General features: G+C 70.9%; 386 protein-coding genes, 3 tRNA genes, 14 pseudogenes and 1 riboswitch (2 of these 404 running past the window's edge). Of the genes and pseudogenes, 186 read left to right on the plus strand and 217 right to left on the minus strand.

All coding sequences use genetic code 11. The features are described 5' to 3' along the window. The 5 genes from araA to ACQPZW_RS36230 form a co-directional block, all read right to left on the minus strand. Nucleotides 1-918, minus strand: partial view of an L-arabinose isomerase gene (gene araA, locus ACQPZW_RS36210; protein ID WP_433790502.1) — the 5' portion only. It extends 567 nt beyond the left edge of the window; only the first 918 of its 1,485 coding nucleotides appear in the window; its start codon is at nt 916-918; its stop codon lies off the left edge, out of view. Nucleotides 919-953: 35 nt separating this feature from the next. Beyond that, nucleotides 954-1,979 (minus strand): galactofuranose ABC transporter, permease protein YjfF, encoded by a 1,026-nt coding sequence (gene yjfF / locus ACQPZW_RS36215; protein ID WP_433790503.1) that lies wholly within the window; start codon nt 1,977-1,979, stop codon nt 954-956. Next, nucleotides 1,976-3,001 (minus strand): ABC transporter permease, encoded by a 1,026-nt coding sequence (locus tag ACQPZW_RS36220; protein WP_433790504.1) that lies wholly within the window; start codon nt 2,999-3,001, stop codon nt 1,976-1,978. The genes yjfF and ACQPZW_RS36220 overlap by 4 nt, the downstream gene beginning before the upstream one ends. Further along, nucleotides 2,998-4,524 (minus strand): sugar ABC transporter ATP-binding protein, encoded by a 1,527-nt coding sequence (locus ACQPZW_RS36225; protein ID WP_433790505.1) that lies wholly within the window; start codon nt 4,522-4,524, stop codon nt 2,998-3,000. Before ACQPZW_RS36225 ends, ACQPZW_RS36220 begins: the two co-directional genes overlap by 4 nt. A 63-nt stretch (nt 4,525-4,587) precedes the next feature. Continuing rightward, nucleotides 4,588-5,553 (minus strand): ABC transporter substrate-binding protein, encoded by a 966-nt coding sequence (locus ACQPZW_RS36230; RefSeq protein ID WP_433790506.1) that lies wholly within the window; start codon nt 5,551-5,553, stop codon nt 4,588-4,590. A 341-nt stretch (nt 5,554-5,894) separates the two neighbouring features. Here ACQPZW_RS36230 and ACQPZW_RS36235 point away from each other — a divergent pair, with 341 nt between their 5' ends. The 4 genes from ACQPZW_RS36235 to araD all read left to right on the plus strand — a co-directional run bounded on the left by ACQPZW_RS36235 (nt 5,895) and on the right by araD (nt 9,433). Beyond that, on the plus strand, nt 5,895-6,887 hold the full coding sequence (locus ACQPZW_RS36235; protein ID WP_433797726.1) for a LacI family DNA-binding transcriptional regulator: 993 nt from the start codon (nt 5,895-5,897) through the stop codon (nt 6,885-6,887). 416 nt (nt 6,888-7,303) lie between these two features. Next, the gene (locus tag ACQPZW_RS36240; protein ID WP_433790507.1) at nt 7,304-7,669 is read left to right on the plus strand and encodes a hypothetical protein; all 366 of its coding nucleotides are present in this window, start codon (nt 7,304-7,306) and stop codon (nt 7,667-7,669) included. A 410-nt stretch (nt 7,670-8,079) separates the two neighbouring features. Next, a complete protein-coding gene (locus tag ACQPZW_RS36245; protein WP_433790508.1) occupies nt 8,080-8,565 on the plus strand; it encodes a hypothetical protein in 486 nt (161 codons plus the stop codon). A gap of 160 nt (nt 8,566-8,725) precedes the next feature. Next, nucleotides 8,726-9,433 (plus strand): L-ribulose-5-phosphate 4-epimerase AraD, encoded by a 708-nt coding sequence (gene araD / locus ACQPZW_RS36250; RefSeq protein WP_433790509.1) that lies wholly within the window; start codon nt 8,726-8,728, stop codon nt 9,431-9,433. Nucleotides 9,434-9,815: 382 nt separating this feature from the next. On the opposite strand, the gene ACQPZW_RS36255 is transcribed toward araD, so the two are convergent. The 7 genes from ACQPZW_RS36255 to ACQPZW_RS36285 all read right to left on the minus strand — a co-directional run bounded on the left by ACQPZW_RS36255 (nt 9,816) and on the right by ACQPZW_RS36285 (nt 22,716). Next, nucleotides 9,816-10,328 (minus strand): hypothetical protein, encoded by a 513-nt coding sequence (locus ACQPZW_RS36255; RefSeq protein WP_433790510.1) that lies wholly within the window; start codon nt 10,326-10,328, stop codon nt 9,816-9,818. 137 nt (nt 10,329-10,465) lie between these two features. Next, nucleotides 10,466-11,506 (minus strand): phosphate ABC transporter substrate-binding protein PstS, encoded by a 1,041-nt coding sequence (gene pstS, locus ACQPZW_RS36260; protein ID WP_433790511.1) that lies wholly within the window; start codon nt 11,504-11,506, stop codon nt 10,466-10,468. 215 nt (nt 11,507-11,721) lie between these two features. Next, the gene (locus ACQPZW_RS36265) at nt 11,722-13,038 is read right to left on the minus strand and encodes a hypothetical protein (RefSeq protein WP_433790512.1); all 1,317 of its coding nucleotides are present in this window, start codon (nt 13,036-13,038) and stop codon (nt 11,722-11,724) included. Between the two features lie 221 nt (nt 13,039-13,259). After that, the gene (locus ACQPZW_RS36270; RefSeq protein ID WP_433790513.1) at nt 13,260-19,610 is read right to left on the minus strand and encodes a DUF4011 domain-containing protein; all 6,351 of its coding nucleotides are present in this window, start codon (nt 19,608-19,610) and stop codon (nt 13,260-13,262) included. An 88-nt stretch (nt 19,611-19,698) separates the two neighbouring features. Further along, complete coding sequence (locus tag ACQPZW_RS36275) at nt 19,699-21,018, minus strand: hypothetical protein (protein ID WP_433790514.1); 1,320 nt, start codon at nt 21,016-21,018, stop codon at nt 19,699-19,701. Then, a complete protein-coding gene (locus tag ACQPZW_RS36280; RefSeq protein WP_433790515.1) occupies nt 21,015-21,494 on the minus strand; it encodes a hypothetical protein in 480 nt (159 codons plus the stop codon). The genes ACQPZW_RS36275 and ACQPZW_RS36280 overlap by 4 nt, the downstream gene beginning before the upstream one ends. A gap of 223 nt (nt 21,495-21,717) precedes the next feature. Continuing rightward, the gene (locus tag ACQPZW_RS36285) at nt 21,718-22,716 is read right to left on the minus strand and encodes an NADP-dependent oxidoreductase (RefSeq protein WP_433790516.1); all 999 of its coding nucleotides are present in this window, start codon (nt 22,714-22,716) and stop codon (nt 21,718-21,720) included. Between the two features lie 73 nt (nt 22,717-22,789). On the opposite strand from ACQPZW_RS36285, the gene ACQPZW_RS36290 reads away from it, so the two are divergent. From ACQPZW_RS36290 to ACQPZW_RS36300, 3 genes are all read left to right on the plus strand, one after another. Further along, nucleotides 22,790-23,407, plus strand: coding sequence for a TetR/AcrR family transcriptional regulator (locus ACQPZW_RS36290; RefSeq protein WP_433790517.1), 618 nt, complete (start codon nt 22,790-22,792; stop codon nt 23,405-23,407). A gap of 21 nt (nt 23,408-23,428) precedes the next feature. Next, complete coding sequence (locus ACQPZW_RS36295; RefSeq protein ID WP_433790518.1) at nt 23,429-24,031, plus strand: NADPH-dependent F420 reductase; 603 nt, start codon at nt 23,429-23,431, stop codon at nt 24,029-24,031. Nucleotides 24,032-24,194: 163 nt separating this feature from the next. Further along, nucleotides 24,195-24,686, plus strand: coding sequence for a molybdenum cofactor biosysynthesis protein (locus tag ACQPZW_RS36300; RefSeq protein WP_433790519.1), 492 nt, complete (start codon nt 24,195-24,197; stop codon nt 24,684-24,686). A 188-nt stretch (nt 24,687-24,874) separates the two neighbouring features. Here ACQPZW_RS36300 and ACQPZW_RS36305 read toward each other — a convergent pair whose 3' ends face one another. Then, complete coding sequence (locus ACQPZW_RS36305) at nt 24,875-25,087, minus strand: hypothetical protein (RefSeq protein ID WP_433790520.1); 213 nt, start codon at nt 25,085-25,087, stop codon at nt 24,875-24,877. A gap of 204 nt (nt 25,088-25,291) precedes the next feature. Between ACQPZW_RS36305 and ACQPZW_RS36310 the strand changes: the two genes are divergently transcribed. Genes ACQPZW_RS36310 through ACQPZW_RS36320 form a run of 3 tightly spaced genes read left to right on the plus strand, consistent with a single transcriptional unit; the run spans nt 25,292 to nt 27,297 of the window. Continuing rightward, nucleotides 25,292-25,612: an ArsR/SmtB family transcription factor gene (locus tag ACQPZW_RS36310; protein ID WP_433790521.1), complete on the plus strand. Its 321-nt coding sequence runs from the start codon at nt 25,292-25,294 to the stop codon at nt 25,610-25,612. Next, nucleotides 25,609-26,097 carry an SRPBCC family protein gene (locus tag ACQPZW_RS36315; protein ID WP_433790522.1) on the plus strand — a complete coding sequence of 163 codons (489 nt, stop codon included), beginning with the start codon at nt 25,609-25,611 and terminating at the stop codon, nt 26,095-26,097. The genes ACQPZW_RS36310 and ACQPZW_RS36315 overlap by 4 nt, the downstream gene beginning before the upstream one ends. 45 nt (nt 26,098-26,142) lie before the next feature. Beyond that, nucleotides 26,143-27,297, plus strand: coding sequence for a methyl-accepting chemotaxis protein (locus tag ACQPZW_RS36320; protein WP_433790523.1), 1,155 nt, complete (start codon nt 26,143-26,145; stop codon nt 27,295-27,297). A 142-nt stretch (nt 27,298-27,439) separates the two neighbouring features. Here the strand turns inward: ACQPZW_RS36320 and ACQPZW_RS36325 are convergent, their stop codons facing one another. From ACQPZW_RS36325 to ACQPZW_RS36345, 5 genes are all read right to left on the minus strand, one after another. Further along, nucleotides 27,440-28,048: a TetR family transcriptional regulator gene (locus ACQPZW_RS36325; protein ID WP_433790524.1), complete on the minus strand. Its 609-nt coding sequence runs from the start codon at nt 28,046-28,048 to the stop codon at nt 27,440-27,442. A 26-nt stretch (nt 28,049-28,074) separates the two neighbouring features. Beyond that, nucleotides 28,075-28,803 (minus strand): ABC transporter permease, encoded by a 729-nt coding sequence (locus ACQPZW_RS36330; RefSeq protein ID WP_433790525.1) that lies wholly within the window; start codon nt 28,801-28,803, stop codon nt 28,075-28,077. After that, entirely contained in the window at nt 28,800-29,522 is a 723-nt protein-coding gene (locus ACQPZW_RS36335) for an ABC transporter ATP-binding protein (protein WP_433790526.1), read from the minus strand. Before ACQPZW_RS36335 ends, ACQPZW_RS36330 begins: the two co-directional genes overlap by 4 nt. A gap of 75 nt (nt 29,523-29,597) precedes the next feature. Then, nucleotides 29,598-30,230, minus strand: coding sequence for a phosphoribosyltransferase (locus ACQPZW_RS36340; RefSeq protein ID WP_433790527.1), 633 nt, complete (start codon nt 30,228-30,230; stop codon nt 29,598-29,600). Between the two features lie 6 nt (nt 30,231-30,236). Further along, a complete protein-coding gene (locus ACQPZW_RS36345; RefSeq protein ID WP_433790528.1) occupies nt 30,237-30,860 on the minus strand; it encodes a dienelactone hydrolase family protein in 624 nt (207 codons plus the stop codon). Nucleotides 30,861-31,012: 152 nt separating this feature from the next. On the opposite strand from ACQPZW_RS36345, the gene ACQPZW_RS36350 reads away from it, so the two are divergent. Beyond that, complete coding sequence (locus ACQPZW_RS36350; RefSeq protein ID WP_433790529.1) at nt 31,013-31,402, plus strand: hypothetical protein; 390 nt, start codon at nt 31,013-31,015, stop codon at nt 31,400-31,402. Here the strand turns inward: ACQPZW_RS36350 and ACQPZW_RS36355 are convergent. Next, a complete protein-coding gene (locus ACQPZW_RS36355) occupies nt 31,399-32,106 on the minus strand; it encodes a GAF and ANTAR domain-containing protein (protein WP_433790530.1) in 708 nt (235 codons plus the stop codon). The genes ACQPZW_RS36350 and ACQPZW_RS36355 overlap by 4 nt on opposite strands. A gap of 203 nt (nt 32,107-32,309) precedes the next feature. Between ACQPZW_RS36355 and ACQPZW_RS36360 the strand changes: the two genes are divergently transcribed. Continuing rightward, nucleotides 32,310-32,999 carry a GAF and ANTAR domain-containing protein gene (locus ACQPZW_RS36360; RefSeq protein ID WP_433790531.1) on the plus strand — a complete coding sequence of 230 codons (690 nt, stop codon included), beginning with the start codon at nt 32,310-32,312 and terminating at the stop codon, nt 32,997-32,999. Between the two features lie 141 nt (nt 33,000-33,140). Further along, nucleotides 33,141-34,637, plus strand: a complete 1,497-nt coding sequence (locus ACQPZW_RS36365; protein WP_433790532.1) for a family 43 glycosylhydrolase — start codon at nt 33,141-33,143, stop codon at nt 34,635-34,637. 132 nt (nt 34,638-34,769) lie between these two features. Here the strand turns inward: ACQPZW_RS36365 and ACQPZW_RS36370 are convergent, their stop codons facing one another. The 3 genes from ACQPZW_RS36370 to ACQPZW_RS36380 form a co-directional block, all read right to left on the minus strand. Further along, entirely contained in the window at nt 34,770-36,131 is a 1,362-nt protein-coding gene (locus ACQPZW_RS36370) for a pyridoxal phosphate-dependent decarboxylase family protein (protein ID WP_433790533.1), read from the minus strand. A gap of 60 nt (nt 36,132-36,191) precedes the next feature. Next, nucleotides 36,192-37,019 (minus strand): PrsW family intramembrane metalloprotease, encoded by an 828-nt coding sequence (locus ACQPZW_RS36375; RefSeq protein WP_433790534.1) that lies wholly within the window; start codon nt 37,017-37,019, stop codon nt 36,192-36,194. A gap of 76 nt (nt 37,020-37,095) precedes the next feature. Further along, entirely contained in the window at nt 37,096-38,397 is a 1,302-nt protein-coding gene (locus ACQPZW_RS36380; RefSeq protein WP_433790535.1) for a jacalin-like lectin, read from the minus strand. Between the two features lie 145 nt (nt 38,398-38,542). On the opposite strand from ACQPZW_RS36380, the gene ACQPZW_RS36385 reads away from it, so the two are divergent. Further along, complete coding sequence (locus ACQPZW_RS36385) at nt 38,543-40,381, plus strand: phosphatase PAP2 family protein (RefSeq protein ID WP_433790536.1); 1,839 nt, start codon at nt 38,543-38,545, stop codon at nt 40,379-40,381. A gap of 80 nt (nt 40,382-40,461) precedes the next feature. Here the strand turns inward: ACQPZW_RS36385 and ACQPZW_RS36390 are convergent, their stop codons facing one another. Then, complete coding sequence (locus ACQPZW_RS36390) at nt 40,462-41,220, minus strand: DeoR/GlpR family DNA-binding transcription regulator (RefSeq protein WP_433790537.1); 759 nt, start codon at nt 41,218-41,220, stop codon at nt 40,462-40,464. 59 nt (nt 41,221-41,279) lie between these two features. Between ACQPZW_RS36390 and ACQPZW_RS36395 the strand changes: the two genes are divergently transcribed. Continuing rightward, nucleotides 41,280-41,945, plus strand: a complete 666-nt coding sequence (locus ACQPZW_RS36395) for an NUDIX domain-containing protein (protein ID WP_433790538.1) — start codon at nt 41,280-41,282, stop codon at nt 41,943-41,945. A 31-nt stretch (nt 41,946-41,976) separates the two neighbouring features. Then, nucleotides 41,977-43,359 (plus strand): alpha/beta hydrolase family protein, encoded by a 1,383-nt coding sequence (locus ACQPZW_RS36400; RefSeq protein ID WP_433790539.1) that lies wholly within the window; start codon nt 41,977-41,979, stop codon nt 43,357-43,359. On the opposite strand, the gene ACQPZW_RS36405 is transcribed toward ACQPZW_RS36400, so the two are convergent. Genes ACQPZW_RS36405 through ACQPZW_RS36415 form a run of 3 tightly spaced genes read right to left on the minus strand, consistent with a single transcriptional unit; the run spans nt 43,289 to nt 46,355 of the window. Next, on the minus strand, nt 43,289-44,815 hold the full coding sequence (locus ACQPZW_RS36405; protein ID WP_433790540.1) for a tripartite tricarboxylate transporter permease: 1,527 nt from the start codon (nt 44,813-44,815) through the stop codon (nt 43,289-43,291). The two genes, ACQPZW_RS36400 and ACQPZW_RS36405, sit on opposite strands and share 71 nt — an antisense overlap. Next, on the minus strand, nt 44,812-45,357 hold the full coding sequence (locus ACQPZW_RS36410) for a tripartite tricarboxylate transporter TctB family protein (RefSeq protein WP_433790541.1): 546 nt from the start codon (nt 45,355-45,357) through the stop codon (nt 44,812-44,814). The genes ACQPZW_RS36405 and ACQPZW_RS36410 overlap by 4 nt, the downstream gene beginning before the upstream one ends. Then, nucleotides 45,354-46,355: a Bug family tripartite tricarboxylate transporter substrate binding protein gene (locus tag ACQPZW_RS36415; protein WP_433790542.1), complete on the minus strand. Its 1,002-nt coding sequence runs from the start codon at nt 46,353-46,355 to the stop codon at nt 45,354-45,356. Before ACQPZW_RS36415 ends, ACQPZW_RS36410 begins: the two co-directional genes overlap by 4 nt. A 106-nt stretch (nt 46,356-46,461) precedes the next feature. Here ACQPZW_RS36415 and ACQPZW_RS36420 point away from each other — a divergent pair, with 106 nt between their 5' ends. Continuing rightward, on the plus strand, nt 46,462-48,057 hold the full coding sequence (locus ACQPZW_RS36420; protein WP_433790543.1) for an ATP-binding protein: 1,596 nt from the start codon (nt 46,462-46,464) through the stop codon (nt 48,055-48,057). Continuing rightward, nucleotides 48,054-48,725 (plus strand): response regulator, encoded by a 672-nt coding sequence (locus tag ACQPZW_RS36425; protein WP_433790544.1) that lies wholly within the window; start codon nt 48,054-48,056, stop codon nt 48,723-48,725. Before ACQPZW_RS36420 ends, ACQPZW_RS36425 begins: the two co-directional genes overlap by 4 nt. Before the next feature lie 14 nt (nt 48,726-48,739). Here ACQPZW_RS36425 and ACQPZW_RS36430 read toward each other — a convergent pair whose 3' ends face one another. Next, nucleotides 48,740-49,654, minus strand: coding sequence for a LysR family transcriptional regulator (locus tag ACQPZW_RS36430; protein WP_433790545.1), 915 nt, complete (start codon nt 49,652-49,654; stop codon nt 48,740-48,742). Between the two features lie 103 nt (nt 49,655-49,757). Between ACQPZW_RS36430 and ACQPZW_RS36435 the strand changes: the two genes are divergently transcribed. Beyond that, a complete protein-coding gene (locus ACQPZW_RS36435; RefSeq protein WP_433790546.1) occupies nt 49,758-53,183 on the plus strand; it encodes a bifunctional proline dehydrogenase/L-glutamate gamma-semialdehyde dehydrogenase in 3,426 nt (1,141 codons plus the stop codon). A gap of 127 nt (nt 53,184-53,310) precedes the next feature. On the opposite strand, the gene uppS is transcribed toward ACQPZW_RS36435, so the two are convergent. After that, nucleotides 53,311-54,090, minus strand: a complete 780-nt coding sequence (gene uppS, locus ACQPZW_RS36440; protein WP_433790547.1) for a polyprenyl diphosphate synthase — start codon at nt 54,088-54,090, stop codon at nt 53,311-53,313. A gap of 266 nt (nt 54,091-54,356) precedes the next feature. Next, nucleotides 54,357-54,737, minus strand: coding sequence for a hypothetical protein (locus ACQPZW_RS36445; protein ID WP_433790548.1), 381 nt, complete (start codon nt 54,735-54,737; stop codon nt 54,357-54,359). Between the two features lie 380 nt (nt 54,738-55,117). On the opposite strand from ACQPZW_RS36445, the gene ACQPZW_RS36450 reads away from it, so the two are divergent. After that, nucleotides 55,118-56,068: a class I SAM-dependent methyltransferase gene (locus tag ACQPZW_RS36450; RefSeq protein WP_433790549.1), complete on the plus strand. Its 951-nt coding sequence runs from the start codon at nt 55,118-55,120 to the stop codon at nt 56,066-56,068. Here ACQPZW_RS36450 and ACQPZW_RS36455 read toward each other — a convergent pair. Further along, the gene (locus tag ACQPZW_RS36455) at nt 56,031-56,510 is read right to left on the minus strand and encodes an Lrp/AsnC family transcriptional regulator (RefSeq protein WP_433797728.1); all 480 of its coding nucleotides are present in this window, start codon (nt 56,508-56,510) and stop codon (nt 56,031-56,033) included. The genes ACQPZW_RS36450 and ACQPZW_RS36455 overlap by 38 nt on opposite strands. 102 nt (nt 56,511-56,612) lie before the next feature. On the opposite strand from ACQPZW_RS36455, the gene ACQPZW_RS36460 reads away from it, so the two are divergent. Further along, complete coding sequence (locus ACQPZW_RS36460) at nt 56,613-57,635, plus strand: Glu/Leu/Phe/Val dehydrogenase dimerization domain-containing protein (RefSeq protein ID WP_433790550.1); 1,023 nt, start codon at nt 56,613-56,615, stop codon at nt 57,633-57,635. 136 nt (nt 57,636-57,771) lie between these two features. After that, the gene (locus ACQPZW_RS36465) at nt 57,772-58,224 is read left to right on the plus strand and encodes a hypothetical protein (RefSeq protein WP_433790551.1); all 453 of its coding nucleotides are present in this window, start codon (nt 57,772-57,774) and stop codon (nt 58,222-58,224) included. Between the two features lie 247 nt (nt 58,225-58,471). Here ACQPZW_RS36465 and ACQPZW_RS36470 read toward each other — a convergent pair whose 3' ends face one another. Both ACQPZW_RS36470 and ACQPZW_RS36475 read right to left on the minus strand, forming a co-directional pair. Beyond that, on the minus strand, nt 58,472-58,747 hold the full coding sequence (locus ACQPZW_RS36470; protein WP_433790552.1) for a hypothetical protein: 276 nt from the start codon (nt 58,745-58,747) through the stop codon (nt 58,472-58,474). An 89-nt stretch (nt 58,748-58,836) separates the two neighbouring features. Further along, nucleotides 58,837-60,300: an aldehyde dehydrogenase family protein gene (locus ACQPZW_RS36475; RefSeq protein WP_433790553.1), complete on the minus strand. Its 1,464-nt coding sequence runs from the start codon at nt 60,298-60,300 to the stop codon at nt 58,837-58,839. An 80-nt stretch (nt 60,301-60,380) separates the two neighbouring features. Between ACQPZW_RS36475 and ACQPZW_RS36480 the strand changes: the two genes are divergently transcribed. From ACQPZW_RS36480 to ACQPZW_RS36500, 5 genes are all read left to right on the plus strand, one after another. Then, nucleotides 60,381-61,190 (plus strand): IclR family transcriptional regulator, encoded by an 810-nt coding sequence (locus ACQPZW_RS36480; protein WP_433790554.1) that lies wholly within the window; start codon nt 60,381-60,383, stop codon nt 61,188-61,190. Nucleotides 61,191-61,350: 160 nt separating this feature from the next. Beyond that, nucleotides 61,351-62,811 carry a benzaldehyde dehydrogenase gene (locus tag ACQPZW_RS36485; protein ID WP_433790555.1) on the plus strand — a complete coding sequence of 487 codons (1,461 nt, stop codon included), beginning with the start codon at nt 61,351-61,353 and terminating at the stop codon, nt 62,809-62,811. Nucleotides 62,812-63,038: 227 nt separating this feature from the next. Then, nucleotides 63,039-63,233: a hypothetical protein gene (locus tag ACQPZW_RS36490; protein ID WP_433790556.1), complete on the plus strand. Its 195-nt coding sequence runs from the start codon at nt 63,039-63,041 to the stop codon at nt 63,231-63,233. A 701-nt stretch (nt 63,234-63,934) separates the two neighbouring features. Beyond that, on the plus strand, nt 63,935-64,759 hold the full coding sequence (locus ACQPZW_RS36495) for an aldo/keto reductase (protein WP_433790557.1): 825 nt from the start codon (nt 63,935-63,937) through the stop codon (nt 64,757-64,759). A 110-nt stretch (nt 64,760-64,869) separates the two neighbouring features. After that, on the plus strand, nt 64,870-65,142 hold the full coding sequence (locus ACQPZW_RS36500; protein ID WP_433790558.1) for a YggT family protein: 273 nt from the start codon (nt 64,870-64,872) through the stop codon (nt 65,140-65,142). 320 nt (nt 65,143-65,462) lie between these two features. Here ACQPZW_RS36500 and ACQPZW_RS36505 read toward each other — a convergent pair whose 3' ends face one another. After that, nucleotides 65,463-67,664: a hypothetical protein gene (locus ACQPZW_RS36505; protein WP_433790559.1), complete on the minus strand. Its 2,202-nt coding sequence runs from the start codon at nt 67,662-67,664 to the stop codon at nt 65,463-65,465. 45 nt (nt 67,665-67,709) lie between these two features. Next, nucleotides 67,710-68,684, minus strand: a complete 975-nt coding sequence (locus tag ACQPZW_RS36510) for an acetylxylan esterase (protein ID WP_433790560.1) — start codon at nt 68,682-68,684, stop codon at nt 67,710-67,712. Nucleotides 68,685-68,744: 60 nt separating this feature from the next. Between ACQPZW_RS36510 and recD2 the strand changes: the two genes are divergently transcribed. Next, on the plus strand, nt 68,745-70,925 hold the full coding sequence (gene recD2, locus ACQPZW_RS36515) for an SF1B family DNA helicase RecD2 (protein ID WP_433790561.1): 2,181 nt from the start codon (nt 68,745-68,747) through the stop codon (nt 70,923-70,925). A gap of 220 nt (nt 70,926-71,145) precedes the next feature. Beyond that, complete coding sequence (locus tag ACQPZW_RS36520) at nt 71,146-71,790, plus strand: DUF4360 domain-containing protein (protein WP_433790562.1); 645 nt, start codon at nt 71,146-71,148, stop codon at nt 71,788-71,790. Between the two features lie 7 nt (nt 71,791-71,797). Here ACQPZW_RS36520 and ACQPZW_RS36525 read toward each other — a convergent pair whose 3' ends face one another. The 5 genes and pseudogenes from ACQPZW_RS36525 to dhaK form a co-directional block, all read right to left on the minus strand. Next, the gene (locus tag ACQPZW_RS36525) at nt 71,798-73,036 is read right to left on the minus strand and encodes a YibE/F family protein (protein WP_433790563.1); all 1,239 of its coding nucleotides are present in this window, start codon (nt 73,034-73,036) and stop codon (nt 71,798-71,800) included. A 192-nt stretch (nt 73,037-73,228) separates the two neighbouring features. Next, nucleotides 73,229-73,891 (minus strand): acetoacetate decarboxylase family protein, encoded by a 663-nt coding sequence (locus ACQPZW_RS36530; RefSeq protein ID WP_433790564.1) that lies wholly within the window; start codon nt 73,889-73,891, stop codon nt 73,229-73,231. 48 nt (nt 73,892-73,939) lie between these two features. Then, nucleotides 73,940-75,511 (minus strand): methyl-accepting chemotaxis protein, encoded by a 1,572-nt coding sequence (locus tag ACQPZW_RS36535; protein ID WP_433790565.1) that lies wholly within the window; start codon nt 75,509-75,511, stop codon nt 73,940-73,942. Nucleotides 75,512-75,671: 160 nt separating this feature from the next. After that, nucleotides 75,672-76,298 (minus strand): dihydroxyacetone kinase subunit DhaL, encoded by a 627-nt coding sequence (gene dhaL / locus ACQPZW_RS36540; protein ID WP_433790566.1) that lies wholly within the window; start codon nt 76,296-76,298, stop codon nt 75,672-75,674. A 1-nt stretch (nt 76,299) separates the two neighbouring features. Then, nucleotides 76,300-77,297 (minus strand): annotated as a pseudogene (gene dhaK, locus ACQPZW_RS36545) (dihydroxyacetone kinase subunit DhaK). An 84-nt stretch (nt 77,298-77,381) separates the two neighbouring features. Here dhaK and dhaM point away from each other — a divergent pair. The 3 genes from dhaM (at nt 77,382) to ACQPZW_RS36560 (ending at nt 79,550) form a co-directional block, all read left to right on the plus strand. Then, nucleotides 77,382-77,768: a dihydroxyacetone kinase phosphoryl donor subunit DhaM gene (gene dhaM, locus ACQPZW_RS36550; RefSeq protein ID WP_433790567.1), complete on the plus strand. Its 387-nt coding sequence runs from the start codon at nt 77,382-77,384 to the stop codon at nt 77,766-77,768. Continuing rightward, nucleotides 77,752-78,012 (plus strand): HPr family phosphocarrier protein, encoded by a 261-nt coding sequence (locus ACQPZW_RS36555; protein WP_433790568.1) that lies wholly within the window; start codon nt 77,752-77,754, stop codon nt 78,010-78,012. The genes dhaM and ACQPZW_RS36555 overlap by 17 nt, the downstream gene beginning before the upstream one ends. A 170-nt stretch (nt 78,013-78,182) precedes the next feature. Further along, nucleotides 78,183-79,550, plus strand: a complete 1,368-nt coding sequence (locus ACQPZW_RS36560; RefSeq protein ID WP_433790569.1) for an endo-1,4-beta-xylanase — start codon at nt 78,183-78,185, stop codon at nt 79,548-79,550. Nucleotides 79,551-79,590: 40 nt separating this feature from the next. Here ACQPZW_RS36560 and ACQPZW_RS36565 read toward each other — a convergent pair whose 3' ends face one another. Next, complete coding sequence (locus tag ACQPZW_RS36565; protein WP_433790570.1) at nt 79,591-80,868, minus strand: acetyl-CoA C-acetyltransferase; 1,278 nt, start codon at nt 80,866-80,868, stop codon at nt 79,591-79,593. A 62-nt stretch (nt 80,869-80,930) separates the two neighbouring features. Here ACQPZW_RS36565 and ACQPZW_RS36570 point away from each other — a divergent pair, with 62 nt between their 5' ends. Together ACQPZW_RS36570 and ACQPZW_RS36575 are read left to right on the plus strand one after the other, a co-directional pair. Then, nucleotides 80,931-82,271: a 3-oxoacyl-ACP reductase gene (locus ACQPZW_RS36570; RefSeq protein WP_433790571.1), complete on the plus strand. Its 1,341-nt coding sequence runs from the start codon at nt 80,931-80,933 to the stop codon at nt 82,269-82,271. A gap of 59 nt (nt 82,272-82,330) precedes the next feature. Further along, complete coding sequence (locus ACQPZW_RS36575; RefSeq protein WP_433790572.1) at nt 82,331-83,281, plus strand: MaoC/PaaZ C-terminal domain-containing protein; 951 nt, start codon at nt 82,331-82,333, stop codon at nt 83,279-83,281. 362 nt (nt 83,282-83,643) lie between these two features. Here the strand turns inward: ACQPZW_RS36575 and ACQPZW_RS36580 are convergent, their stop codons facing one another. After that, a complete protein-coding gene (locus tag ACQPZW_RS36580) occupies nt 83,644-84,549 on the minus strand; it encodes a lysostaphin resistance A-like protein (RefSeq protein ID WP_433790573.1) in 906 nt (301 codons plus the stop codon). 62 nt (nt 84,550-84,611) lie between these two features. Here ACQPZW_RS36580 and ACQPZW_RS36585 point away from each other — a divergent pair, with 62 nt between their 5' ends. The 4 genes and pseudogenes from ACQPZW_RS36585 (at nt 84,612) to ACQPZW_RS36600 (ending at nt 88,782) form a co-directional block, all read left to right on the plus strand. After that, the gene (locus ACQPZW_RS36585; protein ID WP_433790574.1) at nt 84,612-84,818 is read left to right on the plus strand and encodes a hypothetical protein; all 207 of its coding nucleotides are present in this window, start codon (nt 84,612-84,614) and stop codon (nt 84,816-84,818) included. 678 nt (nt 84,819-85,496) lie between these two features. Beyond that, a pseudogene (locus ACQPZW_RS36590) lies at nt 85,497-86,707 on the plus strand (acyl-CoA dehydrogenase family protein). Then, nucleotides 86,707-88,185 (plus strand): AMP-binding protein, encoded by a 1,479-nt coding sequence (locus ACQPZW_RS36595; protein WP_433790575.1) that lies wholly within the window; start codon nt 86,707-86,709, stop codon nt 88,183-88,185. Before ACQPZW_RS36590 ends, ACQPZW_RS36595 begins: the two are co-directional and overlap by 1 nt. A 78-nt stretch (nt 88,186-88,263) precedes the next feature. Further along, on the plus strand, nt 88,264-88,782 hold the full coding sequence (locus ACQPZW_RS36600; RefSeq protein WP_433797729.1) for a DUF6879 family protein: 519 nt from the start codon (nt 88,264-88,266) through the stop codon (nt 88,780-88,782). Here ACQPZW_RS36600 and ACQPZW_RS36605 read toward each other — a convergent pair. The 4 genes and pseudogenes from ACQPZW_RS36605 to ACQPZW_RS36620 form a co-directional block, all read right to left on the minus strand. Further along, on the minus strand, nt 88,772-89,089 hold the full coding sequence (locus ACQPZW_RS36605; RefSeq protein ID WP_433790576.1) for a hypothetical protein: 318 nt from the start codon (nt 89,087-89,089) through the stop codon (nt 88,772-88,774). The two genes, ACQPZW_RS36600 and ACQPZW_RS36605, sit on opposite strands and share 11 nt — an antisense overlap. Then, nucleotides 89,086-94,053, minus strand: coding sequence for a DUF3320 domain-containing protein (locus tag ACQPZW_RS36610; protein ID WP_433790577.1), 4,968 nt, complete (start codon nt 94,051-94,053; stop codon nt 89,086-89,088). The genes ACQPZW_RS36605 and ACQPZW_RS36610 overlap by 4 nt, the downstream gene beginning before the upstream one ends. Nucleotides 94,054-94,209: 156 nt before the next feature. Continuing rightward, the gene (locus ACQPZW_RS36615; RefSeq protein WP_433797731.1) at nt 94,210-94,824 is read right to left on the minus strand and encodes an SAM-dependent methyltransferase; all 615 of its coding nucleotides are present in this window, start codon (nt 94,822-94,824) and stop codon (nt 94,210-94,212) included. A gap of 147 nt (nt 94,825-94,971) precedes the next feature. Continuing rightward, a pseudogene (locus ACQPZW_RS36620) lies at nt 94,972-95,786 on the minus strand (NAD(P)/FAD-dependent oxidoreductase); the annotation flags it as partial. 81 nt (nt 95,787-95,867) lie between these two features. On the opposite strand from ACQPZW_RS36620, the gene ACQPZW_RS36625 reads away from it, so the two are divergent. Beyond that, a complete protein-coding gene (locus ACQPZW_RS36625) occupies nt 95,868-96,434 on the plus strand; it encodes a helix-turn-helix domain-containing protein (protein ID WP_433790578.1) in 567 nt (188 codons plus the stop codon). Nucleotides 96,435-96,545: 111 nt separating this feature from the next. On the opposite strand, the gene ACQPZW_RS36630 is transcribed toward ACQPZW_RS36625, so the two are convergent. From ACQPZW_RS36630 to ACQPZW_RS36640, 3 genes are all read right to left on the minus strand, one after another. Next, on the minus strand, nt 96,546-97,487 hold the full coding sequence (locus ACQPZW_RS36630; protein ID WP_433790579.1) for a phosphoglycerate dehydrogenase: 942 nt from the start codon (nt 97,485-97,487) through the stop codon (nt 96,546-96,548). 66 nt (nt 97,488-97,553) lie between these two features. Then, the gene (locus ACQPZW_RS36635; protein ID WP_433790580.1) at nt 97,554-99,086 is read right to left on the minus strand and encodes a glycosyltransferase family 39 protein; all 1,533 of its coding nucleotides are present in this window, start codon (nt 99,084-99,086) and stop codon (nt 97,554-97,556) included. 241 nt (nt 99,087-99,327) lie between these two features. After that, on the minus strand, nt 99,328-101,448 hold the full coding sequence (locus ACQPZW_RS36640; RefSeq protein ID WP_433790581.1) for a PhoX family protein: 2,121 nt from the start codon (nt 101,446-101,448) through the stop codon (nt 99,328-99,330). A gap of 166 nt (nt 101,449-101,614) precedes the next feature. Here ACQPZW_RS36640 and ACQPZW_RS36645 point away from each other — a divergent pair, with 166 nt between their 5' ends. The 3 genes from ACQPZW_RS36645 (at nt 101,615) to ACQPZW_RS36655 (ending at nt 104,362) form a co-directional block, all read left to right on the plus strand. Continuing rightward, entirely contained in the window at nt 101,615-102,817 is a 1,203-nt protein-coding gene (locus tag ACQPZW_RS36645; RefSeq protein WP_433790582.1) for a cytochrome P450, read from the plus strand. Between the two features lie 148 nt (nt 102,818-102,965). Beyond that, on the plus strand, nt 102,966-103,625 hold the full coding sequence (locus ACQPZW_RS36650; RefSeq protein WP_433790583.1) for a hemerythrin domain-containing protein: 660 nt from the start codon (nt 102,966-102,968) through the stop codon (nt 103,623-103,625). Then, nucleotides 103,622-104,362, plus strand: coding sequence for an AfsR/SARP family transcriptional regulator (locus ACQPZW_RS36655; protein ID WP_433790584.1), 741 nt, complete (start codon nt 103,622-103,624; stop codon nt 104,360-104,362). Before ACQPZW_RS36650 ends, ACQPZW_RS36655 begins: the two co-directional genes overlap by 4 nt. Before the next feature lie 122 nt (nt 104,363-104,484). Here the strand turns inward: ACQPZW_RS36655 and ACQPZW_RS36660 are convergent, their stop codons facing one another. Then, complete coding sequence (locus ACQPZW_RS36660) at nt 104,485-105,405, minus strand: EamA family transporter (RefSeq protein WP_433790585.1); 921 nt, start codon at nt 105,403-105,405, stop codon at nt 104,485-104,487. Nucleotides 105,406-105,611: 206 nt separating this feature from the next. Here ACQPZW_RS36660 and ACQPZW_RS36665 point away from each other — a divergent pair, with 206 nt between their 5' ends. From ACQPZW_RS36665 to ACQPZW_RS36700, 8 genes are all read left to right on the plus strand, one after another. After that, nucleotides 105,612-108,380, plus strand: a complete 2,769-nt coding sequence (locus ACQPZW_RS36665; RefSeq protein ID WP_433790586.1) for a BTAD domain-containing putative transcriptional regulator — start codon at nt 105,612-105,614, stop codon at nt 108,378-108,380. Then, the gene (locus tag ACQPZW_RS36670; RefSeq protein ID WP_433790587.1) at nt 108,377-111,139 is read left to right on the plus strand and encodes an AfsR/SARP family transcriptional regulator; all 2,763 of its coding nucleotides are present in this window, start codon (nt 108,377-108,379) and stop codon (nt 111,137-111,139) included. Before ACQPZW_RS36665 ends, ACQPZW_RS36670 begins: the two co-directional genes overlap by 4 nt. 149 nt (nt 111,140-111,288) lie before the next feature. Further along, nucleotides 111,289-113,778 (plus strand): alpha-L-arabinofuranosidase C-terminal domain-containing protein, encoded by a 2,490-nt coding sequence (locus ACQPZW_RS36675; RefSeq protein WP_433790588.1) that lies wholly within the window; start codon nt 111,289-111,291, stop codon nt 113,776-113,778. An 11-nt stretch (nt 113,779-113,789) separates the two neighbouring features. Next, entirely contained in the window at nt 113,790-115,181 is a 1,392-nt protein-coding gene (locus ACQPZW_RS36680) for a family 43 glycosylhydrolase (protein WP_433790589.1), read from the plus strand. Between the two features lie 86 nt (nt 115,182-115,267). Beyond that, nucleotides 115,268-115,705, plus strand: a complete 438-nt coding sequence (locus ACQPZW_RS36685; protein ID WP_433790590.1) for an RrF2 family transcriptional regulator — start codon at nt 115,268-115,270, stop codon at nt 115,703-115,705. A 79-nt stretch (nt 115,706-115,784) separates the two neighbouring features. Then, on the plus strand, nt 115,785-116,999 hold the full coding sequence (locus ACQPZW_RS36690) for a globin domain-containing protein (protein WP_433790591.1): 1,215 nt from the start codon (nt 115,785-115,787) through the stop codon (nt 116,997-116,999). A 60-nt stretch (nt 117,000-117,059) separates the two neighbouring features. After that, entirely contained in the window at nt 117,060-118,511 is a 1,452-nt protein-coding gene (locus tag ACQPZW_RS36695) for a PAS domain-containing protein (protein WP_433790592.1), read from the plus strand. After that, nucleotides 118,508-120,196 (plus strand): putative bifunctional diguanylate cyclase/phosphodiesterase, encoded by a 1,689-nt coding sequence (locus ACQPZW_RS36700; protein WP_433790593.1) that lies wholly within the window; start codon nt 118,508-118,510, stop codon nt 120,194-120,196. Before ACQPZW_RS36695 ends, ACQPZW_RS36700 begins: the two co-directional genes overlap by 4 nt. A gap of 197 nt (nt 120,197-120,393) precedes the next feature. Here the strand turns inward: ACQPZW_RS36700 and ACQPZW_RS36705 are convergent, their stop codons facing one another. Next, on the minus strand, nt 120,394-120,702 hold the full coding sequence (locus ACQPZW_RS36705; RefSeq protein ID WP_433790594.1) for a transcriptional regulator: 309 nt from the start codon (nt 120,700-120,702) through the stop codon (nt 120,394-120,396). Beyond that, the gene (locus tag ACQPZW_RS36710; protein WP_433790595.1) at nt 120,699-121,175 is read right to left on the minus strand and encodes a hypothetical protein; all 477 of its coding nucleotides are present in this window, start codon (nt 121,173-121,175) and stop codon (nt 120,699-120,701) included. The genes ACQPZW_RS36705 and ACQPZW_RS36710 overlap by 4 nt, the downstream gene beginning before the upstream one ends. Nucleotides 121,176-121,330: 155 nt before the next feature. On the opposite strand from ACQPZW_RS36710, the gene ACQPZW_RS36715 reads away from it, so the two are divergent. Genes ACQPZW_RS36715 through ACQPZW_RS36730 form a run of 4 tightly spaced genes read left to right on the plus strand, consistent with a single transcriptional unit; the run spans nt 121,331 to nt 123,605 of the window. Further along, nucleotides 121,331-121,744, plus strand: a complete 414-nt coding sequence (locus ACQPZW_RS36715; RefSeq protein WP_433790596.1) for a hypothetical protein — start codon at nt 121,331-121,333, stop codon at nt 121,742-121,744. A 17-nt stretch (nt 121,745-121,761) separates the two neighbouring features. Next, nucleotides 121,762-122,487 (plus strand): hypothetical protein, encoded by a 726-nt coding sequence (locus tag ACQPZW_RS36720; RefSeq protein WP_433790597.1) that lies wholly within the window; start codon nt 121,762-121,764, stop codon nt 122,485-122,487. Beyond that, a complete protein-coding gene (locus ACQPZW_RS36725) occupies nt 122,484-122,798 on the plus strand; it encodes a type VII secretion target (RefSeq protein ID WP_433790598.1) in 315 nt (104 codons plus the stop codon). The genes ACQPZW_RS36720 and ACQPZW_RS36725 overlap by 4 nt, the downstream gene beginning before the upstream one ends. Nucleotides 122,799-122,810: 12 nt before the next feature. After that, on the plus strand, nt 122,811-123,605 hold the full coding sequence (locus tag ACQPZW_RS36730) for a hypothetical protein (protein ID WP_433790599.1): 795 nt from the start codon (nt 122,811-122,813) through the stop codon (nt 123,603-123,605). A gap of 5 nt (nt 123,606-123,610) precedes the next feature. Here ACQPZW_RS36730 and ACQPZW_RS36735 read toward each other — a convergent pair whose 3' ends face one another. After that, nucleotides 123,611-125,041 carry a flavin-containing monooxygenase gene (locus tag ACQPZW_RS36735; RefSeq protein ID WP_433790600.1) on the minus strand — a complete coding sequence of 477 codons (1,431 nt, stop codon included), beginning with the start codon at nt 125,039-125,041 and terminating at the stop codon, nt 123,611-123,613. Further along, a pseudogene (locus ACQPZW_RS36740) lies at nt 125,038-126,689 on the minus strand (GMC oxidoreductase). Before ACQPZW_RS36740 ends, ACQPZW_RS36735 begins: the two are co-directional and overlap by 4 nt. A gap of 88 nt (nt 126,690-126,777) precedes the next feature. Between ACQPZW_RS36740 and ACQPZW_RS36745 the strand changes: the two are divergent. After that, nucleotides 126,778-127,551 (plus strand): alpha/beta fold hydrolase, encoded by a 774-nt coding sequence (locus ACQPZW_RS36745; RefSeq protein ID WP_433790601.1) that lies wholly within the window; start codon nt 126,778-126,780, stop codon nt 127,549-127,551. Between the two features lie 122 nt (nt 127,552-127,673). On the opposite strand, the gene ACQPZW_RS36750 is transcribed toward ACQPZW_RS36745, so the two are convergent. Beyond that, nucleotides 127,674-127,880, minus strand: coding sequence for a hypothetical protein (locus ACQPZW_RS36750; protein WP_433790602.1), 207 nt, complete (start codon nt 127,878-127,880; stop codon nt 127,674-127,676). Nucleotides 127,881-127,974: 94 nt separating this feature from the next. Between ACQPZW_RS36750 and ACQPZW_RS36755 the strand changes: the two genes are divergently transcribed. Further along, a complete protein-coding gene (locus tag ACQPZW_RS36755) occupies nt 127,975-128,727 on the plus strand; it encodes an SIR2 family NAD-dependent protein deacylase (RefSeq protein ID WP_433790603.1) in 753 nt (250 codons plus the stop codon). Here the strand turns inward: ACQPZW_RS36755 and ACQPZW_RS36760 are convergent. Genes ACQPZW_RS36760 through ACQPZW_RS36775 form a run of 4 tightly spaced genes read right to left on the minus strand, consistent with a single transcriptional unit; the run spans nt 128,705 to nt 132,400 of the window. Further along, entirely contained in the window at nt 128,705-130,189 is a 1,485-nt protein-coding gene (locus ACQPZW_RS36760) for an acyl-CoA synthetase (protein WP_433790604.1), read from the minus strand. The two genes, ACQPZW_RS36755 and ACQPZW_RS36760, sit on opposite strands and share 23 nt — an antisense overlap. Further along, a complete protein-coding gene (locus ACQPZW_RS36765) occupies nt 130,189-130,647 on the minus strand; it encodes a MaoC family dehydratase (RefSeq protein WP_433790605.1) in 459 nt (152 codons plus the stop codon). Before ACQPZW_RS36765 ends, ACQPZW_RS36760 begins: the two co-directional genes overlap by 1 nt. Further along, the gene (locus ACQPZW_RS36770) at nt 130,644-131,516 is read right to left on the minus strand and encodes an amidohydrolase family protein (protein ID WP_433790606.1); all 873 of its coding nucleotides are present in this window, start codon (nt 131,514-131,516) and stop codon (nt 130,644-130,646) included. Before ACQPZW_RS36770 ends, ACQPZW_RS36765 begins: the two co-directional genes overlap by 4 nt. Further along, nucleotides 131,516-132,400 carry an SDR family oxidoreductase gene (locus tag ACQPZW_RS36775; RefSeq protein WP_433790607.1) on the minus strand — a complete coding sequence of 295 codons (885 nt, stop codon included), beginning with the start codon at nt 132,398-132,400 and terminating at the stop codon, nt 131,516-131,518. Before ACQPZW_RS36775 ends, ACQPZW_RS36770 begins: the two co-directional genes overlap by 1 nt. 155 nt (nt 132,401-132,555) lie before the next feature. Between ACQPZW_RS36775 and ACQPZW_RS36780 the strand changes: the two genes are divergently transcribed. Both ACQPZW_RS36780 and ACQPZW_RS36785 read left to right on the plus strand, forming a co-directional pair. Beyond that, complete coding sequence (locus tag ACQPZW_RS36780; protein ID WP_433790608.1) at nt 132,556-132,966, plus strand: MarR family winged helix-turn-helix transcriptional regulator; 411 nt, start codon at nt 132,556-132,558, stop codon at nt 132,964-132,966. 45 nt (nt 132,967-133,011) lie between these two features. Continuing rightward, nucleotides 133,012-135,312: a putative bifunctional diguanylate cyclase/phosphodiesterase gene (locus ACQPZW_RS36785; protein ID WP_433790609.1), complete on the plus strand. Its 2,301-nt coding sequence runs from the start codon at nt 133,012-133,014 to the stop codon at nt 135,310-135,312. Here ACQPZW_RS36785 and ACQPZW_RS36790 read toward each other — a convergent pair. The 6 genes from ACQPZW_RS36790 to ACQPZW_RS36815 form a co-directional block, all read right to left on the minus strand. Beyond that, nucleotides 135,302-136,903 (minus strand): HAMP domain-containing methyl-accepting chemotaxis protein, encoded by a 1,602-nt coding sequence (locus ACQPZW_RS36790; protein WP_433790610.1) that lies wholly within the window; start codon nt 136,901-136,903, stop codon nt 135,302-135,304. The two genes, ACQPZW_RS36785 and ACQPZW_RS36790, sit on opposite strands and share 11 nt — an antisense overlap. A 52-nt stretch (nt 136,904-136,955) precedes the next feature. Continuing rightward, nucleotides 136,956-137,981 (minus strand): aldo/keto reductase, encoded by a 1,026-nt coding sequence (locus ACQPZW_RS36795; protein ID WP_433790611.1) that lies wholly within the window; start codon nt 137,979-137,981, stop codon nt 136,956-136,958. A gap of 118 nt (nt 137,982-138,099) precedes the next feature. After that, a complete protein-coding gene (locus tag ACQPZW_RS36800) occupies nt 138,100-139,269 on the minus strand; it encodes an MFS transporter (protein ID WP_433790612.1) in 1,170 nt (389 codons plus the stop codon). 161 nt (nt 139,270-139,430) lie between these two features. Next, nucleotides 139,431-141,053, minus strand: coding sequence for a TM0106 family RecB-like putative nuclease (locus ACQPZW_RS36805; protein WP_433790613.1), 1,623 nt, complete (start codon nt 141,051-141,053; stop codon nt 139,431-139,433). Between the two features lies 1 nt (nt 141,054). Then, a complete protein-coding gene (locus tag ACQPZW_RS36810) occupies nt 141,055-142,641 on the minus strand; it encodes an N-6 DNA methylase (protein ID WP_433790614.1) in 1,587 nt (528 codons plus the stop codon). Between the two features lie 29 nt (nt 142,642-142,670). Continuing rightward, on the minus strand, nt 142,671-143,597 hold the full coding sequence (locus tag ACQPZW_RS36815; protein WP_433790615.1) for a DMT family transporter: 927 nt from the start codon (nt 143,595-143,597) through the stop codon (nt 142,671-142,673). A gap of 76 nt (nt 143,598-143,673) precedes the next feature. Here ACQPZW_RS36815 and ACQPZW_RS36820 point away from each other — a divergent pair, with 76 nt between their 5' ends. Then, entirely contained in the window at nt 143,674-145,233 is a 1,560-nt protein-coding gene (locus ACQPZW_RS36820) for a PLP-dependent aminotransferase family protein (protein ID WP_433790616.1), read from the plus strand. Nucleotides 145,234-145,705: 472 nt separating this feature from the next. Here the strand turns inward: ACQPZW_RS36820 and ACQPZW_RS36825 are convergent, their stop codons facing one another. The 6 genes from ACQPZW_RS36825 to ACQPZW_RS36850 all read right to left on the minus strand — a co-directional run bounded on the left by ACQPZW_RS36825 (nt 145,706) and on the right by ACQPZW_RS36850 (nt 151,255). Further along, nucleotides 145,706-146,053, minus strand: coding sequence for a hypothetical protein (locus tag ACQPZW_RS36825; RefSeq protein ID WP_433790617.1), 348 nt, complete (start codon nt 146,051-146,053; stop codon nt 145,706-145,708). A 146-nt stretch (nt 146,054-146,199) separates the two neighbouring features. Beyond that, entirely contained in the window at nt 146,200-147,597 is a 1,398-nt protein-coding gene (locus ACQPZW_RS36830) for a protein adenylyltransferase SelO (protein WP_433790618.1), read from the minus strand. Between the two features lie 73 nt (nt 147,598-147,670). Further along, nucleotides 147,671-148,480 (minus strand): hypothetical protein, encoded by an 810-nt coding sequence (locus ACQPZW_RS36835; protein WP_433790619.1) that lies wholly within the window; start codon nt 148,478-148,480, stop codon nt 147,671-147,673. A gap of 112 nt (nt 148,481-148,592) precedes the next feature. Then, a complete protein-coding gene (locus tag ACQPZW_RS36840) occupies nt 148,593-149,651 on the minus strand; it encodes a hypothetical protein (RefSeq protein WP_433790620.1) in 1,059 nt (352 codons plus the stop codon). A gap of 30 nt (nt 149,652-149,681) precedes the next feature. Continuing rightward, a complete protein-coding gene (locus tag ACQPZW_RS36845) occupies nt 149,682-150,116 on the minus strand; it encodes a hypothetical protein (protein ID WP_433790621.1) in 435 nt (144 codons plus the stop codon). A 23-nt stretch (nt 150,117-150,139) separates the two neighbouring features. Further along, on the minus strand, nt 150,140-151,255 hold the full coding sequence (locus tag ACQPZW_RS36850) for a hypothetical protein (protein WP_433790622.1): 1,116 nt from the start codon (nt 151,253-151,255) through the stop codon (nt 150,140-150,142). Nucleotides 151,256-151,330: 75 nt separating this feature from the next. Between ACQPZW_RS36850 and ACQPZW_RS36855 the strand changes: the two genes are divergently transcribed. Further along, nucleotides 151,331-151,912 carry a hypothetical protein gene (locus tag ACQPZW_RS36855; protein ID WP_433790623.1) on the plus strand — a complete coding sequence of 194 codons (582 nt, stop codon included), beginning with the start codon at nt 151,331-151,333 and terminating at the stop codon, nt 151,910-151,912. Between the two features lie 3 nt (nt 151,913-151,915). Here the strand turns inward: ACQPZW_RS36855 and ACQPZW_RS36860 are convergent, their stop codons facing one another. Beyond that, nucleotides 151,916-152,509, minus strand: a complete 594-nt coding sequence (locus ACQPZW_RS36860; protein ID WP_433790624.1) for a hypothetical protein — start codon at nt 152,507-152,509, stop codon at nt 151,916-151,918. Nucleotides 152,510-152,728: 219 nt separating this feature from the next. Then, nucleotides 152,729-153,193 (minus strand): Asp23/Gls24 family envelope stress response protein, encoded by a 465-nt coding sequence (locus ACQPZW_RS36865; protein ID WP_433790625.1) that lies wholly within the window; start codon nt 153,191-153,193, stop codon nt 152,729-152,731. 403 nt (nt 153,194-153,596) lie between these two features. Here ACQPZW_RS36865 and ACQPZW_RS36870 point away from each other — a divergent pair, with 403 nt between their 5' ends. The 3 genes from ACQPZW_RS36870 (at nt 153,597) to ACQPZW_RS36880 (ending at nt 155,825) form a co-directional block, all read left to right on the plus strand. Then, a complete protein-coding gene (locus ACQPZW_RS36870) occupies nt 153,597-153,956 on the plus strand; it encodes a PadR family transcriptional regulator (protein ID WP_433790626.1) in 360 nt (119 codons plus the stop codon). After that, nucleotides 153,953-154,924, plus strand: a complete 972-nt coding sequence (locus tag ACQPZW_RS36875) for a permease prefix domain 1-containing protein (RefSeq protein ID WP_433790627.1) — start codon at nt 153,953-153,955, stop codon at nt 154,922-154,924. Before ACQPZW_RS36870 ends, ACQPZW_RS36875 begins: the two co-directional genes overlap by 4 nt. A 289-nt stretch (nt 154,925-155,213) precedes the next feature. After that, complete coding sequence (locus ACQPZW_RS36880; RefSeq protein WP_433790628.1) at nt 155,214-155,825, plus strand: hypothetical protein; 612 nt, start codon at nt 155,214-155,216, stop codon at nt 155,823-155,825. Between the two features lie 209 nt (nt 155,826-156,034). Here ACQPZW_RS36880 and ACQPZW_RS36885 read toward each other — a convergent pair whose 3' ends face one another. The 4 genes from ACQPZW_RS36885 to ACQPZW_RS36900 form a co-directional block, all read right to left on the minus strand. Further along, complete coding sequence (locus tag ACQPZW_RS36885) at nt 156,035-157,831, minus strand: thiamine pyrophosphate-requiring protein (protein ID WP_433790629.1); 1,797 nt, start codon at nt 157,829-157,831, stop codon at nt 156,035-156,037. Nucleotides 157,832-158,022: 191 nt separating this feature from the next. Next, nucleotides 158,023-159,801 carry a selenocysteine-specific translation elongation factor gene (gene selB, locus ACQPZW_RS36890; RefSeq protein WP_433790630.1) on the minus strand — a complete coding sequence of 593 codons (1,779 nt, stop codon included), beginning with the start codon at nt 159,799-159,801 and terminating at the stop codon, nt 158,023-158,025. Between the two features lie 81 nt (nt 159,802-159,882). Next, nucleotides 159,883-161,199: an L-seryl-tRNA(Sec) selenium transferase gene (selA, locus tag ACQPZW_RS36895; RefSeq protein WP_433790631.1), complete on the minus strand. Its 1,317-nt coding sequence runs from the start codon at nt 161,197-161,199 to the stop codon at nt 159,883-159,885. 45 nt (nt 161,200-161,244) lie between these two features. After that, a tRNA-Sec gene (locus ACQPZW_RS36900) sits at nt 161,245-161,337 on the minus strand. Nucleotides 161,338-161,412: 75 nt separating this feature from the next. On the opposite strand from ACQPZW_RS36900, the gene selD reads away from it, so the two are divergent. From selD to ACQPZW_RS36915, 3 genes are all read left to right on the plus strand, one after another. Beyond that, nucleotides 161,413-162,417 (plus strand): selenide, water dikinase SelD, encoded by a 1,005-nt coding sequence (gene selD, locus ACQPZW_RS36905; RefSeq protein WP_433790632.1) that lies wholly within the window; start codon nt 161,413-161,415, stop codon nt 162,415-162,417. A 74-nt stretch (nt 162,418-162,491) separates the two neighbouring features. After that, a complete protein-coding gene (locus ACQPZW_RS36910) occupies nt 162,492-162,890 on the plus strand; it encodes a response regulator (RefSeq protein ID WP_433790633.1) in 399 nt (132 codons plus the stop codon). Between the two features lie 38 nt (nt 162,891-162,928). Further along, complete coding sequence (locus ACQPZW_RS36915) at nt 162,929-164,893, plus strand: PAS domain-containing sensor histidine kinase (protein WP_433790634.1); 1,965 nt, start codon at nt 162,929-162,931, stop codon at nt 164,891-164,893. Here the strand turns inward: ACQPZW_RS36915 and nrfD are convergent. From nrfD to ACQPZW_RS36935, 4 genes and pseudogenes are all read right to left on the minus strand, one after another. Further along, nucleotides 164,854-165,761, minus strand: a pseudogene (gene nrfD, locus ACQPZW_RS36920) (NrfD/PsrC family molybdoenzyme membrane anchor subunit). The gene ACQPZW_RS36915 and the pseudogene nrfD sit on opposite strands and share 40 nt — an antisense overlap. A gap of 11 nt (nt 165,762-165,772) precedes the next feature. Then, a complete protein-coding gene (locus tag ACQPZW_RS36925) occupies nt 165,773-166,609 on the minus strand; it encodes a 4Fe-4S dicluster domain-containing protein (RefSeq protein ID WP_433790635.1) in 837 nt (278 codons plus the stop codon). Further along, nucleotides 166,599-169,787 (minus strand): formate dehydrogenase, encoded by a 3,189-nt coding sequence (gene fdh / locus ACQPZW_RS36930; RefSeq protein ID WP_433790636.1) that lies wholly within the window; start codon nt 169,785-169,787, stop codon nt 166,599-166,601. Before fdh ends, ACQPZW_RS36925 begins: the two co-directional genes overlap by 11 nt. Nucleotides 169,788-169,796: 9 nt before the next feature. Beyond that, on the minus strand, nt 169,797-169,994 hold the full coding sequence (locus tag ACQPZW_RS36935) for a hypothetical protein (RefSeq protein ID WP_433790637.1): 198 nt from the start codon (nt 169,992-169,994) through the stop codon (nt 169,797-169,799). Between the two features lie 105 nt (nt 169,995-170,099). Here ACQPZW_RS36935 and ACQPZW_RS36940 point away from each other — a divergent pair, with 105 nt between their 5' ends. After that, entirely contained in the window at nt 170,100-171,179 is a 1,080-nt protein-coding gene (locus ACQPZW_RS36940; RefSeq protein WP_433790638.1) for a hypothetical protein, read from the plus strand. Here ACQPZW_RS36940 and ACQPZW_RS36945 read toward each other — a convergent pair. Together ACQPZW_RS36945 and ACQPZW_RS36950 are read right to left on the minus strand one after the other, a co-directional pair. Continuing rightward, nucleotides 171,071-173,311: a putative bifunctional diguanylate cyclase/phosphodiesterase gene (locus ACQPZW_RS36945; protein WP_433790639.1), complete on the minus strand. Its 2,241-nt coding sequence runs from the start codon at nt 173,309-173,311 to the stop codon at nt 171,071-171,073. The genes ACQPZW_RS36940 and ACQPZW_RS36945 overlap by 109 nt on opposite strands. A gap of 251 nt (nt 173,312-173,562) precedes the next feature. Then, entirely contained in the window at nt 173,563-173,880 is a 318-nt protein-coding gene (locus ACQPZW_RS36950) for a hypothetical protein (protein WP_433790640.1), read from the minus strand. A gap of 323 nt (nt 173,881-174,203) precedes the next feature. Between ACQPZW_RS36950 and ACQPZW_RS36955 the strand changes: the two genes are divergently transcribed. Then, nucleotides 174,204-174,992 carry an alpha/beta fold hydrolase gene (locus ACQPZW_RS36955; RefSeq protein WP_433790641.1) on the plus strand — a complete coding sequence of 263 codons (789 nt, stop codon included), beginning with the start codon at nt 174,204-174,206 and terminating at the stop codon, nt 174,990-174,992. 342 nt (nt 174,993-175,334) lie between these two features. Here the strand turns inward: ACQPZW_RS36955 and ACQPZW_RS36960 are convergent, their stop codons facing one another. Further along, a complete protein-coding gene (locus ACQPZW_RS36960) occupies nt 175,335-178,031 on the minus strand; it encodes an AAA family ATPase (protein WP_433790642.1) in 2,697 nt (898 codons plus the stop codon). A gap of 103 nt (nt 178,032-178,134) precedes the next feature. Here ACQPZW_RS36960 and ACQPZW_RS36965 point away from each other — a divergent pair, with 103 nt between their 5' ends. Then, nucleotides 178,135-178,575: a hypothetical protein gene (locus ACQPZW_RS36965; RefSeq protein WP_433790643.1), complete on the plus strand. Its 441-nt coding sequence runs from the start codon at nt 178,135-178,137 to the stop codon at nt 178,573-178,575. 69 nt (nt 178,576-178,644) lie between these two features. On the opposite strand, the gene ACQPZW_RS36970 is transcribed toward ACQPZW_RS36965, so the two are convergent. After that, nucleotides 178,645-179,511: an LLM class flavin-dependent oxidoreductase gene (locus ACQPZW_RS36970; protein ID WP_433790644.1), complete on the minus strand. Its 867-nt coding sequence runs from the start codon at nt 179,509-179,511 to the stop codon at nt 178,645-178,647. 117 nt (nt 179,512-179,628) lie between these two features. Then, nucleotides 179,629-180,237, minus strand: a complete 609-nt coding sequence (locus tag ACQPZW_RS36975; protein WP_433790645.1) for a VOC family protein — start codon at nt 180,235-180,237, stop codon at nt 179,629-179,631. 212 nt (nt 180,238-180,449) lie between these two features. Here ACQPZW_RS36975 and ACQPZW_RS36980 point away from each other — a divergent pair, with 212 nt between their 5' ends. From ACQPZW_RS36980 to ACQPZW_RS36990, 3 genes are read left to right on the plus strand one after another with little or no spacing between them, the layout of a single operon-like run. Then, nucleotides 180,450-181,862, plus strand: a complete 1,413-nt coding sequence (locus ACQPZW_RS36980; protein WP_433790646.1) for a family 2B encapsulin nanocompartment shell protein — start codon at nt 180,450-180,452, stop codon at nt 181,860-181,862. A gap of 1 nt (nt 181,863) precedes the next feature. Further along, on the plus strand, nt 181,864-182,928 hold the full coding sequence (locus tag ACQPZW_RS36985; RefSeq protein ID WP_433790647.1) for a family 2 encapsulin nanocompartment cargo protein terpene cyclase: 1,065 nt from the start codon (nt 181,864-181,866) through the stop codon (nt 182,926-182,928). Continuing rightward, entirely contained in the window at nt 182,928-183,776 is an 849-nt protein-coding gene (locus ACQPZW_RS36990; protein ID WP_433790648.1) for a geranyl diphosphate 2-C-methyltransferase, read from the plus strand. The genes ACQPZW_RS36985 and ACQPZW_RS36990 overlap by 1 nt, the downstream gene beginning before the upstream one ends. A gap of 67 nt (nt 183,777-183,843) precedes the next feature. Here ACQPZW_RS36990 and ACQPZW_RS36995 read toward each other — a convergent pair whose 3' ends face one another. The 3 genes from ACQPZW_RS36995 to ACQPZW_RS37005 all read right to left on the minus strand — a co-directional run bounded on the left by ACQPZW_RS36995 (nt 183,844) and on the right by ACQPZW_RS37005 (nt 186,458). Further along, nucleotides 183,844-184,317 carry a MarR family winged helix-turn-helix transcriptional regulator gene (locus ACQPZW_RS36995; protein WP_433790649.1) on the minus strand — a complete coding sequence of 158 codons (474 nt, stop codon included), beginning with the start codon at nt 184,315-184,317 and terminating at the stop codon, nt 183,844-183,846. Nucleotides 184,318-184,408: 91 nt separating this feature from the next. Continuing rightward, nucleotides 184,409-185,662: an amidohydrolase family protein gene (locus ACQPZW_RS37000; protein WP_433790650.1), complete on the minus strand. Its 1,254-nt coding sequence runs from the start codon at nt 185,660-185,662 to the stop codon at nt 184,409-184,411. Nucleotides 185,663-185,993: 331 nt separating this feature from the next. After that, nucleotides 185,994-186,458, minus strand: coding sequence for a cupin domain-containing protein (locus ACQPZW_RS37005; RefSeq protein ID WP_433790651.1), 465 nt, complete (start codon nt 186,456-186,458; stop codon nt 185,994-185,996). Between the two features lie 79 nt (nt 186,459-186,537). On the opposite strand from ACQPZW_RS37005, the gene ACQPZW_RS37010 reads away from it, so the two are divergent. Continuing rightward, nucleotides 186,538-186,969, plus strand: coding sequence for a hypothetical protein (locus tag ACQPZW_RS37010; RefSeq protein WP_433790652.1), 432 nt, complete (start codon nt 186,538-186,540; stop codon nt 186,967-186,969). Between the two features lie 164 nt (nt 186,970-187,133). Here the strand turns inward: ACQPZW_RS37010 and ACQPZW_RS37015 are convergent, their stop codons facing one another. From ACQPZW_RS37015 to ACQPZW_RS37060, 10 genes are all read right to left on the minus strand, one after another. After that, nucleotides 187,134-187,676 (minus strand): DapH/DapD/GlmU-related protein, encoded by a 543-nt coding sequence (locus ACQPZW_RS37015; RefSeq protein ID WP_433790653.1) that lies wholly within the window; start codon nt 187,674-187,676, stop codon nt 187,134-187,136. Between the two features lie 268 nt (nt 187,677-187,944). Continuing rightward, nucleotides 187,945-188,382, minus strand: coding sequence for an acyl-CoA thioesterase (locus tag ACQPZW_RS37020; RefSeq protein WP_433790654.1), 438 nt, complete (start codon nt 188,380-188,382; stop codon nt 187,945-187,947). Further along, on the minus strand, nt 188,379-189,014 hold the full coding sequence (locus ACQPZW_RS37025; protein ID WP_433790655.1) for a TetR/AcrR family transcriptional regulator: 636 nt from the start codon (nt 189,012-189,014) through the stop codon (nt 188,379-188,381). The genes ACQPZW_RS37020 and ACQPZW_RS37025 overlap by 4 nt, the downstream gene beginning before the upstream one ends. Nucleotides 189,015-189,122: 108 nt before the next feature. Next, nucleotides 189,123-189,278, minus strand: coding sequence for a hypothetical protein (locus ACQPZW_RS37030; RefSeq protein WP_433790656.1), 156 nt, complete (start codon nt 189,276-189,278; stop codon nt 189,123-189,125). Nucleotides 189,279-189,420: 142 nt separating this feature from the next. Continuing rightward, entirely contained in the window at nt 189,421-190,659 is a 1,239-nt protein-coding gene (locus ACQPZW_RS37035) for an alkaline phosphatase (protein ID WP_433790657.1), read from the minus strand. A 98-nt stretch (nt 190,660-190,757) separates the two neighbouring features. After that, nucleotides 190,758-191,915, minus strand: a complete 1,158-nt coding sequence (locus ACQPZW_RS37040; protein WP_433790658.1) for an ATP-binding protein — start codon at nt 191,913-191,915, stop codon at nt 190,758-190,760. Continuing rightward, nucleotides 191,870-193,792: a hypothetical protein gene (locus ACQPZW_RS37045; RefSeq protein ID WP_433790659.1), complete on the minus strand. Its 1,923-nt coding sequence runs from the start codon at nt 193,790-193,792 to the stop codon at nt 191,870-191,872. The genes ACQPZW_RS37040 and ACQPZW_RS37045 overlap by 46 nt, the downstream gene beginning before the upstream one ends. Then, on the minus strand, nt 193,789-194,508 hold the full coding sequence (locus ACQPZW_RS37050) for a hypothetical protein (protein WP_433790660.1): 720 nt from the start codon (nt 194,506-194,508) through the stop codon (nt 193,789-193,791). The genes ACQPZW_RS37045 and ACQPZW_RS37050 overlap by 4 nt, the downstream gene beginning before the upstream one ends. A 308-nt stretch (nt 194,509-194,816) precedes the next feature. Then, nucleotides 194,817-195,959, minus strand: a complete 1,143-nt coding sequence (locus ACQPZW_RS37055; RefSeq protein WP_433790661.1) for a hypothetical protein — start codon at nt 195,957-195,959, stop codon at nt 194,817-194,819. A 98-nt stretch (nt 195,960-196,057) separates the two neighbouring features. Further along, nucleotides 196,058-196,630: a hypothetical protein gene (locus tag ACQPZW_RS37060; protein ID WP_433790662.1), complete on the minus strand. Its 573-nt coding sequence runs from the start codon at nt 196,628-196,630 to the stop codon at nt 196,058-196,060. 950 nt (nt 196,631-197,580) lie between these two features. On the opposite strand from ACQPZW_RS37060, the gene ACQPZW_RS37065 reads away from it, so the two are divergent. Next, complete coding sequence (locus ACQPZW_RS37065; RefSeq protein WP_433790663.1) at nt 197,581-199,185, plus strand: SWIM zinc finger family protein; 1,605 nt, start codon at nt 197,581-197,583, stop codon at nt 199,183-199,185. Between the two features lie 39 nt (nt 199,186-199,224). Further along, the gene (locus ACQPZW_RS37070; RefSeq protein WP_433790664.1) at nt 199,225-199,740 is read left to right on the plus strand and encodes a hypothetical protein; all 516 of its coding nucleotides are present in this window, start codon (nt 199,225-199,227) and stop codon (nt 199,738-199,740) included. A gap of 63 nt (nt 199,741-199,803) precedes the next feature. Here ACQPZW_RS37070 and ACQPZW_RS37075 read toward each other — a convergent pair whose 3' ends face one another. Next, entirely contained in the window at nt 199,804-200,763 is a 960-nt protein-coding gene (locus tag ACQPZW_RS37075) for an LCP family protein (protein WP_433797732.1), read from the minus strand. Nucleotides 200,764-201,016: 253 nt separating this feature from the next. On the opposite strand from ACQPZW_RS37075, the gene ACQPZW_RS37080 reads away from it, so the two are divergent. Beyond that, entirely contained in the window at nt 201,017-201,409 is a 393-nt protein-coding gene (locus ACQPZW_RS37080; protein WP_433790665.1) for a hypothetical protein, read from the plus strand. A gap of 37 nt (nt 201,410-201,446) precedes the next feature. On the opposite strand, the gene ACQPZW_RS37085 is transcribed toward ACQPZW_RS37080, so the two are convergent. From ACQPZW_RS37085 to ACQPZW_RS37135, 11 genes and pseudogenes are all read right to left on the minus strand, one after another. Continuing rightward, a complete protein-coding gene (locus ACQPZW_RS37085) occupies nt 201,447-201,722 on the minus strand; it encodes a cytochrome P450 (protein WP_433790666.1) in 276 nt (91 codons plus the stop codon). 176 nt (nt 201,723-201,898) lie between these two features. Then, nucleotides 201,899-202,648, minus strand: a pseudogene (locus ACQPZW_RS37090) (hypothetical protein); the annotation flags it as partial. A gap of 112 nt (nt 202,649-202,760) precedes the next feature. Then, nucleotides 202,761-206,348: a type VII secretion protein EccCb gene (gene eccCb, locus ACQPZW_RS37095; protein ID WP_433790667.1), complete on the minus strand. Its 3,588-nt coding sequence runs from the start codon at nt 206,346-206,348 to the stop codon at nt 202,761-202,763. A gap of 130 nt (nt 206,349-206,478) precedes the next feature. Then, the gene (locus ACQPZW_RS37100; RefSeq protein ID WP_433790668.1) at nt 206,479-206,601 is read right to left on the minus strand and encodes a hypothetical protein; all 123 of its coding nucleotides are present in this window, start codon (nt 206,599-206,601) and stop codon (nt 206,479-206,481) included. Nucleotides 206,602-206,786: 185 nt separating this feature from the next. Then, nucleotides 206,787-207,143 carry a PRC-barrel domain-containing protein gene (locus tag ACQPZW_RS37105; protein WP_433790669.1) on the minus strand — a complete coding sequence of 119 codons (357 nt, stop codon included), beginning with the start codon at nt 207,141-207,143 and terminating at the stop codon, nt 206,787-206,789. A gap of 40 nt (nt 207,144-207,183) precedes the next feature. Beyond that, entirely contained in the window at nt 207,184-207,948 is a 765-nt protein-coding gene (locus tag ACQPZW_RS37110; protein ID WP_433790670.1) for a cutinase family protein, read from the minus strand. A gap of 105 nt (nt 207,949-208,053) precedes the next feature. Next, on the minus strand, nt 208,054-208,830 hold the full coding sequence (locus ACQPZW_RS37115) for an amino acid ABC transporter ATP-binding protein (protein WP_433790671.1): 777 nt from the start codon (nt 208,828-208,830) through the stop codon (nt 208,054-208,056). A gap of 1 nt (nt 208,831) precedes the next feature. Beyond that, complete coding sequence (locus tag ACQPZW_RS37120) at nt 208,832-209,626, minus strand: amino acid ABC transporter permease (protein ID WP_433790672.1); 795 nt, start codon at nt 209,624-209,626, stop codon at nt 208,832-208,834. After that, nucleotides 209,623-210,435, minus strand: coding sequence for a basic amino acid ABC transporter substrate-binding protein (locus ACQPZW_RS37125; protein ID WP_433790673.1), 813 nt, complete (start codon nt 210,433-210,435; stop codon nt 209,623-209,625). The genes ACQPZW_RS37120 and ACQPZW_RS37125 overlap by 4 nt, the downstream gene beginning before the upstream one ends. A 55-nt stretch (nt 210,436-210,490) precedes the next feature. After that, nucleotides 210,491-211,441, minus strand: a complete 951-nt coding sequence (locus tag ACQPZW_RS37130) for an NAD(P)-dependent alcohol dehydrogenase (protein ID WP_433790674.1) — start codon at nt 211,439-211,441, stop codon at nt 210,491-210,493. A gap of 88 nt (nt 211,442-211,529) precedes the next feature. Beyond that, nucleotides 211,530-212,627: a neprosin family prolyl endopeptidase gene (locus tag ACQPZW_RS37135; protein WP_433790675.1), complete on the minus strand. Its 1,098-nt coding sequence runs from the start codon at nt 212,625-212,627 to the stop codon at nt 211,530-211,532. A 337-nt stretch (nt 212,628-212,964) separates the two neighbouring features. Here ACQPZW_RS37135 and ACQPZW_RS37140 point away from each other — a divergent pair, with 337 nt between their 5' ends. Both ACQPZW_RS37140 and ACQPZW_RS37145 read left to right on the plus strand, forming a co-directional pair. Next, the gene (locus ACQPZW_RS37140; RefSeq protein ID WP_433790676.1) at nt 212,965-213,210 is read left to right on the plus strand and encodes a hypothetical protein; all 246 of its coding nucleotides are present in this window, start codon (nt 212,965-212,967) and stop codon (nt 213,208-213,210) included. Between the two features lie 69 nt (nt 213,211-213,279). Further along, on the plus strand, nt 213,280-214,299 hold the full coding sequence (locus ACQPZW_RS37145) for a GDSL-type esterase/lipase family protein (protein WP_433790677.1): 1,020 nt from the start codon (nt 213,280-213,282) through the stop codon (nt 214,297-214,299). A gap of 1 nt (nt 214,300) precedes the next feature. Here ACQPZW_RS37145 and ACQPZW_RS37150 read toward each other — a convergent pair whose 3' ends face one another. Then, nucleotides 214,301-215,860, minus strand: coding sequence for a diguanylate cyclase (locus ACQPZW_RS37150; RefSeq protein WP_433790678.1), 1,560 nt, complete (start codon nt 215,858-215,860; stop codon nt 214,301-214,303). Nucleotides 215,861-215,932: 72 nt separating this feature from the next. Beyond that, the gene (locus tag ACQPZW_RS37155) at nt 215,933-216,418 is read right to left on the minus strand and encodes a DUF7144 family membrane protein (RefSeq protein ID WP_433790679.1); all 486 of its coding nucleotides are present in this window, start codon (nt 216,416-216,418) and stop codon (nt 215,933-215,935) included. Between the two features lie 122 nt (nt 216,419-216,540). Between ACQPZW_RS37155 and ACQPZW_RS37160 the strand changes: the two genes are divergently transcribed. After that, a complete protein-coding gene (locus ACQPZW_RS37160) occupies nt 216,541-218,727 on the plus strand; it encodes a hypothetical protein (protein ID WP_433790680.1) in 2,187 nt (728 codons plus the stop codon). Nucleotides 218,728-218,948: 221 nt separating this feature from the next. On the opposite strand, the gene ACQPZW_RS37165 is transcribed toward ACQPZW_RS37160, so the two are convergent. The 5 genes from ACQPZW_RS37165 to ACQPZW_RS37185 form a co-directional block, all read right to left on the minus strand. Beyond that, on the minus strand, nt 218,949-219,344 hold the full coding sequence (locus tag ACQPZW_RS37165; protein WP_433790681.1) for a hypothetical protein: 396 nt from the start codon (nt 219,342-219,344) through the stop codon (nt 218,949-218,951). Nucleotides 219,345-219,548: 204 nt separating this feature from the next. Next, complete coding sequence (locus tag ACQPZW_RS37170; protein ID WP_433790682.1) at nt 219,549-219,941, minus strand: hypothetical protein; 393 nt, start codon at nt 219,939-219,941, stop codon at nt 219,549-219,551. A 44-nt stretch (nt 219,942-219,985) separates the two neighbouring features. After that, complete coding sequence (locus tag ACQPZW_RS37175; protein ID WP_433790683.1) at nt 219,986-220,699, minus strand: hypothetical protein; 714 nt, start codon at nt 220,697-220,699, stop codon at nt 219,986-219,988. Then, complete coding sequence (locus ACQPZW_RS37180; protein ID WP_433790684.1) at nt 220,692-221,009, minus strand: hypothetical protein; 318 nt, start codon at nt 221,007-221,009, stop codon at nt 220,692-220,694. Before ACQPZW_RS37180 ends, ACQPZW_RS37175 begins: the two co-directional genes overlap by 8 nt. Then, nucleotides 221,006-221,611 carry a YbaB/EbfC family nucleoid-associated protein gene (locus ACQPZW_RS37185; protein WP_433790685.1) on the minus strand — a complete coding sequence of 202 codons (606 nt, stop codon included), beginning with the start codon at nt 221,609-221,611 and terminating at the stop codon, nt 221,006-221,008. The genes ACQPZW_RS37180 and ACQPZW_RS37185 overlap by 4 nt, the downstream gene beginning before the upstream one ends. Before the next feature lie 371 nt (nt 221,612-221,982). Between ACQPZW_RS37185 and ACQPZW_RS37190 the strand changes: the two genes are divergently transcribed. Next, nucleotides 221,983-222,453: an AAA family ATPase gene (locus tag ACQPZW_RS37190; RefSeq protein WP_433790686.1), complete on the plus strand. Its 471-nt coding sequence runs from the start codon at nt 221,983-221,985 to the stop codon at nt 222,451-222,453. A 405-nt stretch (nt 222,454-222,858) separates the two neighbouring features. Here the strand turns inward: ACQPZW_RS37190 and ACQPZW_RS37195 are convergent, their stop codons facing one another. Next, nucleotides 222,859-223,311, minus strand: a complete 453-nt coding sequence (locus ACQPZW_RS37195) for a MarR family winged helix-turn-helix transcriptional regulator (RefSeq protein WP_433790687.1) — start codon at nt 223,309-223,311, stop codon at nt 222,859-222,861. A gap of 75 nt (nt 223,312-223,386) precedes the next feature. On the opposite strand from ACQPZW_RS37195, the gene ACQPZW_RS37200 reads away from it, so the two are divergent. Together ACQPZW_RS37200 and ACQPZW_RS37205 are read left to right on the plus strand one after the other, a co-directional pair. Next, nucleotides 223,387-224,661 carry an FAD-dependent monooxygenase gene (locus ACQPZW_RS37200; protein ID WP_433790688.1) on the plus strand — a complete coding sequence of 425 codons (1,275 nt, stop codon included), beginning with the start codon at nt 223,387-223,389 and terminating at the stop codon, nt 224,659-224,661. A gap of 193 nt (nt 224,662-224,854) precedes the next feature. Beyond that, nucleotides 224,855-225,646, plus strand: coding sequence for a SigB/SigF/SigG family RNA polymerase sigma factor (locus ACQPZW_RS37205; RefSeq protein WP_433790689.1), 792 nt, complete (start codon nt 224,855-224,857; stop codon nt 225,644-225,646). Between the two features lie 88 nt (nt 225,647-225,734). On the opposite strand, the gene ACQPZW_RS37210 is transcribed toward ACQPZW_RS37205, so the two are convergent. Further along, nucleotides 225,735-227,939: a ricin-type beta-trefoil lectin domain protein gene (locus tag ACQPZW_RS37210; protein ID WP_433790690.1), complete on the minus strand. Its 2,205-nt coding sequence runs from the start codon at nt 227,937-227,939 to the stop codon at nt 225,735-225,737. A gap of 190 nt (nt 227,940-228,129) precedes the next feature. Here ACQPZW_RS37210 and ACQPZW_RS37215 point away from each other — a divergent pair, with 190 nt between their 5' ends. Beyond that, entirely contained in the window at nt 228,130-229,140 is a 1,011-nt protein-coding gene (locus ACQPZW_RS37215; RefSeq protein WP_433790691.1) for a LacI family DNA-binding transcriptional regulator, read from the plus strand. Between the two features lie 192 nt (nt 229,141-229,332). On the opposite strand, the gene ACQPZW_RS37220 is transcribed toward ACQPZW_RS37215, so the two are convergent. The 3 genes from ACQPZW_RS37220 to ACQPZW_RS37230 all read right to left on the minus strand — a co-directional run bounded on the left by ACQPZW_RS37220 (nt 229,333) and on the right by ACQPZW_RS37230 (nt 230,197). Further along, nucleotides 229,333-229,593 carry a Txe/YoeB family addiction module toxin gene (locus ACQPZW_RS37220; RefSeq protein ID WP_433790692.1) on the minus strand — a complete coding sequence of 87 codons (261 nt, stop codon included), beginning with the start codon at nt 229,591-229,593 and terminating at the stop codon, nt 229,333-229,335. After that, nucleotides 229,590-229,847 (minus strand): type II toxin-antitoxin system Phd/YefM family antitoxin, encoded by a 258-nt coding sequence (locus ACQPZW_RS37225; RefSeq protein WP_433790693.1) that lies wholly within the window; start codon nt 229,845-229,847, stop codon nt 229,590-229,592. The genes ACQPZW_RS37220 and ACQPZW_RS37225 overlap by 4 nt, the downstream gene beginning before the upstream one ends. A gap of 188 nt (nt 229,848-230,035) precedes the next feature. Next, a complete protein-coding gene (locus ACQPZW_RS37230; protein WP_433790694.1) occupies nt 230,036-230,197 on the minus strand; it encodes a hypothetical protein in 162 nt (53 codons plus the stop codon). Nucleotides 230,198-230,379: 182 nt separating this feature from the next. Here ACQPZW_RS37230 and ACQPZW_RS37235 point away from each other — a divergent pair, with 182 nt between their 5' ends. Next, nucleotides 230,380-230,946 carry a hypothetical protein gene (locus tag ACQPZW_RS37235; RefSeq protein WP_433790695.1) on the plus strand — a complete coding sequence of 189 codons (567 nt, stop codon included), beginning with the start codon at nt 230,380-230,382 and terminating at the stop codon, nt 230,944-230,946. Here ACQPZW_RS37235 and pdxY read toward each other — a convergent pair. The 3 genes from pdxY to ACQPZW_RS37250 form a co-directional block, all read right to left on the minus strand. Further along, the gene (gene pdxY / locus ACQPZW_RS37240; protein WP_433790696.1) at nt 230,924-231,775 is read right to left on the minus strand and encodes a pyridoxal kinase PdxY; all 852 of its coding nucleotides are present in this window, start codon (nt 231,773-231,775) and stop codon (nt 230,924-230,926) included. The genes ACQPZW_RS37235 and pdxY overlap by 23 nt on opposite strands. Nucleotides 231,776-231,904: 129 nt before the next feature. Then, nucleotides 231,905-233,170, minus strand: coding sequence for a cellulose binding domain-containing protein (locus ACQPZW_RS37245; RefSeq protein WP_433790697.1), 1,266 nt, complete (start codon nt 233,168-233,170; stop codon nt 231,905-231,907). A 225-nt stretch (nt 233,171-233,395) separates the two neighbouring features. Continuing rightward, entirely contained in the window at nt 233,396-235,825 is a 2,430-nt protein-coding gene (locus tag ACQPZW_RS37250) for a non-reducing end alpha-L-arabinofuranosidase family hydrolase (protein ID WP_433790698.1), read from the minus strand. Nucleotides 235,826-236,336: 511 nt separating this feature from the next. Between ACQPZW_RS37250 and ACQPZW_RS37255 the strand changes: the two genes are divergently transcribed. The 6 genes from ACQPZW_RS37255 (at nt 236,337) to ACQPZW_RS37280 (ending at nt 243,060) form a co-directional block, all read left to right on the plus strand. Next, complete coding sequence (locus ACQPZW_RS37255; protein WP_433790699.1) at nt 236,337-237,797, plus strand: sigma-70 family RNA polymerase sigma factor; 1,461 nt, start codon at nt 236,337-236,339, stop codon at nt 237,795-237,797. 92 nt (nt 237,798-237,889) lie between these two features. Next, entirely contained in the window at nt 237,890-238,882 is a 993-nt protein-coding gene (locus ACQPZW_RS37260; protein WP_433790701.1) for a LacI family DNA-binding transcriptional regulator, read from the plus strand. Between the two features lie 247 nt (nt 238,883-239,129). Further along, nucleotides 239,130-240,485 (plus strand): ABC transporter substrate-binding protein, encoded by a 1,356-nt coding sequence (locus ACQPZW_RS37265; protein ID WP_433790702.1) that lies wholly within the window; start codon nt 239,130-239,132, stop codon nt 240,483-240,485. Continuing rightward, a complete protein-coding gene (locus tag ACQPZW_RS37270; RefSeq protein ID WP_433790703.1) occupies nt 240,485-241,396 on the plus strand; it encodes a carbohydrate ABC transporter permease in 912 nt (303 codons plus the stop codon). Before ACQPZW_RS37265 ends, ACQPZW_RS37270 begins: the two co-directional genes overlap by 1 nt. Then, nucleotides 241,393-242,217, plus strand: coding sequence for a carbohydrate ABC transporter permease (locus tag ACQPZW_RS37275; protein ID WP_433790705.1), 825 nt, complete (start codon nt 241,393-241,395; stop codon nt 242,215-242,217). The genes ACQPZW_RS37270 and ACQPZW_RS37275 overlap by 4 nt, the downstream gene beginning before the upstream one ends. A 3-nt stretch (nt 242,218-242,220) precedes the next feature. Further along, the gene (locus ACQPZW_RS37280; protein WP_433790707.1) at nt 242,221-243,060 is read left to right on the plus strand and encodes an SGNH/GDSL hydrolase family protein; all 840 of its coding nucleotides are present in this window, start codon (nt 242,221-242,223) and stop codon (nt 243,058-243,060) included. A 24-nt stretch (nt 243,061-243,084) separates the two neighbouring features. Here the strand turns inward: ACQPZW_RS37280 and ACQPZW_RS37285 are convergent, their stop codons facing one another. From ACQPZW_RS37285 to ACQPZW_RS37295, 3 genes are read right to left on the minus strand one after another with little or no spacing between them, the layout of a single operon-like run. Beyond that, nucleotides 243,085-243,456: a patatin-like phospholipase family protein gene (locus ACQPZW_RS37285; RefSeq protein WP_433790708.1), complete on the minus strand. Its 372-nt coding sequence runs from the start codon at nt 243,454-243,456 to the stop codon at nt 243,085-243,087. Then, nucleotides 243,414-243,896: a patatin-like phospholipase family protein gene (locus ACQPZW_RS37290; protein ID WP_433790709.1), complete on the minus strand. Its 483-nt coding sequence runs from the start codon at nt 243,894-243,896 to the stop codon at nt 243,414-243,416. Before ACQPZW_RS37290 ends, ACQPZW_RS37285 begins: the two co-directional genes overlap by 43 nt. Before the next feature lie 9 nt (nt 243,897-243,905). Then, nucleotides 243,906-244,919 (minus strand): LacI family DNA-binding transcriptional regulator, encoded by a 1,014-nt coding sequence (locus ACQPZW_RS37295; protein WP_433797733.1) that lies wholly within the window; start codon nt 244,917-244,919, stop codon nt 243,906-243,908. Between the two features lie 248 nt (nt 244,920-245,167). Between ACQPZW_RS37295 and ACQPZW_RS37300 the strand changes: the two genes are divergently transcribed. After that, nucleotides 245,168-246,133: a glycoside hydrolase family 6 protein gene (locus tag ACQPZW_RS37300; RefSeq protein WP_433790710.1), complete on the plus strand. Its 966-nt coding sequence runs from the start codon at nt 245,168-245,170 to the stop codon at nt 246,131-246,133. Nucleotides 246,134-246,184: 51 nt separating this feature from the next. On the opposite strand, the gene ACQPZW_RS37305 is transcribed toward ACQPZW_RS37300, so the two are convergent. Beyond that, the gene (locus ACQPZW_RS37305; RefSeq protein WP_433790711.1) at nt 246,185-247,027 is read right to left on the minus strand and encodes a S1 family peptidase; all 843 of its coding nucleotides are present in this window, start codon (nt 247,025-247,027) and stop codon (nt 246,185-246,187) included. Between the two features lie 233 nt (nt 247,028-247,260). On the opposite strand from ACQPZW_RS37305, the gene ACQPZW_RS37310 reads away from it, so the two are divergent. Continuing rightward, nucleotides 247,261-247,995 carry a winged helix-turn-helix transcriptional regulator gene (locus ACQPZW_RS37310; RefSeq protein ID WP_433790712.1) on the plus strand — a complete coding sequence of 245 codons (735 nt, stop codon included), beginning with the start codon at nt 247,261-247,263 and terminating at the stop codon, nt 247,993-247,995. Here ACQPZW_RS37310 and ACQPZW_RS37315 read toward each other — a convergent pair. From ACQPZW_RS37315 to ACQPZW_RS37330, 4 genes are all read right to left on the minus strand, one after another. Continuing rightward, on the minus strand, nt 247,963-249,114 hold the full coding sequence (locus ACQPZW_RS37315; protein WP_433790713.1) for an MFS transporter: 1,152 nt from the start codon (nt 249,112-249,114) through the stop codon (nt 247,963-247,965). The genes ACQPZW_RS37310 and ACQPZW_RS37315 overlap by 33 nt on opposite strands. Nucleotides 249,115-249,121: 7 nt before the next feature. After that, on the minus strand, nt 249,122-249,613 hold the full coding sequence (locus ACQPZW_RS37320; protein ID WP_433790714.1) for a GNAT family N-acetyltransferase: 492 nt from the start codon (nt 249,611-249,613) through the stop codon (nt 249,122-249,124). Further along, the gene (locus ACQPZW_RS37325; protein ID WP_433790715.1) at nt 249,606-250,841 is read right to left on the minus strand and encodes a DUF6271 family protein; all 1,236 of its coding nucleotides are present in this window, start codon (nt 250,839-250,841) and stop codon (nt 249,606-249,608) included. The genes ACQPZW_RS37320 and ACQPZW_RS37325 overlap by 8 nt, the downstream gene beginning before the upstream one ends. A 125-nt stretch (nt 250,842-250,966) precedes the next feature. Then, nucleotides 250,967-252,682, minus strand: coding sequence for an IlvD/Edd family dehydratase (locus tag ACQPZW_RS37330; protein WP_433790716.1), 1,716 nt, complete (start codon nt 252,680-252,682; stop codon nt 250,967-250,969). Nucleotides 252,683-252,742: 60 nt separating this feature from the next. Between ACQPZW_RS37330 and ACQPZW_RS37335 the strand changes: the two genes are divergently transcribed. Then, nucleotides 252,743-253,603: an SMP-30/gluconolactonase/LRE family protein gene (locus tag ACQPZW_RS37335; protein WP_433790717.1), complete on the plus strand. Its 861-nt coding sequence runs from the start codon at nt 252,743-252,745 to the stop codon at nt 253,601-253,603. Nucleotides 253,604-253,605: 2 nt separating this feature from the next. Here ACQPZW_RS37335 and ACQPZW_RS37340 read toward each other — a convergent pair whose 3' ends face one another. The 3 genes from ACQPZW_RS37340 to ACQPZW_RS37350 form a co-directional block, all read right to left on the minus strand. Continuing rightward, nucleotides 253,606-255,606 carry an ABC transporter permease subunit gene (locus ACQPZW_RS37340; protein ID WP_433790718.1) on the minus strand — a complete coding sequence of 667 codons (2,001 nt, stop codon included), beginning with the start codon at nt 255,604-255,606 and terminating at the stop codon, nt 253,606-253,608. Next, on the minus strand, nt 255,603-257,024 hold the full coding sequence (locus ACQPZW_RS37345) for an extracellular solute-binding protein (protein ID WP_433790719.1): 1,422 nt from the start codon (nt 257,022-257,024) through the stop codon (nt 255,603-255,605). Before ACQPZW_RS37345 ends, ACQPZW_RS37340 begins: the two co-directional genes overlap by 4 nt. A 107-nt stretch (nt 257,025-257,131) precedes the next feature. Next, nucleotides 257,132-257,902: an IclR family transcriptional regulator gene (locus ACQPZW_RS37350; RefSeq protein ID WP_433790720.1), complete on the minus strand. Its 771-nt coding sequence runs from the start codon at nt 257,900-257,902 to the stop codon at nt 257,132-257,134. Nucleotides 257,903-257,947: 45 nt separating this feature from the next. On the opposite strand from ACQPZW_RS37350, the gene ACQPZW_RS37355 reads away from it, so the two are divergent. From ACQPZW_RS37355 to ACQPZW_RS37365, 3 genes are read left to right on the plus strand one after another with little or no spacing between them, the layout of a single operon-like run. Continuing rightward, the gene (locus ACQPZW_RS37355) at nt 257,948-258,805 is read left to right on the plus strand and encodes a fumarylacetoacetate hydrolase family protein (protein ID WP_433790721.1); all 858 of its coding nucleotides are present in this window, start codon (nt 257,948-257,950) and stop codon (nt 258,803-258,805) included. Beyond that, nucleotides 258,798-259,502 carry a ThuA domain-containing protein gene (locus ACQPZW_RS37360; RefSeq protein ID WP_433790722.1) on the plus strand — a complete coding sequence of 235 codons (705 nt, stop codon included), beginning with the start codon at nt 258,798-258,800 and terminating at the stop codon, nt 259,500-259,502. The genes ACQPZW_RS37355 and ACQPZW_RS37360 overlap by 8 nt, the downstream gene beginning before the upstream one ends. Beyond that, nucleotides 259,472-260,563: a Gfo/Idh/MocA family protein gene (locus ACQPZW_RS37365; protein ID WP_433790723.1), complete on the plus strand. Its 1,092-nt coding sequence runs from the start codon at nt 259,472-259,474 to the stop codon at nt 260,561-260,563. Before ACQPZW_RS37360 ends, ACQPZW_RS37365 begins: the two co-directional genes overlap by 31 nt. Nucleotides 260,564-260,571: 8 nt before the next feature. Here the strand turns inward: ACQPZW_RS37365 and ACQPZW_RS37370 are convergent, their stop codons facing one another. Then, entirely contained in the window at nt 260,572-261,165 is a 594-nt protein-coding gene (locus ACQPZW_RS37370) for a Uma2 family endonuclease (protein ID WP_433790725.1), read from the minus strand. 285 nt (nt 261,166-261,450) lie between these two features. On the opposite strand from ACQPZW_RS37370, the gene ACQPZW_RS37375 reads away from it, so the two are divergent. The 6 genes from ACQPZW_RS37375 (at nt 261,451) to ACQPZW_RS37400 (ending at nt 265,666) form a co-directional block, all read left to right on the plus strand. Continuing rightward, nucleotides 261,451-263,013 carry an FG-GAP-like repeat-containing protein gene (locus ACQPZW_RS37375; protein WP_433790726.1) on the plus strand — a complete coding sequence of 521 codons (1,563 nt, stop codon included), beginning with the start codon at nt 261,451-261,453 and terminating at the stop codon, nt 263,011-263,013. 112 nt (nt 263,014-263,125) lie between these two features. Then, on the plus strand, nt 263,126-263,425 hold the full coding sequence (locus tag ACQPZW_RS37380) for a metal-sensitive transcriptional regulator (RefSeq protein WP_433790727.1): 300 nt from the start codon (nt 263,126-263,128) through the stop codon (nt 263,423-263,425). A 327-nt stretch (nt 263,426-263,752) separates the two neighbouring features. Next, a riboswitch (cyclic di-AMP (ydaO/yuaA leader) is annotated at nt 263,753-263,928 on the plus strand. Between the two features lie 69 nt (nt 263,929-263,997). Next, complete coding sequence (locus ACQPZW_RS37385) at nt 263,998-264,552, plus strand: C40 family peptidase (protein ID WP_433790728.1); 555 nt, start codon at nt 263,998-264,000, stop codon at nt 264,550-264,552. A 97-nt stretch (nt 264,553-264,649) separates the two neighbouring features. Further along, a complete protein-coding gene (locus ACQPZW_RS37390; protein WP_433790729.1) occupies nt 264,650-264,976 on the plus strand; it encodes a PadR family transcriptional regulator in 327 nt (108 codons plus the stop codon). After that, on the plus strand, nt 264,973-265,329 hold the full coding sequence (locus ACQPZW_RS37395) for a DUF1048 domain-containing protein (RefSeq protein WP_433790730.1): 357 nt from the start codon (nt 264,973-264,975) through the stop codon (nt 265,327-265,329). Before ACQPZW_RS37390 ends, ACQPZW_RS37395 begins: the two co-directional genes overlap by 4 nt. A gap of 1 nt (nt 265,330) precedes the next feature. Beyond that, nucleotides 265,331-265,666 (plus strand): DUF1048 domain-containing protein, encoded by a 336-nt coding sequence (locus ACQPZW_RS37400; protein ID WP_433790731.1) that lies wholly within the window; start codon nt 265,331-265,333, stop codon nt 265,664-265,666. Here ACQPZW_RS37400 and ACQPZW_RS37405 read toward each other — a convergent pair. Continuing rightward, a complete protein-coding gene (locus ACQPZW_RS37405) occupies nt 265,612-266,259 on the minus strand; it encodes a response regulator (protein ID WP_433797734.1) in 648 nt (215 codons plus the stop codon). The genes ACQPZW_RS37400 and ACQPZW_RS37405 overlap by 55 nt on opposite strands. 41 nt (nt 266,260-266,300) lie before the next feature. Further along, entirely contained in the window at nt 266,301-267,497 is a 1,197-nt protein-coding gene (locus ACQPZW_RS37410) for a sensor histidine kinase (protein WP_433790732.1), read from the minus strand. Between the two features lie 111 nt (nt 267,498-267,608). Here ACQPZW_RS37410 and ACQPZW_RS37415 point away from each other — a divergent pair, with 111 nt between their 5' ends. The 8 genes from ACQPZW_RS37415 (at nt 267,609) to ACQPZW_RS37450 (ending at nt 280,507) form a co-directional block, all read left to right on the plus strand. Then, entirely contained in the window at nt 267,609-268,511 is a 903-nt protein-coding gene (locus tag ACQPZW_RS37415; RefSeq protein WP_433790733.1) for an ABC transporter ATP-binding protein, read from the plus strand. Next, on the plus strand, nt 268,511-269,302 hold the full coding sequence (locus ACQPZW_RS37420; RefSeq protein ID WP_433790734.1) for an ABC transporter permease: 792 nt from the start codon (nt 268,511-268,513) through the stop codon (nt 269,300-269,302). The genes ACQPZW_RS37415 and ACQPZW_RS37420 overlap by 1 nt, the downstream gene beginning before the upstream one ends. 35 nt (nt 269,303-269,337) lie before the next feature. After that, nucleotides 269,338-269,565 carry a PLDc N-terminal domain-containing protein gene (locus ACQPZW_RS37425; protein WP_433790735.1) on the plus strand — a complete coding sequence of 76 codons (228 nt, stop codon included), beginning with the start codon at nt 269,338-269,340 and terminating at the stop codon, nt 269,563-269,565. 142 nt (nt 269,566-269,707) lie between these two features. Then, nucleotides 269,708-270,310, plus strand: coding sequence for a ribbon-helix-helix domain-containing protein (locus ACQPZW_RS37430; RefSeq protein ID WP_433790736.1), 603 nt, complete (start codon nt 269,708-269,710; stop codon nt 270,308-270,310). Nucleotides 270,311-270,356: 46 nt separating this feature from the next. Further along, a complete protein-coding gene (locus ACQPZW_RS37435) occupies nt 270,357-270,638 on the plus strand; it encodes a hypothetical protein (protein ID WP_433790737.1) in 282 nt (93 codons plus the stop codon). Nucleotides 270,639-271,002: 364 nt separating this feature from the next. Continuing rightward, complete coding sequence (locus ACQPZW_RS37440) at nt 271,003-273,387, plus strand: discoidin domain-containing protein (protein WP_433790738.1); 2,385 nt, start codon at nt 271,003-271,005, stop codon at nt 273,385-273,387. 24 nt (nt 273,388-273,411) lie between these two features. Beyond that, nucleotides 273,412-277,446 (plus strand): polymorphic toxin-type HINT domain-containing protein, encoded by a 4,035-nt coding sequence (locus tag ACQPZW_RS37445; protein ID WP_433790739.1) that lies wholly within the window; start codon nt 273,412-273,414, stop codon nt 277,444-277,446. 250 nt (nt 277,447-277,696) lie between these two features. Further along, nucleotides 277,697-280,507 carry a BTAD domain-containing putative transcriptional regulator gene (locus ACQPZW_RS37450; RefSeq protein WP_433790740.1) on the plus strand — a complete coding sequence of 937 codons (2,811 nt, stop codon included), beginning with the start codon at nt 277,697-277,699 and terminating at the stop codon, nt 280,505-280,507. Nucleotides 280,508-280,540: 33 nt separating this feature from the next. Here ACQPZW_RS37450 and sbnB read toward each other — a convergent pair whose 3' ends face one another. From sbnB to ACQPZW_RS37525, 15 genes are all read right to left on the minus strand, one after another. After that, nucleotides 280,541-281,542, minus strand: coding sequence for a 2,3-diaminopropionate biosynthesis protein SbnB (gene sbnB / locus ACQPZW_RS37455; protein WP_433790741.1), 1,002 nt, complete (start codon nt 281,540-281,542; stop codon nt 280,541-280,543). 32 nt (nt 281,543-281,574) lie between these two features. Continuing rightward, the gene (gene sbnA, locus ACQPZW_RS37460; RefSeq protein WP_433790742.1) at nt 281,575-282,582 is read right to left on the minus strand and encodes a 2,3-diaminopropionate biosynthesis protein SbnA; all 1,008 of its coding nucleotides are present in this window, start codon (nt 282,580-282,582) and stop codon (nt 281,575-281,577) included. A 62-nt stretch (nt 282,583-282,644) separates the two neighbouring features. Beyond that, the gene (locus ACQPZW_RS37465) at nt 282,645-284,390 is read right to left on the minus strand and encodes a condensation domain-containing protein (RefSeq protein WP_433790743.1); all 1,746 of its coding nucleotides are present in this window, start codon (nt 284,388-284,390) and stop codon (nt 282,645-282,647) included. Next, nucleotides 284,387-294,526: an amino acid adenylation domain-containing protein gene (locus ACQPZW_RS37470; RefSeq protein WP_433790745.1), complete on the minus strand. Its 10,140-nt coding sequence runs from the start codon at nt 294,524-294,526 to the stop codon at nt 284,387-284,389. Before ACQPZW_RS37470 ends, ACQPZW_RS37465 begins: the two co-directional genes overlap by 4 nt. Beyond that, on the minus strand, nt 294,519-297,995 hold the full coding sequence (locus tag ACQPZW_RS37475; RefSeq protein WP_433790746.1) for an SDR family NAD(P)-dependent oxidoreductase: 3,477 nt from the start codon (nt 297,993-297,995) through the stop codon (nt 294,519-294,521). Before ACQPZW_RS37475 ends, ACQPZW_RS37470 begins: the two co-directional genes overlap by 8 nt. Further along, nucleotides 297,992-301,333: a non-ribosomal peptide synthetase gene (locus ACQPZW_RS37480; RefSeq protein ID WP_433790747.1), complete on the minus strand. Its 3,342-nt coding sequence runs from the start codon at nt 301,331-301,333 to the stop codon at nt 297,992-297,994. The genes ACQPZW_RS37475 and ACQPZW_RS37480 overlap by 4 nt, the downstream gene beginning before the upstream one ends. A 2-nt stretch (nt 301,334-301,335) precedes the next feature. Further along, nucleotides 301,336-306,696, minus strand: coding sequence for a type I polyketide synthase (locus ACQPZW_RS37485; RefSeq protein WP_433790748.1), 5,361 nt, complete (start codon nt 306,694-306,696; stop codon nt 301,336-301,338). Continuing rightward, on the minus strand, nt 306,693-307,031 hold the full coding sequence (locus ACQPZW_RS37490) for an acyl carrier protein (RefSeq protein WP_433790749.1): 339 nt from the start codon (nt 307,029-307,031) through the stop codon (nt 306,693-306,695). The genes ACQPZW_RS37485 and ACQPZW_RS37490 overlap by 4 nt, the downstream gene beginning before the upstream one ends. Before the next feature lie 53 nt (nt 307,032-307,084). After that, on the minus strand, nt 307,085-307,819 hold the full coding sequence (locus ACQPZW_RS37495; RefSeq protein WP_433790750.1) for an SDR family NAD(P)-dependent oxidoreductase: 735 nt from the start codon (nt 307,817-307,819) through the stop codon (nt 307,085-307,087). Beyond that, complete coding sequence (locus ACQPZW_RS37500; RefSeq protein WP_433790751.1) at nt 307,816-309,171, minus strand: ANL family adenylate-forming protein; 1,356 nt, start codon at nt 309,169-309,171, stop codon at nt 307,816-307,818. Before ACQPZW_RS37500 ends, ACQPZW_RS37495 begins: the two co-directional genes overlap by 4 nt. A gap of 11 nt (nt 309,172-309,182) precedes the next feature. Continuing rightward, complete coding sequence (locus ACQPZW_RS37505; protein ID WP_433790752.1) at nt 309,183-311,183, minus strand: amino acid adenylation domain-containing protein; 2,001 nt, start codon at nt 311,181-311,183, stop codon at nt 309,183-309,185. Continuing rightward, on the minus strand, nt 311,180-312,322 hold the full coding sequence (locus tag ACQPZW_RS37510) for an acyl-CoA dehydrogenase family protein (RefSeq protein WP_433790753.1): 1,143 nt from the start codon (nt 312,320-312,322) through the stop codon (nt 311,180-311,182). Before ACQPZW_RS37510 ends, ACQPZW_RS37505 begins: the two co-directional genes overlap by 4 nt. Nucleotides 312,323-312,326: 4 nt before the next feature. Further along, nucleotides 312,327-312,596: an acyl carrier protein gene (locus ACQPZW_RS37515; protein WP_433790754.1), complete on the minus strand. Its 270-nt coding sequence runs from the start codon at nt 312,594-312,596 to the stop codon at nt 312,327-312,329. Between the two features lie 42 nt (nt 312,597-312,638). Next, nucleotides 312,639-313,496, minus strand: coding sequence for a 3-hydroxyacyl-CoA dehydrogenase family protein (locus tag ACQPZW_RS37520; protein WP_433790755.1), 858 nt, complete (start codon nt 313,494-313,496; stop codon nt 312,639-312,641). Between the two features lie 65 nt (nt 313,497-313,561). Continuing rightward, nucleotides 313,562-314,785: an ACP S-malonyltransferase gene (locus ACQPZW_RS37525; RefSeq protein ID WP_433790757.1), complete on the minus strand. Its 1,224-nt coding sequence runs from the start codon at nt 314,783-314,785 to the stop codon at nt 313,562-313,564. A 413-nt stretch (nt 314,786-315,198) separates the two neighbouring features. Between ACQPZW_RS37525 and ACQPZW_RS37530 the strand changes: the two genes are divergently transcribed. Next, nucleotides 315,199-315,867 (plus strand): N-acetyltransferase family protein, encoded by a 669-nt coding sequence (locus ACQPZW_RS37530; RefSeq protein ID WP_433790758.1) that lies wholly within the window; start codon nt 315,199-315,201, stop codon nt 315,865-315,867. A 70-nt stretch (nt 315,868-315,937) separates the two neighbouring features. Here the strand turns inward: ACQPZW_RS37530 and ACQPZW_RS37535 are convergent, their stop codons facing one another. Then, a complete protein-coding gene (locus ACQPZW_RS37535; protein WP_433790759.1) occupies nt 315,938-317,230 on the minus strand; it encodes an MFS transporter in 1,293 nt (430 codons plus the stop codon). Nucleotides 317,231-317,264: 34 nt separating this feature from the next. Next, entirely contained in the window at nt 317,265-319,370 is a 2,106-nt protein-coding gene (locus ACQPZW_RS37540) for a cytochrome P450 (protein ID WP_433790760.1), read from the minus strand. Nucleotides 319,371-319,580: 210 nt separating this feature from the next. Here ACQPZW_RS37540 and ACQPZW_RS37545 point away from each other — a divergent pair, with 210 nt between their 5' ends. Then, a complete protein-coding gene (locus tag ACQPZW_RS37545; protein WP_433790761.1) occupies nt 319,581-320,375 on the plus strand; it encodes a thioesterase II family protein in 795 nt (264 codons plus the stop codon). On the opposite strand, the gene ACQPZW_RS37550 is transcribed toward ACQPZW_RS37545, so the two are convergent. The 3 genes from ACQPZW_RS37550 to ACQPZW_RS37560 all read right to left on the minus strand — a co-directional run bounded on the left by ACQPZW_RS37550 (nt 320,361) and on the right by ACQPZW_RS37560 (nt 321,990). After that, nucleotides 320,361-321,116, minus strand: coding sequence for a 4'-phosphopantetheinyl transferase family protein (locus tag ACQPZW_RS37550; protein ID WP_433790762.1), 756 nt, complete (start codon nt 321,114-321,116; stop codon nt 320,361-320,363). The genes ACQPZW_RS37545 and ACQPZW_RS37550 overlap by 15 nt on opposite strands. A 326-nt stretch (nt 321,117-321,442) precedes the next feature. Further along, nucleotides 321,443-321,646, minus strand: a complete 204-nt coding sequence (locus ACQPZW_RS37555; RefSeq protein WP_433790763.1) for a hypothetical protein — start codon at nt 321,644-321,646, stop codon at nt 321,443-321,445. Nucleotides 321,647-321,786: 140 nt separating this feature from the next. Beyond that, a complete protein-coding gene (locus ACQPZW_RS37560) occupies nt 321,787-321,990 on the minus strand; it encodes a cold-shock protein (RefSeq protein ID WP_433790764.1) in 204 nt (67 codons plus the stop codon). Between the two features lie 283 nt (nt 321,991-322,273). On the opposite strand from ACQPZW_RS37560, the gene ACQPZW_RS37565 reads away from it, so the two are divergent. Continuing rightward, complete coding sequence (locus ACQPZW_RS37565) at nt 322,274-323,920, plus strand: Na+/H+ antiporter (RefSeq protein ID WP_433790765.1); 1,647 nt, start codon at nt 322,274-322,276, stop codon at nt 323,918-323,920. Nucleotides 323,921-323,935: 15 nt separating this feature from the next. On the opposite strand, the gene ACQPZW_RS37570 is transcribed toward ACQPZW_RS37565, so the two are convergent. Further along, nucleotides 323,936-324,571: a LuxR C-terminal-related transcriptional regulator gene (locus tag ACQPZW_RS37570; RefSeq protein ID WP_433790766.1), complete on the minus strand. Its 636-nt coding sequence runs from the start codon at nt 324,569-324,571 to the stop codon at nt 323,936-323,938. Continuing rightward, the gene (locus ACQPZW_RS37575) at nt 324,559-325,821 is read right to left on the minus strand and encodes a sensor histidine kinase (RefSeq protein WP_433790767.1); all 1,263 of its coding nucleotides are present in this window, start codon (nt 325,819-325,821) and stop codon (nt 324,559-324,561) included. The genes ACQPZW_RS37570 and ACQPZW_RS37575 overlap by 13 nt, the downstream gene beginning before the upstream one ends. A 109-nt stretch (nt 325,822-325,930) precedes the next feature. Here ACQPZW_RS37575 and ACQPZW_RS37580 point away from each other — a divergent pair, with 109 nt between their 5' ends. Next, on the plus strand, nt 325,931-326,986 hold the full coding sequence (locus ACQPZW_RS37580) for a fatty acid desaturase family protein (RefSeq protein ID WP_433790768.1): 1,056 nt from the start codon (nt 325,931-325,933) through the stop codon (nt 326,984-326,986). A 71-nt stretch (nt 326,987-327,057) separates the two neighbouring features. Next, complete coding sequence (locus ACQPZW_RS37585; RefSeq protein WP_433790769.1) at nt 327,058-327,318, plus strand: hypothetical protein; 261 nt, start codon at nt 327,058-327,060, stop codon at nt 327,316-327,318. Between the two features lie 18 nt (nt 327,319-327,336). Here ACQPZW_RS37585 and ACQPZW_RS37590 read toward each other — a convergent pair whose 3' ends face one another. Continuing rightward, a complete protein-coding gene (locus ACQPZW_RS37590; protein WP_433790770.1) occupies nt 327,337-327,483 on the minus strand; it encodes an ATP-binding protein in 147 nt (48 codons plus the stop codon). A gap of 386 nt (nt 327,484-327,869) precedes the next feature. Further along, a pseudogene (locus ACQPZW_RS37595) lies at nt 327,870-328,805 on the minus strand (GAF domain-containing protein); the annotation flags it as partial. A gap of 587 nt (nt 328,806-329,392) precedes the next feature. Here ACQPZW_RS37595 and ACQPZW_RS37600 point away from each other — a divergent pair. Then, the gene (locus tag ACQPZW_RS37600) at nt 329,393-329,605 is read left to right on the plus strand and encodes a hypothetical protein (RefSeq protein WP_433790771.1); all 213 of its coding nucleotides are present in this window, start codon (nt 329,393-329,395) and stop codon (nt 329,603-329,605) included. A gap of 542 nt (nt 329,606-330,147) precedes the next feature. Here ACQPZW_RS37600 and ACQPZW_RS37605 read toward each other — a convergent pair. From ACQPZW_RS37605 to ACQPZW_RS37615, 3 genes are all read right to left on the minus strand, one after another. After that, nucleotides 330,148-331,152, minus strand: coding sequence for an ATP-binding protein (locus ACQPZW_RS37605; RefSeq protein ID WP_433790772.1), 1,005 nt, complete (start codon nt 331,150-331,152; stop codon nt 330,148-330,150). Nucleotides 331,153-331,357: 205 nt separating this feature from the next. Then, a complete protein-coding gene (locus ACQPZW_RS37610; protein ID WP_433790773.1) occupies nt 331,358-332,413 on the minus strand; it encodes a PP2C family protein-serine/threonine phosphatase in 1,056 nt (351 codons plus the stop codon). Beyond that, entirely contained in the window at nt 332,410-332,604 is a 195-nt protein-coding gene (locus ACQPZW_RS37615; protein WP_433790774.1) for a hypothetical protein, read from the minus strand. The genes ACQPZW_RS37610 and ACQPZW_RS37615 overlap by 4 nt, the downstream gene beginning before the upstream one ends. Before the next feature lie 118 nt (nt 332,605-332,722). Between ACQPZW_RS37615 and ACQPZW_RS37620 the strand changes: the two genes are divergently transcribed. The 3 genes from ACQPZW_RS37620 to ACQPZW_RS37630 all read left to right on the plus strand — a co-directional run bounded on the left by ACQPZW_RS37620 (nt 332,723) and on the right by ACQPZW_RS37630 (nt 333,818). Continuing rightward, nucleotides 332,723-332,956, plus strand: coding sequence for a hypothetical protein (locus ACQPZW_RS37620; protein WP_433790775.1), 234 nt, complete (start codon nt 332,723-332,725; stop codon nt 332,954-332,956). 518 nt (nt 332,957-333,474) lie between these two features. Further along, nucleotides 333,475-333,648 (plus strand): CsbD family protein, encoded by a 174-nt coding sequence (locus tag ACQPZW_RS37625; protein ID WP_433790776.1) that lies wholly within the window; start codon nt 333,475-333,477, stop codon nt 333,646-333,648. After that, nucleotides 333,645-333,818, plus strand: coding sequence for a hypothetical protein (locus ACQPZW_RS37630; protein ID WP_433790777.1), 174 nt, complete (start codon nt 333,645-333,647; stop codon nt 333,816-333,818). The genes ACQPZW_RS37625 and ACQPZW_RS37630 overlap by 4 nt, the downstream gene beginning before the upstream one ends. Nucleotides 333,819-333,879: 61 nt before the next feature. Here the strand turns inward: ACQPZW_RS37630 and ACQPZW_RS37635 are convergent, their stop codons facing one another. Then, on the minus strand, nt 333,880-334,206 hold the full coding sequence (locus ACQPZW_RS37635; RefSeq protein ID WP_433790778.1) for a hypothetical protein: 327 nt from the start codon (nt 334,204-334,206) through the stop codon (nt 333,880-333,882). A gap of 717 nt (nt 334,207-334,923) precedes the next feature. Between ACQPZW_RS37635 and ACQPZW_RS37640 the strand changes: the two genes are divergently transcribed. The 13 genes from ACQPZW_RS37640 to ACQPZW_RS37700 all read left to right on the plus strand — a co-directional run bounded on the left by ACQPZW_RS37640 (nt 334,924) and on the right by ACQPZW_RS37700 (nt 346,973). Then, entirely contained in the window at nt 334,924-335,862 is a 939-nt protein-coding gene (locus ACQPZW_RS37640; protein ID WP_433790779.1) for an acyl-CoA desaturase, read from the plus strand. A gap of 302 nt (nt 335,863-336,164) precedes the next feature. Continuing rightward, nucleotides 336,165-336,887, plus strand: a complete 723-nt coding sequence (locus ACQPZW_RS37645; RefSeq protein ID WP_433790780.1) for a GAF and ANTAR domain-containing protein — start codon at nt 336,165-336,167, stop codon at nt 336,885-336,887. Between the two features lie 36 nt (nt 336,888-336,923). Further along, nucleotides 336,924-337,313: a GAF domain-containing protein gene (locus tag ACQPZW_RS37650; protein ID WP_433790781.1), complete on the plus strand. Its 390-nt coding sequence runs from the start codon at nt 336,924-336,926 to the stop codon at nt 337,311-337,313. Beyond that, the gene (locus ACQPZW_RS37655) at nt 337,277-337,645 is read left to right on the plus strand and encodes an ANTAR domain-containing protein (RefSeq protein ID WP_433790782.1); all 369 of its coding nucleotides are present in this window, start codon (nt 337,277-337,279) and stop codon (nt 337,643-337,645) included. Before ACQPZW_RS37650 ends, ACQPZW_RS37655 begins: the two co-directional genes overlap by 37 nt. A 373-nt stretch (nt 337,646-338,018) precedes the next feature. Next, complete coding sequence (locus ACQPZW_RS37660; RefSeq protein WP_433790783.1) at nt 338,019-339,023, plus strand: diacylglycerol/lipid kinase family protein; 1,005 nt, start codon at nt 338,019-338,021, stop codon at nt 339,021-339,023. 397 nt (nt 339,024-339,420) lie between these two features. After that, on the plus strand, nt 339,421-340,395 hold the full coding sequence (locus tag ACQPZW_RS37665) for a nitroreductase (RefSeq protein WP_433790784.1): 975 nt from the start codon (nt 339,421-339,423) through the stop codon (nt 340,393-340,395). Nucleotides 340,396-340,619: 224 nt separating this feature from the next. After that, a complete protein-coding gene (locus ACQPZW_RS37670) occupies nt 340,620-340,754 on the plus strand; it encodes a hypothetical protein (RefSeq protein WP_433790785.1) in 135 nt (44 codons plus the stop codon). Between the two features lie 395 nt (nt 340,755-341,149). Further along, complete coding sequence (locus ACQPZW_RS37675; protein WP_433790786.1) at nt 341,150-341,548, plus strand: SPFH domain-containing protein; 399 nt, start codon at nt 341,150-341,152, stop codon at nt 341,546-341,548. Nucleotides 341,549-341,655: 107 nt separating this feature from the next. Continuing rightward, nucleotides 341,656-342,657 (plus strand): Acg family FMN-binding oxidoreductase, encoded by a 1,002-nt coding sequence (locus ACQPZW_RS37680; RefSeq protein WP_433790787.1) that lies wholly within the window; start codon nt 341,656-341,658, stop codon nt 342,655-342,657. Nucleotides 342,658-343,277: 620 nt separating this feature from the next. Then, entirely contained in the window at nt 343,278-343,496 is a 219-nt protein-coding gene (locus ACQPZW_RS37685) for a hypothetical protein (RefSeq protein ID WP_433790789.1), read from the plus strand. Further along, nucleotides 343,490-344,419: a glycosyltransferase gene (locus tag ACQPZW_RS37690; RefSeq protein ID WP_433790790.1), complete on the plus strand. Its 930-nt coding sequence runs from the start codon at nt 343,490-343,492 to the stop codon at nt 344,417-344,419. The genes ACQPZW_RS37685 and ACQPZW_RS37690 overlap by 7 nt, the downstream gene beginning before the upstream one ends. Continuing rightward, nucleotides 344,416-345,534: a glycosyltransferase gene (locus ACQPZW_RS37695; RefSeq protein ID WP_433790791.1), complete on the plus strand. Its 1,119-nt coding sequence runs from the start codon at nt 344,416-344,418 to the stop codon at nt 345,532-345,534. Before ACQPZW_RS37690 ends, ACQPZW_RS37695 begins: the two co-directional genes overlap by 4 nt. Before the next feature lie 683 nt (nt 345,535-346,217). Further along, a complete protein-coding gene (locus ACQPZW_RS37700) occupies nt 346,218-346,973 on the plus strand; it encodes an ATP-binding protein (protein WP_433790792.1) in 756 nt (251 codons plus the stop codon). 145 nt (nt 346,974-347,118) lie between these two features. Here the strand turns inward: ACQPZW_RS37700 and ACQPZW_RS37705 are convergent, their stop codons facing one another. Next, nucleotides 347,119-347,544 carry a hypothetical protein gene (locus tag ACQPZW_RS37705; protein WP_433790793.1) on the minus strand — a complete coding sequence of 142 codons (426 nt, stop codon included), beginning with the start codon at nt 347,542-347,544 and terminating at the stop codon, nt 347,119-347,121. Between the two features lie 452 nt (nt 347,545-347,996). On the opposite strand from ACQPZW_RS37705, the gene ACQPZW_RS37710 reads away from it, so the two are divergent. After that, nucleotides 347,997-348,524 carry a hypothetical protein gene (locus ACQPZW_RS37710; RefSeq protein WP_433790795.1) on the plus strand — a complete coding sequence of 176 codons (528 nt, stop codon included), beginning with the start codon at nt 347,997-347,999 and terminating at the stop codon, nt 348,522-348,524. 122 nt (nt 348,525-348,646) lie between these two features. On the opposite strand, the gene ACQPZW_RS37715 is transcribed toward ACQPZW_RS37710, so the two are convergent. Both ACQPZW_RS37715 and ACQPZW_RS37720 read right to left on the minus strand, forming a co-directional pair. Further along, the gene (locus ACQPZW_RS37715) at nt 348,647-348,841 is read right to left on the minus strand and encodes a hypothetical protein (RefSeq protein WP_433790796.1); all 195 of its coding nucleotides are present in this window, start codon (nt 348,839-348,841) and stop codon (nt 348,647-348,649) included. 244 nt (nt 348,842-349,085) lie between these two features. Further along, nucleotides 349,086-349,412, minus strand: a complete 327-nt coding sequence (locus tag ACQPZW_RS37720; protein ID WP_433790797.1) for a hypothetical protein — start codon at nt 349,410-349,412, stop codon at nt 349,086-349,088. A 650-nt stretch (nt 349,413-350,062) separates the two neighbouring features. Between ACQPZW_RS37720 and ACQPZW_RS37725 the strand changes: the two genes are divergently transcribed. Further along, the gene (locus ACQPZW_RS37725; RefSeq protein WP_433790798.1) at nt 350,063-351,082 is read left to right on the plus strand and encodes an STAS domain-containing protein; all 1,020 of its coding nucleotides are present in this window, start codon (nt 350,063-350,065) and stop codon (nt 351,080-351,082) included. Here ACQPZW_RS37725 and ACQPZW_RS37730 read toward each other — a convergent pair. From ACQPZW_RS37730 to ACQPZW_RS37745, 4 genes are read right to left on the minus strand one after another with little or no spacing between them, the layout of a single operon-like run. Next, nucleotides 351,043-351,978 (minus strand): GAF domain-containing protein, encoded by a 936-nt coding sequence (locus tag ACQPZW_RS37730; protein ID WP_433790799.1) that lies wholly within the window; start codon nt 351,976-351,978, stop codon nt 351,043-351,045. The two genes, ACQPZW_RS37725 and ACQPZW_RS37730, sit on opposite strands and share 40 nt — an antisense overlap. Further along, nucleotides 351,930-352,160, minus strand: a complete 231-nt coding sequence (locus ACQPZW_RS37735; RefSeq protein ID WP_433790800.1) for a hypothetical protein — start codon at nt 352,158-352,160, stop codon at nt 351,930-351,932. Before ACQPZW_RS37735 ends, ACQPZW_RS37730 begins: the two co-directional genes overlap by 49 nt. Nucleotides 352,161-352,180: 20 nt before the next feature. Beyond that, nucleotides 352,181-352,351, minus strand: coding sequence for a hypothetical protein (locus tag ACQPZW_RS37740; protein ID WP_433790801.1), 171 nt, complete (start codon nt 352,349-352,351; stop codon nt 352,181-352,183). After that, complete coding sequence (locus tag ACQPZW_RS37745; RefSeq protein ID WP_433790802.1) at nt 352,348-352,929, minus strand: GAF domain-containing protein; 582 nt, start codon at nt 352,927-352,929, stop codon at nt 352,348-352,350. The genes ACQPZW_RS37740 and ACQPZW_RS37745 overlap by 4 nt, the downstream gene beginning before the upstream one ends. Nucleotides 352,930-353,327: 398 nt before the next feature. On the opposite strand from ACQPZW_RS37745, the gene ACQPZW_RS37750 reads away from it, so the two are divergent. The 3 genes and pseudogenes from ACQPZW_RS37750 (at nt 353,328) to ACQPZW_RS37760 (ending at nt 356,878) form a co-directional block, all read left to right on the plus strand. Beyond that, nucleotides 353,328-353,801 (plus strand): hypothetical protein, encoded by a 474-nt coding sequence (locus ACQPZW_RS37750; RefSeq protein WP_433790804.1) that lies wholly within the window; start codon nt 353,328-353,330, stop codon nt 353,799-353,801. Nucleotides 353,802-353,926: 125 nt separating this feature from the next. Beyond that, nucleotides 353,927-354,157, plus strand: a pseudogene (locus ACQPZW_RS37755) (IS5 family transposase); the annotation flags it as partial. 192 nt (nt 354,158-354,349) lie between these two features. Beyond that, nucleotides 354,350-356,878, plus strand: coding sequence for an ATP-binding protein (locus tag ACQPZW_RS37760; RefSeq protein WP_433790805.1), 2,529 nt, complete (start codon nt 354,350-354,352; stop codon nt 356,876-356,878). Between the two features lie 59 nt (nt 356,879-356,937). Here ACQPZW_RS37760 and ACQPZW_RS37765 read toward each other — a convergent pair whose 3' ends face one another. The 8 genes and pseudogenes from ACQPZW_RS37765 to ACQPZW_RS37800 all read right to left on the minus strand — a co-directional run bounded on the left by ACQPZW_RS37765 (nt 356,938) and on the right by ACQPZW_RS37800 (nt 364,515). Continuing rightward, nucleotides 356,938-358,470: an ISL3 family transposase gene (locus ACQPZW_RS37765; protein ID WP_433790806.1), complete on the minus strand. Its 1,533-nt coding sequence runs from the start codon at nt 358,468-358,470 to the stop codon at nt 356,938-356,940. 81 nt (nt 358,471-358,551) lie between these two features. After that, nucleotides 358,552-358,710 (minus strand): annotated as a pseudogene (locus ACQPZW_RS37770) (IS256 family transposase); the annotation flags it as partial. Between the two features lie 33 nt (nt 358,711-358,743). Next, nucleotides 358,744-359,337 carry a hypothetical protein gene (locus ACQPZW_RS37775; protein WP_433790807.1) on the minus strand — a complete coding sequence of 198 codons (594 nt, stop codon included), beginning with the start codon at nt 359,335-359,337 and terminating at the stop codon, nt 358,744-358,746. Continuing rightward, on the minus strand, nt 359,334-360,035 hold the full coding sequence (locus tag ACQPZW_RS37780) for a hypothetical protein (protein ID WP_433790808.1): 702 nt from the start codon (nt 360,033-360,035) through the stop codon (nt 359,334-359,336). Before ACQPZW_RS37780 ends, ACQPZW_RS37775 begins: the two co-directional genes overlap by 4 nt. Before the next feature lie 65 nt (nt 360,036-360,100). After that, nucleotides 360,101-360,544 (minus strand): hypothetical protein, encoded by a 444-nt coding sequence (locus ACQPZW_RS37785; RefSeq protein ID WP_433790809.1) that lies wholly within the window; start codon nt 360,542-360,544, stop codon nt 360,101-360,103. Further along, nucleotides 360,541-363,279 carry a cation-translocating P-type ATPase gene (locus ACQPZW_RS37790; RefSeq protein ID WP_433790810.1) on the minus strand — a complete coding sequence of 913 codons (2,739 nt, stop codon included), beginning with the start codon at nt 363,277-363,279 and terminating at the stop codon, nt 360,541-360,543. Before ACQPZW_RS37790 ends, ACQPZW_RS37785 begins: the two co-directional genes overlap by 4 nt. A gap of 91 nt (nt 363,280-363,370) precedes the next feature. After that, on the minus strand, nt 363,371-363,826 hold the full coding sequence (locus ACQPZW_RS37795) for a universal stress protein (protein ID WP_433790811.1): 456 nt from the start codon (nt 363,824-363,826) through the stop codon (nt 363,371-363,373). A gap of 110 nt (nt 363,827-363,936) precedes the next feature. Next, complete coding sequence (locus ACQPZW_RS37800) at nt 363,937-364,515, minus strand: hypothetical protein (protein WP_433790812.1); 579 nt, start codon at nt 364,513-364,515, stop codon at nt 363,937-363,939. Between the two features lie 511 nt (nt 364,516-365,026). On the opposite strand from ACQPZW_RS37800, the gene ACQPZW_RS37805 reads away from it, so the two are divergent. Genes ACQPZW_RS37805 through ACQPZW_RS37835 form a run of 7 tightly spaced genes read left to right on the plus strand, consistent with a single transcriptional unit; the run spans nt 365,027 to nt 374,266 of the window. Continuing rightward, nucleotides 365,027-365,851: a slipin family protein gene (locus ACQPZW_RS37805; protein WP_433790813.1), complete on the plus strand. Its 825-nt coding sequence runs from the start codon at nt 365,027-365,029 to the stop codon at nt 365,849-365,851. Then, entirely contained in the window at nt 365,851-368,229 is a 2,379-nt protein-coding gene (locus ACQPZW_RS37810; protein ID WP_433797735.1) for a phosphoketolase family protein, read from the plus strand. The genes ACQPZW_RS37805 and ACQPZW_RS37810 overlap by 1 nt, the downstream gene beginning before the upstream one ends. A 47-nt stretch (nt 368,230-368,276) precedes the next feature. After that, nucleotides 368,277-369,269, plus strand: a complete 993-nt coding sequence (locus ACQPZW_RS37815) for an Acg family FMN-binding oxidoreductase (RefSeq protein ID WP_433790814.1) — start codon at nt 368,277-368,279, stop codon at nt 369,267-369,269. Between the two features lie 31 nt (nt 369,270-369,300). Beyond that, nucleotides 369,301-371,928: a cation-translocating P-type ATPase gene (locus ACQPZW_RS37820; protein ID WP_433790816.1), complete on the plus strand. Its 2,628-nt coding sequence runs from the start codon at nt 369,301-369,303 to the stop codon at nt 371,926-371,928. Between the two features lie 9 nt (nt 371,929-371,937). Continuing rightward, entirely contained in the window at nt 371,938-372,789 is an 852-nt protein-coding gene (locus ACQPZW_RS37825; protein WP_433790817.1) for a universal stress protein, read from the plus strand. A gap of 9 nt (nt 372,790-372,798) precedes the next feature. Then, a complete protein-coding gene (locus ACQPZW_RS37830; RefSeq protein WP_433790818.1) occupies nt 372,799-373,341 on the plus strand; it encodes a universal stress protein in 543 nt (180 codons plus the stop codon). Between the two features lie 34 nt (nt 373,342-373,375). Continuing rightward, complete coding sequence (locus ACQPZW_RS37835) at nt 373,376-374,266, plus strand: universal stress protein (RefSeq protein WP_433790819.1); 891 nt, start codon at nt 373,376-373,378, stop codon at nt 374,264-374,266. A 112-nt stretch (nt 374,267-374,378) separates the two neighbouring features. On the opposite strand, the pseudogene ACQPZW_RS37840 reads toward ACQPZW_RS37835, so the two are convergent. Beyond that, nucleotides 374,379-375,160, minus strand: a pseudogene (locus ACQPZW_RS37840) (transposase family protein). A 380-nt stretch (nt 375,161-375,540) separates the two neighbouring features. Between ACQPZW_RS37840 and ACQPZW_RS37845 the strand changes: the two are divergent. From ACQPZW_RS37845 to ACQPZW_RS37860, 4 genes are all read left to right on the plus strand, one after another. Then, nucleotides 375,541-376,197 carry a PAS domain-containing protein gene (locus ACQPZW_RS37845; protein ID WP_433790820.1) on the plus strand — a complete coding sequence of 219 codons (657 nt, stop codon included), beginning with the start codon at nt 375,541-375,543 and terminating at the stop codon, nt 376,195-376,197. Continuing rightward, a complete protein-coding gene (locus tag ACQPZW_RS37850) occupies nt 376,194-377,162 on the plus strand; it encodes a methyl-accepting chemotaxis protein (RefSeq protein WP_433790821.1) in 969 nt (322 codons plus the stop codon). The genes ACQPZW_RS37845 and ACQPZW_RS37850 overlap by 4 nt, the downstream gene beginning before the upstream one ends. Before the next feature lie 614 nt (nt 377,163-377,776). Then, complete coding sequence (locus ACQPZW_RS37855) at nt 377,777-378,259, plus strand: Hsp20/alpha crystallin family protein (RefSeq protein ID WP_433790822.1); 483 nt, start codon at nt 377,777-377,779, stop codon at nt 378,257-378,259. Nucleotides 378,260-378,336: 77 nt separating this feature from the next. Next, nucleotides 378,337-379,011 (plus strand): BON domain-containing protein, encoded by a 675-nt coding sequence (locus tag ACQPZW_RS37860; RefSeq protein WP_433790823.1) that lies wholly within the window; start codon nt 378,337-378,339, stop codon nt 379,009-379,011. A 469-nt stretch (nt 379,012-379,480) separates the two neighbouring features. Here ACQPZW_RS37860 and ACQPZW_RS37865 read toward each other — a convergent pair whose 3' ends face one another. Continuing rightward, nucleotides 379,481-381,112, minus strand: a complete 1,632-nt coding sequence (locus ACQPZW_RS37865; protein WP_433790824.1) for an alpha/beta fold hydrolase — start codon at nt 381,110-381,112, stop codon at nt 379,481-379,483. 131 nt (nt 381,113-381,243) lie between these two features. Beyond that, nucleotides 381,244-381,558, minus strand: coding sequence for a cupin domain-containing protein (locus tag ACQPZW_RS37870; protein WP_433790825.1), 315 nt, complete (start codon nt 381,556-381,558; stop codon nt 381,244-381,246). A gap of 654 nt (nt 381,559-382,212) precedes the next feature. On the opposite strand from ACQPZW_RS37870, the gene ACQPZW_RS37875 reads away from it, so the two are divergent. After that, nucleotides 382,213-383,214: an Acg family FMN-binding oxidoreductase gene (locus tag ACQPZW_RS37875; RefSeq protein ID WP_433790826.1), complete on the plus strand. Its 1,002-nt coding sequence runs from the start codon at nt 382,213-382,215 to the stop codon at nt 383,212-383,214. A gap of 612 nt (nt 383,215-383,826) precedes the next feature. Here the strand turns inward: ACQPZW_RS37875 and ACQPZW_RS37880 are convergent. After that, complete coding sequence (locus tag ACQPZW_RS37880; protein ID WP_433790827.1) at nt 383,827-384,546, minus strand: GAF and ANTAR domain-containing protein; 720 nt, start codon at nt 384,544-384,546, stop codon at nt 383,827-383,829. A 41-nt stretch (nt 384,547-384,587) separates the two neighbouring features. Next, nucleotides 384,588-385,268 carry a GAF and ANTAR domain-containing protein gene (locus ACQPZW_RS37885; protein WP_433790828.1) on the minus strand — a complete coding sequence of 227 codons (681 nt, stop codon included), beginning with the start codon at nt 385,266-385,268 and terminating at the stop codon, nt 384,588-384,590. Between the two features lie 365 nt (nt 385,269-385,633). On the opposite strand from ACQPZW_RS37885, the gene ACQPZW_RS37890 reads away from it, so the two are divergent. Then, nucleotides 385,634-386,725 (plus strand): YihY/virulence factor BrkB family protein, encoded by a 1,092-nt coding sequence (locus ACQPZW_RS37890; protein ID WP_433790829.1) that lies wholly within the window; start codon nt 385,634-385,636, stop codon nt 386,723-386,725. A 252-nt stretch (nt 386,726-386,977) separates the two neighbouring features. Here ACQPZW_RS37890 and ACQPZW_RS37895 read toward each other — a convergent pair whose 3' ends face one another. Both ACQPZW_RS37895 and ACQPZW_RS37900 read right to left on the minus strand, forming a co-directional pair. Then, nucleotides 386,978-387,238 (minus strand): ATP-binding protein, encoded by a 261-nt coding sequence (locus ACQPZW_RS37895; RefSeq protein ID WP_433790831.1) that lies wholly within the window; start codon nt 387,236-387,238, stop codon nt 386,978-386,980. 252 nt (nt 387,239-387,490) lie between these two features. After that, nucleotides 387,491-388,335 (minus strand): IS5 family transposase gene (locus tag ACQPZW_RS37900; RefSeq protein WP_433797502.1). Its coding sequence is split into 2 segments (ribosomal slippage): nt 387,491-387,994 and nt 387,997-388,335, totalling 843 coding nucleotides; the frame shifts between segments, so codons are not numbered across the junction. Between the two features lie 716 nt (nt 388,336-389,051). On the opposite strand from ACQPZW_RS37900, the gene ACQPZW_RS37905 reads away from it, so the two are divergent. Further along, nucleotides 389,052-389,840 carry a GAF domain-containing protein gene (locus tag ACQPZW_RS37905; protein ID WP_433790832.1) on the plus strand — a complete coding sequence of 263 codons (789 nt, stop codon included), beginning with the start codon at nt 389,052-389,054 and terminating at the stop codon, nt 389,838-389,840. A 52-nt stretch (nt 389,841-389,892) separates the two neighbouring features. Further along, nucleotides 389,893-390,606: an ANTAR domain-containing protein gene (locus ACQPZW_RS37910; RefSeq protein WP_433790833.1), complete on the plus strand. Its 714-nt coding sequence runs from the start codon at nt 389,893-389,895 to the stop codon at nt 390,604-390,606. Here the strand turns inward: ACQPZW_RS37910 and ACQPZW_RS37915 are convergent. Continuing rightward, entirely contained in the window at nt 390,519-391,490 is a 972-nt protein-coding gene (locus tag ACQPZW_RS37915) for an ATP-binding protein (RefSeq protein WP_433790835.1), read from the minus strand. The two genes, ACQPZW_RS37910 and ACQPZW_RS37915, sit on opposite strands and share 88 nt — an antisense overlap. Before the next feature lie 437 nt (nt 391,491-391,927). On the opposite strand from ACQPZW_RS37915, the pseudogene ACQPZW_RS37920 reads away from it, so the two are divergent. The 5 genes and pseudogenes from ACQPZW_RS37920 to ACQPZW_RS37940 all read left to right on the plus strand — a co-directional run. After that, nucleotides 391,928-392,008 (plus strand): annotated as a pseudogene (locus tag ACQPZW_RS37920) (cold-shock protein); the annotation flags it as partial. Between the two features lie 56 nt (nt 392,009-392,064). Next, complete coding sequence (locus ACQPZW_RS37925; RefSeq protein ID WP_433790837.1) at nt 392,065-392,538, plus strand: hemolysin III family protein; 474 nt, start codon at nt 392,065-392,067, stop codon at nt 392,536-392,538. A 511-nt stretch (nt 392,539-393,049) separates the two neighbouring features. After that, the gene (locus tag ACQPZW_RS37930) at nt 393,050-394,690 is read left to right on the plus strand and encodes an ATP-binding protein (protein WP_433790838.1); all 1,641 of its coding nucleotides are present in this window, start codon (nt 393,050-393,052) and stop codon (nt 394,688-394,690) included. Nucleotides 394,691-394,924: 234 nt separating this feature from the next. Beyond that, nucleotides 394,925-396,166 carry a sensor histidine kinase gene (locus ACQPZW_RS37935; protein WP_433790840.1) on the plus strand — a complete coding sequence of 414 codons (1,242 nt, stop codon included), beginning with the start codon at nt 394,925-394,927 and terminating at the stop codon, nt 396,164-396,166. A gap of 199 nt (nt 396,167-396,365) precedes the next feature. Next, nucleotides 396,366-397,463: an FUSC family protein gene (locus ACQPZW_RS37940; RefSeq protein WP_433790841.1), complete on the plus strand. Its 1,098-nt coding sequence runs from the start codon at nt 396,366-396,368 to the stop codon at nt 397,461-397,463. A gap of 118 nt (nt 397,464-397,581) precedes the next feature. On the opposite strand, the gene ACQPZW_RS37945 is transcribed toward ACQPZW_RS37940, so the two are convergent. Further along, on the minus strand, nt 397,582-400,914 hold the full coding sequence (locus tag ACQPZW_RS37945; RefSeq protein WP_433790842.1) for a tetratricopeptide repeat protein: 3,333 nt from the start codon (nt 400,912-400,914) through the stop codon (nt 397,582-397,584). Nucleotides 400,915-401,034: 120 nt separating this feature from the next. On the opposite strand from ACQPZW_RS37945, the gene ACQPZW_RS37950 reads away from it, so the two are divergent. From ACQPZW_RS37950 to ACQPZW_RS37970, 5 genes are all read left to right on the plus strand, one after another. Next, the gene (locus ACQPZW_RS37950; protein WP_433790843.1) at nt 401,035-402,282 is read left to right on the plus strand and encodes a tachylectin-related carbohydrate-binding protein; all 1,248 of its coding nucleotides are present in this window, start codon (nt 401,035-401,037) and stop codon (nt 402,280-402,282) included. Nucleotides 402,283-402,318: 36 nt separating this feature from the next. Next, the gene (locus ACQPZW_RS37955; RefSeq protein WP_433790844.1) at nt 402,319-404,154 is read left to right on the plus strand and encodes a BTAD domain-containing putative transcriptional regulator; all 1,836 of its coding nucleotides are present in this window, start codon (nt 402,319-402,321) and stop codon (nt 404,152-404,154) included. 102 nt (nt 404,155-404,256) lie between these two features. Continuing rightward, complete coding sequence (locus tag ACQPZW_RS37960; protein ID WP_433790845.1) at nt 404,257-405,579, plus strand: tachylectin-related carbohydrate-binding protein; 1,323 nt, start codon at nt 404,257-404,259, stop codon at nt 405,577-405,579. Between the two features lie 135 nt (nt 405,580-405,714). After that, nucleotides 405,715-407,040, plus strand: a complete 1,326-nt coding sequence (locus ACQPZW_RS37965) for a tachylectin-related carbohydrate-binding protein (RefSeq protein WP_433790846.1) — start codon at nt 405,715-405,717, stop codon at nt 407,038-407,040. Nucleotides 407,041-407,088: 48 nt separating this feature from the next. Continuing rightward, the gene (locus tag ACQPZW_RS37970; RefSeq protein ID WP_433790847.1) at nt 407,089-408,393 is read left to right on the plus strand and encodes a M23 family metallopeptidase; all 1,305 of its coding nucleotides are present in this window, start codon (nt 407,089-407,091) and stop codon (nt 408,391-408,393) included. 223 nt (nt 408,394-408,616) lie between these two features. Here the strand turns inward: ACQPZW_RS37970 and ACQPZW_RS37975 are convergent, their stop codons facing one another. Then, nucleotides 408,617-408,826: a transposase gene (locus ACQPZW_RS37975; RefSeq protein ID WP_433790849.1), complete on the minus strand. Its 210-nt coding sequence runs from the start codon at nt 408,824-408,826 to the stop codon at nt 408,617-408,619. Here ACQPZW_RS37975 and ACQPZW_RS37980 point away from each other — a divergent pair. The 3 genes and pseudogenes from ACQPZW_RS37980 to ACQPZW_RS37990 all read left to right on the plus strand — a co-directional run. Then, entirely contained in the window at nt 408,788-408,934 is a 147-nt protein-coding gene (locus ACQPZW_RS37980; protein ID WP_433797899.1) for a hypothetical protein, read from the plus strand. The genes ACQPZW_RS37975 and ACQPZW_RS37980 overlap by 39 nt on opposite strands. A 214-nt stretch (nt 408,935-409,148) precedes the next feature. Then, nucleotides 409,149-409,565: pseudogene (locus ACQPZW_RS37985) on the plus strand (GAF domain-containing protein); the annotation flags it as partial. Nucleotides 409,566-409,782: 217 nt separating this feature from the next. Further along, nucleotides 409,783-409,878, plus strand: a pseudogene (locus ACQPZW_RS37990) (hypothetical protein); the annotation flags it as partial. 220 nt (nt 409,879-410,098) lie between these two features. On the opposite strand, the gene ACQPZW_RS37995 reads toward ACQPZW_RS37990, so the two are convergent. After that, entirely contained in the window at nt 410,099-411,781 is a 1,683-nt protein-coding gene (locus ACQPZW_RS37995) for a CocE/NonD family hydrolase (protein ID WP_433790850.1), read from the minus strand. Between the two features lie 53 nt (nt 411,782-411,834). Next, nucleotides 411,835-412,269: a zinc-binding dehydrogenase gene (locus ACQPZW_RS38000; protein WP_433790852.1), complete on the minus strand. Its 435-nt coding sequence runs from the start codon at nt 412,267-412,269 to the stop codon at nt 411,835-411,837. A gap of 126 nt (nt 412,270-412,395) precedes the next feature. On the opposite strand from ACQPZW_RS38000, the gene ACQPZW_RS38005 reads away from it, so the two are divergent. Continuing rightward, a protein-coding gene (locus tag ACQPZW_RS38005; RefSeq protein ID WP_433788777.1) for an IS3 family transposase occupies nt 412,396-413,795 on the plus strand; the annotation gives its coding sequence in 2 pieces (ribosomal slippage) (nt 412,396-412,729 and nt 412,729-413,795; 1,401 coding nt in all). A gap of 12 nt (nt 413,796-413,807) precedes the next feature. On the opposite strand, the gene ACQPZW_RS38010 is transcribed toward ACQPZW_RS38005, so the two are convergent. Continuing rightward, nucleotides 413,808-414,068 carry a hypothetical protein gene (locus tag ACQPZW_RS38010; RefSeq protein WP_433790853.1) on the minus strand — a complete coding sequence of 87 codons (261 nt, stop codon included), beginning with the start codon at nt 414,066-414,068 and terminating at the stop codon, nt 413,808-413,810. A 398-nt stretch (nt 414,069-414,466) separates the two neighbouring features. Between ACQPZW_RS38010 and ACQPZW_RS38015 the strand changes: the two genes are divergently transcribed. After that, nucleotides 414,467-415,123 (plus strand): TetR family transcriptional regulator, encoded by a 657-nt coding sequence (locus ACQPZW_RS38015; protein WP_433790854.1) that lies wholly within the window; start codon nt 414,467-414,469, stop codon nt 415,121-415,123. A gap of 1,090 nt (nt 415,124-416,213) precedes the next feature. Here the strand turns inward: ACQPZW_RS38015 and ACQPZW_RS38020 are convergent. Together ACQPZW_RS38020 and ACQPZW_RS38025 are read right to left on the minus strand one after the other, a co-directional pair. Then, the gene (locus tag ACQPZW_RS38020; protein WP_433797632.1) at nt 416,214-417,032 is read right to left on the minus strand and encodes an IS5 family transposase; all 819 of its coding nucleotides are present in this window, start codon (nt 417,030-417,032) and stop codon (nt 416,214-416,216) included. Nucleotides 417,033-417,145: 113 nt separating this feature from the next. After that, nucleotides 417,146-417,964: an IS5 family transposase gene (locus ACQPZW_RS38025; RefSeq protein ID WP_433797632.1), complete on the minus strand. Its 819-nt coding sequence runs from the start codon at nt 417,962-417,964 to the stop codon at nt 417,146-417,148. Nucleotides 417,965-418,555: 591 nt separating this feature from the next. On the opposite strand from ACQPZW_RS38025, the gene ACQPZW_RS38030 reads away from it, so the two are divergent. The 6 genes from ACQPZW_RS38030 to ACQPZW_RS38055 all read left to right on the plus strand — a co-directional run bounded on the left by ACQPZW_RS38030 (nt 418,556) and on the right by ACQPZW_RS38055 (nt 429,174). Continuing rightward, entirely contained in the window at nt 418,556-419,065 is a 510-nt protein-coding gene (locus tag ACQPZW_RS38030; RefSeq protein WP_433790855.1) for a hypothetical protein, read from the plus strand. Between the two features lie 492 nt (nt 419,066-419,557). Continuing rightward, entirely contained in the window at nt 419,558-423,499 is a 3,942-nt protein-coding gene (locus ACQPZW_RS38035) for a tetratricopeptide repeat protein (protein WP_433790856.1), read from the plus strand. A gap of 387 nt (nt 423,500-423,886) precedes the next feature. Continuing rightward, nucleotides 423,887-424,390, plus strand: a complete 504-nt coding sequence (locus ACQPZW_RS38040) for a DUF4365 domain-containing protein (RefSeq protein WP_433790857.1) — start codon at nt 423,887-423,889, stop codon at nt 424,388-424,390. Between the two features lie 6 nt (nt 424,391-424,396). Next, entirely contained in the window at nt 424,397-425,479 is a 1,083-nt protein-coding gene (locus ACQPZW_RS38045; RefSeq protein WP_433790858.1) for a hypothetical protein, read from the plus strand. A gap of 39 nt (nt 425,480-425,518) precedes the next feature. Then, on the plus strand, nt 425,519-426,115 hold the full coding sequence (locus tag ACQPZW_RS38050) for a hypothetical protein (protein ID WP_433790859.1): 597 nt from the start codon (nt 425,519-425,521) through the stop codon (nt 426,113-426,115). Further along, the gene (locus tag ACQPZW_RS38055; RefSeq protein WP_433790860.1) at nt 426,112-429,174 is read left to right on the plus strand and encodes a helicase HerA-like domain-containing protein; all 3,063 of its coding nucleotides are present in this window, start codon (nt 426,112-426,114) and stop codon (nt 429,172-429,174) included. The genes ACQPZW_RS38050 and ACQPZW_RS38055 overlap by 4 nt, the downstream gene beginning before the upstream one ends. Before the next feature lie 422 nt (nt 429,175-429,596). Here the strand turns inward: ACQPZW_RS38055 and ACQPZW_RS38060 are convergent, their stop codons facing one another. From ACQPZW_RS38060 to cmk, 9 genes are all read right to left on the minus strand, one after another. Next, on the minus strand, nt 429,597-430,640 hold the full coding sequence (locus ACQPZW_RS38060; RefSeq protein WP_433790861.1) for a GIY-YIG nuclease family protein: 1,044 nt from the start codon (nt 430,638-430,640) through the stop codon (nt 429,597-429,599). 803 nt (nt 430,641-431,443) lie between these two features. Beyond that, complete coding sequence (locus ACQPZW_RS38065) at nt 431,444-432,628, minus strand: hypothetical protein (protein ID WP_433790862.1); 1,185 nt, start codon at nt 432,626-432,628, stop codon at nt 431,444-431,446. Beyond that, entirely contained in the window at nt 432,625-433,311 is a 687-nt protein-coding gene (locus tag ACQPZW_RS38070; protein WP_433790863.1) for a hypothetical protein, read from the minus strand. Before ACQPZW_RS38070 ends, ACQPZW_RS38065 begins: the two co-directional genes overlap by 4 nt. Before the next feature lie 330 nt (nt 433,312-433,641). Continuing rightward, on the minus strand, nt 433,642-434,670 hold the full coding sequence (locus ACQPZW_RS38075) for a tyrosine-type recombinase/integrase (RefSeq protein WP_433790864.1): 1,029 nt from the start codon (nt 434,668-434,670) through the stop codon (nt 433,642-433,644). Nucleotides 434,671-434,749: 79 nt separating this feature from the next. Next, entirely contained in the window at nt 434,750-435,463 is a 714-nt protein-coding gene (locus ACQPZW_RS38080; protein ID WP_433790865.1) for a hypothetical protein, read from the minus strand. After that, the gene (locus ACQPZW_RS38085; RefSeq protein ID WP_433790867.1) at nt 435,390-436,070 is read right to left on the minus strand and encodes a Panacea domain-containing protein; all 681 of its coding nucleotides are present in this window, start codon (nt 436,068-436,070) and stop codon (nt 435,390-435,392) included. The genes ACQPZW_RS38080 and ACQPZW_RS38085 overlap by 74 nt, the downstream gene beginning before the upstream one ends. A 669-nt stretch (nt 436,071-436,739) precedes the next feature. Next, a tRNA-Pro gene (locus ACQPZW_RS38090) sits at nt 436,740-436,813 on the minus strand. A gap of 51 nt (nt 436,814-436,864) precedes the next feature. Beyond that, on the minus strand, nt 436,865-438,301 hold the full coding sequence (gene der / locus ACQPZW_RS38095) for a ribosome biogenesis GTPase Der (RefSeq protein WP_433790868.1): 1,437 nt from the start codon (nt 438,299-438,301) through the stop codon (nt 436,865-436,867). Next, entirely contained in the window at nt 438,298-438,978 is a 681-nt protein-coding gene (cmk, locus tag ACQPZW_RS38100) for a (d)CMP kinase (protein ID WP_433790869.1), read from the minus strand. The genes der and cmk overlap by 4 nt, the downstream gene beginning before the upstream one ends. A gap of 119 nt (nt 438,979-439,097) precedes the next feature. On the opposite strand from cmk, the gene ACQPZW_RS38105 reads away from it, so the two are divergent. The 3 genes from ACQPZW_RS38105 to ACQPZW_RS38115 all read left to right on the plus strand — a co-directional run bounded on the left by ACQPZW_RS38105 (nt 439,098) and on the right by ACQPZW_RS38115 (nt 441,161). Further along, nucleotides 439,098-439,760: an enoyl-CoA hydratase-related protein gene (locus ACQPZW_RS38105; RefSeq protein WP_433790871.1), complete on the plus strand. Its 663-nt coding sequence runs from the start codon at nt 439,098-439,100 to the stop codon at nt 439,758-439,760. Between the two features lie 679 nt (nt 439,761-440,439). Then, nucleotides 440,440-440,817, plus strand: a complete 378-nt coding sequence (locus tag ACQPZW_RS38110) for a HEAT repeat domain-containing protein (RefSeq protein WP_433790872.1) — start codon at nt 440,440-440,442, stop codon at nt 440,815-440,817. After that, nucleotides 440,814-441,161, plus strand: a complete 348-nt coding sequence (locus ACQPZW_RS38115; protein ID WP_433790873.1) for a hypothetical protein — start codon at nt 440,814-440,816, stop codon at nt 441,159-441,161. The genes ACQPZW_RS38110 and ACQPZW_RS38115 overlap by 4 nt, the downstream gene beginning before the upstream one ends. Before the next feature lie 310 nt (nt 441,162-441,471). Here ACQPZW_RS38115 and ACQPZW_RS38120 read toward each other — a convergent pair whose 3' ends face one another. From ACQPZW_RS38120 to ACQPZW_RS38135, 4 genes are all read right to left on the minus strand, one after another. After that, nucleotides 441,472-442,386 carry a DMT family transporter gene (locus tag ACQPZW_RS38120; RefSeq protein ID WP_433790874.1) on the minus strand — a complete coding sequence of 305 codons (915 nt, stop codon included), beginning with the start codon at nt 442,384-442,386 and terminating at the stop codon, nt 441,472-441,474. Nucleotides 442,387-442,450: 64 nt separating this feature from the next. Next, complete coding sequence (locus ACQPZW_RS38125; protein WP_433790875.1) at nt 442,451-443,359, minus strand: LLM class flavin-dependent oxidoreductase; 909 nt, start codon at nt 443,357-443,359, stop codon at nt 442,451-442,453. A 108-nt stretch (nt 443,360-443,467) separates the two neighbouring features. Beyond that, nucleotides 443,468-444,907: a diguanylate cyclase domain-containing protein gene (locus tag ACQPZW_RS38130; protein WP_433790876.1), complete on the minus strand. Its 1,440-nt coding sequence runs from the start codon at nt 444,905-444,907 to the stop codon at nt 443,468-443,470. 4 nt (nt 444,908-444,911) lie between these two features. Further along, nucleotides 444,912-446,075 carry an FIST signal transduction protein gene (locus tag ACQPZW_RS38135; protein WP_433790877.1) on the minus strand — a complete coding sequence of 388 codons (1,164 nt, stop codon included), beginning with the start codon at nt 446,073-446,075 and terminating at the stop codon, nt 444,912-444,914. A 346-nt stretch (nt 446,076-446,421) separates the two neighbouring features. On the opposite strand from ACQPZW_RS38135, the gene ACQPZW_RS38140 reads away from it, so the two are divergent. Next, on the plus strand, nt 446,422-447,390 hold the full coding sequence (locus ACQPZW_RS38140) for an arabinan endo-1,5-alpha-L-arabinosidase (RefSeq protein ID WP_433790878.1): 969 nt from the start codon (nt 446,422-446,424) through the stop codon (nt 447,388-447,390). A gap of 48 nt (nt 447,391-447,438) precedes the next feature. Here the strand turns inward: ACQPZW_RS38140 and ACQPZW_RS38145 are convergent, their stop codons facing one another. Then, a complete protein-coding gene (locus ACQPZW_RS38145) occupies nt 447,439-448,392 on the minus strand; it encodes a TIGR03619 family F420-dependent LLM class oxidoreductase (protein ID WP_433790879.1) in 954 nt (317 codons plus the stop codon). Between the two features lie 136 nt (nt 448,393-448,528). Here ACQPZW_RS38145 and ACQPZW_RS38150 point away from each other — a divergent pair, with 136 nt between their 5' ends. The 4 genes from ACQPZW_RS38150 (at nt 448,529) to ACQPZW_RS38165 (ending at nt 451,657) form a co-directional block, all read left to right on the plus strand. Beyond that, nucleotides 448,529-449,383, plus strand: a complete 855-nt coding sequence (locus tag ACQPZW_RS38150) for a DUF4142 domain-containing protein (RefSeq protein ID WP_433790880.1) — start codon at nt 448,529-448,531, stop codon at nt 449,381-449,383. Between the two features lie 152 nt (nt 449,384-449,535). Next, nucleotides 449,536-450,249 (plus strand): FadR/GntR family transcriptional regulator, encoded by a 714-nt coding sequence (locus tag ACQPZW_RS38155; protein ID WP_433790881.1) that lies wholly within the window; start codon nt 449,536-449,538, stop codon nt 450,247-450,249. Beyond that, a complete protein-coding gene (locus ACQPZW_RS38160) occupies nt 450,246-451,073 on the plus strand; it encodes a sterol desaturase family protein (protein WP_433790882.1) in 828 nt (275 codons plus the stop codon). Before ACQPZW_RS38155 ends, ACQPZW_RS38160 begins: the two co-directional genes overlap by 4 nt. 8 nt (nt 451,074-451,081) lie before the next feature. After that, nucleotides 451,082-451,657, plus strand: a complete 576-nt coding sequence (locus tag ACQPZW_RS38165; protein ID WP_433790883.1) for a lysoplasmalogenase — start codon at nt 451,082-451,084, stop codon at nt 451,655-451,657. An 11-nt stretch (nt 451,658-451,668) separates the two neighbouring features. Here ACQPZW_RS38165 and ACQPZW_RS38170 read toward each other — a convergent pair. The 3 genes from ACQPZW_RS38170 to ACQPZW_RS38180 form a co-directional block, all read right to left on the minus strand. Continuing rightward, a tRNA-Cys gene (locus ACQPZW_RS38170) sits at nt 451,669-451,741 on the minus strand. Continuing rightward, nucleotides 451,732-452,907, minus strand: a complete 1,176-nt coding sequence (locus ACQPZW_RS38175) for a hypothetical protein (protein WP_433790884.1) — start codon at nt 452,905-452,907, stop codon at nt 451,732-451,734. Before ACQPZW_RS38175 ends, ACQPZW_RS38170 begins: the two co-directional genes overlap by 10 nt. 166 nt (nt 452,908-453,073) lie before the next feature. Next, nucleotides 453,074-455,281, minus strand: a complete 2,208-nt coding sequence (locus tag ACQPZW_RS38180; RefSeq protein ID WP_433790885.1) for an Hsp70 family protein — start codon at nt 455,279-455,281, stop codon at nt 453,074-453,076. Nucleotides 455,282-455,696: 415 nt separating this feature from the next. Between ACQPZW_RS38180 and ACQPZW_RS38185 the strand changes: the two genes are divergently transcribed. Next, a complete protein-coding gene (locus ACQPZW_RS38185; protein WP_433790886.1) occupies nt 455,697-456,050 on the plus strand; it encodes a type II toxin-antitoxin system HicB family antitoxin in 354 nt (117 codons plus the stop codon). Continuing rightward, entirely contained in the window at nt 456,050-456,208 is a 159-nt protein-coding gene (locus ACQPZW_RS38190; RefSeq protein ID WP_433790887.1) for a type II toxin-antitoxin system HicA family toxin, read from the plus strand. Before ACQPZW_RS38185 ends, ACQPZW_RS38190 begins: the two co-directional genes overlap by 1 nt. A gap of 111 nt (nt 456,209-456,319) precedes the next feature. On the opposite strand, the gene ACQPZW_RS38195 is transcribed toward ACQPZW_RS38190, so the two are convergent. Together ACQPZW_RS38195 and ACQPZW_RS38200 are read right to left on the minus strand one after the other, a co-directional pair. Further along, complete coding sequence (locus ACQPZW_RS38195) at nt 456,320-456,673, minus strand: DUF1304 domain-containing protein (protein ID WP_433790888.1); 354 nt, start codon at nt 456,671-456,673, stop codon at nt 456,320-456,322. Between the two features lie 144 nt (nt 456,674-456,817). Next, nucleotides 456,818-457,942, minus strand: a complete 1,125-nt coding sequence (locus ACQPZW_RS38200; protein WP_433790889.1) for an acyl-CoA dehydrogenase family protein — start codon at nt 457,940-457,942, stop codon at nt 456,818-456,820. A gap of 91 nt (nt 457,943-458,033) precedes the next feature. Between ACQPZW_RS38200 and ACQPZW_RS38205 the strand changes: the two genes are divergently transcribed. Continuing rightward, entirely contained in the window at nt 458,034-459,401 is a 1,368-nt protein-coding gene (locus ACQPZW_RS38205; RefSeq protein WP_433790890.1) for an aldehyde dehydrogenase family protein, read from the plus strand. Here the strand turns inward: ACQPZW_RS38205 and ACQPZW_RS38210 are convergent. Continuing rightward, nucleotides 459,398-460,039: a GntR family transcriptional regulator gene (locus ACQPZW_RS38210; RefSeq protein WP_433790891.1), complete on the minus strand. Its 642-nt coding sequence runs from the start codon at nt 460,037-460,039 to the stop codon at nt 459,398-459,400. The two genes, ACQPZW_RS38205 and ACQPZW_RS38210, sit on opposite strands and share 4 nt — an antisense overlap. A 147-nt stretch (nt 460,040-460,186) precedes the next feature. On the opposite strand from ACQPZW_RS38210, the gene ACQPZW_RS38215 reads away from it, so the two are divergent. Both ACQPZW_RS38215 and ACQPZW_RS38220 read left to right on the plus strand, forming a co-directional pair. After that, nucleotides 460,187-461,104 (plus strand): oxygenase MpaB family protein, encoded by a 918-nt coding sequence (locus tag ACQPZW_RS38215; RefSeq protein ID WP_433790892.1) that lies wholly within the window; start codon nt 460,187-460,189, stop codon nt 461,102-461,104. A 67-nt stretch (nt 461,105-461,171) separates the two neighbouring features. Further along, nucleotides 461,172-461,373: pseudogene (locus tag ACQPZW_RS38220) on the plus strand (M14 family metallopeptidase) (its annotated part continues 1,064 nt past the right edge of the window); the annotation flags it as partial.

Raw genomic sequence — 461,373 nt, forward strand, 5'->3', positions numbered from 1 at the left:
GACCGACGTCTTCCAGTCGCCCTCGCCGCCGAACCCGTAGCCGTCGGCCATCAGCCGCTGGACCGCGAGACCGGGCAGCTGCCGCAGACCGCCGAGGTCCTCGAAGTTCGAGGTGAACGCGCCGAAGCCGCCCTCGGTCAGGAACTGCCGCAGGCCCAGCTCGATCCGTGCGCCGTAGCGCAGCGAGTCCAGCCGCTCCCCCAGCAGCTCGGGAGCCACGTCGTAGGTGTCGGTGTACTCCTCGACGAGCTTGTCGATCTCGGCGTCCGGCTGCTGGTCCACCACGGCGACGAGGTCGTTCACCCCGTACGTGTTGACCGAGACGCCGAACCGCAGCTGAGCCTCGACCTTGTCGCCCTCGGTGACCGCGACGTCGCGCATGTTGTCGCCGAAGCGCGCCAGCTTCAGGTTGCGCATCGCGGCATAGCCGCGGGCGGCCTTCACCCAGGTGGAGATGCGGGCGGCCACGGCCGGGTTGCTGACGTGCCCGGCGACGGTCTTGCGGGGTACGCCCAGACGCGTCTCGATGAACCCGAACTCCCGGTCGCCGTGCGCGGCCTGGTTGAGGTTCATGAAGTCCATGTCGATCTCGGACCACGGCAGTGCGACGTTGTGCTGGGTGTGCAGGTGCAGCAGCGGCGCCCGCAGCGCGTCCAGCCCGGCGATCCACATCTTGGCCGGGGAGAACGTGTGCATCCAGGCGACCACGCCGAGCACGCCGGGCGTCGACGAGGCCCGCCGGCAGATCTCCAGGATCTGCTCCGCGCTGGTCAGCACCGGCTGCCAGACCACGTCCGCGTCGAGCTGCGCGTCCAGCTGCCCGGCGATCTCGCGGGACTGGGAGGCGACCTGCTCCAAAGTCTCCGGTCCGTAGAGGCCCTGGCTGCCGGTGAGGAACCAGACTTCCCCGTTACTCATGTGGTCGCCCTTCTCGTACTTGTTAGTCATGCCGGTTATTTCGCTTTTCTCGTGACGAGTCGCTGCATCACGATGAAGGCGAAGAGAAGCACGCCGATGATGATCCGCGCCCAGGCCGCGTTCAGATCGCCCTGGAAGTTGATGATCGTCCGGATCAGGCCGGTGACCAGGACACCGAGCAGCGTGCCCCAGACGAAGCCGGAGCCACCGGTCAGCAGCACGCCGCCGATGACGCAGGCGGCGATCGCGTCCAGCTCCATGCCGTTGCCCTGCAGGGCCCAGCCCGAGGTGGAGTTGATGCTGAACAGCACACCGCCGAGCGCCGCGCAGAAGCCGCTCAGGGTGTAGACGGCGATCTTGGTACGGCCCACCGGCAGGCCCATCAGCAGCGCGGAGTCGGCGTTGCCACCGATCGCGTACACGTTGCGGCCGAAGCGGGTCCAGGCCAGCATGGCGGCCGCGACCACGACGGCGAGCACCGCCACGATCGCGATCGGCTTGGTGACGACACCGTCCGCGAGCGGGATGCGGTACTCCGAAAGGGACTTCCACATCCCGTCACGGATCGGGATCGACTGCTGGTTGATGAACAGGGCCAGACCACGGGCCAGGAACAGGCCCGCCAGAGTGGCGATGAACGGCTCCACCTTGAAGAAGTGGATCACCGCGCCCTGCCCGGCGCCGATCAGCGCGCCCAGCAGGAGCACCACCGGCAGCACGACCAGCGGCGGCCAGTCCGCCTTCAGAAGGGTGGCGGTCAGCACCGTGGTCAGCGAGATGACCGCGCCGACCGACAGGTCGATGCCACCGGTGAGGATCACGAACGTCATGCCGACCGCGACCACCAGCAGCACCGCGTTGTCACGGAACAGGTTGACGATGACGCTCGGGTCCTCGAAGTTCCGGAAGTTGGCGACGCCGGTGCTGTACATCACGATCAGCAGGAACAGGGTCGCGAGGATGGGGATGTACCGGGTGTTGGGCTTGTAGACCCGGCGCCGCTTGTTGAGCTCGGGGCCGTCGCCGCCCTTGGTGACCGGAGTCATGTCCATGGTGGTCATGCGGGGACTCCAACCTTCTCCACGGCGGGACGCGACTTGAAGCGCCCGAAGACCTTCGCGCGGAAGTCCGGCGACTGGGACAGGCAGAGCGCCACCACCACGACGGACTTGAACAGCAGATTGGCCTCGGGCGGGATGCCGACCGCGACCACGGTGACCCGCAGCGTCTGGATGATGATCGCGCCGAGCACGGTGCCGATGATCGAGAACCGGCCGCCGATGAGGGCGGTGCCACCGATGACCACGGCCAGGATGGCGTCGAGCTCGATCAGGTTGCCGGCCGAGATGCTGTCGGCGCTCTTGATGTCGGCGCTGGCGATCAGGCCGGCCAGTCCGGCGAACCCGCCGAGCACCACGTACACCATGATCGTGATCCGGCGTGCGCCGATGCCGGCCAGGCGGCTGGCCGTCGGGCTGCCGCCGACCGACTCCAGGAGCAGGCCCAGCGCGGTCTTCCTGGTCAGCAGGACGGTCAGTGCGACCGCGCCCGCGGCGATCAGGAAGGCGACCGGCATGGTCAGGAAGAAGCCGGAGGCCAGCGTCGAGTACGGGTCGGACCGCACGTTGATGATCTGACCGTCGGTGATCAGCTGCGCCACACCGCGGCCGGCCACCATCAGGATCAGCGTCGCGATGATCGGCTGGATGCCGACGACCGCCACCAGCGCGCCGTTCCACAGGCCGAGGACCAGCGACACGGCGATCGCCACACCGATGATCAGCAGCACCGAGCCGACGGCGTTCTGGTCGCCGAGGTCGCTGATCAGCAGACAGGCGACCGCGCCGGAGATGGCCATCACCGAGCCGACCGACAGGTCGATGCCGCCGGTCGCGATGACCAGCGTCATGCCCAGGGCGACGAGGATGAGCGGCGCGCTGCCGCGCAGGATGTCGATCAGGGTGCCGAAGAGGTGGCCGTCCTGGATGGTGACGAACTGCTGGGAGGTGAAGGCGTTGATGCCCAGCATCACCACCAGGATCAGGGACGGCCAGAACAGCCGGTGCTTGAGGACGGTCGTCATGAGGTTGCTCCGCTGGCGATGGTCTGCATGATGCGATCCGCGTCGACGTCCGCGGTGTTCTCCAACTCCTCGACCAGGCGCCGGTCCCGCAGCACCGCGATCTTGTGGCTGAGCCGGAGGACCTCCTCCAGCTCGGCGCTGACGAACAGCACCGCCATGCCACCGTCGGACAGCTCGGCGACCAGGCGCTGGATCTCGGCCTTGGCGCCGACGTCGATACCGCGGGTCGGCTCGTCGATGATCAGGAGCCGGGGCTCGGTGATGAGCCAGCGGGCCAGCAGCACCTTCTGCTGGTTGCCGCCGCTGAGGTTGCGGACCGGCCGCTCGGGGTCGGCGGGCCGGATCTGCAGCGCCTTGATGTACTTGTCGACGATCTCGTCCTGCTTCTTGCGCGGGATCGGGCGCGTCCAGCCGCGGGTGGCCTGCAGCGCCAGGATGATGTTCTCCCGGACGCTGAGGTCGCCGATGATGCCCTCGGTGCGCCGGTTCTCCGAGGAGAAGGCGATCCCGTGCCTCATCGCCACCTGGGGATCACGCAGGTTGATCCGCTTGCCGTCGACCAGCACCTCACCGGTGTCGGGCTTGTCGGCGCCGAAGAGCAGACGGGCCAGCTCGGTACGGCCGGAGCCGAGCAGGCCGGCCAGTCCCACCACCTCACCCTCGTGGATGGTCAGGTCGTAGGGGGCGATCGCACCCGTACGGCCGAGGCCCTTGGCCTCCAGGACCGGCTTGGCCTCGGCGGCGCGCTCCCGGTTGCTCTGCGCCTTGTCCTCGAGGTCCTCCAGAACGGCCAGCTCCTTGCCGATCATCTTCTCGACCAGCTGCACCTGGGAGAGCTCCTCGATCCGGTGCTCGCTGATCAGCTGGCCGTTGCGCAGGATGGTGAGCCGGTCGGAGATCTCGTAGATCTGGTCCAGGAAGTGCGAGACGAAGAGGATCGCCACGCCGGACTCCTTGAGCCGGCGCATGATCCGGAACAGCTGCGCCACCTCGGCCGTGTCCAGGCTCGAGGTCGGCTCGTCGAGGATCAGCACCCGGGCGTCGACGTCGATCGCGCGCGCGATGGCGACCATCTGCTGGATCGCCAGGGAGAAGGAGCTGAGCGGCGCGGACACGTCGAGGTCGAGGTCGAGCCGGGCGAGCAGCTCCGCGGCACGCCGCCGCATCTTGCCCCACTGGATCCTGCCGAACCTCCGCGGCTCGCGGCCGATGAAGATGTTCTCCGCGACGGAGAGGTTGGTGCAGAGGTTGACCTCCTGGTAGACGGTGCTGACGCCGGCCTGCTGCGCCTGCAACGGCCCGGCGATGCGCACCGGCTCACCGCCCAGCCTGATCTCGCCACCGTCGATCTCGTACACCCCGGTCAGGGTTTTGATCAGGGTGGACTTGCCGGCGCCGTTCTCGCCCATGAGGGCGTGGACCTCACCGGGGAACAAACGGAAATCGACGCCGTCGAGGGCGACGACGCCGGGGAAGACTTTTCGGATCCCGGTCATCTCGAGGACCGGTGACTGCTCGCCCATCTATGGCTCCGTTTCGGGCCCACAGGCCGCCCCGGCGAACCGGGGCGGCCTGCGAACAATCGATCAGTACTTGCGGGTGGGCAGAGCCGCCTTGGCCTCTTCCACGGTGAAGGTGCCCTCCTTGGTGAGGATCCGCTTCTCCACCGGCTTGCCGGCCTTGACCGCCTTGACGGTCTCCATCAGCTGGTCACCGAGGAGCGGGCTGCACTCGACGATGAAGTTGATCTCGCCGGCGGCCAGGGCGGTCATGCCGTCCTTGACCGCGTCGACCGTGATGATCTTGATGTCGACGCCGGGCTTCTTGCCGGCCGCCTTGATCGCCTCGATGGCGCCCAGGCCCATGTCGTCGTTGTGGGCGTAGAGCACGTCGATCTTCGGCACCGACTGCAGGAAGGTCTCCATGACCGTCTTGCCGTCGGCACGCTTGAAGTCACCGGTCTGCGTCTTGACGATCTTCAGGTTCGGGTTCGTCTTGATGGCGTCGGCGAAACCGGTCTGCCGGTCGATGGCCGGCGCCGAGCCCGTGGTGCCCTGCAGCTCGACGATGTTGACGTCACCGGTCTTGCCGGCGTACTCCTTGGCCAGCCACTCGCCAGCCTTCTGGCCCTCCACCTTGAAGTCCGAGCCGATGAAGGACTCGTAGAGGGAGGTGTCGGTCGAGTCGACGGCACGGTCGGTCAGGATCACCGGGATACCGGCGTCCTTCGCGTCCTTCAGCACCGCGTCCCAGCCGGAGGTGACCACCGGCGAGAAGGCGATGACGTCCACCTTCTGCGTGATGAAGCCGCGGATGTCGGAGAGCTGGTTCTCCTGCTTGCCCTGGGCGTCGGAGAACTTGAGCTCGATGCCGGCCGCCGCGGCCGACGCCTTGATCGATTCGGTGTTCGCGGTACGCCAGCCACTCTCGGCGCCGACCTGGGAGAAGCCGAGGACGATCTTGCCGTCGTCGCTGCCACCACCCTCGGTGCCGCCGTCCTTGCTACAACCGGCGAGAGCGGAGACGGCCAGCAGACCACCGAGCACCGCCACAGACAAGGTCCTACGCACTACAACCTCCAGAAACTGTTACCGTTCACAAATAAGCAGCGGGTAGGGCTACCAGCCCAAATCCGCGGAGATCGGCGTCCTTCTGCGACCGCCGTCACAGCTTGCGTTTCTGGAGTGTTACCGTTCTCATCCGCCTCGTCAAGAGATCCGGATCAACGTTTCGGATCTGTTGCAAGAACGCCCTCCTCACCCGTGGTGATCGAACCGAAGCTGCTAGGAATCGTCCAATGGCGACATCTGAACAGGTGCCGAGCACCGATCCGGCACCCGAACCACCCGCGCCGGCGCCCCGGCCGAGACCCGGCAAGGAGCGCGGCAGCGTCATGCGTGACGTGGCCAAACTCGCCGGCGTCTCGCACCAGACCGTGTCGCGCGTCATCAACGAGCATCCGAACGTGCGCGCCGAGACCCGGGAACGGGTCCTCGCCGCGATGCGCTCGCTCAACTACCGGCGCAACCTGGCCGCGCGCACGCTCGCCACCAGAGAGTCACGGACCCTCGGCATCGTCGGCTTCGAGACCACCCTGTTCGGCCCCGAATCGATGCTCTACGGCATCGAGAGCGCCGCCCGGGCCGCCGGATACCTCGTCAGTGTCGCCACCGTCCGGGACCTGTCGCACCGCCCCGTGCTCGAAGCCGTCGACCGGCTCGTCCAGCACGGCGTCGACGGCATCATCGCCATCGCCCCCAAACCGGCGGTCACCACGGCGCTCACCCACGCCCCGGCCGGGATCGCGTGCGTCGCGGTCGGCGGCGACGGACAGGCCGGATTCCCCACGGTACGGGTCGACAACGCCGCCGGCGCACGCATCGCCACCCAGCACCTGCTCGACCTCGGGCACGCCACCGTGCACCACGTCGCCGGTCCACTCGACTGGCCCGAGGCCCAGGCCCGCGTCGACGGCTGGCGCGAGACGCTGTACGCGGCCGGTGCCGTCGTCCCCCCGGTCACCGCCGGCTGGTGGGACGCCGCCGCCGGATACGAGCAGGGCCGCCGCCTCGCCGAGGACCTGTCGGTCACCGCCGTGTTCTGCGCCAACGACCGGATCGCCCTCGGCGTCCTGCGTGCCGTGCACGAGTCCGGCCGCCGCGTGCCGGATGACGTCAGCGTCGTCGGGTTCGACGACATGCCCGACTCGGGCTACTTCCTTCCGCCGCTGAGCACCGTCCACCAGGACTTCGCGGAACTCGGCCGGCGAGCTCTCGCCCTCCTGCTGCGCCACCTGACACTGCCCGACGGCGACGCGCCGCCGGAGGACGTGGTGGTGGCGCCCCGCTTCAACCCCCGGGCCAGCGCGTCCCCGCCCAGCGTCTGAGCGCCCGGCGCCGCTTCCCACCCGGCGCCGCGGCTGATCGGCGACGCCTGATCGGCCACGGCGCCGCGGTATTTTCCGGAAAAACATCCTGTGATCGCTAACAATTTTTCCGCTCCGGCACATGCGCTTCCACCAGCGACAATGGAGAGCGGATCGGGGAATACGGCGCCGGTGCCAACTATCGCCGGTCTTGCCGATTCAGGAACCTCCATGTAAAGATCGGTGCCGCACGGGGGTGCATGATCGATTCACGGCCGATTACCGAGACGGCCCTGTTCAATGGCCTCCGCAGCGGCTCGGAGTAGGCACCGGGCCCTCAATGCGCTGCGATACGGGGAGGCCTGCGCGTTCTCTCTCCGCATCCGCATTCAGCCGATGCCGTCCGGCATCCGCTGCTTCATGATCGGGGGATCGTTTTGCGCAACAAGACCGCTTTCCGGGCGATGACCGTCGGGCTCGCCTCGCTCTTCGGCGCCACGCTGCTGGCTCCGGTCGCCGCCCAGGCCGCGACCTGCAGCTTCTTCAGCATCCAGGACGTCGGCGTGACCGTTAAGGGTCACCACTGCCGCGACGCCAACAACAAGTACGTCTCGGTGGACGGCTACGTCGAGGACACCAAGGCCGACGGCAAGTCCGCCTACTACGGCATCTACTTCTTCAAGAACGGCACCGCGGTGGGCTCGGGCAGCGCGAAGATCGGCGGAAAGGGCAAGCGGGCGAACTTCTCCATCAGGTCGTCCCAGCCGGCCAACACGATCGACGAGTTCACCAACCTCGTCTGATTTTCCAGCAACACGCGGTGTGCGGGTCGTGGACCCGCACACCGCGGCTCCATATCTGTACACGAAACATCATTCGCCCGAATTCCGGTGGATAATGTAAGCGTGGCGGTAATCAAAAGGAACGTAAACTAAAGAATTGCCATCTGCGGGCTCTGTCTGTTCCGATCCGACTCCGAAACGATCATGGAATGGCACGGCTCACCCCATCGGGTCGTCTCTCCCCGCTCACCGGCACGCCTCGCGCGTCCGGGATCATCCTCGGCGGTGAGGGCCATTGCGATCTGGCGGGACGCCACTACAGTCCGAGGGAGTGCTCGACGACGACACTCCCGTCCGCGGATTCCGGCGCCCCGGCGTCGGGTGGTCGCGTCGCGCCTCCGGTGACGCGGTCGCGAAGGGACGGTGGGCACGTGGCTCCCGGAACGAACGGATGGTTCCGCCGACGATCACCCCGGCTCTCCGGGACCCTGCACATCCGCGACACCACCGGCCGTGAGCTGGTCGTCCCCCTACGCGGCCGGGCCGCCCTGCTGACGTCCGGCGGCACCCGGCTCCGCGGGCACGGCGAGGTGTGGGCGGTGCACACCACGGCTCCCGCGGCCGAGACCAGCCTGATGATCATCTACGGGCGGGCCGGCGCTCCCGCCCTGGCCTCCGGGCTCTGTGCGGCCGGCCAGACCGTCGTCCTCGACGGGGTCACCTTCACCTGGCGGGCGCCGGGCGGCCCGGCCAACACCGTTCCCCGCCAGCGGTCCGCACCCGCGGGCCTTCCCCGCAACCGCCGAACTCCCCCGGCCCGCTCGTCGAACACCCGCTCCGAGCCCGACCCCGCCGCCGGCCTGCGCTCCCGGCTGCGCAACATGGTCCGTGTGGTAACCCAGACCACCCGTCACTGATTTACCGGTAGCGTCAGGCCCGAGCCGATCTCCGCCGGCTACCGCTGTTGTCGCTAACATGCGGTCCGGCGGTCAAATACGGAGCGTTTCGGCCTTGTGTCGAACCATGTCGGTTCCGTTATCGTGAGCGCTAACATCTTGCGGTCGAGGAGAAGACGACGTGACTTACGGTTCGCCGGCCCTGCGCCGGGCCGTGCTGCTGGCCAACCAGACCATCCCCGCGGCCGGTCTGGCCCAGCTCACCTGGGGCAATGTCAGCGGCATCGACCGCGAGGGTGGCTTCTACCTGATCAAGCCGTCCGGGGTCGCCTACGACCAGCTGACCGAGGACCACCTGGTCCCGGTCGACCTGGCGACCGGCAAGGTCCTCGCCGGCGACCTGCGCCCGTCCGTCGACAGCGAGAGCCACCGCGCGTTCTACCTGGCCTGGCCCTCGATCGGCGGGGTCACCCACACCCACTCGACGAACGCGGTGGCCTTCGCGCAGGCCGATCGGGACATCCCGGTCCTGGGCACCACCCACGCCGACACGTTCAACGGCCCGGTTCCGGTGACCCGCACCCTCACCCCCGAGGAGTGCGCCACCGACTACGAGCTCAACACCGGCCGCGTCATCATCGAGACCATCGGCGACGACGAGGCGGCCGCCGGCATCCCGGCCGCCCTGGTCGCCAACCACGGCCCGTTCACCTGGGGCGCCACCCCGCAGAAGTCCGTCGAACACGGCATCATCCTCGAAGCCGTAGCCGAGATGGCCCTCAAGACGCTTGCCCTCAACCCCCACGCCGGCACCCCGCCCCACCTGCAGGAACGCCACTTCAGACGCAAGCACGGCCCGGGCGCCTACTACGGAAACCCCAAACCCTGACCCTCATTCGGTACGGCTACCGGCCCCCACCCCTGCGGAAGCGGGCCGGTAGCCGAAACCCCTTCTCTGCCAGGCCCCGCCTCCTCGCCGCTCCGAAGCAACCCGGTGCCCGAGCCTCGTCCTGCCAGGCCCTGACTCCTGCCCGCTCCCAAGAGGCCCGCCGCGGTCGCCTTCCGCTGCCCACACCGACCCGGCGCGGCTCGCGGCTGGACCGTGCTGCTCGTCGGGATGCCGCGGACCGTTTGTCGTCGAGGTCGCCGCCCCGAACCACCGCGCCCGGGCGGATCTCCAGGCCGGGAGGTCCGTCGATCGGTTCCGGTGAGGATTCGCAGGGAGCTGTGGCTGGTCGGTGCCGGCTCTCACCGCGGCGCCGGCAGACATCTCAAACGGCGGGCGTGTTCGTGAGCGCCGCGCCGCGGGAGCGCAGGACTGCCAACAGCCGGGCCTGTTCGGTCGGGGTCAGATCGGCGGTCGGGATGCTCGACGTCCGGATCTTGCGGTCGGAGAGCCCGTGGTGCGAGAGCAGGATCTGTCCACGTGCCCGCCGCACCGCCTTGATCGCCGGCCAGGGCAGCGTGTCCGTGGAGAAGCCATGGGCGGTGTGCACACCCACGGCGTCGATCCGGTAGGCGATCGGGCCTCCGATCTTGTGGGCGTCCCGGGTCACGACCTGCTGCGGCACCGCGAACATCATGAACGGCATCCCGACGACGCAGCCGACCAGGATGGGTAGCACCCAGCCACCCGGATTGCCGGCCCGGTACAGCAGCGCGGCGAGGGCCAGCGCGACGGCCACGACCCCCATGGCGATCGGAAGCAGCGAACGCCGTATCGATGCCTTCACCAGCTTCGGGTCCGTCCGGGCCTGAAAGGTCAACTCCCCCGCGTCTTCCATGCACGCATCATAGAGATGATCTTGGTTGCCCACTCCGGGGAGGTCGAGGACCCGCACGGCGATGCCGGCGGTGATCCCAGGACGAGACGACGAGACGGGACAGAGGCACAGATCGGATCCGGCCGGGGCGACCGCCGTCAGCCGAGAGTGGCGATCGCCTCGGCCACCCGGACGCGGAGGGCGCTGGGGAGAGGGGCGTATCCGGCCTGTTCGGCGGCCCTCTGGCCGGGTGCTCCGGCGGCGTAGGCCAGGAAACTGCGGGCCACGTCGGAGATCGTGGTGCGGCAGACCACCTCGTAGGTGACCTGGACGATCGGGTAGGCGCCGGCCGTCGCGGCGGTGTAGTCGATCTCCAGGCGCAGGTCCTCGGTGACGGTGGCGGAGGCGATCGTCTGGGCGGCGGACCGGTCGGCGGCCTCGGCGAAGCTGCCGTCGGGGGTGCCGACACGGACGGTCGGGAGATCGGTGACCCGGGCGTACGAGGACTCGACGTAACCGATCGCGCCATCCGTCCGGGCGATCGCGGCGACCACGCGGTGACTGCCGCGCTCACCCACACCCCCCTGGAGCGGCCACTCGCTGCCGGCGCCGTGGGGCCAGTCGGACGGGGCGGCCGCGGTCAGGTAGCGCAGAAGGTTGGCGGTCGTGCCCGAGCCGTCCGCGCGGTGGATGGTGCGGATCCTGGTGGACGGCAGGACCGTGCCGGGGTTGTCGGCGGCGATGGCCGGGTCGTTCCAGGTGGTGAGGGCGCCGCTGAAGATCCTGGCGATGGTCGGCGGTGTCAACCGGAGGTCACCGACGCCGGCGACGTTGTAGGCGAGCGCGATGGGGCCGATGACCAGGGGCAGGTGCACGACCGGGCCACCGCATCGGGTGCCGGCGCTCTGCAGGTCGGCTGCGGTGAGCGGGGTGTCGGTGCCGGCGAAGTCACCGGTGCCGCCGAGGAACGCTTTGACACCTGCCCCGGAGCCGGAGCTCGTGTACTCGACGGCGGCGCCGGAGCAGGCGATCTGGTAGGCCTTGATCCAGGCGTTCACGGCGTTGGTCTGGGCCGACGAGCCCTGCCCGGTCACCGAACCGGAGGCGCAGGCGATCGACGGCTCCGGCTCGGCGGGCGTGTCACAGGCGGTCAGGGCCAGGACGAGCGGGGCCAGCACGGCGAGGGCTCGCAGCCGCATACCTCTATCACCTTTCCATGGGAGGTCGACACCCCTCAGCACGGACCGAACGGCCGCCACGACGAGGTGAACACCCCTCAGCGCGGACTGAACGGGCGCCGCGCGAAGGGTGCGGGAAAGCGGACCGGCCCCAGCGTCCCCGAAGCGAGCGCGGACGGATGCGGGGTGGGCACGGGAGTACGGGTCGCGCGGAAGCGCGGGACGGCGTGGATGCCTCATCGGTATTCGGTGAGGCGTGGCCGTACCGCCAAAGGTAGTAAGGCCAGGACCAGGGCCAGGAGGATAGCCGGGATGAAGGACCAGCCGGTCAGCGTGATCTCCGCGGCGCGCAGCGCCCGGTCGAAGTCCTGGCGGCGGGTCTCGGTGACCTCGGCGATGGACGCGTCGAAGTAGGCGAAGTCGAAGGCCGCGTCGCCGCGCCGGATACCGGTCAGCAGCCGGACCGCCTCGTCGGTCCGGCCGGCGTCGGCGAGAGTGAGAATCCGCTGGTGGACGGCTTGATAGGCGGCCCAGCGCCCGGTGGCGGCCGGTCCGGCCAGGCGGGTGAGGCCGTCGCGGGCCGAGGCGGCCGAGGTCACCGGCGAGGCGGCGGTGACCTCGCGGCCGGCCCGGTCCGTGGAGGGGATCCTGCAGGTGGGCTCGCCGGTCAGGCAGCCGGACTTGGCGGTGAAGTCGTCGCGGTAGTAGGAGAGGTTGGCCGACACCAGGTAGCGGCCGGTGTCGGCGGCGGCGTCGTAGCCGAGCGCCCGCAGCTCGGACAGGGCCAGGTAGGGGCCGAGCCCGGTGTCGCGGCCGTCGGCGAGCTGCCGGGACTGCAGTTGCAGCACCACCGTGGCGGCGATCGCGAGCAGCAGGCTGAGCGCGGTCGCGGCAAGCAGCGCCGGGTTCCACAGGCGGCGGAAGCGGCGGGCCAGCCAGACCTGGAGCAGGATCAGGAGCGCGACGAGGGCACCGCCGAGGAGGACGGCGACGGCGGTTCCGGTGGTCTCGGTGGCGGACTTCCGGGCGTACGCGTCATCGAGGCGCTGCTGGCTCTGCTCACGTAGCTCCTGGGCGTCCGGCAGCAGGCGCTGGTGCAGCAGGTTGGTCGCCTGTGTCCAGTAACCGAGCCGGTCGGCCCCGGAGGGTGCGGCGAGGGCCTGGCCGATCCGCTGGCGGTAGACGGCCAGCCCGTCGGTCAGCCGCAGGGTGATCGCGCTGTCGGCGTTCGACTTCTGCAGGTCCTGGTCGGCCTGGTAGCCGCGGGCCCGGTAGACGCCCAGCGCGTCGATGCGGCTGCTCGCCAACTGGTCGCTGTCGCCGGCCAGCAGGATCCGGGTGACCTGGGCGTCCAGGTCGCTGAGGGCGAAGTAGAGGTCCGCGGCGGTGGCGGCATGTGGCGCCGCCTCGCGGCCGATGACCCGCACCTGGTCGCGGACGCTGATCATGAGGAGGGTGAGAACGGTCAGCAGCACGACGGCCACAGCCGCCGTGACCGCGGTGAACAATCGCAGGAGCCCGGGTGTGTCGCGCCGGATCTCTATCGCTGGCACGCCGCAACGGTAGGCCATTACCGCAATTCCGCGACCGCGCGCCCACGCGTTCACCGTCAGTTCTCCGGGAGTCTATCTACCGGCCGTGAGCTGGAAAGACGCACTTCTGGGAGCGCAGCGCCGAGAGCGGATCAATGGTGATCAGCGCATTCTGATCGGCCACTTCGGTGATCCGCCCACCGGAGAACGGCAATTTGTTGTCGTTCGATATCGCGACGGGGTCAGGCCTTCACCTTCCTGGCTGGTGCGGGCGCGGTGTCGTGACGCGGCAGGGTCAGCGGATCGGGCAGTTCGTGGGCGGCGCTGAGCCCGTCGGCGTGCCGGTGCAGACGGCCTTCGGCGACCAGATCGGCGACCAGGGCGGTGAGCCGGGCGTCCAGCTCGATGGACCGCCGGGCCGCCCAGCCGTAGAGCCGGCCGGTAGCGGCGAGCAGACCGTCCACGTCGATGGCTCCGGCGTCGGCGACCAGGTGCTCCAGGGCGACCCGCAACTCGGCGTCGGCGATCTGGTCGGCTTTGCGGGCCACGTCCTCGGAGCGGAGCCGGACCGTGGGCACCAGCTGGCCGGGGTCTCCGAGGAAGTCGTCGGCCCAGGTCACGTCGCCCTTGGCGGCCAGTTTGGTGATCGCCGCGTCGATGGCGGCGCGGGCCTGCTTCGTGACCCGGGTCAGAGCCCACTCGTCGCGCATCCGCTGCAGGGCGATGCTGATGTGCACCGGGCCCTCGACGGCGGCGATCCGGCGGACCGCGTCGGTGATGCGCCGCGCGGTCTCCGGGGACGCCAGGCTCGCGCCGTCCGGCAGGGCGGTCAGCCTCGCCTTCCGGTACGGCTGCGCCCATTCCTCGGGGCCGTGCTCCGGCTTCGGGGCGGTCTTCTTCGCCGGTCTGGTGCGGGTGGCGCGTTTGCGGGCGGGCGGCGGCTCGGTGGTGAACTCGGGCGAGACGAAGACCGGCTGGGCGATCGGCAGTCCCTCGACGACGGCCGCCGCGACGCGGGCCGCCTCGGCCTCGGCGGCGCGGGCTTCTTCGACCCTCGCGGCCTCGACCCGGGCGGCTTCCACCCGCTGGGCTTCCACTCGCACGGCCTCGGCACGGGCGGCCTCGGCACGGGCGGCCTCCGCGCGGACGGCCTCGACACGGGCGGCCTCCGCGCGGGTGGCCTGCACCCGCTGGGCTTCCACTCGCACGGCCTCCGCGCGGACGGCTTCGGCGCGCTCGGCCTCGGCGCGCCGCACGTCGGCCCGGCTGAGACGCTCGAAGGTGGCCCGTACGACCCGTGGCTCGTCGAACTCCCCGAACTCGCCGAAGTCCTCGTACTCGCCATAACCGGCGTACTGCTCGACCTTCTCGGCCCGCGTCACCCGCTCGAACACCGCGGGCTGCACACGCGGGCCCTCCTCCTCGGCCCGGGTGACCCGCTCGAAGATGGCGGCCCGAACCCGGGGCTCCTCCTCCGGCTCCTCATCCAGGTCGTCGGTGGTCGCCGCAGGCGTCTCCGCCCGGATCTCCGATTCCTCGAAGACCTCCTCAGTGGGTACGATCTCCGCCGCCCACTGCTCGGCCGTGTGCTCCTCGACGTCGCCGAACCCGGCGAGGTAGGCGTCGGTCTCGTCGTCGAGGGCGCCCAGCGCGTCGACCGGGACGACCTCCTCCTCCGGCTCGTGCAGTGCTTCCGGCTCGGCCGGCTCCTCCGGCTCGACCTCCGCCACCACCTCGACCGTCTCGACTGCCTCGACGGTTTCGACTCTTTCGACCGCCTCGACGGTCTCGATCAGCTCGGGTTCCAGCGGCTCGGTCGGGGCGTACCCCTCCTCGGTGTGCACGAGGGTGACCGGTTCGCGCAGCTCCTCCTCGGCCGTCGCCGGCATGGCGGACCCGTCCAGTTCGGCGGCCTGCTCCTCGGGCGGGAACTCGGCGAGCGCCTCGTCGATGGCCGTGCGCAGCCGGCGCTCCTCGTGCTCGCGGTCCAGGTACCAGGCGGTGCCCCAGATCCGGTGCAGTTTCCAGCCCAGGCTCTCCAGGACCTGCTCGCGCAGCCGGTCCCGGTCACGGGCGGCGGGCGCCGAGTCGTAGGTGGTGCCGTCGCACTCGATGCCGAGGGCGAACGGGGCGTTGCGCCGGGCCGAGAGGCGGACCGCCAGGTCGATCCGGAACGCGCCGGTGCCGACCCGGGTACGCACCCGGTAGCCCCAGGCCCGGATCACGTCGCGGACCGAGTCCTCGAACGGGGTCTGCTGGTCGGGACGGGGGTCCTCGAGGTTGAGCGCCGCCTCACCGCGGGTCGCGTAGTCGAGGTAGGCGGCGAGCGGCCGCAGCTCCTCGGTCTCCGGCAGGTCGCGGCCACGGACCGTGGAGATCACCTCGATCCGGCGGGACGCGCGGGTGGTCGCGACGTTGAGCCGCCGCCAGCCGTCCGGCCCGGCCAGCCCGCCCAGGTCCTCGCCGACGGCCAGCAGGACCACGTCACGTTCGTCGCCCTGCACGGTGTCCAGGTCCTTGACGAAGAACCCGCGCAGCCGGTCGTCGTCGGGCGGCACCACCATGTCGGCGACCGCGGCCTCGATCCGCATCGCCAGCTCGGTGGTGCAGGCGATGACACCGAGGCTGAGCTCGGGCCGGGTGACGAAATGGTGGGCGACCCGGCTGGCGACCAGGTCGGCGAGCCCCGTGTCGCCGTTCTCCGCGATCGCCGGGAACAGCTGCACCCCGGTGTCCGGACCGGCCGGGCCGGCGGGCGGGAACGTGTTGAGCATGCCCTGGTAGAAGGTGTGGTTGGCGAAGGCGATCAGCGACTCGTGCCGGCTGCGGTAGTGGGTGCTCAGATCCAGCACGGGGAACGCGGCACAGCTGATCGCCAGGTCCAGGACGGACCTGCCCTCTCCCGGGGTGGGCAGGGCGGTGAGCTGCCGGTCGTCGCCGACGGCCACGAACGACGCGCCCCGGTAGATGCAGGTGATCGCGTCCGGGACAGGCACCCGCGAGGCCTCGTCGATGATGACCACGTCGAAGGTGAGATCGGCCGGGACCAGCCGGCTCACGTCGGCGGGGACGGTCAGGAAGCACGGCTTGACCGCGAGGGTGGCGTGCCGCGTCCGGCCGATCAGCTCGCTGACCGGCAGTTTGCGGCCCTGCTGGGCGGCGGACGCCCGGAGCAGCGCGGCCTCGGCGGCAGCGATCCCGGACGGCTGCATCTCGTCGACCGCGTTCATCACGTCGGCGGACGCGGCCCGTTGCAGCCGCCCGTCCCAGACCCGGAACTCCTCGACGAGCCGGTCGCGGGCGGCCGCGTCCAAGGGTGGGAGCCGGTCGTCCTCGCGGATCACGGTGTCCGCCCACGACTGGAACAGGGCCCGTCCGAGGACCGGCAGGATCTGCTCGACCGCCAGGTCCTCGCGGGCGCAGAAGTCGACGGCCGCGTCCAGGCCGTGCTCGGCGAGGACCTCGCGGGCCGCCTGGTAGTCGAACCACTCCTGCTGGCCCTTGCCGTCCTCGAGCAGGGCCTGGAGGAGCTGCCGGGCGTGCTCGTAGTCGTCGAGGGCCGTGGTGAGCTGCGCGTGGCGACGGGGTGCGAAGGCGCGCAGGATCCAGTCGCGGGCGGCCTGCCACTCGGCGACCCGGGACGGCAGCGTGTCGGTGGGCCGCGACCGGCCGAGGGCCTCGACCTGCTCGGCGGTGAGTGCGGTGTCGACGCCGACCCGGATGCGCCGGGCCTCCGCGGTCCACGCCATCGCGGTGGCCAGGGCCTCCACGTCGGTCTGGTTGCCGCGGTACACGGTGCCGAGCACCTTGGCGTACTCGCCGGCGTTGGCCGCCAGCGCCGCGGCCGCGTCGGCGGCGCTCTCCCGGAGCAGTCCGACGGCGGCCGACTCGGCGAGCGTGAAGTCCCGCCCGGCGGCGACGCTGTACGCCTGGACCAGCTCGGCCGTGGCGGTGAGCGGCTCGACGTGCGCCCGGAGCCAGGTGACCGCGTCGTGGATGGGCCCGGCCGCGAGTTGCGGGCGCGGGGCCGGCTCGGGCGCCGGGCGCAGGGCCGCGGTCCACCTGTCGAACTCCTTACGCGCCTCCGAGACGATCCGGATGATCGCGCTGTTCGGGGTGGCCGCGCTGACCCGTTCGATGACCGCGGGCAGGGCCTCCGGCGGGGTGACCCGCAGAACCTCCTCGGCGGTGCCCAGGGCGTTGCGGATGGCGTCGAAGTCGGTGTCCAGGCGCCTCCAGTGGCGGCCGAGGATCCGGCCGTACTGTCGCTCGGCCTCGTCGAGCTCGGTGAGTGCCTTCTTCCAGGCCGCCGCGGCGGCGAGGTTGGCCACGGCCTGCTTGCGTTTCACATCCGGCCGGGCGATCTCGGCGGCCGCCTTCTTGTCCCGCCGGTACGGCGCCCGCAGCTTGCGCAGCCCCTTGTGCACGCTGGCGAACCGGTCGGCCAGCTCGTCGACCGGGTGGGCGAGCGCGCCCTCGTTGAAGTGCTCGCGCGCCTTGCCCTCGGCGGCGCGCACCACGTCGACGGCCCGCTGCAGCATCCGGGCGGCGGTGTGCGCGGCGGCCATCCCCGCGGCGTCGAACCATCCGGCCTCGGGCTTGTCGGCCCGGGACAGCAGGTCGACGATGGACGCGACCCGGCCGATGTCGGAGAACGCGACCACATTGGGCAGCCCGAGCCGGGCGGTGACCCGGTCCAGGCTGTGCTGATGCTGTTCGAGCCGGTCGGCCTCGTCGGCGAACCGGCGGGCCAGGCCGCGGGCCTGCGCGGCGGTGAGCGGCAGCAGCTCCACAGCCGGCGGGTCGAGGTGCACGAGGCTCGGCACGATCGGCAGCTTGCCCGGGGTGGGCAGCGCCGACCAGGTGACACCGGCACGCGAACGGACCGCGTCCTCCGCCTGATGCAGCGACTTGAGGTGGCGCAGCAGACCCTCGGCGGCGCGGGCCACCGGTTCCAGGCTCTCCAGGGTGAGCCACTCGTCGACGGCCTCCGGCGGCCGGCGGGCGGCATGCCCGATCAGGGTGGTCAGGGCGATCGCGTCGGCCAGGTGCCGGGCCCGGAACGCGGAGGCCAGCGGGTCGTCGCCGGCCGCCGCGATGAGGTGCTCGAGGGCGGTCTGCGCCTGGTGCAGGCGGGCGTCCAGCCGGTTGCGGTCGACCACGTCGCGCCACAGGAAGGCGTCACCCTGCAGGGCCGGGCGCCAGGATCTGCCGAGGCGTTCAGCGGCGTCGCGGACCTTCTGCAGGGACTGGGTGGTGAGCGGGAGCGGCAGGACCGGCGGGACCGGGGCGGCCGGCACGTCGGTCATCTGGGCGCACATGCCGAGCACGTCGTGCAGCCGGTGGCCGAGGGGCTCGCGGACCTCGTTCATCGCCTCGGCGTACGCGTTCAGACGTTCCCGATGCTCGCGCAGCTCCTGGCGCTCGTCGGTGGACAGGCTCGGCGGCGGCAGCGGGATGAAGTCGAGCGCTGCGGCCAGGGTGGACGCCACGTGGTCGCGCCCGGTCTGGTCGCTGTGCAGTTCGAGGAGGTAGTCGTCGAGCCCGGCGTGGGCCAGCCGGTCCTTGACCACGTCGAGGGAGGCCGCCTTCTCGGAGACGAGCAGCACCCGCTTCCCGGCGTAGATCAGCGCGGCGATCATGTTGGCGACGGTCTGCGACTTGCCGGTGCCGGGCGCCCCGCGCATGACGAAGCTGCGCCCGGCCATCGCGGCCGCGATGCACGAGCGCTGGGTGGCGTCGGCGTCCAGGACCAGCGGGATGTCGTCGGGCGCGGCCAGGTCGTCGATGCGGCGGGCGCTGATCGGCTCGAACTTGAACGCGTCGATCTGCGAGCGGGCGTCGGTGGCCAGCGCCCGGATCACCGGGTGCGCCAGGATCTGCCGCTCGTTGTCGACCAGGTCCTGGTAGACGACCTCGCGGTGGACGGTGAACCGGGACAGCAGGATCGCCTCGTCGGTACGCCACTCCGGGTGCTCGCTGATCGCCGCGTCCAGACGGGCCCAGAAGACGGTGACGTCCAGCCCGGTCAGGCCCTCCACGGCGGGCAGTTCGACACCACGCGACTTGAGACGGACGGCGAGGGCCGGGTTGACCAGCGGGTCGTCGGGACGGGCCCGCAGCCGCGGATAGTCCAGCGGGTCGGAGTCGACCAGGTCGACCGGGATGAGCAGGATCGGGCTGGCGTACTCCTGCTCGTCGTCCTTCCAGTGCAGCGTGCCGAGCGCCAGGTAGAGCGCGGAGATGCCGTATTCGAGCTGGTCGCGGTGGTCGATGCGGCGCAGGGCACGCAGCGTGGTGTCCATCTCGGCGTCGGTCATGTGCGTCTGGAACACGCTGGCGGTCCGCGGGCGCGGGCCCTCCTCCTGCTCCTCCACGCCCAGGAAACCGCACTCGCGGCCCTGTTGCAGGGCCTCGAGCACACCCCGCGGCGACGGACTGTCGATCGCCACCACGCCGGGACCCCACGGATCCGCGTGGATCAACGGGTTGGAGGCGGTGAGATCGAGCAGACCGGCACGCCAGCTCTCGAGCACTCCCCGGACACGCGCATCCGGCCGCCCGGTCAACCCGTCAGCTTCATCCCACCGCATTCGCCCATTCCAGCAAGGCGAGGTGGGTCACCGTGGTGGTTTTCCGGGTTAATCCGACGTATCCGGCCCAGAAAGCCTCCCCAGAGGGTCAGTCCCAGGCCGGGACCCACCACTGCCAGCCCGTCGGGGCCAGTGGCCAGGACGGGTCCGGCCGCCATCCCTCGGGGGGATACCACCCGTCCGGCGGCAGCGGCCAGCCCGGCGGCACCACGAACTTGATGCCGGTCGGAGCGGGCGGGATCGCCGGGTGCTGGTTGCCGTCGGCCGAGACCGCGGCCAGGGCGCCGGAGTTCGCCTTCACCACGGCGGCGAGCGCCGGGATGACCGTGGTCTCGGCGATCGCCTGCTGCTCCTGGGCCTCGGTGTAGGAGGGCGTCGCCGGACTGACCGGGTGGACGCCCATCGACGGGTCGGTGAGCAGCGCCCCGTCGGTCTGCCGCACCGGTGTGGTGGCGGGCGGCTCGAACCGGGACCCGGACACGTACGGCGCCGAGTAGCTGCCGGCGTTCCAGGCGGGCGGGCTGACGTTGTTCCACGCCGGCGGGACGGCCGGCGAGGCGGGCGCCGCGCCCGCACTGTTCCACGCGGCCGGCTCGGCGGCAGTGTTCCACCCGGGCGGCTCGGCGGTGTTGTTCCACGCCGGCGGCTCGGCGGCGTTGTTCCACGCCGGCGGCTCGGCGGTGTTGTTCCACGCCGGCGGCTCGGCGGTGTTGTTCCACGCGGCCGGCACCGCCGGAGAACCGGGCGCCGCACCCGCGCTGTTCCACGCCGGCGGCACCGCCGGGGAGCCGGGCGCGCCGGACGGGACGGCGGGTGAGCCGGTCGACTGCGCGGGGACGCTCGGGGACACCGGGTTGACCGGCAGGGAGGACGGCGGGAGCGGGGCCACCGCGGGCATCGACGACGGCGGCGACGCCCAGCTGGGCAGCGCGTCGGCGGGGGTCACCCAGTTCGGCACCAGGCCGCCGGAGGCCGGGCCGCCGGTCATCAGCCCACCCGGCATGCTCAGGCCGGGCACCGCGGAGGCGCCGGGAGCGCCGGACGCGGCGGGCGCCAGCGGGGGCGACGGGGAGACCGGGGTGGGGCCCGGCGTGACCGGTCCCGTGCTGGCCACGCCGGGGGCCGGGACGCTCGCCGTGCCGCGGCCCGCCGACGGCGCGGCGGCCTGACGGCTCGGGCCGGCCTGCCAGCTCTCCGGCAGGTCCTGGACACGGGCGATGTAGAGCATGACCTCGGTGGTGCCACTGTTGCCGCGGACCATGGCGCGGGCCGCGGTGACCAGGCCACGCTCGGCCAGGTGCCGCAGCACCGGGGACAGCTCGCCGCTCATCTTGGGGCTCAGGTCACCGACCCGGGCGTCGCCGATCCGGATCTCGACCAGGTGGTCGGCGGTCTCGTGCAGGGTCACGTACGCCCAGCACTCCCCTCCGGGCGCAGCAACGGCACGAGCGCGTCCAGCGCCTGATGCTGGCCGACGACCTGTATGGCCGAGCCGGACGGGAGCAGCCGGTGCTCCTGTGCGGGCGGCGCGTTGACCGGCACCAGCATGTGCGGCTCGGCGAGGTCGAGGCGGATGGTGCTGTCGAACGCGGCGGGACGGCCGTCGGCGGCGCCCCACTCCCGGCCGGTGATCCGGGCGTTGACCTCGGGCAGCAGGCCACGGCCGTGGAGCGCGGAGAGAACCGTGACGTAGCGGGCGGCCTCCGGGCGAGGGAGGTGTCCGAGCAGGCTGTTGCCGGACCAGACCCCGACGGCGTTGCGGTCGTGACGGTTGTTGCGGTCGGGGATGAGCTGGACGGGGATGGTTATGTCGGTTCCGCGGGGGTCGAAGTCGTTGCCGAAGAGAGCACGTATCGCCTTCGCGTAGTGCGTCTCGCCGACCACCTCGGCACTAGCCCAGCCCGCTTGTCCCCAAAGGGGGAACCGATTCGCCACACGGGAACGCTAGTGTCTGCTTTCCGTCAGTCACCTCACCCGTACGGACGAGGGCGATCGTCCATACGTTCCGTATCCGGTCCACTCGCGAGAGCTACTGAGTTACCGTTCAGTTCCAGGCGATACCCGGCGACCCGTACGAAAAGGTCGCCGGGTGGAGCTTAAGCGCTGGTTAACGCAGCTTGACCACCATCTTGCCGGTGTTCTCGCCGCGCAGCAGCCCGAGGAACGCGTCCGGGGCGTTCTCGATGCCCTCGACGACCGTCTCCCGGGCGGTGATCCGGCCGGAGCGGAGCCAGCCGCCGACCTCGGCCACGAAGTCGGGCATCCGGTGCGAGTGGTTGCCGACCAGGAAGCCGCGCAGATTGATCTCCTTGCCGATGGTGGAGGCCAGGTTGCGCGGTGCGGCCGGCGGAGCGGTGTCGTTGTACTGCGCGATGGCGCCGCACATGGCGATCCGGCCGTACTTGTTCATCACGCTGATCGCGGCCTCCAGGTGGTCGCCGCCCACGTTGTCGAAGTAGACGTCGATCCCGTCCGGCGCCGCCGCCTTGAGCTGGTCGCGGACCGGCGCGTCCTTGTAGTTGAAGGCGGCGTCGAAGCCCAGGTCGTCGATCAGGTGCCGGGTCTTCTCGGTGGAGCCGGCGCTGCCGATCACCCGCTTGGCGCCGCGCAGCCGGGCGATCTGGCCCACCACGCTGCCCACCGCGCCGGCCGCGCCGGAGACGAAGACCGTGTCACCCTCCCGGAACTGGGCGATGTCGAGCAGCCCCGCATACGCGGTGAGGCCGGTCATGCCGAGCAGCCCGAGGTAGGCCGAGAGCGACGGCGCCGCGCCCGGGTCGACCACACGCACCCGCTCGGCCTCGGTCACCGAGAACTCCCGCCAGCCCAGGCCGTGCACCACGTGGGCGCCGACCGGGACGGACTCCGCGTTCGACGCGACGACCTCGCCGACCGCCCCGCCATCGAGCGGCTCACCCACCTGGAACGGCGGCATGTAGGACTTCACATCGTTCATCCGGCCCCGCATGTACGGGTCGACGGACATGTAGACGTTGCGGACGAGCACCTGGCCGGGACCCGGCTCGGGAACCGCCGTCTCGGCGAGCTCGAAGGTCTCGGCGGTCGGCCAGCCGACCGGACGGGCGGCGAGGCGGATCTCTTTCATCAGGGCTCCCAACAAGTCGTCGTTACTTATCGACAGTACGTCGAAAAACTCGACACCGCGTTACCGTGTTCGGATGAGCACACCTCCGGGCCGGCGCCGGGGACCCAGCAAGGGTGACCGCCGGGAGCGGGCCATCCTGGAGACCGCACGGGACCTGCTGGCCCGCAAGCCGCTCGCCGACATCACCATCGACGAGCTCGCGGCGGGCGCAGAGATCTCCCGGTCCAGCTTCTACTTCTACTTCGACTCCAAGCTGTCGGTGCTGGTGGCGCTGCTGCACGGAATGGCCGGTGAGCTGGGCCGCGACGCCGGCCCGTGGCTGGACGGCACCGGGCCGGACGCGACGGCGCTGCGTGAGGCGCTGACCCCGCTCGCCCGGCTCTGGCGCGAGCACGGCCGCATGCTCGCCGGAGCGCTTGCCGCAGCGCCCGGCTGCCCGCCGCTCGCGCAGTGGCGTGCCGGGCTGCGGTCGGGCCACGTGGAGCGGCTCGCCGCCCGCATCGCCCGCGACCGGGCGGCCGGCCTCGCCCCGGCCGGGCCCTCGCCGGAGGTGCTGGCCGGGCTGATCGACGACCTGCGGACCGCCGCGCTGGCCGGCAACGCCGAGCCGGAGGCCCTGGTCGACGACCTGGTCACGGTCGAATTGCGGATGATCTACGGCGATTTCGCCGATCATCACCCGGCCGGGTGATCGCGAGCGCACCCTGGGAGCATGCGTATCGGTGTCATTGGAGCAGGTCAGCTCGGCGGCACACTGGCCAGGTGGTGCGCCGAGAGCGGGCACGAGGTCGCGGTCACCTCGCGGCATCCGGAGCGCCTGCGGACGGCGATGGACGGCGAGGGGCTGCGGGTCATGTCGATCCCGCAGGCGGCCGCCTTCGGTGACGTGGTGATCTTCAGCCCGAACTGGTCGTCCGCGCACGAGGCGGTCGACCTGACCCGGGGCGTGATCGCCGACAAGGTGGTGATCGACGCCACCAACCCGGACGCCCCGGACGACATCTCGGGGCTGGAGACGCTGATGGACTGGGCGCCCGAGGCGCACTGGGCGAAGGCGTTCAACACCGTCCCGGCCGAGGTGCTGAGCCGGCGGCGCGGGCACGATCCGCTGCTCACCGAGTACGTCTGCACCGACGACCGCGAGGCGCGGGCGGCCACCTCGATGATCATCCGGGACCTCGGGTTCGCGCCGGTCTACGCCGGCGGGGCACACGCCGCGCTGCTCACCGAGACCGGCGGGCCCCTCCAGATGCGAGAGGTCGACGTCAAGGACGCGACCGACGTGCTCGCCGAGGCGCTGGCCGTCCTGCACTAGCGCCTCCGCGGTCCAGGTCCACGGCCCGCGCTCGGCAGGTGATCAAGGCGCCGGCGGCTCGCGATCCCCGTCCGGGACGGCAACGCGGTATACGGAACCCCGGCTCCGGAGGCTCTCCGGATCGCCACCGTGTCCCGCTCTCCGGAACCGTAGACTCCGGTCCATGCCGGAGATCGTGGAACTGCTCGCCTCGCCCGTGCACCGGTTCGAGGGGCGGCCGTCCGACGGGCCCGCGCCGGCACCCGAGGGCGAGCTCACCGGTGAGATCCGGATCCGGGCCGGGCTCGGCATCGTGGGTGACCGCTACTTCAACCACCGGGCCCACAAGGACGCGAGCGTCACCGTGATCGCGGCCGGCTCGCTGCCGGCCGGGGCCGGGCTGGCCCAGGTGCGGCGCAACGTGCTGATCTCCGGCGTCGCGGTGGACGACCTCATCGGCTCGGTGCTGACGCTCGACTCCGGTGACGGCCCGGTCCGTCTCGCCGTGCGGCGGGCGGCCGCGCCGTGCGCGTGGATGGACGTGACGCTCGGCCCCGGCGGGCACGCGGCGCTGCGCGGCAGGGGCGGGGTGCGCTGCGTGCCCCTGGACGACGGCGTGCTCCGGGTCGGCCCGGTGACCGTGTCGATCACCGCCGAGGCCTCAACCGCGGCCTGACCGGGCCGATCACACCGGCACGACCCTCGTGGCCTGGGTTGACCAGACCGATCACACCGGCACGACCTGCACTACCGCGGCCGACCCGGCCGGCACGACAGTCGTGGCCTGGTTGACCAGACCGATCGGACCGGCACGACCTGCGCCACCGCGGCCGGCACGGCCGCGGTCGGCAGTAGCGCGGCCGGTCAGATCAGGACGTCGATCAGGCCGGGTGGGGTCATGCGGGCTATGGCGTCGCGGCTCTCCAGGACGGCGGTCCGGTCGGCGTTCAGAGCCCCGTCCCCCGCTCCGGCCACGACGTCGGCGGCCAGACGGTTGCAGTCCTCACGCAACCGCAGCCATGCGGCGTGTGTCTCCCAGGCCGACGGCGCTTGCGACGAGCCGATGCTGATGGTCATGCGGGCCTCCGTGATCTTCGCGGCGGTGCGGGCCCCGACTATCGGCCGGCCGCCGTCACGCTGAAGGAAACCGGCGGAAGACGCACCCGAAGCCGGCCAGGCGGAAGACATGCCCGAAGCCGCCAGGTGGAAGGCTCGCCCTGAGCCGGACGAGTGGCTGGTTCGGCTTGCCACGAGCGGGACCGGCGACTAACGTACAACCACATGGTTGTAGATCCGGACGCGGTGTTCCACGCGCTGGCGGACGCGACCCGACGGGACATCCTCGAGCGGGTGATCCGGTCCGGGCAATCCGTGTCCGAGCTGGCCCGGGCGTACCCGATGAGCTTCGCCGCGGTGCAGAAGCACGTGGCGGTGCTGGAACGGGCGGCTCTGGTCAGCAAGACCCGGCGCGGCCGGGAGCAGATCGTGCACGGTGAGGTCGAGACGCTGCGCCGGGCCGCGCGGCTGCTGGACGGGTACGAAGAGCTTTGGCGGCAACGTGCCGCCGGAATCGAGCGGATCCTCGAGGAGGATGAGCAATGACGGTCATCAGCTCACAGAAGGATGTCAGCGCGCTGACGTTGACGTTCGTCGCCGAGTTCACGGCACCGGTCGAGCGGGTCTGGCAGGTCTGGGCCGATCCGCGCAAGCTGGAGCGCTGGTGGGGCCCGCCGACCTGGCCGGCCACCTTCGACCGGTACGAGTTCAAACCGGGCGGCGACGTGCGCTACCACATGACCGGGCCGGACGGGACGAAGGCGCGGGGCTGGTGGGTGATCACCGACATCGAGGAGCCGCACCGGCTGGAGTTCGACGACGGGTTCGCCGACGACCGGGGTGAGCCCGTCGACCCGGAGGACATCACGCACGGCGTGGTCACCCTGGAGTCCGTCGGCGGTGTCACCCGGATGACCACGGTCAGCACGTTCCGCAGCGCCGAGCAGCTGGAGCGGATGGCCGAGATGGGTATGGAGGAGGGCATGCGGCTGGCGATGGGCCAGATCGACGCCCTGCTCGCGGAGGACTGAAAACGCCGCACGAGGGCCATCCGGGCACGGTACGGTCGGATCATTATGCCGACCTGGTTGGTCCTCCTGGGAACGCTGATCGCGATGGGTTGCAGCGCGCTCGTGGCCTTCCGGCTGGGCCGTCGCGCCGTCTCCGAGCCGGGGATGGACGGCGACGGCCGGGAGGCGGGCGAGCTCGCCCGGGCGACGCACGAGCGCGACGCCGAGATCGAACGGCTGCAGGCCGAGCTGGAGACACAGGCGCAGAACGCGCAGGCGTATCAACGTGAGCTCAACCAGCGGCTACGGCGCCGGGCCCGGGAGGCGATCGACGACACGGCCGAGGTGATCGGCGACAAGCTCGAGGACGTGGTGGTGCAGGTCGGCGCGGCCCGGGACGCGGCGGCCGCCACCCACGAGCGGGTCACCGTCACCAGCCACGCCGCGAACGCGCTGGTCCAGCGGGCGCACGGGGCCGGTGCGGCGGCCACCGCGCTCAACGACAGCCTGCACCAGGTCGCCGGGATCGCCGGGGTGATCTCCGGGATCGCCTCGCAGACCCGGCTGCTCGCGCTGAACGCCACCATCGAGGCGGTCCGGGCCGGGGCGGCCGGCAGCGGGTTCGCGGTGGTCGCCGACGAGGTGAAGAGCCTGGCCGACACGACCGCCCACTCGACCGAGCAGATCACCAGCACGATCTCCGCCCTGGAGTCCGACGTGGCGCAGATGGGGCAGACCCTGCGCGCGATCATCTCCGACGTCGGCGACATCGAGGACGCGATGCGCCACCTGGGCGGGATCGCCGACCAGCAGCACGACATCGTCGGCCGGCTGCACCGCAGTGTGGACGCGACGATGGCCCAGATCGGCGATCTCTCCGATGTGGCGGAGCGACTGGAGCGCCGCCGCCACGACCGGCTCAGGGTGGACGGCGCGGTACGGATGCAGACGGCGTCCGGGTCGCCGATCACCGCCGACATGGCCGACCTCAGCGCCGACGGGCTCGGCTGTCACGTGCCGGCCGGCGCCCGGATCGTCGTCGGCGACCTGGTCCGGGCGGAGATCGCAGTCGACGGCCTGACCGTGGCGGCCGACGCCAGGGTGGCCCGCCGGATCGAGCGCGGCGACAGCGCCGAGATCGGCCTGCAGTTCCAGGGCGTCCCCGATCACGTCCGGCACGAGATCAACCGCTACCTGACCCGGATCGGCGCCGACGCCTAGCCCGGACCCGTGTCGCCGGCGAAACGCACGCGCGCGCGTCGGCCGTACACCCGCGCATCGGGCTGATCGGACGGCGCGGTGAGCGCCTCGTCCACGATGCCCTCCGCGCACGGCGCGTCGACCGGTCTCCCGGTCTCCCCCTTCATTCGGGGAAGACTCCGGGGAGGTCGCCGGTGAGGTATCGCTGGACGGCCGGCCCGACCGCGGCGACCAGCGTCGCCGACGGGGCCGAGGCCAGCGGCTCGACCTTGACCACATAGCGGGCCAGCGCCAGGCCGACCAGATGGCTGCCGGCCAGGGTGATCCGCAGATGCGCCTCGGCCGGGTCGAGACCCAGCTTGGGCACGGCCCGGCGGAGGATCTGGGTGATGATGAACTCGCGGAACAGCTTGGTGGTCCACTCGGTGCCGACCACGGAGCGCAGCAGCGCGACCGCCGCGGCGCCGCGCGGGCCGTCCCACATGGCCAGGAACGCGCGGACGAGCCGGACGCCGATCTCGTCCCGCTCGCCCACGGTCGCCTCGGTGATCAGGTCGACCGGGTCGACCGGCGAGTTCATCGTCTCCAGGAACAGCTTGTCCTTGGTGCCGAAGTAGTGGTGCACCAGCGCCGGGTCGACCCCGGCGCCGGTCGCGATGGCCCGGATCGACGCTCCGTCATACCCCTTCTCGGCGAACGCGCTGCGCGCGGCCGACAGGATCGCTTCGCGTGTGTCCGGGTTGCCGGGCCGGCGTCCGGTCCGTCGCACCATCGCTTCAGACTCCTTCGTTGTACGTGCTAAGCAGTCCTGCGCCGCAGGGTGGCCGCGCCCAGGGTGAGCGCCACCATGATCGCGCCCACCACGACGGTGAGGTCACGCCACATGATGCCCGTCGGCTCGGAGTGCATGCCCACCTCGGTCAGCGCCTCCACGGAGTAGGACATCGGCAGGACGTTGCTGATCGCCTGCAGCCAGCCGGCCATGTCGTCGCGCGGCACGAACAGCCCGCACAGCAGCAGCTGGGGTGCCACCACGAGCGGCATGAACTGGACCGCCTGGAACTCGGTGCGGGCGAAGGCGCTGCACAGCAGGCCGAGCGCGACCCCGAGGACGGCGTTGGCCACCGCGATGAGGATGACCAGGCCGATGCTGCCCGCGGTGGTCATGCCGAGCGCCCAGTAGGCGAACCCGGCCGCCACCGCCGCCTGCGCGGTCGCCGCCAGCCCGAAGGCGATGCCGTAGCCGAACAGCAGGTCCAGCTTGCCGACGGGGGTGGTGAACAGCCGCTCCAGGGTGCCGGTGGTCCGCTCGCGGAGCATGGCGATGCTGGTGATCAGGAACATCACGATGAACGGGAAGACGCCCAGCATGGTGAGGGCGATCCGGTCGAAGACCCGCGGCTGACCCTCGTACATGAAGTACATCAGGGTGATCAGCAGCGTCGGCACCACGATGATCATCGCGATGGTCCGCGGGTCGTGCCGCAGCTGGCCGAGGATGCGCTTGACGGTGCTCATGAGGATCATGGTGCTGTCACCTCCTGCTGCCGGATCAGGGTCAGGAATGCCTGGTCCAGGTCGTCGGTGCCGGCCGAGCGCTTCACCGCGGCCGGGGTGTCGTCGGCGATCAGGGCGCCACCCCGGATGAGCAGCAGCCGGTCGCACCTGTTCGCCTCGTCCATGACGTGGCTGGAGACCAGGACCGTGGTCCCGTCGGCGGCGAGCCTGCGGAAGTGGTCCCACAGCTCGTCGCGCAGCACCGGGTCCTGGCCGACCGTCGGCTCGTCGAGGATCAGCACCTCGGGACGGCTGACGATGGCGCAGGCCAGGGAGGCCCGGCTGCGCTGGCCGCCGGAAAGGGCGGCGACGAGCTGGCCGCTCGCCGCGGACAGGCCGACGGCGTCGACCGCCGCGTCGGCGGCTGCCGCGTCGAGGCGGTAGAGGGACGCGAAGTAGCGCGCGTTCTCCCGCACCGTCAGGTCGGCGTAGACGCTCGGGGCCTGGGTCAGGTAGCCGATCCGGCTGCGCAGCGGCGCCGATCCGGCCGGGTGCCCGAGCACGGTGACCGTGCCCGCGGCGATGATCTGCACGCCGACGACGGCGCGCATCAGGGTGGTCTTGCCGCTGCCGCTCGGGCCGAGCAGCCCGGTGACGCTGCCTCTCGGTATGGCGCAGGAGAAGCCGTCGAGGACGGCCCTCGCTCCGCGTCGCACGACGAGGTCGCGGACCTCGATCGCGGTTTCCATGATTCCTCCCCAGAAACTCATCAACTGTTGAACTCAACGCTAGATGAGTTTCCGGGGACGGGGCAAGCCCCGAACTCAACACATGATGAAATTTTCCACGTCGGCGTCGGTGAGCTGCTCGAAATCCTCGTACCAGCGGCCCACGGCGTAGAACGGGTCGGGCGCGCTCAGGCAGATCACCGCGTCCGCCTCGCCGGCCAGGGCGTCCCGGGCCTGCGGCGCGCAGACCGGCGCGGCCAGGATCAGCCGGGCCGGGTCCCGGCCGCGCACCCAGCGCAGCGCCGCGTGCGCCGTCACGCCGGTGGCCAGCCCGTCGTCGACGACGATCACGATCCGGCCGGCCGGCGCCGGGGCCGGCCGGCCGCCCCGATAACGGTGGATCCGGCGGCGCAGCTCCTCCCGTTCGGCGGCCAGCACCCCGGCCAGCCCGTCCTCCGTGGTCCCGGCCCAGATCAGGTTCTCCGGGTCGTACACCGGCGGGGCGTCCTCGGCGATCGCGCCGAGCCCGAACTCCGGCCGGCCCGGCGCCCCGATCTTGCGGGCCACCACGATGTCCAGCTCGCCGCCGAGCCGCCGGGCCACCGGCCCGGCGACCGGCAGGCCACCCCGCGGCAGGGCCAGCACCAGCGGATCGGCCCGGTCACCGACCTCGACGGCCAGCCGTTCGGCGAGCGCCCGCCCGGCCTCGGCGCGATTGGGGAAGATCATGGCGGCTCACCTCGTCATCGCGGCCGACAGGTGCGAGCCGAACCAGTGGGCCGCCTCGTCGGCCACCGCCTCCATCGCCCCCGGCTCGGCGAACAGGTGCGTGGCGCCCGGGATGATCCGCAGCTCGGCCCGGATCCGCATGGTGTTGCGGGCCTCCTCGTTGAGCTCCAGCACCTCGGTGTCCCGCTCGCCGACGATCAGCAGCGTCGGGGCACGGACCTCCAGCACCGCCGGGCCGGCCAGGTCGGGCCGGCCGCCGCGGGACACCACGGCGTGCACCGCCTCAGGCCGGCCGGCCGCCGCGACCAGGGCCGCGCCACCACCGGTGCTCGCCCCGAACAGGCCGATCGGCAGGGCCGCGGTCTGCGGCTGGGCGCGCAGCCAGTCGATCACGCCGACCAGCCGGTCGGCGAGCAGGCCGATGTCCGGCGTCAGCAGATCGACGAGCAGGGTCGCGAGGCCGTGGCGGTTGAGCTCGGCTGCCACCGCCTGGTTGCGGGGGCTGTGCCGGGAGCTGCCGCTGCCGTGTGCGAAGAGCACCAGGCCGGTGGCGTGCTCGGGGAGGGTCAGGTCGCCGTCCAGTCGTACCGCGCCCAGGTCGATCCGTTCCCGGGTCATCCACGTCGTCATCGTCCGTCCCTTCTGATCCGTTACGGAGTGTCGGGGGACGATTCCTCGTGACGAGGGATACCCGCAGGTGAACCGGAAAACCCCTCAGCAGCAACCGCCCCGCACCGATCTGGAGGGCGTCGAACGCTCCACGGACGGAGGTCATGCCGCCCATGTCCATCTCCCGGTTGAACCCGTACCGACCCGCCTACCCCCCGCCGGTCGCCGCCACCCGCGAGCGCAACCACGCCGCGCGGGAGGACTCCGCCTCGCTCACCGACCGTGATCGGGAGCTGATCTATCAGGCCACCGGCCAGCGCATCCGTCCCGGCGAGACGAACCCCGGCTGGATCAACTCACTGGCCGCGGCGATCGCGGCGGACCGGGCCGCCGGACGGCTGGCGCCCACACAGGAGATCACCGCCGTCTACCTCAAGGACCTGATCCGCCGGTACGACCAGAGCCCCACCGGGCGCAACCCGATCGCGGGCTACCTGGAGCCCGCGTTGCGCCACCTGGAGCAGAGCGGCGCCGGACGCGGCCGCCTCGACGTGACCGCTTAGCCCCGCTGGGTGCGCTCGACCAGGGCGGCGGCCACGTCGCGCAGCTTGCGGTTGGTGTCCTGGGAGACCTTGGTGAGGATGGCGAACGCCTCGTCCGGAGTGCACCGGCGCTCGCCCATGATGATGCCCTTGGCCTGCTCGATCACGGCACGGCTCTCCATCGCGGCCTGCAGGTGCTGGGCCAGGCTGGCGGTGGTGTCGTAGAGGTGGGCGTTGGCCAGGGCGACCGCCGCGTACCGGACGAAGGTCTGCGCCAGCGTCACGGTGGCCGGGCCGAGGACCCCCGGCGCGTCGGCGTAGACGTTGAGCGCGCCGTTCACCGCGTCGCCGATCGGCAGGCTCAGCGACAGCACGCTGCACATGCCGGCCTTGGCGGCGTAGGCTCCCCAGCCGTCCCATCGCTCGTCGGCCGCGGTGTCCGGCACCTCGACGGTGGCTCTCGTCGCGGCCGCCTCCAGGCACGGGCCGGCGCCGCGCTCGTACTGCAGCTCGTCGAGTCGCAGCGCCGTCTCACCGGTGCGCGCCGCGGTGACCGCCCCGCGCTCGCGCAGCAGAGTGATGGAGACCTGCGCGGCCCCGGGCAGGGTGCGGCCCGCCAGAACGGCGACGTGGCTCAGCACCCCGTCGAGATCGGTCTCGCCCAGCTTGATACGACCGAGCTCCGCGAAAGCGGCAGCGGCGTCGGTCGGGTCGTGCGCCTTCAACGTCAGAGGATCCCCGCAGCGGTCCACGAGCCGCCCGGGCGGCCGTGCCAGTCGATCGGTGTCATCCCGTGGGCGGACAGCCCACGGGCCCGCGCCGCTGCTTGACGCTGGTGGGCCGGGGTCGTCGACTCCGGCCGCAGGACGACGATATTACCCAACCCGCCCGAGGGGTACGTACGCCCCCGACGGGGTAACGCCGTGGTGTGGACACCACCGACGTCCTCCGGGAGCTGGGCCGTATCGACCTGGGCGAGAACGGCCTGGACGAAGTCATGGCACGGGTGGCCGCCCTGGCCAAGCGGACGGTGCCGGGGGCGTACGAGGTGTCGGTGACCCTGGTCCGCGACGGCGGCCCACGTACCGTGGCGCACACCGGCGCCCCGGCGGAGGTGATCGACCGCTGGCAGTATGCGAGCCATCAGGGCCCGTGCCTGGACGCCGCGGCCGACCGCAAGACCGTCCTCGTCGACGACGTGGCCGGGGAGCACCGGTGGCCGGGATGGGCGGAGCATGCCGGAAGTGTCGGAGTGTGCAGCGCGCTCTCGGTCGGGCTGCCGATCCGCGATCACGTGATCGGGGCGGTGAACGTCTACGCCGCGTCGCGTCTGGCCTTCGACGACGACGCGGTGCAGCTGGCCGAGACGTTCGCCGAGTACGCCGCGGTGGCTCTGGCCAACGCCGACCTCGTCCACGCCGCGGCCGCTCTGTCCCGGCAGATGCGGGCCGCGATGGAGAGCCGGGCGGTGATCGAGCAGGCCAAGGGGATCATCATGAGCCAGCGCCGGTGCGGCCCGGACGAGGCGTTCGGGATCCTGTCGCGGGCCTCGCAGAGCGCCAACCGCAAACTGCGGGACGTGGCGGCCGCGGTGGTGGAGCGGGCTCAGCGCCCTTGACACCATATTTGTGATCGTTAACATAGCGGCAACACGTGAGTCACCGGCCCGTCCATCCCCCACCGTCCAGGACGGACCGCCGCGCCCCGGCCCACCGGCGGGAGCCGCTCACACCGCGTTCCTTTCCCCGGAGGGACTGCCATGTCTCTTGCACGCCTCAGATCATTCGGCGCCGTCCTGCTGCTGCTCCTGGCGGTCGCCGTCGCCGTCGAGACCCGCACGGCCGCGCCGGCCCGCGCCGCGGCCACGTTCACCAACCCGGTCGCGTCCGCCCCCTACGGCGCCGACCCGTGGATGGGCTACTACAACGGCTACTACTACCTGGCCGCGACGACCTGGAACAACCAGATCGTGATCAAGCGGGCCACCTCGGTCGCGGCGCTGCCGGGCGCTACCGAGAACGTCGTCTTCACCGGCACCGCGGCCGCGAGCTGCTGCAACGTGTGGGCGCCGTCGATGCACCGGCTCAACGGGCCGAACGGCTACCGCTGGTACTTCTACTACTCGGCCGGCACCGCGGCGTGCTGCGACGGGCAGCGCTCGTTCGTACTGGAGAGCTCCGGCGACAACCCGCTCGGGCCGTACACGTTCAAGGGCCAGCTCAACGTGCAGGCCGGCAACGGCTGGGCGATCGACGGCAGTGTGGCCACCATCAACGGGGCCAACTACTTCCTCTACTCCTCGTGGGTCGGCGATCTGCAGAGCCTGTTCATCGCCCCGATGAGCAATCCGTGGACGGTCAGCGCCTACGGCACGCGGATCTCGTACCCCACCTACGACTGGGAGAAGCAGGGCGGCAACACCGAGGAGGGGCCGTACATCCTGCAGCGCAACGGCAAGACCTTCCTCACCTTCTCGGCCAGCTCGTGCAACACCCCGGACTACAAGCTCGGCCAGCTCACCCTGACCGGCACCAACCCGCTGGCCGCCTCGTCGTGGACCAAGAAGAGCACGCCGATCTTCCAGCGGTCCGACGCCAACAGCGTCTACGGCCCGGGCCACCACTCGTTCTTCACCTCGCCCGACGGCACCGAGACGTGGATGGCCTACCACGCCAACGAGACCACCGCCCAGGGCTGCGGCGGCACCCGGACCACCCGGATCAAGAAGGTCAACTTCAACAGCGACGACAGCCCCAACCTGGGTACGCCCGACAAGCTCTCCACCACCCTGACGGCCCCGTCGGGCGACCCGGGCGGCACGGTCTCGTTCCCGGTGGCCGGCACCCAGTACCGCCTGGTCAACCAGGCCAGCGGCAAGGTCCTCGACGCGGCGAACTGCGGCACCGCCAACGGCACCGCCGTCCGGCAGTGGGCGTCGCTCGGCAACGCCTGCCAGAAGTGGACGTTCACGAAGACGACCAGCAACTACTACCGGATCACCAATGTGAACAGCGGGACCGTCCTCGACTCGGTCAACTGCGGCACCGCCAACGGCACCGGGCTCAACCTGTGGGCCTCCCTGGGCAACGCCTGCCAGGAGTGGAGCGTCACCCCGGTCGGTGGCGGATACCTGATCGCCAACCGGGGCAACGGCCTGGTCCTCGACGTCACCGACTGCGGCACCGCCGACGGCGTCGCGGTCCGGCAGTGGGCGTCGCTGGGCAACGCCTGCCAGCAGTGGAACATCACCGCCTGATCCACCCACCGGCTCCCCGTCACCCCTCGGGGAGCCACCCGTAGACGTACGCGCCGGCCGACACCGTCCCCCGGCTCGCGCGCCGTCTGCCCACCGGGCCGGAGCACGACGTGCTCCGGCCCGGCCCGAGCCTCACAGCAGCTTGCGGAGCAGGTCGTGGACCCGGTCGGCGTCGGCCGGGGCGGTTCGCCAGTTGCTGAAGGCCGCCCGGAGCGCGGGTATGCCCTGGTAGACCGTCGGCGTCAGGAACGCCTCACCGGAGTCGGCTATCGCCCGGACCACGGCCGGAAGATCACCGGGGACACTGAAGCAGACGACGTTCAGCCGTACCGGGGAGAGCAGTCGAACGCCCGGGATGGCGGTGAGGCGCTCGCCGAGCCGGTGGGCCGCGGTGATCGCGCCGTCGACGATGGCCCGGTGACCCTCCGTGCCGTAGGCGGTGAGCGTGAACCAGGCGGCCAGCGCGCGCAGGCGACGGGAGTTCTCCGGCGTGAGGTGGAAGAAGTCCGGCTCGCCGGAGATCGCCGGCAGGTAGGCGGCGGTATTTTGGAAGACCGCCACCTGCAGGTCGCGATGCCGGGTGAACTGGACCGCCGCGTCGTACGGCACGTTGAGCCACTTGTGCAGGTCGATGCAGACGGAGTCGGCGGCGGCCAGCCCGGCGACGAGATGCGCATGCGGGGGCGACAGTGCGGCGAACCCGCCGAACGCCGCGTCGACGTGCAGCCAGAACGGATAGCGGTCACGCAGCGCGACGATCGCCTGCAGGTCGTCGAAGTCGACGGTGTTGACGGTTCCGGCGTTGGCCACCACGATCGCCGGGCCGTCCAGGGCCGCGAGCGCCGCTTCGAGGGCGGCGACGTCGATCGCCTCGCGGTCCGGCAGAGTGGGCACCGGCCGCAGCGCGTCCCGGCCGAGGCCGAGGATCGACAGCGCCTTGTAGACGCTGGAGTGGGCGGCCCCGGAGAGCACGGTGACCTCGCCCAGCGCGGCGAGGCCCTGCCGGGCGACGCTGACGCCGCGCTGCTCGCCGATCCACTCGCGGCCGATGGCGAGGCCGACCAGGTTCGACATGGTGGCACCGCTGACGAACGCGCCGTGGTGCCCGGTCAGGCCGAACATCTCCCCCAGCCAGGCCACCGTCTCGTCCTCCAGAGCGGCCGCCGCCGAGCCGGACCGGTTGGACGCGTTCTGATCGAAAGCACTGGTCAGCCAGTCACCGGCGAGCGCCGCCGGGGTGCTGCCGCCGGTGACGAATCCCAGGTAGCGGGGACCGGCGCTGGCGGAGAACCCGGGCGCCCAGCGACGGTCGAACGCGGCCAGCGCCCCGGCCGTGCCGACCCCCCGCACGGGCAGTGGGGCGGGCGGGACCGGGGCGGGCGCGGGGGCGACCGGCCGTTCGGCGAGGCCGTCGAGCACGGTCACCGCGTAGTCGCGGGTGGCCTGCAGCAGGTCGGGCAGGGCGGCCAGGTCGCCGTCGAGGGGTGAGGTCACACCGGCACGGTAGGAGATCAGCGTGCCCGCCGTCGCGGGCCACTTCGGCGGGCCTGGCCCTCAGTACCTGATCGGGACGCGCCACATCGGGACGGCCACCTCGCGGTCGGCCCGCCGGCGGACCACCAGCAGCCAGGCGATGCCGATCAGGGAGACGCCGATCAGCCCGCCCCACGACAGCAGGGTGAACAGGTGCGGGTCGCCCTCGATGTCGGTGATCACCTGCGCGATGCTCTGCCAGCCGTCCCACAGGGCGTGCAGGACCGAGACGCCGAGGTACGACACCAGCAGCCGCCCGGTGAGAGCGAAGTGCCGCTGCCCGCTCGCCGAGAAGAGCACACCGCCGAGAATGGCCGTCCACAGCCCGTGCCCGACCGGCGCGAGCACCCCGCGCAGCAGCTCGGTCTCGACCAGCGTCATCAGCGACATGCCCTGCTGGGTGAAGAGGGCGGTGAAGGCGTACCCGGCCGACTCGAACGCGGCGAACCCGAACCCGACGGCCGCGCCGAGGATCACCCCGTCGACCGCGAACTTGTGCTGCAGCCGGCGGCAGAGGAAGGCGAGCGCGGCGAGTTTGGCGGCCTCCTCGATCAGGCCGACGCCGAGGAAGAACAGCGGGTTCGGGTGCAGCAGGTAGGTCTCCAGCAGCGACGCGGCCAGCACCCCGAGGACACCGCCGGTGACGAACGTGCTGAACAGCAGCTCGGCGGTGACCTCGCCGCTGTGCCGTTTGGTGAACGCCCACAGCACGAACGTGACCGGCACCAGGAAGCTGCCGAGCAGGACCAGGGTGGGGATCAGGTTGGGGTTGCCGGTGACGAAGGTGACCACCACGGTCAGCAGCCAGAGTGCGAAGCCGGTCAGAAAAACCCGCCGCCACAGTTTCATGTGCGCCTCCCGCGCTCGATGGGCGGCACCCGGGTACCCCCGACGTGCCGCCCGACGCGGAAATGAGACCTACGAGTCAGCGGCGGCTGTAGATGAACCCTAGTTTGTCCACGGCGGTGCCGGAGCGGCCGTGGAAGCCGGCGATCTGGAACCCGCTCGGCGCGGTCCTGGTCACACAGTCCGGCGTGGTCGTGCCGCCGGCGATGCTGCGGCCCAGGCTGGTGGTGAACTTCGTGTAGAAGATCCGGGTGCGCCCGTTGTACTGGCCACGGCACAGGTAGGCGCTGGTCACGTACTCCGACGAGCCGAGGGTCAGCGACTGCGCGGTGCCGCCGGTGCCCCCGTGCGCCAGCGCGCCGAGGCTGACCTGGTCCACCCGGGACCCGGCCCGCAGCCCGACCGTGGCCGGGCGGGCGACCACGGCGTCGATGTCGTTGTAGTAGTCGCCGTGCGGTCCACCGAACTGCTCACTGAGCTCGTACGCCGTGTTCGTCGACCAGGTGAACGAGGTGCTGATCGGGAAGTGGTCGGAGAGCATCTTGCCGTCGGAGGTCCGGAACCCGGCGTCCTCGTTGTGGTAGCCGGTCGCGTTCAGCGTGACGAACCGGCTGCCCCGGTAGAGGATCTTGTCGACGACCTCGCAGGTGTCGGTGACCGCGGCCGCGTCGCAGACCAGCGCGTCCGACCCGGCGGCGGGCGGGGTGCCACCGCGTTCGAGCTTCACCCACGCGTCGGTCAGGCCGTTCGCCGTCACGAAGCCACGGATCGTGTCGGCCGTACGCGTGTATCGGGTGTTGGTGTCGCCCATGACGACCACCGCGTTGCCGGCCGAGTGGGTGCCGATGAAGGCGCTCAGCTGATTGAGGTTGGAGGCCCGCGACTCCTGGTCGCCGGCGCTGGTCCCGGCGTTGGTGTGCAGGTTGTAGAAGTCGACGTAGACGCCCTCGGCGAGCCGGTGCCGGGCGAAGGTGAAGCCCTTGGGCGTCAGGCAGTCGCCGGAGTCGAGCTGGCAGGAGTCCCAGTCGCCGCGCTCGAAGTCGTCGGCGTCGTAGGCGACCGTCGACAGGCTGTTGAGCCCGGAGCCGATGCCCGCGCCGCCGCTGGTCGGGGTGCGGTGGGCGTGCGTGGTGTCGGCCGCGTACAGGTAGGCGTGGAAGTTGAAGTCCTCCTGCACGTGCACGATGTCGTACGGGCCGAGGCGCTGCCCGATCGCGGTGTGCGCGGTCTTCCGGTCGACCTCGGCGCTGGAGATGATGTCGGGCAGGCCGGCGACGTTGTAGGTGAGGACGGTGAACGATCCGCTCGCGGCGTGGGCGGGGGCCGGCGCGAGCAGGAGCGGGCTCAGGACGGTGGCGAGAGCCACGAGAGCACGTTTCATGGGGAACCTTCCGGCGGACGGAGGGAACGGCTACCGGACGGTAACCATCGATAGCCTCCGACCGATAGCCCCTTCGAGTTTTGTTCACGTTCACAACGACGGGCGTTCCGTTTTAGGTCACTTGATCCACCAAGGCTGTGCCCCCGTGAACGTCAGTCGCCGTACCCTCCTGCTCGCCGGCGCCGCCGGCCTCGTCGCCGGATCGACCTCTCTCGAGGGCTCCGCCACCGCCACCACCACGACGGCCGCCGCCTTCGTCGACTCGTACAAGACCAACACGACGGCGAACCTGACCGCCGAGAGCAATGCCGCGGTCCGCATCCTCTCCGGCTTCCAGAAGGTGTGGAGCACCGGCGCGGCCTGGAACACCGGCACCGTGCTCGACGAGGCGTTCCTGCGCGCCAACATCCGCTACGTGGTCAGGACCACGCGCAACCGGACCGCCGCCGAGGCCGCCCGCTCGTTCGTCGTGGACCGCCAGCACCAGAGCTACTCGGTGATCGCCGGCCTCGGCCCGCTCGCCGACCTCTACAAGGCGGGCGCCCTCGCCGTCACCGGCATCACCAGTGCGCCCGCGACCACCCCGGCGACCACGGTCAGCGACGCCGTACCGCCCGGCTCCCCCGCCGGGTCCACCCTGGGCGCCGGCAACCCCACCTCCGCCCTCGGCAAGGTGGTCACCCTGGTCAACACGGTCCGCGGCAACTGGTCCTCCGGCAACCCGAGCAAGTTCGCCTACCAGTACCCGCGGCCCTGGCGGATGACCGGGGACAGTGAGGTCGTCGACACCGGCGCGGTCGACGACCTCGGCTACCCGGTCTACGACTCCGACGTGGTCGTCACCCCGCAGCTCCGGCGCCAGCGCAGCACCACCCCGGCCGAGGACGGCGGCTACGTCAGCGGCCACACCAACGCGCTCTACATGGCGGCGCTGGCCTTCGCGTACGCGGTTCCGGAACGGTTCCAGGAGATGGTCACCACCGCCTACGACCTGGCGCACACCCGGATCGTCACCGGCATGCACTCCCCCGCCGACGTGATCGGCGGCCGGATCCTCGGCACCGCGCTCACCGCCGCCATCCTCGGCGACCCGGCCAACGCGACCCTCAAGGCCGAAGCGCGGGCCCAGGCCCTCGCCTACTTCCAGGCGCAGGCGGGACCGGACCTCATCGCCGCCGCGCGGTCCGGCGCCGAGCGCGACGCCAACGCTTCGATCGTCAAACCCAAGCAGACGTACGGGCTCCCCGCGCGCCGGTCGAACCTGAGGTTCGAGGTCCCCACCGGGGCGGAGGTGCTGCTGGAGACGCGACTGCCGTATCTGGACGCCGCCCAGCGCCGCGAGGTGCTCCGGACCACGGCCCTGGCCGCCGGCAACCCGATCCTGGACGGTCCCGAGCAGTGGGGCCGGATCAACCTGTTCGCGGCCGCCGACGGTTACGGCGCGTTCGACTGCACCGTCGCCGTCACGCTCGACGCGGCCGCGACCGGTTTCGCCGCCGCCGACACCTGGCGCAACGACATCGACGGCCGCGGGGGCCTGGTCAAGCTGGGCACCGGAACCCTGACGCTGACCGGCGACAACGGCTACCGCGGCGGCACCACCGTCGCTCAGGGCACCCTGGTCGCGGCGAGCAGGAAGGCCCTCGGCGACGGCGACGTCACGGTCTCCGGCGGCACCCTGCGCCTGGCCGCCTCCAAGGTCCACGTGAACGGCTCGGCCCGGCTCTCCTCGGGCACGCTCGCCGTGTCGGTGCGCCCGCACGGCGCCGCCCCGCTGACCGTCGGCGACGACATCGTGATCGGCGCGAACGCGGTCCTCGAGGTGACGGTGCCCAAGGACGACAGGTACGACTCCCCGGTCCCGGTCCTGAAGGCCCGCCGGGTGCGCGGCCGGTTCGCCCGCGTCGTCGTGACCACCCCCGGTTACCACGCCACCCTGGTCCAGCAGGGCGACACGATCGCCCTGCGCCTCCGCCGGGCCTGACCCCCGACCACCCGGCCGTCGCCACCGTGGGTGACGGCCAGGCGATCCGGCCGTCACCCACGGCGGTTCGCGGGCCGTCTTCACCGGTCCGGGCGACGGCCGGCGGGGTGGACGGGGACGTTCTTCAGGGCCGGGTGGGACGGCGGGAGGTCGGTGATCACGGCCGTCACCGCGTCGCACGGCAGGACCAGGAACGGGGAGGCGGCGCCGATCTTCTCGGAGCTGGCCAGCACGTAGGTGTCGGCGGCGCGGGCGGCCAGCGCCCTTTTCATCGCGGCCTCGTCCGGGTCGCCGGTGGTCAGGCCGGCCTCGTGGTGCACGCCGGTCACCCCCAGCAGGAACACGTCCGCGGTGACGGCGGCGGCCGCTTCGGCAGCCGCCGCCCCGCACGTCACCGCCGAGTGCTTGAACAAGCGTCCACCCAGCACGAACACGTCGACCGACGGATGGGAGACGAGCGCCGCCGCGACGGTCGGGCTGTGCGTGACGATGGTGGCCCGCAGGTCGCGGGGCAGGGCCGCGGTGACGGCCAGCGCCGTGGTCCCGCCGTCGAGCAGGACGGTCTGACCGGGCCGGATCAGCGCGGCGGCCGCGGCGGCGACCCGCTCCTTGCTCGACGTGGCCACCGTGGCCCGGGTCGCGTAGTCGGCGACGGCCGGGGAGATCGGCAGCGCTCCCCCGTAGACCCGCTGGCACAGCCCGGCGGCGGCCATCTCCCGCAGATCACGGCGGATGCTGTCCTCGGCGACGCCGAACTCGGCGGCGATGTCCTTGGCGACGACCTTGCCGTGGGCGGTGAGCCGGGCGAGCAGGAGATCACGACGTTCCGCGGCGAGCATTGCGTGTTTCTCCTCATTGTTGTCGACTGTTGCGCGTTTCCGAGTGTAGGTTCCCGATCATGAACACACCAGGGATGGATGTGCCGGATGCCCGGGGGCGGACCGCGCTGGACCGGGTGGGCCGCGATCTCCGCGGGAACCCGTCGGTGATCGTGCGCGACGTGGAGCTGCTCGCGGCCGCGTGGCACGTGCTGCGGCGGACCACGTACGACTACCGGCGGCGCGACGGCAGCTGGACCCGCGAGCAGCGGGAGACCTATGACCGGGGCGACGGGGCGACCGTGCTGCTCTACGACCCGAGCCGCCGGACCGTGCTGCTGACCAGGCAGTTCCGCTTCCCGGTGTATGTGAACGGCCACCCCGACGGGATGTTCCTGGAGACGGCGGCGGGCCTGCTCGACGGCGACGACCCGGCCGCGGCGATCCGCCGGGAGGCGGCCGAGGAGCTCGGTGTCACGGTCGGTGAGCTGACCGAGGTGTTCCGCCCGTGGACCAGCCCGGGTTCGGTGACCGAGCGGCTGCATTGCTTCGCCGCGGCGTACTCACCGGCGTCCCGCACCGGCGAGGGCGGCGGCCTGGCCGACGACGGGGAGGACATCGAGGCGGTGGAGCTGCCCTTCGACGACGCCCTCGCGATGGTCGACTCCGGGGAGATCGCCGACGCCAAGACGATCATGCTGTTGCAGTGGGCGGCTTTGAAGGGGGTCCTTGACAGGGATCGATGACGGCCATTAAGTGTTACCGGGAGGTAACACGATGATCGTCCGCCGTGCCCTGCTCGTCGCCACTCTGCTCGCCGGGATCCTTACCGGTGCACCGGCCGCCGCCGCGCCGCCGTCGTGCACGGCACCGACCCCGAGCGACACCAAACCCGGCTATCTGGTCGCCGACCCGGACTGTGAGCTGGACGGGACCCCGTTCACCGCGCTCCCCGGCGCGACCGTGCACACCGGTGTCCGGTCCGGCGCCGCATACCGGATCGAGGTCCCGAAGCGCTGGAACGGGCGGCTCGTCGTCTACGCGCACGGCTACCGCGGGACGGGCACGACGGTCTACGTGAGCAACCCGGAGCTGCGGCAGCACTACATCGACGGCGGGTACGCGTGGGCGGCGTCCAGCTACGCCACCAACGGCTACGACGTGGGCCAGGGCGTCCGTGACACGTACGCGCTGACCGGGCTGTTCCAGCGGGTCACCGGCCGGACGGCGAAGAAGACCTACATCAGCGGCGCGTCGATGGGCGGGCACGTCACGGCGGTCGCCATCGAGGAGTATCCGCGCACGTTCGCCGGGGCAATGCCGTACTGCGGGGTCCTCGGCGACGCCGAGCTGTTCGACTACTTCCTGGACGCCAACGTGACGGCGGCGGCGCTGGCCGGGGTGGACATCGAGTTCCCGCTCCAGCCGGACGCCGCCTACCCGGCCCGGTTCGCCGGCCAGGTCGCCCGGATCAAGACCGCGCTCACCGGCACCGAGGCCGGGAAGACCTGGTCGGACGTGCTGGAACGCCGCAGCGGCGGGGAGCGGCCCGGCTTCCCGGCGGCGTACGCCTACTGGAACGCGGCGAGCCAGGGCGGACTGCCGTTCCTGTTCAGCGTCTACCCCGGGCTCAGCGGCGGCACCGCCGGGATCGCGCCCGGCAACCTGACCGACAACCGGCGGACCTGGTACAAGGCCACCGACCGCTGGTGGCCGACCGCGGCGGAGCGCGCGCTCAACGCCTCCGTGCTGCGGGTCGCGCGGACGGCGTACCCCGATCGCGGACTTGCCGGTGTCCCCCGCATCGACGGCCGCCCCAGCGTCCCGGTCCTGTCGCTGCACGGTGTGGGCGACCTGTTCGTGCCGATCTCGATGGAGCAGGAGTACGCCCGCCGCGCCGCGGCCAACGGGCGCTCCCGCCTCTTCGTCTCCCGGGCGATCCGCACCGTGGCCCACTGCGGGTTCACCCAGGCCGAGCTCAGCCGTGCTTTCGACGAGCTAGTCGTCTGGACCGACCGGGGCCTTCGCCCCGCGGGCGACGCGATCCTCGACCGGCGCCGGGTGGCTTCCGCGACATTCGGCTGTCGTTTCACGGTCGGGGTACGGCCGGAGTACTCCCCGAACGGTTGCGGGACCGGCCCGGCAGGTACCGCCGGATGATCGGCCACGCGAGGATCACCGCGACGATCACGTAGACGACGTAGGACACCGCACCGCCGAGCAGGCCGGACAGGTCGCCACCGGAGAGCTGCAGCGCCATCCGGCCCTGCCGCTCGGCCATCGGCCCGAGGATGACGCCGACGATCAGCGGCAGCACCGGCAGCCCGAAGCGGCGCATCGCGAACCCGAGCAGGCCCAGGGTGAGCAGCAGGAACAGGTCGAACGGCTGGGCGTTGACGGCGTAGGCGCCCATCGAGGCGAAGAAGACGATCCCGGCGTACAGGTAGGGCCGCGGGATCCGGAGCAGCCGGGCCCACGCCGGGGCCAGCGGGAGGTTGAGCAGCAGGAGCATCAGGTTGCCGACGAACAGGCTGGCGATCAGCGTCCACACGAGCGTCGACTCCCGCGTCAGCAGCAGCGGGCCGGGCTGGATGCCGTACGTCTGGAATGCCGCCAGCATGACCGCGGCCGTCGCGTTGGTCGGCAGGCCGAGCGCCAGCATCGGCACCAGCGTCCCGGCCGCCGAGGCGTTGTTGGCCGCCTCCGGTCCGGCCACGCCCTCGATGGCGCCCTTGCCGAACTCCTCCGGGTGCTTGCTGAGCCGCTTCTCCAGCGCGTAGGAGAGGAACGTGGGCACCTCGGCGCCGCCGGCCGGCATCACACCGAACGGGAAGCCCAGGGCGGTGCCGCGCAGCCACGGCTTCCAGGAGCGCCGCCAGTCGTCGCGGCCCAGCCACGGCTGACCGACCGGGATCACCTCGGCCGGGCGGCGGCGCAGGTGGGCGGACACCCACAGGGTCTCACCGACGGCGAAGATGCCGACCGCCACCACGATCACGTCGATACCGTCGGCGAGTTGCGGGATGTCCATGGTGAGCCGGGGCTGACCGGTCACCTTGTCGATGCCGACCAGGCCGATGACCAGGCCGAGCAGCAGGGCCGAGAACCCGCGCACCCGCGAGGTGCCGAGGACGGCGCTGACCGCGATGAACCCGAGGATCATGATCGCCAGGTAGTCGGGGGCCCCCAGGTCGATCGCGAACGCCACCATGACCGGGGTGACCAGCACCAGCAGCAGGGTGCCGATCAGGCCGGCCACGAACGAGCCGATCGCGGCGGTGGCCAGGGCCTGCGCGGCACGCCCGGACCGGGCCATCTTGTTGCCCTCGATGGCGGTGACCACCGAGGACGACTCGCCGGGGGTGTTGAGCAGGATCGAGGTGGTGGAGCCGCCGTACATGCCGCCGTAGAAGATGCCGGCGAACATGATGAACGCCTGCGTGGGCTCCAGGCCGTAGGTGAGCGGCAGCAGCAGGGCGACGGTCATCGCCGAGCCGATGCCGGGCAGCACGCCGACCGCGGTGCCGACCGTGACGCCGATCAGAGCGACCAGCAGGTTCATCGGCGTGAGGACGTGCCCGAACCCGTCGAGCAGCTGGGACAGGTCGTTGATCACAGGATTCCCTGAAGTATTCCGGCGGGCAGGTTCACGCCGAGGCCGATCGCGAACCCGTAGAAGGTGATCAGGGCCAGCGCGATCGCGACGGCGGCGGTGAGCAGGTGCCGGCGGGCGCCCAGAGCGAACGCGGTCGACCAGAACAGAATCGACCCGCTGATCACCCAGCCGAGCGGCTCGATCAGGACCGCGTTGACGCCGAACGCGATGGCCACCAGCACGACGGTGCGCCAGTCGATCGACGAGGTGGGGTCGACGTCCTCTCCGCCCTCCGGCTCGCCGGTGCCGCCGCGGGTCACGTCGATCGCGTAGACGGCGGCGGCGATCAGCAGCAGGACGCCGAGGATGATCGGCACCGGGCGCGGGCCGATCGGGTCGTTGCTGCTGGTGGCGCTACCGGTACCGAGGGCGTCGACGAGGACGAGGACGCCGGCCAGGGCCAGGAACGCGCACATGCCGTACTGCGCGCGATCCCGGCCCCGCCCGCTCACCGGAGGAGGGGCCTGCTCCGGCGAGCCGGTGGACGGCTGGCCTGTCGTCATGCCAGCCCGAGCCCGGTCAGGATGTCGGCGACCGCCTTGTCCTGGTCGGTGAGGAAGGTGGCGAACTGGTCACCGGTGACGAACGCGTCGGTCCAGCCGTGCTTGGTCAGCTCGGCCCGCCACGCGTCGGTGCCGTGCATGCGGGTCAGCACGTCGATCCAGGTCTTCCTGTCGGCGTCGGAGATGCCGGGCGGGGCGACGATGCCGCGCCAGTTGGTGAAGACAAGGTCGACGCCGGACTCCTTGAGCGTCGGCACCGCGGAGACCGCGTCGATCCGCTTCTCGCTGGTGACGGCGAGGACGCGGACCTGACCGGCCTCCACCTGGTCGAGGAACTCGCCGACACCGCTCGCGCCGAACGCGATCTTGCCGCCGAGGACGGCCGGGAGCAGCTCGCCACCGCCGTCGTAGGAGACGTAGCTGACCTGCCGGGCGTCGATGCCGACGGCCTGGGCGAGCTGCATGGGCAGCAGGTGGTCGGGGCCGCCGGGCGACGAGCCGCCGCCGACCGCGAGCTTCTTCGGGTCCGCCTTCCAGGCCGCCACCAGGTCGTTGATGGTCTGGTAGGGCGAGTCCTTGGCGACGACGATCGCGCCGGGCTCCTCGATCACCTTGGCCAGCGGGGTGGTCTCGGTGAGCTTCGCCGGGGACTTCTGCGTGTACGAGGCACCGACCACGCCCAGCCCCATCTGCATGGCGAGCTTGCCGTTGCCCTTCTCGTTGACGGTCCGCTGCAGGCCGACCGTGCCACCGGCGCCGGACAGGTTGAAGACCTCGACCCCGGAGGCGATCTTGTCGTCCTCCATGATCTTGGCGATGCTGCGCGCGGTGGTGTCGTACCCGCCGCCGGGGCTGTTCGGCACCATCAGCCGCAACCCGGCGACCGGCCCACCGTCCGTGCCGCCGCCGGAGTCCGCGGTCGCGCCGCAACCGCCCGCTGCCGCGGCCAGAGTCACGGCGGCCGCCACGCCCAGGAACGCCCTGGCCAGAGATTTCATCGCGGTTTCTCTTTCGTTTCGTCAATGTCCAGCGCGATGATGGTGGCCCTTCGGCGGCCGCCCGGTCTGCGTTGTGACGACAACGGAGGTTGAGTTCATTGTGGTCGTGAAGCAGCGGTCGTGGACGTTCCGCCGGACCACCCTCGCCGGCCAGCTCCTCGGCCTCCAGGTGACGATCATCCTGGTCGTGCTGGTGGCGGTGGCGGCGCTGACGCTGGCCCAGTCGGCGGCCACCTTCAGCAGCGTCGAGGGGCGGCGGGTGGCGGCGCTCGCCGAGCAGCTCGCCGACAACCCGCTGGTACGCGACCGGCTGCCCCGCCCCGCGCCGGGCGAGACCCTGGCGCCGCTGGTGCAGACCATCCGTACCCAGTCCGACGTCACGTCGGTGACCATCGCCGACGCCCGCGGGATCGTGGTGAGCTCGACCGACCCGATCCTGGTCCGCACCCTGCTGCCACTGGGCGATCCGGGCGTCGCCGAGGGCCGCGGCTGGTCCGGTGAACTGGTCGTCGACGGCTCACGGGAGCTGGTGGCCCAGGTCCCGGTGCTGAGCGCCGAGCCGGGCACGCTCGGGCAGCGGCTGGGCACCGTGATGATCGGCGAACGGTCGCCGACGGTCTGGCAGCGGGCCCGGGACGGCGCCGGCAACCTCGCCATCTTCCTCGGGATCGCCAGCCTCGTCGGGATCGCCGGGTCGTGGCTGGAGGCCCGGCGGATCAAGCACCAGACGCTCGGGCTGGAGCCGCGGGAGATCGCCGGGCTCGCCGAATACCGCGAGGCGATGCTCTACGGGATCGCCGAGGGGGTGATCGCGCTCGACCCACAGCACCGGATCACGCTGGTCAACGCGGTCGGGCGTACGCTGCTGGACCTGCCCGAGGACAGCGCCGGGCGCAGCCTCGCCGAGTTGGGCATCGACGGCCGGCTGCACGACGTGCTGACCGGCAGTGAGCTCGGCGAGCGGGACGAGGTGGTGGTGCGCGGCGGCCGGGTGCTGGTGATGAACCGGATGGACGTCACCAAGGACGGGCGCCGGCTCGGCTCGGTGACCACGCTGCGCGACCGGACCGAACTGGCCCGGCTGGAACGCGAGATGGGTTCGTTCCGGAGCACGACCGAGGTGCTGCGGGCCCAGGCGCACGAGTTCGCCAACCAGCTGCACACCATCTCCGGGCTGATCCAGATCCGTGACTACGACGAGGTGGTCCGCTACGTGAACGCGCTGGCCCGGCACCGGGAGTCCCTCGATCTGACGCTCACCAGCCGGATCCACGACACCGCGGTGGCGGCGCTGCTGATGGCCAAGTCGGCGCAGGCCGCCGAACGCAGGGTGCGGCCCGCCGACCGGTCCGCCGACGTCGCCACGGTCGTCGGCAACCTCGTCGACAACGCCGTCGACGCGGCAGCGGCCGCCGCCGACCCGGACCGGGACGCGTGGGTGGAGGTCGAGCTGCGACAGGACAGCACGGCTGTGGAGATCGTGGTCCGCGACTCGGGGCCGGGCGTGGCGCCGGAGCTGGCCCAGGAGGTGTTCTCGCACGGGTTCACCACCAAGGCGGCCCAGGGCGGCGAGCGTGGCATCGGGCTGGCGCTGACCCGGCTGATCTGCAAGCGTCACGGCGGCGAGGTGGCCGTCACGAACACGCCGGACGGCGCGATGTTCACCGCCCGCCTGACCGTCCCGGAGAGGGTGAGCCCATGATCGGCGTCCTGGTCGTCGACGACGACTTCATGGTGTCGCGCATCCATCGCGGGTTCGTCGAGCAGGTGCCCGGCTTCCGGGTGGTCGGCACCGCCCACACCGGGCAGGAGGCGATCGACGCGGCTGCCGCGCTGTCGCCCGACCTGATCCTGCTCGACCTCTACCTGCCGGACATGTTCGGCCTGGACGTGGTGGTGCGGTTGCGGGCGGCCGGGCACGACTGCGACGTCATGGTGATCACGGCGGCGAAGGAGGCCGACGCGGTTCGCGGGGCGGTCCGGCACGGGGTGGTCAACTACCTGCTCAAACCGTTCGGTGTGGACGACCTGCGGCAGCGGCTGGAACAGTACGCACGGCGCCGCAGCGGGCTCGGCGAGGTGCGGGTGCGTGATCAGGCCGACGTGGACCGGGCGCTGGCCCGCGCCGCGGCACCCACGGCCGGGCTGCCGAAGGGGCTCAGCCCGGAGACGGCCCGGCTGGTCGAGCAGGCACTGCGGTCGGCGGCCGAGACCCTGTCCGCGGCCGAGTGCGCCGACCGGATCGGGATCTCCCGGGTCAGCGCCCGCCGGTACCTGGAACACCTGCGCGACAGCGGCCGCGCCGAGGTCCGGCTGCGCTACGCGGTCCCCGGCCGCCCGGAGCACCGCTACCGATGGATCAGCGGCTGACGAGGCCTCTTGCGCTAGGCGGGGCGGGTGGCCGTACCGGATGAGGCTTCCTGTTCGAGCAGGTCGCGGAAGGCGCGGGCGGCGGGTGAGGCGGCGCCCGCGGTGCGCTGGGCCGTGAAGATCGTTCGGCGCGGGGAGCCGGCGAGTTGCAGCAGCCTCGCGGAGGTGTCGCGGCCGGCCCAGATGAGGTCGGGGATGAGGGCGACCGCGTTGCCCGACTCGACCAGTCGCATGTGGGCCTGCAGGTCGGCGGTCTCGTAGCGGACGTCGGGCTCGAAGCCGGCCACCCGGCAGGCCTGCTCGGCGAAATGGCGGGAGGCGGCGCCGCGCGGCTCCATCACCCACGGCATGTGGCGGGCCGTCTCGAGCGAGTCGACCGGGTGCAGGGACTCGGCCTCCGCCGGCAGTGCCAGGCGGATCGCGTCGGTGGTGAGGTCGCGCCGGTCGAGGCCGGGATGGTGTGGCGCGGCGTGCGCCGGGTACTGCTCAGCGATGACCATGTCGAAGTCGCGGGCCCACGTCTCGCGCAGCGCCTCCTCGGGTTCGCGCTGGACCATCTCGACACGGACGTCGGGGTAGCGCTGGGCCATCGCGCGGAGGGTGGTGGGCATGAAGGCGAGTGCCGCGGACTGGAAGACGGCGACCCGGACCCGGCCGGTGACCCGGGTCGCGGCGGCCTGCAGGCGCGCCTCGGCGCGCTCCAGGGTGTCCAGCACCTCGGCCACCGACGCGACCAGGACCTCGGCCTGCGGGGTGAGCTGGACCCGGCGGCCGGCCTTGCGCAGCAGTTGGGTGCCGGTCTCCTTCTCCAGCTGGCTGAGCTGCTGGCTGACCGCGGACGGGGTGAAGTTGAGCGCCTCGGCGACCGCCGCGATCGTGCCCCGGACGGCCAGCTCACGGAGCAGGATCAGGCGGCGGATCTCCAGCATCCCGTCACGTTAGCCGAACTTAACTACATCACTAATAAAGCATCGCTTTTCCTTACCTGATTCGGGACTGCAGACTGTTGCGCATTACGGAAGGAGCATCCCGATGTCTGAGATCGCCGAAGAGACGATCGCCCTGGTCCGGCGCTGGCTGCGCGAGGCGGCGTCCATTCCCGTCGGCGGCTCGGCTGCGCAACTCGCGGGTGTTCTGCGCGACCCGGGCGGGCTGGCGTTCACCGTCGGATTCGTGGACGGGGTGATCCGGCCCGAGGACGTCCGGGTCAGCGCGCGCAACCTGTCCGCCCTGGCACGCGACATCCCGGCATTCCTTCCGGCACACCTGCGCCTCGCCGTTCGCGCCGGCGGCTTCTTCGCCCCCCTCGTGCCGGGTGTGGTCGTACCGGTCGCCCGCCGTGCACTGCGGCACATGGTCGGGCACCTGATCGTCGACGCGAGCGACAAGCGGCTCGGCAAGGCCATCAAGCGGATCCGCCGGCGCAACGTCCGGCTCAACGTGAACCTGCTCGGCGAAGCGGTCCTCGGCAAGGGTGAGGCGACCCACCGGCTCCGCAGCACCGAGCAGCTCCTCGCCCGCCCCGACGTCGACTACGTGTCGATCAAGGTGTCGTCGGCGGTCGCCCCGCACAACCCGTGGGCCTTCGACGAGGCCGTCGACGAGATCGCCGGCAAGCTCCTGCCCCTGTTCACGCTCGCCGCCGAGCAGCGCAAGTTCGTGAACCTCGACATGGAGGAGTACAAGGACCTCGACCTCACGATCGCGGTCTTCACCAAGCTCCTCGACCGGCCCGAGCTGCTCGGCCTGGAAGCCGGCATCGTGCTCCAGGCCTACCTGCCGGACGCGCTCAGCGCCATGATGCGCCTGCAGGAGTGGTCGGCGTCCCGGCGCGAGCGCGGCGGCGCAGGCATCAAGGTGCGCCTGGTCAAGGGCGCCAACCTGCCGATGGAACGGGTCGAGGCGGAGCTGCACGGCTGGCCCGTCGCCACCTGCGACAGCAAGCAGGCCACCGACACCAACTACAAGCGGGTCCTCGACTACGCGCTGCACCCCGACCGGATCCGCAACGTGCGTCTCGGCGTGGCCGGCCACAACCTGTTCGACGTCGCGTACGCCTGGGTTCTCGCCGGGAAGCGCGGCGTCCGCGACGGCATCGAGTTCGAGATGCTGCTCGGCATGGCCGAGGGCCAGGCCGAGGCGGTCCGGCGCGAGGTGGGCGGTCTGTTGCTCTACACGCCGGTGGTACGCCCGGAGCAGTTCGACGTGGCCATCGCCTACCTGATCCGTCGTCTCGAAGAGGGCGCCAGCCAGGACAACTTCATGTCCGCGGTGTTCGAGCTGCACTCCGACTCGGCTCTGTTCCAGCGCGAGCAGGACCGGTTCCTCGCCTCCCTGGCCGACCTGGACTCCGAGGTCCCGCAGCCGCACCGGGTCGCCGACCGGTTCGCGGCCGTCCCCCGCTCGGCGCCCGGCTCGTTCGTCGGCACCCCCGACACCGACCCGGCCGTGGCCGCCAACCGCGACCGCGTCCGTCAGGTCCTGGCCCGGGTCGAGTCGTCCACGCTCGGTGTCGACGTGCCGCGGATCAGCGACCGGGAGCACCTGGACGAGGCCCTGGAGAAGGCGGCCGCCGCGAGCTGGGGCGCCGCCGACCGCCGGACCGTGCTGCACGCCGTCGGCGACGCCCTCGAAGAGCACCGCTACACACTGCTCGAGGTGATGGCGGCCGAGGCGGGCAAGACCGTCGACCAGGCCGACCCCGAGGTGTCCGAGGCGATCGACTTCGCCCACTACTACGCCGAGCGGGCCTTCGAGTTGAGCGAGACCGACGGCGCCGTCCCGGTGCCGGCCCGGCTCACCCTGGTCACACCGCCGTGGAACTTCCCGGTCGCCATCCCGGCCGGGTCGGTCCTGGCCGCCCTCGCCGCCGGCTCGTCCGTGGTCCTCAAGCCGGCCGGCCCCGCCGAACGCTGCGGAACCGTGCTCGCCGGGATCCTGCGCGACGCGCTGTCCACAGCCGGCGCCGACCCGAACCTGGTCACCCTCCTCCAGGTCGACGAGGGCACGCTCGGCCGGGAGCTGATCGCGCATCCGCTCGTCGACCGGGTCATCCTGACCGGCGCGTACGAGACCGCCGAGCTGTTCCGGTCGTTCCGTGACGACCTGCCGCTGCTCGCCGAGACCAGCGGCAAGAACGCCATCATCGTCACCCCCAGCGCCGACCTGGACCTGGCCGTCAAGGACGTGGTGTCGTCGGCGTTCGGCCACGCCGGCCAGAAGTGCTCGGCGGCGTCGCTGGTCGTGCTGGTCGGCAGTGTCGCCCGGTCCCAGCGGTTCCGCACCCAGCTGCTGGACGCCGTGTCGTCGCTCGACGTGGGGTGGCCGGCGGACGCGCGTACCAAGATGGGCCCGCTCGTCGAACCGGCCGCCGGGAAGCTCCTCGACGGGCTGACCACCCTCGGCGCCGGCGAGACGTGGCTGCTCGAGCCGCGCAAGCTCGACGACTCGGGCAAGCTGTGGAGCCCGGGTGTGCGCGACGGGGTGGCCCGTGGATCGGCCTACCACCGCACCGAGTACTTCGGGCCGATCCTCGGCATCATGACCGCCGACAGCCTCGACGACGCCATCGACATGGTCAACGAGGTCGACTACGGGCTGACCTCGGGGCTGCACTCGCTCGACGAGGACGAGATCCGTACCTGGCTCGACCGGGTCCAGGCCGGCAACCTGTACGTCAACCGCGGCATCACCGGGGCCATCGTGCAGCGGCAGCCGTTCGGCGGGTGGAAACGGTCGGCGGTCGGGCCCGGCACGAAGGCGGGCGGCCCCAACTACCTGGTCGGCCTCACCGGCTGGGCATCCCGTCCGGCCTCCTCCGGCGTCGAGATCAGCCACCCCGGTGTGCGGGCCCTGCTCGCCGACGCCCGCGCCTTGGCCGCCACCCCCGCCACCCCGGACGCCCCCGCCACCCCGGACGCCTCCGTGACCGACGGGGTCCACCCGCTGATCGACTCCGACGCTCTGGCGTCGATCGAGCGGGCCGCCCGCAGCGACGCCGCCTTCGACTTCCGCACGCCGGCGGACGTCACCGGGCTCGCCGTGGAACGCAACGTCTTCCGCTACCTGCCGACGCCGGTCACCGTGCGGCTCGCCGCCGGCGGGTCGGTCGCCGACCTGGTCCGGGTCCTCGCGGCCGGACTGCTCACCGGCGCCGAGATGCGGGTGTCGAGCGCGGTCCCGCTGCCGGACGCGCTGGCCGCCCGCTGCCCCGGCCTCACCGTCGAGGACGACGCGGCGTTCGCGGCCGGGCTCACCGCCGGACGGGTCCGCCTCATCGGCGGCGACGCGGCGGCGCTGGCCGCGGCCACCGGCGGGCGCCCCGACCTGGCGGTCTGGTCCGGCCCGGTCACCGAGGCCGGGCGGGTGGAGCTGCTGCCGTTCCTGCGCGAGCAGGCGATCAGCATCACCGCCCACCGGTTCGGCAACCCGCTGTCCCTCGCGGCCGCGGTCCTTTAAGCCCTTCCTCCGGTACGCCCTCCGCGCGCTTCACATCAGCGCGGAGGGCGTTTCGCCGTGCCGCGGGGAGCATTTCGGCCTCGGCGCGGGGAGCATTTCGCTCTGGCGCGGGAGCGTTTCGCCCTGGTCAGGCGCCGAAGCGGCGGTTGCGGGCGGCGTAAGAGCGCAGCGCCCGCAGGAAGTCGACCCGGCGGAAGCCCGGCCAGTAGACGTCGCAGAAGTGCAGCTCCGAGTAGGCGGCCTGCCACAGCAGGAAGCCGGACATCCGGCGTTCGCCGCTGGTGCGGATGACCAGGTCCGGGTCGGGTTGCCCGCCGGTGTACAGGTGGGCGGCGATCTGATCCGCGGTGAGCCGCTGGGCGATGTCGGCGACGCTGTGCCCGCCCCGCGCCTCCTCGTCGAGCAGCGCGCGGATGGCGTTGACGATCTCCTCCCGGCCGTCGTAGCCGATCGCGATGTTCAGATGGAAGCCGCTGTCACTGTCGCCGGTGGAGTCCGCGGCCAGTTTCAGAGCGTCCCTCGTGGAATCCGGGAGCACGTCGAGACGGCCCGCCAGATGCAGGCGCCACACGCTGGACGGGCGGGACAACCGCTCGGCGACGACGTCCTCGATCATGCGCATCAGGTTGCCGACCTCACCGGCGTCGCGCTTGCGCATGTTGTCGACCGACGCCACGAACACCGTGACGTGCCGGATCCCCATCTCCGCACACCAGCCGAGCACCTCGTCCAGGTGCTCGGCGCCGTACCGGTGCCCGACGCGCGGATCCTCGAAGCCCATCTGACGGGCCCAGCGCCGGTTGCCGTCCATCACCATGGCCAGGTGCCGTGGCAGGTTCGCCCCGTCGAGCCGCTTCCGGAGCCGCCGCGCGTAGACCGCGTACACGAACTTCCTCAACCACGTCATACCCGAACCGAACCACTCCGCCCGGCCGGTGACGCTCCCTTTCACACAACCCACACCGACCACACACACGGTGCCCGGTCGGGTGCCCGGGGCGCCCCGGCGACGGACGACCCGCCCGCATCCTCCTGCACCGGGTGCGTTCGGCGTACCTGCCGCGCGGTGGTCGAGGTTTCGCGGTGGCGTTGTGGGTGCTCCTGCCGACGCCCACGGCCGCCGGCGCACACCTCATGATCGGCTGAGCGGTGACCAGTGAGCGGTGCGCGGAGTCAGACGACGGAGAAGTCGGTGGGCAGCGCTGCGCGGCCGGTGAGGGCCCGGATGGTGGGGACGCCCTGACCGACGGCCACGGCGACGCGGGCGGCGAGGGCGGCCGTCGATGCGAGCGTCTCGTGGTCGAAACCGATCGGGAGCCCGGCCGCCACGGCGGCGTCGGAGGCGTGGACGACCAGCTCGAACGTACGGGTGGGCAGCCAGTCGGCGACGCGCATGCCGCCCGCCGGGGTGGCGACGAGATCATCGTCGGCGGCGCCGGCGAGGGCGGCCGTGGCCCGGCCGATGTAGCCGCTGACGGCGGTGGCCGGCTCGTCGCCGAGGGTGGCGCCGGTGGCGCGGGCATCGTCGGTGGACGCCTTCCGGGCGGCGGCCACCAGGTCGGCGGGGCCAGCCGGGCGAGGGCGAAGTAGGCCTCCGGCGCGGGGACCAGCAGGGTGGGCGCGGGCTCGGCGAGCACGGTGGGCACCTGGCGCAACGCCGAGCTGACGGTGTGGCCGAGCAGGTCCCGCAGCGTCCACTCGCCGAGGCCGGGGCCGTCGAGGGCGTCGGTCGGGATCCGGGAGACCAGGTCGGCGAAGGCGATGGCGGCCGATCGGTACGTACGGCGGTAATCCATCTCACCACGGTGCCACGTGCGCGGCGGGCCGGGGCCGACCTCGCGGGGTGCTGCCTCCTCTGCCCGACGGCGCGTTAAAGGCCGGCGGCCCGAGAAATGTGCTCGTGCCGCCACCCTGGCAGCGGTGAGAATCGATAGATGATTCATCAGCGTGCATTGGAGTATCTTCTCGGGCTCGAGGGCGCCGCCCTGCTGCGCTCGTTCGTGGAGGAGTCGGCGCCGGGGTTCGGCCGGGCGCGTGTGGCCGAGATGCGGCGATTACTGGCGATCGCCGAGCTCGACGTGGAGCCGGTGGCGGTCGAGCGGATCTCCGCCGGCGACGGCTACCGGGTGTGGTCGCGGACCTATGACGAGCCGGGCAACGGCCTGTTCCCCCTGGAGGAGGAGGCCGTCCACGGCATCCTGACCGAGCTCGGGGCCGGGATCGACGTGGTCGTCGACGCGGCCTGCGGCACCGGCCGGCACAGCGAGTGGCTGGCCGGGCGCGGACACCGGGTGATCGGGGTGGACGAATCGCCGGAGATGCTGGCCCGGGCGCGGGTCCGGGTGCCGGCCGCCGAGTTCCGGGAGGGCCGGCTGGAGGCGCTGCCGGTGGAGGACGGGCGGGCCGACGCGGTGGTGTGCGCGCTCGCCCTCGCCCACGTGCGGGATCTGCGGCCGGTGTTCGCCGAGTTCGCGCGGGTGCTGGGTCCCGGCGGCCATCTGGTGATCTCGGATGTCGCCCAGGAGTGGATCGCGATGGGCTCGGTGCCGCGGGTGCGGCTCGACGACGGGCGGCCGGCGCTGATGCCGGGGCACCGGCACCGGACCTCCGACTATCTGGGTGCGGCGTTGCCGGCCGGCTTCGCGGTGGTGTCGTGTGCCGAGCCGCCGGCGGCCCCGGCCGTGCCGCTGGACGCCGGACCGGAAGCGCTCGGCACGCTCGGCGCCGAGCCCGAGGGCGCCGGCGGTGGGACCGGCGGGACCGGGCCGTGGGAGCAGTGGCCTTGGTCGCTGGCCGGTGTGCTGCCACACGTCTGGCGGGCGGTCACCGGCGGCGTGCCGAACCTGATCATCTGGCACTTCCGGCGGGGTCCAGCGGATCGATGACCCGGTTGCGGTGGTGCTGGTAGATCACCGAGCTGCGGAACCCGACGATCTCCCGGCGGGCGGAGAACCGGTCCATCAGGAAGGCGTGCAGGCCCTCGACGCTGGGCACCGCCACGTGCACGAGGAAGTCGTCACCACCGGCCAGCACGAACACCGACAGCACCTCGGGCAGGCCCGACGCGTACGACTTGAAGCCCTCGATCACCTCCCGGTTGAGAGGGCGGACCTGGACGTGCAGCAGTGCCTGCACCTCGCGGCCGAGCGCGGTGAGGCTGACGTCCGCGTGATAGCCGGTGATCACCCCGCGGTCACGCAGCAGACGCACCCGCTCCAGACAGGTCGACGGCGCGACGCCCACGGCGCGGGCCAGCTCGCGGTTGGTCTGCCGGGCATTCGTCTGCAATTGCCGCACGATCGCCGAATCAATGTCATCCACGGCCATCATTCTGACCTATCCACCGAACAACGTTCGGCGAGATCATTTGCGGCCCGGCTGCCGTTCTAGCTTCAAACCACAACCCCTTCAGATGTACGGGAGAAGCACATGCCGATCCACCAGCGTGTCGTGGTCGAGCGCGGGGCACGGTCCGGGTTCCCGATCGTCGTCGCGGTGCACTCCACCGCCCTCGGGCAGGCGGTCGGCGGCTGTCGTCTCGCCGTCTACCACGACTGGCGGGCCGCTCTCGACGACGCGCTGCGCCTGTCCGCGGCGATGACGTCGAAAGCCGCGCTGGCCGGCCTGCCGAACGGGGGCGGCAAGGCCGTGGTGGCGCTGCCCCGGGACGGCCTCGTGGACCGGCGGGCCGTCCTGCACGACGTCGCGGACGTGGTCGAGAGCCTCGGCGGGTGCTTCGTGACCGGGCCGGACGTGGGCACCGGGCCGGGCGACATGGCGGTCATCGGAGAGCGTACGGCTCACGTGCTCGGCCGTGCCGGCGGATCCTCGCCGGCCACCGCGGCGGGGGTGGTCGCGGCAATTCAAGCCGTAGCGGCTGACCGGTTCGGATCACCGTCACTGGCGGGGCGGAGCTTCGCCGTCCTCGGGGCCGGGCGGGTCGGCGCGCACGTGGTGGACCTGCTCGTGGCAGCCGGTGGTGAGGTGCTCGCCTCGGATGTGGACCCGTCCCGGCGTACCGTCGCAGAATCGTGCGGAGCAACCTGGACCGATCCGCGAAGCTGCCTCACCGCCGACGTCGACGTCCTCGTCCCCGCCGCCCTCGGCGGTGTCCTCACCGCCGCGACCGTGCCCACGTTGCGCTGCGCCGCCGTGGCCGGCCCGGCGAACACCCAGCTCGACGAACCCGCCACCGCCGACCTGCTGCACGCCCGCGGCATCCTGTGGGCGCCGGACGTGGTGGTCGGCTCGGGCGGCCTCGTCCACGCGGTCGCGACCGACCTGCACCGGGAGCCGCCGGACCGGGTCGCCGCCCGGATCCAGAGCATCGGCGACACCCTCACCGGCATCCTGTCAGCCGCCCGCGAGACCTCCTCGACCCCGGCGGCGGCCGCCTCCCGCCTGGCCCGCTTCCTGATCGACGACCCCACCCCCACCATGGCACCCTGCTGACCACCTCCCTCTTCCACTTCGGCGCCCTCCTGACCGACACCGGCTTCCACTTCGGCGCTTCGCCGACCGTCACCGGGGTCTTCCGGCGGCGTTCTGCCGACCGCTTCGGCGAGCCCTCGGCTTCTACGATGGCGGCATGCTGACTGCGGAGAGCACCGGCTTCTGGGGCACCAGGTACACCGTCGCCGAGAACGGCATACCGGTCACGACCTGGGACAACGACTGGTGGAAGTCGGGCGGCACGTTCGAGTTGGCCGGGCGCGCCTATCACGTCCGGTCCACCATGTGGGGCAGCCGCTTCACGATGCTCGACAGCGGCGGCGCCGTGGTCGCCGAGGCCGAACGGGTCGGCCACAAGAACTGGACGGTCGTCGCCGGCGGCCGCGTCTACGGGTTCCGGCGCGTGTCGATGTTCAAGGGCGAGCAGCACCTGATGGACGGTGAACGCCCCGTGGGCGTGATCAAACAGACCGGCATCCTGAGCGGCAACCTGTCCGCCGACCTACCCGGGCTGCCACTCCCCCTGCAGGTGTTCGTGCTGGCCGTCCTGATCGTCCACTGGCAGAACTCGAACGCATCGGGCGGCTGACGACCTTCCGCCATCAGTGCCGGGGCCTGGGCGGCCGGTGCACCCGTACCGGGATCGGTTTCGACGACCGCCTGCAGAGGGGCGGCAGGAGTGCCCGGACCCGGCTTCGGGTGCGCCGTGGGCACGGGCAGGGCGGATCATCGCGGGAGGCATCGCCTCTGAGGCGGACACGAGCGTCCAGTCGTCACCGAACGCCCACGAGACGGAAGTAGACGAACCGTAGGCCCTGATCCGGAAGCTCTCCAGCTCAGCCGGTGGTGACGGTCGCGTAGAGGAAAGCGGCGTAGCAGGGCAGCGCCAGCAGGGCGATGCGCTGGGCGGCAACCGGCGCTCCGAGGGCGGCGGCGGTCGCGGCCGCGCCCAGGAACAGCCAGGTCAGTGAGTGTCCCCAGCGCAACGCGAACCACAGGAAGCCCTCGGCTCCGGCAGCTTGCCCGGCGGGCCAGACGAAGATCCAGACGACGGAGAGCACCAGGCAGAGACCGGCCCAGCCGAACGCCGGCACTCCAAACACCTTGACCACACCGGCAGGGTAGTAGGCCCTCACCAACGGTGCCGACCGACGCCCGACCGGGCCAGGTGGGAGGGGGCGGCGGCGGCGGGAAGGGCGGGTCAGAAGGGGTAGGGGCGGGGCTCCTGGCGGGCGCTCACCCACTGGACCTCGGTGAACTCCTCGGCGGCGAAGCCGATGCCGAAGCGGCCCGCGCCGCTGTCCTTGACGCCGCCGAAGGGCATCTGGGGCTCGTCGTTGACCGGCTGGTCGTTGACGTGGACGATGCCTGCCCGGAGGCGGCGGGCCAGGTCCAGACCTCGGTACGGGTCGCCGGTGATGATGCCGGCGGTGAGGCCGAAGTCGGTGGCGTTGGCGCGGCGCAGCGCGTCTTCGGCGCCGTCGGACGTCTCCAGCAGGACGACCGGGCCGAACGTCTCGTCGAAGGACAGCTCCGCCGTGGGTGGGACGTCGGCCAGGACCGTCGGCGGGAAGCACCGACCGGCCGGGACGCCGCCGGTGAGTAGCCGGGCGCCGGAGTCCACGGCCTCGCGGACGCGGCGTTCGAGCAGGGACAGCGCCCACTCGTTGATCACCGGGCCGACGACGGTGGCCGGGTCGCGCGGGTCGCCGATGGGCAGGGCGGCGGCCCGGGCTACGAAACGGACGGCGAAGTCCTCGAACAGCGACCGGTCGACGATGATCCGGCGGGCGCACATGCAGGTCTGGCCGCTGTGCACGAACGCGCCGTAGACGGCGGCGTCGACGGCCTTGTCGAGGGGCGCGTCGGCCAGGACCAGCAGCGGGTTGTGGCCGCCGAGCTGGAGGACGGCGCGTTTGAGGTGGCGGCCGGCGGTCTCGGCGATGCGCCGGCCGGTGACGGTGGAGCCGGTGAAGCTGACCCGGCGCACCCGCGGGTCGGCGATCAGGGTCTCGGCGACGGCGCCGGCCTCCCCGGGGGCGTGGGTGACCACGTTGAGGACGCCGGCGGGCAGGCCGGCCTCGCTGAGCAGACCGGCCCAGAGGGCGCCGCCGGTGTACGGCGCCTCCTCGGACGGTTTGAGGACGACGGTGTTGCCGGTGGCGACGGGGGCGACGACGGCACGGCCGGCGAGCACGAGCGACGCGTTCCACGGGGCGATCGCGGCGACCACGCCGACCGGGCGGCGCATGGCCAAGGACCGGGTTCCGGCCAGGTCCGACGGCAGGATCTGACCGGCGGGGGCGTACGCGAGGGCGGCCGCCTGCCTCAGCAGGTTGACGCAGAAGTCGAGCTGGACGTCGGCGAAGTGGACGCCGCAGCCGGTCTCGGCGGCCAGCAGCCCGCGCACCTCGTCACGGCGGTGGTCGAGGGCGTCGGCGGCGCGGAGCAGGATCCGCTGCCGCTCGATCGGCAGCGACGCCGACCACGCCGGGAAGGCGGCGTCCGCGGCGGTGACCGCGGCGAGCGCGTCGTCGGCGTCGCCTGCGGCCACCTCGGCGAAGACACCGCCGGTCCACGGGTCGGTCTTGGGATACGTGCGCCCGCTCGCGGAGCCCACCCAGTCCCCGCCGATGTGGTGTCGCACGCCGATCGCCTGGTTCATCGCGTCGCCGATGCTATCCGACGGTGAGCCTGAGGACGACGAGGCGTTTCAGCAATCAGAACGAGGGGTTAGGGTTCGCCATGCCCGTCGACGAAGAAGCCGGTAGCGGCGCCGCGTTCTCCCAGTCCCTCGAACGCGGGTTGCTGATCCTGTCGTCGTTCGACGAGAGCCATCCGGTGCTGGGCATCGCCGACATCTCCCGGGCGGTGGCGCTGAACAAGAGCACCACCCACCGGTACGTGTCGACCCTGGCCCGTCTCGGCTACCTGCAACAGGACCCGGAGACGAAGAAGTACTCGCTCGGGCCGAAGGTCGTCGACCTGGGCTTCGCGGCGCTCAACTCCCTCGAGGTCAACCGGGTGGCGGCGCCCTGCCTGCAGAGCCTGGCCGACGAGACCGGGTACACGGTGAGCATGGCGGTGCTCGACGGCCCGGACATCGTCTACGTCGAGCGGCGGCGCAGCGGGCGGGCCGTCGGCGGGTTCGCGATGGGGCTCAACCTCACCGTCGGGTCGCGGCTGCCGGCGTACTGCACGTCGATGGGGAAGGTGCTGCTCGCCCACCAGGAGCCGGCCGTGCTGCGCCAGTTGCTGGACCGCACCGACTTCGCCCGTCGTGGGCCGAGGACGCTGACCAACCGGGAGCAGCTGATGGCGGCGCTCGCGAAGATCCGGCAGACCGGGGTGTCGGTCAACGACGAGGAGTTGGCGTCGGGGCTGCGGTCGGTGGCGGCGCCGGTGCGCGACCGGACCGGGCGGGTGGTCGCGGCCGTCAACATCGCGGTGCACCTGACCGTCTGGTCCACCAGCGCCGATGCCGTGGTCGCGCGCCTGGAGCGCCCGCTGCGCCAGTGCACCGCCGAGATCAGCACCCGTCTCGGCCACCGCTGACCCCGGACCGCCGTCGCTCGCCACGGTGTTCGCACCCGTGCGAGCCGGTGTTCGGACGTTCCGTTTTCGGGGCCCGCGTTCGAGTGAGCGGAACGAGTCGTTGATCTGCCGTTAACACGGGCATACCTTCGGCGCACCCCTGCGCTTGGAGGCGACCCGCATGCTTCTCGACGAGAAACTCTGGACCGGCAACATCTTCATCGGCGGCGAGTGGCGGCCGGGGCGGGGCGGCACGTACGACGTGACCGAGCCCGCCACCGGCGCCGTGCTCGGCCGGATCGGGCGGGCCACACCCGAGGACGTGACCGAGGCCGGCCGGATCGCGGCCGAGGCACAGCGCGCCTGGGCGGACACCCCGCACCCGCGGCGGGCGGCGATCCTGCGGCGGGCCGCGCAGCTGTGGATCGAACACGGCGAGGAGATCTCCGGCTGGAACGTCCGCGAGGTCGGCGCGATCCCGGCGATGGCCGGGTTCGCGCTGCACGTGGCCGAGCAGGAGTGCTACGAGGCCGCGGGGTTGCCCGCCCGCCCGTACGGCGAGCTGCTGCCCAGCGAGGAGCCGCGCCTGTCGATGGCCCGCCGCGTGCCGGCCGGCGTGGTCACGGTGATCGCGCCCTTCAACGTGCCGATCATCCTGGCCATCCGCTCGGTGGCGCCGGCACTGGCGCTGGGTAACGCCGTCCTGCTCAAGCCGGATCCGCGCACCGCGGTCACCGGTGGCGTCACGCTGGCCCGGATCTTCGAGGAGGCCGGTCTGCCGCCGGGCGTGCTGCAGATGCTGCCGGGCGCGGCCGACGTCGGCGAGGCCCTGGTCACCGACCCGAACGTACGGGTCATCTCGTTCACCGGCTCGACCGCGGCCGGCCGCAGGGTCGGCGCGCTGGCCGGCGAGCACCTGAAGCGGGCGCACCTGGAGCTGGGTGGCAACTCGGCGCTGGTGGTGCTGGAGGACGCCGACATCGAGGGCGCGGTCGCGGCCGCGTCGTTCGGGTCGTGGTTCCACCAGGGGCAGATCTGCATGACCACCGGGCGCCATCTGGTGCACGCGAGCCGCTACGACGAGTTCGTCGAGGCCCTGTCCGCGAAGGCGGCGAACCTGCCGGTCGGCGACCCGGCCCGGGAACAGGTGGTGCTCGGCCCGGTGATCGACGCGGGCCAGCGCGACAAGATCCACTCGGTGGTCACACGGTCGTCCGGTGCGGGCGCCCGGGTGGCTGCCGGCGGCACCTACCGGGACCTGTTCTACGCCCCCACGGTTCTCGCCGACGTCACGGCCGACACGCCCGCATTCCGGGAAGAGATCTTCGGCCCGGTGGCGCCGGTCATCCGATTCGGTGACGCCGACGAGGCGGTCCGGCTCGCCACCGCCAGTGAGTACGGGCTGTCGCTCGGCATCATCACCCGGGACGTGATGCGCGGGCTCGCGCTGGCCGACCGGATCCCCACCGGCATCGTCCACATCAACGACCAGACCGTCAGCGACGAGGCGAACAGCCCGTTCGGCGGGGTCGCCGCGTCCGGGACCGGTTCACGATTCGGTGGCGCGGCCGCGAACGTGGAGGCGTTCACCGAGACCCGCTGGGTCACGCTGCGTGACAAGCCGCCCGCGTACCCGTTCTGACGAAAGTTGTTTCCGTGCCGTTACAGGCGCTCCGGGAGGCTTGCGCGAAATGCACGTTCATCAATAATGAGCGCCATGAATCGAGCCGAGGCGATACCGGTTGACGGGTCCCGGAGCACGACCGAGCCCCCAGTGGCGACGAGCCGGCGGCACCCCCGCCGGCTCCCGGCCCCACCGCCACGGGCCGGCCGGCCGGTGGCGGCAACACCCTGGTGGTGCGCCCGCCGGTGCCCGCCATCTCCCCCTACCGAGGCCATCGACGGCCGGACAGCACGCCGGACAGGCTCCCGGTCCGGCGCGCCGAGCCCCCACCGCCGGAGCCGTGGACCGGCCCCGACCCGCGCAGCGCCAACACGGCGGTGACCCGCCGGACCGGGCGCCGCCGGGGCGCGGTCGCCGCCCGTCGCGTGGTCGGGCTGTGAACGCCACGACGCGGCCGGCGGCACCACCGGCCGGGCGGCCACGACAACGCGACCGGGGCCGCTCCGAGCCCGCGGACGGTCACCCACGTGGGGTCACGGGGAACGGGCGGGACGGGATCGCGGCGTGCCGGCCACGATGCGGCCGGGGTAGCCCCCTGCGGACCACCGAACGGCTGCTGACGGGCATGACCCACCGGGGCGGGACTCCGCGCGGGATCGGGCCGGCGGCGCGGCGGGGCGGCGTGGTCGTGGGGGCTGCGGGTGAGTCCGGGACGGCCCACCGGAGACGGCGACGGCTGGAGAAAGCCGCCGGGCCTACGGGAACGGCCGTGCGGGATCCTGCTGGACCGGGGGCGGGTAGGCGTACCCCAGAAGGCTCTTCCGGGCAATCGCGCACCGTGACCAATCTCGCAAACCGGACACCGACCGGATGTCGGGGTGACGCTGCGCCACCATCAGTGGCCCATTCGGGCCGGCCACCACCAAGCGCCGGTTGAATCCGGCTTTTAACCTCGATGTCACAGTTGGTCACAAGATTCTCACCTGAGCCGGGTGATCCGGTGCACCCCCGGTGGGCCGCGGCCCTTCAAGTGTTGGGACCACCCCCTCTTCGGGGTACAAGTGAGGCACATCGCTCGCCTCGCCGGTCACCGTCGGCGAGCCGGGCGGCCCGCACCCGCTGAAGAGGGAGAGCATTCTCCATGGGCGACACGCCTGCCATCACGCTCAACAACGGCGTCGAGATTCCGCAGATCGGTTTCGGCGTCTTCCAGATCCCCGAGACGCAGACCGCGGCCGCGGTCACCACCGCGCTCGAAGCGGGCTATCGCAGCATCGACACCGCCGCCATCTACCACAACGAGTCGGGCGTCGGCGCCGCCATCAAATCAGCCGGGGTGCCGCGCGACGAGCTGTTCATCACGACCAAGGTCTGGAACACCGATCAGGGGTACGACGAGACGCTGCGCGCGTTCGACGCCAGCACCGCACGCCTCGGACTGGACCATCTCGACCTCTACCTGATCCACTGGCCCACCCCGAAGCGCGGAAAATACCTGGACACCTGGCGGGCACTGGAGAGCCTGCTCGCCGACGGCCGGGTGCGCGCGATCGGCGTCTCCAACTTCCTGCCCGAGCACCTGCGGGCCGTCGTCGACCTCGGTGGCACGGTGCCCGCGGTCAACCAGATCGAGGTGCACCCGCTCCTGCAGCAGCGTGACGCCCAGGCCGCCGACACCGAGTTGGGCGTGGTCACCGAGGCGTGGAGCCCGCTCGCCCAGGCCGGTGTGCTCGACGACCCGGCGGTGCTGCGGATCGCCACCGCCCACGACCGCACCCCGGCTCAGGTGGTGCTGCGCTGGCACGTACAGCAGGGCCGGATCGTGATCCCGAAGTCGGTGACCCCGTCCCGGATCCAGGAGAACCTGCGGATCTTCGACTTCGAGCTGACCGCGGACGAGCTGGCCGCGATCGACGCGCTGGAGAACGACGGACGGACCGGGCCGCACCCGGATCACTTCAACTGACCGGTGTCTCTGTGACGGTCACGGGCTCCCGTGGCCGTCACAGAGATCGTTAAGCAGCTTCACAGGAACCCGCCGCACACTGGGGTCACGTCCCCCCACAGGAGGTTCCGATGGGTCTACTCACCCTGGTCAGCTACGTGTTGCTGCTGGTCCAGCTGGTGCTGCTGGTTCGCGTGGCACTCGACTGGAGCGTCATGCTGGCCGGTCCCGCCATGCCCGGGTCGGCCCGGGCCAAGGCCCTCGACGTGATCTACCGCATCACCGAGCCGATCCTCGCGCCGGTCCGCAAGCTGCTGCCCCCGCTGCGGGTCGGCGGCGTCTCGATCGACCTGGCGTTCATCGTCGTCTTCATCACGATCGGCATCGTCCGCACGATCATCTGACCGGCGGTACGAGCGTCGAAGTCCGGCTCGGTCGAGGCGGTGGGCGTGCCGGTTGCCGTTACCGCCCTTCAGGAGGCGGCGGTCGAACCCGGCCCCGGCCACACCCGCTTTTCAGCGGGCGCCGATCGAATTCGACCCCGGGCACCGGCTTTCTCAGCAGGCGCCGATCGAACCCGGCCCCGGGCACACCGGCTTCAGCTGGCGCCGACCGAATCCGATCTTGTCTCCCGGCACACCGGCCGCCCCGCCCCTTCAGCTTCGCGGCATGCCTGAGACCCCACCTCCCGGCTGATGCCGGCTTTCGGGGTTCAGACCCCGCCCTAGCCGTGTGTCTCGGTGACCACCGTCGCCGCCGGTTGGGGTTGGGGCCCCGGCGCCGGTGCCGTCCCGGTCTCCGGGGCGTCGCCGGGGCGGGCCGCCAGCAGGACCGCGGCCGGCAACAGGATCAGGGCGGCGCCGGGCAGCATCGAGATGCCGTCGGCGGGGTAGCCGGTTCCGTCGACGGCGAAGAGCAGGTCGGCGGCGAACGAGAGCGGCATCATCGCCGCGATGACGAGAACGACGCTCGCGGGCAGCCCGGCTACGGTGAGCAGCGCCCATGTCAGTGCGGTCCGGCCGTGGCGGCGGGGACGGTGCCGGCGCAGCACGGCGGTCACCAGCACGGCGAACGGCACCGAGAGCACCAGCCCGAAGCCGGACGTCCCGTCGGTCGCACCGTTGCCGAGGAAGACACCGAAGCCGGCCACGGCCGCCGGGGGCAGCGCCACGAGCAGGACGGCCCCGATCGGGTGGAGGCGGTGGGCGCCGGTGGCGACGGCCGTCACGACGCCCAGCAACACCATTCCGGCGGCCACCACGACGGTGGTGAGCGGCAGGCCCAGCGGCATGAACGGGTGGTTCTCCGGCGGGGTTCCCTGGCCGAAAAGGATCGGGCCGAGGCCGGCCGCGGCGATCGCGGCGGCGGTGGTGCGGGTGCGGGTGACCGACTCGGCGACCCGGCCGGCAAGCGTCCAGCCCAGGCCGATCACCGCGGCGGCGGCCAGCAGTGCGATCCGCAGGCCGGACAGGCCGGTGACCTCGTGGTTCAGCAGGACCGATTCGGTCGCCAGCAGACCGGCGGCGACCACCGCGGCCGCCCGGAACGCCGACCGACGGTCGGCCGTGGCGACCAGCATCCCGAGCGCGGTGAACAGGGCCGCGGCCCAGCGCAGCTCGGCCACCCACAGGTAGATCTCGCCGTCGCCGCCGGGCATCGGGGCGGCCGCCGACATCACCGGCATGGCCGGGGTCAGGTAGGTCACCGTGTAGGCCCAGGAGAGCACCCCGGCGAGCGTCGCGACCACCCCGGCGATCAGGACCGGGAACGGGAACATCGGCCGACCGGCGGCGTGCGGCGGTTCCTCACCACCGAGCCGCGGCCTCCCACCGCCGAACAGCGGCCTCCCACCGCCGAACAGCGGCCTCCCACCGCCGAGCGGCGAACCCCCACCACCCGCACCGGCGCCGAGCGGCGAGCTCCCACTGCCGGGACCGGCAACGAACGCCGGCCCCTCACCCGCGACCGACGAACCCGCACCGGAGGCGGACGGTGAGCGTTCGCCGACCGGGCCGGTAGCGGGGGCGCCGTCGTATCGCAGTGGGCGCTCCGGCGCTGTCGCGGCACGCCGCCCGTAGAGGACCGCCAGCCAGCCGTACGCCAGGAACGTGCCGGCCAGCCCGCCGGTGTACACGATCGAGCCGGTGTCGTCGGGCCGCAGCGCCTCGGTGCCGAAGGACATCAGCAGGGAGGCCCTCGCGGCCTCGCCGCCCTGGCTGATCAGCACCGGGACGGTGGCCAGCGCGGTGGCCGCCGCGGCGACCGCCGGGACGCCGGCCAGCACCAGCGCGATCGCGGCGGGGCGGCGGCTGCGGGCGGCCGCGGCCCCGGTCAGCGCGGTCAGCACCACCCAGGCGACCACCCCGATCCCGGTGGTGAGGTGCGGGATCAGCGGGCCCTCGCCGACGTCGCCGACGAGCAGCGCGGGGACCACGGCCAAGGGTGCGAGGAGGGCGGGCCCGGCCACGCCGGAACGGCCGTCCCGGGCCATCGGCAGGCGGCGGCCCAGCCACCAGGCGAGCGGCCCGCACCACAGGGTCAGGATCGCCGCGTTCACCACGACGGCACCGTGGAGATGCCACCACATCGGCGTCTCCCACCCGGCGGCCTCGAAGCCCAGTTGCGCCAGCGAGCGGACCGCCCGGACCACACCGATGCCGAGCAGGGCGGCGAGCATCAGCGCGGCGGCCGGGCTGATGCCGGAGCGGGCCTCGGCCCATCCGCGCGGGACACCGGCGGCGTCCCGCGCGGGCGGTGAGGTGAGCAGGCTGACCGCATAGCCGAGGCGCGCGCCGGCGCGGCCCGGCTGCTGCTCGAGGTGGGACAGCTCGGCGAGCCACTCCCGGTGCAGGTCCTCGCGCAGGTCGGCGGGCCAGCGCCGGGCCGCCGCGCGCAGCGCCCACCGGGTGAGCCGGGTCAGGATCATGCCGGACACCGTAACCCACCCTCTGCCGTTTCTCTACATAGGGTGTCAGCTCAGTCGATCGTCGACGAACTCCAGGGCCGCGGTGTCGAAGAAGCTGCGCCCGCCCGCGTGGTCGTCCCACGGGTAGACCTCGATCTCCTTCTGGGCGTCGATCGCGTTGTAGGCGGCGAACACCCCGGACGGCGGGCACACGTCGTCCATCAGCGCGGCCGACAGGATCGACGGCGCGGTGATCCGGCGCGCGAAGTGGACCGCGTCCACATGGTCGAGGGTGTCCAGCGTCCGCTGCGCGGCCTGCGGGTTCGCGCGCAGGAACCGGACCACCTCGGCGTACGGGAAGCTGTCGGTGATCGTGATCGCCCGCTGGATGTCGCAGAGGAACGGCACCCCGGCGACCACCGCCGACACCCGCTCCGGGGCCAGCCCGGCGGCCGACAGGGCGAGCGCGCCGCCCTGGCTCTTACCGGTCACCACGAGCCGGGACGCGTCGATGCCGGGCAGCTCGGCGGCGGTCTCCACGGCCCGAACCGCGTCGGTGATCAGCCGGCGGTAGTAGAACGTCTCCGGGGCGAGGACCCCGCGGGTCAGGTAGCCGGGCGTCGACGGGCCCGCGCCGTGGTCGTCCGGGTCGGGGGTGTCGCCTCCGCGCCAGCCGCCGCCCTGTCCGCGAGTGTCCATGACCAGGTGGGCGTACCCGGCGCTGGACCAGGTCAGCCAGTCGATCGGCAGGCCGCGGCCACCGCCGTACCCGATGAACTCGACCGCGACCGGCAGCGGCCCGTCGGCGGCGGACGGACGGTTGAGCCAGGCCCGGATCGGCTGACCGGCGTAGCCGGTGAAGGTGACGTCGAAGGTGGTGACGCCCTTCAGCGGCGTGCCGACCTCGACGATCTTGGGCGGCAGGGCGGCCCGGTGCGCCGAGGCGAGCGTGCCGGACCAGAAGTCGTCGAAACCGGCCGGCTCCGGGCGGTCGAGCCGGTACTCGCGCAATTCGGGGAGAGGAAAGTCAAACAGCGCCATGCTGATCACGCTAGGCGCTGGGACTGGCCGGTTCCACCCCCGTACGGGCACGATAGGCGCGTGCCACCGGAAGCCGCCACCCGTCCACCACACGTTCTCGAGGCCGTCCTGGAGCGGCTGACCTATGTGAACGAGGAGACCGGCTACACGGTGGCCCGGGTCGCGCACAAGAGCAGCACCGATCTGCTGACCGTGGTGGGGGCGCTGCTGGGCGCGCAGCCCGGGGAGAGCCTGCGGCTGAGCGGCTGGTGGTCGTCGCATCCGCAGTACGGGCGGCAGTTCGAGGTCGTCTCGTACACGACGGTGCTGCCGGCCACCATCCAGGGCATCCGCCGCTACCTGGGATCAGGGCTGGTCAAGGGCATCGGGCCGGTGTTCGCCGAGCGGATCGTGGACCACTTCGGACTGGACACGCTGGAGATCATCGAGACCGCGCCGGAGCGGCTCATCGAGGTGGCCGGGCTGGGGCCGAAGCGGACGAAGAAGATCACCGCGGCCTGGGCCGAGCAGAAGGCGATCAAGGAGGTGATGGTCTTCCTCCAGGGCGTGGGCGTGTCGACGTCGATCGCGGTGCGGATCTACAAGAAGTACGGCGACTCGTCCATCTCGGTCGTCAAGAACAGCCCGTACAAGCTGGCGGCGGACGTCTGGGGCATCGGGTTCAAGACCGCGGACACGATCGCGCAGGCCGTCGGCATCCCGCACGACAGTCCCGAACGGGTGAAAGCCGGCCTGCAGTACACGCTGTCGCAGGCGACCGACAACGGTCACTGCTTCCTCCCGTCGGCCACCCTCGTCGAGGAGGCCGTCAAGATCCTCGACGTGCCGCCGGCGCTGGTCCCGGCCTGCCTCGACGAGCTCGTCGAGGAGGAGGGCGTGGTGCGGGAGCAGGACGAGGTCTATCTGGTGCCGTTCCATCGCGCGGAGATGTCGCTCTCATCGTCACTGATCTCGCTGTTGCGCGACCGGGCGGACCGGATGCCGCACTTCCGTGAGGTGGACTGGAGCAGGGCCCTCGCCTGGCTCCACCAGCGGACCGGCTCGACCCTCGCGACCGAGCAGGAACAGGCCGTCCGGCTCGCGCTGACCGAGAAGGTGGCGGTCCTCACCGGCGGGCCCGGGTGCGGGAAGAGCTTCACCGTACGCTCGATCGTCGAGCTCGCCGCCGCGAAGAGGGCGAAGATCCAGCTCGTCGCCCCGACCGGCCGGGCCGCGAAACGGCTGGCCGAGCTGACCGGCCACCCGGCCGCCACCGTGCACCGCCTGCTCAAGCTGCAGCCGGGCGGCGACGCCACCTTCGACCGGGACAACCCGCTCGACGCCGACCTGATCGTCGTCGACGAGGCGTCGATGCTCGACCTGATCCTGGCGAACAAGCTGGTCAAGGCGATCCCGCCGGGCGCGCACCTGCTGCTCGTCGGTGACGTGGACCAGCTGCCGTCGGTGGGCGCCGGTGAGGTGCTGCGCGACCTGCTCGCCGCCGAGGTGATCCCCCGGGTGCGGCTGACGCAGATCTTCCGGCAGGCCGCGGAGAGCGGCGTGGTCACCAACGCGCACCGGGTCAACCAGGGCCGCCCGCCGCGTTTCGAGGGCCTGACCGACTTCTTCCTGTTCCCGTGCGACGACACCGAGGCCACCGCGGAGCTCACCGTCGACGTCGCGTGCCGCCGGATGCCGCGCAAGTTCGGCCTGGACCCACGCCGCGACATCCAGATCCTCACCCCGATGCACCGCGGTCCGGCCGGCGCCGGCGCCCTCAACGTGCTCCTGCAACAGGAGCTCACCCCGCACCGCGAGGGCCTGCCGGAGCGGCGGCTGGGCGGGCGGGTGTTCCGGGTGGGCGACAAGGTCACCCAGATTCGCAACAACTACGACAAGGGCGCGGCGGGCGTCTTCAACGGCACCGTCGGCGTGGTCACCGGGCTGTCGCCCGAGGAGCAGACCTTGACGGTACGCACGGACGAGGACGAGCAGATCGAGTACGACTTCGACGAGCTGGACGAGCTGGCGCACGCGTACGCCATCACCATTCACCGCTCGCAGGGCTCCGAGTATCCGGCCGTGGTGATCCCGCTGACCACCAGCGCCTGGATGATGCTGCAGCGCAACCTGCTCTACACCGCGATCACCCGGGCCAAGAGGCTGGTGGTGCTGGTCGGCTCCCGGCGGGCGCTGGCGGCGGCGGTGCGCACGGTCGGCGCGGGCCGCCGGCACACCGCCCTGACCAGACGCCTGGGCTGATCGGCGGCGGCTCTACCACACCGTGCCACCGCCTGTGCGGTGATTCCGGAAATCCGGCCGAATGGTCGTGTTGTCCGGACGCTGGTACGGCTGTTTCGCGCACCGCTCCCGACAGTTCCTGATCTCGCTAGTGTGGGCCTTGTAAACAATTCTTCACGCCCTTTTCCGAGCCATTTTCCGGTCTCGGGAAAGGAACCCGAAACTGACGGGGGAAATGCTCATGTTGCGTTCCATGACGGTCGGCACGGCACTTCTCGGCGCGCTCGCGATGGCCGCTCCGGCGCATGCTCAGCCGCAGCCACCGAAACCCGACAAGATGATGGTCATCGACGTGGTCTCCGCGAACGGGTCCGGTTGCCCGGGCGGCAGCGCGGACATCCAGGTCTCGCCCGACTACACCGCGTTCACGGTGACGTATTCGCAGTACACGGCCTCGGTCGGGCCGCAGGCCACGCCGCTGGACTTCCGGAAGAACTGCCAACTGGCGCTGGACGTCAGGGTGCCGTCCGGATTCACGTTCGCCATCGCGAGCGCCGACTACCGCGGATACGCCAGCCTCCGGCCGGGCGCGTGGGGCCAGCAGTCGGCCAGCTACTACTTCCAGGGCCACTCGCAGACCGCGCGCAGCCGGCACGACTTCAAGGGCCCGATGGAGGATTCCTGGCAGCGCACCGACCAGGTGGCCATCGCGTCGTACAGCTACCTGCCGTGCGGTGAGCGGCGATACCTGAACATCAATACCGAGCTGCGTGTGAACCGCGGTTGGTCGGACACCAAGAAGCACACCAACTTCCTGTCCATGGACTCGACCGACGCCTCGATCAACACGCTCTATCGGATCGCCTGGAAGAAGTGCGGCAAGTAGTCCTCACTCACTGCTCCTTCTCGACGAACGCCGCCCACGGATCCCCGGTCGGTCGCGGCTCCGCCCGCCGCCGCGGCGCTGCCACCGGCTGGGACCGGCGGGCGGCCAGCAGTGCGGCCAGGGCCGTCGTGATCGGCACCGCAGCGACCAGGCCGATGGTGCCGACCGCGCTGCGCACCAGCTCCTGCGCGATCATCTGCGAGGTCATCAGCTCGCCGATCGGGGTGTCGCCGGCCGCGAACAGCAGCATCAGCGGCAGCGACGCCCCGGCGTAGGCGAGCACGATCGTGTTGATCACCGAGGCGATGTGGGCGCGGCCGATCCGGGTGGCGGCGCCGTAGAGGCGTGTGAAGCCGTACGACGGGTTGGCCAGCGCCAGCTCGGCGACCGTGGCGGACTGGGTGACCGTCACGTCGTCGAGCACGCCGAGCGATCCGATCACGATGCCGGCCAGCAGCAGGCCCCGCATGTTGACGTCGCCCCGGGTGATGGTGAGGAAGTTCGACGTCTCGTCGGCGACCCCGGTCAGGTGGATCGCCCCGGTAGCGACGGCGGCCAGGATCGCGGTGATCGCCAGACTGGCCAGGGTCCCGGCCACCGCGACGGTCGTGGTGATCGACAGTCCGTGCGTCAGGTAGAGCACGATCAGCATGATCGCGGCCGCCCCGACCACGGCGACCAGCACCGGCGACCGGCCGTCCAGGATCGCCGGAACGATGAAATAGAGCAGGATCACGAAGGTGACCGCGAGACCGGCCAGCGCCGTCACCCCGCGCCACCGGCCGAAGGCGATCACCGCGAGCGCGAACGCCGCACCGAGCATCCACAGCTCACTGCCCCGCTGATGGTCGGAGATCGAGTAGCTGGTGCTGCCCTCGTCGTTGAGCGCCAGCAGGGTGATGTCGTCGCCGGCAGCCACCTCCGGGGCGCCCGGGCCGTTCGGGATGTCGGTGGTGATCACCGCGCCGTCGTCGAGGCGCACCTGCACGGTCCCGCAGTTCTCCAGCGGGGTGTCGCCCTCGGGCACCGGCGGGCACTCCTGCGGGGTCACCGCCACCACCTCGCCGGTCACCACGGCCGGGCCCTGCGCGCCCCCGGCGACCTGCGGGGTGTCGCGCGGCCAGAGCAGCAGCATCCCGACCAGGGTGACCAGCACCGCCGGCACCAGCAGCAGCAGGGTGAGCCGCCGGGCCTGCGGGAACTCGGGCAGCTCCCCGTGGGCGTGGTGATGGTGGTCGGCGCTCATCGTGCTCCTCGTCGCGGCCGGCGATCGTCCCCGCGAACCGTACCCGTCACCGCCCCCGCCGCCGCGCCGCGCCACCGCGTCCCACCTCCGCGCGCCGCCACCGCGCGGCCGCCACCACGCGCCGGAAGCGCCGTGCGGCTCGCACCGGTGTCTCAGCGCGGTGGAGACGTCACCGAGAGCCGCTTCGGTGTCTCAGCCGGCGGAACGGGACTTCGCCCGCTCCTCGGCGGAACGGCCGAAGGTCAGCCAGAAGTCGGTGATGGCCAGGCTCAGCACGGGTCGGCGGCCGGCCAGGTAGGCCAGTGGGCCGCCCGGCTCGGGACGCCACGCCGCGGCGGCCGTCCGGAGACCGGCCCGGCCGCGGACGGGGGTACGCCGGACCTGCTCGCCGAGCTGCTGGGCCACCGTGAAGCCGACAGGGTACCGACCGGGCAGCCGCCGCTTGAGACGGACCAGCGCGGACCCGATCGGCGCGCCACCGGGAGCGGTGATCGTCGCGTCGACCAGGGGCTCGGTCTCCGCATCCAGGATGAAGTCGGCCAGCTCCTTGGGGATGCCCCAGAGCCGGCGGCCGCCCTCACGGGAGGCGACGCTGTCGACCCAGATGTCGGTGATGCTGACCCTCGGGCGGCCGCGCTCGTGCACCAGGACGGCGCTGAGCAGCTCCCGGTAGTGCAGGACGCCGCCTGGCTCGTACGACACCCAGGCGGCGCCGACCGCGACCCGGCCGCCGACGGTGATCGGCCGCACCGTGGCGTCCAGCACCGGTGGCAGGGCCGGCATGTCGCGACGGGGGATCAGGAAGACCGACAGATACATCTGTCCGCGCAGGTGCCAGGGCTCGGGCGGGTACATGTCTCCACCCTGGCACCCCGCGGGCGTACGTTCAACGCTCTCGATGGCTCAGTATCGGAACCGGGAGACGACCGCCTGCAGCTGCGCCGCGGTCTGGCCGAGGTCCTCGGCCGCGTGCCGGGTCTCGCCGACCGTGTCGGTGGTCCGGCGGGTCGCCTCGGAGACCGTGCCGATGGTCATCGCGATGTCGCCGGCGCCGTTGGCCGCCTCGCTGAGCGTGCGGTTCATCTCGGCGGTGGTCGCGGTCTGCTCCTCGACGGCCGAGGCGATGGTCAGCTGGATGCCGTTGATCCGTTCGATGATCTCGGTGATCTCGCCGATCGCGGTGACCGCGCCGCTGGTGTCGGCCTGGATCGCCTGCACCCGCTGGGAGATGTCCTCGGTGGCCTTCGCGGTCTCCTGGGCCAGGTCCTTGACCTCGCCGGCGACGACCGCGAAGCCCTTGCCCACCTCACCGGCCCGAGCCGCCTCGATGGTCGCGTTCAGGGCCAGCAGGTTGGTCTGCTCGGCGATGCTGGTGATCACCTTGACCACGGTGAAGATCTCCTCGGACGAGGCGCCGAGCCGCCCGACGATGGCGTTGGTCTCCGCGGCGACCCGGACGGCCTGCGCGGCCACCTCGGTCGCCTCCGAGGTCGACACGCTGATGTCGCGGATCGCCGAGCCCATCTCCTGCGAGCCGGCCGAGACCACCTGCAGGTTGTGCGACACCGTGTCGGCCGCCGCCGCCACCGTGCCGGCCTGCACCGACGCCTCGCTGGCGGCCGCGTCCACGCCTCCGGCGACCGAGCCGAGCCGGCCGGCCGCGTCCTGGAGGGTGCCGACGCTGCCGCCGACCTGCGCCATGTCCTCACGGAGCCGGGCCACACCCTGGTCGAGGGCGGCGGCCATCAGGCCGATCTCGTCGCGGCTGGTGATCCCGGAGGTACGGGTGAGGTCGCCCTCGGCCAGCCCTTCGGCGATCAGGGAGACGGCCCGTACGGTCCGGCGCACCCGGCCGGCCACCTGGAACCCGATGAGCAGGCTGAGCACCATGCCCACGACCAGCACGACCGCGACCGTCCAGGCCGCGCTGGAGCCGGCCGCCTCGGCGTCGGTGATGCTCTTGTCGGCCATCTGGACGGCGCGTTCCCGCAGCGCCGTCTGGTCCTCGGCCAGGGCGGCGCGCAGCGTGTCGTACTGCTTGAGCGCCTCGGCGAAGTCCGCCTGACTGCCCCCGGGCTTCGGCGGGGCGTTGATGAAGGCGAGGTAGTCGTCCCAGTCGCCCTTGGCCTTGGCCACCGTCGGGTCGCCCGGCAGGTGGGTGTCGAGCGCGGCGAAGGCGTCCGCGACGGCGGCCTGGTTCGCCGCCATGCCCTCCTTGATCCGGGTGGCGATCGCCGGGTAGAGCTGTATCGCGGACATGTTGCCGCTGAACGCCTCGATGTTCGTGCTGAACGAGCCGACCGCCGACTCGATCGCCAGCGATCGCCGCTGAGTCGCGGCTCCGTCGTCGTTGAGCTCGTGGATCGTCGTCACCGCCAGCGCACCGACGATGAGGCCGCTGACGGTCGCGGTCAGCGCCGCCGCTCCGATCTTGACGCGCAGCGAGCGGTCGTCGATCAGTCTGCTCAGCCCCATGGTGTTCCCATCCCTCATCGCCCTCGGTAGTCGACCACAGGATCGGCACCGCCGGTACGAGGTTGAGAAGGGCCGCCCGGCCTCAGTCTGTCCGGCCGGGCGGTCTCGGCGGGCGCACTCGTCCAGATTGGCGCAAGGGACCGCAGGGACGGGTGGGACGTCAGGGAGCGGTCACGTCGGCCAGCGCCTGGAAGATCAGCCAGGTCGAGGTGGCGCCCGGGTCCTGATGGCCGGCACTGCGTTCGCCCAGGTAGGAAGCCCGCCCCTTGCGAGCCGTCAGAGAGATCGTGGCGCGCGCCCCGTCACCGGCGGCGCGGGCCGCGCCGGCCGCCGCCTCGGGCAGGGCCGCGCCACCGGCCACCGCCTCCTCGAACGCGGCCACCGCGGGCCGGTACGCGTCCACGATGGTCTTGTCCCCGGGCGCCGCGCCACCCAGGGCGGTCACCGCGTCCAGGCCCGCGCGTAGCGCCCCGGCCAGGTCCGGCAGGGTCACCGCCGGGCCCGGGGGCAGCGCTTTGCCGAGGGCGCGGAAGGCACTGCCGTACAGCGGGCCGGACGCGCCGCCGACCTTGGAGATCAGGGTGCCGCCGGTCCGGACGAAGACATCGCCGACGCCGGTGAACGCGGTGCCGTCCAGCAGCGCGGTGACCGCGGTGAAGCCACGCCGCAGGTTGACGCCGTGGTCACCGTCGCCGATCGCGGAGTCCAGTTTCGTCAGCTCGTCCGCGTCGGCGTCGACGGATTCCGCGATGGCGCGCAGCCACGCGGTGGCGAGTACGACATCCACGTCAGGCGCCCCACCGCAGCCCCGGCGTACGCACCGGCGCGTCGAACAACCGCAGCATCTCGTCGGTCACCCGGGTCACGGTGATCGACAGCCCGGCCATGTCGAGGCTGGTGACGTAGTTGCCGACCAGCCGCCGTTTGATCTCGACACCGCGCTCGGCGAGCACCGTGGCGACCTCACCGTAGACCAGGTACAGCTCGATCAGCGGGGTGCCGCCGAGACCGTTGACGAGCACGATCACCCGCTCGCCGGGGGTCACCGGCTTGGCGTCGAGGATCGCGTCGAGCGCGGAGCGGACCAGCTCGCGGGCGGGGCGCAGCTTCTCCCGGCGGCGGCCCGGCTCCCCGTGGATGCCGACGCCGGCCTCGATCTCGTCGTCCGGCAGGTCGAACCCGGGCCGTCCGGCCGCGGGGTGGTGACGGCCGTCAGCGCGTACGCGAAAGAGGCGGAAGCGGCGTTGACCTCGCGCCCGATCGCCGCGACCTCGCCCAGTTTGCCGCCCTCCTCGGCGAGCGCCCCGGCGATCTTCTCCACCAGCAGGGTGGCGCCGGTGCCGCGCCGGCCGGCCGTCCACGTCGAGTCCTCCACCGCGACGTCGTCGTCGACGAGCACCGTCTCCACCGTGAGGCCCTCGTCGGCGGCCAGTTCCGCGGCCAGCTGGAAGTTCATCACGTCGCCGGTGTAGTTCTTGACCACGTGCACGACGCCGGCCCCGCCGTCGACCGCCTTCGTCGCGGCCAGGATCTGGTCGGGCACCGGCGACGTGAAGATCTCGCCGGGGCAGGCCGCGTCGAGCATGCCGGGCCCGACGAAGCCGCCGTGCAGCGGCTCGTGCCCGGAGCCACCGCCGGACACCAGGGCGACCTTGCCCGGGCGCGGCGCGTCCGACCTGGCCACATACTGCCCGTCCGGGTCGACACGCAACTCCGGATGGGCGGCGGCGAGCCCCGCGAGCGCCTCGGCCACCACGTCGTTCGGATCGTTGATGAATTTCTTCACGGCCGGCTCCTTTGCCTCGGTCCCCTCAGCATGGTCGCGCTGAGTGATTCGGCCAAGCCTTTGGCGTGACTACCATCGGGACCCATGGCGTATGTGGGAATCGTGCTCGTGTCACACAGCGGAACACTCGCCGCCGGCGTGCGGGAGTTGCTCTCCCAGGTCGCCGGCCCGGACGTGCGGGTCGAGCCGGCCGGGGGCGCCGACGACGGGTCGCTGGGCACCAGCGCCGGCAAGATCGAGGCGGCGATCGCGGCCGCCGACGCCGGCGCCGGGGTGCTGGTCCTGGCCGACCTGGGCAGCGCCGTGCTGACCACCCGCGCGGTGCTGGCCGAGCTGTCGCCGGGCCCGGTGCTGGTGGACGCGCCGTTCGTCGAGGGCGCGGTGGCCGCGGCGGTCCTCGCGTCAACCGGCGCCGACCTGGCAGGTGTCGCCGCCGCGGCCGGGGAGGCCCGTGATGTCCCGAAGTTCTGAGGTCGAGGTCGTGCTGCCCGCGGCGTTGCACGCGCGTCCGGCGGCCGAGGCGGTGCGGGCCGCGTCCACTTTCACCGCCGACGTCGAGGTACGCCACGGCGACCGTTCCGCGAGTCTCCGCAGTGCTCTGCGCCTGATGTCGCTGGGTGCGCCGGCCGGGGCCACGGTCACCGTGCACGCCACCGGCGACGACGCCCACCTCGCCGCGCTCGCCGTGGCCGAGGTGCTCCGTACGGCCGAGTAGTTCCGAAACTTTCGGAGCCGCGAAACCGCATGGGCGCGCTCCCATCCTCATCATTACCGGGGAGAAAGGACAATTCAGCCTTGGTGGATCACGGGCGGGATCACTAAAGTTTCGGCCGTCCCGAGCCACCCGTCGATGCCCCGAATCGACTGGACCGAAGGCAGATCCCCATGACCCGTCCCCGCACCGTCGTCGGCGCGCTGGCCACCGCCCTGCTGGCGACCGGAGCGTTCGTCGCCCTGTCCCCGACCGCCGAGGCCGCGGCGTCCACACTGGGCGCGGCCGCCGCCGAGAAGGGCCGCTACTTCGGCACCGCGGTCTCGCTCAACAGACTGAGCGACTCGACCTACTCGACCATCCTCAACCGCGAGTTCACCATGCTCACGGCCGAGAACGAGATGAAGATCGACGCCCTAGAGCCACAGCAGAACCAGTTCAACTTCACCACCGCCGACCGGCTGATCACCCGCGCCAACGAGATCGGCGCCCAGGTCCGCGGCCACACCCTGGCCTGGCACTCACAGCAGCCGGGCTGGATGCAGAGCATGAGCGGCACCGCCCTGCGCAACGCCATGAAGAACCACATCACCCAGGTCATGACCCACTACAAGGGCAAGATCCACTCCTGGGACGTGGTGAACGAGGCGTTCGACGACAGCAACGGCGGCCGCCGCGACTCCAACCTGCAGCGCACCGGCAACGACTGGATCGAGGACGCGTTCAAGACCGCGCGGGCCGCCGACCCGGCCGCCAAGCTCTGCTACAACGACTACAACACCGACAACTGGAGCTGGGCCAAGACGCAGGGCGTCTACAACATGGTCAAGGACTTCAAGGCACGTGGTGTGCCGATCGACTGCGTCGGCTTCCAGTCGCACTTCAACAGCGGCTCGCCCTATCCGGGCAACTACCGCACCACGCTGGAGAGCTTCGCCGCGCTCGGCGTCGACGTGCAGATCACCGAGCTCGACATCGAAGGCTCGGGCAGCACCCAGGCCACCACGTACGGCAACGTGGTGCGCGACTGCCTCGCCGTCGCCCGCTGCAACGGCATCACCGTCTGGGGCATCCGCGACACCGACTCGTGGCGGGCCAGCGGCACCCCGCTGCTCTTCGACGGCAACGGCAACCCGAAGCAGGCGTACACCGCCGTGCTCACGGCGTTCGGTGGCGGCACCAGCTCACCGTCGCCGAGCAACTCCGGCTCGGTCTCGCCGTCCCCGTCGGCCAGCCAGTCCCAGGGCACGGGAGCGTGCACGGCGACCGTCTCGGTCAACGCCTGGACCGGCGGCTTCGTCGCCACCGTCACGGTCAAGGCCGGCTCGGCGCCCCTGACCGGCTGGACCGCCGGTGCCACCCTGCCGACCGGCGCCGCGGTGACCAACACGTGGAGCGCCACCGCGAGCGGCAGCACCGGCGCGGTGTCCTTCACCAATGTCGGCTACAACGGCACGGTCGCCGCCGGAGCGAGCACCCAGTTCGGGTTCCAGGGCACCGGCAACGCGCCGTCCACAACCCTGACCTGCGCGGCCCGCTGAGATGACGGTCCCGGGGCGCCCGTCCGCGCCCCGGGACCGGTCAGCGCTCCAGGATCGCCACGACGCCCTGGCCACCGGCGGCACAGATGGAGATCAGGCCGCGGCCGGAGCCCTTCTGTGCCAGCAGCTTCGCCAGCGTGGCCACGATCCGGCCGCCGGTCGCCGCGAACGGATGACCGGCCGCCAGCGACGACCCGTTGACGTTCAGCTTCGCGCGGTCGATCGAGCCGAGCGGCGCGTCCAGACCCAGCTTCTCCTTGCAGAACGACGGCGACTCCCAGGCCGCCAGCGTCGACAGCACCTGCGACGCGAACGCCTCGTGGATCTCGTAGAAGTCGAAGTCCTGCAGTGTCAGACCATTGCGGGCGAGCATGCGCGGCACCGCGTAGGCGGGCGCCATCAGCAGGCCCTCCTCGCCGTGCACGTAGTCGACCGCAGCCGTCTCCGAGTCGGCGAGATACGCCAGCACCGGCAGCGACCGGGCCGCCGCCCACTCCTCCGACGCCAGCAGCACGGTCGACGCGCCATCGGTGAGCGGCGTCGAGTTGCCCGCCGTCATCGTGGGGTTCTCCCCGCCGTACACCGTCTTGAGCTTGGCGAGCTTCTCCAGCGAGGTGTCGGCGCGCAGATTCTGGTCACGGGTCAGCCCCAGATAGGGCGTCAGAAGATCATCGAAGAAGCCACTGTCGTACGCCGCCGCCAGCCTCTGATGTGACGTGAGCGCCAACCCGTCCTGCGCGGCCCGGTCGATGTTCCAGGTCAGGGCGGTGATCGCCGCGTGCTCCCCCATCGACAGCCCGGTCCGCGGCTCGGCGTTGCGCGGCAACTCCGGCTTGACCGCGTGCTGCGGCCGCAGTTTCGCGACGGCCTTGAGCCGGGCGCCGAGCGTCCGGGCCCGGTTGAGCTCCAGCAGCGCCCGCCGCATGTCCTCGTTGAGCTGCAGCGGAGCATCCGACGTGGTGTCCACGCCCCCGGCCACGCCCACGTCGATCTGCCCGAGCGCGATCTTGTTGGCGACCAGGATCGCCGCCTCCAGGCCGGTGCCGCACGCCTGCTGGATGTCGTAGGCCGGGGTCCGCGGATCGAGCCGCGACCCGAGCACCACCTCACGGGTCAGATTGAAGTCACGCGAGTGCTTGAGCACCGCGCCCGCCACCACCTCACCCAGCCGCTCCCCCGCCAGCCCGAAGCGCGCCACCAGCCCGTCCAGCGCGGCGGTGAGCATGTCCTGGTTCGACGCCTCGGCATAGCGGCTGTCGGAGCGCGCGAACGGAATCCGGTTCCCGCCCAGCACGGCCACACGGCGCACGTTCGGCACGACTACTCTCCATATCGACAGGGGGACGTGTTCATAGGGTTACTCACCGGTAGGGTACTCGTATGGCTGACAGGTACGCGAACTTCGCCAACTCCGGTCTCGGCCGGACCGTGGTCAAGCGCCTCGGGCTGCCTGATCCGCCCCGACTGCGCCGTCACAAGACGGGAGATCCGCTGGTCACCGGGCCGGTCCTGCTCGGCGCCGCCCCGGGCGGGCGGCTCTCCGAGCCGATCCGCAAGCTGCTGGAGACGGCAGGCGCCGAGGTCACCGACAAGGCCACCGAGGGCGTACGCGTGAGCGCCCTCGTCTTCGACGCAACAGGCATCGCCGACTCCCCACAGCTTCGTGAGCTCTACGACTACTTCCACCCGTACGCCCGCGCCCTCGAAGCCTCCGGCCGGGTGATCGTGCTCGGCACGCCTCCCGAGGCCACCGCATCGCCGAAGGAGGCGATCGCGCAGCGGAGCCTGGAAGGGCTGACCCGCAGCATCGGCAAGGAGTTCGGGCGCGGAGTCACCGCCCAGCTGGTGTATGTGGCGCCCGGCGGCGAGACCGGCGCCGAGTCGACGCTGCGGTTCCTGCTCAGCGGCCGGTCGGCGTACGTGTCCGGCCAGGTGATCCGGATCGGCGCCGGGCCCGCGCCCGCCCCCGCCGAGTGGGACCGGCCCCTCGACGGCAAGCTCGCCCTCGTCACCGGAGCCGCCCGGGGCATCGGCGCGGCCATCGCCCGGGTCCTCGCCCGCGACGGCGCCGACGTCATCGCCCTCGACGTGCCGGCCGCCGGCGACGCGCTCGCCGGGGTCGCCAACGAGACCCGCGGCCGGGCCTTGCAACTCGACCTGACCGCCGACTCGTCGGCCGAACGGCTCGCCGGCTACCTGGCCGCCGGCCCGCACGCCGCCGTCGACATCGTCGTCCACAACGCCGGCATCACCCGCGACAAGACGATCGCCCGGATGTCCGAGGACCGATGGGACTCGGTGATCGGGATCAACCTGACCGCCCCCGAACGCGTCAACGACCTGCTGCTCGAACGTGGACTGATCCCGTCCGGCGGGCGGATCATCGGGGTCGCGTCGATCGCCGGCATCGCCGGCAACCGGGGGCAGACCAACTACGCCACCAGCAAGGCCGGGGTGATCGGGCAGGTCCAGGCGTATGCGCCGCTGCTCGCCGAACGCGGCATCACGATCAACGCGGTGGCGCCCGGATTCATCGAGACCGCGATGACCGCGAAGATGCCACTCGGCCTGCGGGAGGCGGGACGGCGGCTCAACAGCATGTCGCAGGGCGGCCTGCCGTCCGACGTCGCCGAGGCGATCGCGTGGCTCGCGTCGCCCGGATCGGCCGCCGTCACCGGCAACGTGGTCCGGGTCTGCGGCCAGAGCCTGCTCGGCGCTTGACATCACCCTTCCCACCGAGCCGGACATGGCCACCTCACCCAACTCGCCGGGAGCCTGACATGGTCGCGGTCGTCGAACTCACCTCGGGCCCGGGGACCCTGGCGGCGTACACCCGTGCCGCTCTCGGCCTCGTCCCCGGCTTCTCCCGCTCCGGCGGCGCCCTCCCCGACGTGGAGATCCGCCGGCGCGGCGTCACCGTCGACCGCGCCCACCTGGCCGCCTACAACCGGGTCTGCGGGTTCCGGCTGACCGACACGCTCCCGGCCACCTATCCGCACGTACTCGCGTTCCCGCTGGCCATGCGGCTGATGACGGCCCCGGACTTCCCGCTCCCACTGATCGGGCTGGTCCACGTCACCAACCGCATCACCGCCCACCGGCCGATCCCGGCCGGCGCCGCCCTCGACCTGTCGGTCCGGGCCACCTCGCTACGCGACCATCCGCGCGGCCGCCAGTTCGACGTCACGGCCACGGCGACCCTCGACGGCGCCGAGGTGTGGCGCGGCCTCTCCACCTACCTGCGCCTGGGCCCTGCCACATCTCGTGGGCCGCAGGCCACCGACGGCCCGGCCACACCTGATCGGCCGCAGCCCCATGACAGCCCGGCCACACCACACCGGCCGGAGCCCACCGGCGACCCGGCCGACGGATCGCGGTCCGCCGGGGCGGATGGCACCAAGGCAGGCAGCATGTGGCGGGTGCCGGTCCGGGTCGGGTCCGATTACGCGGCCGTCTCCGGCGACCGCAACCCGATCCACACGTCCTGGCTGGGCGCGAAGCTCTTCGGCTTCCCGCGCCCGATCGCTCACGGCATGTGGACCAAGGCGCATGCCCTGGCCGCCCTGGAGGGCCGTCTGCCCGACGCCTTCACGGTCGATGTCGCGTTCAAGAGGCCGCTGCTCCTTCCGGCGGAAGCGACATTCACCGCGACCCCGCTCACGGACGGGTGGTCCTTCACGCTGGCGTCCCGCCACCCCCATCTCACCGGCCTGGTCACCACCCTGACCTGAACCGATCACGAGCGGCCGAACTCACCGGACCCGCCCGGCTGGTGCGGTGCCCACCTGCCATCACCGGTTGGCCGAGCGCCCGATCCGGGTCGATTCACCGTCGTTTCCGGTGACCTCAGCGCCGTGGCAAGTGCTGTTCCGGTGGTCGCCCCGATAGCCATCCGTCGGGCGTGTGACGCCGTCATATCCGGCGATCCGCGCAGGCTCAAGGCATCGCCGACGCTGTCGGCATCACCAACATCGCCGCCAACATCAACATCACGCCCGCGACAGCACCCGCCCACTGGCACTACTCGGCATCATCTGATGGCTTTGCCGGGGCCCTGCCCCGGCCGCAGACGTCGATTCCTGCTTTGGTCGCGTCACCCCTGATGATCCGCAGCGGCAAACTCCCGAGATGCTCGCGTACGGACGGCGAATACCACGACCGGAATAAGCATGATCAGCCAGCCCTGCCAGCCGCTGAGCCCGGTCAACCAACCGTCGATCCTCGGTTCGGCCGCCTTATCCGCGACCACCACCTGCACGAACCCGAAAACGACGGTGTTGTTGACCGCATGCCCCACCACCGCCGGCCAGATCGACCCGGCGGCCAGCCGCAGCCACCCGAGCACCATTCCGAAGAACACACAGAAGACCGTGAACGGCAGCAGGGACCGCAGCGCGTCCCCGCTCATCGAGAACCACGGCCCGACATAGAACGGCAGATGCCACACCCCGCAGATCACGCCGATCAGGACCAGCGCCGACCACGTGCCCATCCGCTCGCGCAGCCGGTTCAGCAGATAGCCGCGCCAGCCCCACTCCTCGCAGAACGCCAGCGGCAGGATCAACGCGAACTGCGCCAGGTTGGCGGCGAAAGCCTGCCCGATCAGCACCCACGGGACACCGGCCTGACCGGCGGTCTCCGGACCGTAGACGTCGCGCAGCGCGGAGAATCCGTCCAGGTCAGCCGGATAGAGCCCGGTCACCGCATTGAGAGCGACGGCGAGCGCCGACATCGCGATGAACAACACGAAGGCGAGCAGGCAGTACCGGACCGTCCGCCGGATCGGGCGGACCGGAACCAGCGCGGTCGCCTCGGCGATGTTCACCGGCCGCCACACATAGCGGGCCGCTACCCAGGTCGCGACCGCGACCGACAGCATCGCCGCGAAGAAGAGGATCCGCACACCGGTGACCTGCTCGAACACCCACAGCAGCCACGGCAGCCCGAACACGATCCCCAGAAACACCCGGACGTCGGCGCTCAGTCTCGTCGTCCCCATCGGGCAATCATGCCGTTCATCGTGTCCGGGCGCTGTCCGCGAGCATTGCGGGCAACTTCACCGTGCTGCGCGACCCCGCCTGGCTCGACGCCGGGCAATCTACCGGCATCATCCTCGGCGGCCTGCTGCTCGGCGTGGTCCTCGATACAGTGCTGGTCCCCGTTCCTCGCCCTTCTGCTGCTCCCGGTCCTGGATCAAGCATCGCCGCCGGCACCCGGCATCACCCCCGCGACAGCCGCCGCCCGCTGGCACTCCTCGGCATCATCTGACGACTTTGCCGGGACCCTGGGTACGCGGCGGGCGCTGTCCTGAAGAGCACCTCGCCTGGGGATCGATACTCGACCTGAGCCTTCGGTTCCAACTACCCGTGACCAGCTTCCAGCTACCGTGGCTCGGCTCATGTCGCGAGGCCACCTCGAAGCCATCGGTGACAACCATCGAGCCCAGGTGACAGCTATCTCGAAAACTCGCAGCGGATCAGGGGCGGCTGGTGTGCCCATTGGCAGCATTGGGTCCACTTTCCGCCTGTGGAGGGGCGGCAAGAGCGCCCAGATCCGGCAGGGGGCGCGCCCGGCGGTGACCGGTCGGAGCGGCGGGTATCGGCAGGGTTCGGCGCCGGTGATCTTGTGGAGTTGCGCGACCCGCCGCCGGTGCCGGCTCACGGGGCTTCGGGCGGCGGCGGGTGCGGACACCGGGGTGGGGTTGACGGTGACCACCGGATTCGGCCCGGCGGGCGCGGGTCGGCCGGGAGTGGGAAGGACGTCGCGCGGTGGGCGCGGGACGGGGTGAGAATGGTGGGGCGGGGTGACCCGTACCGGAGAAGCCGCCGGAGCCGACGACAACCGAGACAACACCGCGGGGTTTTTAATTCATCGATGGCGGTTGTCATGGTGGTTACGCGCTCGTAAGGTTACCGGCGAGTTAACCTGCTGGCGGGAGGGCTGTCCGTGGAGTTCTGGCTCGATCTCAACGAGGAGCAGCGTGAGCTGCGTGACTGGGTGCACGGGTTCGCCGAGTCGGTGATCCGGCCGGCCGCCCCGGAGTGGGACGAGCGGGAGGAGACTCCCTGGCCGGTCCTGCAGGAGGCGGCGAAGATCGGGCTGTACGGGTTCGAGTTCCTCGCCAACACCTGGTCGGACAGCAGCGGGCTGAGCCTGCCGATCGCGAACGAGGAGCTGTTCTGGGGCGACGGCGGGATCGGGATGGCGATCTCCGGCACGTCGCTGGCGGTGGCGGCGATCTTCGGCTCCGGGACGTCCGATCAGCTGCTCGAATGGGTGCCGCAGTGTTTCGGCGACGCCGCCGACCCGAAGGTGGGCGCGTTCTGCAGCACCGAGCCGGAGGCCGGTTCGGATGTGGCGGCGATGCGGACCCGCGCGGTCTATCACGAGGCGACCGACGAGTGGGTGCTCAGCGGCCAGAAGGCGTACGCCACCAACGGCGGGATCGCCAACGTCCACGTGGTGACGGCCAGTGTGGACCCGTCGCTGGGGTCGCGGGGGCAGGCCGCGTTCGTCGTGCCGCCGGGCACGAAGGGGCTGGCCGCGACGCGGAAGCTGAAGAAGCTGGGACTGCGGGCCTCGCACACGGCGGACGTGTTCCTCGACGACGTGCGGGTGCCGGGCAGCTGCCTGCTCGGCGGCAAGGAGGCCCTGGACAAGCGGCTGGCGCGGGCCCGGGAGGGCAGCGGCGGTCCGGGCAGGCGGCGATGCGCACGTTCGAGCTCTCCCGGCCGGCGGTGGGCGCGCAGGCGCTGGGCATCGCGCGGGCGGCGTACGAGTACGCGCTGGAGTACGCGAAGACGCGGGTGCAGTTCGGGCGGCCGATCATCGAGAACCAGGCGGTGGCGTTCGCGCTGGCCGACATGCGCACCGAGATCGACGCGGCGCGGCTGCTGGTGTGGCGGGCCGCGTGGATGGGGCGCAACGAGAAGCCGTTCGAGGCCGGTGAGGGCTCGATGTCGAAGCTGAAGGCCGGTGAGGTGGCGGTCGCCGTCACCGAGAAGGCGGTGCAGATCCTCGGCGGGGCCGGTTATCTGCGGGAGCACCCGGTGGAGCGGATGTACCGGGACGCCAAGATCTACACGATTTTCGAGGGCACCTCGGAGATCCAGCGGCTGGTCATCGCCCGAGCCATCTCCGGCGTGCAGATCCGCTGATGGACGCCCTGTTCATCGTGTCGACGATGGCGCGGCGCGGGCTGCTCACACCGGGTGATCCGGTGCGGGTGGCCCGGCAGTTCGCGTCGCTGGGGCGGTGGGGTTTCGGGCTGGCCGGGGAGGTTCGGCAGGCGGCGGCCCGCAGCCCGGAGCGGGTCGCGGTGATCGACGACGAGCGGCGGGTGACGTACGCCGAGCTGCTGGACCGCTCGTCCCGGCTGGCCGCCGCGCTGCCGGTGAAGGCGGGCGACCGGGTCGGGCTGCTGTGCCGCAACTCGGCCCGCATGCTGGAGGCGCTGCTCGGGGTCGCCACCCGGGGCGCCGACGCGGTGCTGATCAACACCGGGCTGTCGGGGCACCAGCTCGATCAGGTGGTGCTCGCGCAGGGACTGTCCGCCCTGATCCACGACGACGAGTTCACCGACCGGGTGGCGACGTGTGCGAACCGGATCGGTGAGAAGCAGGTCGACGAGCTGATCGAGGCCACCCCGGCCGGGCCGGCGGCGCCTCCGGAGCGGCCGGGGCGCACCATCGTGCTGACCTCGGGGACGACCGGCGTGCCGAAGGGCGCACGACGTCCGACGCCGGGCGGTTTCGGCCCGCTGTGCTCGGTGATCGACCGGATCCCGCTGCGTGCCGGGGAACGGATGATGATCGCGGCCCCGCTGTTCCACACGTGGGGCTACGCCGGGATGCAGATCGCGCTGGCGCTGCGGGCGACGATCGTGCTGCGCCGCCGGTTCGACCCGGCCGACGTGCTGGCGACCCTGGCGCACGAGCAGGTCACGGCGCTGGTGGCCGTACCGGTGATGCTCCAGAGCCTGATGGACGCCGAGGGTGGGTATCGCGGGCTGCGGGTGGCGGCGGTGAGCGGATCGGCGCTGCCGGGTGGCCTCGCCACCCGGTTCATGGACCGCTACGGTGACGTGCTCTACAACCTGTACGGCTCGACCGAGGCCTCGTGGGTCTCCATCGCCACCCCCGCCGACCTGCGGGAGGCCCCGGCGACGGCGGGCCGGCCGCCGCACGGGACGCGGGTCACGATCATCGACGGGCAGATCCACGTGAGCAACGGGATGCTGTTCGAGGGCTACACGGGGCAGGACGCGGCGAGCCGTGACGTCGTCGGCACCGGCGATCTCGGGCACCTGGACGACAAGGGCCGGCTCTACGTCGACGGCCGGGCCGACGACATGATCGTCTCCGGTGGGGAGAACGTCTTCCCCGGCGAGGTGGAGGATCTGCTGGCCGCGCTGCCACAGGTCCGTGAGGTGGCGGTGGTCGGCGTCCCGGACGACGACTGGGGTCAGCGGCTCGCCGCCCACCTGGTGCTGAAGCCCGGCGAGCGGCTCGACGCCGAGACGGTACGCGAGCACGTGCGGCACCATCTGGCCCGGTTCTGCGTGCCGCGTGACGTGACGTTCCTGGACGAGCTGCCGCGCAACGCCACCGGCAAGGTCCTCAAACGGGAGCTCTGAACGCGAGTTTTGCTCCCACCCGCACCAACGCGGCCTTCGAGTGGACCGATCACGTCCACAGTGGTCAGGGTGGGACGCATGCTGCTGCTGCGGGCCGACACGTTCCAGGGCATGTTCCGGTCGTTCGACCGGACCGCGTTCCACCTGGAGGTACGCGACGTCTATCACGCGCCGGAGGAGGCTGTGCCGTTCCAGCGGTTCCTGGACGGCGAGCCGGACGACTTCGCCTGGCAGCGGCCATGGCTCGAGCTGATGCGTGAGGTCACCGAGTCGGGCCGCAGCGTGCGACGGCTGCGGGTCGTCACGGCGCCGCACGGCGACTACACGCGCTGGCTGTTGAGCATCTCCGGCTTCAACGTGGAGGCCGGTGAGGACATCCGGTGGCTGCCGCGGACCGCGACGGCCGGGCTGCCGGTCGCCCCCGACGACTTCTGGCTCTTCGACGACCGGCGGGTGGTGTTCACGCTGTTCGATCCGGGCGGGGCCGGTGTGGGCGGGGCGATGACCGAGGATCCGGCGATCGTGCGGCACTGCGTACGGGTCCGGGCCGCCCTGTGGACGGCCGGCACACCGCACGACGACTACGTCAAAGGTTGACCTCGATCCGCATCGTCCGGCCGGCCTCGTCGCGCCGCGGCAGCGTCGCCGGGTCGGGCAGGTCGAGCAGGTCGGTCTCGGGGGCGGCGATCAGCCCGTTGCGGTGGGCGATGAGCCGTCCCGCCGACACCAGGTCGTCGAGCATCGCGGCGAGGCGGGCCGCGCCGGTGCGGCTGCCGCTCCACCCGAAGAGCCGGCCGGCCGCGGCCAGCAGGTCCTCCCCCTCGACCAGGCCGGCGTCGAGCACCAGGTATTCCAGGGCGAGCTGCAGCTCGGCGTCGGCGACGTGGTCGGGTTTGCGGCTCACCCCGTCGGCGGGGACCCGGACCGCGGGGATCGGCGCGTCGGGGCGGTCACGAACGAGCCGTCGAACCCGGCCCGCGACTCGGTGATCGCCGCGTCGATGGCGGCCTTGAGCTGCTGGGTGATCCGGCTCAGGCCCCACGCCTCGCGGATCCGGCGGGTCAGGGTGGCCACGTGCACCGGGCCCTCCACCTCGGCGATGTGCTCGACCGTGGCGAGGAGCAGCCGCCGGGCCGTGTCGTCGTCGAGCCTCGTCGCGGCCGGCAGCGGCGCCACCTCGGCCCGCTCGTAGGGCAGCGCCCACTCGGGTCGCTGCGCGGGGCGGACGGTCAGGGTCTCCTCCGGCAGGTCCGCGAAGACGTCCGGGGTGGCCAGCGCGTTCTCCACGGCGACCCGCAGCCGGGCCTCCTCGGTCTCGCGGTCGGTGTGCCAGGCGACGCTCCACACCCGGTGCAGGCGCCAGCCGAGACCCTGCAGGATCTGGTCGTGGAGACGATCCCGGTCGCGCGACGAGCCGACCGGGGTGTCGCAGCGGACGCCCAGGACGTACGCCCCGTCGAGCCGGACACCGATGCCGATCGACAGCGCGTCCACCGGGTGACCCCAGCTCTGCAGGGTGTCGCGGACGGACTCCTCGAGCGGGGTGAGCGGCCGGTCCCCGGTGGCCGGGCCGCCGCGTTCGGCGTAGTCGAGGTAGGCGGCCAGCCTGCGCTCGCCCTCGCCGCCGGGCTCGTCGCGGTCCGCGGCGCCGATCGCGGAGATCACCTCGACGCGCTGCCGGGCCCGGGTGATCGCCACGTCGAGGCGGCGCGCGCCGGTGGGCCCGCCGGCCGCGCCCAGGTCGGCGCCGGTGGACAGCAGGATGACGTCCCGTTCGTCGCCCTGGGCGGCATCGGCGCCCTCGACCACGAAGTCGCCGAGGAAGCCCTCCAGATCGGGGCGGCCGGCGAGGGCGGCCTCGACCGCGTCGGCGATGCCGTCGGCGTGGTCGGCGGTCAGCGTGACCACGCCCAGCGACAGGGCCGGCCGGGTGGTGAGGTGGTGCAACACCCGCTCGGCGACCGTGGCGGCCTCGGTGTCCGGGCCGGCCGGGTAGAGCTGCACGCCGAGGTCCGGCCCGGCCTGCTGAGCGGCCGGGAAGGTGACCAGCCGGTCCTGGTAGAAGACCTCGTTGGCGAAGGCGATCAGGCTCTCGTGCCGGCTGCGGTAGTGGTTGGTCAGGCCGAGCCGGGTGAAGGCGCCACAGTCGTTCGCCACCACCAGCACCGACGGCTGGTCGTCGGCCGGCGGCAGTTGCGCGTCGTCACCCACGATGATCAGCGAGGTGCCGCGGTAGGCGCAGGCGGCCGCGGCGGCCGGGGTCATCCGGGACGCCTCGTCGATCACCACGACGTCGAAGCCGGCGTGGGCGGGCAGCAGCCGGCTGACCGCTGACGGCGGCATGACCAGGCACGGTTTGAGGGCGGCCACGGTGTCCCAGGCGGCGGCCAGCTGGTCGCGGACCGGGAGGTGGCCGTCCTGCTTCTCGTCCTCGGCGCGGATCAGGGCCGGGCCGCCCGGGCCGGAGACGGCCGGGCGGCGGGCGTTGAGCGCCTCGATGACGGCGCCGGCCGCGTCCTGGGCGAGCTCGGCGTCGAGGCGGCGGAACTCGGCGGCCAGCTCGTCGCGGCCGGCCGAGGCGAGCGGTTGCAGGCGCTCGTCCTCGGCGAGGATCGCGTCGATCCAGGACCGGTACGCGGCCCGCTCGATCACCTCCCCGAGCAGGTGCACGTCCACCCCGTGATCGGCGCAGTAGTCGACGACACTGTCCAGGCCGTATTCGGCGAGTACGCCGCGCGCTGCCAGGTAGTCGAACCACTCGGCCTGCCCGGTGTCGTCGTCGAGCAGGTCACGCAGCAGGTCACGGGCGGTCTCGTAGCGGTCCAGAGCGGTGCCGAGACGGACCTGCCGGGCCGGGCCGAACGCGTCGAGGATCCGCTGCCGGGCGGTCTGCCACGTCGCCAGCAGCGCGGTCAGGTCCGGGACGGGGCGGCCGCCCCCGGTCATCGCGTGGGCCTGCTCGTTGTTGAGGGGGGCGTCGGTGCCGGTGCGCAGCGTACGGGCGTGCGCCGTCCACTCGATCGCGTCCTCCAGCGCCCGCAGGTCGGTCTGCTTGCCCCGGAACACCGGGCCGAGGGTGGTCTCGTAGCCTCCGGTGGCGGTGGCGAACGCCTGCTCGGCCTCGATCACGCCCTGGCGTACCTCGATGACCCCGATCGCCTCGGCGACGTTGAGGTCCCGGCCGACGGCGTCGCCGAGCTGCCGCAGCAGGGCGGCGGTGTCACTCAGTGGGCCGACCTGGGCGCGCATCCAGGCGATGGCGTGCTGCACCGGGCCGTGGCCGAGCTCCGGCCGGCCGGCCGGGTCGGGTTCCGGGCGCAGCGTGGACCGCCAGTGCCGGAACACGTCGCGGGCCTCGGTGACCGCCCGGTGCAGCTCGTCGCCGGGCGTGTGCGGGGCGCAGACGTAGTCGACGACCTGGGCGAGCGCCTCCGGCGGGGTGACCCGCAGGGCCTCGGCGACGGTCTGCAGGGCCCGGCCGATCGCCGGGAAGTCGGTGTCGAGACGCTTCCAGAAGCGGCCGAGCTGGGCGGCCTGCTGCTGTTCGGCGGCGACCAGGCCCTCGTGGGCGCGGCGCCAGGCGACGGCGAGCCCGAGCTCGGCGACCGCCTCCTCCAGGCTGACGCCCGGCTGGGTGAACCCGGCGACCGCCTCCTTGTCGCGCCGGTGCGGGGCGAGCAGCTTGCGGGCGCCGCGGTGCACGGTGGCGAACCGCTCGGCGAGGTCCTCGACGGGCGCGGTGAGGGCCGCCTCGGTGAAGATCTCGTGGGCGCCGGCCCGGGCCGCGCTGACCGCCTCGACGTGCAGGCGCAGCGTGCCGGCCGCGGTGTGCACGGCGGACTGACCGCCCGGCGTGAACCACGATCGGTCCGGCTTGTCGGGCCGGGCACCGAGCTCGGTGATCAGGTGGACCAGCTCGACGTCGGAGAAGGTGATCACGTCGGGCAGGCCGAGCCGGGTGGTGGCCCGGTCCAGATTGCGCTGCTGATGCTCCAGCTCGTCGGCGTCCGCGGCGAACCGTCCGGCGAGTGCCTTGGCCTCGGCGGCGGTGAGCGGCTCCGTGCGGACCGCGGGCGGCTCCAGGCGGGGCGGCTCGGGCAGGGCGTCGAGGTCCATGGGGGCGGCGAGCACCTCCCAGGGCACGCCGGCGCGGTGCCGGACCGCCTCGGCGGCGCGACGGCTGACCTCCAGACGCTGGGCGAGCTCCTCGGCGGCCTGCCGGACCGGGCGCAGGGTCGTGGCGGTCAGCCACTGGTCGGCGACGCCGGACGGACGCTGGGCGGCGTGCTCGGCGATCTCGGCGAGGGTGGCGGCGTCGGTCGGCAGGCGCAGGTGGAAGGCGGCGGTGACGGCCGCGTGCGCGGCCGCGGCGCCGGCCAGGCCCTCCAGCGCGAGCAGGGCCTCCTGCAGCGCCTCGGCGAGCGGCTCCCGCTCGGCGACCTCACGCCACCGGAACCCGCTGCGCTCGTTGGCCGGCCGCCACGCCCCGACCAGCTGCGCGGCGGCGTCACGGATGCGGTCCATCGCGTCGTCGGTCAGGGCGGCGGCGTGCAGCGCCGGCGCGGGCGCCTCCGGCACCTCGGCGAGACGGGCGAAACGCCCGATCATCTCCTGCAGGCTGCGGCTCAGCGGTGGGCGCGGCTCGTTGACGGCTCGGGCGTACGCGTTGAGCTGCTCCCGCCGTTCCCGGAGCAGGTCGCGGGCCTCGGCGTCCATGCCGGGTCCCGGAAGCGGGGCGGCGTCGAGCGCGGCGGCGAGGGCGGCGGCCACCTGCTTGCGGGAGGCCCGCGCCCCGTGCAGGTCGAGCAGGTAGTTGCCGAGTCCCGCGGCGGCCAGCCGGTGCTGGACGGTGTCCAGCGCGGACCTCTTCTCGGAGACGAACAGGACCCGCTTCCCGGCGTGGGTGAGGGCGCCGATCATGTTGGCGATGGTCTGCGACTTGCCGGTGCCGGGCGGGCCGTCGACGACGAAGCTGTGTCCCTCACAGGCGGCCGCCACGCAGGCGCGCTGGGCGGCGTCGGCGTCCAGGACGAGCGGCACGTCGTCGGGCGGCGCCAGGACGTCGATCTCGTCGGCGGCGACCGGCTCGAACGCGAACACCCCGGCGGCGTCGTCGGCCTCGGCCAGCGCCCGGACCACCGGGTGCGCCAGGACGCGGTCCTCGTTCTCCATCAGGTCGTGACGGATCGCCTCGGCCGCCGGGTCGAACCGGGCCAGCACCACGATCGGGGCGGTACGCCACCCGGGTCGCCGGCTCACCGCGGCGCCGATCGCGGCCGTCATCGCGGCCACGTCGAAGTCGGCCAGGTCCGCACCGTCGAGCAGGTCGTCGACCTCCGGCAGGGTGATGCCGAGAGGGCTGAGCCGGGCGGCCAGCGCCGGGTTGACGATCGGATCACCGGCGCCGGCCCGCAGCCGCGGCACCTCGCCGGGGCCGAGGGCGACCAACTCGGCCGGGACCAGCAGCAGCGGGCTGGCGTGGTCGACGCCGGCCGGATCCGTCCAGTGCAGCAGGCCGACCGCCAGGTGCAGCACGTCGACGCCGCGGTCGGCCTGCTCCAGCTGGGCGTGCCGGCGCAGGCGGCGCAGCAGCGGGGTGAGCACCTCGTCGGGCAGATCGGTCCGCAGGGCGCCGGTGGTCTTGCGGGCCCCGGCGCCGGTCAGCGGGCAGTCCCGGCCGTGCCGCAGGGCCGCCACCACGCCCGGCGGGTCAGGGGCGACGATCTCGACGAGGTCGGCCCCGCCGCGCGGCAGGTCGATGAGGCGGTTCGCGCCGCCGGGGTCGACGAGCCCGTCACGCCAGGCCGCGAGAACCGCCCGGACGTCGTCGCCCGGGCCGGCAGGTCCTTGAGCATCATCCGGCCGCATGAGCCCATTCCAGCAAGGCCGTGGGTGCCCCGTTGCCCATTTGCCCGCAAACAGTCAGCCAATACGCAAACATATCGCCCGGCGAGCCTTGGCCGGCCGCCGCTCAGGCAGGCGATCCGGCCACGGAAAACGGTCTGAGCGACGGCCGGCCGTCGGTCACGGGTGACGCTGGGCGACCAGGACCGCGTCGTGGATGGTGATCTCGCGGCCCTCCGGATCGGCGCCCTGGCGGGGGCGGGCCTCGGCGGTGACGATCTTCCAGCCGTCCGACGGCAGCAGGGCGGCGATCTCCTCGGCGGTGAACAGCATGTCCGGGAAGTGCATCCGGCCGACGAACGTCGCCAGGTCCAACGGGTGGTGGCCGACGACGAGCAGGGTGCCGCCCGGAGCGACGGCCGACGCCAGGCGGGTGTAGAGGGCACGGCGCGGCTCCGGCGGCAGGTGCATGAACTGGGCGCTCACCAGGTCGTACCCCTGATCGGGCTGCTCCTGCTGAAGGTCCGTGTGCCGGAAGGTGATCCGCTCGCCGACACCCGCCGCGGCGGCGTGGCCGGCCGCCCGGCCCAGGGCCACGGTCGAGATGTCCACGGCCGTCACCTCCCAGCCCTGCTTCGCCAGCCAGACCGCGTCGGCGCCCTCGCCGCAGCCGACGTCCAGGGCGCGGCCCGGGGCCAGCCCGCTCGCCTCGGCCACCAGGACCGGGTTGGGGCGGCCGCTCCAGATCGCGTCCCTACCGCGGTACCGCTCCTCCCAGGCGTCCTCGGTGAACATGGTGGCGATCCGGTCCCGGTAGGCGGCGACCGCGACACGGGTGTCCTCGGCGATCAGGTCCAGGTTGATCGCGGCACCCGCGGACTGCCCGCCGGCGATCGCGACCGCCACGGTGGCGCCCAGGTTCGTCACGTTCCCGGCCACCCACACGCCCGGAACGGTGGTGGCGCCGCTCTCGTCCGCGGCGATCCGCCGGCCCAGCAGGTGACCGTGCATCTCGAACCCGGCCGCCTCCAGACCCAGCGACTCGAGCACCCCGGAGCGGGCGGTGAACCGTGGCCCGGCCACGACGGCGTCCACCGCGACCACGTCACCGCCGGCCAGGCGCACCCCGGCCAGCCGGTCGCCGGACACCTGCAGGCCCTCGATGACGCCCGGCACCACCGGGATGCCGCGGGCGGCCAGCTCCTCCGACGGCCCGGCCCCGAACGTGTCGGTGCCGTTGAGCAGGATCAGCACGTGCGGGCTGATCTGCCGCCACATCTGCGCCTGCACCACGCTCAGTGGCCCGCCGGCGATCACGCCGATCCGCTTGTCGCGCAGCTCCCAGCCGTGGCAGTACGGGCAGTGCGCCACGTCCCGGCCCAGCGATCGGCCAGTCCCGGGATGTCCGGCAGCTCGTCGACCAGCCCGGTCGCCACCAGAAGCCGCCGGCCGTGGGCCACCCGCCCGTCGTCGAGCGTCACCCGGAACCCGTCACCGTCACGCGCCGCCGACTCGGCCCGGCCGGTCACCACCTCGGCGCCGTACCCGATGATCTCGGCCCGGCCCGTGGCCAGCAGCTCGCCCGGTGGCGTGCCGTCGAGGCCCAGCAGGTTGTGCATGTGCGCGGCCGGGGCGTTGCGGGGCTCGCCGCTGTCCACCACCAGCACCGATCGCCGTGACCGGGCCAGTGCCAGCGCCCCGCTCAGGCCGGCCGCGCCGCCACCGATCACCACGACGTCGTACGTCTGCTTCTCCACGGCGTTGTCCTCTCTCGCCCGTCCGTTCTCTGCGCTTCACCGTGCTCCCACCCCGGACGGGTGGCAACTATCGTTGCCGTTATGGCAAAAGCGCTCACTGCGGTCGGTCCCCGGCTGCGCGAACTCCGACAGCAACGTGACCTCACCCTCACCCGGCTGGCCGAGACCACCGGCATCTCGGTGAGCACCCTGTCCCGCCTCGAGTCCGGCAGCCGCCGGCCCACCCTCGAACTGCTGTTGCCGCTCGCCGAGGCATACCAGGTCACCCTCGACGAGCTGGTGGACGCGCCGGACACCGGCGATCCCCGCGTCCGGGCCCGCCCGATGCAACGCGACGGGCACACGTTCATCCCGCTCAGCCGGCGGCCGGGCGGGCCACAGGCCTTCAAGCAGATCCTGCCGCCCGGACCGCCGTCGTGCGGGCAGGAACAGCAGACCCATGAGGGGTACGAATGGCTCTACGTCCTGTCCGGTCAGGTCCGCCTGCTGCTCGGTGACCACGACCTGCTGCTCAGCCCGGGCGAGGCCGCCGAGTTCGACACCCGGCTCCCCCACTCGATCGCCAACGCCGGCCCGGAGCCCGCCGAGCTGATCAACATCTTCGGCCCGCAGGGCGAGCGCCTGCACGTCCGCGCCCGCTCCCGCTGACCCGCCCCGGCCCCGCCATCGGTCCGCACCGCGGCGGGAGCGGCCTCAGCGGGAGACGACGTTCAACCCGCCCCGGCCCCGCCATCGGTCCGCACCGCGGCGGGAGCGGCCTCAGCGGGGGACGACGTTGCGGAGCGGACGGTTCTCGCGGTAGGCGGCGAGGTTTTGGCTGAGCAGCGCGGACGCTCCCTCCGGACGGCCGCCCGCCGCGTGCGGGGTGATGATCACGTTCGGTTCGTCCCAGAGCCCCGACGTCACCGGCAGCGGCTCGGTCTCGAAGACGTCCAGGGCCGCCCCCGCGAGCCGCCCGGACCGGACGGCGGCCAGCAGCGCGGCCTCGTCGAGGGTGGCCCCGCGCCCGACGTTGACCACCCAGGCGTGGGCGGGCAACTGCTCGAACACCGCGGCGCCGACGAGTCCGGCCGTGGACGGGGTGGCCGGCAGGATGTTGATCAGCAGATCCGTGGCCGGCAGCAGTCGCGGCAGCTCGGCCTCGGTGACGACCGGGAACCCGTGCCGCTCCCCCGCATGCCGTGCCACGCCGGTGACGTTCGCCCCGAGGGCGGCCAGCAGCGGCGCGAGCCGGGCCGCGATGCCGCCGAAGCCCCAGATCACCACGTGGGCGTCGCCGAGCGTACGGAAGGCGTTGCTGTCCCGGACCGGTTGCAGCCCGCCGAGCTCTCCCGCCCAGCGCCGCCCGATCTGTGCCCGGACCAGCAGGTTCAGCCTGCGGGCGGCGGCCAGAACCAGCCCGAGGGTGTGCTCGGCGACGGTCCGGTCGTGCAGTCCCAGACCCGCTGTCACGATGACGTCCTCGGCGAACCCGGCCTGCAGCACCGCGTCCGGGCCGGCGGCCAGCGTCTGCACCCACCGGACCGCCTTGAGCCGTCGCGCCGCATCGGCCAGGTTGTCGCCGGAGTTGCCCCAGGCCACGAACACCTCGGCGTCGGTGTGCTCCGCCGGAACCGGCGCCCGCACGTCGTAGACGACGCCGTGCACTCCGGCGGGCAGTTCCGGGTCGAGCGCGATGGAATCGGGCAGCAGAACCTTCATGCGGCCAGCCTGCCATCCCCACCGCCGCCATGGGAGATCGAGGACCGGGAAGACGGGCCGGAGCGGTCAGGCGTTCTTCTCGTACAGGGCGACGGTCGCGCTCTTCGGCTGCCAGAGGCCGGCCCGGTGGTAGCCCGCGGTGATCAGCGGCGCCAGGTCGGGCCGGCCGGTGAGCGGGTCGGCGCGGCGGTCGGCGATGACGAGCCAGATCCGCGCGGCGCCGGTGACCTTGGGGACGGCGTCCGCGTACTCGTGGGCGATCAGCCAGCCGGTGCGGGCCGACGGCACCTCGACCAGCACGTCGGCCGGTGCCGCGGGCTGCCGGCGCAGGTAGTAGGCGGTTCCGGCACGGATCGCGCGGTTGCCGTTCGGGTAGACGACGATGTCACCGGGGCGTACGTCCGCGCCGATGATCTTCGCGATGGTCCGGTAATCGGCGCCGTTCTTGGCGGTCGGTTTGCGGACGGCCCGCTCGCCGGGCATCGCGGCGAACCCGAGGAGCAGCACCACGGCGACGACCCGGGCGATCGTGTGGCGGGGTCGTTCACCGGATCCGGCGAGCAGGGCCACGGCGGCGAGCAGGGCCAGCGGGGCGAGGACGACCAGGAGATAGCGGGCGACCCACATCGGCGAGATCAGCGCGGACACGGCGGCGACCACGGCGAGCGGCACGAGTGCGTAGACGGCGATCGGGACGAGGCGGCGCCCGGGCCGCCACACGGCGAGGACGGCCAGGCCGATCAGCAGCCACGCGACCTCCCGGGATCCGGTGATCTCGCCCGGCATGTCGTGGACGCGGGCCGGGGTGATCGGCGCGACCCAGTGCAGCTGGGTGTCCTCCTGGGTGGTGCCGAGGTAGGCGATCGGCAGGACGGGCAGGATCGCCGCGCCGACGGTGACAGCCCACGGCCGCAGCCGGTCCCGGGCGTGGACGGCGAGGTAGGCGGCGTGCGCGGCGAGGGTGGTGAGGGCGATCAGGTGGGAGAGGCCGAGGAACACGACGCTCAGGCCGTACCCCGCCCATCGAAGTCGCCCGCCGCCCTGCTGGACCGCCCCGACCAGCAGGAGGAACGCGAGCGCCGCGAAGAAGCACGCCAGGGCGTAGGGGCGCGCCTCGGCCGCGTATCGCGAGGTGTTCGGCACGAAGCACAGCAGCATGCCGGCGATCAGGCCGGTGGCCGGGGTGAACAGCCGTCGCCCGATCTCGGCGGTGATGCCGACGGCGCCGGCCATGGCCAGGATCGACGGTAGCCGCAGCGCGATCTCGCCGGTGCCGGCCAGGGCCGTCCAGAAGTGCAGGAACAGGTAGTACGGGCCGAAGACGGCGTCGATGTGCGGGATGACGTCGAGGATCTGCGGCACCGACCGGGAGGCGACCTCGGCCGAGGTCACCTCGTCCCAGCTGAGCACCGGCCGGCCGGCGCCGATCATGGCGATGGCGAACATGAGCAGGCCGGGCAGGACCGGGAGGAGCCGCCGGACGTCGCGGGACGGCGTCCGGACGGGCGGTGCGGGAGGCGCGGCGACCGGTGGGCCGTCGGCCGGCGTCCTCGGTGCCGGTACGGTCCTGGACCTCGTCGTGGGTCGTGATTCGCTCACGATCCGTCACCCCCGCGGTGTTCGGCGCATGTACCCGCCCACCCTGGCCCCGCGGATCCGCCCAGCCAACCCCTAAACCGTGTCAATGGCACGTTCAAGTGAGGTCGTCGCAGGATGCGACGCAACAGACAAAGACCCTTTTAGGGTACGGCCGAAGGCCCGGCCCCTGCCGCGATGAGGCGGTCCCGCGGGGCGCAGCCGGGAGCGGCCCCGTCTCGGGCCGCTCCCGGGCTCCCGTCGGTCAGCTGCCGATCGGCCCGCCGTCCTTGCGCCAGGTGACGACGACGCCGGGCTTGGCGAACCCGCCGTCGGGCCAGACCGAGGCCGGCTTGTCGATCGAGGCGCCGGTGATCTCGCCGGGGTGCTGGACCGCGACGAAGACCGACCTGTCGTCGGAGGTGACGAACGGGCCGCAGGTCTCGGCGCCCTTGGGCACGGTCAGGAACTGGCGCAGGTGGCCGCGCTCCTTGCCCTCGATCGGCGTGGCGAACAGACCGTCGTTGCTGCCCAGCGCGTTGCCGTCGGTGGAGATCCACAGGTTGCCGGCGCTGTCGAAGGCGACGTTGTCCGGGCAGGAGATCGGGGAGACCGCGGTCTTGTCGTAGCCGCCGAAGTAGGTGTCGGCGGCGGCCGGGTCGCCGCACACGATCGGCAGCTGCCAGGTGAAGGTCAGGCCGGTGTGGTCGCCGCGGTCCTCGGTGATCTCGAAGATGTGGCCGTGCTTGTTGGCGTTGCGCGGGTTGGCCTCGTCCGGCTTGGCGTTGGCGCCGACACCACGGTTGGTGTTGTTGGTCATCGCCGCGTAGATCTTGCCGGTGCGCAGGCTCGGCTGGACGTCCTCGGGACGGTCCATCTTGGTGGCGCCGACCGCGTCACCGGCGAGCCGGGTGAAGGTGAGCACGTCGACCGCGGTCATGCCGGGCACGAACGAGGTGTTACCGGAGACCAGCTTGATCCACTGGCCCTTGCCGTCGAACTTCCCGTCGGTGGGCAGCTTGCCGGTGCCGTCGATCTCGGCCGGGTCGCTGTCGCCGGTGACCTTGGCGACGTAGAGCGTGCCCGACTCCAGCAGCGTCAGGTTGTGCTTGCGGGCCCACGGCGAGTCGCTGTCGATGTACTTCTTGTCGGACACGAACTTGTACAGGTAGTCGAAGCGCTCGTCGTCACCCATGTACGCGACGACCTTGCCGTTCTTGGCGACGATGACGTTGGCGCCCTCGTGCTTGAACCGGCCCATCGCGGTGTGCTTGCGGGGGCGGCCCTCGGGGTCGAACGGGTCCACCTCGACGATCCAGCCGAACCGGTTGGCCTCGTTCGGGTGCTTGGCCAGGTCGAAGCGCTCCTGTGCCCGGTCCCACTTGCGGCTGTCGCTCGGGTAGCGGGCCGTGGTCGAGATGCCGTAGCGGTTGAGCTTCGGCTTGACGTCGGCCGCGACGGCGTCGCCACCGACGAAGTACTGGTTGAAGTTCTCCTCGCCGGACAGCACGGTGCCCCACGGGGTGACGCCGCCGGCACAGTTGTTGAGCGTGCCGATGACGATCCGGCCGGAGGGGTCGGCGGCGGTCTTCACGACCGCCGAGCCGGCGACCGGGCCGGTCAGCTGGAACTCGGTGGCCAGCGCTGTGATCCGGCGGTTGTACCGCAGCTTACGGCTCTTGACCGGCTTCCATTCACCGGTACGGCCGACGCGCTCGATCTCCACGACGGAGAGGCCGTGCGCCGCGATCGCGATCTTCAACTGCTCGACGCTGAGGGCGTCGAGGGTGGTGAAGCCACGGAACATCAGGTTCTCGTTGGTGTACTCGTGGTTGACCACGAGCAGGGCCCGGTCGCCGCCGCAGCCCGGGATCGGGATGACCCCGACGAAGTCGTTGTTGTAGCCGAACTGCCGGGCCTGCGCGGCAGCGGTCTGGTTGTCGACGTCGAAGGCGGGCGCGCCGGGCACTACCGGGTCGCCCCAGCGGATCACCACGGACGAGCGGTACCCGGCCGGGATGGTGACCTGGTCCAGCGTGTTCGGGGCGACGGTCTCGAAGGTCAGCCTGCCGGCCTTCTGCGGGCGGTGGCCGTGCCCGAGGGCGCCGCCGAGCGGGGCCGTCTCGACGGGGGCGGCCATGGCGGGCGAGGCGGCGGCGAGCGCGGAGCCGCCGAAGCCGAGCACCATGGCGCCGACGGCACCGGCACGGACCACACCACGGCGGGTCATCTCGGCGTTGACAACGTCGCCCAGGTACGGGTTGTCGGACTCGTTCGGGGCGGGGTGGTCACAGGCGTTGCCACAGCGGTACAGACATGTCATCGCGTCCCGGCTGCCCCCGCTGTGTCCCAGCAACGGCAGCAGACGGCGATTGAAGTCCGGCATCGGTTCGTTCTCCTCGGTCTCTCGTCACCTTGCGATGACGGGCTCGAGCGGACGCTAAAAGGCCAGGTGTACGGCGACCACCCAGCCCCGGTGGATCGAAAGTGAACGAGGCATGAACGTCCGTCACGTTTATCCGGCGTCCATTCGCGACTCGCACGATACACCGGTGACCAGCCCCACCGTGACTGTCCGTGGCCTGCCCGGGCCGCCGCCGCTGCCCGCCCTCGGCAACCTGCCGGACCTGCTGCGCGACGGCCGGCCGCACCGCAGACTCGAGGACTGGTGCGACCGGGCTCGCCGGATCACGAACCAGAGCTTGAACCCGGCCCACCTGGCCGGATACTTCCCGGCGCTGACCACCGGGGTCCGGCGGCTGACCGGGCTGTGGGCGCCGGGCGGCAGCGTCGCCGTCCTGCCGGATCTGCGGCGCTACACCTTGGACGTGACGTTCGCGCTGGCCACCGGCCATGATCTCGACTCCCTGGAGCATCCGAAGGGCCGCCTCGCCACGCTGCTGCCGATGCTCCTGCCGGCCGTCAACCGGCGGATGAGCGTGCCGGTGCCGTACTGGCGGTGGGTGCGGCTGCCCGCCGACCGCCGCCTCGCGACGATGCTGAGCGAATTGGACCGGCTGATCCGCATACGCACCGTGGCCGCCCGCGAGCGGATGGCGGCCGGAGCGACGCCGCGGACCGTCCTGGAGTCACTGGTGTCGACACCCGACGGTGAGGAGCCGTTCACCCCGGCGGAGCTGTTCGGCAATGTGCTGACCATGTTGCTGGCCGGAGAGGACACCACGGCGTCCGCGATCGCCTGGGCGCTGCATCACCTGGCGGCCGATCCGGTGGCACAGCGGCGGGTGCGGGCCGAGGCGGTGGCCGAACTGGGCGACGGCCTGCCGTCCACCCCCGCGGAGGTACGGGGACTCGGGTTCGCCCGGGCCGCGGTGCGCGAGGCGCTGCGGCTGCACCCGGTCGCGTCGCTGACGGTGGTGGAGGCAGCCGAGGAGACCGAGCTGCCCGGCGGTGACGGCCCGCGGCTGCGGGTGGGCCCCGGCACCCCGATCTGGGCCCTGATGACGTACGGCTCGCGCCGCGACGCCCGCCGGTTCCCCGATCCGGGCCGGTTCCGCCCGGATCGCTGGCTCGACCCGGCGGCCGCGCGCCAGGGTGATCTGCGGCACCTGCCGTTCGGCGCCGGCCCGCGGGCCTGCCCCGGCCGGAGCCTGGCCCTGCTGGAGGCGACACTGGCGGTGGCCCTGATCGTGCGGGACTTCGACCTGGCCCCGGACCCGGCCGGCCGGCCCCGGGAGCGGGTGGCGTTCACCGTCTCGCCGGCCGGGCTGCGGCTCCGCTTGACCCGCCGCTGACGAGTTTTGCAAGTGGCCGTCAAGTGGGCCCGGTGAGACTGGCCGCGAAAGGAACCCCCGGCCGGTCGTGGCCACTGCCTCCACCCCCGTGAGGCAGCGGCCGCGACCGGCCGGGGTTCTCCGCGACGATCCACCGAGGAGTAATGCCGTGCCCGTCACGACCACGCCGTACACCCGGGAGATGGTGATGATCCACCGGGTGTTCCGTCGCGAGGCCGCCCAGCTGTTGCGCTTCGTCAGCGCCACCGGAACCGGGGACGTCGCCCGCGCACGCCGGCTGGGCCGGTGGACCCGCGAGTACATCGGCGGGCTGCACCACCACCACGCCACCGAGGACGCCCTGATCTGGCCGCTGCTGCACCAGCGGGTCACCGTCCACCAGGAGCTGGTCGACCGGATGGAGATGCAGCACCACGCGCTCGACGCCACGCTGGCCGAGGTCACCACCCGGCTCGGCGCGTGGGAGGAGTCGGCCGGCGAGACCGACCGTGACCTGCTGGCCGACAGCATCGCCGACCACCAGCGGGTCCTGCTGGAGCACCTCGGCGACGAGGAGGACCTGGTCATGCCGCTGGTCGAGGAGCACCTGGATCCGGAGGAGTGGGAGAAGGTCGGCAAGGCCGGCCTGGAGAACCTGCCGAAGGAAAAGGTGTTCCTGGCGCTCGGGGCGATCCTGGAGGAGGCCACCGACGAGGAGCGGGCGTTCTTCCTGGCCAAGGTGCCGGCCGCCGGGCGGATGCTGTGGAAGCTGGTCGGGCAGCGGCAGTACCGCCGGCAGATGGCCGCGCTGCGCGGCGGGACACAGTGATCGCCTTCTCCCTGCTGGGCCCGGTGCGGGCCTGGCGGGACGGGGCCGAGCTGCCCCTCGGCTCGCCGCAGCAGCGCACCACCCTGGCCGTGCTGCTGCTCCGCGAGGGCCTGCTGACCACGATGGACGAGCTGGTCGACGCGATCTGGCCGGAGGACCCACCGGTCGCCGCGGTCGCGACCGTCCGCACGTACCTCTCCCGGCTGCGCCGTCTCCTGCCGATCGCCACCGGCGTCCGCATCGACTGGATCGGTGGCGGCTACGTGCTGACCGCCCCGGAGGGGGCTCTGGACGTCGAGGTGTTCCGCAAGCACACCGCCCGGGCCGCCGAGGCGATGCGCCGCGACGACAAGCGGGACGCCATCGCCCATCTGCGCGCCGCGGTGGCCCTGCACCGCGGGACGCCGCTGGCCGGGGCGGCCGGCGGCTACGTGGACGGTCAGCGGGCCCGGCTCGCCGAACTGTGCCGGGGCGCGGCCCTGGACCTGGTGGCGCTGACCGTGGAGACGGGCGGGCACACCGAGGCGATCGCCGACCTGCGGGCCATGGTCGCCGAGGAGCCGTTGCGGGAACGCTGCCACGCCCTGCTGATGACCGCGCTGTACCGGGGCGGGCGGCAGGCCGACGCGCTCGCCCACTACCGGCAGGTGCGCCGTACCCTCGCCGACGAGCTCGGCGTGGAGCCCACCCCCGAACTACAGGCCCTGCACCAGCGCATCCTGCTCGGCGCCGGCTGACCTCCGGCGCATCCTCAACCGATGACGGGCGGCCGGGTTCCCCACGAACCCGGCCGCCCGCTTTCGTGCCCCGGCCGGGCTCCCCACGAGCCCGGCTCCGGCACGAGTGCCCGGCCGCCCGCTCAGCCGGCCAGGCACGCCACGCCGGCCAGTGCGCTCAGCACTCCGCAGAGGTGAAGGGCCGGCAGTTTCTCCCGCAGCACCACCCGGTTGAGCAGCACGGTCACCGCGGGATAGAGGGAGGCGACGATCGCCGCGGCGCCGATCGCGGCGCCGGACGCGGACCAGGCGAACGCGGCGTCGGCGACCGGCTCCAGCGTTCCGACGGTGAGCGGGAAGATCCACAACCGGGGCGGGAGGCCGCGCAGGGTCTGCCACCCGGTGGCGGCGAGCAGTACACACCCGGCGAGACCACCGAAGATCAGGGCGTACGCGGCAGCGCCGAACGGATCGTGCGGGGCGGCCTCGTGCAGCAGCACGAAGAAGGTCCCGAATCCGGCGGCGGCTCCGGCCGCGCACCACACCGCGGGCCGCCGCCGCGGCCCCGCCGGATCGCCGGCCGGCCAGCTGGCCAGGGTGATCCCGGCGAGCGCGGCGACCGCGCCGATCACCCCGCCGGCGCCGAGCCGTTCACCGTGCAGCAGGCCCCACCCGACCGGGACGAGCGCGGCCCCGGCCGCCACCGGGGCGACCACGGTGAGGGATCCGTCGCGCATGGCCCGGTAGAGCAGCCCCATCGACGGGACGCCGATCGTCCCGGCGGCCGCGCTGAGCACCACCAGGCGTACCCCGCCGGGCAGCGGGTCGGCCCGCCCTGCCAGGTAGAGCAGGGCGAGCAGCATGCCGGTCAGTTTCGAGCCGATCAGCAGCGAGCGGACCGGAAGCCGCCGTGCGCAGAACCCGGCGATGAAGTCCGAGAACCCCCACGCCCCTGCCGCGAGACCGGCGAGTGCCCATGCCCAACTCAACGCTCCGTGACTCCGCTCCCCGGCCCGGATGACGCGGGACCCGCCCGGCCGGTGCACGGCGAGCCCGTCCTCCATTGCCGGACAGAACCGTCGACAGGCGATTGACAGCGGCAAAACCCGATACGGGGAGAGTGTCGCGTTCCCGACGCAGTCCGTTCCGGAAACGAGAACGACGCGGAAGTGCGCCTAAGATCTCGGGGCGAACCGGCTCACGGTGACTCTGCGTCAGGTTCTGTTCGGCCGGCGCGAGACGGCGGTCGCGGAAGCGGAGGACGTGGCGGATGCAGACCGAGATACGTGTGCTCGGCCCGCTGGAGGTGCTGGTGGACGGGCGTCCCGTCCCGCTCGGCGGCCATCAGCAGCAGGCGGTGCTGGCCATCCTGGTGGCGGCGCGCGGCCGGGTGGTGCCGGTGGAGCGGATCGTGGCACAGGTGTGGGCGGGCGATCCGCCTCCGCGGCCACTGGCGTCGCTGCAGGCGTACGTCTCGAGGTTGCGCCGCGCGCTGGAACCGGATCGCGCCCCGCGGACGCCGGCCCGGGTCCTGGTCAGCGATGATCATGGTTACGCCCTGAGACTGCCCGAGGAGGCGGTGGACGCCTGGGGGTTCGCCCGGGACGTCGACGGGCTGCCGGACGCGCCGGAGGACGCCGAGGAGGCGGCCACGCTGGTACGGGAGGCGCTGTCCCGCTGGCGGGGCGCCCCGTTCGCCCAGTTCGCCGATGAACCGTGGGCGCGGGCCGAGATCAACCGGCTGACCGGTGTGCACCGGGCGGCCCGGGAGCGTGAGGTGCTGGCGAAGCTGCGGCTCGGCCACGTCGGTGAGGCCGTGCTGGCCGCGCAGGAGCTGGCCGAGACGGAACCGCTGCGGGGCCGGGCCCGGTGGCTGTACGCGCTGGCGCTGTGGGCCGCGCATCGGTCGGCCGAGGCGCTGGAGGCGCTGCGCCGGCACCGGCGGCTGCTCACCTCCGAGCGGGGCCTGTCCCCGGATCCGTCGATCGGGGAGCTGGAGCGGGCGATCCTGGAGCAGCGCCAGTCGGTGCTGCACGACGTGCTCGGCGTCGCGCCCGCCGACCGGGTGCTGCCCGCCCGGCTGCCCCGCGCGCTGCCCGGCTTCGCGTCGCGGGAGGCGGAGCTGGCCGAGCTGAGCCGCCACCCGGACGGCCTGCTGGTGATCACCGGCACCGGCGGGGTGGGCAAGACCGCCCTGGCGATCCGCTGGGCGCATCAGGTCGCGGCCCGCTTTCCGGACGGCCGGCTCTACGCCGACCTGCGCGGGTTCGGGCCGGAGGGCGCGCCGGTGGCGCCGGGCGAGGTGCTGGCCGTGTTCCTGACCGCGCTCGGGGTGCCGGACCAGCGGATCCCGCCGGGCGAGGCGGAGCGGACGGCGCTGCTGCGCAGTGTGCTGACCGGCCGGCGGGTGCTGCTGGTGCTGGACAACGCGCACGACGCCGAGCAGGTCCGGCCGCTGCTGCCCGGCTCGGACGGCTGCGCCGTGGTGGTGACCAGCCGCAACCGGATGAGCGGCCTCGTCGTGTCGGACAGCGCCCGGATCCTGCCGCTGGACGTCTTCGGCGCGGACGAGTCTCGCGCCTACCTGCGGGAACGGCTCGGCGCGGAGATCGTGGACGCCGACCCGGCGGCGCGGGACGCGATCGTGGCCCGGTGCGGCGGGCTGCCCCTGGCGCTGGCCGTGGTCTGCGCGCGGGCGGGCGGTTTCCCGATGGCCGCGGTGGCCGGGGATCTGGAGCACGGGTCGCTGCCCGACCTGGGTTCGGTTTTCTCCTGGTCGTACCGGCAGCTGCCGGACGAGGCGGCCCAGCTGTTCCGGCGGCTGGCGCTGCACCCCGGGCCGGACGTGACGCTGGCCGCGGCGGTCAGCGTGAGCGGGACGAGCCGGCCGGCCACCCGGGCGGTGCTGCGCCGGCTCACCGACGCGCACCTGCTCGACGAGCGGCTTCCGGGCCGCTTCGTCTACCACGATCTGCTGCGGGCGTACGCGGCGCGGGCGGCGCGGGAGGAGGACACCGACGCGGTACGCGACGACGTCATCCGCCGGCTGGTCGAGCACCACCTGCACTCGGCGAACAACGCGGCCAAGCGGTACATGACCTACCCGGTTCCGGACATCGCCGGGGAGCCGGCCGCCGACGTGACGCCGGAGCAGTTCGCCGACTCGGCGGCCGCGCTGGCGTGGATGGCCGGCGCCTACGACAACGTGATGGCGCTGGCCGCGGTCGCCCCGGATCGCTACCTGGGCCCGCTGGTCGGCGTGCTCTGCCCGTACCAGCAGGACTTCCGGTTCTTCGTGGACGACTCGATCGCGCTGTGCCGGCGGGCGCTGGCGGTGGCCGAGCGCGACGGCCAGGACTGGTGGAGCCGCTACCTGCGCTTCCTGATGGCGCGCGGGCACCTGTGGCGCAACGAGGGGCACGCCGCCCGCCCGCTGCTGGAGCACGTCATCGCGTCGGCCCGGGAGGCGGGCCTGCCGATCAGCATCGCGCAGGGGCTGATCGCGCTGGTCACGGCGATCACCGGCTACATCGGCACGCCGACGCGGGAGTCGGTACGGCAGGCGTACCCGTACGCGCTGGAGGCTCTGGAGAACTACCGGGCCGCGCTTGACGATCCGGTCTACGGGCCGACCGCGCACATCGGCACGGCACGGACCATGCTGACCATCGCGTGGCATCGGTTCTACGAGGACGGTGACGCGGGCGAGGCGGCCCGGATGATCGGCGAGGCCGTGGACCAGCACGCGGCCGGCGGCAACAGCCAGCACGTGGCCGAGGCGCTGCTGAACCTGGGCTACCTGCGGCACGCCGCCGGCGACCCGGACGGTGCGGTGGCGGCGTTCCAGCGGGTGCTCGACGAGCCCTCCGACGTGGCCGAGCACCGGATGGACCCGCTGATCGGGCTCTACCTGGTGCACGCCGGCGCCGGTGACACGGCGGCCGCCGGGCAGGTGCGCGAGCAGGCGCTGAAGCTGGCCGAGACGGCCCGCTACCACGACGTGGCCCGGCTGCGCGCGGTGCTGGGGCCCGGGTCGTGATCGAGGTCCGGGTGCTCGGCCCGTTGCGGGTGCTGGTGGACGGCGAGCCGGTGGCGCTGGGCGGGCCCCGGCAGCGGGCCGTGCTGGCGATGCTGGTGGCCGCGCACGGCCGGGCCGTCCCGGTGGACCGGATCGTCGACGAACTCTGGGGCGACGGCCCGCCCTCGTCCGCGCTCGCGACGCTTCAGGCGTACATCTCGAGGTTGCGCAAGCTGCTGGAACCGCGACGCGCGCCACGCGCCGCGAGCACCGTCCTGGTCAGCGATCCGGTGGGGTACGCGCTGAGCCTGCCCGCGGGGGCCGTGGACGCCTGGAGCCTGGAGCGGGAGGTGCACAGCGTCCAGGAACGGGCCCGGGAGCTGACCGGGGAGCAGGCGCTGGCGATCCTGCGCACCGCCCTGGACCGGTGGGGCGGTGAGCCCTACCCGGAGTTCGCCGGGGCGCCGTGGGCGCAGGCGGAGATCACCCGGCTGCGGGAGGCGCGGCTGGTCGGCCGGGAACGCTCGATCGCGTGCCTGCTCAAGCTGGGCCGCGCCGGCGAGGCGATCGCGGCGGCCGGGGAGCTGGCCGGGGAGCATCCGCTGCGCGGGCTGTCCTGGTGGCTGTACGCGCTGGGCCTGTGGGCCGCGGACCGGGACGACGAGGCGCTGGCCGTGCTGGACCGGCACCGTGCGCTGCTCGCCGACGAGCTGGGCCTGGACCCGGAGCCGGCGCTGGCCGAGCTGGAGCAGGCGGTCCGGGAGCGGCACGTCGACGTGCGCGAGCGGCTGCTCGACTTCGGCGCCGAGCCGCCGGACGAGTTCACCGTGCGGCCGGCGCAGCTGCCGCGGACCGCCGCCCCGTTCGCCGCGCGGGAGGCGGAGCTGGCCCGGCTGGCCGACGGGGACGCCGATCTCACCGTGATCACCGGGCCGGGCGGGGTCGGCAAGACCACCCTGGCCGTCCGCTGGGCGCACCAGGCCGCCGTCCGCTATCCGGACGGTCAGCTCTACGCCGACCTGCGCGGCTTCGGCCCGGAGGAGACGCCGGCCGACGCCGGTGACGTGCTGGCCGGGTTCCTGGTCGCGCTGGGTGTGCCGGACCGGCGGATCCCGCCCGGCGCGGCGGAGCGGTCGGCGCTGTTCCGCGAGCTGCTGGACGGCCGGCGGATGCTGCTGGTGCTCGACAACGCGCACGACGCCGGCCAGGTGCGGGCGCTGCTGCCCGGCCGTCCCGGCTGCGCGGTCGTGGTGACCAGCCGGAACCGTCTGGCCGAGCTGGGCGCGCGCACGTGTGAGCTGGACGTCTTCGACGCCGGGGAGGCGGCCGCCTATCTGCGCGGACGGCTGGGTGCGGAGCTGGTCGACGCGGAGCCGGAGGCGCGGGACGCGGTGATCGCCCGATGCGGCGGGCTGCCGCTGGCGCTGGCCGTGGTGTGCGCGCGGGCGGCCGGATTCCCGCTGTCGGCGGTGGCGGCCGAGCTGGCCGAGGAGGAGGGCCTGGACGCGTTCGCCGGGCCCGGCTACGACCTGCGGGCGGTGTTCTCCTGGTCGTACCGGCGGCTGCCGGACGACGCGGCCACCCTGTTCCGGCAGTTGGCGCTGCACCCCGGCCCGGATCTGTCACTGGGCGCGGCGGTGAGCGTGAGCGGGCGCGGGCGGGCCGTCACCCGGGCGCTGCTGTGCCGGCTGGCCGACGCGCATCTGCTCGTCGAGCGGCGTCCCGGTCGGTATTCGTACCACGACCTGATCCGCAGTTACGCGGCCGGCCTCGGGGCCGTGCCCGCGGACCGGGAGGACGTGCTGCGCCGGCTCGTGGAGCATCATCTGCACTCGGCGAACACGGCCGTGCACCGGTATGCGCCGTACAAGCGGCCGGACCGGGTGGGCCCGGCACCGTCGGACGTGACGCCGGAACGGTTCGCGTCCGGGCGGAAGGCGCTGGCCTGGCTGCACGCCGAGTACGACAACGTGATGGCTTTGGCCGGCCTCTGCGACGAGCCGTGGGGGCGCCGCTACCTGGGGCCGCTGGCCTGGGCGCTGGCGCCGTACCAGCAGGACACCCGGTTCGCCGTGGAGGACTCGTTCGCGCTGTGCCGGCGGGCGCTCCCGGAGGCCCCCGACCGCTGGTGGTCCGGGTTCCTGAACTACATGATCGGGCGCGCGCACCTGCGGCTGGAGCAGCTCGAGCAGGCCCGGCCGTATCTGGAACGGACGATCGAGGCGGGCCGGGCGCTGGACGACCCGGTGCGACTGGGGAACGGGTTGTTCGGCATGGCGGTCGTGATGATGGGCAACAACAGCACACCGACGCGGGAGCAGACGATCGCGGCCTACCCGTACCTGCGGGAGGCGCTGCGGGTACACCAGCGGCACGAGTACGGCGAGCAGGACCGGGCGCGGGCGCTGCCTCCTCTCGCCTGGTACCACTTCTACCGGCCGGGCGGACAGGACAAGGCGTTACGGCTGCTCGGCGAGGCACTGGCGGTGCACCGGAAGTGGGGTCACCCGGAGAACGCCGCGGATGTGCTGCTGAACATCGGCCGGCTGCGGAACGCCGCGGGCGACCCGGCGGAGGCGATCGCGCCGTTCCGGGAGGCCGCCGGGCTCCTGTCCGACATGCCGGAACTGCAGATCGAAGCAATGATAGGGCTGTATGCGGCGTTACGGGACACCGGCGATGTGGACGAGGCCGAGCGGGTGCGCGCCGCGGCGTGGGCACTGACCGGGAAGGCCCGCCACTACGACGTGGACCGACTGCGCGCGGTTCTGGCTGGTTAACGCTAACAAAATAGCGCTCCTGGGCTTTCAGCGCTGCAAACATCGAGCCTCAGCTCTTGACAGGGGTGTCGATGTTTGCGTACACATTGCTGAGCTAGTCCACCGGAAACACTTCTGAAACCGTTGCGATCCGCACCGGAGGACCCCTCATGCGCAAAATCCCCTACCGTCTCGCGGGCGCGGCCGCCGTTCTGGTCTCGCTCCCGCTCGCGGTCTCGCCGCCGGTCGCCGCTCACGCGGTCGAGCCGGACTACACCATCACGGTCGACCCCTCGTCGACGGGCGCGTCCATCCCCAAGTCGATGTACGGCGTCTTCTTCGAGGACATCAACTACGCGGCCGACGGCGGCCTCTACGCCGAGCTCGTCCGCAACCGCTCGTTTGAATTCAACACCACCGATGCTTCCGGCTACAACGGACTGACCGGCTGGACCGCCACCGGCTCGGCCGTGGTGACCAACGACGACCAGCGGCTCAACGAGCGCAACCGCAACTACCTGCGGATCACCGGCGCGGCCGGTATCACCAACGCGGGCTACAACACCGGGCTCGCGGTCAAGAAATCCGATAAGTACGATTTTTCGGTCTGGGCACGCGCTGATGCCGCGACCTCCCTCGAGGTCACCCTGCTCACGTCGTCCGGGGCCGCACTCTCCGCGCCGCTGGCCGTCCGGGTCGCCGGGGACACCTGGAAGAAGTACACCGGGGTGCTGAAGGCCACCGCGACCAGCGACGTCGCCCGGCTCTCGGTCAAAGCCTCCGGCAGTGCGAGGCTGGACGAGGTCTCACTGTTCCCGCGCGACACCTACAAGGGACGCGCCAACGGACTGCGCAAGGACCTGGCCGAGAAGGTCGCCGACCTCAAGCCGGGCTTCGTCCGCTTCCCCGGCGGCTGCCTGGTCAACACCGGCAGCATGTACTCCTACGACGCCGCGAACAACTACCCGCGCGCCCGGTCCTACCAGTGGAAGGACACCGTCGGCCCGGTCGAGACGCGCGCCACCAACAAGAACTTCTGGGGCTACAACCAGACCTACGGCCTCGGCTACCACGAGTACTTCCAGTTCTCCGAGGACATCGGCGCCATGCCGCTGCCGGTGCTGCCGGCCCTGGTGACCGGTTGTGGCCAGAACCGGGCCACCGTGGACGAGGCGCTGCTGCAGCGGCACATCCAGGACGCGCTCGACCTCGTCGAGTACGCCAACGGGCCGGTCACGAGCACGTGGGGCAAGCTGCGCGCCCAGTCGGGGCACCCGAAGCCGTTCAACCTGACCACGATCGCGGTCGGCAACGAGGAGAACCTGCCCGAGGAGTACTGGGCGAACTTCCTCAGGTTCGAGTCGGCGATCAAGGCGAAATACCCGAACATCACCGTGGTCAGCAACTCCGGCCCGGACGACCAGGGCGGCACCTTCGACAACCTGTGGGCCAAGAACCGGGCGCACGGCTCGGACATGGTCGACGAGCACTACTACAACAGCCCGGCCTGGTTCCTGCAGAACAACAGGCGCTATGACTCGTACGACCGCAATGGTCCCAAGGTCTTCCTCGGCGAATACGCGTCGCTGGACAACAAGCTGTACAACTCGCTGGCCGAGGCCGCCTACATGACCGGCCTGGAGCGCAACGCCGACGTGGTGAAGATGGCGTCCTACGCGCCGCTGCTCGCCAACATCGACAACGTGCAGTGGAAGCCGGACATGATCTGGTTCGACAACGACGAGTCGTGGGGCTCCACCAGCTACCAGGTGCAGAAGCTGTTCATGAACAACGTCGGCGACCGGGTCCTGCCGTCGTCGGCGACCGGCGACGTGCTGCAGCCCGAGCCGATCACCGGCGCGATCGGGCTCTCCACCTGGCGTACCGCCGCGACCTACGACGACGTCAAGGTCACCCGGCCGGACGGCACCGTGCTCTACAGCGACGACTTCAGCGACGGCAACGCCGACGGCTGGACCTCGGTGACCAACCGCGGCAACTGGGCGGTGACCAACGGCGCCTACACCCAGACGACCACGGACACCGAGGACACCATGGTCAAGGCGGCCACGATCGGCGAGACCGATTACGACTACACGCTGAAGGCCACCAAGACGGCCGGCGCGGAGGGCTTCCTGGTCGCGTTCGGGATCAAGGAGACCGGCCGGTTCTACTGGTGGAACCTGGGCGGCTGGAACAACACGCAGGGCGCCGTCGAGAAGGGGATCACGTCCGCCAAGGAGCAGATCCTCACCAAGCCCAACACCGTCACGACCGGAAAGACCTACGACCTCAAGATTCAGGTACGGGGTACGAAGGTCACCCTGATCCTGGACGGCGTGGAGTGGGCCTCGTTCGACGACAACGCGGTCACCGAGCCGTTCGCACAGGTCGTCACCGAGGACACCAAGCGCGGCGAGATCATCGTCAAGGTGGTCAACGCCCAGGACACCCCGGCGGTCACGAAGGTCGACCTGGGTGGGCGCAAGGTGGCGCGTACCGCGAAGCAGACCGTGATCACCGGTGACCCGGGCGAGTTGAACACCCGCTCGGCCGAGCCGATCCAGCCGGTCACCTCGACCGTGCACGGGATCTCGTCGGTGTTCACCCGCGAGTTCCCGGCGAACTCGGTCACCTTCCTCCGCATCAAGACCCGGTAAGGGGCCCGCTCATGAACCGACGAACCGTGTTGGCGGGTGGCGCCGTGGGTGCCATGGCCGTCGTCCTGCCCGTGGGCGCTGAAGGGGCCCCTGTCGTGAAGGCCCGGACCGATGCCGAGATCTACGGCGTGCCCACCGTGGATCCGCTGATCAGCCAGCGCGCCGACCCGTGGATCACCAAGCCGGTGAACGGGCAGTACTACTTCACCGGCTCGGTGCCCGAGTACGACCGCCTGGTCGTCCGGGGTGCCCCGACCATCGAAGGTCTGGCCACCGCCGAGGAGAGCGTCATCTGGCGCCGGCCCACCAGCGGGAAGATGGGCGGGCACATCTGGGCGCCGGAGCTGCACCGGATCGGCGGGAAGTGGTACATCTACTTCGCCGCCGGCGACGCCGGTGACGTCTTCCGGATCCGCACCTACGTGATGGAGTCGGCGCTCGACGACCCGCGCGACCCGGCCGGCTGGGCGCTGAAGGGCCAGCTCGCCACCGAGTGGGACGGGTTCACGCTCGACGCCACCAGCTTCACCCACCGGGGCCGGCAGTACCTGGTGTGGGCGCAGAGCGAGCCGGAGATCGCGGTCAACACCAGCCTCTACATCGCCGAGATGGCGAACCCGTGGACGTTCAAGACCAAGCCCACCCGGATCGCCACGCCCACCAGGAGCTGGGAGATCATCGGCTACCGGGTCAACGAGGGCCCGGCGGTGCTGATCCGCAACGGTCGCGTGTTCCTGACCTTCTCCGCGAGCGCGACCGACTCCAACTACTGCATGGGGCTGCTCAGCGCTCCGGCCTCCGCCGACCTGCTGTCGCGCTCCAGTTGGACGAAACACCCGGATCCGATCTTCGTCACCAACGACGCGACCCAGCGGTACGGGCCGGGGCACAACTCGTTCACGGTGACCGCGGACGGGACCGACGTGCTGGTCTACCATGCCCGTGACTACAAGCAGATCACCGGCGACCCGCTGTACGACCCGAACCGCCACACCCGCGTGCAGAAGCTGTACTGGCACGAGGACGGGACGCCGCTGTTCGGCATCCCGGTCGGCTCGGGCGGGCCGATCGTGCGCCTGTCCCCCGCGGACCGGCCGCGCTCGTTCGTCAAGCACGTGGGCGACGCGTTCCAGGTCGACCACGCGCCGCGCGAGCTGGAGCTGACCCAGTTCCGGTTCGTGGCGGCGTCCGACGGCACCGAGACGGTCCAGTCGGTCGACCAGCCCACGAAGTTCCTGACCGTCAGCGGCACGAGCGTGACGCTGAGCGGCGCCGGGACACCGGTGACCCGGATCGCGGTCAAGGGCGGCGTGACCGTCCGAGTCGCACCGGGCCGGTTCCTGCAGCACCGCAACGGTCAGCTCGTCGTCGGTGACAGGGCCACGGTGTTCAAGCTCAGCTGATCCCGTCGCGGGGAGGGCGTATGCCCTCCCCGTGATCTATTCCTCAAAAGAGGATTATGAGATACCTCTTTTAGTACTGTCGACTCGTGCGACTGAACCGCTCCACCGACATCGGTCTCCGGGTCCTGATGCTCGCCGCGGCCCGCCCCGAGGATCTGCTGACGATCGACGGGCTGGCGTCCGCGGTCGTCGTGCCCCGCAGCCATCTCGCCAAGGTCGTCCAGCGGCTGCAGCACCGGGGCCTGCTGGAGACGGTGCGCGGCCGCAACGGCGGGGTGCGCCTCGCCACCGGCGCGGCCGGCGCCTCGATCGGCGGTCTGGTCCGTGAGCTGGAGGGCTCGTCGGAGGTCGTCGACTGCGACGGCGAGCCCGGGTGCCCGCTGAGCGGCGGCTGCCGGCTGCGCGGGGCACTGCGTGTCGCACAGGAGGCCTTCTACGCCTCGCTCGACCACATCACCGTCGGCGACCTGGCCGCGCCACCGGTCCGGCAGGTCCTGCTCACCCTCGGGCGTCCGCCCGTGTGATCTTCGCCCACGGCCGTTCATCCCAGCGCTGTCCCGCGCCGGGCCGTTCAACCCTGTCCCAGTGAAGAGGAGATCCCTCATGCTGTCCGCATCCAGCGCCCCGATCATCGAGGCCACCCTGCCCGTCGTCGGCGAGCACCTCGAGGAGATCTCCGACGTCTTCTACCGGACGATGATCGGCGAGAACCCGGAGCTGCTGAACCTGTTCAGCCGCAGCGCGCAGGCCACCGGTGAGCAGCGCAGCTCACTGTCCGGGGCGGTCGCGGCGTACGCCATGCACCTGATCGGGGCCGGGCCCGACGGCGCGGCGTTCGAGCACATCGTCGAGCGGATCGCGCAGCGGCACTGCGCCCTCGGCATCCGCCCCGAGCAGTACACGATGGTCGGCCGCTACCTGCTCGGCGCGGTCGCCACGGTGCTCGGCGACGCCGTCACCCTGCCGGTCGCCGCCGCCTGGGACGAGGTGTACTGGCTGTTCGCGGCCCGCCTGATCGGCCGCGAGGCACGGATCTACGCCGAAGCCGGGGTGGACGGAACCGATCCGTGGCGCGATTTCACCGTCGCCCAGCGCATCGCCGAGGCCCACGACACCGTGTCGTTCGTGCTGGTCCCGGCCGACGGCGGCACGGCTCCCGGCTTCCACCCCGGGCAGTATGTGACGGTCGCCGCCGACCTGCCCGGCGCCGGGCGCCAACTCCGGCAGTACTCGCTGTCGCAGGCCGCCACCGGGGGCACGCTGCGGATCACCGTCCGGCGGGTGCGCGGGGCCGGTGGGGCGCCCGACGGGCTGGTCTCCGGTTTCCTGCACGAGCACGTCCACGCCGGTGACACGCTGCGGATCAGCCGGCCGTACGGCGATCTGACACTGCGCCCGGGGACTTCGCCGTTGCTGCTGGTCAGCGCCGGGGTGGGGGTCACTCCGATGGCCTCGATCCTGGAGCACGTGGCGCGTACCCAACCGACCCGTGAGGTGACCGCGGTGCACGCCGACCGCAGCCCCGACCGGCACCCGCTGCGCGCCGACATGACCGCCAACGGCGCCCGGCTGCGCGCCTTCCGCAGCCTGTACTGGTACGAGCAGCCGTCCGGTGAGCCGGGTACGTACCCCGGCCGGATCGACACCGACCTCATCCCGGTCCACCCGGACGCCGAGGTCTACCTGTGCGGGCCGGCGCCGTTCATGCAGGCGGTCCGGGCCGGGCTGCACCTGCGCGGCGTCTCCGACGAGCGCATCCGGTACGAGGTGTTCGGCTCCGAGCAGTGGCGGCCCGCTCCCGCCCCGGCCTCGGTCTGACCGTTCCGGCCGCCCGGCCGGTCTCTCAAGTCGGTCGCCGCCGGGTCGATAGAGCGGGGCGTGTTCACCGTCGAAGCCCCCCAGATCACCGCCCCGCCGGCGGCCGGCCTCCGGGACCGTGCCGTGGACGCGTCGGCCCAGGCCTTCATCCATATCGACCGCTCCGGGGTGATCCGGGACTGGAACCCGGCCGCCCGGAAGCTCTTCGGCTGGACCCGTGACGAGATCGTCGGCCGGCGCCTCGCGGACACGATCATCCCGGCGCCGCTGCGGTCCGCCCACAGCGCCGGGTTCGCCCGGCGGCTGGTCGGCGGCGACAGCGGCGGCCTGGGCCACCCGATCGAGGTCCCGGCCGTCCACCGGGACGGCTCCGAGCTGCGCATCTCGATGACCGTCGACGCGCTCGGCGACGAGGGGTTCTTCGCGTTCATCTCGGACCAGACCGACGTGCACCGGGCCCAGCAGGAGCTGCAGCGCAGCCACACCCTGATCACCGCGATCCTGCAGCACACCACGGCGATGATCTCGGCGAAGGACCTGGACGGCCGCTACCTGTTCGTCAACGGCGAGTACGAGCGCGTCTTCCAGGTCACCGCGGCCGACATGGTGGGCCGGGCCGAGGCCGACCTGGTGTCCGCCTCGGTCGCCGCCGTCGGCCGCGGCCACGACGAGGAGGTGATCGCGTCCGGCGCCGCCAAGACCGTGCTGGAGGAGCTCCCGTTCGGTGACGAGATCCGCCAGTACGTGGTCACCCGCGTCCCCCTGACCGACCCGGACGGCTCCGTCTACGGGGTGTGCACGATCGCCATCGACGACACCCGGCGGCGCCGCGACGAGGCCGTCATCGCCGCCGGCGAGCAGCGGTTCTGGAACACCGTCAACAACGCGCCCGGCATGCTCTACCAGTACCGGGTGGAAGCGTCCGGCGAGCCGTCGTTCACCTTCGTGTCGGACGGCTGCCGGGACATCTTCCGGCTCGACCCCGCGGACCTCGTCGCGTCGGCGCAGCGGATCCTCGACATGATCGTCGAGGAGGACCGGGAGGGCTTCGCCGTCAGCGTCGCCGAGTCGGCCCGGACCCTCGAGCCGTGGCACTGGCGCGGCAGCGTGATCCGGCCCGACGGCTCCCGGCGCTGGCTGTACGGCGTCTCCCGGCCGCACCGGGACGCCGGCGGCGCCGTCGTCTGGGACGGCATGCTGCTCGACCGCACCCGGGAACGCCACACCGAGCTCGACCTGGAAGCCGCCCGCAACGACCTGGCCGACCTGGTCGACCGCCTCGCCGTCCTGTCCGTCACCGTGCCGGCCGGTCCCGAGCCGGCCGGCGTCCTCGCCCAGCTGGTGACCGGGAAGGATCAGGAAGCCCTGTTCGACCTGTGGCGGTCCGCGCTGCGCCGCGAACGGGCCGACGGCATCCTCGGCGGACACGACGGCCGCCTGCTCGTCCGGCTGCGCCCGCGCGGCGCCGACGAGATCGGCATCACCTGCTTCCACCTGGACGGACCGGCGTGACCGCGCCCAGCGGCCCTCGCCTGCCCCGCAAACTCGGGGAGATCGGCATCCCGATGCTCCCCCTGCCCGTCACCACCCCGATCGCCGAGATCGAGGCCGCGCTCGCCGCCGACAGCATCGCCCCCGGCGTGATCGTCGCCTCCGATGACGGCTACCTGCTGCTCAGCCGGGCCACGATCGACCGGGCGCGCGCGGCCGGGCCGACCACCGGGGATCTGGCCGGCACCGTCACCGGCGGTCTGCGGCTGCCCGCCGACACCGACATCGACGTGGCCGCCGAGGCCGCGCTGGCCCGCCCGGCCACCGAACGCGAGGAGCCGGTCCTGGTGTCCTGGCCGGACGGCCGGTACGGGATCGCGCCGATCGTCGACCTGCTCGCCGCCATGGCCGGGCGGTTCGCGAGGCTGTCGCGCACCGACCCGCTGACCGGCCTGCCGAACCGGGCCACCATCCAGGCCGAGGGCCAGCGCCGCCTCGACGCCGGGCACCTGATCGCCGTCGTCCACCTGGGGCTGGACCGTTTCCAGGACGCCAACGACGTGCTCGGCCACCACGGCGCCGACACCCTGCTGCACCGGGTCGCGACCGCGCTCGGCACCACCCGCGGCGCCGGCAACGTGGCCGCCCGGCTCGACGGCGACCAGTTCGTGGTGCTGCTCTCCGAGTTGCCGCCCGGACAGACCGTGCACAGCGTCGGCCGCCGCCTGGCCGCCGGCATCCGCGGCCCGCACCCGGTCGACGGCCTCCCGATCAGCGTCGAGGCCAGCATCGGCATCAGCCACGCCGACCACCACGACGTCACGGTGCTGATGCGCCGGGCCGCCGCCGCCATGCGCCGTGCCAAACACGAGCGCACCGGCGTCGTCGAGTGGACCCCGAAGCTCGACACCAACCAGCGCGTCGACCTGCGGCAGCTCACCGAGCTGCGTACCGGTCTGCGCGCCGGCCACCTGCGCCTGCATTACCAGCCGCTGCACGACGCCGGCAGCCGTGTCATGCACGGCGTCGAGGCGCTGGTCCGCTGGCAGCACCCGCAGCGCGGCCTGCTGCCGCCGGGCGTCTTCCTGCCCGACGCGGAACGCTCCGACGTCATCCTGGAGCTCACCGACTGGGTGCTGGCCGAGGCACTGCGCCAGGCCGCCGTCTGGCACGCGCAGGGCCACCACCTGCCGGTGTCGGTCAACCTGCCACCCGCCTACCTGGCCCAGGACCGCGCTGTCGGGACCATCCTCACCCTCCTCGACCTGGAGCAGGTGCCCGCCACCATGCTCACCGTCGAGATCACCGAGACCGCGGTGCTCACCAACCAGGAGCAGGTGGCCGCCCAGCTGGCCCAGCTGCGCGCCCGCGGCATCCGGGTGGCCATCGACGACTTCGGCACCGGCTACACGTCCCTGGGCCTGCTCCCCCAGCTCCCGATCGACGAGCTGAAGATCGACCGCTCCTTCGTCATGCGCATGCACGACTCGCCGGCGCACGCCACGATCATCGACTCGGTGATCGCGATAGCGAAGGCCCTGGGCCTGACCGTCGTCGCCGAGGGAGTCGAGGACGAGCCCACCGCCCGCGACCTGACCGCCGCCGGCGTCGACCTGCTGCAGGGTTTCGGCCTCAACCGCCCCCAGCCCCCCGACGTGATCCCCACCCTGCCCGGCATCCCGACGCCCCTACTCACCCCGGCGTGATCCCCTTGCCCGGCATCCCGACAGCCCCGCTCACCCGGTGTGATCGCGCCGCCCGGCATCCCGACGGCCCCGCTCACCCCGGCGTGATCCGCGCCCTGCCGGAGTCATCTGACGGCCGTGCGGCCTCCGCCCGGCCCGGGGCTGTCTGGGCCCCGGGCCGGTCTCGCCTCGGCCTGATCCCACTCGTGCCGGGGTGGTCAGGCGGGCTTGACGGCGGGTGACGCCTGGTCGGCGATGCGCCGCAGCTCCTCCAGGTGCGCGGTGAGCTCGTCCCGGCCGAGCGGAGTCAGCTCCAGCCAGGTCGTCCGCGGGCCCTGCGCCGACTTTCGCACGGTGACGTAGTGCGCCTCCTGCAGCACCTTGATGTGCTTGCTCAGCACCGAGTCGCTGACATCGAGCAGCTGACGGAGAGCCGAGAACTCGGCGGCCTCGACACCGGCCAGCACGGCACAGATCTGCAGACGGTTGGGCGCGTGGATCAGCTCGTTGAAGCGGCCCACCGTCACGCCGCCCCGGATTCGCGGCGCAGCGCCCGGTCGATCGCCGGGCTGAGCACCACGGTCATCAGGCCGATCAGGACCCCGGCGACCACCAGCGACCAGCGGACGGCGAAGCCCCACTCCAGCACCATGCCGGAAACGCTGATCACCAGCAGCCCGGCAAGCCAGATCAGCGACAGCCGACGCGTGCCCGGTGTCGCGGTGTAGCGGTCGAACGAGAGCCCGGTCCTGACCCGGAGCGCATGGAACAGGCCCACCGCCGCCGCCATGGCCAGCGGAAACCCGGTGGAGCCGATGATGCCGCGAAAGCTCATGGACGCGAACGCGACGGTGAAGACGACTCCGAGGCCGGCATGCAGCCACCAGGGGGCGACGGCACGCGAGGCCGCACGGGCCTTGGCCTCAGCCACGAGCCGCAGCGCGGCCCGGGCGTCAGTGGCATCGACGGAGGACGAAGACGGAGACGAGTTGCTTTCCATGATGGAAAGTATGCCTCAAACTTTCCATCATGGAAAGCGGACGAGCCACATCGGCGTGTCAGCGGTACGACACACGCCCTCACTGAACCCGGCGAGGGCCCCAGGTGTGTACCGATGTGGACGGTGTAATCACCGCGAGGACGAGGGGCGACGGCGTGAACAGATCGACAGGCAACGCCACACGTGTGGGACCGCTCACTTCGGTGGTGCTCTTCACCCTGACGGCGAGCGGGATGGGTGCGGCCGCCTTGGCCGTGAGCATGGACAGTGACAATGCGGCCGCGACCCCGTTCGGAAGGGTCGGAGTCATCATTCTGGCCGGCCTGACGATCCTTCTCTCCGCCTTCAGCCTGGTGGCCCTGCTCCGGGGAACAGCCTGGCGCTACCGGAAGGCCCTCGGCTACCTGCTGATCCTCGCCATGTTCTCGGCGGCCGTCCTGGCGTACTACTTCTTCGCCTCCGGAGCCGCGACAGGCATCGTCGGGTACATGCCTGCCCAGGCCGCCGTCGGGCTCGCCCTGACCGGCCAGGCGGTTCTGGCTGCCGGATCAGAGCGTAGGGGGCGTTGAGAGTCATGCAGCCGGAGATGAAGCGGCGCCTGGAGCGACTGCGGCAACGCGCCGAGGAACTGGGGCGACTGGCCGCGGAGGCCCACAGTGTAGTTCCGGAGAGCGCACCGGGTGTGGACGAGAGCGAATGTGTACGGATCCGTCTCGGACCGGATCGGGTGCCCCTCCAGATCCAGATCCGCGAGAGGTGGCAGGACCGCCTCGACGCCGATGCACTCGCCGACGCGGTGATGGACGCGAACACCGACGCCGTCCGGCGCGCCTACCGGGCCTGGAGTGACCGTCTGGACGAGAGCGGCTGGTGGCGGCGGCAAAGGGATGCCGACGAGATGCCGGAGCGCCGCCCGATGCCGATGGCCTCGCCACCACCGCGGGAGCCGCGAACGGGGCACATCCCGGAGGACCCGGAGATGGGCGAGCGGATCCTGCGCCTGCTCCAGGACACACGGCGAAGCGCGTCCGATAGGGGGCCCGTCGAGGTGGAAGGATCGAACGACAGTGGAAGCGTCAGCGTGCGACTGTCGGTCGGTGGGCTTGCCGGATGTGTGATCGACGAGGGCTGGGCACGCCACCGTTGCGGTGACGACATAGCCACTGCCCTTTCGCACGCGCTCCGGCGGGCCCGTCGCCGCCTCGACTCGCCGCGGCCGGGCCTGCTGGAGGCGGACGCTCTCATCAGCGAGGCACTGACCGCACTGACCGCATGCACCGGCACCGAACCGGCGGGGAGCGGGGAGCGATGAGCCAGCCGACCTCCGGCGAGGTCCACATCGCCTGCGAAGCGCTCCGCAGGGAATCCGTTCAGTGGGACAGCCAGGGAGAGAGGCTGCGCATCGTGAGCGCCACGGCTGCCGAATTCGAGTTCAACCGGGTGGAGGCCGGCTTGTTCCAGGTCATGGTCGGCGCCTACAACGACGTGATCAACGCGGTCTCGGCTCGCTGCAGTGAGGGCGCGACAGCCATGGCGGAGGTCGCCGCCACTCTCCGTCGCGCCGCGGACGTCTACGAGGCCGAGGACCGCGCCGGCGAGCACCGGATTCGTAACATCTACTGAAAGGAGCCGGCCATGGAGTTCAGCCTTGCCCAATACGAGGCCGTCATGGCCGAGATCGAGTCCGGCACCAGGACGCTGGAGGCACAACTCGCCGAGGTCGAGCCGGCAGCGGACCGTGCGGCGAGTCAGTGGTGGGTACCCCCGTCCATCGGCGACATGATCAGATGGATCGGCCAGAAGACGGTGGAACTGGGACGAGAGATCCTCGCCTTCATCGGGGACCTCCTTGAAGGCATGACCGCGCCTGTCGTCATGTTCTACGACGCCTACCGCTGGATGAGCCTCAAAGGGTCGGCCAACGCGGTGGCGACCGATCTCGGCACGCAGAACCTCGTCGTCGACGACACCGACTGGTCCGGCAAAGGCCGAGACGCCTACCTCGCCCTCACGCAGGCTCAGTCCGCTGCCGCGGCGCGGGTGGGCTCCATCTCCGGAAACGCCTCGGGCGCTCTCGCGATGTGCGCGGCGGCCGGGCTCGCCTTCTACATCGTGCTGGCCGCTGTGATCGCCAAGCTCATCATCGCCTGCACCGCGGCCACCGGAGCATTCGCAACGGTCATCTTCTCCGAGATCGGCGCGATGATCTTCGTTGAGGAGGGCACCGTGAACGTCATGGTCATCGCCGGAGCCGTGACCGCGCTGGCGACATTCCTCGGCACACAGGCCACCGCCCTGATCACGATGCACGGTGACGCCGTCGACCCGACCAGCTTCCCGGGCGGGAGCTGGCCGAAGGCGAACGCCGGCCTGTACTCCGACGCGACCGTGAAGGACGGCGACGCCGACTGGTCGCTTCAGGCCGAATAGGCCGGTCAGCGGGGTAGGAAGTCGGAGCGGTCGAGGGTTGTGGTTCGGCGGCGGTATTCGGTGGCTTTGCCCGGCCAGTTCGTCACGATGCGGCCGGTGGCGGTTCGGTACCAGGACTGGCACGCCGTCCAGACGCTTGTCGACAAGCGGGACTGGATCTCGCTGTCGTAGGTGGTGGCGACGTCCGGGCGTACCTCCAGATCGTCGCCTGCGGCGACCGACCGCACCGCCTGCGCTATCCATCGGGCCTGCGACTCGTGGAAGTAGATGACCGAGGTGTTGCCGGTGTTGGTGTTGGGGCCGTAGACCAGGAACATGTTGGGGAAGCCGGGGACCGCCAGGCCCAGGTAGGCGTGGGCGCCCTCGCGCCACTCCTCCGCCAGCGGGCGCCCGTCGCGGCCGGTGACGCGGATCGGGACGAGGAACTCGGTGGCGGCGAAACCGGTGCCGTAGACGAGGACGTCGCACGGGTGGTCGGCACCGTCGGCGGTGCGTACGCCCGTCGGGGTGATCGTGACGATCTTCTCGGTGACCAGGTCGACGTCGGGGCGGGAGAGGGTGGGCAGCCACGCGTTGGTGAACAGGAGCCGTTTGCAGCCGATCGGCTCGTCGGGGGTGACCTTGGCGAGCAACGCGGGGTCGCGGACCTGCCAGCGGCGCTGGATCCAGGCGTAGCCGCGGACGCCCGCGTTGACCAGCCGGTTGCCGTGCAGGGCGGCGCCGGGCACCAGCGTGAGCAGCCACGTCGCGCCGCGCGACAGGCGCATCAGCACGGGGAGGCGGCGGGACAGCAGGCGGCGGATCCGGCCGTAGCGGCGGTCGGGTTTCGGGACCGTCCACGGGGCGGTGCGCTGGAAGACGGTGATGTGGGCGGCTCTGCCGGCGATCGCGGGGACCAGCTGGATGGCGCTGGCGCCGGTGCCGACCACGGCGATCCGCCTGCCGTCGATCGGGATGTCGGGCGTCCAGTGTGCGGTGTGGACGGCGACGCCGGTGAACGTGTCGGCGCCGGGCAGCGACGGGATCGCCGGGCGGGACAGCTGGCCGACGGCGGGGATCAGCACGTCGGCGTCGACGGTCTCGCCGCCGGTCAGCGTGATTCGCCAGCGGGTGCCGTCCCAGTTGGCGGAGGCCACCTCGGCGCCGAACCGGACGAGCGGCGTGATCCCCTGCTCGTCGGCGACCCGCTGCAGGTAGGCGAGGATCTCGTCGTGCGGCGGGTAGCGCCGCGACCAGTCCGGGTTGAGGGCGAACGAGAACGAGTAGAGCGGGGCGGGCACGTCGCAGGCGCAGCCGGGGTACGTGTTGTCGCGCCACACCCCGCCGGCCCGGTCGGCCTTCTCCAGGATCACGATGTCGTCGAATCCGGCGTCGCGCAGCTCGACGGCGGCCGCCACCCCACCGAACCCGGCGCCGATGATCACGATCCGGGTCACGGTCGCCTTCCGATGGTCAGTCGCAGCGCGCCGGGCGCCGACGGTGGGACGACGGGGTTCCGGGGCGCGACCGGCGCGACCGGCGTGTAGCCGGAAGCCGGCCGGGGATCGGCGTCGCCCGCGTTGGGCCACAGCGCCACCGCGCGTTCGGCGAGGGCGGTGATGGTGAGCGACGGGTTGACGCCGAGGTTCGCGGCGACCGTCGAGCCGTCGATGACGTGCAGGCCGGGATGGCCGAAGAGCCGGTGGTACGGGTCGACGACACCCGTCTCCGCGGTGGCGCCGATCGCACAGCCGCCGATGAAGTGCCCGGTGACCGGCCGGTTCACGATCTCGGTGAACGCGCCGGTCGGCACCCCGTCGATCTGGGCCGCGACCCGCCGGGCCACGTCGTGGGCGGCCGGCACCCACACCGGGTTGGGCCGGCCGATGCCGGGCCGGCTGGTGACCCGCCGCCCGAACAGCCCGCGCCGGGTGTGCACGGTGATCGAGTTGTCGAGCGGCTGCATGGCCAGCAGGACGATGGTCTCCTTGGACCAGTTCCGCGGTGAGGTGTAGAGCCGCAGGTCACGGCCGGCCCGGGCGAGCGTCTTGAGGGCGTGCCACCAGCGGGGCGGCCCTCGTCGACGAGCACGGTGGCGAGCAGGGCCAGCAGGTTGCTGCCGGGTCCGTACCGGACGGGCTCGACGTGGGTGACCGGGTCCGGGTGGATGGACGAGGTGATCGCGACGCCGTGTGTGTAGTCGCGGTCGGTGCGGCGGGTGCGGGCGCCGAGGATCGATTCGGAGTTGGTACGGCTGAGCTCGCCCAGCCGGGACGAGAGGTGCGGCAGGTGTCCCTGGTCGCGCATCCGGTGCAGCAGCCGCTGGGTGCCGAGCGCGCCACCGGAGAAGACGACCTGCGTGGCCGTGAACACCCGTCCCCGGGTGTGCACCGCGTAACCGCCGTCCGGCAGGGGGCGCACCGAACGGACCGTGGTCCGCTCGTGAACCACCGCACCGGCCTTCTCGGCCAGGTACAGATAGTTCTTGACCAGGGTGTTCTTGGCGTTGCCGCGGCAGCCGGTCATGCAGGAGCCGCACAGTGTGCAGGTGCGCCGGTCAGGGCCGGCACCGCCGAAGAACGGGTCCTTGCGCAGTGCCCCCGGCTCGTCGCCGAACAGCACGCCGACCGGGGTGGGCCGGAAGGTGTGCCCGACCCCCATGTCGACGGCGACCGCTTTCAGCGCGTCGTCGGAGGCGGTCAGGACCGGGTTGACCGTCACGCCGAGCATGCGTTTGGCCTGGTCGTAGTAGGGGGCGAGCTCGGTCTTCCAGTCGGTCACACCGGACCACTGCGGGTCGGCGTAGAACGTGTCGGGCGGCTCGTAGAGGGTGCACGCGTAGCCGAGTGATCCACCCCCGACACCTACGCCGGACATGATCATCACGTCTTTCAGGAGGGTGAGGCGCAGGATGCCGTAGCAGCCGAGCGCGGGCGCCCAGATGTAGTCGCGCAGCCGCCAGGACGTCTTGGCGAACTGCTCGTCGGTGAACCGGCGGCCGGCTTCGAGGACGCCGACGTGATAGCCCTTCTCGGTCAGGCGCAGCGCGGTCACGCTGCCACCGAACCCGGAGCCGATGACGAGGACGTCGTAGTCGTACGACATCGCCGTACCATCACACCCTTATTGGCGACATGTCAACAACATGCTCCCGGGTCTTGCGCGAAGCGCGAAACGGTCTCATAAAAGACTGATGACCGAGCTGGTGTACGACCGTCGTGGATCCGGCCCGCCACTGGTGCTGATCCACGGGCTGGGCAGCCACCGTCAGGTGTGGAACCCGATCCTCGACGACCTGGCCCCGCGCCACGACGTGATCGCGCTCGACCTGCCCGGATTCGGGGAGTCGCCACTCTGGCCACCCGCCCCGGGCGCGGGCTCGGTCGCCCACCTCGCCGATCAGGTGGAGTCCTTCCTGGACACGCTCGGCATCCCGAGCCCCGAGGTGGCGGGCAGCTCGCTGGGCGGCGGTATCGCCCTGGAGCTGGGCCGACGTGGCCGGGCCCGCGCGGTCACCGCGTTCGCGCCGATCGGGTTCTGGTCGGGCGCGGGCCGCCGCTGGTGTCAGAGCGTGGTCACCGCGGCCCGGATCGCGGCCGGCCGGCTCGACGCCCGGCTTCCCGCGATCATGGCGTCCTCGACCGGCCGCGCCGCGTTCTGCTCGCTCTTCTACGCCCGTCCCGGCCGCCTCGACCCCGCGGACGCGGTGTCCGCGGCACGCGCCCTGGCTGCCGCGCCCGGCTTCGCCGCGGCACGCGACGCCTTCACAGACCTTCCACCCTGGCAGTACGAGCAGACGACCATCCCGGTCACGATCGCCTGGGGCACGCGTGACGCCGTGCTGCCGTTCACCCAGTCACGCCGCGCCCGCGCGCAGCTCCCGCAGGCCCGCCACGTCACCCTGGCGGGTTGCGGTCACCTGCCGTTCGCCGACGACCCGGCGGCCTGCGCCGACCTCCTGAGATAGAGCCGTCACCGCCGGCGGCCCGCGCCGCCCGGCCCAGGTGGAGCCGTCACCGCCGTTCGCCCGCTGAGGTGGGGCCGGTCACCGAACTGCGGTCGGCGGCGAGCGGCGAGCGGCGAGCGGGCTCAGCGCACCAGCCAGATGATCAGCATGGCGATCAGGAACACGCCGGCCGCGACCACGGTGACCGTGCGGACCAGAGTGCTCAGGCTGTCGTCGGAGAACGCGGGCCGATCCCCGGGCGCGGTCCAGTCGCCGACCGCGGTCAGCAGCCGGTCACCCGCGTGACGCAGGCGGCGACGGGCGTTCTCCCGGTGGGACGACGACGACAACGGCTACCTCCATACTCGACCGCTCAACGAACCAACGGCGGAATGGACTCTGGGACACTCTTCCGTGCTGGGTGGACACGGGCTGGGGGAAGCGATGGTTGACGTGCGTGAGGCGGCGAAGGCACTGGCCGGGGCACGGCGGGTGGTGGTGTTCACCGGGGCGGGCATCTCGGCGGAGAGCGGGGTGCCCACGTTCCGGGACGCGCTGACCGGCCTCTGGGAGCGGTACGATGCGCGGGCGCTGGCCACCCCGCGGGCGTTCGAGGACGACCCGGATCTGGTGTGGGGCTGGTACGAGTGGCGCCGCAGCCTGATCCAGCGCGTCGACCCGAACCCGGGGCACGTGGCGGTCGCCGCGATCGAGGCCCGCGCCCCGCACACCGTCGTCGTCACTCAGAACGTCGACGACCTGCACGAACGCGCCGGTTCGCGGGCGCCGGTCCATCTGCACGGCAGCCTGTTCACGCCGCGCTGCGCGTCCTGCTCCAGGCCGGCGGAGCCGGGTCCCTGCGACGAGCCGGAGGAGGGTCGCCGGCTGGCCCCGCCGCGCTGCGGGTGCGGTGGGGCGATCCGGCCCGGTGTGGTGTGGTTCGGCGAGGCGCTGCCCGAGGAGGCCCTGGAGGAGGCGGTGCAGGCCGCGACCGACTGCGACGTGCTGCTGACGATCGGCACGTCGGGGGTGGTCTACCCGGCGGCGGAGATCCCGAAGGTGGCGTCGATGTTCGGCGGCACGGTGATCCAGGTGAACCCGCAGCCCACGCCACTGGACGCGGTCGCCGCCGTCAACCTGTACGGCACGGCGGCCACCGTGCTGCCGAAGCTGGTCAGCGCGGCCTGGCCGGACTAGGCAGCGGCAACGCGCGCAGCGGCCCCTTGCGAACCTTGTTGGAGCCGGTGCGCGGCAGGTCGTCGACCACGTCGACGTAGACCGGGATCTTGTACCGGGCGAGCCGGCCGGACAGGAACTCCGGGACGTCGCCGGGGGTCAGCGACGCGCCGGGCGCGGGGACGACGAACGCGCGGCCGACCTCGCCCCACGTCTCGTCGGGGACGCCGACGACCGCGGCCTCGGCCACCGCCGGGTGCTCGAAGATGGCCGCCTCCACCTCGGCCGGGTACACGTTCTCGCCGCCGGAGATGAACATGTCCTTGGTGCGGTCGACGATCCGGAAGTGGCCGGCCTCGTCGACGGTCGCCAGGTCACCGGAGCGGAACCAGCCGTCGGTCAGGGCCGCCGCGGTCGCCGACGGGTCGTTCCAGTAGCCGGGAGTCACGTTCGGGCCGCGCACCAGCACCTCACCGGGTTCGCCGGGATCGGCCGGCGTGAGATCGGGGCGGCTCACCCGTACGTCCGCGAAGAAGACCGGAAGGCCCGCCGAGCCGATGTGCGCCCGGCTCTCCCGGGCCTCCAGGAACGTCGCGCCCGGCGACGTCTCGGTCATGCCGTAACCCTGGCAGAACGCCAGCCCGCGCTCCTGGTAGGCACGGATGAGCGCTTCCGGGACGGGCGCGCCGCCGGTCATCAGGCATCGCACCGAGGTCAGGTCGGCGTCCGCCCAGCGCGGCGACTGGGACAGGCCGGCGAACATCTGCGAGACGCCGAACATCCAGGTGATCCGGTGCTCGGCGATCGCGTCGTAGCAGCCGTCGACGTCCCAGCCCGGCATGATCACCGACGTGCCGCCCTTGAGGAACGTCGGCAGCAGGCACTGGTTGAGCGCGGCCACGTGGAAGAGCGGCGCACTGACCAGGGTCATCTCGTCACTGGCGACGTCGACGCAGACGAGCAGGTTGTAGCAGTTCCAGATGATGTTGCCGTGGGTGAGCATCGCGCCCTTGGGGTGGCCGGTGGTCCCCGAGGTGTAGAGGATGCAGGCGACGTCGTCGAGCCCGGTCTCCGGCTCGTCGACCCGCTCCCCGGCCGCGGTGAAGGTCTCGAGATCGTCGATGGAGACCCGGACCGCCACGTCGACGTCCACCGGGGTCGCCGAGATCAGCGCCGCCGCCCCGCTGTGCCGCAACTGGTACTCGATCTCCGGCGGGCTGAGCCGGAAGTTGAGCGGCACGAAGATCGCGCCGAGCATCCACGTCGCGAACATCGTCTCGACGAACGACGGATGGTTCGGGCCGAGGTAGGCGACGCGGTCACCGGAGGTGACCCCGGCGGCACGCAGGGCCGCGGCCAGGCGCGAGATTCGTTCATGCAGTTCGGCGTACGTCGTACGCCGGCCGGCGAAGATCAGGGCGGTCGCGCCGGGTGACATGGCCGCCCGGCGCGCCGGCCACGAGCCCAGCCCCGCGTTGCGCATCAGGCGTAGTGGCGGTAGACCGGGCGGGCCACGCACGCGGGCTTGGCCGAGCCCTCGACCTCGACGGTGAAGTCGAAGGTGCTCTGCACGCCGTTGCCGGCCACGTCCTCGACGCTGACCACCGACGCGGCCAGGCGGATCCGCGCGCCGACCTTCACCGGGCTGGGGAACCGCACCTTCTCCAGCCCGTAGTTGACGCCCAGCTTGATGCCGTCCACCTGCAGCAGGTCGCTGAAGAGCGGGATGACCAGCGACAGCGTGAGGTAGCCGTGGGCGATCGGGGCGCCGAACGGCCCGGTCCTGGCCCGCTCGACGTCGACGTGGATCCACTGGTGGTCGCCGGTGGCGTCGGCGAACGTGTTCACCCGCTCCTGGGTGATCTCCAGCCACCCACTGTGGCCGAGGTCCTTGCCGGCCAGGCTCTTGAGTCCGTCGAGGCCGTTCACGGTGGTGGTCATTTCGGCTCCTTCACGAGTAGGCGGGCGGCGTTCTCTTTGAGGATCTTGGGACGGACCGTGTCCTTGACGTCGAGTCTCTCGAAGTCGGCGAGCCAGCGGTCCGGGGTGATCACCGGGTAGTCCGAGCCGAACAGCACCTTGTCCTGGAGCAGGCTGTTCGCGTACCGGACCAGCTGGGGTGGGAAGTACTTCGGGGACCAGCCGGACAGGTCGATGTACACGTGCTCCTTGTGGGTGGCGACCGCCAGGGCCTCGTCCTGCCACGGGAACGACGGGTGGGCCAGGATGATCCGCAGGTCCGGGAAGTCCACGGCCACGTCGTCGACCAGCATCGGGTTGGAGTACTTGAGGCGTATCCCGCCACCGCCGCGGACCCGCGCGCCGATGCCGGTCTGGCCGGTGTGGAACAGGGCGACCGCCCCCAGCTCCTCGATCGCCTCGTAGAGCGGGTAGGCGAGCCGGTCGTCGGGGCCGAAGCCCTGGATGCTGGGATGGAACTTGAAGCCGCGTACGCCGTACTCCTCGACCAGCCGGCGGGCCTCGCGGACACCGGCCCGCCCCTTGTGCGGGTCGATGCTCGCGAACGGGATCAGCGTGCCGGGGTGTCTCGCGCAGTCCTCGGCGATCTCCTCGTTGGCGATGCGCGGGTGGCCGGTGGCGTGCTCGGCGTCGACGGTGAAGACGACGGCCGCCATCCGGCGCTCGCGGTAGTAGGCGGCCGTCTCGTCGATGGTCGGCTGGCGGTGGCCGTGCGCCCCGAAGTAGTCGGCGGAGGCGCCCAGCAGCTCGGGGCTCAGCGAGCTGTGGCCGGCCCGGCTCACTTCCGCGTGCGTGTGCACGTCGATGGCGACCAGCTGCGCAACGTCCATCATCGCTCCTTCGGCGCCGGGATGCCGTACGTCTCCTGGTCGAAGTCCCACTCGGCCTGGATCGCGTCGCCGGGCCAGCCGCCCTCGCGGTAGCGGACCGCCTTCTCCGCCGGGTGCGACCACAGGGCCAGCTTGTCGCCGCCGATGCCGATCGCCTGACCGGTGATGCCCTTCGCCGCATCCGAGGCGAGGAACGTGATCAGGCCGGTGACGTCCTCGACCGTACCGAGGCCCTCGTCATGACGCAGCCAGGCCGGGTACGGCGTTCCGGTGCGCTCGGCCTCCTCGATGACCGGCCCGAACGCCGGGATCGTCTTGGTCATCTCGGTGGCGGCGATCGGGATCACGGCGTTGACGGTGATCTCGCTACGGGCCAGTTCGAGCGCCCAGGTGCGGGCCATCGCGGCGATCCCGGCCTTGGCCGCGGCGTAGTTGGTCTGCCCGAAGTTGCCGCGCTGCCCGGCCGGCGAGCCGATCAGGATGATCCGTCCGCCGGCGCCCTGCTCGCGCATCCGGATCGCGGCGGCGCGGGCGCAGGTGAACGTGCCCCGCAGGTGCACCCGGACGACGTCGTCGAAGTCGTCGTCGGTCATCTTCCACAGCACCCGGTCGCGCAGGATGCCGGCGTTGGTGATCAGCACGTCGAGCCGGCCGAACGCCTGGACCGCCGCGTTCACCAACTGCTCGGCGCTCGCGGTGTCGCCGACGGCGGCCGTGACGCCGACCGTGTCGCCGCCGATCTCGCCGACCGCCGCGTCGACCACGGCCTGGTCCACGTCGTTGACGACGACGGACGCGCCGGCCGCGGCGAGCGCCTTGGCGTAGCCCAGGCCGAGCCCGCGACCACTGCCGGTCACGACGGCCACCCTGCCGGTCAGATCCATACTCTTCAACCTCTCACGGACGGGGTACGGGGTCGACCCACGCTTTTCCGGCCGCCCCCGACACTCCCGGGCTCCGGCCTCGATCATCAGGAATCCTGTTGATTCCGATCCTGTAGGACGATCAGGTTTCCTGTCAACGGTGTAATCTGCCAGCCATGCCATCACTGCTCTACCTCGTGAAACAGCTCGAACTCGCGGTGCGCGCCCGCCTTGACGAGGTGGTGCGCGGGCATGGCATCACCGCCCTGCAGTACACGGCCCTCACCGTTCTGGACCGTCACGACGGCCTGTCCGCGGCCCAGCTCGCCCGTGACTCGTTCGTCACCGCCCAGTCCACCGCCGACCTGGTCCGCGCCCTGGAGACCCGCGGCCTGATCCGCCGCGAACGCAACCCGGCCAATCGCCGCGAGCTGCTCATCCACCTGACCGGCGAGGGACGGGCACTGCTCGCGGCGGTCGACACCCCGGTCCGTGACCTGGAGACCCGGATGATCACGAAACTGACCGCGGACCAGGCGGCCGGCTTCCGCCAGTCCCTGATCACCGCCTGGCAGTCGCTGGCCTGAACTCCTTCTTCGGGCTCCGACGCGGCCGATACGTCCGGCATGCGAATGAGCGGGTTCCTCCGCCACCTGTGGTGGATCTACCTGGTGCTCGCCTCGGCGGCGGCCACGGCCTATGTGCTGACCCCGTTCAACGCCGTCACCCGCTGGGTCTACGTGCTGCTCAACTGCACCGCCCCGATCGCCACCTGGATCGGCCTCACCCGTAACGCGCCGCAACGCCGGCGCGGCTGGCAGATCATCGTGGTGGGGCTCGCGCTCTCCGGAATCGGCGACATCGTCTTCGCCGGGTACGCGGCACACGGCACGAACCCGCCGTTCCCGTCCCCGGCCGACGTGCTCTACCTCGCGGCCCACCTGGCCATCGCGGCCGGCGCGGCGATGCTGGCCGCCCGCTCCGGCCGGACCGCGTTCCTCGACTCGGCGGTCATCCTCGCCCCGTTCGCCAGCATCGCCTGGCTGCTCGTGGTGAACCCGCTGGTCACCGAAGGCGGCACGGCACTCGCCCGGACCGTCGCGGTCGCCGCCCCGGCCAGCACCCTGGTGGTGCTCTACTGCGCGCTCGCCCTGGCGCTCGGCGTCGAGTTGCGCGCGCCCGGTGTCCGCTGGCTGGTCGGCGGTCTGATCGCCTGGTTCGTGTCCGACGCCCTCTACACCCATCAGGTGCTGACCGGCACGTACGTCGAGGGCAGGCTGATCGACCTCGGCTGGATGGCCATGCCGATCCTGATCGCCACGGCCGGCCTGCACCCGTCGATGGTCTACACCACTCCCCGCCGGTCGAGCGTCACCACGCTCACCGTGACCCGGGCGCTCACCCTCTTCGGCGCCGCCCTGCTGCTGCCCAGCCTGCACCTGCTCTGGGAGCCAGCCTCCGACACACCGCTGGTCATCGGCGCCTGGACGACGGTGGCCCTGGTCGCGCTGCGCCTGGTCGCGCCGATCCACGACCTGGCCCGCCGGGTCGGCCACGACGCGCTCACCGGCCTGGCCAACCGGCCCCTGCTGATGGACCGGCTCGCCCTGGCCCTTGCCTCGCTGCCGTCCGACGGCACGACCCGGGTCGGCCTGCTCTTCTGCGACCTCGACCACTTCAAGAACGTCAACGACAGCCTCGGCCACGACGCGGGCGACCAGCTGCTCGTCGCCATCGCGGGACGGCTGCGCGGCGCGGTCCGCCCCGGTGACATGGCCTGCCGGCTCGGCGGCGACGAGTTCGTCATCCTGATGCCGTCGGTCGGCGAGGACGAGGCCGTCGTGGTCGCCGACCGGGTGGCCGCCGAGCTGGGCCGGCCGATGCGCCTGGCCGACGGCAGCGAGTTCTTCGCCTCGCTCTCGATCGGACTGCGCACCACCGACGAGCTGAACGCCGACCCGGAGGCCCTGCTGCAGGACGCCGACACCGCGATGTACCAGGCCAAGGCGGCCGGGCGGGGCCGGATGATCCGCTTCGACGTGCAGAGCCGTACCGACGCCACCGAGCGGCTGCGCCGGGACGCCGACTTCCGCCGGGCGCTCACCCACCCGGGCGAGCTGTTCTGCGTCTACCAGCCGGTGTTCCGGGTCGACGACGGCAGCCTCAGCTCGGTCGAGGCCCTGGCCCGCTGGCAGCACCCGGTCGAGGGCGTGCTGCCGCCGGCCGCGTTCGTCGGTGTCGCCGAGACCACCGGCACGGTCGGGCAGCTGTTCGCGCTCGTCCTCGACCAGTCCCTGCACGAGCAGCGGACCTGGTTCAACCGGACCGGCCGCTGGGTGCCGATCGCGGTCAACCTGTCGCCGCGACAGCTCGACGCCGGCACCGCCGAGGTGGTCCTCGCCGCCCTCGACCGGGTCGGGTCCCCGGCGACCGCGCTCACCCTCGAGCTCACCGAGATGGGCCTGGCCATGCCGGAGACCGTCGAGGCCGCTCTGGGCCCGCTGCGCCGCGCCGGCGTGCAGATCGCCGTCGACGACTTCGGCACGGGGTACTCGTCGATGGCCCGGGTCGCCGACCACGCCTGGGACACCGTCAAGATCGACCACACGGTGGTGAACGGGATCGCCGCCGACCCGGCCCGCCGCGCCCTGGCCGACGCCATGATCGGGATGGCGCACGCGCTCGGCATGGCCTCGCTGGCCGAGGGCGTCGACGACGGCGACGACCTGGCCGTCCTGGCCGAGCTGGGCTGCGAGTACGCCCAGGGCTACCTGCTGGCCCACCCGGTCGACGCCACCGGGATCCTGGAGATCCTGACCGCGTTCACCGCCGACGACGCGGGTGATGCCGTCAGTCCCGACGACGCGAGTGGTGCCGTCAGTCCCGACGACGCGAGTGGTGCCGTCAATCCCGTCGACGCGGTCAGTGCCTGAAACCCCCGACGATCGCGGTCAGGTCCGACGCCAGCCGGGTCAACTCGTCCGCGGCCTGCTGGGTGGTCCGGGCACCGTCGGCGGTGGCGGCCGCCACGTCCGCGACCCCGCCGACGGTGGCCGCCACGTCGCCGCTGTTGCCGGCCGCCTCCGCCACCGAGCGGCTCATCTCAGCCGTCGTCGCGGTCTGCTCCTCCACGGCCGACGCGATCGTGGTCGTGTAGTCCCCGATCAGCCCGATCACCTCGGTGATCTCCGCGATCGCCGTGGCCGCGGCGCCGCTGGACGACTGGATCGCCGCGATCCGGGCGGTGATCTCCTCGGTCGCCTTCGCGGTCTGCTGCGCCAGCTCCTTGACCTCACCGGCCACCACGGCGAACCCCTTGCCCAGCTCACCGGCCCGCGCCGCCTCGATCGTGGCGTTCAGGGCCAGCAGGTTCGTCTGCTCGGCGATGCTCGTGATCAGCTTGACCACCTCCCCGATCTCCGCGCTAGCCTCACCCAGCTCGGCGACCTGCGCGTTGGTCCGCTCGGCCACCGACATCGCCTTGGTGGCCACCTGGGCGGCCCGCCCCGCGTTCGCGGCGATCTCGGTGATCGAGGCGCTCATCTCGTCGGCACCCGCGGCGATCGACTGGACACCCGCGTTGACCTCCTCGGAAGCCTGGGACGCGTGGGTCGCCTTGGTCGCCGCGTCCCCCGCCCCCGCCTGCAGTTGCGCGGCGACCGCGGCCAGCTCCTCGGCCGCCGCCGACAGGCTGACCGCGGTCCGCGACATGTCGCCGCCGATCACCGACCGCAGCCGGCCCGTCGTCGTGTTCAGGGCGGAGGCGAGCTGGCCCACCTCGTCCTTGGACCGCACGTCGGCCGTCGCCGTCAGGTCACCCTGCTCCACCCGGCGCAGCGCCGTCACCACCCGGCCCAGCCCGGCGCTGATCGACCGGGCCACGTAGAAGCCGGCCCCCAGCGCCAGCGCCATGCCGACGACCAGGATCACGATCAGTTGGGTACGCGCTGACAGGTACGCCTCCTGGGCGGCGGCGGCGCTCGCCGTACCCTCCCGCTCCTGGATCTCCCCCAGCGTGCCGAGCGCGTCGCTGACCTTGTCGAACGCCGGGTCGAAGACCTCGTTCTCGGCCTTCGTCACCTCCGCGGTCCGCATCTGACGGCTCGCCGGCAGCACCCTGTCGTCGGCGGCCGCGTACATCGCGGCGAGCGCGGTCTCGAACTGCTCGCGGACCTCCGCCTCGCCCTCGGCCACCGGGGACGTGACGTATTCGGCCCACGCCGCGTCCAAGTCGTCGCGGAACCGGGTGATCTCCTCCTCCCGCTCCGCCATCTCCGCCGCGTCGGTCGCGATGACGTGACGCAGGACGGTCGAACGGACCTCGTTGGAGAGGCCGTCGACGTCGGCCAGCCGGACGGCCGGGATCAGGTTGCGCTCGAAGATGCCGCCACCGGCCTCGTCGACCTCCCCCAGCTTGACGACGCCGACGGTGCCGGCGACGGCCGCCGCCAACGCGGCGACCAGCACCGTGCACAACACCTTCACCAGGACCGGCAGATCGGCCCAGCGACCACTTCCCGCCATCGGACACCCCCGACGACCAGCTAATACCTTTTCTCCCGGTCAAACCGGGAAATCAGGCACCAGCCCCGTCGAGCCGCGCCAACTCGGCGGCCTCCAGCTTGACCCCGATGGCGGGCACCAGGTTCTCCCACTGCTCCGGGGTACGCGGCCCGACCAGCGGCAGCACCGGGGGCTCCGACTGGTGCAGCAGCCACGCCAGCACGAGCTGGTTCGGGGTGATCCCCCGCTCGGCGGCCAGCCCGGTCACGGCCTCCAGGCGGGCGTCGGCGTCCGGCCCGGCATACGACTGCATCATCCAGTGCTCGGCCCGCCGCGCCGGATCGTCGTAGATGCCCTTGACGATCGGCGAGTAGGCGACGAGCGTCAGATCACGGTGCTCGGCAAGGTAGTCCAGCTGCTCGTCGTCGACGATCGACGCGGTGCTCAGCCCGGCACGCCGCCGCAGGTAGGAGTGTTGCTGCTGGAGGGCCACCGGCGCCGGCCAGCCGTGCCGGTCGCACAGCTGCCGGATCCGCTCCAGCCGCCAGGTCCGTACGTTCGACCAGCCCAGGTGACGCACCTTGCCGGCGGTCACCAGCCCGGCCAGCGCCTCCAGGGTCTCCTCCAGCGGTGTCGCCCGGTCGTCGACGTGCACGTAGTACAGATCGATGTGGTCGACGCCGAGCCGCCGCAGACTGCCGTCCAGCGCGTGCCGCACCGTGTCCGCCCCGGCGCCGGCGAACGTGCGGCGCGCCAGATCCCAGTTCGCGGTGCCGTCGGCCGCCCACAGATCCGGCGAGTACTCCGGCAGCGCCGTGCCCTTCGTGGCCAGGAAGATCTCGTCCCGGTTGCCGCGCGAGCGCATCCAGCGGCCCAGCAGCTCCTCGCTCTCGCCGCCCCGGCTGCCCGGCCGCGACCACCACTCGTAGCAGTCCGCGGTGTCGACGAACGACCCGCCCAGCTCCCGGTAGCGGTCCAGGATCCGTACCGCCTCGGGCTCCGCGGTGGCGCTGCCCATCTGCATCGCCCCGAGGGCGAGGCTGCTGACCTGCTCGCCGGTCCGTCCCAGTTCGATGGTTCCGATACGCGTTGTGCTCATGGGATCGACGCTAGAACCTGGAGCGCGCTCCAGGTCAAACCGCCCGGCCACGCAGCGGTCCCCCTCCAGGGCGGCACGCCCCCGCACGAAAGGGCGCGGACGGCGGTGGGCCGGCGCGCTACCGGACCGGGGAGCCGGTGGTGGCCGGGCGGAACGAGGCAGCGGCCATGGCCAGCACGGCGCCCGCTCCGGCCAGCGGCGCGAAGGCGAACGCGTACCGGATGCTCTCGGCGACGAGGGGCCCGGTGAGGGCCGCGCCGGCCGCGCTGCCCACCGTGAAGGCGGTGATGATCCAGGCGAACGCCTCGACGGCGGTGCCCGGCGGCGTCAGCCGATCGACGGTGAGGAACACCGCGGTGAGCAGCGGCGGCAGCGAGAGCCCGCTGACCGCGAGCAGCACCGCCATCGGCACCGGGCCCGGGACCAGCAGCAGCGGCACGTATCCGGCGGCGAACGCGGCCGCGGTGAGCGGCAGACGGCCGGGCCCACCGGGGCGGACCCGGGTGTAGAGCAGTCCGCCGGCCAGAGCGCCCGCGGCCTGCGCGGCCAGGAGCCATCCGCTGAGCGAGCGGCTCCCGGCGGCCTCGGCGTAGCCGGTGACGACGACCGGCAGGCTGCCGACGGCGGCGCCCGCGCAGACCACTCCGGCGACGATGACGACGAAGCGGGGCACCCGCAGCGGTCCGGCCCAGTGCCGGGCGGCCGCCTCGCCGCGCCAGGTCCGCACCACCGGGCTCAGGGCGAAACCGGCGACACCGGCGAGTTGGAGCACGGCCATGACGAGCAGGCCGGCGGCCGGTCCGGCGAGGCCGATGGCGGCCAGCGTGACCAGCGGGCCGGTCACGTAGATGACCTCCTGGACGGCGAGGTCCAGCGAGTAGGCGGCGGTCACGTGCTCGCCCGGGACCAGGGCCGGCCAGAGGGCACGCAGGCAGGCCTCCAGCGGCGGCGTCCCGAACCCCGCGACGACCGCGCCGGCGATCATGACCGGGATGCGGTGGCCGCTGGCGGCGACGGCGGCGAAACCGGCGCCGGACAGCAGCGCCGAACCCCACAGCACCGGCGGTTGCCGCCACCGGTCGACGATCCGGGCGAGCAGCGGCGCGCTGATCGCCATGCCGACGGTGTACGCGGCGACGACCAGCCCGGCGAGGGTGAGGCCGTGGACCTCACGGGCGTACAGGAGCAGGGCGAGAGGGGCGGCGGCCATCGGCAGGCGGCCGGTCTGGCTGGCGACGAGCAGACCGCGCACGTGTTTCGCGCGCAGCACGACGGAGAGGGAGGGCACGACGGTTCGCTCCGGAGGTGAGGAGTGCCGGGACTGACGGACGGCGGGAGGGAACGCGCCGTGTCAGGGAGCGAAGTCGGCCCGGTCGTGGTCGTTGCCGTAGAGCGGCAGGTCAGGTGTCACCCACCGCGCGTAGGCGGCGGCGATGGCCTGGACCGGGTTCACTCCTGCAGCCTAAGCCATTCCCGGATGGCGCGGGTCGCCCGTACGTCGTCCTCGTTGTAGTCGAGCAGCCGCCGGGCGGCGACCGGATCGCCGTCGCGGGCCGCCGCATGCCATTGCTGGGATTGCAGGCCGCCGGGGTCCGGATCGCGCCAGACATGGCCGGGGCCGTGCCGGGCGATCGCCTTGAGGCCGTGCCCGGCGCGGGAGTCGACAGCCGCCCGGACCAGCGGCAACAGGTCGATCCAGGCGTCCGGGTGGGCGGGGCCGTCCGGCAGTGGCGGGAACCGGCGGGCCTGCCGGGGCTCCGGCGACGCGTAGTGGAAGACGAGCAGGCTGCGGCCGCGGGCGGCGGCGTCGGCCGCGACGGCGGCCAGATGGTCCAGGCAGGCGCGCGCCAGACGTTCCTCGTCGGTCGCCGCGAGATCGACGAACGGGGTGTACGCCGACACGCCGTCCTCGGTGACCAGCAGCCCCCACAGATAGACGACGTCGTCGGCACTCCATTCGACGTCGATGTCGACCTCGACGTCGGCGTGCGGCACGTCGTGACCGGCACGTCGCCGCACGACCAGGCCGTCCCGGGCCAGCCGGGCCGCGGTGACCGCCTTGCGCAGCCGGAACGCGCGGGTGCGCAGGTGACCGACCTCGCCGCCGTAGAGCCCGGCCAGCAGCGTGGCGGGATCACCGGCGGCCAGGTCGTCGACGGTGCGGATCCCGGCGGCGCGGAGGGCCAGGTATTCGCGGACGCCCAGCGCACCCCTCAGCTCGGCACTGAGGTCCCCGGCGGGCAGCGTGTCGACGCAGACGCTCGCCCAGCGGCAGGTCGCGCACTCGTCCTGGCCGACCGGCTCGACCAGGGGCGCCGGATCGCCGGGCTCGCCACGCCGCTGCCGGGCCACGTCGGCGACCCGGCGACGGAACCCGTGCTCGTGGTCGTAGCGTTCCAGGGCGCTGCGCGTGGCCACCCCGCCGGTGCGGGAGAAGGTGCGGAAGGCGGGGGTGCGCAGGTCGTACCAGACGAGGATCGGATCGCCGGGCCGGTCCGTGCCGCAGATCGCGCCGCGGGGCTCGGCCGCCTGATGGCCGCACGCCTGCAGCATGCGCCAGTAGTGGGCGAGCTGGAGCAGGTCCTCCTCGCGGTGCCGGGCGCCGCCGTCGGGCAGCGGCGCCGCGTCCCGCCAGGCCGGCGCCTTGAGCGTGCTCGCCGGCGCGTTGTCGTGCTTGCGGTCCAGGACGTGATGCGCCTTGATGTCGGCCGGATGGTAGCCGCGGTCCCCGTCGTGCAGCAGGATGTCGGGTTTGCCGGTCCGGCCGCCGTCGAGGTCGTCGGGTAGCCGGCCGCCGACGATGACGGCCGCGCCGGCCCGCATGGCGCCGAGCGTCGCGCCGATGTGGACACGTTTGTCGCCGTCGAGATCGCGCAGGTCGACGTATCCGGGCAGGCGCAGGGCCGCCCACGCGTCGAGCACCTCGGCCTCGAAGTCGACACCGGTGTCGAAGAGCGCGCGCAACTCGGGCGCGACCGGCACGTCCGGACGGGGCACGGTCGGGTCGTACGCGTTGTGGACGGCCCGCGCGCAGGACTTGGCGGCGTAGCCGCTGAGCAGGATGGGCCGCAAGTCAGGGGCGCAGGGTGCCGGAGGTGAGCCCGTCACGGGCGCGCGCGACCGCGTCCACACCGAGCGCCGCCAGCTCGCGCAGCAGTTGCTCGGCCTCGTCGAGCGCGCGGAACGCGGCACCGTAACGTCGCTGCCCGTCGAGGTCCATCTGCGGGATGCGGGCGCCGCGGACGTCGATGCGGTGGGTGCCGCTGGTGCTGGTGCTGCGTGCCGTGTTCGCCGGGGCGCGCAGGAAGCCGCGCAGATAGTCGGTGTCGAGCTGGTCGCTGGCCGACGTCGCGGTCCGCTCGCCGACCTCGACGAGACCGGCGCGGGCCAGGTCGGCGATCCGCAGCGTCCCGCCCTCGATCGATCCGGCGCCGGCCGGCAGGTCGGGCAGCAGGGCGGCGATCCGCCCGGTCAGCTCCCGGAGGCGGGCACGGACCGCGGCATACTCCCCGGCCGGATCGGAGCCACCAGCCGACAGGTGCGCGGCCGGGGTCAGGTCGACCGTCTCGTCCAGCAGCTCGATCACCGGCACGTCAGCCTGCGCCGAAGGGTCGACCGGGCCCGCCGGATCGGCGGCCGACAGATCGATCATCCGCACCACCGGCGCGGGCCGCTCACCGTCAGCGGGACGACGCAGGACCCACAGGTGTACGGGTTGAGCGTGCGACGCCACCATCCCGGACGGCAGAGCGACCACCGTCCGCAGCACACCGGCCCGCAGCAGCTCGGAGCGGATGCGCTTGCCGGCCCGGCGGTAGGCGACCGACGGTGGCATCACGAAGACGACCCGCCCGCCCGGCGCCGTGTGCGCGTAGCAGTGCTGCAGCCACGCCAGCTCGCTCTCCGCCTTCGTGGGGAGGCCGAACTCCCAGCGCCGGTCGAGCAGCAGACCGTCGCGCCCCCAGTCGGTGAGGCCCACCGGCGGGTCGCAGACCACCAGCTCGGCCCGCAGCTCCGGCCACGCGTCGTGCTGCAACGAGTCGCCGACCCGGATCTCCAGCTCCACCCCCGCGAGCTGCGCCCGCGCCCGGGCCAGAGCGGCCGCGGACGGATCGCCGTCCTGACCGGCCCGGTGGGCGGCTCGGCACGCCAGCAGCAGGGTGCCGGCGCCGGCGGCCGGGTCGAACACGGTGCCGTCGACGTCGCCGGCGAACCGGGCGACAGCCTCGGCCAGGTGGGTGGTGGTCATCGCCGTACCCGAGGAGATCAGCCGGCCGGTGAACGCGGTGACCACCTCGGCGGCGGAGGTCTGCCCGGCCATCGCCCGCAGCCGCAGCCGGGACGCCTCGTCGAGCCGCCCCGGCTCCTGCCCGGTCAGCAGCGCCGCCACCTCGGCGACGGCGCTCGTCATATCCTCGCCGTAGCGGGCCCGCAGCTCCTGCCAGACCAGCACCTCGTCGGAGACGTCGGTGCTCTTGCGCTGCCGGTCCAGCCAGCCGGTGACCTCGGAGAGCGCGAACAGAGCGTTGCGCCCACCACCGACCGGCTCGGGGAAGTCGGGGTGACGGCGCCGCCAGTTGGAGACCGCCGCACGGGTGACGCCGGCCAGACGCGCCACCTCAGCGGCCGAGATCAGCCTGCCGTCCGCACTGTCCGTCACGAGCCAAACCCTACACGTTGACCAGTGAATCAACGACTCTCGGCCATGACACTGTCAACACGTACCGTCGTGCCGGGTGTGCGCGACCGCTGGGTCACGACCACGAAGACGAGCACGACCAGAGCCGCGGCGACGGCGGAAAGGCTCACCCGCTCGTTCAGGAGCAGCGCCGACCAGAGCAGGGTGAGCACCGGCTGGACGAGCTGGATCTGCCCGACCCGGGCGATCCCGCCGCGAGCGAGCCCGGCATACCAGGCGAAGAACCCCAGGAACATCGACACGACGGTGAGATAGCCGAACGCCGCCCAGCCGGCGGGCCCGGCGTGCGGCGGACGAGCCACGGCGGCGGCCAGGGTCAGCGGCACGGTCAGCGGCAACGCCACGATCAAAGCCCAGCAGATGGTACGGGCGCCGCCCAGCTCCCGGGCCAGCAGACCACCCTCGGCATAGCCCAGCCCGCACAGGCCGACCGCCGTGAGCAGGTAGAGATCGGTGACCGTCACGCCACCGCGCACGGTCCCGCTGAGCACCAGGAACGCCAGTACCGCGACCAGCCCGCTCCCGCTCGCCACCCAGAACAGCGGTCGCGGCCGCTCCCCGGCCCGGACCACGGCGAGCACCGCGGTCGTCGCCGGGAGCAGGGCGATGACGACCGCCCCGTGCGCCGACGTCTGGCTGGTCAGGGCGAGCGAGGTGAACAGCGGGAACCCGGCCACCACACCCAGTGCCACGATCACGAGCCGTCGCCACTGCTCGCGGGTGGGCCGCGGCGCCCCGCTGAGCCGTAGCCAGCCCGCGGCCAGCACGGCGGCGCCGACCGCCCGGCCGAACGCCACGAACCAGGGGTCGAGCTGTTGCACCGCCACGCGGGTGGCGGGCAGAGACATGCTGAACGCCAGCACTCCCAGCGCCCCGAGGGTCATCGCCCCGGCCGTTGTCGCTTTGCCCGTTGCCATGCCGCCCGTTATCGCAGTGGCCGTTTTCGCTGCGGGCGTTATCGCTTTCTGGACAGTAGCGCTACTCTTGTCTCTCATGTTCAACAGTAACGCAGCCGATCGGGTCGTCCAAGAGCTGCGTGGCCTGGCGGTCGCCTCGGCGGCCGGCACCCGCCTGCCGTCGGTGCGCGAGCTGACCGGCCGGCACCAGGCGTCCCCCGTCACCGTCGCCGCGGCTATTCGCCAGCTGGTCGCGGAAGGGCTGGTGGAGACCCGATCCGGGCAGGGCACGTATGTGGCCGCCCGGCTCGTCGCCGCGCCCACGTCGCCGCCGGACATGTCCTGGCAGACGGTGGCGCTCGGCCCGCGCCGATTCGGCGAGGAGGAGATGCAGGCGTTACTGGCGTTACCGCCCTCCGGGGCAATCCCGCTGACCGGCGGCTACCTGGACGCCGACCTGCAGCCGACCGCCGCCCTGGGCGCGGCCCTGGCCCGCGCCGCCCGCCAGCCGGCCGCCTGGCAGCGTGGTCCCGTGGAGGGCCGCGAAGACCTCCGGGCATGGTTCGCCCGAGAGACCACTCTCGCCGACGGCCCGTCCGCCCCCGGTCGTCCCACCGCCGGGGCCCGGCCCTCCCCGCCGGCACTCTCCCCCGCCGCCCGGCCGGCGTCTTCGGTCGGCACCGAGCCCGCCCTCTCTCCCACCGCCGGGCCGGGGTCTTCGTTCGACGGTGGGCTCAGGGCTGCGGACATGGTGATCTGCTCGGGTGGGCAGGCGGCCCTGTCGTCCACGTTGCGCGCTCTCACCGAGCCGGGGGACACGCTGCTCGTCGAGTCGCCGACCTACCTCGGGGCGCTGGCGGCCGCGCACGCCGCCGGACTGCGGGTGGTTCCGGTCCCGGCCGACCGCGACGGTGTGCTGCCCGATCAACTGTCGGCGGCGTTCGCCCGTACCGGCGCACGGCTCTTCTACTGCCAGCCGTTGTATGCCAACCCGACCGGAGCCACCCTGTCCCCCGCCCGGCGCCCCGAGGTGCTGGCCGCCGTCCGGGACGCCGGTGCGTTCCTCATCGAGGACGACTACGCCCGCGACTTGACGATCGACGGCGAGGCACCGCCGCCGCTGGCCGCCTCCGATCCCCATGGTCACGTCATCTACCTGCGGTCCCTCACCAAGTCGGCCGCGCCCGGCCTGCGGGTGGCCGCGCTGGGCGCCCGCGGCCCGGCCGGCGCCCGGCTCCGCGCCGCCCGCCTCCTGGACGACTTCTTCGTTGCGGGCCCACTGCAGCAGGCGACGATCGAGTTCGTCACGAGCCCCGCCTGGCAGCGCCACCGTCGGCGGCTTCGCACCGAGCTCCGTACCCGCCGTGACGCCCTGCTCTCTGCCCTGCGCCGACACCTGCCGGCGCTGATCCCACCGGCCATCCCCCTCGGCGGCCTGCACCTGTGGACCCCGCTGCCCGCCGGCTGCGACGACATCGCCGTGGCCACCGCCGCCGCCTCCGCGGGCGTGACCGTCTTCCCCGGCCGTCCTTGGCACGCCGCCGAGCCCCCGGCCCCGCACCTGCGCCTCACCTACGCCGCCGCGTCCCCGTCCGCCATGGACGAGGCCGTCCGCCGCCTGGCCACCGTCCTTTCCCTCCAGGCACCCGTCCCCTGACAAGGGCGTCCTTCCGCGCCAGGCACCCGTCTCCTGGCAAGGGCCGCCTTTCCCGCCAGGTGCCCGTCTCCTGATGAGGGAGCACACCCGCTCCGGTGCCCGGCAACTGTCGTCCGCCCGGGAGAGCGCCCGCGGCAATCGCCGCGACGGCCACGCCCTCGTCGGAGAACCTCACGCCAGAGCGGCTCCGACGTCTCCTCCGACAGCTACTTCTCCAACGCCAGGGCGGCTCCGGCCTCCCCTCCACCCGATCGGCGGTCCGGGTGCGCGGGGCGCCCTCGGCCGGGGCGGCCGGTGGTGGAGTGGGGTTCGGCCACCGCCTCGACAGCGGCGGCAAGGAGGGCCGGACCCGGCGCTGGGTGCACCTGCCGCCCCGGCGGTCGACCTGGACACGGAACCGGATTCCGACAGTTCACCAGCGGTCCGACAAGGATCTTCTCGGCGGTTCGGCGCGTCTCGTCGTGGCTACTTCTCACCACTGCTCGTCCCATTGCGCGAGACGGCGGCGAAGTCGGCGGGCGTCGTGTCGTGGCAGGGCGTGGGCGACGATGTGCAGGAGGCGGCGCAACTCGATCGGATCGGGGCAGCACGCAAGAACGCCACAGCCGGAGGCCGGGTCGAACAGCCGGTGGAAGGGGTCGCGCAGGAAGCCCGTCCAGGCGTCGAGGGCTTCACGGGCCGCACCGGGCCAGAGGCGGGTGCGTTCGAGATGCGCGATCGCGGCGCGGCCGCGCGGGCTGAGGCCGGGAAGATCGGCGGGAGGCCGTTCGAGGCGGCGGCGTGCGGCGGCGCGGACGCCCGCCGGGGATCTACGCCCCAACGCTCTTTCTGATGATCGTCATGACGACATGCTCGCATGCAGGTCCGTTACGGGCCGCTTCCGCCCGTGAGGCGCGCTGGCGGCCGTGAGGGGCCGGGGTGTCGCGGGGTAGCCACGGCACCTTCGATGGAGCGTACAAAATGAGATCAGGTGCCACAGAAGGTGCGGTAGGTGCCGAAATCCGGCGGAGCCGGGTCCGCGAAGCGGGAGAGAGCCGGGCGCTCGTCGAACGGTGACGTGATCGCCTCGAGGAGCTGATGGAGCGGGTCGAGATCACCGTCGGTGGCGGCGGTGAGCGCTTCCTCGACGAGGTGGTTGCGGGGGATGTAGACCGGATTGACGCGTTTCATGGCATCGGTGTCGGGGTCGAGGCTCCGCCACCGCCGGATCCAGTCGCCGAACTCGCCACCGGCTGCCTCCGGGTCACGGAAGAACGACGTGAAGTCGGTGCCGTCGGTCTTGAGGAGCGCGAGCAGATCCTCGGTGAGCGAGGTGAGCGTCGCGTCGTCGACGTCACGCCCGGTGAGGCCGAGCTTGGCCCGGAATCCGCGGAGGGTGGCCGCCGCATATCGCCCCCGGAACTCGGTCAGCGCCTCGGTGGCCTTGGCGATGGCCCGCTCCTGATCGTCGTCGAAGAGCGGGAGCAGCGCCTCCGCGAGCCGAGCCAGGTTCCATTGGGCGATCCCGGGCTGATTGCCGTACGCATACCGCCCACCCTCGTCGATCGAGCTGAACACGGTGGCCGGATCGAACGCATCCATGAACGCACACGGACCGTAGTCGATGGTCTCCCCGGAGATGGTCATGTTGTCCGTGTTCATGACACCGTGGATGAACCCGGCCAGCATCCACTGCGCGATCAGCTCGGCCTGCGCACCCACGACGGCGCGGTAGAGCCCGAGCGCGTCCCCCGCTTCCGGGTAGTGCCGGTCGGCGGCGTGCGCGGCGAGCCGCCTGAGCAGGTCGTCGTCACCGGTGGCACGGGCGAACTGGAAGCTGCCGACCCGCAGGTGACTCGCCGCGACCCGGACGAGGAGCGCCCCGGGCGCGAGATTCTCCCGGACGATGCTCCTGCCCGTGCCGATCACGGCGAGTGACCGGGTGGTGGGGATGCCGAGTGCGTGCATGGCTTCGCTGATCACATACTCGCGCAGCATCGGCCCGACCGCCGCGAGCCCGTCGCCGCCGCGTGCGAACGGCGTGCGCCCCGACCCCTTGAGGTGCAGGTCACGACCGCCGATCTCGCCGAGCAGCAGCGCCCGCCCGTCGCCGAGCCGTGGCGAGTATCCACCGAACTGGTGCCCCGCGTAGGCCTGCGCGACCGGCACGGCCCCCTCGGGCAGCCGGTTGCCGGTGAGGAACGCGAGCCCGTCGCCGGTGCGCAGCCACTGCGGGTCGAGACCGAGCTCGACGGCGAGCGGCTCGTTGAGCACGAGCAGCCGTGGCTCGGGCACCGGCGCGGCCTGCCAGGACACCGCCAACTCGGGCAGCTCGTCGGCGAAGCGGTGGCCGAGGGCGATGACGGGCGCGGATACGTCGCTCACCGGGCCAACGGTACGTCGCCGCCCGCCCACCGGCCCGTCACCACCACCGTGGGCCAGGTCACCCCCGGCGGCGTCAGGCGGCGCGATCGGCGAGCCGGCTCAGGGCGCCGGTCAGACCGGCGACGGTGGGCCGCTGCCCGGGGTCGCGGTGGAGGGCGGCAGCCAACGTCTCGTCGAGGCGGCCCCACTCGGGGCGCAGCAGTGACACCGGAAGGGGATCCGTGACCGGCGCCTCACCGGTCACGAGGTGGTAGACGATCGCCGCGAGCTGGTAGACGTCGGTGGCCGCCCCGGCGACGGCCCGTCGTTGCTCGGGCGCCCGGTAGGCGTCGGCGCCCTCCCCCGCTTCCGGCGGCGCCGCCGCCAGCCCGGCGTCGCGCAGCCACATCCGGTCCCGCGACGCGAGCAGGACTTCCGGCCGCAGCGCGCGATGCGCCCGTCCGGTCCGATGAAGACCTTCGAGGGTACGGCCGACCAGCACCAACCCACGAAGGACATCCCCGAGGACCCGTCCCGACCAGGGCGGCCGACCGTACAGCTCGGTCAGCGCAACCCCGGGCGGCATCCCGGTCGCGAAGGTGAGCGCGTCGCGCTCCTCGAACCGGAACACGACCCGGGGCAGCCCCGCCACCTCGTCGTGCAGTCTGGCCTCGGCCTTCAGCCCGGCCCGCCACTGATCGGCGCCCACGCCGCCCCGGAGCACGTCGAGCCGCACGAGCCGCACCTCCCGCGCCCGCACACTGCCCTGCCGCGCGTCCGCCCGCAGCACCCGGCAGGTCCCGTCCGGCGCGACGATCTCCTCGAACCCCCGCACGGAGAAGATCTCGCTGCCGGCCCGGATCTCACGGCGCCTCGCATACATATCGACACCAGTCGACAACACGCGGTCACCATAGGCTTCCGGCTCCACTTCGGCAACCCAAGGTGACCGCCCGGTCACGCGCGCCGTCCGGCCGTACCTCCGCATCGAGCGTTTCCGGACCTTCTGCTGCGGCTCAGGGACGATGAACCGGGCGGAAATAGCCGCCCGTGATCTGGGCCGGCGTGGCGTCGGCCAGCGTGGGGGTGGCGACCCCGAACGGGCCCGACCTGTTCGAGGTGAGCGTCGGCAGCCGCCCCTCGACGACGATGCGATGCAGGCTTCGCAGTGACCGGGCGATGTCCTCCTCCGCGACGAAGGTGTCGTTACCGAGCACGCTCTGGGCGTTCAGGATGTTCGAAGCGACGCCCGTGGCGGTCTCGGCCGCCAGTTCCAGCTTCGTCTTCTCCTCCTCCGGCGGCACCAGGCCGTTCAGGATGGTGCCCCCGACATCGACGATCACGGCGCCCGCCAGCACCGCGGCCGGACCCGTCACCAATCCGCCGACGGCGGTGCCCACCGCGCACATCGCGATGGAGGCCCACTTCATCACGTCGGCGCCGGTGCAGGCGCCGTTGCTCAGCTGCTGGGTCGCCTTGATGCCCGTGTCCAGCATGTTCAGCACCGACCGGCGCATCCGGATGTGGACGATCTTCGCGCCCTCGATCGCCTGGCGCGTGCACTTGATGACCTCGCGCTGGTTGGGCACCATCGTCTCCAGCGGGGTGACGAGGTTGTCGATGAAGTTGTCCTTGAACGCGCCGTCCCAGAACTTCAGGTCGTCGCGCACGTCGTTGATCCGCGCGAGCGCCGGGGACGTCCCGGTCCAGGTGCCGTTCGCGTTGGCGTCGCCGTCCAGCGATCCCTCGATCGTGGCGAGGGCGTCGATGATCGGGTCGAGCGCGTCCGGATCGGGCACCAGGAACCGCTCGAACGACGGCACCACCCACTCATAGTCCTGCGTGCTGACCTGCTGCCGGTACCGGTCGACCTCGGCGCTATCGATCGGGACGCCGTCCCACTCGCCGGGGTGCGCATCCGCCCACTTGTCGTTGACCGCCCGTGCCCACGACGTGGCGTCCTCGAGGGTCTGCCGGATCAACTCCTGCTCGAGTTTGCGGGCCCTGTCGCGTACCGCCTGCTCGTATGCCTGCCCGGCGAGCTCGGCCGGGGTGACGATGTCGGTTGTCGCCATGGCGCCTCCTTCGGGCCCGTCGGATCCGGCTCAGGACGCCGGGTACGGCGTGCCGGGGTCCTCGCCCGAACCCGCCACCGGCGGGTTGGAGGCCGGGTCCGACGTGTCGAGGTTCCGCGGATCGGCGAGGTACTCGCGCAGCAGATCGGCGTTGGCGGTGTCCACGTCGAGGTAGGCCTGCGTCGCGTTCCTGACCCCTTGGGCGGCGTCCGACACGGTGGTGCCCGCGTGTTGCATCATGCTCTGAAGCTCGGCGCGCATGGCCTCCCAGGCGCCGCCGATCGCGCTGGTCATGACACCGGATCCGGGGTATGCGGGCGCACCCGCGCGGAACGTGCCGTCACCGCCCTGCGACCCGCCGAGCAACCGGTCGGCGTCGTAGAAGACGTCGGCCACTCGGGGCAGGTGCACCTCCGACACCCGCCACAGGCGGAACAGATCACCACCGGTCACTTCAGCCGCCATGTCGCCGTCACCCCGTTCGATGGTCAGGCCCGCCGGCGGCGGGCGATCCAGATGATCAGAGCCAGGAGTGCTAACAGCAGAGCGCCGCCCACGGCCCATCGCCACGTCGCGTCGCCGGCCCCACCGTCACCGGCCGGGCCGGGGGCCGTGACGGGTGTCGAGAAGATCCGGCTGCCCACCGTGTCGATCAGGTAGAGCGGGCCGGCCGGCGCGGCACCGGCGGCGAGGGCGACCGGATCGTTGGCGCCGAAGGGATCCGCCGGCAGTTCCGCCACCGTGCTCACCACGCCGTCGCCGGCCAGCCGCCGGGCTTCCCTCCGTGTGTTGTCGACGATGTAGACGCCGTCCGCGCCGGCGCTGACCGCGATGGCGTCGAACGGCGAGGATCTCGGCCGGTTGTCGTCGGCCTGCCACCCGCTGTCGGGCGACTCCACGATCGTCGCGACCCGCCCGTCACGCAGACGGCTCACCATGGACGACGCGCTGACGATCCACACGTCGCCGGAAGCGTCGGCGGTCAGGCCGACAGGAAGGCCGACGGGCGTGGATACCGGCCGGCTGCCGGAACCGGGCGGAATCTCGACGATGCGGTTGTTCTCCCGGTCGGCGAGATAGAGGATGCCGTCGCCGGTCACCGCCAGCCCGTTGATCGTGTTGATCGGCCCGCCGAGGACGGTGGGGTCCACCCGAACGGTGACAGCGCCGTCCGGGGCCAGCGCGTAGACCCGGGAAACGGTGCTGTCGGCGATGAAGAGCGTGCCGTCACCGCCGAGGGCGATGGCGTTGGGTGATCCCAGGGCGACGCCGGTGCCGGTCGCGCCGGGCGGCAACGGCAGCTGCGGCACGGTCGACCGCCCGTTGCCGGCCACCGTGCGGATGATGCCGTCCGGACCGATCGCGCGAACCCGGCGATTGACCATGTCCGCTACGTAGAGCGTGCCGTCCGGGGCGACCACGGCTGCCGTCGGCTTGTTGAGCGCGGCCCCGATGGCCGGGCCGCCGTCTCCGCTGAAGCCTGCGCGGCCCGCACCGGCCACCGGCGTCGGCGCAGCGCCGCCCGGTTGTGCGAGCACCGGCGACGGCGCCCCGAGCACCAGGATCGTCAGAGTCGCGAAAGCAGCGGCGCGTTTCGTCATCACGTTCGAGGTGTACCACCGAAACCCGGTTGTAGGTTCAGCTGAGTCGATGGAAAGTGTTGATCAAGCTGGGGGAACGTGGATCACATGTGGGACGGCGGGGTGGATCTCGGCGAGCGACTGCGGGCGATGACGGTTACCGGCGCCTCCCCGGACGGTGCCGTCCGGGCGACGGTCACCGGGGACAACCGACTGTCACTGCGCTTTCAGCCGGGGACGTATCAGTGGTACGACGAGCGCGGACTGTCCCGGCAGCTGTCGGCTCTCGGCACCGTCACGTGGGTGGCGTGGACCCGGCAACGCGAGGAGGTCGTCCGGCTCGCGTCGGGCCGGAGCCGGAGCGAGGCGGAGCAGAGCCGGCAGAGCCACGACGGCCCCGGGCGGCAGGGCTTCGCCGACGGTCTACGGCGGCTGGAGTGCGAAGGCCGGTCCACCGAAGGCTCGGTACGCCTCAGCCTCTCCGGCGCCACCCGCTGGCAGGTCGAGATCGAGGAAGGCGCGCTCGGCGCCCGGACCGAGCACGCGTTCACCGACGAGGTCGTGACGGCGTTCGACGCTCTGATCCAGGACCGCCGATCGAGACTGGCGCTTCTCCGGGCCGCGCACTTCGACATCGGAGTGCCGGGGCGCTGGCTCCGGCGGGCGGCCGGGACCGACTGAGGTTCAGCGGGTGCCGCAGAAGCGCTGCAGCTCGTCGGAGGCGTTGGGGTCTATCCACTCGAAGGTGCCGCGCAGCAGGTCGGCCCGCTGGTCGACGGTGGTCACGGCGGCGGTCAGCTCGCCCCACGGCATGGTCACGTGGAGGAGGGTTCGCTCGATGCCGTACGGCAGGGACGGCAGTTTGTCGTCGGTGGTGGCGCGCAGTAGCAGGCCGGAGGTGGAGATGTCCTCGACGCGGCCGGTGAGCGGGACCAGCTGGCGGCCGTCCAGGTTCTCGATCTGGGCGGTGCCCACCGCGGGATAGGTGCCGGGCCGGCGGGCCGACGCGCGGCGCTGGACGACGTCGGTGGGGGCGTCGCCGATCACGGTGATCTGGTCGTTGCGCAGCTCGGTCTCGACCCAGGTCACCCCGGCCGACGTGACCAGCTCGAGGATGCCGAGGCGGCGGACGCCGGGGCCGTCGAGGCTGAGGACCGGGATCGGTGGCAGGTCGGCCAGGAACGGCGCGGCCACCTCGGCCAGGGAGACCAGGACGATCGGTTGCGTACCCGGGCAGCGCAGCGTCAGGCTGCTTCCCGCCGGTACGGTGATCATCATTCCCCCGGAGAAACGCCGTCGATGAACCGCACGTTACCGGCCCTCGAACGGCGTTTCCGGAATACCCGAAATGTCGGGAGCGTCGCCCTCCCGGCGGGTGGGACGTGACGCGGGAAGCCTGACCCCTGCGCCGGAAAAGCGGCCCCGGACTAGCCGAGCCCCGCCGGATTTGCCGAGCCCCGCCGGCCAGGCCGAGTCACGCGACGGCGGCGCGACGCGTCAGTGCTCCGCCAACCGGATGTCGTCGACCTTCACCGTGCACTCGCTGACGTGCAGGCCATAGCGCTCGACCGCCTCGATCACCACCGTGCGCACGGCCGCCGTGACGTCCGCGACGACCTCGCCCGCCGAGATCACCAGGATGACCGTGATCTCCACATCGGCGCCGTCCACCTTGGCCCACACGCCGCGGGTGGAGTCGCCCACCTTGTCGAGGCCGATCTTGTCGAGCACCGAGTTGAAGAACCGGGCCACGTCACCGCCGAGCTCCGCGACACCGGGCACCGACCGGGCCGCCGCCGACGCGATCTTCTCGATCACCTCGCGCTCGAACTTGGTCTCGCCCCGGAACGCCGCGACCTCGATCACCTCGGCGCCACCGTGCTGCGGCGGCACGGCCGGGACCACGGCCGGCAGGTAGAACTCCTGCGTCCGGTCCGCGTGGAACTCGGCCTCGTCACTCATATCCGTCCCTCTCGAATTCACAACGGCCCCGAGCCTACTAGTGAGAGCTCCTCAGACATCAAGGCACACCACGAGCCAATGTGAGTACGGCACACTCCATCCTCCACCCGCACCGATCCCGTCCCGTGGCATCCGCGCGACCGGAGCGCGACGCCCCGGCCGCAAGGCGCCTCACGGGCGTAGCGGCCCGTCACCGACCCACCGCGCAACGCCGTGAGCCGTTCGTGGTCAGGGCCTCACGCGTCGTCTGCTCCCACCGGGTGGACGCCCGGACGACCAGGACCCCGTCCCCGTCAGCGACGACGCGAAACAGTCTCTGGAGACCCCGGAGGGCGACTACAACTCCGTACCCACATCAGTGTTGCCGTTGTAATGGTGTGTGAGACACAGTATCGTGAGCGACATGACAATGGATGCGACGCTCTCCGGTCACCTGCAGGAGCTGCGCCGTGGCACGGTCGTCGTCGCGAGTCTCACCGTGCTCCGCACGCCGGGGTATGGGTACTCGCTGCTCGAGACGCTGAGCGCGGCCGGATTCGAGGTGGAGGCCAACACGCTCTACCCCCTGCTGCGGCGCCTGGAGTCCCAGGGCCTGCTGACCAGTGAGTGGAACACCGCCGAGGCCCGGCCGCGGAAGTTCTACCGCACCACCGAGCAGGGCGACGCCATCGCGGCGGCGCTGCGCGGCGAGTGGGCGCGGCTCGACGACGCGATCGGCGACCTGGACACCCCCGCCGGCACCGATTCAGGGAGCGACCTGTGACCACCCTCATCGACCGTTACGTCTTCACCGTGCTGCGCCGGGTTCCCGAGCAGCAGCGGTCCGACATCGAGCGCGAGCTGCGCACCTCCATCGACGACGCGGTCGACGCCCGGGTCGGCGCCGGCGTCGTTCACGGCACGGCCGTCGAGCAGACGCTGATCGAGCTCGGCGATCCCGACCGGCTGGCCGACGGATACGCCGACCGGCCCCGCTACCTGATCGGCCCGGCCGTCTACCCGGCGTGGAAGCGGCTGATCACCATGCTGCTGTCCGTCGTGCTGCCGGTCGTGGTCCTGCTCACGGTGGTCGTGCGGGTGCTCGGCGACGCCACGTTCGGCGAGGTCGTCGGCTCCGCCGTCACCACGATCCTCACCGTCGGCGCGCACATGACGTTCTGGTCGACGCTGACGTTCGCACTGCTGGAGCGGGGCGGGGTGACGCGGGCCGGGCTGCCGCGCCGGGAGTGGACACTCGACGACCTGCCCCGTTACGAGCCGGGGTTCCTGACTGCGGCGCAGCTGTGGTCGATGGTCATCTGGCCGGTGCTTGTGATCACCGCACTGGTCCTGCAGCAGTTCACTTTCACCACCGAGCCCGTGCTGGACCCGGCCAACTGGTCGTTCTGGTGGCCGTACCTCATCGTGGTCTTGATCCTCGAGGCTCTCTATGTCGTCTGGCTGTCGCGCCGCGGCGCCTGGTCGCGGACGGTGACGCTGGTCAATGCCGCCCTGGCCGTCCTGTCGGCCGGCCCGATCGTCTGGCTGGCCGCGACCGATCGGTTCTTCAACCCGGCCTGGCTCGCCACGCTGAACTGGGGCGACGCCGAGCCGCTGAACTGGCTCACCGGCATGGTCATCGTGATCGCGGTGGTCGGCGCGCTGTTCGACATCGTCGAGGTCGCCGTCCGCGCCGAGCGATCCCGCCGGGGTCTGGCCACCGCGGTCCCCGGAACCGAGCGGCTCGTCTGAGCGGGATCCCGTGAGGTTGCGCTCCCGCCCGGCCACGACCTCACGGGAGCGCCGACGCGAGCGGCAACCCCCGCCGCGAGCAGCAATGCCGACGGGAACGGCAACGCCGACGCGAGCAGCAATGCCGACGGGACGGCAACGCCGACGGGGTGCGGAGGCGCGATTCGCCTCAAGTCGGCGCATGGGGTGCCGATTCTCGCGGCACTACCGGAGAAGGCCCGGCCATGGACGGCCGGGCCTCGTGGTCTGCGAACCGCACACGGACGAGCGGGAAGGACTCGAGATCCCCATGACCCCATCAACACAGAACGATCTTCCGGTACGGGGTGACCGGTGGAGACCGTCGAACCCGCTACTGGAGAACGTGATCCAGAAGTACATCGACGAAGCCCAACGGGATGCCTGCGACACGACCGGCAACACCGGGACGATCACCGGCGGAGGTCTGGTGCTTGTCGGCCTCGGAATCATCCTGGCGCTCGGCACCGGCAATCCCCTGGCCGCGATCTTCGTGGTGATCGTGCTGGCGCTCGCCGGCCTCGCCTTCATGGGCGTCAAGGCGCCGCCGCTGCGCCTCGATCCACTGCAGATTCTCGCGCCGATGGGCGGTCCGGGCAACCTGCCGGCCGGCTACCTGGTGCACCCGCTCGCCTGGAAGGCCGGCATGCCGGAGTACCTGCGGGGTGTCCCGGAGCGCCGCCTGCGGATCGCCGTCGACCTGTGCCGCCGGCATCCGGGCGCCGTCACCGACCTGCTGCGCCTGGTGGAGCGGTCGGAGCGGTGGGTCGCCGAGAGGCAGCCTGGCAAGGACTTCAGCCCGGCCGGCCGGGACGCCGAGGTCGCCGTCTTCGCGAACCGCCTGATCGAACAGCAGATGCGTAACGTCCCGGTCGCCCGCTGACCGGACAGCGCCCCCGGCCGACGCCGGGGGCGCTTCGCCGTTGCGCCGAAGTCGGTCAGGCCGAAAAGCCAGCCGATCGAAGGCAGTCAGACCGACAAGCCAGCCGATCGAAGTCAGTCAGGCCGACAAGCCGGCAATCGAAGTCGGTCAGGCCGAAAAGCCGACCGATCGAAGGCAGCCAGACCGAAAAGCCAGCCAATCGAAGCCGGTCAGGCCGGATCGTCGAAGCCCTCGTCGGCCCGCTCGCGGCGCAGGTGGGCCTCGGCACGGCGGGCGACCGGCCCGGGTTCCGCGGCCAGCCCCTGGTACATGGATTTCACCTGGTCGTACGGCCGGCCGGGCGGCAGCAGCGGCACAGCCGGGTCGGTGACGGCCTCGATGACGACGGGACGATCGGCGGCGAGGGCCTCCTCCCAGGCCGCGACCATCTCGTCCGGTGTGGTGACGCGCACGCCGCGAAGGCCGAGAAGCTCGGCCCACCGGGCGTACGGCACTCCGGGCAGCCGCTGTGACGCGGGGAAGCGGGGCTCGCCCTCGGTCTCCCGCTGCTCCCAGCTCACCTCCGCCAGGTCGCCGTTGTCGAGCACGCACACCACGAACCGGGGATCGGCCCAGTCTCGCCACCGGTCGGCGACGGTGACGAGCTCGGCGAGCCCGCTCATCTGCATCGCCCCGTCACCGGACAGGACGACCACCGGGCGGCCGGGCGCGGCGAGTTTGGCGGCCAGGCCGTACGGGATGCCGCACCCCATCGACGCGAGCGTGCTCGACAGGTGGGCGGGTACACCGCGGGGCAGGCACAGGTGCCGGGCGTACCAGTAGACGACCGAACCGACATCGACAGCGACCTGCGCGTCGGCGGGCAGCCGCCCGGTCAGCGAACGGACCACGTGCTGCGGGTTCACCGGCTCGGCGACGGCGGCGGCACGGGACGCGCCGATCAGGTGCCAGCGGCGTGTCCACTCCTCGACGCGCCCGGCCCAGGCACCGGGTTCCCGGGCGGGCACCAGGGCGAGCAGGGCGCGTACGGTCTCCGCGGCATCCCCGAGCAGCGGCACCTCGACGGGGTAGCGGATGCCGAGCCGCCGCCCGTCGATGTCGATCTGCACGGCCCGTGCCTGGCCGGGTCGCGGATAGAACTCGGTCCACGGGTCGTTGGTGCCGATCAGCAGCAGGGTGTCGCAGTGCCGCATCAGCTGCTCGCTGGCGGTGGTGCCGAGGTGCCCCATGACGCCGGTGTGCCGGGGCAGGCTCTCGTCGAGGACCGGCTTGCCGAGCAGGGACGCGGTGATGCCCGCCCCGAGCCGGTCGGCCAGTTCGCCGATCTCCGCCGCGGCCCCGTACGCGCCCTGCCCGACCATGATCGCCACCCGTTCGCCGGCGGCGAGCACCGCGGCCGCCTCCCGCAGGTCCTCGTCGCGGGGCACGAGACGGGCGGGGCGCAGGCCGGGGCTGGTCACCATCACCCCGTGCTCATGGGCGCCCGGGTCGGGCGCCGGCAACTGCTGCACGTCGTGCGGGAGGATCACGCAGGTCGGGCTGCGGGTGGCCAGGGCGGTGCGGAACGCGCGGTCGAGCAGCATCGGCACCTGTTCGGCGGTGTGCGCGGCCTGCACGAACTGGGCGCACACGTCGCCGAAGAGCCGCACCAGGTCGATCTCCTGCTGGTAGGCGCTGCCGAGGACGCTGGACATCTGCTGGCCGACGATCGCAACGACCGGCTGGGAGTCGAGGCGGGCGTCGTAGAGGCCGTTGAGCAGGTGCACCGCGCCGGGGCCCTGGGTGGACAGGCAGACACCCACGCCGCCGGTGTACTTGGCGTGCCCGACGGCCATGAACGCGGCCGCCTCCTCGTGCCGGGCCTGCACGAACGCCGGTTCGCCGGCGCGCCGCAGGGCGCCGATGACCCCGTCGATGCCGTCGCCGGGGTAGCCGAACACGCGGGGCACACCCCACGCCGTCAGCCGTTGCACCACCACGTCCGAGACCGTCTGATCCGTCGCCATCCCCGCCGACTACCCGGGCGCGGGCGAATCAACCGGCACGCGACCACAGGAGCGAGCCGGCCGATCAGCGCCATCCGAGAACGAGGCGCCACCCGAAACGAGGCACCACCCGAAACGAGGCGCCACCCGAAACGAGGCACCACCCGAAACGAGGCACCACCCGAAACGAGGCACCACCCGAACGGGAGAGGTCAGCCGTGGGGCGAGGCGGCGGGCGCCTCGGGGCGGATCAGGCGGCGGTCGTCGGGGAGACGTTCGGTGGCGCCGGTACGGTCGAGCAGCTCCAGCAGGGGCACGGCGACCCGGCGGGTGGTGTCGAGGGCGCGCCGGGCCTCGCTGAGGGTGAACGGCTGGGGCAGGGCGGCCAGCACGCGTACCGCCCGGGCCGGGGTGTCCGGGGGAAGCAGGACGTTGCCGTCGAGCCGGATCGCCAGGCCGGCCCGGACGGCGGCGCCGATCTGGCGGGCGCCGAGGCCGAGCTCGGTCAGCCGGCCGGCCTCGGGTGCGGCGAACGGGCGGCCGGCGAGTCCCGCGAAGGCCTCCCGGACGGCGGTCGTGAGCGTCTCCGGAACGGTGGGCTCGCCCGCGCCGACCCGGCCGTCGCGGATTCGCAGCGGTGGCCGGACCAGGGCCTCGACCAGGGCGCGGTCGGGCAGGCCGAGACGGTGGCGCAGCGCTTCGAGCGGGGCGCCGGGTTCGAGCGGGTGCCCGGCGGTGTGCCGGGTGACCTCGTCGGCGAGGCGCTGCCGCAGCTCCTCCCAGTGGCCCGGGTCGGCGAGCCAGTCCCCCGCGACCGGTTCGATGTCGGTGGGTACGCCCAGCCGTCGCAGGTCGTCGCGGCGGATCAACCGTCGGCGGCGCAGCTCATCGGCCGGGTCGGGCGCGCCGTCCAGGCGGGCCAGGTCGGCGGCGCGGCGGGCGGCGGCGCCGCGCCGGGTGAGGGTGGGCGGTGCGGCGTCGAGGACGGTGACGCCCCCGGCGATGTGGTGGCGGCCCGGATCGCGCAGCAGGGCCCGGTCACCGAAACGCAGCGGCAGTGGCCGGCGCAGCCGCAGCCGGGCGGTGTCGGCGCCGAGCGGCCGCACCCGGACCGGGACCGCCGCGGAGCCGGCGTGCAGGGTGAGGGTGGCGGGCAGGCCGGCGACGGCGTCACCGTGGACGCGGACGTCGACGAGGTCGGTGAGCCGGAACCGGCCGGGGGTGAGCAGGGCGGCGCCGCGGGCGATCATGTCGCGGTCGACGCCGCGCAGGTTGACGGCGACCCGGGCGACGGCGGCGACGTCGCCGGCCGGCGTTCCGAGGGACTGCAGGCCGCGGACGCGGACGCGCCGGGGCGGGCCGGTGAGCTCCAGCTCGTCGCCGGTGTGCAGGACTCCCCCGCCGAGGGTGCCGGTGACCACGGTGCCGGCGCCGCGGATGGTGAAGGCCCGGTCGATCCAGAGCCGGACGTCGGCGGTGGTGTCCGGTGCGGGCAGGGCGGCGGCGAGCCGGTCGAGGGCGGCGCGCAGGTCGTCGAGGCCGGTGCCGGTGTGCCCGCTGACGGCGACGGCCTCGACCGGGCCGAGGGAGGTGGCGGCGATCCGGGCGGCGGCGTCGGTCAGCGCCGGGGCCGGGTCGGCCAGATCGGTACGGGTGACCACGAGCAGCCCGTGCCGGACCCCGAGCGCGTCCAGGGCGGCCAGGTGCTCCGCGGACTGTGGTTTCCAGCCCTCGTCGGCGGCGACCACGATCATCACGGCCGGGACCGGCCCGATCCCGGCGAGCATGTTGGGCACGAACCGTTCGTGGCCGGGCACGTCGACGAACGCGACGGGCGCTCCGGAGGGCAGGGTGGTCCAGGCGAACCCGAGGTCGATGGTCATGCCGCGGCGGCGCTCCTCGGCCCACCGGTCGGGTTCCATGCCGGTGAGCGCGCGGACCAGGGTGGACTTGCCGTGGTCGACGTGCCCGGCGGTGGCGACGACGTGCACGTCAGCCTCCGCCGGCAAACGGGGCGGCGTGCACGTCAGCCCCCGGCAGCAGTTGAGGCGGCGAGGATCGCGGCGTGCACGTCAGCCCCCGGCAGCGGAGGAGGCGGCGAGGATCGCGGCGTGCACCGTGTCGTCGGCGACGGCCGGTACGCAGCGCAGGTCGAGCAGCAGCCGTCCCTTCTCGACCCGGCCGGCCACCGGGGGACGGCCGGTACGCAGCGCGGCCGCGTACCGCTCGGGTAGCGACAGCGCCCACGACGGCAGTTCGAGCCCGGGGGCGCCACCGCCACCGACGACCGCGGCCGACGGGGTGACGGTGGCGTCGACTCCGGCGGCGGCCACCCGTTCGCACAGCCGGGTGGTGCGGTCGCGCAGCACGTCCGGGTCGGCGTGCAGCGCCCGCCGGGTGGGGGTGGCCGGCCCCTCGAGGGTGGCGTGCAGGGCGGCCAGGGTGAGTTTGCCGACCCGCAGGGCGCGGGCGAGCGGGTGCCGGCGCAGGCGTTCGATCAGGGCCGCCTCGCCGAGCAGCAATCCCGCCTGCGGGCCGCCGAGCAGCTTGTCGCCGCTGGCCACGACGAGGGCGGCCCCGGCTCGCAGGGCGCCGGCGGCGTCCGGTTCGTCGGGGAGCAGCGGGTCGGGGGCGAGGAGCCCGGAGCCGATGTCGGCGACGACCGGCACGCCGAGGCCGGTCAGCTCGCCGATGCCGGCGGCGCTGGTGAAGCCGCGCATCACGAAGTTGGACGGGTGGACCTTGAGGATGAAGCCGGTGGCCGGGCCGACGGCTGCGGCGTAGTCGGCGGCCGACGTGCGGTTGGTGGCGCCGACCTCGCGCAGCCGGGCCCCGGTCGACTCCAGCAGGTCGGGCAGCCGGAACCCGTCGCCGATCTCCACCATCTCGCCGCGGCTCACGATGATCTCGCGGCCGGCGGCGAGCGCGGTGGCGGCCAGCACGAGAGCGGCGGCGCCGTTGTTGACGACGTGGACGGCCCCGGCGGCGGGGACGGCGGCGGCCAGTGCGGTGAGGGTGGCGCGGCCTCGGCGGGCGCGACGGCCGGTGGCCAGGTCGAGCTCGACGTCGGTGTGCCCGCTCGCGGCGGTGACCGCCTCGATCGCGGCGGCGGACAGCGCGGCCCGGCCCAGGTTGGTGTGCAGGACGGTGCCGGTGGCGTTGAGGACCGGGAGCAGGCCGCCGGGCGTCGCGGGCAGAGTGGCGAGGGCGGTGTCGGCGACGGCTGCGGGGTCCAGGTCGCCGGCCCGCGCGAGCTGCTGGGCGGCGATGACCGCGGCCTTGACCGGGGCTCGGCCGAGGCGGCCGGCGGCGGCGATCAGGCGGGGGTCGTTCAACACCTCGTCGGTACGGGGCACCCGTCGCCGGGGATCCGCGGTGCCGTGCTCCATCCGTACCCCCGCGGGATGTTGATCTCGAAAGGAACGACCCGAAGGCGGAGGCGGACGGGAATCGAACCCGCCTGACCCGGATCCCGGGCCACGTCGGTGTTGAAGACCGCGAGGAGCACCAGCAACCTGAACGCCTCCGCCGATCACCGTATCCCCGCTGACCGGTTTGTGCTCGCCGGGCCGGTCCGCGGCATCTGTGCGAGAGTGCGAGGCATGACGCAGACGGCGGCGGTCCGGCTCACGCAGTACGCGCACGGCGGCGGTTGTGCCTGCAAGATCCCGCCCGGTGAGCTGGAGCAGATGGTGGCCGGGCTGGTCGGCGCCGAGCCGCCGCGGGGGCCGGGTGAGCTGCTGGTCGGCCTGGACGACGGGGACGACGCGGCGGTGGTGCGGATCGCGGCCGGCACCGCCGTGGTGGCGACGGCGGACTTCTTCACGCCGGTGGTGGACGACGCCTACGACTGGGGGCGGATCGCGGCGGCCAACGCGCTCTCCGACGTGTACGCGATGGGCGGCGTCCCGGTCGTCGCGGTGAACCTGCTGGGCTGGCCGCGTGACGTGCTGCCGATGGAGCTGGCGGCCGAGGTGCTGCGCGGCGGTCTGGACGTGGCGCGGGAGGCGGGCTGTCATGTGGCCGGGGGGCACAGCGTCGACGATCCGGAGCCCAAGTACGGCATGGCGGTCACCGGGGTCGCCGATCCGGCCCGGCTGATGCGCAACGACGCGGGGGTGCCGGGGGTGCCGCTGACGTTGACGAAGCCGCTGGGCGTGGGTGTGCTCAACAGCCGGCACAAGGCGACCGGTGAGGTGTTCGCGCAGGCGATCGCGGCGATGACCACCCTGAACCGGGCGGCGGCCGAGGCGGCGCTGGCGGCGGGTGTGGTCTGCGCCACCGACGTGACCGGCTTCGGGCTGCTGGGCCATCTGCACAAGCTGGCCCGGGCCAGTGGGGTGACGGCCCGGATCGATCCGGCGGCGGTGCCGTATCTGGAGGGGGCGCGGGAGGCGCTGCGGGACGGTCACGTCAGTGGCGGGACCCGCCGCAACCTGGAGTGGGTGCGGCCGCACACCGATGCCGGCACCGTGCCTGAGCAGGAGTTGCTGCTGCTCGCGGACGCGCAGACGTCCGGAGGTCTGCTGATTGCGGGTGAGGTTCCGGGGTACCCGGTAATCGGTGAACTGGTGCCGGCCCGCGACGGTGTGACGGTGACTTTCTAGCGCCTCAGCGGTGCGGACCGGGTGCCGATCTGTGGTGCGGCAGGTTCAGGAGCGGCGAGGAACTGGACGGTGCGATGGCGCTCATCGTGGTGGCCGAGGACGACGGGGACATCCGTGAGGTGATGACGCGGGTGCTGCGGCGTGCTGGTCACACCGTGGTGGAGACGGATGACGGCGCGCAAGCGTTGGAGGCGGTCCGCGAGCAGCGGCCGGACATCCTGGTGAGTGACATCGACATGCCGCGGATGTCGGGGGTGGAGCTGTCGCGGGCGCTGCGGGCGGAGCCGGCGACGCGGGACCTGCCGGTGGTGTTCGTCAGCGGCAGCCTGGCGCCGGGCGACTCCCGGCCGGGCCTGGCGCAGGCGACGGCGGTGCTGTTCAAGCCGTTCCTGCCGCGGGAGTTGTCGGTGTGCGTGGAGAAGGTGCTCAACAGTGGGCACACCCACGGGCAGGAGCCGTCGGTCTGCCCGTAACGGGCTCGGGTCATCGACCGACCGACTAAGGTGACGATATGGGCGATATGTCGGAAAAACTCGACTATCGGAGGCTGTTCGCGGGCGCACCGGTCGCACTCCTCGTTCTCGACCCCGACCTGGTCATCGTCGAGGCCAACGACGCCTTCGTGACGGGCGCCATGAGCACACGCGAGGCACTGGTGGGCCGGCCGATGTTCGACGCGTTCCCGGACAACCCGCAGAACCCGGCCGCCAACGGCGTGGCGACGCTCGGCGCCTCCCTGCAGCGGGTCCGCACCGAACTCGTCGCCGACATCATGGAGATCCTCAGATACGACGTCCCTCAGCCCCACGGCGGCTTCGACCACCGCTGGTGGTCGCCGGTGAACGTGCCGGTCCTCGGTGCGGACGGGCGACTGCGCTGGATCATCCACCGGGTCGAGGACGTGACGGAGTGGGTGCGGGCCGGCCAGGCCGGAGACGAGCGGATCCAGGCCGAGACGTACGCGCGGCTGCGCCTGCAGGAACGCCAGGAGGTCCTGGAAGCCGTCGTCGACAGCCTCGACGTGGCCGTGGTCGGCAGCGACGCGAACGGGATGCCGGTGCTGTTCAACGACGCCGCCCGGACGCTGATCGGCGAGCGGATCGCCGAGATGCCGGCCGCCCAGTGGGGTGCGCACCTGCACCTGCACCACCCGGACGGCCGGCCGATCGGCGACGACCTGCCGCTGCTGCGGGCACTGCGCGGCGAACCGGTTCGCGACGCGGAGGTGATCCGTCGCACGCCGGACCGGGCCCGCCGGGTGTTCCGCGTGCACAGCCGCCCCGTCGACGGGCTGTCCGCAGTGGCCGCCGTCGTGGCGATCCACGAGGTCACCGAAGCCCGGCGGGCGGCCCGGCTGCACGAGTGCGAACTGGCGGTCGCGAAGGTGGTGGCCGCCGGGGGAACCGACGAGCAGGTGCTGGGCGAGGCGGTCCGGTTGATCGGCACGCTGATCGGCTGGGACCAGGTCGAGTTGTGGACCTGCGACGACACGGCGGGATTGCCGCGCCTGACCGCCCGATGGGCCGATCCGGTGGACGGTGCCGTGTCGGGGCTGGAGCTGGCGACGCTGGCCTGCGAGCGACGGCGCCCGATCGTGGAGCCGTCGGCGCTGGCGGTGCCACTGCCCAGCGGGCCGGAGGTGCTGGGCGTGCTGGTCTGCCGGACCGCGGCGGCCGACATCCCGGAGGATGTCAGCGCCGGCCTGGTCGGCGGGCTCGCCCCCGCCGTGGGGCTGTTCCTGGCCCGCCTCCGCGCCGAACGGCTCACCACCGAGCTGGACCGCGCCCACGACCAGTACATCGCGCTGGCCGGGCACGAGCTGCGCACCCCGCTGACCACCATCCAGTCGTACACCGATCTGCTGCTGGACGAGCCCGGCCTGACCGACGACCAGCGGCACATGCTCACCGCCATCGAACGCAACGCGGCCGGACTGCGCGCCGTCGTGCTGAAACTGCTCGACGTCGCCGCGCTGCGGTCCGGGCGCCTGGACATGAGCATCCAGCCCGCCGACCTGGCCGCGATCGTCCGGGACGCGGCAGCGGGCAGCGATCACCGGATACGCATCGACACGCCCGCCACGATGCCGATCGACGGTGACCCGGCCCGGCTCCGGCAGGCGGTGGAGGAGCTGCTCGCGAACGCGCGGACCTGGGCGGCGGACGGCTCGGGCGTCGACGTGAGGCTGTCGGCCGACCGGCACACCACGGTGCTGTCGGTGTCCAATCAGGGACAGCCGGTCCGTGACGAGGAACGCGACCTGCTGTTCGACCTGTTCTACCGTGGCGCCGACGCACGCCGCCGGGGTGTGCCCGGCAGCGGGCTGGGCCTGAGCCTGGCCCGGGCGGTCGTCGAACAGCACGGGGGACACTCACCCTCGACGAGTCGGCGGACGGGACCACCACGTTCAAGGTCTGCCTCCCGGACCGCCGGCCGTCAGGCTGACCGGCCCTCCCGCTGCGGCACGACCGTGTAGCGCGGGTCCTTCGCCGAGGCGACCCCGCCGTCGAAGACGCCGAAACGGGTGGCCAAGGCGGCCGCCAGCAGGGACACCCCGGACAGCGCCGACACCGCCCGGCTGCGGCGGCCCAGCAGCGCCCCGGCCACGCCCAGCGCGGTCAGGGCCCGCCCAGCACGCAGCAGCCGCCCGGCACGCCCGGTGGTGTACGGCTCGCTGAGCAGGCCTTTCGTCGTCTCGATGCGGTGGGCGCCGTACAGCTCGAGGGCGGCGCCGAGCACCGCCATCCGCCGGGCCGGGCCGGTCTGCGCGGTCGGCGCGGCGATCAGCCCGACACCGGCGCCGCTGGCCAGGGCGCTGCCCGCGAAGATCAACGGCAGGTCCGGGTACGCGGCGTGCCAGCTCGGCGTGGCGGTGTCGGAGAGCAGCACGGCCGTGTACGTGGCCAGCGCGGGCGCCAGGACGGCCGCGCCGTACTGCCCTACCGTGCCCAGCACGGTCACCGGGCGGCGCAGCGGGCCGGGCAGCAGCGGGGCGGCCTCGGCGACCGCGGCCGCCCCGGCGGCACCACCGAACGCGCTGAGGATCCAGGTGCCCACCGACATCGGCGAGGTCGGCTTGGCCACCCGCAGCATGTGGTGGAACCGCGACGGCCGGCCCAGGTCGTTGATCAGGAAGTAGGTGCTGGCGATCAGGGCGCCGAGGGCGGTGGTGCGCCCGGCCCGGCGCAGGGCGGGCCGCCCGGTGGCGTCCCCGCCCGCGGCCAGCAGCGCCGATCCGGCGGCCAGACCGCCGGTGAACAGGTAGGCGGCGATGTCGTGCCGCCACACCGGGGCCGCACGATCGGCCGGCCGTAGTACGAGCGGAAGTCGGCCTTCGGCACCATGGCCCGCTCTTTCACGATCCACCCCCACCCAGGAAGGACACCACCACGGCCGCGGCCATCGCCAGCCCGGCCAGCCCCGCCCGCCGCCACATGGCCGGCAGGTCACGCGTCGGCACGACCGGGGCCGGCGGCAGGCCGTACACCTCGGGCTCGTCGAGCAGCAGGAAGAACGCGCCGTTGCCGCCGACGCCGTCGTCCGGGTCGTGGCCGTACAACCTGGCCTCGCCCACACCGTGAGTGTGCAGGGCCCGCACCCGGGCGGCGGCGCGCTCGCGCAACTCGCCGACCTCACCGAACTGGATGGACTCGGTGGGGCACGCCTGGGCGCAGGCGGGGGTCAGGCCGTCGCCGACCCGGTCGTAGCAGAGCGTGCACTTCCACGCCCGGCCGTCGTCCCTACGCTGGTCGATGACGCCGTAGGGGCAGGCCGGGATGCAGTAGCCGCAGCCGTTGCAGATGTCCTCCTGCACCACGACGGTGCCGAACTCGGTGCGAAACAGCGACCCGGTCGGGCACACGTCGAGGCAGCCGGCCTGCGTGCAGTGCTTGCACACGTTGGACATCATCAGCCAGCGCACGTCGCCCGGACCGGACCCGGCCTCGACCTCGGCCAGCACGTCGGTGGTGACCGGCTGCTCGATGAACGCCACGTGCCGCCACGAGTTCGCCGACAGGCCGCCGGTGTTGTCGTAGGAGTGGCCCAGCAGCTCGAACCCGTCGTCGGGGACCGCGTTCCACTCCTTGCACGCCACCTCGCACGCCTTGCAGCCGATGCAGACGCTGGTGTCGGTGAAGAACCCCATCCGCGGCTGCGGATCGGGCCAGCCACCCAGGTTGTCAGCCGTCATGGCCCTCCGCCCGTCTGCGGTACTCCTCGACGTACGCGAGAAGGTCCTTGCCCGTCGGCCGCCGGCCCGGCCGGATGTCGCTGGTGCCGACCTTGCTCTCCTGGATCAGCACGTTCGGGTCCAGCACGATGCCGATCAGGTCGTTGGCCGAGTCACCGGTGACCAGGCCCGAGCTGCCCCAGTGGTAGGGCATCCAGATCTGGTGGATGATCCGGCCGTCCACGCGCAACGGGCGCAACCGGTCGGTGACCAGCACCCGCGCCTCGATCGCGGCCCGGCTGGTGATCACGTGCGCCCACCCGTGGTGCTCCAGGCCGCGTTCGGCGGCCAGCGCCGGCGACACCTCGACGAACATCTCCGGCTGCAACTCCGACAGGTACGCCAGCTGCCGGCTCATGCCGCCCGCGGTGTGGTGCTCGGTGAGCCGGCTGGTGCTGAACACGTACGGGAACACCGGCGACGCCGGATTGATCGGGTTGTCGTCCCGGTCGTACCGCTTGCGCGTGGGGTTGGCCCCCTGCCGGTAGAGCGGGTTGCCGATCGGTGACTCGGCCGGCTCGTAGTGGGTGGGCATCGGGCCGTCGATGAGACCGCTCGGCGCGTACAGCCAGCCCTTCCCGTCGCCCTGCATGATGAACGCGTCGTCACCGGCGATCGCCGCGACCCCGCTCGCGCCCTCGGGCGGCCGGTAGGACGGCGGCTTCGTCCTCTCGAAGTCGGGCACGTCGTAGCCGGTCCACTCGCCCGCCTCCGGGTCCCACCACACGTACTTCTTCCGCTCCGACCAGGGCCGGCCCTCGGGGTCGGCCGAGGCGCGGTTGTAGAGGGTGCGCCGGTCCGACGGCCACGCCCAGCCCCACTCCCGGGCCACCCAGTCCTGCTCGATGCCGGGCCGGCGGCGGGCGGCCTGGTTGACGCCGCCGGAGAACACCCCGGAGTAGATCCAGCACCCGCAGGCGGTGGACCCGTCGGCCCTCAGATCGGTGAAGCCGGACAGCGGCGCGCCGGTGGCCACGTCGTAGCCGTTGATCTCGCGCAGCACGTCCTCACCGGACGGCTCCTCGTCCGGCCAGTTCAGGCGCAGGACCGCCTGGTCACGGGGCAGCGTCGACCCGGCCAGCCGCTCCCGGACCAGCCGGCCCAGGTGGTGGAAGAACCACAGCTCCGAGCGGCAGTCGCCGGGCGGGTCGAGGGCCTTCTCCCGCCACTGCAGCAGCCGCTGCGTCTGGGTGAAGGTGCCCTCCTTCTCGGCGTGCGACGCGGCCGGCATCAGGAACACCTCGGTGCTGCACCGCTCGGGGACGATCTCGCCGGTGGCGACCTCCGGCCCGTCCTTCCAGAACGTGGCGCTCTCGATGGCGAACAGGTCACGCACCACCAGCCAGTCCAGGTTGGCCATGCCGAGCCGCTGGGCCCGGCCGTGCGCGGAGCCGACCGCCGGGTTCTGACCGAGCAGGAAGTAGCCCCTGATCTTCCCGTCGATCATGTCGAGGACCTGCCGGTAGGTGCCGTGGTCGCCGGTCAGGCGGGGCAGCCAGCCGTACCCCCAGTCGTTGTCCGCGGTGGCGGCGTCGCCGAAGTAGGCCCTCAGCAGGCTCACCGCATACGCCTCGGCGTCGGCCCAGAACCCCTTCTGCTCGGGATGCCGGATGGCGTCCACCCACTGCCGGAACGTCTCGTGCTGCCGGTGGTGCGGCATCGGCAGATAGCCGGGCAGCAGGTTGAACAGCGTCGGGATGTCGGTCGACCCCTGGATGCTGGCGTGCCCGCGCAGCGCCATCACCCCACCGCCGGGCCGGCCCATGTTGCCCAGCAACAGCTGGATGATCGCGCCGGTGCGGATGTACTGCACCCCCACGCTGTGCTGGGTCCAGCCCACCGAGTAGACCAGCGCCGTCGTCCGCTCCCGGCCCGAGTTCGCGGTCCAGGCCTCGCAGACCTCCAGGAACTTCTCCGGGGGTACGCCGCACACGCGCTCGACCATCTCCGGCGTGTAGCGGGCGTAGTGCCGTTTCAGGATCTGGTAGACACAGCGCGGGTGCTGCAGCGTCGGGTCCCGGGGCACGCCGGCCGGGATCGGCGGGCCGTGCGACTCCTGCTCCAGGCCGGACGCGGTCTCCCGGTCGGCGTGCGCCTCGCCCTCCTCCTGGCCCTCGTCCTCCTGCCCCTCGTACTGCCAGCTCGTCTGGTCGTAGACGTTCAGCTCGGGGTCGTAGCCGGAGAACAGCCCGTCGAGGTCCTCGGTGTCACGGAACCCCGCACCGACGATCATCGACGCGTTGGTGTACGCGACCACGTACTCCCGGAAGTCCTTCTCGTTGCCGAGGATGTAGTTGACCACCCCGCCCAGGAACGCGATGTCAGCCCCGGCCCGCATCGGCACGTAGGTGTGCGCGAGCGCGCTGGTCCGGGTGAACCGCGGATCGATGTGGATCACCTTGGCGCCGCGGTTCTTCGCCTCCACCACGTACTGGAACCCCACCGGATGGGCCTCCGCCATGTTGGAGCCCTGGATGACGATGCAGTCGGCGTTAGCCAGATCCTGGAGGAATCCGGTGGCCCCGCCACGGCCGAAGCTGGCTCCCAGACCGGGAACGGTGGCGGAGTGTCAAATACGCGCCTGGTTCTCGATCTGGATCGCGCCGAGCGCCGTGAACAACTTCTTGATCAGATAGTTCTCTTCGTTGTCCAGGGTGGCGCCGCCGAGACTCGCGATGCCCAGCGTCCGGTTCAGCGGGCGGCCCGCCTCGTCGGCGTCCTCCCAGGTCCGCTCACGCGCCTCGACGACCCGGTCGGCGATCATGCTCATCGCCGTGTCGAGGTCGAGCTCCTCCCAGTCCGTCGCGAACGGCCGCCGGTAGAGCACGCTGCGCAGCCGCCGGTCGCTGGTGACCAGGCTCTTGCTGGCCGAGCCCTTCGGGCAGAGCCGCCCCCGGGAGATCGGGCTGTCCGGGTCGCCCTCGATCTGGACGACCTCGCCGTCCTTGACGAAGATCCGCTGCCCGCAGCCGACCGCACAATACGGGCACACCGACCGGGCCACCGAGTCGGCCGACCCGGTGCGCGCGGTCAGCTCCCGCGAGCGCGGCGACTGCGCGGCCGCGCCCCGGCCCAGTGGGTCGGTGCCGGTGAGCTGCCGATAGACCGGCCAGCCCTCGATCCAGGTGCGCACACCCATGAACCGACCCTAGCCCCGATCGCCGAGGGCCGCATCCGATGCCGTGCGGGAGCGGTTGTTCAGACGGGCGGTGGCCTCCTCGGCCAGCCGGCGCGCGTGGGCGGCCCGCTCCCGCGAAGCCTCGGCCATGGCGGCCCGGAGGCCGGCGCTCAGGCGCGCCCGGGCGGTGAAAGCGGTCAGCGCCGCGAGTCGCTCCTGTGGGTGCATGACTTCCATGGGCGGGCCCCGGAGGGCCAGACTCAAGCACGATGTGGCGGTTCGTGCGTTCGGCGCACACCGGATGCGCGGCGGGCACGGAGCGGGAGGACGAACGTGACGGTAACCCGGTCGGATCTCAGCACGACCGACATCGGCCGGGCCCACGAGTTCCTGAGCAGCGTCTACGTCGACCATCTGCCCCGCCTGGCCCGTCCCGGCCCGGACTTCCTGTTCCGCTCGCGGACCGCCGCTTCCGGCGACGTGGCGCTCAACCGGCTCAGCTACCGGGGCAGGGCCGAGACCCGCGCCGAGCCGTTCGGCGCGGTGACCACGGCCCTGCTGTTCGACGGCTGGTACAGCGTGGGCGCCGGCGGCCGGTCACACCGGTTCACCGCCGGCGACGCGCTGCTGGTGCCGCTGGGCGCGGCCCTGGACGTGTCGTGGTCCGGCATCGACCTGCAGACCGTTCGGTTCCCGCTGGCCGCGGTGACCAGGGCCGCTCAGCGTCTGGGCGTGGAGCCGGTCGACTTCCGGTTCGACGCGCCCACCCCGGTGTCGGCACGGATGAACCGCCACTGGATCGCCACGGTCGGCTACGTGACCCGCGTGTTCGCCGGCCCCGACCCGGCCGTCACCCACCCGCTGGTCTACGCGACCGCCCTCGACACGCTGGCCGCGGCAGCCGTGGCGGTCTTCCCCAACACCACCATGACCGCCGGCTACACGGCCGGCCCGGGACAGGTCCCACCGGCCGTGGTCCGGCGGGCGCTGGCCTACATCGACGCGCACGCCGCCGAGCCGATCACCGTGGAGGACATCGCCGCCGCCGCCGGCATCGGGGTGCGCGGGCTGCAGGCGGCGTTCGCCCGGCACGGTGACCTCACCCCACCCAGAGCCTGCGCCGGGCGCGGATGGAGGGCGCCCACCGCGACCTGCGCGACGGCGACCCGCAACAGGGTGACACGGTGGCCGCGATCGCCGCGCGCTGGGGATTCGCCACACCCGGCCGGTTCGCCGCCGGCTACCGGAAGATCTACGGCCGGTCCCCGCGCCACACGCTGCGCACCTGATCCCAGGGCACCTGATCACACCGCGGCCGGGTGCGCGATCTCCCGTTCGAGCAGCCACGCCGTCGTCGCCACGGCGTCCTGCGGGCGGGCGATCCCGTACCCCTGGGCGAGGTCACACCCGTAGACACGCAGCCGCTCGAAGACGTCCCCGTCCTCCACCCCTTCGGCGACGATCTGCATGCCCAGCGAATGGGCCAACTGGACCGTGCTGTGCACGATCGCGGCGCTGCGCGGGTCGACGACGCACCGGCTCACGAACGCCCGGTCCAGTTTCAGGTCGTCGACCGGCAGCACCTGCAGGTAACTGAGGCTGGAGTAGCCGGTGCCGTAGTCGTCGACGGCCAGCCGGATGCCCATGTCCCGCAGCCGGCCCAGCAGTTGCAGCGCGTTGTCGGCGTCGGTCATCAGGACACTCTCGGTGACCTCCAGCTCCAGGGCGGCCGGCGGCAGGCCGTACCGGCGCAGCAGCTCGCCCACCTGCTCCGGGAATCCCGGGTCACGCAGATTCGACACCGACAGGTTCACCGCCACCGACACCGGCAGCCCCTGATCGTGCCAGGCACGGCTCTGCCGGCAGGCCAGGTCCAGCACCACCGTGGTGATCCGGCCCATCAGGTCGGCGCTCTCCGCCGTGTAGAGGAACGCGTCCGGGAAGACCAGGCCGCGCACCGGATGCTGCCAGCGGACCAGCGCCTCCACGCCGGTGACCCGGGCGGCCCCGTCGACGGTCACCTTCGGCTGGTAGTGCAGCATCAGCTCGCCGCGGTCCAGGCCGGCCCGCAACTCCTCCAGCATGGTGAGCCGGGCCCGGGCGTGGTCGTCGAGGCCGGTCGCGAAGACCGGGCCGCCGTGGCCGGTCTTCGCCGCGTACATCGCCACGTCAGCGCGGCGCAGCAGCGTGGACCGGTCGGCGCCGTCGTCGGGACAGACCGCGATGCCGATGCTCGCGTCGACGTGCAGGTCCACCTCCGGCAGCACGAACGGCTCCCGCAGCGCCGACAGCACCCCGGCCACGATCTCGGCGGCCTCCGCCCGGCCGGTCCCCGGCATGATCAGCCCGAACTCGTCGCCGCCGAGCCGGGCCAGCAGCACGTCCGGACCCAGCGACTCGCGCATCCGGGCGCCGACCAGCCGTAGCAGGGTGTCCCCGACGTCGTGGCCGAAACTGTCGTTGACCTCCTTGAACCGGTCCAGATCCACGTAGGCGACCGCCAGCTCCGGGGCGACGCCGTTCAGGTCCTGCTCCAGCCGCTCGACGAAGAACCGGCGATTGGCCAGCCCGGTCAGCTCGTCGGTACGGGCCTGCCGGCGGGCCGTGCCGAGCGCCTCCGCGCTGCGGACGCTGGCCATCATCCGTACGATCGCCGCCGTCACCGCCGTCCCGGCGAGCAGGCTGCTGACCGGCTCGATGGCGCTCGCGGTCAGCGCCGCCCACAGCAGCAGGCCCATGCAGCAGACCGCCAGAACGGCCGGAACCGCGGTGCTCAGCCACAGACTGGGCCGGCCCGCCTCGGCGACGGCCGGCTGCCGGGCCGCGAGCGCCAGCAGGATCAGGCCGATGATCCACGACATGTCGACACCGACCGGAACGTCGACGCCCTCCCACAGCAGCACCATGCTGACCGTGTCGGCCCCGGCGAGCACGGCCATGCCGGCGATGAACAGCCCGAGCGCCCGGTCCGCGCGCCAGCCGTTCAGCGCCCACGCGCCGAGCAGGCAGCCGGTGATCGCGATGTCGGCGATCGGGTAGGCGGCGTTCACCACGACCCCGAGCACAGTCGAGTGCGGGGCCGGCTCCACCGCGGCGAGCACCGGCACCGACACCAGCGACGCGACCGCGGTGGCCGCGATCACCCCGTCCAGCCAGGCGGGGACGCTGACCCGCCGCAGCCGTTGCCGCAGCATCAGCACCAGCGCGATCCCGACACACGGATAGAACGCCAGCCAGAGCGGGTCGGCCGGGGTGATCAGCGGCTCCGGGGCGAGATCCCGGACGAACGTCCACCAGTAGAGGTTGCCGCAGGCGTAGGCGAACAGGCCCACCGCCAGGAACACCCAGGCGGTACGGAACGGTCGCGCCGCCCGTGCGGCGGCGCCCGCGACCAGCAGGCCCGGCATCAGGTAGAGGACGTTGTGCAGCAGCCCCGCCGCGGCGCCGTCGTCGAGCCCGGTCCCGTAGAGGACCACCTGAACACCCGTCAGGACGCCGAGGACCCACCACGCCACCTGTTCGCGGCGGGTCGCCTCCGCGAACAACGAACGGGACCACACTCCGGACCTATCGGTGCCACTCCACCGATCTTGAGTGTTACCTCGGTCTCCCCATGGCCCGGCGCGCCGCGGGCCGTGACGCCGCCCCGGTCTCCCCGTGCGCCCGCGCCGCCCCGGTCTCCCGCGCCGTGACGCCGCCCCGGTCTCCCCATGGCCCGCGCCGTGGGGCTAGCCCGGTCTCCCCATGGCCCGCGCCGTGGGGCTAGCCCGGTCTCCCCATGGCCCGCGCCGTGGGGCTAGCCCGGTCTGCCCGTGGCGCGGCAGGGGCGCTGTGCCACCTTGCTGCCCGCGACGTCCAGCTGCTGATGCTCGGGCAGCCGGGTGCCGTGCGCGGGCAGATGCACGGTGGTCACCACTTCGACGGTGTCACCGGCGGGCAGCGTGATCCGCGAGCCGGGCGGCGCGACCGTGTCCGGTGGGCACAGCACGGTGAACCCGTCCGGCCGCCGCGCGATCACACAGGGACCGACGGGAACCGCACGACGTCCCGGCGCCTCCACCCGGACGGTGCAGGGCTCGTCGACATGGAGCAGAGAGAATTCGAGCCAGTTCACCCTCCCAAGATTGCCCGACACCGCCGCCTCTAATCCCACGCCCTCCCCCGCGGCCCTCTCCCACCGCCGCCGCACCCGCGGCCGCGCTCCGCCGCGGGCTCCCTCAGCCGCGGGCTTCCTCCGCCGCGGGCTTCCTCCGCCGCGGGCTCCCCCTGCCGAGGGCTCCCCCTGTCACGGCTTCCTCTGCCGCGGCATCCCGCTTCCGCAGCCTCGCTCTGCCGTCGGCTCCTCCCTGTCGCGGCCTTCCCCTGCCGCGGCCCAGGCGATCCGGGTCACCCTCACGACCTCTCGGCGGTACGCGGCCCGCGTGACAGGATCTCCGGATGCCGTACTACCCCGCCCACGACGGCCTGCGCCTGTTCTATGACGTGGCCGGGGACGGGCCGCCGCTCGTGGTGCTGCCCGGTGGTCCCGGCATGGACGTGCGCTATCTCGGCGACCTGGGTGGCCTGTCCGCGACCCGGCGGCTGATCCTGGCCGACTCCCGGGCCGGCGGCCGCTCGGACGTTCCGGCGGACCGTTCAACGGTGTCGTTCACCGCGCAGGCCCGCGACCTGGAGGCGCTGCGCACCCACCTGAGCCTGGACCGGCTGGACGTCCTGGCGCACTCCGCGGGAACCCTGACCGCCCAGGAGTACGCCGTGACCCATCCGCACCGGGTCCGCCGCCTGGTGCTGGTGACGCCGATCGGCCGGGCAGGCCGCGACATCGACCCGGCGGAGGTGGCCCGGATCCGCGCGTCCCGCTCGGCCGAACCCTGGTACGAGCAGGCCGCCACCGCCCGCGGCCCGTTCGCGCAGGCTCTCATGGTGCCGTTCCACTGGCACCGCTGGACACCGGAGCGCCGCACCGAATACGTCCCGGGCCACGCCAACCGGCTCCCGTGGTTCCGCGACGAGTTCTACGCCGGCGACGCCCGCCCCGGCCCGGTGCTCGCCCCGGTGCTGGTGGTGGCGGGCGCCTCGGACGGCATGATCGGCACCGCCCCGGCCCGCGTGGTGGCAGCCGCCCACCCGGACAGCCACTTCGAGCTGATGACCGAATCCGGTCACCGCCCGTGGGTCGAACAGCCCGAACTCTTCCGCAAACTGGTGGACGATTTCCTGACGTGACTGTGTGGTGCGGCGGTGCGCCCTCAGGCCCGAGAGGGCCCGAGAGGGCCCGCGCAGGGAGAGGCCGCCGCACCACCGCCACGCCTCCGGCCCGGTATAGCATCCTAGGAGGCTGACCTACTCCCATGACACTGAGAATCAGGCGGACGGAAATCACGGTTCAGACCAAGGCGGCCAACTCCCGGAGGAATCGGTTCCGACTGAGGCGGCCGACTCCCGGAGGGAATCGGTTCAGACCGAGACGGCCAACCCCGGCGGAAATCACGGTTCAGACCGAGGCGGTCAACCCCGGGCGGGAATCACGGTTCAGGCGGAGGCGGCCGGCTCCCGGCGGGAATCGGTTCAAACCGAGGCGGCCAACTCCCGGCGCGACGTGACGCCGAGCTTGGCGAAGATCTTGCGCAGGTGCCACTCGACCGTGCGCGGGCTGAGGAACAGGACCGCCCCGATCTCCGGGTTCGTCCGACCGGCGGCGGCCAGCCGGACGATCTGCCCCTCCTGGGCGGTGAGCTCCTCCCGTACCCCCGTGATCCTCTTGCGCACCGTCTCGCCGGTGGCGAGCAGCTCCCGGGACGCCCTCTCGGCGAAGCCCTCCGCGCCCATCGTCGCGAAGGCGTCGTGCGCCGGCCGCAGCTGGAGCCGGGCGTCGGCCCGGCGGTTCTCCCGGCGCAGCCACTCGCCGTAGAGCAGCCGCGCGCGGGCCGTCTGCAGGTCGAGCCGGGTGCCCGCGAGCTGCTCGATCGCCTCCCGGTAGGAGGTTTCGGCGTCGGTCCCGACGAGCGCGTCGGCCAGGGCCAGCGTGCCGCGTGCCCATCCGCTGCCCGACGCGGTGGCACGCGACGCGAGGCGGTCCCGCGCCGTCTTGGCAAGATCGATGTCGTGGGTACGGGCAGCCGCCTCGACCAACTCTCCCAGCGCCCACTGGAGGACGGCGAGGTCGTCGTGCTCGGTGGCCTGCCGTGCGGCGGCCAGCGCGGCCGGGTAGTCGCCGTGCCCGTTGTGCAGCACCGCCCGCGCGTATCCGGCGACGCCGAGCAGCCAGCCGACCCCGCCGGCCCGCGCCTCGGTCTGCAAGGACCCGATCGCTTCGAGGGCCGGCCCGGTGCGGCCGCGGTGGGCGGCGAGGATCGCGGCGGTGGCCGGGTGTGGTGACGGCCCGGTGGCGTACGCGAGTGCCCCGGCCTCGCCGAGAAGGTCGGACGCGTCCGCGAACCGTCCGGAATAGATCAGTGCGGTGGCCCGGAAGGTGAGGGCGCCGGGCAGCAGCGCGAGGAGCCCTTCGCGGCGGGCGAACGCGACCGTCCTCTCGGTGCGGGTCAGGAACGAGGTGTCGTCGAAGATCTCGTGCTCGGCCATGCCGGCCAGCCAGTGCAGGTCGAGGTCGTTCTCCGCGGTGACCTGCTCGACGGCCCGGCGGAACAGGGGCACCGCGGCGGTGTGCCCGTCGAGGCTCCATGTGGTGAACGCGGTGAGCAGGCGTCCGGCCGGCTCGTCGCCGGGCGGGGCGGTGCGGGCGGCCTCGGCGGCGCGGCGCAGGTCGTCGCCACCGAGTCGGCCCGCGTTGACGGCCGCGCCGATAGCCGACAGGTAGGTGGCGCGGGCCGCGGCCGCGTCCAGGGAGGACAGGCGGCCGGCGGCTTCGAGCAGTGGCGTGACGGCGGCGCGGCCGGAGTTGACGGCGAACGCGACGCGGGCCCGGAGCCGTTCGATCTCGGCCTGCCGGACCGGGTCGTAGGGGCCGAGCTCGGCCGCGGCGAGCAGCTCGGGGACGGCGGCGACGCCGCCGGAGACGAAACGGGCACGGGCGGCGGCGATGGTACGCGCGGCGCGCGCCTCCGGGTCGAGGGTGAGCTCGGCCGCCCGTTCCAGGAACGACGCGGCCGCGGCCCGTCCACCCCGGGCCAGCGCGCGGCCGGCGGAGCGTTCGAGCTCGGCGGCGACCCGCTCGTCCGGACCGACCGCGGCGTGCGCCCGGTGCCAGGCGCGCCGGTCGGGGTCACGGTCGGCGTCGGTGACCTCGGCGAGCGCGTGGTGGACGGCCCGCAGCTCGGCGGGCTCGGCCGAGCGGTGGCCGGCCGACCGGACCAGCGGGTGCCGGAACCGGATCCGTGCCCCGAACTCGACGAGTCCCGCGGCCTCGGCGGGGGCGGCCGCCTCGGGACCGACGCCGAGCAGCGCGGCGGCCCGCCACAGCAGCGGGATGTCGCCGACCGGTTCGACAGCGGCGACGAGCAGCAGGGTGCGGGAGTCCTCGGGCAGGGCGGCGATGCGGCGCTGGAAGGTCTCCTCGACCCGCCCCGGGACCGTGCCGGACCGGCCACCGCCGCCGGCCTGTCCGCCCAGGCCGAAGGCCAGCTCGGCCGGGGACAGGTCGCGGGGCAGTTCGAGCAGGGCGAGCGGGTTGCCCCGGGTCTCGGCGACGATCCGGTCGCGGACCCGGGCGTCGACCAGGCCGGGCAGCACCGAGTCGAGCAGGGCGCGGGCGTCGGCGTCGGGCAGCCCGTCGACCGCCAGGTCGGGCAGCCCGTCGAGGCCCTGCCCGCGAACCGCGAAGATCAGCGCGACCGACTCGGCGTCGAGGCGCCGGGCCACGAAGGTGAGGATCACCTCGGACATCCGGTCCAGCCACTGGGCGTCGTCGACGACACAGATCAGCGGCTGCTCGGCGGCCGCCTCGGCGAGCAGGCCGAGGACCGCGAGCCCGATGACCAGGCCCTCCGGCGGGCGGCCGGTGCTCAGGCCGAACGCGGTGGACAGCGCGTCACGCTGCGGCTCGGGGAGCCGGCCGAGGTGCTCCAGGAGCGGGGCGCACAGCTGCTGCAGCGCCGAGTAGGCGAGCTCGGTCTCCGGCTCGATCCCGGCGGAGCGGATCACCCGGCCGGCCGGGGCGTGCCCGGTCAGGTAGTCGAGCAGCGCGGTCTTGCCGACCCCGGCCTCGCCGCGCAGCACCAGCACCCGGCTGCGACCCGACCGCACGTCGCCAAGGAGCCGGTCGAGTGTCTCCCGCTCGCGATGCCGCCCGCGCAGTTCGAGTGCCATGTCGTCCTTCCCGGCAGTGCCCGCCCGGACACTACCGGGGCCAGGGTGCCTGCCAGGGTTCCACCCGGGTTCGACGGCGGCCGTTCCCGGCCAGGATCGTCACATGTCAACGATTCGCTTCCACAGGACCATGTCGGTCACCCCCGAGCAGTTCGTCGCCGCGATCACCGACTTCGGGCCGGGCCGGGAGAAGATCTTCGGCAACAGCTCGGACGCGTTCCTGAAGGTGCACGATCGGGGGCCGACGCACGCGGACGTGACCGAGGGCGGCGGCGGTGTCTGGGAGCGGCTGAGCTACGACTGGTCGGATCCGTACCGGGTGGTGATGAGGACCACCGACTCCAACGTGTGGGGCGGGGCGTCCGGGCACACGTACCACCTGTCCCGGCGCCCGGACGGCGGCACGGCCCTGGACGCCGTGGTGGTGCGCGAGGGCAGGAACCTCAAGGGCCGGGTGATCGGTCTCCTACTGGGCACGGTGGGCAGATCGTTCCTGGGCCGGGCGCTCGACCAGACCATCAGGGCGGTCGAGGCCCGGCACTGACCACCCGGCCGGCTCCCACCGCTGCCTCAACGGCCGTGAGACAGCGGTGGCGGCCGTACAGGAAAGGCGTTATCGGTGGTCGTCCGGATCAGGGCGGCCCTGCGCGACGACGGCGGCCAGGTGTTCGACCTGTTCCGGGTCGTCGCCCCAGCAGTAGAGCATCAGCTCGTCGGCGCCGAACTCGCGATGTGCGGCGATCATGTCGGCGAGTTCCGCCGGATCGCTGATCGGCGCGCCCCAGCCGGGCCGGCCGGTGAAGGCGTAGTAGCCGGCGACGGCCCGGCGCGCCTGCTCGATCGTCTCGGCGCTCCCGGCGGCGACGTTGATCTGGGTGACCAGGCGCGGCGTGCCGGGACGGCCGGCTTCGGCCCACTGCTCGCGGACCTGTTCGACGAGCGGACCGGCCCAGCTGAGCGCGGCCGCGCAGAGGAACCCGTCGGCGTGGAGCGCGACCCGGCGCAGCGCGGCCGGCGCGAATCCGCCGATCAGGATCGGCGGCCCGCCGGGGGTGGCGGGCCGCGGCCCGATGACGGTGTCCCGGTACGGCTGCCCGTCCCAGATCTCCCGGAGAGCGGTGAGTCGGGCGTCGAGCATGCGCCCCCGCCGGTGGATCGGGGTGCCGGCCGCGCGGTGGTCGTCCTCGCGCCCGCCGACGCCGACGCCGAGGACGAACCGGCCACCGGCCATCCGGTCGAGCGTGGCGACCTGTTTGGCAAGCAGCGCGGTCTCCCGCAGCGGCGCGAGCAGCACCTCGGTCTGCAGGCGCACTCGGCGGGTGGCCCCGGCCAGGACGGCGAGCGCGGTCAGCGGCTCGGGGTTGTGATAGGTGAGACGGTCCAGCAGTGCGAGAGTGCTGAAGCGGTGCGCCTCGGCGGCGTGGGCCCAGTCGAGCAACAGCTCGGGGGCGCCGACGGGCAGTCCAAGACCGATGTCCATGACGAACCTTCCAGAAGATGGGCAGCAGCGAACGCGCCGCCCATCCCTCCTCGGTTCGTCGAGGTCACCGGCCCATCTGCGACATGGTTCCCGGACCGGTGATACGGGTCGACGCCATCATACGAGCCCGGCGGCGCGGGCCATGTGGGCGGCATACCAGGCGGGCCACTCCTCGTCGTGTACGCCGCCGAGCCGGGTGGCCTCGTACTCCCCGTGGGCGACGGCGGCGTCGCGCAGGGCAGCCTCGACGGCGGCGACCGAGTCGTAGACGACGTGGCTGATCCGGCCCGGCCGGCGCTCGGTGACCTCCTGGAGGACGAACTCGTTGCCGTCCGGGTCGGTGAAGGACAGGAACGAGCCGTACGACTGCCGGTCCGGGTGCGGGCCGTCGACGCGGTCGGTGGTCCCGGCGTGGTGGAAGACACCGCCCGCGTCGTGGAAGACCTCGCTGACCCGCGCGCCGTGGGCGGCCAGGTGGTCGTGGGCGGCGACGATGTCGTCGACGATCAGGTGCACGCCCTTGGCGGAGCCGGGTTCGGCGTCGCTGACCCCGGTGCCGATGATGATCGACGCGGCCGATCCGGGCGGGGTGAGGTGGACGACCCGGAATCCGTTCGGACCGGTGAAGTCGACGTCCTCGCGGAAGCCGAGGCCCTTGTAGAAGTCACGGGACCGGTCCACGTCGGCGACCGGCAGCACCACGACCTCGATCTTGAAGTTCACCATCGTCAGCTCCCTGGTTGGTGTGCCTACGCCGACGACTGTCGCTCGCGGCACCAGGGGGTCGCCCCAGGGTGAGTCCCTGGCCGGCACCCGGGCCGGGTGCCGGGGTGCGGTTAATCAACAAAACCGCCAAAGCCGACTTGACCTGCGCTTATCTGGGATAAAACGGGCTAGATATAAGCCATATTCCGGGATGAAACGGGGCGTTGACTACCGTGACCAGTTCAGTGAAACCGGCCAAGACCCGTGAGGAACAGGATCAGGAATACCGGCAGAGCCTCAGCACCGTCGCCGCACGGAACCTGACCCACACCACCAAGTCGGTCCCGCAGATGCAGGAGATCACCTCCCGGTGGCTGCTGCGCGCCCTGCCCTGGGTCGAGGTGAAAGGCGGGTCCTACCGGGTGAACCGGCGGATGACCTACCGGCTCGGCGACGGCCGGCTGACCTTCACCAACACCGGCGCCTCGGTGCACGTGGTGCCGGGCGAGCTGCGGGAGATCGAGGTGCTCGCCGGGATCGACGACGAGGAGCTGCTGCGCGGGATCGCCGAACGGTTCGTCCAGTACGAGTACCAGCCGGGTGAGGTGATCGTCGAGTTCGGGTCGGTCGCCGACCACCTCTACCTGATCGCGCACGGCAAGGTCGACAAGGTCGGCGTGGGCGCGTACGGCGACCCGCTGAGCCTCGGGGTGCTCGCCGACGGGGAGAGGTTCGGTGAGCAGGTCCTGGTGGCCGACGACCCGATCTGGGCGTACACCGCCAAGGCGATGACCGCGGTGACCATCCTGGCGCTGCCCCGGGCGGCGTTCGCCGAGCTGACGTCGCGCAGCGAGAACCTGCGCCAGCACGTCGAGGGATTCCGGGACAAGAGCCGCCTCCCGCAGAACAAGCACGGGGAGGCGGCGATCGCGGTCGCCGCCGGACACTCCGGTGAGCCCACCCTGCCCGGCACCTACGTCGACTACGAGACCAACCCGCGTGAGTACGAGCTGAGCGTCGCGCAGACCATCCTGAAGATCCACACCAGGGTCGCCGACCTCTACAACGATCCGATGGACCAGTTGGAGCAGCAGCTGCGGCTCACCGTCGAGGCGCTGCGCGAGCGCCAGGAGTACGAGCTGGTCAACAACCGTGAGTTCGGCCTGCTGCACAACGCCGACCTGCGGCAGCGCATCCACACCCGCAGCGGCCCGCCCACTCCCGACGACCTGGACGAGCTGCTGAGCATGCGGCGCAACACCAAGTTCTTCCTGGCGCATCCGCAGGCGATCGCCGCGTTCGGCCGCGAGTGCACGAAGCGTGGCATCTACCCGCCGACGGTCGAGATGGACGGTCACACCGTGCCGTCGTGGCGGGGCGTGCCGATACTGCCGTCCGGCAAGATCCCGATCAGCCACACGCACACCACGTCGATCCTGGCGATGCGGATCGGGGAGTCCAATCAGGGCGTGATCGGCCTGCATCAGACGGGGATCCCGGACGAGTACCAGCCTGGGCTCAACGTGCGGTTCATGGGCATCAACGAGCAGGCCATCATGGCGTACCTGGTCAGCGCCTACTATTCGGCGGCCGTGCTGGTGCCGGACGCGCTCGGCATCCTCGACCACGTCGAGCTCTCGCACTGACATGTCGATCACCTCGGATCTGCGCGGCGCGCCTCCGGCCGACCTGCGGCGTCTGCTTCCGGGCCTCGGCATGTCCGCGGCCAGAGCCTTTCTCGGGCCACTGGTCGACCCGCCGCCCGATGGTCATCTGTTCTGCCCCGACGCGATCCGGGACGACCCGGCGCTCGGCGCCACCGTCGATGACCGGCTGATCGCCTGGGCCCGAGACGTCGGGATCTATCCCGGCAGGCTGGACAAGCTCCGGTCGTACGGATTCGGCCGGTTCATGATGCTCGCCCACCCCGCCGTCCAGGATCCCGATCGCCTGCTCATGGCCACGAAATGCCTGGTCGCCGAGTGGGCGGCGGACGACTACTACGTCGACGAGGTGGAGCTGGGCGCCGAGCCGCAGGTGGTCGGCTCCCGGCTGGCCCGGCTGATCTCGGTGGTCGACCCGGCCCAGTTGGTTCCGCGGTACGCCGGCGACATGGCGACGTACCACCGGCTGCAACCCATCTCGGAGGCGTTCCGCACCGCCGTGGAGCACCTGTCGGTCTACGCCTCGCCGGCGCAGCTGGGGCGTTTCCAGCACCAGATGGCGATCCTCTTCCTGGCGTGGACGCAGGAGGCGGACTGGCACGTCAACCGGCGCACCCCGCCGGTCTGGGAATACCTGGTCCAGCGGCATCTCAACAGCTACCTGCCGCCGATCATCCTGGTCGACGTGCTCGCCGGGTACGAGCTGCCGGCCCACGAGTTCTACCACCCGGACGTGCGCCGCGCCTACACCACCGCCGGCAACGCGGCGGTGCTCGTCAACGACCTGCACTCCGGCCCGGCCGAGTCGGACACCGACTTCAACCTGCCGCGGGTGCTGCAGGTCAACGAGGGTCTCGGGCATCGGGAGGCGATGGCCCGCACCGTCGAGATCCACAACGAGCTGATGCACACCTTCGTCGGGCTTGCCGGCCGGCTCAGCGCCACCGGATCGCCGAACCTGCGGCGCTTCCTCGCGGACACCTGGGCCTGGCTCGGCGGCAGCCGCCGATGGCACGCGACCACCGGCCGATACAACCATGGGAGCTGATGATGACCAGCACGATCCTCCGCACCGACTTCGAGAAGTCCGTCGCCGCGTACTGGAACACCAACCGGCACGACCCGGTCAACCTGCGCCTCGGCGAGGTAGACGACCTCTACCACCACCACTACGGCGTGGGGCCGTACGATCCGGCGGTCCTCGACGGCCCGGCCGACACCCGCGAGCAGCGGATCATCGCCGAGTTGCACCGCCTGGAGAGCGCCCAGGCCGACCTGCTGCTGGACCACCTGGGCCCGATCGGCCCGGAGAACCTGATCCTGGACGGCGGCTCCGGTCGCGGCGGCACCAGCATCATGGCGCACCAGCGGTTCGGCTGCGAGGTCGACGGCGTGTCCATCTCCGAATACCAGGTCGGCTTCGCCAACGAGCAGGCCGCACGGCGCGGCATCGCCGACAAGGTCCGCTTCCACTTCCGCAACATGCTGGAGACCCAGCTGCCCGGCAACACCCGGCAGGCGATCTGGACCAACGAGACCACGATGTACGTCGACCTCTTCGACCTGTACGCCGAGTTCGCCCGCCTGCTGCGCTTCGGCGGCCGTTACGTCTGCATCACCGGCTGCGCCAACGACGTGACCGGCCTGCGCTCCAAGGCGGTCAGCCGGATCAACGAGCACTACACCTGCGACATCCACCCGCGGAGCCAGTACTTCAAGGCCCTGGCCGCGAACGGCCTCGTCCCGATCAACGTGATCGACCTGACCGCGGCGACCATCCCGTACTGGGAGCTGCGCGCCCACTCCGAGGTGGCCACCGGCATCGAGGAGTCGTTCCTGACCGCGTACCGCGAGAACAGCTTCCACTACCTGCTGATCGCAGCCGACCGCATCTGACCACCGGGCCGGGCGCGGTCGTACCGCGCCCGGTCGTTCCCATGCCGGGCCTCTCGGTGTGCCGGGTTCAGCGCTTCCTCGTCGCCTTCTCGGCGCAGTCGGCGTACTTGACGATGAGACGGGCCAGCTCCCGCCGCTCGCTCTCGGGCCAGTCCCGAGTGATGTACTCGAAGGCCTGGCGCTGCTGTGACCGGAAGCGATCACGCAACGCGATGCCGTCCCCGGTCAGCCGGAGGACCGCCCGCCGACCGTCGGCCTGCGAGGGCATCCGGACGAGGAATCCGTGCGAGATGCAGTCGGAGACCATGCGACTGGCCACCGACGGGTCGATGGCCAGGGCCTCGGCCACCCCGCCGACGCTCATCTCCTCGCCGGCCTCGTCGATCACGTTCAACACGAGGTTGCGGTTGATGTCCTTGGGCTCGACGGCGGGGGTCACCGGGATCTGCGCGGTGCGCCTGCGTAGCCGGGCGAAAGCGGGACCGACCGCGTCCAGCAGGTCCGGGTCCGGGCTCGCCCGATCTCCACTCCGTTCGATCACCGGGGAAGTCTATGCCTTGCCTGCTGCCGGCACATATTTGCGCCGAGCATGTACGGACGATGTGCATGCTTCTCGCCGAACGGTGATCCGCTCACCGCGCGACGGCCGCGTCGGCGAGCCGGGTGCCGCGACGCCACACCGCGCGGGTGTTCAGGGTGTCGCTGATCGTCGTGGTGGGATCGCCGTCCACGAGCAGCAGGTCCGCGCGCAGACCGGCGCCGATCCGGCCGCGGTCGCTCAGGCCGAACCGTCCGGCCGGGGTGCTGGTCGCCGCCCGAAGCGCCTCGACCGGCGTCAGTCCCGCCCGGACGAGGTACTGCAGTTCGTGATGCACGCTGGCGCCGTGTGCCAGCCCGCCGAGGAACGGGAAGGGCACGGAGACGTCCGTACCGACCAGGATGTCCACCCCCGCGTCGTGCAGGACCTTCACCGAGGTCAGCACGTCGCCGATGTCGCCCTGGGGATAGTGGCCGAAGCTCGACCGCAGCGTCGCCATCCACTGCTCGTCCAGCCGTGACGCCACCCGCGGGTCGTCGGCCAGCTCAGCGCCGGTGATGCCCATCATCGACGCGTTGAGCACCACGCACGGGACGACGAACGCCCCGGAGCCGGCGATGAGGTCGATGATCTCCCGGGTGTGCGGCCGGTCCATGAACAGGTGGACGAGGCCGCCGATGCCGGCGTCGATCGCCATCCGGGTGGCGTCGATGGTCAGCGCGTGGGCGACGGTCAGCATGCCGTGCCGCCGGGCCTCGGCCACGCCGGCGTCGAGCGTCGCCTGGTCGAGCATCGGCAGGCCGGGGTGGCCCTCGACCGAGCCGTCATCGACCATGAACTTGATGTAGTCCGAACCGGTCTCGATCAGTCTCGGGATGTACGCGACCGCCTCCTCCGGTGTGGTCGAGTACGGGATCACCGGATCCGGGACGGCCGGCCCCCTGCCGGCGGACGGCGCACCGGGCGGCGGCCCGGGCCGGAAGTCCTTCGGGAACAGCTCGCTCGGGTGCCCGCCCGGCGGCGTGATGCCGAAACCCGACGACCGTACGTCCGCGACCGTGTCGTCGTCGCTGATCTGCCGCCGGTTGTCGCGGGTGTTGGTGCCCTGCATCTCCAGCTCGGTCGTCACCCCGAACCGCAGCGCGAGCGCGAGGCCGGCCCGGCTCGTGTGCACGTGCGCGTCGATCAACCCGGGCAGCAGGGTGGCACCGGTGGCGTCGACGATCTCGGCGCCGGCCGGCACCGGCTCACCGACGGAGGCGATCCGGTCACCTTCGATGACCAGGGTGCTCGCGTCGAGGACGTCCACTCCGTCGAAGATCCGGGCGTTCACGATGGCTGTCGTCATGGTTGCGTTCCTTCCATCGGGCATCACCGGGAGGCGACCCGGCCCGCTAGATGCTACCTGCATATGCATGACAACATGCAAGCTTTTTCCCAAGTTCTTTGAAGGCGGAAGGCGGCTTGGCGGTCAGTCCATCGCAAGATCGCCCGGGGCGTGATGCGGTTGGTCGACGTCCGACACGTCGGGCCGAGGTTCGCCGGACGTCTGTTGCGCCTTCGGCTCCCGGCTCGAGACGAGCAATGAGCTTCACCCCGCCATGGTCCCGCCAGGGCCGCTGGCCGGCGGCTCGTTCACCGTCATCGAGGCAGAGCGGTGATCCGCGGTGACGCTGAGTTCAGAGGCTGTCGGTCTCGTATCGGCCGCGCAGCTCCGAGAGCAGGTCGACGGTGAGCTCGGTGCCGGCGGCCACCGCGGCGTGGACGTCGCGGAAGTACTGTTCGTAACCCGGCGGGGTGTACATGCAGAGGGCCCGGACCGGAGTGTCCTCGCTGGCATTACGGAAGCCGTGCACCGCACCGCGGCATGCCGCCGCCAGGTCCGAGGGACCGAGCACGATCTCGCCGCCCTCGGTTGCCACCGTCAGTTCGCCCGACAGGACGTAGAAGAACTCGTCGTGGCCCCGGTGGATGTGCGGCCGTGCCCCCAGCGTGGCCGGCGGCACGACGAACTCCTCGAAGCCGAAGCGGCCGCCGGTGTGCTCGCCGGTCAGCTTGAAAAGGTGCGACACCCCAGCCGCTGATATCGACTCGCCGTCCGCGGCCCGCACCACCACGGCCGGCACCGAGGGTTGATTCGTCATACGGCGAGTCTGTCAAATGCCCCCGGGCTTCCGATGCCGTGGCGGAGAGGGCCGGGAATCGCACCCCTACACTCCGGCGATGGATGTGGTGTGGTCCGCGACGGAGGCAGGCTCGCGGCGTTTTCGTCCTGCACCGGTGCCGTCCGACGCGGCGGCGGTGGACGACCGCTTCCGTCAGCTGCGCCGCCGCCGCGTCCGTGGCTACATCGAAGTGGAGATTCCCGAGATCGCGTCTCCGCGGCTGGCCATCGGGTTCCGCGGTGAGTACGCGGTGATCCATCTGCTCGTCGTCTCCCCCGTCGCGCAGTCCTTTCTGCTCGCCGGGGATCGCTCCGTGCCCGACGAGGCGTACGTCCAGGTGCCGGTCATGGACGAGTTGGCGCGGTTCACCGGCGACGTCGTCCTGGAGGTCCATCGCGCGTGGGAGCTGGTGCGCGCCTTTCTTCGCCACGGGCAGGCCGGCGAGCTCGGCGAGTGGCGCGCGCTCCGAGGCCCTCACCAGAGCGCTTGAGCCTCAGATGCCGCGGTTACTGACGTGCGGCGCCCGCCGGACGATCGGACACGGCGCCGTACGTCGACCTCCTCGGGGCAGCGGCGGCTTCGTGGGGTCACGGGTCGATGCGACCTACGTCGCGCTCTTCGAGCCGGTGGTGGCGTGACCGGCCGAGGATCCGGTCACCAGGTGCGGCGCACGGCCGCCTTGGTGCCTGTCACCAGGCTGGCCGGCGGGACGTCGTCGGCCACGATCGCACCGGCGGCTATCACGGCGTCGTGTCCGATGCTGACGCCGGGCAGGATCGTCGCACCGGCGCCGATCCACACGTTCTCGGCCACGTCGATGGGTGCGCCGCTCAGCCAGCCCCGCCGGTCCTCGGGATCCACCGGGTGGCCGACCGTGATGAACGTGGCCCTGGGGCCGATCAGCACGCCATCACCCAGCCGGATCCCCGCGTAGTCGAGAAATGTGCAGTTCTGGTTGATGAACACTCCCCCGCCGAACTCGAGGCGCAGGCCGTGGTCGGTGTAGAACGGCGGGTAGATCGTGGCCTCGACCGGTAGTGGGCGCCCGAGGATCTGCTCGAACAGCATCGCCTTGCCCTCCTCGTCCTCGAAGGGCAGGACATTGAGGCGAGAGGTGAGCTCGGTCGCTCGCAGGACTCGCTCGATCATGGCCTGGTACTCGGCACTGTCGATGCGCATCAGACGGTCCTCGGACATCCGGCGATCCTTCCAGATGGTCCGCTGAGCCGGTCTGCCGTACCGCGTCGTGGGTCTGTCCTTGCAAGACAGTCGATGTCTCCCGCCGCGAGCGGCGTGCCGCGTGCCCGCCGCGGCCCGGCCGCCGGTACGGTCGGCGGCCATGGGCGCGATCAAACCGTGGCAATTGCTGTGCTGTCTCGTCGTCGTGCTGGGCCTGGCCGCGCTGACGGTGGCCGTGATCCGTGCGGGCCGCAGGAAGTAGCCACCGCGACGGCCGGGGCAGGGCTCAGGCGCCGAGAAGCGGGGCGGCGATCTCGCGGGCGTGGTCGGTCCACGGGGCCGGGCGCATGGTGGCCGGGTCGAGGCGGATGTTGACCCGGCGGCCCTCGGCGTAGACGTCGGCGCCGTCGAGGGAGGTGACCCGGAAGCGGTAGTCGGCGCTGGTGGTGCCGAGCTTGGCCAGCCAGAAGTGGACGGCGATGTCACCGACCGAGGTCACCGGGCGGTGGAAGGTGATCGCATACTCGCGGACGGCGTTGAAGGCGTCGGGTGAGGTCGGGCGGCCGCCGGTGAAGGAGACGCCCCGGTCGGCCCACCACTGGCCGATGGCGCGCTCGACCAGGACCGCGTAGCGGGAGTTGTGCAGGATGCCCATGGCGTCGAGGTCGTCGAAGTGCACCGGGGTGTGCTCGACGGCGCCGTGGGTGACGGTCAGCGTGGTCATATCCGCTCCGGGAGTTTCGTGGGGTCGGTGGCGATGGCGCGCAGGTGCTCCAGAAGGGAGCTGCGGGCCTGGCGACAGGTGGTCTCGGCGCCCAGGACCGGGGACTGCATGACGGCGCAGACGCCGAGCGCCTCGATCTGGTACGCGAGCTGCCCGGGGTCGACGCCGGCCGGCAGGTCACCGATCGTGACGGCCTCGGTGGCGAGCCCGGTCAGGAAGGTCATCCAGTCGGTCAGCTCGGCGGCGAGCCGGTCGCGGACGACGCCGGGGCGGGCGTTGAACTCGAAGTGGGCGTTGGCGAAGAAGCAGCCGCCGGGCAGCACGCCGGACTCGTAGAAGGCGATCCGGCTGTCGTGGACGGCCCAGAGCCGGCGCACCCCGGGCGGGGCGGTCATCGCCGGTCGGATGACCCGCTCGGTCCACTGCCGGCGGGCCTGGTCGACGACGGCGAGCTGGAGGGCCTCCTTGGAACGCCAGTGCGCGAAGAGCCCGGATTTGCTGACCCCGAGCGCATCGGCGACCTGGCTCAGCGACAGCCCGTCGAGCCCGGAGACGGTGGCGAGCAGCAGCGCCTGCTCGAGCACCGCGCTGCGGGTGCGCTCGCCACGCACCAGCCTGCCGTCCTGTGTCATACCTCGAACCTACAAAACGACCGACCGTTCGTAAATATAAATCAGGTCACATCCGCAGACTGCCCACATCACCGGAGCCACCGTCGACGTGGACGGCGGATTCACGATCTAGTCGGGGGCCTCGCCCTCGTCGGAGCCCGCACTGTCCGGTTCGACCCGGTTGTCGGCCGGCACCTCGATGTCGGGCGCCTCGACCTGGTCACCGGGCGGATCGGGCCGCTCGGCACTGAGGGGTGGGCGGATGTCGCTGCCGTCTGTCGTCATGGTCTTTCGGGTTCCCGCACAGCGCCGTCCTACGCCTGCCCACCGGTCGGTGGCGGGTCTGCGGTGATCGGACGCCCGCCCATCGACGTGTCCCTTCCCATGGGGTCCCGGCATGGCGGAGCACCCGGTGGGACGGCCCGGTTCAGCCGGTCAGGATCGGGGCGAGGACCTCGTGGACGTACGTGTTGGGATGCTTGCCGGCGAACTTGGAGGCGAGCGCGCCGTACGCGGTGACCGGCACGTCCTGCGCGGTGTGGCCGCCAGTCGTCCACTTCATGGCGAAGCGGAGTCTCGTGCCCTTGACCGGGAACGGGCCGTCCTCGCCGGCGACGCCGGTGGGGTCGGCGACGGCCAGGCCACCGGTCTCGTGGTCGCCGGTGACGACGACGAGGGTGCCCGGGTGCGCGTCGGCGAAGGCCTTCGCGACCGCGACGGCCCGCTCCAGCTCACCCATCGCCTGCAGGACGCGGCGGCCGTTGTTGGCGTGCGCGAACTCGTCGACGGCCTCCTCCTCGACCAGCAGGAGGAATCCGTCCGGATCGGTGGACAGGGTGGCGAGGGCCTTCTCCGTCATGGTGGCCAGGCCGACGGCCGGCGTGTAGACGTCGCCCTTGCCCTCACTGCGCTGCTGGAACATCTCCTCGTTGGCGAACAGGCCGAGCAGCCTGCCGGGACCGGCCGCCGCGAGCTGGGTGGCGGTGGAGACGTACTGGTAGCCGTTCTTGCGGGCTTTCGCGATCAGATCGCCCTTGGTGCCGACGCTGAACTCGGCCGGATCGGCGGCGGGCCGGTCGGGGTGCACGCCCGGCCTGCCCTTGGGCAGCCACCAGTCCTCGCCGCCGCCGAGGATCACGTCCGGCTTCGACACGTCCAGGTACTGCCGGGCGATGTCGTCCTGGGCGTCGCGGTCGACGGCGTTGGCGAAGAACGCGGCCGGGGTCGCGTCGGTGACCTGCGCGGTGGTGACCAGCCCGGTCGCCTTGCCGGCCTTCTTCGCCTGTGCGCCCAGCGTCGGCAGCGCCTTGCCGTCGGTGTCGACGCTGACCCCGCCGTTGTAGGTGCGCCGGCCGGTGGCCCAGGCGCTGGCCCCGGCAGCCGAGTCGGTGACGATCGAGGCCGGGTCGGCCGGGCTGGTGCTGAGCCGGCCGGAGTACGGGAACCGGTCCATGACGAGGCTGCCACCCGGCCCGGCGAGGAACAGCCGGCCCGCCTCGCGATGGGCGGCGGCCATGCCGTCACCGTTGATGAAGATGACGTTGCGAGCGGCCGGGGCGGCCGCGGCGACGGTCGTCCGGGCCCGGACCTCATCGACGGCCGGAGGCCTTCTCACCAGATACAGACCGGCGAGGACGAGCACACCCACGATCAGCGGTACGGCCATTTTGCGCACGATGATGACGGTACGCCCGGCTGCTGTGCGTCAGGGCCGGGCTCGGCGGAGTACCTCCTCGGTGGTGAGGGCGCTGGACGGATGGTGGGTCAGGCACAGGGGGTGGAGATCTTCCGGAACGGGCGGCCCTCGGTGACGGCGTAGAACTGGCCGGTCCGCAGGCGGGAGATGTCCAGGACGGCGCTGCCCTTGGCCTGTGCCACCTCCCTGGCCGCGGCGATCTGGGCGGGACTGTTCAGGAACCCGAAGAACTGGGTGGCCGCGTTGCCGACGATGCGGTTGTGGATGCCCTTGGGCGCCTGGGTGGCGAAGATCAGGCCCAATCCGTACTTGCGGGCCTGCCCGGCCAGCGCCAGGGTGCTCTCGGTGCAGGCGGTCTGCGCGCCGGACGGGGCGAACGTCTGCGCCTCGTCCATCACGAACAGGCCGCCGAGCGGGCGGTCCCCGGCCGGGTGGCGCTTGATCCAGGAGAAGAGCGCCATCTGCAGCTGGTTGACGAAGCTCTGCCGCTGCTCCTCGCTGTTGAGCCCGATCAGGTTGATCACCGAGACCCGCGCCCGGCGCCCGTCCGCCGGGGTGAGCAGGACACCCGGGTCCAGGGGGGTGCCGGCGCCCTCCAGGAGCGGGTCGTTGACCATCGCGGCTTTCAGTGTCTCGGCCATCTCGGCGGCCAGCTCACGGGCCCGGCCCAGGGTGGTGGCCTCGTCGGGCAGGTCGGTGAGCAGGTCGACGAAGTCTGCGAGGCCGCGTCCGCCCGTACGCCCGAAATGCTCCAAGGCCTTGCGCAGGACCGCCCGGCCGCGGTCGGCCTTGGCGGTGCCGGACGCCATCCGGGCGCGCGGGGCGAGCGTGGCGACGGCCGCGTCCAGGGCCAGGGCGAACTCGTCGGGCTCGTCGAGGACGGCGGCGAAGTCGGGCAGCGGCTGAAGGATCAGTGGGCGACCGGACTCGCGGCGCGGGGTCCAGACGACCACGTCGGTGCCGTCCAGGTAGGCGCGGGCGCGGGCCGCGTCGTCGCCGGTCCACGACTCGGGCGGCTGCGGCCAGGCGTCGCCGAGGCGGGCCAGGTCGTTGTTGGGGTCCAGGACGATCGCCGAGACGCCGTGCAGGGCGCACTCCTCGACGAGCCGCCGGATCAGGACGGTCTTGCCGGAGCCGGAGCCCGCGAAGATGACGGTGTGCTTGCGCAGCGACTCCAGGGTCAGCTCGACCGCAGCGCCGGACTCGGTGACCACGCCGGCCCGCACCGACGGCACCCCCGCCGGCGTCCCGGCGGCGACGGGCGGGACGGCGACAGACGAGACGACGGCAGGGGGACGACGGCGGACGGGACGGCCGCGGACGAGTCTGCGGGTTCGCCGAGGACGGCGCGGAACAGGGTGGTACGCCCGGCCGGGTGATCGGCGCGCAGGAGGTCGGGCAGGACGGGGTCGTTCTCCTCCAGCAGGACGGCCAGGGCGGCGAAGGTGCGCAGATCGTCCGGGTCGACGGTGGTGATGACGCCGCCGAGGTCGAGGAACTCCGTGCGCATGCGGGAGCTGACCGGCCCCGTCGGCCAGTCGCCGTTGCGGAGCAGGATCGCGCGCCGCTTGCTGACCGCGGGGTCGAGCCCGGCGAGGCTGCGCAACCGGGCCAGCCGGGCCTGGACGGCACGCGCGTTGGGGTGGGCCAGCCCGCGGAAGTACCAGTGGGCCTCGTCCTCGATCTCCGAGTCGAGGGTCTCGCAGAGCCGGGCGTGCGCCGACGGGTTGCCCTGCTCGACCGGCTGTACGGTGAACCGGCCGCCGCCCCGCTCGACGGCCCACGCCCGCAACCCGGCCTCCAGCAGCCGGGACATCACCGCGTCCTCGGTCGCCGGGTCCAGCGCGGCCGTCACGTCGGCTGCCTCGCGGAGCTGCCGCAGGCGGGCCGCCAGACGGGACAGCTGCTCCTCTGCGGCCGGGCGCGGCGGCGGCGCCTCGCTCTCCCGGTGCGCCGCGAGGTCGGCGAGCGGAACGACCTCGTCGCGGGCCAGGCAGTAGCGGACGTGCTCGTCGGCGCGTTCGATCAACTGCCGTGGCGTGTGGTCCGGCGCGCTGTCGAACGCCTCCGGCAGGATCGGCCAGGTGAGGTGGGGCGGCTTGAACTCGGCCGCCTCGAAGAGCGGCGCGAACCGGGCCGCGATCAGCCGCTCCCCCACCTCGGCGGACGGCAGCCGCCGCAGGCGGCTCTCCTGACGGAAACGGCCACCGGGGGCGCCGTGCCTGATCCGCTGCCAGGAGGTCGGGAGGCAGGCGACCACGGTCACCGTCCGGAACAGCTTCTCCCGCAGGTCCATCAATCCGTGGCCGAGGTCGGCGGCGATCGACGCGGTACGGCCGGGGTCGCTCTGCGCGAAGATGACGTCGATCTGGTCGACCGCCAGCATGCTCGGGCCGGTGAGGGCGAGCAGCCGGGAGATCTCCACCGCCACGTCCTGTTCGGACTTGCCGACCCGGGGCAGGCCCCACTGCTCGGCGTCGGCGGGGGCCGGCTCGGCCAGCGACAGCAGCCAGGACTCCCCCACGTCGGCGACGTCGGGATCGGTCGCGGCCAGCAGCACCAGGGCCCGCAGCGTGAACCGGCAGTCCCGGCCGGCCTCGGGGTCGGCGATCCGGACCCCGTTCACGAACGCGTCGAGGGCGGCCGGGGCGAGTGGCGCCTGCCCGCGGATCTGCCGGCGCAGCGCGCTCGGGATCTCGGCGCGTTCGCTGAGGCGCTCCAGGAACATGGCGAGCTGGGTGTGCCGGTAGTAGCCGGAGCGGCGCAGCCCGCGCAGCAGGGTGTGCACGATGTTCGGCCAGAACGTGCGGCCGTCCGCGATGCCCATCAGGAAGAAGTAGCCCTCACGCTGCTGGACCTTCTCCCGTGCCCAGCGCAGCAGGTGGGTCTTGCCGGAGCCGTGCTGGCCCTCGACGACCAGGCCCAGGGGGCTACCGGTGCGTCGCGCCTCGGCCTCCTCGAAGGCGTTCAGCACGGCCGCGCCGGCCGCCCCGTTCAGCTCGTCGAGGTGGACGTCGAGGTCGGTCCACACGTCCTCGGGGGTGGGGGCCCAGTCCAGGCGCCGCAACTCGGTCAGCGCGCGCCGCTGGTCCTGCTCGATCACGGGCGGCCGATCGTGATCAGGTGCTTGGCCTCGCCGCCGATGAGGATCGCCGCGTCGTGGGCCTCCCTGGTCAGCTGCCGGCGGGCCGGGTCAGGGTCGAGGTGGATCTCCCGGCGGCGGTCCAGGTCGGTCAGGGCGCGGTCCTGGTCGGTGCGGTCGACGCCGGTCAGGCGCTGCCGGATCGCCGCCAGGCCGACCAGGTCGCCGGGAGCCTCGGCCAGCTCGTGGTAGGCGCTGCGGATCCGGTCCTCGACGGAGCCGCCGCCCCGGTCGTCACTTCCCGCACTGCCCGCGTTGCCCGCGTTGCCGGCACTGCCCGCGTTGCCGGCACTGCCGGCGGGCCGGGGGTCGGCGGACGGGCCCGGGTCGGGCCCGGCGAACACGTCGGCGAGCTGTTGGTCGGTGCGGTCCAGGTGGGCGGCCAGGTGGCGCAGGGTGGCGTAGTGCAGGAGCCAGGCGCCGGCGACCCGGTCCGGTGGGGGCGAGCGGAACTCGGTGCGGGCGTGCGCCCACCCCAGGTCGGTCAGTTCGTAGAAGATCGCATTTCGTGGGCCCTTTCCGAAAACGATCAGTTTGGCGGCGGCGAGTTCCGCACGGGCCGATTTCGTGATCTCGATCCGGTAAGCCTTGCGGAGCTCGGGATTCGACACCCGCTCCGCGCGCACCAGCAGAGCGATGAGGGCCTGACGAGCAGAGGTGCTGAGTTCAGCGGCCATGAATGCGATCTCCGAATGATCATTCAACGAACGGTACGCCGCATGCATCATTACCGGATTCGATGAGATGACCATCATTCCACGGATGTCCGCTATCCGATTCACACGCACGCCGGTAAGTCCATTGACACCCGCCGAACGACCAGACGATCCCGGCCACGGTGGGGCGTGGGCGCTCTCGCGTGCGAGAGCGCCCACGCCGGCACCACCGCATTCAGCCCGGCGGTCGCGTCGCGGCCTGGCGAGTCGACTGCGTCGCGGTGTAGCTCACGGTTCTCCGGCTGACCCGTACCGCATATCGGTCTTTCTCAGCACCAGGTCAGGGTGGAGTTGTTGCGGGTGACGTTGCTGACGGTGTTGTTGCTGCCCGTGCAGGGGCTCCAGCGGATGTTGGTGTTGCTGACCGTCAGGTTCTGGAACCGGATCCCGGTCGACGGCGGGAACTCGGTACGGGCCGAGATGCGGATCTCGCCGCCGCCGCTGACCGTGCCGGAGACGCCCGCCACCACGACGTTGTAGCAGTTCTCGACCAGGATCGAGTTGTTGCCGGTGTTGGCGATGTCGACGCGGTCGATGGTGGCGCCGCCGCTCTCCGAGACGCAGAAGACACCACGGCCGCCACCCCGGGCCTTGACCGTGCCGACCTTGATGTTGTTGGGGTAGGAACTGCCGACCCGGCCGTTGCGGTTGGCCATCCGGAACGCCGCGTAACCGGTGCCGGCGCCCGCGTTGTCGGCGTCGACGGTGCCGACGGTCGCGTTGATCGTCTGGTTGAGCAGCAGGCCGGACTCGCCGACGTTCCGGGCGGTGACGGTGCCGATGGTGATGCCGTCGACGCCGTAGGTCTCCATCGCGTGCGAGCCGGCGCCCTGCACGTAGACGCTGTCGACGCGGACGTTGCGGGTCCACTGGCTGGTGTCGCCACGGTTGTCGATGCGGACGCCGAGGCCGCCGCTCAGCCGCATGTCGATCTGACCGAGCCACACGTTGGTGACGTTGCGCATGAAGATGCCGTAGATCGGCGCGCCGGTGACATTGAGGTACGGCACCTCGATGTTGCTGACGCCACGGGCGTAGATCGGCGCGTAGTCACCGCTGCCGGAGCCGGTCACGTTGATCGTGCCGCACACCGAGAGTGACGTGTAACCGGCGAGGGAGATGCGGCTCCCGGCGGACATGGTGCCGTTGCCGCGGACGACGACGCGCTGCATCGAGGTGCGGCCGGCGGTGAGGCTGCCGATGCCGGCCTGGACGGCGGTGCGGAAGTCGGTGCCGGTGTAGACGGCGGAGCCCGCGGCGTTGCGGGCGGTCCACGTGCTGCCACTGACCGTCACCTGCGACTGGAAGGTGCCGTCGCCGCAGGCCGCGGCAGACGCTTGTGGGAGGCCGACGGCGGTGCCGGCCACGGTGAGGAGCGCGATGAACGCGATCCGGAGAGAGCGGGATCTCATGGGGATTCCTTCACGGTTCACATCGGGGCATGTGAGCGTTGACGGGGGATCCCAGGAGTGTCCGCACCTTCCTTAAGACTGTCAAGTTTGTCGATGCGTTACGGCAGGAACACCTGATCAGCCGTGATGATCGAGCGATTCTTGATCTCGAAACGCAGCAACGTCCCCGGCTCCAGTCGTTCCAGCTCCGCCTTTTTCAACTCGCCCAGGTCGATCACCCGGATCGTGGCGCCGGGCGCGAACGTCGCGGTGCGCAGCTTCGGGTTGTCGTTCCGGATGTAGTAGCCCACGCACCAGTCGCTGTCGGCCGGTTTCTCGCCGTCGTCGGCACACGCCTTCACGGCCGCCTTGCCGACGAAATACTCGACCAGGTCGTACGTCAACACGCGGGTGGCCGGATCGATCTTCTTGATGATGGCGTGCTGCTGGCCGTCGACGGGTGCCGCCGTCGCCGCGGCCGTTGCGGTGGGCTGGGCCGGTGTGGTCGCCTGCGCCGGGTCGGCCGTCGCGGTGGGCTGGGCCGCTGTGGTCGCCTGCGCCGGGTCGGCCGTCGCAGTCGTGGCTGCAGTCGTCGCCGGGGCCGACGACGGAGCGGACGCGGTGGTGCCGCCCTGGTCGCCGCAGGCGGTCGGCAGGAGAAGAAACGGGACGAGGGCGAGGAGCCGGCGCATGCCGGTAACGTAACGGACCGCAACCGCCCGCTACCTCACCCTCCAGGCCACACTCGCCCGGCCGGACCGAGGACCGGATCGCCGACGTGCGAGTGCCACCAGATCAGCGTCGATGCACGTCCTGTCACACCCGATCAGCGGTTCGGGCGGGCACAGCGCCCTCCACAGGTATGAGGTCGCCGGACGCCGTTCACGCCGCGATTCGAGGACCGGTCATCAGCACATCCCCGCCCAGCCGCGGGACGATGACGGGCGCACACGGACACTGATCGTGCGACCACACCCACGCCCCCACGACGACCAGCGCACACGAAACCCTGATCGTGGGCTTTCATCACCGCCAGGACGACGACCAGCGCACACGTAACCGTTACGTGTGCGCCCACCCCCGTGCGCGGCCACGGGTCGCGACCGCCCCCGCACGTGACCACGGGCCGAGACCACCCCCGCGCGTGACGACGGGTCGCGACCGCCCCCGCACGTGCCCACGGGCCGCGACCACCCCCGCGCGTGCCCACACAGAAGGATCAACGAGGGGCGTCGCGGATGACGGGCACGGCTGAGCCGGTATCCCCGACGCCGGCGGCCCCAGAGGCGGACCTCTCGGGAGCCGCAGAACCGTGATTCCGAATGGTCTCCAGGGTGCTGCCGGAGCCGGGGGTCTGGCGGCATGCCCGGCCGCGGATCGGGTGGGCGGGTCGTCGACGCTGGTTCCCTGTCGCCGTCGCACCCGATCAGCGATTCGGGTGGGCACAGTGCCTTTCGCCGGGGCGTCCGGTGCACTCGGCGCGGGCACTGGGCTCGGGTCACCGCCCGCGGAGGGGGCGGCGAGAACGCCCGGGACCCGGCGGCGGGTGCACCGGTCGGCCCGGCACAGACCCTGGCCCGGAGGCTCTCTGATTCTGGAGACCGCCTGAGCCGCCGACGTGTGTCGCTGGTTCGATGTGGTGATGACCTGGTTCACGGACGCGGACCTGCGGCGCCTCGCCGGCTCGAAGTCGTACGAGCGGGGCGTCGACTACGTCAGCGCGGTCGGCACCGTCGACGAACTGCCGGACGGGGTGGTCGCCACCGTCGAGGGCACCGAGTCCTATGTGGTCCGGCTGATCAACCGGCGCGGGCTGCGGGGCGAGTGCTCCTGCCCGTACGGCGAGGACGGCAACTTCTGCAAGCACTGCGTCGCCGTCGGGTTGTCGCTGCTGGCCACCGAACCAGCGCGGCAGAGCCCGCAGGCCGGCTTCGATCTGCGCGCCCATCTGGAGTCGGAGGACGGTCCGGCGCTGGTGGAGCTTCTGCTGGAACTGGCGGCCGACGATCCGGCGCTGTACCGGCGGCTGTCGCTGCGCGCGGCCACACGGGGCCGGCCGGACGTGAAGGAGTTGCGCCGTCTCGTCGGCGGCTTGCGCGCACGCGGGTTCCTGCCGTACGGGCGCGGGTTCGCGTATGCGCGAAAGGCCCGCGAGGTGATCGACGCCCTGGACTCGGTGGCCACGGCGCATCCCGCACAGATCGGGCCGCTGTATCTGACGGCGATCCACAACATCGCGAAGACCATCGAGCAGGCCGACGACTCCTCCGGCAGCATCGGGGACGCCCTCGACCAGGCGGTGGCCGGCTATGCGGCCGCCTGCCGGGCGGCGCCACCCGATCCGGTGAAACTCGCCTCCTGGATGATCGACGTCCAGGTGAACGGTCCGGGCTGGCCGGAGCTGTCGATCGCCGACTTCGCCGACGCCCTCGGGGCGCGGGGGCTGACCGCCTACCGCGACCTGCTGGCCACCACACCCGACGACAACGGCCTGACCATTCGTCAGCTGCGCGAGGACTATCTCAAGGTCATCGCACGCGACACCGACGCGCTGGTGGCCCTCTACGCCGAGGATCTGCCGCAGGCCTATCGGTATGTGCAGATCGGCGCCGCGTTGCGGGCGGCGGGGCGGAAGGCGGAGGCGATCTCGTGGCTGCGGCGCGGGCTGACCGAAGCCGATCACCCGGACGTACGGATCGACGAGATGCTGGCCGAGGTGCTCACCGAGACGGAGGCGTTCGCCGAGGCGGCCGGCGTGCGATGGAGCCTCTTCGTCCGGTCGCCCCGTCCGCAGAGCCACCGGAGGCTGCTGGACGCGGCCGAGCGCGCCGGCACGCTCACCGAGACGGCCGACCGAGCCGAGGTGTTCCTGCACGAGCGTGCCGCGGCGGGTGGCTACGCGGCCGACGCGCTGGTGGAGATCCTGCGTGCCTCCGGCGACGCCGACGGCGCGTGGACGGCCGCCGTGAAACACAGTTGCGGTCCGGGCCTGATGTGGCAGCTTGCCCTGGACCGCGCCGAGACCCATCCGGGGGAGACGATTCCCGCCTTCCGGCGGCAGGTGGAGCTGGAGATCGACAAGAGGACCAGGCAGGGGTACGTCGAAGCCGCGCGCCTGTTGACCGAGCTGAGGGCACTGCACGACCGGGCGGGAAGTGCCGACTTCACCGACTACCTGGCCACGTTGCGTCACACCCACCGCAACAAGCCGACCCTGATGGCAGTCCTCGGCAGCGCCGGCCTGTGATCGGCTGATCCCGTTGACCGGCGGGGCTACCGTTTCGCCATGGCTTCCGTCTCCTATCAGCGTGCCGTCGCGATCGCGGCGATGCAGGCCGCACTCAGCACCGCCTGGATCGCCGCGCGGGAACTCCCACCGGCCAAGCGCCGCCTTGCCCGGTTCGGCACCGCCGTCGCCGTGACCACGATCGGCTGGGTCACCTCACCGAAGGAGCCCGAACCGGACGAGTTCGAGTCGAACGGCTCCGCACCGCAGGAGATCGTCGTCGGCGACCGGCCGTTCCCGGTGTCCGAGCCGCAGCCGGTGTCCGGTGACGACGAGCCGGCGACGCCGTTCGACAAGCGCAAGGCCGTGGTCGGCGCGGCACTGCTCGGCCTCACCGTGGCGACCGTCGTGGGGCGGCGCCAACTGGAGAAACGCTGGCTGGCACGGCTCACCCGCAACGGCCACCCGCATCCGACGCGGGCCCTCGCGGTGCGGATCGGCACGCTGGAGTTCGCCGGTCAGCTCGCGCTGCAGGTCGCCGAAGCCCACCGCGCCGCAGCGAAGTCCGGCAGCTGACCCGTCGCTCCCCGGCTTCGCGGAGCCCGGCCCGTCAGTCCCCGGCTTCGCGAAGTGACCCCGTCACTCCGCGGCGGCTTTCAGGATGTCGGGGACCGAGTCGCGCTTGACGGCGGCGTACAACTCCTTGGCCTTCTCCTCGTCGGGGAAGACGACGCTCTCGTCGCCCACCTTGCCGGTGCCGACGGTGGGGTTGGTCAGGAAGGAGAGGTCGCCGCCGCGCAGGCCGCTCATCTCGGTGGCGGTGTCGAGGATGGACAGGGTCTTGTCCACCGAGACCGCGTCGGCGGTCGCCTCGATCAGGTCGGTGAGCAGGCCCGGGTTCGTGAGGGTGCCGGCGGACACGGCCTTGTTCAGCACGGCTTTGATCACCTGCTGCTGGTGGCGGATCCGGGCGAAGTCGCCGTCGGCGAACTGCTTGCGCTGGCGGGCGTAGTCGAGGGCGGTCGCGCCGTCCATCTCCTGCACACCAAGCTCGTATCTACGGTACGGCTCGTGGATCGAGGTGAACTCCTGCTGCACGTCGATCTCGACGCCGCCGACCGCGTCGACGATCTGCTGGAACCCGGCGAAGTCGATGATCGCCACGTTGTCGATGCGGACGCCGGTGTACTTCTCGACCGTCTGCACGACCAGCGGGACGCCGCCCCAGGCGTACGCCGCGTTGATCTTCGCCTCCCGGCCGCCGTGCTTGCCGTCCTTGCTCCTGGGCACCTCGACCCACGTGTCGCGCGGGATCGAGATGAGCTGCGCGCTGGACCGGTCGGCGGGCAGGTGGGCGACGATCAGGGTGTCGCTGCGGGAGCCGCCGGTGTTCTCCGGGTCGCGGGAGTCACTGCCGAGCAGCAGGATGTTGCGGGCCTCGGAGGCCTCCTTCTGCGGGCGCTCCTGCTCGGGAACCCCGTCGAAGGCGTCGACGCGCTCGATGCCCTTCTCGACCGACCGGAGGTAGAAGCCGCCGGCGACAGCGCCGCCGGCACCGAGCAGCACGAGCGCCAGCAGGGCGATCAGGACATACCGCATCCGACGGCTCGGCTTCTTGTGCTTGCCCGGCTGCGGCTCCAGCTCCGGGCTCTGCTCCCGGCTCTGCTCCGGTCTCTGCTCCGGCAGCGGGATCTTCTCGGTCTCCGCGTCGAGGTGGGGCGGGTTTGACATGGCGAGGATCATACGAGCGACCCTCATGTCCACCTAGCCGCTGAAGCGCATATGCCCGAGCTCGGTAGTGGTTTGTGACGAACACGACCGGCAGATGATCAGGAAACGGACGGTGACGCCGGTGAGTGAGGCGATGCGGCACATCGAGGCGCTGGCCCGGCTCCTTCCCGACGCACAGCGCAGCGCGCACGCGTACGCCCGGCAGATCGATCTGTTCTCCGGGGCCGACGAGGTGGAGCGGGCGCATCCGAGCGGGCGGGCGTATGTGGCGGCGACCCGGATGGCACTGCTGCAGAGCGAGGTGGGTGAGGCGCTCCAGGAGATCCGGGACCGGGCGGTCGACCTGGATCCGGCAGCCCGGCGGCCGGACGACGCGCTGAGCCTGGAACTGGCCGACATCCTGATCCGCACCCTCGAGCTGTCCGAGTACCTGGGGGTCGACCTGGGCGCGGCCCTGGTCGCCAAGACCGCCGACACACTGCGCGGCTACCGGCATGGCGGGGTGCGGTTCTAGGGAGCGCTCGGACCCGGGGTCTACGTCTCTGCGGTCGTCAGGTGAGCAGGACCGGGAGAGCGGCCAGGCCCCGGGCCCGGAAAGACGGCCGCCACGGCAGGTCGGCGGCGGGGACGGCGAGCCGGAGAGCGGGGAAGCGGCGCAGCACGGTGCCGATGGCGATCTCCAGCTCGATGCGGGCCAGCGGCGCGGCCACGCAGTAGTGGATGCCGTGGCCGAAGCTGAGGTGGCCCGCGGCACGCCCGGGGCGGACCTCGCGGGGGCCGGTGAAGGCGTCCGGGTCGTGGTTGGCCGCCCCGGGCACCAGCAGCACGGTCTCCCCCGGGGCAGTACGGCGCCGGGCATCTCGACGTCCTCGGTCGGGAAGCGGCGCAGCAGCACGGTGGCGGGTGGTTCGTACCGCAGCAGTTCCTCGACGTCGAGGGGCAGGCCGGGATGCCGCAGCATGGTGAGGATGCCGGTGCCGATGGCGTGCACGGTGTTCTCGTATCCGGCGAGCAGCAGCAGGAAGGCCAGGGAGGTCAGCTCGTCCTCGCCGAGGCGGTCGCCGTCGTCGCGGGCGGCGATCAGCGCGGACAGCAGGTCGTCGGTGGGTGCGGCCCGTTTGGCGGCGATGAGCTGCTGCAGGTAGGTGTGGATGGCGCCGATCGCGCGGGCCGCCGCCGTCCGGTCGCCCGCCGGTGGGAGCAGCATCGTGTCGGTCCAGGACCGGAAGTCGTCACGGTCGGCCTCGGGGACGCCGAGCAGGTCGGAGATGACGGTGACCGGCAGAGGGCCCGCGTAGTCGCGGACCAGATCGACTTCATCACCGCCGGGCGTGTCGGGCACGTCGCGCCGCTCCACACAGGAGGTAGCGGCGGTGGCGGTGGGGGCGCGGAGGGCCAACCGGTCGAGCAGGGTGTCGGCGGTGTGCTGGATGAGCGGGCGCAGGCTCTCGACGCGGCGTGGGGTGAACGCCTGGGAGACCAGCCGCCGGATCCGGGTGTGGTGCGGTGGGTCCATGTTGAGCAGGTTGGCGTCGAGCGCGGGCGGCAGGGAGAAGCCGCGCCAGCTGCCGTCGCCGTTGGCCTTGTCGACCGACAGGCGCGGGTCGGCGAGCAGGGCGCGGACGTCGGCGTAGCGCGTGACCAGCCACACCGGGGATCCGTCGGGGAGCTCGGCGCGGCGGGGTGGTGCGTTCTCGGTGAGCCCTGCGAGGAGGTCGCCGGGGACTGTCACGGTCGGTGCCTCCCGGTGCATGAGAAGGGCCGGGCATCCACGGGGGAAGATGCCCGGCCTTTCACTGCAAATCGAACCACATGCATCGGCATTGCGCTACGGGAGGGGGCTACTTTGATCGGTTCCAGTCTCGCTATGCCGGGGTGCCCGGATCGCTCCAGGCCGTCTGGACCAGGGTGACGTCGTCGCTGCGGCGGACGAGGAAGCCGCGGCCCGGTGGTTGTGGGCCGGGTCGCACACTGCCGAAGAGGCGACCCTCCTCCCGGTCGCCGGACATGATCAGCGCGGGGACGGCCAGCTCGCGGAGGCGGTGCAGCAGCGGCTCGTACATGGCCCGGCCGGCGCCGCCGGAGCGTCGCGCGATGATCAGGTGCAGGCCGATGTCGTGGGCGTACGGCAGCAGTTCGGCCAGCCGGCCCAGCGGGTTGTGGCCGCCCGCGGTGACCAGGTCGTAGTCGTCGACCAGGATGTACAGCTCGGGGCCGGCCCACCAGCTGCGGTTGCGCAGCTGCTCGGCGGTGACGTCGGGACCGGGCAGCCGCCGGGACATGGCGGCGTGGATCGACTCGATGTTGTCGGCCAGGTGCTGGCTGGTCGTGGCGTGGACCAGCAGGTGCTCGCCTTCGACGGCGCCGCGCAGGCCACGGCGGTAGTCGACGAGCACGAGCCGGGCCTCGGACAGCGAGTGGGTCGCCACGACGGCCCGGGCGATCAGGCGCAGCAGGTTGGTCTTGCCGCATTCGCCGTCGCCGAAGATCACCAGGTGCCGGTCGGCGGCCGGGTCGAGCGAGACCGGCGTCAGGGTCGCCTCGTTCAGGCCGATCGGCAGGCCGGGGGCGCCGGCCAGGTCGGCCGCCGGGACCAGGGCGGGCAGCAGCCGGACGCGGGGTGCCGGATCGTCGGGCCAGGCGGCTTTGACCTGTCCGGCGAGGTCGGTGACGCCCTCGGCGATGTCGAACACGTCGGTCGATCCGTCGATGCGCGGCAGGGCGGTGAGGAAGTGCAGCCGGTCCGGGGTCAGGCCACGGCCCGGTGCGCCGGCGGGGACGTCGGCGGCGGCGCGGCGATCGATGACCGAGTCGGCCGGCTCACCGAGGTGCAGTTCGAGCCGGGCGCCGAACAGCGGCTGCATGGCCGCGCGGATATCGGCCCACCGGTTCGCGCTGATCACCACATGGACACCGAGTCCTGGACCGCGCAGGGCCATCTCGATGACGGCCTGCTCCAGCTCCTCGAAGTCGCGGCGCAACGTCGCCCAGCCGTCGATGACCAGGAAGACGTCACCGAAGGGATCGTCGGTCACCTCACCGGACGCCCGGCTGCGCCGGTAGGCGGCGATCGAGTCGATCCGTCTCGCGTCGCGATCCTCGATCAGTTGCGCCACCTCGGCGACGATGCGGCGCACGGTGTCGCCCTCGGTGCGGCCGGCGACGCCCGCCAGGTGTGGCAGCCCGTCGAGGCGATGCAGTCCCCCGCCGCCGAAGTCGAGGCAGAAGAACTGCACCTCGCGCGGGCTGTGGGTGAGGGCCAGGGCGCCGATCAGGGTACGCAGCAGGGTGCTCTTGCCGGACTGCGGACCGCCGGCGACGGCCAGGTTGCCGACCTCCAGGACGAACGGGTCACGGCGCTGGTCGAAGGGCCGGTCGACGACGCCGAGCGGAACGGTCAGCCGCCCGGCGCCCGGCCAGCCCTCGGCGACCAGGCCCCGGCCCTCGACGACGCGCAGGTCACCGAGCAGATCGCCGAGGCTGGACGGGTCGGTCAGCGGGGGCAGCCACACCTGGTGGGCGGGCCGCCCGTCCGCGGCGAGCCGGTCGACGATCAGAGCGGCGACGGTGCGCCGGTCGTGGTCGTCGCCGCCGGGGTGGTCACCGGAGACGTAGGCGGCGCGGAACGGCGTGGGCGGGCCGTCGCCGGCCCTCAGCAGGCCGGCACCCGGCAGGCGGGGCAGATCGTAGGCGTCGGGGACGCCCAGGGCGATCCGGCTCTCGACGGCCGAGAAGGTGCGCAGCGCGATCCGGTACGACAGGTCGGCGTCGAGGCCACGCAGGCTGCCCTCCTCCAGACGCTGCGTCGCCAGCAGCAGGTGTACGCCGAGCACCGCCCCGGTCCGGCCGATCTCGGTGAACAGGTCGACGAGGTCGGGCTTCTGCTCCAGCAGTTCGGTGAACTCGTCGCAGACCACCAGCAGCCGCGGCAGCGGGACACCGTCGTCGAGCGCCCTCTCCCGGCGGGCCAGCTCACCGGCGAGGCCGTCACGCAGGCGGGCGGCCGCGGCCGGCTCACCGGTGTGGCCCAGGACCGCGCTGATGTGCGGCAGCCTCTCGAAGACGGTGAAGGTGGCACTGCCCCGATGGTCGACCAGCACGAAGGTGAGGTCCTCGGGCCGGTGGGTCACGGCCAGGGCGGTGACGACGGTACGCAGCAGCTCGCTCTTGCCGGAGCCGGTGGCGCCGACGACGAGACCGTGCGGGCCCATGGTGTCCAGGTCGAGCTCCACGACGTCGCCGTCCGGGCCGAGGCCGAGGGGGATGCGCGGGCCGTGGTGGTGGCTGCGGACGGCCGCCGGGTCCAGGGTGGCCGGGTCGTCGAAGCCGAGCAGGTCGGACAGTTCGTTGCGCAGCACCGGCCGGGGCGGCTGCTCGGGCAGGGGCACGGCGGGCGCCTGGTCGAAGAGGTGCGGGGCGGGCACCGAGTCCGCGGCGGGCGACAGCGAGTCGTGCGCGCGCGGTAGCGAGTCGGCGGCGGGCGCCAACGTGTCATGCGCGAGCGGTAGCGAGTCGGCGGCGGGCGACAGCGAGTCGTGGGCCGGCGGCACCGCGTCGGTGGCCGGCGGCGACGGGTCGTCGGTGAGCGGCACGTCGGGGGCCGACGGCAGCCGGTCGGTGGCGGGCGGCAGCGCGTCGTGGACCGGCGGGGGCTGGTCGGTGACGGTCCCGGTGGGGTCGCCGAGACGGTTGAGGGCGATCTCCTGGGCCGTGCGCTCGGCCTGCATCGTGGTCAGGGTGTCGGGGCGGCCCAGCGAGGTGGGCCAGGGGCCCGTGTCGACGGTGAGGGACGACGGGGAGACGTCGAGTCGCAGCAGGGAGCGCGCGTCCTCGTACCACCTCGGATTCTGATCCTCGGTCGGCGGGCCGGAGAGCTCGACCACCGTCATGGTCTGCGGGATCTCGGCGGGCCGGTCGGCGCCGTCGAGGACGACCACCAGAGGGGTGGAGGCGTCGTGGAGAGCCTGATCGAGTTCGGTCATGGTGTCGAAGACGAGACGGCCGCCGGACGCGTCGGCGTGGGTGTGGGGCAGCCACAGCACCCAGTCCCAGCCGGCCCGGCGCTCGGGGGAGGCGACCACGGCCAGGCGCAGATCTTCGGGGGCGTGCAGGGTGGCGACCTGGGCGAGCAGGGCCCGGGCCAGGCCGGTCACCGGCTCCCGGTCGCCGCGCAGCAGCAGCCGGCGGAAGGCGGGCAGCCGGACCGCGACCGGCAGGCCCGGCAGCGGCCCGGTGGTGGCCGGCGCGGCCTCGGGAAGGACGAGGCCGGCCGGCAGCCGGTGGCCGTCGACGGCGATGCGGACCTCGGCGAAGTCGTCGTCGCCGGGCCGCCGCTCCCACATCCGCGGCGAGGCGGCGATCGACGCGAGCGCGTCCGGCTCCGGATGCCGCCACAGCAGGGCGGTCCGCTGCTGGGCGAGGAACCGCAGATGGTCCCGCGACTCGAGCAGCATCTCCGCACCCGGTGGCGGAGGCCCCGCCTGACGTGGCGGCCGTCGGAACACCTCAGCACTCACCCTGCGCCTCCCGCGAATCGACGCCCATCGTAAGTGCTGACCGGCGCGGCCGCCGGGTCGCATTGCGTCAGCCGCCGCTCACCGGGTGAAACGGCTTCGGGGCGGTACGCGGCGCCGCGCCGCGGGCGGTCGCCGAGGGGGCCGGGAGGTTGTCGAAGAGGGTGCGGCCGATCCGGGAGTGGGCCTGCACCGCGGGGTGGTGGTGCCGGGGAAGAACCGGTTCGGGTTGGCGACCGGCTCGACCCGCGTGTGCACGAACCCCTTGGCCGCGAGGATCTCGTTGATCTCCAGGGCCCGGACGACACGGCCGCACATCCGCGGCCGTGTCGTCCGACACGAGCAGCATCGCGGTGAGGAAGTCACATAGGAGGCGTCTCAGCGGCGTGCGAGCCGCCGAGCGCCGGAGAGTCCCGCCTGGTACGGCAGTCCGTAGTGGGCGAAGACCCCCGGCTCGTCGGTGGCCGCCAGCTCGCCGTCGAGGTCGATGCCGGGCGCGGCGCCGACCAGCTTCTTGTCGTAGCGCACACGGACCGCCTTGGGGCTCACGGTCGCGCCGGCCAGGGGGACGAAGACGAGCCGGTGCCGGCCGATGAAGCCGACCCGTACGGTGGCGAAGGCCGGTTCGTCGTCGACGGTGTCGACGTAGACGGCCTCGAGGTCGCCGATCTTGTCGCCGTCGGGGTCGACGACGTTCTCACCGCGCCAGTCACGCAGGTTCTCCGCTGGGAACATGGGTGGGGAGTGCCCGGTGAGAAACGCCGGAAACCCACTGTCAGCTACCGGTGATCCGCCCGGCGGCGAACTCGGCGCCCTGCTGGACCGTGCCGTTGCGCGGGTAGGCAAGGTGGGCCGCGAAGTTGTTGCCGCCGCCGCAGACCGGGTCGCCGTTGTTGCAGAACTCCTTGGCCTTCGGGCCGAACTCGGCGCTGCTGCCGGCGATGGTGCGCCGCTGCAGGCCCAGTGGGTTGCCGAAGACCACCACGGCCGACACCCGGTCGGTCAGATCGGCGTCGATCGCCTCGCCCGCGGTGCCGGCGCCGCGGATGCCCATCGCGATGTCGGTGACGCTGGCGCCCTGGGAGTAGCCGCCGATCACGAACTGCGTGTCCGGGCACGCGGCGGCGACCGACGCGATGTGCTGGCTCATGTTGGTGGCGCCGGGGCCGGCGCTGCGCTGGTTGGACGCCGCCGCGTAGACGACGGCGAACGAGCTGACCGTCCGGCCGGGCAGCTCGGAGGCGAGTGCCTGGGCCAGGGGGCGCCCGACGATGCCGAGGCCCTGCGGTTCGCCGGTGCCGCGGGCGAAGACGAGCTGCACGTCGGTGCAGTCGCCGGCACCCGCGTTGTTGCCGGCGCCCGCGTTGTTGCCGGCGCCCGCGTTGTTGCCGGCGCCCGCGTTGTTGCGGGAGCCGAAGAACCCGAATCGGCCGAAGCCCGGGTTGGTGGCGGCGAACGCCTGGGGCGTCACCACCGCCCCGGCGACGACGACCGCCGCACTGATGCCGAACAGCACGACACGCCTACTCTTTGTAGCCATCTGCCTCACCCTTTCCGCCATGGGTATGCGGTGGGGGGTACGGCGAGGGCTGGGAGAGAGGCTCAACGGCCGCCGCTTCGCGCGACGGCCGTCTCAGGTTGCCCGTCACTCCTTGCGTTCGGCGCCGATCTCGTTCTCACTGACGCGGGCCGGTTCGAGCACCCGGTGCAGGAACGTGCGGGTGCGCTCCTCGCGGGGCGAGCCGAACACCTCGGCCGGCGGCCCCTGCTCGACGATCACGCCGCCGTCCATGAACACGACCCGGTGGGCGACCTCGCGGGCGAACGCCATCTCGTGCGTGACGACGAGCATGGTCATGCCCTCGGCGGCCAGCCCGCGCATCACGGCGAGCACCTCACCGACGAGCTCCGGGTCGAGGGCGCTGGTCGGCTCGTCGAAGAGCATCAGCTGCGGGTCCATGGCCAGGGCGCGGGCGATGGCGACTCGCTGCTGCTGCCCGCCGGAGAGCTGCGCCGGGTACGCGTCGGCCTTGTCGAGCAGACCGACGCGGGTCAGGTTGGCGGTGGCTATGCGGGCGGCGTCGGCGCGGCTGCGCTTGAGGACCCGCCGCTGGGCGATCGTCACGTTCTCCCGCACGGTCAGGTGGCCGAACAGGTTGAACTGCTGGAACACCATGCCGATACCGCGGCGTACGGCGTCGATGTCGCAGTCCGGGTCGGTGACCTCGGTCCCGGCGACCCGGATCGAGCCGGACGTCGGCTCCTCCAGCAGGTTCACGCAGCGCAGCAGCGTCGACTTGCCCGAGCCGGAGGGCCCGATGACGCAGACCACCTCGCCCGGCTCGACGGCCAGGTCGATGCCGCGCAGCACCTCCAGGGCGCCGAACGACTTGTGCAGGCCGCTGATCTCGATGGCCGGCATGTCACCTCTCCCTTCCGGCGCGGCGCTCCAGCCCGCGGACCAGCTGCGACAGGGGCAGGGTGATCACCAGGTAGAGCAGTCCGGCGACCACCAGCGGGGTCGGGTTGACCCGCGTGTTGAGGCTGTCGCCGGCGAACTTGGTCAGCTCGATCGTCGTCGACGTGACGCCCAGCACGTACACCAGGGAGGTGTCCTTGGTCAGTAGGATGATCTCGTTGGTGAGCGGCGGGATCACGATCCGGAACGCCTGCGGCAGGATGATCGAGATCATCGCGCGCGGGTGTGACATGCCGAGGGTGCGGGCGGCCTCCAGCTGTCCCTTCGGGACGGCCTGGATGCCGGCGCGGATGGTCTCGGCCATGTAGGCGGCGGCGGTCAGGCCGAGGCCGACGGTCACCGACCCGTAGACGCCACCGGGGATCTCGCGGTCCGGAAACGCCAGGGGTACGCCGTACCCGACCATGAAGAGCACGAGCAGGGCCGGCAGTCCCCGGAACAGCTCGATGTAGGCGGTCGCGAACCAGCGGTACGGCAGGATCGACGACAGGCGCATCAGCGCGAGCAGCAGCCCGAGCGTCAGGCCGAACACGAAGGCCAGCAGGGTGTAGACGATCGTGTTGCGCAACGCCACCGTGATCGCCTCGGGGAACATGCTCCCGGCGACGTCGCGCCGGAGGAACGCCTCGGACAGGCGCCCCCAGTCGGCGGCGGCGGCCACGGCGACGATCGCCGCGGTGAACAGGACGTAGCCGGCGACACGGAAGATCTGCCGCCGGCGCCGTGGACTCAGGCTCATGTGGCGGGCTTGTCCCCGATCCAGGTGGCGTAGAGCTTGTCGTACGTACCGTCGGACTTGGCGGCGCCGATGGCCTCGTTGACCGCCTTGAGCAGCGCCGAGTTGCCCTTCTTGACGGCGAAGCCGTACTGCTCGCCGGTGTCGAAGCCGGCGGCGACGGCGACCTTGCCGGGGTTGGCCTTGATGTACTCGTTCCACACCGGCAGGTCGTTGACGGCCGCCTCGACCTGGTTGGTGGCCAGCGCCTGCTGCAGCGCCGCCAGGTCCTTGAAGGAGACCACCTCGATGTCGAGCTTCTTCTCGGCGACCTGGGCCTTGATGTAGTCCTCGCCGGTGGTGCCGCCCTGCACGCCGAGGCGCTTGCCGACGAGCTCCTCGAGGGTCTTGACCGGCTTGCCGGCGACCACGGCGAGCGCCTGGGTGGCGTCGAAGTAGGGGTCGGAGAAGTCGAGGACCTTCTTGCGCTCGTCGGTGATCGTCATGCCGGCCGCGGCGACGTCACACTTGCCGGAGTTGAGGTCGGCGCCGGACTTGATGCCCTCGAACGGCGTGTCCACGATCTCCTGGGTGACGCCGAGCTTGGTGGCGACCAGGTCGATCAGCGCGACGTCGAAACCGACCACCTTGCCGGCCGTGTCCTTGGACTGGAACGGCGCATACGGCAGGTGGGTGCAGGTGGTCAGCGCCCCGGTCTTGATCAGTGGCACACCGGTCGCGGTGGTGCCGCCGGTGTCCTCCTTGGCGCAGCCGGCGATGGCCAGCGTCATGGCGGCCGCGAGCAGCGCCGCCTTTCGAGTGCGTCCCAGCATGTCTTGTCTCCCCGGCCATTCCCTATCGGACGACAAGAGAATAGTTCACTGTGCTTCACTTCTCCGGTCGCGGGATGATCACGACCTTGCCGAGGGCGCGGCCCGTGCCGACATGCTCCAGCGCCTCGGGCACCTGATCGAGGGTGAAGGTGCGGTCGATGTGGACGGCCAGGTCACCGGCCACACACCGGTCGGCGACGGGGGTGAAGTGCGCCGGGCCCGCCTTGACCGCCAGCACACCGAGGCGGCGGCCGGTGAGCCGGCCCAGGGCCAGCACGCGCAGCAGAGTCCGCGTCGATCCGCCGACACAGCGATAACGGCCGCCGGGGGCCACCGCCCGGCGGTAGGCGAGGACGGAGCGATGGGCGACGAGATCGAGGATCAGATCGTACGGTCCGGTACGGGTGAAGTCGTCGCGCCGGTAGTCGATCACGTGGTCCGCGCCGGCCGTGCGCATGAAGTCGAGCTTGTCGCCGTTGTCGACGCCGGTCACCTCGGCGCCGGCGTGCTTGGCGATCTGGATCGCGAAGGCCCCGGACCCGCCGCCCGCGCCGTTGATCAGGACACGCTGCCCGGGCCGGGCGCCGGCCACGCCCTGCAGTGCGATCGCTCCGGCCTGCGGGATCGTGGACGCCTCGGCGAACCCGAGTTCCGGCGGCTTGTGGGCGAGCACGTGCTCGGGGGCGACGGCGTACTCGGCGAAACCGCCTTTGCGGGCGAGGTTGTCGCCGTAGACCTCGTCGCCGCGCCGGAAGCGGGTGACGCCGGGACCGGTCGCCTCCACTCGTCCGGCGATGTCCGAGCCGAGGACCGGGCGGGCCGGGGAGCGCAGGCCGCCGATCCGGGAGTAGAGGGGGGAGCCGCGCAGGGTCTCCCAGTCGCTGAGGTTGATCGAGGTGGCGGCGACCCGGATCAGCACCTGGCCGGCGGCGGGCGCCGGGGTGGGGAGCTCCTCGAGTCGCAGCACCGTGGGTGGCCCGTACCGATCGTGGACGACGGCTCTCACCCACCCGAACGTAGCAAGCCTGCGCCCGGGGTGGCCGGCCCCCGATGCCCGCTCCCGGATCGGAGCGGGCATCGGTCCTCCGGCCGGGTCAGCAGGCGCCGTCACCGCCGTAGCGGAAGGTCCGGCCGCTCAGTTTGGCGACGTCGTAGTAGGGGCTGGTGCTGCGGACGTACAGGTCGACGGCGGGGCCGTTGATGTAGCTGACGCTGCCGATGCGGGCCGACGAGCTGTTCGAGGAGCCGTTCATGCCGTTTCCCATGTCGGTGCAGGGCAGCAGGCTGATGCCGGCCACCTCGCCGAAGGCCTGGATCATGCCGCTCTGGGTGAAGTTGCCGCTCCACAGCGAGCCCGGGAAGTAGCCGACCCACTCGGTGTCGTAGGCGATCCACCACGCGCCGTCGTAGTACTGGATGCCGAGCCGCTTGGTCGCGTTCTGCGGGAGCGTGTCACCGGGGCTGATGTTCGCGCTGTACTGGACGAAGCCGCAGCCGTTGTAGCAGGCGGGCACGCCGTTGACCCAGTGGTAGACGAACAGGTGGGGATCGGAGTCGCCGTTGACCAGCCGGTCGACGTTCCACCCGACCTCGACGATCTGGTTTCCGCTGCTGGACTGCACGGCCAGCTCGGCGAGGGAGTGGAAGTCGGTGAGGGCGAGGCTGGGCTTGCTGATGGTGAAGTTGGCATAGGCGCCGTCAGTAACCGCGGCCTGGGAACCGACGTTGTAGTGGAAAAGGACGGTCTGATTCGCCTGGTTGGCCTGCTTCGCCTGGTTCACCGCCGGCGGCTTGGGAGGGACGATCTCGGTCGACGTCGACCCCAGGACGCCGGTGCGGGAGGAGCGCCCTTTCGGGGCGTACTCGCCGAGGCCCTCTCCGGTCTCGTCCTCGGGCGCGGCCGCGTCCAGGCCGGCCGACCCGAGCTCCTGGCTGCTGGCCCCGTCGGAGCCGGTGTCGAGGTCGGTCGGCGCCTGCCCCCAGGGCAGCGTCGGTGGTGGGCTGAGCTCGGGCTCCTCGGACTCCTCCGGCGCGGGGGGCTCGGCGGGCGGCGCTGAGGACTCGACACTGACGCTGGGCGCCGGGTCCGGAACCTCCTCCGCTCCGGCGCTCATCGTGGAGGCGAGCCCTATGGAGCCGGCCACTACGGCGACCAGTGCGGCGGCGAACGGTGCTCGACGTGAATTCGACACTTGTCAGTCCTCGGTCTTTCGTCGGAAGCCGGAATCATGTCTCGGCGGCGCGGGTCACCGTATAGCGCTCGAGCGGCGCTCAGGAATAGCCCAGGAAGCCTTCGTCGGTGGATTATCCGAATGGGCTAGTACGAACCGTGGAGGAGTCTCGTAGAAAGCCCCGGACCCAGCTTCACCTGCGACGATGAGAATTATTCGGATCTGTTGTGACATCGCAGGCCACGACGCACAGATCCACTTCCGGTTGCCCCTTCCGAGCGATTACTGAAAGAGCCAAAACGGCTTACGGTTCTTTCCAGTCTTCTCATTGAACCGTCGACGGAAGGTAGCCGTACCCATGAGGATCGCCTCTGTTTCCCTGACCCGCCGGCCGCTGTTCGTGATCACCGCGGCGCTGCGCTGGATGCGCCGCCGGCGAAAAGCGGCGCCCGCGCCGGCACAGCCCGCGCCCCCGCCGTCACCGGCCGGGCCGGTCACCATCCCGGCACGGGCGCCGTCGAAGGCCGCGTACCTGGCTAATTCCGCCGCGCACCGCCTGTCCACGCGGCCGTCGCCGGCGCGCCGGGCACCCGTCATGCATTGATTGACATCGATAGGCGCGCAGGTGACGATACGACCCTGACTGGGAGCGCTCCCGGCGAGAGGGGTCGTCATGCGAGGTCGTCTGCGCGCAGCCGCGCTGATCGTCGCGGCAGTCGTCGGCGGCGCGCTCGCCGCGACGGCACCCGCCCGGGCCGCGGCCGGTGACGGCACCCCGGGCGATCCCCACATCGACTTCGTCGGGCGCTGGAACACCACGAACGCCTCGGCCTACGTGCCGTACTGGGCCGGGGCGTACCTGCGGACCGGCTTCACCGGGCGCACCGTCAAGCTGAGGCAGCGCAACACCGTCGACCTGTGGGCCTCGATCGACGGCGGCCCGTTCACCGCCTTCAAGGGCTCCGGCACGATCAACCTGACGCCCACGGCACTCGCCGCGGGCAACCACACCCTGATCGTCAGCTACCGGCAGGTGGCCGGCTCGTACACCGGCGACGCCGTCTTCCAGGGCCTGACCCTCGACGCCGGCGCGGCCACCGTCAAGGCGCCCGCCCGCAGCAGGCTGATCGAGTTCATCGGCGACTCGATCACCGCCGGGACGACGAGCAGCCGACTGGCGGTCACCGGTTACGGCTTCAGGACCGGCGAACGGCTCGGCCACCACCACACCCAGATCGCGATCGGCGGCATGTGCCTGTCCGAGACGGCCGACGGGTGCTGGGCGCACGAGACCCGCTACTGGATGGCCAGCGGCGGCCAGGCCGGCACCACCGCCTGGGACTTCAAGCGCTACACCGCCGACGCCGTGGTGATCAACCTGGGCACCAACGACCGCAGCCACGGCGTGACCGGCCCGAGCTTCCAGGCCGACTACACCGCCTTCCTCACCCGGATCCGCTCGACCTTCCCGAACGCCAAGATCTTCGCCCTGCGCACGTTCATCGGCCGGTACGCCGCCGAGACGCAGGCGTCGGTGCAGGCCCGCAACAGCGCCGGGGACACCGCGGTGTACTACGTGGACACCACCGGCTGGCTGCCCTCCGACGGCCTCAGCGACTCGGTGCACCCCAACGACAAGGGCCACCAGGCGATCACCGACCGCCTCGCCCCGGTGATCAGCGCGCGCCTGTAGATCACGCCGCCGCGGTGGCCGCCAACTGGTCGCGGCCGGAGCGTTTGGCGACATAGAGGTGGGCGTCGGCGCGGTCGTAGAGCTCCCGGCCGGGCTCCCCGGGGCGGCACGCGGCCAGGCCCATGCTGAGGGTGACCTTCAGGCCCGGCATGATCGTGTTCCAGTCGCGGGCCAGGATGACCCGGCGGATCCGCTCGGCGACCGTACGGGCCTCGGCCTCGCCGGTCGCCAGGAACAGGGCGAACTCGTCACCACCGAACCGGATCGCGACCTCGTCGTGGCGGCAGTGCGAGCGCAGCACCGTGGCGATCTCGCCGAGCACCCGGTCGCCGACCCCGTGCGAGTAGCGGTCGTTGATGTCCTTGAAGTGGTCGACGTCGATGAGCAGCAGCGTGCCGCCGTCCACGACGGTGTTGATGTGGCGGTCGAACATCCGCCGGTTGCCGAGGCCGGTCAGCGCGTCCGAGGCGGCGGCCAGGTCGGCGGAGGTGCGCGCCGCCTCCAACTCCACCCGGCGGTACGCCTGGCGCAGCATGGTGCGCCGGTCCAGCCTCAGCTGCCACAGCGCCTCGACGTGCGTACGCAGTGCTTCCAGCATCGCCTGGGTCGCCTCGCCCGGCACTTCGAGGGCCGCGGTGACCGCCAGCTCGTACTGGAAGAGGAGCCGTTCGGCCCTGAGGGCCGCGAGTTGCAGGCCGGCCCGGAACTCGCGGTGCGCGGCCCGCCATTCGCCGGTGGCGCGCAGCGCCAGTCCGTGCGCCAGGTGCAGCAGGCGCGACTCGTGGTGCTGCCCGGCCGCGTGCATGCGTGGCAGCAGGTCGGCGACGGTCGCGAGCGCCTCGTCGATCCGGCCGGTCTTGGCGTGGCAGACGGCGAGCAGGGCGACACCGAGCGGCGAGTCGATGCCCTCGGCGATCCAGTACTCCAGCAACGGCACGCATCTGCCGATCAACCCCGCGGCCTCTTCGGTACGGCCCACCTGCTCCAGCCGCAGCGCCCACTCCAGCCACAGCTCGGCGTGGGTCAGCTCGGCGCCCGACTTGTACAGCACGTCCGGGGAGTCGAACGACTCCAGGCAGCGGCGCATCGCGTCGTCGGCGAGCTCGAACAGGTCGGCGCTGCGGGCTGCCTCGCCCAGCGACGACATGGCGGAGAAGTAGCGGGGCCCCTTGCGCGGCGCCACGTCCAGCAGTGTCATCGCCCGCGCGACGTGATGCAGCCCGTCGTCGATGCGGCCCAGGTGGATCAGCACCCGCGCGACATCGGCGAGGATCTTCGCGTCGGTCGCCTTGGGCCCGCCGAACGTCTCCTGGTCGGCGATCAGCTCCTCGCCGATCCGCAGAGCCTCGTCGAGCCGCCCGAGGGCGTTCAGCGCGTACATGCGGCCCAGCCGGCTGATCCGGTGGGTCCGCAGGTCACCGAGCGCCGAGAGGATCGCCTCGGCCTCGTCGGCCGCGCTGAGCGTCTCCGTGTGGTGACCCCGGATGGTCAGGTCATGCACGTGCAGCGCAAGGCCGGCATAGGCGCCGTACGGCGACACCAGCACCGGCAGGCGGTTCATCGGCAAGCCCCGTTTCCCATGGCCATACCGTCGGCCGCGCAGCCCCGGATGTGAGGTTCCGGGGGCGGTCGTTCAGCTGATCCGGGTGCCGTGGGAGCGCGCCTCGTGCGGGAGCTCCCCCGCCGGCAGCCCCGACGGCCCGCGACGCTCGTTCTGCAGGCGCAGCTCCTCGGCCGCCGCCGGCCAGCGGGCGACCAGCGCGAAGAGCACGAGCGTGTCGAAAGCGATCATCAACACCGACCAGAGGGGGTACGCGCCGAGCGTCACCACCTGGGCGACGGCGTGCAGCCCGATCACGAGGACCGAGGTGAGCCGTGCCCAGTTCGCGCCGGCGAGCAGGAACCCGCCGACGGTGAGCATGATCGCGCCGAAGACGACCAGCGCCCACCCCCAGGAGGTGAGGTCGAGCAGGACGAACCCGTCGGCGGTGGCGGCCACCCGCTCGTCGTCGAGCAGCGCCACCATCCCCTGCAGAATGTTGATCAAGCTGGTGACGACCATGATCAGGGCGGCGAAGGCGATCCATCCCGCCCATGCCCTGCTGCGTTGCTCAGCCATGACCGCCATGCTCACCGGCCGTCCCGCCCGGCGGACCACCCTGACGGATGACCGGCGCGCCCGCGAGCCGGCACCGCGGGCGGCGGTAACCTCTGAGGCTGACCTGAGCCGATCGGAGCAGCATGACGTCCCTCCCGCTACTCACCCTTGAGCTCTTCCGCAAGGCCGCGACGGAGTTCGCCGGGGAACTGAGAGCGAGACCCTTCCCGAAGCTGTTCGGAGTGACGGACGGCAAGAAGGTCGGCACGACGGTGGAGGCGATGTTCAAGGCCTACCTCGGTGAGCGGTTCCAGCTCGAGATCGGTAACGCCGCGAGCGGCCTCGACTTCCCGTCACTCAACACCGATCTGAAGGTCACCTCGCTCAGTCAGCCCCAGTCGTCCTGCCCGTTCACCGCCGCGACGCAGAAGATCTACGGTCTCGGCTACAACCTGCTCGTCGTCGTCTACGTCAAGCGGGACGTCGACCACGAGCGGGCTGCCTACCTCGACATCGAGCACGTCGTCTACATCGATCGGGCTCGCACCGGGGACTACAACCTGACGAAGCAGATCCGGGCCATCGTGAGCTCGATCTACACCGACGGGCCGGGCGGCTCCGAGGCGGCGATCGAGGATCTCGACGCGCTGTTGCAGGACAAGAACCTGCCGCTCGACGAGGTGAGCCGCCGGCAACTCGCCGAGCGGCTCGTGGAGGACGTACCGGAGCAGGGCATCCTGACGATCTCCAACGCCCTGCAGTGGCGGCTCCAGTACGGTCGGGCCATCGCCGCCACGGCTACGGGGACGTTCGGCCCGAGGTGGTGGATCTGCGTGCCCAATGACGAGTTCGGCGACTTCCAGACCCCACTGCCCCTCGCGATCCAGTGCCTCGAGGTGCTGGGGCTACCCGCGAACGCTCGCGTCCTGGAGCCGACCTGCGGTGTCGGCGCCTTCCTGGAGGCGAGCGCGGCGATGAGCCCGGCGAGCGAGCGTCAGGGACTCGAGATCGATCCCGCGTACGCACGGAAGGCCTCGCGGTGGGGTGACGTGAAGGTCGGGAACGTCTTCCGGTCCCGGCTCCCGGCCCGTTTCTCCTGGGCGACGGACGGCCCGCTGTACGTGGTGGGCAACCCGCCGTGGGTGACCTCCGCCGAGCTGAACCGGATGGAGTCCGGCAACCTCCCGCCCAAGGAGAACTTCAAGGGCGCGAAGGGCCTGGACGCGCTCCTCGGATTGTCGAACTTCGACGTGTGCGAGTACATCATCCTGAAGGTGCTCAACGAGTACCGGTCGGAGCCGTTCACCCTGGGCATGCTGTGCAAGACGCAGGTCGCCCGCAACGTCGTGGAGTACGCGGCGTCGGCGCTACTGCCGCTCGCCGGCGCGGACGTCTACCGCATCGATGCGATGAAGTGGTTCGGCGCGGGCGTGGACGCGTGCTGGTTCGTGGTTCACGTCGATCCGCACCGGGACGCCGACTACACGGCCCGTATCCACGGTGACGTCTTCCAGCCCGCGGACACCGCCGGGAACCGTTTCGGCGTCGTCGACGGCCGGTTCGTCTCCGACGTCGACCGGTACCGTGGTGTGCGCCTGGCCGACGGCTCCGCTCCGTACGAGTGGCGCTCCGGGATGAAACACGACGCGTCGAGCGTGTTCGAGCTGGTCGCCACGCCGGCGCCCACGACGAAGGCCGGTACGGTCCTCGACCTGGAGCCCGAGTTCGTCTACCCGTTCCTGAAGAGCACGGACGTGTTCCGTGGACGCCACCGCGAGCTCACGAAGTGGGTCATCGTCCCGCAGCGGACCTTCGGCGAGGACACCGCCACCCTGCAGTCCAGGGCCCCGAAGTTGTGGGCCTACCTGAACCGCAACGGCCCGGCTCTCGACGGCCGCAAGTCGTCGATCTACCGCAACCGGCCCCGGTTCTCGGTCTTCGGTCACGGCGACTACACGTTCGCCCCCTACAAGGTCGCCGTCTCCGGCCTCCACAAGAAGCCGCTGTTCCAGCTGGTCACCCCGCTGAACGGGCAGCCGGTCGTGCTCGACGACACGTGCTATTTCCTGCCGTTCCACGACGGCATGGAGGCGGCGATGGTGACGGCGGTCCTCAACAGCGAGCCGTGCGTCGACCTGATCGAGTCGCTGGTCTTCTGGGACTCCAAGCGGCCGATCACCAAGAAGCTGCTCGCCCGCATCGACGTCAACCGGCTGCCCGTCGACACGGCGCTGATCTGCGAGCGCGCCGCGGACCACGCGGCCACGGCCGGCATCCCGTTCGACGACGACGTAGCGAAGAGGCTGGTCGGCACGTTCGGGATGCGATGAGGAGCTCGTCGGCCCGCGTCCGTTGAGCTGCCCGCCGAAGCCCCCGGCGACCTGGAGGCCCTACGTCGCGCATCCTGCACCGCGACGCCGTCGAGGACGTGCACGCCGAGGAGCCGGCGACCCGGGCGGCTGCGCGGGGTGCTGCCGGCCGGCCCACTCACGGTGCGAAGCTCCTCCCCGGCCGGCCGCCGCACCTCGCCGCTGCCACCCCGCCGGGCCGGTCAGCGGGAGCCGGGATCCAGCACAGCAGCGAGAGGCAGCGTCTCGGCTAGCACGGGCTGCACCTTCTCAGGATTGAGGCGCCCACGACGCACGACGACGAGGTGGTTGCCGCGCACACTCCACGACGACGGAACGGTGCCCGCGACGTGCGCATCGATCAGCGCGACGGGAAGCCACCGGATGTCGGCGGTCCGGACACGGAAGGCCTGGTCGAAATCGGGTCGTCCCGTCTTCGCCCCTGTTCCGAGCCACCGGGACACCGCGGTCCTCGGCTCGACGTCGATGTCCGGCAGCGGTCTGTGCAGGACGGCGACGGTGGCGACGAAGAAGGTGGTGTTCGTGTCGGCGTCGGTGACCGCGCACTCCGCCACCGTGAAATGGCGGCCATGCATCACCCCGGACACCGTGAGGCGAACCTCGCCGGGACCTGCCGGCTCCAGGCGACGGAAGGACGAAAAGCAGCCGTCCATCCGTAGCGGCCGGCCCAGTGCTGCCACCGTTGCTGCTCTCGGCGGTCACGGCGCCGTTGGGCGACCGCGACCGCCGCGACGAAGCCGATCATCAGCGGGCAGAGTAGGCCGACCGCCACCACGATCGGTTCACCCATCGCGAGTTCGGCGGACCGCTGCTCCGGCGACGACGAGCCCGCCGAGGGCATCGCCCACCGCCAACACGATGCCGAACGCCGGAAACGCCGCGGCCACCGCCGACGCGCCGAAGGTGAGAGCGCCGACCGCGAGCGCGAGAATCACACCGCCCAGCCGCAACCATGCGAGGTTGGCCGTGACACGAGCCAGGCCATGACCTTGCCGACCCCGCAGCAGCGCAGACATCGCAAGCACCGCGAGCAGGGCACCGACGGCGGCGGACGCTCCCATCACGGTGAACGACATGGCGTTCTCGGGAGTGAAGCTGCCGTCCCGACGACCCTGCCATGCCATGTTGCCGAGCAGAGCGAGAAGGCAGTCGGCCAGCGCCACGACCGCGATCATGACAACGAGCAGTGTGTTCCCCGACCGCGTGGCCCGAGCGGCGGTCATGCCGTGCCCGCCGGCGGCCAGTGGCCCCGGAAGAACCCGGTGTCGTCGAATTTCTGGCGCAGTGTGGTGTTGGCCGAGGTACAGGCCCTCTTGAGGGTTTCGCAACCGACGATCAGCGCCACCGAAGCGGTCACCGCGGCACCGGCCGCGATGAACGGCGCTGCCGGCATACCGAGGATCGTGGCGCTGGAGGCGACGGCGCCGACGAGGCCGACGGCCAGGGCGACGAGTGCCCCGACCAGGCCGGTCCAGAAGAGGAAGACCCCGTTGTGCACCTGGTCCAGGGCCGTGGCGAGACCATCGGTGAGGGTCGTCTTCACCTTCTCCAGTGCGGTCTTCTGCAAAGGCAACATCTGCCGGTACGTATCCGCGGCGTCCCCGTCCCAGTTGGTGTCGACGGTGAGCAGTCCCGCGTCGGCGGCCTGCACCTGGCCGCTGACCGGCACCCCGACCCGGTCGCTCCAGGCCTGCGCAGTCGTCGACAGGGCCGAGAGTGATCCCATGTTGGACAGGATGGTCGTCAGGTTGTCCCAGATGCGCTGCATGAACGCGCAGAAGTCGTCCCAGGCCTGGCGGATCCTCAATTGCAGGGGTGAAGGGACATAGCCCATCTTGTCGTTGATCGAGTTCTGCAGCTCGACGGTCTTGCCGTCGATGCGAGAAATGGTCGAGTTGATTCGTTCGAGAAGGACGGCCTCGGTGCTACTCACGGACCTCCCACACTCCCTCCAACTCCCGGGCGGCTCGGTCGTTGTTCGTCTCATACTCGTAGGCGACCTTGTCGAGCTTCTTGCTCAGCCCGCTGTATACCTCACTCGCCTCCTCCAGCAAGGTCACCACCTTGCGTTGCAGCTCGGCGTAGGTTTCCAGGAGGCCGCTCGGCAACGAGGCCCAGGACAACTCTCCGGGGCCCAGGGTCAGTAGATTCGCTTCGTACGACGCCTGCCGTGTCACCGACGCGACCTGTTCCCACGAAGCGGCGTCCCGGTGCAGCGCGTCCAAGGCGGCCTTCAGAGTCATCGGGCGTCCATTCCGCATCGGCGGGCGAACCCGAAGGGATCCTGCATCACCCACTGCGCCTCGCCGAGCGGGCTGTCGGCGATCTGACGTTGTACTCCGTGTGCGCTGACCTGCTCGTAGGCGGCCCGGAACGCTGTGATGATCTGGTGGCCGAGATTCGCCTCGTGGGCTTCATCCAACCAGGAGCGCTTGAATCCTACGGTCACGACGTCACCGCCGCCGGTCAGCTCCACAGTCACTTCACGGTGCGGGCTGTGGCCGGTATGCATGGCGTTCAGAGTCTGCTGCATCTTGCCGGACACCTCGTCCAGCCCCTGCTCGATCGACTCGACGACCTGGAGCAACGCCACCAGAGCAGCTTCGCGCTCGGCACCGGACAGCGGAGCAGACGTGATCGATTCAAGGCGCTGATGAAGGTCGTCCGGAAGGGGCGTCGGTTGCGGCACGACGGGCTCGGAGTACTGGTCGCCCCACGCGGTGAGGCGTCGCGCGGAGGCGTCTCGGACCGCTTCGACGACGGCTCCACCCAGTTGGTCGTTCGTCAGGTTGGATCGCCAGTATCTCGCCACGGCGACTGTCGCAACCTGCCCGTGCTCGTTCACCGTCGCCGTCACTGATCCGGTCGGGTCGGAGCCCGCCTCACCTGATGCTCGCGCAGCCGACCGGGCTCTCCGCAACAGTGCCTCGCCGTCGTCCCTGAGGGCGGCGAGAGCTCCCAAGCGATCATCAAACATCGTCTTCCCCGTCTCGGCGGCCTTCCCCACTTCGAGCTACCTCGATACCGAGTACCCCGGACAGCGCCAGCCGGTTCAATCCCCGCGCCCAGCACGTTGCTGCTGCACGATCGTGGCGGCGGGATCCGCGTCGGCCGGCAGGGAGGCCCGGACCAACCCGCCGTGCGGCCCGTGCACCATGGGGTGTCAGCGTCGCCAGACCGGCATCTGGTGGGCGTGCTGGTTCAGGGGGTGGGCTTGTGGTGGTGGCGTATCTGCTGGTGGGGCTGACCGGTTCGGGGAAGACGACCTACGCCGAGCGGGTGCTGGTCCCGCGAGGTGTGGTGCGGTTGTCGGTGGACGAGCGCGTCTTCGACCGGCACGGCCGTTACGGGGTCGACTATCCGGAGAACACCTACTTCACGAAGGAGGCGCCGGTCGTCGCCGAGGTGCGCGCGGACCTCACACGCCTGCTGCGTGCGGGCCACGACGTCGTGGTGGACCACGGTTTGTGGCGGCGCGCGGAACGTGACGACTGGCGGGCGCTGGCCGAGGCAGCCGGCGGGCACGTGCGCCTGCTGTACTTCCCGGTGTCCAAGCCCGAGCTGCTGCGCCGGCTGACGGCCCGCAACGCCCAGCAGCACGCGAACGCGCTCACGGTGACCCCGGAGGCGCTGGACGACTTCTACGCCCGTTTCGACGTGCCGCACCGCGTCTACGGCCGCCGTTGAGGAGCAGGGTGCGATTTCTGCCTTCTCCCATTCCTCGAGTTCGTCGACATCCTGGTGACAACCGGGGACGCTGAATGCGGACGAGCGCGATCGGTGCCGCCGGGAGGACCTGCGGGCCGATGTACAGGTCATGACGGAGCCGCCCGGCACCACCGCATTGGACGCCGGCCTGGGGGTGCGCAACGCACCCAGGTCTGCCTCGAGCCGGACATCGCGAGCACGAACGTGCTGTGACCTGAACCGCGGTCTCGCCGCCGAGCGTTTGAAGACGCTTTCGTCGAACACGTCGGGTCCGTTCGGTGTGGCCACTCCGGCGCTGGCCGACGCGGCGCCGAGCCGGATTCTGGGTGGTGCGTTCCGCCCTCGCCGGTGACGTTCAGTCGTCCAGGGTGCTGAGCCGGGTGGTCAGGTCGGTGGCGAAGCGGTCCAGCAGGCGGCCGAAGGTGCGGCGGTCCTCCGGAGACCAGTCGGCGAGGGCTTCGCCGAGGGTGCCGAGCACGGTCTGCAGGTAGCGGCCGACCGCCTCGGCGCCGGCGGGGTGAGCTCGACCAGCCGGGCGCGGCGGTCGTCCGGGTCGGGGACCCGCTGGACCAGGCCGCGTCGTTCCAGCTCGTTGACGTGGCGGGTGACGTGGGGCCCGACGACCTGCATGCGTTTGGCGATCTCCCCGACCCGCAGCGGTCCCCCGCCCGTCTGCAGTGAGACCAGCACTCCCAGGCCCGGGCGGTCCAGGCCCAGTCCGGCGCTTTCGGTGGCGCGTTCGATCAGCCGGCTGCGGTTCAGCACGGTGCCGAGCTGCGAGAGCCGGGGCAGGACGGCGAGCAGGTCGAGTTCGCCGTCGTTCGAGGTGTCGGTCATCACACTCAATTCGATACCTAAGTTAGGTATATATTTTGGGGAGGGCACGAGCACGGACCATCAGGGAGGAACCGCATGAACAGGGTACTGGTCTCCGGAGCGAGCATCGCCGGGCCCGCAGTGGCGTACTGGCTGCACAGGCACGGTTTCGAGGTCACCGTCGTGGAGAAGGCGGACACCATCCGCGGTGGCGGCTACCCCATCGACATCCGCGGCACCGCGATCGAGGTGGTCCGCCGGATGGGCCTGCTCCCCCGGCTGCGGGAGGCCCACATCAGCACACGACGGCTCACCTTCCTCAACCCCGACGGCAGCCTGATCACCGCGATCAAACCCGACGCCGTGATCCGCGGGGCCGAGGGCCACGACCTGGAGATCCCCCGGGGAGATCTGACCGAGATCCTGTACGGCGCGGTCCGTGACGACGTCGAGTTCCTCTTCGGCGACAGCATCGACACCCTCGACGACCAACCCGACCGGGTCGACGTGACCTTCCGCAGCGGCGTGCGGCGCACTTTCGACCTGGTCATCGGCGCCGACGGGCTGCACTCGTACACCCGTGGTCTGGTCTTCGGTCCCGAAGAGCAATATCACCGGTATCTGGGGCACTGTTTCGCCGGCTTCACGATGCCCAACGACCTGGGGCTCTCCCACGAGGGCGTCACCTGGTGCGAGCCGGGCCGGGGCGCCGCCCTCTACGCCGTCCGCGACGGCGACCGGGTCCACGGGTTCCTGACCTTCGACCGGGCGCAGGCGCCGTATGACGCCTTCCGGGATCCGGCGGCGCAGCGCGACCTGGTCGCCTCGGTCTTCGAGGGTGACGGCTGGGAGATTCCGCGGATGGTCGCGGTGATGCGTGCGGCCGACGACCTGTTCTTCGACGTGGTGAGCCAGATCCGGCTGCCCCGCTGGTCGAGCGGCCGGGTCGCCCTGGTCGGCGACGCCGCCTACGCCCCGTCGTTCCTCACCGGCCAGGGCACGAGCCTGGGCCTGGCCGGCGCCTACATGCTCGCCCAGGCCCTGGCCGGAGCAACCGATCACGAAAAGGCCTTCGCGGCGTACGAGCGGGACACCCGGCCGTTCGTCGAGTTGAACCAGAGTCTGGCCGGGGAGGGCGGCTCCGTCCTGTTCCCGCCGACCGCGGAGGCGCTGGCCGCACGCAACGTCATGCTGCGCGATCTCACCTCGATGCCGGCCGAGGCGGCCCGGCCGGAGCACTCGGCGCTGGTCCTTCCGGATCAGCCGGTCCCGCATGCCGACGGCCGGTTCGGCGAGTTTCGGCGGCGGACCGGGTGGGCAACGCGCCACACTGACGACATCCCCCACGGCGGTCACCAGCGACCGGAATGAAGGCCCCGCCCCGGGTCAACCCCCTTACGGGCGAGGATCATTAGCTTTTCGTCCGGTTTGGGCGCCACGGCTTGCGGGGCATTGCCTCACCCACGGAAGATGGCGTGCGGGCCTCCCACCAGCGGATTCACATGGCCGCGTCCCGTACGCCAACTCTCCGCCGGCACCGTGGCAACCAGCAAGGAGCATTCAGATGACCGTCATCGCCGAGACCGCGACCCGCGCCGATGCTGCGACGAGCACCGACCGGGCCAGCGAGCTGATCACCGCGATGGCGGCGCTGGACGTCGACCACCCGTCCCGGCCGGCCCTGCGCGACCGGACGATCGAGGCCTGGCTCCCCCTGGCCCGGCACCTGTCGCACCGCTACGCCAACCGGGGCGAGCCCCGTGACGACCTCTACCAGGTCGCGGTCGTCGGGCTGATCAAGGCTGTCGACCGCTTCGAGGCCGACCGGGGCGTCGACTTCGCCGGCTTCGCCATCCCGACCATCATCGGTGAGATCAAGCGGCACTTCCGGGACAAGACCTGGGCGGTCCGGGTTCCCCGCCGGCTGCAGGAGCTCCGCCTGGCGATCACCGCCGCCAACAACACCCTGACCAACACCCTCGGCAGGTCGCCGTCGGTGGCCGACATCGCCCAGCACCTCGACATCAGCGAGGACGAGGTCATCGAGGGCCTGGAAGGCGCGCGGGCCTACAACTCGACCAGCCTGTCCACACCGATCTCGGAGAGCGGCACGGAGCTCGGCGAAACCCTCGGCTCCGAGGACGACGGCTTCGAGCTCGCCGACCTGCGCACCACTCTCGGCCCCGCGATCGCCACGCTCGACCAGCGCGATCAGAAGATCATCAGCCTTCGCTTCCACGGCAACCTCACCCAGGCCCAGATCGCCGAGGAGCTGGGCATCTCCCAGATGCACGTCTCCCGGCTGCTGACCAGGGCTCTGGTCAAGCTCCGCGGCCGGCTCGACGAGACTCTCTGAGGTTCAAGCCGCTTGCGCCCCTGCGGAGCAGCCGGGGTACGGGTGAAGGCCGGGCCCATGAGGCCCGGCCTTCGTGTGCGAGCTCGGGTCAGGGGCCGGTGACCAGGAACGCCTCCCGGGTCGCGCTGTTCACGGTGCCGCCACTGTTGTTGATGACGCGGTTGATGGTGCCGGTGCCGCCCAGGGAGATGGTGACCATGCTGTTGAAACGGACACCCGCCTTGTTCGGCACCTCGAAGGCACGCTCGCTGACCACCGACGGGTTGACGTTGAAGTAGACGTACGAGCCCAGCCCCCACGCCTGGTGGTTGTTCACGGCGTCGGCGACCTTGTAGGCGGCGTATCCACGGGTCGAGCCGTTCATGTAGGCGGCCTGGTTCGGCGGGTCGTACGGCAGTTCGTTCTGGTAGAAGTACGTGCGCCCGTTCTCGCCGTTCCAGATGGTCTGGTACTTCTGGTAGTGCTCGACGAACAGGCCGTAGAAGGTCATGTCGTCGCCGTTGACGATCAACCCGGTGTCGGCGGTGTTGATGTTCCAGCCGACCGTTCCGTTGTTGCCGTGGTCGGCGCGCCAGATCCAGGTGTGGTCGCCGATCACGTCGTCGCTGTTGACCTGCAGGCTGACGGTGGCCTTGCCGGCGATCGAGCCGCCGATGCGGAAGAACACGTCGTGCAGCGACGTCGGGTTGGCCGAGTGGTCGGTGGACGAGCCGTTCGGGCCGACCTCCATCAGCAGCGGCGAGTTGGTGGTCCCGGCGTCGAACATGATGCCGGCGACCTTCACCCCGTCGACGTCGGCGACCCGCATCGGCACGATGCCGTTCTGCGGTACGAACGTGGCCAGGCCCAGCCCGAGCACGACGGTGTCGGCGCGGGTGACGTTGATGGTCTGGTTGAGGTTGTACGTGCCGGGCGTCACGAGCAGGTGGTAACCGGCGGCCAGAGCCGTGTTGATGGTGGCGGCGGTGTCACCGGGCCGGACGATGTAGAACCGGCTCAGCGAGATCGACTCGCCGGCGGGGCTGCCGTTGGCCCAGGTGGTGCCGCTGGTGTTACGGCGCAGCGCGGGCACGAAGACGCGGTATCCGCCGGCGGCGTCGACGTAGAGGTACGGCTTCTCCCGTACCACCGGGGATTGGCCGATGTTGGTGTAGGGAGGATTGGGGAAGCTGGTGGCCGGGGCGCCCTGGACGCCGACGAACACCTGGTTCCAGTTGCGGCCGGTCCACGACCCGATCTGCGAGTTGCGGGTGATCCACTGCTGCTGGGTGCCGGAGTCGATCTGCCCGTCGATCTTGGTGTCGGAGATCCAGCCGCCCGACGACCAACCACCGTCGGAGAGCGCCAGATTCCCACGGACATGCATGCGGCGGTACGGGGCGGCCTGCGACACCGACCAGCGGTCCTGGCCACCGGTCGGGTTGACGGCGAGGCCCTCGGCGGAGCGCCAGAAGTTCTGGGTCGCGTTCTGGGAGCCGTCCGGCCACCAGTCGGCCTCGACGTGCACACGGCCGTTGATGGTGGTCTGGCCGGGAACGAGTCCGAGGCCGGCGACCTGGGTGAAGAAGCCGACGTTCGCGTCGACGTTGTAGGTGCCGGGCTTGAACAGCAGCGCGAACCGCTGGGTGCCGAACTGGTTGGCGACCTGCTGGTTGAAGACCGTGTTCAGCCGGTTCTGGATGGTCGACGCCGCCATCGACGGGTCGAACACCGACACGTTGGGACCGAGGTCGGGGTTGGTGACCGGGGTCTCGCCGGGCGGGGTGGTGGGCGGCGTGGTCGTACCTCCGGAAAGGGTCCAGCGCTGGTTGGCGGAGCCCGCGCACGCCCAGATCTGCAGGCGGGAGCCGTCGGCGGTGCCGTTGTCCTTCACGTCGAGGCACTTGCCGCTGGCCTGGTTGACGAGCGCGCCGGAGGCGTTGAGCGACCACTTCTGGGTGGTGACGCTGTCGATGCAGCTCCACAGGTGGGTCAGCGAGCCGTCGGCGGTGCCGTTGTTGGCGACGTCGAGGCATTTGCCCTGCGTCTGCACCTGGCCGTTGTCGGCGAGCGTCCACTGCTGGCTGGCGACCGTGCTGTAGCAGGTCCAGATATGGATGGCGGCGCCGTCGGCGGTCGAGCCGTTCGCGACGTCGAGGCATTTGCCGCTGCCGGCGCCGACCAGCGACCCGGCGGAGGCGGCGGAGGCGGCCGTCATCCCGAGGACGCCGAGGCCGGTGATGACGGCGGAGGTGGTGACGACGGCGAGCAGGCTGCGCCTGCCGCGTTTCGAGGGGATGCCTGTCGGCGGCATGGGGAACTCCCTGTGTGGACAACGGAACGCCGCGGACGTGCTGCCCGGCCGACGTAACGCAGATGGAACACTTGCGGCTTATACCTGTCAATGCAGCACGCTGCCCGCACGCATATTTGCGCTGGTCGAAACCGGTTCCGGATCTGTTACATTGTTACATCCAGATATGGAACGCCAGGGAGGGTCTCGGTTGAAGAAGCGCGCGACGGTACGGCAGATCGCCGCCGAGACCAGCCTGTCGATCGCCACGGTGTCCCGTGTCCTCAACGGTCAGGACAATGTGGCAGCGCGGACCCGGGAGCTGGTCCTGCACGCCGCCCGGCGACTCGGCCACGACGGGCCGGCCACACGTGCTCCGGCCGGCTCGGTGCTCGTGCGCTGCCCGTACCTGCTGGACGACTACTTCGGCCCGATGGTCTCGTCGATGATCGAGACGATCGAGCTGCACGGCATGACCGCCGTCGTCAACGCGGGCACGGCCGCCCGGCGCCCCGGCATGCTCACCGGCCTGCCCCGGACGGCCGGGCTCGCGGGCGGCGTCCTGATCCTGCCGCCGGAGTCGCCGGACGAGCTGGCCCGGCTGCGTGACCAGGGCTTCCCGTTCGTCGTGCTGGACCCGCGGACCAGCCCGCCCCGCGACATCGTGGCGGTGTCGAGCGCCCACGTGACCGGCGCGAGACTGCTCATGGCGCACCTCGTCGAGCTGGGCCACCGGCAGGTCGGCATCATCGCCGGCCCGAAGGAGTGGCTGGTCACCTCGTCACGGATGGCCGGTTACGTGGCGGCGCTGGCCGACGCACGAGTGCTGCCGTCGCCGGAGCGGATCCGGTTCGTCAACGAGCCGAGCGTGGACAACGGCTACCGTGCGGCCGGCGAGCTGCTCGACCGGCCGGAGCGGCCGACCGCGCTGGCCTGTTTCAACGACAAGACCGCGGTCGGTGCGCTGCGGGCGGCCCGCGAGCGGGGCCTGCGGGTGCCACGGGACCTGTCGATCGCCGGCTTCGACGACGCCGACATCGGTCAGGCCACCGAGCCGATGCTCACCACCGTCCACCAGCCGCTCGCCGAGATGGGGCGGATGGCGGTCACCATGCTGGTCCGCATGATCAAGGGTCACGACCTGGACGCCCGCCACGTCGAGCTCGGCACCGACCTGGTGATCCGGGCATCCACCGGCCCGGTCCCCGTTACAGAAGCATAGTTCTGGGAACGATACTTCTCGCCAGAGGGCAGCTCGTGGAGAAGCCGCAACACATCTTCGGCCGCGCCCGCGATTGGACGGTCTCGTCTCCTTCGCCACAAGACCTCTTGCCGCAACTCAGAAGGCAGCATCGCTGGGCGTGGTGAGCGGCCGACGCCGTCAGGGCAAGAGCTTCCTGCTCCAGGCTATGAGCTACTCGTAGTGGTACCGGCAGGAGATGATGGTGATCTCGTTGATCTCGACGGCGTACACCATGCGGTGTTCGTCGTCGATGCGCCGGGACCGGAGTCCTGCGAGGTTGTTTCGGAGGATCTCCGGTTTGCCGATGCCCTGGCCGTCGGGATCACGTTTGATGTCGGCGATCAGTGCGTTGATGCGTTTGAGGGTTTTACGGTCCTGGGTCTGCCAGTACAGGTAGTCTTCCCAGGCGTGGTCGGTCCAGCTGAGTTTCACTCCTCGGGGCCGAAATCCCGCTCGGCGGCCCGGCCGGCTCGCCACTGCTCGACGCTCTCGACGAGACGCTTGGCGTTGGCGGGCGATCGAAGCAGGTAATTGGTTTCCATGATCGAATCCCAATCCTCCTTGCTCACCAGGACGGCGTTACCCCGCTTGGAGACGATCTCGATCGGGGTGTGGTCCTCGTTGACGCGCTCGATGAGCGGAAAGAGGGACTTGCGTGCCTCGCTGGCACTGATCGCTGAAGTCACGACGCCTCCCAAGGTTGTACCGGATACGGTACCACTTTAGAGGTGGCGGTGCGCCGCTCCTGACACCCGTTCGGGCCGCCGACAGCGGCCAGGTGCTGGTTGGCCACCCGGCGAACACGTTCTGTAGCCGTACGCCGGATTCGTCTTGTTCGTCGCCGCCCAGATCGAAGAACGGGTCGCGGTAGCGTCTACGGCTCACGTCCCGGCCGCTCGCCTCGCGGAGGTGGCTCGCCGAGCAGTGAGGCGAACCAGGCGGGCGGGCAGAGTGCCGGGCCGAGCCGGCCGAAGGCGACGAGCATGGCGGCCCACAGCGCCTCCGGCCGTTTCAGCAGGCGCTGGTTCTTCTTCACCGACACCGACCAGCCGTGTACGACCCGCGCCAGCCCGGCCGCTTGGCCCAGGTCAGCGCGATGGCCAGCCGGGGAGGGGTCGGCACTGCTCTGGTCCGGAGCGTCCGGTTCCCGATCACCGGATCGATCTTGTCGCCGGTCTCCAGCAGGGCGACCAGGTGCTCATGCGCGATGATGCCCGGATGGATCAGCGGCACGCGGACCTGGCACGGGCACTGCGCGAGCTCGGCTGGTGGCGGCATCTCTCCCCGGACGACGCCGCTGCCGGGGAGCGGGCGGTCGCCGAGGGGTCGCATCCGCTCGGTGGGCGGGCGACCCTCGACGAAGAGCCCGGTACCAGGTATTTCGACGTCGACGGCGAGACGATGGCCGAGGGTGGTGTGACCCGGGTCCTGAGGGAGATGGCCCCCGCCCTGCGCCCGCACGGGGTGGATCTGCACGTCGAGCTCGTGAGCCACCCCGAGGACTACGTCGTCGCGATCAACGGCCGCCGGTGTGTGGTGCTGACGCCGGACGACTGGGACCGGCGCAGCCCGTGGGCGGTCGCCACGATGAACCCGCTGATCGTCGTCAACGAGCTGCTCGCCGAGGCCGGCGCCGTCCCCCGCCTCTACACGTGGTATCCCGGCAGCAACCAGGGCGAAGCCTGGCTGCTCGACCCTCGCATCGTCGCCGTCATCGCCGACAGCGGCCTGATCAGCGCCGACGACATGCCGGTCCGCCCGTTCAGCGCACCTTCTCTGCGCTGAACTGCATCCGCGGGCTCGCATAGAACTCCTGCGCCTGCACCAGCCGCAGCTCACGCTCCCCCGACCGGAAGGTCGTCTCGATCAGATCGAAAACGCTGGAGGCGGTACGCTCCAGCGCCACCGCCGCATCCTTGGTCGCCACATAGTGCGCGGTGAACAGGGCAGCCGTGACATCACCGGACCCGTTGGCCTTGAACGGCAGGTGCGGGGTGGTCACGACCCACGCGCCGGCGTCGTCCACGGCCAGCATCTCGATCGTGCCCTCCGCCCGGCCGGGCCGCTCCACGCTGGTGACCAGCACCGTCGACGGCCCCATGGCGCGGGCCAGGTCGGCGGAGGCGAGCGTCGACTCGATGGTGTCCGGCTCGGTGCCGGTCAGGAAGCCCAGCTCGAACTGGTTCGGCGTGATGATGTCGGCGACCGGCACGACCCGGTCACGCAGCAGCACCGGGATCTCCGGCGCGACGAAGCACCCCGACTTGGCGTTGCCCATGACCGGGTCGCACGCGTACACCGCCTCGGGATTTGCTGCCTTGACCCGGCGCACCGCGTCGATGATGACGTCGGCGATGCCGGCCCCGCCCTGATAGCCGGAGAGCACCGCGTCGATCTGCGGAAACACCCCCCGCTCCTCCACGCCGAGCAGGACCTCGGCCACGTCCGGCGGCGGGATGAGCGGCCCGCGCCAGGCGCCGTAACCGGTGTGGTTGGAGAAGTTGACGGTGTGGACCGGAACGACCTCGACACCGATGCGCTGCAGCGGGAACACGGCCGCGGAGTTGCCGACATGCCCGTGGGCGACCGCCGACTGGATGGACAGAACCTTCATGTTCCCAGCTTAGAGACCGGTCAGCGGCCGCTTCCCCGGAGGCATTCCGGCACACCGGAAGCGGTGTTCCGATGCGGGTGGACCCGCATCGGAACACCATCGGCGCGAGGCGGCGCGCGAAAGCCGGCGTCAGGCGGTGGTGCAGGTGGCGCCATTGAGGGTGTACGCCGTGGGCGCCCCGCTGTCACCGGTGTGCGTCGCCTGGAACCCGAAGCTGACCGACGCGCCCGGAGCCACCGCCGCGTTGTAGGCGACGTTGGACGCCACGACGCGACCGGACAGCGGCGTGAAGGTGGCGTTCCAGCCGCTGCTGACGCTCTGTCCCTGAGCCAGGGTGAACGCCAGCGACCAGCCGTTGACCGCGGTGCTGCCGGTGTTGGTGACGGTGATCTCGGCGGTCAGGCCGGTGTTCCAGGGGTTGACCTTGGCGCTGACCCGGCAGGCGGCCGGCCCGGGCGGCGGGCTGCTCGACGACGCCGAGGGCACCGGGCCGGACGGGCCGGGGCTCGACGGTGTGGTGCTGCCGAGCGAGGTGAAGAACTGCCAGACCTCGGTGGACACCCAGGACGAGGAGGCGTTGCGGTCGGTCGGCAGCGGCACATGGTCGCCGTCGTGGGCGGCCCACCGGACCGGGTATCCGGCACGGCAGCCGGAGTAGTTGGTGGTGATGTGGGTGCCGCTGTTCGCGGCCGGCTCGGGCGGGTTCTGGGCGGTGCAGCCGTTGGCGCGGACGAAGGAGTCCCGCAGGCTGCGGCCCTGGGAGATGTTCAGGACGCTGTCGCGGGTGCCGTGGATGCCGAAGTAGGCGACCGGCTGGGCGGCCGACGAGCATCCGCTGAGGTTGGCGCCGGCGATCGGGGCGACCGCCCGGAACACCGTGGGCCGGGCGCAGGCGAGGGCGTAGCTCATCGCGCCGCCGTAGCTGAAACCGAGGGCGAACCGCTGGGTCGTGTCGACGCACAGATCGTTCTCGACCGTACGCAGAATGTCGTCGACGAGGGTGACGTCCCGGCCGCCGGTGTTGGCCCAGCCTGCGTCGAGGCCCTGCGGCGCGATGAAGATCGCGCTGTTCGCGGACCGCTGCTGCAGTCCGTAGAAGCCGTTGCCGACCACGTCGTTGGCGCTGCCGTTGAGCCAGTGCAGCCCGACGACCAGCCGGTACGCCTGGCCACTGTTGTAGTTGCCCGGCAGCCGCAGATTGTAGGTGCGGGCGCGGCCGCCGCTCTGGATGGTGTAGGTGCCGTCGCGCAGGGTCGGGGCCTTGCCGCAGCCCGCGGTGGTGGCGGCCTGTGCGGTCCCGCCGGTCAGCAGCGCCGCGCCGGTGGCCATGATCGTCACTGCGGCGGCGATCATCACGCCGAGGAGCTTCCGGTTCGGTGTTCTTCGTTCCGCCATTCGGGTGCCTCCGGTTAACGACATTTATCAGCGGCAATTCGTGAAGGTTACGGGAGCGCTCCCATTCTCTCAATACGGGCCAGAAGACACGTAAGGAATCAGCAGCTCAACATGCATGAGGCGCATTTATAACAATTTTCGGCGTCGCACTTTTGGCAGAATGCGGAATTGGCCGTGGGCGGGCTCAGCTCGAAACCGAGCCCGCCCACGACGGTGCGGAGACCGTCAGCGTCGCAGGGTCAGCAGACCCGGCCGGTAGGGCAGCCGGCCGTAATCGCCGCCGGAGCTCGGGGACCGGCCCTGGTAGAGCAACTGCAGGTTGCAGGGATCCACGGTCATGGTCTGGTCGGCGCCGGTCCGGATCAGCTCCCCGTGGCTGATGTCGTTGGTCCAGGTCGCGCCGCTGTTGGCCTTGCCCGCGAACGGGTTGCCCTCGGTGGCCGCCTGCGGTGTCCACGTCCCGCCCAGGCTGCTCGCCGTGAACGACCGGAAGTAGCGGCCCTGGCTGCCGACCGCCTCGACGATCATCAGGTACTGGCTGCGGCCCGCCACCTTGTACACCTGGACGGCCTCGAACAGGTTGTTCTTGGTGTCGCTGAGGACAACCGACGACGCGGTCCCGAAGCTGCCGGGGAAGTTCCCGATCGGCATGCTCGCCCGGTAGATCCTGCCGTTGTCGCCGGCGAAGAACAGGTACATGTTCGTCGAGTCACCGATGACCGCCTGGTCGATCGGGCCGGTGTCGGAGCCGGAGATGCTCCCGGAGAACAGCGTCTGCGGCGACGACCAGCCGTTGGGGTTCGCCGGGTCGCTGGAGGTGCGGTAGGAGAACGCCGGCCCACCCCACTGGTAGGCCAGGACCCAGATGTTCCTCGGGGCGAAGAAGAACAGCGACGGCGCGACCGCCGAGAAGTTCATGCTGTTCTGACTCGCCGAGCCCATGTCCGACCAGTTGGTGAACGGGCTGAAGCTCATCGAGCCCCAGGACGAGCCGTTGTCGTGGGTGGTCGCGTAGACCAACTGCCGCCCGTTGTACGGCGCGTGCGTGAAGTCCTTCAGCGACGCCCACCCCGACTTCGGATCGGCCAGCACCCCGCTCGACGACCAGCGGTAACTCGACGGCAGCGCGCACGACGCCGACGGCGACGAGGCGGCCGGGCTGGTCGGGGTACCACCACCGCCTACCCGGACGAGCTGCCACTGCTGGTTGGCGCCGTTCCAGTCGGCGTACTGCACGACGTTGGCCCCGTCGGCTGTCGACGCTCCCTGCACCTCGACGGCCCGGCCGCTGTTCCGGTTGACCAGCTGGATGTAGCCGTCGACGTCCTGAACGCTGAACTGCTGGCTGGTGGTGTTGCCGTCGGTGAACTGCACGATCGCGCCACCGTCGGCGGTCGACCGGTTCTGCACATCCAGGACCTTGCCGGAGTGCTTCGACTTGAGCCGGTAGTAGCCGCCGCCGGCGTCGGCGAACTGCCACTGCTGCTGCGCCTGGTCGTTACGGGCCCACTGGCTGATCCGGGCGCCGTCCCCGGTGGCCAGGTTGTAGACGTCCAGGGCCTTGCCGCTGGTGCGGTTCACCAGCACGTACGAGGCGCTGGTGTCGATCCCGGTGGACGGCGACGGCGTGCCGGTGCCGCCTCCGCTGTTGCCGTTGAGGACGTTCAGCACCGACGTGTACGCGGCCTTCTTGTTGCCGGAGGCGTCGAACAGCAGCGGGTTGGTGCCGGTACGCCACGAGTCGCTGTCGCGGATGCCCCACACCGTGATGCCGGTGCAGCGCGACACCGCCAGGCAGGCCCGGGTGACGGCGGCGTACGCGGCGGCCTGGTTGTTGCCGGAGATGTCCAGCTCGGTGATCTGCACGTCGACGCCGAGGTCGGCGAACCGCTGCAGGTTGGCCTGGTAGTCGCCGGGCGCGTTGTTGGTCAGGTGCGACTGGAAGCCCACGCAGTCGATCGGGACGCCGCGCGCCTTGAAGTCCTTGACCATGGCGTAGACGGCGGTGCTCTTCGCGTTGACGCCGTCGGTGTTGTAGTCGTTGTAGCAGAGCTTGGCGCCCGGATCGGCCGTCCGCGCCGCCTTGAACGCCGCCTCGATCCAGTCGTTGCCGGTGCGCTGCAGGCTGGAGTCGCGCCGCGAGCCGCGGCCGTCGTCGGCGAACGCCTCGTTCACCACGTCCCAGGAGTGGATCTTGCCTTTGTAGTGGGTGGCGACCTGGGTGACGTGGTTGAGCATCGCCGAGCGCAGCGTGCTGCCGGACAGCGACTGTGCCCAGCCCGGCATCTGCGAGTGCCAGGCCAGCGCATGCCCGCGGACCTTCTGCCCGTTGCCCTGCGCCTGGTTGAGGATCCGGTCGCCGGCCGAGTAGGTGAAGACGCCGCGGGACGGCTCGGTGGCGTCCCACTTCATCTCGTTCTCGGCGGTGACCGAGGTGAACTCGCGCTTCAGGATCGTGGTGTAGGTGCTGTCGCCGAGTCTCGATGCGGCGATCGCGGCGCCGAAGTAGCGGTTCCGGGCCTCGGCCGACGCACCGAGGGTGGTCGCCGCCTCGGAGGTGCCGGCGAAGACGATCGCCGCGCCCGCGGCGACGGCCGCGGTAACCACGACGGGCAGGAGCGTGCGCAACCGGCGTGAACGGCTGGGTGTGGTCATGACGACGGTGCCTTTCGGGGATGATGTGCCCGCAACCGGCGGCGGCGGGCGACCGGCGCCGTTCGGGGCGGCGGCCGGCAGTCCACCATCAGTGGACTGAATGCGGCGAGAAATGCTCGCCGGCAAATGCCTGGGGATCTTTCCCAAGGCGCCGACACATGATTACAGACCATTTCTACGGCCTCAAGCCGGGGCGACGAATTCATCAACAAATCGCGTTGACCAGCACTTACTCAGCCGGACCAGGCACTACACCCCGCCATAACAACTTGCCGGACGCCGATTTCTTAATTCTTTCTCAAGTACGGGTGAGACGATCGGGAAGTACGGTGCGCCGATCAATAAGAGGCTTTGGTAAAGACAATGCACCGAATCGGCGGACCATGCGACTCCACCGCACGTAACGGTTTTCCGTCGCCGGATAATTCAGATCGCTGAAGTTCGCACCGTCCACCCGAACAGCGCCGGACCGGCCGTGATCGCGATCAAGGGGCATAGGGTGGGTGCCGCTATGAGGGCACCGGACACCAACCTGGCCACCACGGTCACCGCCGCACAACGCGGGGACCGCAGCGCGCTCACCGAGCTCGTCTCCACGTACCTCCCACTGGTCCGCAACGTCATCGGCCGCGCCGTGGACAACACCGCCGACGTGGACGACATCGTGCAGGACACGATGGTCCGAGCGGTCCGCGATCTGCCCTCGCTGCGCAGTCCCGGGAGTTTCCCGACCTGGCTGACGTCGATCGCGGTCCGCCAGGTCGGTACCTACCGGACCCGGCAGGAGTCCCGGGCCGGCCGCACCACCGTCCTCGAGGACGCCGTGGGACTCCCCGATCCCGTCGGCGATCCGGAGGGCGCCGGCCTGCTGCGCGCCGAGCTGAGCGCCCAGCGCCGGGAGGTCGCCCAGGCCGGCCGGTGGCTCGACCCGGACGACCGCACCCTGCTGTCGCTCTGGTGGCAGGAGGTCGCCGGGGTCATGAACCGCGCCGAGATCGCCGCGACCCTGGATCTCAGCGTCGCCCACACCGGCGTCCGCATCCAGCGCATGCGCGAACAGCTCGACACGGCCCGCACGCTGGTCGCGGCGCTCGCCGCCGGCGACTGCCCGGAGCTGGCCGGCCTGACCGCCGGATGGGACGGCCGCCCGGACCGGGTGTGGCGTAAACGCCTGGCCCGGCATGTGCGGACCTGCCCGGTGTGCACCCCGGCGGCACAGCGCCACATGCCGGTCGAGCGGCTTCTCGCGAGCCTGCCGGCTCTCGCGGTCCCGGCCGGCCTCACCGACCTGGTCCTGGCCAAGGCCGCGCCGGCCGCGATGTCCGGCACGGCGGCGACCGGCCTCAAGGCGGGCCTGCTGAAGCTGCTGTCCACCCACCCGCTGGTCGCCGCCGTCACCAGCGCCACGGTGGCCGCCGCGGTGGCGGTCCCGATAATCGTCCGCGACGGCGAGCCGGAGACACCACGGACGGTCACCGCCCCGCAGGCCACGACGGCTTCACCCGTGTCGGAGAGTCCCGCGCCCGCGTCCCCGTCGGCGGCGACGATCCGGCCGGGACGCCTGTCGCTGCAGCTGGCCGGCGGCGGCTACCTCACCGCCCGCGACGACGACGTGGCAGTGATCGCCCCGGCCGGCGACGACCGCAGCCGCCGCCGGGCCACCTTCGTCGCCGTGGCCGGGCTGGCCGACCCGGACTGCTACTCGTTCCGGACCCTCGACGGCCGGTATCTGCGGCACTACGACCTGCTGGCCTACGCCAACACCCCGGACGGCACCGCGGTCTTCCCGAAGGACGCGACCTACTGCGCGCTGCCGGGCGCGACCCCCGACGCCGTCATCCTGCAGTCACACAACTACCCGCAGCTCTGCCTCCGGTGGACCGGCACCCAGCTCCGTGTCGGCTACAACGACGCCAGCGACGAGTTCCGCGCCGACAGCAGCCTTCGGATCATGCCTCCACTGGCCGGCTGACAGGGCGCCCACCAGCGGCGTCCTACTCGGTACAGTGCTTTCGATAAAGCGCTTCGGACCGGCTCGGGGCGGCACACGGGAATGGGGCGGACGTGGCGGCGGATGATCGGGTCACCATCTACGAGGTCGCCGACCGCGCGCAGGTGAGTATCTCGACGGTCTCCAACGTGCTCAACAAGCCGGACCGGGTCAGCCCGGCGACGCGCGCGCGGGTGCTGGCGGCCGCCGACGAGCTCGGGTTCGTGCCCAAGGCGCAGGCTGTCAGCCTGGCCCGGCGCGCGGCCGGACGGATCGGCGTGATGGCCCCGTTCACCTCGTACGGTTCATACCTGCGGCGGCTGTCCGGTGTGCTGACCGCGGCGAGTGAGCTGGAGATCGACGTCGTGGTCTTCGACCACGAGTCGGCCGCCCTCGCCTCGTCGCCGGTGCTGGCCAGCATGCCGTTGCACGGCCGGCTGGACGGCCTGATCGTGATGGGCCTGCGGATCGAGGACGCCATCGCGGACCGGCTGCGCGAGCGGAGCCTGCCGACGGTGGCCGTCGACGCCGACAGCTCGCTGTTCAGCCGCGTCGTGATCGACGACAACGACGGGGGCGGGCTGGCCGCCGCACACCTGCGTGACCGGGGGCATCGCCGGGTCGGCTACCTCCTGGAGCGGCAGGTGTCCGACTACGAGTCGCAGGCGATCCGGCGGCTGTCCGGCTTCCGGCGGGTGATCGAGGAGGCCGGCGGCGAGGTGATCGTCGCGACCAGTGACAACTCCGTCGACGCGGCCCGGCGCGCCGCCGCGGAGCTGCTCGACGTGACGGACCGGCCCACCGCCGTCATGGCGCATCACGACACGCTCGCCGTGGGGGTCCTGCTGGCCGCCCGGGATCGTGGGCTGCGGGTGCCGGCGGACGTGGCCGTGATGGGCTTCGACGACGGCGAGACCGCGACGGCGGCCGATCTGACGACCGTCCGGCAGCCGTTCGAGGAGTCCGGCAGCATCGCGCTGTCGGTGCTGCTGGGCCACGTCGACGGCCCGCGTCCGAGGTCCACCACCGTGCTCGACGTGCGTCTGGTGCAGCGATCCACGACCTGAGACACGACCTCCACGAGGGGTTCTGACCAGCGCGACCAGCGATAAAAGTGCTTTTATAGAAACGCTTGACACGTCTGCCTCCATGCGGTTTCGTGCTTGTTACACGGACACGGGACGACCCGCCCTTCGGCGCAGAGAGCTACCACCCCCGCATCGCCGCACCGGGACGAAATACCGATAACCACGTCATCGCACGACCGGTGGTGATCTCCTCACCACCGGAAGTTCTGCGATCCTGGAGGCCGACATGGCTCACGGAACCACCAGCCGACCACTACTCGCCGCGATAACCCTCACCACGTTCCTCGCCGCCGCCGCGTGCAGCGCCCCCGGCAGCGACGCGAGCGGCACCGACCCGAACGCCGGCGCCGCACCCGCCACCACCGCGACCTGCGGCACCGCGCCGATCAGCCTCAAGGCGTACTTCGAGACCGGCTTCCCGCTGCCGAAGAGCCTGGCCGACGAGTTCACCAAGCAGCACCCCAACGTCACGTGGGACATCCGTGAGGACCAGTTCGCGGTCATCACGCAGAACGCGCCCCGGGTGCTGGCCGACGACCCGCCGGACCTGATGCGCCTGCCGCAGGTGTCCGAACTGGTCAAGGACGATCTGCTGAAGAACCTCGACGGCTACGCCCAGACCCTCGGCTGGACCGGCTGGCCCGCCTCCCAGCTGCAGCAGATGCGGGTGGGCGCCAACGGCGAGCGCGGCGACGGCCCGCTCTACGCGATGGGGCTCAACTTCAGCATGACCGGCGTCTTCTACAACAAGAAGCTGGCCGCACAGGTCGGCATGAGCCAGCCGCCGGCCACCCTGGCCGAGCTCGACACCGTCCTGCAGAAGGCCAAGGACGCCGGCATCGTCCCGATCAACCAGTTCAACGGCGGTGCCACCGGTGGCCTGGCCTTTCCCCTGCAGAACCTGATGGCGGCGTACGGCGACGCCGGCGCGATCAACAACTGGATCTTCCAGCGCTCCGGGTCGACCATCGACACCCCGGCGAACCTGCAGGCCACCCAGCACCTGGAGAAGTGGATCAAGTCGGGGTTCTTCGCCCCGGACGTCAACTCTCAGGACTACGCCACCATGATGAGCCGCTTCATCGAAGGCAAGAACCTGTTCATCTTCGACGGCGACTGGGAGTCGGGCAACCTCGACAAGCAGATGGCCGGCAACGTCGGCTTCTTCCTGATGCCCCCGGCACAGGCGGGCGGCAAGCAGGCCGCGATGTCCGCCCCGCTCACCTACGGCATCGGCAGCAAGGCCAAGAACGCCGACTGTGCCGCCTTCTTCCTCAACTGGGTCGCCACCGACCAGAAGGCCCGCGACATCGCGGTCACGGTCGGCGGCTCACACCCGATGGGCCCGGCCGACGCGTACATGCCGGCCGTCAAGGAGGGCAGCGTCACCGCCGCCACCCTGGCCGCCGGCGCGGTCATCGGCAAGGACAACGGCGCGATGGACTTCATCGCCAACGCCACCGGCGCCATCTACGCCAAGAGCTGGACCCCGCAGCTGCAGAAGCTGGTGGCCGGGCAGCAGACGCCCGAAGCCCTGCTCGCCGAGGTGCAGAAGGACTACGAAGCCCAGGTCAAGAACTGATGTCGGCACCGGTCGAGGGGCGGCGTGCGCATCGTGCGCGCCGCCCCCGGGCGTCCTGGCTGGGTTGGCTGTTCGCCGCGCCCGCCATCATCATGTACGCCACATTCGTCCTCCGCCCGCTGCTGCTCACCGTCCAGTACTCGCTGTACGACTGGAACGGCATCGGCGCCTCCACCTGGGTCGGCCTGGACAACTACCGCAGACTGCTCACCGACGAGGACCTGTTCGCCTCGATCCTGCACGCCTTCGAGCTGATCATCTTCTTCAGCGGCATCCCGGTGATCCTCGGCCTGTTCGTCGCCGCCACCATTCGCGACATCGCGCAGAGCCGGCTGGCCGTGATCGCCCGGACCGTGCTGTTCCTGCCCCAGGTCATCCCCCTGGTCGCCGCCGGCATCATGTGGAGCTGGCTGCTGTCGACCACCGGCACGGCCAACGAGCTGCTGTCGGCCGTCGGGCTGGGCGACCTCACCCGCGCCTGGCTCGGCGACTTCGACACCGCGCTGCCCGCCGTCGGCGTCATCGGCGCCTGGGTCCTCGTCGGCCTCTGCACCCTGCTGCTCCTGGCCGGCATGAGCAAGATCGACCCATCGCTGTACGAGGCCGCCCGTCTCGACGGCGCCGGCCCGGTCCGGGAGTTCCTCTCGATCACCCTGCCCAGCCTGCGCCAGGAGATCGGCGTCTGCGTCACGGTCACCGTGATCGCCGCCCTGGCCAGCTTCGACATCGTCTACATCGCCACCCAGGGCGGTCCCGGCAACGCCACCATGGTCCCCGGCCTGGAGATCTACTACCTGGCCTTCTCCGAACGCGAGGTCGGCATGGCCTCGGCCCTGGCCGTCGCGCTCATCGTCCTCGTGCTTGCCTGCGTCCTGCCCATCCAGCGCCTCACCCGGGACGGCTCCCGATGAACACCACGCTGCGCGAGAACCTCACCGGGCGGATCCTGCTCGTCCTGCTGATGGCCATCACCATCCTGCCGTTCGGCAGTCTCTTCGTCACCGCCCTGCACCCGTCCGGCACCTACCCCTCCGGGCTGTCCTGGCCCGCCGACCCGCAGTGGGGCAACTTCCTCGACGCCTTCCAGGCCGCCGACATGGGCGCGCTGCTGTTCTCCAGCGTGCTCATCGTGCTCGGCGTCGTACCCGCCTCGCTGCTGTTCGGCACCATGGCCGGCTTCGCCTTCGGCCATCTCCGGATGCCCGGCCACCGCGCCGGCTTCCTGATCTTCGTGCTCGGCCTGACCCTCCCGTTCGAGGGCATCATCACCCCGCTCTACTACCAGGTCCGTGACATGGGCCTGCTCAACACCCGGTGGGCGATCATCCTGCCGCTCATCGGGCTGTTCATGCCCTTCTCCGTCCTGTGGATGCGGGCGCATTTCGTCACCATGCCCAGCGACCTCTCCGAGGCGGCCCGGGTGGACGGCGCCGGCACCTGGCAATTGTTCCGCCGGATACACGTGCCGCTGGCCATGCCCGCGCTCTCGTCCCTGGCGATCCTGCTGTTCCTCTGGACCTGGAACCAGTTCCTGCTGGCCATCGTGCTCGTCGACGACCCCGCGAAACGGACGATGGCCGGCGCGCTCGGCGCCTTCCAGGGGCAGTGGGGCACCGACATCCCCCTGCTGTGTGCCGGCGCCCTGCTGATCCTGGTGCCGACGCTGACCGTGTTCCTCGTCTTCCAGCGCCGTTTCGTGGCGGCGCTGCTCCAGGGTTCGATCAAGGGCTGAGACATGAACCCGGCACAGTCCTACACCGACGACGAGCGCCGCCACTTCCTGCGCTACACCCGTACCGCCCAGTGGCCGATGCTCCAGCGGTTCCCGATCGACGACGACGGCCACCTCGGCCTGCTCGCCGGCATGCTGGCCAGCCGGCCGGACACGATCGGGTCGATGATCCGTGCCATGCACGAGCAGACCCGCGCGACGGCGGCCCGGATGCTGGCCGACGATCAGCACCGCAGCGCCGTCGCCGCGCTGCCGTTCCGGGCGGGAGATCGGATCGTCGCGGTCGGCGACTCGATCACCGCCGACCGCCTGGGCTGGTTCGAGCTGCTGGCCGCCTCGGTCGGCCCGGACGCGGCCACCCTCGTCAACCTGGGTGTCAGCGGCGACACCACCGCGGACGTCCTGGAACGGTTCGACACCCTGGAGACGGCCGGGCCCAGCCACGTGCTGCTGATGATCGGCACCAACGACGCCCGCTTCCACGGCCGCGACCGGCCCTACCGGATGGCCACCGTCGCCGAGACCGAGCGCAACCTCCGGGCCCTCACCGACCTGATCACCCGCCAGCTCGGCGCCACGATCACCGTGATCACCCCACCCGCCGTCGACCAGGACCGCATCGACGCCTACTTCGGTGACGCCCCCGTGCACTGGACCGCCGAGGCGGTGGCCGAAGTCGCCGACGTGGTCCGCAAGACGGCGCCGGACGCGATCGACCTGCACGAGGCCACCCGGACCGGGCAACCGGCCGGCTTCCTGGAATCCGACGGCGTGCACCCGACGCCGGCCGGGCACCGGTTCATCCTGCGGCGGCTCCTGCACCATCTCGGCTCCAGCCGGTGAGCCCGGCACCGCGACGGCCGGACGTCACACCCCACGCTGCCAGTCGCGCCGGGCCTCGGCCGCCGTCACCAGAGCGCGGATCACCGGCAGCGCCTTCTCGCACGCCTCGCGACCGGCCTGCTCGAACTCCGGGATCCGGGTCAGCTCCCAGAACGCGTACGCGTCGACCTCCGGTTTCAGCACCAGATCCGCGTCCTGCTCGATCGCGTCCCGGCCGCCGGGCTGCAGGGTGCTGACCGCCACCAGGATGTGCAGGACGGTGGCCGGCGGCCGCCGTGGCAGCGGACCGGACACGTCGACCGCGATCACGATGTCCGCGCCCATCTCCCGGGCCAGCGCCGCCGGCACCATCGTCACCAGGCCGCCGTCGACGAGCAGGTGCCCGTCGCGGTCCACCGGGGGAACACGCCGGGAATGGCGGCGCTGGCCAGGACCGCGCTCGCCACCGGCCCGGACCGCAGCACCACCTCCCGCCCGGTGGTCAGGTCACAGGCGATCGCCGCGAACGGGCGCTGCAGGCCGTCGAAGTCGACGCCGTCGAGCGCGGTCTCCAGGAACTGCCCCAGCTTCGAGGTCTCGAACAGCGCCTTGCGGGTGCGGCCCGGCCGGACCAGGCGGGCCCAGCGCAGGGTCTGCGCCACCTTGGCGATCTCGGCCGGGCTCATCCCGTTGGCGTAGAGGGCGCCGACCAGGGCGCCCGCACTGGTCCCGGTGATGATCGCGGGCTGCAGGCCGGCCAGGTCGAGGGCCTCGAGGACGCCGATGTGCGCGGCGCCGCGCACCGCACCGCCACCGAGCGCCAGGCCGATCCGGATCGGTGCGATGTCGTCGTCCATCGTGCCAGGCTAGGCCGATCCGCGGCGGATGAGGCTGGTGGGCAGGATGAGTGACGTGGGTCGCTCACCCGCGATCAGGGCGAGCAGCATCCGGGTCATCTCCCGGCCGAGGGCCTGGATCGACTGGTGCACGGTGGTCAGCGGCGGATCGGTCTGCGCGGCGATGTCGAGGTCGTCGAAACCCACCACCGCCACGTCGGCCGGCACCGCGCGGCCCGCGTCGCCGAGCACGCGCAACGCCCCGGCGGCCATCTTGTCGCTGGCGGCGAAGACGGCGTCGAGATCGGGGTGGCGGTCGAGCAGGAGCTTCATCGCGGCGGCGCCACCGGCCTCGGTGAAGTCGCCCTCGGCCATGCCGTACGGCTCACGCCCGGCCATGACCATCGCCTCCCGGTATCCGCGGTAGCGGGCCTCGCCGGCCCGGGTGGCCATCTGCCCGGTGATGGTGACGATCCGGGTGCGGCCGAGGGCGAGGAGGTGCTCGGTGGCCAGGCGCGCCCCGCCGACGTTGTCGGAGTCGACATACCACTGTGGCTCGACGTGCAGCGGCCGGCCGCCGTGGACGACCGGCAGGCCGGCCTCGCCGACGATGCCGGTGAGCGGGTCGTCGCCCTGCAGGGCCATCAGCATGATGCCGTCCACGCCCCGGGCGTGCAGCAGGTTGGTCAGCCGGGACCGGCCGCGGCCGGAGCTGGCCAGGCACAGCAGCAGGTGCAGGTCGGTCTCCTCGAGGGCCGCCGACACACCGACGATGACCTGGGCGAAGAACGGGTCGGCGAACAGGGCCGGGTCGTCGTGGGAGAGCGCCAGGGCGACGATGCCGGTCTGCCGGGTGGCCAGGGCCCGGGCGGTGCGGTTGGGCCGGTAGCCCAGCTCCTTGACCGCCTTCTCGACGGCTTCGCGGGTGGATCGGCTGACGTACGGCGCGTTGTTGATGACCCGGGACGCGGCGGAGCGGGACACGCCGGCGCGCTCGGCCACCTCGTCGAGGGTGGGCTGCCTGCGGGGTGTCGCTGCCGCCATCGCCGGTGCCGGGTCCTTCCTCGTCGGGTGCGCCGCCTGATCGTATCGGCGGGCGGCCCGTCGGTCGATGTGTCGCGATTCCTGGAAGCGGTCCCAGAGACCTGGCGTCTCCGGATTCCGGAACCGTCCCCATCCCTTGACATCGACCTTGGTCATGCCGAGCATGAAATCGAAGTCAATGGATAGCGCTTTCTGGAAGCGCTTCCAGATTCCCAGTCCTCCCCTCCCCCAGGTCTAGGAGACCGCCGATGAAACGGCCAACCCTCACCCGAGCTCTCGTCACCCTGGCGGCACTGATCCCCGCAGTGCTGCTCGGCGCGCCCGCGGCCCACGCCGACCCGATCAGCCAGACCAGTGGCTTCTACGTCAACCCGTCCTCCAGCCCGGCGGCGTGGGTCGCGGCCAACCCCGGTGACGGCCGGGCGGCCGCCATCCGCACCGCGATCGCGCAGAAGCCGATGGCCAGCTGGTTCGGCAACTGGAGCGGCGACATCGCCGGAGCGGTCCGCGGCTACGTCGGCGCGGCCGACGCGGTCGACAAGCTGCCGCTGCTGGTGGCGTACAACCTGCCCGGCCGGGACGCCTGCGGTGGTCACTCCGGTGGCGGCGCCGGCAGCGTCGGCGCCTACGACGCGTGGATCTCGTCGTTCGCCGGCGCGATCGGCAACCGGCCGGCCGTGGTGGTCCTCGAACCGGACTCGCTGGGCGACTTCAACTGCATGAGCCAGACCCAGATCAACGAACGGGTCGGCATGCTGTCGCGCGCCCTCGCGCAGTTCCGGGCCAAGGCGCCGCAGACGTGGGCCTATCTGGACGCCGGCAACTCGGGCTGGGTGGACGCCGCAACCATGGCGCAGCGGCTCAACCAGGCGGGCGTGTCCGGTGCGCGCGGCTTCGCGCTGAACGTGTCGAACTACTTCACCACCGGCGAGAACAGCAACTACGGCAACCGGGTCGCCGCCGAGCTGCGGCGTTTCGGGTACAGCAAGCCGTTCGTGATCGACACCAGCCGGAACGGCAACGGCTCCAACGGCCAGTGGTGCAACCCGGGCGGGCGCCGGCTGGGAACGCCGACCCAGCTGGGCGGTGGCGCGGAGATGCTGCTGTGGCTCAAGACGCCGGGCGAGTCCGACGGCAACTGCGGAGTCGGCGCCGGATCCTCCGCCGGCCAGTTCCTTCCGGAGGTGGCCTACAAGATGATCTACGGCTACTGAGTCGCGCGCCCGCGGACCGGATCGTGGACCGGTCCGCGGGCGCGCCCGTGGTCAGGGTTTGGTGAGCAGGCAGCCGGAGACGGTCAGGTCGATGGTGCGGGCGGCGCTCAGGCAGGTGGTGAACCAGTACGTCTGCTGGCCGTAACTGCGGCCCGCCAGGACGGTCACCGTGCCGTTCGCGCTGACCTCGCACGGGTTGTTCAGCGTGCAGCGGCCGCCGTCCTCGTTGCCGGTGTTGTTGATGCCGACCAGCTGGCCGGTGGCGGTGCTGACGATCGGCGAGCCGGAGGTGCCGCCGATCGTGTCACAGGCGGCGTCGTAGCGGATCGAGTCCTTCCACGTCCACGTGTCCTCGCGGAGGGTGGTGACGAACCCGTCGATCGAGCAGTTCCAGACCCGCTTCCAATACCCGGACGGGATCCCGATCGAGGCGCCGGCGGCCGGGCGGGCGGACGAGATGGTCAGCGGGGTGGCCCCGTACGACGAGGACAGCGCGGCGAAGGTGGTGTTCAGGCGGTACAGGGCGACGTCGTTGCCGGTCATCGTCGCGTAGATGACGCGGTTGGCGCGGACCCGGGCCACCGAGCCCCCGGAGGAGTTGAGCAGGGTGCCGGTACGGGTGCTGGCGACGTTCTGCACGACCCGGCCGGCGGCGATGAACCCGCCCTCGTAGCAATGGCCGTTGGTGAGCATCATGGCGCTGTCGGTGCTGACCGAGGTGGGGAACCGGACGAGCGAGGCCGAGCAGTTGTTCAGCGCGATGGTGTTGGCGAGCGTGACGGCGACGGCGGTCGGAGCCGGGGCGGCCGCCTGGGAGGGGGCCGGTCCGGTCAGGATGCCGGCGACGGCCGCCAGGGCGGTGGCGCCGAGTGACAGTGCCCGTCGAAGACGCATGAAGGTTCCCTTCACAGCGGGTCGGCAGCCCGGGGGTACGGAACTGCCGCACGGATGGTGGCGGGGCATGACGGGTCGACGGCACGCCCACGCCGGAGGGGTGTGGCGTAGGCACGGTCTCATCGGGCATTTAAAGATGTCAATATTCAATGTGGGCATCGGCGCGATATCCAGCGGTAACACTTCGCCACTAACGTCCGGGCGGACCGGGTCACCCCATCGGAAGGCGCGCCGTGAAACTTCTCCTGCTGACCGATGACCACGATGTGCTGCCCGCGCTCGACCTGCTGCCGTACACCGTCCAGGTCTCACCGCGAGGCGACCAGGCCGTGACCGCCAAGGACGTGACCGCGGTCCTGGTCGACGCGTGCGCGCAGCTGCACCAGGCCCGCACGGTCTGCCGGGCACTGCGCGGCAGCGGGCTGGACGTGCCGCTGATCGCCGTGGTCCGCGAGAGCGGCCTGGCCGCGGTCGGCTCCGACTGGTGTGTCGACGACTTCATCCTGACGACGGCCGGCCCCGCCGAGGTGGCCGCCCGCCTGAGCATCCTGGTGGGCCGGCTCCGCCAGGAGAGCGCCACCGGCGACAGCCTGCTGCACGTCGGCGACCTGACCATCGACTCGCACAGCTACACGACGAAGCTGCGCGGCGAGGCGCTGGCCCTGACGTACAAGGAGTTCGAGCTCCTGAAGTTCCTGGCCCAGCATCCGGGCCGGGTGTTCAGCCGTGACCAGCTGCTGCGCGAGGTCTGGGGTTACGACTACTTCGGCGGCACGCGTACGGTCGACGTGCACGTCCGCCGCCTGCGGGCCAAGCTCGGCCCCCGCTGCGAGACGATGATCGGCACCGTCCGCCAGGTCGGCTACAAGTTCGTCTCCCCGCCGGCCGCCACCCGCCACAACACCCCCGCGATCCTCGCCGAGTCGCCGGAGTCCTCATGGGACCAGGCTCTCGCCACGCTCCGGTAACAGCCGCCGGCGCAGCAGCAGGGCGCACGGGACGATCAGCCAGGCGGTGCCGACCACCGCGGTCAGGGCCCAGCGCAGGCCGGCGGCCTCAGCCAGGAAGCCGATGGCCGGCGGCCCGGCCAGCAGACCGGTGGTGCTCATGGTGGCGGCCGTGGTGAGGGCGGCCGGGCCGTGCCGGGCGGCGGCCACGTACAGGCACGGGCTGACCGCGGCCATGCCGAGGCCCACGCAGGCGAAACCGGCCAGCGCGGGGCCGACGCCGCCGGCCAGGAGGGCGGTGAGCAGGCCCGCTCCGGCCAGGGCGGTGCCGGCGGCGACCACCGTCGGGTCGCCCCAACGGTCGCGCCAGCGGTCGGCGAACAGCCGGGCCGTGAGCATCGTGCCGGAGATGACGGCGATGCCGAGCGGCAGCAGATGCTCGGCGGCGTGCACCATCTCGAGGTAGAGCGCCGACCAGTCGGTGACCGCGCCCTCGGTGATCGTGGCCAGCAGCATGGCCAGGCCGAGACCGGCCACGGCGCCGGACGGGCGGGCCCGGCGGCGTCCGGCCGGTCTCGGTGTGGGCGGCAGGTCGTCGGCGAGCAGGCCCGGACCGGCCGCCGTCACGGCGAGCAGGACGGCGCCGGCCACCGCGAAGTGTGCCGCCACCGAGGCGGTCACCGCGGTGACCGCCGAGGCGAGCAGGGCGGCGCTGAAGATGCCGCCACTGAACGTGGCGTGCAGGCGGGCCATCGTGGTGCGGCCCGACCGCTGTTCGAGGGCGGCGCCCTGCGCGTTCATGGCGACGTTCAGGCAGCCGACCGCGACACCGTCGATCAGCAGCACCGCCAGCAGCAGCCCGTATCCGGGGGCGGTCACCAGGCCGGCCAGGGCGGCGGCCAGCACGAGCACCGCCGTGAGGGCGAGACGGCGTGATCCGAGCGCGGCCATCAGCCTCGGGACGAGCGGCGCCGAGATCACCGCGCCGACACCGGCGGCCAGCAGCAGCACGCCGACCTCGGCCGGCGACAGGTGCAGCCGGTCGGCGAGGGCGGGGATGCGCGAGGCCCACGTCGAGTACTGGAAGCCGAGCGCGCCGAACAGGGCGGCGATCGACAGTTGCGAGCGGCGGAACGACATGCGGGCCCTATCCGAGGTCGCGGGACATGTAGACGGCGTCCGGCCCGTACGAGCCGGGCAGCGCGATCCGGGGGTGGGGGCGGAACCCGCACGCGGTCCAGAAGCCGTCGGCGCCGCCGACCGAGACGAGCGAGATCCGTTCGTACGCCTGGGAGCTCGCGAGCGTGAGGAGGTGCCGGACGAGCCGCCGCCCTCGGCCGTGGTCGCGGAGGCCGGGGGCGATGACGATGTCGTGCAGGTGCAGGTCGGATGAGCGGAAGGTCCGGGCCTCGGGCCGGCTCAGATCGGGCGAGGATCCTCGGGGGTACGGCAGGGCGAGCAGGTAGCCGCCGACCCGGACACCGGTGTCCAGGACGAACGAGGTGGGCGGGTGTGCCCGCGACCGCAGGGCCTCGGCGCCTTCGGTGAGCCCCTTGTCGCCGTACGTCTCGGCTTCGAGTGTGGTGATCGCGGGCCAGTCGGGTTCCTCGATGGGACGCAGGCGCTCGCGGTCAGGCATGCGGCAGTGGGATCTCGCGGGCGGCCGCGACGAGCCCGGCCCACGCGTCGATCAGGGTCGCGAAGTCCTCGATGTCGCGGCGCGCCTCGAACAGCAGCAGGTCGCGGTGCTCGGCGATCCGGTCGGCGACGCCGGTGAACCGGCCGCCGAGCCGCCGGTACGCCCGCTCCATCCGGTGCGCCTGCAGCTCGTTGGGCTCCTTCGGCTGCCACGTCGAGGCGCGGACGATCGCGCCGATGGCGGCCGGGTCGTCGGTGGTCATCCGCTCGTAGATGAAATGGAAGTAGTACATCGACAGGATGAACTTGGCGAAGCGCATCTGGTAGGCGAGGAAGCCGGCGTCGGTCTTGCGCTCGGCGGTGTGGAAGTTGACGATGTGCCGGTTGTGCTGGACGCCGGGCAGGCCCGCCCGGTCGGCGACGTGGATGAGGAAGTAGTCGCTGCCGATCGTGTCGGTGGCCGGCGGCAGCGGCACCTTCTCGTGCAGGCCGTGGAAGCTGATGTTGTGCATGTCGACGCGCATCGGGTCGACCACCGACAGCACCGTGTGGTCGCCGGTGAACGGCGCGCTGCCGGTGAAGGACTCCTCGACCAGGGCGCGTTTCTCCGCCTCGGTGCTGCCCGGCGCGGCCCAGAGGCTGACCAGGTCGTAGTAGCCGTCGGCGCCGCGGACGTCCTCGACGTCGACCGACATGTCGCCGACGAACGACGCGCCGACCATGGCCACGGTCAGGTCGCGGCGGCTGTCGTCGAGCCGGACCTCGGTGGCGACGACGTCGCGGGCGGGGCGGCCCAGCGCGGCCAGCTCGACGTGGATGGGGAAGACCTTCTCGCCGGCGTACGTCTGGAAGTACAGGTCGGAGTCGCGCCGGTGCACCGACTCGCAGCCCAGGGCTGCCGCGATCAGGAAGGCCCGGTCGGTGCAGGCGCCGTAGGAAGGTCGTCGCGGCAGCAACAGGTCGAGCAGCAGACCGGGTTCGGCGACGCCGGCGCGGTCGACGACCTGCCGCAGGAACCCGCGCTGCCGTTCCTCGTCGAGGTGCACGACGTCGCCGGCGTCGGCCAGGGTCTTGGCGTGCGTGGTGAAGTCGTCCGAGGAGTCGAGCACCAGCAGGCGCACGTCGACGTCGTGGTGGCGTTCGGCGTACTCGGCCTCGGCCATCACCTCGGCCAGGGTGGCGGAGCACTCCCGGTTGGTCGGCACCACCAGACAGATCCGGCGCTTCACGCTGCAACACTCCCGAAACACTCACCATCGGACAAGGCGCAACGAACCTAGTTGCGGATCTTGTGGTCCACAACCCCAGATGTGAGGGAATGTCGGAAATTGCAGGTCGTCGCCGGTTCCGGAACTCAGTGGGACTCGCGGGAGACGCGGTCGCCGCTACCACCACGGAGGAAGTCGCAGTCGGCGCCGGTGTTCGCCTGGCCCACGGTGTCGACGTAGAGGCGCTCCCAGCCGCGCGACGGCGCGGCGTAGGCCTTCGCCGCCTCCGGCGACGGCTCGCGGGCCTCCCACTCCGCGGCGGGGACGTCGGCGTCGAGGCGCCGGTTCGCGACGTCGAGGACGATCATGTCGCCGGTGCGGACCTTGGCGAGCGGGCCACCGGCGGCGGCCTCCGGGGCGACATGCAGGACCACGGTGCCGTACGCCGTACCCGACATCCGCCCGTCGCAGATGCGCACCATGTCGCGGACCCCCTGCTCCAGCAGTCTCGCCGGCAGCGGCATGTTGGACACCTCGGGCATGCCGGGATAGCCCTTGGGCCCGCACCCGCGCAGCACCAGCACCGAGTCGGCGGTGACGTCGAGATCCGGGTCGTCGAGCCGGGCGTGCAGGTCCTCGACGGAGTCGAAGACGACGGCCGGGCCCCGGTGCCGCAGCAGGTGCGGTGACGCCGCCGCCGGTTTGACGACCGCCCCGTCCGGCGCCAGGTTGCCGTAGAGCACGGCGATCCCGGCGTGCGCCCGCAGTGGGACGGCGCGGGGCCGGATCACCTCGCGGTCGTAGACGCGGGCGTCGTCCAGGTGGTCGGCCAGCGGACGGCCGGTGACCGTGATCGCGGCCGGATCGAGCAGGTCACGGACCTCGGCGAGCACGGCGTGCAGGCCGCCGGCACGGTACAGGTCGTCCATCAGGAACCGGCCGGCCGGCAGCAGGTCGACCAGCAGCGGCACCCCGGCGCCGGTGGTGTCGAAGTCGTCCTGGGTCAGCGGCACACCGAGCCGCCCGGCGATCGCGAGCAGGTGCACCACGGCGTTGGTGGAGCCGCCGAGCGCGGCGAGCGCGACGATCGCGTTGAGGAACGAGCCGCGTGTCATCACGTCGCTGGGACGGCGCTGCCGGTCGGCGAGCTCGACGGCGAGCACCCCGGTCGCGTGGGCGGACTCGAGCAGGCGGCTGTCCGGCGCGGGGGTGCCGGCCACACCGGGCAGGGTCATCCCGAGCACCTCGGCGAGCAGGCCCATCGTCGACGCCGTACCCATGGTGTTGCAGTGGCCCTTGCTCCTGATCATCGACGACTCGGAGCGCTGGAACTCGGCGGCGCCGAGCGTGCCCGCCCGGACCTCCTCGGAGAGCTTCCACACGTCGGTGCCGCAGCCGAGCGGCACACCACGGAAGGTGCCGGTCAGCATCGGGCCACCGGGCATCACCACGGCCGGCAGGTCGACCGAGGCGGCGCCCATCAACAGCGCCGGGATGGTCTTGTCGCAGCCGCCGAGCAGGACCACGGCGTCGATCGGGTTGGCGCGCAGCATCTCCTCGATCGCCATCGCGGCCATGTTGCGCCACAGCATCGCGGTCGGCCGGACCTGGGTCTCGCCAATCGACACGACCGGCAGGTTCAGCGGGATGCCACCAGCCCGGTGCACACCGTCGGCGACGCTGCGGGCGACCTCGTTCAGGTGGGCGTTGCACGGCGTCAGGTCGGACGCGGTGTTGGCGATGGCGATGTGCGGCCGCCCGTCGAAGGCGTCGGCCGGCAGTCCACGCCGCATCCAGGCACGATGGATGTAGCTGTTGCGGTCGTCACCGGCATACCACTGGGCACTGCGTCGCGGTTCCATGGTCGCCCTCCCGGATTGTTACGATTTCATTGACCGACGTGACATCGCAATGGAGCGCCCATGATCAGGCGGCACACCGCACGGGTGGCGACCGACGCCGGCTGGTTCCTCGGTGAGGGGCCGGTGTGGGATCCGGCCCGCGAGCGGCTGCTGTGGGTCGACATCATGGCCGGCGACGTGCACGAGGGCCGGCTCGACGACGACGGCGGCGTCGAACGGATGCGGACCTGGTCGTTCGAGCGGAGCGTCGGCGCCGTGGCGGTCGCGGCCGACGGTGACCTGCTGGTCGCCGAGCGGGAGACACTGACCCGGGTGCACGCCGACGGCAGCCGTACGCGGCTGGCGCGGGTGCTGCCGGAGGGCTCGCCGAGCCGGTTGAACGACGGCGCGGTGGACCCGTCCGGCCGGTTCCTGGTCGGCAGTCTCGGTGGCGACCGGGAGGTGCTGGTCCGGTTCGAGGGCGGCGGCTGCACGACGATCGACGACGACCTGACGCTCTCCAACGGGCTGGCGTGGAGCCCGGCCGGTGACCGGTTCTACAGCGTCGACACGCTCACCCGCCGGGTCTACGTGCGCGACTATCCGGCGGGTGAGCGGAGCGTGCTGTTCACGGTCGACGACGGCCATCCGGACGGTCTGTGCGTGGACGCCGACGGCAACCTGTGGCTGGCCGTGTGGGGCGGTGGCCGGGTCGAGTGCCGGTCGCCGCAGGGCACGCTGCTCGCGGTCGTCGAGGTGGACGCCCCGCACACCTCCAGCGTCGCGTTCGCCGGTCCCGGCCTGGACGTCCTGGTGATCACCACGGCCACCCAGGACCTCTCCCCCGGCGATCTGGCGGCGCATCCGCTGTCCGGCCGGCTGTTCACGGCACGGGTGGGTGTCACGGGACTGCTTCCGCCGTACTGGGACCCGGGCCTCTGATCTCACCCCTTGACCGCCCCGGCGGTGAGCCCCTCGGTCAGGAAACGCTGCCCGAAGGCGTACATGACCACCACGGGGATGCTGACCAGCAGTGACGCCGCGGCGAGCTGGCCCTGCGGCACGACGTCGCCGGCGATCATCGACTGCATGCCGACGGGCAGCGTCTTGTACTCGTCCTTGGTGAGGAACACGAAGGCGAAGAGGAACTCGTTCCAGGCGTTGGTCAGGGTGAACAGCGCGACCGCGAGCAGTCCCGGCTTGGCCAGCGGCAGCACCACCCGGCGGAACGCCTGCAGGCGGGTGCTGCCGTCGACCAGGGCGGCCTCCTCCAGGTCGATCGGGATCGACGCGAAGTAGCCGGTCAGCAGCCAGGTCGCGAACGGCAGCGTGAACGTCGGGTAGGTGAGCACCAGCGACCACAGCGAGTCGGTGAGCCGGGTCTCGATGAGCAGCTGGTAGAGCGGGATGAACAGCAGCGCGCCCGGCATCACGTAGGTGAGCAGCACGGTGACGGTGAAGCCCTGCGCGCCGCGGAACCGTAGCCGGGCCAGCGCGTACCCGCCCAGTGCGGCGCAGAGCAGGGCCACCGCGGTGGAGGCCGCCGACACCATCAGGGTGTTGAGGTACCAACGGCCGAACGGCTGGTCGGTGAAGAGGGCGCCGAACTGCTCCAGGGTCCACGGTGTCGGCCACAGGTCGTTGTCCCGCATGACGACCTGGGTCTCGGACTTGAACGCGGTGACCGCGATCCAGTACACCGGGCCGAGCACGAAGGCGAGCAGTCCGGCCAGCGCGACACCCGAGCCGACCCGCGACACGATCGCGGACGCCCGGCGCCCACCCCGGTCCCCCAGGACCGAGACCACCCGGCCGACCGCGGCCACGATCAGCAGGATCACCCCGAGGACCACCGCCGCCTTCCAGAAGATCTCCGGCGACGCCCAGAACAGCAGGCCGGTGACCACGGCGGTGACCACCCAGGGAAACGCCGTGCGGGTCGGCCCGGTCCACCGTGGCGGCCGGTTGCCGGAGTCCTGGCGCAGCAGCCGGACCAGCACGAACACCAGTCCGGCGATGACCGGCAGCATGACCAGCGTGACGGCCGCGCCCGCCCCGTACTGCAGTTGCAGGATCGCCTTGGAGTAGGCGACCAGCACGTACGGCGCGGTCACGTCACCCGGGCCGCCCTGGGTGAGCAGCCAGATGAGGTCGAAGTTGTTGAACGTCCAGATCGACGACAGGGTGACCGTCACGGTGATCACGTGGCGCAGACCGGGCAGCGTGACGTGCCGGAACTGCTGCCAGGGCGTGGCGCCGTCGATGGTGGCGGCCTCGTAGTGCTCGGCGGGGATCGCCTTCAGCCCGGCGAGGAAGCAGACGGTGAAGAACGGCACCCCCTTCCACACGTTGACCAGGATCACCGACGGCATGGCCAGCGCCGGGTCGGACAGCCAGCCCGCGGGCCAGCTGTCCACCAGGTGCAGACTGGCCAGCAGCGGGCCGATGCCGGAGCTGGTGAGCAGGGTGTTGACGCTGCCGAAGATCGGGTCGAACAGGGAGCGCCAACTGAACGCGGTGACCACCGTCGGGACCACCCACGGCACCAGCAACAGGCCGGTCAGCAGGGCGCGCCCGCGGCGCAGGCGGTGCAGCAGCAGGGCCGCGGCCAGGCCCAGCACCACCTTGAACACCTCGGCGTAGGCGGTGAAGACGAAAGAGTTCACCACGCCGGTACGGAACTGCTGGTCCCCGGGGAGCGAGAGGTAGTTGTCCAGCCCGACGAAGACGCTCTCCGCACCGTGCCGTTCGGTGGTGCTGGTGATGAACGACTGGACGATCGGCACCAGCACGAGCGCGCCGACCAGCAGGGCGGTGGGCGTCAGGAACAGCGCCGCGAGACGCCAGTCCCGGCCCAGCCGCCGCTGGACCCCGGTGAGGGAGCCGGGCCCCGGTGGTGACGTCCCCTTCACCACCGGGGCCGGCCTGGTGCGGAGAGAGCTCACTGCGGCAGCCCCTGCTGGGAGAAGATCTGCACCATCTTGGCGTGGGCGTCCTTGACCGCCTGCGCGGGCGCCGCCCCCTGCACGACCTGCTGCATCATGTCGGTCATGACGTAGGCGGCGACGACCGCCTGCTGTCCGGCACTGGCCTTCTGCGGGAAGGACAGGCCGTTCTTGGTGGGCAGCGGCAGCGACTGCTGGGACATGTTGCGCAGCATCGGGAAGGCCGGGTCGCCGCTGCCGAAGAACGGGTCGGCGTCCCACACCTTCGCCCACGCCGGCATGGCCAGCCCGGGCGCCTCCTTGGCCACGCCGACCAGGGCCGGCGCGGTGATCAGGTACTGCGCGATGAGTTTGGCGAGGGCAGCGTTCTTGGCGCCCTTGAACACCACGAAGCCCTGGGACTGGCCGAGCAGCAGGGACTTGTCGGTGGCCGGGCCGATGCAGTCGGAGAAGACGTGCGTGTTGCCGTACACCGGATTCTTCTTGGTCTTGGAGTCGGCGTAGACGCTGAAGCTGTTGCGGGTGTAGCCGAGGACCCCGGCCAGCCAGTTCTCGTTGTTGCTGGTGTCGGTCCAGCTGTCCACGCCCGGCGGCAGCATCGGCTTGTACTTCGGGTTGGTGTAGAGATCGCCGAGGAAGGTGACCGCCTGCACGGTCTCCGGGGTGTCGAAGGTGACCTTGCGGCCGTCGTTGGAGGCGATCGCCCCGCCGTAGGAGTTGATCAGCGCCTCGATCATGCCGTTGCCGTCACCGGAGCGGTTCACGCTCATGCCCCAGCCGAACCGGCGCTTACCCGGATCGGAGATGGCCAGGCACAGGTCGCGCAGCTCCTCCCAGGTGTAGACGTCCTTCGGGGTGATGCCCTTCTCCTGCATCCAGTCCTTGCGCAGGAACGACCCGATCCCGATGAAGTGGTACGGGATCGCGAACCACTTGCCGTCGAAGACGCAGAAGTTCTTGGCCTCGGCGCAGGGCTCGCCGTACACCTTGGTCAGCGCCGTGACGATGTCGGTGACGTCCTCCAGGTCGCCGAGCGCGTGGAACTGCGCGACGAACCGGGAGTCGGTCATGAACGCCAGGTCGCGGGCCACGCCGCCCTCGACCTCGGCATGGATCTTGGCCACCACGTCGCCCGCGTCCGCCTGGACCAGGCTGTTCTCGATCGTGGTGCCGGTGGCGTCGGCGAACTTCCTGATCGAGGCGTCGAGCGCCTCGTTCGCCGCCGTCGAGTACAGCTTCTGCGACAGCATGCCCATCGTGGAGCCCTTGAGTGCCGTGGCCGCGTCGAGTAGCTCCTTGGGCACCTCCGCCTGGACCCGCGGTGGGGAGTCGGAGCCGCTGCCGCACGCGGCCAGCCCGGCCGCGCCGAGCACCCCCACGCCCATCCCCAGGAACTCGCGCCGTGATCTGAGATTCATATCCACCCACCCCTTGTTCGAGATTTCGGACAGGGTTTCGATATACCGTATCGAGTGGACGCGACGCTAGGACAGAACCATGAGAGGTGTCAATGTTCAGATGCCGGTCAACGGCGGCGGGCCTGATGCCCCATCCGGGCGGACAGCGTGGCCGCCCCGTCCCGAACCAGCTGCGTCCACTCCGGATGCGCCTGCGCACTCCAGCGGATGATCGGCGCGGAGACGCTCATCGCGGCGACCACGGCGCCCGAGTGGTCACGCACGGCCGCGGCCACACAGCGCATGGCGGTGTCCGACTCGCCCATGTCGACGGCGATGCCCTCGGCGCGGACCCGATCGAGATCGGCCCGCAACCGCTCCGGGTCGGTGATGCTCTCCCGGGTCATCGCCGTCAGCGGGCCCTTCGCCAGCACCGCGTCCAGAGCCACCCGGTCCAGCCCGGCCAGCAGCACCTTGCCGACCGCCGTGCAGTGGGCGGGCAGCCGCAGCCCCACCCCGGAGACCATCCGCACCGGATGGATGCTGTCCACTTTGACCAGATAGACGACGTCGGCGCCGTCGAGCACCGCCACGTGCACGGCCTCGTCACAGCCGGCCGCCACGTCGCGGGCCACGCTCTGCGCCTCACGGACCAGATCCAGGCGCCCGGCGAACGCCGACCCGAGCTGGAACAACGGCAGGCCCAGCCGGTACCGCACCGGCTGACCCGCGACGGGGACCAGATATGCCCGCTCCACCAGCGTGACCAGCAGCTCGTGGACGGTGGTCCGGGGCAGGTCGAGCCGCTCGGTCACCTCCCGGGCCGACATCTCCGGCCGGTCGAGGAACAGCTCGAGGATGTCGAGCGCGCGAATGACCGCCGGTACCACACGGGCCACGTCGATAGTCCTTTCGATCTCCACCACAGGGTAACGGAGGGTCACATGCCGATCTCGCTTCACCACCTGCGTACCGGCTGGGCGGTGTGCCGGGACGGCGCATGGGCCCCGCTCGGTCACACTCTCGCCGATCTGCTCGCCATGCCGGCGGCCCGTGCCCGGCTCGTCGTCGAGGCCGCCGCCGCCCACACCACCGGCGAACTGCCCCTTCACGACACGCGACCGCCCGTCGACCGGCAGGAGATCTGGGCGGCCGGCGTCACCTACCGGCGCAGCCGCGACGGGCGCCGCGAGGAGTCCGGGCACGGTCCGCTCTACGACCACGTCTACACCGGCGAGCGCCCGGAGATCTTCTTCAAGTCCAGTCCGTGGCGCGTCGTCGGCGACCACGACGCCGTCGGGATCCGCTCCGACTCCGGCTGGGACGTGCCCGAGGCGGAGATCGGCCTGGTGCTCAACGCGACCGGCGACGTGTTCGGCTACACCCTCGGCAACGACATGAGCAGCCGCTCCATCGAGGGCGAGAACCCGCTCTACCTGCCCCAGGCCAAGATCTACGACCGGTCCTGCGCGATCGGCCCGGCCATCGTGCCGCACTGGTCGGCCGGGCCGGGCCCGTTCACCATCGGGCTGCGGGTGCTGCGCGACGGCGCCGAGGCCTATGCCGCGACGACCACGACCGCGGCCATGACCCGCAGCTTCACGGACCTGGCCGGCTGGCTGTTCCGGGCGCTGAGCTTCCCGGACGGCGTGGTGCTGCTGACCGGCACCGGCGTGGTGCCGGACGCGGACTTCACGGCCCGGCCCGGCGACACGATCGAGATCTGGTGTCCGGAGCTCGGACTGCTCACCAACCGGGTCGTCACGGTGGGCCGAAATTTGATAGGCGTTGACCATGGCTAATGCTCTGGTGGTCCGCGGCGGCTGGGACGGTCACCGTCCGGTCGAGGCCACGGAACTCTTCCTGCCGTTCCTGACCGGCAACGGCTACGACATCCGCGTCCACGACTCGCCTGCGGTCTACGCCGACCCGGCGGTCATGTCCGAGATCGATCTGATCGTGCAATGCGTGTCCATGTCGTCGATCGAGCGCGACGAGATCACCGGGCTGCGGGCCGCGGTCGCCGCCGGCACCGGCTTCACCGGCTGGCACGGCGGCATCGCCGACTCGTTCCGCGCCTCGTCGGACTATCTGCAACTGGTCGGCGGCCAGTTCGCCACCCACCCCGGCAAGGAGCCCGGCTGCCTCGTCCACGACGAGACCGACAACTTCCTGACCCACACCATCGACATCACGCCACTCGGCCGGGAGCACCCGATCACCGCCGGCCTGACCGATTTCACCCTCACCACCGAGCAGTACTGGGTGCTGCACGACGACCTCAGCAACGTCCTCGCCACCACCACCCACCCCGTCCAGCCGTGGCAGCCGTGGCAGCGGCCGATCACCTCCCCCGCGATCTGGACCAGGCAGTGGGGCCGGGGGCGGATCGTGGTCAGCACCCCCGGGCACAGCCTCGACGTGCTCGCGCACCCGTCCGTCCGTACCGTCATCGAAAGGGGCATGCTGTGGGCGAGCCGCACCGCGTCGGCATCGTAGGCACCGGGTGGATCTCCGGTGCCTACCTGGAGACCCTGCGTGACCATCCCGCCGTGACCGTCGCGGCGGTCGCCGACCTCGACGCCGCGCGGGCGGCGTCGGTGGCCGCCGGCATCCCCGGCTGCCGCGCCCTGCCCGTCGGCGACCTCCTGGCCGACGACTCCATCGCGACCGTCCTCAACCTCACCGTCCCTGCCGCGCACGCCGAGGTCGCCTCCGAGGCGATCAAGAACGGCAAGCAGGTGTACGGGGAGAAGCCGCTCACCGCCGACATGTCCACCGCCCGCACCCTGGTCGAGCAGGCCGGCGCGCTCGGTGTGGCGGTCGGCTGCGCCCCCGACACGGTCCTCGGCACCGGCGTGCAGACCGCCCGCGCCGCCGTCGACGCCGGAGCCGTCGGCCGCCCCCTGTCCGCGGTGGCGGTGATGGCCACCCCCGGCCACGAACGCTGGCACCACCAGCCCGACTTCTACTACCGCCCCGGCGGCGGCCCGCTGCTCGACATGGGCCCCTACTACCTGACCGCCCTGGTCCACCTGCTCGGCCCGATCGTCGCCGTCACCGGCGCCGCCGCCCGCCAGCGCCCCACCCGTGTCGTCGGGACGGGCCCCCGCGCGGGCGAACGCATCCCGGTCGAGGTCGACACCCACGTGACCGGCGTCCTGCACCACGCGAGCGGCGCCCTGTCCACCGTCACCACCAGTTTCGACGCCGTGCGCACCACCGCCGCCCCGATCGAAGTCCACGGCGAGACCGGCACGATCGAGGTCCCCGACCCCAACCACTTCGACGGCGACGTCCGCCTCTTCGCCCTCGGCGCCACCGACTGGCAGACCCTGCCGCCGTCCGCCGGTTACGCCGGGGCGTCCCGCGGCATCGGCCTGCTCGACATGCTCACCGCCCCGTCCCCACGGGCGAGCGCGTCCCTGGCCCTGCACGTCCTCGACGCCATGACGTCCCTGCTCCGCTCGGCCGCCGAGGGCCGCCGCATCGACCTGACCACCACCACCGAGCGCCCCGCCCCGGTCCCCCTGACCCCGGCGGCCCGATGGCGCGGATAGCGGGCCGCTCAGATCCGCCCGAGATCGACCTCGACCGGGAACGGCGCGCGCAGCTTCACCACCCCGGTGAAGACCTCGCCGTCCCGGTAGCGGCCGGTCGCCGGGTCGAGAACGTAGGTGTACACGATCGGCGCGCCGGTGACCGCCTGTTCGACACGCCAGTAGAACGGGATCCCGGCCCTCGCGTACTGATCGGTCTTGACGATCCGGTCGGTCGTCTCCGACCCGGGTGAGACCACCTCGACCACGAGGAGCACGTGCTCGGGCCGGGTCGGGGTCACGTCGATGGTGTCCGCCCGGTACACCGTCACATCCGGACGGCGGTTGTTCAGCGGCACGTCCTGGAGCCGGACATCGAAATCGGTGTCCGCGTTCCAGTCCGGTCCGGCGGCCTGGTCGAGAGCGTTCGCCAGCAGCCGCGCGAGGCGATGGTGCCGCTTGGACGCGCTCGGACTCACGAGCACGATCCCATCCACGATCTCGATGCCCGCACACTGGTCTTCGGTCCACGTCGCGTACTGCTCGGCCGTGACCTGCTCATGCATCCAGGCCGGCGCGACCATTTCGGCAGTCATGAGCACCCCCTGCACGTGATCGGCCATCTGGCTCAACATACCGTGGCCCGGGCCGGGCCACGGTGGCGTCACCAGTCGTAACCGATGTCACGGGATGACCGGTTTACATCCGGTCGGCGCTCATCTATGTTGTGTGCGCTACTCGGTCCACGGGGGATCGACGCGACCGATTGCGTTCATTCGCTGTTTGCCTTTCCACGTGCCCTCCCTCGGTGTGCCCTTTTTCATTTGTGCGCCCGGCGCGGAGCTTCACGGTTCGGATCTGGAATGCGCTTCTCTCCGGGCTGGGCGTCATCCGCATGGAGGAGAGCCTTGCTCAAGAAACGTGCCCTGTCGGTGCTCACCGTGGGCGCCGCGGTAGTCGTCACGCCGTTGGCCGCGGTGCCGGCGCTGGCGGCCACCGCGACGACGGCCAGCGCCTACGGATTCGTCACCAAGATCGAGATCGGCGTTCCGGGTGCGGCCGGTGCCCGCGCCTGCAGCGGGGCGCTGGTCCGCCCGGACTGGGTCGTCACCTCCGCCGCCTGTTTCGCTCAGAACGGTGTGCCGATCGCCGACGGCGCGCCCCCGGCGGCGACCTCGGTCACCGTGGGCCGTGCGGACCTGTCCGCCACCACCGGTGAGGTGCTGGCCGCCACTCGGGTGGTGTCGCACCCCGACCGGGACGTGGCCCTGGTCCGGCTGGTCCGGGCGTCGACCACCGGAACGGTCGTCGAGCTCGGCGCCACCGTGCCGGCCGCCGGGGAGGCGCTGCGCCTGGCGGGGTACGGGCGTACCCGTACCGAATGGGTGCCCCGTCTCCAGCACGCCGGTGACTTCACCGTCGAGTCGGCGCCGGCCACCGCCTCGGTTCAGCTGGTCAACCTGCCGGACACCACGGTGTGCAAGGGTGACGCGGGCGGTCCGATCTTCCGGGAGACCGCCGGGCGCGCGGTGCTCGCCGCCGTCACGAGCGGCGGTGGGCAGCAGGGCTGCCTCGGCGCGCCGAGCGACGCACCGGCCGGGGCGACCGGCACCCGGGTCGACGACATCGCCGACTGGGTGGGCACGGTGACGAAGCCGGTGGTGGTCCTGCCCGCGCACCGTGGCGACGTGCACGCCGGTAGCGGCCGCTGGGCGGACTTCGACGGCGACGGCAAGGACGACTACCTGGTCATCCAGGACAGCGGCTCGGTCGACGCGTACCTCAACCGGGGCGCCGGCTCCGCCGGCTGGCTGTCGCTGGGTCAGGTCGCGAGGGGCGTCACGGACCGCGCCAAGGTCCGCTTCGCCGACTTCGACGGCGACAACAAGGACGACTACATCGTCATCCAGGACAGCGGCGCGATCGACGTCTACCTCAACCGGGGCGGCGACCAGGCGGGCGGCTGGCTGCTGCGCAGCAAGGTGGCGACGGGTGTCACCAGCGACCGCACCAAGGTCCGCTTCGCCGACTTCGACGGCGACGGCAAGGACGACTACCAGATCGTCCAGGACAACGGCGCGGTCGAGGTCTACCTCAACCGCGGCGGTGACGGCACCGGCGGCTGGGTGGTGCGCGGCAAGGTGGCGTCCGGTCTCTCCACCGACCGTACGAAGGTCCGGTTCCACGACTTCGACGGCGACCGCAAGGACGACTACCTGCTCTTCGACGACAACGGTGGAGTGATCGTCTACTTCAACCGCGGTGGCGACGGCGCGGGTGGGTGGGTGAACCGCGGCAAGATCGCGTCCGGTCTGACCACGGACCGCACCAAGGTCCGCTTCCAGGACTTCGACGGCGACCGCAAGGACGACTACGTGCTCCTCGACGACGTGAGCGGGGATCCCGCCGCCGTCTACCTCAACCGTGGTGGCGACGGCGCCGGCGGCTGGGAAGTCGTTCCGCGCAGCTGAACGACCGCACCCGAGCGACCGATCCGTGGCCGCCGTCCCCTTTCACGGGACGGCGGCCACGGCCGGTTCGCGACGCCGTCGGCTGATACGGGTACGGGGTATCTTGCACGGCATGAGTGAGGCGAAACCGGCCGGGCCGCACGGGTATTCGGCGGACAAACAGGCGCTGATGGCGCGGCTGAAGCGGGTCGAGGGCCAGATCCGTGGACTGCAGCGGATGGTCGACGAGGACACGTACTGCATCGACATCCTGACCCAGATCTCGGCTGCCAAGAGCGCCCTGCACGCGGTGGCGATCGGTCTGCTCGAGGATCACCTGCGGCACTGTGTGGTGCACGCCGCGTCCGAGGGTGACGTGGACGCGAAGGTCAAAGAGGCCAGCGCGGCGATCGCCCGTCTCGTCAAGTCCTGACGGCCGGTCGGCCGCCCGGGCGTGGCGGACCGGCTGACCGGGGCCTGGGCCGGTCGGGGCGGCTCGGCGGATTTCGCGGTGTTCCGATTCACAGGCCGGACCCCTCCCCGGGCCGCCTCTGGTGAACGCAGCGTGCCGACGAACCTCGCAGGCTCGTCGGCAACCGGACATCGGCCGGCGCTTCAACTACTCAGCGTGAGCATTTCGGGCGGGTGGCGGTGTCCGGCGCCTCGGCTATCAAGGAGGAGCGGCGGGCATCTGCTCGCCGGTCGTGTCGATCCGGACCACGCCGAGCCCTGCCCCGGTCCGGCGACACGAGCCCGCATGACGAGTCATGAGGCAATCGGGGGCAGGGACGGGGGAACCACACATCGGTTCCCGGCCGGCACACCGTTCGCGGTGGCCCGGCCGCGGGACCTCGGGGTGAAGCCGCATCTCGCGGCCGGGCAATCCTTCGCGCCCGAACCCGACAGCTAACCTCGCAGGCGTGCCGGAGGGATTCCTTCACCGTGCGCGTTCGCTCCTCGAGCCGGCACACCCGTTTCCTGGGAGCCGGTACCATCGCCCTGTCCGTGAGCCTCGGTCTGGTCACCGGCGGGCTGGGCACACCGCAAGCCGTCTCCGCCGCCCCACGGGGCGTCACCGCCTCACCGACCGTCACCGCGTTACGGGGCGTCACCGCCTCACCGACCTTCACCGCCTCACCGGGCGCCGCCGTCGGCAATCCGGCGCCGGCCGGCACGGCCGTCGCCATCACCGCCGTCACGGCACAGCCGGTGGGCGCCCGGGTCGTGGCCGAGGCGGCCCGGCACAAGGGCAAGCGCTACCTCTACGGCGCCACCGGCCCGGCCCGGTTCGACTGCTCCGGTTTCACGATGTACGTCTACCGGAAGACGACCGGCCGAAAGCTGCCGCACAAGGCGAATCTGCAGCAGAGGTACGGCAAGGCCGTCAGCAGGGCCGCGGCCCGCCCCGGCGACCTGATCATCATTCGCAAGGGCTCGCGCGGCACGCACGCCGGCATCTACGCCGGTGACGGCACGATGTGGTCGGCGCCGCGAACCGGCAAGACGGTCACCAGGCAGAAGATCTGGAGCCGGAACTACGTGGTACGCCGCCTGGCCTGAGGCTCCACTATTCGGTACTACCGGGTACCGCTATGCGGTGTTACCGTATAGCGGTACCCGGTGTCACGAGGTACCGGGGATTCGCGGAGGAGCCGCCATGGAGGACCTGACGGAGATGCTCAAGGGCACGCTCGAGGGTTGCGTGCTGCAGATCATCGACAGCGAGGAGACGTACGGCTACGCGATCACCCGCCGGCTCAACGACCTCGGCTTCACCGACGTCATCGACGGAACCGTCTACACCATCCTGTTGCGTCTGGAGCGCAACGGCCTGGTCCAGGTGACGAAACGCCCGTCCGAGGTCGGCCCGCCCCGCAAGTTCTACACCCTCAACGACGCCGGTCGCGGGGAGCTCGCGACGTTCTGGGCGAAATGGGAGTACGTCTCGGCACGCATCGACAGGCTCAAGGAGGGCGGACGATGAACTTCTGGGAGACCATCACCGGCAGCGACCTCACCCGGCAGTGGCGGGCGTTCGAGACCCGCGCCCAGGCGCTGCCCGAGGACTATCGCGAGGCCTGGGCACAGATCAACGCCGGGCTGTCCCCCTATCCCGACTTCAGCGGCCGCAACCTGATACCGATCGTCGACGCCGCCCTGAGCCTGCTCGAGGAGTCCTCGGCGGACGGTCAGAGCGTCCACGAGGTGCTCGGCGACGACATCGCGGGCTTCTGCACGGCGCTGGCCGGCGGCAAGGGCGCCCGGAGCTATCGCGACAGGTGGCGCGAGCAGCTCAACCGGACCGTCGCCCGCAAACTGGACCGGCTGGGAGCCTGACATGAGCATCCACGACATCATCCAGGGCAAGAAGCAGTGGCGGGCGCACGTGGCTCGGGTCAAGGCGCTGCCGCCGGACTACCGGATCGTCTACCGGGAGATGCAGAAATACCTGTTCAAGGTGGGGCCGGTCGACCTCGCCGACGGGACCCTGCTGACCGGGATCGTGGACTTCTTCGAGGAGGGCGCCGCGGCGGGCAAGGGCGTCCGGCAGCTCATCGGCGCCGACGTCGCCGCCTTCTGCGACGACCTCATCGGGGACAGCCGCACCTTCGCCGACGTCTACCAGGACTCGGTCTCCCCGGCACCGCGGACGGTCACCAGACCCGACTCGTAGGCGGTGATCACCAGCTGGGCGCGATCACGGGCTGCCAGCTTGTGCAGCAGACGCCCGATGTGCGTCTTCACGGTGCCGACACCGAGATGGAGGTGCTCGGCGATCTCGGTGTTGGACAGGCCGGCGGCGATCAGGGACAGCACCTCACGCTCGCGGTCCGTGATGGCGTCGAGGCCGCGCAGCGTACCCGACGCGGGTTTGTCCCGGCCGTTGAAGGCGTCGATCAGTTTGCGGGTGGCCCGCGGCGCGAGCAGTGCCTCGCCCGCGGCCACCAGCCGGACACCGTTGAGCAGCTCGGTCGCGGTGGCGTCCTTGACGAGGAAGCCGCTGGCCCCGGCCCGGAGCGCACCGTACACGTACTCGTCGAGATCGAACGTGGTGAGGATGAGCACCCGGACCGAGGCGGTCTCCGGTGCGGCGCAGATCTGCCGGGTCGCCTCGATGCCGTCCATCTCCGGCATCCGCACGTCCATCAGGACCACGTCCGGCCGCAGCTCGCGAGCCAGGCGGACGGCCCCGGCGCCGGTGCCGGCCTCACCGACCGTGAGGAAACCGGGCGACGCGTCGAGCAGCGCCCGGAAGCTCTCCCGCATCAGCGGATGGTCGTCGGCGAGCAGCACCCTGATGTCCGGCGTCACGCGGTCTCCTCGGCTGGCGTGTACGGGATGACGGCGGCCACCCGGAACCCACCCTCGGGGCGGGCGCCGGTGGACAGCCGGCCGCCGTACATCGAAACACGCTCGCGCATGCCGATCAGCCCCTGTCCCCCGCGCCGGCGGCGGGACGGCTGCCGGCCCCGCCCGTCGTCGGTCACCTCGATGTGGACCTCCCCGCCCGCGGCCCGCACCGTGACACGGCACCGGCTCGCACCCGCGTGCTTGATCACATTGGTCAGCGACTCCTGGACGATGCGGTAGACGGTCAGCCCGACCGCGGGTGGCAGCCGCCCGGCGCCGTCGTCCTCCAGGTCGATGTGCAGCTCGGCGGAGCGCAGCCGCCCGACGAGCTCGGGCAGGTCGGCGGCGCCCGGCGCGGGTGTGAGCTCGGCGGCCGGGTCGTCGTCGGCGCGCATCACGTCGAGCAGCCGCCGGATCTCGGCGAGCGCCGACCGGCTGGTCTTCTCGATCGTCTGCAGCGCGGCCCGCGTCTCGGCCGGCCGCTCCTCGGCCAGGTGGTTGGCGATGGTCGCCTTCACCGTGATCAGGCTCAGGCTGTGCCCGACGATGTCGTGCAGCTCCCGGGCGATACGCAGCCGCTCATCGGCGACCGCGTCGCGGGCCAGACGGCGGGCGGCCTCGGCCTGCAGCGCGCGCCGCCAGCGGATCAGCCGGCCGGCCGTCCAGGCGGCGGCGATGACGACGACCGTGATGCCGGTCTCGACCTGCCACCACAGTGGCGCCTCGCTCTGCGGCGCGGTGGCCGGCGTGACCCCGGTGCGCAGATAGAGCCACGGAATGGTGACACCGGGCGCGACCAGGCCGGCGAGCAGCAGGAACGCCGCGGGCACCCGGCCGGTCGCGGCGGCAGCGCTGTACAGCGCGATCGCGACCGGCACCCAGGACAGGAAGATGACGCCGAAACCGACGACCCCGGCGGCGGTGGCGAGCGCGGCCACGGCGGCCACGACCGCGAACACCGGCAACGGCCACCGGCGGCGCACCACGAGAGGCACGGCCACGGCCGCGGCGGCCGGCCACACGAGCGCGGCGGGGCCGGTGAAAGCGGGGCCCGGCGGGTCGAGGGTCGCGACGACGATCTGGTACGCCAGGACCACGGCGACCGCCGCATCGACGAGCGTGCCCCGTACCCCGAATCCGTAGGCCCTTGTCACGCGCCCACGCTATCCGGGTGATCCGGCCGGGCGCGTCTGACCCAGGTCATACCTCGCGTTCCGACTCCGGTCAGACTCGCCGGCCCCCGTCCCGCCGACACCATTTGACGCATGATCGAGCTACGAGAGCTGACCAAGCGATATGGACCGACCACCGCGGTCGACCGGCTGTCCTTCGAGGTCCGCCCGGGGGCGGTGACCGGCTTCCTCGGGCCCAACGGGGCGGGCAAGTCCACCACGATGCGCATGATGCTCGGCCTGCACCGGCCCACGTCCGGCGAGGCGCTGATCAACGGGCGCCGGTACGACCGGATCCGCCACCCGCTGCACGAGGTCGGCGCGGTCCTCGACGCCGACGCCGCCCACCCCGGCCGCAGCGCCGTCACCCACCTGGCCTGCCTGGCCCGCAGCAACGGCATCGGCAAGGCGCGGGTGACCGCGGTCCTCGACCAGGTCGGGCTGGGGAGCGTGGCGAACAAGCGGGTCGGCGGGTTCTCCCTCGGCATGCGCCAGCGGCTCGGCATCGCCGGGGCCCTGCTCGGCGACCCGGCCGTGGTGCTGCTCGACGAGCCGGTCAACGGCCTCGACGCCGCCGGGATCCGGTGGATCCGGTCCACGCTGCGGTCGCTGGCCGCGGAGGGCCGCACGGTGCTGCTGTCCAGCCATCTGATGAGCGAGATGGCGGTCACCGTCGACCGGGTGCTGATCATCGGCAGGGGCCGGCTGCTCGAGGACACGTCGGTGCGGTCGATGCGACAGCGATTCGAGCAGGACGTTCTGGTACGCACTCCGCGTCCCGCCGAGCTCACCGCCGCTCTGGCCCGGCTCGGCGCCACGGTCACCGCGGGCGGCGACGGGGACCTGGTCGCGGTCGGCGTGGACGCGCCGGCCATCGGTGACGCGGCCGCGGCGGCGGGGATCCCGATCCACGTGCTGACGCCGCGCAGCGCCACGCTCGAGGACGTCTACCTGCAGATGACCAGCTCAGCCACCCAATACCAGGAGAGCAACTGATGGAGTCCCTGCTGGATCGCACGTTCCGTGACGCGGTGGCCGCCGAGTGGATGAAGGTGCGCAGTCTCCGTTCGACGTGGATGTTCCTCGCCGGCGGGATCGCCGCGACCGCCCTGGGCGCGCTGATCCTGTTCATGCTGGTGGGCTCCTACGACGCGGCCACCCCCGCCGAGCGGGCGAACTACGAGACCGCCGACCCGACCGTCGTGACCATGCCGTTCGTGATGTTCTTCGTCGGCGCGATCGGGGCCATGCTCGTCACCAGCGAGTACGCCACCCGCTCGATCGGGCCGGCGCTGCTGGCCGTACCGCAGCGCCGCCTGCTGATGGCCGCCAAGGCCACCGTCGCCGGGCTGATCGGCCTCGGTAGTGGCGCGCTGTTCGCCCTGCTCGCCTTCGCCGACGCCCGCATGCTGCTCGGCGACCGCCCGAAACCGATCAACCCGTGGCCGCAGTGGACCGACGCCGTCCCGACCGTCCTCTGCGCTGCCCTGATCGTCACCGTCACCTGCCTGGTCGCGTTGGGCCTGGGCGCCGTCCTGCGGTCCACCGCCGGGGCGTTGACCGTCATCGGCTCGCTGGTCCTGGTGGCCCCGATCTTCGCCCACTTCCTGCCGACGGTGTGGCAGCTGCGGCTCGCCTCGGTCCTGCTGCCCAACCTGACCCCGCAGCTGGCCGGCAGCAACCACCCCTACCTGCTCTCCCAGGGCGGCGCGGCCGCCGTGACCGCCGGATACGTGCTACTGGCCCTGACCGCCGGCGCGATCTGCCTCACCCGCCGCGACGCTTGATCCCTCCCCTCCACGATCGCCCAAGGAGACAGACCATGAGCGACCTCTTCACGACCCTCGCCGGCATCGCGTTCTGGGCGACCCTGCTGGCCGCCCACGTGACCCTGTTCGGCGCCACGATCGTCAGCCTCGCCCGCGCGTCGCTCGACAGACGGTCCCGCATCCGCTGGATCTGGCTCGTCGTCCTGGCCCCCGGCATCGGCATCGCCCTGTGGTTCGTCACCGGCCGCCCTGTCGCCCGGGCCACCTCATCACGCCGGTGATCCGGTACTCAGCACCGGACGACGCGATGGTCATCGGGTCGCCCGGCGTCCACGATCGGCAACGATCAGCGGCGGACAACGTACTACGGTGGTACGCTCGACCCAGGAGCCATCAAGGCTCATCCGTTCAAAGGAGACCCGCATGTGGAACATCGAGAAACCCCATCGCCGGGCAGGGGGTGATGGCGTGAACCCCCTAGCGGCCTTCTACCTCGTGGCCCCAACGATCAACACGGTGATTGTGCTGGTTGTTGCATCGCTCGCCATGTCATCACGCCTCGGCGGTTCCAAGACCGCGCCGAAGAGCAGCGCCGTTCAGGTCCGGCTCGCGGCAGAGCAGAGAAGCCGGCTTCAACTGCTCGAAGATCATGCCAAAGGCGCGGGGCTGGGGGGCTACACGCGTTCTGACGTGATCAGAGAAGCAGTCGCGGCATATCTGGCGCCGCTGGTCGCCCAACTGCGGGGAAACGACGCGCTGGGCCGCTCGGATGTAGATCGGCTCGCCTCTGACGACATCGACGCCGGCAGAGAGTTCGGCGACGCGATGCGCATTCGACTCGACGACGAACTGGTCGCGCAACTCGATCGAGTCGAAGCGTATGCACGAGGTCTCGGCTACCGGCACGTCACGCGGTCCAGCATCATCCGGCAAGCCGTCACCGCGTACCTCACCGGTTTCGAGAAAACGCTGTCGGCAGATCTACCTCAGCGACCCCCGGCGGACTCCGTCACGGACGCCGGCTAGAGACGTGGGCTCCACTCGCAGAGCCCGTCCCCCTTTGGGAGGGAACGTGTCCACTTCAACGAATCGCCCCGCGACGGGACGGTCCAGGGAGGAGATCGAAAGGGAGGACCCGCCGAAGGTCCTGTATTCCAAGGAGATGTCATCACAACACCCGGAAGGGGAAGCAAAGCAGAAACTCGACGAAGCGCTTCACGACGCGGAGAAGAGCGCCGAGGAGAAAGGCATGGAGGCGGCGCAGGAATTCAGCCGGGGAGTCATTCACGGGCTCGGCGCCAGAGCGGGCCAGGCCGTGTGGGACTTCCTGGAGGAGCTTCTCCACGATTCGTAGTGAATAGATTGCTGCAAGGCCGCAAGGAGCGTACGTGCTATCTGCGCACGCTCCTTGCGGCAGAAAGTTCAACGCCGGCAGCCCGGCAGTCGCGCGGCGGGCGATGGCGACCGACCGGCCCGCACGCCACCGCGCGGCGCTCCATCCCGGCATCATTCTCGACCGCGCGGGGACGCAGTCGGAGCGCGTAACCCCAGCCGCCGCCCGGCTGCGGGAGTCGGGGCCGGGCAGCCCGCGTCGACGGTTCGACCGCGTGCGGTGCGGATTCCCGCCACCCCTGCCCTGACCTGCATGTCATGCCGGTGTCATGGACGGGCTTCTATCTTGCCGTCGTCGCATTGGCATTTGTGAACGGGGGGATCCCATGCCGGGATCGATGATGCTGCGCGCGGCCATGGCCGGCGTGCTGGCGGGAGCGGCGCTGGGCGCGCCGACGGCATCGGCGGCGGAGACGCCGTCATCGGTGGTCGACGACCGCACATATCCGGGGGCGGAGCAGATCTTCGCCGAGCACGGAGTGCGGGTGATCAAGGGCGACGGCAACATCCGGTATGCGCCGGACTGTGCCTCGGACCCGGACCTGCTGCAGGTGGAACGGCTCATCGGCTCCAGTCTGGAGACGACCTGCTTCGAGGTACGGGGCCCGCGCGGCTTCCTGACGCTGGAGGTGGCCAACGCGTTCCTGGTGCGCGGCGCCGACCGGGCGGTGACGGCGAAGTCCACCTTCGAGGGCGAGACGGACACCGTGACGGTGCCGCCACACCAGTACGAGGCCATCGGCAACGGCGACGCCACGCACACGCTCGTCGAGCTGCGGGTCGCCGGCACGCTCCCGGCGGGTGAGGCGTCCGCCCACCCGTTCGTGGCCCGGGTCGAGCCCGCCGACGGGCGCGCCTGCAGCGGCGTGCTGATCGCGGCACAGTGGATCGCCACCACCAAGAGCTGCCTCGCCGCCGACGGCAACGTCGCCTCGGGCGCGCCGCCGCAGGTCACCGGCGTGACCCTGGGACGCGCCGACCTGACCCGCGCCGGCGGGCACACCACCACGATCGCGGAGGTGGTGCCCCGTACCGACCGGGATCTGGCTCTCGCCCGGCTGGCCGCCCCGGCCGAGGGCATCGCGCCGATCGGCCTCGCCTCCGCCGCGCCCGCCGGAGGCGACCAGGTGACCGCCGCCGGCTACGGCCGCGGCGCGACCGACTGGACCGCCGACGCGCTGCGCACCGGCACCTTCACCGTGGGGGCGCTGACCGCCACCACGGTCGCGCTCACCCGTTCGGCCGGTACCACCACCAGCACCTGCAAGGGCGATGCGGGCGGCCCAGCGTTCCGGACCGTCGCCGGCGACCACCAACTGTTGGGCCTGCACACCCGGTCCACCCACGCCGGCTGCTTCGGCACCGCCACCAACGGCGACGACCAGGCGATCGAGGTACGCACGGACGACCTCGGCCCGTGGATCAGCGCCGTGCTCAGCCCACCGGCCCGGCAGAACCCGCTGAAGAACCTGCTCGCCGGCGCCACCCCGACCGCGTCGAGCAGCACCGAGAACTGGGGCTGGGCGCTGCGCCTGGCCAACGACGGCGCCCGTGAGGGCCTCGGCTGGAGCTCGCTGGACCCGCCGAACCCGCAGCGGATCGAATGGCTGCAGTTCGACCTGCCGCAGCCGCAGGTGATGAACCGGGTGGACCTGTTCCCGCGGTCGGACGGCAACGCCTCCGGTCTCAACTTCCCGTCGAACTTCATCATCGAGACCTACCGGAACGGCTCGTGGTTCCCGGCGGTGCAGAAGTCCGGCCTCCCGAACCCGGGCAACAAGGCGATGCGGTTCTCGTTCGACTCGCCGCGCACCGTGGAGAAGCTGCGGATCCGGCTCGGCTCCGGCCGGCTGTTCCAGTTCGCCGAGGTGGAGGCGTACCTCTCGGACAACCTGATCGGCGACGCCACGGTCACCGCGTCCAGCACCATCGAGAACTGGGGCTGGTCGCTGCGCTACGTCAACGACGTGCGCCGTGAGGGCATCGGCTGGAGCTCCGACCCGGTCGCCGGCCGCAACGAGTGGCTCCAGTTCGACCTGCCGCAGGCCCGCGTCATGAACCGCGTCGACCTGTATCCGCGTTCCGACGGCTCGAACGCCGGCAACAGCTTCCCGTCCACGTTCAGCGTCGAGGCGTACCGCGACGGCCAGTGGCGGACCCTGCTGACCCAGACGAACCGTCCGCACCCGGGCGCCGCCCCGCAACGGTTCCAGTTCCCGCCGCAGCCGGTCGAGCGACTGCGGGTGTCCACCGGCTCCGGCCTGCACGTGCAGTTCGCCGAGGTGGAGGCGTACCTGTCGAACAACCTGCTGGCCGACGCCGTGACCGCCGCCGCCAGCAGCACCGAGAACTGGGGCTGGGCGCTGCGTTACGTCAACGACGGTGTCTCCGCCACCGACGGTTTCAGCTCACTCGACCCGCCCGCCGCCGACCGCGCCGAGTGGGTGGAGTTCGCGTTCCCCGGCGCCCGCACGCTGAACCGGGTCGACCTCTACCCGCGCACGTCCGGCAGCACGTTCCCGGCCGACTTCACCATCGACGTGTTCCGCGACGGGGCGTGGCACGCGGTGGTCAGCCGGACCGGCTACCCGGCCCCGGGGGCGACACCGCAGCGGTTCCTGTTCCCGGCCCAGAACGCCGAGAAGGTCCGCGTCAAGTCCGGCGCCGGACGGCTCCTGCAGTTCGCCGAGATCACCGCCGACCACATCTGACCAGCACAGAGAGGGAGGAAGACCATGAGCCGACTACGCGCGCGCATGGCGACCGTCCTGGCCGTGCTGGTGGTGATCGCCGGGTTGTCGGCGCCGGCCCCGGCCGCCGCCGCCGACCCGCAGGCGGACCGGTCCGCGGTGCTGCACCATCTGCTCTCCGGCGGGCCGTCGGTGGTCCGGGCGGCGGAGGTGGCCCTGCTCGGATCGGATGCCGACGTGGCCGCGTTCCTCGCCGAGGGCTACCAGCAGGCGACCGACGCCGACAACCGGGCGCGGGCGCAGGCGCTGGCTACCACCGGCCCGGCTCTGCGCACCGCCGCCGAGCAGGCCCTGGCCGGCTCGGCCGCGGACGTCCGCGAGTTCGCCACCTCCGGGTGGCAGACCGCGTGGGTCAGCGACGAACGGATCCGGGTGGCGCAGGCCCTGGCCGTCGGCGGCCCGGCCACGCGGACCGCGGCGACCAGGGCCATGGCCGGGACCCCGGCACAGATCTCGGACTTCCTGGCGGAGGGCCGGCGGGAGGCCCGCCGGGCCGACGACCGCCTTCTCGGCGCGCAGATGCTCTCCGGCGGCTCGCTCAACAGCGGGCCCAACCTGCACACCGCCGCCGAGCAGGCCCTCGGTGGCACCGCTGAGGAGCTGCGGGAGTTCCTGGAGACCGGCCAGTTCGTGGCCCGGGCCCGCGACCAGGAGATCGCGTCGGTGACCCGCCTGTCCGACCTGGCGAAGGAGGCCGGGGCGACCGCGGCGATCGAGACCCAGGCTGCCAAGGAGGCCTCCGAGCGTGCCCTTCGCGCGGCGGAGATGGCGAAGCAGGCGGCCGCGCGGGCCGCGGCGGAGACCGCCGCTGCCCGCGACGACGCGCTGGCGGCGAGCGCCGCCGCCGGCCGGGCCGCCGACGCGGCGTCGAAGGCCGCTGCCGCGGCTCGCGAGGCGGTGGCCGCGTCGGCGGCGGCACGGCGGTCGGCCGCGGTCGCGGCGGACGCGGCACGGCGGGCCGCCGCCGCGGCGGCGCTCACCGGACAGGCGGCGCAGCGCGCCCATGCCGCAGCATCGGCCGCGGCCGTGAATGCCCAGGCGGCCGGGCGCGCCCGCGAGGAGGCACAGCGGGCGCGGGACGCGGCGGTCGGCGCCCGCCGGGCCGCGGAGGCCGCCGGGCACGCGGCGACCGCGGCCGACCAGGCCGGCAACTCGGCGCAGGCGGCCAAGAACGCCGTCGGCAACGCGCTCGACGCGGCGCTGGCCGCCGAGGAGGCGAGCCGTCAGTCCGGCGTGTCCGCCGCCGAGGCGCAGCGGGCGCGCAACGCGGCGGCCGCGGCACGCCGCCAGGCCGCCCAGGCGAACCGGGCCGCCGATGCGGCTCAGCGTTTCGCACGCGACTCCGCGGCGGCGGCCCGCGAGTCGCAGATGTTCGCAAACCGGGCCGCGGAGCACGCCGAGGCCGCCGCCCGGGCCGCGGACGAGGCCGCCGCCCACGCCGGTGAGGCAGCCGACGCCGCCGCCCAGGCCACCGAGCACGCGGCTAACGCGGCGCGGGCGGCACAGGTCGCCACGGACGCGGCGGACCAGGCAGCCGACGTCCAGGCGCTCGCCCGGCGGGCCGACACCGAGCGCCGGGCCGTGGCCAAGGAACAGGCCCTGGCCATCGCCGAGGAGGCGGCGGCCGCGGAGGACGCCCAGGCCTGGGACGTGGCCTGGAACCGGGAGCTGGCGTGGGACACCGCCGAGGAGGAGAGGGTCGATCCGGAGGCCCGGCGGCTGCTGTCCGAGGCCACCGCGGCGGGGGCGCCGGCGGCCACGGTGATCGGCTCCGCCCGGCGGGCCGCGGTGCGGCTGATCCGTACCGGCGGGGAATGGACCCGGGAGTCGGCGAAGACCGTGCTGACCGGCACCGAGGCGCAGATCCGGCTGTGGCTCGCCGAGGGGCGGGCGTTCGCGGTGGCGCAGGACGACCGGGAACGGCTGATCCGCGTGGCCGACACGGTGACCGGCGCGGAGCAGACCGCGGCGGAGGCGGCTCTGGCCGGATCCGACGGCGACGTGCAGCGTTTCCTGCGCACCCGGGACTACCCCGGCAAGGTGGCCGCGGACCGGACAGCGGTCGCGCGCCTGCTGGACGGCGCCGGGCCGGCACTCACCGCGGCGGCGCGGCAGGCTCTCAACGGCACCCCGGCCGACGTGCACGAGTTCCTGCGGCGCGGGCAGCACCGGGCACGCGAGAACGACCAGCGGGTGCAGATCGCGCAGGTCCTGGCGGCCGGTGGCGCCGAGGTCAAGGACGCCGCCGAGGTCGCCCTGGCCGGCCCGTCGACCTATGTCAGCTTCTTCCTCCAGGTGGGTCGCCACCAGGCGGCCCAGCGTGACGTCGAGCAGGCGGCGCACGAGTCGACCGTCCAGGGGCTGGTGTCCGAGGCGTACCGGGTGGCGGCGACCGCCAGATCCGATGCGGCCGAGGCGGCGCGCGCCGCGGCGGTGGCCAGGCAGGCCCAGACGGAGGCGGAGGCCTACGCCGAACAGGCCCGTCAGTCGGCGGCGCAGGCCTCCGAGTACGCCCGGCAGGCGGCACAGTCGGCCGCGGACGCCAAACGGTCGGCGGACCAGGCCGCGCAGTCGGCCGCCACCGCCAAGGCTGCCGCCGCGTCCGCGGACCGCAGCGCCGAAGCGGCGGCCGGCTCGGCGGCGTCCGCCGCGGCGTCTGCCCGTAGCGCCGCCTCCCATGCCGCGGCGGCCGCCTGGTACGCGGCGGACGCGGTGCAGAGCGCCGTCCGGGCCGGCGTGGACGCGGCGCAGGCGGCCCGGGCCGGCCTGGAGGCGTCGCAGGCGGAGGCCGCGGCGCGGATGCGGCAGCTCGCGGAGAGCCGGAAGTCCGCCGACCACGAGCGGTGGCGATGCCTCGGTCCCTCCCTCTCGCCGTACTGCCAGATGGTGCGGTCCCAGGCGGTGGACGCCCTCAAGAACCCGATGCGCTGCGCGTTCCAGCCGAACAGCCCCGGCTGCCTGCTACTGGGCGACGCGGCCCAGTTCCTCAAGCAGACATACGAGATCGCCGTCGTGGCGCTGCAGATCGGACTGGCGCTGTGCGGGCTGGTCCCGGCGGCCGGTGAGGCGTGCGACCTCGCCGATGCGGCGCTGTCGGCGGCGACCGGCGACCTGACCGGTGCCGGGCTCAGCGTGCTCGCCCTGGTTCCCGGGCTCGGCATGGCGCCGGGGGCGATCAAGCTCAGCGACAAGCTGCGTGACCTCAAACGGCTGTTCGACAAGTTCGGTGATCTCTGCAAGCGCGGCCCGAACAGCTTCACCGCGGACACACGGGTGCTGCTCGCCGATGGGAGCAGCCGGGCCATCGCCGACATCCGGGTGGGCGACCGGGTGCTCGCCACCGATCCGGAGCGGGGGATCACCGCACCCGAACCGGTCACCGCTCTGATCACCGGCACCGGCGACAAGGAGCTCGTCGATGTCGCGATCGACACCGGCGACGGCCGCCAGGCGGTCACCGCCACCGCGGAACATCCGTTCTGGGTGGACCGCGAGCAGCGCTGGGCCGATGCCGGCGAGCTGTCCGGCGGGCAGTGGTTGCGGACCAGTGCGGGCACCAGCGTGCAGATCACGGCCGTCGAACGGCGGACCGAGCACCGCACCGTGCACAACCTCACGGTCGCCGATCTGCACACGTACTACGTGCTGGCCGGCCGGACTCCGGTGCTCGTCCACAACGCCGGTGGATGTCTCGAGGGCCGGGAGAACTACGTCGTCCGCGACCCGGTCACCGGTCAGGACATCACCGACATCGACCGGTTCGAGAACGGGGTGCTCTGGGAGTACAAGGACGGTATCCCGTGGCACGGTGACGAGCCCTGGATGGTCGAGCACATCGACGAGAAGTTCGACGCCTACCTCCGGGCGCGGGCCCAACTCCCGGGGTACGAGAACGCCCCGATCGGCTTCCGGTTCCCCAACCGCCTGATCGACGCGCGGACCCGTGAGGTCATCCAGGCCCGGTTGGAGGCTCTCGGCCGCGCCAACGGCGTGGACGTACGCGTCGAGTTCGCCCCATGAGCCCGGCCCAGCCCCGGGTGCAGCGGGCCCGGTTGCTCAACTGCGCAGACGGGAGGGACGTCGTCACGGTCCGGTGACTTCGGTGGCACGGGGCACCGAATCCGCTGGTAGAAGGTGATGGCACGCGATGCGCGGCGGCTCTCGACGACGGTGTCGGGAGCCGCCGCGCGGCATCGGCCGAACCGGGGTTCGTAATCAACGTCCGTCGATGTGGTGCCGGATCCGGCGACCGCCTAGACTTCGGCGCATCATGGACTTCCTGGTCCTCGGCCCGCTCGTGGTGCGCTCCCAGGGGACAGTCGTCGACCTCGGGCGGCGGCGGCGGGAGCGCTGCCTGCTCGGCCTGCTGTTGTTGCAGCCCGGCCGGGTGATCGCCGTCGACCGGCTGGTCGATCTGCTGTGGGCCGGCGATCCGCCGGAGCGGGCCCGGGCCACCCTCAACAGCCACGTGTCCCGGCTGCGGGGAGCGCTGGGCACCGCCGGTGGCGCCGGGCTTCATCGGCACGGTGACGGATATCGGCTGGGGGTCGAGCCCGGCCGGGTCGACGCGCACCGGTTCACCGCGCTGGTGGCGCGGGCCGAGACGATCGGCGATCCGGGGCGACGGGCCGGCGTGCTGCGCGAGGCGCTGGCGTTGTGGCGGGGTGACCTGCTGGCCGACGTGGCCGATGCGCAACTGCGGGAACGCGTCGGATCAGGGCTCGCCGAGCAGCGGCTGGGCGCCACCGAGGCGATGCTCGCGGCGGAGCTCGCCTGCGGACGGCATCTGGCGGCCGTGCCTCTGCTCACCGACCTGGCCGACGCGTACCCGTACCGCGAAGGCCTGTCGTCCCTGCTGATGCTGGCGCTGTATCGCAGCGGCCGGGCCAGTGATGCGCTGGCGGTCTACCGCCGGGCGCGGGCCCGGCTGGCCGAGGATCTGGGCACCGAGCCGGGCGCCGAGCTGCGCCGGCGGCACGAGGCGGTGCTGCGCGGCGATCCTGCGCTGGACCTTCCGGCACCGGTGGTCACGGCCGGCACGGTGCAGACGGCTACGGTGGGGACGGTCGCGGCCGGCACGGTGCCGGCCCAGTTGCCGGTCGCTCCCGGCTATCTCCTCGGCCGCGACAGCGCGCTCGCCGAACTGGACACGGTGCTGGACGCGCCGACGCCGCTGGTCGTGGTGGAGGGCCCGGCCGGCGTCGGCAAGACCGCGCTCGCGCTGCGGTGGGCGGCCACGGTCCGTGAGCAGCTGCCGGACGGGCAGATCTACCTCAACCTGCGTGGTTTCGCCCCCGGCCCGCCGCTGTCCCCCGCCGACGCGCTGGGCCGGCTGCTGCGAACGCTCGGTGTGCCGGCCGCGGAGGTTCCGTCCGGCGCCGACGAGGCCGCGGCCCGGTTCCGCACCGCGGTCACCGGCCGGCGCATGCTGCTGCTGCTCGACAACGCCTCCGGCGTGGATCAGGTCCGGCCGCTGCTGCCGGGCGATCCGCGCTGCGTGGTCGTGGTGACCAGCCGCAACCGGCTCGGCGGGCTGGTCGCGCTGGAGGGCGCCCGCCGCATCGTGCTGGGCACGCTGGCGCCGAAGGACGCGGTCGCGCTGCTGCACCTGCTCCTCGGCGGGGGCCGGGGCGGCGGGGGCCGGGAGACGGCGGCGGTCGCGGAGCTGGCCGGGGTCTGCGGGAACCTTCCGCTGGCACTGCGGATCGCCGGCGCCAATCTGGCCGGCGACCCGGACCGGACGGTGGCGTCCTACCTGCGGGAAGCCGCCGGGGCACTGTCCGCGCTCAGTGTGGAGGGCGACTCGCAGGCCGCCGTCCGGCTGGCGTTCGACCTGTCGTACCTGAAGCTGCCGCCGCCCGCCGCCCGGCTCTTCCGCCTGCTGAGCCTGGTGCCCGGCCAGGTCACCACGACCGGTGCCGCGGCCGCCCTCGCCGGCACGGCGGACGACATCGGGGCGCTGCTGGGCACGCTGGCCGACGCCAGTCTGGTGGAGCAGCAGGCGCCGGACCGGTACACGATGCACGACCTGATCGCCCGCCATGCACGGGAACGCCTGGCCACGGACGAGCCGGCGGCGGACCGGTCGGCGGCGGTGGTCCGGCTGCTGGACTGGTACCTGGCGGCGTTCCACACCGCGCACAGCACCCTCGCGCCGTACCGGACGACGGTGCCGGTGCCCGAGCCGCCGGCACCCGCGATACCCGCCTTCACCGGTGAGCCGCTCGCGTTCCTCGAGCAGGTCCGGGAGATGCTGCCCGGCCTGGTGCGGTTCGCCGTCGAGGAGGGGCATCCCGGGCGCGGCTGGCAGATGGCGTACCTTCTCGGGCCGTTCTTCCAGAGGCACGGCGACGGCCCGGACAGTCTGCAGATCTACCGCACCGGGCTGGCGGCAGCGCAGGAGACGGCCGGGCCGACGGCACAGGCGGCCCTGCACAACAGCGCCGGGATCGCGTACGCCATCGCCCGCCGTCTGCCGGAGGCCGGGGAGCATCTGGAGCGGGCCGTCGAGTCGTTCCGTGCCGCCGGGCTGAGCGACGCCGTCGCCGGCGCCCTGTCCAACCTCGGCCGGTTGCGGGTCGAGCAGCATCAACTGGGCGATGCCCGTGCCGCCTACGAGGAGGCCGCCCGGCTGCGGGAGAGCACCGGCGACACCCGTCGCCTCGGGACCGTCCTCAACAACCTGGGCACGCTGCTGGCCGAGCTCGGCGAGAACGACGCCGCGCTGGTGCACATGCGGCGCGCCCTGGAACTGCACCGGCAGTACGGCGACCGGGGCGGGATCGCGCACACCCTGGACAGCATCGGCATGGTGCATCTGCGAGCCGGCGAGACCGACGCCGCGCTGGCCGGCTTCCATGCCGCGCTGGACGATCTGCGGGCCGTCGGGTATCGGGAGGCGGAGGGCGCGACCCTGGCCAACATCGCTCACACCTATCTGTCCCGCGGTGACACCGGGGCGGCGCTCGACCACCTGCGCCAGGCCGCGGAGTGCTTCCGTGCCACCCGCGACACCCATCGGGAGCTGATGATCCGCCAGGAGATGGCCGCCCTGCAGCAACCGGATCGCCAGCCCGGGTGAGCGGTGCTCGCCCGCCCGGCTCGGTGTGGACGGCTACCAGCGCGTGGTCTCGCCGAAGAAGTCGGGGATGCCGATCGCTGTGCCCGCCTCCCGGGCCTGCTGGTGGACGAACGCACCGACCGCCACATCCAGCACACCCAACCCGAACGGTGAGAAGATCACCGGCGCGGACGGATCCGGGACGGCCTCGCCGCGCAGCACCTGCGCCAGTGTCCCGGTGACGAAGTCGCGCGACCCGCTGGCCTGCTCGGCGAGGTGGGGTGACGTATTGGCCTTCAGGCAGTGCTCGACGTCGTCGAGGACGTTGGCGGCGGCGAGGACCACCTCCGGCGCCAGGTCCCGCAGCGAGATGTTGAGGACCAGTTGCCCGGGCTTGAACGGGGTGGTCACGTACGGTTCGAGCGCGGTGGTGGCGAACACGACGGTGTCCGCGGCTAGCGCCTCGCCGAGGTCGGCGGTGGTGGTGGCCGGGCGGCCCAGCCCGTCACGGATGTGCCCGGCGAGCGCCTCCGCGGCGGCGGGGTCGATGTCGTGGATCAGGTAGGCGTCCGGGTGGCAGCCCGCCTGCTCCAGGTAGTCGCAGATGTTACGGGCGATGACACCTCCGCCGACGACCCCGATCGTGGTGCCGCTGTGACCGCCGGGCCGCAACGTGACGGCCGCCAGGGCGGCGGAGGCTGCGGTACGCGCGGCGCTGATCCCGGCGGCCTCCAGGCAGGCGACCGGGTAGCCGGTGGCGTAGTCGTTGAGGACGAGTACGGCCGAAGCACGGGGGATGCCCGCCCTCGTGTTCGCCGGGAAGCTGGCGATCCACTTGATGCCGGCCCGGTCGACGCCACCGCCGGCGTAGGCGGGCAGCGCGATGATCCGTGAGTCCGGCTTGTCGGGGAAGCGCAGGAAGTAGCTGTCCGGGTTGAGGGTGTGCCCGTCCTGATGGTCCAGGTAGGTTCGCCGGACGATGTCGAGGATGTCGATGCGGTGGCTGCTGAGGATGTCGCGCACGGTGGCGCCGGCCACGACGTCGAAGTCGAACATGGTTTCTGTGCCTTTCCGGATGGCGGAGACGGTCACTGCGCGCGGCCGTGGGCGACGCGACGCCGTGCGCGTACGCCGGGTAGGGGCTCGAGCGCCGCGGCGCCGAAGTTCTTTTCGACCCAGTCGTCGTCGTAGATGGTGTTGAGGTAACGCTCGCCCATGTCCGCCGAGACGCAGACCGCCTGCAGGTCCCCGCGTGGGTCGTGGCGGCGCAGCCAGGTGAGCGCGCCGCTGACCACGGTGCCGGTGGAGCCGCCGAACAGCATGCCGTTGGCGGCCAGTGTGCGACAGGCCCGGACGGTGTCGATCTCGGGTACGACCACCGTGTCGGAGAACAGATCCGGGTCGAACATGGGCGGTGGGACGGCGGCGCCGAGCCCGGGAATGAGCCGGGGCGCCGGGGCCTGACCGAGGGTGACCGAGCCGGCCGCGTCGACGGCGACGATGCGGGTGGTGGCGCCGCTGTCGCGCAGGTACCAGGCACAGCCGATCGCTGTTCCGCCGGTGCCCACGCCGACGAACAGCACGTCCAGAGCCGGGAACCGTTTGAGGATCTCCGGCGCGGTGCCCTCGTAGTGGGCCGTGCAGTTCGCGACGTTCGTGTACTGGTTGAGCCACAGATACCGGGGGTCGGCGGCCCGCAGCTCGGCGACCCGGTCCAGCCTGGCCTGCAGGAAACCGCCGACCGGGTGCGGCCGGCGCACCATCACCAGGTCGGTGCCGAGGGCGCGCATGGTGGCGAGGGTGGCGGCGTTGCAGCGCGGATCGACGACACAGGTGAACGGGATGCCCTTGGCGGCGGCGATCACCGACAGCGCGACGCCCAGGTTGCCGGAGGAGGACTCGACGAGCCGGGTGTCGCCGGTGATCAGGTTGTCGCGTTCGGCGCGGGCGACCATCGCGGCGGCGGCGCGCATCTTGACCGAGCCGCCGAAGTTCAGGCCTTCGCACTTGACGACGAGGTTGCGGCCGATCGTCGGCTTGAGGTCGAGATACACGTCCGGGTTGAGGAACTCGTACGGTGCGGAGACGACAGGCATGGGGTGCCCTCCCGTGGGCCGATGGGAACGCGGCGTCGTGCCGGTCGTGGTCGTCGGGGATGTCATCCGGCACCGGCCCGGACCAGCTCACTCAGGCGGCGCAGCGTGGAGTCGCCGAGGAAGTCGTCGATCGGGATGCGCACGCCCAGTTCCCGGTCGATGCGCACGACCAGTTTCGCGGCGAGCAGGGAGTGGCCGCCGACGGCGAAGAAGTCGTCGTCGAGCTCGGGGGCCGCGATGCCGAGGATCTCCCCCACGATGTCGCGGACCCGCTGTTCCACCCCGGCGGACCGGTCGGTGGCGGGCTCCGGTGCGGCGGGGCCGAGTGGCCGGCCGGGGTCGGCGACGGCCTGCTCGACGATCTGCCGGACCTGCCCGGCCAGCCGGCCGACCGTCGCGGAGTCGAACATCGCGGTCATGCACTGCAGATCCAGCCCGAAGCCGTGCTCGCCGGCCAGCGCGCTCAGCGTCAGATCGAATCGGGCCGCGAGGCAGGGCAGTTCGGGCAGCGCCGCGTGCGGGGCGCGGGGCTGGTCGGACAGGCCGATGCCGGCCAGCGCGCCGGCTGCGCCGCCGTCGACGGCTGCGTAGTTGAAGAACCCGTCGACGAGCGGGTCGGACTTGAGGTTCCGGCGCGCCGACGCGTCGCCGACGATCCGGTCGTACGGGTACTGGCAGTTGTCGAGGGCCTGCACCACCTGGTCCCGCACCGCGCGCAGCAGGTCCCGGAACGACCACTGGGCGGTGGGGAAGACGCGGATCGGCACGGTGTTGATGAAGAGGCCGACGTTACGGGCCAATCCCGCGTCGGCGCGGACGTCGACGGGGAACCCGACCACGACCTCGTCCCGGCCCGCCATACCGCGCAACAGCACGACGTAGGCGGCCAGCAGCGCCATGAACGGGGTCACGCCCTCGGCCCGGCACAGCCTCCGCAGGCCCGCCACCAGCTCCGCGTCGTCCAGGTCGAGGTGCGCCTGGCGGTCGTCGGTACGGGACAGGCCCGGGTGTGCGGTGCGGGCCGGCCCGGGCACCGGCGACGGCGGGTCCATCAGCTGCTGCCAGTAGCGGCGCATCCGGATCAGGTCGGGGGTGTCCTCGGCCCGTTGCCAGACGGCGAAGTCGGGGTAGCCCACCGGCAGCGGTTCCTGCTGCTCGCCCCGGTAGGCGTGGGCCAGGTCGGCGGCGAACGTCGCCCGGGACGCCCCGTCGAAGACCAGGTGGTGCACGTCCAGCAGCAGGTAACGGCGTGACCCGGCACGTACCAGCCCGGCCCGCAGCAGCGGGGGCCGGGTCAGGTCGAACGGCCGGAGGAAAGCGGCCGGATCGGCGGGGTCGAAGCCAGGCTCGTCGGTCGTCTCGAGGACGAGCTCCGCCGTCGAGTCGATGCGCTGCCGGGCCTCGCCGTCGATCAGGTCGAACGCGGTGCGCAGCCCGTCGTGGCGCCGGACGACCGTCCGCAGCGCCCGCTCCAGAGTGGCCGCGTCGACCCGGTCGCCGACTTGGAACACATCGACGATGTGGTAGTCGAGGCTGTCCGGGGTGAGCAGCTGGTTGAAGTAGAGCCGCTCCTGGGCGGCCGACAGCGGGTACCAGTCCCGCGGGGCCGCCGGGGGGACCCGGCCCGCCCCGGTGGCCCGCAGGTGCTCGAGAATCGCCGTTTTGCCCGCCTTGAGCCGGCCGAGCAGGTCGGCGTCGAGCGCACCCCGTGGGCCGTCGAGGCGCAGGTTGTCGCCGTCGGCGCGCAGCCGTATCCCGCGGGCGTCCAGGTCCGCCAACAGCCGTGCGACGGTGGCTTCGCCGGTCAAATCACCGTCTCCTCGAAGTCGTCGAGTGCCGCGCCGGAGCGCAGCTCGTCGATGTGCCGGGCCAGCCCGTGCACGGTCGGCGCCGGGAAGAAGTCGACCAGGCGCACCTCCACACCGAAGACGTCACGCACCTCGGCCATCAACACCACCGCCTTGAGCGAGTGCCCGCCGGACTCGAAGAAGTCGTCGTGCGGCCCGAGATCGTCGGCGTCGAGCACGTCGCGCCACAGGGCCAGCAACTCGGTCTCGGTACGGGTCAGGGCCGTCCGCTCCTCGTCGGCCTCGGTGGCCGGCGACTGGCTGTGCAGGGCACGCAGGTCGACCTTGCCGCTGCTGTTGAGCGGCAGCCGATCGAGGGTCACGAACCGGGCCGGGATCATGTAGGCCGGGATCAGTGCCCGCAACTGTTCGCGCAGCGACCGCGGCTCGGCGGCGCCCGTGGTCACCACGTAGGCGACCAGGGACTTCTCGGTGCCGGGACCGTCCTCGGTGGCCACCACGCGGGCGTCGGTCACCTCGGCGCAGGCCCGCAGCGCCTCTTCGATCTCGGCCGGTTCGACCCGGAACCCGCGCACCTTGACCTGGTGGTCGCGGCGGCCGAGGAACTCGACGTCGCCGCCGGGCAGGATGCGGGCCAGATCGCCGGTGGCGTACATGCGGTCGCCGGGGACGAACGGGTCGGGACGGAACGGGCCGTCCGGGGTGTTCTCGATGTTGAGGTAGCCGCGGGCCACCCCGGTCCCGGCGATGCACAGCTCCCCGACGATGCCCTCGGGAGCGGGCTCGCCGTGCGGCAGCAGCACGTAGACGCGGGTGTCGTCGACGGGTGCGCCGATCGGCACCGAGGTGACGTCCGGCCCGACCTCGTCGACCGGGTGCGCGGTGGCGTACACCGAGGCCTCGGTCGGTCCGTAGGCGTTGATCAGCCGGCCGGGGCCCAGCCGGGTGACCGTGCGGCGGGCGTGGTCGACGGAGAGCCGCTCCCCCGCCGCCAGGATCGTGGTGACCGAGTCCAGGCAGTCGATCGCCATGTCGACGAGCATGTGGAAGAAGGCCGTGCTGAAGAACGCCATGGTGACGTCTTCCTCGACGATCAGCCGGCGCAGCTCCGTGGTGTCCATCAGCGCTGCCCGGGTCGCGCAGACCAGCCGGCCGCCGTTGAGCAGTGCGGTGTACATGGTCAGGGCCGAGACGTCGAAGGCCCAGCTGGTGGCGGCCAGCACGCGGGCGTCGTCGGGCACGTGGACGTACCGGGGCCGGTAGGCGATCCGGCGGACACCCGCGTGTTCGACGAGCACACCCTTGGGCCGGCCGGTGGAGCCGGAGGTGAACATGATGTACGCCAGGTCGCCCGGCTCGTTCACCGGCTCGGGCCGTGTGTCGGGGTGGCCGGCGATCTCCGGGGCGCCGGGCCGCAGCAGCCGTACGCCGTCCGGCAGGTCGTCATCGCCGAGCAGGTCGGTGATCATCACGTCGATGCCGGCGTCCTCGATCATCTGCCGGACGCGTACGGGTGGGGTGGAGCCCTCCACCGGCACGTAGGCACCGCCGGCATTGAGGACGGCCAGCATCGCGGTGACGATGTCGTGTGGCTGCTCCAGCATCAGGGCGACGGGTGTCTCCCGGCTGACGCCGAGATCGGTGCGCAGCAGGTTGGCCAGCCGGTTCGCGCGGCTGTCCAGTTCCGCGTAGGTCAGCCGTACCGTGCCACTGACCAGGGCCGTGCGGTCCGGATGGGCCTGCGCCGCCTGCTCGAACAGCGCGTGCAGGGTGTCGCCGGCGCTGTCGGCCGCCGCATCGGCGGGGCGCCGCACGAGCCGTCCCCGCTCGTCGCCGGTGACAAGGGTGCTGTGCCCGAGGGGCGCGTCCGGCTCGGTCAGCAGTTGCCGCAGCAGGTGCACGTAGTGCCGGCCCATCCGGGCGACGGTGTCGGCGTCGAAGATCTCGGTCGCGTACTCCTGGATCACCTCGATGGTGTCGGCGCGCTCGTAGGCCGACAGCGTCATGTCCATCTTGGCCACGCCGACGCTGATCGGCTCGGGGACACCGGAGGCGCCGTCCATGTCGAAGGTGTAGTGGTCCAGGTCGGTGAACACGAACATGAAGTCGAACAGCGGGTTGCGGGTCGAGTCGCGGATTACGTTCAGCTCGCGGACCAGGTCCTCGAACGGGTAGGCCTGGTGCTCCAGCCCCTCCAGGACGGTGCGGCGCACCTCGCCGACGTAGTCGAGGAAGGAGCGGCCGGCCGTCGGGGCGGTCCGCAGGGCGAGCGAGTTGCCGAACATGCCGACGATCTCGGAGCAGGCCGGGTGGTAGCGGCCGTCGACGGGAGCGCCGACCACCAAGTCCTCCTGGCCGGAGTACTTGGACAGCAGGACCTTGAAGACCGACAGCAGCACCATGTACGGGGTGACCCGCTGCCGCTGGCAGAAGGCCCGCAGGGTTCGGGTCAGCTCCGGCTCGACCCGGAACGAGTTGCGCTGCCCGGTCATGGTCAGCACGGCCGGCCGGGTCCCGCGCGGGAACTCGACGGCGCCCGGCGGGTCGGCGAGCCGGTCCAGCCAGTAGGCCCGATCGCGGGCGAACGCCTCGGACCGCCGGTACACCTGCTCCCACTCGGCGAAGTCCTTGTACGTCAGGTCGGCCCGGTCCAGCGGACGGCCACGGTAGGCGGCGGACAGGTCGCGGAACAGCACGCCCATGGAGCCCTCGTCGAGGACGATGTGCGGGAAGTCCAGCAGCACCATGGTCTGCGCACCGGTGGTCCGGCGGGCCAGCGCGACCCGGATCGGCGGGCCCTGCCGCAGGTCGTGCGGGGTGACCCAGCGGTCGGCGAGTTCCTCGGCGGTCTCGTCGGTCCGGCCCAGATCCTCGATCGGCACCTCCACCCGCGGCAGGACGCTCTGGTACAGCGCGCCGTCACGGATGTCGAAGACCGTACGCAGGATGTCGTGTTTGCCGACCACCGCGGCGACCGCCTGCCGCAGCCGTTCCGGATCGACCGGGCCGTCGACGGCGAATGCCATCGGGATGTTGTAGAGGCGGCTGGCGGGATCCATCGTCCAGAGGAAGTACATGCGTTCCTCGGAAGCGGACGTGCGGTAGTGCTCCTTGGCCCCGGCGACCGGGATCGGCTGGTAGGCGTCGAAGGAGGCGGCCGCGACCGCGTCACTCAGATCGCGCAGCACCGGCCGCTCGAAGATGGTCAGCATCGGCATCTCGATCTTGAAGGTCTCCCGGATGCGCTGCGCCAGTCGCACCGCGGAGATGGAGTTGCCGCCGAGCTCGAACAGGCTGTCGTCGATCCCGGCGTCGTCGACGCCGAGCACGTCGCGGGCGATGCCGAGCACCGCGTCGTCGAAGTAGTGCCGGGCCTGCGCGGTCTGATCGCCGCGCCGGGCGGTGGTCCGGTCCGGTTCCGGCAGAGCCCGCCGGTCGACCTTGCCGGAGCTGGTCATCGGGTACTCGTCGAGCAGGATCACGTACGCCGGGACCATGTAGTCGGGCAGGATCCCGCGCAGCGCGTTGCGGATGCTGTCCGGGTCGGCATCGGCGCCCGCCCGGGGTACGACGTACGCCGCCAGGTAGTTGCCGTCGTGCGGGTCCGGGAAGTTGCGGACCACAGCGTCGCGGACCTGCTCCAGCCGGTGCAGGGTGCGCTCGACGTCGCCGAGCTCGAGTCGCTGTCCGCGCACCTTCACCTGGTGGTCGTTGCGGCCGAGCAGTTCGAGCTGCCCATCGGGGGTCCACCGGGCCAGGTCACCGCTGCGGTAGACACGGGCGGCACCGCCGGGTTCGACCGGGTTGTGCTCCAGGAACGCCTGGTGCACCCGGTCGCCCTCGGGAGCCAGGTATCCGCGGCCGACCGGGAGTCCGGCCACCAGGATCTCGCCCTTGACGCCCACCGGCACGGGCAGGAACTCCTTGTCGACCAGGTAGATCGTGGCGTTGCGGACCGGGTGGCCGGTCGTCACCACGTCGCCGTCCGGCACCGGGGTCACCGGGTGCAGCACGTCGTCGGAGGTCTCGGTGATGCCGTAGGCGTTCGAGACCGGGATGCCCGGGAAGTGCTGGTACCAGCGTTCCAGCAGGGCCTTCTTGAGTGGCTCGGCGCCGAGGACCACGTAGCGCAGGCCGCGCAGCCGGCCACCACCGGGCGCGAGGTCCAACTCGTCGAGCATCAGCGCCAGGTAGGAGGGCACCAGCTGGACCACGGTGACCCCGTCGGCGTCGAGGCCGGCGATGAACCGGGCCGGGTCCTCGACCACCTGGTCGTTGTAGACGATCACCCGGCCACCGGCCAGCAGCGGGGAGAAGAACTGCCAGACGGAGATGTCGAACGAGATGGGTGCGTTCTGGGTGACCACCGCGTCGGCGTCGATCCCGTAGTCCTCGTTCTTCGCGAGGATGTGGTTCAGCATCGGCAGCTGCTCGATCACGATGCCCTTGGGGACACCCGACGAGCCGGAGGAGAACATCACGTACGAGGCGGCTCCCGGCGGGCAGGGCACGCCCGGGTCGCTGTCCTCCTCGCCGGCCGCCTCCGCGCTGACCTCGTCGTAGAGGAGCCACGGCACGGTGGGGTCGCCATCCGGCAGCTCGTCGGTGATCACCCCGGCGGCGGCGCAGGTCTCCAGCACACCGAGCTGGCGCTCCAGCGGGTGGCGGGTCTCCAGCGGCACGTAGGCGGCGCCGCACTTCCACAGCGCCAGGACGGTCACCCAGAACCGGTCGGACCGCGGCAACCGGATGCCGACGATCGTCTCCGGGCCGACCCGCAGCCGCCGGCGCAGCACCCGGGCCAGCCGGTTGGCCTCGGCGTTGAACTGCCCGTAGGTCAGCTCACGGTCCTCGAAGACGACGGCGGGCCGGTCCGGCCACCGGGCCGCATTGTCCTCGATCAACTCGCTGACCATCCGGTCGCCCAGCTCGACGACCGGGCCACGGCCCCATGCCAGCAGCTCGGCCCGTTCGGCGGCCTCCAGGTAGTCGATCTCGCGTAGCGGCCGGCCGGCGTCGGCGACCATGGCGGCCAGCATGTTGCGGTAGTGCAGCGGGAGCCGGTCGACGGTCTCGGCGTCGAAGGCGTCGCTGTTGATGTCGAAGTCACAGCGGAATCCGCCGCCGGTCTCGGTCAGTGTGACGAAGAGCGGCCACGGCGCGTACCCGGAACTGCGCACCTGCGACTCGGTCAGCCGCAGCCCGTCCAGTTCGGGCAGGCGGATCTCCCGGTCGAGCACGATGACGTTGCGGAACAGCCGGCGTGAGGTGCCCGGGGCGGCCGCGTCGAGGTCCGCGACGACCTCGGCGAACGGGTGACTCTGATGGTCCATCGCGTCGAACATCTGGTCCTGTACGGCGCCGACGTAGCCGCCGACGTCGGCGCTCTCCGACAGCCGCAGCCGCAGCGGCAGCAGCGTCGTGCAGTAGCCGACCACGTCGCCGAGGTGCCCGGGGCGGCCGGCGGCGGGGGTGAGCACCACGAGGTCGTCCTGTCCGGTCATCCGGTGCAGCAGCGAGCCCCAGGCGGCGACCAGGTAGGCGAAGACGGTCACCCCGTTGGCCGCGGCCGCCTTGCGCAGGTCGGCGATCAGCCGGTCGTCGAACTCCAGGCTGCGCCGGACGCTGGTGAAGGTCTCGGGCGCGGTACGGCTGCGGGTCGGCAGTTCCAGTTCCGGCGCGCCGGACAGCAGGGTCCGCCAGAAGTCCCGGTGCCCCGCCGAGTCGGGCAGGGCGGCCTGCGACCGCTGCCAGTCCAGGAAGTCGCGGTACTGCGCAACCGGTGGCAGCTGCGGATCGGTCTTCTGAACGGCCGCGTTGTAGAGGGCTGCCAGGTCGCCTAGGACCGGGACCGCCGACCAGCCGTCGCCGGCCAGGTGGTGGGTGGTCAGCTGAATCAGGTGCCGCTGCCCGCCGACCCGGATCAGCAGCACCCGGAACAGGGGGCCCTCGGTCAGGTCGAACGGACGGCCGGCCTCGGCCCGGCAGATCTGCTCCACCTCGGCTTCGGTGCCGGCCCGCCGCTCCAGCAGCAGGGCCTCGCCGGTGTACGTGCCGGCCGGCCGGATCCGCAGGTTCTCCCCGGAGGCCTCGATGGTGGTGCGCAGGGACTCGTGCCGGTCGACCAGGCCGTGGACGGCCTGCCGCAGCGCGGCCGGGTTCAGGGGCCCGTCCACCCAGAACGCGGCGTGCAGGTGATAGGCGAGCGAGCCGGTCTCGTCGATGTTGGCCAGCGCCCACAGCTGCCGCTGGGCCCGGTTGGCCGGGATCGTGGCCGGTGCCGGCGTCAGCGCCGGAGCCGGCGTGGGGCGCGTCGACGGTGCGAGCACCCCGTGCTCGCGCATCTCGGCGATCGCGTCACGGATCGCGGCGCGAACGAAGGCGAGGTCGGCGTCGGTGTGCGCGGTCGACAGGAAGCAGGCCCGCCACTCCCAGATGTACACGCCGCGGCTGAGCAGGTTGTAGAAGAACAGGTCCATGTTCGCCTCGTGCTCGAAGCGGAACAGGGACGCGAACCGGTCGACCCGGATGTCGACGTCCAACTCGGTGAAGTCGGCGTTGAGATCCGCGACGAACCTCTCGGTACGGGAGTTCAGCTCCTCCTGCAGCCGCGGGCCGCGCTCACGCAGCTCGTCCAGGACGGTCCGCGCGGCGATCATCGACAGCGGGTGCTGGCAGAACGTCCCGCCGAAGTAGGTGGACTCCACCATCGGGAACGAGTCGTCGCCGTAGTTCCACACGCCACCGTCGATGGCGTCCATCACCCCGCCACGGCCGGCCACCACACCCAGCGGCAGGCCGCCGCCGATCACCTTGCCGTACGTGGCGAGGTCGGCCTCGATGCCGTAGAGGCCCTGGATGCCGCCGGGGTGCGAGCGGAACCCGGTCACCATCTCGTCGAAGATCAGTTTCGCGCCGTGCCGGGTGGTGAGCTCCCGCAGGCTCCGGAGGAAGTCCGGCCTCTGCTGGCCCGGATGGCGGGTCATCACCGGCTCCACCATCACGGCCGCCAGCTCGGGGCCGTGCCGGTCGATGAAGTCGAGCGCCTCGGTGGTGCCGAACTCCAGCACGTACACGTCGTCGATCGCGCCCTGCGGGACGCCTGTCGCGATCGGTGTGGACCGCAGCTCCCCGTCGACCTGGGCGGCCGATGCCAGGACCCCGTCGGAGTGGCCGTGGTAGCCGGTGGAGAAGATCACCAGCTTCTCGCGCCGGGTCGCCGCCCGGGCCAGCCGGACCGCCGTCATCACCGCCTCGGTACCGGTGTTGACGAACGCGACGCGCTCCATGCCGGTGAGCTCCAGGATGCCGGTGGCGACCGACTCGACGAGCTCGGTGCGCGGGCCCAGCCCGAACCCGACGTCCAGCCGCTCGCGCAGCGCCGCCATGATCGGCTCGTGCTGGTGCCCGAACAGGTGCACACCGAAGCCCATGGTGAGGTCGACGTACTCGTTCCCATCGATGTCCCACAGGCGGGCCCCACGGCCCCGCTCGGCGACGATCGGGTAGAGCATCTCCTTGGTCGAGAGCCGGAAGCCGATGGTGGACCGGCTGTCCGCGATCCGGTGCCGGAACCGTTGGGCGAAGGCCTTGGAGCCGGCCGTCCGCTCGCCGTAGCGGCGGATCAGCAGGTCGAGGTAGCGGGCACGGGCCTCGGTCTCGGTGGGGCCGCTCAGATGCCTGCGCCGGCCGGGCGACAGGGGCACGGCGGGCGCCGGGGTCACCGCGGGCGCGGCGACGAGCGCCGGGGTCACCGCGGGCGCGGCGACGAGCGCCGGGGTCACCGCAGGCGCGGCGGCGGGCGGCAGGGCGAGATCCTGGGGTACGGCCACCGCCGGCGAGCCATTCGACGACGACACCGGGGCGGGAGCCGCCGAGCCGAGCAGCTCCAACTGCCGGCGCATGAGGTCGATCTGTTCCATGGCGAGCCGCTCGAGGGCGCCGCCGTCGGTCTGCCGCACCACGGTCGCCGGGCGGGCCGGCGGCGGCACGGGCTGAACCGCCGCCGGCTGCGGCTCGACCAGGGCCGGGGCCGGGATGGGGGCGACGACCGGGGTGGCGGCGGCGACCGGCTCGGCCCGCGGCAGGCGTTGCGGGTCGGCGTGCTCGCGCAGGTAGCCGGTCAGCTCCGTCAACGTGCGGAACTCGGCGAAGAACTGGCGCATCGACAGCTTGCACCCGTACCGGTCCTGGATCGGTTGCAGCACGCTGAGCAGCAGCAACGAGTCGGCGCCCATCTCCAGGAACGGAACGTCCGGGTCGAGTTCCTCGGGCGGCATCTTGAAGCTGGCGGCAACCAGGCCCAGTAGTTCGTCCAGCAGGCGGTCCATCGGTGGCTCCTCGATCGGCACGGCGGCGGGCGCCGGCTCGGTGGTCGTGGGCTCGGTCAGCGGTGCGGCGGCGGGCTCGGCGGGGACCGCGGGCTCGGCCGGTGGAACGGGTTGCGGCGCCGGCCAGTACCGCCGGCGGTTCATCGGATGGGTGGGCAGTGGCAACCGGCGGCGGCTCTCACCGGCGTACAGCGCCGACCAGTCGACGGTCTCGCCCCGCAGCCAACGCAGGCCCAGCTCGGCTGCCGGGTCGGAGCCGTCGTGCGTACCACCGGGATCGAGGAAGTCACCGGCCCGCAGCGCGCGCACCGCGTCGGCGGTGTCCGCGGCCAGGAAGGCCCGCCGGTGCGCGTACGCGGCACGACCGCGCTGCAGCGTGAACGCCACGTCGGCGGCGGCCACGCCGATGTGGTCCTCCAGATGGCGGCAGAGTCGGCCGGTGGCCTCCTCCAGTGCCTCCGCACTGCGGGCGGACAGCACGAGCAGATGTCGCCCGGCCGCGGTCGGGCCGCTCGTGACCGGTGCCGCCTCCTCCACGATCACGTGCGCGTTCGTGCCGCCGATGCCGAGGGAGTTGACGCCGGCGATGCGCCGCCCGTCGACCGGCTCCCAGTCCTGTGCCTCCGCGGTCACGTAGAACGGGCTGTCGATCAGGTCCAGCTCCGGATGCGGCAGGTCGAAATGCAGGCTGGCCGGGATCCGGGTGTGCCGCAGCGCCAGCACCGTCTTGATCAGCGCGGTGGCTCCCGAGGCGGCGTCCAGATGGCCCAGGTTCGACTTGACCGAGCCGATGCCGCAGTAGCCGCGGTCACCGGCGCCGAAGCCCTGGGTCAGGGCGCGCAGCTCGACACCGTCACCGAGCGGGGTGCCGGCGCCGTGCGTCTCGACGTAGGAGACCTGGCGGGCGTCCACCCCGGCGGCTCGCAGCGCCGCCCGTACGGCCCGGGATTGTCCCCGCACCCCGGGGGCGGTGTAACCGGCACGCATCGCGCCGTCGTTGGTGACCGCCGACCCGCGGATGACGGCCAGGACGTCGTCGCCGTCGGCGAGCGCGTCGGAAAGCCGGCGCAGCACCACCACCGCCGCGCCGTCACCGAAGATCAACCCACCGGCGGCGGCGTCGAACGAACGGCACCGGCCCTCGGGCGAGCGGGTGCCGCCGGGCTCGTACAGGTAGCCGGTGTGCTGCGGCAACCGCAGGGACACGCCGCCGGCCAGGGCCATGTCACATTCGTCGTCGAGTAGTTGCTGTGCCGCCAGGTGCACCGCGACCAACGAGGTGGAGCAGTACGTCTGGACGGTGAACGCCGGCCCGGTGCAGTCCAGCTTGTAGGCGACCTTGGTGGCGAGGGCGTCGGGTTCGTTGCCGGCCATCACGTACCGGTCGGTGACGTTGTCGTACTCCGGGCCGCTCAGCAGCCCGGTGTAGTCGCTGCGGCGCGTCCCGGCATAGACGCCGACCGGGCCGGGGAAGGTGCCCGGCGCGTGCCCGGCCCGTTCCAGCGCCTCGTGGCAGATCTCCAGGAACAGCCGGTGCTGCGGGTCCATGAGCTCGGCCTCGCGGCCGGTGTAGCCGAAGAACGCCGCGTCGAAGTACTCGGCGTCGCGGATGTGGGCTCCGCGGCGCACGTAGTGCGGATCGGCCAGCTGTTGTGGGCTGACCCCGGCGCGCAGCAGCTCCGTCTCGGTGTAGTCGGTGATCGTCTCCCGGCCCTCGTCGAGCACCTGCCACAGTTCGGTCAGGTCGTCGGCGCCGGGGAATCTCCCGGCCATGCCGATGATGGCGATACTGAGGTCGTCATTCATCGTCGGCTCCCGTTCGCCGTGGGCGGCGTGCCCGTACCGGTGCCCCGGCCCGTTCGTCGGACATGGTCTGCTGTGGGTTCCCTTCGAGGTGCCGGGCGAGTTGCTCGACGGTGGGCGCCGCGAGCACGTCGACCGAGCGGACCGGCCGGCCGAGGGCCGCCTCGATCCGGGCGGCGAGCTGCACGATCAGCAGCGAGTCGCCGCCGAGCTCGAAGATCGACCGATGGTGGTCGGTGACCTCGGTGCGCAGCACCTCGCTCCAGATGCCGGCCAGCAGGGTGCGCAGCTCACCGGTGCCGGCCACCGGTGCGGCCGGGGCGGTCGGGGCGGTCGGGGCGGGGTCCGATGCGGCCGCGCGCAGGCGGGGCATCAGGTCGGTCACCGAGACCAGCAGGTGCGGCCGCCGGTGGTCGCGCAGGACCAGGTCCAGCACCCGGGCGCCCTCGGCCGGGGTGATCGCCTGCTCGGCCAGCCGCTGCCACGCCGCGGACCGGGGCCGGGGTCCGCCCGGTACCTTCCAGGCATCCCAGCCGATGCTGAGCCGGCCGGGGCGGGCCTGCGCCAGCGCGTCGAGGTGGGCGTTGGCGGCGGCGTACGCGGCGTAACCGGCCCCACCGGCGACCGCCGCGATCGAGGAGACGAAGCAGCCGAAGTCGACCGGGTCGTCGGCGAGAACCTCCTCCAGCACGGCCGCGCCGGTGACCTTGGGCGCCAGGATCCGCTGCCAGTCCGCAGCCGTGGAGGCACCGATCCACTGCGAGGCCTGCTCCAGGGGCACCCCGGCGGCGTGGAACCAGCCGTCGATACGGCCGAACCGCTGCCGGGCGGCTCGCACCACACCGGCCATCGCCGTCGCGTCGGTGACGTCGGCACTCACCGCGAGCACCTCGGGAAGCCCGCGGACCCGCTCGATGCGCCGGCTGACCGGATCGCCGGAGCCGTGCTGTGCCGTCCAACTGTCGTACTCCGCCGGCGCCGGGAACGGGGAGCGCCCGGTCAGGACGAGTCTCGCCCGCCGGGTCGTGGCCAGGTGCTCGGCCAGGACCAGGCCGATACCCCCGAGGCCGCCGGTGATCAGGTAGACGCCGCCGTCACGGACGATCGGCGCCGCCGCCGTCAGGTCGGCGGTCGGGACCGGGTCGAAGTGGCGGGTCCAGCGGGCCCCGCGGCGCAGCGCGACGGTCTGCTCGACGGCGTCGCCGGTCAGCTCGGCGAGCAGGTCCCGCGGGTCCACCGCGTCGTCACAGTCGACGATCCGGCAGGTCAGGCCCCCGTACTCCTGCGCGATGACGGTCGCGGCGGCGGCGAGGCCGGCCCGCGACGGCACGACCGGTTCCGTGCCGAGCACGTCGAACGCGCCGGAGACGACCACGGTGAGCGTGGCCGGAGACGGGGCGGCCTGCACCAGCTCCAGCAGGGTGCACAGCTCGGCGGCCGGATCACCGGCGGTGGCGTGGCCCGCCGGCCAGGCGTAGACCAGGTGGTGCGGTCCGGGCCGGCCGGCGGTGGCCGCGGCGAGCAGGTCGCCCGGGCGGGTCCCGCCGGTGGGGTGCACGACGGCCGGTGTGGTGCCCCACGCGCGCAGGGCGTTGACGAGTCCGGAACTCACCGGGTCGTCGCCGGCGAACACCAGCCAGCTTCCGTCGGGGCGGTTCGCGGGACGGGGCCGTCCGATGGCGCGGCGCCAGGTCTCCCCGTACACCCAGTCGCTCGTCTCGGTGATCCGCCGGAGACCGGCAGCCGCCTCGCCGGCCGGGGTGAGACGCAGCTCGCGGCGGTCGAGAGGGTGTCCGGGCAGTGCGACGCGCCGGCGCCGGCGGCCCTTGTGCAGCACCGCGGCGTCGAGCGATCCACCGGAGATCCAGCGGCGGGCGATGTCGTGTTCCTCGCCGGTGCCGGCCGGTGACGCCCCGGCGTTCGCCGCCGCCGCCCGCAGCAGCCGCACGGCCGTGGTGTGATCGGCGGCCACCTCGGCGTGCCGGTGCGCGAAGTGACGCCGCCCGGCCTGCAGCGTGTAGGCCACGTCGGCGAGCGGGATCTCCGGATGCGTCTCCAGATGGTCCGCGAGCCGCTGGACGGCGGCCCACAGTGCCGCCTCGGTCTTCGCGCTGACCGGCAGGATCTGCGGCGCGTGGTCCGGGTCGGACGGCGGCAACGGCGGCGCCTGCTGCAGCACGACGTGCGCGTTGGTGCCGCCGATGCCGAACGAGCTGACCCCGGCACGTCGTGGTGCGCCGGTCACCGGCCACGGGATCAGCCGGTCGTTGACGTGGAAGGAGCTGTCGGCCAGCCCGAGAGCCGGATGCGGGCCGCCGAACCGGGGATGCGGCGGGATCTGGGCGTGCTGCACGGCCAGCACCGCCTTGATCAGCCCGGTGATGCCGGCGGCCGCCGCCAGGTGCCCGACGTTGGCCTTCACCGTGCCGAGCGCGACGGCGCCGGTGGCCGGTGGCGTGCCGTGCGCCGCGAACGCCTCCCGCAGCGCGGTGAACTCGACCGGGTCACCCAGCGCCGTTCCGGTGCCGTGCGCCTCGACGTATCCGATGGTGTCCGGGTCGGCGTCGGCGACGGCCATCGCCTCGACGATCGCGGCCCGCTGGCCGGCGATGCCGGGCGCGGTGTAGCCGACCTTGTCGGCGCCGTCGTTGTTGACAGCCGATCCGCGGATGACCGCGAGCACGTCGTCGCCGTCGTCGAGTGCGTCCGACAGCCGCCGCAGGGCGACCAGCCCCACACCGTCACCGAACGAGGTGCCCGCGGCGTCGGCGGCGAAGGCCCGGCACTGACCGTCCGGGGAGAACATCAGCCCGTCCTGGAACAGGTAGCCGTGCTGGTCGGTGACGTGCACCGACGCCCCGCCGGCCAGGGCTATGTCGCATTCGCCGGCGAGCAGGCTCTGCACCGCCAGGTGCACGGCCACCAGCGAGGTGGAGCAACCGGTCTGCACGGTGATGCTGGGCCCGGTCAGGTCGAGCTTGTACGACACCCGGCTGGTCAGGAAGTCCTTGTCGTTGGTGACCATCACCTCGGTCCCGTCGGCGCTGAGCAGGTCGACGGCACGAGCCACCACGTTGGTGAGGTAGGTGTTCATCGACGCGCCGCCGAACACGCCGATCGCGGTGTCCCGCTCCTGCCCGGCGTGACCGGCGGTCTCCAGCAGCTCCCACGCGGTCTCCAGGAACAGCCGGTGCTGCGGATCCATGAGCTCGCCCTCGCGGACGCTGTAGCCGAAGAACTCGTGCGCGAACCGGAACCGGCCCGCCACCGACCGGTCCACCGCGACGAAACGCGGGTCGTCGCGGCGGGCGGCGGGGACCTCGGCCAGCTCCTGCGGGGTCAGCGGGCGCAGGGCCACGTCACCGTCGCACAGCCGCCGCCAGAGCTCGTCGACGCCGTCCGCGCCGGGGAATCGGCCGTGCACGCCGATGACGGCGATGTCACTCGGCCGGATGTCGGGCTGGTCGCTCATGCCGTACCTCCGGATCGGTCGCGGCGGCCCGGTCGGGCCGTGTCCAGCGCGCGGCGCCGGGCGGCCCGCAGCAGACCGGCTTCGGCGCCGGTTCCGGCTCCGGCTCCGGCTTCGGTAGTGGTGCCGAACCGGCGGGCCAGGCCGGCCACGGTGGGATGGCGGAACAGGTCGGCGACGGCCAGGTCCGGCGCGCCCGGTACGTCGCGCAGCCGGCGGTGCACCTGCAGCAGCAGCATCGAGTTGCCGCCCAGGTCGAAGAAGTTGTCGTCGGGGCCCACGTCGGTGCGGTGCAGCACCTGCTCCCAGATGGCGGCGACGGCGCGTTGTGCTCCCACCGCGATCGCCGGCCGGGCCGTCGCGGGGACCGGCGCCGAGCGGATCTGTTCGGCCAGCCGGCCCCGGTCGACCTTCTGGTTGCCGTTGAGCGGCAGCCGGTCGACCGTCACGAACGACACCGGCACCATGTAGGCGGGCAGCCGTTCCTGCAGGGCGGCGCGCAGCTTCTGCGGGTCGGGCGGGTTCTGCGGCTCCGGGACGACACAGGCGACCAGGCGGCGGTCGTCGGCAGCCTGTCCCCCGACCAGCACGACGGCCCGGTCCACGCCCGGTTCCTGGGCGAGGGCGGCCTCGATCTCCTCCAGTTCCACCCGGAATCCGCTGATCTTGACCTGGTTGTCGGCGCGGCCGAGGATGTCGATGCGGCCGGCGCCGTCGGTTCGGGCCAGGTCGCCGGTGCGGTACATCCGGTCGCCGGGCTCGCCGAACGGATCGGGCAGGTACCGGTCCGCGGTCAGCTCCGGCCGGTTGACGTAACCGCGGGCCACGGCGCGGCCACCGACGTACAGCTCGCCGGTCACCCCGGGCGGCAGCGGCCGGCGGTCGGCGTCCAGCACGTACGCGGTCGCGTTCGACAGCGGCAGCCCGACCGTGGTGCCGCGCTCACCGGTGCAGTCCTCGGGGCGTACCCGGTGGGCGGTGACGCACACCGTCGTCTCGGCCGGGCCGTACAGGTTCCACAGGTCACCGCACCAGCCCAGCGACGCCCGGGACAGCTCCGACGGCAGCACCTCCCCGCAGGAGAAGGTATGGCGCAGCACCAGTTCGCCGGCGCCGTCGCGGGCCACCTCACCGGCCAGACCGTGCAGGGCCGACGGTGTCTGGTTGAGGTGGGTGACGCGTTCGTCGGCGAGCATCCGGCGGAACAGGTCGGGTGAGCGGGCCACGTCACCGGGCACCACCACCAGGCAGGCCCCGGTCAGCAGCGAGCCCCACAACTCCCAGACGGAGACGTCGAAGGAGGTGGAGTGGAACAGCGTCCACACCGCGTCCGGGTCGGCGTCGACGTGCTCGGCCATGGCGTCGACGAGGCTGACCACGTTGCCGTGCTCGACGTCGATGCCCTTGGGCTCCCCCGTCGAACCCGAGGTGTAGACGGTGTAGAGCAGGTCACCGGAGTCCAGCGTGGAACAGTCGGCGGCCGGGCCGTCGGGGATGTCGTCACCGTCCATGATCAGGGCGTCGACCGTGGTCCCGGCCAGCGCTGACTGCGTGGCCCGCTGGGTCAGCAGCACCCGGGCCCCGCAGTCGCCGATCTGGGCCAGCAACCGGGCCCGGGGCTGGCGGGCGTCCAGCGGCACGTAGGCCGCGTGTGCCTTGAGGACGGCGAGCACGCCGATCACCGTCTCCAGTGACGGCTCCAGCAGCAGGCCCACCCGGTCGCCGTGCGTCGCGCCGGCGCCGCGCAGTGCGGCGGCCCACCGCTCGGCGACGGCGTCCAGCTCGCCGTAGGTCAGCTCGGCTCCCCGGAAGCGGGCGGCCGGGCGGTCCCGGTGTGCCGCCACCGACGCCGCGAACCGGCGCAGGATGTTGTCGGACCTGTCCTCGGCGGGCCGCCGCGCCGCCGCCGCGCGGGCCAGCTCCGCCGGGGTGGGCGGGGCGGTGACCGGGAGCGTGGCGACGCTGCGGCCCGGGTCGGCGAGGGCCGCGTCCAGCAGGATCCGGTAGTGCCCGGCGAACCGTGCGGCCGCCTCGGCGGAGACGACGGCGCGGCGGTACTTGATCATGCCGAGCAGCCGCGGCCCGTCGGCGACCAGTTCCAGTTGCAGGTCCAGCTGCCCCTCCTGCTGGGCGAGGCGGTACGGCCGGACCGTCAGTGCACCCCAGGAGAACTGCCGGCCGCCGGTCTCGTCACCCCAGTACAGGGCGGCGAACCCCTCGGGACCGGTGGGCTGCTGAAGCGAGAACATGCTCCGGAACAGCGGGTTGACACCGGCCGTCCGCTTCGGGGCCACCTCACGGACCAGCAGCTCGAACGGGTAGTCCTGGTGCTCCAGGGCCCCCGCGACGGCACCGCGGGTGCGAGCGAGCAGGTCCCGGAAGGTCAACGGCCCGCGCAGGTCGGCGCGCAGCACCACCGGATCGGTGAAGTAGCCGACGCAGCCGTCGAACGCCGGATCGGTGCGCCCGGAGACCGGCGTGCCGACCAGCAGTTCCCTCGCGGCGGTGAACCGGCCGACGAGCACCTGGAAGGCCGAGAGCAGCACGGTGTACGGGGTGACCCGTTCCCGGCGGGCGACCGCCGTGACCCGTGCCGCGAGTTCCTCGTCGACCACGAAGTGGTGGGTGCCCGCACCGGCCTCGCCGGTCTCGGGCCACGGCCACTCGGTGACCGGCGGTTCCGCGCCCAGGGAGCCGCGCCAGTACTCTGCGGCCGCCGCGCCCTGCTCACTGGCCAGGTAGTCACGCTGGGCGGCGACGAACCGGGAGTACGGCGCCGCCGCCTCAGCCGTCGTGGCGGCAACCCCGGTGGTCTCCGCGGTGTACGCGTCCGCCATCTCACCGAGCACCAGCTCCAGCGACCGGAAGTCGACGGCCAGGTGGTGGGCGACGAGCAGCAGCACCGCGCCGTCACCGGTGCGGAACACGTGCGTGCGCAGCAGTGGGCCGGCCGCGACGTCGAACGGGGTGACGTACGCCGCCGTGACGGCCCGCCGCAGTCCGTCGTCGTCGAGTCCGGTGGCGTCGGCCTCGGTGAAACCCGGTTCGAGCCATCCGTGCACGGTCTGACGGCTGCGGCCCGCCTCGTCCTCGCCGACCGTCGTGCGCAGCGCCGCGTGCCGGCCGGTGACGTGCCGTACCGCGTGGTGCAGAGCGTCGAGATCGAGGTCGCCGACGATCCGGGCGCAGAAGGCGACGTGGTACGCCGGCGACTGCGGATCCATCCGGTGCAGCAGCCACATCGCGTGCTGGCCGTACGAGAGGGGGTGCTCGGTGCGTGCCGCCGCGGCGCGTGACCGCAGGGCGGCCAGCACCCGTTGCAGGCGTGCTCGATCGGTCATGGTCAGGCCTCCAGTCCGGACGCGTCGAGCAGCGCTTCGAGGGCGTCGAGGTCGGCGTCGTCGACACCGGCGGCCAGCAACTCGGCGGCCGCCTCGGGGGTGAGCTCGCCCGTGATGCCCGCCGCGGCTGCGGCATCGGGTGGGGTGGCTGCGGCATCGGGTGGCGGGGCAGCGGCGGGCCCGGCCGGGGCCAGCCCCGCGGCGAGGGAGTCGCCGAGCGGGCCGAGCCGGGCGCCGTCGATGAGCTGCTGCAACTGCAGGACATAGCCGGTGTCGGTGCGGACCCGGGCGCGGATCTCGATGGCGAGCATCGAGTCGAGGCCGTACCCGGCGAGGTCGGCGTCGGGGTCGAGGTCGACGGCCGGCATGCCGAGACGTTCGGCGACCACGGTGGCGAGATAGGCGCGGGCCTGGGCCGGACGGTGGGCCGGGTCGCCGGCGAGGAGCCGGTCCAGGGCGGCGGTGTCGGCGGCTGCCGTGGCGCGTACGCCGGCCGGCACGTTGTCGGTCAGAGCGCCGTGCGGCAGCCGGGCCAGGTAGGCGGGCCAGTCGACGACGGCGAGGCAGGCCTGCGCCACGCCGGAGCTCATCGCCGTGCCGAGCGCGGTGACCACCGCATCGAGACCGGCCGGGGTGAATCCGTTGGCGGTGAGCCGGTCGCGGTGCAGGGCCGGCATCCGGGCCGCCATGCCGTCGTCGAGCGGGCCGAGATCGGCGCTCAGCGCGGGCAGGCCGAGTCCTCGCCGGTGGTGGGCGAGACCGTCGAGGAACGTGTTGGCGGCGGCGTAGTGCCCCTGTCCGGCGGAGCCGAGCAGCCCGGCGGTCGACGAGGCCGTCACGAAATGGTCGAGGTCCAGGCCCCGGGTCGCCTCGTGGAGATGCCAGGCGCCGGTGACCTTGGGCGCCAGGACCCGCTCGAAGGCCTCCGGGGTGAGCCGGGACAGCACCGCGTCCTCGACGACTCCCGCGAGGTGGAAGACTCCGCGCAGCCGCTCGCCGCGCAGGCCGGCGATCAGCGCGTGGACGGCGGGGCCGTCGGTGACGTCGAGGGCCACGATGCGGGTGGGTGTGCCGGCCGCGGTCAGGTCGGCGGCGAGTGCGGCCACCTCCGCGGACCCGGTCCGCCGTCCGCACAGGATCAGACGGCCGGCGCCGGCCGCGGCCAGCCGGCGGGCCAGGTGCCGGCCCAGCGCGCCGAGACCGCCGGTGATCAGGTACGTGCCGTCCCCGGCCGCACGCAGTGGTACGGCCGGGTCGGGTGCCACGACCAGGAGCGGCCGGAACGTCACGCCCGCACGGATCGCGTTCTCCCCCGCGGAGCCGGTGAGCAGGCCGGGCAGCCGGGCGACCGAGCCCGCCAGGTCGGCCGGGTCCAGGTCGATCAGCTGGACGCCCAGCTCCGGGGCCTCCAGTGCAGCGGTGCGGGCCAGCCCCCAGATCGCCGACGCGAGCGGGCGGACCACGTCGGCCGGGCCGTGCACGGCGACCGCCCCGGCGGTGAGCACCGCACAGCGTTCGACGTGCGGGGCGGCCGCGACCAGGGCGGCGAGTCCGGTGAGCGCGGCCGGGGGCGTGGTCGCGGTGTCCGGAACGGTCAGGTCGAGAGCCGGGCAGTACACCACTCCGGTGGCCCCGGCGAGCCCACTCAGGTCGCCGGGCTCCGCCTCGGTGACTGTCGCTCCCCCGGCACGCAGCCGCTCGGCGATGTCGTGGCCGACCCCGCCCCGGTCGGTGACGACGACCCAGCGGCCGGCCGGGGTGGACGGGCTGTAGCCGCCCGGCCGGGGCTCCCAGCTCTGGTGGTGGACGGGGACGGGACGGGCCCGGCCGGTGAAGTCGCCGGTGACCCGCCGCAGCTCCAGGCCGGTCAGTCGGACCGGCCGGGTGCCGCCGGGGGCGGTCACCAGCACGTCGGCGACGAACCGGGCCGAACCGGCCGGCGGCCGCAGCCGGACGGTGACGACCGCGTCGTCCGGCACCGTGACGTGCGGGTCGAGCTCCGCCTGGTCGATCCGGAACGGCAGGTACAGGCCGTCGCCGTCCGGACCGGCGGCGATGGCGGCCTGGATGCAGGAGTCGATGAGCACGGCACGAGCCGGACGGCTGTCCGGGTCGAGTGCGGCCGGGCGGCGCAGCTCTGCCTCGGCGGTGTCACCGTGGCGGCGCATCCGGACGATCCACCGGAACGCGGGGCCCAGGCGCAGCCCTCGGGCGGCGAGCCGGTCGTACACGTCATCGCCGGTCTCGAAGGCCCCGGCGGCCGACGCCGCGTCGGGTGTCACGGCGTGCCCGGAGACGTCCTCGGCGGTCGGGGTCCGCAGCCGCGCCTCGGCGTGCACGTGCCACGCCCGGTCGATGTGCGGGTCGTCGCCCGGATGCAGGCCGAGCACGGTCGCGTCGTGTCCACCGCCCGTAGCGGGCCGTAGCACCACCTGCACCGGCGCCGCCGCCTCGGCCGGGGCGAGCGGCTCCGGGAAGATCACGTCGTCGGCGATCACCGGGGCGCCGGTGGTCTCGGCGAGACAGGCCAGGAGATAGGCGCCGGGCACGATCACGCGGCCGTGGATGACGTGGTCGGGCAGGATTCGCGGGGAGTCCGCGGCGATCGTGGTCTCCCATCGCCGCTCGCTGCTGTGCGGCAGAGCCAGCGGCCGCAGCGCGGGTGTCGCGGGCCGTGCCGGGCCGTCGCCGGAGGGCCCGGCCTGGGCCCAGTGCCGGTCTCGGGCGAACGGGTAGGTCGGTGCGGCGACCCGGCGGCGGCGCAGCGGCCGGTGGAAGGCGGCCCAGTCGACGGGCACACCGGCGAGGTCGAGCTGGGTGAGGGTGTGCTGCACGGTGGCGGTGTCCGCGGCCCGGGGCAACAGGGTCGGCAGCCAGGCCCCCGGCCGGCCGGGGGTCTGGGTACGGCCGAGCGCGGCCAGCCCGTTGCCGGGCCCGACCTCCACGAACCGGTCGAAGCCGTCGGCCAGCAGGGTGGCGATCGCCTCCCGGAACCGGACCGGGGCGAGCAGTTGCCGCGGCCAGTAGCCGGGCCCGACCTCGCCCGGTTCGGCGTAGCGCCCGGTGAGGATGGTGGCCAGCGGCAGCGACGGCTCATGGTGGGTGACGTCGCGGGCGGCCGCTGCCAGTGGCACGGCCGCGTCGGCGACGAGTGGTGAGTGGAAGGCGTGGGTGGTGTCCAGCGGCACCGTCGCCCAGCGGTGCCGGGCACAGGCGTCCCGGACCGCGTCGACGGCGTCGGCCGCGCCGGAGATCAGGTACCGGTCGGGGCTGTTGTAGCCCGCCACCGCGAGGTCGGTGACGTACGGGGCGACGAGGTGGTGCAGCGCCTGCTCGTCGGGGCAGGCGACGACGAGCATGCGGCCGCCGGTGGGGAGCCCGGCGATGATCCGGCCGCGTTCGGCGACCAGACGCAGCCCGTCGGCACGACTGATGATCGAGGCGGCGTGGGCGGCGGCGTACTCGCCGAGGCTGTGCCCGGCGACCGCGGCCGGCCGCACCCCCCAGACGGCCCACAGGTCGCAGAGGGCGGTCTCCAGCAGGAACATGGCCGGTTGCAGCAGCTCAGCCCTGCGCAGCAGGCCGGCCGAGCGGTCCGGGTCGAACAGCACGTCGGCCAGCGGGACCCCGGTCAGGTCGGCATAGGTGGCGGCGTCCCGATCGATCAGCTCCCGGAACGTGGGATGTCGCTGGTAGAGGTCCTGAGCCATGGCCGGGTACTGGGAACCCTGCCCGGAGAACAGGAACGCCACCTTCGGCCGGGCCGCGACCTGACCGGCCGCGCGGACGTCGGGAGCCTGGCCCTGGTCGCGCCACTGCCGTAACCGTGCGGCGGCGGTGGCCGGGCTCTCGGCCACGACGGTCACCCGGTGCGGCAGACGCCGCCGTCCGACGTGGCTGGTGTGCGCGAGATCGGCGAGGGCGGGGCCGTCGGTCGCGGTGAGCGCGTCGGCCCAGCGCCCGACCGTCTCCAACAGACCTTCAGGGGTACGGGCGGACAGGCTGATCGTCTCGACCGGCAGCGCTGCCGGGGCGGGCGGGGCCGGTGGCGCCTGTTCGAGGACGGCGAAGGCGTTGGTGCCGCCGATGCCGAGGGAGTTCACCACCGCCCGGCGTACCGGGGCCGTCCAGGGCTCCGGCGCCGACGGCAGGTACAGCGCGGAGTCGTCGATCCGCAGCCGAGGGTTGGGGGTACGCACGTGCGGGCTACCCGGGATGGTCGCGTGGTGCAGGGCGAGCACCGCTTTGATGAGCCCGGCCACGCCGGCAGCCGCCTCGGTGTGCCCGATGAGCGCCTTGACCGAGCCGATGGCGCACCGGGCGCCCGGCCCGACCGCCTTGCCGAGGGCGGCGAACTCCAGCGGGTCGCCGAGGAACGTTCCGGTGCCGTGCGCCTCCGCGTAGCCGATGGTGGCCGGGTCCACACCGGACACGGCGATCGCCTCGCGCATGGCGGCGAGCTGCCCGGACTCGCTGGACGCGCCGTAGCTGGTCTTGCCGCCGCCGTCGTTGGTGACAGCGGTCCCGCGGAGGACGGCGTAGACGGTGTCGCCGTCGCGGAGGGCGTCGGCCAGCGGCCGCAGCACGACGGCGCCGACACCGCTGCCGAAGACGGTTCCGGCGGCGGCGGCGTCGAACGGCCGGCAGCGGCCGTCGGGTGCCAGGATGCTGCCGTCACGGTGCAGATATCCCTGCTCGGCGGGCACCCGGACGGTGACGCCGCCGGCCAGGGCCGTGGCGCACTCGCCGGCGAGCAGGCTCTGCACGGCCAGGTGGACCGCCACCAGCGAGGTGGAGCAAGCCGTCTGCACGGCGAGGCTGGGGCCGGTCAGGTTGAGCTTGTAGGACACCCGGGTGGTGAGGAAGTCCTTGTCGTTGCCGAGGTGCTCGAGGGAGGCGGTGGTGTCCTGCGGGCGGGCGCCGGCCAGCAGTCCCGGCAGGTAGCCGGCCAGCACCCCGCCGGCGCCGGCGAAGACGCCGACCGATGCGGGCGCCGCGTCCGGGTCCAGCCGGCCGGCGTGCTCCAGGGCCGTCCAGCAGGTCTGCAGGAACAGGCGCTGCTGCGGGTCCATGATCGCGGCTTCCCGGGCGGAGTAGCCGAACAGGGTGGCGTCGAAGCGGTCGATGTCGTCGAGCAGGGCGGCCGACGGCACGTAGGCGGGGTCCTCGATCAGGGCGGGGTCGACGCCGGCGGCCCGCAACTGCCCGGTGGTGAGGTCGGTGAGGCAGTCGCGGCCGGCGAGGATGTTCGCCCAGTACGCGTCGATGTCGGGCGCGCCCGGGAACCGTCCGGCCATGCCGACGACGGCGATCCGCCCGTCAGCGAGAGCCGGGGTCTCGTTCCCGGCGGCGCCCGCGGTCACGGCCGGCCCTCGCGGGCGGCGGCACGCAGCGCGCGGGCGGTGGGGTCGACGGCGCGGCGGCCGGCCGGGGCCGGTTCGGTGGGCTGCGGCGCGAGGGTGCCGAGGTAGGCGGCGACGAGGTCGCCGACGGTGCGCACCGAGGTGACGGGGACGTCCTTGAGGAACGGGTCGTGGCCGACCTCGATCTCCAGCACGGCCACGATCCGGGCCAGGTCGAGCGAGCGCAGCCCCAGATCGGCGACGAGCTGCTGGTCCGCGGCGAGGTGTTCGCGCGGGCCGGCGACCTCGTTGACGACCTCCAGCACGACGCTGTGGACAACGGTCTCGACGTTCATGACGACCTCCCGGTCGGTGTGGCTCGGGCCGGCGGTACGGGGTACCACCGGCGTCAACAGGTGAAGCCGCCGTCGACCGGCACCGTCACCCCGGTGATGAAGCGGGCGTCGTCGGACAGCAGGAAGCCGAAGACACCGAGCAGGTCGCCGATGTCGCCGAGCCGGCCCAGCGGGGTACGCCGGGTGACCCGCCGGCGCAGGTCCGCGGACATGCCCTCGGTCATCTCGCTGTCGAAGTAGCCGGGGGCCACGCCCACCACCCGGATCCCGGCCGGGCCCAGCTCCCGGGCGAGACTGCGGGTGAGGCCGTCGAGGGCGGCCTTCGCAGCGCTGTAGACGGCGACGCCGGGCTGTCCGCGCAGGGCGTTGATCGAGGAGACGTTGATGACGCACCCGCCGCGACGGGCGATCATCGGTTTGACGCAGGCGCGGGTGAGCAGCACCGGCCCGGTGAGGTTGATCTCCAGGGTCCGGGTGATGTCCTCGGCCCGGGTCAGGGTCAGCAGCCCGTCCAGGCCGGTCGCGGCGTTGTTGATCAGAGCGTCGATGCGGTGGAAGCGGCCGGTGACCTCGGCGGCGAAGTCCTGGACGGCGTCCGGATCGGTCGCGTCGGCGCGGGACCAGAACAGCCGGTCCTCCCCCACGCTCTTGCGCAGTTCGGTCAGCTCGTCGGTCTCGCTGCGGCTGAAGGTCGCCACCCGGTGGCCACGGTCGAGCAGGTACCGGGTGAGCGCGAGCCCCAGGCCCCGGCTGCCGCCGCTGATCACGGTGACCGGCGCGTCACTCATCGGTGCTCCTCCTGTCGTTTGAAGCGGTTGCCGTACAGGGGGCCGTCGGCGATCACGAAGACCGCGGGGATCCGGTGCGGCGACATCCGGCCGGCACAGAAGGCGCGCAGCCTGCGGTTGAGCTCGCTGCGCGGCTCGGGTTCGAGCAGCTCGACGTAGGCCGCGATGACCTGCCCGGTGACCGCGTTGTGCCGGGACCCGACCACCACGTCGCGCACGTTGCCGGCCTGCAGCAGCACGTTCTCGACCTCGGTGGGGTGGACCTTCTCGCCGCCGACGTTGATGACCTTGGAGGTGCGGCCGACGATACGCAGGTAGCCGTCGGCGGCGGTCTCGACCACGTCGCCGGTGTTCATCCAGCCGTCGGCGTCGATCGGGGACTCGGCGTTGAGGTACCCGAGCATGGCCGAGGCAGACCGGATCCACAGCACCCCGTCGACGATCCGGGTCTCGAACCCCTCCCCGCCGACGCGCATCAGCAGCGAGTCCGACGACTGGGACCGGGTCGGCAGGATGCCGGTCTCGGTGAGCCCGTAGGTCTGCTTGAGCCGGACCCCGGGGAACTGCTCGCGGACGTGGGCGAGCGTGACCTCGCGCATGGGCTCGGTGCCGTAACTGATCAGCCGGAGCGACGACAGGTCGGCGTCGCGGTGGGCGCCGGAGATCAGCAGCATGTTGAGGAACGTGGGGGTGGTGGGCATCAGCTCGACGCGGTGCCGTTCGACGGCCCGGCAGACCGACGCGGCGGTGCGGTGCGGCTCCAGGACGGCGACGCCCCCGCTGAGCAGGGTGTGGAACAGCGTGTTCACGCCGCCGATGTGGTCGAGTGCCATGAACTGCAGCGACCGCATGGCCCGGCCGGGGGTCCGGAAGCGCTCGAGGAGGGTGGTCAGCGACAGCAGGGCGGCCTTGACCGCTCCGGTGCTGCCGGAGGAGAACAGCACCAGGCCGGGCTCGCCGTCCGCCCGCAGCCGTCGCAACAGCGCCGGCGTCTCACCGGCGGGCGGCTGCACGATGGTGTGCCGCCATCCTCCGTCGGCGCCGAACTCGAACACCGCCTCCACCCGGGCGATGTCCAGCCGCTGCTGTCGCTGTGCGGCGGGCGGATCGGCGGGGGCCACCGGCACCACGGTGTGCCCGCGCAGCATCAGCGCGACGATGAGGGCGATGGCCCCGGGCTGGGCGTCGGCGACGACAGCGACCGGCGCGCCGGCGGGCAGGCCCGTCTCCGGCAGCCGCTCCGTCCACCGCTGCGCCTCGGCGGCCAGTTCGGTGTAGGTGGTGGCGCCGCCGAAACCGGTCGTCGCCTCGCGGTCGCCGTACGAGCGCAGTCGTTCCAGTACCCACTGCATGGTGTCCCCGTTCAGAGTCTCTGCGCGACGGTGGCGACGAATTCGCGGTCCTGCAGCGCCCGGCGGTCGACCTTGCCGCTCCCGGTACGGGGGAACGCGTCGAACCGGTGATAGACGGCCGGGATCAGGTAGGCCGGCAGCCGTTCGGCGAGGTGGGCGCGCAACTCCCGGGCGCTGAGCCGGCCGGGATCGCCGGTGACCGAGGCGTGCAGCACCGCCAGGTCGGGTTCGCGCTGGTCGAGGTGAACGGCGCATTCGACCACACCGGGAGCGCCCAGGAGCTCGTTCTCGATCTCGGCCGGGTCCACCCGTACCCCTCGGATCTTGATTTGGAGGTCGGCTCTGCCGAGGAACTCCAGCTCGCCGGAGGGCAGGTGGCGCACGATGTCACCGGTGTCGTACATCCGGCCGTCGCCGTCGGACTCCGGCACGAACCGGGCCTTGGTGAGGGCCTCGTCGCCGAGGTAGCCGCGGGCCACACCGGCCCCCGCCACGTGCAGGACGCCGAAGAGGCCGGGCGGCAGCGGGTTGCCGTGCCGCAGCACATGACAGCGCGTGTTGTCGATGGGCTTCCCGATCGGCACGCGGCCGGACACCGGGCCGGGCGGACAGTCGTAGGCGGTGACGTCCACCGTGGTCTCGGTGGGACCGTAGAGGTTGACCAACCGGGTGCCGGCGCCCTCGAACAGGGCGGTGAAGGCGTTGACGGTCTCCGCGGGCAGGATCTCGCCGCTGGAGAAGATCCAGCGCAGGTGCGTGGGCAGGCTCTCGGCGCCGGCCGAGGCGAGATGATCGAGGTAGGCACGCAGCATCGACGGCACGAAGTGGATGACCGTGACGTTCTCCCGGTGCACGATCTCGGTCAGCGCCATCGGGAACTTCTCCATGCCGGGCGCGGGCAGGTGCAGCCGGGAGCCGCTGAACAGCCACCAGAACAGCTCCCACACCGACACATCGAAGATCGTCGGTGTCTTCTGCAGCAGCACGTCGCCGGGCCCGAGCGGGTAGCGGCGCTGCATCCAGGCGAGGCGGTTGACGACCGAACGATGCTCGACCATCACGCCCTTGGGCCGTCCGGTCGAGCCGGAGGTGTAGATGACGTAGGCCAGATCGGCGGCAGCGGAGACGCCGGTGGGCCCGGACGCGTCGCGGTACAGCTCCGGATCATCAAGATCGAAGACCTTCGCGGGTACGTCCGGAGTGGTCCCGCCGCCGACGGTGAGCACGACGGCCGCCCCGCTCTGCGCGACCAGCTCGGCGTTGCGCCGCACGGGCGCCTGCGAGTCCAGCGGAAGGTAGGCACAGCCGGCCTTGAGGATCGCGAAGACCGCCACCATGAACTGCGGGCACCGGTCTGCCAGCAGTGCCACCACCTGCCCGGGCTGGGCGCCGTGCCGGGACAGGTACCCGGCCAGCCGGGTGGACCGCTCGTCCAGCTCGCCGAAGGTCAGCCGGTCCTGGTCGGCGCTGATCGCGACCGCGTCCGGGCGTTCGGTGGCCTGCCTGCGCAGCAGCTCGTCCAGAGTCAGGTCGTCCGGGAAGTCGCGGGCCGTGTCGTTGGCGGCGGCCAGCAGCTCGCGGCCGGCGTCGTCGAGCAGCGGGATCCGCCCGACGGGACGGTCCGGTTCGCCGGTCATGGCGCTCAGCAGGCTCGGGGCGATGCGCCGGAGCAGGGTGGCGACCTCGTCGCCGGGGTCGCCGTCGTGCTCGACGGTCACGCTGTGCGGTGGCCCCGGGCGCAGCCGCAGCGTGTGCCCGTGCGGGGTGGCCGGGCCGTCCGGGGCGAGCGTCACCCGGAACACGGGCCGGTCGCCGTCCGGCGCCGGCGGGGCGTCGGCGATGCGCCCGGCCAGGGTGGCGGCGGTGTCGCCGGGACCGATCTCGAGCTCCACCGTCCGGGTGCCGGTCGCGGTGACCAGCTCCCACCGGCACGGTTGCGGGTAGGCGACATAGTCCACGGCCACGGCCAGGGCGGCCACCGCGAGCAGGTCGGACTCGTCCGGCACGGTCACCGCCCCCTCGTCGCGGCCCGCGCGTACTCGGGTGCGAGGGTGCGCTCGAGGATCTGGGTGGTCCCCTCGATGATGTTGAGGACCTTGCTGTCGCGGTAGGCGCGGGCCACCACACCGGACTCCAGCACACCGGACGAGCCGAGCAGCTGAACGGCCTGGGCGGTGTGCTCCTCGGCGGCGCGGCAGGCGAAGTACTTGGCGGTCAGCACCTGGTTGGTCGCCTCCGCGGTGCCGGCGTCGAGGGCCCGGGAGGCGCTCACGCACAGGTGCTCGGCGGCGGTCAGGTCGGCGCCCATCCGGGTCAGGATCGACTGGATCTGCCCGTACTCGACGATCGGCCGGTCGAACGCCCGGCGCCGCAACGCGAAGGCGGCGCAGGCGGCGAAGACGGCACGCAGCATGCCGACCGCCATCCAGGCCACGGCGTGCCGGCCGTGTTCGAGGGCGTGCGGGACGAGGACACTGAGCCCGAAGCCGTCGGCGCCGACAATCGCGCCGGGATCCACGGCGCAGTCGCGGAACTCCAGCCTGGCCAGGGCGGCGGCGCGCAGGCCGAGCACCGCGCCCATCGGCTGCACGCGCAGGCCGGGGTTCTTGCGGTCGACCAGGCAGCCGACCGGGCGGCCGTCACGTTGTGCCAGAACCAGGAAGACGTCGGCCAGACCGCCGAAGGTGATGTAGACCTTGGTCCCGTCGAGGACCGGGGCGTCGTGACCGGTCAGCGTGGTGGTGACGGCGGCCAGGTCGCTGCCGGCGTGCGGCTCGGTCATGCAGATCGCGGCGACCCGCTCGCCGGCGGCCAGCGGCGGCAGGACGGTGGCGCGGTGCTGGTCGCTGCCCCACCGGTGCAGGGTCTGCGTCATCATGCCGTGCACGTTGACCAGCGAGGCGAGTGACGCACTGGTGCGACCGAGCGCCTCGTACAGCAGGCCGGTGCGGATCGCCGTCCAGCCGCCGCCACCCACCTCGGCGGGCAGGGCGGCGCCGAGCAGGCCCTCGGCCGCGCACCAGCGCACCACCTCGTCGGGCAGCGTGCCGGCCTCCTCCCACCGGGCGGCGTCGTCCTGCCACGCCTCCGTGGTGAGGCGGATCAGCCGCTCGTGGTGCGCGACCTCGTCGGGGCTCAGCAGATGGTCCACGGCGCTATCGGGGCCCGGCGCCGACGGCCTCCTGCTTGCGCAGGACGAAGCCGGTGATCTTGTCGATGGTGGCGAAGTTGGCCAGGTCGAGGTCGTCCATGGTGACCTTGATCCGGAAGCGCTTCTCCAGGAACCCGAAGAGCCGTACGACGAAGAGCGAGTTGATCCGCCCGGTCTCGAACAGGTCCTCGTCGGCCGCCGGGGCGGGGCCGGTGTCGTGCTGGGCCAGGTACTCCCTGACCAACTGGTCGATCTCGGCTGCCGTCGCGCTCATCTGCCACTCCGTCTGTCGTCGCGTTCGTGTTCGCCGCACTGGTCAGTAGCGGTAGAAACCATTTCCGGACTTCATCCCGACCCGTCCCTCGGCGACCATCCCGCGCAGCAGGTCGCTGCACCGGAACCGCTCGTCGCCGGTGTTCTCGCGCAGGGCGTCCAGGGTCAGCGCCACCGTGTCGAGTCCGATCAGATCGGCGGTCTCCAGCGGGCCCATGCGGTGGCCGAAGCACTTGCGGAAGATCTGGTCGACCACCTGCGGCTCGACGCCCTGCTCCTCGACGACCCGGCACGCCTCGTTGAAGAACAGGTGCGAGATCCGGTTGCTGACGAAGCCGGGGAAGTCTCCGACCACGATCGCCTCCTTGCCCAGTTCGGCGAGGATCCCGGTGGTACGGCGCAGGCAGTCCTCCGAGGTGGCCGCGCCGCGCATCACCTCCACCGAGGTGATCGCGTAGGCCGGGTTCATGAAGTGCACGCCGATCACCGCGTCGGGCCGGGACGTCTCGGCGGCCAGCTTGCCGATCGGGATGCTGGAGGTGTTGACGGCCAGGATCGTGCCGGGCGCCAGCACCTCGTCGAGCAGCCGGTACAGCTGCTGCTTGGTGGGCCAGTGCTCGCTGACGTTCTCGACCACCAGCTCGCAGCCGGCCAGCCGGCCGAGATCGGTGGTGCACTCGACGGCGGCCAGCGCCTCGTCCACGTCCAGGCGCGGCAGTTGCGGGCGCATGGCCGGGCCGAAGCGGACCGCCTCGGTGAGGACCTCGCGGGCCCTGTCGAACTGCTCCGGCGCCTGGTCCACCAGGACGACCCGGAACCCGTGCAGCACGAAGTCGGCGCAGACGGTCCGGCCGATCGCTCCGGCGCCGACAACACCGATCGTGCGGACGGAAGCAGTCATCGCGGGGATTCTCCTGACGCTGGGATGAGCCGATGCGGTACGGGAACTGCGGGACCCCGGCGGTCTCAGACCTGCCAGGTCTTGCCGTCGAGGGCCCGGTTGAGCTGCCGGCGCCGCTCGGTGACGTCGGCGCCGCGGGCAGCGAGCACCGCGGACAGCTCGTGCAGGGCCTGCTCGGCGTCGGCACGGCCGGCCGCCCGGCGCTCGGTGTCGGCGCACAGGGCCGACAACCGCCGGTACGGGGCGGCCAGTGTCTCGCCGTCATGGCCCCGCACACGGGTACGGGTGCTGGCCGCCACCCGCAGGCAGCGGCGGATCAGGGGCGCGTAGTCGTCCGGCCCGATCCGGGTGCGGTCGACGAACGCCGGCAGGTCGGGCTCACGGTCCACCGGCCACGCCCGGATCTGCGGAGCGGCCTTGGCCAGCAGGAAGCTGAGCACGTTGCCGGGACCGGCCTCGATGGCGGAGCCGGCGCCCGCCCGTGCCAGCCGCCGCTGGACGTCGAGCCAGCGGACCGGCGAGACGAGCTGGTCGCGCAGCCGGGCCGCGCTCGCGCCCGGGTCGTCGTAGCCTCCGCCGTCCACCGTGGACAGCACCGGCACCGTCGGGGCGCCGAAGGCGACGCCGTCGAGCAGCTCGGCCATCGGCGCGACGGCGGGCCGCATCATCGGGCTGTGGTAGGGGCCCTCCATCCGCAACGGATAGACGACGGCACCACGCGCCTCCAGGTCACCGGCGAAGGCTCGCAGGTCGGCGGTCCGGCCGGAGATGGTCCCCTGCAACGGGGCGTCGTGGGCCGACACGTAGACCTCGATGCCGTCGGCAGCCCGGCGCTGGGCGCAGAGGTTGTCGACGACCGCCATGTCGAGGCCGATGACCCACATCATGGTGCCGTCCAACCCGTCGGCGACGGACCGGATGAGGCGGGCGCGGGCGGCGACCAGGCGCAGTCCGTCGGCGAAGGAGAGCACTCCGGCGCTGCACAGTGCCGAGTACTCCCCGAGGCTGTGCCCGGCGCACCAGGCGAACCGGACCCCGCACTCGACGGTCAGGACGCGATAGGTCGCCACGCTGGCGGCCAGCAGGCACAGCTGCGCGTTCTCCTGCCGGTTGAGCCGGTCGGCGTGATCCGGCTCCTGGCACAGCGCGACGATGTCCGTCCCCGTGACGTCCGAGGCCTCGGTCAGGGTGTCACGGTAGATCCGGTGCGCGCGAGAAAGGTCGCGCCCCATCCCGGAGTATTGCGAGCCGACGCCCGGAAAAAGGGCAGCGACAGCTGTCTCCGCCAACAGTTACTCCCCCGTGGAGATGATCGACTACGCGATGACGGTAGGCCGACGGCAATCACAGCGTCAAGCATTCATGTGCGCCAAATAAAAACCCGGGATGTCAATACCCGGGGCCACCTGCCAAAACGCGAGTTCAGGTCGCCGCAGCCTGGCACGACCCGGCTCGGGTACCACCGCGCCGGCGCCGACATGTCATACTCGTCGGGTCGGGGGCTCGCCGGCCGAGTCGGGGCAGATCCGCGATCATCGCTCGGTGCTTGTATGTTCAAGCAGCTCAGAGCATCTACGACTGCCGCGCCGAGCCGCCTCGCGCGCAAGCCTGGCTAGCGGCCACCGGGCGCCGCGTCTCCACCGGGCCGCCATTTTCGTGGCACTCGCAGAAAGCGCACAGCATGACGTGATAGGAACGCCTCATGCTCGTACGCCCCGCCACGGTCGGCGATCTTCGAGCTGTGGCAGAGATCCAGCAGAAAATCCATCCGTGCACGGCTCAGTCCGTGGAATCGCGTGAACGCGCATTCCTGACCGTAAATGAACGTTCCCGGGCGCGATATGTCGTCGCGGAGTTCGACGGCCGGGTCGCCGGTTACGCGAGCGCGATGCTCGATCACACCACCTCCGAGCCGGGCGCGGCTGTGCTCTCGGTCGGCGTGCACCCCCGACACCGGCGGCGTGGCGCCGGCACCGCCCTGCTCGCCGACGCCGAGGCGCACCTGCGCTCGGTCGGCGCGGTCACCGTCCGCGTATGGCGACCCGACGAGCAGGGCTCAGCCGTGTTCGCCGAACGCCACGGGTACCGGCGGCGGCGCAGCAGGCGATTCTCCGTCACCGACCCGCGCCAGGCGCCCCCGGCGGCAGCCGCGCCGGACGGGATGTGCCTGGTGGACCTGGACGAGGCGGGCCGCGACGCCGTCTACACGTTCGACCGCGTCGCCCCGCTCGACGAGCCCGGCGACCGCCCGGCCGGAGTGACCGCGGCCTACACCTCCAGCGACGCGACCAACACCCCCATGTTCGTCGTCAACGACCGGCTGGGATATCAGCCGGCCGCGACCGAGCACCCGGAGGTCCGGCAGGCCTGACCCTCCCGCAGCCGCCGGACCGGTTCCGGGCGCACCGGCGAAGGCCGGGACACCCGGAGACCGGCAGCCGTCACGGGGAGGCGGCGGTATCGGACACCGGCGCCTCCCGGTCCGCACCGCCTTCCTCACCGGTCAGGCTCCGCAGCTTGCGGACGGAGCTGAGCAGCGGCCACAGCGCCGCGAAACACATCCCCGTCGAGGAGATCACCAGGGTGCCGCCGAGGCCGACCGACGTCTCGGCCAGAGCACCGCCCAGCAGCGCGCCGAGCGGCATGATGCCCCAGCTCATGAACCGCACACTGGCGGTGATCCGGCCCAGCACCGCGTCCGGCACCAGGGTCTGGCGGACGGTCCCGATCGAGATCTGCATGGTGACGATGCTGTACGCCCAGGTGAACTGCGAGATGCCGATCAGGACGAGCGCGTACGGCAGGGGCATGAGATGGGTGAGACCGACCGGCAGCGCGGTGAGACCGGGCAGCACGTAGGACAGCACCAGTGTGGGGCCGTGCCCGATCCGATCGGTGATCCGTCCACTGAGGGCGGCCGCGACCAGGCCGGCGACCCCACCGATGGCGGTCATCACGCCCAGCAGCAGCGGGCTCAGCCCCACCACACGAACCGCGAACAGCACGTAGAGGGCGGCGAACATCGAGCAGAAGAGGTTGAAGTGGGTGGACGCCAGCGCCAGGGGCCACTGGTATCGGTCCCGGCGGAGCAGGCGCAGCCCCTCCCGGATCTCGGCCACGTGCGGCTTGCCCTCGCCCTCGGCCCGGTTGGGCGGAGCCTTCGGAAGACGCAGCAGTGACACGCTGCTCACCACGTAGGTCGCCGCGTCCACCAGCAGCGCCACCGGCGGCCCCAGCACCTGGACGATCACGCCGGCGAGCCCGGGCCCCGCGACCTCACTGGCCGACTGGGTCCCCTCCAGCCACGAGTTGGCCCGCCCGATGTGCTCCTTGCCGACCAGGCGCGGGAGGTACGGCACCAGCGCGCTCTGGAATAGCAGGCTCAACGCCCCGAGCACGAACGCCGCCACCGCCAGGATCCACACGGTGAGCATGTCGGCCCACCACAGCACGGGAAGCGCGACGAGGATCAGCAGCCGGCCCATGTTCGCGATGTGCATGAGCCGCGTGCGCTCGTACCGATCGGCCCACACGCCGGTGGACAGTCCCAGTACGAGGTCGGCGGCCGAACCGGCGGCCACCAGCAGGCTCATCTCCCATGCGCCGGCCTGCAGGGACAGGGCCGCCACGAGCGGCAGGGCGAAGACCGAGAGCTGAGCCCCGGCGTACGAGATGGCTTCCGCCACGCACAGCCGGAAGAACCCGGTCTTGGCGAGACTGGTGTTGACGGACATCAGGCAGAATGTTCCTTCGCTCGGGACGGGCGGATCAGCGCACCGTGACGGGCAGGCTCGAATAGCCGCGTAGGTTGAAGATCGGCCGAAGGAGCGGCGTACCGGCGAGGGTGATCGCCGGGAACCGGGTGAACAGGTGCGGCAGAGCCACCGTGGACTCGAGACGGGCGAGTGCGGCGCCCAGGCAGTAATGGATGCCGCCACCGAAACTCAGGGAGGCGGGCCTCGGCCGCCGGATGTCGAACTCGTCCGGCCGCTCGAACCGGGCCGGGTCACGGTTGGCAGCGCCGAAGAACAGCACCGCTGAACTGCCGGCCTCGACGGTGACGCCCCCGATCCGGGTGTCGGTCACCACCGTACGCATGGTGCCCTGCACAGGGGCCTCGAAACGCAGCGCCTCCTCGGTCGCGGCGGCGGCCAGCTCCGGATCGGCGCGCAGCAGCCGGAGCTGATCGGGGTGGTCGAGCAGCGCCTTCACCGCGTTGGTGAGAAGGTTCACCGTCGTCTCGAACCCGGCCACGAAGATCAGAATGAGGGACCGCACCAGCTCCGCGTCGGTCAGCGCGCCCTCGCGGGCACCCGCCGCCAGGGTCGACACCAGATCGTCGCGGGGACTACGGCGGCGCTGCGCGACGAGATCCTCGAAGTACGGCAGGAGCCGGCGGGCGGCGGCGTCGGCGGCCGCGTTCGACTCGTCGGTGGCGAACAGGTCGAACACCACCGACAACGCCGCGGTGGGCTCGCGCAGCCACGTCAGGTCCTCCTCGGGCACACCGACCAGCGCGCCGATCACCGCCATCGGCAGGGGCAGCGCGAACAGGTCGTGCAGGTCGACAGGCGACCCGTCGGCGCCCGCGTCAGCGACCGCGTCCAGCCGCTGGGTGACCAACCGCTGCACCGCCGGCTGCAGCTCCCGCACCCGGCGACCGCTGAAGCCCCTGGCCAGCAGGCCGCGCAGCCGGGTGTGATCGGGTGGGTTGAGCAGCAGCAGGGACTGGCTCATCACCTCGTCGGCCGGGCTGGCACGCCAGCCCGGCGCACGGTCGTCCAGCAGGGCCGCATCCTCGACCAGGAAGTCGGCGGACCGGATCCCCGCCGTGCAGACGTCGTAGCCGGTCAGGACGACCAGGCCGGAGCGGCTGCGATACACCGGCGCGAGCTGGCGCAGGCGGTGATAGATCGGGTACGGATTACGGTGCCCCCGCCTGGTCTGCAACTCCATGAACATGGCCTCGGCCTGTAGTGCGTCGGCCTCACGGAGCACCGTCGGCGGGCCGGCGGGCTCAGGCTCGGCCGGCCGGGCGGCGGCGTGCCGTGGACAGCCGTCGACCGGGTCGACTCCAGGAGCCGGGGCAGCTCCGGGAGCCGGGTCGACACCGGGAGCCGGGCCGACACCGGGAGCCGGGCCGACTCCAGGAGCCGGGGCGGTCAGGAAGGCGCGGACCTCGTCGGCGACCAGGTCCACCGCGGGCGCCGACAACATCGCGAAATGCCCGCCGGGGATCCGGACGGTTCGCAGCGAGCCGGAGACGAACGGGCTCCAGTCCGACGGGCCGCCCAACGGATCGGTGGCCTGCAGTGAGAGGGCGTGCACGGCGGTCCGGAGCGGACGGTGGGCTGTCACCGCGCGCATGTTGGTGATGAACAACTCCAGCCGGCGTTCCAGGTCACCGACCCAGCGGCGGCGGTCACCACGCCGGCTCAGCCCGAGATGGGCGACGAGCAGATCGAGCTGCCCGTGCCGCCCCAGGGTGTCGAAGCCGGCCGGCTCGGGCAGCAGCGGCAGGCCCAGTGACATGGTGATGTCCTCGGCGAACCAGCGGACCAGGATCGTGTCGTCGACGCCGCTCTCCAGCGGGACCGGGACCTCCGAGTCGATCATGACGACCCGGGCGGGGTGGCCCCGCTCCATCAGCAGGCGGGCCATCTCGAGAGCTATCACGCCACCCATCGACCAGCCGCACAGCAGATACTCCGCGACCGGGCTCAGCCGGGTCAGCTCCGCGGTGTAGACCCTGGCCATGTCCGCGACAGTGGTGTGGCGCTGCTCGGGCTCCTCGGAGCACTGCACCCCGTACACCCGGAAATGGGGTCGCAAGCGGTTGGCCAGCTGGCCGTAGGAGACCGCGCTGCCGCTCACGGCATGCGGACAGAACAGAATCGGACGGTCGACCGCATCGGTACCGTCGATGTCGGCGCCCGAGAAAGGCAACAGGTAAGGCGACCGCCTGGTCGGACTTTCGGGCAGCAATGCATGATCGGCTGACAAGCCAAGAACCTCCCCCGTTCCGTCGGCCGATCATATCCTCGGAGGAGCCGATCAGGCCGCCGGGACCATGGATCACCGTGGATGTCCACTTCGACAACTCCAGGAAGGCCGCACCCGTTGCACATCTCCGAACGGTCCCCCGTCCACCGTCTGCCCACGTCGCGCCCGGGTGACGGACGGCTCTACTGCTTCCCCTACGCCGGCGGCTCGGCGGGCGTCTACCGCCCGTGGGCGGGGCTGGCGCCGCCCGGCCTGGAGCTCGCCGCGGTGCAACTCCCCGGGCGGCAGGAGCGCTGGGGCGAACCGTACGCCGATGATCTTCCGGCCCTGGCCCGGTCCACCGCCGGTGCCGTGCTGGCCGACCTGCACGACCTCGGCGCCCGCCCGTACGGTCTGTACGGTCACAGCATGGGCGCGCTACTGGCCTACGAGACCGCGCGAGAACTCTGCCGCCGCGGCGCCGGCCCCGCATTGGTCACCGTGTCCGGTCACCGGGCGCCGCAGACCCCGTCGTTGCGCACGCCCTACCGCCACCTGCCCGACGACGAGCTGCTCGAGAAGGTGATCGCCCTCGGCGGCACCGTCCCCGAACTGGCCACGAACACCGAGTTCCTCGCGCTCGTGCTGCCTATGCTGCGCGCGGACTTCACCATGGCCGAGCGCTACCGGCACCTGCCCGGCGAGCCGCTGCCCTGCCCGCTGCTCGTGCTCGGGGGCAGCGACGACCCGTACGCGCCGCCGTCGAGCCTGGACCGCTGGACCGAGCTCAGCCACGCCGGCGCCACCATACGGGTCCTGCCCGGCGGCCACTTCTTCCAACAGGACCACGCCGAGTCGATCCTCGGCACGGTCGCGGCCCTCCTAGCGCGACGGTGAGACGAGACACTCCGGGCGCGCCGGCGGTTCGGGGCGGCGGCGCACGATCCGGGACACCGGGACCGTCGCCGCCAGCGCCATGAGCCACCCACCCTCGGACGGGAGGTCGTAGAGGTGGATCGGCTCCCTGGGCCAGCCCTCGGGCGCCGGGTCGGCGGCCAGGACCGGGCCGATGGCGTCCAGCCTGCGGAAACCGGCGGTCAGGCCGTGCCCGGTCACCTTCGACCCGGCCTCCTTGCGGGTCCACAGCCGGAGGAGCTCCTCGGTACGGCAGTCCGGCGGCAACGCGGCGAGGTGCTCTCGCTCCCGTGGTGTGCACGAATGCGCCACGAGCTGCTCCACGTCACCGAGAGAACCGCCCTCCTCGATGTCGACACCGGCACGTCCCGCCGACACGACCGCGACGACGAGACGGTCACGGGTGTGCGACACGGAGTAATCCAGATCGGCGTCCACGAACCGGGGCCGTCCGTGAGGTCCGCCGCAGTGTTCGCAGTCCCGCACGATCCGCACGTCCCGCGGCGGGATCGCCAGGTAGTGGGCTCCGATCACCCGCTGCACCGACCGGGAGGCGACGAAGACCTGCCGTGCTCGGGGCAGCGTGAATGCGGCGGCCCGTCGCCGCTCCTCGTCATCGAGAGGATCGTCCCGGTCCGGCCACCCGGTGATGGGCGTCTCCCACAGGTGGCACTCGCCACGCACCGGTGGCCCCGTCGGCTGATCCCGGGCGGACACAGTCACGCCCGATTCCTCCACCGCCGGAACCTACCACCCGGCCACCCCGCGCATTCTGGCCCAGCCGTCCGCCGTCGTCGCGAAGAAGGGCGCCGATGGCGGCGACAGAGGTCGGTGATCGCTGCCCTCGGTTACCGGCCTGGGCTGCCCCGGCGGCGGTCAGCAGCCTTCCGTACAGGTACTTCGGCCTCCGGGTGGGACAGGGGCGGCGTCGCCCTCTCGCTTCACCACGGTCCGGGGCCCACCGACGGCGGGAGACTTGCGTCAGCGGCAGCGGTGGATGTCCACCACGCGGTAACGGCCAAGGCTCGAATGCCGGGCCGGTGCACTGTTCATTCGGACGCGAACGGATGGCGAAGTCGATGCATCGCCTGCTCCTCGCGGTCCGCGTGGAGCGCGGGTGCCATATCGTCCGTGGCGGCCGGGGCCAGAAACGGTGTCAGGGTTCCTACGGCCGCGGCCGCGCGCCGGAAACGCGAAATCTCGGAGATCGGACGGGAATGGGACGCGTGCGGCGCCACGGTGGTCGTCGTCATGAAAGCCTTTCCAGAACGGCGCGCCACATCGAAGCACGGGCCGCCGGATATCTTGGGTGAGCAGTCTCGGCACATTGTGACCGAGAAATGCCGACGGCGGCTCGCTGAACCAGTCGAGCCGCCGTCGGTGAAAGCCGAGATCAGATGACGCGGATGTTCTCGGCCTGCGGGCCCTTCTGGCCCTGCGTGACGTCGAACTCCACCCGCTGGTTCTCGTCGAGGCTGCGGTAGCCGCTCGCCGAGATCGCCGAGAAGTGGGCGAACACGTCGGGGCCGCCCTCGTCCTGGGTGATGAAGCCGAAGCCCTTGTCGCCGTTGAACCACTTCACGGTGCCTGTAACCATGTCTTTTTCCTTAGCAAGCCGTCGGAATCCACATTGTGCGGACTCTCACGCCGCCGCGTTGATCACCCGCGCCGAACCGGCACGGAAAACGAAAAAGCGCCTAGCGGGTTTCAGATAACCCATCAGGCGCCGAAAACGTCTACGGAAATCAAAACTGCAACGTGGCCAACCGTAGCACAGAAATTCGGCTGCCGACCCTAATACTTGCCGCCGGTCTCCGGCCGGGGCGATCCCCGGCACCGGTTCCCGCGGCCGGCGCGGGCCGGTCCGCGAGGATGAGACGGTGGATGTCGAGCCGGTCCTGATCTTTGTCCTCGCCGCTGTCGCGGTGGTCGCGGTGGTGCGGTGGGTCGCCGACCGGACGGGACTGCCCGCCGCCGCGCTGTTGCCGATCATCGGCATCGCGTACGCCCTGCTACCGGGACCCAACATCCCCCTGGATCCGGACATCGTCCTGGCGTTCGTGCTGCCACCGCTGTTGTACAGCGCCGCCCTGGACTCGTCGATGATCGCGATCCGCCGCAATCTGCGTACCGTGGTCAGCCTGTCGGTGGTCCTGGTCCTGCTCACCGCGGTGCTGATCGGCCTGGGTTTCGCGTGGTTCGTCACCGGTGCGACCCTGGCCGCCGGCATCGCGGTCGGTGCGGCGGTCGCTCCACCCGACCCGGTCGCCGCACTGGCTGTCGGCCGCAAGGTGGGGCTTCCACCCCGGATCATCACCCTGATCCAGGGTGAGGGCCTGCTCAACGACGCCACCGCGCTCACCATCCTGAGCGTCGCGGTCGCCGCGGCCACCGGAGACGGGTTCTCGGCGCCGGCCGCCTTCGGTCAGTTCCTGCTCGCCGCGGTGGGGGGAGTGGCCGTGGGCGTCCTGGTCGCTTTCGCCGTCCGTCTGCTGTCCAGGCCGCTCAGCGGCGATCCGATGCTGGCGAACGCCGTGTCGCTGGCCATACCGTTCGGCGCCTACCTGCTCGGTGAGGTGATACACGTCTCGGGTGTGCTGGCAGTGGTCGTGGCGGGGCTGATCGTCGGGCATCACACGCCGCGATCAGCGTCCGGGGCGGGCCGGCTGCAGACCAACGCGGTCTGGCGGCTGGTCGACTTCCTGCTCGAGGGTTTCGTGTTCCTGTTGATCGGTCAGCAACTACCCGAGGTCATCCGGGGACTGGCGGGATACGAAGCCGTCACCGTGGTCGCCGCGGTCGCGATCACCGTGGGTGTCACCCTGCTGCTACGGCCTTTGTGGCTGGTGCTCACCCTGCTGGTGCCCGGAGCGCTGCACACCCGGTGGAGCCGGGGCGCAGCGGACGAGAGGGCGTCCGTGAGATGGACCGGCCGGGAGGTCGTGGTCCTCAGCTGGGCGGGTACGCGAGGCGTGATCAGTCTCGCGGCGATCTTCACTCTGCCGCTGGTCACCGAGACGGGGGCGCGGTTCCCCGCTCGCGACCTGCTGCTGTTCTGCACCGTCGTGGTCGTGCTCGTCACCCTGGTCGGGCAGGGCTTGACGTTCGCGCCGATGGTGCGGGCGCTGGGGCTCCGCGCGGACGACAACGACCAGGCTCTGCTCCGCAACGAGGCGAGGGCGGCCTCGGTCAAGGCCGCCCTCACCGCTCTCGACGAGCTGGAGGAGCAGGAACACGACGACATCAGCGGCCAGGTGATCGAGACGATGCGCGAGCAGTTGCGGGCCCGGCTGCGCCGCTACCGGGACCGGCTCTCCCTGTTGCGCGACAACGACTCGGCGGGTCCGCCGATCTCGCCGCAGTACGAGGCCGCCCTGCACGTGCGCCGGGTGGCCATCGATGCCCAGCGGGAGGAATGCCTGCGCTGGCGCGACGCCGGACGGTTGTCCGACGAGGGTCTGCGAGTGCTGGAACGCGAACTGGATCTCGAGGAACGGCTGCTGCCGGACCGGCCGGCCCGCCGGTGAACCACGCACACGCCGTCACGCGTTCAGGTAGGCCAGCACGGCCAGCACCCGGCGGTTGTCGTCGTCGGAGGGAGGCATGTCGAGCTTGGTCAGCATGTTGTTGATGTGCTTGCTCACGGCCTTCTCCGTGATGCCCAGATTGGTGGCGATCGCGGCGTTGGACCGGCCCTGCGCCATCTCGCCGAGCACTTCACGTTCCCGGGCGGTGAGCACCGCCAGCGGCTCCCGGCGGGCGAGCAGCCGCGAGATCACCTCGGGGTCCATGGCGGTGCCACCGCCGGCCACGCGGTGGACGGCGTCGATGAAGTCGCTGACGTCGGCGACGCGGTCCTTGAGCAGATATCCGATGCCGCCGTACGGGGTGCTGAGCAGCTCCCGGGCATAGAGCGGTTCCACGTGCTGGGAGAGCATGAGAATGGGCAGGCCCGGCAGCCGGGTGCGGGCGGCGATGGCCGCTTGCAGGCCTTCGTCGGTGAAGGTGGGCGGCAGGCGTACGTCGAGGACGGCCACGTCGGGCCGGTGCTCGAGCAGGGCGGGCAGCAGCGCCGGGCCGTTGTCGACGGCGGCGACGACGTCGAAGTCGAAGGCGCCCAGCAGCCGGGTCAGGCCGTCCCGGAGCAGGGCGTGGTCCTCGGCGATCACAACGCGCACGGCAGCTCCATGGTGATGACGGTGGGTCCTCCGGGTGGGCTCGACAGCATGATCGTGCCGTCGAAGGCGGCGAGGCGGCGTTCGATGCCGCGCAGTCCCGTGCCGGCGGCCGGGGCGGCCCCACCTCTGCCGTCATCGGTGACGACCATGGTCAGCAGTCCGGCCGCGTGCCGGGCGGACACCGACCCGTGGTGGGCGCGGCTGTGCCGGATGACGTTGGTCAGCGCTTCGGCGACGGCGAAGTAGGCCGCGGACTCCAGCGGCAGATCGGGTCGTCCCGGCAGGTCGACATCGACGGTGATCGGGATCGGCAGGCTCAGTGCCAGTGCCCGGACCGCGCCGTCGAGCCCGCGTTCGGCGAGCACCGGCGGGTGGATGCCGCGGACGAGGTCTCGCAACTCGGCGAGCGCGGCACGGCTGGACGCCCGGGCCTCGGCGAGCAGCTTGTGGGCCTCGGCCGGGTCACGGTCGATGAGGTTGTCGGCGAGGCCGATCATCATGCTCAGCGAGGCGAGACGGGCCTGCGCGCCGTCGTGCAGGTCGCGTTCGATGCGGCGCAGCTCCGCCGCCTGGGCGTCCACCGTCCCGGCGCGCGTGACGGTCAGCTGGGTGACGCGCAGCCGAAGCTCGGCCGCCCTGGTGGGCGCGAGAAGGAGCCGGGCGAACAGCGCGTCGACACGGCGCAACCACGGCGCCACCCACAGCCCGGCGGCAAGGATGATCACACCTTGCGGCACCGACACCAGACCGGCGAGGAATGTGTCGACGGACCAGACCGCGCCGTAGCCGTACCAGCCGGTGCCGAGCCAGATCCACGACGGCGTCAGGGTCAGCCCCAGGAGCCCGTACAACGGCACCAGCACACCGATCGCCCCGAGAGTCAGCCCGACGACGGCTCCGGGTGCCAGCCAGGCCAGGTCCCGCCACGTGGCCGGATCCGTCACGGTCCACCGGAACCGCTCCCACCCGTCGGCGACGACACGTTCCGGCAACGGATGGTACGGGCGGGCGACCAGCACACCGGTCTGCGACGCACGGCGGCGCTCCAGGTCGGTGCGCTTGCGGACCAGCGTCATGGTCCACGGGACCACGGCCAGCCCGAGGTACGGCACCGGCGTCAGCACCAACGCCCCGACCACGACGGCCAGCAGCGGAATGTTGGTGAGCGCGAGGCCGATCGCCGCCGCACCGTCCAGCACACCGCGCACACCGCGCCGGGCCAGGCCCGTACCGTCAACCCGCCTTCTCACGAACCTCATCACCTCCCTCCGGCATCGGCTGTCCTGGTAGTGCTAGCACCACCACGACGAGGGTCCTAGTGCTCCTGACGAATCGCGTCCCGAGCGGTTCGATGGGAACATGACAACTCTGACATCGGCGACCGCTGCGGCGTCGCGGGCGGCAACGGCCGGCAGCGACTTCGCCGTCCTGGCACGCCGCATCAACGCGGAGGGCCTGATGCAGCGCCGGGTCGCCTACTACCTCGTCCGGATCGGCGTCGTCGCACTCATGTTCCTCGGTGGGTGGACCGCGTTCTTCCTGATCGGCTCGTCCTGGTGGCAGGTCGTGACGGCGGCGTTCCTGGCCATCACCTTCACCCAGGTGGGGCTGCTGGCCCACGACCTCGCTCACCGGCAGGTGTTCCGCACCAAGCGACCGGGAGAGATCGCCGGCCGCATCGCCGGCAACGTCGGCATCGGGATGAGCTACGGCTGGTGGATGGAGAAGCACACCCGGCACCACAACAACCCCAATCACGACGACCTCGACCCCGACGTGGCCCCCGAGGTGCTCATCTGGGCCACCGAGTCAGCACTCGGACGGCGCGGGCTCAAGGGCTTCATCACCCGGCACCAGGCCGCCCTCTTCTTCCCGCTGCTCACTCTGCTCGCCGTCGACTTGAAGATCTCCAGCATCAAGGCGCTGCGCCGCGGAGCCGTGAAACGCCCCCGCCTGGAGAGCACGCTGTTGCTTCTGCACGCCGCCGGCTACCTCTCCGTACTGTTGATCGTTCTGCCGCCTCTGCCAGCCCTCGGCTTCCTCGTGCTTCACCAGGCGTTGTTCGGTCTCTATCTCGGTATGACCTTCGCTCCCAATCACAAGGGCATGCCGCACCCGGCCGGTGACGAGGACTTCCTGCGTAAGCAGGTGCTGACCTCCCGCAACGTCCGGGGTGGCCGGTTCACCGACGTGGCGCTGGGCGGCCTCAACTACCAGATCGAGCATCACCTGTTCCCGGGCATGCCGGCGCCCAACCTTCGCAAGGCCCAGCCGATCATCGAGGCCTACTGCGCGGAGATCGGCGTGCCGTACGAGCAGACCAGTCTCGTCACGTCCTACCGGCAGGCACTGCGATACCTACACGAGGTCGGGGCTCCGGCCCGAGCCGAGCACGCGGCACGCGCCGGCCGGTGACGACCGTCGAGACCCTCGCCGGCGTGAAACATGTGACTTCGGGTATGCGGGCGACGTCGTGAGGAGACGCCATGTCTGACAACACTGAACTGATCATCAGGTTCCATCCCGTGGGCGGCGAGGACGTGGCCGTGCTGACCAGCGACTTCCCGGATCCGGACGCGGCGGTGGAGGCGATCGTCCGAGCGCTGGACGAGCGTCGTAGCCTGGTCCTCACCCGTGCCCGGTACAACAGGGAGACCGACGAGAACGCCGTACTGATCAACCTGGCCAACGTCGTATCAGTACGGGTGGCACGCCAGGACAGCGCGACGAGTGGCCAATACCTGTAGGGGCCGGCGTCACCACTGTCACGCGGCATGGCGAGGCAGGCGGATGGTGAAGGTCGTCGTGCTCTCATCGGGCTCACTCAGGGTGAGGGTCCCGCCGTGCTGCTCGACGATCGCCCGGGCGAGTGTGAGACCGAGGCCGGCGCCGGGGATTCCGCCGTGGCGCAACTCGTCGCTGCGGTAGAAGAGCTCGAAGACACGAGCGTGCTGATCGGGGGGATCCGGGGACCGCTGTTGGAGACTGCTATCACGGCAGTGCGCTCATCCGTGCGAACGGTGACGCGGATCCGGCTGTCCCGCGGGGCCCACGTTCCGGCGTTGCGCAGCAGTTCGTCGATGGCCACGCGGAGCCGGTCCGGGTCGGCGTGGACGGGCAGGGATGCCGGAGCGTCGACGTCGACGCCGGTGGAGGGGTCGTCCCCGACTGCGGCTCGGACGACCTCGGTGAGATCGATGCGGCGGCGATGCAGGAACACGTGTCCCGCCCTCGTACCGGCCACGTCGAGGAGCGTCGCGACGAGCCGGTTGAGTTGCTCGGCGCGCCGATGGATCACCTCGAGCATCTGCTGTCGTTCGTCGGCCCGCATGCCGGGGTCGGCGCGCAGCATCTCGGCGTTGGCCTGGATGCTGGTCAACGGGGTGCGCAGCTCGTGGCCGACCAGGGTGATGTACTCGTCGCGGCTGTGCTCCAATGCGATGGAGGAATCGTCGGCCCGGCGTCGTTCGAGGAACTCCCCGAGGTACGCGGCGATGCTGGTGAGGATGGCCGTGCGCATGTCGTCGGGTGTCTCGTCGTGATCGCTGTAGCAGATCAGGACGCCGAGGACCGACGAGCCGATGGGGATGGGAACGGCCAGGGCGGCACGCAGCACACCCCAGTCGGTCTGAGCGGCGGTGAGGGGATCGGTGACGAGGTCGGTGACCCACACCGGTGTTCTGCTCTGCCATGCGCGACCGGCCAGACCCGTACCTCTGAGGAGATCGCCGACGCGGTCGAGGCCGGTCGCGTGCCGGTCGTCGGCCTGCCAGCGGTTACGCCGCTGGATCACCTGCCCGACCAGGTCGACGGACCAGAACTCGCTGGCGGCCCAGCCGAGCATGACCCCGACGGTTCGCACGGCGGTCGCGATGATCAGTCCTGCGGGTCCGGGCTCGCCGAGGATCGCGGAGACCCGGGCCACGCAGTCCTTCAGCTGTTTAGCCCGGCCCAGCAGCGTGACGTCGTGGAAGGCCAGAACCGCAGCGAGCCGTCCCGCTCCGGTCACCGGACCGCCCTGAGCCATATACATCCGGACCGGGCCGTCGGCCACCCGCGCGCGCACCTCGAGATGCCGCACGGACTCCCCGCGCAACGCCCGGGCGACAGGATGCCGTTCGTCGTCGATCCGCCGTCCCGTGGTGTCGAAGAGCAGCATCCGGGTGTGCACGGCGCCATCGTCTCCGGCCGGTTCCCCCACGTCTTCGACAAGGGATCGAGCAGCAGGATTCATCAGGATCGTCCGGCCGTCGCGGTCGTAGCCGAGCACCGCCACGTCAAGAATGTCCAGGACGGCCCGCAACGCCTGACTCTGATCGCCGGCGACCAGACCGTCGGCGACCAGACCGTCGGCGGCCTTGCGTCGTGATGATCCGAGCTCACCGGGTCGAGCGGCCCCGGCTTCGTGTGGATCATCGGGCAACACCGAGGACAGCCCCTCAGACTCCGCCGCCTCGGTCACGCTGTGCCCGCCCCTCCGCACGACAACGCTGCGGGTTCGCCGGGCGGTCGTGCTGTGGTCCCGATCAGCATATGCCGTGACCCGATCAAGAAGGTGCGGAGCACGGAGGAATGGCGACCGGTACTCCGAGTCGGTGTTCGCGCACCCGGAACGGCGCCTGGCCCAGCATCGAGGGGCGGGAGTACGGCCGGTCCCTGGACCAGAGCGATCGCCGTGTCAGCGCCCGCGAGACGGTGGTCGCCGGCCGAGACGCCGACGTCGACCAGCGGAGATCGATGCCGAGACAGCCACCGGGGTAGGCTGAGGATTCGGGAGCCGCGGAGACCGCGATTTCCGCCCTCACAGGAATGAGTAACACCATGCGCTATCTCAGCGACGTCAATTTGCGTGCTGTTCTCAGTATCCTGGTTGCCCGTGAAGGCGGAACGGTGGACATTTCCAACGCCGATCTCTATGCCGCGATGCTGCCCGGCGACAGGCGAGGAGAAGGTTTCGCGATTGAGGAGACGGGCACGGGGATCCGGATTTCCCTGGCCGTCGGCACGGACGCCGACACGCCCGGACGGCAGTGAGCCGCCAGGTCACTCAGTGATCGCGCCGCACCGAAACCTTACGGCCCCGTGCCTGCGCTGACTCACCGTGGTTCGCCGTGGCGCCACCTCGACGGGTGGCGCGTCACCGACCGGGTCACCCCGCCTGGCGGCTTGCTCACCCCTCACACTACCCGCACCACACGGGTCCGACCCCAGCAGAATTCGCGCCATTCTGTTCACCCGACGCAACTGAAGGACAATACGCCCTTCTCCACTGCCAATTCGGTTCGCCACGAACGCCGGGGATAGCCATGACCCCGCAATCCTGAAATGGTGCGATGCTGACCGGGTTCCCGGATCGGTCACCCGGGACCACGGCGGAATTGACAATTTCGCGCATTTCTCCGCCGGCACGGGCCCACCATCATGGCATTGAGGACTATCCATCGATGCGTCACCCAGACGCACGTGTGGCGGCTCCTCGCCAAGCTTCGGCGGCGCCCGAGCTGACGACACCGACGCCTCGCCGTCCGCGCACCTCCCGGAGGGCGGGGCTCATCGTCTCCCCTCCAGATCGGGCGTCACGACGATGCGGCCGGCATGATGTCCCGGGGAAAGTGCAACCGGACCGACGTCCGGCCCGGCGCTGACGACACCATGACCACGTCGGCCAACTGCCGGGCCAACCACAGACCCCGCCCACCCGCCATCGCGGAAACCGGATCGGGCCGAAGGAATCCCGCGTCCGCGGGGACCGGACGGGAGCCGGCATCGTCGCACTGCACGACGAGCGTGCCACCGTGATGCCAGGCACGAACCCGGACCGGCGGGTCCCCGTGACACAGTCCGTTGGTCGCGACCTCGACCACCGCCACCACGACATCCTCCAGCGCCTCTCCGATGAACCGATGATCCGTCGCCCAACCGCCGATGGCCGACCGCAGTCCGCTGAGCTCGGCGACCCCGCCGACACTGACATCGTGATCGACGTGTGCCGGTGGTCTGCGCATCGGCACGTGGTGACGTACAGACAGGTAGCGCTCCGGCTGGAGATAGTCCGGTGACGCCGTTCGGCCGACCGGCGTGACCAGGTGAGGGTGGGTGGCCCGGACACGGTCGATCACCGTGGCCGGGTGGCTACGGCAGTCCCAGACGCAGGTGACGGTGGAAGCGCCCAGCGCGTACGTGTGGTTGCAGATCGACTCGTACTCCAGATAGGCGGCGACCCGATCGGCCCGCAGACCGGAGTCCGCATCGCGGACGAGGTCGGGTTCGGCGATCATATGAACCCGCCGTCCCGCCCGATGCTCGTCGGCGAGATAGCGGCGGAACCGCTCGTAGGCGACACCGAGCCGCTGACAGGACGCGTCCGGGGCGCACCAGCGGACCACCGCCGGAAGATCGCCGGCCAGGTCGGCCAGCACCGCGCGGGTCCGTTCCCCGACCACCACCAGAACCTCGTCGTAGAGCTTCGCCGATCGGGCCACCTCCGCCGCCAGCATGTCGAGGTCACGATCGCTCTCGATGATCAGAGCCGCGTGCACGAACCGGGCCGCGAGTGGCCCGGCCCCGTCGGCCACGGTCATTCCCGGGCCGTCGCCGCTGCGGTGGAAGCGAGAGTGGTCATGGCCGGCAACTTCCCCGTGCTCTAAAGCGAGGTGATCAGAGACGCCCCGCCACCGCTGCTGTCGCGCTCCGGAGAAGTGCGATCATCTGGCGGCTACTGCCGTACGGGTACCCCAGCGGCTGACGACTACTCCGATCCGGCCACGGCCCCTCCTCGGCGCCCGCTCACGGGGCGGTGCCGAGCGGTGTCCGGTTGTCGGACTCCGGCAGCTCCGTGTCGGAGCGGAACGGGGCCGGGCTGATCCACTGGGCGAGCAGCACGGTGGCATCGTCCTGCAGGCAGTCGTCCTGATGGTCGAGGATGGCGTGAACCAGCCGGCGGGTGGTCTCCGGTAGCGGCAGCCGGTCGCCGACGGCCTTGACCGTGAAGTCGACGAGCCGGTCGATGCCGAACGGCTCGCCGTCGCTGGAACGGGCCTCGATGATGCCGTCGGTGTAGAGAAGCACGTGGTCGCCCGGCTCCAGAGCCTCCTCGACGACGACCGGGGGCCGGTGGTGTCCGAGCGAGACCGGCAGGGCGGTGGGCGTCGGCAGCATCTTGACCGCCTTGCCCTGGCGGATGACCACACCGCTGGGGTGCCCGGCCGAGATCACTCGCAGCATCCCGGTGCGCTGGTCCAGCTCAGCGAGCACGGCGGTGATCAGGCCCCACCGGTCGTGGTCGTGAACGGCCTGGTCGATGCGATGGTAGGTACCGATCAGGTCGAGGCCGGTGCGGCGGGCATTGCGGTAGGCAGCCAGCGCGAGCGAGGCCAGCATGACCGCCCGCATTCCGCCGGCGGAGCCGTGGCCGACGGCGTCGAACAGCGCCAGGTGCGCGATGTCGCCGTTGACGGCATAGTCGAAGGCGTCACCGCCGACGTCGTAGCAGGGTTCCAGGATTCCGCTGATCATCAGATGGCCGGTAGAGAACGTCAGCGGCGGCAACTGGGCGCGCAGCATCTCCGCCGCCAACAGCATCGGCTCCCGGCGGCGCAGCCGTTCGATGGTGTCGCTGTAGAGATCGCGGGTGACGACCAACTCGGCCAGCAGCGCCGCGACCGTCGCGCAGTCCTCCACCGTCGACTCGCCGGCCGGACCGTCGAGGAGGACCTCCAGGACGCCGAGGCGTTCGGCACCGTTGATCAGCGGCGCCCACAGCCGGACACCGTCGGCTTCGGATTCGCTCACGCAGACGGTGACCGTGGTGAACGCGCGCCCCGCGAGAGTGCCGTCGATCATGAACGGGTCCCGGGCCGGAGCGTCCCGGCGATCAGGGGCAGCAGCTCACGCTGCCGGTGATCCACCAGATAGATGATCATGACGGTGGCGCCGACGAGCGGGGCGGCGCGCATCGCCATCTGCGGAAGGTCGTCAGGCCGGGCATGGTGCGACTGCCGCAGGAGCCGGACCATCGCTTCGATCCCACTCACTGTGCCACCTGAAGCTGTGCCACCTGAAGCTGTGCCACCTGAAGCTCTGCCACCTGAAGGCCATTGTCGACGGTCGACGGCGACCCTACCGGCAGCCGGCCGCCTGTAGGGTCGGCGGATGATGGTTCAGCGGCACTGGTGGAACGGCAGCAGCACGACCCGATTCCGACGCGACGTCTACGTCCGCAGTGACGGCTCTCAGTGGGACGTCCTGGTCCAGATGGGTGGGACGGCGGGGCGCTACCGCGTACAGGAGTGCCCGGGGCGCGGGTCGGCGCTGATCGTCGCCGATGCGTGGCGCGGCTCGCACGAGAAGTGGCAGGAGATGAAGCCGCAGGCCGCCGCGGGCTGAGACCGGCGATCGGCGTCACTTCCGGCGATATGATCCGCATCACCGGGCGTGGAGCGGCCGGGATGCCGATCGGCGTGCCGCCCTCAGCGGTGTGGTGAGCGGCGGAGCCGTCGGCGCGGACCACCAGGGCCGGCGGACGGCCTCCCGAGGCGCCGGTGGCGGTGCGGCCGCTCCCCCGCCGTCGTAGAGGCCGTCGCCCGGCAGCCGCGGCTGGCAACGCCCCACAGGCCGGCGGCCACGACGTGACCGGCGAGACAGCGGTCACACTAGGCGCCGACATGATCAACGGCTCGGTGTACTGATGGCATCACTCACCGAGTCTTGCACGGCAGGCCGCACGTGCTCCTCGCGATGGACCGTGCTCGCGCCACCGGCGTACCTGAACGGCATGCCTTCCGGCCGGGCCGCCATCGAAGGGTTTCGCATCGCCGGGTACGGGCATCCCCCGGTGCAGCACCGACGCTCAGCGAGATGTCGTCAACCGACGAGGTCCGTGCGGAGCGCGGGAGAGGGACGTCATGGGACTCGACGACAAGATCGAGAACAAGGCGCAGGAAGCCACCGGCAAGGTGAAGCAGAACGTCGGCGAGGCCACCGACGACAAGGATCTCCAGGCAGAGGGCACGGCGGACGAGAAGTCCGCGAACATCAAGCAGGCCGGCGAGAAGATCAAGGACGTCTTCAAGAAGTGATCATCGCCAAAACGGCTGTGCTGGCCGCGCTCCGGGAGCGCGGCCAGCACAGCCGTGCCGCATTCGTCGACCGTGAGCTACCGGACCGCATCGACCTGGACCGGCACGGAGGACTGCTCGCCATGCTCCGTCTCGACCCCGCGAAGCTGTCGGACGATCCGCCCATGTGACGTCATCGTCATGGTGCCCGACACCGGCTCCTGCCGTACTACTCCGGGGCGCCGGACGTGGTCAGCCCGGCTCGAGGGTGCCCACCGGGCGGCAGAGCAGTGCGGCCAGCTCCCGCAACGCGTATCCGGGGGTCCGGCCTGCCGCTTCCACCGGCTCGACAGGCGACGTGGGACCGAGACGGGTGTCCCCGATCCGCCGGCGAGCGATACCGATGATCCATTCGACGACGTCCAGACCGGGCTCGGTGCGACAGCCGGCCAGCCACCACACCTCGAGATAACTGGCGGCAAGCACATCGTCTCGCCGGTCGCCGTCGATCGGCAGTGTGGTCAGCGCGGTCCGGACCGCCGGATACGTTCGATCGAACAGCTCGATGAAGGCGGACACGCTGCTTCGCGAGATCGCCTCCAGGAGAGCGGCATCATCGACCGCCCCGGAGGCGTCCTTTCCCGAAACAGGCGCAGACGCTTCCCGGGACGGCACTTCCACGACAGGCTCCAGACGACGATGCGGATAGCCGCCGAGGTCCGGAGCGACAGTCAGAGATGATGCGGCTCCGACGCTACGGCATCACCCGGGACGGGACCGGCGAGCGTCCCTCAGACGGGGAGAGCGGCACGCCATCCCACATCGGATGCCGGATCCGCGCCCCGAGACTCTTCAGTGGTGTGCCGAAAGGCCGTCCTGTGGGCCGCCGGTCCCCCTCTGGCAGCGGCCCACAGGACTCCTCTCTTCGAGGAAAGCTCGGAGATCTCATCCACTCCCGCCCGATGGGCGACAGATGATCAGGGGCGACGCCTCCCTGAAGCATCGACCAGGAGTGGAGGGGGCTACCCCCTCCGCCGGACGGCAAACAGGCGAATGCGAGCAATGAACCGGACGGTGTGCGTCTCTGCCTCGAGCGCAGCAGGCCCGCCCGCACCGGAGTGGTGTCCGTTTGTCGACCGGGAAGCGGGGTACCCCACGCTCATCAGGTTCAATGCCGTGGCCCGTGGTGCCCACGTAGTCCCGGCGGCCGTCCAGACTCCTGCGGCCTCATATCTTGCCGCGACCACCTCTGTCCGCACGATGCACGTCGGCCGACAGGATTCCAGGAGTCGACCCATGAGCACACCTGTCATCACCACTCTTCCCGGCCCCAAGCCGATGATCGAGGAACCCCAGTCACCTGCGGCCATCGCCATGCTCTGGTTCTTCGTGGTGGGGCCGTTCGTCGCACTGTTCGCCGCCGTGCCGATCGCCTGGGGGTGGGGGCTCTCCGCGCTCGACGCCGCCATGGCGATCGTCGGGTATGTGGTCGCGGTCGCCGGCGTGACGGCCGGATTCCACCGCCACCTCACCCACGGCTCGTTCAAAGCCAAGCGGCCACTGCGTCTGGCTCTGGCCGTGGCCGGCTCCCTCGCCGTCGAAGGACCCCCGACCACCTGGGTCTCCGATCACCGGCGGCACCACGCCTTCACCGACCGCGAAGGCGACCCCCATTCCCCATGGCGGTACGGCACCGGCGTCCGCGCCCTGGCCAAGGGCCTGTGGTACGCCCATTGCGGCTGGTTCCTCAATCCCGAGGTCACCAACAAGGCCCGCTTCGCACCGGACCTGCTCGCCGACCGGGGCATCCGCGTGATCGACCGGTTGTTCCTGCCCCTGGTCGCGCTGTCCCTGCTGCTACCCGCGGTGATCGGTGGACTGGTCACCGGCACCTGGACGGGAGCGCTGACCGCGTTCTTCTGGGCCGGGCTGGTCCGGATGGCCCTGCTGCACCACGTCACCTGGTCGGTCAACTCGATCTGTCACGTCGTCGGCGAACGCCCGTTCAACAGCAAGGACAAGGCCACCAACTTCTGGCCACTGGCGATCCTGTCGTTCGGGGAGAGCTGGCACAACAGCCACCACGCCGACCCCACCGGCGCCCGGCACGGCGTCCTGCGCGGCCAGATCGACCCCGCCGCCCGTCTCATCTGGATCTTCGAGAGGCTCGGCTGGGCCCACGACGTACGCTGGCCCGACCCGGCCCGGCTCGCTGCCAGGCGCAGGACGGTCTGATGATCCAGGTGGTCAGCCGGCCGCAGATCGTGATCGTCACGCCGTCGATCGCGCTTCTTCCAGCCGCGGCGGCGGGCAGATCTGGACGTTCGGGTGACTGCCCCGCGAACCACTCCAGGCACGTCGACGACACCGCCCGAACAGCGCCCCGCGGAGACACGCAGTCGCGGCGTCGCGAGTATGGTGGGAACGGATCTGTTCGGCTCATGCGGCCCTGGCCCTCGGCATGTGCGCCTGGAAGGGACGGCTATGCCGATGTGGAGGCACGACACGGGCGGGTCATCTCCTGAGCGCCGGCGCTGGTGACGTCGGCCGACGGTCCGGGCGAGCCCTGGAAGGCGGTCCGGCATCTCATCGCGCGTCAGCCGGCCGACCTGATGTTGCTTCAGCGCATCTGTCTCGCCGCCGTCGAGGCACTGTCGGCGTCCGGGTCCGGTGTCAGCGTGATGACCGCAGACGGGACGCGCGGAGTCTGCGCGGCGTCGGACCCGGTCAGCGAGCGCGTCGAGGAGCTGCAGTTCATCCTGGGCGAGGGGCCCTGCATCGATGCCTTCGCGGAACGCCGTCCGGTACTCACCGCGGACCTCTCCGAGACCGCGATCCATCGCTGGCCGGTCTACGCCCCGTCCGCACAGGAGGCCGGCGTCCGCGCCGTCTTCTCCTTCCCCCTCCAGGTCGGCGCCGCCCGGCTCGGTGTCATCAGCGTCTTCCGTGAACGGACGGGACAGCTGACCCGGGGCGAACTGCGGACGGCGTTCACCTTCGCGGACGTGACCGTGGAAGCACTGCTCGACATGCAGGAGAACGCGCCGGCACAGGACGGCTCCGGCGCTTCGTGTCTGAACGTCGGGCATCGCGCCGAGCTGTTCCAGGCACAGGGGATGGTCATGGTGCAGCTGGGTGTCCCCATCGGTGAGGCGCTCGTCCGGATACGGGCTCATGCCTATGCCGAGAACCGGCGTCTCGACGATGTCGCACGTGACATCGTCGCCAGGCGGCTGCGACTGGACGGGAACGACGAATGAGTGGCGGCACGGTTCAGGACGATCGGAAGGCAGGACATGAGCACCGTCTCGGCTGAACGGCTCGCCACCATCTTCGTGGAGGCCGCTGACACCCTGGTCGACGAGTTCGACCTTCTCGACTTCCTGAGCATGCTGACCGATCGGGCTCGCGACCTGGTCGGAGCGGCGGCGGCCGGTCTGGCGCTGGCCGACGAACACGGACGGCTCGGTTTCGTGGCGGGCTCCGACGATAACGTCCGCCTGGTCGAGCTGTTCCAGATCCAGAACGATCAGGGGCCGTGCCTGGAGGCGTTCCGCACCGGACGGCCGGTCATCAACGTCGATCTCGCGGCCGCGACGGCCCGCTGGCCGCGCTTCGCCCCCGCGCGGCCGAGGCGGGCTTCCGTTCGGTGCACGCATTCCCTCTGCGGCTGCGCTCGCAGGTGATCGGAGCGCTGAACATCTTCGGTGACAGCGTCGGCGGCGACTTCGCCGACACGGATGTGCCGATCATGCAGGCGCTCGCCGACGTCGCGACCATCGGCCTCATGCAGGAGCGCGCGATCCGCCGCAGTGAGGCGCTGACCGAGCAGCTGCAGGGCGCCCTGAACAGCCGGATCATCATCGAACAGGCCAAGGGCGCCGTCGCCCAGATCAAGGGGATCTCCGTCGACGACGCGTTCCTCCGGATCCGTGCCTACGCCCGCAACAACAACCGGCGTCTCACCGACGTCGCCCGCATCGTCGTCACCGACCTGACGAGCCTGCCCGGTCTGTGAGCCGATCCCTCCCTGACGACGCCTGCCCACCAGCGGCGATATCCTCCCGGCCGGGTGATCTCCTCACCCGCTCCTCCGCTGTTTACCGCTCGGATGGCGGGGTACTCCGTCTTCATCGATCTCTACGCCGTGGACATGCCGCCCGGACTCCTGTGGCCTCTGTGCTGTCGCTCATCACGCTCGACTGCGTGATGCGAGTCGACGCCTCGCCCTCCCGGCGACAGGGTTCGGAGGCGACAGCACGCTCGCCTTTGGCGGTACGGCCGGGCATGCGCTACCTGTCCACACCATCCGGACGGCGGACCCGTCCCGGGTGGTGAGCCACCGGGACCGAGCCGACCGGAGTCACCTCCGACGAAAGCGAGCCCGCTCGATGACGACAACCACCACCCGCACCGACCCGGCGCCCCGATCCGCGGTCGTCGTGAACCCGGCGAAGATCGACGATGTCGCCGAGCTGCGCCGCACCGTCGACGCCACGCTGGCGAAGGCCGGCTGGCCGGCGCCACGATGGTTCGAGACCACCGAGGACGACCCCGGGCTCGGCCAGACCCGCGCCGCCGTCGAATCGGGTGCCCAGGTGGTGTTCGTCTGCGGTGGTGACGGGACCGTGATGTCCGCGGTGTCGGCGCTGACCAACACCGAGGTGTCGATGGCCGTCCTGCCCGCCGGCACCGGCAACCTGCTCGCAGCGAATCTGGGGCTGTCCACCGATCTGGCCACTGGTCTCGCGGTCGCGGTGGACGGCGGTCTGCGGCGTATCGACGTCGGCACTCTCGACGGCCGGCACTTCGCGGTGATGGCGGGCATGGGCTTCGACGCACACATGCTCGACGCCACCTCGGACACCGCCAAGAAGCACATCGGCTGGCCCGCGTACGTGCTCGGCGCGCTGAAGCATCTCAAGGACCGGCCGATGCGGGTCACCCTGCGCATCGACGGCGGCAAACCGATCCGCCGGCGCGCCCGCTCGGTGCTGATCGCCAACGTCGGCCGGTTGCAAGGCGGGCTGAGACTGCTGAGCGAGGCGCAGCCGGATGACGGCGTCCTCGACATCGCCATCCTGACGCCGAACACCTTGCGCACCTGGGTGGCGCTGGCGTGGGGCCTGATCCGGCGCAGCGAACGGGTACCCGCCCTCGAGGTCTTCCGCGGCAGCCGGATAGAGGTGATCAGCAACCGCCCACAGCCTCGTCAACTCGACGGCGATCTCATCCACAGCAGTGACCGGTTGGCTGTCGGGATCCTGCCCCAGGCGCTCTGGCTGTGCGTTCCCGAGCCGGCCGGCCACCCCGACCTCAGCGTCGATGCCGACGCCGCCACCGATCATGCGAGCGGGTCGCCCCATTCGGTGGAGACCAGGCGTCCGGTCGCCTGACGGTCCCGGGCCGCCGGCGCGCTGCTCCTTCCGATCGAGGATCAGCCGTCGTGCTCGATGTCGGCGAGCGCTCGGGTGCGCGGCGAGAATGCGGAAGCACAGCGCGTATCCTTGAGGGTGAACCGGCGGCCTGGCCGTCGGGCGCCGACCTCGGTGGACCTCGTCTCGCCCGTCTCACCGGGCCGGGCCCGCGCCTGCGTTGGTCCCGGACGACGGGAACGCCGATGAGAACATCAGCTCAACAGCCTGGATCAGCAGACCTCGCCGAGCCGCCGCAGCTCGCCCCTATCCTCTTCGAGCCGCTGATCGACGGACACCGGAGCTCCGCGGAGACCCGGTGGGCCGAGGAGGTATGGGAGACCGAAGGCGTCGGCTCGCTACGCCAGCGGGCAATCCGATGACATCCGTACGTCCGGCCGGGCGGCGCATCGCGAACGAGATCTTCTATCAGGCCATCGCGGCCGCCCAGCAGGCTCCCTCGGCTCACGACGCCCAGCCGTGGCGATGGAAGGTGACCAACGGCGTCCTGGACCTGTTCCTGCACATCGAGCCGCCGCCCGGACTCCCCGCCCCCGACGGGCGGCTCGCCACGATCGGCTGCGGCGCCGCGCTGCACCACGCCCGGCTGACTCTGGCCGCAGGCGGCTGGCGGGTGACCACGACCCGTCTGCCCGACCCCACCGAGCCGGCCCATCTCGCGCGACTGCACCTCGACGGTCCCGCACCGGTGAGCCCCGGCACCACCGGCCTGGCGCGCATCATCGAACTCCGACGCACCGACCGCCGCCCCGTCACCGGCCGCCCGATCACCCCCGAGCAACTGAGCACCATCCGTGCCGCCTTCGAGTCCCAGCACGTACGCCTCGCCGTGTTACGACCGGACCAGATCCTCGGCCTGGCAGTGGCGACGAGCCATACGGGCAGCCTCGAGCCCGCCGACAGACAATGGCAGTCGGAACTGGCACTGTGGGCCGGCGGCGACCGCATCGTCGGCGCGCCCCACCACCTGAGCCTTCCCGTCACCCGTGACGGGCACGACCGGGCAGCGACGTTCGTTGTGCTGCACGGTCCGGGTGATCAGAGCCGGGACTGGCTCCATGCCGGCGAAGCGCTCTCCGCGGGCTCGCTGGTCGCCGCCGAGCTCGGAGTGTCGACCCTGCCCTTCAGCGCACCGATCGAGCACGAGCGCGCCCGCGCCATCCTGCGGGATGCGGTCCCCGATCTCGGCTGCCTCTACCTGATGGCACGCTTGGGCCACCATTCAACCGAGGCGGATCAGCGGACGGATCCGGCCGATGACAACCGTACTCGTGATCACCCGGCCGACGATCCGATGTGCCCGGCATGGACCGACCGGCCGGGGCCTGCATGAACGATTGACATCCAAAGGCACTGGACGGTCTTCAAGCTTCGCGCGAACCGATCAAGCGCGGTGAGCCCGAATCTCCCGAGCGGCGACAAGGCCGCCTCTGCAGCACTGCGGACCGTCGACCAGAAGGGGAGTAGGCTCGAGATGCTGTCCGGATCTCGCGTCCGCCCCGCGGGCCTTCTTCCATCGCCCGCACTTTCACCGACCTGTTCCAGGGAGGTTCGATCATGTCCAAGGACTCGACGGCCAAGGCGAACGTCAAGAAAAAAGGCAAGTCGATCAAGGAAAAGCAGACTGCCAAGCGCCTGAAGCGTGACGAGCAGGCCGGGCGTGCATCGACCGTATCCTCCACCGGGCACTGACACCCGCCGCGATCACTGCGAGCCATCCCTAGGCTCGCCCCACCCGCCGGCCCTGGAGAAGCGCTCCTCAGTGATCGGCGGAACGAGCCAGGGACCGTTGTCCGCAACCTGCAAGACTCATCATCCCGGGCTATGCCGCTCTGAGGAATGCGATCGGTCGATTTCAAGGCTCCCGGCCGATGTCGAGGCCGCATTTCGTCGAGCCCGCCGACGGGCGCCCGGCCGGGGGTCGTGACCAGGCGTAGGGTTGAGATGTCGCCCCGGACCCCGGTGGCCTGGTATTTGGCCGCTGTGAGCGTCTTGGCGTTTCTTCGCCCCACAGCGATCAGGTGCGTTTCGCACACAGACTGTTCTCGGGCACGACTATCCGGCTGCGGCCGAAGTCAGGATCCCTCATGTGGTCCCTGTGGATCGCTCTCACCATCCTGGTGCTCCTCACCCTGGCGTTCCTCGCCGTCAAGGTCGTCAAGCAGTACGAACAGGGAGTCCTGTTCCGCCTCGGCAAGGTCATCGCCGTCCGCAAGGCCGGCCTCACCGTGATCATCCCCTTCGTCGACGTCCTGAACCGGGTGAGCCTGCGCATCGTCACCATGCCGATCCAACTGCGCAACCGGCAGACCTTCGTCGAACTGGGCGTCGACAAGAACAGCACCGTCGTGTTCCCAGCCCCGCCGATGAGCACCATCGGCGAGTTCGGCACGTTCCTCGCCCGCGAGAACGCGGCAGCCGCCACTACCGCACCTGCCGCGACGCCGTCGGTCAACGGCACACCGATGACGCCGATAGCCCGATGACCGCGGCCCGCATCCCGCCCGTGGAACACCGGCACACCCAAGGCCCGCGTCTGGCGCCGGCCGCACACACCCGGAAAGTCCCGACCTCCGGGAGAAAGGAACCTCGCATGAGCCCCAACGCTTCCATCCGAGCCGCTGACTCCCGGGCCGAGGCCCGGGCACTGTCGGCCGCCGCCACCACGGCAGGGCACGCCCCGTCGATCCACAACACGCAACCGTGGCGCTGGCGTCTCAGCAGCGACGAGCTCGACCTCTACCTCGATCGCAGCCGGGCACTCGACGTCACCGACCCCGACTCCCGGCTCGCCATCCTCAGCTGCGGGGCCGCACTGCACCACGCCCTGATCAGCCTCGCCGCCGACGGCTGGCACACCATCCTCGCGCGCATGCCGGACCCCGCACACCCCGACCATCTCGCCCAGCTGCGCCTCGACCACCGGATCCCGGTCACCCCCGACGCCAGACGACACCGCCAGACCATCAAACTGCGGCACACCGACCGACGGCCCGCCCCGAGCACCCCCCTCGACACCGGCAGACTGCACGCCGTCGGCGCGGCCGTCGAGTCCACCGGCGCCGGCCTGCATCTGCTGCGACCGGACCAGGTGTACGACCTGGCCGCCGCCGCCGACCATGCCCAGCGTGCCGAGGCCGAGGACCTCGCCTGGCAGGCCGAACTCCACTACTGGACCGGCGGTACCCGGCCGCTCGGCAGCGGCATCCCCGACACCGCCATCCCGGACCGGGCCACACAGACGACCGTGCCCGGCCGCGACTTCGGCCACCACGGTGACCTGCCCGTCTCCGCAGAGCACCAGAACGACGCCGCGTTCGCCATCCTCTACGGACCCGGAGTCGGCGAGGTCGACTGGCTCCGCGCCGGCGAAGCGCTGTCAGCCGCCTGGCTCACCGCCACCGAACTCGGCCTGTCGGTGTTACCGCTGAGCGCCACCATCGAGGTAGCCGTCACCCGCGAACGCATGCGGAGCCTGCTCTCCGGCCTCGGCCGTCCGCATCTCGTGCTGCGTTTCACCACCGGCGATCCGGCCGCTACCGCCACCCCGCACACACCACGGCTTCCCACGGATCAGATCATCGAACGCTTCTGAAGCGGGGCACACGGAGCCTCCACATCACCTTGGCCCTCGGTGGCCCGGCAGGCAGCGGGAGACAACATCGGCGGAAGAGTCCGGTTCTCCGGCCATCGAGGGAGCGCCATGGCAGGCGTAGGCTGACGGTGTCGCTCCAGACTCCGGCGGCTCCATCTCCCCGCCGACGAGTGACTCGAGAGAGCCGACAATGATCATCTTTGAAGGTGTGTGCCCGAGGGGTATGCGGACGATTCGCCGACGGACGGCCGGGTCCATCACGGTGCGGACGTGGGTGGGCTTCCGTTCTCGCCGGCCGGGGCGCCGGGCCTGGTGAGCTTCGGCAGGATTCACCGGACAAGGGCACCCACACGGCGATCGAGATCACTAGCCGGGCCGGACGTCCGACCGACTTCGATCGAGCGGTTTGCCGGAAACAGGCCCGCAAACGCTTCGACGCGTACCGCATGGTCGACGACTATCCGGCCGTCTGCGAGCAACTCATCGGCATGAGCCGGGGCTGGCCAACCCGCCCCTCGTCACCATCCGCTCCCCCCGCCAGCGGCCGGCCCGCACCGTGCCGCGCATGCGGTCAGCCGGCGCGTCGACCACGGCCGGGCGGCTACAGGAAGGCATCACCCATGACCATCAGGTACGGATTCCTCAGCACCCACCCGCCCACCCGGTGCGGCCTGGCGACCTTCAACTCCGCGCTCGCCACTCACCTCAGCAAGGTCGCCGGGCCGAGCGGCATCGTGCGGGTCGTCGCGAACGGCGACACCATCACGTCCGCGCCCGATGTGGCGCACACCTGGGGGACACCGCGCCGTCCGGCTGGCGTGACACCGCCGAAGTGCTGAACACCTTCGACGTCGCCGTCGTCCAGCATGAGTACGGCATCTACCCCGGCCGTGACGGCGGGGAGGTCCTGTCCGTACTGCGCCGGCTCACCGTACCGAGCATCGTCGTCCTGCACACCGTGCTGACTCAGCCCACCCCGCGGCAGAAGTCGCTGCTCGAGCAGATCACCGCCGCCGCCAGCGCGGTCGTGACCATCACCGAGGCGGCGCACGACCGGCTGCTTCTCGGCTATGCCGTGGACGCCGCGAAGGTGTGCGTCATCCCGCACGGTGCCTCCGACTACACCGGGGAGCCCGTCCGCCGCTACGACGACCGGCCGCACCTGCTCACCTGGGGCCTGCTGGGCCCGGGAAAGGGCATCGAATGGGCTCTGCGAGCCTTGGCCCGCCTGCAGACCCTCAAGCCGGCGCCGGTCTACACCGTGGCCGGCCGAACCCACCCCAAGGTCGTCGAACAGCACGGCGAGACGTACCGGGCGAGCCTGCATAAACTCGGTGCGTCCCTTGGTGTCGCGCATGATGTGCACTACGAGTCGGCTTACCTCGATGACGTGGCACTCGGCGACCTGATCCGCTCCGCCGACATCGTCGTGCTGCCGTACGACTCCACCGAACAGGTCACCTCAGGCGTCCTGGTCGAGGCGGTGGCAGCGCGGATCCCAGTCGTCGCGACCGCCTTCCCGCATGCGGTGGAACTGCTCACCGACGGGCCCGGCCTACTCGTACCCCACCGGAACCCGGCAGCCCTCGCGTCGGCGGTCCGGAAGATCCTCATCAAGCCCGCCTTGGCGGCCGAACTGCGGAGCCGCGGCGGCCACGCCGAGCCGGCACTGCGGTGGCCCGCGGTCGCTCAGCGCTACCAGCAACTCGCCTCCACTCTGATCGGCGCCGGGGCCCGCCCGGTCGTGGTGGCCGGCGCATGACCGTCAGCGCGACCACCGCGGCGCGGTTCGTCCGGGTCGTTCCCGCTGCGCCCTTCACCCACCTGGTCCGGCTCACCGACGACACCGGTCTCTTCGAGCATGCCCGGCACGCCACTGTCCGCCGCGAGCACGGGTACTGCACCGACGACAACGCCCGGGGCCTCGTCGTGACCAGCCGCGAGCCCGACCCGTCTGCCGAGGTCCTTCGGCTCGCAGAGCATTATCTGGCGTTCCTCACCCATGCCCAGGACTCCGATGGCGCCTTCCACAACCGGCTGGACTTCCACCGGACCTGGACCGATCATCCGGGGTTCGGCGACTGGTGGGGCCGAGCCCTCTGGGGCCTAGGCACCGCCGCCGGGCGCTCCCCGGTCCGGTGGATCCGCCAGGAAGCGCTCCTCGCCTTCACCCGGGGAGCCTCCTGCCGGTCCGCCGACCCGCGGGCGATGGCTTTCGCCGCGCTCGGCGCCGCCGAACTTCTCCGAGCCGATCCCGGCAACGAGACGGCCGCTAAACTCCTGGCCGACACCACGATCGCCATCGGGACCCCCGATCCCGACCCGCACTGGCCGTGGCCGCAAGAAAAGCTCACCTACGCCAATGCCGCCCTCGCCGAGGCTCTCATCGCCGCGGGCGACCTCCTCGACGACCCACCAGCCCTGGCCGCCGGCCTCCGGATGCTGACGTGGCTGCTGACGATCCAGCTCAGCGACGGTCATCTGTCGGTCCTGCCGTCGGCAGGCTGGCAGCGCGGCGGCCCCCGGTTACGCCACGACCAGCAACCGATCGAGGTGGCGGCGCTCGCGGACGCCTGCGCCACCGCCGCCGCCGTCACCGGCGATCACATCTGGCCCGCCGGGGTGCGTCAGTCCATCGCCTGGTTTCTCGGTGACAACGATGTCGGCCAGGCCATGTGGGACCCGGCGACCGGCGGCGGTTACGACGGGCTGACACTGCACGGCCCCAACCTCAATCAAGGTGCCGAGTCCACCCTCTCCCTCATCTCCACCCTCCAGCACCGCACGCTGGGTGAGGGTCGCGGTCCGCGGGCGCGCCTCGGTCACCGAACGGCACCGCGGGGAGCGACCTCCACTGCGCCGACGCCGGGGCCGTAGAGCACGACAGGCCGGTCACCGTGCTCGCCGTGCGATGCCCCCGAATCCTCGCCGAGGGCGACTGAGACGTGCTTTCACCCCGGACGGGCGATCGGACTTCCGCGTCTCACGGCGTACCCCGAAAGTGATCTTCAAGCAGCGGCTTCGCCGAGATAGCGCAGAGCGCCGACCAGCACGAATCTCCGACTGCTTTTCCCGGGCATAGGTGTACGGCTAGGCATAACGGTCCCGACCCGTCCCGTCGCGGGGAACGGCGTGACGACGCGGCCCGGATCGAGTGCTGTCCGGTTCACGTATGCCCGCCGATATCGGGCGGTCGAAAGGAGGTCGGCCTACAGTGGTGTCGGGTGCCGGTGACACCATTGTCGCCGCTCGCTGCTCCAGACCTCGGTGGCGCACCCTCGCCTGCAGGTGCCTGGAGCCGTCGTGATCATTCACCATCACCTCACCCCCCGCAAACTTCACGTCCGCGACACCCTGCCGTGGACTTTCTGCGGGGCCGTCGACCCCCCAGGCGTCCGGCGAGATGGACCCACCGGGTGCCTGCTCGATCGGCGCGCCGGGATGTGGCGCAGCTGCGACGGCGCCCTTGTGGCCGGCCGCCGGTGACCGCCGTCGGACGGCAGCGGACGCACTCGACGCGACCTCCGTATCTGGTCACCGCCGGGACCGATCGGCGTGGCGTGGCGGTGGACGTCGCGGCCGACGCGAGCACCACCGTGGTGGAGATGACGGTGCACGGACAGTGGTCGCCGGAACTCGGCCGTCAGGTGGATGCCACTCTGCGGGAGTGTCTTGCCGGTCCGGTGTCGGTGGTGATCGTCGATCTGCACGGTGTGGGCGATCTCCACGGGGTGAGCCGGCCCTTCTGGGTGACGGCGGCGCGAACGGCTCAACTCGGGCCGAGGCCCGCGCGGTTGGCGTTGTGCCTGCCCACATCGACCATGCTGGACTACCGGCTACGGCACGGCGACAGGCCCCCGGCGCTGGTGTTCGCCACCATGCAACTAGCGCGCCAGTCGCTTGCCGCAGACCTGCCGCGCGGGTTCCGGATGCAGGCCCGGCTGCGCCCGCATCCGATCTCGGTAGTGGCGGCCAGAGACCTCGTCGTAAGGGCTTGTGACCGCTGGCAACTGCGTCATCTACAAGATGACGCCACATTGATCGTCTCCGAGCTCGCCTCCAACGCCGTGCAACACGCCGGCACCGACCTGGTCGTCACCGTGGTGCGCACCGGGCCCGACCTGCTGCTGGCCGTTCGCGACAGCGACACCCGTTATCCCCGCCTGCGCGAACCTACCGCCGGTGAAAGCGCCGCGGAAGTCCTGCACGAACGAGGACGGGGCCTACAGCTGGTCCATGCCGTCGCCCCTATCTGGGGCGCTATGCCCGCCCGTGGCGGCAAGGTCGTTTGGGCCACCGTGTCCCCGGACAGCTGATGATCTGATCACACGACGCACATCACCGATCTGAGCATCGAGGTGTCGACCAGCCTGCCCATTCCCATCGGCGTCGACGGATCTGAACCAGGCCTCGCCGTCGGCTCAGCCCCATCTGAGCCCGACTGGCGCGGTCGGTGTGCGATCAGTGGCGGACTCGGAACCGGATTCGCTGCTCCAGGTAGTCGATGTCGTACAGAACGATGTACTCCGCGCCGTCGGGGACGTTGCGGGCCAGGACGGTGCTTTGCCGGCCGCATGCGGTGACCGGTTCGGTGTAGCTCAGGCTGCCGTCTCCGCCCAGGGGGTAGAACCCCACGAGGAAGGTCTGGCAGCGGTCGGACGGGTTGGCCGGGTCCTTGATGTGGGACACGCTGATGGTGCGGCAGCGGGAGTCCGGGACGATGAGAATCTCGGTGCCGACACGGCCGCCCTCGTAGAAGCCGTTCTCGGGTTGCACCGACACGCACTTGTCCTGCCCGTGGTGGCCGGAGGCCGAGGCGGCTGCGGGTATCAGGGCGGCGGAGAAGACCATGGCCAGAATGGCCATCAGGTAGGTCAGGCGTCTCATGGTGGAGATCTCCTTTCATGATGCGGAGACTCGGCGACCCGCAGCACCCACCGGTTCAGGCCCAGGATGAAGGGCCGAGCAGGCCGCCACCGGTCAGCTGTAGCCGTCGGTGTCGACGGCGGTAGCGCGTCTGAACCACCGAGGTCTGGGGCAGCGCGCCCGATGGGCGCCGGCCGTCAAATCAGCTGACGTACCGATCCACCTCCGACGGTACGCGCTATTCGCGGGAATGATTCGCCGATGTGCCGTCGGCTATTCCCCGATCCCGCGTAACCGCGCGATTCTGCTCGCAGGCGCAGGGATGTCCAGGAAGCCGGGCAGGCGTACGGTCAGTGTGTCACCGGGGCAGCCGCGGGCCTTCTCCCGGCCGGATCGGCCCCGCGAGGAGGACCCATGTCCGCGGAAACCCCTTCGATGTACCAATCCGACGCCGGCCGTCGCCGGGCGGCGGCATGCTGACGGAAGCGGTTCGTGATGTTCCGGCGACGGCCGCCATCTTCGGTTTCTTCGCCTCGATGTGGTTCGGCTGGGCTCAGGAGAACCCGCCTGCGAAATGGCGGCCCTGGCTGCTCACGAGTTCCGTCACGTCCCTGCTGACCATGGCCGCCGGGGCCCTGCTGACCTGGCGGAACTGGGGCGCCACGACAGCGTTCGACGCGGACACCAGCAAGTCGTTCGGCATCGTCGTCGGGCTCGAGGTGCTCCTGGCCGGGGCCGGCGCGGTGGTCCTGAGCCTCCGGGGCCGTCGTGAGCTGGTCCCGGTGTGGATCGCGCTCGTGGTCGGCCTCCACCTGTTTCCCGTCGCGGCGCTTCTCGCGTTCCCGCTGATCCATCTGGTCGGCGCCCTCGTCACGATCGCCGCGCTGGTGGCTGTGCCGGTAGCGAGATCGCGTGCGCTGCCCGTGAGCGCGGTGAATGGGCTCGCTGTGGGTGGCGTCCTGCTCACCGCAGCGCTGATCTGCCTGTCGGCCGCGCTGTGAGGAGGTACCGGACCTGTTCCACGCCGACTTCACCGATCTGCCGTACTGGCCGCCCGTCGGAGCAGCTCGGCCTGAGCGGACGCACGTCCCACAGCAGTGACAGCGCCGGCGGGCGTTCCGGATTATGCGTTCTGAGGAATGCGGTCGGTCGAGTTCAAGGTGTCCGCGTCGATTTCGAGATTTGCCAGCAGGCTGCTGTTCTTGCCGGTGTCGACGAGGTCGGGCAGCGTGCGCTCGAACCAGTCGGCGCGTGCGAACTTTCCTCTGGACCGAAGAATGGAAACGATCTCGGATCTTCTGACGTGTGTGGCGGTCACGACTGCCCTCTTCTCTTGGTGACCCGGATGCAACGTCGCCTATAGAAACCTCCGTGGTCAACGAAGTCAGCTTGCGGCGAAATGGCCTGACCACAGTCTCATACCCGCTGTGCCGGACATGAAGCATTGCGACGGTCATGCTATGGGACGTGTTCCGTTCCACTCACGGTGGGGCGTTCGGCATCGATCGACTTAACGAGTTCACCGTAAATGGGTGCAATTTCTCGCTGCCTCCCGGTGCCCGTCAGCCGTTCGAGGCTTTCGCCGCCGCGGCGCGCGCTTCGGCCATGGTGGCGTGCAGCGGCAGACGATGGGCGTCGATGCGCTGCAGCCGTGTCCGCAGGACTGTCTCCGCGGGCAGGCACAAGGCCAGTCGAACCGGCGGCCGAAGGACATTGGCGGCACGTCGTGCCGCCAGCCACAACGGCAGGCTGGCGGCGGAGTCGTCTTCCAAACCGTGCAGGTCGACGATGATGATGTCGGGTCGGCCGGCGAAACAGTCCTTCAGGGCGGCGGTCACGTCCAGGCCCAGCCGATGTGACCACGAGCCGTGCACCGCGATCTCGGCCACGGCGAGGGCCGGACCACGGGTGCCGGCCGTCAGTAGTACCGCCTGGCGCGGCACCACGGTGCCTGACGGGCGTGCTGACATGGAGAAGACCCCTTTCCGGGCATCGTCCGATGGCTCATCAGCGGCGGTAGCGCTCGTGCAGCGGACATCGAGGGATGAGAGGCGAAGTAGCTGTCGCCGAGCGCCTGCCCACGGACGCTGTTGCGTGACGTCGGGATTGCACGGCGTGAAGAAACACGACTGATCCCCACGACGTGACGCACCTGACCGATTCGGATGCGCTACCAGGGTCTGGGGCAGCAGGTGACGGCGGACTGACCACCGTTCACCACTTACAGTAGCGGCTGTCGCCTGGTATGCCGGTCACCCGGGAGAGGTCGCGTGGTGTTGGCGGGAGGTGTTGCGCCGGGCGGCGACGGCGAGGCGGGCCTGCCATCCGGGTGCGCGGCCGTGGTCGGGTGGGCCGGGTCAAGACGGTCAGCGTCAGGCAGGCCGTTGCCGTCGTCATCCGTCGTGCGGATGTGGTGTGCGCGTGCGCTGCCGTACGTTGGAGGTATGGCATTGATGGTGGGCGGACCGGGCAGATGAGTGGTTCCGCCCCGTCGGCCTCACCGGGGCACCCGCCATGGGGACTGTTGGCCGACGATCTCATGTCGTTGGCAGAGATGCCGGACGGCGATGCCGCGGTCGACACGCTGCTGACGAGGATCGCCGCGTCGGCTGCTGACATGCTGGCCGGTGTGGACTATGCGTCGATCACCGCGTGGCGCGGTGCGGGCTACATCACGGTGGCTGCCAGCAGTGATCTGGTTCGGGCGGTGGACGACGCCCAGTACGGCGAGGGCGGGGGTCCGTGTGTGCTGGCCGAGCAGACGGCCGTACCGGTCACGGTGCCGGACATCGCAGCGACGATGTCGTGGCCGGGTTTCCACCGGCAGGCGACCGCTCTGGGCCTGCGGGCTTCGGTGTCGGTGCCTCTGTTCGCCGGGGGCGGAACGCCGACGGCGGTCCTCAATCTCTACGGCCGGGCGCCGGCACCGCTGGTCGCGCTGGCCGCCGGGGTTCGTGGTGCCTTCGCCGTGGAGGGGATACCTGCGGACGGCTTCGGCCGTGCCGGCGACGCGGGCACACGCCGGTTCCTCATCGGCCTTGGGCTGGCGTTGCAGCGCAGGGTCACGATCCAGCGAGCCGTCGGGGCGGTGATGGCCCATGACGGATGCGATGCCGTGCAGGCACACCAGGTACTACAGGAACGGATCACGGTGACAGGGGAGCTGTTGTCAACGGCGGCGAGGCGGGTGATCACCGGGATGGGGTCGGACCCGGATACGGATGTGCACGTGGTGGTGGGGCCGCCGGCTGGTGACGTGGTCGCGGTGTCGGTGACGGGTGAACTGGCCGCACCAGTGGACGCCGCCGTGTCCGGCCGGCTGGCGGCGGTTCTCGACGAGCCCGCCACGACATCGGAGTGGGACCTGTCGGGACTGCGGTTCTGTGACGTCGCCGGGCTGCGGCTACTGCTCGGCGTGCGAGATCGGGCGGTTGCCGATGGCCGGCGGATGCGCGTGGTCGCCGCCTCGGACGCCGTACGCACCCTGTTGTCGCTCACCGAGACCGCGGCGCTGTTCGGCTATCCGCCTCCGGCGGCGGACGCCGATTCCGACGGATGACCGGGCAGGGACTGACGTAGCAGCAGCCGGGTTCCATGCGGGCTGCTGGTGATCTCCAGGTCGGGGCAGATGCGGCGGATCAGCCACAGCCCCGCCGCCGGCAGACCGTCGACGTGCGGCGCCTCGATACGCGCTTCGAGGTCCGCGGGCAGGCCGGGACCGTCGTCGCTGATTTCGCACCACATGTTCCCGGCATGGCGCCACAGCCACAGCCGGCCACCGCCACCGTGCTCCTGGGCGTTGACGGCTGCTTCATGGATGGCGAGGAGGAAGCTGTCCAGGGCCGCCCCGGACAGGCCGGCCGCGACGAGCCGCTGCCGCACCTGCATCCGTAGTCCCGGCAGCGTCGTCGTGGCGATCCGCTGCACCAGCAGCACCGAATCGGTGCCGTTCATCTGTCCCGCCCGGGGCAGGCTGTTGACCACTTCCATGGCGGTGGCCCGCAGGGTGCGCCCGGTGCGCCCGGCGTGGCGACGTAAACTTTGCAGCGCAACGTCGACGTCCACATCGAGTAGTTCCGCCAGGATGCCCCGTGCCCGTTCGACTGCCATTCGCCCGGTCAGCACCTGCTGGGACTGGACTGCCAGCACCGTCCGATATTCGGCATCGCGGTGCACCAGCAGTCCGACGGTCGCGACGTTCGCCAGCGCCCGCGTCAGGCGCAGCGCCTCGTCACTGAAGCGTCCGGTCCGGGTGCGGAGCACGCTGAGCACGCCGACGATCTCACCACGGATCCGCATCGGCACCGCGGCGACCGATCGGAAACCGTCGTCGCGGGCCTGCTGGGCAAAGCCCGGCCAGCGGTGGTCGGGGCGGCCCAGGTCGGCGTCGACCACCGTCTCCCCGGTCACGAAACTCCAGGTGCCCGGCGTGGACGCGGCTTCGAACAGCCGCACCCGGGGGTGTACTCCGGCACCGCCGCCAGCAACTGCAACACGCCACGGTCGTCGGCCAGCATGATCCCGGCCGCCTGAACGTCGAGCACGCGAACGCACCGCTCCGTCACCCAATGCAGGAGCGCGTCCACGTCGAGGTCGGCAACCAACGTGTCGGACAACTCCACCAGGAAGTCCGTCATCGCCGGATCGTCAGCTGCACTCACTGGCTACTCACCTGTCCTGTTCCGTCATCGTCCAGGTCGTTGAACCTCAGCCGGCGAGCCAGCACGTCGCCGGCCACCTCGTCCAGGTCCCGGCCGGCGGCGTACGCGTGAGCGCGCAACCGCACCAGAGCTACCTCGACGGTCACGCCGAGTTGCACACTGATCATGCCGGTGGCCTGGTGCACGGCTGCCCTCGGCAGCAGGTACTCCCCCGGCTGTCGGAGAGCATCGAATTGTCGTCGTCACCGTGCGCCAGGGTTTCGGCGAGCAGCAGTTCGGTGACCGCATCGGCGAGGATCAGCGCGTCGGCCAGGGTGCCGTCGGTCATCCCGCCGGCGGTGTCGCGGTAGAGGTCCATCACGCCTACACGAGTGTCGCCCACGTTCAAGGGCAACGCGAACACCGCACCGGCTCCGGCCAGCATCGCCGCCGGCGCGAACGCCGGCCAATGTTCATGCCAGACCGGCTCCCGCAGATCCTCGGCCAGGATCGGGCCGACCGTAGCGTACGCGTCCCGGCACGGCCCCTCCCCGAGCAGGAACTGCAACTGCTCCACCCGGGCGCTGATCGCGTCACTGGCGTAACGCACCTGTTGCGTGTCCGGCGTCATCACCGTCACTCCGACACCACTGATCCCGGCGAGACCAGTCAGGCAGGCACGACAGAGACTCTCGACATCCGGGCCGTGCGCCGTCACCAGCCGTTCCACCTGCATTCGCCGGCCCGGGTCATCCACACCGATCACGGCCGGCCCCGGACAAGCGGAAGCCTCGACCAACCACCATGACGGAATCCTCCGGACCTGCCCCGGCGGCCGCCCGTTTGCGGATCCAACGTCAAGATCTCCTGGCATCCCATCGGGCATACCACCGAATCGGCAGTTCCTATCTACCGTACGCCCACCGTCGACCACACATCCGAACACCGCACCGGGTTCATTTTCTGCATCCCATCACCGGCATGGCGGGGCACCTCGGCTGGACCCGGGTCACCGACCCCCTCTTGATCCGTCACTCCCTCGAATGGTTCAGCTGTTCCCACCCGCCGTCGTGTCGTACTGTGGGGGCCGCAGTCACGTGTCTCCTGACCGCCTGTCGCTCCAGACCTCGGCGACCCGCCTTGCCGATCGATCCTGGAGCGTTCATGCGTCCCCTCTCCCGTACGCCTGCCGCGCAAGAAGTGTCAACGGCGGAGGACGGATGCGCCGAATGCAGTGCCGGGTCGTTGAACGGTCACCTCAACGCATTGATGGCGCAGATCTCGCGTGGGGACCGGGACGCCTTCGTCACGCTGTTCGATCACACTCGCGGCACCGTCCGCGCCAGCATCGACGCAAGCCTGCCGGACCCGCAATGCGCCGCGGCAGTCTTCACGGCCACCTATGTCGAGGTGTGGTGGCTTGCGGGCTGCCGGACCGGACGGGACGAGGACGTCATCACGTGGATCAACCGGACCGCCGAGCGGCGCATCGCGGACGCCCTGGCACCGTGCGCTCCTTCGGAGCTGACATCCGGCGAAACCGTCGATCCCCACTATTCACGGTCCGTCCAGGAACTGTCCTCTCTGCTGGGACGACCGGTGAATCCTCTGACGCGCAGTGATCCGGGGCGGTGCTGACGACGATGTCATCGCACCGGCGAGTTCCTTGGTCCCCGGGGCCGCTGCCGCTCGACTCCACCTCCTGATCTCACCTAAGGCGGGTTTTAGAAGCTGGTGGATCGACGCGATCGGTGGCGGATCCGGGCACCTGGGACCGGATCCTCGCGGCGATGCAAGCCGCCGGTGACGCGAACGGCCACATCGTCTGGACGGTCAGCGCCGACTCGATGACCAGCCGCGCCCACCAGCACGCCGCTGGCGCCCGCACCCACGGCCACCTGCAGAAAGAACCACCTGGCGGCGTCCACGACGAACCCGCCGGCCACGCACTCGGCTGGTCCGGGGCGGCCGAACGCGCCTATCTGAGCTCGGACGGCATCGCAGCGGGCACCGACAAGAAGTTCCACTGGCGCTGAACGGGGTTGCCGGATTTGACGTCGTGAAGTCCCTGATGCGGGGATCATCAGTTCCAGCGAATGCCGCTCCAGACCCCGGCGCGTCCGTCTTCCGATGGTCGACGCGGGCGGACCGGTCAGGTCCTGCCCTGTTGGGGTGGGGTGATTGGCATGCCGAGCGTTGATATGGCGGTTTTGGAGCAGCCGCAGCGGGTGGCGGCGGCGCGGCGGGCACGGCGGTTGCTGCCGGGGCTGGCCATGCCGTTGGATGCGATCGCCCGGTTGGCGGCCCGGGTAACTGGTGCGCCGATCGCGATCGTGGCGGTCATGGACGTGGTGGAGGAGCATTTCGTCGGCTCGTTCGGCCTGCCACCTGCTCTCGCCACGGGCGAGCCGGTGCCGGTGGCGTACTCGGTGTGCAAGTACATCGTCAGCGCCGATCATCCGGTGACGGCCGACGACATGAGCGCCGATCCCGACCTACGTGAGCATGCTCTGGCGATGGAGTACGGCGCTCGCGCGTTCGCCGGGGTACCGCTGCGGGACGCCGCCGACCGCACGGTCGGGTCGCTGCTGGTCGTCGACGTGGTACCCCGGGTATGGACGGGCGCCCACCTGGAACTGCTGGTGGAGATCTCCGCCCTCCTCGCCGGTCTGCCCGCCGACGGCGTGTACACCGACGCGGACGCGATGGCAGGGCTGGACGCCGCAGCGATCCTCGACGGGATGCAGGAGGCGTTCGTCGCGGTCGACGCCGGCGGGCGGGTCCGGGGCTGGAATCCGGCCGCACAGACCATGCTGGGCTGGTCGGCTACCGAAGCCGGCGGCCGACGGGCCGACGAGGTCCTGTTACCCGAGGCAGACCGGAACCGTTTCCGCCGCATCCTGCCGGACCTGCTCGCCTCGACCGGTCTGCAGAGCGGATGGACCGGCCGCATCCGGATCCGCCACCGCGACGGCCACGAGATACCGGTTCGGGCGGTCGCGTCGACGCTGCGCGGACGCTACGGTCCCCTGAGCTGTGTGTTCCTCACCGACCTCACCGGCCAGTCGGCCGCCGAACGCGACGCCGGTCACCAACACGGCTTCCGCACCGCCCTGCTCGACAGCCTCACGGCGCCGGTCGCCGCGATGGACATGCACGGCCGCCTCCAAGTCGCCAACCAGGCGATGCGCCGCCTGCACGGCCTGCCCGACGACGCGGCGCCGGCGACGCTGCTCGCCGTGCTTCCCGCTCACCTGCACCGGCCCGACGGCACACCCCTACCCTGGGACCAGAGTCCTCTGTTGCGCGCACTGGGCGGTGAGCACGTCCGCGACCAGGAAATCCTGATCGCGGTGCCCGGCGAACCGGTCCGAACGATGCTCGCCAACGCCCAGCCGATCATCACCGCCGGCAATACCCAGGTGGGAGCGGTCAGTACCAGTCTCGACATCACCGAACGTCGCCGGGTCGAACGCTTCCGCGACTGTCAACTCTCGGTGGCGACCACGCTGGCCCACACCGGCGACATGGACTGCTCCGCCACCGAGATCACCCGGGCGGTGGCCGCCGCGCTGGCCTGGCCCTACGTCGAACTATGGCTACACGACGACCTCACCGACATGGCGCGCCTGGCCGGACACCACAGCACACTAGACGCCGGACTCGGCGAATTCCGTACCCGGCCGGTCAGTAGAGGTTTCGGGGTCAGCGGCACCGCCTTGGCCACCGCCAAGCCCCTGTGGATCCCGGACATCGCCGACACCGCACACGCCAGGAACCTCGCCACCGGCCCGTGGGCGCGGATGGCCGCCCGGGCCGGCCTGCACACCATGATGGCCGCCCCCATCTCCGCAGACGGTCACGTCGTCGGCGTCCTGACCTGCTTCGCCGCCAACTGCGAACACGAGCGGACCGCACTGACGACCCTGCTCACCGGAGTCGGCGAACAACTCGGGCAGTTCCTCGCCAGTCGGCGCAGCGCCCAACTCGCCCACGAAGTCACCCGGAGCAAAGACGACTTCCTGTCTCTGGTCGGACACGAGATGCGCACCCCACTGACCGTCATCTCGTCCTGCATCGACGCGCTCCTCGCCGAGACCGAACCCCACAGTGACGAGACCCGCACCATGCATGAAGCGATCGCCCGCGGCACCGGCACACTGCGCGCCATAGTCGACGACCTCCTCGATCTCGCCGCCCTCGAATCCGGGCACCTTCCGGTCAGCATCCGTCCGATCGACCTCGCCGCAATCACCCGCCAAGCCCTGCAGCACGTCCAAGATGCCGCCGACGCCAACCGTGTCACCATCACCGCCGACGTCCCCGGACAACTCATCACCTCCGGAGACCCACAGCGACTGCGGCAGGTCTTGGACAACCTGCTGTCCAACGCCGTCAAATACAGTCCCGCGGGCGGCCACACCACCCTCACCCTTGTCCACGACAAGCACACAGTGACCATGACTGTCACCGACACCGGTATCGGCGTCCCGGACAACGAACGCCACCACCTCTTCGACCGCTTCTACCGCGCCTCCAACGCCCGCCACACCGCCGTCCCCGGCACCGGACTCGGCCTCAGCATCGTGCGCGCCATCACCGCAGCCCACCACGGCACCGTCACCCTGAACGACCTTCCGCACGCCGGCACCAGCTTCACCGTCCGCCTCCCCCACGAACCCCGGCGCATGACCCAGAGCGCTCACGCCCGTTGACCGGGGTCCGTACCAAGAACGGCTCTGTCTCACTTTCGGTGGTGACGGTGGGTGAGGTTTCAGCCGAGCAGGATGCGGTGGCGGAGCAGTGCGAAGCCTGCTCTTCCATACATTTGGCGTTTGAGCAGCTTGGTCTTGGTGTTGACGCCTTCGGTCGTTCCGTTGTGGTGGGGCAGTGTGACGGCGGCGTCCACGGCGTCGCGGTCCCGGTCGAGGCCGCGGGTGAAGGCATGCAGGTGCGGCAGGTCTTCCCGTCGGGCGGCGTTGATCCAGTCGGCGAGCCGGTCGGCGTTGCTGCTGATGGGTTTCAGCAGTGCGGCGAAGGAGTGCACGAGGCCGGCGAGCGCCGTCATCTCGGGGCAGGCAGTGGTGAAGGAATCGAATAGGTCTTGTTGCCGCTGGCTGCGGTGATCGGGATGGGTCAGTAGGTAGCCAGTCAGGCGGCGGGGCGAGACCGCGGGACGGTCGGCTTCGACCCGTCCTTGGTTGATGTATTTGTGCAGCAGATTGAGGCTGCCGGTGTAGCCCATAGTTTTGATCTCGTGGAACAGGTGCAGGACCGGGACGGCGGGATTCTGCTCCCGGCGCTGGCGTAGATGATCGCGGTAGGGGTCGACGAGGGTGGGCCGGTATCGCGGTGCCCGGATCAGTTTGTCGGGTTCGGTGACTCGGGCGTAGCGCTTGATGGTGTTCAAGGACAGGTTGAGCCGGCGGGCGCATTCGAGCAGGCCGACGCCTTTGTCGAGCAGGGCGTGGACGTGGTGCCACCGGTCGCGGGTGGTGGTGGCCTGCAGTCCGTCGGACGGTGCTGGGCCGGCCTTGGCCCAGCAGAGGCTGTGGGCGGCGACCTCTTTGCCGGTGGCTTCGGCGAGGTTGTGCCACAGGTGCCAGCGGTCGGCGACCTGGACCGCGTCGGGCAGGACCCGGCGGACGGCTTCGGCATAGGTGGCCGAGGAGTCCCGGCAGACGATCTGCACGCCGGGATGTTCCCGTAGCCAGCTCTCCAAGGTGTCGGCTCGGCGATCGAGCAGGACATCGACGCGTTCGTGGGTCTCGGCGTCGATCAGGACCGTCGCGTACCGCCGGCTGCGGCGCAACGCGAAGTCGTCCACCCCGAGTACGCGGGGAATCGGCCGAGCCGGCGGCGGCAGCCCGAGCAGTATCCGCAGCGCGGTATGCCGTGAGGTCAGCACCGCCAAGGCCGACAGCAGACGGGCACCGGCACGGCCGGCTAACTCCTTGACCACGGCGCCGATCTGGCCGTTCAGCCGGGGCGTGCGGCGTTGATAGCGTTCCAGCACGCCAGGGATCTGCTCGCGGAAGGTCTGCCGGCAGCCGCGGGTGGGACAGACCAGCCGTCGTACCCGGACCCGGAGAACGACCCGGCGGGCATCGACCGGAACGTCGGCGACCACGCGTTCGTGATAGCCGTGCACCCGTTGCGCCGGCGCCCCGCAACCGGGACACGCCACCGCCGTTGACGGTGTCCGGGCGCGGATCAGAATCAGTTCGTCCTGGTCAACGACTTCCTCGATTACCAGCGGAGACAAACCGGCGAAGACCGTTCTCAGCACCGCATCGACATCGCTCATACGGTTACAACGACGCCGATCACTTTACGTCACCACCGAAAGTGAGACAGAGCCCCAAGATCGGTGTTTCCGGCTGTTTGGTTAGTAGGTCTCGGCGGCCGGCCAGCGGTCACCGAAGGCGATGGCGAAGGCCTTCAGCACGGGCTTTCAGCGCATCGTCCATCGAGCGCGGCCGGTTCCTGCCGGGTCAAGGCTGCGGGCCATAAGGTACGGGCACTTCACTCCTGGTTGCTCGCCAGGATCCGGGACGGGAACCGGCCGAAGCCGGTGTTCCTACCGTTGACCAAGCCGAGCGGCCACGGTCAGGCCGGCCAGCCATCCGGGCGCTCGGCCGTACTCGGGTGGGCCGATGGTCTCCATTCGGTGGCCACTACCCGCGAGGAGCCAGGCGGTCAGTGAGTTGGAGTTCCACATCTCGCCGGTACGGCATTCGTCGCGCCCCCAGACGAGCCCGGGAACGAACGGCGTCAGGCGCAACACCTCCCGTGCCCGGGTGGCGTCGGCGCTGACGACGTGCGGGCCGCCGACGGCCTCGGCCAGGTCGGGGATGGTGCCGTCGCGCCACCGCCTGATCTCGTAGCGGAACAGGGGTGACCGTCCGAGGAACCGGAATCCGACCGGGCCTTCGCGGACGACTCCGCGATCCGTGGTACGGCCGCCCAGCACCGGGGTCATCTCGATGACGAAGCGTTGCCCGCCGAGGCGTACCCGAAGAGCGGAGTGGTAGAGGTCGCGTACGGGTCGATGCTGGTGACGTGCTTGCAGGCCTTCGAATACCCGCCCGTTGAGGCGGATGCAGTGGCCGCCGGCGCCGAGGGGCAGCCAGTACAGCGTCACGTCCGCGGTCGGCGCTGCCTGGGCGCTCACCACATCCGGTGGGGCATGAGTGGGTTGCCCGGAGCGGGTGCGCCGGAGCTTGCCGGGTGTCGCCGGAGCAGGGGCCGGTAGAGGTAGCAGGTGATCGCGGCCAGCAGGGCCGTCATCAGCGCCGATCCGGCGACGATGGTGGCGGAGGCGTCCGGGTCGTTGCGGGTGGTCATGGTGATCGCCATGCCGGTGACGGAGGCTCCGATCAGGGTGTAGGCGCCGACCAACGTGTGCATCGGTTTGCAGGCCCACGGCCGGTGGCGCAGTGCGCCGATGCCGACGGTGATCGCGGCGGGGGCGACGATGCCCAGGTCCATGAATTTGACCAGCCAGAACGCGGTGGGGCTGGAAAGGTACTGCACGCTGGCCGGCTGGTCGCGCATCGCGTCGACGAAGTTCGGCAGGTGCAGGCCGACGACGACGAACGCGGCGATGGCCAGCAGGACGATCCCGGCCGTACGGTAGGCGCCCGCGGACGTCGCCGGCAGCCCGGCCTGCGGGGTGCTCTGCCAGGCTCGGATCGCGAGCGCGGCGGCGAGGACGAACACTGCGAGCATCAGTGGGAAGAATCGTTCGATGTTGCCGGGCCAGCGGAGGAACTCGTTGCCGAGGATCAGCTGGGTGTAGGTGTAGACCACGAAGATCGACGGGGCCAGGGCGAGCACGGGCGCGGCCGGATGCCCGCGCAGTGCCAGCACGCCGACAGCGAGCGCGGACGGGGCGACGACGGCGAGCGCGGCCGCGTCGCCGCCGATGATCTGGTTCAGGCTCGTGGGCGAGGTGCGGTAGCGCAGGACGCCCGAACCAGTGGTCCCAGCACGGCCACGGTCGCCACCGCCGCGCCGAGCAGGATCAGGCCTGCGCCGAGCAGGCGGCTTCCCGTCCGTACCGCTGCGGGGTTGTTCGTCTCTTGGAAAGGATCGTGGGTGACGTGGAAGACCGGGTATCGGGCGGCCACGCGGTCGAAGTCGGCCAGCGGCGCCCGCGGGTCGACGGCCATGTGCGGACGGGCTCCGGGAGCGACAGCGAGATAGCGGCGCAGAATGGGCGCGCGCGGTCCGGGAACCTCCAGCGCCCCCCAGTTGCGCGGCGCGCGCTTTCCGCTGCTGAACTGGAGAGCGGATATCCGGTTCAGGATGCGGGCCAGCCGATTGGGGCGGCCGTGCTGGTACAGCCATCGGCGGAACGAGGCACGGATCGCTGTCACGGGATTTCTCGATTCTGCAGTACCGGCACGGAGCGGCGCCGGGCCACCCAGCGTGCCGCTTCGTCGACGCCCCAGACGATGAACGGGAACGGGGTGATGATCGCGAGTTGAGTCGCGCTGAGTGCCGCGGTGCCGAAGATGTCCTGCAACCACGGTGTGTAGATGACGGCTGCGGTGAAGACCAGCTCGAAGAGGATGCCCCAGAGCAGCAGGGGATTGCTGAACAGCCCGACGGTGAACAGGGATGCCCGGTCGGTGCGGGCGGCGAACGCCGTGCCGATCTGGCAGGCCACGATCCCGGCGAATGTGACCGTGGTGGCTTGCAGGTAGGCCTGGTGCAGGGCGGTGCCGGGCCCGGTGGGGTCGCCGAGATGCCACCCCGCACCTACGAGGGTGTAGAGGTAACCGCCCATGACCAGCAGCGCGGACACCCCGCCGAGCAGCAGCCATGCACGCAGCAGCAGCTTGCGGTCGATCACCCCGGTCCGGCGTGGCCGGGGCGGGCGGTCCATCAGGCCCGGCTCGGCCGGTTCGCGGCCCAGTGCCAGGGCGGGCAGTGTCTCGGTGCCGAGGTCGATGGCCAGGATCTGCAACACGGTCAGCGGCAGCGGGATCGCGCCGCCGGACAGGGCGAAGACCAGGAACGGGACGACTTCGGGTACGGCGTGGGCGAAGATGTAGAGCACGAATTTGCGGACGTTGGCGAAGACCCGCCGCCCGGCGCTGACGGCGGTGACGATGGTCGCGAAGTTGTCGTCGGTGAGGACCATCGTCGCGGCCTCGCGGGCGACGTCCGTACCGGAGCGGCCCATCGCCACGCCGATGTCGGCGTGCCGCAACGCGGGGGCGTCGTTGACGCCGTCGCCGGTCATCGCCACGATGTTCCCACCGGCGCGCAACGCCTCGCAGATCCGCAGTTTCGCCTCCGGCGACGCCCGGGCGAAAACGATCTCGTCGTCACCGGCTACGAGGCGGTCGAGGTCGGCGTCGCTGAGCGCGTCGAGTTCCTCGCCGGCGACGATGCGGCCGCCGATCCGGCCGATGCCGACCTGGTGGGCGATCGCCGCGGCGGTAGGCCCGTAGTCGCCGGTGATGACGTGGATGCGGATACCCGCCCGGTGGGCGCTGGCGACCGCATCCGCCACGCCCTCACGGGCGGGGTCGACCATCGCGACCAGTCCGAGCAGCGTCAAACCTGCTTCTGCCTCGTCGCGTCGTACCGGGGCAGGTGCGCCCGCCGGGTAGACCCGGTGCGCGACGGCGAGGACGCGCAGACCGTCGGCCGCGTACCGGTCGATCGTGTGTTGCAGCTCGCGGCGGGTCGGCTCGTCCAACTTCTCGCAGCACGGCAGCACCGTCTCCGGTGCGCCTTTGGTGTGTACGGTGACGACGCCGTCGGTCTGGTCGACGCTGGTCATGCGTTTGAGGTGGGCGTCGAAGTGGAAGATCGCCAGGCGGGTGGCGTCGCGGGCCGCCGGGGTCACGTCCACGTTCTGGTGGGCGGCCAGGCGCAGCAGCGCCAGTTCGGTGGGATCACCGCTTCCGGCGGGTTGACCGTCGGTCGGTGCCTGCGCGCTGGTGCAGGCGGCCGCGGCAGCGGCGAGAACCGCGGCACACGGGTCGTCGACCTTTCCGGTGGCGTCGAGTTCCGTACCGGGCAGCCACATCCGGGTGACGGTCATCCGGTTCTCGGTGAGGGTGCCGGTCTTGTCGGTGCAGATGACGGTGGTCGAGCCGAGGGTCTCCACGGCGGAGAGGCGTTTGACGACGGCGCCCTTGCGGGCGAGTTCGCGGACGCCGACGGCCAGGGCGAGGGTGATGATGGGCAGCAGGCCTTCGGGGACGTTCGCGACGATCAGGCCTATGGAGAAGCTGATCGCGGCGCTCCAGCCGAGGCCGGCCCAGACTCCGATGGGCAGGAACGCCACCCCCACGGCGACGGCGACGACCGCGATGATCCACGTCGCCCGGCGTACCTGGGTCTCCAGCGGACTGGGCTGTGCGGAACCTCGCTGGGACAGGGCGGCGATGCGGCCGAGTTCGGTGTGCATGCCGATACGGGTGACGACGGCGCTGGCTTCGCCGCCGGTGCAGGTGGTGCCGCTGAAGACCAGATCGTGGGCGTCCAGCAGTGAGCCCGTGATCTCGGTGGGCCCGGCGCTGCGGTCGGCCGGCACCGATTCGCCGGTCAGCGCGGACAGGTCGACGGTGATCGTGCCGTCGATGAGGCGGGCGTCGGCGCTGACCCGGTCACCTTCGACGATGATCAGGACATCGCCGGGTACCAGCTCCCGGGCGGGGATCTCCGTGCGGGCGCCGTCGCGGAGCACCTGGGCGGTGGCGGGCAGGAACGCGGCGAGCGCGTCGACGGCGTGTTCGGCCTGCATCTCCTGGACGAACGCGAAACCGGCATTGAGCAGGATCACCGCCACCACCGCGAGCGCGAGTGCCGGGGTGCCGCCGGCCCAGGCGAGACCGGCGGCAACCGCCAGCAGGATCGCCAGCGGCTGGGTGAACTGCGCCAGCAACTCACCTGGCCAGCGTCGGCCGGTGCGCCGGGCCAGCTCGTTGGACCCGTACACGAGTGTCCGCCGGGCGGCTTCGCGGCCGGCCAGCCCTTGCGGTGAGGTGCGCAGGTCCCGGAACAGTTCGGTGAGCGGTTCCCGCGCATCGACCTCGCGATCGGCGCTGTCGGCAATGGCGCCGATGTCCGGCGCTTTCGTGACTGTGGTCATCGTCGGGCCTCTTCGCATACCGGTGGCGCATGGTGCTGGTGTGTCCGGGGCCGCTGAACCGGCAGACGGGCGTCATCGGTCAGACGTGGACCTATTTCGGGATGACGACGGTGGGGCAGGTGGCGTGCTGGACACAGTGCTGGCTGACCGAACCGAGCAGCATCCCGGAGAAGGCGCCGTGGCCACGGCTGCCGAGGACCATCAGCTCGGCCCCCTTGCCGGCCTCGATCAGGACCTGAGCTGCCGGCCCTCCCAAGACGCGGGTGGTGACGGGCACCGGGTGCTGGTCCTCGCCCTGCACCTGTGCCACGGTCTCCGCCAGAGTCTTCTCGGCATACCTGATGATGCCGGCGTCGTCGATGCCCGTGGGTGTCCAGCCGTAGGCGTAGGCGTACATGGGCGGCACCTGCCAGGCGGTGACGGCCTCGACGGTGGCACCGGTCAGCCGGGCGTAGGCGAGTGCCCAGCGCAGCGCTTCGGCTGAACCGGCGGAACTGTCGACGCCCACGACGATGCGATGGTCCGGTACCTGTTCCTGGTCGATCATGGCGAACTCCTGAGGTGAGAGCCCGCTGCGGTCTGGCGGGCGTGAGGACGGGACCACCGAGGTGACGACTCGCGGGTCCGGGTTGACCGGATCGCGTACGCCTCGCGGGTCTACGTGAGCCAGGTGTTGCGTCGCACGAGCGGGATCGCCGCCCACTGGCGGCCGAGGCCCCAGGTTTTTCCGGCGCCGAGCAGGGCCAGCAGGATGAGGACGGCGGCGTAGACGAGGTGGTCGTCCATGAACGGGTTGGTCGCCGGCGGTAGGACGGCGGTCCACATCAGGACGGTCAACAGCGCGCCCGCGGCTGCGGCGATACGCATGCCGATGCCGAGGATCAGCGCGGTGCCGATGCCGAGCAGCGCCATCATGAACAGCGCGTCCACGACGGCGTTGCCGGCCATCGAGTGGTAGACACCGGCGAAGGGGCCGGTGGCGGCTTTGCCGAGGAACCCCGCCGTGGGGCTGCCACCGTCCAGCCACGCGTTCGCGGCGGGCGTGCTGCGGCCGAGACCGAACAGTTTGTCCAGGAAAGCCCACAGGAAGACCCAGCCCAGGGCGAGTCTGATACCGGCCAGCAGGTACGGGACAGCACTGCCCGTACGCCCGTTCGCCACAGGCGCCGTGTCCGCGACGGCGGCGCTACCGGAATGGTGCCGTGTGCGCTGCTTCGGCGGTTCGGTGGTGGTCATGGGGGAGGATTCGTGATCGTTGGCGATGTGGACCATCGCGCTCACATTCCTTCACGTTGTTCATGACGCATGTTCCCTGGCGCGTCCAGCGCGCCACGGATCGATCGGACGGCGGCGCCACCTACTCGGGGCGCGAGCCGTGCTCTTCACAGATGTCGAGACCGGTCGAGGCTGGTCAACCACAGGTCGAGGCTGGTCAATCACAGCAAGATCCGCGAAGTGCGGGAGATTGTCGACGGCGACGGCAGGCTCAACGGCCACCGGGGTCCCGGGCGACAGTTCGACCGTACGCGCATTTCGCCGAGCCCGCAGCGCGAGCCGACTGGCGGCCGCTGCCGGATGGCGCGATCAGGGGTAGGGTCGAGGTGTCGCCCTGGACCCCGGTGGACTGGTATTTGAACCGCTGTGGGTGTCCTGGTTTTCGTCACCCGCCGCAGCGATCAGGTGCGCTCGCTACGCCAATTGTTCTCGGGTACGAATATCCGGCTGCGGCCGAAGTCAGGATCTCCTCATGTGGTCCCTGTGGATCGCTCTCATCATCCTGCTGCTCCTCGCTCTGGCGTTCCTCGCCGTGAAGGTCGTCAAACAGTACGAGCAGGGCGTCCTGTTCCGCCTCGGCAAGGTCATCGCCGTCCGCAAGGCCGGCCTCACCGTGATCATCCCGTTCGTCGACGTGCTCAACCGGGTGAGCCTGCGGATCGTCACCATGCCGATCCAGTCCCAGGGCATCATCACCCGCGACAACGTCAGCGTCGACGTCTCGGCGGTCGCCTACTACCGGATCGTCGACGCCGAGAAATCCGTCGTGGCGATCGAGAACGTCGGCGCGGCGATCAACCAGATCGCCCAGACCACCCTGCGCAAGGTCGTCGGCCAGCACACCCTCGACGAGACCCTGTCCGAGACCGACCGGATCAACATCGACATCAAGACCATCCTCGACGTCGCCACCGAGGAATGGGGTGTCGAGGTCACCCTCGTCGAGCTCAAGGACATCCAACTGCCCGAGAGCATGAAACGTGCCATGGCCAGGCAGGCCGAGGCCGAGCGGGAGAAGCGCGCGAAGATCATCGCCGCTGAGGGTGAGGCCCTGGCCGCCGACGCCCTGGGATCGGCCGCGGACATCATGATGGCCCACCCCCTCGCGCTGCAGCTACGCAACCTGCAGACCCTGGTCGAGTTGGGCGTCGACAAGAACAGCACCGTCGTCTTCCCGGCGCCGCTGATGAGCACCATCGGCGAACTCGGCACCTTCCTGGCCCGCGAGAACGCCGCGGCGTCCGCGACGCCCGACCTGCCGCCGATCAATGGCGTACCGCTGACGATGACCTCATGATGACCGCGCCCCGCACCTTCCCCGTGGCCACCGGTGAGCCGTTGGACGCTGATGAGCTCCGCCGGATCGACGCGTACTGGCGGGCCGCGAACTACCTGTCGGTCGGGCAGATCTATCTGATGGGCAACCCGTTGCTGCGCGAGCCGCTGCAACCGGCTCAGGTCAAGCCGCGGCTGCTCGGTCACTGGGGCACCACCCCGGGCCTAAACCTGCTCTACGCCCATCTGTCGCGGATCATCGCGGCCCGTGGCCGGGAGATCATCTACGTGACGGGCCCCGGCCACGGCGGTCCGGGGCTGGTCGCGAACACCTGGCTCGAAGGCACCTACTCCGAGACCTACCCCCGGATCTCGCAGGACACCGTCGGCATGCAGCGGTTGTTCACCCAGTTCTCGTTCCCCGGCGGCATCCCGTCGCACGTCGCACCCGAGACACCCGGGTCGATCCACGAGGGCGGCGAACTCGGCTATTCGCTGTCGCACGCCTACGGTGCCGCTCTGGACAACCCCGAACTGGTCGTCGCGTGTGTGATCGGTGACGGTGAGGCCGAGACCGGGCCGTTGGCCGCGTCGTGGCATTCCAATAAGTTCCTCGACCCGATCGGTGACGGCGCGGTCCTGCCGATCCTGCACCTCAACGGCTACAAGATCGCAAACCCGACGGTACTAGCGCGCATCGGCGACGTCGAGCTGTGTGCGCTTCTCGAGGGGTACGGCCACAAGCCCCACCTCGTCGACGGCGACGACCCGGACACCGTCCACCAGTTGCTCGCCGCCACCCTCGACACGGTCTTCGACGAGATCGCCGAGATCCAGCGGGCCGCCCGCGAGGACGGTGTCACCGACCGTCCGCGCTGGCCGATGATCGTGCTGCGTACCCCGAAGGGCTGGACCGGCCCGAAGGCCGTCGACGGCCTGCCGGTGGAGGGAACCTGGCGCGCCCACCAGGTGCCGCTGACCGCGGCCCGTGACGACGCCGCGCACCTCGACGCCCTGCACGCCTGGATGACCTCCTACCGGCCCGAAGAGCTGTTCGACGCCGACGGTGTCCCGCAGTCCTGGATCGTCGACTGGCTTCCCCGCGGCGACCTGCGGATGTCGGCGAACCCGCACACCAACGGCGGCCGGTACCCGCGTGACCTGGAGCTGCCCGCGTTCCGCGACCACGCGGTCAAGGCCGGTGAGACCGCCGAGGCGACCCGGGTGCTGGGTGGCTGGCTGCGTGACGTGATGGCCGCGAACGCCGCCTACCGCAACTTCCGGTTGGTCGGGCCGGACGAGACCGAGTCGAACCGGCTCGGCGCGGTCCTCGACACCACCGGCAAGGCGTGGCAGGCCCGCGTCGACGACGTGGACCTGCACCTGGACCGGCACGGCCGGGTCATGGAGATCCTGTCCGAGACCACCTGCCAGGGCTGGCTGGAGGGATATCTGCTGACCGGCCGGCACGGCCTGTTCTCCTGCTACGAGGCGTTCATCCACATCGTCGACTCGATGTTCAACCAGCACGCCAAATGGTTGAAGACGACCCGGCACCTCGGCTGGCGCAGGCCCGTGCCGTCGCTGAACTACCTGCTCACCTCGCACGTCTGGCGGCAGGACCACAACGGCACCTCGCACCAGGACCCGGGTTTCATCGACCACGTCGTCAACAAGAAGGCCGAGGTCGTCCGGGTCTATCTGCCGCCGGACGCCAACACCCTGCTCTCGGTCGCCGACCACTGCCTGCGCAGCCGCGACTACGTCAACGTCATCGTCGCCGGCAAGCAACCAGCGCCGACGTGGCTGGACATGGACGACGCCGTCCTGCACTGCGCCCGCGGCCTCGGCATCTGGGACTGGGCGAGCAACGACGACGGCGACCCCGACGTCGTGCTGGCCGCCGCCGGCGACGTACCGACCATGGAGGTCCTCGCCGCGACCGACCTGCTGCGCCGGCACCTGCCCGACCTGAAGGTACGGGTGGTCAACGTCGTCGACCTGATGCGCCTGCAACCGGTCTCCGAGCACCCGCACGGCCTGCCGGATCCCGAGTTCGACGCCATCTTCACCACCGACCGACCGATCGTCATGGCTTACCACGGCTACCCGTGGCTGATCCATCGGCTCACCTACCGCCGCACCAACCACCACAACCTGCACGTACGCGGCTACAAGGAAGAGGGCACCACCACCACGCCGTTCGACATGCTCGTCGTCAACGACATGGACCGGTTCCACCTCGTCATGGACGTCATCGACCGGGTACCCGGCCTCGGCCGCAAAGCCGCTGTACTGCGCCAGCAGATGGTCGACAAACGCGCCGAACACCGCGCCTACGTACGCCGCACCGGCGAGGACCTGCCCGAGATCCGCGACTGGACCTGGCCTATGGCATAACCCGGCACCACCGGTTCAACGCTCAGCACCGCACGAGGAGACCCACCATGACTTCCACGCAGACCGTCGACGCCTCAGCTGTCACCCGGGCGCTGAAGAACGCCACCACCACGGCCAGTCACGCCCCGTCGATCCACAACACCCAACCGTGGCGGTGGCGGGCACACGGCGATCAACTCGATCTGCTCCTCGACGAGAGCCGGACCTTGGCCGTCGCCGACCCGGATCGCCGCCTGGCGATCCTGAGCTGCGGCGCCGCGCTGCACCACGCCCTGATCAGTCTGGCCGCTGACGGCCTGCACGCCACCGTGGCCCGCCTACCTGAGCCGACCCGGCCCGGGCATCTCGCGACCATACGTGTCGACGCCCGGATGCCGGTCGATCCTGCAGCGATCCGGCACCTGCAGACCGTCGGGTTGCGGCACACCGACCGCCGGACGGTGAGCGGCACCGCCGTCGACGCGGACTCGCTGCGGTCGATCGCAGCCGCCGCCGAGTCGCAGCAGACTCAACTGCACGTGCTGCGCCCTCTCCAGGTCCTGGGCCTGGCCTCCGCCACGGATCACGCCCAACACGTCGAAGCCGACGACCCGGCATGGCAGGCGGAGCTGGATGACTGGACCGGGGGCACCCGCCCTCTCGGCACCGGCATCCCCGGCACGGTCATTCCCCGGGAGGCGTCACCCACGATGGTGCCCGGACGTGACTTCGGCCGCGCCGGCGGCATGGCCATAGCGGACACCCACGACCGGGCGGCGGTCTTCGCGATCCTCTACGGCCCCGGTGACGGCGTCCTCGACTGGCTACGCGCCGGCGAAGCATTGTCCGCGGGGTGGCTCAAGGCCACCGAACTCGGCGTCTGCGTGGTGCCGATGAGTTCCGCCATCGAGGTCACCGTCACCCGCGAAAGCGTCAGACACCTGCTGGCCGGCCTCGGCCATCCGTATCTGGTCCTACGGTTCGGGGTCCTCGACTCCGACACCGCCGGTCCGCCGCGCACGCCTCGGCTGCCGACTGTGCAGATCGTCGAGCAGCCGTGAGGTCCGCCAGCAGTAGAAGAGGGCACACGGGATGACTCCTATCACCGACCCGGTGCGCCCCGGCCAACCGGGCGGGAACACCACCGTGGACGAGCCGCCGCTGCCGGTGGGGTCGCCCGGCGGTCTCAGCTCGGCTGAGGCAGCGGACCGGCTGGCCCGTGACGGCGGCAACGTGCTTCCGGCACGCCGTCCACCGCCGCTGGGGCGCCGTGTCGTGTCGCAACTGCGAGACCCGCTCGTCCTGGTGCTGCTCGCCGCTGCCGGTTTCACGCTGGCCACCGCCGACTACACCGACGCGTCGGTGATCCTGTTCGTGATCGTCGTGAACACCACGGTCGGGGTGATCCAAGAGGTCAAAGCAGAACGGGCGATCTCGGCCCTGTCCGCGCTGACCGCACCCGCGGCACGGGTGATACGCGACGGCGAGCACCGTGAGGTACCCGCCGCGGCGCTGGTCGTCGGGGACCTGCTCGTCCTCGCTGAAGGCGACATCGTGCCCGCCGACGGCCACGTCGTCGAGGCGAGCGCCCTGCTGATCGACGAAGCAGCCCTGACTGGCGAGTCCGCACCGGTCGACAAACCCGCCGGCCCCGACGGGCCGACGGCAGACGTGTCCGCGGGAACGGTCGTCGTCCGCGGGCGCGGGCAAGCCGTCATCACCGCCACCGGCGCGGCCAGCGCCATGGGCCGCATCGCCGCGATGATGACGGCCGCCCCCGCCATGACTCCTCTGCAACGCCGCCTGGCCGGGGTCGGCCGGCTGCTCGCCGCCGCCGCCCTGGTGCTGTGCGCGGTCGTCCTGGCGCTCGGCGTGTTCCGCGGCCAGCCCTTGCAGTTGATGATCGTCACCGCGATCACCCTGGTCGTCGCGGCCGTCCCCGAGTCTCTCCCGGCGGTAGTCACGCTCAGCCTCGCGCTCGGCGCCCGCCGGATGACCGCCCGCAACGCCGTCATCCGAAGGTTGCCCGCGGTCGAGACCCTCGGCTCGGTCACCGTCCTGGCCACCGACAAGACCGGCACCCTCACCGAAGGTCGGATGGTCCTGCGACACCTGTGGACTCCGACCGGGGAAGCCCAGGTCGAAGGATCCGGCTACGCACCACACGGTGACATCCGCCGCGACGACACCGTCGTGACCGGTGATGACGCTGCCGACCTGTCGCAGTTGCTGCGCGCGGCCGTGTTGTGCAACGACGGCTCCCTGCAACCACCGGACGGCGACAACCCCGACTGGCTGCCGGTCGGTGATCCCACCGAGGTCGCTCTTCTCACCGCGGCCGCGAAACTCGGCATCGACCGCGAAACCCTCCACACCCAGCTGCCCCGCATCGGTGAGGAACCGTTCGACAGCGTCCGCAAACGCATGTCGACCACCCATCGGCTCCCGGACGGCACGACCCGGATCGTCTGCAAAGGCGCACCCGAGGCAATCCTGCAATCAGCGGTCCTGGCCGACCCCGCCGAGCTCATCGACCGGGCAGCCGCCCGCGCGGACGCCCTCGCCGGCGACGGCTACCGGGTCCTCGCCGTGGCCCAGGCCGACCGCACAGCGTCGGCTGACTCCGGTTCCCTGGAACAGGGCCTGACCCTGCTCGGTCTCGTCGCGATCCTCGACCCGCCCCGGGCGTCCGCCGCAGCGACCATCGCCGCCTGTCAACGCGCCGGCATCACCCCGGTCCTGATCACCGGCGACCATCCGGCCACCGCCGGCGCGATCGCCGTCGAGCTCGGCATCATCGGCGCCGGCGACGAGGTGGTCGACTGCCGTACCGCCGAACCCGGCGCCCGCGCCGCGCAAGGCGCGCGAGTCTTCGCCCGGGCCACCCCGCAGCAGAAGGTCGCCATCATCGACGCCCTCCGTGCGGCCGGGCAGGTCGTCGCGATGACCGGCGACGGTGTCAACGACGGCCCTGCCCTGCACCGCGCCGACATCGGCGTCGCCATGGGAAGACGCGGCACCGAAGTCGCCCGGCAAGCCGCCGACCTGGTCCTGGCCGACGATGAACTCGGTACCGTCGTCGCCGCCGCCGAGGAAGGTCGCCGCGTCTACGCCAACATCCGCCGGTTCCTGCTCTACGCCCTGTCCGGTGGCACCGCGGAGATCGCCGTGATGCTGGCCGGGCCGTTCTTCGGTCTGGCGTTGCCGCTGCTGCCCGCGCAGATTCTCTGGATCAACCTGATCACCCACGGGCTGCCGGGTCTCGCGCTGGGCAGCGAACCCGTCGACGCCGACGTCATGGACAAGCCGCCGCGTCCGCCGTCCGAGACGATCCTCGGGGCCGGACTGTGGCAACGCATCCTGCGTATCGGCGTCGTCATCGCCGCGGTGACCGTGGGCGTCGGCGTCTGGGCGCACGCCACCGACCGCCCGTGGCAGACCCTGACCTTCCTCGCCCTCGGCGTGACGCAACTCGCCGTCGCGCTGGGCTCCCGGGCCCGCCCCGGTACCTGGGCCAACCCGATGCTGTTCGCCGCCGTCGGTGTCGCACTCGCCCTGCAACTCGCCGGCATCTACCTGCCGCCCATGCAATCGCTGCTCGGCACCCAGCCGCTGGCGATCCCCGACCTGCTCATCGTCACCGCCATCGCGAGCCTCGGCTACGCCGCGATCCGCCTCGACCGTCGCGTGCACACCACCGAACGACCGTCACCCGTTTAGGAGACCTCCATGACCGGCCCACCCATTATCGTCGGCGTCGACGGATCAGCACCCAGCCTCGCCGCCGTCGACCTGGCCCTCTGGGAAGGCGCACTACGCGACCGCGCGGTCCGCATCGTCTACGGCGACTGCTGGGCCGACCATCCCGCCTGGGCGAACAACGACGCCGCCGGTGACCTCGCCGCCGGCCTGCTGTCCGAACCGCAACAAGCCATCCGCGACGCCACTGACCGCGCAAACGGCACCCAGGTCCCGGTGACCACAGAGATCGTGGCCGGTGACCCCGCCGCGGTACTCGTCCGCGAATCCGCCCACACGGATCTGCTCGTTCTCGGGCACCGCGGCCGCGGAGGCCTGCCCGGGCTGCTGCTGGGCTCCGTCGCGATCAAGGTCGCCGCGCACGCCACCTGCCCGGTGATGATCACCCGAGGGGCCGCCCCGGCCACCGGCGACATCCTGGTCGGCGTGGACGGATCCGCCGCCGACGACGCCGCACTCGGATTCGCCTTCCACGAGGCAGCGCTGCGCGGAGCCGACCTGCGGACCCTGCATGCGGCAAGCCGGCGCCACCTGGGCAACGCCGAGTTGCTCCTGCGGTACGACACCCAACCGGAAGCCGCGGCACACACTCAGCTGCTGACCGAAACCCTATCGAACTGGTCGCGCAAGTACCCCGGAGTGGCAGTGCACCGGGACCTGACTGCAGGCCGCCCCGCTGACGCCATCGTCGAGGCCGGCACGCGGGCTCAACTTGTCGTCCTCGGCACCCGCGGGCACGCGCACCTGCCCGGCCGGCGCCTTGGATCGGTCAGTCACGCCGTCCTGCACCACACTGCCTGCCCCGTCGCCATCGTCCGATGAAGCAGCGCGATGCTCCCCAAGCGGGCCACGCCGCCGGGATTGACAGGTCCGCTCACCCGTCCTCATTCACCGTTCGACCGCACACCGCAGGAGAGGGACATGACAGGCAACGCTGCCGACAGCACCCACCGCATCATCGTCGGCGTCGACGGTTCGCAGGGTTCCAAGAACGCACTGAAGTGGGCCATGAACCAGGCCCGGCTGACCGGTGCCACCGTCGAAGCCATCACCACCTGGCAGGACCCGGCCAAGCACGGAACGGCCTACGGATGGACGTCCGTCGCGTTCGAGGGTGACACCTACGCCACCATGATGGTGAAGGTTCTCGACGAGACCGTCGCCGAGGTCGCCGCCCAGATGTCGCATCCCGTCACAGTGCGGGCCCAGGTCGTCGAAGGCCACCCCGCACAGGCTCTGGTGCACGCGGCCGAAGGAGCAGAACTGCTCGTGGTCGGCAGCCGCGGACACGGCACGTTCGCCAGCATCATGCTCGGCTCGGTCAGCCAGCACTGCGTGCAGCACGCACCCTGCCCGGTCGTCGTAGTCCGATAAGCGCAGGACCTACTACAACCTTGAAAGGTCGGCGATGAGCACCGCATCTGGAGCCGCAGTAGTCGTAGGGGTGGACGGATCCGCATGCAGCCTTGCCGCGGTCCGGGCAGCCGCAGTCGATGCCGCCGACCGGGGGCGGCCACTGCGCATCGTGCACGCCTTCATCTGGGCAGAACTCAGCGGCCCAGACGGCGGCATCGTCTACGGACCGCATGACACGCGCATGCGAGCCGAAGCCGAACGCATCCTGGCCGAAGCCGTCATCGAGGCGGAGAAGGCCGCATCCGGCGTCCAGACTACCGCTGCCGTGGTCGACGGGAATCCGGCGTCCGTGCTGATCGGCGAATCCCGCCACGCCGTGCTCCTGGTCATCGGTGACCGCGGGCTCGGCGGATTCCGCAGCCTGCTGCTGGGCTCCGTCGCTGTACACACCACGGCCTACGCCGCCTGCCCTGTGCTGGTGGTCCGAGGCGAGCAACACGCCACCGGTCCTGTCGTCGTCGGTGTCGACGGCTCGGCGGAATCCGTATCCGCGATCGGATTCGCCATCGAGCACGCGGCGCGGCGCAAGACCGGCCTCACCGCCGTTCTCGCCTGGGATGCCTTCGACTCCCTCGTCCAGAAGGACATACTGCCTCTCGTGCACGAGCCGGGCACTCTCGAGGACGAGTTGCACCGCGTCCTGAGCGAGTCGCTGGCCGGCTGGGCACAGCGATACCCCGACGTGGCCATCCAGCAGGAACTCGTTCACGGGCGACCGGCAGCGGCTCTGATCGAACGATCGCAGGACGCTCAACTGCTGGTGACAGGCTCCCGAGGACGTGGCGGCTTCGCCGGACTGCTTCTCGGATCGGTCAGCCATCCCGTGCTACACCACGCGCGCTGCCCCGTGGCCGTCGTACGAGGATCGTCGTCCGCAGATTGACGCGACCCCAAACAGGCGTTGACCCAGGCCGCGGCATCATGACGTCGGCCGCGGCGGACATTCGTGCCTGAAACAGTCAACGCGAGGACGGCACGCGATCACTGAGCCATTTTCATCCTGAGTAGGTTGGGTTCTCGACGTGGTGCAGGACGAGGATGGCCTGCACGATCGGGGTCGCCCGGTGCGGGCTGCAGCGGATTCTGGTCAGGATCTTCCACGTCTTGAGGGTGGCGTTGGCGCGTTCGCCGATGGCACGGATCCGGGCGTGAGCGCGGTTGACCTTCTTCTGCCAGGCGGAGAGTTTCGGCCGGTAGCGGTGCCGTTTGAACGGGGTCCGGATACTGCCGCGAGCACCCTGATAGGCCTTGTCAGCGAACGTCATCACCTTCGCGCCGGTCAAGGCCTCGATGATGGCGTGGACGCGGGCCGCGGTCAGGTCATGGACGGCACCCGGCAGCGCGGCCGACGCCCAGACGAGCCGGCCTGCCGCATCGGCTATGACCTGCACGTTCACGCCGTGACGGCGGTGTTTTCCCGAGTAGTAGGGCTTCTGGTCGGCGACCCGGTCGATCGGATCAGGGTGCCGTCGAGGATCACGTACGCGAGCAGCCGAATCCTGATCATCGCCGTTTCAAGATCGTCGGCGGTGGCGGCGAGCAGGTCGATGGCCTCGCGGACATAGCGCCACGCGGTGGTGACGCCGATCTCGAAACCGCTGGCCAGGCGGGCCAGGGTGTCGCCGTTACGCAGGTGGGCCAGGGCGAGCAGGGCTTGCCGGCCGGGGTCGAGGCGCCGCCACCGGGACCTGCGCTGGTTGCGGTGGGCCCGGATGAGGCCGGCGAGGTGGTTCAGGCTGCGAGTGGACAACGCAATCGCGGCGGGGTAAGACAGCACAGCGAGGCTCCCGGTTGGGGCATCGGATCTTGGTCGACTGCTGTCTTACCGGGGGCCTCGTCCTGTGTCGACTCCAACGCACTCCGCCCGCCGTGACCTGCACCGTCACGATGAAAATGGCTCACTGTGGCGGCGAGAACCATCGAAGTATCCGAATGGTGAACCACCGGCCATAGTACTTCACAGCGGGAATTTTGTATGCGTAGACCAACCTTCGCCGCGCCGGGCGAGCCGTCCAGGCGTACGATAAAACTGTCGCTCCGGTCCCCGGCGATCCGGTACTCCAGCTTTCCGCCGACACGTCATTGTGCTGCTGGGGGCCCGCGAGCCGCGTGAGGAGCCGTCGACCAGACGCCCCCTCCGGCTGAGATTCGCCAGTGATGACGGCGAAGGATTTCACCGTCAGCGATGATGTGTCCGCGACCGTCCATGGCGCGGCGTCATGCGTGGGTTCGCAGGCTGGAGAACGAGCGATGCGACAAGGCAAGGTCCGACCTTCGGGAGTCGTCAGGACGTTCGGCGCTGACGAGATCATCGTTACCAAGACGGACCTGAAAGGGCGTATCACTTACGCCAATGATGTTTTCCTGCGCGTGTCGGCTTATGACGAGCACGAGATCGTCGGTCAGCCGCACAGCGTCATCCGGCATCCGGATATGCCACGTTGTGTCTTCAGGCTTCTCTGGGACACCATTCAGGAAAACCAGGAGATCTTCGCCTACGTGGTGAACCTCGCCGGAGACGGTGCTCATTACTGGGTGCTGGCGCACGTGACCCCCAGCACCGACACCAGTGGGCGGCCCAGCGGCTATCACTCCAACCGGCGGGTACCCACTGCGGGGGCCCTCCGCCAGATCGAGCCGCTCTACGCGTCCCTGGTTGCCGAGGAACGCCGGCACAGCCGTCCAGCCGACGCACTCGAAGCCTCCACCGCGATGCTGACGGAGAATCTCGCTGCGCGTGGCATGAGCTACGACCAATATTTGTGGTCCACCGTCGCAGACGGCGTCACGGGCACAAGGACATCGGCAAAGTGAGCAGCTTTTCAAACCACGGAAAGGGCAGCAGCGATGCCGGCGCGGCAGCCGTCCGTGAATCCATGGCCGAGATGCTGCGGGTCTGTACGGCCGTTGCGGCCGGTGACTTCGACGCCCGCGTACGACAGACCCCGGGCCTTGAGGACAGACCTGAACTGGTTGAGCTGCGGCACGAACTCAACCGGATGATCGACCGCACGGATGCCTTCATCCGCGAGGCCTCGGCCTCCCTCAAAGCCGCAAGCGAAGGACGCTTCCACCGGGAGTTCCTGCTGGGCGGCATGCTGGGAGCCTTCCGAGACGGCGCCCTGGCCATCAACCAGGGCCGCACGGCGATGGCCGAGAACGCGGCACGGATCACCGCTTCAGGAGAGACCCGACTGCGCCTGGCAGACGATTTCGAGAATCAGGTGATGGCCGTGGCCGAGCAGGTCGCCGCTGCGGCTACCGAACTCAGTGCTGCCGCGGCCAGCCTGGCCCACTCGACCGACGCTGCGGTGGGCGAGGCCGACTCGGCCAGCACGAGCGTGACGTCGATGGAGCAAACGTCCACGGAGATTCAGCAGGTCATCACACTGATCTCCCGGGTGGCCGCGCAGACCCGGCTACTCGCGCTCAACGCCACCATCGAAGCTGCCCGCGCCGGCGAGTCCGGTCGAGGCTTCGCCGTCGTCGCCAACGAAGTCAAGCAGTTGGCCGGCCAGACCGCTGACGCCACCGTCAAGATCGTCGAACAGGTCGAATCGGTACGGTCTGCGACTCGGAACACCGCGGGCGTCATGGCCAAGGTCAAAGACACCGTCCGGGACATGGAAACTATGGTGCAGGGCATCATCGTGGCCGTGGACGGCGTCGACCAGAACCGCGGCGCCAGTCATGACATCGGTGCTCAAGGACTCGCCCAAATGGCCGAAATGCTGCGTGCCGAGGTCACGCTGTTCCTCGAAGTCATGCGCAAGGACTGATCAACGCATCCGACCCGATCCCGGTCGGATGCACGGAACGTCGCGAGCTGACCGACCGGCCCAGTGGCAGGCGCTCGGGGCCCGCCAGCCCCGAAGACCGCTGGGCGTGATGGGGTGAGCGGCACGCGAGGACAGTCGAGATCTTGTCGCGCATGGGGCCCCGCCCACAGGGCGACAACGTCAGCCATCGGGTCTGGCGCAACCGCTCGAACCACGCCCCGACTGACGGCCAACTTTCGGTGGTGGTCGTCCGCGGACCTGCAGAACGACCAGCCGGGCTGCACCGACGTCCGGGTAAGAATGCGGGCCGATTGGCGCGCCGATCGGGTCCGGTGAGCGTAGAGTCGAATTGCCGCTCTGGTCCCCGGTGGCTGTCGACCCGCCGCCGCACATTCGCCTCCATCCGAGGCAACTGCGACCGACCGTCCTTATCGCGCTGCGGCGGTCGCCATTTCTGCGCTTACGTCACGGGCGTCGCCTGCTGCCGCTGACACCGTGCGATGAGGCTCAGACGTGCGACCCGGATGGCTGGCGTGAAATCGGATGCGCCTACCGACGACAGCGCGCGGAGAAGTCCATTTCAAAATTCTGTCAACAAAGGATGTGACGCAGCCATGATGCTCCGATTCGACCCATTCCGCGACATAGACCGTTTGGCCAACGAACTCCTCGGTGCACGGCAGGTACCTCAGGCAATGCCGATGGACTGTTACCGCCATGGTGATGCGTTCTATCTACATTTCGATCTGCCCGGCATCGACGCCGAATCCCTGGAGGTCACCCAGGAGAACAACACCTTGACCGTACGCGCCCTGCGTAACGCGACTGCACCGAAGGACGCCGCCTACCTGGTCAACGAGCGTTCGATCGGGTCATACGCCCGGCAACTGGTCGTCGGTGACGGGCTCAGCCTCGATGCGATCGTGGCCGGCTATCACGACGGTGTCCTCACCCTGACGATCCCCGTCGCGGAGCAGTCCAAGCCCCGCCGCATCACCGTCGGACAGGGCAAGGACACGGGTCTGCGGCCAACCGTTGAGCACAAGATCATCGCCGAGACGGTGCGGAACGACAAGCAGGTAAGCACGGCCGTCTGAACCGGCCGCCAGGGACCAATTCGTAGGTCCAGACGCAGTGCATCACCAACCCTCACCTCAAAGGCAAAGGCAAAGCTATGACTCAGACGCTGCACAAGACCGATGAACAGCTCAAGACAGCCGTGACCGACGAACTGAAGTGGAGCACACCGGGGGTGAACGAGACGAGTATCGGAGTCGCGGTCAACCACGGCGCGGTCACCCTGTCCGGGGAGGTGGAGAGCTGGCCTGAGAAACGGCTCGCAGAACACGCCGCGTTACGCGTACGCGGGGTCACCGCCGTGGCGGCGGAAATCACCGTGCGCAACAGTTGGTCAGGAGTCAACGACACCGACATCGCGCGGGAGGCCAGCGAGGCACTCGAACGTTGCATCATCGTCCCGGCAGGCAAGGTGACGGCAACCGTCCATGAGCACACCATCAACCTCCATGGCCAGGTGACGTGGCACTACCAGCGGGAAGCCGCCGAACATGCCGTCCACCACCTCAAGGGTGTCGTCAAGGTCTACAACGCCATCACCCTCAAGCCCGTCGCGTCAGCGACAGACATCAAGGCGACAATCAGCGCCGCGCTGGTGCGTACCGCCCAGTCCGAAGGGCGCGACATCACGGTCAGCGTCGACCTCGCCGGCGGGCATGTCACGCTCGAAGGCTTAGTGCAGTCCTGGTCAGAACGGTCCGAGGTAGAACGCGCCGCGTGGTCGGTACCCGGCGTCACCAACGTCACCAACGCTCTCCGGATCCACTACTGATCGACGTGATAGTGAGCCGCAGGCCAATCGGTGCCCGCGGCTCACCGCGATGTCGTCCACCCAGCGGGTCTACCTGTTCGTGTCCTTGCGGTACAGATGCGCCGACGACTCTTACCTGCGTCAGATCCCGTCGGCCGGGGCGTCGGGCACCCGGCGAGTTCGGCCCGATCGAGTTCCACCTCGAACCGGTCGTTGAACCTTGCGGGGATTGCGTGTCCGACACCGTCGCACCGGCCAGTCGTCGTTCACGACTCATCGATGACCAGCAGAAAAAAGCCGATCGTCGGTGCCGTCGCTATGGCGGCGACCACCGCGGCGATGGTGGGTACGACCGGCACGGCCGCCCAGGCCAACACGACACACGGCTGCCCGTACGGCTATGTCTGCCTCTACCCGCGAGCCGCAGGCTGGAAGTACAACACGCCCGCGCAGAAGTGGCCCGAACTCTTCCACTCGGTGAGCGGTCTCGCTACGTCTGCGGCAGCACCGTCGTGGTCATGGCCTGGTGGAACAGGTCGGGCCGTTCGAACAGGCTCCGGTGACCGGCTGTGTCGAACACGATCATCTGCTTGCTCGGCGCTTTGAGCTGCTGGAACCACTGCTCGGCGAGGCTCGCCCGGCCGGGCTGTTCGTGTCGTCCCTGCACCAGGTAGACCGGCACGTCGAGCTCCAGGACCTGGGCGCGCAAGTCGATGTTCTGCAGCTGCGGGTACAGCACGGCGAACACGTCCAGCCAGGCCGGCAGGTTGTGGACCTGCTCCAGCAGGCTGTACTCGGGAACGAACAGGTTCTCGGCGAAGCCACCGGCACCTTCGGCGTTGGGCGTGTGGTCGTAGGGGTGCACGGCGTCGATGCGGGTCAGGGCGGGCTCGTAGTCGAGGATGTCGGCATACGGCGGCGGTCCGCTGGCGGTCAGCGTGCCGGCCAGGGCGGTGTCGCCGGTGCGGCGGGCCCAGGCCAGCGTGTCGGCGTAGAACAGCCGGTCGGTCTCGCGAGGGCTGACCATCTGCCCGGTACCGACGAACGCGCGGTACAGCTCGGGATGCCGCTGCACGGCCAGAACACCGAGGATCGTGCCCCACGAGTTGCCGACCACATAGATTTTGTCCTGGCCGAAACGCTGTCGCAGATAGTTGGTGACCTCGATCGTGTCAGCGACCGCCCGGTCCAGGATCAGCGTCGCGGTGGGTTCGAGGGTGTCGGCGGACTTACCGGCACCGCGCTGGTCGAAGGTCGCGACCGTGAAATCCTGTTCCAGAAGCTGCCCGTGGCGGCGCATCGCTCCGATGTCCGAGCCACCCGGACCGCCGGCCAGATACAACAGCACCGGGTTCCCGACGTCGGCGCCGCGGATCATCATGGCCAGGTCATGGCCGCCGACAGGGACCCGGGTCAGCTCTGCGACACTGCCGCCGCCGGGCTTACCGTCCGGGCCCAGGATCTGTTCGGTGCCTGCCGGCCGGAGGATCGCGACGGTCAGGCCCAGCAGCCCCACGACGAGCAGCACGGTGACGACGCGGCGCGTCCAGAGCCCGGACCTCGACCAGCCGCCCCGGACCGGGACATCCCCGGCGAGGCGACGGGCTGCGGCGGCGCCGAGGACCGCACCCAGCAGCATCGGCACCAGCGTCAGGACGGCGTGCAGGCCCCGGCCCAGCGCGAAGGCGACAAGGCCGTAGGTGCTGCCGGGATGGATCCCGTCGACCATCGGACCGGCGGTGCCCATTCTGGCGAACTCGAAGACCGCCATGAAGACGACGGGCCCCAACACCATCGACCACCGCGTACGCAGCACCACCCCCGCGAAAGCGCCGACCAGCAGGCCGATGACGATCGCGGCCACTGCCTGCGAAGTGGTGACGGGCCCGCGTGGAGTCCACCACGCGGCGAGCAGACCGTAACCGCCGGCCGCCAGCGCGGCGATCGCGACGGCGATGCGCCGGTCTCGCCACGCCGAGCCCAGCACGGCGCGCAGGCGGCCGGCGCCCGTCACCGGCGCGCGGATCTCGGCCGGTGTGTGATGAGCAGGCTGACCGGAGGCCGGTGCGGACGGGGCTGCGCCGCGGTCAGCGGTGGCGTCGTTCTTCACGCGGGGCGCCATGGCATTCACGTTCCTCAGGAGGTCATGGATCACGTTTCACGGCTGAAGCGCCCGCGAACTGATGTCGGTCGGCAGCGTCGGAGTTCAGGCCGGCGGGCGGCTGACAGCCTCTCGAACGGCTACCCGGCTGGTCACCGTTTGGCCACCGTAAGCAGGACGGCGCTGTCCTGGATCGCCTCGAGGGCGTGCCGGGCATCCGGGATGATCAGAAGGTCGCCGGTCTCTCCTTCCGTCGCAGTGTCGCCGGCGGTGAGGCGGACGCGGCCGTGCAGGACGTGCAGGGTCGCCTCACCGGGATTCTCGTGATCATCGAGTCGCCGGCCGCCGGTCATGGCGATGAGGGTCTGCCGGAGTGTGCGGGCATGGCCGCCGTACACGGTGTGGGCGCTGCGACCGCTGGAAGCGTCGCGGGCCCGTGAGAGCTGTTCCTGGATCAGTGCTGTCAACGACGTGCGGTCCATGAGCGGAGGCCTTCCAGTAGGTCAGGGACGAGCCGGGGGGCCGCGTGGTGAGCCCTACCGGTTCCATGCCTTCAGCCGAGACCGTTCGACCCTCGGTACTGCTCTCGATGTCATCGGCGAGGTGCTTCATGTGCCGGTGATGTGGCACGGTCAATGCCCGGTCCTAGACGGCTTTCCCAGGGCCACGCAGTGTGCTGTGCCCACAGCAAGATCATGCGAGTGTTGAACAGATGCCGGCCAGCGGCCACGTCGCGGTAGCCGCAGCAGATCGGGAAGCTCGCAACGTCGCCCCGGCGCAGCGACGACATCGACGGTGACGGGCAGACAGCCACCAGGGTCCAGAGCGACAACCTCACCGTACGCGCCTTTCCCGGGGCCGGCATCTTCGGTCACGCGACGATGAGGTGACCAGGTGACGCGCTGCCAGCGTCATCGGGCAGGCGTAGGGTCGAAGTGTCGCCCTGGACCCCGGTGACGGCGATCAGCCGCTGTGGTCACGTCGATGCTCCCGCCGCAGCGAACACCAAAGGGCAATGCGGCGACTCATCGTGACCGCGACCCGCACCACGCCTCCGTCGCGTCCGCGATCTTCGCCGACCGCTGCGGCAGGCAGCAGGACCGACACCGTGAGGAGGCCTCATGGACATCGAGGCACTGACCCACCCGACCGACCCGCAACTCGCCACCCACGCACTGACCGAAGCGGCAGGCGCCGCCGGGTACGCCCCATCGATCCACAACACCCAACCGTGGCGGTGGCGGCTCACCGGCAACACTCTGGAACTGCGTCTCGCCTCCACCCGGATCCTGCAGGTGACCGACCCCGACGCACGGCTGGCGACAGTCAGCTGCGGCGTCGCCCTGCACCACGCCCGCATCGCGTTGAGTGCCCAGGGCTGGCACGCGACTGTGACCCGAATGCCCGACAACACCGACCCTGAGCTGCTCGCCCGCCTCCACCTCGACGGCAGGACACCGGTCGACGCCCCATCGGTACGGCACCTGCGGACCATCCCGTTGCGGCACACCGACCGCCGCCCGGTCACCAGCACACCCGTCGACCCGGCCGGCCTCGCCGCCATCACCGCCGCCGTCGAGACACAGGACACGCACCTGCACATCCTGCGACCCGACCAGCTCCTCGAACTGGCCGCCGCCGCCGAACACGCCCAGAGCAGCGAGGCCGCGGATCCCGCCTGGCAGGCCGAACTCGCCTACTGGACCGGCCCCGCCCGTCCGGCAGGCACCGGGATCCCCGACGCCGCCATCCCCCAGCACGCCACCCAGACCACCGTGCCGAGCCGCGACTTCGGCCACCACGGTGACCTACCGGTCAGTGCCGGGCACGACAAGATGGCCGTGTTCGTCCTGCTCTACGGCAGCGCCGACGAACCCCTCGCCTGGTTACGCGCCGGTGAAGCACTGTCCGCCGGCTGGCTCACCGCCACCGAACACGACATCTCCGTGGTACCGCACAGCGCCCCGATCGAAGTTATCGCCACCCGCCAGGCGATGCGCGCGATGATCGCCAGCATCGGCCACCCCTACCTGGTACTGCGCCTCGGCAACACCGACCCGGCCGACTCCGGCGCGGCGCACGCCTCCCGGCTCCCCACCGGACAGATCATCGACCACGCCTGAAACCCACCGCATCATGGCTGTCCCGAAGGCGGGCGGACGTCGACCGTCGCCTCCGGGATCAGCCGCGAGGCCTCGTCCAGCAGCGGCGAGGTCCGACCACGCAACACCTGGTCGAAGAACGCCACGCACACCGTGGAGCACCGGCGTGGCCGACTGGGACTCGACGCTCTGGTCGACGAGCGGGCCGATGTCGCCGAACGGCAGGTTCTCGATCCGCCGGCCGTCCGGGAGCCGGACCGTCGCGACGACGCCCGGCTGGTCGAGGCCGACCACCACGTACCCGTGCGACACCAGTTCCTCGATCTGGAACGTGCTCACCGACCGGAACCCGTACAAGCCGGAAAGGAACACCAGCACCGGGAACCCTGTTTCCGTCTGCGACGACTGGAACGGCTTCGACGGCGGCGCAGTGCGGGCGAACCACCCGCGTAGGTGCAACCGCCCCGCCGTCGCCCGGCGCGGGAGCCAGGCTCCCGGTGACGCCAGTGCCAGCGCGTACCCGGGGACCACCTGCCACCGGAACCCTTCGGCGAGGACCTCGCGACCCCCGGGGCCGGCCCCTCGGGCGGATCAAGCCGACCGGAGGGTCCGCGTGCGGGTCAGTGCTCGCGCTCAGGCGATCAGCTTGTTCGGATCGGCGAGTATGTCCTGAGCGGCATCGGTCAGCTTGCGGTTGGTGCGGCGAGCGAACCCGCGCAGCATGGTGAACGCCTCATCGACGGACAGCCCGTGTGCCTGCGCAATCGCCCCCTTGGCCTGCTCGATGACGATCCGGCTGTTCAGAGCGCCCTGCAACTGCTCGGTAAGCACCTCGCCACGCCGGATCGCCCGTTCCTGCAACAGCCCGATCGCGGCCACATCGGTGAGCGCCTGCACGACATGCACATCCGCTTCGTCGAAAGTGCCGCCCACCGTGTTGCCGAAGACGTTCAACGCGCCGATGACCTCGCGGCGCACGCGCATCGGAAACGCGTGCACCGAGCCGAAACCGGCAGCGAGGGCGTGTCGGGTGAAGTCGGGCCAGCGTTCCCCCGCACCCTGCAGATCTTCGTTGACCACCGGCGCTCCCGTACTGAACGCATCGAAGCACGGCCCCTCTCTGCCCTGTACCTGGAAGATCTCCAGAATTCGGGCCCGCTCGTCGGAGGCGGCCATGAACTGCAACCGGCCGTGCTGGTCGGCCAGCAGCAGACCGACCGCGGACGCGCCGACCAGGTCCGCGGTGCGCACCGTGAGCATGTGAAGGAAGTCCAGCAGATCGAAGTCGTCCACCAACGTGTCGGCGACCTCGACGAAGATCTTCGAAAGACGTTCGGCGGATACCGTGCTCATTGGTGCCTCCCAGGCATTCGACATCTTGTCACGTTATTCACTCAGTCCTGGTCGAATCGCAGGCTACGCGCGATGACGTCGCGGGCGACATCGACCAGGCGACGGTTCTCCGCGTACGCATGCGCACGGATCCGGGCCATCGCCTCGGCAAGCGTTCCGCCGATCTGGATCATCACCATGCCCTGGGCCTGGAACAGTTCGACCGGCCCGGCCATCGACTCACCACTCGACAGCTCGTCGCCGGCCCGCTCCTGGCCGTCGAGCAGGATCGAGACGGCCTCGTCGGCGAGCCCGAACGCATGGCTCAACTCAGCGGCGGACAGTGGGCCCGGCTGGGCCCGGAACAAGTCCAGCACGCCGAGTTGCGCGGCACCGACCTGCAGCGGGAAGGCGAAGATGGCGCCGATTCCGGCGTCGCGCACCGCGTCGGCGTACATCGGCCAGCGGGTGGGTCCCACCTGAGCGAGGTCGGCGATCAACACCGGCCGACGGGCGGCTGCGGCATCGATACACGGGCCCTCACCGAGAACGAGCTGCAATTCCTCCAGGCGTTCGCTCGCCTCATCCGCGGCGGCGAGCAGGCCGAACTGGTTGTCCCGGGCGACCACAGACAGGCCGGCACCCGCAGCGGGCAGCGAGACGACCGCACGCTCGCAGAGCCGGCCCAAACGGCTGACAACCGGATCAGACGGCCGCGGAACCATCGACACCCGGATCACCACCGGACAGCAGACCGGCATCCGGGACAGACCTGAGGAAACCCACGGCGCCACTCATGGCCGCACCCTTCACCAGAAGGAGGCTGCCGGGGTCCGGGGCAGCGGAACGTCAGCGTGTCGCTGACCCGCAAACCGTACCGCAGGACACCTGGCGCTACCTCGCCAGAGTCCGGCGACCGATCAGACTTTGCAGGCTGACATGAGCCCGGAGCAACCGCCGGCACCGCAGTGGTCGGTACGCGCACGCGGCTTCGTCGATGCAGGCCCCGGTCGCCAGCGGGAGCGTGGCCGGTGTCGCAGCGAAGACACTCTGGCTTCCGAGTCCGTGCCTCGCCGGCACACCCCGGCTGTTGTAGTAAGAGGTACTTATGACGAGCGAGCCCGGTCGTGTCGACAAGTTCCAGCGAAAACATGCCTGGGCAAGCTTCCCGCTGGCGGTGTTGTACAAATTCTTCGACGACGAGGGCAACTACCTCGCCGCCCTGATCGCCTACTACGCGTTCGTGTCGATGTTCCCCTTGCTGCTGCTCTCCACGACGATCCTGGGGTACGTCCTGTCGGGCAACCCGGACCTGCAGCACCGCATCCTCACCTCCGCGTTGAGCGAGTTCCCGATCGTCGGCAGTCAGTTGCAGGAGCCGTCCCGGATCGGCGGCGGTGCGACCGGTCTGGTGATCGGCGTTCTCGGAGCGCTCTATGGCGGCCTCGGGGTGGCTCAGGCCGTGCAGTACGCGATGAACACGACCTGGCGGATCCCACGCAACAATCGACCCAACCCGATCAAAGCCCGCGGTCGCAGCGTGCTCCTGCTAGGCACAGCCGGGCTGGCCGCCATCGGGACCACCACGCTTTCCGCCTTCGGCAGCGGCAGCGCTGGATCGCTCAGCGGCGTACTGAAGATCTTCCTGCTCGTAGCGGCGGTCCTCATCAACGCGATGATTTTCGTCTTCGCGTTCCGGCTCGCGACCGCCCGGCACCTAGCAGTGATGGACGTCGCACCCGGCGCGATCGGCGCCGCGGTGGTCTGGCAGTTGCTGCAGACCTTCGGAGTGGCCTACGTCGAGCATGTGGTCAAGGGCGCCAGCGCCACCAACGGCGTTTTCGCATTGGTACTCGGCCTGCTCGCCTTCTTCTACATCAGCGCGGTCGCGGTAGTCCTATGCGCCGAGATCAACGTCGTCCGCGTCGAGCGGCTCTATCCCCGCGCACTGCTCACCCCGTTCACCGACAACGTCGAACTCACCAGCGGCGACACCCGCGCCTACACCGACCAAGCCGTCTCTCAACGCAGCAAAGGCTTCGAGAACATCGACGTCACCTTCACCAAGCCCACCCCCACCGTCGAGGACCCGGACATTTCGACCGCTGAAGATGAGGTACCCGTTGATATGTCGCCACCCATGGGCCGCCCGGCCCGGCCCACCGAGCACATACAGCCAGATCGACCGGCCGAGAAGTAGACCGACGCCTCGCTCCGGCTGCCCGCCGTGATGAACTCGATCCAACGGTTGGCGCGAGTCCACCGCGGGCTGGCCGCAATGGCCCACGAGGCGGGCGGGGCCTTCCGCTCGCTGCCTGCTCTGCCGCCCACCGCGGGCATCTCAGCCGCCCGGTGGGACTACCGCGGACAACCGCGGACACTTCCGCGCAGCGCCAGCCACCGCGATCATGAATTCACCGGCCCCAGAAAATGTCGGCGAGGGTGTGTAAATCTACAGTCCCGGTGAGGGCGACCAGCGGTAAGGAGATGAGGGGCCGGACCCGGCGCCGTGGGCTGTGCCGGGCAGCGGGGCCGAGCGATCCTGGGTGGCTGTCGTGCAGACCGGTTGTGCCGATCCGACAACGGGCAGACGTACGACGATGCGGGTGCCCGGCTGCTGGTCGGGGTCGATGGTGATGGTGCCGCCGTGAGCTTCGACGAGAATCTTCACCAGGGTGAGGCCCAGTCCTGCGCCTTTGAGGATGCCGGCCAAGGCCGGGGTCGGTGAGTTCGGCGACGCCGCCGTTGGGGGCCGACGTCGCGCACCCGGAGATGGATGTCGCCCCCACGCGGGTGTACTTGATGGCGTTGGCCAGCAGTTCGTCGATACCGCACTACGGCGGATCCACGACACGGTGAGCGTCACCATGATACGCACCGACGCAACTCCGTCGATGTCTGATCAGCGCACGCGGGCCGTTTCACATCATTGGAGATGGAACAGCTAGGCCGTGTCGCCAAAGGGTCATAGCCACTGCAGCAGTGCGGCGATGGTGACGGTGGCCTGGAAAGAGGTGCTGGTCTTGTCATAGCGGGTGGCCACCGATCGGCATTGCTTGAGCCTGTTGAAGCAACGTTCCACGACGTTGCGGTGCCGGTAGATCAGCTTGTTGAAGGTCGGTGGGCGGCCGCCGCGAGGCCCGCGGTTGCGGCGGTGTTTCTGCTGGTCCGAGCGTTCCGGGATGGTGTGAGCGATGCCGCGGCGGCGCAGGTAGCGGCGGATCGCGCGGCTGCTGTAACCCTTGTCGGCGATGACGTGATCGGGGCGTGTGCGTGGCCTGCCCGGCCCGATCCGGTCGACGCGGATGGCGTTCATGACCTGCTCGAAGCGGGTGCAGTCGTTGACGTTGCCGCCGGAGAGCACGAAGGCCAGGACCCGGCCGGCGCCGTCGCACGCCAGGTGGATCTTGGTGGTCAGCCCGCCACGGGATCGTCCGAGGGCGTGATCCGGTTTGCCCGTTTCCGGCTGCCCCTTTTTGCGCCCGCCGCGTGCTGATGGGCGCGCACGATGGTGGAGTCGACCGAGACCAGCCAGTCGATGTCGGCGTTCGCGTCCGCTGCGGCCTGGGCGGCGGCGAGCATCTTGGCGAGCGTGCCGTTCAACGCCCACCTGCGGAAACGGGTGTAGATCGATTTCCAGGAGCCGTATCGGGCGGGCACGTCGCGCCAGGGTGCGCCGGAGCGGATCTTCCACACGATGCCGTTGAGTACCCGGCGGTCGTCCTCGCGCGGACGGCCGCCGGTGATCACCGATGGCAGGTGTGGTGACAGCGATTCCCACTCGGCGTCGGTCAGCTCATAGCGGCGGATCACGCCGTACATCATCCATGGTCATGATCCTTTGAAGACACGGCCTAGGACCGAGAGTGAATCCAGGCTGCAGGCACCTGACACCTGTTCCGGGCAGAGTCTTCGACAGTCGCCCACTCACCCGACACCCGGATAACGGTCACCAGCGGCAGCGTGACCCACGGGCCGGTCGGCCTCTTTGCTTGGGCGTGGGCATGAATGTCGTCGGCTTCCTCGTCCGCTTGGGTGGCCGTGCGCTCTAAAGCGTCTCTACCAATCTTTTCGTCATCTCTCACATGTCGACTACTACCCCGTACAGCGACGGCGACAACGGCGAAGGAGGACCTGCAGACCCTCGGCCGGCTACGCGCCGAGCCGGATGAAGCGCCTACCCCACCACAGCGCACCCCACCATAATCGGCTGGACCTGCCGTCCCGGCCGCGGATCAGGTACGTCACTCGGCATCCCGCGCCGTCCAGGTCCATGAGCAGGTTGCGGGCGGTCTGGGTCGCTCCGGAAGTCAGGTCCGGGCTCTGCAGGGTCCGCTCGGCGTCGGGCCCGGCAGGCGTCTATGGCACAAGGCCTGATGCAGGTTGTATGGCCGGCAGCAGGTACGGCCGTGCCCGGGGTGGTTCCACCGAAGGGCGCCTGGGGGTTGCGTAGGCTGGATGGTGTTCGTCCTTACTGCCCGGCTCGTCCACAGGGCCCTGGCGTGGAGGTATCGCCGTGTCGCATCGTGAGCAGCCTGGTCGCGCCGGCTCTGTGGGGTGTCGCCGGGCCGGTGGGGGCCAGTCGCCGGGTGGCCGTCGTGGATGACCGCGTCGACATGATCCGCAACCTCATCGAAGGTCAGCCGCTCCCGCTGGGCGGCGGCGCCGGGCTGTTGTACCGGGTGTGTACCGCCGCTACGCGCGCGTTGGCGGCCTCGGGCACCGGGATCAGCGTGATGACCGAGGCGGGGACCCGGGGGGTCTACGCTGCGTCGGACCCCTTGACCGAACACATGGAGGAGTTGCAGTTCGTCCTCGGTGAAGGGCCGTGCTGGGAGGCGTTCTCGTTGCGGCGCCCAGTGCTGGTGCCGGACCTCGGAGGCGTGTCGCCGACGCGCTGGCCGATGTACATCCCGGCCGCCCATGACAGCGGGATCCGGGCGGTCTTCTCGTTCCCGCTGCAAATGGGTGCCATGCGCCTCGGGGTGCTCGACGTGTTCCGGAAACGGACCGGTTCGCTGACCGGTGACGAACTCGCCGACGCGCTCGCCTTCGCGTACGTGACCATGACGGCGCTGCTCGACCATCACGAGGAGGCCGCAACGAAGGGCTCCGGTGACGTCCTCGCCGACGCCGGGGAACATCGGGCCGAGTTGTTCCAGGCTCAGGGGATGGTCATGGTGCAGTTGGGGGTTTCCATCGGTGCGGCGATGGCCCGGATGCGGGCGTATGCGTTCGCGCATGGCCGCCGACTCGACGACGTCGCCCGCGACGTGGTCGCCCGCCGACTGCATTTCGACCGGGACCCTTCATGACCGCATACGTGAACGTCGGCCAGACCGGGAGGCAGGCATGATTACCGTGTCCGTGCAGAAACTGGCGACAATCTTCGTCGAGATCGCCGACACGCTGGTCGACGAGTTCGATGTCCTGGACTACATGCACATGATCACCGAGCGGGTCGCCGACCTGACCGCGGCGCCTGCGGTCGGGATGCTGCTCGCCGACCAGCACGGCCGGCTGGAGTTCGTCGCCGGGTCGAACGAGAACGTCACCCTGGTGGAACTGTTCGTGGTGCAGAACGAGGAAGGACCCTGCCTTGAGGCGTTCCGTACCGGCGAGCCGGTCGTGAACGTGGACCTCAACAACGCGGCCGGCCGCTGGCCCCGCTTCGCGCCGCTCGCCGTCGCGACAGGCTTCCGGTCGGTGCACGCCTTCCCGATGCGGTTGCGCCGACAGGTGATCGGGACGGTGAACGTCTTCGGCGACATCGCCGGCCGTGAGTTCGAAAGCGACGATGTCACGATCATGCAGGCACTGACCGACGCTGCCACCATCGGTCTGCTGCAGGAACGTGCCGTCCGTTACGGCGAAACGCTCACTGAGCAACTCCAGGGGGCCTTGAACAGCCGGGTCGTCATCGAACAGGCCAAAGGCGCGGTCGCGCAGGCCCATGGCATCAGCGTCGACGACGCGTTCACGGTCATCCGCGGTTATGCCCGGAAACACAACCGTCGGCTTACCGAGGTCGCGAACGCCCTCGTCACCGATCCGCACAGCCTGCAACAACTCCTCACATAGCGACCGGGCAGAGACGCCCGGCGAGGGCGGGGCGAGGTCACTCGCCGGGGCGTGGGCGGATGGCGGCCCAGACGATCTTGCCCCGGCGAGTGGGCATCGCACCCCAGGCGTCGGCCGCGGCGTGGACGACGCCGAGTCCTGTCCCTCGCCGGGGCAACAGTTCTGCCCCGGGCCGCGGGCAGCGGGTGACGCGGCCGGGGAAGACGGCTGACACCGTCGCATACCGCGAGGTGCAGGCCGATGCCACGGTGCGAAACGGTGACGCGGATGTCGCTTCCGGCATGTTCGACGGCGTTGACGACGAGTTCGGACATCACCAGCTTCGCCCGCATCAGCAACGGCTCCGGCACGTTCCAGGTGTCACCCGCCCGGACAACCAGGTCGCGCGCCACGCCGGCGCATTCCAGGTGCGGGGGCAGGTCGGCTTGCAGCCGTGGCGCCGGCGCCATTCGGCGGCTCACGGCCGCGCGCGCCTCCGCCATGGTGGCGAACCGCGGCAGGTGCGGCGCCACGCCGGCCCGCCGTATCTGGTGGTTCAACGCCGTTGCGGTGGGCAGGCACAACGCGAACTCCACCGGTGGTTGCAGCACGCTCGCGGCCCGGCGTGCGGCCAGCCACAGCAGCATGCTGGCACCGTCGGGATCACCGAGGTCGTATAGGTCGGCGATGATGCCTGCCGGTGGCTCGACCAGGCACTTTCCGATCGCGGCGGAAACGTCGACGCCGAGACGCCGAGACCAGCGGCCGTGCACACCGATCTCTACGATTGCGGTGTCGAAGTCCGCAGCCACCGTGACCAGCGCGCCGAAGCCCGGCCCGGGTGTGGGGAACAGGTACGGCGGCTGGGCGAATGTGCCGGCTGGCTCAGGGCCGATGGCGCTCATCGGACATCTGTCCACACGGCAGCCACACCGCTGCGCTGCGGTCTGCCACCCGACGGACCGGCCGCGTGCCGCCGTTCGGTGATCCGGTCCCCGGATGCCCGCCGGTTGTCGGATACAAGCGGGCAGAAGGTGCCGGTACCGATAGGCCCGGACTTCTGTTGATGGCGGTGTCCCCGCGCGAGGTGCGGCGCTATGCGGGTAGGGGCGGGGTTGATGATCATGATAGCTCCAGAAACGCACCGGACGGGGGTGCGCTGCCGGGGTCTGGAGCAGCGGACGGTGACGAGCGAACCGACATCACTGCCATCGATAGTAGAGGCAGCGGGCCGTTTTCGCCGGATACGACCCGGCGCGGGCGGGACAGGCGCGCGGGTGATCAACGCGGCGGCGTAGGGGTCCGCACAGTGCGGTCTCCGACAGCCTGCGAAGGAGCAGACATGACTACAGGTACCGTCAAGTGGTTCAACGGCGACAAGGGCTTCGGCTTCATCGCTCAGGACGGCGGCGGCGCCGACGTCGGTCACATTGCGGCAGGCGGTCGCGGGCGAGCCCGCAGTTGCTTAACCTCGCTGACGTGAGTACGGATCGTTTGCGGCCCGCAGAAGCCGGTGACCGCCCCGATGTCCTGGGTGTCGCCTTGAACCGGTTGGAGAATCGGGTCGAGCAGGGCCTGGAACACATCGGCGTACTCGCGCTGCCGCCCGGCCAGGCCCGGACCTTGCTGTGGATCGTGTGGTGCGGCGCGCTGGCCGGCGTCGCCTTCCGAGTCCTGTGGGTCGGCGCCCCGCGGTGGCTGTACGTGCCGGTGTACATCGCCCTGGGCTGGGTCGCCGTGATCTACCTACCCGGATTCTGGCGCGCCGGCGGTGCGCCGGTCGTCACCTGCCTCGTCCTCGGCGGCGTGCTCTACACCCTCGGCGCCGTGGTCTACGGCCTCAAACGACCCGACCCGAGCCCCCGCTGGTTCGGCTTCCACGAGGTCTTCCACGCCCTGACCATCACCGCCTTCACCACCCACTGCATCGGCATCATCTTCGCCCTGCGCTGACGACCTCGACGTGGAAGAAGGTCCTGACTCGGTGCGCTCCCCCGGCCGATGCGCCCCTCCGATCTGAAGAAGACGGCGACCCGATGTCGTGATGGCCGTCGACGACCCCGACCACCACGCGGGTCGGGGTCGCGACTCCCACTGGAGAACGCCACCGCCGGTCCTCGGGCAGGTGCATGTCGGGACATCGGATGCCGTCCTGCTGGACTGGGCATGTCGGTGAGCGAGTCCGTCACGGTCAACGCCGCCCACCCCGGCGCGGGTCTGCACCGACGCGTGCAAACTCGCAGGCAACGTCCGCATCATCGAGATCCTCCGTATCGGACATGCCAGTGGACACCTCGCTTACGACGGCGTTTGTACTGGTCAGCGGAATATGGGATGTACTTGTCAATGTGTCCGTGAAGCGAAGGCGTAACGGACAGTGGCGGTACGTTCGGAACGACGGCGTCGATCGAAGGCCCGCTGGGCAGGGCGCGGTCACCGAGTCGAGACAAACCTGAGGGCCGTGATGACGCAGGCACTGTCAGAGAGAGTTGACGATGTGGATGGGGTGGTGCGCCTGGCGGAGACCGTGCTCGCGGTGTCGGTGCAGGCGTACATCGCCACCAGCGCCGACGGCCGGGTGAAGGGATGGAGTGCCGCCGCCGAGAGAGTTTTCGGCTACAACGCCGACCAGGCCTCCGAAGGCGACATCACGGATCTGATCATCCCGGCCCGCTCTCGCGACGGATACCGCGCCGACCTTGCCCGCCTGGCCCGCCTCGCCGCCGGTGATCCCAGCCGAGTCCTCGGGCAGCAACTTCAGCTGACGGCACTGCATCGCGACGGCCATGAGTTCCCCATCGAGATGACCCTGACTGTCACCGTGGAACCCGATGGGCTCGTGTTCCACGCCTTCGCCCACGACATCACCAACGCGCGCCGAGCCGCCCAGTTCGCCGATGTTCAAGCCGCCATCGCCCTGGGGCTGGCCGAGGCGGACTCCAGTACCGTCGCCGGGCACCGGGTGGTCGAGGCCCTCGGGGTGAAAATGGGCTGGCCGGTTGTTGAGCTGTGGTTGGTCGACGACCACCGACAGGTGCTGACCTGCGCTGCCCGCCACGCTGAAGCAGACCGGCAGCTGGGCGACTTCGCTCTCGACATACTCGAATTCGGTGTGGCGCTGCCCGGCCAGGTCTGCGCCGACGGCGCCGGCCGGTGGATCGAGGACCTGAGCACTGACCGGGAATCGTTGCGCAGCAGCGCCGCCGCGGGTGTCGGGCTACACGTCGCCGTCGGTGTGCCGGTGTCCTCCGGCCGGCACACCCTTGGTGCGCTGTGCGTCTACGGCGACCGGGTGGAAGACCCCGAAAACACCCTGCTCGGGCTGCTCTGCGGGCTCGCAGCCCACGTCGGGCAGTACCTCGAACGGCGCCGGGCCGAGGAACTCACCCTAGAACTGGCGCGCACCAAGGACGAGTTCGTTGCCATGGTCACCCACGAACTGCGCAACCCACTGGCGGTGATCAACGGCGCCGTCGCGGTGTTCGACGACGAACTCGAAGAGCTCACCGCCGAGCAGCAACGCGAGTACCTGCGCGTCATCGCGCGCAGCTCGCAGCGCCTGTCGGTGATGGCCGAGGACCTACTCGACCTGGCCCGGCTCGAGTCTGGACACCTCGCCGTCAACCTGGTCGACACCGATCTGTGCACCATCATCGGCGAGGCCATACAGGCGAACAGCGCGTCAGCGGTTGGCAAGCAGCTCGACGTGACCGTGCAACTGCCCGACCGCCTCGATCTGCACGCCGACCCCAGCCGGCTGCGTCAGGTCGCCGACAACCTGCTCACCAACGCCATCAAGTACACCCCCGCCGGCGGCACGATCACCATCACCGCCAGCCTCGACGACACCGGCCAGACGATCGTCTGGACCGTCGCCGACACAGGGATCGGCGTCCCCCCGAACGAACGACACCGGCTGTTCCGCCGGTTCTACCGTGCCTCCACCGCGCTGGACAAACGTATCCCCGGCACCGGCCTCGGCCTGGTCATCACCCGCACCATCGTCGAACGCCACCACGGCACCATCGCCCTGGCCCACCACAACGGGCCAGGCACGACCTTCGTGGTACGGCTGCCGACCACGTCAACCGTCACCTGCCCCTAACGACGAGACTCATGGCCTTCCTCCGATAGCCGGCCAGGGCGGTGACCGTGCTTGCGTCGCCACACAGGCTCCTATGCGTGCGCGCTCCGGCCCGGGATCACCCAGTAGCAGCGAAACAGCGCTGGGGGTCGTACTGCCGGAGTCTGTTCCAGAACCCCTCTGCGTCGATCGGTTTCATGCAACGGTGGTGGCCGCTCGGCGTACGGTGAAAGTTCCCGGGCGGTCAACATGTGCATGACCAGGCGGAAGGCGGCAGCGATGGTCCCGGTGCAGCCGATAGGCGAGCAGGCACAAGCTGCCGCGCTGGCCCGGTACCACCTGTTCGACGGCCCGCCCGAGCCCGACCTGCAGGCGGTCGTGGAGTTGGCCGCACAATTGTGCCAAGTCCCGATCTCGGTGCTGTTCGTCCTCGACACCGAACGCCAGCATCAGATCGCCGCCGTCGGTATCGACGCGGCAGTGTGCCGACGGGAAGACTCCATGTGCTCGGTCGCCCTGGTCGCCCCCGAGCCGATGTACATCGAGGACGCGCGCGCCGACCCGAGGTTCATGGCGAACCCCTTCGTCACCGGCAAGTTCCAACAGTTCCGCTTCTACGGCTCGACCCAGCTGTGCACACCCGACGGGTACGTGCTCGGCACTCTCTGCGTGTTCGACAACATCCCCCGCGTGCTCGACGAACAGCAAAAGCAAGGCCTCGACCGGCTCGCCCGGATGGCCATCGACGTGCTGGAACTACGCCGGCACGGGTTCCTCGTCGCAACACTGCTCCGCGAACAACACCGCACCCGAACCGCGCTAGAAGACGCGAACGAGACACTGCGGCACTTCGCTGCCCAGCTCGCACACGACTTGAGCAGCCCGCTGACCGGCATCCTGGCCTACGCCGCTGAATTGCACCAGCTGCCCACGGCCAACACCGACGCCTCCTGGTGCACCGACCGCATCTCCGCCGCAGCCCGACGGATGAGCACCCTCATCGACGACGTGCTGGCGCAGGCCACCACCGCCGCCACCGGCCACGCCGCAGAGGTGGACCTCACGGAAATCACGCGGCAGGTCCTCGAGGACCTCGCCGTACAGATCAACGATGCGAGCGCTCAGATAACCGTGGGCGATCTGCCCACCGTGACCGGTGATCGCACTCAATGGTGCATTCTGCTGCAGAACCTCATCGGCAACGCCCTCAAGTACCGTCACCACCAGCGACAATGCCACATCGTCATCAGTGCAGCCACTGATCGCGCCTGGTATCGCGTCTGCGTCACCGACAACGGCATCGGCATCCCCGCCGACCGACGCGAACAGGCCACACGACCCTTCACCCGGCTCAGCCCCGACCACAGCACCGGCCACGGCATCGGACTGTCGACGTGCACCCGCATCGTGCACACCCACGGCGGCCGACTGGACATCAGCGACACCCCCGGCGGCGGCGCCACCGTCTGCATCACCATCCCCACCGGCAACCCATAGACGCCGGCACCACGCGACCCGCATAGCCTTCCGGGACCGGCTGCGCATCCATCCAGAAGGCCGCCGAGCGGGACTCCTCCCGAAGTTGACCGAGACCACCCCTGCCCTGTAGCGCCCGCCGGCGCAGTCATCCGCTCGACGTAGACGCCGGTTAGAGGCGACCACAGCTCGGGTAGATCGACTTCCTGTGTTTCCGATCATGAATCTTCGCGGGACGGTGGCCCGGTTACAGCGAGCTGCCGTACCGACGCTCCTGGCCGCCACGGCGGCGACGCTCGCGTGGCTCGTCGCCGACCATCTCATCGGCCATCCCGATCCGGTCTTCGCGCCATCCGCCGCACTCATCGTTCTCAGCGAATCCGGTGGTCGGCGATTACGTCAGAGCACCGAGCTGGTTCTCGGCGTGGCCGCCGGGGTTCTCGTCGCGGAGCTCGTCGTGCAGGCGCTCGGAACGGGTGTACTCGGTCTGTTCGTCGTGCTGGTGCTCACCGTGGGTCCCATGCTGGCGGTCGGCGCCGGTAACACCCTCGTGGTGCAGGCCGCACTGTCCGCGCTGTACCTGGTCGTCGTCGCGGCGCCCGAGGGCCGGCTGATCCCCTTCCGATTCGCCGACGCGCTGATCGGGGGTGCGATCGCGATCCTGGCGAGTCAGATCGCTGTCGCCCGCAACCCGCTCGCCCCGCTCGTGGCTCAAGCCCGTCAGACCTACACCGATCTGGCCGATCTGCTCGACGCCCTTCGCGAAGCCATCGCCCGATGCGACGAGCAGGCCGCCGAGGCGGCACTCGACCGGGCACACCGCCTCAACGTCTGCGTCGAGCGCCTCGACGCTGCGGCCCTCGCGGCAGGCGAGACCCTACGGTTGCGGATCCGTCGCCGCAGACGACTTCAGCAGGTACGCAACGTTCAAGCGACCATTCATCAGCTTGACCATGTCGTCGACGATGTGTGGGTGCTGGCCCGGCACGCGGTGACATTGACCCGGCTGCACACCAGCACGCCCGACGAACTGGGTCAGGCTCTTCGGGCACTGACCGATGCCGTCCGCTGCGCCGGCGCCTGTCTGGCCACAGATCTGGCCGGCGGCGAAGATCCGGGCCGGCACGCTGGGCAGGCCGACGCGAATGCCCTCGAGGCGGTCCGGGTTGCTGCGAAACTACTCGACTCCGTCGCACCCGCTCCGGTAACGATGATCGTGGGCCAGATCCGGACGACGGCGGTGGACTTGTTGCGTGGCGTCGATCAGGAGAGCGACGTGCTGGGCCGCGTTGACGCGGCTATCGGGTGGCATAGCTGACCCGTGCCGCTGTAAAGCGATCTTCCGTGTGCTCGCCCTGCTCATGGCCATCAATCTGGACTGAGGAGCGGCATGGGCGTCAGCGGTCGCCGCCGCGCCGGACGGACCGGCGCTCGCCTCACACCTGTTCCAACTCCCGCAGGATCTCCGCCTCGTGCGACGGCGAACCGGCGGCACGGGCGATGTCCAGTGCCTCCCGGGCCAGCGACTCGGCTTCTCCCGGCCGGCCGACGGCCACACTGCCGCGAGCCAGAGTGAGCAGCGCATCGGCCTGGAGCAGCCGATAGCCGCCGGCGCGGGCACCGGCCAGCGCTGCCCGCGCCGGGGCCAGCCAGCCGCTGGTGTCCCCCAGCTCCAGCCGGGCACGGGCCACCCCGATCTGGGCCCGCGACTGGAAGTAGGGGTAGGTCAACTCGGTTGCCAACGCGTACGACTCCTCGAACTGGGGCAACGCGGCAGCCGGTGAACCGGCACCCAGCAACGCCTCGCCGGTGGTGGTCAGCAATGCCGTCTCGGCACGCCGGTCGCCGGTGAGCCTCGCCAGCTCCAGCCCTTCTCGCGCGGCCGACACCGCCGCCCGGTGCTCACCGCGCTGACCGTAGACCTGGCTGATCTCATCGAGGACCGACAGTTCGCCGTGTGCCTCGCCGAGGTCCCGGTAGCCGTCCAGGGCACTGCGCAGATGTTGCATCGCCGCGTCGTAGTCACCGAGCTGACGCAACACCATGCCGAGGTTGCTGCGGTTGGCCAGCGCCGACCGCTGCCGCACCTGCGTGGTGTTGACCCGCAACGCCTGGGTGAAGTGTTCGGCCGCTTCGGCTAGCCGGCCCTGGTCGTGGTACATCGCACCGAGATCGTTGAGGGTTACCGCTTCGACGTGCTGGAAACCATGCCGGCGGCTCAACTGCAGCGCCTGCTCGAAGGATTCCTGCGCCGGGGCGATGCGGCCCAGCTCGGCTTGCACGAGACCGATGTTGTGCCGCAGGTAGGCCGCGGCCAGATGCCAGCCGGCCTGCTGCGCCAGCCGTTCGCCGTCGCCGTACCGGCGCAGCGCCTCCTCGTGGCGGCCGACCGACCACTGTGCCTGACCCAGCGTCTGATGCATCGCGGCCCGGGCCTGGGCGTCACCGGCCTCGTCGGCGGCGGCCAGCCCGGCCTGGGCGGTGCCGAGCCAGGGCACGCCGGTGCGGCGGATGAAGAAGTATCCCCGCAACTGGTCGGCGATCCGCCATGCGTACGGGCCACCCAGCCGTACCGCGGCGACGATGTTGTCGATTTCCGCGTCCAGCCAGGCGAGCGCGTCGTCGATGCTGTCGAAGGTGTGCTCCGGCTCGTAGGGCAGGCGCACCATCGCCGGATAGATCAACAGCAGGGCGGCTGCGGCATGGTCGAGATAGTGCCGGCGCAGACCGTCCAGCGCGGCCGCCCGTACCGGCGCCGGGTCCTGCTCCTCGCAGCGTTGCGCGGCGAACAGCCGCAGTAGGTCGTGAAACCGGAAGTGGCCGGTCCGCGACGTCTGCAGAAGGTTGCCGTCGAGCAGGTTACTGATCGGCGCGTGGGCGTCGGTGCCCAGCAGCGCGGTCGCGGCGTCCACGGTGAAGTCGGTCCCCGGTACGAGCGCGAGCAGCCGGAACGCCCGCGCCGCCGCCGGAGTCAGGTCGGCATAGCTCAATTCGAAGCTCGCGCTGACGCGGGTGTCACCGACGTGCAGTTCACGCAGCCGGCTCTTCTCGTCGCGGAGCCGATCGACCAGCGAGCGGATCGTCCACGCCGAACCGGCGGCGAGCCGGCCGCCGGCGACCCGCAACGCGATCGGCAGCAGTCCGCACAGCTGCGTCAGCTCCCGGGCTGCCTCGGCCTCGGCCGCGACCCGGGCCTCTCCGGCGGCCTGGGCCAGCAGGTCGAGCGCTTCGCCGGGTGTGAAGCCGGTCAGCCTGACGATCTTCGTGCTGGACAGGTCGGCCAGGGTCCGGCGGCTGGTCACCAGCACTGCGCAGCCGCCGACGCCCGGCAGCAGCGGCAGCACCTGCGCGGCCTCGCGGGCGTTGTCGAGAATGATCAGCATCCGCCGGTCGGTGAGCGTGCTGCGCAACAGCGCGGCACCCTCCGCGGCGTCGGCCGGGATACGGCGGCCTTCGACGCCGAGCGCCCGCAGGAACCGGGCCAGGGCGACGAGCGGTGCGACCGGTTGCGGGCCGGCGCCCTGCAGGTCGATGTAGAGCTGCCCGTCGGTGTACGCCGTACGCAGCCGCTGGGCGGCTTGCAGCGCCAGGGCCGTCTTGCCGACGCCGGCCACACCGGAGATGACGCACACCGTCCCGGACCCGAGCAGGTCGACGACCTGATCGAGATGGTCGGCGCGGCCGGTGAAGTCCGCCGGCGGCGCCGGCGCCTGGAACACCGGTGCGGTACGGGGCTGGGGTGCCGGGGCGGGTGCCGCGCGCAGCCATCGCCGCCGCAGGACCCCCCGGTGCGCTTCGACGAGGTCCGGGCCGGGGTCGATGCCGAGCTCGTCGGCGAGCTCCTGACGGATGCCGTCATATGCCGCGAGCGCTTCGGCCTGTCGCCCCGACGCGGCCAGCGTGATGATCAGCCGGGCCTGCAGCGGCTCGTGCAGCCGGTGCCGCCCGGCCAGCACCCGCAGCCGCGGCAGCGCGCTCTCGGCCCGGCCGGTCCGGTAGGCGAGGTCGGCGTGGCGCAGCACCATTGTCAGGTGCTCGTCGCCGAGTTGGGCGACCAGTGGCGTGCCCTGCAGTTCGGTGGCGTCCGGGCCGCCGCGCCACAGTCCGAGGGCCTCCTCGAGCAGGGCGAGGGCCGCGTCGGCCTCGGTCGTGGCCTCGGCGCGGGCGGCCAGCCGTCGTAGTCGCAACAGATCGACCTGGTCGTCGGTGACGTTGAGCCGGTACGCGCCGCGCACCAGCGACACCAGGTGCGACGTGCCGCGGGCCGTGCGCGAGGGCTCCAGTGCCCGGCGTAGCCGGCTCACGTAGGTCTGGATCAGGTTGACCGCAGACGACGGGACGTCGCGGCCCCACAACAGGTCGACGAGCTCGTCACGGTGCACGGCGGTGTTGGGGGTCAGTGCGAGGCGGGTCAGCACCACGCAGTGCCGTCCGGAGCCGAGGTCGACGCGTTCGGCACCGACGAACGTCTCCAGTGGACCCAGCACCAGGATTCCGGCCTCCCCTTCCGGCGCCGGCCGTGGCGCCGGCTCCGGCCGGGCACGGGCTGCCGACCGTAGCAGCGCGGCACGGGCGGCCGGTTCGAGGTCCAGTGCCGCGACCAGTGCCGTGATCGACGACGGTCGAGGGCTGCGGCTGCGTCCCTGCTCCAGGTCGCGGACCGCGGCGAGGCTGATTCCAGCGCGTTCGGCCAGCTCGGACTGGGTGAGACCGGCCTGTTCACGCAACTGGCGCAGCCGGGCGCCGAATTGAAGATCGCCGTGGTCCACGACCGCAGCGTAGTACGGGCGCAGTACGGGTCAGGTACGGGTGTAGGGCCTCCAGTCGCGGATCAGTACCGGACCGCAACCTAGCCCCGACACAACGGGGAGGGTTTCATCATGGTAAATGTGCACAGGGCCGCTCGCGCGCTGCTGGTGTCGCTGGTGACCGTCGGGGGCCTGCTGGTCGCCGGGCCGGCCCAGGCGTCCGGCAGCTACCACTCGGGTCGCTGCGGCGAGAACGGCGAGGACGCCTACGTCACCCGGGCCGGCGCCGTCGCTCGGGCTCGCAGCTGGGTGGCCGACGACGTCACCTACGCGCAGGACCGCTGCTACACCAACGGCTACGGCGACTACCGTACCGACTGCTCGGGCCTGATCTCGATGGCCTGGGGCCTGGGAGGGCTCGGCGACACTTGGGCGACGGTCAACCTCGACGAGCGCAGCACCCGCATCCCGGCCGCCGACCTGCTGCCCGGGGATGCCCTGCTGCGTTACACCGGCGACCCGCACACCAACCACGCCGCGCTGTTCGTGCGGTGGGCCGACAGCGACCGCACCAGACCGGTCGTCATCGAGCAGACCGCCGGAGTCGGCCGAGCCGTCGAACGCACCTGGAACGGCTACGCCGGCTACACGCCCATCCGGTACGAGCGGATCGGCGCGCCGGGCGCCGTCTCGGTCTACGGCGCACTCGCCGACGGCCGGCTCACCTACACGGCCATCGAACCGGGCGGCGGCCGGAGGCTGAAGACCGTGGTCTCCACCGCCACGGTCGGGTTCACCCCGGTGGCGATGGCGACGCTGAACTTCAACACCATCCTGCTCACCTCACCTGGCGGCCAGCTCTACCGGGTCGACGTCATCACCAACAACACGTCCCTGACGTTCAACGCGCCGGTCCACCTTGACGGCGGATGGACCCACCAGCTGCTCGCCTACGACGGCCACGGTGATCTCTACGGCATCGCCGACGGCGAATTGCGCCGATACACCGTCGTCGGCAACAAGCCGGCGGCCTCGGCCATCACCAGCGACGGCCTCATCGGCACCGGCTTCGTCCTCAAGACCCTCACCGCGACCGGCCCGGACTGGCTGCTCGGCACCACCAGCGACGGCGAGCTGGTCTCGTACCGCATCAAGGGCGGCGGCGACTGGGACCGCTACGAACTGCGCTCCAGCACCTGGCAGGTCTTCGACGCGCTGCTCTCCCCCGGCGGCGGCCTGTACTACGGCCAACGCCGCGACGGCAGCCTCTCCTTCTACGTCGACGGGTCACCGTTCGACGGCGACGGCGACGACCTGCGCGGACAGAACCCCGTCGACACCGGCGGCTGGGTCCAGACCGTGCTCTCGGCGCAGCCCATGCGCTACTGACAACCGCATCGTCACCACGGGGGAGAAGTGCAGACGATGAACGGCACCGCATTGCGATTCGGTGTCCTCGGCCCGGTGGAACTGCGGTTCCACGACCGGTCCCTGGCACTGCCATCGGTCAAACAGCAGGCGCTGCTCGGCGCCGGGCTGCTCAACGCGAACATGGTCGTCTCGGCCGGCCGTCTGGTCGACGCCATCTGGGGAGAACAACCACCGGCCAGCGCCGCGGGCCTGGTACAGACCTATGTCTCGGGGTTGCGGCGGCTGATGAGCTCGCTCACGGCAGCCGGCCCGAGCCCGATCCTGACCCGGGCCCCCGGATACGTGGTCCGCGTCCCCGACGGCGACCTCGATCTGCACGCCTTCGAACAGCTCAGCGCGAGCGGCGAACAGGCCGCGGCCAACGGCGATCATCGCCGCGCCGCGGCACTGTTCCGCGAGGCGCTCGGGCACTGGCGTGGCCCGGCGTTCGACGGGCTGGGCACACCACTGTTCCGTGCGGCGGCGGCCCGGCTCGACGAAGCGCGGCTGGCCGTGCTGGAACGGCGCATCGACGCCGACGCTCAGGTCGGGCCGACCGGCGGCCTGGTCGCCGAACTGACCGAGCTGGTGGCGGCACACCCCTTGCGCGAAGGGCTGCGGGCCCTGCTGATGCGGTCGCTCTACCAGCTCGGCCGCCAAGGGGAGGCCCTTCAGGTTTTCCAGGACGGCTACCTGGTGCTGAGCGAGGAACTGGGCGTCGAGCCGGGCCCGCAACTGCAGGAACTGCACCGCAAGATCCTGCACGCCGATCCGCTGCTGATGGCGGCCGAACCAGCCGTGACCGTGAGCCCGGCACCGGCCGGCGAGCCACCACGCCAGTTGCCGCCACCGCCGCTGCTGTTCGCCGGCCGCGCCGCGGAGACGTCACGGTTGCAGGCGGCACTCCGGGCCGCGTACGACAACGACCGGCCCGCCGTCGTGGTCGTCTCCGGACCCGCCGGCATCGGCAAGTCCGCGCTGGCGCTCACCGCCGCCGGGTCGGTGCAGCACCACTTCCCCGACGGTCAGCTGTTCATCGCCGTACGCGCGTCCGGGCCGGGCCCGCGTACACCGGTCGCCGACGCGCTTGCCATGCTGCTGCGCTCGCTGGGAGCCGCCACCAGGCTGCCGCGGGACGTCGACGAGCTCGCCGCGATGCTCCGCACGACACTGGCCGGGCGGCGGGTGCTCATCGTCCTCGACGACGTGGGCGGTGCCGCGGAGGTCCGGCCGTTCCTGTGTGCCCAGCCGGGCACCGCGGTGCTGGTGACCAGCCGCCCACGACTGCCGAGCCTCGACGCCACCGCCACGGCGCACCTCGGCCCGCTCGCCGCCGCCGCGGCGCTGCACCTGCTCACCGGCACGATCGGCGCCGCCCGCACGGCCGCTGAGCCGGTCGCCGCCGGCGCCATCCTGCACGCCTGCGAAGGGCTGCCCCTGGCGGTACGCGCGGCCGGAGCCCGGCTCGCCGGCCGGCCTCACTGGCGGCTGGCGGACCTGGCCGACCGGCTGCGCGACGACCGCCGCCGGCTCGACGAACTCACGACCGGTGATCTCGACGTGCGGGCCCGCATCCACGGCAGCTACCGGCGGCTCACCGACGCCGAGGCACAGCTGTTCCGGCGCCTGAGCCGGCTGGGCACTCCGGAGCTCTCCGTCCCGACGGTGACGCGGCTGCTCAGCGCCTCACCTCCGGCCGCCCCGCAACCGTCGCTCGCCGAGCGGCTCACCGAGCGGCTCGTGGACGTCCAGCTACTCGAGCAGTTGGACGCCGGCCCGGACGGCCAGCGCTATCGGATGACCGGCCTGACCGCACTGTTCGGCCGCGAGGTCACCGAATCCTCACGGTAGCTGCAGCACGCCTGCAGCGCAGCTGCAGAACCGTTGAAGCGCACACCGCGACGCTGCATGAACAAGCTCGCCAACGCCCCTTCGGCACATCGGAGCCGTTACATGCGTCCTTTCCGCGGCCGGTCATTCCGGTCGATCATTCCCGTCCTCACCCTGATGGCCGGGACCGGCGTCGTCGCCGTCGTCGCCCCCAGTACGCCCGCGTTCGCCCAGGCCCGCTGCACCGCGGACGTCTCGGTGTACGGTGCCCTCGCCGACGGCCGCCTCACCTACACGGTGATCGACCCCGACAACGGCAACCTCGACCATGTCGTCACGTCGACCAGCACGATCGGCTTCACACCGGTCGCCATGGCGACACTCAACTTCAACACCGTCCTCGTCACCTCACCCAACGGCGGGCTGTACCGCATCGACGTCGGCACCAACAAGGCCTCGCTCGACTTCAGCGTCTCCGACCGCATCGAAGGCGGCTGGACGCACAAGCTGCTCACCTTCGACGGCAAGGGACACCTGTACGGCGTCACCACCGGCGGGCAGCTGCTGCAGTACCTGGTCTCGCGCGACAAGCCGGGCGCCGACCAGATCGGCCAGCGCCGGGAGATCGGATCCGGCGGTTTCACGCTGAAGACCCTCGCCGCCACCGGCGACGACCGGCTGATCGCCACCACCGCGACCGGCGAGCTGATCAGCTACTCCATCAACGCCGCCGGCGTTCACACCCGCCAGGGACTCGACGGCGACGGCTGGCAGAGCTTCGAGAACCTGGTGTCACCGGGCGGCGGGCTGTACTACGGCAAGAACCCCGACGGCGCGATGTACTGGTACGAGGACGACAACCCGGCCGACGGCTCCGGCTCCGACATCTCCTACCACCTCGACGACCCGGTCGCCTCACGCGGCTGGACCCAGTACCTGTTGTCTGCGCAGCCGGCCACCTGCACGTCGGTCGACTCCGGAAACCGGATCCGCAGCAAGATCGCCACTCTCGCTCTCGGCGAGGTCGGCACCCCCGAGTCGGCCTGCGACCGCTACAACAGCGACTGCAACGGCGGCGCGGTCGCCTGGTGCGCGATGTTCGCCACCTGGACCTGGCTCTCGGCTGGAATCTCCGGCGTGCCGCGCGGCCAGTACTTCGCCCAGGGACTGGGCAAGTGGGGCGTCGACAACCGGTTGTTCAAGTGGCGGTCCAGCAGCACCCACGGCAGCCCGAAGATCGGCGACTGGGTGATCTACGGGCCGCCCCAGGCCACCGGCGGCGGCCATGTCGACGTCGTGACGTCGGTGCGTCCCGACGGCACCCTCACCGTCGTCGGCGGCAACGTCTCCAACAAGGTCACCAAGCGAACCATCGACCCGGAAACCGCCCGGATGGGCGCGGACGACCTCCTCATCTCCGGTTACGTGTCGCCGCCCTCCGCCTGACCACCCCCGCCGGATCCCCTCGACGTCCTTTCCACCGGCCCGCCGGCACGCACACCGCGACCCGGCACGCTCCCTGCTGCCCTCGGGCCGTCCAACAACCCGCACGGGACCACCGTGCCTGTCACTGGAGAACCCATGAGCCTGCTCCATCGCAGTCTGGGCATCGCCTTGTCGGCGGTCACCGGCTGCCTGGCCGCCCTGCCCGCCGTGGCGGCCCCTCCGGCCCCCGTCGTGCCGCTGTCCTCCGACACCGCCGCGATGGCCGCCCTGAACCCGATCGCCTGCCAGGACAGCGGCCCGTCCAGCGAGGACAGCCGCCTCGCCGCCGCCCTCAGCCCCCAGCTCACCGGCGATCTCGTGGGCACCGTCAACGCGTACCAGATCTCCTGCGCCCGCGCGGTCGTCGACACCGTGCGCAACGGCAACTGGGACCGCCGCGCCGCGGTCATCGCCATCACGACCACCATCGTGGAAAGCCGCATGAACAACTGGGACGGCGGCGACCGCGACAGTGTCGGCCTCTTCCAGCAGCGCGATCCGTGGGGGTCCCAGGAAAACCGCCTCGACCCGGCCTGGTCGACCAACGCCTTCCTGGCCGCGATGAAACGCAAGTACCCCAACGGTTCCTGGAAGAACGAGGAGATCGGCAAGGTCTGCCAGAAGGTGCAGGTCTCGGCGTTCCCGGACCGCTACCAGCCGCAGGCCGCCAACGCCGAGAAGATCGTCTCGGCCCTCTGGGAGAACGCCGGGCCGCCGCACATCACCCCCGTCTACGGCGTCACCGACGACCAGTTCCTGACCTTCTCCACCATCAACTCCCAGGACGGTTTCACCGGCATCGTCACCTCGACCCGGAAACTGCCATGGGCACCGGCCGCGATGACCGCGCTGAACTTCAACACCCTGCTCCTGACCCGCGGCAGCGCCCTGTACCGGGTCGACGTCATCACCAACCGCGACTCGCTCGTCTTCAACGACCCGGTGCTCGTCACCGACACCGGATGGAACTTCGACCGGCTCGCCTCCGACGGGGCCTATGTGTACGGCATCAACGCCGCCGTCGGCCATCTGCACCGCGCGTTCATCAGCCGGCAGAAGCCCACCGAGGGCACCATCAGCGTCCCGCAGGACCTGGGCCGCGGCTACACGCACCGGGCCATCGCCGGCATCAGCCGCGGTGAGCTGCTCGCCGTGAGCACCGCCAGCGACCTGCACCGCTACAGCTACGAGGACGACAACGCCTTGGTGGAACACACCGCCCGCGCCGACTTCACCCGCAGCTGGGACGCGGTCCTGGCCAGCAACGGACGGTGGTTCTACGGCCGGACGGTCAGCGGCGCCCTGCGCCAGTACGAGGACCCGAACCCGGACAACAACAGTCTCGCCGACGTGAAGATCGGCCCGCTGATCAACACGGGCGGCTGGACCCAGGCACTGCTCGCCGCGGTCCCCGGCCGCTGACGCGCCCTCTCCCCTCCACACCACCGTCACCCTCGAAAGCAGACAATCGTGCGCACTCTCTCGTACCGCGGCGCAGCAGCCGCTCTCGCCCTCACCAGTCTTGGGCTCCTGGGGCTCACGGCGCCCGCCGCAGCCGAACCCGGCACCATGTCCGAGGACCCGGCGGTCACCGCCGCCGCCAGCCGCCCGCTGTTCCAGCTCCCCTTCGCCTGCGGCGACAAATGGCGACTCGGAACCTACCCGGGCCACGACGACTACGACATCGACATGTTCCCGATCGTGGGTGAGGCCCTCAACCGGCCGATCCTGGCGTCCTACGGCGGCAAGGTCGTCAACAAGGGCTACACCAACGGCGGCGGCAACGGCGTACGCATCGACCACGGCAACGGCTGGCAGACCCTGTACCTGCACATGGTGGCTCCCGCGGCGGTCAACGAAGGCGACACCGTCAGCCGCGGCCAGCAGATCGGCAAGGTCGGCAACACCGGCAGTTCCAGCGCCGCACACCTGCACTACGAACAGCTCCTGAACGGCGCGAAGACCGAGTCCTACTTCAACGGCAGCCCGTCGGGCATCACCGACGACGGGACCAGCACCTCACGCGTGGTGGAGAGCCGCAACTGCGCCACGGTGGCGCCACGCGATCCGGTCGGCGTCTACGGCGTGCTCGACAGCGGCGAGCTCTACTACGCCGTGGTCGACCCCACCACTAACAAGCGAGTGCACACGGTCACCTCCACCGACAAGATCGGCTTCCTGCCCAAGGCCATCGTCGCGCTCAACCACAACACCCTGCTCGCCACCTCACCCGCGGGTGGCCTGTACCGCATCGACGTCATCACCAACAAGGCATCGCTGCAGTTCAACCGGACCGCCGAAGCACTGGAAACCGGATGGACCCACGAACTGCTGGCCTTCGACGGCGCCTACCTGTACGGGGTGGCCGACGGACACCTGATGCGCTACGTGGTCAGCCGCCCCAAGCCCACCGACGTGAGCATCGGCCAGCGCACCGTCTTCGGACGCGGCTACACCCTGTCCACCCTGACCGCCATCGCCCCGAAACGGCTGCTCGCGGTCTCCAACGACGGCTCGCTGCTGTCGTACTACGTCCCGAAGACCGGCGACCCCAGCCGCTACGAGCTCAAGCCGGGCCGGTGGTCCAGCGTGAACCAGCTGATCTCCGGTGGTCAGGGCTACTACCTCGGCCGCGCGGACAACGGCGGCCTCCGACCGTACATCGACGCCGACCCTTACGACGGCAACGGTGACGATCTCACCTACGGCCCCTGGGTCGACGAGAGAGGCTGGACCCAGCACCTGATCACCGCGGTGCCGACCTACAACGACTGATCCACAGCATGGGGCCGGGCCGGCACACCGGCCCGGCCCCATCGGCGCGGGCATCATCGGCGGGACTGCGCCGCTATCGGGCTGAGGCGCGGCCGACAGGAATTCAGACTCGACCCGTACGCATAGCCGAACCCGGCCACGCCACACCAGGGCGCCGGCGACCCAAGAAGGGGGCTGTCAAGATGACGGCTCTGGCGCAGAAACGGTGGTCGAGGTGATCTGCCTATGCGAGCAGGATTCGCTGGCGTAGGAGGCCGAAGCCGGCACGGCCGTACATTTGCCGTTTCAGGAACTTGACCTGGGTGTTGGTGCCTTCGATCGGGCCGTTGCCGTAGGGCAGGGTCAGGCCGGCCACGACGGCGGGCAGGTCCATGCGCAGGCCGTGGACGAATCCATGCAGAGCGGGCAGGTCGTCGGCATCGACGCGGGTCATCCAGACGTCGAGTTCCTTTCCGCGGCGGCCGGTGAGCAGGCCGGCGAGGTGCTGGACGCGCTCGGCGAGGACGGTCAGGTGCGCGCAGGAGGCGAGGAGATCGTCTAGATGCTGGCGGTGATGGGCGGGTAGGTCCGGGTTTGGTCATCAGCCACGACACCAGCCGGCGCGGTGAGGGTGGTGTGCGGATCGCATCGGCGCGGCCTTGGTTGAGGTAGCGACCAGCAGGTTCGCGCTGCCGGCGGGCTGACAGGCTTTGAACCTGCGACCTCTGTGGAAGGGCCAGCGGTTCCTCCTACGCGCGTGCATCAGCGGGTGGGCCATGCTGAACCGGCGAAGCGTCGTCATTCCTGACATCTATGCCGACCCGCGGATACCGCACGACGCCTACCGGCCCATCTTCGTCCGCAGCTTGATCATGGTGCCCATCCGTGCCCACGATCCGATCGGCGCCATCGGCGTCTGCCGGGCCAGCCATCACGCCGCCGGCCCGGACGAGGTCGCCCTCGTGCAAGCCCTCGCGGACACCACCTGCGTCGCCATCGAGAACGTGCGGCTTATCAACCGCGACCTCGAGACCCGGGTCCGGGCCCGCACCGCGCAACTGGAGAGGCTGCTGAGCATCGTCAGCCCTGAACTCCGCAATCCCCTGCTGGCCGTGTTGGGCACCCTGGAAATACTCGGCGACGAACAACTGCCCTGCGCTGTCGAGGCGCTCATCCGCCTGATGCAGCGTAACGCCGACCGGATGCTGTACATCGCCAACGACCTGATCGACGTGGACCGGCAGCGGTCGGGCACCTTCGTGGTGCGGCCCGAGCTCACCACTACCGGCGGCATCGCCCGTCAGGTCGCCGACACCCGCCGGCCCCCTCGCCCGTGCCGCCGGGGTCCGTCCTGGCAATCGATGTCCCCGACCTTCCGCTCACGTCGACCCGCACCGTATCTGCCGGGCCCTGGTCAACCGGGTCACCAACGCGGTCAAGTTCTCCCCACCCAGCGGCACCGTCACGTTCACCTGCGGAAGCGACCGTGCCGTCACCACGTTCACGGTCGCCGACCACGGCCGCGGTATCCCTGCCGACCAGCTCGGCCGGATCTTCGAGTGGCAAGCGCAGGTCACCCCGGACACCACAGCCGCATCGCTCACGGCGCCGGCCTCGGCCTGGCCATTACCCAGACCCTCGTGCACGCCCACCACGGCACCATCACCGTGCACAGCGATCCGAGCGAGGGAACCCGCTTCGCCGTCCACCTACCGGCTCCCACCGATCACCTGCCACCGCGGCCCTCTGATGAACGATTCGTGGGCAGCAGCACGGCGGAGGGGTGGGCGTCGTCGTGCAGGATTTCGAGGTGGGTGATGTGGGCTTTCGTGGCTGTCGCGATCGGTTCGTCGCTGCCGAGGTTGCGGGCGAAACGGGGAAATGCCCCGGCGGAGATCTGGATGCGCAGGCGGTGGCCGCGCTGGAAGACGTACGCGGTGGGTGACAGCTGCACGGTGACTTCGGTGGTGCCGTCGGGCCGGACGGTGACCAGGTCGTCGCAGATGTTGATCGACTTGCCGCGTTCGTCGACGTCGCAGAGCCGGACGAACAGGTCGCAGCTGGGCCGGTCGGCGCGTAGCCACACCTGTGCCGTGACCTCGCCGATGACTTCCAGGTCGGACTCGAGCACCGGTGAGGTGAAGGTCAGCACATCGGGTCGTTTCTCCAGCGGCCGGTTGTCCTTGGGACCGGGACCGTTACCGTCCAGCTTCGGCCCGCCCACCGACGGGGTCGGGTCGTTCGGGTCGTAGGTGAAGGTGCTCGGCGGCGCGGCCGGGTTCACGCCGCGTTCCAGCGCGCCGCCGGAGCGCAGGTGCCAGCGCTGCTGCGGGTAGCCCGCGGGCGGCCACTGGTCGAAGTCGCGCCACTGCTTGATGCCCATCACGAACAGCCGTACTGGTGCCCGCTCGGCTGGCTGCTCGCCGCCCGCAAGGGCGGCACCCCAATCGACCACCTGCCCGATCGCGGCGCCCATGCCCGCCGGGTCGGCGTGCCACCACGGGCCGACGGTCAGCCGGGGGTTGCGGCCGGCGTCGGCCAGGGCCTGGAAGTCATGCAACTGGTCGGTCAGGAAGATGTCGTACCAGCCGGTGATCGAGCTGACCGGCACGGTCACGTCACCGACGGTGCCGCTGTGGTCGGCGTCCTTCCAGTACGGGTCGTTCTGGTCGTGGCGCAACGTCTCCTGGAAGAACGGCGACTGGTGGCCGAGCAGCGCCTTGTCGACGTCGGTCAGGGGAAGTGTGTTCATCGCGGCCGTGACGTGTCTACGGTCCAGGCCGAGCATGGAGCGCAGCAACGCTCGTGGCCGCTCCTGAGTCTCGGTGTTCCACACCCAGTTGGTCAGCGTGTCGAGCTCGAACCGGCCGGGGCGCAGCAGGGTCAGCGCCAGCCGTGATGAGGAGATGTGCGGGATCATGGCCTTGACCTGCACCGGTGATTCGGCGGCGATCGCCCACTGGGTGTAGCCGAAGTAACTGGAGCCGGCCAGCACCACGCCGCCCTTGGCCCACCGCTGTCCGGCCAGCCAGCGCAGGGTGGCCAGGCCGTCCTCACGCTCGTGGCGCATGGCCAGAAACGTGCCGCCGGAGCCGAAGGTGCCACGGCTGCGCACCATCAGCACATGCATGCCCCGCTCGGCGATGGCGCGTCCGTACATCCAGCCCAGCGGACCTCCCGGCCCGTACGCGGTGCGCACCACCACGGTGGGCAACTGGTCCAACGGAGTGCCGGCGGAGGCTGCGGGCGCCCAATGGTCGGCGAGCAGGGTGACGCCGTCCCCGACGGTGATCGGGATGTCCCGTTCGACGGTCACGTCGCGGGTGACGGCCGGCGGAAGCTTCAGCATCCGCTGTCCGAGCCGGCCGGCCAACTTCGTGGCGAAGTTGTTCTTGGGGCGTGTGCTCACGATGTTCTCCTGTGGAATCGGACGAAGCGATGCGGGCCGAGGGTGAAGCGGCCTTACGGGACGAGGACGACGCGGCCTGGGGCCGTGTGCTCTTGCAGTCGTTGGTGAGCGGTCGCCGCCTCGGCGAGGGGTAGCAACTCGATCTCGGTGTCGGCGAGCCCGGAGGCCGTGGCCGTCAGGGCGGCGGCCGCGGCGTCGGGAACGGCTTCCGGGTGCGCCGGCAGGTAGCCACCGGCGTTGAAGCCGGCCACGATGACGTTGCCCTGCCAGATCGTGTTGCCGTTGACGCCGTGCTCCCAGTCACCACTGGCGTTGCCGACCAGCAGCAGCCGGCCGCCCGGGGCAAGCAGTTGCAGGCTCTGGGTGCGGACCCGCCCACCGACCGGGTCGACGATCACGTCGAACTTCTCGTCGCCGAGGGCGTCGAGCATGGTGGCCGAGCCGACGATCTGGTCGTACGGCAGCCTGCTGGTGGCCGCCGCGGCCACCCGATCCCCTGTCTGTCAGGGTGAGTTGGGGCCAGCGGCTCATAGCAAGTCCGCCGGACAGGGCGAGTTCAGGATCGAGAGTCGTTGAATACTGCTGTTGACGTCGTGGCCGTCCAGGATGGGGTCATGAGTCGCAAGAAGGGTCCGCGTGCGGACGGGCCTCGGGCACGCCGGTCGTTCACGCCGGGGCAGAAGCTGGAGTTGCTGGCCGGCTATGAGCAGGCCGTCGCGGCCGGTGAGGGCGGGGCGTTTCTGCGGCGCGAGGGCTTGTACTCATCGTTGATGTCGGAGTGGCGCCGGTCCCGGGACGCGGGATTGTTGCAGGGTAAACCTGCTGGTGAGACGGTCGGGCGGCCCAGTGTCGAGCAGGCCGAGATCGCCCGGTTGCGGCGGGAGCTGGCGCTGGCGCAGGCGAAGCTGGCGCGGACGGAGACGGCGTTGACGATCATGGGAAAAGCGCACGAGCTCTTGGAGGACATCTCCAGGAGCGAGCCGGACGGTCCGGACGTCTTCGGGCTCGGCAAGCGCTGATGGACGCCTTCCAGGCGTTGACGGGTGCGGGGACCACGACCCGGGCTGCGGCGGTGATGACCGGCATCTGCCGGTCCAGCGCCGATCGGGACCGGCGCCGGCCGAGCCCGTCACCTTCGCCGCGTCCGGTGCCGGCGAACGCGTTCACCCCGGCCGAACGCGACCGGGTGCTGCGGCTGCTGGACAGTCCGCAGTTCGTCGACGCTGCTCCGGCACAGGTCTACGCCGCTCTGCTCGACCAGGGCGTCTACGTCGGCTCGATCGCGACGATGTATCGGATCCTGCGTGAGCACCGGCAGGTCCGTGAGCGTCGCCGGCTGGCCCGACATCCGGCCCGCGCTCGCCCGGAGCTGGTCGCCGACGGGCCACGGCAGGTGTTCAGCTGGGACATCACGAAGCTGGCCGGCCCGGTGAAGGGCTCCTACTTCGACGCCTACGTGATGATCGACGTCTACTCCCGCTACATCGTCGGCGTCCGGGTGCACTCCCGTGAGTCCGGCCCGCTCGCGGCGTCGATGATGCGGGAGGTGTTCGACGTCCACGGCATCCCGCACGTGGTTCACGCCGACCGGGGTACGTCGATGACCTCGAAATCGGTGGCGGACCTGCTCGAAGACCTGACCGTGACCCGGTCACACTCGAGGCCGAAGGTGTCCAACGACAATCCCTACAGCGAGGCCTGGTTCAAGACGTTGAAGTACGCGCCGGTCTTCCCGGACCGGTTCGCGTCCCTCGCGGACGCGCGGGTGTTCATGACCGACTTCGTGACCTGGTACAACAACTGCCACCGGCATTCCGGAATCGGCCTGCACACCCCCGCCGAGGTCCACCACGGCCGCCACCACACGGTCCGCGCCGACCGCGAGGACACCCTCGCCGCGGCCCGCGCAGCCCACCCGGAACGCTTCGGCACCGACCGGCTCCTACCCAAGATCCTCGACCTGCCCAAACAGGTCTGGATCAACAAGCCGGAGCCGGAACTTCAAGCCGCTTAACTCCCGCTGGCCTCAAATCCTTGACACGTTCCGATCACCGCGCACGGTGCCGACCACCCGGGCCGCCCCGAGCTGCTTGGCGATGCTGGGGAACGCCGCCGCGAGCGCGCCGAACGCCCCGTGCACCAGGACCCGCTCCCCCGGGTGCAGCTGGATCGGGCCGGTAAGAGCGACATGGGCCATCAGCGCGTTGGGCACGACGGCCACCGCCAGCGCAGGCTCGAGTTCGTAGGCCTGCGTCGACAGCACCCTGGACCGGTCGCTGACATACACCGATGCGTAACCGCCAGTGGCTGATGCCGAGAGGGTCACCACCTTCTCGCCGATCGCCAGATCGGTGACGCCCTCACCGAGAGCCCGTACCGTGCCGGCGACCTCGAGACCAGGAACGACGGCGGTTGCGGCAGACCGGGCACACCCTCGTACAGCCCCTGCCGGAGGTAGACGTCGATCAGCCCGACCGCGGCGTGGGACACGTCGATCGCCACCTGCCCGGGCCCGGGCTCAGGGTCCGGCAGCTCCGTGAGCGCCAGGACCTTCGCCTCGCCGAACTCGGTGACCTGTACAGCCTTCATGACAACCCTCCGCATATAACGCACTCGGTGATGCGTTAAGTGGCGCCAGCGTAAGCAGAAGAGATAGCGCAGCGCAAGGTGCGTTATATTTGCCTCATGCGGCAGCGGGCACGATCGGTCGATGACAAGCAACGTCGTTCTGAAGACCTGTTGGTGGCCGCCGAAGCGGTCGCCCTCGAGCGGGGAGGGGTCCGGTTCGTGACGCTGGCCCCGGTCACCGAGCGAGCCGGCCTGCACCGCACCGGGGTGCGGCGCTACTACTCCAACAAGGAGGAACTGCTCCTCGAGCTGGCCGAACGCGGTTGGCAACAGTGGAGCGCCGCGATCACCGGCGAGGTCCGAGACGCCGACGGCCTCGGACCGCGCGAGGTGGCCCTGGTGCTGGCCGACACCATCGCGTCCCTGCCGGTTTTCTGTGACCTGCTAACCCATGTGACGTTGAGCCTGGAAGGCGACGTCGACATCGAGCGGGCCCGGCAGTACAAGACCAACGCGTTCGCCGCCTACGACGAGATCGTGGTCGTTCTGGATCGGGTGAGTCGCATGACCGTCGACCAGATCCAGGCCCTGCTGGCGGCCACGCTCGCCTTCGCCGCCAATTTCTGGCAGGTGTCACACCCCACCCCGACGCTGGCGGCACTGTACGAGCAGGTGCCTGACTGGGGCCACGTCGCTCTCGACTTCAGACCCCGGCTCCGGCTGCTGCTCCAGTCAACCGCCATCGGACTGACCGAGACACTCGCCGCCACCTGACGAGCACGGCCAGCGCAACCCGCCGGAGCCGGACGCGCGGCCTATTTGGCGCTACTAACCGTAGGTCGATGCCGTTGGCACAACCGGTCCTTCCAACAGATCACGCGGCAGCTTCCAGACCGAATACCACTCCAGGCATATGATCACCGACGTCCTCCCAGCGGTCTGACCCGAAAACAGTGGGCCGTGGTGCCTTCTCGGCGATACGTCGACCGGAGGGAGGATCATTACCGTGCCGATGTCGACCGAGGTCGATATGGCCTGATAAGAGCCCGGCGTCATACTGGCCGCGGTCAGCATTGTCGGCACCGGTGATCCCACCTCGGCGGCCGATCCCGAGCAAGACCAACCCGACACCTTCCGCATCGTCGACGGCTGGACCTCAGCCGCCGCGGTCGAAGCGCACGCCACCCACCCCAACGTCCCACGCGTCGCCGAACAGCTACCCGCTGCACGCCGCGGGCACATCGGTCGACCGCCGGGACTACCGCGGACACCCGGGAACAACTTTCGCGGTCTACCACCAACCACGATCATGGATTCACCGGCGCCGGACAGAACCGGCCAACCCGGCGAAGATCACCGTACGGACGTTGGTGTCATCAAGGTGTCGAGATCGTCCACATGAGAGCGACAACGCGGCGACGGTCAACATCGCCGACGAGGAGACCCGTCACGTCGAGACTCGATCACTCCAGCCATGAACGCCCTGCTCAACGGAGGTCCCCGAAAGCGAGACCGAAGCACATGGAGGAGTCAAAAGCTGTTGAGTACGAGCAGACCGCGAGGAGCGGCCAGAATCCCAGGGCAAACCGTACGCGCGTACGTGCAAAAATACGTGTCACGCCGCCACGGACGCATCGTTGTCCGGACATGCAAAAGGCCAGCTACGCTGGCCTTTTGCTAAGTCGGGCTGACAGGATTTGAACCTGCGACCCCTTGACCCCAGCAGCTGAAAGGCCCAGCGACGTGCTCAGTAACGTCTTCCCAGGTCGTCGATAAGCATACCAAGGTGAGTTAGAGGGCATCTGATCCTCTAAGAGGGCATCTGATCCCGGCATGTCCGTTCGGCAGTGAAATGCAGTGATAGTCAACGCCAGGTTTGGGTGCATTCGCCGGTCAGTCTGAGCATGATCGTGTTAGACATCGCCCACTGGACCATCGCCACCGAACGCTGCGGGAGCGCCTCGTAGTCGCGGACTAGGCGCCGGTGCTGCATCAGCCACCCGAACGTCCGCTCGACCACCCATCGACGTGGAAGGACATGAAATCCCTTCTCTGCACGGCGCGGCACCACCTCGACGTCGATGCCGAGTCCTGCGCCATGACGCAGCACCGTGTTCTGGTAGCCGCCGTCAACCCAAACCTTGCTCACCCTCGGGTGGTCTCCGGCAAGCGTGCTCAGCAGACCCTTGCCGGCGGCAGTGTCGGACACCGACGCCGCGGTGACCACTACCGCCAGCAGCAGCCCGAGAGTGTCGGTAGCGATGTGCCGTTTCCGTCCCTTGATCTTCTTCGCCGCATCGATTCCCTGCTCGGATTCCTTTACGTTGCAAGACGTCTTGACGCTTTGAGCATCCAACACCGCGGCGCTCGGCTCGGCATCTCGGCCGAGAGCCTCACGCACCCGCGACCGCAGAAGATCGTGGATACGAGCCGTGGTGCCGTCCTTCTCCCACTTGGCGTAGTAGTCATAGACCGTCTTCGCCGGCGGGAAGTCGTGTGGCAGGTACTCCCACGCCATGCCGGTCCGTGCCACATACAAGATCGCATTGACGATCTCCCTCAGATCATGGACCGGCGGCTTGATCCCCAAGCCCCGCCGCGCCTCACGCCACTGCACCAGAACAGGCTCGATCAACGCCCACCGGGCATCCGACAGGTCCGTTCGATATGGAAGTCGCCCCATCCCCATGCTCGACCAACGAACGATCAAAGCCGATGGCGTGCGCGAACGTGAACTATCCCCTTAGAGGGCATCTGATCCCGGCATGTCCGTTCGGCAGTGAAATGCAGTGATAGTCAACGCCAGGTTTGGGTGCATTCGCCGGTCAGTCTGAGCATGATCGTGTTAGACATCGCCCACTGGACCATCGCCACCGAACGCTGCGGGAGCGCCTCGTAGTCGCGGACTAGGCGCCGGTGCTGCATCAGCCACCCGAACGTCCGCTCGACCACCCATCGACGTGGAAGGACATGAAATCCCTTCTCTGCACGGCGCGGCACCACCTCGACGTCGATGCCGAGTCCTGCGCCATGACGCAGCACCGTGTTCTGGTAGCCGCCGTCAACCCAAACCTTGCTCACCCTCGGGTGGTCTCCGGCAAGCGTGCTCAGCAGACCCTTGCCGGCGGCAGTGTCGGACACCGACGCCGCGGTGACCACTACCGCCAGCAGCAGCCCGAGAGTGTCGGTAGCGATGTGCCGTTTCCGTCCCTTGATCTTCTTCGCCGCATCGATTCCCTGCTCGGATTCCTTTACGTTGCAAGACGTCTTGACGCTTTGAGCATCCAACACCGCGGCGCTCGGCTCGGCATCTCGGCCGAGAGCCTCACGCACCCGCGACCGCAGAAGATCGTGGATACGAGCCGTGGTGCCGTCCTTCTCCCACTTGGCGTAGTAGTCATAGACCGTCTTCGCCGGCGGGAAGTCGTGTGGCAGGTACTCCCACGCCATGCCGGTCCGTGCCACATACAAGATCGCATTGACGATCTCCCTCAGATCATGGACCGGCGGCTTGATCCCCAAGCCCCGCCGCGCCTCACGCCACTGCACCAGAACAGGCTCGATCAACGCCCACCGGGCATCCGACAGGTCCGTTCGATATGGAAGTCGCCCCATCCCCATGCTCGACCAACGAACGATCAAAGCCGATGGCGTGCGCGAACGTGAACTATCCCCTTAGAGGATCAGATGCCCTCTTAAGGTGTCACCACCAGAAGCCTCAACTGAACACCGCCCTAGCCACTCTACCTGCAGTTATGCCGAGAATATTCATTGAGCAGCGATTTCTCCTGGATTTTCAGTACGCTTCGACGCCACCTAGCCGCGGAGGCCGCTCCGACGAGCGGCATTCTAATGACCCGCAGCGGCAGATCCCTTTACCCGGTTCCCCATCGCGGCATAAATCCCCGCAATCACATGCCCGTTACCTCCACCTGGAATATGTCGTCGAAGCGCCTTTCTTCCCGAGAGCTATCGCGGATTCACTGTCCACCATGGTCTTCGGATCGCGTCCGTGGCGCATCCCGATCCAAGACAGCACGCCAAAGAGCGGCGGGCGCGCACCGCGCCATGCAGACCACTCGAAACGGTTCCGCCGGCCGACAAACTTGGCGACCTCACGAGCGACGGACGAGGTCGTTGAACCGGCTTACTCTCCCTACGATGGGCTGTGCAGAGCATTCACGCCGCTTATAAGGGAGGAACCGGTTGGACGGCTTCGGGGCGCCCGTGACACGGATCGGAACTCGTTCCTTCCATGAGAAGCCCCCATTTGACGACGCCGCAGCAGCAGCGCTTGCTCCGATCGAGGCCGCGGGTCCCCAGGCTCTTTCCCGGTCTCGGGTCTATGAGGTCCGCTGCCCTCGGCAGCCGACGGGTCACCGGCTCGCCGAGGTCTTCAGGACCCGACACGGTCTGGTCGTCCGCGGGCTTGGGGCCTTCCTCTACGTGCTGGTCGACCGGGAGGGCGGCGACCGTGTTCCAGGCCCGGACGGTGGATGGATCGACCAGGACTGGGAGGTCGAAAAGCGACACGTCATCGGCAAGCATCGGGGCGCGCCGTTATGCGTCTTCTTGGGCCCGACCTTGCCGTCCGGCCACGTGGGCCTCTACGTAGTCGAGTGCCGCTGCCGTACCGCTCTGCTCTACGGGATCGCGATGATCGAGGACATCGAAGCTGGCCGGGGGAAGAGCATCATCTATTACGGCGAGCGCTGAGGCCGCTATAGTCGCTGAGACATGTAGATACTGGAGCTCGCGCACATCGAATAGGTTGCGCGTCCGTCGGCTGGGGCCCGGCTACCCGATTGGGGTTAGCCGCAGCATGCCCGACTTCGAACACCATCTGGTCGACCCTCCTGCCCGCGACCTGTTACCAGCCGACGAGAGTCAGTTCCGGGCCGCCGCGCGTCTGCTCGCCAGTTATCACCGCCCCGACTGGCGACCGGTAGACGACCGGGAGTTGGATGCGTGGGGCTTCGGGTACGGAGCCGGTGTCCGCGACAGGCTGGTACAGGACCGCGAGAATCGCATTGGGCCAGCGTGATAAGCCCGCCTTGCCGTAGTCGGCTGGCCCATGGTGGAACTGGGCTGGCGGCGACGCCAGCCTGTAGCTGCGATGGGTCGCAGTTGGCCGCCGTTGCGGCGTTACCTGTAGAACTAGCTGGGGCGGTGACAGTGGAGCCCCTGCAGACAGTCGCGAGGTGCGGTATGGGCATGGCGCTCGCAGGTGGCGCCGCGGACAAGCTCGGCAATGGCTACGAGCGTCGTTTCACGGTTCTCGCCATGATCGAGATTTTGATGGGCCGTGCCGACTCCTTGCGTGTCGAGGTTCCCGGCGACGAGGGCGTCGGGGCAGAGTTTCGCCTTCGTGTCGGTACAACGTCTCGGTGGACCCAGTCGAAGCGGCAGCGCAGTATTGGGTCTTGGACTTTGTCCGCCTTGTTGAAGGAGAACTTTCTTCAACAGTGGTTGCCGAAGCTCCGGGCCGGCGATATCTGCACCTTCTCGTCTACCACCAGCGCCGACGAGCTACGACAGCTGTGCGCCGGGGCGCTGGACGCCATCGATGTGGCCGAGTTCGAACGCGACTTCCTGGGTTCTGGCCGCCAGAAAAGGTTTGAGGTTCTTAAGGCTGCTTGGGGCGCGATCGGCAGCGAGGAGGCATGGCGGCTGCTGCGTCAGATCAAGGTCGACACCATCGACGACGATCGGCTCGACCAGCAGATCGAGACGTCGCTCTACGTCTTGATCGCTGGCAACAGAAGGGCGGCACGGCGGCTCCTGCTGCAGTACGCGGACGAGGTCCTGCACAAGGAGGTACGTGCAGACGACATCTGGGAGTTCCTGCAAGACAACGGGGTTGATCGAGCGGGACAGATCGTGCCGTCGGCCGCGCCGGCGGTGTCGACTCCCGAGGCGCGTTGGTTGTCGGATCGGCTTGAACGTCTGCCTGGGATTACTCATGGCCGGATCAATGCGGCGATGGCGACCGATGGGCGTAGTGCTCGTCGACTCGTTCGTCTGCTGACCGAATTTCAGGAGCCGAAGGCGGTTCTGACTGAGTGGGCATCGAAGCGCCCTGCATGGTTGGTCGCGTCGGACTGGGACACGCAGCTGGCTGCAGCCGAGCTGGCAGGAGCCTATGGCGTTCCTCAGTTGGAGGCCGCCTTGTTCATGGAGGTGGTGCAGCAGGGATGCCCGCCAGAGGAGGTGTGGACAGCTCGAGCCGCGTTGGCGCTTACGGCGGTGGGCGACACCTCTGAACGCGCAGGCCTGTTGGAGGCGTTGAACGCCGGCATATCGCGACACCCCTACTCGCGTGCCGTTGCAGCAGTCTTCGGCTCCCAGCCGGAGGACGCACTTCGACTTGTCGAGGCTTGGCACCCGGAGGACCGAGCAGATCAGTCGGCCAAGGCCATGCTGCTCATCCAGATCCCGCTTGGCCACCCCGACGAGGACCCGTCCTTCGACGATGTTGAACAGGCCCTCGCCGTGGCCGACGATGTGCTTGCCGACCGATGGTTCGGTGGGATCGCTCTGTGGCGTGCCCGCGTGCTGATACTGCGTGCCCGCCGACGCGGGTCGAAGGTCCTGTTCGCGGATCTTCGCAAGGCGCAGGAGACGGCCCTTCGCGTGCGCGACGATCGTCGCGTTTGGCGATCGAAGAGCGCCGAAGCCGTTGCCGTGTCGTGCGAGGCCGCCGGGCTCAGAGGGGATCTCGACTTCGTCCTGCGGGTGGGGCTGCCCGAGGAGCTGGGCGGTCTCGCATCGACAGCGGAGTTTGAAGACTCGAACGTTGCGTTCCAGGTAGCGATGGCGGCGTTGCGGCTGCTGAAGTTTGACATCGCCGACCGGGCGGCAACCCACGTCACCAGTGCCTTTGATCGGAAGCTGCTGGAGGCCCTGGGAGCTCAGGTCCGGCGCGAGGACAGCTCTTCACTGTGGCGAGAGGCTGTACACCTCGCCGCCAATAATCACGAGAATCTCGTTCAAGCGCTCAACGGTCTGGCTCGAACAGGAACGACTGATCTTCCCCGGCTGGACGATCTACGGCAGATATCCGAGCAGGCGGCCGCGGAGGTTCGGGCGACGGCCGAGATCAAGGCTGGTAATTTCGGGCGTTCAATCGCAACACTGAGGGTGCAGCGACGCGGGTCGTTGTCGGCGGCGATAACGCTCGCCGATGCCTACGGTTCGACGGGTCAGGTCGATTCTGCGGCCGAGACTCTTCTGGATGCCGCCGATGACTTCAACGATCCGGAGCTTCGCTTCCAGGCGGCGGTCTTCCTCGCTGGAAAGGGCCAGGCTGAGCGGGCCAAGGGCATCGTTGCCGCCTTGATCCGGGACCGGGATCACGACTGGCCAGAGTCTGTCGACGTGCTGAAGTTCGCGGCGCAGCTTGCTCTCGACGAGCCCGACCTCGATCTCGCCATAATCTATTGCCGCCGGATTCTTCAGGAAGACCCTCGTGACGATTCGACGCGATGGGTTCTCATCAACAGTCTGATGATCCTGGATCGCATGAACGATGCATGGGAGGTGTTCGGCGCCTCTCCGTTGCCGCTGCATCCCGAGAACCGTACTCAAGCGCAGATGTGGGTGGAGTTGCACCGGCGGTTCGCTGGAACTGCTGCCACGATACGGGGCTGCATCGAGATTCTCCGTCGATTCCGCGACGACGAGGAACTGAGTGCCTTCGCCCTGTATGCGGTCATGGAGCCAAGGCAGGGGGACGATCCTGTTCCGGCCGAGCTGTTGGGCGAATACCACAAGGAACTCGAGCGGTTCTTCGACCGTTGGCCTGCCAGTCCGCGTCTGCGTCGAATCCGCACCGATGACGATGAGCTCCTCATCCAGGCGATCACGGACGAGCTACGTCCGACACCGGAGCGTCTGGCCGAACACAACCGCTTGAATCGCCAGTTCCAGCGCGCCGAGAAACCACTGGTGCTGCTGGCTGAGTACGTGGGGAAGACCTACTTCGAGGTGCTCCTACGCAGGGGCTTCGGTGTCCTACCCGTCGTACATCCCGACCCTCAGGAGTCGGCGTTGTGCCGGGCGACGATCCGCCATTCAGCTGATCACGATGTCGCGATCGATGCCTCGGCGATCGTGGTCCTCAGTGTCCTTCCACCTGCCGTCCGCGACGCCGCGCTGGCTGTCTTCCGACGCGGTCTCACTACCGATGAGGTGGCCCGGGATGCCCGCCAGTATGGCGAGGACCTCGATCGCGGAAGCGGGCACCTGTACTACAACGCTGCTGCTGATGCACCCGGCTTCACGGAGTTCACCGAGGAGGAGAAAGCTGTCATCAGGGCCGGCCTGGCCTCGGTCCAAGGCTTGATCTCCGGACTGCAGCGCCAGCCGATCCAGCCCGGAGCGCCCGGTCGCCGCGCACGTATCAGTGTTCACGCCTCGGTCGTCCAACTGAGTGCGAGTAAGCGGATCGCGGTGTGGTGTGACGACTCGGCCGCTCGGCTGGGAATGCGCAGCATCGGGGTTGCCTCGTTCTCGACGGTGGCGGTTCTTGAGCACCTGTTGTCGGACGGTGTTCTGTCATCCAGCGAGTTCGACGCGGCTATGGACACCTTCGTCCGGGAACGCATCGGGACCGCGCAGGCGGACCTAACTCGGATCGCGCGAGTCGCGCGGCAACAGGCATGGCTGCCGGACGGCGCGGCAGCCTGCCTTGCCCAACCTCATGCCTGGGCCGATATCGCCGACACGTCGGCAATTGCCAACGACCTGCTGCGCCTGTGCCTGCGTGAGAATCCCGATCAGGTGCCCGCTTGGCTGTACGCCGCAGTCTTCGGCGCGGTGATGAACTGCCCCAATACCCGAGCAGGCGTCGAGATCGGCGCATTGCTCCTCGCTGGCAACCTTCTGGCGCTGACCGCTTCCGGGCGACTTGCTCGCGAGATGGTTGCCGCCACGCGATCGGCCGTCGCCGCAGCGTTGCCAGTCGACAACCCTGCCGGCGTTACGACCGATCCGCTCCCCGCGGCAGCAGGGCACATGGTCAGTCTGCTGCTGCCGAACAGCGCTGTCAGAGCGGATGAGGTGTTCCCGCTTATCCTCCAATGTCTGGCTGAACTCGACGATCAGGATGTTCGTCTTGTTGCTGAGGCAATTCTGGCCGAGAGTCGATGACACCGAGATCCGAGTCATTCACCGAGTCCGTTCTCGCGGCCGGTGGCTCGACGGTCACCTCAGCGAGTTGCTCGCGGAACTCGGCCGTGCTGTCAGTCGGGCCAGTACGAACAGTCGACCTCAGTGGGTCAGCCCAAGCAGACCACTGCTGGACGAGGCTGCGTACTACCTCGTCGGCGCCTGCCAGCGGAGCAGTACCGGATCTCAGCTGGCGTCGTTCCGTCGCGGCGGTGCCGACGGATGCGGTCATGGTCCGCTAGCAAGCCGCCACCAAGACCACCAGGACCGGATGGCCACCGTGCGTATGGCTTCAGCTACTGACAGAAGTCGATACCAGACGTAAGCTTTCGGCTACCGCTTGTTGAGGGGTCACCTGCGGAGGGGTCGGTGCTGGACGCGAAGCAGCATCAAGGGAAGTTCGGCGAGGACTACGTTCGTGTGCTCGCCTCGGCGGCCGGGTTGGTGGTGCTTACACAGGACAACGACTCTGACGGCGTCGATCTGGGGTTCCGTGCGACTGGCACGTACGGCCATGTCCGGTCGCCAATGATCGAGGCGCAGGTGAAGACCTGGTCGAGGCCTACCGAGTCGTCGGGTCGTCTGCACTTTCGCGGCTTGAACGAGTGGCAGTTCAACAAACTCGCCGGGTCGAACTTCAGCGTGCCGCGCTATCTGTTCCTAATTTGTGTGCCGTCGGACCCGCTCGAGTATGCAGCCTTTCGTTCCGAGGGCGTCCTGCTGCGGCACCTCGGTTACTACGTCTCGCTCCGGTCTGAGGTGCCAATCGCCGAGCCGGACCGTCAGCGCAGCCGTCCAGTTATGGTGCCGATATCTAATGTTTTGACTGCCCACGAGTTGCGCAGGCTGACCGAGTCCCGGACCGCGTGGTAGCCCGGCATGGCAACCGCGCTGCGCGTCGACGACATCGCGTCCTACCTCGCGGGGGCAGGCTGGGTACGTGCGCCGCGCGACTGGCACGGCGCTGAGGTGTGGAGCCACTCGGAAGACTACGAGGTCCTCGTACCCAGCCACGACGGTTTCGGCGACGCTCGGGCCCGGATCACCGAGGTCTTGGGTTGCCTGGCCATCGTGGAGGACCGTCCGGTTCCGGACATCGCGGCAGAGATCGCCCGGCCCGATGTAGATACTCAATTCTTCCGGACCTTCCCAGTGGACCGGGACGCGGGCTACACCTCGGTTGCGGAGGGCTACCGCGCTGTTCAAGGGGTGCGCGACGTCCTGGCGATCACCACTCGCACCGTGGTCCAAGGCCCGCACTTCATGTTCGCCGGTCGCCCACCCAATGTAGTCGCGGATCTGCTCCGCACCGCCGAAATGGGGCCGACCCGAGCAGGCAGCTACATGCTCGAAGTACGCCTGTCCGCCCGCGCAGCACTGGCGGGAGGTATCACTGGCCGCACCGTCACCGGACAGATCTACGAGGCGATCGTCGCGGCCAGAGAGGCCGTCTCGACAGGCCGGCTGTCGGCTTTCGAGGACGACATCGTGACGGCCGGGATCTCCGCGAATTTCTGCACGGCTCTGAGTGACCTGGGCGGCACCGATCACGCGGCGCCGTTCGAGATCGGTTTCCGCTGGGGCCGAGCCGTGCCCACCGATTCGGGCACGAGCAGCCAGCATTTTCCCGCCGGCGCGGGCCTGCTTCTCCGCGAGGCCGCCGACCAACTCCGCACTCTCGATGCCTCCGGGACAGCGACCATCTCCGGGCGGATCGAGACTCTGCACCACGGCGCCACTCGCGACGAACAGTGGCGCATCAGCGTGCGGGGCGAGTTCCGAACCGGCTCCAGGCCAGTACGCCGACGCAAGATCTGGGTTCGCCTACCCGACCAGGCCGCATACGACCGAGCGATCGAGGCACATCACCGCCAGCTCGCCGTCCGGGTCTCCGGCGAGTTGTCCAGTTCCACGGGCCGAGTCGAGCTGGTGCCCGATCGTGGCTTTGACGTCATCGACTGAACCACCACCCCACCCGCGAGATCGCTCAGGAGGCCGTAGATGACCGCCAACGAATTGACGAACCGGGACCAGATGACGCTCTTCGCGCTGCTCGCGGTCGCCCGGCCGGCCACCAACCGCGAGCTCCGCGACATCGCCGGCCTCGAGATCGAAGCCGGCAACAAACGCCGGCTCGAGGGCTATGTGCAGAGCATCAAGCGAGGAACTACCACCGTGCACGCGATCACGAAAGCGGGCCGGGACTGGTGCCTGACAGCGATGTCCGCCGGCCGGCCTGCAGGCACGCGCTTCCCTGCTGGACCGCTCTACGCCGTCCTAAGCGGACTGGGCACCTACCTGGTCCGCACGGAACAGGATCTCGAGGCTCTATTCCAACCCGACGCTGAGTCCTGGATCAGGTCCGTTTACGACGAACTGACCGTCCGACGCAAGGGCCAGTACGTTCGCCTCGCCGACGTTAGCAAGTGGCTGGACGACGGCGTGGATCTCGCCGCCGAGCTGGATCGAATGATCGAGCAGCCAGACGTCCATCTGAAAGCTGAACTGGACCAACGGAAGCTCACGTCCGAGGACGAACGGGCCGCGGTCTTGATCGGCAGCGAGCCGCGCCACCTGCTGAAGATCGAATCGGCGTGAGCGCCGAACTCGAGGCCCTAGAGGCGCTGGACACCACGGAATGGGCACCGACCAGCGACGAAATATGGGCTCTTCCCGGCTACCACGTCGACAGCCTGCATCCGGAGGTGACCCGTCGGCTCAGCAAGTCGATCGACGGGCTCGCCCGGGGACGCCGACCGGTCACCGCGGTAGTCCTGGGCGAGCGAGGTTCCGGCAAGACCCATCTGCTCAGCTGGGTCCGGGAAAAGGTCCAGTCCAAGAACGGCTACTTCTTCCTGCTGAAGCCGGTCGCCGGCACGTCGGCCTGGGAAAGTGCGGTCGGCGACATCTGCAGCGGACTGCTCCGCCGCTCGCCGGGCGGGACGAGTCAGCTCTCCCGCCTGTTGACGATCATCGCCGAGTCCGCCGGTGTGGATCCGGCAACCAGAGCCGCGGTCAGCGGTCAAAGCACGCTGACACGGGAGCGCCTGGAGGACTTCCTAGCCGGGCTCCGTTCACTGAACCCCGAGGTCGGCATCCCGGCGTCGGACACCGCCCGCGCCCTTGTCCTACTCGCCTCGACCGGTCCGGCCGCCCAGATCGGGCATGGCTACCTCATCCGGCCCGAGGCCCACGACGGGCAGCGTGCGGAACAGGGCATCAGCGGACCCCGCGCGTACCAGCTGGTCTTGCGCGACCTCACCCACTTGATCGCGCTGGCCGGTCCCATCGTCTTCGCCTTCGATCAGCTCGACGCGCTTGCCCATGAGTCGACGGTCGCCCTGGGCTCGCGGACCGGAGCCCGGGAGTCCTCGACCGCACGCCGGATGCGCGACGACATCGCCACCACGCTGATGGAGCTGCGCGATGAGAGCCGCCGCGCGCTCATCGTCATCGCCTGCCAGACAGACACCTGGGAGATGATCGCCCGCTCGACAATGCTCTCCTCCCGGGATCGACTCGATCCGCTGCCCGAGCTCAGCGCGATCCCCGACTTCGAGACCGCAGCCGCGATTGTGAGCAACCGATTCGCGGCCACCTACGCCTTGCAAGGCTTCACCCCGCGCTATCCCACCTGGCCAATCACCAAAACCGCACTCAACCAGGCGCCGGATCGCTACACCGCGCGGCAACTGCTGATCCGCGTCAACGACCACATCCAAGGCTGCATCGAGAGCCGACGCGTGACCGAGATGACCGCTCTGACCGAGTCAGCCATACCGCCGCCGGCGGTGGCTCCGGACGACGCCGCCGATCTCACCGCCACCTTCGAGCAACTCCGGGCCGCTGCCGACGACCAGCCCTTGCTGGATCAGACCCAGAACAAAGCCATGCCGAAGCTGCTGTCCGCCGGGCTACGTAGCCTAGTGCTGGAGGTCGGAGACAGTCCACATCGGTTCACGGTCGAGGAGGACTTCGGCGCGTCGGCGGAGCTGCACGCGCGGCTTCGCCTGACGATCGACGAGAAGACGGAGCAGGAGGTCCACTGGTCGTTCCGAGCCATCGCGGCGACCCACCACACGAGTTTCCAGCCCCAGCTGAAGCGAGCCATGACCGCCGCTGGGCTGGCCGAAGGGCTGCCAAGCCGCCACCTCTTCGTCCTGCGCAACAGCGGTTTCCCGCGCGGCCGGGTGACCGAGGAGATGAAGGCCGAGTTCGAGCGGCGGGGCGGCGAGGCACTCGTCGTGCCCGCATTCGATCTGCGCACCCTCGCTGCGCTACAGGTCATGTTCGAACGCCGGCCGCAAGGGCTGCACCAATGGCTGCGTGAGCAAAAGCCAGCCAGCAGCCTGGAGATTTTCAGAACCGTCCTCGCCGGTATTCGCGAGAACTCCGGCGATCGCGACGACTCCGCCAGATCAGCTCCGGCGGACCACGACGCGATCCTCGTCGGGGAGACAGAGCGTGGTCGTCGCCCGTTCACGATCCCGCTTGAAACGCTGCGCAAGCACGCGATCGTCATCGGCAGCACCGGGTCGGGCAAGACTATGCTGGTTCGGCATCTTGTCGAGCAGTGCGCCTTGCGCGGTGTCTCCGTCGTCGTGGTGGACCCGAACGACGATCTCGCCACACTCGGCGACCCCTGGCCCACACCACCGAGGGAGTGGAGCGAGGCGCAGGACCGCGATGCCCAGCGCTACTTCTCCGAAATCGAAGTCGTCGTCTGGACGCCGGGCCTGCGGGCCGGCCGCCCGCTGACCTTCCACCCCCTTCCCGATTTCGCACCGACGCTCGGCAACCCGGACGAGTTCCGTCGCCAGATCAAGACCACGGTCCTTTCGCTTGCCGGGCCGGCCGGGGCGACCGGTCGGACCCAGCGCACGACCCAGCAGCTCTCGGTGCTGGCCAGAGCACTCGAATACTGTGCGAAGAACGGCGGCCGGACGCTTAACGATCTTTTGGACACTTTGAACGAGCCGCCCGACGGGGTCGCCGACAGTCCGGATCGCAGCAGGCTGGCCAAGAACATGGCGGCCACGCTGGATGCGGCCAGAGACACCGACTCATTGCTCGACGAGACCGGCACCAACGCCGATCCCACGATCCTGCTGACACCGTCGCACGGGAAAACGGCCCGCATTTCCGTGGTCAATCTGATCGGTCTCCCAATTCCGCAGCGGCCCAGCTTCGTGAATCGGCTGGAGGAGGCACTATTCGGCTACTTCAAGGCGAATCCGGTCCGCGATCGTCCGCTCGGCGGTCTCCTCGTCCTGGACGAGGCCCAGATCTTTGTCCCGGTCAGCGGTCAGGTGCCGAGTAGCGAGACCACTCGGACCCTGATCGCGCAGGTCCGGAAGTACGGACTGGGCATGCTACTCGCCACACAGACACCGAAGGGCCTCCACAACAGCGTGCCCGGCAACACCACCAGCCAGTTCATCGGAAAATTGACCGTACCGATCCAGCAAGCCGCCGCCGATCAAATGGCGGCCGCCCGGGGCAGCACCCTCGACAACATCTCCAGGCTCAGGCCCGGTGTCTTCTTCGGCGCCACCGAGGGCACCTCGTTCAGCAAGATAAACGTGCCCATCTGCCTAAGCCACCACCGCGATGCCCTGTCCGAAGAAGAGATCCTGCAACGAGCACGGCGGCAGTAGCCACATCAGCCTCGATAAGCAGACCGCGAGTGGCCGAGCACCGTTAGATCGCGGGGTACCGGCCGGAATACTGCTGACGGACCATCTCCTGCGCAGCGCCGCGCTCGTCGAGGTTATTCAGTAGGTTTCTCCCGCAGCTCCTCGTCGTGCCGCTGCGACTCGATCGCCGCGATCTCCCGCCGGTTCAGCCGAGCGCCGGTAGCGGAAACGCGGCCCTGGGGGTCATCACTGATTAGCCAAATCTGCAGAGGCCTCGGACGGGAAGCGTTCGGAACGCAGTGAGGGCGGCCCGCCGAGCGGCCCGCATCGACACTCACGCTCAGTAGTTGACGAGCAGGGTCTGGTGCTCGGATTAGGAGAGTGCGTTAGGTATTGATAGCGGAGCTTTACCTGGAGCGCAGGACAAGTTTATATGGCGGAGATCATTCAAGGTCACTTCCCGGAGCGGAACTGTTGCCAGGTACCTCGGTGACAGTCTCGCCAACAGCCGGGGTCGACTCTTCGTTGACCGGCTCCCCAGTTGTATCCTTTCGCCATTCCCCGAGCGTTTTATTGTTGGAATCAAGCCAGTAGAGGTTTCCGCTGCGGCTGGCTCCCGTAATCACGGAGGCAGCGGCCGATGGGCTTTTGAAGACGTAGTCCTTAACGAGAACCATCTTCTCGCCTTCTTTCTTAAGCACACCGGATGACTTGAGTCGCTGACGAAGACTCTCATAGGATGGAGTCATAGTCTTCTCAGTGATCGGCCCCTCTGCGCCCGCAAGGACCAAAAACCCACTCGCGGTATCCAGCATTTCCGCTTTCGCGGTTGCATCCTTTAGGGAGTATCTCTTCCCTGCCGCAGCGTCAGTGCCAGCACTGTGGGATGGGATTTCGTTGCGCACGACCTGGAAGTCCGAGACACCGAGCACGGGGAGAAGAAGCAGTATTTCCGCCAGGAAGCGTTCCATGTCTGCCTTCTCTTGCTCGCGAACATGCTTTAGGTCAGGATTTCGATCATTCTCTATAGCGGCAGTTCCAACTTCGCGCGCAAGTCGCAAAAGCCTGGCTTCAAGATAAAGAATATGACCCTTGTTTAGGCTCTGATCTTTTGCAGTGAATATGAATGCACGGGTCCAGAATTCCTTAGTCCGCTGATGGTCGTCCAGCCGGATGCGTAGTTCAGTCGACTCGCCGACGTAGACCCGCCGCTCCTGCGCGCCAGTGTCGTCCGCAGTACCGACTTCATTGGGGCCAGTCAGGATGTAAACCCCAGCACGCCCGAACTCTTCACGCTTTCGCGCTTGCACATAACTGGCTCTCGGAAAGTCCAAACAGCAGCCAGTCCATCCGGATATCTCCGTCAACCGCCTTCCCTCGGCCGCGTCGTCGATCAGATATATATGAATCGAGCGCCCGTGTGCATAGTCCATTGCGAGAACCTCAAAAGCTCTGAAGGTAACTTCTTCCACCTTGTCAGCAATCATTCTAGTAGATCGCAGCTACGGCCGTCGACCAAATTGAGGTTTCGACATTCGGTAACCGAATTCCGTCAATTTGACGAGTGTAAGGACGCACCCAACTCGGCAGATCCGACAACCCATCCTGGCCTAACGATTGTCACACCTTAAAGGGATGAAATCACGGCGCGATCGTCGCCTCATCTGGTCGGCGACCTAGAGCGCACTCGCACATCGATAGCCGATACGTGTTTGATGGCGTACGCGGCTCGGAGCCGGATTCATACGCCGGCACCCGGTCCGATGAACTCCCAGAATAGGGATGACCCCGACGACCAGCACGCTCCACCGTCGCTCGCACCACTGCTGGTCGATGGTCAAGCACTGCATACAACGTTGCCGCAAAAAAGCGAACAGGATCAAACCACTGGCGCGCTTCCGCCGGTCGCCGGTCAGCACCGAACCCACGCGCCGAAACCGGAACCGCCGCCTGCCGACCATCCGCTATGGTCTTCACCGGATGTCCTAAGCAGCCCGCACATGGGCAACCTGACCGCGGCGTTGTCGCCTCGAGCGCGCCGGCTATTGGTCAACCAGGTCCAGCGGTACGCGGCGGGCGGGGAGCCGCTCCTAAACGTCACCTTCGGGGCCGTGACACAGTCGGTGGGTCCAGCGGCGGCCGTGATGGCGCCCCCTACCGACGTCCGGACTTGCCGGTATCCGTGCGCGTCAGGAAAACGAGACAGGCTTTCGCATGTCCGGCCTCAGGGTTTGGATTAGTGCTGCGTCCGGTTGCGGCAACGAAGCCGCATCCCGATCGATGCAGGGTGTCAGTCGTCGGTGAAGACCTCGGCGGCACGGCCGATGGCATTGCTGGCGTGCAAGATCGCGGCAGCCGTATAGGCGGCCGCGGCGACGATCCGTTGCACGGGCCACTCCGGTGGTAGTTCCTCGCGGGCCGAGATCACGTTGAGTAGTGTCCGCGCGTCGGCAGTGTGTCCTGTGGTGTTGTCGAGGAAATCTGCGGGCTTGTTCTGGCGAGCGAGTTGCAGGGCCTTCTGGATCCAGCGGGTGGCTCTGGTGCGCGCAGCGGGTTCCAGCCGAGGGTCGTCTCCGGTGAGCCCGGGGAACTCTGCGCTCAGGTCGGCTGCCGCAAGGGGCGATATCTGTGCGGCCAGGCAGAGCATAGTGGTACGGATCGCCTCATCGTCGTCGTCTCGGTGCAGGACCGTTGCCGAGTGCATGGATGGGTTTATCAGCAGGTAATAGGTGATGGTTCGCGGCGTTGCCACCGGGTCTTTGCGGGTCGAGGCCGGAAGGTTATCGGCGGCCCGCACCGCCGTTCCGGTGGTGGCAAGCAGGAGCTTGATACGTTTTGCCAGGCCAGGCCCCTCGGCAAGGACGTCCTCCAGCGCGGTGTGCATCTGATCGTAGGCATCCGCGGCTACGGCCGCGTCGTTGTCGGAGTCGTTTCGTTCGGTTTCGGCAAGGGCCGCAGCATAGGTGTCGATGTGCGGGCGGATACGGGCAGGGATCCGTTGCTGCGCCAGCGCCGCCTCTAACGTTTGGTGGCCTGCCATCACCATGGTCGCGTAGAAGATCTGGTGAAAGGCAGAGGTGTCTTCGGTGATCTCAGCAATCAGGTTCTTGGCTGCACGGGTCTTGAGAAGTTCGGGATGGCGGATGGCCAGCCAGATCAGGAGGTGTGACGCGCCAGCGAAGTGAACCTCCTCGGCGTCGTCATCAACCGCGGCCTCGTTGTCTTCTTCCTCCCGCGCGGCGTACACAGCAACGATCTCGTCGGCGCCGAGCCCGTCCAAGACCTGCCATGGCCCGCTGACGGTCGCGAGCGGCAGACACAAGGTGGCCGTTGCCCGGAGCCCGGCCCACAACAGGGTCTTCAGCTGACGGTCGCTACGTGCTTCGGATCCTTCGGGCGGGTCGTCGTCGGGTACACGATTCCACTGAAGGTCATGAACCTCCATGAACTCCTCGACGAGGGCGTGCCCATTCATCGCGTCGTCGGTGAACCCGTCGCTGTCGTGATCGTCACTGGTTTCTCGTGCTCGCCGGAGCAGGTCCCCGCCAGGGCAAGGTCACCCGAACCGTGCGCGACGAGTTGGGCTCGGGAACCGTTGCTCCGCTCGAACCGGGCAGCACGGATGAGCAGAACACCGAGCGCGTGCGACAGTTGCCCTGCCCAGGGGAATTCAACAGCGCCGGTCACAATATCGTCCGCGCGGTCACTGTTTGCATGCTCGGTGGGATGCCAGACGGCTCGGATAGCGGTGGCCAGCAGATACTGCCCTGCAAGCTCTTTTACATTCTCGGCGAGTAGTTCCGCCAACGGCCAGCGGCGCTGCGGAACGGGTTCCTCGTCGGCTATCGGGGGCAGCCAGCTGTCTCCGCTGTAGGGTGTGTCGCGCTGGGAGATCTCCAGCCCGGTCGGAGCGTATTCGAGGAGACCGGGGCTCCAGGTGATGAGGTGCTGCGCCAAGGCGGCAGCGACGATTGACGCCTGCACGAAGCTGTCGCAGTCCAGGACCACCAGGACGATGGCGCCGCCTGGATAGCCCAGGACACGGTAGTCAAGGATGCCTCCCTCTACGGATCCCTCATCGCCGGGCTCATCATCATAGAGGGAGACACTTGGTGCGTCCCATCCGTTCTGGACGGCATCGGCAACCGCATCGGTCACCGTAGAGACGCCACCGTCGTCAGCTTGAGGACCAGAAATGGTGACTCGGCACAGGTATGGCAATCCGCACTCCCGGCTGGCGATAACAGTCTCGGACGACAGCAGTGATCCGACATCGAGCTATTAAGCTACCCGGATCAGCCGACCGACGGCCGCCCTGTGGAGACAGGGCGCGGCCATTCGGCAACGCGACTGCGGCATGGCAGTCTCCTTCCCACCTCGAAACCCTGCCGCCTCCCGAAACGCGCTTCCCCTGCTTGGAAGCACTACGGCGGCTTCGCCCCATCCCGGACCCGGTCGGTGGCGACGCGCCATGCACAACGGCCGCGTCTAGACACGCTCGCCGATACCGAGGCGTGCTTGGGTGTTGCGGGCTCGTTCGGCAGCGGCGCTGGCTCCGTAGCGGCGTGCTGTCTCCTCGGATGTCCAGCCGAGGATGAGCATCAGGTCGCCGGTATCGCCGCCGGCCAGCTTCCACTCATGGGCGTAGCTGTGTCGCCACCGGTGGGCGAAAAGGTTCGTGATGCCGGCCTTCTCTCCCAGCCTCTTGAGGCGGATCTTGATGCCGGCCGCCCGCAGCCGACGAGCCCCTTTCAACGCGATCCACAGCTGAGGCACATCGTCGATGCCGGTGCGCCGGTTCCGGGATCGGAGGTATCGGCGGAGTATGCGCGCCGTTTGCGGACCCAGCCGGACGCGGCGTTGCTTGCCGCCTTTGCCGTGCAGGACCACCGAATCGGTGTCGAGGTCTACGTCGGTGACCAGGAGGTCGCCGATCTCGGAGAGGCGGGCACCTGTGTTGTAGTACATCCGCACGAGCGCCTGGTCACGCAGTTGCGCGAAGTCGTTGCCTTGACAGGCCTCGAGGATCTGGCCGGTCTCGCCGTCGCTGATGACCGGGATCAGTTTCTGCTCGGCCATCGGTTGGGGTACCCCGGACATCGGAGATCGCTCGATCTCGCCTTCTTCGAGCAACCAGCGGAAGAACTGCTGCAGGCTCTTGTGCTTGTTGAGGCTCGTTGCGGCTGACCGGGTCTCCAGCATCCAGGCTTGAAACGCTACGACCTGCCGTTTGACGACGAGGACCGGGTCGTGAGTGCCAGCGGAGTCGGGCACCTGCTCGGCGAGGTAGTCCGCGAGTTGACGGGCTGCGAGCAGATAGTTGTAGCGCGTGCTCTCGGGATGGTTGGCGGCCCGTAACGATCGTTCCCAGTCTCGCAGCAGCACGGACCATGCCGGCGACTCGAGATCGCTCCACAGCCTGGCCACGTTCATCGCCGACCTCCGGTTCAGAAAGTCATAGCGGCCCTTGTCCGGATTCCCTGATTCCAGAGTTGTTCTGTGGCGCTGGGTGTTCAAGCAGGTGCACCCGATCGATCTACCGTCAGCGCAACCGACAGCACACTCTCGTGGCGCCGAGATCCGGCATGCGGAGCTCTTACGGCTGCTGGAACGGCGGGCGCATCTTCTTGGCCGCGAGGGCGCCGCGTGTTCGGCGCACGAGCGTGACGAACTCATGGGGGTACAGGACGAACACGTTCGAGTTGAGGTTGGTCGCCTGGCGGAAGCCGCGGTCGCGTGTCACGCAGTATTTGATCGACGGGGGTGCCGCATCATCGGCGGCTTGCAGGGCGGTGGTGAAGACGCACGCGTCTTCGTGGTCGAGCGGTGGATGGCCGTCCACGTTGACGATCTCGATGCGGCCGCCGTTGGTCATGTCGTAGACCAGGTCGTAGAGGAAGTCGTGCAGCAGGTTCTCGGCGTCTTCTGGTGACCATCCGAGTCCGCGGGTTTCGGCGGTGGACCCGTCATGAGGCTGCCGTGCCTTCAGGACGAGCAGGTCAGCGATGTGGTCGGAGGTCCACACCTCGAGCAGTTCCGGGCCCGCGAACTGGCCGGTCGTGGTGAGCGCGACGGCCCGCAGGCTGTCGATCCGGCTGTCGACTCGGTTCGGAACCGGTGCCTGGCTGTTGCGGGCCGCCGCATCCCGGAATTTGTCCCAGGTGAACGGCGGCCCGAGCAGGTCCGCGACGTCCAACAGAATGTTGAGATCGAAGACGACGGTATGGAGGTCTGGTTCAGCCTCGTGGTGCGCTGGCACGCTGCGGGCGCTCCCGGTTGATGCGGGCCGCGACACGCGGCGGCTGGGCATGGTCGCAGTCCGTGGTGAACGCGGAGGCCAGGGGCTCCGGGCTTCCGGGGTCGTCGTCAGGCGTCTGGCGACGGAAGTCGGAACGGATGTCAGCCAAGATCTGCCTCCTCTCAGCGTCACTGATCTCGGTGTCGGCAGGGCCGTGGAGGCCACCGGACACCAGGTCAGCCACGCGTCGGCCGGCCAGGGAGCGTCGCCGGTAGAACCGTTTCATCTCCTCGTCGCGGATGCGGGCCTTGCTGGGTTCGTGGTCTGGGAGGCCCTGCCGAGCGACACGCCAGGGAAGTTCGTTGTGGGTCAGCTCGGAGAGGTCGTCACCGGACAGGTCGCCGTAGACCTGGCAGACCAGCGATACGACCTGGGATCCGGCAAACGCCAGGTTGCTGGGGTCGCCGGTGGGCCAGCTCCTGACGGTCCGCTGGCCACGGTGCCGGTCCCAGAGCGCCACCGTTACCGGCCCGTCGCGCCATGCTTCGATCGGATCGGTGAACAAGGGTTCGTCGACGAGTGCCAGGTGCCAGGCCTGGCTGTAGTAAACGAGCTTCTGCAGCCGCATGGCCTCCACCGGCCCGACGTGCGTCAGGACCGCCGCCGCGACGTCATGCACGTTACTTGGCAATGTGGGGCCCCCGAACTACCGCCTTACAGCCGATTCTACAGGCCCCCGCATGATCGTCATATCGCTCGCCGGCGCCTGAACCCCCTGGCGACCGGAGCAGCAGGCGGTCCGGACGACCTGGTCAGACACGTCACCATGGCCGACTCCTTGACTCGCCAACTCCATTCACCGGAATCGGATTGAAGAGGAATACGCCCAGCTTCGGATTCCTTCAGCACGGCCGGGACCGGCCCGATTTTGTAACTCACCACCGCCCGTCCAACGGAGTTCGTGAAGCACGACTGATCAGTGGTTGATGAGGCATCCCACCACAAGAGCGGAGTTAAGGGATCCATGGACGGCGCTCGCTCGTTCAGTAGCGCCGAGCGGCGTGCAAACTACGAGAACCGCCTCGCCATCAAGCGAAAACGCTGTGACCTGCTGGAACCTGGAACTCCAACGGGCGGAGTAGCCGAGTCAAGGGCTCCATCGAAACCGTCGCCACACGCTCCGTACCATCGAAAAATGCGGCTTGAGCTGCAGAAACTCGCCGGGAGGTACATTGTGGAGATGGCGAACTCACACCGGGTCAAGTGGTTTATCGCATGTCGCCATCGAACCACATCCATGAAAAAAGCGTTCCCGCAAGTCTCTGACCTGCGGAAACGCTCTAAAATGTCGGGCTGACAGGATTTGAACCTGCGACCCCTTGACCCCCAGTCAAGTGCGCTACCAAGCTGCGCTACAGCCCGATCCCGCCCGGAGCATCAGCCCCGCGCGACATCTCCTAAAGACTACCAACCTCACCCGTGGGCTTTTCCGCGACCCCCCGGGCCTGTCTTCTTTCTCGGCTTCACGGAGACCTCGATGGGGGTGCCCTCGAAGCCGAACTCCTCGCGCAGCTTGCGCTCGATGAAGCGCAGGTAACCCGCGTCGAACGGGCCCGTCGTGAAGAGCACGAAACGGGGCGGAGCCACGCCTGCCTGGGTGGCGAACAGGACTCGCGGAGCTCGGCCGCCTCGGACCGGGTGTGGTGTGGCCTGGGTCAGGGCGGTCAGCCACTGGTTGAGGGCACCCGTCGGGACTCGGGTCTCCCAGGATGCCAAGGCGCGGCGGATCGCGGGGGCCAGCTTGTCGACGGCGCGGCCGGTCTTGGCGGAGATGTTGACGCGGACCGCCCAGGTGACCCGTTTGAGGTCGCGGTCGATCTCCTTGTCCAGGTAGAACCGGCGGTCGGCGTCGACCAGGTCCCACTTGTTGAAGGCGATCACGAGCGCACGGCCGGCCTCGATGACCTGGGTGATCACGCGCTGGTCCTGCTCGCTGATCACATCGCCGGAGTCGAGCAGGACCACCCCTACCTCGGCGGCCTCCACCGCGCCGGCGGTGCGCAGGGAGGCGTAGTACTCGGTGCCGGACGCCTGGTGGACCCGCTTACGCAGGCCCGCGGTGTCGACGAACTGCCAGACCTCGCCGTCCATCTCGACCAGGCTGTCGACCGGGTCGACCGTGGTGCCGGCGACCGAGTCGACGACGGCACGCTCCTCCTTGGCAACCCGGTTGAGCAGGCTGGACTTGCCGACGTTGGGGCGACCGACCAGCGCCACGCGGCGCGGGCCCCGTGGACCGCCCTCGAGGACCGGCGGGGTCGGCGGCAACGCGTTCAGGATGTCGTCGAGGAGGTCACCGGAGCCGCGGCCGTGCAGGGCGGAGATGGGGTGCGGCTCGCCGAGGCCCAGGGACCACAGGTGGACGGCCTCGAGCTCGAGGTTCTGGTTGTCGGCCTTGTTGGCGACCAGGATCACCGGCTTGTGGCTGCGGCGCAGCATCTTGACGGCGGCCTCGTCGACATCGGTGGCGCCGACCGAGACGTCGACGACGAAGACGACCACGTCGGCGGTCTGGACGGCGATCTCGGCCTGCGCCGCGATGGCGGCGGCGCGGTCCTTGGCGTCGGGCTCCCAGCCGCCCGTGTCGACGACGGTGAAGCGGCGGCCGCTCCACTGGGCGTCGTAGGGCACACGGTCGCGGGTGACGCCGGGCTTGTCCTCGACGACCGCCTGGCGGCGGCCGATGATGCGGTTGACCAGCGTCGACTTGCCGACGTTGGGGCGGCCGACGACAGCGACGACCGGGACGGGACCGGAGAAGGGTTCTTCGGCAGCGGCGGAGCCGTCCGAAGCGAAGTCGAGCCCGCCCTCGAAGTCGTTGAGATCGAGGCCGGCGGGAAGTTCAGTCACTTACTTACCTTGCTGTTCAGCAGATGCAGGAGGTGGGCGACGACGTCGTCGATGCCCATGCCGGTGGTGTCGACCTCGACGGCGTCGGACGCCTGCTTGAGAGGGTCGACAGCGCGGCTGGAGTCGAGTTTGTCGCGGCGGGCCAGGTCGGCCTCGGTGGCCGCGACGTCGGTGGCGTCCTCGGCGCTGCGCCGGGCGGCGCGGGCGGCGGCGGACGCGGTGAGGTAGACCTTGAGGTCGGCGTCGGGGGCGACCACGGAGGCGATGTCGCGGCCCTCGACGATGATGCGCGGGTGGCCGGCGATGATGGCCTGCTGGAGGGCGACCAGCTGCTTGCGGACCGCCGGGACGGCGGCGACCGCGGAGACGGCGCCGGTCACCTCGGGACCGCGGATCGCCGCGTCGACGTTGGTGCCGTTGGCCGCGAAGTGCGGGGCCGCCGGGTCGGTGCCGATCGACAGCTCGGTCTCCAGCGCGATCTTGGCGATCGCGTCGGGGTCGGCCAGGTCGGCGCCGCCCTGGAGGACGGCCCAGGTGATCGCCCGGTACATCGCCCCGGTGTCGAGGTAGACGCCGTCGACCGCGGTGGCGAGTCGCCGGGAGACGGTGGACTTGCCCGACCCGGAGGGGCCGTCGACGGCCACCACACACTTCTCCGGACGTTCCTGAAACGTCACCGTTCCTCCTGAGGGGTTGCCACCGCCGAACCAACCCTCCCATTGTGCCGAAGCGCGTGGCCATCGACGAACCGGGGCCGGTCGGCTATGTTACCCATGAGTAACTAAGGAGGCCTGCCATGCCAACCCTGGACCGCCACGAAGACGTCTTCGTCCTCGATCTCGGCGACACCGAGAACCGGCTCCACCCCGATCTGATCGCCGCCGTCAACGGGCTCCTCGACGAGGTCGAGAAGGCCCCGTCCCCCGCCGCGCTCGTCACCACCGCCACCGGCAGGCACTACAGCCTGGGGCTCGACCTCGACTGGCTCATGACACACGCCGATCAGCAGGCGGCATACCTCAGCTCCGTACAACAGCTCCTCGCCCGCCTGTTGACGCTGCCCATGGTGACCGTAGCCGCCATGCCCGGCCACGTCTTCGCCGGAGGCGCCATGCTGTCGCTCGCCCACGACCTGCGTGTCATGCGCGCCGACCGCGGCTTCTGGTGCCTGCCGGAGGCGGACATCAACCTGCCCTTCACCCCCGGCATGAGCGCCCTCATCCAGGCCCGCCTCACCCCGCAGAACGCGCACGAGGCGATGGTCACCGCCCGCCGTTACGGCGGCCTCGAAGCCGCCGAACGCCACATCATCGACCAGGCGGTCCCGGCTGAATCAGTCCTCTCCACCGCGATCTCCCTCGCTCAATCGCAGGCCGGCAAGGCCGGCCCGACGCTCGGCACGATCAAGACCCGCCTGTACCCCGGCGTCCTGCAATCCCTCCGCTCCAACCAGCTTTAGCGGTACGCACCATGGGCCCCGCCCAGCGCAAGAGGCATCGACGCGTCACCCGAGGGCTGAGCAACGCCCCCGCAGCCCTCGGTGGCGATGCCCGCACCCACGCGCAAGCCGGGACCGCCGTGGCCGCGCACCGGCGACGGCGCAGCGTGGCACCGCCATCGGAGAGAACTCGCTGCTCAAGAGCGCAATGCCGTCAATGAGCCGGAGGAAGCGGGCATCGACCAGAACCGTCATGCCCCGATCCTGCCCGCCGGGTATGACATTTTTCCGGGCCGCACATCCAACCTCCGTCCGGGACTGGGACTCGCCGCCCGAACCCGAACCCGAACCCGAACGCAAACCGCTGCGCCCGCCTGGACAAGGACAAGGACAAGGAAACCGACCCGCCACGCACCCGAACAGCTGCGCATACGGCCCGGACAGGCCCCGAACCGCAGCCGACTGCTGCTCACCCGAGCCCGGACACGGACTCGGACTCGGACCGCAAACCCGTGCACGAGCGCCGACCCGCGAACGCGTGACGGGACCCGCGAGCGCGGACGCGGACGCGGACCCGCGAGCGCGCACGCAGACCCACCAGCGCGGACACAGACCCGCCAGCGCGGACGCAGAACCTCGCTCTGCAGGTCCGGAGAAATCACTGGAAGCAGTCGGCCGTCCCGCGGCAGACTCCACGTTCGTGGCAGACGACTTCGGGCAGCTGATCGCACTGTTGGACGGTGAGACGACCGACATCGCCGAGAACGCCAAGGTGGAGCTGATCTCGGTCGGCGGCCAGGTCGTCGAACCCCTCGCGGCTGCGATCGGGATGTTGGAGCCCTACGGACAGTTGTCCGCCATCGAGATCTTCGAGCACTTCGGCGACCGTGCCGCGGGACCGGCGCTGATCGGGCTGCTCGCGAGCGACAACAGCACTGTCCGGGAATGGTCGGCCCGTGCTCTCGGAGACCTCGGTGTCCATGAGGCGGTTCCGGCTCTGCAGGCCGCCTACCGGCGACACGGCTCAGCGGTGACGGACCGGACTGGTCCGAGGCGACCACGATTCGTCAGGCGATGACCGATCTCGGCGCGCGCCGAGAGGCCGTTCCCCCGCTGACCGCCTCGCTGCGGATGACCGGGGGGAAGATCGATCAGGCTTGGCCGTCCGCGGAGCTCACCACTGTCATCGACGACCTGGCCGATCATGATCAGGTGGTGCTCTACTTCCAACTCTGGCGGGTCGAGGCGAAGGGCGCCTACTGGACCGGCCACGAGAGCCTCGATGTCGAACTGGACCTCTCCCGGCCGTGGCGGCAGGTTGTCGAGGACGCCCGCGAGGCGGCGCTGATCGAGGCCACCGCCGTGACACCTCTGCCGAACCTCATCGCGACGATCGAGTGGATGGACCGCGCCGACCGGTGACCCCACGCTCGGCGTCCATCCGGGATGGCTCCGCCACCGGCACAGCCGGAGAGGTCCGGCCACAGCCGGAGAGGTTCAGCCCAGGCGGAGAGGTCCAGCCCAGCCGGAGAGATCCGGCACAGCCGAAGAGATCCGGCACAGCCGAAGAGATCCGGCCACAGCCAGGAGGTTCGGCCAAACCGAAGAAGTCCCCGGCCGCAGCCGGAAGGTCCGGCCACAGCGGGACTGGGGTCGGGTGCGATCTCGGCGGGACGAGGCGCGGCCCTGCTCGGATGCGTCAATGCCAGGGGCCGGGCACCGGCTCGACGTGTCAGCGGGACGTGGCCGGGTCCCGGTCGGGCGTGGCCTTGGGGCGGCTGCGGGAGACGGCGACACCGGCCAGGCACAGGGCGCCACCCAGCAGCGTCAGCCAGCCGGGGACCTCGCCGAGGACCAGCCAGGACATCACGACCACGACGGCGGGTACGGCGTACGTCGTGGAGCCCATTTTGCCCGCGGTCGTGCGGGCCAGCGCGTACGCCCAGGTCGTGAACGCGATGGCGGTGGGGAAGACGCCGAGGTAGACGACGTTGAGGGTGATTCGCAGCGGCGCGTCGGCCACGTCCGAGACCAGCTGGCCGGCGAACGGGAGGCACGCGATCGCGCCGATCACACAGCCGAACGTGGTGGCCTGCAGGGCGGTGGCGTGCTTGAGCGCGGGTTTCTGCGCGACGACGCCACCGGCGTAGGTGACGGCCGCCACCAGGCACAGGGCGACGCCGAGAATCGAGGTGCCGCCGCCACCGGACATCGAGAAGCCGACGACGACGGTGCCGGCGAACGAGACGGCGATCCCGGCGAGCAGCCGGGGCGGGAAGCCCTCGTGCAGCAGCCAGCCGGCGAGCAGGGCCATGACGGCCGGGCCGACGTTGACGAGCATCGCGGCGGTGCCGGCGTCGACCAGCTCCTCGCCCCAGTTGAGGGCGACCATGTAGAGGCCGAACCAGATCACCCCGGAGATGATGATTCCCGGCCAGGCGGGCCGCGGGGGCAGGCCCTGACGGCTGATCGCCAGGAAGATCAGCAGCGTGATCGCTCCGGCGAGCAGCCGCCCCAGGGCCAGCGAGCCCGGGGAGAAGTGCGGGGCCGCGGCGCGGATACCGACGAACGCGGACGCCCACAGGACGACCGTGACCGTTGCCGCGGCGATGGCAGCGCGCGATGGGCGTACCGAATCGGGGGTCATGGAAGCAAGCCAACCGTGCCGCGCGGCCGGGCGCTAGCGAGAATCGGACCTGGCGTTGCCCTTGTCACAGCAGGCCGAGGGCTTGCACGGCCTCGAAGGCGGGGGTACGCACGGCGTAGCGGGTGATGCCCCAGCGTTTCTCGTGGCGCCCGATGGAGGCCCGGATCTCGTCGACGGTGCCGATCAGCACGAAGGGGGCAGCCAGCAGATCAGAAACAGACATGCCGAGCTCTTCCGCGTGGGGCGCCGCGACCGTTTCGGCATCGTCGGTGATCTCCATGATCTGGACCAGGGCTTCCAGCGCGGGCGGCGCCGGACGGCTCGCGGCTCCGGCGGCGACCTGCTCGATCTGCGCGTCGATCTGATCGGGCCGCCAGCGGGCGGTGTGGTTGTGGCCGTCGGCGAGCGTGCGGCCGAACCCGGACAGGCCGACGATGTCGGCGTGCGCGCCGGCCCAGCGCAGCAGCCGGGAGTTCGAGGTGCCGAGCAGCAGGGGGACGCGGTCCTGGACGGGACGCGGTCTGTCGAGGCGGGCCTCGTGCGCGTCGAGATGCGGGGTGTGGACGGTGACGGTCTCGCCGGCCAGCAGTGCCCGCACGGCGTCGGCCACGGCGATGCAGCGGTCGACCCGGCCGGCGACGTCGGGGCGTTCGCGGCCGACCGCGAGCCATTCGGCCGGGGTGTGGCCGGCGCCGAGACCCACGCGGGCGCGGCCGGCGGAGACGACGTCGAGGGTGGCGACGTCGGTGGCGAGCAGGAGCGGTTCGCGGACGCCGGCGTTCGCGACGTAGGCGCCGAGGGTGATGCGGCTGGTCACGGCGGCCGCGGCGGCGAGGGCGACGTAGGGGGCGGCGCAGGAGCCGGGATGGTCGGCGGCCTGCAGGGTGTCGAAGCCGGCGGCTTCGGCGCGGCGGGCGAGGTCCAGCCAGGAGGCGGCGTCGGTGGGCTGCGCCTGCAGCGCGAAGGTGGTCACCGCCCGAGCGTCCCATCGGCCTTCCGGAGGGCCAAAGATTTCTGCGTACGGCAGACGCCGCACGGGACGCCCGCCGACGTAGGCCGGCCGAGCCCGACGGCCCCTGAGTCACACCGCCTGGGGGAGCTCGGGTCTCATGTCGGGCTCGAACTCCTGGTAGGTGCCCTTGTGGGTCTTCTTCGCCCGGTACATCGCCAGGTCGGCCTCCTCCAGGAGGCGTTCGGCGGAGCGGCCTCCGCTGTAGGCGACTCCCACGCTGGCCCGGGTGACGACGGTGCGGCCGGCGATGTCGTACGGGCGGGCGATCGCGTCGATGACCCGCTGGGCGATGTCGCGGGCCTGTTCACGATGGGTGAGCGGCTCCAGCAGGACGGCGAACTCGTCGCCACCGAGGCGGGCCGGCATGTCGGTGTCGCGGACGGCGGCGCGTAGACGGCCGGCGACCGCTCGGAGCAACTCGTCGCCGGCGGCGTGGCCGAGAGTGTCGTTGACCTGCTTGAACAGGTCCAGGTCGAGGTAGAGCAGGGCGGCGGCGCCGGCGGTGATGGTCTCCTCGACGCGGTGCAGGAACAGGGCCCGGTTGGGTAGGCGGGTCAGCGGGTCGTGCTGGGCCTCGTGCACGGCGGCGAGGGTGTGCGCGCCGGTCAGGGCGAGGCTGGCCTGCTCGGCGAAGGCGGCCAGCACGTCCCGCCGTTCCGCCTCTCGAACCACCGAACCCGCAGCAGCCGAAGGAACCGCAGCGGCCGAAGAGACGGCGACCGGCCCCGGGACGGCGCCGGTGGTGATGACCAGGGCGCCGGCCACGTCGCCGTTGATGTGGACCGGGGCGGCCTCCAGGTCGCCGCACGTGACGGGAGCGCCGGCGGTCACCGCTCGGTCGGCCGCGAAGGTCAGGCCCTCGCACGGGGCACCGCTGACCGAGGCGACCGCGCCGCGCAGGACCAGCGCCACCGTCACTCCGTCGAGCAGGCCCGCCGCGCCGGAGGTGATCATGTCGAGGACCTCGGCGAGCGGCTGCTGCCCGGCGGAGCGCTGGACGCGCAGCAGCGTCTCCAGCAGGCGTTCCCGGCGTTCGAGGGCTTCGACCAGCTCCAGCCGTGCGGCCGCCTCCCGTTCCTGGGCGAGACGCAGCTGCCGTTCGGCCTCCAGGGTGTGCAGGCCGCGCAGGGCCAGCCCGAGAACCCGGGCCATGCCCTGCAGCATCTGGCGTTCCTCGGCCGCGAACGGCTCGTCGGCGCGGGCCACGATCAGGCGGTCGGCGGACGGCGCGTCCCGGTCCAGGACGTGCACGGTGACGTGCATCGTCCCGGCGCCGGGGAACGTCGTCTCGTCGCAGCCGGGGCCGAGGCTGGTGAACAGCGACGACGTCGGGGCACGGCCGAGGCCGACGGACGCCGGCACCTGGTCGCCGCTGATCACCGCGGCGACCTCGGCGTCGGTGGCCTCGGTGGCACGCTGGACGGCGAGGCGCGCCGCGGTGGACACGGTTCCGGCGCGGGTGATGGCGCTGAAGAACTCGGTGAGCTGCAGGGTGGACCAGCCGGACATGACCTCAGCCGAGGGCCAGCGCGACGACGGTCAGGTGGTGCATGCCCTTGGCCTGTGGTTTGCGGACGATCTCGCCGTTGGAGTAGAAGCCGCCGTACGGCACCGGCTTGACCGCGTCGTGCAGGCGGGACGCGGCGAGGTCGGTGGCGTCGGGGCCGAGCGCGATCGAGCGTACGCAACAGTCGAAGACCAGCAGGCCCAGGGCATCCGAAGGAAGGCCGGAGGTGGCGGCGACCGCGGCGGCCGACGCGGCGTCGACGATCTGCTCCGGGTCGGCCTCCATGAACCAGACCATCGCGCCCTCGGGGGTGTCGGCGAGCCCGGAGATGGAGCGGGCGACCGGGTCGGCCTCGAAGATGACCCGGATGTCCTCGCCGGTGCGGCGGGCCAGTCCGAGCGGGCGGATGGTGGCGAAGGCGAGGAAGGCGGCCGGGTCGTCGGCGAGGGCCGGGTCGGCTCCGGTGCGGCGCAGGTAGACATCGAGGGCGGGTTCGCCGTCGAGCTCGAAGATGGTGCCGGACTCGCTGCGGGACACGAGCATCGGCTCGCCGGTCTTGCGCCAACCGTGGGCGATGCCGATGCCGAACGGGACCGGTGAGCCGAGGGCTGCGCCGAGGACCGCGTTCGGCAGGAGCTGCACGTCCGTACCGTCGCTGAAGAAGTGGAACGTGCCGGTCTGGGTGATGTCGTCGCCGGCGCAGCCGCCGACCAGGGGCACGAGGGCGCCGGACACGGTGTAGGCGCCGCGGACCATCTCCTGCTGGTCGCTGCTGCGGCCGTCGCCGAGGAGCAGGACGACCCGGTTCTCGGCGTCGACGTCGTCGAGGCAGGAGGCGGCGCGGATGCCGGCCTCGTACAGGTCGTCGACGTCGCGGGGGACGGCGCGCACCGAGGCCGTGTAGCCGCCGAGGGCGTTGACGACGACGCCGGCGCCGCGGCCGTCGGCGGTGAACTCACCCGACGTCGAGCAGCCGATCATGAGGACGTCACCGCCGGCCTCGGCGTGCACGGCGCGCGCCATCTCGAGGGTGGCGTGCGTGAGCGACGCGAAGACGATCAGCAGGTCGGCGCGCCGTCCGCCGAGCGCCGCCCGGCAGGCCTGGGCCCCGGCGGTCGCGGGGTCCGCCGCCAGGCTGCGTCCGGCTCCGAACCATCGATCCGCGCCCATGCTCACTCCCCCGGCTCCGCGGCTCGCCGTGCGAACCGTACGGGGGATGTTCGGCGGCTCGGTCCGGCTTTTTACATATTTTGTACGGCCTACCGGGGCCACTGTGGCTGTCCGACGCGACGAGGGCGGGACACCGGGCCACCAGCGCGTCTCACGGGCGGGGGCCGTTGGTCACCGCTGTGAACGCAACACAGTCGATCATGAGCAGGTGGGAGTCCACTATTGACTAACTTGTTGTGATCGTTAACATACCGTTAATCGGATAGACCCCGATGAGTACGTACCCCTCCGGCCGCGGGCTCCGTTCCCCGACGGGACCGCGCATCCCCCCGAAGGTGACATCCCCATGCGTATCCGCAGACTGCTCCTCGCCGGCGTGGCCGGCATCCTCACCCTCACCGCCGTCGGCGCCGCCCCCGCCCAGGCCGCCTACCCCAACCCGGGCGTCGTCACCGGCTCGACCAACGCCCACGACCCGACCATCGTGAAGCGCCCGGCCGGCGGCTACCTGCTGGCCACCACCGGCGACGGCATCACCCTGAAGACGTCACCGGACCGCACCGCCTTCGCCGACGCCGGAAAGGCGTTCCCGGGCGGCACGTCCTGGGCGAGCGCCTACACCGGCGGCAGCGCCAACCTGTGGGCGCCCGACCTGTCCTACCGCAACGGCAGGTACTGGCTGTACTACTCGGCCTCGACCTTCGGCTCCAGCAAGTCGGCGATCTTCCTGGCCACCAGCACCACCGGCGCGTCCGGCAGCTGGACCCACGTCGGCAAGGTGATCGAGTCGACCACCAGCAGCGGCTGGAACGCGATCGACCCGAACCTGACCGTCACCCCTTCCGGCGAGGCGTGGCTGACCTTCGGCTCGTTCTGGTCCGGCATCAAGATGGTCAAGCTGAACGCGGGCACCGGCCTGCGCGCCGACTCCACGATCCACAACATCGCCGAGCGGTTCGTGAACAGCAAGTCGGTCGAGGCGCCGTTCATCCACTACCGCAACGGCTACTACTACCTGTTCATGTCGTTCGACTTCTGCTGCCAGGGCGCGTCCAGCACCTACCGCACGATGGTGGCCCGCTCGACCAGCATCACCGGGCCGTACCGGGACCGGGCCGGCACCTACACCACGGCGGGCGGCGGCACCGAGATCCTCGCGTCGCACGACGGCATCCACGGCCCCGGGCACCCGGCGGTCTTCACCGACACCGACGCCACCGTGCTCGTCTACCACTACTACAACTCGTCCGGCACGGCGAAGCTCGGCATCAACCTGCTCGGCTGGGACTCCTCGGCCTGGCCGTACGTCTACTGACCGCACCGGCGCCGGCACCCCGAGTGGAGTGCCGGCGCCGTGGACGGTTCAGACTCCGGCGGAGCGCACGCCCTCGTACAGCTCGGCGGCCCGGTCGATCAGCTGCTTCACGTCACGCATCCCGGCCGGCAGCGTCAGGTAGACGTGGTCCGCGCCCGCCTCGGCGAACGCCGCCACGTCCGCCACCAGCTGCTCGATGCTCGCCGCGAACGGCTGCCGCGGCTCCAGCGACGTCTCGGTCACGCCGAGCACCCCGATCTGCACCGTGCAGGAGACCGGCGTCGTACGGCCCGCGGCGGACGCCATCTCCCCCAGCCGGGCCACCGTCGCGCTCACCTGCTCGGGCGTGACGCCGCTGGCCACCCAGCCGTCGGCCCGCTCGACCACCCGCCGCAGTGCCCGGTCGGCCCCGGCGCTCGCGCCGAGCAGCACCGGGATCGAGCCGGCCGGCTTCGGCCCGATGTCGGCCGCGCCCACCTCGTACCGTTTCGTGGAAAAGCTGACCGGATTCGGTCCCCAGACCGCCGCCGCGATGTCCAGGAAGTCGTCCAGCGACCGGCCCCGCTCGCTCAGCGGCACCGGCGCTCCGGCGGCGAACTCGTCGGGCGACCAGCCCACCCCGAGCCCGGCGACCAGCCGGCCACCACTGAACGCGTCGAGCGTCGCCAGCTCGCGGGCCAGCCGCAACGGCAGGTGCAGCGGCACCACCAGCACACCGGTGGCCAGTGTGATCCGCTCGGTCACGGCCGCCGCCGTACTGAGTGTGATCAGCGCGTCGGTCACCCCGCGGTAGATCTGCGGCCACTCCAGCCCGGGCACCCCGTAGAGGCCGTGCTCCCCGCTCTGGTCCTCGGGCACGAGCACCCGCTCGAACACCCACAGGCTGTCGTAGCCGATCTCCTCCAGCGCCCGGGCCGAGGCGACCACGTCCGCGCCGGGAGTGAACTGACTGAACTGGGGGAGGCTGACACCGAGTTTCACCATGCCCCGAAGATTCCACATCGGACGATTGTTCGCTGACTGCTTCCGGACAGAGGCGCTCCCACGGCTGTGAAGTTCTAGTGAATTCAGTTGATCCGATCGGCCCGGTAATCCGTGGTCATGGGCACGGGAGTCCCGCACAGTCATCACACAGGTCATGGAGGCACACGTGCTCGCCGTCGTCCGCATGTTCGCCTTGCCCCGCCGGCTGGCCGGGTTGCTCATCGCCGCGCTGGCGCTCGTCCTCTTCGACCCGCGGGCCGCGCTGGCCGCCGTCGAGCCGGGCGTTCCGGACCCGCCGAGCAACCTGCTCACCGACACCGGCAAAGGCAAGATGTCCGCCGCCGACAAGGACTTCGTGATCAAGGTGCGGCTCGCCGGCCTGTGGGAGATCCCGGCCGGTGAGATGGCCCAGGACAAGTCGAGGAGCAACCGGATCAAGGGCATCGGCGCGGACATCGCCGCGCAGCACAAGGTGCTCGACCAACTGACCCGGGCAGCGGCCAAGAAGCTCGACGTCGACCTCCCGGACGAGCCGAACGAGGCTCAGCAGGGCTGGCTGCAGGAGATGGAGGACGCCGCCGTCGGTGAGGACTTCGACCAGATCTACATCGACCGGCTCCGCGCCGCCCACGGCAACATCTTCCCGGCCATCGCCACCATCCGCACCACCACCCGCAACGACACGGTCCGCAAGCTGGCCCAGCGCGCCAACCAGTTCGTGATGACCCACCTGACCCTGCTGGAGAGCAGCAACATCGTCGACTTCGCGGCGCTGCCGACCGCCCCGCCGCCGAACGCGGCCCCGGCCAAGGCGGCCTCCTCGGCGAACCCGGTTCTGTCCGCGGCCGACGCGGCCGGCGGCAGCACCGGGTCGGTGAGCCTGCCGGTCATCGGCGGCATCGTGCTCGCGGCCGTGGCCGGCGGCCTGCTGATCACCCGCAGGATGATGAACGACCCGCGCCGCCGCTACCGCCAGCGCCGAGCGAGCAGCGACGGCTACGGCTATTGAGCGAGCGCAGATGAGGAGAGGGGGCCGAGGCCCCCTCTCTTTTTTGTCGGCCCAGGTCGAGACGCCCCCTCGACGGGGTCGCGGGAGCTGCTCTCCGCCTCAACTGGTCCAACCAGTTGACGGGTTGACGTGATGGCGGGCACACTGCCGCCATGACGTTCGCACCCCTCGACAGACAGTCCGTCTCCGATCAGGTGTTCGGCCGGCTGCGTGACGCCGTCCTCGGCGGTGGTTACGCGGCCGGCGACGCCCTGCCCGGCGAACGCGACCTGGCCGCCTCCTTCGGGGTCAACCGGCACGCGATCCGCGAGGCGCTGCGCCGCCTGCAACAGCTGGGCCTGGTCAAGGTCAGCCAGGGCGGCGCCACCCGGGTGCAGGACTGGCGGGCCACCGCCGGGCTCGACCTGGCCATGGCGCTCACCCGCACCGGCGACGTGCTGCCGGTTCCCACGCTGGCCCGCGACGTGATGGAGATGCGGGTGAGCATCGGCGCCGACGCGGCCCGGCTCTGCGCCCTCCGCGCGGGTGCCGGCGCGCGCGCCGCGGTCACCGCCGCCGTCGAGGACTACGCCGCCGCCGTTCCCGACCTGACCGCGATGGGCATGGCCGACCTGGCCGTGTGGCGGCGCATCATCGAGGGCTCCGGCAACATCGCCTACCTGCTGGCGTACAACAGCCTCACCGCCGGCGACCTGGCCGTCGGCCACGTGCCGCCGCACCTGCGGGCCGCCGAGCTGCTCGACGTCGCCGCCCACCGCCGCCTCGCCGCGCTGATCGACTCCGGTGACGCCACCGGCGCCGAACAGGCCGCCCGGGCGCTGCTCACCGCGCCGGTCGGCACCGAGACGAAGGCCGGGCACCGATGATCCCCGCCGTCCTCTACGCGGTCCCCGCGTTCCTGCTGCTGATCGTCATGGAGTTGCTGTCGTTCCGGTTCCTGCCCGACGACGAGGAACGCGGCTACGAGGCCCGCGACACCGCCACCAGCCTGTCCATGGGCCTGGGCAGCCAGATCATCGGCTTCCCGTGGAAACTGCTCACCGCCGTGGCGTTCGCCGGGCTCTACGTGATCAGCCCGTTCCAGCTCGACCCCACCGACTGGTGGGTGTGGGTGCTGCTGTTCTTCGCCGACGACCTGGCCTACTACTGGTTCCACCGGCTGCACCACGAGGTGCGGGTGCTGTGGGCCGGGCACGTGGTGCACCACTCCAGCCGGTTCTTCAACCTGTCGACGGCGCTGCGGCAGAGCTGGACGCCGATGACCGCGCTGCCGTTCTGGCTCGGGCTCGCGGCGCTCGGCTTCCCACCCTGGATGATCTTCCTGCAGCAGTCGATCAGCCTCGGCTACCAGTTCTTCCTGCACACCGAGCGGATCGACAGGCTGCCCCGGCCGATCGAGTGGTTCTTCAACACCCCGTCGCACCACCGGGTGCACCACGGCTCCAACGACCCCTACCTCGACCGCAACTACGGCGGCATCCTGATCGTCTGGGATCGGCTGTTCGGCAGCTTCGAGCCCGAGGGCGAGAAGGTCGACTACGGGCTGACCAGCAACATCCAGACGTACAACCCGCTCAAGGTGGCCACCCACGAGTATGTGGCGATCTGGCGGGACCTGCGCGGCGCGACGACGTGGCGGGACCGGGCCGGATACCTGTTCGGGCGGCCCGGCTGGCGGCCCACGACATGATCCTCCGGTTGTTCCTCGCGGTCGCGGCAGCCGAGATCGCCGCCGTGGCCGCCGACTGGACGGTTCTGCAGTGGCTGACGAAACCACTGCTCGGGCCACTGCTGATCGCCTACCTGCTCCAGCGTGGACGACGCGACGCGGTCACCGTGGCACTCGGGTTCGCCACGGCCGGGGACATCGCGCTGCTCGTGCCGGGACAGGCCGCGTTCCTGACCGGGATGGGCTTCTTCCTCGGGGCGCAGCTCTGCCTCGTCACGGCGTTCCGGCCACTGCGGCGACCGTTCGTGATCGTCTACGGGCTGCTCTGGGCACTGGCCAACGTCCTGCTGTGGGAGCGGTTGGGTGCTCTGGCCGTACCCGTGCTGATCTACAGCCTCGCGCTGACCATGATGGCTGCGGCAGCGGCCGGGATCTCCCGGCGTGTCGCCCTCGGTGGCCTGCTCTTCCTCGTCTCCGACCTGCTGATCGGGCTCGGCGCGGCCGGTCTGCGGCCGCCCGCGCACGGCGTCGCCGTGATGACGACCTACGCCGCGGCGCTCTACCTGATCACCACCGGCTGGGTACGCACGAGGCGCCCCACCTGACGAACGGGGTGCGGGCCCTGCCGGATTCGAACCGGCGTCCTTCGGCTGTGCAGGCCGACGCGACGACCTCTGCGCTACGAGCCCGCACCTGCCGAGATCATATCCGCGAGTTCTCTCAGGACGGTCGCCCGGTCGCGCATCCGCTGATCCCCCGAGCGGTCCGCGGCGAGCGCGGCCTGCGCCGCCAGCATCCGCAGCCGGGGCACGAGCGCCCGCGCCTCCGCACCCTCCCCCGACGACGGCATCCGGGCCGCCAGCAGCCGCAACACCTCCGGATCGTCGTTGTCGATCGCCCCGCCGACCGCGTCCGCCGTGACCACGGCACCCCGCTCCAGCAGCGCCCGCGCCAGCTCGGCGGTCACCGCGTGCGCGCCGGTCCGCAGCGTGTTCGTCACCGGCACACTCCGGCCCAGCAGCCCCTCGGCCGCCTCCAGACGCCCGTTGACCAGGGCGATGTCGATCGCGGTGAGCCCACCCCGGACTGGCTCGGCCAGATCACAGCCGGCCGCCCCGAGACGCTCCAGCAGCATCAGGTCACCGGCCGACGCCGCCCGATCGAGCGCCAGCCGCCGCAACCGCGGCTCCCCCGCGAGCGTCCCCGCGGCCAGCGCCGCATGCCAGTCCAGCACGGCCCCGCGCACCAGGTCACGCAGCTTCCCGGCGACCACCGGCTGATCCCCGGCCAGCTCGTCGATCGCATCCCGCAGGTCGGCCCCCGCGTCGGCGTCGCCGCCCGCCCACGGATCGTCCTCCAGCGCCAACTGCCCGAACAGCGCCCGCACATCCGCCGCGAGCCCGTCCGCCCGATCACCGACGGTCAGCTCCCACCCCGGCGGAAGGCCCTGCTGCCAGTAGACGACCCGCCCGTGCTCCGGACCCGCCAGGGTGTCCACATAGATCCGGTCCAGGTACTCGAATCCGCCGAACGGCAGGAACCGCACCGTCCCGGACGTGGCCTCGTGGTCGATCCAGCCCCACAGGTCCTGATAGCCGTCCGACCCCGGCCAGAACAGCTCGGTGAACGAGATCTGCCCGTCGAGCTGGTAGTCGATCCGCCCACCGAAGCTCACCCGCCACAACGCGACCAGCGCCTCCGGCAGCGGCCCGGCACATCGCGCCGTCACCGCTGCGAGCACCTCGTCGTCCACCGGCGGCTGCGCGTCGAGGATCAGCCGGTCCGCGAAGACGGCGATCCCCGCCTCGCCGGCGATCCGCCGATCCTTGTCATCGAGCAGCGTCGCTGCATCCATGGGCTCACCATAGCCAACATCCTTTCCCGGTACGGGCCACCCCGCCCGCCGAGACCACGCCGCCCCGGACCACCGCGCGGCGTCCGCCCGGTTCAGGCCCGCAGCGCGCCTCACGGGCGGAAGCGACCGGTCACCGTCACCCCTCCCACGTGGCACCCTCAGGTGATCACTCGCGGACGATCGGGATGCAGTTGCCGGTGTGGTAGCTGCCGTCGGCGGCCAGGGCCAGGCCGTGACCGGACCTGGCGATGCGGGCGCACACCTTCGTGGCGGCGCCGACGGCCTCGAAATCCTGATCGGTGACGCGGCGGACCGACGGCTCCCGGTCCTCGTAGTAGTACTTGCCGTGGGCGGTCGCCTGGCTGCCCATCGTCGATTCCTTCGGGGACTGCCCGTCACCGCCGTAGACGTGCAGGTGGAAGCCCTCCACCGTGTCCGGGTCCTCGCCGTTCCACTCGGCCTCGTACCAGAGGGTGAACCGACCGTCCCGGATCGTGGCCCGAGTGAGACAGACCCAGCGGGGGCTCTGCTTCATCTGGTCGGTGCACACCTCGTCCGCGGGCGACGCGGCTGCGGGCGTGCTCGCCGCGGCACTCGGCGTCCCGCCCGCACCGGCCGGGCCCGGGCTGTGCGACATGCTGTGCGGACTCGCACCCGCGGCGCTCGGTGTCTCCGGATCCTTCTTCTCGTCGTCGCTGAGCCGGCCCAGCGCCCAGGCAGTGCCGGCGACACCGGCCATCATCACCACCACCAGCGCCGCCACCATGATCGTCCCGAGTGACCGGCCCGGCGTCCCCGCCGGAACCCTGGCCCCGGTCGTCCCCGCCCCACCGGTTGCATCGCCACCGCCGGCCGCCGCTCCCACACCGCCCGACGCTCCCACACCGCCCGCCGCTCCCGCCGGGATCGCGCCGCTCAGCGCCCGGACGTCCACGCCCGGGTCGGGTGCTACCAGTCCCGGGCCGGCCTGATTGGGCACTACCGATCCCGGGCCGGCCTGGCCGGGTACTACCGATCCCGGGCCGGCCTGGCCGGGTACTACCGATCCCGGGCCGGCCCGGTCGGGCACTACCAGTCCCGGGCCGGCCTGGTCGGGGCCCGGCACTCCCGCGCCCGCCGGGTGTGGCTCCGCGGCCCTCCCGCCGGTGGGATCGGGCGCGGCGTCTCCCGAGGCGGTCACGTCCGGCACGCCTGAGGATGCGGAGATCGCGGGCGCGACGCTGGGGGGCCAGGCCCCGGCGACGGCCGCCGCCTCGCCCGTGGCCCAGGGGTCGACCGCGGCGGGCAGGACCAGTGCCGTGCCGGCCTCGGAGATCTCCGCTCCGGCCTGCCAGGCGGCACCGAGCGCCACGGCGTGTTTGGGGTGCGCGTCGACCGCCACCGGGCGGCCCAGCTCCGACTCGACCATCTGCGCCACCAGCGGGATCCGCGACGAGCCGCCCACCAGCAGCACCGCGTGCAGGTCGGCCGGCTCGATCCCGGCCGACCGGATCGTCCGGCGCAGCACCTCGATCGGGCCGTGCAACACCGGGCGCACCATCGACTCCAGCTCGGCGCGGGTGATCCGGACCTCGGTGGTGAGCTCCGGCAACAGCACCGGGATCGTCGCGTCGGTGTCCGCCGACAGCGCCTCCTTGGCCTGCACGCACTCCTCACGCAGGCGGGCGACCGCCGAGACGACAGCCGGGTCGTCCTCGTCGAGTGACTCCAGGGCTCCACCGAGCGCCCCGGAGACGTGCGCGAAGACCGCCGCGTCGAAGTCGACCCCGCCGAGCCGCTCGATCCCCTCGGGTCTGCCGATCAGCTCGAACCCGCCGACGGTCTTGCGCAGCACCGCCGCGTCGAAGGTGCCCCCGCCCAGGTCGTAGACGGCCACCGTGGCGCCCGGCTCCAGCCGCTGCTGCCGCGCGTAGAAGACCGCCGCCGCCTGCGGTTCGGTGACCAGCTGGACCGGCTGCTCGATGCCGGCGAGGCGGATCACCTGGTACATCAGATCGATCTTGAAGGGTCCCCAGTTCGCGGGATGCGACACGCAGATCCGGGACGGCTCGGCGCCCTCACGCTTCACCACCTCGTCGACGACGGCCCGCAGCATCCGGGCCATCAGCGCCTCCGCCGAGTACGGCACCCCGCCGAGCAGGATCGGGACCGGATCCCCCAGGCGCCGCTTGAACTCGCGGGCCACCCGATGCGGCTCGGTCAGCCCTCGCCGCCCGGCGATCTCCCCGGTGAGCATCGTCTCGTCGTCGCGCAGCAGCACCACCGACGGAATAGCCGCCGTCCGGCTCCCGAGCGTGGCGATCTCCACGTGCCCGTCCCGCCAGACCGCCGCGGCGGTGTAGGTGGTTCCCAGGTCGATACCGAGCGCATACATCCCGAGTTGACTCCGGATCCGGTCGAGGGCGCCACGAGCGAACGGGGAGCCGATCAGACCGAGACCGGCACGGGGTCCGCCTCGGTTCCCCCAGGTGGGGGCTCCCAGAATAGGGCCAGCCGATCAGCGGCCGCCCCCGGGAGATTCCGTTGCGCGTGCTGCTCCCCCGTTCAGGGACGGGGGAGCAGGCGTCGAGGGGTCGGGATCAGGGAGCCGGCCGCCCTTCGAGGTCGACGAGCCCACCCTGGCCGGTGAGGACGGCCTCGACGGTCGCGATCGGCCCACACTCCCCGCCGGGGACGGTGGTCGTCAGCGTGTCGGTTCCCGGCAGCAGATCGAAGAAGGTGAAGCCGCCCCCTCGTTGGTCGTCGTCTGCTCTCCGCCCGGCTCACGGTGAGCAAACATGCAGCCTCCGGTGATCCAGATCGGACAGCCGGGTCAAGCAATCACGGTCAACCAGGTAAAGACACGTCAGCCCGGAGCCCACCGGCTGGGCCCCGACTCGAACCCGGGCGCGTGCTGTCGGACGATGACGGAATCGCGCTATCGTGACCGCATGGCGGAATCTCGCACAGTGACTGTGCCCGTCGTCGTCGAACGCGACGAGGACGGCGTGTGGTGCGCCCATGCCCAGTTGCGCCCAGGAGTCGGTGCCCATGGCGAGGGCGACACCGAGGAGGCCGCGCTGGAAGACCTCCGCACGGCGCTGACAGGCCTCATCGAGGAGTTCGGCATTCCACGCGAGCTCTCCATCACCGTCGCGGCCTGATGCCGCCGATTCCATCCGTCTCCGGCAGTCGCATCGTCCGCGCGTTGGAGAGACACGGCTTCAAGGTGGCGAGGGTGGCCGGCAGTCATCACATCCTGCGTCACCCGGATGGGCGGGGCACCACTGTTCCGGTCCACTCCGGTCCACGGCAACCGTGACGTCGCCAAGGGCACCTTGCGGGGCATCCTCAGCGACGTCGGCATGACGATCGACCAACTCGCTCCCTGATCCACCGACAGCGCCGGATTCCGGGAGCCGGGGTCGGGCGGTCAGTGGGCCAGGATCGTGGGGATCAGGGCCAGGACGGCGGGGACCGTCTGGATGTAGATGATGCGGCGGCTGGCGGTCAGGGCGCCGACGACGCCGGCGATCGCCACGCAGACCAGGAAGAAGACGATGGGGGCGAAACCTCCGCCGAGCAGGCCCCAGATCAGGCCGGCGGCCAGGAAGCCGTTGTAGAGGCCCTGGTTCAGGCCGAGGACCTTCGTCTGCTCGGCGAACTCGGGGGTGAAGCCGAACGCCTTGCGACCCTGCGGCTTGGTCCAGAGGAACATCTCCAGGACCGCGATGTAGACGTGGATCAGTGCCACGAGGGCGGCCAGGACGTTCCCGATGATCAGCATTGCTGGAGACTACCTGGGGCGGTGACCACCGCATTCAGCCCGCAGCGGGCGCTGCGGGCCGGACCGTCGGATCACGTCGCCGGGGAGCTGCGGGACAGTCCGGGTCTGCGGTTGTGGGCCGGCCGGACCGTACCGCACAAGGGGTCAAAGGCCGTAGGTCTTGCCGATGATGTCTCGCTGGATCTCGCTCGTGCCGCCGTAGACGGTGGAGACCAGGGTGGCGCGGACGTGGCGTTCCATGTCGTATTCGGTGGCGTAGCCGTAGCCGCCCATCATCTGCATGCCGGCCAGCGCGACCTGGCGGGCGACCTCGGTGGTCTTGAGCTTGACCATGCTGCTCTCGCGGGGGAGGACCCTGTGCGGATCGCGGTCGGTGAGGGTGGCGACCCGGTGGACCAGCAGGCGGCAGCATTCGATCTCGGTGGCCAGGTCGGCGACCCGGTGGCGTAGCACCTGGAAGGAGCCGACCGGGCGGCCGAACTGTCTCCGCTGCCTGATGAAGTCGAGGGCGTCGTCGAAGGCACGCTGGGCGGTGCCGAGCATCAGGGCGGCGAGGATGAGCCGTTCGACGTTGAGGCCGGCCATCAGCTGCTGCCAGCCTTTGTCGATCGTGCCGACGACGGCGTCGGCGGGCAGGCGGACGTCGGTGAAGTAGAGGTCGTTGACCTCCTTGCCGCCCATCGTCTCGATGCCGTTGATCCGCAGGCCGGGGGCGTCGGCGGGGACCAGCAGCATGGTCAGGCCGGCGTGTTCGCCGGGGCTTCCGGAGGTACGGGCGACGAGCAGGACGGCGTCGGCGATGTGCGCGTTGGAGCACCACGTCTTCTGGCCGTCGACGATCCAGCCGTCGCCGGTGCGGACCGCCCGGCAGGACAGGTTGGCGACGTCGGAGCCGGCCTCGGGCTCGGACATGGCGATCGCGTAGACACGGCCGTCGACGAGCCCACCGAGGACTGTCTTCTTCTGCTCGGTGGAGCCGGAGCGCTGCACGGCGGCGGCGACGATGGCGCTGGTGGTGAAGCCGCCGACCGGGGCCTGGCCGTAGGCGACGCGCTCCAGGAACAGGCAGGTGTCGAGCATGCCGGCGCCGGAGCCGCCGTACTCCTCGGGAACGGTGACGCCGAGCCAGCCGAGGTCGGCCATCCTGCGGTACAGGCCGGGGTGGTGCGGGCTGTCGCCGCGCTGCTCGCGGGTGCCGGCCTCGCGGCGGCAGAAGTCGTCGACGGCCTCCGTGAACGCCTTCTGCTCGTCACTGAGATCGATGCTCATTTCGTCACCCTTCGGGAGTACTCGCAGGTGAAGCGCCATGTTGACAGCGACCGTAACATATCAAATATCAAATCTTAGCCCGGGAGCAACGATGACCGAGGTTCAGGCAACAGTCGAGAGGGCCCGGTCGGCCGCACGCTGGTGGGGCGGTCTGGGCCACAACGGACGCCGCGCCCGGCTGCTGGCCTGGAAGCGGCACATCGCACGGCAGATCAGCGAGCTCGCGGCCCTGGTGGCCGAGGAGACCGGCAAATCACCCGACGACGCTGCTCTCGAGGTGATGCTCGCCGTCGAGCACCTGGACTGGGCGGCCCGCAACGCCGGCAAGGTGCTGGGACGGCAGAGGGTGCCGAGCGGGATGCTGGCGGCCAATCACGTGGCGACGCTGGAATACCTGCCGCTCGGCGTGATCGGGGTGATCGGGCCGTGGAACTACCCGGTCTACACGCCGCTGGGCTCGGTGTCGTACGCGCTGGCCGCCGGCAACGCCGTGGTGCTCAAGCCGAGTGAGCACACGCCGCGCACCGGGGCGTGGCTGGCCGACGCGTGGGCGGCCGCGGTCCCGGGCGAGCCGGTGCTGCAGACGGTGCTCGGCGACGGGGCGGTCGGGGCCGAGCTGACCCGGTCGGGAGTGGACAAGATCGCGTTCACCGGGTCGGCGGCGACCGCCCGCAAGGTGATGGCGACGTGCGCGGAGACGCTGACGCCCCTGGTCGTCGAGGGTGGCGGCAAGGACGCGATGATCGTCGCGGCGGACGCCGACCTGGACGCGGCGGCGCGGGCGGCGGCGTTCGGCGGGTTCGGCAACGCGGGGCAGACGTGTGCGGGCGTGGAGCGGGTCTATGTCGAGCGTGCGGTGTATCCGGAGTTCCTCGATCGACTGAGTGGCCTGGTTCCCGGGCCGCAGCTGATGACCACCCCGGAGCAGCCGTCGATCGTGCGCGCGCACGTGGATGACGCGCTGGCCCGTGGCGGCCGGGTGGTGGTCGGCGGCCCGTCGGATGCCTCCTCACCCGTCGCGGCGGTGATCTTGGCCGAGGTCCCCGAAGACAGCCTGGCGGTCACCGAGGAGACGTTCGGGCCGACGCTGGTGGTCAACCCGGTCGACAATGTGGACGAGGGGATCCGCCTGACAAACGCCTCGAAGTACGGACTTGCTGCTTCGGTTTTCTCCAAGGACTCCCACCGGGCCACCGGGATCGCCCGGAGACTGCGCACCGGCGCGGCCTCGGTCAACGCCGTGCTCGGCTTCGCCGGGGTGCCGTCACTGCCGTTCGGCGGAGTCGGCGACTCCGGGTTCGGGCGCATCCACGGGGCCGACGGGCTGCGCGAGCTCTCCCGGGCGCAGGCGGTCACCCGGCAGCGGTTCGCCGCGCCGATGGACCTGATGCGGCTGGACCGGGATCCGAAGGTGATGCGGCGGGCGCTGAAGCTGTTCCACCTCCGGCACGGCCGCTAGGAGTCCCAGATGCCCAGGTCGTCGAGGTGCTTGACCAGGCGCTCCGCCCCGTCGGTGAAGTGCCTGGTCATCGCCGTGCGCGCGGCGTCCGCGTCGGCGGCGGCGAAGGCGGCGAGCACGGCCTCGTGATCGGCGCGCATGCCCTCACGCCAGCCCGGGTCGGCCGAGTAGACCCGGGCCGGGGTGTAGCGCGTGGCGGTGTGCAGGAACCAGCTGAGCTTGCGCGAGCGCGACATCCGGTTCACGGCGCGGTGGAACTCGTACTCGTAGGTCTCCACGTCGGCCGCCCGGCGGGCGCGGGCCACCTTGCTGTGCGCGACCCGCAGCTCGGCGAGGTGGGCCTCGCCGATCCCGGTGGCGACCCGGGCGGCCAGCTCGCCGGCGATGTCGCCCTGCAGCTGGAAGACGTCGAGGATGTCCTGCCGGGAGAGCGGCGCCACCACGTAGCCCTTGCGGGGCTCCAGCTCGACCATGTCCTCGCCGCGCAGGGTGAGCAGTGCCTCGCGGACCGGGGTGATGCTGACGCCGAGGCCCGCGGCGACCTCCTCGAGACGGATCCGCGCGCCGGGCCGGAGCTCCCCGGACATGATCCGCGCGCGCAGGGCGCCGGCGACCTCCTCGGACAACAAAGCCCTCACCTCTCGCTTTACGGGCCGTCACCGTATCAAATATCAAAAAAGAGGAAGGGTGACCGATGCGCCTCGCAACGACGCTGATGTATGCCGGGTCCACGGGCGACCGCCGACACGGTGGCCGGGCGGAGCTGAAGGAGTTGATCAGCTGAGATGGGACGCTACGACCTGCGGGACCGGATCGCGGCGCTCGATCCGGAGGCCGACCACCTGGAGATCTACCAGCTCTCGTCGGGACGGGAGTTCCCCTGGGACTACACGCGGGCGCTGGAGTTCGCGCTGTTCCGGACGTACTGCGTGCCGAGCATCTCCAAGCTGCTGGCGGCGACCGGGGAGTTCCGGGACCGGCCGCAGCGGCGTTATGACGACACCGCCCTGTTGATGGCGGAGATGGCGGCCCACGGGTACGACTCGGCGCGGGGCAGGGACGCCCTTCGTGTGGTCAACCGGGCGCACGGCCGGTATGCCATCACCAACGACGACATGTTGTACGTCCTGTCCACTTTCGTCTACGACCCGATCGACTGGCTCTCGCTGTACGGCTGGCGGCCGCTGCATGAGCACGAGAAGCTGGCGGCGTTCCACTACTACCGCGCGGTGGGCGCACGGATGGGCATCAGCGACATCCCCGGCGATTACGATTCGTTCCGCCGGTTCAAGGCCGAGTACGAGGAGCGCCACTTCACGTATTCGGATACGAATCGCGAGATCGGCCACTACACGGTCGAGCTATTCGCCGCCTGGTTCCCTCGGATCGCCAGGCCCGCGGTGCGCCTCGGCGTCCGGGGCATGCTCGACGACCGGATGTTGCGGGCCTTCGGCTTCGACCCGGCGCCGCGCTGGGTCGGAATCCTCGCCTCCCTGGGGCTGCGCGCCCGCGCCCGGGCGCTGCGGTTCTTCCCACCGCGCCGGGAATCGGTCCTGGGCAAACCGCAGCGAAACCGTACGTATCCCGGATACCCTTCCGGCTATCAGCCGTCCGACCTGGGCGCCCCACCCCCACCCGACGACCTTCCGGCCGAGTTCCGGAGGTCATCACGTCAGGGTCAGGGGAATATTGACATGACCTGATGCATTGCTGGCCTTCAATGTCTGGGGGTTTGCTGTGAGCACCATTCCCCAGATCCGGAGGTCGTTCATGAGACGACGGTCCCTCGCGGCGCTCGCCGCGGTCACGTTCTGCGCGGCCGCGGCCATCTCCGCCTCCTCCCCCGCCGGCGCCGGGGTCGCCTCCGAGCCCGCCCCGCCCGGTGAGTACGAGATCTACGACGTCCGCACGCTGGGCCAGCGCAACGTCATCTCCCGCACCGGCGCCGCCATCGAGGACGTCGAGCACGGCG

Origin of the sequence: Actinoplanes sp. CA-252034 (assembly GCF_050956125.1) — a bacterium.
Lineage (GTDB): Bacteria > Actinomycetota > Actinomycetes > Mycobacteriales > Micromonosporaceae > Actinoplanes.

Excerpts from the sequence above, each read along its gene's own strand:
- yjfF (WP_433790503.1), bottom strand. The coding sequence starts at position 1,979 with ATGACCACCATGGACATGACTCCGGTCACCAAGGGCGGCGACGGCCCC.
- ACQPZW_RS36220 (WP_433790504.1), bottom strand. The coding sequence starts at position 3,001 with ATGACGACCGTCCTCAAGCACCGGCTGTTCTGGCCGTCCCTGATCCTG.
- ACQPZW_RS36225 (WP_433790505.1), bottom strand. The coding sequence starts at position 4,524 with ATGGGCGAGCAGTCACCGGTCCTCGAGATGACCGGGATCCGAAAAGTC.
- ACQPZW_RS36235 (WP_433797726.1), top strand. The coding sequence starts at position 5,895 with ATGCGTGACGTGGCCAAACTCGCCGGCGTCTCGCACCAGACCGTGTCG.
- ACQPZW_RS36255 (WP_433790510.1), bottom strand. The coding sequence starts at position 10,328 with ATGGAAGACGCGGGGGAGTTGACCTTTCAGGCCCGGACGGACCCGAAG.
- pstS (WP_433790511.1), bottom strand. The coding sequence starts at position 11,506 with ATGCGGCTGCGAGCCCTCGCCGTGCTGGCCCCGCTCGTCCTGGCCCTG.
- ACQPZW_RS36270 (WP_433790513.1), bottom strand. The coding sequence starts at position 19,610 with ATGCGGTGGGATGAAGCTGACGGGTTGACCGGGCGGCCGGATGCGCGT.
- ACQPZW_RS36285 (WP_433790516.1), bottom strand. The coding sequence starts at position 22,716 with ATGAAAGAGATCCGCCTCGCCGCCCGTCCGGTCGGCTGGCCGACCGCC.
- ACQPZW_RS36290 (WP_433790517.1), top strand. The coding sequence starts at position 22,790 with ATGAGCACACCTCCGGGCCGGCGCCGGGGACCCAGCAAGGGTGACCGC.
- ACQPZW_RS36295 (WP_433790518.1), top strand. The coding sequence starts at position 23,429 with ATGCGTATCGGTGTCATTGGAGCAGGTCAGCTCGGCGGCACACTGGCC.
- ACQPZW_RS36300 (WP_433790519.1), top strand. The coding sequence starts at position 24,195 with ATGCCGGAGATCGTGGAACTGCTCGCCTCGCCCGTGCACCGGTTCGAG.
- ACQPZW_RS36305 (WP_433790520.1), bottom strand. The coding sequence starts at position 25,087 with ATGACCATCAGCATCGGCTCGTCGCAAGCGCCGTCGGCCTGGGAGACA.
- ACQPZW_RS36310 (WP_433790521.1), top strand. The coding sequence starts at position 25,292 with ATGGTTGTAGATCCGGACGCGGTGTTCCACGCGCTGGCGGACGCGACC.
- ACQPZW_RS36315 (WP_433790522.1), top strand. The coding sequence starts at position 25,609 with ATGACGGTCATCAGCTCACAGAAGGATGTCAGCGCGCTGACGTTGACG.
- ACQPZW_RS36320 (WP_433790523.1), top strand. The coding sequence starts at position 26,143 with ATGCCGACCTGGTTGGTCCTCCTGGGAACGCTGATCGCGATGGGTTGC.
- ACQPZW_RS36325 (WP_433790524.1), bottom strand. The coding sequence starts at position 28,048 with ATGGTGCGACGGACCGGACGCCGGCCCGGCAACCCGGACACACGCGAA.
- ACQPZW_RS36330 (WP_433790525.1), bottom strand. The coding sequence starts at position 28,803 with ATGATCCTCATGAGCACCGTCAAGCGCATCCTCGGCCAGCTGCGGCAC.
- ACQPZW_RS36335 (WP_433790526.1), bottom strand. The coding sequence starts at position 29,522 with ATGGAAACCGCGATCGAGGTCCGCGACCTCGTCGTGCGACGCGGAGCG.
- ACQPZW_RS36340 (WP_433790527.1), bottom strand. The coding sequence starts at position 30,230 with ATGATCTTCCCCAATCGCGCCGAGGCCGGGCGGGCGCTCGCCGAACGG.
- ACQPZW_RS36345 (WP_433790528.1), bottom strand. The coding sequence starts at position 30,860 with ATGACGACGTGGATGACCCGGGAACGGATCGACCTGGGCGCGGTACGA.
- ACQPZW_RS36350 (WP_433790529.1), top strand. The coding sequence starts at position 31,013 with ATGTCCATCTCCCGGTTGAACCCGTACCGACCCGCCTACCCCCCGCCG.
- ACQPZW_RS36365 (WP_433790532.1), top strand. The coding sequence starts at position 33,141 with ATGTCTCTTGCACGCCTCAGATCATTCGGCGCCGTCCTGCTGCTGCTC.
- ACQPZW_RS36375 (WP_433790534.1), bottom strand. The coding sequence starts at position 37,019 with ATGAAACTGTGGCGGCGGGTTTTTCTGACCGGCTTCGCACTCTGGCTG.
- ACQPZW_RS36380 (WP_433790535.1), bottom strand. The coding sequence starts at position 38,397 with ATGAAACGTGCTCTCGTGGCTCTCGCCACCGTCCTGAGCCCGCTCCTG.
- ACQPZW_RS36390 (WP_433790537.1), bottom strand. The coding sequence starts at position 41,220 with ATGCTCGCCGCGGAACGTCGTGATCTCCTGCTCGCCCGGCTCACCGCC.
- ACQPZW_RS36395 (WP_433790538.1), top strand. The coding sequence starts at position 41,280 with ATGAACACACCAGGGATGGATGTGCCGGATGCCCGGGGGCGGACCGCG.
- ACQPZW_RS36400 (WP_433790539.1), top strand. The coding sequence starts at position 41,977 with ATGATCGTCCGCCGTGCCCTGCTCGTCGCCACTCTGCTCGCCGGGATC.
- ACQPZW_RS36410 (WP_433790541.1), bottom strand. The coding sequence starts at position 45,357 with ATGACGACAGGCCAGCCGTCCACCGGCTCGCCGGAGCAGGCCCCTCCT.
- ACQPZW_RS36415 (WP_433790542.1), bottom strand. The coding sequence starts at position 46,355 with ATGAAATCTCTGGCCAGGGCGTTCCTGGGCGTGGCGGCCGCCGTGACT.
- ACQPZW_RS36425 (WP_433790544.1), top strand. The coding sequence starts at position 48,054 with ATGATCGGCGTCCTGGTCGTCGACGACGACTTCATGGTGTCGCGCATC.
- ACQPZW_RS36430 (WP_433790545.1), bottom strand. The coding sequence starts at position 49,654 with ATGCTGGAGATCCGCCGCCTGATCCTGCTCCGTGAGCTGGCCGTCCGG.
- ACQPZW_RS36435 (WP_433790546.1), top strand. The coding sequence starts at position 49,758 with ATGTCTGAGATCGCCGAAGAGACGATCGCCCTGGTCCGGCGCTGGCTG.
- uppS (WP_433790547.1), bottom strand. The coding sequence starts at position 54,090 with ATGACGTGGTTGAGGAAGTTCGTGTACGCGGTCTACGCGCGGCGGCTC.
- ACQPZW_RS36450 (WP_433790549.1), top strand. The coding sequence starts at position 55,118 with ATGATTCATCAGCGTGCATTGGAGTATCTTCTCGGGCTCGAGGGCGCC.
- ACQPZW_RS36455 (WP_433797728.1), bottom strand. The coding sequence starts at position 56,510 with ATGGCCGTGGATGACATTGATTCGGCGATCGTGCGGCAATTGCAGACG.
- ACQPZW_RS36460 (WP_433790550.1), top strand. The coding sequence starts at position 56,613 with ATGCCGATCCACCAGCGTGTCGTGGTCGAGCGCGGGGCACGGTCCGGG.
- ACQPZW_RS36465 (WP_433790551.1), top strand. The coding sequence starts at position 57,772 with ATGCTGACTGCGGAGAGCACCGGCTTCTGGGGCACCAGGTACACCGTC.
- ACQPZW_RS36475 (WP_433790553.1), bottom strand. The coding sequence starts at position 60,300 with ATGAACCAGGCGATCGGCGTGCGACACCACATCGGCGGGGACTGGGTG.
- ACQPZW_RS36480 (WP_433790554.1), top strand. The coding sequence starts at position 60,381 with ATGCCCGTCGACGAAGAAGCCGGTAGCGGCGCCGCGTTCTCCCAGTCC.
- ACQPZW_RS36485 (WP_433790555.1), top strand. The coding sequence starts at position 61,351 with ATGCTTCTCGACGAGAAACTCTGGACCGGCAACATCTTCATCGGCGGC.
- ACQPZW_RS36495 (WP_433790557.1), top strand. The coding sequence starts at position 63,935 with ATGGGCGACACGCCTGCCATCACGCTCAACAACGGCGTCGAGATTCCG.
- ACQPZW_RS36500 (WP_433790558.1), top strand. The coding sequence starts at position 64,870 with ATGGGTCTACTCACCCTGGTCAGCTACGTGTTGCTGCTGGTCCAGCTG.
- ACQPZW_RS36505 (WP_433790559.1), bottom strand. The coding sequence starts at position 67,664 with ATGATCCTGACCCGGCTCACCCGGTGGGCGCTGCGCGCGGCGGCCCGG.
- ACQPZW_RS36510 (WP_433790560.1), bottom strand. The coding sequence starts at position 68,684 with ATGGCGCTGTTTGACTTTCCTCTCCCCGAATTGCGCGAGTACCGGCTC.
- ACQPZW_RS36520 (WP_433790562.1), top strand. The coding sequence starts at position 71,146 with ATGTTGCGTTCCATGACGGTCGGCACGGCACTTCTCGGCGCGCTCGCG.
- ACQPZW_RS36525 (WP_433790563.1), bottom strand. The coding sequence starts at position 73,036 with ATGAGCGCCGACCACCATCACCACGCCCACGGGGAGCTGCCCGAGTTC.
- ACQPZW_RS36530 (WP_433790564.1), bottom strand. The coding sequence starts at position 73,891 with ATGTACCCGCCCGAGCCCTGGCACCTGCGCGGACAGATGTATCTGTCG.
- ACQPZW_RS36535 (WP_433790565.1), bottom strand. The coding sequence starts at position 75,511 with ATGGGGCTGAGCAGACTGATCGACGACCGCTCGCTGCGCGTCAAGATC.
- dhaM (WP_433790567.1), top strand. The coding sequence starts at position 77,382 with ATGGCGTATGTGGGAATCGTGCTCGTGTCACACAGCGGAACACTCGCC.
- ACQPZW_RS36555 (WP_433790568.1), top strand. The coding sequence starts at position 77,752 with ATGTCCCGAAGTTCTGAGGTCGAGGTCGTGCTGCCCGCGGCGTTGCAC.
- ACQPZW_RS36560 (WP_433790569.1), top strand. The coding sequence starts at position 78,183 with ATGACCCGTCCCCGCACCGTCGTCGGCGCGCTGGCCACCGCCCTGCTG.
- ACQPZW_RS36570 (WP_433790571.1), top strand. The coding sequence starts at position 80,931 with ATGGCTGACAGGTACGCGAACTTCGCCAACTCCGGTCTCGGCCGGACC.
- ACQPZW_RS36575 (WP_433790572.1), top strand. The coding sequence starts at position 82,331 with ATGGTCGCGGTCGTCGAACTCACCTCGGGCCCGGGGACCCTGGCGGCG.
- ACQPZW_RS36580 (WP_433790573.1), bottom strand. The coding sequence starts at position 84,549 with ATGGGGACGACGAGACTGAGCGCCGACGTCCGGGTGTTTCTGGGGATC.
- ACQPZW_RS36595 (WP_433790575.1), top strand. The coding sequence starts at position 86,707 with ATGGACGCCCTGTTCATCGTGTCGACGATGGCGCGGCGCGGGCTGCTC.
- ACQPZW_RS36600 (WP_433797729.1), top strand. The coding sequence starts at position 88,264 with ATGCTGCTGCTGCGGGCCGACACGTTCCAGGGCATGTTCCGGTCGTTC.
- ACQPZW_RS36610 (WP_433790577.1), bottom strand. The coding sequence starts at position 94,053 with ATGCGGCCGGATGATGCTCAAGGACCTGCCGGCCCGGGCGACGACGTC.
- ACQPZW_RS36615 (WP_433797731.1), bottom strand. The coding sequence starts at position 94,824 with ATGTTCACCGAGGACGCCTGGGAGGAGCGGTACCGCGGTAGGGACGCG.
- ACQPZW_RS36625 (WP_433790578.1), top strand. The coding sequence starts at position 95,868 with ATGGCAAAAGCGCTCACTGCGGTCGGTCCCCGGCTGCGCGAACTCCGA.
- ACQPZW_RS36630 (WP_433790579.1), bottom strand. The coding sequence starts at position 97,487 with ATGAAGGTTCTGCTGCCCGATTCCATCGCGCTCGACCCGGAACTGCCC.
- ACQPZW_RS36640 (WP_433790581.1), bottom strand. The coding sequence starts at position 101,448 with ATGCCGGACTTCAATCGCCGTCTGCTGCCGTTGCTGGGACACAGCGGG.
- ACQPZW_RS36660 (WP_433790585.1), bottom strand. The coding sequence starts at position 105,405 with ATGGAGGACGGGCTCGCCGTGCACCGGCCGGGCGGGTCCCGCGTCATC.
- ACQPZW_RS36665 (WP_433790586.1), top strand. The coding sequence starts at position 105,612 with ATGCAGACCGAGATACGTGTGCTCGGCCCGCTGGAGGTGCTGGTGGAC.
- ACQPZW_RS36675 (WP_433790588.1), top strand. The coding sequence starts at position 111,289 with ATGCGCAAAATCCCCTACCGTCTCGCGGGCGCGGCCGCCGTTCTGGTC.
- ACQPZW_RS36680 (WP_433790589.1), top strand. The coding sequence starts at position 113,790 with ATGAACCGACGAACCGTGTTGGCGGGTGGCGCCGTGGGTGCCATGGCC.
- ACQPZW_RS36690 (WP_433790591.1), top strand. The coding sequence starts at position 115,785 with ATGCTGTCCGCATCCAGCGCCCCGATCATCGAGGCCACCCTGCCCGTC.
- ACQPZW_RS36710 (WP_433790595.1), bottom strand. The coding sequence starts at position 121,175 with ATGGAAAGCAACTCGTCTCCGTCTTCGTCCTCCGTCGATGCCACTGAC.
- ACQPZW_RS36720 (WP_433790597.1), top strand. The coding sequence starts at position 121,762 with ATGAAGCGGCGCCTGGAGCGACTGCGGCAACGCGCCGAGGAACTGGGG.
- ACQPZW_RS36725 (WP_433790598.1), top strand. The coding sequence starts at position 122,484 with ATGAGCCAGCCGACCTCCGGCGAGGTCCACATCGCCTGCGAAGCGCTC.
- ACQPZW_RS36730 (WP_433790599.1), top strand. The coding sequence starts at position 122,811 with ATGGAGTTCAGCCTTGCCCAATACGAGGCCGTCATGGCCGAGATCGAG.
- ACQPZW_RS36745 (WP_433790601.1), top strand. The coding sequence starts at position 126,778 with ATGACCGAGCTGGTGTACGACCGTCGTGGATCCGGCCCGCCACTGGTG.
- ACQPZW_RS36755 (WP_433790603.1), top strand. The coding sequence starts at position 127,975 with ATGGTTGACGTGCGTGAGGCGGCGAAGGCACTGGCCGGGGCACGGCGG.
- ACQPZW_RS36760 (WP_433790604.1), bottom strand. The coding sequence starts at position 130,189 with ATGCGCAACGCGGGGCTGGGCTCGTGGCCGGCGCGCCGGGCGGCCATG.
- ACQPZW_RS36765 (WP_433790605.1), bottom strand. The coding sequence starts at position 130,647 with ATGACCACCACCGTGAACGGCCTCGACGGACTCAAGAGCCTGGCCGGC.
- ACQPZW_RS36770 (WP_433790606.1), bottom strand. The coding sequence starts at position 131,516 with ATGGACGTTGCGCAGCTGGTCGCCATCGACGTGCACACGCACGCGGAA.
- ACQPZW_RS36775 (WP_433790607.1), bottom strand. The coding sequence starts at position 132,400 with ATGGATCTGACCGGCAGGGTGGCCGTCGTGACCGGCAGTGGTCGCGGG.
- ACQPZW_RS36780 (WP_433790608.1), top strand. The coding sequence starts at position 132,556 with ATGCCATCACTGCTCTACCTCGTGAAACAGCTCGAACTCGCGGTGCGC.
- ACQPZW_RS36785 (WP_433790609.1), top strand. The coding sequence starts at position 133,012 with ATGAGCGGGTTCCTCCGCCACCTGTGGTGGATCTACCTGGTGCTCGCC.
- ACQPZW_RS36790 (WP_433790610.1), bottom strand. The coding sequence starts at position 136,903 with ATGGCGGGAAGTGGTCGCTGGGCCGATCTGCCGGTCCTGGTGAAGGTG.
- ACQPZW_RS36795 (WP_433790611.1), bottom strand. The coding sequence starts at position 137,981 with ATGAGCACAACGCGTATCGGAACCATCGAACTGGGACGGACCGGCGAG.
- ACQPZW_RS36815 (WP_433790615.1), bottom strand. The coding sequence starts at position 143,597 with ATGGCAACGGGCAAAGCGACAACGGCCGGGGCGATGACCCTCGGGGCG.
- ACQPZW_RS36820 (WP_433790616.1), top strand. The coding sequence starts at position 143,674 with ATGTTCAACAGTAACGCAGCCGATCGGGTCGTCCAAGAGCTGCGTGGC.
- ACQPZW_RS36840 (WP_433790620.1), bottom strand. The coding sequence starts at position 149,651 with ATGGCGACAACCGACATCGTCACCCCGGCCGAGCTCGCCGGGCAGGCA.
- ACQPZW_RS36845 (WP_433790621.1), bottom strand. The coding sequence starts at position 150,116 with ATGGCGGCTGAAGTGACCGGTGGTGATCTGTTCCGCCTGTGGCGGGTG.
- ACQPZW_RS36860 (WP_433790624.1), bottom strand. The coding sequence starts at position 152,509 with ATGATGATCACCGTACCGGCGGGAAGCAGCCTGACGCTGCGCTGCCCG.
- ACQPZW_RS36865 (WP_433790625.1), bottom strand. The coding sequence starts at position 153,193 with ATGAGTGACGAGGCCGAGTTCCACGCGGACCGGACGCAGGAGTTCTAC.
- ACQPZW_RS36870 (WP_433790626.1), top strand. The coding sequence starts at position 153,597 with ATGACAATGGATGCGACGCTCTCCGGTCACCTGCAGGAGCTGCGCCGT.
- ACQPZW_RS36880 (WP_433790628.1), top strand. The coding sequence starts at position 155,214 with ATGACCCCATCAACACAGAACGATCTTCCGGTACGGGGTGACCGGTGG.
- ACQPZW_RS36885 (WP_433790629.1), bottom strand. The coding sequence starts at position 157,831 with ATGGCGACGGATCAGACGGTCTCGGACGTGGTGGTGCAACGGCTGACG.
- selA (WP_433790631.1), bottom strand. The coding sequence starts at position 161,199 with ATGGAGCACGGCACCGCGGATCCCCGGCGACGGGTGCCCCGTACCGAC.
- selD (WP_433790632.1), top strand. The coding sequence starts at position 161,413 with ATGACGCAGACGGCGGCGGTCCGGCTCACGCAGTACGCGCACGGCGGC.
- ACQPZW_RS36910 (WP_433790633.1), top strand. The coding sequence starts at position 162,492 with ATGGCGCTCATCGTGGTGGCCGAGGACGACGGGGACATCCGTGAGGTG.
- ACQPZW_RS36915 (WP_433790634.1), top strand. The coding sequence starts at position 162,929 with ATGGGCGATATGTCGGAAAAACTCGACTATCGGAGGCTGTTCGCGGGC.
- ACQPZW_RS36925 (WP_433790635.1), bottom strand. The coding sequence starts at position 166,609 with ATGACGGCTGACAACCTGGGTGGCTGGCCCGATCCGCAGCCGCGGATG.
- ACQPZW_RS36935 (WP_433790637.1), bottom strand. The coding sequence starts at position 169,994 with ATGCACCCACAGGAGCGACTCGCGGCGCTGACCGCTTTCACCGCCCGG.
- ACQPZW_RS36955 (WP_433790641.1), top strand. The coding sequence starts at position 174,204 with ATGCCGTACTACCCCGCCCACGACGGCCTGCGCCTGTTCTATGACGTG.
- ACQPZW_RS36960 (WP_433790642.1), bottom strand. The coding sequence starts at position 178,031 with ATGGCACTCGAACTGCGCGGGCGGCATCGCGAGCGGGAGACACTCGAC.
- ACQPZW_RS36965 (WP_433790643.1), top strand. The coding sequence starts at position 178,135 with ATGTCAACGATTCGCTTCCACAGGACCATGTCGGTCACCCCCGAGCAG.
- ACQPZW_RS36970 (WP_433790644.1), bottom strand. The coding sequence starts at position 179,511 with ATGGACATCGGTCTTGGACTGCCCGTCGGCGCCCCCGAGCTGTTGCTC.
- ACQPZW_RS36975 (WP_433790645.1), bottom strand. The coding sequence starts at position 180,237 with ATGGTGAACTTCAAGATCGAGGTCGTGGTGCTGCCGGTCGCCGACGTG.
- ACQPZW_RS36985 (WP_433790647.1), top strand. The coding sequence starts at position 181,864 with ATGTCGATCACCTCGGATCTGCGCGGCGCGCCTCCGGCCGACCTGCGG.
- ACQPZW_RS36990 (WP_433790648.1), top strand. The coding sequence starts at position 182,928 with ATGATGACCAGCACGATCCTCCGCACCGACTTCGAGAAGTCCGTCGCC.
- ACQPZW_RS37000 (WP_433790650.1), bottom strand. The coding sequence starts at position 185,662 with ATGACGACAGCCATCGTGAACGCCCGGATCTTCGACGGAGTGGACGTC.
- ACQPZW_RS37005 (WP_433790651.1), bottom strand. The coding sequence starts at position 186,458 with ATGACGAATCAACCCTCGGTGCCGGCCGTGGTGGTGCGGGCCGCGGAC.
- ACQPZW_RS37010 (WP_433790652.1), top strand. The coding sequence starts at position 186,538 with ATGGATGTGGTGTGGTCCGCGACGGAGGCAGGCTCGCGGCGTTTTCGT.
- ACQPZW_RS37015 (WP_433790653.1), bottom strand. The coding sequence starts at position 187,676 with ATGTCCGAGGACCGTCTGATGCGCATCGACAGTGCCGAGTACCAGGCC.
- ACQPZW_RS37020 (WP_433790654.1), bottom strand. The coding sequence starts at position 188,382 with ATGACCACGCTGACCGTCACCCACGGCGCCGTCGAGCACACCCCGGTG.
- ACQPZW_RS37025 (WP_433790655.1), bottom strand. The coding sequence starts at position 189,014 with ATGACACAGGACGGCAGGCTGGTGCGTGGCGAGCGCACCCGCAGCGCG.
- ACQPZW_RS37030 (WP_433790656.1), bottom strand. The coding sequence starts at position 189,278 with ATGACGACAGACGGCAGCGACATCCGCCCACCCCTCAGTGCCGAGCGG.
- ACQPZW_RS37035 (WP_433790657.1), bottom strand. The coding sequence starts at position 190,659 with ATGGCCGTACCGCTGATCGTGGGTGTGCTCGTCCTCGCCGGTCTGTAT.
- ACQPZW_RS37050 (WP_433790660.1), bottom strand. The coding sequence starts at position 194,508 with ATGGCCGCTGAACTCAGCACCTCTGCTCGTCAGGCCCTCATCGCTCTG.
- ACQPZW_RS37055 (WP_433790661.1), bottom strand. The coding sequence starts at position 195,959 with ATGAGATCCCGCTCTCTCCGGATCGCGTTCATCGCGCTCCTCACCGTG.
- ACQPZW_RS37060 (WP_433790662.1), bottom strand. The coding sequence starts at position 196,630 with ATGCGCCGGCTCCTCGCCCTCGTCCCGTTTCTTCTCCTGCCGACCGCC.
- ACQPZW_RS37065 (WP_433790663.1), top strand. The coding sequence starts at position 197,581 with ATGACCTGGTTCACGGACGCGGACCTGCGGCGCCTCGCCGGCTCGAAG.
- ACQPZW_RS37070 (WP_433790664.1), top strand. The coding sequence starts at position 199,225 with ATGGCTTCCGTCTCCTATCAGCGTGCCGTCGCGATCGCGGCGATGCAG.
- ACQPZW_RS37075 (WP_433797732.1), bottom strand. The coding sequence starts at position 200,763 with ATGCGGTATGTCCTGATCGCCCTGCTGGCGCTCGTGCTGCTCGGTGCC.
- eccCb (WP_433790667.1), bottom strand. The coding sequence starts at position 206,348 with ATGCTGCTCGAGTCGCGGGACCATCTGCGGTTCCTCGCCCAGCAGCGG.
- ACQPZW_RS37105 (WP_433790669.1), bottom strand. The coding sequence starts at position 207,143 with ATGTTCCCAGCGGAGAACCTGCGTGACTGGCGCGGTGAGAACGTCGTC.
- ACQPZW_RS37110 (WP_433790670.1), bottom strand. The coding sequence starts at position 207,948 with ATGGCTACAAAGAGTAGGCGTGTCGTGCTGTTCGGCATCAGTGCGGCG.
- ACQPZW_RS37115 (WP_433790671.1), bottom strand. The coding sequence starts at position 208,830 with ATGCCGGCCATCGAGATCAGCGGCCTGCACAAGTCGTTCGGCGCCCTG.
- ACQPZW_RS37120 (WP_433790672.1), bottom strand. The coding sequence starts at position 209,626 with ATGAGCCTGAGTCCACGGCGCCGGCGGCAGATCTTCCGTGTCGCCGGC.
- ACQPZW_RS37125 (WP_433790673.1), bottom strand. The coding sequence starts at position 210,435 with ATGCTGGGACGCACTCGAAAGGCGGCGCTGCTCGCGGCCGCCATGACG.
- ACQPZW_RS37140 (WP_433790676.1), top strand. The coding sequence starts at position 212,965 with ATGAGGATCGCCTCTGTTTCCCTGACCCGCCGGCCGCTGTTCGTGATC.
- ACQPZW_RS37145 (WP_433790677.1), top strand. The coding sequence starts at position 213,280 with ATGCGAGGTCGTCTGCGCGCAGCCGCGCTGATCGTCGCGGCAGTCGTC.
- ACQPZW_RS37150 (WP_433790678.1), bottom strand. The coding sequence starts at position 215,860 with ATGAACCGCCTGCCGGTGCTGGTGTCGCCGTACGGCGCCTATGCCGGC.
- ACQPZW_RS37155 (WP_433790679.1), bottom strand. The coding sequence starts at position 216,418 with ATGGCTGAGCAACGCAGCAGGGCATGGGCGGGATGGATCGCCTTCGCC.
- ACQPZW_RS37160 (WP_433790680.1), top strand. The coding sequence starts at position 216,541 with ATGACGTCCCTCCCGCTACTCACCCTTGAGCTCTTCCGCAAGGCCGCG.
- ACQPZW_RS37170 (WP_433790682.1), bottom strand. The coding sequence starts at position 219,941 with ATGATCGCGGTCGTGGCGCTGGCCGACTGCCTTCTCGCTCTGCTCGGC.
- ACQPZW_RS37180 (WP_433790684.1), bottom strand. The coding sequence starts at position 221,009 with ATGACTCTGAAGGCCGCCTTGGACGCGCTGCACCGGGACGCCGCTTCG.
- ACQPZW_RS37195 (WP_433790687.1), bottom strand. The coding sequence starts at position 223,311 with ATGACCGACACCTCGAACGACGGCGAACTCGACCTGCTCGCCGTCCTG.
- ACQPZW_RS37200 (WP_433790688.1), top strand. The coding sequence starts at position 223,387 with ATGAACAGGGTACTGGTCTCCGGAGCGAGCATCGCCGGGCCCGCAGTG.
- ACQPZW_RS37205 (WP_433790689.1), top strand. The coding sequence starts at position 224,855 with ATGACCGTCATCGCCGAGACCGCGACCCGCGCCGATGCTGCGACGAGC.
- ACQPZW_RS37210 (WP_433790690.1), bottom strand. The coding sequence starts at position 227,939 with ATGCCGCCGACAGGCATCCCCTCGAAACGCGGCAGGCGCAGCCTGCTC.
- ACQPZW_RS37235 (WP_433790695.1), top strand. The coding sequence starts at position 230,380 with ATGGATCAGCGGCACGCGGACCTGGCACGGGCACTGCGCGAGCTCGGC.
- pdxY (WP_433790696.1), bottom strand. The coding sequence starts at position 231,775 with ATGAAGGTTCTGTCCATCCAGTCGGCGGTCGCCCACGGGCATGTCGGC.
- ACQPZW_RS37245 (WP_433790697.1), bottom strand. The coding sequence starts at position 233,170 with ATGGCGGAACGAAGAACACCGAACCGGAAGCTCCTCGGCGTGATGATC.
- ACQPZW_RS37250 (WP_433790698.1), bottom strand. The coding sequence starts at position 235,825 with ATGACCACACCCAGCCGTTCACGCCGGTTGCGCACGCTCCTGCCCGTC.
- ACQPZW_RS37255 (WP_433790699.1), top strand. The coding sequence starts at position 236,337 with ATGAGGGCACCGGACACCAACCTGGCCACCACGGTCACCGCCGCACAA.
- ACQPZW_RS37265 (WP_433790702.1), top strand. The coding sequence starts at position 239,130 with ATGGCTCACGGAACCACCAGCCGACCACTACTCGCCGCGATAACCCTC.
- ACQPZW_RS37270 (WP_433790703.1), top strand. The coding sequence starts at position 240,485 with ATGTCGGCACCGGTCGAGGGGCGGCGTGCGCATCGTGCGCGCCGCCCC.
- ACQPZW_RS37275 (WP_433790705.1), top strand. The coding sequence starts at position 241,393 with ATGAACACCACGCTGCGCGAGAACCTCACCGGGCGGATCCTGCTCGTC.
- ACQPZW_RS37280 (WP_433790707.1), top strand. The coding sequence starts at position 242,221 with ATGAACCCGGCACAGTCCTACACCGACGACGAGCGCCGCCACTTCCTG.
- ACQPZW_RS37290 (WP_433790709.1), bottom strand. The coding sequence starts at position 243,896 with ATGGACGACGACATCGCACCGATCCGGATCGGCCTGGCGCTCGGTGGC.
- ACQPZW_RS37295 (WP_433797733.1), bottom strand. The coding sequence starts at position 244,919 with ATGGCGGCAGCGACACCCCGCAGGCAGCCCACCCTCGACGAGGTGGCC.
- ACQPZW_RS37300 (WP_433790710.1), top strand. The coding sequence starts at position 245,168 with ATGAAACGGCCAACCCTCACCCGAGCTCTCGTCACCCTGGCGGCACTG.
- ACQPZW_RS37305 (WP_433790711.1), bottom strand. The coding sequence starts at position 247,027 with ATGCGTCTTCGACGGGCACTGTCACTCGGCGCCACCGCCCTGGCGGCC.
- ACQPZW_RS37315 (WP_433790713.1), bottom strand. The coding sequence starts at position 249,114 with ATGTCGTTCCGCCGCTCGCAACTGTCGATCGCCGCCCTGTTCGGCGCG.
- ACQPZW_RS37320 (WP_433790714.1), bottom strand. The coding sequence starts at position 249,613 with ATGCCTGACCGCGAGCGCCTGCGTCCCATCGAGGAACCCGACTGGCCC.
- ACQPZW_RS37330 (WP_433790716.1), bottom strand. The coding sequence starts at position 252,682 with ATGGAACCGCGACGCAGTGCCCAGTGGTATGCCGGTGACGACCGCAAC.
- ACQPZW_RS37335 (WP_433790717.1), top strand. The coding sequence starts at position 252,743 with ATGATCAGGCGGCACACCGCACGGGTGGCGACCGACGCCGGCTGGTTC.
- ACQPZW_RS37345 (WP_433790719.1), bottom strand. The coding sequence starts at position 257,024 with ATGAATCTCAGATCACGGCGCGAGTTCCTGGGGATGGGCGTGGGGGTG.
- ACQPZW_RS37355 (WP_433790721.1), top strand. The coding sequence starts at position 257,948 with ATGCCGATCTCGCTTCACCACCTGCGTACCGGCTGGGCGGTGTGCCGG.
- ACQPZW_RS37360 (WP_433790722.1), top strand. The coding sequence starts at position 258,798 with ATGGCTAATGCTCTGGTGGTCCGCGGCGGCTGGGACGGTCACCGTCCG.
- ACQPZW_RS37370 (WP_433790725.1), bottom strand. The coding sequence starts at position 261,165 with ATGGCCGATCACGTGCAGGGGGTGCTCATGACTGCCGAAATGGTCGCG.
- ACQPZW_RS37380 (WP_433790727.1), top strand. The coding sequence starts at position 263,126 with ATGAGTGAGGCGAAACCGGCCGGGCCGCACGGGTATTCGGCGGACAAA.
- ACQPZW_RS37390 (WP_433790729.1), top strand. The coding sequence starts at position 264,650 with ATGGAGGACCTGACGGAGATGCTCAAGGGCACGCTCGAGGGTTGCGTG.
- ACQPZW_RS37395 (WP_433790730.1), top strand. The coding sequence starts at position 264,973 with ATGAACTTCTGGGAGACCATCACCGGCAGCGACCTCACCCGGCAGTGG.
- ACQPZW_RS37400 (WP_433790731.1), top strand. The coding sequence starts at position 265,331 with ATGAGCATCCACGACATCATCCAGGGCAAGAAGCAGTGGCGGGCGCAC.
- ACQPZW_RS37405 (WP_433797734.1), bottom strand. The coding sequence starts at position 266,259 with ATGCGGGAGAGCTTCCGGGCGCTGCTCGACGCGTCGCCCGGTTTCCTC.
- ACQPZW_RS37415 (WP_433790733.1), top strand. The coding sequence starts at position 267,609 with ATGATCGAGCTACGAGAGCTGACCAAGCGATATGGACCGACCACCGCG.
- ACQPZW_RS37420 (WP_433790734.1), top strand. The coding sequence starts at position 268,511 with ATGGAGTCCCTGCTGGATCGCACGTTCCGTGACGCGGTGGCCGCCGAG.
- ACQPZW_RS37425 (WP_433790735.1), top strand. The coding sequence starts at position 269,338 with ATGAGCGACCTCTTCACGACCCTCGCCGGCATCGCGTTCTGGGCGACC.
- ACQPZW_RS37430 (WP_433790736.1), top strand. The coding sequence starts at position 269,708 with ATGTGGAACATCGAGAAACCCCATCGCCGGGCAGGGGGTGATGGCGTG.
- ACQPZW_RS37440 (WP_433790738.1), top strand. The coding sequence starts at position 271,003 with ATGCCGGGATCGATGATGCTGCGCGCGGCCATGGCCGGCGTGCTGGCG.
- ACQPZW_RS37445 (WP_433790739.1), top strand. The coding sequence starts at position 273,412 with ATGAGCCGACTACGCGCGCGCATGGCGACCGTCCTGGCCGTGCTGGTG.
- ACQPZW_RS37450 (WP_433790740.1), top strand. The coding sequence starts at position 277,697 with ATGGACTTCCTGGTCCTCGGCCCGCTCGTGGTGCGCTCCCAGGGGACA.
- sbnB (WP_433790741.1), bottom strand. The coding sequence starts at position 281,542 with ATGTTCGACTTCGACGTCGTGGCCGGCGCCACCGTGCGCGACATCCTC.
- sbnA (WP_433790742.1), bottom strand. The coding sequence starts at position 282,582 with ATGCCTGTCGTCTCCGCACCGTACGAGTTCCTCAACCCGGACGTGTAT.
- ACQPZW_RS37470 (WP_433790745.1), bottom strand. The coding sequence starts at position 294,526 with ATGAATGACGACCTCAGTATCGCCATCATCGGCATGGCCGGGAGATTC.
- ACQPZW_RS37475 (WP_433790746.1), bottom strand. The coding sequence starts at position 297,995 with ATGAGCGACCAGCCCGACATCCGGCCGAGTGACATCGCCGTCATCGGC.
- ACQPZW_RS37480 (WP_433790747.1), bottom strand. The coding sequence starts at position 301,333 with ATGACCGATCGAGCACGCCTGCAACGGGTGCTGGCCGCCCTGCGGTCA.
- ACQPZW_RS37490 (WP_433790749.1), bottom strand. The coding sequence starts at position 307,031 with ATGAACGTCGAGACCGTTGTCCACAGCGTCGTGCTGGAGGTCGTCAAC.
- ACQPZW_RS37495 (WP_433790750.1), bottom strand. The coding sequence starts at position 307,819 with ATGAGTGACGCGCCGGTCACCGTGATCAGCGGCGGCAGCCGGGGCCTG.
- ACQPZW_RS37500 (WP_433790751.1), bottom strand. The coding sequence starts at position 309,171 with ATGCAGTGGGTACTGGAACGACTGCGCTCGTACGGCGACCGCGAGGCG.
- ACQPZW_RS37515 (WP_433790754.1), bottom strand. The coding sequence starts at position 312,596 with ATGAGCGCGACGGCAGCCGAGATCGACCAGTTGGTCAGGGAGTACCTG.
- ACQPZW_RS37520 (WP_433790755.1), bottom strand. The coding sequence starts at position 313,496 with ATGACTGCTTCCGTCCGCACGATCGGTGTTGTCGGCGCCGGAGCGATC.
- ACQPZW_RS37530 (WP_433790758.1), top strand. The coding sequence starts at position 315,199 with ATGCTCGTACGCCCCGCCACGGTCGGCGATCTTCGAGCTGTGGCAGAG.
- ACQPZW_RS37535 (WP_433790759.1), bottom strand. The coding sequence starts at position 317,230 with ATGTCCGTCAACACCAGTCTCGCCAAGACCGGGTTCTTCCGGCTGTGC.
- ACQPZW_RS37545 (WP_433790761.1), top strand. The coding sequence starts at position 319,581 with ATGTCCACTTCGACAACTCCAGGAAGGCCGCACCCGTTGCACATCTCC.
- ACQPZW_RS37555 (WP_433790763.1), bottom strand. The coding sequence starts at position 321,646 with ATGACGACGACCACCGTGGCGCCGCACGCGTCCCATTCCCGTCCGATC.
- ACQPZW_RS37560 (WP_433790764.1), bottom strand. The coding sequence starts at position 321,990 with ATGGTTACAGGCACCGTGAAGTGGTTCAACGGCGACAAGGGCTTCGGC.
- ACQPZW_RS37580 (WP_433790768.1), top strand. The coding sequence starts at position 325,931 with ATGACAACTCTGACATCGGCGACCGCTGCGGCGTCGCGGGCGGCAACG.
- ACQPZW_RS37585 (WP_433790769.1), top strand. The coding sequence starts at position 327,058 with ATGTCTGACAACACTGAACTGATCATCAGGTTCCATCCCGTGGGCGGC.
- ACQPZW_RS37600 (WP_433790771.1), top strand. The coding sequence starts at position 329,393 with ATGCGCTATCTCAGCGACGTCAATTTGCGTGCTGTTCTCAGTATCCTG.
- ACQPZW_RS37605 (WP_433790772.1), bottom strand. The coding sequence starts at position 331,152 with ATGACCGTGGCCGACGGGGCCGGGCCACTCGCGGCCCGGTTCGTGCAC.
- ACQPZW_RS37610 (WP_433790773.1), bottom strand. The coding sequence starts at position 332,413 with ATGATCGACGGCACTCTCGCGGGGCGCGCGTTCACCACGGTCACCGTC.
- ACQPZW_RS37620 (WP_433790775.1), top strand. The coding sequence starts at position 332,723 with ATGATGGTTCAGCGGCACTGGTGGAACGGCAGCAGCACGACCCGATTC.
- ACQPZW_RS37625 (WP_433790776.1), top strand. The coding sequence starts at position 333,475 with ATGGGACTCGACGACAAGATCGAGAACAAGGCGCAGGAAGCCACCGGC.
- ACQPZW_RS37640 (WP_433790779.1), top strand. The coding sequence starts at position 334,924 with ATGAGCACACCTGTCATCACCACTCTTCCCGGCCCCAAGCCGATGATC.
- ACQPZW_RS37650 (WP_433790781.1), top strand. The coding sequence starts at position 336,924 with ATGAGCACCGTCTCGGCTGAACGGCTCGCCACCATCTTCGTGGAGGCC.
- ACQPZW_RS37660 (WP_433790783.1), top strand. The coding sequence starts at position 338,019 with ATGACGACAACCACCACCCGCACCGACCCGGCGCCCCGATCCGCGGTC.
- ACQPZW_RS37665 (WP_433790784.1), top strand. The coding sequence starts at position 339,421 with ATGACATCCGTACGTCCGGCCGGGCGGCGCATCGCGAACGAGATCTTC.
- ACQPZW_RS37670 (WP_433790785.1), top strand. The coding sequence starts at position 340,620 with ATGTCCAAGGACTCGACGGCCAAGGCGAACGTCAAGAAAAAAGGCAAG.
- ACQPZW_RS37675 (WP_433790786.1), top strand. The coding sequence starts at position 341,150 with ATGTGGTCCCTGTGGATCGCTCTCACCATCCTGGTGCTCCTCACCCTG.
- ACQPZW_RS37680 (WP_433790787.1), top strand. The coding sequence starts at position 341,656 with ATGAGCCCCAACGCTTCCATCCGAGCCGCTGACTCCCGGGCCGAGGCC.
- ACQPZW_RS37685 (WP_433790789.1), top strand. The coding sequence starts at position 343,278 with ATGACCATCAGGTACGGATTCCTCAGCACCCACCCGCCCACCCGGTGC.
- ACQPZW_RS37695 (WP_433790791.1), top strand. The coding sequence starts at position 344,416 with ATGACCGTCAGCGCGACCACCGCGGCGCGGTTCGTCCGGGTCGTTCCC.
- ACQPZW_RS37705 (WP_433790793.1), bottom strand. The coding sequence starts at position 347,544 with ATGAGACGCCTGACCTACCTGATGGCCATTCTGGCCATGGTCTTCTCC.
- ACQPZW_RS37710 (WP_433790795.1), top strand. The coding sequence starts at position 347,997 with ATGCTGACGGAAGCGGTTCGTGATGTTCCGGCGACGGCCGCCATCTTC.
- ACQPZW_RS37725 (WP_433790798.1), top strand. The coding sequence starts at position 350,063 with ATGTCGTTGGCAGAGATGCCGGACGGCGATGCCGCGGTCGACACGCTG.
- ACQPZW_RS37735 (WP_433790800.1), bottom strand. The coding sequence starts at position 352,160 with ATGACGGACTTCCTGGTGGAGTTGTCCGACACGTTGGTTGCCGACCTC.
- ACQPZW_RS37740 (WP_433790801.1), bottom strand. The coding sequence starts at position 352,351 with ATGATCAGTGTGCAACTCGGCGTGACCGTCGAGGTAGCTCTGGTGCGG.
- ACQPZW_RS37750 (WP_433790804.1), top strand. The coding sequence starts at position 353,328 with ATGCGTCCCCTCTCCCGTACGCCTGCCGCGCAAGAAGTGTCAACGGCG.
- ACQPZW_RS37760 (WP_433790805.1), top strand. The coding sequence starts at position 354,350 with ATGCCGAGCGTTGATATGGCGGTTTTGGAGCAGCCGCAGCGGGTGGCG.
- ACQPZW_RS37765 (WP_433790806.1), bottom strand. The coding sequence starts at position 358,470 with ATGAGCGATGTCGATGCGGTGCTGAGAACGGTCTTCGCCGGTTTGTCT.
- ACQPZW_RS37790 (WP_433790810.1), bottom strand. The coding sequence starts at position 363,279 with ATGACCACAGTCACGAAAGCGCCGGACATCGGCGCCATTGCCGACAGC.
- ACQPZW_RS37795 (WP_433790811.1), bottom strand. The coding sequence starts at position 363,826 with ATGATCGACCAGGAACAGGTACCGGACCATCGCATCGTCGTGGGCGTC.
- ACQPZW_RS37800 (WP_433790812.1), bottom strand. The coding sequence starts at position 364,515 with ATGACCACCACCGAACCGCCGAAGCAGCGCACACGGCACCATTCCGGT.
- ACQPZW_RS37805 (WP_433790813.1), top strand. The coding sequence starts at position 365,027 with ATGTGGTCCCTGTGGATCGCTCTCATCATCCTGCTGCTCCTCGCTCTG.
- ACQPZW_RS37810 (WP_433797735.1), top strand. The coding sequence starts at position 365,851 with ATGACCGCGCCCCGCACCTTCCCCGTGGCCACCGGTGAGCCGTTGGAC.
- ACQPZW_RS37815 (WP_433790814.1), top strand. The coding sequence starts at position 368,277 with ATGACTTCCACGCAGACCGTCGACGCCTCAGCTGTCACCCGGGCGCTG.
- ACQPZW_RS37820 (WP_433790816.1), top strand. The coding sequence starts at position 369,301 with ATGACTCCTATCACCGACCCGGTGCGCCCCGGCCAACCGGGCGGGAAC.
- ACQPZW_RS37825 (WP_433790817.1), top strand. The coding sequence starts at position 371,938 with ATGACCGGCCCACCCATTATCGTCGGCGTCGACGGATCAGCACCCAGC.
- ACQPZW_RS37830 (WP_433790818.1), top strand. The coding sequence starts at position 372,799 with ATGCTCCCCAAGCGGGCCACGCCGCCGGGATTGACAGGTCCGCTCACC.
- ACQPZW_RS37835 (WP_433790819.1), top strand. The coding sequence starts at position 373,376 with ATGAGCACCGCATCTGGAGCCGCAGTAGTCGTAGGGGTGGACGGATCC.
- ACQPZW_RS37845 (WP_433790820.1), top strand. The coding sequence starts at position 375,541 with ATGACGGCGAAGGATTTCACCGTCAGCGATGATGTGTCCGCGACCGTC.
- ACQPZW_RS37855 (WP_433790822.1), top strand. The coding sequence starts at position 377,777 with ATGATGCTCCGATTCGACCCATTCCGCGACATAGACCGTTTGGCCAAC.
- ACQPZW_RS37860 (WP_433790823.1), top strand. The coding sequence starts at position 378,337 with ATGACTCAGACGCTGCACAAGACCGATGAACAGCTCAAGACAGCCGTG.
- ACQPZW_RS37865 (WP_433790824.1), bottom strand. The coding sequence starts at position 381,112 with ATGGCGCCCCGCGTGAAGAACGACGCCACCGCTGACCGCGGCGCAGCC.
- ACQPZW_RS37875 (WP_433790826.1), top strand. The coding sequence starts at position 382,213 with ATGGACATCGAGGCACTGACCCACCCGACCGACCCGCAACTCGCCACC.
- ACQPZW_RS37880 (WP_433790827.1), bottom strand. The coding sequence starts at position 384,546 with ATGAGCACGGTATCCGCCGAACGTCTTTCGAAGATCTTCGTCGAGGTC.
- ACQPZW_RS37890 (WP_433790829.1), top strand. The coding sequence starts at position 385,634 with ATGACGAGCGAGCCCGGTCGTGTCGACAAGTTCCAGCGAAAACATGCC.
- ACQPZW_RS37915 (WP_433790835.1), bottom strand. The coding sequence starts at position 391,490 with ATGAGCGCCATCGGCCCTGAGCCAGCCGGCACATTCGCCCAGCCGCCG.
- ACQPZW_RS37930 (WP_433790838.1), top strand. The coding sequence starts at position 393,050 with ATGACGCAGGCACTGTCAGAGAGAGTTGACGATGTGGATGGGGTGGTG.
- ACQPZW_RS37935 (WP_433790840.1), top strand. The coding sequence starts at position 394,925 with ATGACCAGGCGGAAGGCGGCAGCGATGGTCCCGGTGCAGCCGATAGGC.
- ACQPZW_RS37940 (WP_433790841.1), top strand. The coding sequence starts at position 396,366 with ATGAATCTTCGCGGGACGGTGGCCCGGTTACAGCGAGCTGCCGTACCG.
- ACQPZW_RS37955 (WP_433790844.1), top strand. The coding sequence starts at position 402,319 with ATGAACGGCACCGCATTGCGATTCGGTGTCCTCGGCCCGGTGGAACTG.
- ACQPZW_RS37960 (WP_433790845.1), top strand. The coding sequence starts at position 404,257 with ATGCGTCCTTTCCGCGGCCGGTCATTCCGGTCGATCATTCCCGTCCTC.
- ACQPZW_RS37965 (WP_433790846.1), top strand. The coding sequence starts at position 405,715 with ATGAGCCTGCTCCATCGCAGTCTGGGCATCGCCTTGTCGGCGGTCACC.
- ACQPZW_RS37980 (WP_433797899.1), top strand. The coding sequence starts at position 408,788 with ATGCAGAGCGGGCAGGTCGTCGGCATCGACGCGGGTCATCCAGACGTC.
- ACQPZW_RS37975 (WP_433790849.1), bottom strand. The coding sequence starts at position 408,826 with ATGACCCGCGTCGATGCCGACGACCTGCCCGCTCTGCATGGATTCGTC.
- ACQPZW_RS38015 (WP_433790854.1), top strand. The coding sequence starts at position 414,467 with ATGCGGCAGCGGGCACGATCGGTCGATGACAAGCAACGTCGTTCTGAA.
- ACQPZW_RS38020 (WP_433797632.1), bottom strand. The coding sequence starts at position 417,032 with ATGGGGCGACTTCCATATCGAACGGACCTGTCGGATGCCCGGTGGGCG.
- ACQPZW_RS38025 (WP_433797632.1), bottom strand. The coding sequence starts at position 417,964 with ATGGGGCGACTTCCATATCGAACGGACCTGTCGGATGCCCGGTGGGCG.
- ACQPZW_RS38035 (WP_433790856.1), top strand. The coding sequence starts at position 419,558 with ATGGGCATGGCGCTCGCAGGTGGCGCCGCGGACAAGCTCGGCAATGGC.
- ACQPZW_RS38045 (WP_433790858.1), top strand. The coding sequence starts at position 424,397 with ATGGCAACCGCGCTGCGCGTCGACGACATCGCGTCCTACCTCGCGGGG.
- ACQPZW_RS38050 (WP_433790859.1), top strand. The coding sequence starts at position 425,519 with ATGACCGCCAACGAATTGACGAACCGGGACCAGATGACGCTCTTCGCG.
- ACQPZW_RS38060 (WP_433790861.1), bottom strand. The coding sequence starts at position 430,640 with ATGATTGCTGACAAGGTGGAAGAAGTTACCTTCAGAGCTTTTGAGGTT.
- ACQPZW_RS38065 (WP_433790862.1), bottom strand. The coding sequence starts at position 432,628 with ATGAATGGGCACGCCCTCGTCGAGGAGTTCATGGAGGTTCATGACCTT.
- ACQPZW_RS38080 (WP_433790865.1), bottom strand. The coding sequence starts at position 435,463 with ATGCCCAGCCGCCGCGTGTCGCGGCCCGCATCAACCGGGAGCGCCCGC.
- ACQPZW_RS38105 (WP_433790871.1), top strand. The coding sequence starts at position 439,098 with ATGCCAACCCTGGACCGCCACGAAGACGTCTTCGTCCTCGATCTCGGC.
- ACQPZW_RS38115 (WP_433790873.1), top strand. The coding sequence starts at position 440,814 with ATGACCGATCTCGGCGCGCGCCGAGAGGCCGTTCCCCCGCTGACCGCC.
- ACQPZW_RS38120 (WP_433790874.1), bottom strand. The coding sequence starts at position 442,386 with ATGACCCCCGATTCGGTACGCCCATCGCGCGCTGCCATCGCCGCGGCA.
- ACQPZW_RS38130 (WP_433790876.1), bottom strand. The coding sequence starts at position 444,907 with ATGTCCGGCTGGTCCACCCTGCAGCTCACCGAGTTCTTCAGCGCCATC.
- ACQPZW_RS38135 (WP_433790877.1), bottom strand. The coding sequence starts at position 446,075 with ATGGGCGCGGATCGATGGTTCGGAGCCGGACGCAGCCTGGCGGCGGAC.
- ACQPZW_RS38140 (WP_433790878.1), top strand. The coding sequence starts at position 446,422 with ATGCGTATCCGCAGACTGCTCCTCGCCGGCGTGGCCGGCATCCTCACC.
- ACQPZW_RS38145 (WP_433790879.1), bottom strand. The coding sequence starts at position 448,392 with ATGTGGAATCTTCGGGGCATGGTGAAACTCGGTGTCAGCCTCCCCCAG.
- ACQPZW_RS38150 (WP_433790880.1), top strand. The coding sequence starts at position 448,529 with ATGGAGGCACACGTGCTCGCCGTCGTCCGCATGTTCGCCTTGCCCCGC.
- ACQPZW_RS38155 (WP_433790881.1), top strand. The coding sequence starts at position 449,536 with ATGACGTTCGCACCCCTCGACAGACAGTCCGTCTCCGATCAGGTGTTC.
- ACQPZW_RS38160 (WP_433790882.1), top strand. The coding sequence starts at position 450,246 with ATGATCCCCGCCGTCCTCTACGCGGTCCCCGCGTTCCTGCTGCTGATC.
- ACQPZW_RS38175 (WP_433790884.1), bottom strand. The coding sequence starts at position 452,907 with ATGGATGCAGCGACGCTGCTCGATGACAAGGATCGGCGGATCGCCGGC.
- ACQPZW_RS38180 (WP_433790885.1), bottom strand. The coding sequence starts at position 455,281 with ATGTATGCGCTCGGTATCGACCTGGGAACCACCTACACCGCCGCGGCG.
- ACQPZW_RS38190 (WP_433790887.1), top strand. The coding sequence starts at position 456,050 with ATGCCGCCGATTCCATCCGTCTCCGGCAGTCGCATCGTCCGCGCGTTG.
- ACQPZW_RS38195 (WP_433790888.1), bottom strand. The coding sequence starts at position 456,673 with ATGCTGATCATCGGGAACGTCCTGGCCGCCCTCGTGGCACTGATCCAC.
- ACQPZW_RS38200 (WP_433790889.1), bottom strand. The coding sequence starts at position 457,942 with ATGAGCATCGATCTCAGTGACGAGCAGAAGGCGTTCACGGAGGCCGTC.
- ACQPZW_RS38205 (WP_433790890.1), top strand. The coding sequence starts at position 458,034 with ATGACCGAGGTTCAGGCAACAGTCGAGAGGGCCCGGTCGGCCGCACGC.
- ACQPZW_RS38215 (WP_433790892.1), top strand. The coding sequence starts at position 460,187 with ATGGGACGCTACGACCTGCGGGACCGGATCGCGGCGCTCGATCCGGAG.